The organism is Mycolicibacterium aubagnense (assembly GCF_010730955.1).
In the GTDB taxonomy this organism is placed as follows: domain Bacteria; phylum Actinomycetota; class Actinomycetes; order Mycobacteriales; family Mycobacteriaceae; genus Mycobacterium; species Mycobacterium aubagnense.
On sequence record NZ_AP022577.1, the window covers coordinates 4,055,341 to 4,510,251 of the forward strand.

Genomic DNA, 454,911 nt, shown 5'->3' on the forward strand with positions numbered 1-454,911 from the left:
GCGTCTCCTGCTCGGGCGTCAGTACCCGGAAGTCAGTGGATGTCATCTCGTCGAGCCGGCCGTAGTAGATGCCCTTGGCCTGCTCGGCGACGACGCCCTGATGGATCGGCACCGCATGCTGGGGCGCGACCGCGCGCAGAAAGTCGACGGCCTCGGCGATCTTCATCCACGGCGCGGCGGCCGGCGCGGCCAGCACCTCGACCGGCTCGTCGGGCACGAACAACGCGTCGCCGGGGTGCATCAGACGGGCGGCGTGACCAGCATCACCGACCAGGTACGAGATGTTGTCGATGATCGGGATGTCCGGGTGGATCACGGCGTGCTTACCGCCGGCGCCGCGCACCGTCAGGTGCCCGATCGACAGGGTGTCGCCCACGTGTACCGCCTGCCACGAGCCGCCCAACTGCGCCGCGGTCATCGGGTCGGCATACAGCTTGGCCTGTGGGTTTGCCTCGACCAGAGCCGGGAGGCGCACTGGGTCGGCGTGGTCGGGGTGCTGATGGGTGATCAGGATGGCGTCCAGTCCGGTGATGCCCTCGAACCCGTGCGAGAAGGTGCCGGGGTCGAACAGGACCGTCGCCGCTTGGCCGTCGGCGGCACCGTCGGCCACGAAGCGGGCCAACAGGCAGGAATGTCCGAAGTGCGTCAGCTCCATCAGTCCATTGTGCGGGCATCGCGGCGAACAAGGGCGCCGGTAGAGTAAGCCCGAGCAATCCGACCCGAACAAAGGAGCGCGCGTGGCCCGCGTCGTTGTGCACGTGATGCCCAAGGCCGAGATTCTGGACCCGCAAGGCCAGGCGATCGTGGGAGCGCTGGGGCGCCTCGGGATCACCGGAGTGTCCGACGTCCGGCAGGGCAAGCGGTTCGAGCTCGAGGTTGACGACAGCGTGTCCGACGAGACGCTGGAGCACGTCGCCGAGACGCTCCTGGCCAACACCGTCATCGAGGACTTCTCGGTGCACCGGGAGAACGCATGACCACGAAGGTTGGTGTCATCACCTTCCCCGGCACGCTCGACGACGTCGATGCGGCTCGTGCGGTCCGGGCTGTCGGCGGCGAGGCGGTCAGCCTCTGGCACGCCGATCCCGACCTCAAGGGCGTCGACGCCGTCATCGTGCCCGGCGGCTTCTCCTACGGTGACTACCTGCGCTGTGGCGCCATCGCCAAATTCGCGCCCGTCATGACGTCGGTCGTGGAAGCGGCCGGCAAAGGCATGCCCGTCCTCGGTATCTGCAACGGCTTCCAGGTCCTGTGCGAGGCCGGGCTGCTGCCGGGTGCGCTCACCCGCAACGAGGGTCTGCACTTCATCTGCCGCGACGTGTGGCTTGAGGTGACCGCGACGTCGACTGCCTGGAGCAGCCGCTACGAGTCCGGCGCCGACATCCTGATCCCGCTGAAGTCGGGTGAAGGCCGGTACGTCGCTTCCGAGACCGTGCTCGACGAACTCGAGGGCGAAGGCCGCGTGGTCTTCCGCTACCGCGACAACATGAACGGCTCGATGCGCTCGATCGCCGGGGTCAGCTCGGCCAACGGCCGCGTCGTCGGCCTGATGCCGCACCCCGAGCACGCCACCGAAGCTCTCACCGGCCCGTCGGACGACGGTCTCGGCATCTTCTTCTCGGCGCTCGACGCGGTCCTGAGCGCCTGAGCGGCGCCACGTTCGACGCGTTCCTGAGACGCGCCAGGCGCGCCCTCGCGCCCAGGATTCAGGCTCGGCTCGATCCTGCTCATCCCGAGCTGTTGACCCTGACCTGAGGGCGCATGTCACTCGAACAATTGCGCCCTAGGTACAGGATCAACGCGCACGGGCACCAACCGACGCGTCAGCTGTCGAGCGCGACCGACGCCTCGGCGGTGTAGCAGAGGAACGTCAGCGTCTCCTGCAGGTACAGCTGCACCGTATCGGCGTCGTGGGACAGATAGCCGATGGTCACATCGGTGCCCAGCTGCAGATCGAAATCGCCTCCGCGCGTGGACAATACGAACGCGCCGTCGATCGCCGGCGCCCAGATGATGTCGCCGTCCACCAGCCGGTTGAGGTGCTCGAGCAGCGGGTAGCCGTGCTCGGTGGTCTCACTGACCTTGGTGTAGGCGTCCGCCGACAGCAGCACCGAATACGGGCCGTCCACGCCGGCCAGTCGCAGCTCCGACAGTGCCTGGGAGATCACGTCCGGGTAGCCGCGCGGGTCGCTCGGCAGCGCCAGCGCGGGGTTGGAACTGGCGGCCCGGATGCCCTCGATCTGAGCGGCCGGGTAGCCCTCGAAGATGGCGCGGTCCTCGGAGAACGCGAGCTTCTTGGCGGCGTCCTTGACCGGGTCCCAGTCGGAGTCCTGTGCGCCGCGCTCCACGTCGTCGATGGCCGTGCGCGACACCGTGAACGGCACCCGCAGCCGCACCAGCGGCCGTGACTGGCGCAGCTGCGCCTGCACACCGTCACCGGGCGAGGCGACGTCGACGAGGTGTCCCGTGCTGACCGCGGCGGTCGTCGGACCGTTCGGCTCGCTCACGTCGACCACCCGGCGACCGGCGATGTGCCGCTTGAAGGTGCGGGCCGCTTCCTCCTCGATCTGTGCCCATGCGACCGAGGTGATGGGAGCCAGCTCGCGGTACAGGTTGTTCATTGCGCTTTACCTTTCAGACTGCCGATGGACAGTATGCCGGGGGACTTGGGTTCGGGTTCGGCCGGTGGCGCCGCGGGCAGGGGCGGCGGGTCGTCGAGGAAATCCACTGTGGGAGTGAAGAACAACACGCCGGTGACCGCGGTGGAGAAATCCAGGATGCGATCGGTGTTGCCCGGCGGATCGCCGATGAACATGTTTCGCAGCATGCGCTCGGTGACTCCCGGGTCAGCCGAATAGGCGATGTAGTACGTGCCGAATTCGCCTGAGCCGACGCGGCCGAACGGCATGTTGGCCCGGACGATCTGCAGCTGGTTGCCGTCGGCGTCTTCGATCACGTTGAGTGCGACGTGCGAGTTGGGCGGCTTGACGTTGTCGGCCATCTCGATGTCCTCGAGCTTGCTGCGGCCGATCACCCGTTCCTGCTCGGTGACGCTGAGCGACTCCCACGACGCCATGTCGTGCAGGTACTTCTGCACGTGAACGTAACTGCCACCGGCGAATTCGGGGTCCTCGTCACCGACCTGGGCCGCGACCACGGCATCCGGACCGTCCGGGTTCTCGGTGCCGTCGACGAAACCCAACAGGTCGCGATTCTCGAAGAACTTGAAGCCGTGTACCTCGTCGATCACCGTCACCGCGCCGTCGAGCGATTTCAGAATCTGGCTCGCCAGTTCGAAACAGACGTCCATGGCGTTGGCCCGGATGTGGAACAGCAGATCGCCCGGCGTCGACGGGGCGTGGTGACGGGTGCCGTGCAATTCGGGAAACCGGTGGAGGCCGGCCGGGCGCGGACCGCTGAACAAGCGATCCCACGCCTCCGAGCCGATCCCGGCCACCAGGCTCAGACGGCTTGCGGGCGTGCGGAATCCAACTGCCCGAACGAGTCCGGACAGCCCGGCGAGCGCTTCGTGCACTTCTGGCTCGGCGCCCTCATCGATGGTGGCGATGAGGAAGATCGCGGCGGACGTCAACGGGGTGAGTACGGGCTGAGGCCGTGCGGGACACACGAATCCGACCCTAGCGGCAACGGCTCCGGATTTCCGGGTGATGATGGCCTCATGACCGGAGCTACTGCCGCGGGCCTCTGCGGATTCATCGACGCGTCGCCCTCGCCGTTCCACGTGTGCGCGACGGTGGCCGCGCGTCTGACGGCCGCCGGCTTCACGGAACTGGCCGAGACGGACGCGTGGCCTTCCGCGGCGGGCGGCGGGTCGAGCACGGGCGCGGGCAAGTACTTCACGGTGCGGGCCGGCTCCTTGGTGGCGTGGAAAGCGACCGACGCGCCGTTGCCCTTCCGCATCGTCGGCGGCCACACCGACAGCCCGAACCTGCGGGTCAAGCAGCACCCGGACCGGTTCGTCAGCGGCTGGCAGGTGGTGGCGCTGGAGCCGTACGGCGGCGCCTGGCTGAACTCCTGGCTGGACCGCGACCTCGGCATCAGCGGCCGGCTGTCGGTGCGGCGCGGCAATGCCGTGGCGGACGTCCTGGTCCGGATCGACGACCCGATCCTGCGGGTGCCGCAGCTGGCCATCCACTTGTCCGACGACCGCAAGGGCGTCAGCCTCGACCCGCAGCGGCACGTCAACGCGGTGTGGGGGGTCGGGACCGGAACCCGCGACTTCGTGAGCTACGTTGCCGAGCACGCGGGCGTGGACGGCGCCGACGTCCTGGGCGCCGACCTGATGACCCATGACCTGACGCCGTCCCGGCTGATCGGCGCCGACAGCGAGCTCATCAGCGCCCCCCGGCTCGACAACCAGGGCACCTGCTACGCCGGGCTGGAGGCATTCCTGGCCGCCGACCCCGCGCGGCACATACCGGTGCTCGCGCTGTTCGACCACGAAGAAGTCGGGTCGACGTCCGATCATGGTGCGCAGTCCGACCTGCTGCCGACGGTGCTGGAACGCATTGTCCTGGTCGCCGGTGGCACGCGGGAAGACCTGCTGCGCCGGCTGGCCGGGTCGCTGGTGGCCTCCGGCGACATGGCGCACGCCACCCACCCGAACTACCCGGAGCGGCACGAGCCGGGCCACCTCATCGAAGTGAACGGCGGCCCGGTCCTCAAGGTGCAGCCGAACCTGCGGTACGCCACCGACGGCCGGACCGCCGCGGCATTCGCACTGGCCTGTGCCCAGGCCGGGGTGCCGCTGCAGCGCTACGAACACCGCGCCGACCTGCCGTGCGGCTCCACGATCGGCCCGATGACGGCCGCGCGCACCGGGATCCCGACCGTCGACGTCGGTGCCGCGCAACTGGCGATGCACTCGGCGCGGGAGGTGATGGGCGCGCTCGACGTGCCGGCCTATGCCGCGGCGCTGCACGCCTTCTTGTCACCGGCCTGACCTACAGTCGGGCCATGGCACTCAAAGTGGAGATGGTCACCTTCGACTGCGCCGACGCGCAGGCGCTCGCCCACTGGTGGGCTGCGCAGTTCGGCGGCACGGTGCAGACCCTGATGCCGGGGGAGTTCTTCGTCGTCAGCCTGGCCGACGGTCCGAACCTGGGCTTCCAGCAGGTCGACGATCCGACGCCCGGCAAGAACCGGCTGCACCTGGACTTCCATCTGGAAGGCGACATCGAGCCCGAGCTCGAGCGGCTCAAGGCCGCCGGCGCGACCGAGACCGAGCGGCACGCCTTCGGCGAGGTGGCCCGCTGGGTGGTGCTGGCCGACCCTGAGGGCAATGCGTTCTGTATCGCCGGCGCGGCCTGACGACCCGGACTACTGACCGGCCTGCACCTGCTGCTCGACCATCTGACCCTGCTGCTCGGCTTGTTGGGCTTCCTGCTGGGCCAGCTCGTTCTGCTGTTCGGCCTGCTGCTGGGAGGCGATCATCGCCTGCTCGTCGTTCAGCTGTTGTTGGGTCTGGTCTTCGCTGTCATCGACCAGTTGGACGCTGGTCGACACAAACGGTTCAGACGCGGCATGCCACGCCTTGGACGCGACCACAATCGCGCCGGCACAGATACACACCAGGGTTGCGATCACCGCGATCATCGCGAGCGCGCCCCGGTTGACGCCCAGTTGGAGTCTCATCTGGCTACGCTAAATCCGCTGGATAAGGCCCACGTTGGCGCTACTTAGCCGCCGGCTGTGAACTCAGTCGCGATGATTCTCTGTGGTCACGTCGGTCTACAAGGTGTTGAAACCTCGATCGAGAACGGAGTCCACAATGGTTGACGCAAAGGGTGCTTCGAACGCGCGGGCCGCAATCGCCGGCCGTGCCAAACCGGAAAAGATCGGCCTGGCGCTGAGCGCGGTGCTCGTGTTGTTCCTGCTGGCCGATGCCATCCCGAAGATTTTCGGCGCGCAGTTCGCCCGCACGGCGACCGAGGCGATCGGCTTTCCGCGGTACCAGACCTACGTCATCGGATGGGTGCTGCTCGCCTGCATCATCGCCTGGGTTGTGCCCCGCACAGCAGTGCTGGGCGCGGTCGGGCTGACGGCCTATCTCGGCGGCGCAGTGACCATCGATATGCACCAGGAGGCGTGGTTCCCGGTGGTCTTCGCCGTGGCCTTCGGCCTGTTGATCTGGGCGGCTCTCATTCTGCGGCGTCCCGCGCTGCTCAAGGTACTGATCGGCGGGAGCGAGTAGTCCGCATTCGGCGGGGCGGGCCGGCAAGATCAGCAACGATAGACTCTGTGTCGTGACGTCACCGGTCGATACCGTCAATAACGCGACTACCACGCCTGATCAGCCGCAGCCGTATCGCGAGCTCGGTCTCAAGGATGACGAGTACCAGCGCATCCGCGAGATCCTCGGCCGTCGGCCCACCGATGCCGAGCTCGCCATGTACTCGGTGATGTGGAGCGAGCACTGCTCGTACAAGTCCTCCAAGGTGCATCTGCGCTACTTCGGCGAGACCACCACCGACGAGATGCGCGCCGGCATGCTGGCCGGCATCGGCGAGAACGCCGGCGTCGTCGACATCGGTGACGGCTGGGCCGTCACCTTCAAGGTCGAATCGCACAACCACCCGTCGTACGTCGAGCCCTACCAGGGCGCGGCCACCGGCGTCGGCGGCATCGTCCGCGACATCATGGCCATGGGTGCCCGCCCGGTCGCGGTCATGGACCAGCTGCGCTTCGGCGCGGCCGACGCTCCCGACACCCGCCGGGTGCTCGACGGTGTGGTGCGCGGTGTCGGTGGCTACGGCAACTCGCTCGGCCTGCCGAACATCGGCGGCGAGACCATCTTCGACCCGTCGTACGCCGGCAACCCGCTGGTGAACGCGCTGTGCGTCGGCGCGCTCCGCGTCGAGGACCTGCACCTGGCCTTCGCGTCCGGTACCGGCAACAAGATCATCCTGTTCGGTGCCCGCACCGGTCTGGACGGCATCGGCGGCGTCTCGGTGCTGGCCTCGGATACCTTCTCCGGCGACGAGTCGGGCGCCGGGCGCAAGAAGCTGCCGAGCGTTCAGGTGGGCGACCCGTTCACCGAGAAGGTGCTCATCGAGTGCTGCCTCGAGCTGTACGCGGCGCACCTCGTGGTCGGCATCCAGGACCTGGGTGGCGCCGGATTGTCCTGTGCCACTTCGGAATTGGCATCGGCCGGTGACGGCGGCATGCACATCGACCTGGATCGGGTGCCGCTGCGCGCGACCGGTATGACGCCCGCCGAGGTGCTCTCCAGCGAGTCGCAGGAGCGCATGTGCGCGGTCGTGACACCGGAGAACGTCGACGCGTTCATGGCCGTCTGCCGCAAGTGGGACGTACTGGCCACCGTCATCGGTGAGGTCACCGACGGCGACCGGTTGAAGATCAGCTGGCACGGCGAGACCGTCGTCGACGTGCCGCCGCGCACCGTCGCGCACGAGGGCCCGGTGTACAACCGGCCCGTGGCGCGCCCCGACACCCAGGACGCGCTGATCGCCGACACCTCGGCCAAGCTGCCCCGGCCGAAGACCGGCGACGAGCTGCGCGCCACCCTGCTGCAGCTGCTCGGCAGCCCGCACCTGTGCAGCCGGGCGTTCATCACCGAGCAGTACGACCGCTACGTCCGCGGCAACACCGTCCTGGCCGAGCACGCCGACGGCGGCGTCCTCCGCATCGACGAGACCACCGGGCGTGGCATCGCGGTGTCGACCGACGCCTCAGGCCGCTACACCCAGCTGGACCCGTACACCGGCGCACAGCTGGCGCTGGCCGAGGCCTACCGCAACGTCGCTGTCACCGGCGCGACCCCGGTCGCCGTCACCAACTGCTTGAACTTCGGCTCGCCAGAGGACCCGGGCGTCATGTGGCAGTTCTCGCAGGCCGTGCGCGGCCTCGCGGATGGCTGTGCGGCCCTTGGTATTCCGGTCACCGGCGGCAACGTCAGCTTCTACAACCAGACGGGCTCGACCGCGATCCTGCCGACCCCGGTGGTCGGGGTGCTCGGCGTCATCGATGACGTGCACCGTCGCATCCCGACGGGTATCGGCCTGGAGCCGGGGGAGACCCTGATCCTGCTGGGCGACACCCACGACGAGTTCGACGGCTCCGTCTGGGCGCAGGTCACCGGCGACCACCTCGGCGGCGTGCCGCCCAAGGTCGACCTGGCGCGCGAGCAGCTGCTGTCCGAGGTGCTGACCGCCGGTTCACGCGACGGCCTGATCTCGGCCGCGCACGACCTCTCCGAAGGCGGGCTGATCCAGGCCGTCGTCGAGGCCGCCCTGGCCGGCGAAACCGGTTGCCGGGTCCTGCTTTCCGAGGATTCCGACGCCTTCGTGCAGCTGTTCTCCGAGTCGGCGGGCCGGGTCCTCGTCGCGGTGCCGCGCACCGAGGAGAGCCGTTTCATGGCGATGTGCGAGGCCCGCGAGCTGCCGGCCGTCCGCATCGGTGTGGTGGACCCGGGCAGCGACTCGGTCGAGGTGCAGGGGCACTTCAGCGTCACACTGGACGAGTTGCGCCGCACCTCCGAGAGCGTGCTGCCCGCCCTGTTCTCCCATGAGTGACTTGTGCACGAAAATCCGCGCCCACCGCGGAAAATCGTGCACAAATCACTGAGATGGTGACGCGTAAGGCGCCCGACCCGGCGGCGACGCGGGCGGCGGTGTTGCTGGTCGCCGACTGGCTGCGTGACGACGAGACCGAACCGCCGCCGCGCGCCGCGATCGCGGACGCCGTCCGGCTGACGGCGCGCACCCTCGCGGCCGTCGCCCCCGGCGCGAGCGTCGAGGTGCGGGTGCCGCCTTTCGTTGCGGTGCAATGCATTTCGGGCCTCAGTCACACCCGCGGCAACCCGCCCAACGTTGTCGAGACCGACCCCCGCACCTGGCTGCGGCTGGCCACCGGGCTGCTGTCGCTCGACGACGCCGCAGGAGCGGTCCAGCTGTCGGGGTCGCGGGCCCGGGAGATCGGCGCGTGGCTGCCACTGGTCGACCTGTAGCGCTCACTTGAAGAACGGAAACTCCTGCACCCAGTGAAAGCCCCTGTTACGCAGGGTGAATTGGTTGAGGTCGACCTGGTCGAGTGCGATCTGCACGGGGCGGCCCTGCAGGGTGCCGGTCAGCTGCAGCTGCTGAGCTGACGGGTGCGACACCCTCAGATCGGCCAGCGTCGCGCCGCCGGGTTCGGTCGCCTTGATGGTGTCGGAGCTGATGGTCGCGGGTGTGTCGACCAGTTCGCCGTTCATCCGCTGGTACGTCAGCGCGCCCGGCGTCTCGAAAACCACGCGTTGCCAACGGGTCGGGTCGGTGGTCAGCGGCGGCAGCGGCTTGCCGTCCACGCTGAACTCCCGGACCGCCCAGATCCCGTACAGCTCGGGCTTGGCACTGCCGCCACCGTAGGCGTGCCACGCCTGCCAGCTGCCCCAGACGCAGCCGATGACGATCCACAGTCCCAGCGCGGCCTGCACGGTGGCGGCTCGCCGATTGGCTCGCGCCGTGCTGAACAGTGCGGGTTGGCTGACCGGCTCCGACGGGCGCTGCAGGACGAACAGGTCCGTCAGCCGGCGCAGCTGCGGGGCGAGCAGCACCAGGCTCATCAACAGCAGGTGCCCGGACAGGATCTTGACCGGCACATCGAAGGTCATGTTCAGCAGGAACACCTGAGCCATGCTGGCCAGGCCGAGCAGCGTCCCCAGGGTCGCGGTGCGCGGCAGGAACATCAACAAGCCGGCCAGCACTTCGACGGCGCCGAGAGTCATCTCGTAGGGCTGGGAGCTGCCCACCTGTAGCCACAGCACCGAGGCCGGGCTGAAGTCGCCGTAAGACCGCAGCAGGGCGGTCGGCGGCGGCGTCGGCATCTGGGTGGGCACGAGCTTGGCGAACCCGTAGAACAGCATCTGTCCCGCGACGCACAACCGCAGGAACGTCAGGAACCAGGCCGACAGCCGGGCGTAGTCGGGCCGCCGCCGGTCCATCAGCGTCCACACCGCGGTCCCCGCGACAGCGACGACCAGCACACAGAACACCAGTACCCAGATGGCGGTCTGATCCCCGCTGCCGGAATCCTGGTGCAGCACCGCCTCGACGCCGAAGACCTCGCGGCCGATCCATGTGATTGCCGGGCCCAGCACGGTCATCTGCCACATCACCGCCAGCTTGGGCAGCAACTGGCCGATGATCCCCAAGAACGCAAAGGTGATCTGAGCGAACGACAAACAGAACAGGCCGAAGTACAGAAAGCAGAATCGGAATGCGATCTTCGTCACGGTGAGCCAGGGCCGCGGCGGAGTGTCGGCGACCGAATCCACGACGTCGGTGCCGGCCTGCTCTGAAAGTTGACTCCCCATGAAGACCAGTTAAACAGCTGGATTGCCGTGGGCTGGTGGCCCTCCCGAGCGAGCTGGGCCTCCGCGCCGCCCCGCCGGGGTGGGGCTGAAGAAGTGCGCACCGAGCACACCGGAGCGCGCAACGCGCTACCGGACACGCCATTCGATTCCGTTTCGCACCCACCTGGACCGTAGACTCGTCCGTGTCACCAACCGCCTCCCCGGGAGCAGCCCTATCGTGACCGAACAGACCGAGAACGAGCCACGCGAGGAATGCGGCGTATTCGGGGTCTGGGCCCCTGGCGAGGATGTCGCAAAACTCACTTATTACGGCCTCTATGCGCTGCAGCACAGAGGGCAGGAAGCGGCAGGCATCGCCGTCGCTGACGGCTCCCAGATTCTGGTTTTCAAGGATCTCGGTCTGGTCAGCCAGGTATTCGACGAGCAGACCCTGGCCGCCATGCACGGCCACGTCGCCGTCGGCCACTGCCGCTACTCCACCACCGGCTCCACCACGTGGGAGAACGCGCAGCCGGTGTTCCGCAACACCGCCGCCGGCACCGGCGTCGCGCTGGGCCACAACGGCAACCTGGTCAACACCGCCGAGTTGGCGGCCCGGGCCCGCGAAGCCGGCCTGATCAACGCGCGTGGCCACGTCGCCGCCACCACCGACTCGGACATCCTGGGCGCGCTGCTCGCGCACGGCGCCGCCGACTCGTCCTTGGAGCAATCCGCTCTGGAACTGCTACCGCAGGTCCGTGGGGCGTTCTGCCTGACCTTCATGGACGAGAACACCCTGTACGCCGCGCGCGACCCGCACGGCGTGCGTCCGCTGTCCCTCGGCCGGCTGGACCGCGGCTGGGTCGTCGCCTCGGAGACCGCCGCCCTCGACATCGTCGGCGCCTCGTTCGTCCGCGACATCGAGCCCGGTGAGCTGCTGGCCATCGACGCCGACGGCGTGCGCTCCACCCGGTTCGCCAACCCCGAGCCGAAGAGCTGTGTCTTCGAGTACGTCTACCTGGCCCGCCCGGACAGCACCATCGCCGGCCGCTCCGTGCACGCTGCCCGCGTCGAGATCGGCCGCCGCCTGGCGCAGGAGAAGCCCGTCGACGCCGACCTGGTCATCGGGGTGCCCGAATCGGGTGTGCCCGCCGCCGTCGGCTACGCGCAGGGCTCCGGCATCCCGTTCGGGCAGGGCCTGATGAAGAACGCCTACGTCGGGCGCACCTTCATCCAGCCGTCGCAGACCATCCGTCAGCTCGGTATCCGGCTCAAGCTCAACCCGCTGAAGGAAGTCATCCGCGGCAAGCGGCTGATCGTCGTCGACGACTCGATCGTCCGCGGCAACACCCAGCGTGCCCTGGTCCGCATGCTGCGTGAGGCCGGCGCCGTAGAGGTGCACGTGCGCATCGCCTCGCCGCCGGTGAAGTGGCCGTGCTTCTACGGCATCGACTTCGCCACCCCGGCCGAGTTGATCGCCAATGCCAAGAGCACCGAGGCGAGCGAAGACGAGATGCTCGAGGCGGTCCGGCACGCCATCGGCGCAGACTCCCTGGGCTACATCAGCCGGCAGGGCATGATCGCCGCCACCGAGCAGCCCGCCACCCGGCTGTGCTCGGCCTGCTTCGACGGTGACTACCCGATCGAACTTCCCGGCGAGGCCGCCCTCGGCAAGAACGTCGTGGAGCACATGCTGGCGTCCGCGGCCCGCACCGGCCTGCCGCTGACCGCCGACAACGACAACGCCTCAGCCCTGCGTCGTCCCTGACCGGACGGTCGCCGTCAGCCCTTGATGGCACCGCCATCGTGGGCGCGACGTGCATCGGCGAGGGTGCGACCGGTAGCCTTGGGGCCGATGACTAGCCAGGATGAGCGAGCTGAATCGGTTGGCGCCTCGTACGCTTCGGCGGGGGTTGACATCGAGGCAGGCGATCGCGCCGTCGAATTGTTCAAACCCCACGCGAAGCGGGCCACCCGCCCCGAGGTCCGGGGCGGCCTCGGAGGTTTTGCCGGGCTGTTCGGCCTGAAAGCCGGGTACCGCGAGCCACTGCTGGCCTCGTCGACCGATGGTGTGGGCACCAAGCTCGCTGTGGCGCAGGCCATGGACAAGCACGACACCGTCGGCATCGACCTCGTCGCGATGGTCGTCGACGACCTCGTGGTCTGCGGCGCCGAGCCGCTGTTCCTGCAGGACTACATCGCCGTGGGCCGCACCGTGCCCGAGCGGGTGGCCGAGATCGTCTCCGGCATCGCCGAAGGCTGTGTGCAGGCCGGCTGCGCGCTGCTGGGCGGTGAGACCGCAGAGCACCCGGGCCTGATGGAACCCGATCACTACGACATCTCCGCCACCGGCGTCGGCGTCGTCGAAGCCGACGATCTGCTGGGCCCCGAGAACGTTCGCCCCGGCGACGTGATCATCGCCATGGCCGCCACCGGTCTGCACTCCAACGGCTACTCGCTGGCCCGCAGGGTGCTACTCGAGATCGACCGCATGAGCCTGTCCGGGCACGTCGAGGAGTTCGGCCGCACGCTCGGTGAGGAGCTGCTGGAGCCGACCCGGATCTACGCCAAGGACTGCCTGGCGCTGGCCGCGGAGACCCAGGTGCGCACCTTCTGCCACGTCACCGGCGGAGGTCTGGCCGGGAACCTGGAACGCGTCATCCCGCACGGCCTGACCGCCGAGATGGATCGCGGTACCTGGACGCCGGCGCCGGTGTTCCAGATGATCGCTCAGCGCGGCCGTGTGGAGCGTGCCGAAATGGAGAAGACGTTCAACATGGGTGTCGGCATGGTCGCCGTCGTCGCGCCGGAGGACACCGACCGCGCACTGGCGATTCTGACCGCCCGGCACTTGGACTGCTGGACCCTGGGCACCGTGAACAAGGGTGGCAAGAGCAGCGTTCGCGCCGAGTTGGTGGGCCAGCACCCGCGCTTCTGACCTTCAGGTCGCGCGCGGGGCTGGGCCAGCAGCCAATCGATACGGGTTAGGTATCAGGGCCACCTTTGGGCTTTAGTGACGCCAGTCGTCTTCGGGTACTACCCAGCGACCGGCGGGCCCGCTGTCCGCGTCGTCGTCGTCCAGGTCGTTATCGATGGCACTGGTGCTGTAACCAACGGAGTCGTTCGAGAGCTCTCGCTGCAACCGACCGAAATCGGTCTGCGGTGAGCTGTACTTAAGGTCTCGAGCAACCTTGGTCTGCTTTGCCTTTGCCCGGCCGCGGCCCATGGGGGACCCCCTCGCGCAATAACGGAGCGGCCCGATGTGCAGGCGGCTCCGATCTGAGTGTGTTTATTGTCCTGCCGTTAGCTTACCGTGCCCGGCGGCCTCATGCTGGCAGGCCACCCTTCCCGGGAGTCCGGAGCGCGAATCGGGCCAGCGGTTCAGGCGTGGCGCGGGAAAACCGATGACAAATGACACACCGTCGGGGTGCCTACCGGGCGCCGCCGCGCAGCCGATCCACCGCAGCTCGGCCCGCACCTGCTGACCTGTCGGCTTCCGGCAGCGAGTCGGCGTCGATCGCGGCGGGCACCTGGGATTCACCACCGGTGGTCAGCTCGGTGTCCGCGGGTACGCCGCGCTTGAGGAGCGCCAGCGCGATCGGGCCCAGGTCTACATGATCGGCGACGGTACCCACCCGGCCGATGGCCCGGCCGCCCGCCAGCAGCGGATCACCCGTCGCGGGACGGTCGTCCCCGCCGTCCAGATGCACCAGGGCCAGCATGCGCGGCGGCTTGCCCAGATTGTGGACGCGCGCGACGGTCTCCTGGCCGCGGTAGCAGCCCTTGTCCAGATGCACCGCGCCGACGCCCGGACCGCCGATCCAGCCCACCTCATGCGGGATGGTCCGTTCGTCGGTGTCGAGGCCGAGGCGTGGCCGCAGTGCCGCCACCCGAAGGGCTTCGTAGGCCCAGAGGCCGGCGGGCCGGACGCCGGCGTTCAGCAGCCGCCGGCGCCACGTCGGGGCGTCGGCCCGCGGCACCACCAGATCGACCTCCTGTGGGCCGACCCGTCGCACGAAACCGCCTTCGGGCAGCGGCGCGGCCGTCCACTCGACGTCGGGGATCGGGAGGTCCAGCTGGTTGACGGCAGGGCCGAGCAACGACAGCACCGTGAGGTCGGCGGGGTTCACCTCGACCTTGGACCAGAACACCATCTTGCGCAGGAAGTCGGTGAGCGGCTGCCCGCGCCACGACTCGGTGTCCAGGGTGGTGACGCCGCCGAGTTCGGTCTGTAGCCAGTGGTCCTCGACGCGGCCCTGTCCGTCCAGGCTCAGGTTCGCCGCGACGGACCCCTCGGGCAGCGAGCTGACGTGCTGACTGGAGATGGTGTGGAGCCAGCTTTGGCGGTCATCGCCCGTGAGCTCGATGGTCGCGCGGTGGCCGCGGTCCACAACGATGGCGTCGACGGCTGCGCTCCGCTGCTCCCCGAGCGGGTCGCCGTAGTGCCAGACGGCGCCGGCGTCGGGTCCGGATTCAGGGGCGGGAACGGCGCTCATCCTTCGAGCCTAGTTCGCGCTCGGGCAGTGGTGCCCCGACTAGCCTTCTGCCCATGACCGCCCCGCCGCCGATCGTCGTCGCCGTCGACGGCTGCCGGGCGTCTATTCGCGCGGACGATCCCGTGTTCTCCCGGGGTGACGGCGTCTTCGAGACCGCGCTGGTGCGGGGCGGTGTGGTCGTCCTGCTCGATGCGCACCTGACGCGCCTGGTGGGTTCGGCTGCCCTGGCCGGGCTACCGTGCCCCGATTCCGGTCGGTGGCGGGCAGCCGCAGCAGCCGCGGTCGGCCAGTGGCCTGAGGGTGAGGCCGTGCTGCGTCTCCTGCTCGGCCGCGGGGTCGACGGCGTCGTGGCCTTCGCGATGGTCTCGGCGGTACCGGACCGCGTCGCCGCCGCCCGTCGGGAAGGCGTCGCGGCCGTGACGCTGGTGCGCCCGCACTGGCTGATGGCCGCCGCCAAATCGCTGTCGTACGCGGCGAACGTGGCGGCGCTGCGGCACGCCGAACGGGCCGGCGCCGGCGACGCCGTGTTCGTCGATGCGGCCGGCGCCGTGCTCGAAGGACCGCGGTCCGCTGTGGTCCTGGCGGTCTCGGGAACCGATGGCAACCCGGTTCTGGTGACGCCGGACGCGTCGTCGATCCTGCCGTCGACCACCCAGCACGCACTGTTCGCGGCCGCCGAGGCACGGGGTGTCGAGTGCGTGTACCGCCCGGTGAGTGTTTCCGATTTGCTTGCCGCGCAAGGGGTTTGGCTGGTGTCGGCGATCACCCTGGCGGCGCGGGTGCACACCCTGGATGGGTGGGCGTTGGCGGCCTCGCCCTTCGAGACGTTGATGGCCGACCTGATCGGCAGGCAGTTCTGAGCCCGAGAAAAATCGATTGTCGGGGCTCCCGCCCGGGAGTACGGTCGCACGTACACAGGGAAGGAGGTGGTCCGACAAATTGATTGCTTTGTGGACATGTGAGGTGGCTGCCCGCTAGTAGCGCCGGGTAATTCGTCCGAGCGCACTCGCGAATTCCCGCAGTCACCCGGCCCCCGAGCCTTCCGGTCTGTCCAACCAGGAACCTTGGCTCGGGGGCCGCTCCATGTCTGGGAGCGGCCGTCGAATGTGAGTACCTGGCGCAGAGATCGATGACCGGTCGCGGTCCGAGGGGTATCGCAGCCTTGTCGTCCATCTCGACGAAAGGAAGGGACCCGTCAGCCGACGAAGCGTGACAGGCGCGCGGAGAGGTGCGGAGTCAGGCCGCCGTCGGCGTCGACGCGCTCCTCGACGTAGGCCAGGTCGCCGTTCTCGATGATCCCGTACAGCCGCTTCGCGCCGCCGACGAGGACGCCGGACTTGCTGCGGGCCAGGGCGTCGGTCGCCAGCTCCCAGGAGGCCTGGTTCAGCGGGGAACCGTAGAACAGCTCGACGTAGCCGGCCGAATGTGCGAGCAGCAGCTCGATGGCCTGTGACTCGTCCTGTCCGTGCGGATCGTCGGGGTCGTTCACGAACCGCCAGTAGCCGGTCTCCCGCAGCCCCGGACCGGCGTAGTCGCCGTTCTCGTCGAGCCGCCACGAGCGGGCGTCCCAGTTGAGATAGTCGCCGCCGTTGTGCGACACGATGATCTGCTGTCCGAACCGGTAGTCGCCGGCGGAGTCGCGGCCTTCGCCCGCACCGCGCCAGACCCCGACCAGCGGCAGCAGGGCCAGCAGGGCGTCGTTGAAATGCGCGCCTTCGCGCAGGTTGGCGGTATCCGCGGGCAGCGGCAGGTCGTCGAACTCGGGCACGTTGCGGGCGGCGGTGGCCTTGGCGCGATCGGCCGCCGCGGCGATGGCGCGGTCACCGGAACCGGCCAGCAGGCCGAGCTCAGCGCTGTCGTCGCTGAGGCCCTGAGGGTCCTGAGCGGACGTCACGACTCGTCGGTGATCAGCCGGTACAGCGCGTAAAGCGCGAACCAGGTGATGGCCAGCGAGGCCGCGACCAGCATGATCTCGAAGAAAAGAACCACGGAGAGACAGATTACTCGGGCTGCGGGTGTGACGTGCGCCGCACCGGCCCCTCAGATGCGACGAACGGCCGCATTCGTACGTCCGGACATGGAGTGTCTGGGTACGAACACGGCCGCTCGCGGCAAATGGAATCAGGCGACCTTGACGTCGACCTCGTGGATGCCGGCACCGGTCGGCGCGACCACTGCGTCGCCGTTGCCGACCTTGGACAGCGCCCGCAGCGTCCAGGTCCCGGGGGCGGCGAAGAACCGGAAGTCACCGGTGGCCGACGCGACGACCTCGGCGGTGAATTCGTCGGTGTTGTCCAGCAGCCGCACGAACGCGCCACCGACCGGCTGGCCCGAGCCGTCGACGACGCGGCCGGTGATGACGGTTTCCTTCTCCAGATCAACGCTGGCCGGCAGCGTCAGGCCTTGCTTGGGTGCAGAGCACATATCAGTTTCCCAACTCGATCGGGGCACCCACCAGGGAGCCGTATTCGGTCCAACTGCCGTCGTAGTTCTTTACATTCCGGTGGCCGAGCAATTCCTGCAGCACGAACCAGGTGTGCGACGAGCGCTCACCGATGCGGCAGTAGGCGATGGTCTCCTTCTCACCGTCGAGGCCGGCGTCGGCGTAGATCTTGGCCAGCTCCTCGTCGGACTTGAAGGTGCCGTCGTCGTTGGCGGCCCGGCTCCACGGCACGTTGATGGCGCTCGGCACGTGGCCGGGACGCTGGCTCTGCTCCTGCGGCAGGTGCGCGGGAGCCAGAATCTTGCCGGAGAACTCGTCGGGCGAACGTACGTCGACCAGGTTCTTGGTGTTGATCGCGGCGATCACCTCGTCGCGGAACGCACGGATGGTGTTGTCGATCGGCTTGGCCTCGTACGACGTGGCCGGGCGGACGGTGGCGTCCTTCACCAGTGGGCGGTCGTCGAGCTCCCAGCGCTTGCGGCCGCCGTCGAGCAGCTTGACGTCGTCGTGGCCGTACAGCTTGAAGTACCAGTAGGCATAGGCCGCGAACCAGTTGTTGTTGCCGCCGTACAGGATGACGGTGTCGTCGTTGCTGATGCCCTTGTCGGACAACAGCTTCGAGAACTGCTGCTGGTCGACGAAGTCACGCTTGACCGAGTCCTGCAGATCATCGCGCCAGTCCAGCTTGACGGCGCCGGGGATGTGCCCCTCGTCGTCGTAGGCGCTGGTGTTCTCGTCGACCTCGACGAACACCACGCCGGCGGTGTCGAGGTTGTTCTCGGCCCATTCGGTCGAGACCAGGACGTCGGAACGTGCCATGTACGAATTCCTTTCGGTTGCTTTGAGCTCTAGCAGGTCACGTGGTGGCGGGGATACCCGTGCGGCGCAGTCGCGACACCAGGGGGTAGATCTGGCAGCCCAGGCAGATGCCGAAGGCGGCGTTGAGGAAGGCGGCGATCAGCGCGAAGGCCGTCGCGCCGAGGCCCAGCGCGGTGAGGCCCGAGGCGAAGCCGACGGTCCCGGCGATCGCGAACAGTAGTCCGACGAGCTGCGCGAACTTCAGCGGTGCGACCGGCTCCTTCTCGGTCACGGGCGCCAGTCGCGGCGCGACGAAGGTGGCGAAGATGCGACCGTACGGATGCTTGCGCGGTCCGCCGACCGCACCGATTGCGAATACCACGGCCTGCGCGGCAAGAATCGCGGCGGCCACGAGTGGGCTCGCGGCCGATGCCAGCAGCGCAGCGATCAGCACGCCGGTGGTGACCCAGGCCGCGAAGCGGGGTCCACGCACGTCGACCTGCGGGGTTTCGATGGAATTGTCTGACATGGGAAAGCTCCTGTTGTTGGTAACGGGGAGGCGGCCGCACAGTCTGATTCGCGGCCCGCCGCGGAAAGCTGCTCGGAGCGCAACACGAAACGAAGGCGCGGCTACTCAGCAGCTACAACAACAACAGCAACAACCCGCAACGCGGCACAGATCAACTGCGCGACGCTTGGTGAGCAGGAGCTCGAGGCGGGATAGCACGGCCGACAGCTTACCCAACAACAGGGTGGTCAAGCCAACAGCGGTAGCAGGGCCTCGCGCAGATCAGCGGATTTCGGGACGCCCGCGGTGCGGTACCGCTGCTGCCCGGAAGCGTCGAAGATGAACGTCGTCGGCAGCGAGAGCACCGACAGTCGTCGGGCCGCAACGGGATTGGCGTCCAGGTCGAGTTCGACGTGCGCGACGCCGAGGTCGTCACACACCTGGTCGACCACGCGGCGCACGGCCGCGCACGGTCCGCACCACGTTGCGCTGAAATGTACGACGGTCGGGCCGGTGGTGGACAGACCGAGATCGGAGTTGTCGGCTTCGGTAGACGGCTCGGCCGGCGGGACTTCCTTCATCAAGCCGGCGCGCAGCGTCAGCAGCCGGCCGATGATGTACGCGATCCCGAGGGCGGCGACCAGGACCGTCAGCACCAGAACTGTGGAGTTCATGACTGTCTGAACCCATCCAGGGGCACGGTTACTCCCGAGGCGATGCCTTCGATGATGACATCGGAGCCGCGGGCGCCCTCGCTGGTCGGGGCCAGCCCGAACGGCAGCTTCATGCCCGGCATCGTGGTGGAGAAAGCGCGAAACACCGCGGCCTTCTTGTCGTCGGGCACCGGCTCTTCGGCGGTGCCCGGACCGGTCAGCACCTCGGTGGCGGTGAACACCAGATTGGTGTGGTCTGCTCCGGTGATGGACAGGTCCACCGAGACGCTGACGCGCTTGTCGAGGCCGGCGGCGGTCGGGGTCCCGGTGAACACGAGGCCGTGATTGTCGGAGATGCCGGATTCGGTGGTGCCGCCGGTCGCATTGTCGCTCTCGTTCGGCGGGGCCTCGACGAGCAGGTCCTTGATGTTCATGAAGCGGCCGACGTGGGTGGAGTCGATGATGATGCGGCTCTCCAGCCTGGCCGACGTCAGCTTGGCGTCGGGGCCGATCAGCCAGGACTTGGGCGACGCGACCATGTCGTACAACGTGGCTTCGAGCGAGGCCTTACCCACGACCGGGTGCGCCACGCCTCCGGCCTTCACCTCGACCTGCTGGTAGCGGCCACGCGCGGCCTGGGTTCCGAACGGGAATCCGAGGATCGCGACCCACGGATCGAAGTGCAGGTGGGCGGCCGTGCGGACGCTGCGGGCCATCCGGTATTCGGCGAAGATCGCGAAGCCGAAATCGGTGCCGACGACCACGAGGATCAGTACGGCTGCGGGGATCAGCAGCCGTGTCAGCACCTTACGCATCCGGACATTCTGGCGTACGCCCCGCCGCGCAGCGCCGAGACAGGCCGTTCCACGCCGCTAAATCGCAGGTGGCAAGCTATCGTTAGGTGATCGTTGGCCGGTTACGGCCACGTGTCAGCCATGATTCTCCGGAGTTGAATCGGACCGAACCGCGACAGCGTCGTCGCCGGGGGAGCGTCCGGTACGGCTCTGGACGCACTGGAGGACCCGTTGGATCTTCTGCTATTGACCGTCGACCCGCACCCGGAGTCCGTGCTCCCGGCGCTGGCGCTGCTACCGCACAGCGTGCGGCCGGCACCCACTGAGGTGTCGTCGTTGCTGGAAGCCGGCAACGCCGATGTGGCGATCGTCGACGCGCGCACCGATCTCGCGGCCGCCCGCGGACTCTGTCGTCTGCTGGGCAGCACTGGCGCGTCCGTGCCCGTCGTGGCTGTGGTCAACGAAGGCGGTCTGGTGGCCGTCAGCGTCGAATGGGGCATCGACGAAATCCTGCTGCCCGGCACCGGGCCCGCTGAGATCGACGCCCGGCTGCGACTGTTGGTGGGACGCCGCAACGGCGTCGCCGACCAGCAGAGCGCCGGGAAGATCACGCTGGGTGAGCTCATCATCGACGAGGGCACCTACACCGCCCGACTGCGTGGCAAGCCACTTGATCTGACCTATAAGGAATTCGAGCTGCTGAAGTACCTGGCACAGCATGCCGGCCGGGTGTTCACCCGTGCTCAGCTGCTCCAGGAAGTGTGGGGCTACGACTTCTTCGGCGGCACGCGGACCGTCGACGTGCACGTCCGGCGCCTGCGCGCCAAGTTGGGCCCCGACTACGAGTCGCTGATCGGCACTGTGCGCAACGTCGGTTACAAGGCCGTCCGGCCGGCACGCGGCCGCACCAACGGTGCCGCCGAGGCGGTCGACGACATCGACGACGAGGACGATGGCGACTCCGGTGACGTCGAGCACGGCACGCGCCAGACCCAGCCCGCCCGGTGACGGAACTGACCTGGCACACCGCGCTGAGTGCTGCCGATCAGACGGCCATCCGCGAACTCGTATCGGCGGCGGCTGCCGCTGACGGGGTGGCCCCGGTCGGCGACCAGGTGTTGCGCGAACTGCCGCTGGACCGCACCCGGCATCTGCTGGCCCATGACTCCGGGGAGTTGGCCGGATATCTGAACCTCGCGCCGGACATGGCCGAGGCTGTCGTCGCCGCCCCGGCGCGGCGCCGCGGGATCGGCAGCGAACTGATCCGCACCGGCCTGGCCGCCGGCGGTCCGGACACCCGAATCTGGGCGCATGGCAACCTCGACGGCGCCCGTGCCACGGCTGCGGCGCTGGGTCTGACCGCGGTGCGCGAGCTGTGGCAGATGCGCCGTTCGTTGTCCGCGCTGCCGCCGTTGTCCGCGGCGCCCGGTGTGCGCTTGACGACCTATCCAGGGCCCGAGGTCGATGCCGAACTGCTTCGCGTCAACAGCGCCGCGTTCCATTGGCACCCCGAGCAGGGTGGCTGGACTCAGGCGGACGTGGACGAGCGCCGGGGTGAGTCGTGGTTCGACCCGGCGGGGCTCTTCTTGGCATATGACTCTGCGGACGGGGACCGGTTGCTCGGCTTCCACTGGACGAAGATTCACCCGGGCTCGGGGCTGGGCGAGGTGTACGTCGTCGGCGTGGGGCCCGACGCACAGGGCCGCGGGCTCGGTGCGTTGCTGACGCTGGCCGGTCTGCACTACCTGGCCGAGCGGCTGGGATCCGACGGGTCCGTACTGCTGTATGTCGAGGCAGACAACACCGCGGCGGTGAAGACATACCGACGTCTCGGGTTCGAGCTGCACAGCGCCGACGTCGCGTACGCACAGGCCTGACGGCCACCGCTCGCATTCGGGGAGTGGCATGGGCTCGAACGCTTTTCGATTAACTCGTTTCGTCACGATGAGTGCCATACCGAGACGGGCGGCGCTCCCAGGATGGTTCATCTTCCGTTCATAGTGGCGGGGCCGGACGTTCACGGTCTGCGCTTAGGTTTTGGTCCCGGACGGTGACTGATCCGGCCGACGGAACGTTGCTTCCGTGCTCTTTGACCGTGGTGGCGCAAACGATGCGGTCGCCACCCTGACTCTGTGAGGGAGTTCTGTGAAGCTCAACCGATTTGGTGTCTCCGTGAGCTTGGTGGCCGCCGGCGCCCTGGCGCTGTCTGCCTGTGGCAGCGACAACAACGCGTCGTCGGGCAGCTCGAGCGCCAACGGCGGTTCGTCCAACATTGCCTGCGGTGGCAAGAAGTCGCTCAAGGCCAGCGGTTCGTCTGCGCAGGCCAACGCCATGACGCGGTTCGTCAACGCTTACGAGCAGGCCTGCCCGGGCTACACCCTGAACTACACCTCCAACGGTTCGGGTGCCGGCGTCAGCGAATTCGTCGGCAACCAGACCGATTTCGGTGGTTCGGACTCCCCGCTGAACGCCAAGAAGGGTGAGGTCGACAAGGCCAAGGCGCGTTGCGGCTCAGATGCCTGGAACCTGCCGGTCGTGTTCGGCCCGATCGCCGTCACCTACAACGTGCCCGGCGTGACCTCGCTGGCTCTCGATGGCCCGACCGCGGCCAAGATCTTCAACGGCACCGTCAAGACCTGGAACGACCCGGCCATCGCCGCCCTGAACAACGGCGTCAACCTGCCCGCCGACCCGATCCACGTGGTCTTCCGCAGCGACGAGTCGGGCACCACCGACAACTTCCAGAAGTACCTGGACGCGGCCTCTGACGGCGCCTGGGGCAAGGGCGCGGGCAAGTCGTTTGCCGGCGGCGTCGGTGAAGGCGCCAAGGGCAACGAGGGCACCTCCGCCGCCATCAAGAGCACGCCCGGTTCGATCACCTACAACGAGTGGTCCTTCGCCAAGGCCCAGGGCCTGACCACCGCCAAGATCGTCACCTCGGCAGGCCCGGAGCCCGTCGACATCACCACCGACTCGGTCGGAAAGACCATCGCGGGCGCCAAGGTGAAGGGCCAGGGCAACGACCTGGTGCTCGACACCGCCACGTTCTACAAGCCGACGCAGGCCGGTTCCTACCCGATCGTGTTGGCCACCTACGAGATCGTGTGCTCGAAGTACGCCGACGCCGATACGGGCAAGGCCGTCAAGGCGTTCCTGCAGTCCACCATCACCGGTGGTCAGAAGGGGCTGGACAGCAACGGATACATCCCGATCCCGGCCGACTTCCAGTCGAAGTTGACGACCGCCGTCAACGCGATCTCCTGATTTGAGTTCACATGGCCTTACAACCCGATATCTCGGGAACCCCGCGGGTGCCGTCGTCGACGGCGGCACCCGCACAGGGGGACAATCCAAGGATGTCTGATCCGACTTCGTCCCCTCCGACGGTCACCCTGAAACGGACCAGCAACGGCGCGCTCGGCGACCGGATTTTCAAGGCGATCGCGTTCGCCGCGGGGGCGACGATCGTCATCGCGATCGCGCTGATCGCGGTGTTCCTGCTCGTGCAGGCCGTGCCATCCCTGATGGCAAACCACGACAATTTCTTCACGAGCAGTCGGTTCCTCACATCTGACGGCGACCACCTCGCGTTCGGTATCGCCGACTTGTTCATGGTCACCGTGCTCAGCGCCGGGTTTGCGCTCACATTGGCGGTACCGGTGGCCATCGGTATCGCGTTGTTTCTGACGCAGTACGCCCCGGGCCGGCTGGCCCGGGCGTTCGGCATCGCGGTGGACCTACTGGCCGCGGTCCCTTCGATCGTCTTCGGTTTGTGGGGCATCTTTGTGCTGGCGCCTCAGATCTCTCCTTTGGCTGAGTTCCTCAACCAGCACCTGGGCTGGTTGTTCCTGTTCAAAGAGGGCAATGTGTCGCTGGTCGGTGGCGGCACGATCTTCACCGCCGGCATCGTGCTGGCGGTGATGATTCTGCCGATCATCACCTCGGTCAGCCGGGAAGTGTTCCGCCAGACGCCGATTCCGCACATCGAAGCCGCTCAAGCGCTCGGCGCGACGAAGTGGGAAGTGGTGCGCATGACCGTGCTGCCGTTCGGCCGTAGCGGCGTGATCGCCGCGTCCATGCTGGGCCTTGGGCGTGCGCTCGGCGAAACTGTCGCAGTACTGATCATCCTTCGCTCGGCGGCCAAGGCAGGGCACTGGTCGCTGTTCGACGGCGGATACACCTTCGCCTCCAAAATTGCCTCGGCCGCAGCCGAATTCAGCTCCCCGCTGCCCACCGGCGCCTACATTGCCGCAGGCTTCGTCCTGTTCGCGCTGACCTTCGCGGTCAACGCGACGGCACGTGCCATCGCCGGATCGAAGGTGAACTGAGATGAATGTCGCCACATTGGACGAGCCGATCAAAAGCCCCGCGTTCCACCCGACCGCGCTGAGCCGGCGCATCAAGAACACGCTGGCCACGACGCTGGTGGTCACGGCGTTCGGGATCGCGCTGATTCCGCTGGCCTGGGTCCTGTACATCGTCATCGAACGCGGCTGGCGCGCGATCATCAGCTCCACCTGGTGGACCCGGTCATTGCAGGGCGTGCTTCCCGAAGAGTTCGCCGGCGGCGTGTACCACGCGCTGTACGGCACCGTCGTCCAGGCGAGTATCGCTGCGGTACTGGCGATCCCGCTCGGGGTGATGGCCGCGGTCTTCCTCGTCGAGTACGGAGGTGGCCGGCTGGCCCGCACCGCGACCTTCATGGTGGATGTGCTCGCCGGCGTGCCGTCGATCGTGGCCGCGCTGTTCATCTTCAGCTTGTGGATCACCACGCTGGGCTTCACCCAGAGCGCGTTCGCGGTCTCCTTGGCCCTGGTGCTGTTGATGCTGCCGGTGGTGGTCCGATCCACCGAGGAGATGCTCAAGCTGGTGCCCAACGACCTCCGGGAAGCCAGCTACGCCTTGGGAATTCCGAAGTGGAAGACCATCGTTCGCATCGTGGTGCCGACGGCCCTTCCCGGCATCATCACCGGCGTGTTGCTCTCGATCGCCCGCATCATCGGCGAGACGGCACCGGTGCTGGTGCTTGTCGGCTACGCCCGCTCGATCAACTTCGATGTGTTCGACGGCAACATGGCGTCGCTGCCGTTGTTGATCTACACCGAGCTGGTCAACCCGCAGCCTGCCGGGCAGCTGCGGGTGTGGGGCGCCGCCCTCACCCTGATCATCGTGGTCGCCATTCTGATCCTGGCCGCCGCGGCCGCGACCCGGCTGCTCACTCGCAAACGCTGAATCGACAGGAACTTTCGTCATGGCCAAACGTATCGACCTCAAAGACGTCAACATCTACTACGGTGCTTTTCACGCCGTCGCCGACGTCTCGCTGTCGGTGCCGCCCCGTAGCGTGACCGCGTTCATCGGTCCTTCGGGATGTGGAAAATCCACGGTGCTGCGATCGCTGAATCGCATGCACGAAGTCACCCCGGGGGCCCGTGTGCAGGGCTCGGTGCTCCTCGACGGCGAGGACATCTACGCCGCCGGTGTCGACCCGGTGGGCGTGCGCCGCACCATCGGCATGGTGTTCCAGCGGCCGAACCCGTTCCCCACCATGTCAATTCGCGACAATGTGGTGGCGGGACTGAAGCTGCAGGGCGTGCGTAACAAGAAGACCCTCGACGAGGTCGTGGAACGCTCGCTCAAAGGTGCCAACCTGTGGAACGAGGTCAAAGACCGTCTCGACAAGCCAGGAATGGGCTTGTCCGGTGGTCAGCAACAGCGGTTGTGCATCGCGCGGGCGATCGCGGTCCAGCCCGACGTGCTGTTGATGGACGAGCCGTGCTCGGCGCTGGACCCCATCTCGACGCTGGCCATCGAGGACCTGGTGGCTGAGCTCAAGCAGGACTACACCATCGTGATCGTGACCCACAACATGCAGCAGGCTGCCCGGGTCAGTGACCAGACGGCATTCTTCAACTTGGAAGCCACCGGCAAGCCGGGTCGGCTGGTCGAGATCGACGACACCGAGAAGATGTTCTCCAATCCGGGTCAGAAAGCGACCGAGGATTACATTTCCGGGCGGTTCGGCTAGCTCCCACGGGGCTGCTCAACGGCCGGGGGCGAGCAGCGCCGGCACCATAGGAAGGGTGGGCGGCACGCGTTGACCATCGAGGTGCGGCGAAGGAACGCGCCGATGGCACCGGGCACACACCGTGCGGCACTGGGCGCGCCGCGCGGCAGCCTTGTGCTGTGCGAAGGCGACTCGGCGATCGCGGGCGGTCTCATGGATGACGCCGCTCGGGCAGGGATCGCCACCCTGTGGTGCCGCGACGGCGCCGAGACGCTGTTGGCGGTTGGTGCCGGCGTTCCCGATGTGTTGGTGATCGCCAGCCGCACCGCGACTGTCGACGCCACCAGCATCACCTCCGCGATCCGCACGGCTTCTGAACTGCCCATTCTGGTGGGTGCCGCACCCGGTGAAGACGACGTGACCCGCCCGATTCTGGCTGCGGGCGCCTCGGCCGTCGTCGCACGCCCCTACGACATCGCCGCCATCGCACGTTTCGCGTTGACCGCGGGACCTGAGGCGGCGATGCTGATCGCCGGGCCGATCCGCGTCGACCGGCACGGCTACGAGACCCAGGTCCGGGGCCGTGACGTGCAGCTCACCCACCGGGAACTCGAGCTGTTGGCATATCTCATCGAGCAGCGTGGCAGAGTCGCCAGCAGCGAGGAGATCAGTCACGCGGTATGGGGCCATCCTTCGGACACCAATACCGTTGCGGTGCATGTCAAGCGGCTACGCCGCAAGCTGGGAAGCGACCCCGAACACGGCGAGTTCATTCGTACGATCCGGGGGGCTGGTTACCGGCTCGCGCCGTCGATCTGCGGGTGAGGACGTCGCCGCCCCGTTACGGCGTGATGACGACGCGGGTGCCCGAGGGTTCCTTTGCCGCCCAGGCGTTTTCGATGTCGGCGAGCGGGCGGGCGACGGTCGTCAGCTGCAGTTCACCGGCATCGAGCATGGCGAACAACCGGGGCAGACCTTCGGTGCGCGCTCGCCGCATGGCCTCGGGTGGCACGCTGCCAATCCCCACGCCCTGGAGCGTAATTCCCGTGCTGCGCAACGTCGCCGCGTCGATGCTGATGCTCTCGCCGGTCATCGATCCGACCTGGATGAACCGCGTGGCATGGAAGTGGGTCGAGGAATGCGCGGCGGCCAGGGCGGCCAGCGTCTGCTGTGCGGACGTGCCCCACAGGTAGTCGATGACGGCGTCGAACGGCCGCGCAGAGTGCCCCGCAACAACGCTTTCGGTGAGATCGTCCGTCCCGAGCCGGATCACGTCATCGGCTCCGACGGTGCGCAGCCACTCCAGCCGCTCGGGGTTGCGGCCCGCGACCACGACGCGGCCTGCGCCGAAGACGAACTTGGCCAACTGCACTGCCAGTGACCCCGTGACGCCGGTGGCACCGAGGATCAGTACGTGGTCGCCGGGTTTGGTCTGGGCGGCGTAGTCCAGCGTCATCCATGCGGACATGCCGGGATTGGGCACGGCGGCGGCGGTCACCGAGTCGACGTGCTCGGGCACCGGGACGGCGCTGCTCGGGACGACGAGGGTGCGCTCGGCCATCAGCCCGTACGGGGCCAGCGATCCGGTGTACATCCGGGTGCCGTCGTCGAGGCGGGCGATGCCGTCCACGCCGGCGATGGCGGGCAGCTGAATCTCTTTGCTGCTGTAGTGCTTTCCCATGATCACCATGCGACTGAGGTTGGTCAGGGCGGACGCCTCCACGGCGGCGATGACGGCGCCGTCGCGCGGCTGGGGCTCGGGGAAATCCAGGTACCGGGGCTGCTGGCCCCACTCGTGCACGACCGCTGCCTTCATCTGCGCTCCTCGGATGGATAATAGTTTCGTCGGAAACTATATGGCGCACTGCCGCCGAATGGCAAGATGGTTTCCATGAAAACCAAGTCGGCGCTGATCACCGAGATCGGTGCACTGGTCGGTGCGATAGGGGACAAGTTCGACAGCGACGAGAGCGATGCCGAGCGTGACTACCTTGCCGAACACTGCCCACCGCGGCTGGAACGCACCCTGCGTGAGCTGCCCACGCTCAGCCTGCATCTGTTGGCGGTGCTCGCCGACGGACCGATCAGCGTCGTGGGCCTGGCCGCCCGCGCCGGCCAGCTCAAGGGCACGGTGTCCAAGCACGTGCAGCGCCTCGTCGACGCCGGTCTGGTCACCAGGTCACCCGTGCCCGGCAACCGCAAAGAGCTGCAGCTGAGCCCCACCGCGGACGGGGACTTCCTGATCGCCGTGCACCAACGCATGCACGACGAGATGGATGCCGGCAGGCACGACTTCCTGTCGCGCTATACCGCCGCGGAACTGTCGGTGTTGGCGAAGATGCTGCAGGACCTGCTGGCTGCCGGCCGGGACGGCGTGCGCCTGGTGCCTGCCGAGCGGCCCTAGTGGATGGTCGGCAGGTCGTCGTCGTCGGAGTAGCGGCCTGTGACCTGGAAGATCACCCGGCGGGCGACCTCGACGGCGTGGTCGGCGAAGCGCTCGTAGAAGCGGCTGAGCAGCGTCACGTCGACCGCGGCGGTCACGCCGTGCTTCCACTCCCGGTCCATCATCACGCTGAACAGATGACGGTGCAGGTCATCCATCGCGTCGTCTTCTTCCTGGATCCGGGCGGCACGCTCGGGGTCCTGGGTGAGCAGCACCTCCTGTGCGGTGTTGCCCAATTCGACTGCCAGGCGGCCCATTTCGGCGAAGTAACCGTTGACCTCTTCGGGCAGCGCGTGCTGCGGGTGCCGACGGCGGGCGATCTTGGCGACGTGCAGCGCCAGCGCGCCCATGCGGTCGACATCGGCGACGATCTGGATGGAGCCGACGACGGACCGCAGGTCGCCGGCGACGGGCGACTGCAGCGCCAGCAGGACGAAGGCCTGCTCTTCCGCCTGTGCGCTCAGGCTGGCGATCTGCTCGTGGTCCGAAATGACCTGCTCGGCCAGCACCAGGTCAGCCTGCAGCAGGGCCTGGGTCGCGCGCTCCATGGCAACACCTGCCAGTCCGCACATTTCGCCAAGGCGGTTGGTCAGGCCCTCAAGTTGCTCGTGGTACGCGGTACGCATGCGCTCCAGACTACTTTCTGGCCCCTGGCCATGCCGTGATCTGGCAATGAACGGCCGGTGAATGGGATAGGTCAGGTGCTATTTGCAGGTGGTGTCGGCCGCATTGGTGACGCTGAGGTCCTCGGGCAGCTTGGTGGGCTCGCCAGACAGGCTGCCGTGGGTCACTCGCATCTGTGCTGCTGAGCCACTGGATGCCGGGGTTCCGACCGTGGTGAAATCGGTCCCGAGCACCACCCGCACCACGTCCCCCAGGCCGGAAACCCTCTCGACGTGGGCGTTCGGCAATGATGACGCGACCGTCGCGGCGGCTTGTTCCTGTCCCGCGGAGAAGAACACCGTCGTTCCCGTCACCTGGCCCTGGTAATCGTCCGGGGAGGTGACGGTGAAGCCGTGCTGCTCGAGCTCCTTGGTCGCGGTCGCGGCCAGGCCGTCCTGGCCGGTCGAGTTGGACACCCGGACCGTTACCTGGCTCGGGTCGGTCGTCGTGGTGTTCACCTGTTCACCGTCCGACAGGGCCGGGCTCGGCGTGGCCGAGGTAGCGGGAACCGGGGTGTTGTCGGCGTTGTGCTCCTCGGGCAGCGGGTCATCGTTGATGATCGCGTCGAACAGCGCGCGCATGTCCTGGACGCGGGGCGGTTCGTTGCCTTCGGAGTCGGTGACCCCGGTGGGCACCGTGACGAACGTGACGCGGCCGGCGCTGACGCCCTGGATGGACTGGCCCAGTTGCACCAGGTCCTTCGTGGTGATGTTGTCGACAGTCGAGTCGTCGATGAAGAGGTTGACGACGTTGTTGAGCTTGCCGAGGTCGAAGAACGTGTCCTTGGAGATCATCGACCGCAGCAATGAGGACAGGAACATCTGCTGGCGCTTGATCCGGCCGTAGTCGCCGTTGACCTCGGTGGTGACCTGGCGGGCCCGGACGTACTGCAATGCGGTGTGACCATCGATGATCTGCCGGCCGGAATGTTCCAGCACGGTGCCCAGCTCGTAGTCCTCGAGCGGCGTGGTGCTGCAGACCTCGACGCCGCCGACGGCGTCGACGAGTTTCGAGAAACCGGCGAAATCGACTGCCATGAACCGGTTTATCGACAGGCCGGAAAGCTTCTGAATCACCTTGACCAGGCACTTGGGGCCGCCGAAGGCGTACGCCGAGTTCAGTTTGGTCTCGGTGTAAACCTGGTCGGGGCCATAGCTTTTCGTGTCTTCGTCATAGAGGGGGCCGTAGCTGCCGGTCTTCGGGTCCCAGGCTTCGCACTGCGTCGGCTTGATGGCAAGGTCGCGGGGAAAAGACACGGCCACCACGCGTTTGCGGCTGGCCGGGATGTTCACCAGCATGATGGTGTCCGAGCGCGTGCCGCCCGCGTCTGCGCTGGTACCGGCGCCCATGTCCGCGTTCTGGCCGTAGCGGCTGTCCACGCCGACGATCAGGAAGTTCTCGTCGCCGAACTGCGCGTTGGGGTCGATGATGTCGCGGGAGTTGAGATCGAGCGCCGACACCTTGTTCATGTTGTTGTTCTTGACGTTCTGCCACTGCCAGGCGGCGCCGGTTGCCGACAGCGCGATGACGGCGGCCAGCGCGACGACGATGCGACCCGCTATCGCGAACCGATGGCGGGTGTGGTGATCGACGGGTGGCGGCGCATCGGCATGCGTCGGGCGCTCAGGGTTGTCGATGTAATTCCGCACGTCGGTGCGCACGACGGCGCGCGGCCGCTCGGGTGGCGACGCCGGCTCGTCCAGCGGCACCAGCGGCGTGCCGAAAACCTCTGTGACGGGCTCGGATTCGGGCCAACGCCGGGTGGTCCGCGCCCGTTCTCCGGAAGTCGGGGCAGTCGGTGGGCTGACGGGCTCGGGCGTCGGCTCGGGGCGCGGCGGGCGTACCGGCGGCGGCGGTGTGGGTCGCTGCGACTCCGGGGCCTTGGGTTGCGAAGCGGCCTTCGGTAGCGCGGATGCCTCGATGGCCCGGGCCGGCGGCACCGAGCCGCCCGAGAGGCGGGCGATGAGTTCAGCGACCGTGACGCCACCACCACCGTGGCTGCCGGTGACCTCGTCCTCGGCTTGTCCCTGCAGACCGGCCCGTTCCCACGGCGCCCGAACCGAGCCCGAGGCTCGCGTCGTGCGCGTTACCCGGGGGTTGTCGCCGGCAGCATCGCCGTCACCCTCGCCGGGGGTGGTCCGGTCGCGGTCGCTCACGCTTACCCGCCGGAGTTGACCATGTCGGCGCCGAACGGCACCGTGCAGTCGTCGGGATCGTCGAGCCAACCTTCGGGCAGTACTACGGAACCCGGCGACCCCTGCCGGCCCCGCGGGCCCTCTGCGCAATCCGGGAACGGTACGTCCGAATCCAGTTGCTTGAGGAGTTCGTCCAGCTCGGCCAGGGTTTTCACCAGGGCCAGCGCGCGGCGCAGGTCGGCGCCGGCGGGCAGGCCGTGCAGGTACCAGGCGACGTGCTTGCGGATGTCGCGCATGCCTTTGTCCTCGCCGAAGTGATCGGCGAGCAACTGACCGTGACGGCGGATGATGTTCGCGATCTCGCCGAGGGTAGGCGGGGTGGGACGAGGCTGCCCGTTGAAGGCCGCCGACAGTTCGGCGAACAGCCACGGCCGGCCCAGGCAGCCACGGCCGATGACGACGCCGTCGCATCCTGTCTCGGCCATCATCCGCAGTGCGTCGTCGGCGTCGAAGATATCGCCGTTGCCGAGCACCGGAACGCTGGTGACATGGGCCTTCAGCGCGGCGATCTGGTCCCAGTCGGCCGAGCCGGAGTAGCGCTGCGCAGCGGTACGGGCATGCAGTGCGACGGCTGCCGCACCCTCCTCGGCGGCGATGCGGCCGGCATCGAGGTGGGTGTGGTGGGCGTCGTCGATCCCGACCCGGAACTTCACGGTGACCGGAATATCAGTGTTTTCGGTGGCGCGCACGGCGGCGGCGACGATCTGGCCGAACAACTTGCGCTTGTAGGGCAGCGCCGAGCCGCCACCGCGGCGGGTGACCTTGGGCACCGGGCAGCCGAAGTTCATGTCGATGTGGTCGGCCATGTTCTCGTCGACGATCATCTTGGCCGCAGCGTACGTGGTGGCGGGGTCGACGGTATAGAGCTGCAGGGAGCGGGGCGATTCCTCGGGCGCGAACGTCGTCATGTGCATGGTCGCGGCGTTCCGCTCGACCAGCGCCCGCGCGGTGACCATCTCACAGACGTACAGGCCGCTCACCGTGCCCACCCGGGCCAGCTCCTGCTCGCGACACAAGGTGCGGAAAGCGACGTTCGTCACACCCGCCATGGGCGCGAGGACGACCGGGGAGCGCAACGAGATCGGCCCGATCCGTAGGGATCGGGCCGAAGGCGTCGCCGCCTCGTCTCGGTGGGGGCTCAGGACGCTGATGTCGACACCAGAAGGTTCTTCATCGCCTTCTTCTCGGCGACCTTGCGCTCGCGCTCCAGGCGACGCTGCTTGGCCACCTCGAACTTCGCGCAGGTGTCCTCGAGCTCGTTGATGATCCGGCCCAGGTCGTCGCGCAGTCGCGCGCCTTCGCCGGTGAAGTCCTCACGCTCGAAGATGCGCCATTTCTTGAGTACAGGCATGAGGACGTCGTCGAGGTGAATGCGCGGGTCGTAGACGCCACCGACGGCGATGATGACGGCCTTGCGGCGGAAGTCGGGCACGGTGTACCCGGGCATCTTGAAGTTCTCCACGATTCGGTGCAGCGAGGCCATCGCCTGGTTCGGGTTGATGTCCAGGCCGGCGGCCGAGACATCGCGGTAGAAGATCATGTGCAGGTTCTCGTCGCCGGAAATGCGCTGCAGCAGCTGGTCGGCGACGGGCTCGTTGCAGGCCTTGCCGGTGTTGCGGTGCGAGACGCGGGTGGCCAGCTCCTGGAACGAGACGTACATGACCGAGTCGAACAGGCTCTCGGCGAACAGGTCGCCCTGCAGGTTCTGGCCGGGCGAGAAGCCACGGGTGACCTGCTCGACGCGCAGTTCCTCGAGCTCGACCGGATCGCAGTTACGGGTGACGACGAGGTAGTCGCGCAGGGCGATGCCGTGGCGGTTCTCCTCGGCGGTCCACCGGTTCACCCAGTAGCCCCAGGCGCCGTCCATGCCCATGTTCATCGCGATCTCGCGGTGGTAGGACGGCAGGTTGTCCTCGGTCAGCAGGTTCTGGACCATTGCGGTCTGGGCGACCTCGGAGAGCTTGGCCTGGTCCGGATCCCAATCCTGGCCGCCGAGGGCGTAGTAGTTCTTGCCCTCTTTCCAGGGGATGTAGTCATGCGGGTTCCAGTCTTTCCGCATGCTCATGTGGCGGTCGACGAGCTGCTCGACGACCGGCTCGAGCTCGTGCAGGAGCTGCAGGTCGGTGTAGTCGGCTGTCATGGCGCCTCCCGTTTAGATATCTGTACCCGTTGGTAGCAGTCAGAGTATCTGTGTCCCGTAGTGACATCAAGTTGCTGTGACGCATGTCCGTTTGGTGATTCTGAACTGTGATGTCGGGGTTTGTTACGTGTTACCGGTGCGACGGCACCCGGCTTGTCAACATGTCGACGCAATAATCGACGAACTGTTCGCGCGTGGCCGGCAGCTTGCCGTTCAAGTATCCGGTGAACAGCGCGGTAAGAGCGCCGATCAGGCTGGTGGCTTCCAAAGCGCGCCGGGCGGGATCGCCGTCCGGGAACATCTTGTGTTGCAGCAGCTCGATGAAACTCGGCATCCAGTCGGCGCCCGAGCGGGTGAGAACCGGCTCCTGGGCCGGGGCGATCAGCAGGACGCGACCGCGGGTCGGATCGTCGACCATCATCGTGACGAACCGCTCGACGGCGTCGCGCGGGCTCTGTGACGACGTCAGCGCCGCCATGGCGGTGGTGCACACCTCGTCGTACACGGCGCGGACGAAATCGTCACGGTCGGTGAAGCTTTCGTAGAAGTAGCGCTCGGTCAGGCCGGCGGTGCGGCACACCGCGCGGACGGTCGCCGCCGGGCCGCCGGAATGGCCGAGCGCGGCGATGCCGGCGTCGATGAGCGCCTCGCGGCGCCGCGTCGGGCGGTCCGCCAGGGGGACGGTGGACCAGCGGCCCTGTCGTTGACCGGAAGGCACGTGACTCCTAGGCTATGGCTGACAACGTGTGTAGTCAGAATACCCGCTGACATCCAGGAAAGAATGCCGGTGACTCAAAATACTTCCGACGCATGCCCCATGACCAGCGACTCTGCGCCCGTGACGGCCGGCTGCCCGGCTTCACCCGGTGGCTATGACACGGTGCCGCTGGGGCCGGACTCGCTGACCTGGAAGTACTTCGGCCAATGGACCGGGCTGTTCCAGGGCACCTGGGCCGGCTCGATGCAGAACATGCATCCTCAGCTCGGCGCTGCGGTGGAGGAGCGCTCGATCTTCTTCATGGAGCGGATTCCGCGGCTGCTCCGGTCGATCTATCCGATCGGCGGCGTGGTGTTCGACGGTGACCGCGCTCCCAAGACCGGCGCCGAGGTGCGTGACTATCACGTCGGGATCAAGGGCGTCGACAAGCAGGGACGCCGCTACAGCGCGCTCAACCCCGACGTCTTCTACTGGGCGCACGCGACGTTCTTCAAATCCACGCTGTTGGCGGCCGAGAAGTTCGGCGGCGGGATCTCTGAAGCGGACAAGCGACAGCTGTTCGACGAGCATGTCACCTGGTACCGCATGTACGGCATGAGCATGCGGCCGGTGCCGGAAACGTGGGAGGGCTTCCAGGTCTACTGGGATCACATGTGCCGCAACGTGCTGGAGAACAACTACGCGGCACGCGAGGTCATGGATTTGTCGACCATGCCCAAACATCCTTCTCTGCAATGGATTCCGGATTGGCTGTGGGCCCAGAACCTCAAGGTGATGCAGCGCTTCCTCACCTTCATGACGGTGGCCCTCTATGACCCGCCGGTGCGGGAACTGATGGGCTACTCGTGGTCTGCCCGTCAGCAGTGGGTGCATGACCGGCTGTGTGACGTGATCACGTTGGTCTCGAAGTACGGCCCGAAGCGCAGGCTGATGCATCCGCGCAAGCGATCGGCGATGGACCGCGCGTCCGGCCGGCTCCCGGTGGATTCGCCGTTGGTGGAGACTCCGGCGCGCAACCTGCCGCCCCTCGAATATCGGGGCCAGCCGCAGTTCTATTGCCCAAAGGTCGACTGAGCCAGGCGTTTTGCGGTACTCGCAGCAATTCGAGGGGTCTGTGAGATCGAATTAGCGGCTGGGTCACGGTCGAGCAATGGGCAGGCAACACGCCCGGTGTTTCCTCGGGGCATGACGAGCATCTATGAGCAGATCGGAGGGGCCGAAGCGCTCGAACAGGTGGTGGCGGACTTCTACGAGCGGGTGCTGGCCGATGCCGAACTCGCCGGCTTCTTCGCCGGCGCCAACATGTCGCGGCTCAAAGGCCGGCAGGTGGAATTCTTCGCCGCTGCCCTGGGCGGGCCGCAGCCTTATACCGGCGCGTCCATGCGCGACATCCACCGCGGGCGCGGAATCACCGTGCGGCACTTCACTTTGGTCGCGGGGTATCTGAGTGAAAGCCTGGCCGCGGTGGGCGTTCCGGCCCGAACGGTGCAGCGGATCATGGCGGCGATCGCGCCGCTGGCCGGTGACATCGCCACTGCCAAGAGCGCCTGAGGGCGGCGCCACCGGCCGCCGGCTGTGGTGTCCGACTCGGTAGGGCGCCCGGTGATCAGTCCTTAATACATAATTTTCTGAATACAGAAAATGATGTATGGTTGGCGCATGGCGACCCTGCAGCACACTGATGCGTTGTCGCGTTTCGGTCATGCCTTGTCCGACCCGACGCGCACGCGAATCTTGTTGAGCCTGAACCGAACTCCCGGCTATCCGTCGGACCTGGCCGATCAGCTGGGGGTCTCCCGCCAGATTCTCTCGAACCACCTGACCTGCCTGCGGGGCTGCGGTCTGGTGGTGGCGGTTCCCGAAGGTCGCCGCATGCGATACGAACTGGCCGACGGCCGCATCGGGCGCGCGCTGGACGACCTCATGAGCCTTGTCCTGGCAGTGGATCCCGACTGTGTGTGCGTGGGCGCCGATGGCGAGCCCTGCGGGTGCGCTCAATGACGCTGACCGATGCGCGTCGCGGCCGGCTCGCCCGGCGCATCAGGTGGCTGGTGGCGGCGACGATCTCCTACAACGTCATCGAGGCGGTCGTGGCGCTCTCCGAAGGTGCCCGCGTGTCGTCGGCGGCGTTGATCGGCTTCGGTCTGGACTCGGTGATCGAGGTGTCGTCGGCCGCTGCGGTCGCATGGCAGTTCGCGGGTACCGACCCCGAAGCGCGCGAGAAGACCGCGCTGCGCATCATCGCGTTCTCGTTCTTCGCCCTCGCCGCTTACGTCGCGGTCGACGCTGTTCGCGCCCTTGCCGGATTCGGCGAGGCGCGGCACTCGACCATCGGCATCGTGCTCGCCGCGGTGAGCCTGGTCGTCATGCCGGTGTTGTCGTACGCACAGCGTCGCGCCGGCCGTGAGCTCGGATCGCGGTCGGCGGTCGCCGATTCCAAACAGACGCTGCTGTGCACCTACCTGTCGGGCGTGCTGTTGGTCGGCCTGGTGGTGAACTCCGTGCTCGGCTGGGCGTGGGCCGACCCGATCGCCGCACTGGTGATCGCCGGCGTCGCGGCGAAGGAAGGCATCGATGCGTGGCGCGGTGACGCCTGTTGTGCGCCCGTTGTCCCTGAGCGTGACGAGGGTGGCTGCTGCGACTGACGGTCCAGCACCTCAGTCCGTCCGGGCGGCCAGGTCCCGCTTGAGCACCTTGCCGGTGGGGTTGCGCGGTAGCTCGTCGAGGAACACCACCTCGCGCGGCACCTTGTAGCGGGCCAGGTTGTCCTTGACGAACTCCTTGATCTCCGCCTCCGACACGCTGGTGCCCGCCGCGGTAACCACGAAGGCGCGCAGGCGTTTTCCGAATTCCTCGTCGTCGACGCCGATGGCAGAGGCTTCCACGATGGCCGGGTGGGTGGCCAGCAGTTCCTCGACCTCGACCGGGAACACGTTCTCCCCGCCGGAGACGATCATGTCGTCATCCCGGCCGTCGATGTACAGCCGGCCCTTCTCGTCGAAGTGCCCGACGTCGCCGCTGGCCATCAACCCGTCGATGAACTCCTTGGTGCCGCCACCGGTGTAGCCCTCGAATTGTGTTGCCGCGCCCACGAATATCCGGCCCGTGCCAGGCGACGGCACCTCGCGGCCGTGGTCGTCGAAGATCTTGATCCGGCAGCCGAGCATCGGCGTGCCGACCGAGGTCGGGGCCTCGCGGATATCGGCCGGCGTGGCCATGGTCGCCAGGGCGACTTCGGTTGAGCCGTAGAGGTTGTAGACCACCTCACCGAGCAGGTCCTGCGCCGCGGTGGCGACGGCGGCCGGCAACTGGGAGCCGGCGCAGAAGATGGCGCGCAGGCTCGAGGTGTCGTAGCTGCGGACCGTGTGGTCGCCGAGGCCCAGTACGCGCTGCAGCATGACCGGCACGACGCACACGGTGGTGGCCTGGTGCTTCTCGATGTCCGCCACCAGTTGCTCTGCGTCAAACTTGCGGCGCAGCACCAACTTCGAGCCCAGGGCGATCGTCATGATGGCGATCAGCAGGCCGGTGCCATGAAACAGCGGCGGCCCCATGATGGTGGCTTCGCGAGCGCGCATCGGAAGCCGCTCCAGCAGGCCGCCCGGCAGGATGAAGCTGCGCGGCTCCGCGCGCGGTGCGCCCTTGGGCGTGCCCGTCGTCCCACTCGTCAGCAGGATGATCTTTCCCGGCTTGGCCGGCGCCGGCGGTGCCTTCGGTGACGCGTCGGCCGCGAGGGCGTCGAGATCGTCGGTGGCGCTGTCGATATCGGCGACGAACCTGCCGAGCCGCGCCTCGATATCGGCGACCAGATCGGTGAATTCGACGTCGTGCACCAGCAGGTCGACCCCTTCGCGATTCGCGACTTCCGCTGCCTGGCGGGCCGAGAACGCCGTGTTGAGCCACACCGCGTTGACGCCGGCGCGGGACGCGGCGAACGCCACGATCAGCGGTCCGCGGTGGTTGCGGCAGAGGATGCCGACGGTGTCGCCCGGGGCCAGCCGTTGCCGGAAGGCGTTGGCAATCCGGTCGACTGCCTCATCGAATTCGGCGTAGGTCAGTTCGCCGCGTTCGTCGGCGATCGCCGGATACCCACCATGGCGGATCGCGGCGATGCGCGGCGCGGCGCCGAACGGACCGTACGTGGCAAGTGCCCGCACGACCTGCACCAACCGGTGCGGCAGATCGACGCCGATGGCGCCGGCCCGCACCAGCGCCACGAGGGCGCGGACCTCGAGGCCGGCCCGCCGGGCCGGCTCGGCAACCAGTGAGTTCAGGTCCATCATCTTCCTCATCTATTCGGCCGCAACGGGTTCGGCTGCTTCTTCGGCCGTTGCGTGCGCAGCCATCGAATCGCCGAACATCGAGTAGACCTTGTTCCGCACCAGGTCGAAGGGCCGCGGGCTGAGCGCGTCGGTGAGGGCGGTCAACTGGCCCGACGGCGGGCTCAGCCGGCGCGGGCGGTGCATGATCGCGTCGCACAGCGTGCTCGCGGCCTGCTCGGGGGTGAGCGTGGGGAAGCGGTCGTACATCTTGGTCGGGGCGATCATCGCGGTCCGCACCAGCGGCATGTGCACCGTGGTGAAGGTGACGTTGTTCGACACCGTCTCACCTTGCAACGTGTCGCACAGTCCGTCCAGTGCCGACTTGCTGGCGATGTAGGCGCCGAAGCGCGGCAGCTTGGTCTGCACGCCGATCGAGGACACATTGATGATGTGGCCGAAGCCGCGCTCGCGCATGCCCGGCGTGAACTTCAGGATCAGCTGGACCGGGGCAAAGTAGTTCAGCTGCATGGTCCGCTGGTAGTCGTGCATCCGGTCGTGCGACAGCTCCAGCGAGCGGCGGATGGAGCGGCCGGCGTTGTTGATGAGGATGTCGACGCGGCCGAGGTCGGCCAGCACCTGGTCTGCCATGTCGCCGATGGCGTCGAGGTCGCTCAGATCGCAGGGGTACACGTGCGCGGTGCCGCCGTCGGCGCGGATGTCGTCGGCAACACGTTCCAGGTTCTCCCGGGTGCGGGCCACCAGCACGACCTCGCCGCCGGCAGCACCGATGCGGCGCGCGGTGGTCTCACCGATACCCGCCGAGGCGCCGGTGATCACGACGATCTTGCCCGCGACAGCATCATCGAGGGTGTAGCCGGTGATGGCGTCGACCACGGTCTGCAGGTAGATCGGGCGGGTCTTGATGGGCGTGTTCATGACGCTGGCGAAGGCAGCGAGAGGCTTGGCGGTGACGGCGGCGACCGGCTTGGTCGCCAGGGCGGTGAGGTCGGAGAGGTTCACGGCAGAGGTCCCTTCTCGAGTGAGGTCGGTTTTCAGCCCAGAGCCCGGCGGGCCAGGCGCAGGGCCGGCAGCAGCAGGGCGTGGGGAGTGATGGAGCCAGTGATGGCCATGAGCTTCACAACGACACCGGGCACGATCTGCCGGGCGCCGGCCTGCATGCCGTCGGCGGCCTGGGTCGCGACGTCGACGGGGGAGACCTGGGCCGGTCGCAGGCTGAATTCGTGCGCCGAGGCGACCTCTGCCCATTCGGTCGGGACCGGTCCGGGGCACAACGAGGTGCAGGAGACGCCGGTGCCGCGCAGCTCTTCGTGGACGGCTTCGGAGAACGAGTTGACGAACGCCTTGGACGCGCCATAGGTCGCCATCGAGGGCATGGGCTGGAAGGCGACGACGGATGCCACGTTCAGGACGGCGCCCGCGCCGCGCTCCACCATGCCGGGCAGGACGGCGTGGGTAAGTTCCTGCAGCGCAACAATATTGACCTCGACCTGCTCGCGCTCGCGGCCCATCGGCAGGGTATGGAAGGCACCGCTGGTACCGAAGCCGGCGGAGTTGCACAGGCCCGCGACTGGCCGGCTGCGCAGTTCCTCGATCAGGGTCTGGCGCTGGGTGGCGTCGGCGAGATCGCAGGGCCGCACCGTGACGCCGATGCCGTGCTCGGCGCGCAGTTCGTCGGCCAGGGCGTCGAGCCGGTCCTGACGGCGGGCGACGAGGAAGACGTCGTAGCCGCGGGCGGCGAGCACCCGGGCCAGTTCGGTTCCGATTCCGGACGAGGCACCAGTGATGACGACCTCGGTGGTGCCTGAGGGCTTCGGCAGGGTCATGTGGCTCTCATTTCATGTCGACGTGTGACTGTGCCAGTAACACTGGCACAGTGCGAATGTTGGTGTCTATACTTCGTGGAATGGCAGATGTCACAGTCGAGGAATTCACCATCGACGAACTGGCCGCGCGTACCGGCACGACGGTGCGAACCATCCGCTTCTACAACGAGAGCGGCCTGCTGCCGCCTGCCGAGCGGCGTGGCCGCCTCGCGTATTACGGTGCGCCGCACCGCATTCGGCTGGAGTTGGTGCAGCAGTTGCAGCAACACGGCTATACCCTGGCGGCCATCACCAAGGTGCTGGCTCGGCTACCGGAGGGCGCCACCGCCCATGACCTCGCCGTGCGTGCAGCACTTCTCACACCGTGGAGTCCGGCGGACGACGAGACCGTCGATCTGCGCGCACTCGAACAACGCGCGGGTCTGTCGTTGGACGCCCGGGCACTCGAGACCCTCGAAGCGCTCGGAGCCATCCGGCGCCTCGATGACGGCACCTTCAGCGTCCGGCCGTCGGTCCTGGGCGCGGCCATGAACCTGCGCGACACCAGCGTTCCGGCCGAGGACGTCCGCCGCCTGGCCGGCGTTGTCGACAAACACATCGACGCCCTCGCCAACGAGGTGGCGGACGTCGTCTTCAGCCGGATTCGCGAGGCCGATGACCCCAACGTGTACCTCGGGCGCATCGCCAAGGTGGTGCCGAACCTGCGGCCGCTGGCGGCGCAGATGATGGCCGACCGGTTCACCGCCGCGATCAATCAGGCGGTGCAGGAACGGGTCGCGGAACTGGAGATGCCGGCTAAATAAGCCCGGCGGCTACTTTCGGCGGAGTTGGCAGGTTGCCCTGGTGGTGGCGACGACGGTTCCTTCGGCGTCGGTCACGGTCGCCTCGACGACGTACTCCGACTTGCCGTGCTGTGCGGCCTCGGACTCGATCCGAGTGATGTCGTCGTCGCTCAACTCGGCCTGGGCCCGCACATCGGATTTCGCCGGTGCCTTGTACTGGATCGACATGTCCTTGACCAGTGGATAGAACTGGCTCTGATCGAATGCGATGAGGGCCAGGATCCCGCCGAGCACTTCGGCGACGGTGAACAGCACACCGGCGTACATCACGCCAAAGTGGTTGCCGTTACCCGCGATTGGAGCCGTGGTGGCGGCGAACCCGCGGCGCACCTCGACGATTCTGACGCCCAGGCCGTGGGCGGACGGGATGGTGGTCGCGAACATCGAGTTCATGAACTCGCGCTGGGCTGCGTCGTCGGTGTTCGTCACGCCGCAAGACTATCTACCGCGACGGAAGTGGTGCCCCCACCAGGGCTCGAACCTGGGACCTGCGGATTAAAAGTCCGTAGCTCTACCGACTGAGCTATAGGGGCGTGGGACACAGGATACTGCGTCCCGTGCGGCCGCCTCGCCGGGTAGGTGGTTGAGCGGCGGTTGGTGGTCTGTAGTGCCGATTTGGGCCGTGGGCCAGTCGTGCCCTAAGCTATCGAAGCTCCCAACGGAAACGTTGAGAGTGCCCCCGAAGAGATTCGGACTGGCCCCCATCGTTTAGTGGCCTAGGACGCCGCCCTTTCACGGCGGTAGCACGGGTTCGAATCCCGTTGGGGGTACGCAGCGCGAAAGCGAAGCAAGCAGTATGTAAGGCCCTGTGGCGCAGTTGGTTAGCGCGCCGCCCTGTCACGGCGGAGGTCGCGGGTTCGAGTCCCGTCAGGGTCGCCATCTCGGCGAAGCCGAGTAGTCGCTATTGCGGCGAGGCATTCGTGCCTTCCGGCCAGGTAGCTCAGTTGGTACGAGCGTCCGCCTGAAAAGCGGAAGGTCGCCGGTTCGATCCCGGCCCTGGCCACTTCAAAAACCGCCCCGCAATGGGCGGTTTTCTTTGTTTTCAGGGCTATGACCGGCTCCTAGTCGCAAACGACCCCGCAGGGCTATGTTGGCCATTGAACGGGTGAAAGCGTGGCGATGATGGCCGGTCTCCTTCAATTGGGCACGTACCTGGCGGCATGCGGGGCGCTGGCAATTGGCCTTTCGACGTCAGTGGCGGCCGACCCCGCGGCGTTCGATCCAACCGGGAACCGATCGGGTGGACCGGTACCGACCATCAACGGTGTGCCATGTGTCGGCGGCGGCCTGGGTGCTTGCCTGAGCATGAGGCAGAACGGTCCGCCCACGTCGGTGCCGCAGTCGGGTGTGGGGCACAGTCCGACGGTGCGTCGCTGAGCGTCGGACTGCCCGAACTCACAACCCGCGGCCGATGAGTCCAGCTGGGTAAGGTGCTGGCAATGACCAATTTCTCGGAGCCGGCCGACAGCCTTGAGCCGCAGCTCGAACCGGTCGCCGCCCGCCTGCTCGATGCGCAGGTGGCATTCGCCATGCAGCAGTTGCGAGGCGAGAACTACCACAGCCTGGTGCTCGACGAGATTGAGCACGCCTTGGCAGAGGCATCGGAGATCACGCTGGCAGATGCCGTGACGCCCACCATGATCAAAAACGTCGCCGCGAAGTACGCCGTCCAGGTGCCGGTGGAAGGCGGCATCGCGGAACTGGTCAGTGAGATCGCCGCGCGGTTGTATCGGCTCACCGCGACCACGGACACCAGCTTCGGCGATGTCATTGACGGGCGGCGTTTCAGTGAGCTCAGCGCGATGGTGGTCGAGATGGGAGTCACCCAGCGGGTACTGGAGCGCATTCTGAGCAGTGAGGCGTTCGCTGAATTCTGTGTGACGCTGGTTCAGCACGCGCTCGCGGAATCTGTCACGCAGGGTGGCAGATCGCTGGCCCGCGGCCGGCTGGGCCGCATCTTCGGCGTACTCGGCGCGCGAATGCCACAGGGGCCGGTCGAACGGTTGGAGCTTCGTGCCGAGGATCTGGCGCGCCGTGGTGCCCGCTTTCTCCTCGCTCACACTCATGCGGACGAAGACGTACTTGCCGATGCGGTCAACGAGCTGTGGCGCAGCAACCTCAACAGCCCACTGTCGTCGGCAGTTTCGATGATTACCGCCGCTGACGTCGAGGACGCGGTCGTACCGATTTATGAGTTCTGGCGCACATTTCGGGACACCGGCTACTTCCGGGCGCTCCTCGATGAGGGCATTGACCACGTCTTCGAAAAGTACGGCGATGTCAGCCTTTACGACCTGCTGCTCGATCTCGGCGTGGGGCGTGAGGACATGATCGAGGAAGCCCTGCGTTTCGGCCCCCCGGTGATCGCCTTGCTCGACGAGCGGGGCTACCTGGAGTCGGTGTTGCGGCGTCGCCTCATTCCGTTCTACGTCTCGGAACGGTTCCGGGAGGCCTTGGCGGGAGGCTGAGCCTCCAACTCCGCCACCCGTGCCTTGAGCGCGTCGATCTCGGCCCGCAGCTCGGCTTCGCGCCCGTCGAACTTGGCTTGATAGGCCGCACCCAGCTCGCGCAGGTACTCGCGATCGAAGCGCGGGATGATGGAGCGCGAGCAGTTCCAGTCGAAGGCCTCGACGGCAATCTCGATCTCGCGCTGCAGCCCGTCCTCGATCACCGTCCCGCGGCCGAATACCTTGAGCCGGGTGCGTCGCGGGTAGTCGACGAAGAACATCGCCAGCCGGTCGTCGGCAGCCAGATTGCCCAGAGTGACGAACTGGTTGTTGCCCGGTAGGTCGATGAACCGCAGCCGGCCGCTCTCGGGCAGGTACCGGACGAATCCGGCTGGGCCACTGCGGTATTGGAGGTACGGCCAACCGTTGGGGGTGACCGTGGCCAGGCAGAACTGATCCGCGCGCCGGATCATCAGCAGCTCGCGGTCATCGAGATGCTGTGGGCCGTCGTCCGTGCGCTCGGTGTGCCGTCCATACGCTTGATAGCTGCCGTTGCGCTGCTGACGCTCCAGGGCATCGGGGCCGAATGCCAGGTGGTGATAGTGGTTGTTCGGCTCGGTGGACACAACGGTCACGCTACGCGCGCCGGCGATCTCGAATGGCTAGACGGTGGTCGTTGGGCCCACGTAGGACAGCACCACGTCAGATTGATCGGTCTGCCGCGTCAGCGTCGCATACGAGCGGATGAAGGACTGGCCCACGCACCCATCGATCTTGACGTGAAAGTCGCTGATCATCACCCAGGGGTTGGCGCCTTTGAATTCCTTCTTGTTGACCGGGACCACGATCACGAAGCCGGGTTTGAGCCCGACGGTGATCACGCCGTTGACCGGCGTGGAGATCACCGGCAGGATCGCGGCCGGCACGGCACCAAGCGGCCCGGACAGCCCGACCGACGTCGTCACGCCGGTACTACCGGCCATCGTTACGCCGTTCGAGGTGCTCATGTCGATGCCGCAACCGATCTCATAACCGACTTCGAGCAGTCCGTGCGGCTCCTCGGGCCCGACCAGCGATGCGGCGAAGATGCCGCTGGCGAGATATTCGCGTGACGATACCGCTGACGTCAGCGGCGCCACCGGCACCTGGGACTCGTCCCTGGCGCCGAGCGTCAAGGTCCAGCCGTCGGGCGTGTTGACGGTGGCTGGAGCGCCCGAGGCGACCTTCCCGTCTCCCGGTGGGGTGGCGTCGGGGGCGGCAGCCGGGTCGGCGTCGGGACTGGCGCTTGCCGGCGGGGTCAGCGGCGCGGTGACCACAACGCAGACAGCGACTACCGCAACACGGCGGAAAAGTGCCCGAATCGGGTTCACGGCCGCAACGGTAAGCGGCTGACGATTTACTTGAGGGCCAACGCGTTCCACCGAAATTCGAGTTGTTCCGTATTTGTGATCGACACGCGACATCGACGCGCCAGGGTAAAGGGGCATACCGTGGGAGGGATCAGTCAGTTCGGCGCGAGGAAGAACCATGAAGCGCAAGTGGGTGCCCCGGTTGGCGGCCTGTGCGTTCGGCGTTCTCGGCGTGACGGCCACGGGCGGCCTGGCCCAGGCGCAGCCCGACCCGTCGTTGCCCATCGTGCCGTCGATCATCGATCAGTTGGTGACCTCGACTCCAGCGCTGTCGGTGGACCCGCGCGATGAGGGCGGGACCGTGTCCCGATGGGGCGGCATCGGCATGATCTGCCAGAACCTGAACGTTCGCTGCCGCTGACAGGCGGCCGAAGCGCTAGGGCGCGGCGGTCACCACGACCTGAATGACGCCCGTGTCGGTGTCCGATGCGATCACCAGTGTCGGTGCGTTGGCGGGTGAGACCACGTGGCCGCCGGTGACGGCCACCGTGTACCCGTTCGGGTATGCGACGGCCGGCACCGAAATGGTGCTCTGTGCGCCGACCGCGAAGTTGCCCGACGTGTCCGCCTTGGCCGTCGAGTAGCTGAAGGTGAAGGCCCCGTTGGTATTTGAGAAGCCGAGCGGGGTGCCGGAGACCGCCTGCGGATACGGTGCGGCCAGGGTCTGCAGGCTGGTGGTGTTGACGTTGCTGCCCGTCGGTGGCAGGGCCGGGTTGTAGACCACCGACTCACCGTTGGTGCTGCCGCTGGTGGTGATGTCACCGACCCCGGAGTAGGCCCACTCCGACCAGCTCATCAAATACCCTGCGGCAGCGCTCATTTCGGCCTGTAGGTCCGATGGCGCGTTGGAGGCGCCGAACTCGTCCATGAACACCGGCATGTTGTTGGCCTTGCCATAGGCGTTCGCGGTGCTGGCCTGCTGATTCGCCAGCCAGCCGCAGATGCTGCTGGTGGCCGACCCGGCGCAGTAATCATGAAATGCCAGAACCACATTCGCGTCGTTGATGGTGCCCAGCTGGACTGGCGCGCCGAGGATCGCGGGTATTTCGGAAACCGCGGGGTTGGCCGGTTCGACAAACAGTGCGGTGTTCGGATCCACGGCCCGGATGGCCGCGGCCACCTGGTTGTACATCGGCGTCAGCTGTTGGTCCGCGTAGAACGGGCTGCCCAGCAGCGTCGGCAACCACGAGGTGCCCGGGAAGGGCTCGTTCATGATGTCGTAGCCGATGACGCTGTTGTTGCCGGCGACCGCGGCGGCGACTGTTTCCCAGGCCTTCGCGTAGTTGTCCTCGAGCCCGTTTCCGTTGGCGGCGTTCGAGTTGTTCCAGAAACTGTCCCACGCCGTGGTTTCGGCGGGGTTCAGGTAGTAACTGCCGGGGAAACCGAAGCCCTGGTTGGGCCGTCCACCGGTCTGCGTGGCCCACTCCGGGGCGCCCTCGCCGCCAAGTGATGCGCTGTACAGGTCCTGGTGCATGTCGATGATCGTGTAGATGCCGTGTGCGGCGAGCATCTGGACGGTCTGCTGGATCGACGTGACGTACGCGGCGTCGTACACGCCGGGCTCGGGCTCGACGCCGGCCCAGATGACACCCAGCCGCACCACGTTGAAGCCGTTGGCTGCCAGGAATGCGGCGTCGTCCGCGCTGAATCCGCTGGCCGACGGTTCGTACGGCGCCAGCTTGTACACCTCGTTGAAGCCGTGCAACAGCACGACCTGCCCGTCGCTGTTGGTCAGCCAGACGCCGGTCGGCGTGACCGACAGCATGGAGCTGTTCGCGCCGGCCTGGATGAGCACCGCACCCGTACCGGACGTGCCGACCGCACCGTGGTTGCCCAGCAGGCCCGCGGTGCCGCCCGCGCCACCGAGCGCCGGCAGGCCGGTGGAACCGCCACCGACGCCGCTGTTTCCGGCGTCTCCGCCGGTACCGCCGATGCCCAGAACGAAGGTGCCGTTGCCGCCGTTCCCGCCGCGGCCACCGTCGGCGCCGTCGCCCCCTTGGCCACCGCCGCCGCCGGCGCCGAACAGCAGACCGGCACCGTTTCCGCCCTTGCCGCCGAACCCGCCCGTCCCGCCGGCCTGCGCACCGCCATCGCCCCCTCGTCCGCCGATACCCATCAGAAGGCCGCCCGCGCCACCGTTTCCGCCAGAGGAGCCTGCGCCGCCCGCTCCGCCCCGTCCGCCATTGCCGAGCAGTCCCGCCGCGCCGCCGTTGCCTCCTGAAATCCCGGCCTGGGTGCTGTCCCAGCCCGCTCCGCCGTCACCGACCAGCCAGCCGCCGGCAGTGCCGTTCGGCGCGCCGACGGTGCCGGTGCGGCCGTTGCCGATCACGTAGGTGCCGGCCAGTCGGTTGATGACACCGTCCACGCCCTGCCCGAGTGGACTGTTGATCCAGCCTTCGAGGCCGGTGCGCAGCGGGTTGTAGATCAGCGCCTGGAACCACGCGGCCGGATTGTTCGGCGGGGCCGGTACGGCTGTCGGTGCCGCCGGGGTCACGGTCGAGGGAAGTGCCGCGGCGGCAACGGTCGTGCTGGTGGCGGTGGTTTGCGCGGCGACGGGGCTGGCGTGGCTCGTCTTCGGCGCGCTCGGGGTGGCTGCCGAAGTCGTGGCTGGTTTGGGTTTCGCGGCAACGGGATTCGGCGTGTGATGGCTCGAGTGATCCGCTGCCGTGCCCTGGGCGGACTCGGTTTTGGCGGTCGGGTTGGCCGGCCGGTCGGCGCGCTTGGTCGAGCTGTCGCTCGCGGCGTGCGGTGTGGAACTGGCAGTCGAGCCCTTCGGGCTGCCGGCCGCATCGTGGCCGGAACCGTTGTCGGCGTATGCGACCGCGGTCCCGCTGGTCAGCGCTGCCCAGATGCCGAGGGCCCCTGCCAATCCGCCGACGCCGCACAGACCGGCGCTTACCGTCATGGGTTCTGTATACGGGACGGCTGCGTGCGTTGTGGCCGAAATGACGTGGCTGTGTGATTGTCAGATCGCGTGGGCCGGCGGGAGCGGTTCGCGCCTGGGTCGACGTCAGTCAGGTGGCACAGACGATTTGGGCCCGTCAACCGGAGTTGACGGGCCCAAATCGTTTGTTCAGTTAGCCGGTGCCGGTGCAGGCGGCGGCACCGGTGCTCCCGGTGCAACCGGGGGGTCTGGCGGCTCGTAGTACTGCGCCAGCCCCGGCGGGATGTTGGTCCCCGGTGGGGGCGCAGTGCCCGGGAGCGCTTCGCCCAGCTGTTGCTGATTCCACTGGCTCAGCGACCCACCCCGCAGGCGGCCGTCGTGGTACATGTCGACGAACCGGTTGAGCCACTGGTGCGGGCTGCTGTCGGCGTTCTCCTGGCCGGGGTCGACGCCGAATTCCTCGCACTTACCGGGTGCCGACGGCTTGATGCATTGCTGCACGCCGTAGGCGTTGTTGAACGGGTTGAGGTTCGGCACCGCGCCGGGGTCGGCGCCCGGCTTCGACGGCGCCGCGTTCTGGCCCAGCACGGTGTTGGCCGTCAGACCTGACGTACTGGTCGGGACACCCAGCAGGCCGGCGTTCGGATTGATCGTCGGATCGGTGTTGCTGGTGCGTTGCCCGAGGAGGTTCAGACCCTCGGGACCCAGCGGAGCGCCGAGGACCGGCACCTGGGCATCTGCCATGGGTGCCGGACCCAGGACCGCGGCCGCCTGTGCCGCGATCCCATCCGTCTTGTCATCGTGACCTGGCGTCGGAATCGGGTCATTCCAGTCCGCGGAAGCCGCGCCGGCGAAGGCGATGGACGCCGCGGTGGCGATCACGCCCACCGCCGCGGCTTTGCCCATCAATTTGCTGCCGATCATTAGACCGACTTGGTGATGCCGTAGTACGCCACGATGTCGTCGGTGTCGGTGGTGGAGCTGGTGAGCACCGCGTAGGACCGCAGGAACGACTGGCCGACACAGCCGTCAACCTTGATGTGGGTGTCCTTCAGGGTGACGCGCACCGGCGCCGACTTGAAGGTCTTCTTGTCGACCGGCACCTGGGTCACCGTGCCCGGCTTCGGGTGGATTTCCAGGGTGCCCGACAGCGGGAAGGTGACGCTGGTCGGGATGGCGCCGGTGAACAGGTTGGCGCTACCGGTGGTGACACCGGCCTGGCCGATCAGACGGATCTGGCCGAGCTCGATGCCGCAGCCGATCTGGTAGCCGGCCTCCAGCGTGCCGCCGGTGAGCTTGGTCTTGCCGCCACCGGTGACGGTGCCGGAGAAGGTGCCGCCGACGAGGTATTCGCGGGAGGACACGGCGGTGGTGAGCGGCGCGATCGGCAGTTCGGTCTCATTGTCGGCCTTGACGGTCAGGACCCAGCCGTCGGGCGAGGTGACGGTGGCCGGATCGTCGGAGGCGACGACGCCGGTGTCCACCGGCGGGCCGTCGGGGTCGGCCATGGCGGCCGGCGCAGCGATTGCCGGCAGCAGCATGCACGCTGCGGCCATTACAGCGGAACGTTTCAACATGGTGGTGGCAAGCCCTTCATCAGTTCAGGTTTGGTTGGAGGTGTTTGGACTGCAACGAACTGGATCGCTGCTTAGACGGACTTGGTGACGCCCAGGTAGGTGATCACGTCGTCGGTGTTGTCCGTGGAGCTCGTCAGCGTGGCGTACGAGCGGATGAAGGACTGGCCGGCGCACTGGTCGGTCTTGATCCGCACACCGGTGATGCTGATGCGGGTCGAGGTGCCCTTGAAGGACTTCTTGTCGATCGCCACGGTCGTCACGGTGCCGGGCTTGAGGTAAATCTTGCCCTGCAAGCTCAGACCGGCCTGCCACGTCGGGCCGGTCAGACCGATACCCGGGGTGAAGGACGCACCGGGGTTGATCTCTTCTTCATCGTTGATGATGCCGCAGCCGATCTGCTCGCCGGCTTCCAACGTGCCGCCGGTGAGCTTGGTCTTGCCGCCGCCGGTGATGGAGCCGGTGAAGGTGCCCGCCACCCAGTACTCACGCGAGGTGATGGCGGTGGTCAGCGGGGCGACCGGAAGCTGGGTCTCGTTGGTGCCGATGACCTGCAGGTGCCAGCCGTCGGGGGTGTCCAGGACACCGGCCGGACCGGACGGAACGGCGCCCACCCCGGGGGGCGGCGGGCCGGGGTCACCGGCGGTCTGCACGACGGGTTCGGCCGGCGGGTCGGCCAAGGCCAACGGCGCGGTGCCGACCGGTAGCACCACGCAAAGGGCTGCCAACATGGCAATACGGTTCGACATGGTGATGTGCGCGCCTCTCGTTATTTGGGAGTTACAGCGTTCCTGTGATCGCTGTAGTTGCTGAATTTGTGTCGCTGCGGAGCATCTAATGGACGGGTTGCCGGACGGTTAACGGACCGCAAAAACTTGCCCCTCCGTTATCAACCAGTGGGCGACTGGCAAATACGCGTGTATTGGTGGAGGTATTTGTCGTGGTCGGTGACTACTGAACGCCCTGATCAGGCAGTGTGATCTGGGTCATTCATCTTGGCATGCCATGTAACCGACTGTGACTGGAAATCGTCAGTTTGGTTTCTGTTAACCAATTGGCCATCTACACGCCCGACCGTGGGAACGTCGAACGCCAAGCGTCCGTCATAACCAGGCGGGCACAATGTCTCTGGTGGACGCGGCGCGAATGACTTGGAGGAAACGGTGAAGTCTTCACACGCCTGGATGAGGTTCGCGGCAGCGGGCGCAATCGTCTTGGGCGCCGGGGTATTTGGGCAGCCCTCGGCCGAGGCCGACCCCGATGCCCCAGCCCCGGTGGATGCCAGTGCCTCGGTGCAGTCGACCGGTGTCACCTCGGCGGGCGCCGATCCGGCCGCCGTCGCCGCGTGTTCGCAGTTCGCGTCTGCGCTCGACAACGCGGCCGACGGCTATGGCGCCTTCGCCGACGACCTGGAGAACAACGACCCGTACATCGGTCAGAGCAACGCGGCGGGCCGGTCCAGCTTGCAGACGTCGGCGAAGGTCGCCATGGACGCCGCAAACACCCCGGGCCTGTCGCCGGAGATTGCCGACCCGATGCGGTCGTGGTCAGTCGGTGCCGCCAAGTTGTTCGTCAAGATGGGCATCGGGATGACGGGCTCGACCCTGGACAGCACAGCGACCGAGGTCAACACCAATGCCGAGGCGGTCCAGCGCGGCTGCGCCGCGGCCGGCACTCACGCCTGACCGCACACCCCTAAATAAGGAACCCGTGAAGCGACACGCTTTCGGCGTCGCCGTGCTGTGCCTGACGCTGGCCGCCTGCGGCGGCAATAACGGCACACCGAAGCCCGCCACCCCGTCTGTGGTTGCCGAGTCCAGCATCGACAACCTGCTGCTGACCCCGGACGAGCTGAACAAGACGATGGGTACCACCGGCATGGTGGGGCGTCCGCCGAATGACGGCATGGACGACAACCACAACCTGCTGCCGAACCTGAACTGCCTCGGTGTCTGGCAGATCGCCGAGTCCGCCATCTACTCGAAGGACGGTAAGGACGCCAAGAGCGGCCAAGACTGGACGGCCGTGCGGCGTCAGACGCTGCGGGTCCCCGACACCGATCAGTGGGACTACCTGGCCGCACAGTCGGTCGTTTACTTCCCGACGTCCCAGTCGGCTCGCGACCTCTTCAACCGGTCGGCTGAGCGGTGGGCCAAGTGCACCAACCATCACGTCAACATCCGGCTCAACGACAAGCCGCTGCCGAAGTGGCTGTCCGGCGACTTGGAGCGCACCGACACCAAGCTGGCGATGCCGATCACCCGGGGCACCGGGCCCGAAACCCGTTGGTGCCAACATGTTTTGCAGCTGGTCTCGAACCTGATCATCGACGTCGAGGCATGCACCCCCAAGGCGCCGGTGACGGCGGCCGCTGACATCGCCACGAAGATCCAGGCCGGCGTTCACTAACCGGATCGTCCCGCTGGTTGCACCATCCCGGTCACGGCGCGTGGCCTCGTGGTCTATGGTCGCGCCATGGCAGTCAGCGCGTCGCACGAAGTGACCATCGAGGCAACCCCTGAAGAGATCATGGACGTCATCGCAGACCTTGCGCAGACACCCGTGTGGTCACCGCAGTACACCAAGGCCGAGGTCCTCGACACCTACGAAAACGGTCGGCCGAAGCAGGCCAAGATGACCATCAAGGCGGCCGGCATGGCCGACGATCAGATCCTCGAGTACACCTGGACCGACCTGACGGGCAGCTGGGTGCTGATCCGCTCGTCGTCGCTCAAGAAGCAGGAAGCGCGTTACACACTGACCCCGGCCGGCGACAAGACCAAGGTGAAGTTCGAGATCACCGTCGACCCGGTGGTGCCGATCCCGGGCTTCCTGCTGAAGCGCAGCGTCAGCGGTGGCGCCGAGACGGCCACCGAGGGGCTGAAAAAGTTCATGGCCAAGAACAAGAAGGGCTGACGCACACCGGGATTCAGCTGCTTCGACCCATGGGCTAACGTCGCGGGATGACGAATGCGGGGCCACTGGCCGGAGTCAAGGTGATCGAGCTCGGCGGGATCGGCCCCGGGCCGCACGCCGCCATGATGCTGGCCGACCTCGGCGCCGACGTGGTGCGGGTCCGTCGTCCTGGTGGGCTGACCATGCCGGCCGAGAATGTCGACCTACTGCACCGCGGCAAGCGGATTGTCGACCTGGACGTCAAGTCAGACCCGGACGCGCTGCTCGCACTGGCCGCGAAAGCCGATGTGCTGCTTGACTGTTTCCGTCCCGGCACCTGCGAGCGCCTCGGGATCGGTCCGGCCGACTGTGAGGCCGTCAACCCCCGCCTGATCTTCGCCCGGATCACCGGCTGGGGGCAGGACGGGCCGTTGGCCCAGACGGCGGGCCACGACATCAACTACCTGTCGCAGACCGGCGCGCTGTCGGCCATCGGCTACCGCGACCGGCCACCGGTGGCACCCCTGAATCTGGTCGCCGACTTCGGTGGCGGTTCCATGCTGGTGCTCATCGGCATCGTGACGGCGCTGTACGAACGCGAACAGTCCGGCCGCGGCCAGGTGGTCGACGCGGCGATGGTCGACGGCGTCAGCATGCTGGCCCAGATGATGTGGACCATGAAGTCCACCGGCGTGATGAAGGACCAGCGCGAGTCGTTCCTCCTGGACGGCGGCGCCCCGTACTACCGCGTCTACGAGACCTCCGACGGCGGCTACATGGCGGTCGGCTCGATCGAGCCGCAATTCTTCGCTCAGCTACTTGTCGGCCTCGGTCTGGATCCGGCCGAGGTGCCCAACCAATTCGACCTCGCACGGTACGACGAGATGCGCGACATCTTTGCTGCCCGCTTCGCGAGCCGGACCCGTGCCGAGTGGACCGCGACGTTTGCTGGGAGCGACGCCTGCGTCACTCCCGTGCTCACCTGGACCGAGGCGGCGGCCGGCGACCACCTGCGGGCCAGGTCGACGATCGTCACCGTCGACGGTGTCGACCAGGCTGCCCCGGCGCCGCGGTTTTCCCGGACCCCGTCGGGTCCCGTCGGTGCCCCGCCGCAGCAGACCACACCGATCGCGGAAGTCGGTTGGTAACAGTTCGGAAGTTAGCTGGCGCATTCTCTATCCGTGGCCGGTATAGAGGACTAAATTTGCTCATATGGCAGTTATGGCGTCCCGAGAGCTGGTGATCGACGCCTCGCCCGAAGCCATCATGGATGCGCTGGCCGATATGGACGAGGCGTCGCAATGGCGCAGCTTGCACCGGCAATTGCAGGTACTGGATCGATATCCCGACGGTCGTCCACACCACGTCAAAGCCACCGTGAAGATCATGGGCATCACCGACAAGGAACTCCTGGAGTACCACTGGGGTGATGACTGGATGGTGTGGGACGCGGCCGATACCTTCCAACAGCGTGGCCAACATGCCGAATACAAATTGACTCGTGAGGGCGATCGGACCCGGGTGCGGTTCGACATCATAGTGGACCTGGTTGCCCCCATTCCCGAGTTCCTCTTGCGCCGGGCCCGCAAACTGGTGCTCGATGCTGCGGTTGACCGGCTGCGGGCCCGGGTGACTCGTCTCTACGGCTAGCCAGTAGTGATTTGTGCACGAATTTCCGCGGTGGGCGCGGATTTTCGTGCACAAATCACAGGGTGCGGAGCCGGCTGATCGCCTCGTCCAGGGTGTCGTCGCGTTTGCAGAAGGCGAAGCGCACCAAGTGATTCCAACCGTTGGAAGCTGTGGCATCGGGGGCGTTCAAGTCCAGGAACGCCGACATGGGAATGGCCGCGACGCCGACCCGCTCGGGCAGCCCCGCGCAGAACGCGGTGCTGTCGTCGTACCCCAGGGGCCGGGGGTCGGCGCACAGGAAGTAGGTGCCGAAGCTGTCGTGCACATCGAAGCCGATCTCGGTCAGGGCACCGGCCAGCCGGTCCCGCTTGCCGCGGTACGCCGTGCGCAGTGCATCGACCCAGGCGTCCTCGTGGTCGAGTGCGTGCGCGACGGCGGGCTGGAACGGCGCGCCGCCGACATACGTCAGGTATTGCTTGGCGGCGCGGACTCCGGCGATCAGGTCGGCGGGTCCGCAGGCCCACCCGATTTTCCACCCGGTGCAGTTGAACATCTTCGCGGCGCTGGAGATGGTGACGGTGCGCTCGGCCATGCCGGGATAGCCGGCGAGCGGCCGGTGCTGATGGCCGTCGAACGTCAGCTGCTCGTAGACCTCGTCGGTGATCACCACCAGGTCATGCTCGATGGCGAGCGCCGCGATGGCCGTCAGCTCGTCGTGGCTGGCGACCATGCCTGTCGGGTTGTGCGGTGAGTTGAGGATCAGGGCGCGGGTCCGCGGCGTGATCGCGGCGCGGAGCCGGTCGATGTCGATGGCGAAACTGTGGTTGTCCGGCGCGAGCGGGACGACGACCCGGTGGCAGCCGGCCATCGCGATCACCGGGGAGTAGGAGTCGTAGAACGGTGCGATGATCAGTACCTCGCTGCCCGGCTCGACCAGCCCGATCACCGCCGCGGCGATGGCTTCGGTACCGCCGACCGTGACCAGCACTTCGGTGTCCGGGTCGTAGTCGATGCCGTAGTGCCGCTTGCGCTGGGCGGCGATGGCCTGGCGCAGCTCGGGTATGCCCGGGCCGGGCGGGTATTGGTTGACGCCATCCGCGATGGCCTGTTGCGCCACTGCGAGCATCGGCGCCGGGCCGTCTTCGTCGGGAAAACCCTGGCCGAGATTGACTGCGCCGACGCGCGCGGCCAGCGCCGACATCTCGGCGAAGATCGTGGAGGCGTAGGGCCGCAGGCGGGCGACCATCCCCGGTGGTGTCACCCCGGGATTGTCGCAGAACTCCTGATGTTGTCGGCCGCGCCCTGATGCCGCTGCTGCCGCGCGATGACGGCGAAGTAGAACGCCAGCGCGAAGGCGCAACTGGTGAACAGGCTGCTGACGAAGAACAGCCAGGGCTGCCGGATGCCGCGCCGCAGGCCGTCGGCAATGCTGAACAACGGCAGCAGGATGACGTTGATGATGGTGTAGTCCTGGCCGGCCGAGGACGCCGCGGGGTTGACGAACATCAGGCGGATGTAGTCCGACCAGCTGCCCGGCCCAGTGATCGGATTGCCATCGGGCGGTTGGTAAGCCATGACGAACTTGGTGTTGAAGTAGTAGCCGAGCGCTATCGAGGCGATGCCGATCACGTAGTAGGCCGCTTCGAGCGCCGAGAACGCGGGCCCGCCGGCGGGCTTGCGGAAGACGGCCGGATTGAGCTTGACGATGAACGCGATGGTGATCAGTCCGAGCAGGGCGTGGACGATGAGCGAGACCATGCCAGCGGAGTCTGCTCGCCGCGAAATGTTTTGTCAATCATGACAAAACATTCTGCGGTACGGTACTGGGATGCCTCGGCCCCCGCAGACCGTTCGTAGTGAGCGCACGCGTGAGGCGTTGCAGCAGGCGGCGTTGGTCCGCTTTCTCGCGCAGGGCGTGGAGGGCACCACGGCCGAGGAGATCGCCGCGGATGCGGGGGTGTCGCTGCGCACGTTCTACCGGCATTTCACGTCCAAACACGAGCTGCTGTTCGCCGACTACGACGCGGGCCTGCACTGGTTCCGCACCGCGCTGGCCGGACGGCCTGCCGACGAACCGGTGCTGGTAGCGGTGCAGGCCGCAATCTTTGCTTTCCCGTATGACTTTGGCGCCGTCACCAAGATCGCCGCGCTCCGGGAACAGGAACTCGACGCCGAGCGGATCGTCAGCCACATCCGGCAGGTTGAGGCGGACTTCGCCGATGCCATCGCCGAGCACCTGGCGCGGTGCGGCGGATCGGATGACCGGCTGCGCATCGCGGTGACCTCGCGGACCATCGCCGCCGCGGTGTTCGGCGCGATGGAGGTGTGGATGCTGGGCGCGGAACGGTCGCTGGCTGATCTGGCGCGCATGTGCCACCAGGCGCTGGATCAGCTCGCCGCCGGGGCGGTCTGAACTCTTGCCCGTCAAAGTTTTGTCACTATTGACATAACTGACCTGACGGTGCCAGTCTGCGGTCATGGCGCAATTCGACGCAATCGTGGTGGGAGCGGGGCACAACGGGCTGGCTTCGGCGGTGATGCTGCAGAAAGCCGGCCTACGCACACTGTGTCTGGAAGCCAAGCTGTACTCCGGCGGCATGGCCTCGACCGTCGAGCTGTTCGACGGCTTCAAGTTCGAGATCGCCGGGTCTGAGCAGTTCCCGACCTCTCTCAAGGTGAGCCAGGAGCTGGGCCTGGACCAGGTGCCGAGCGTCGAGCAGGAAGTCATGTCGGTGAACGTGCGCGGCATCGGCGACGAACCGTTGCTCTTCTACTCCGATCCCATGAAGCTGCTCACTCACATGAACGAGGTGCACGGCGCCGAAGCCGTCAACGGCATGGCCGGGCTGATGGCCTGGAGTATGGCGCCGGCGCGAGCCCTCGGCCGGTTTGATGCCGGACTCCCGCCCAAGACCTACGACGAGATGTATGCCTGCGCCACAAACGAATTCGAGCGGTCAGCCATCACCGACATGCTGTTCGGCTCGGTGACCGACGTCCTCGACCGCTACTTGCCGGACAAGGACAAGCACGGTGCCATCCGCGGCATGCTGTCGGTGCTGGCGTGCAACTCCACCTACCGCGGGCCGGCCACCCCGGGCAGCGCGGCCGCGCTGGCCTTCGGGCTCGCCGTCCCCACCGACGGTGCGTCGCTGATGCGAAAGCTCAAGGGCGGCATCGGCGCACTGGCCAAGCACCTCGAGGACACGTTTGTCGCCCACGGCGGTGAGGTCCGGTTACGCAGTGCGGTCGCGGCCATCACTGTTGCCGACGGCCGGGTCACCGGCGTCCGGTTGGACGACGGCACCGAAATCACTGCACCCGTGGTGGTTTCGTCGCTCGCGCCGTCGGTGACGGTGGACCGGCTGCTCGGCGGCGCCGTGCCCGACGACGTGCGGGCCCGGTACACCCGTGTCGACCATCGTGGCAGTTATCTGCAGATGCACTTCGCGCTCGACGGCACCCCTGAGTTCGCCGAACCCTACGAGATCCTGAACAACCCCGAATTGCAGGGCACCATAGGACTTTTCAGTACTCCCGAGGAGCTGCAGCAACAGTGGGAGGACAGCCGCCGGGGTGTCGTGCCGGCCGATCCGTCCGTCGCCTGGCAGATTCCGTCGGTCCTGGATCCCGAGCTGGCACCACCGGGCAAGCATGCGTCGTCGGCGTTCGCGCTCTGGTTCCCGATCGAGGGTGGCGGCGACTACGGCGCGATGAAACGTGAGATGGGACAACGGGTTATCGACAAGATCACCCGCGTGGCGCCCAACTTCGAGAAGCTGATCCTGCGGCACACGACGTTCACGCCGCGACACATGGACCGGATGTTCGGCGCTCCCGGCGGCGACTACTGCCATGGCCTGATCCACCCCGAACAGATGGGGCCCAACCGGCCCGGTCCGCGGGGCTACCTCGACCAGGAGCTGCCGGTACAGGGCGTCTACCTGGGCGGCGCCGGCTGTCACGGTGGCCCTGCCGTCAACTTCATCCCCGGTTACAACGCCGCTCACGCCGTGCTGAACACGTGACTCCGCTAACGGCGTCGAAACGTCACTGAAACGGGACCGGCAACAACGGCGACCTACTCTGCAGGTATGCGGCCCCATCGGCGTTCTGTCCTGCTCGGACAGCTGGTGGCGGATCGGACCGCACCGTCACAGCAGGGGGTGCTGACCGAACTGCGCCGTGCGGTCCTCGACGGCGGGGTGCCGCCCGGTACGCCGATCCCGTTGGCTGAGGTGGCGGACGTGTTCGGCGTCAGCCAGATTCCGGTGCGGGAGGCGCTGAAGACGCTCATCGGGGAGGGGCTGGTGGCGCACCGGCTCAATTTCGGCTACACCGTGGCGCTGTTGACCCCGCAGGAACTACGCGAAATGTACATCGTGCGTGAGGCTTTGGAGTCGGCGTCGCTCGCTGTCGCCGTGGCCAACGCCACCGATGCCGACCGCGCGGCGGCGGTCGCGGTCAACGTCAGGCTGCAGCAGGCGATCCACGACGACGACGCGGGCGCCTACCACCGGCAGAGCCGGGAGCTGCATGCCGCTCTCACCCGACCGTCGCGTATGTATCGGCTGCTGCACATGCTGGAGGCGGCGTGGAATGTCACCGAACCCGTGCAGTCCATGGTGCATGTCAGCCGTGACGATCGGGCGGACCTGCACGCTGATCATTGCGCGATGGTCGACGCCTTCGTCACTGGTGATGCGGAGCGCCTGGTCACCGTCTCGGAAAACCATGCCGTCCGGCTCAACGCGGTGATCGCCACACTGCCGACCGACACGGGACTGCTGGCCTAGCAACGGGATATATCTTTTTCGCAATTGCCGCATATCCCCGGGGAAACAGCAGGGAAACGTTGCATTCTTAGCGTTTACGAGCATGACCGACACCCTCGTTCCCAAGGACGTCACCCCACCAGGCGCGGTGGTCGGCGCAGGTGACATCGTCGAGGCCGCCGGCCACCCGATCGGTGGCGGCGTCATCAAACCGGACTACGACCCGCGATTGACCAACGAGGACCTGGCCCCGCTGGGCAAGCAGAGCTGGGGTTCCTACAACATCTTCGCGTTCTGGATGTCCGACGTGCACAGCGTCGGCGGCTACGTGACCGCGGGCAGCTTGTTCGCGCTGGGCCTGGCCAGTTGGCAGGTGCTGGTGGCGCTGCTGATCGGCATCACCCTCGTCTACTTCCTGTGCAACCTGGTCGCCAAGCCGAGCCAGGCTGCCGGCGTGCCGTATCCGGTGATCTGTCGCACCGCGTTCGGCGTGCTGGGGGCGAACATCCCGGCCGTCATCCGTGGTCTGATCGCGGTGGCTTGGTACGGCATCCAGACCTACTTGGCGTCGGCGGCCCTGGATGTCGTTCTGCTCAAGCTGTTCCCGGGACTGGCCCCTTACGCAGACCTCGGCACCCACGGCTTCCTCGGTTTGCCGCTACTGGGCTGGGCCAGCTTCCTGCTGCTGTGGGTGTTGCAGGCCTGTGTCTTCTGGCGTGGCATGGAGGCCATCCGCAGGTTCATCGACTTCTGTGGGCCCGCCGTCTACGTCGTCATGTTCATCCTGTGTGGCTACCTCATCTACAAAGCCGGCTGGGGCGCAATCGATCTCAACCTCGGCGCGGTCACGTACACCGGCCTCGATTCGATTCCGGTGATGCTCGGCGCGATAGCGTTGGTGGTGTCCTACTTCTCCGGTCCGATGCTCAACTTCGGCGACTTCTCCCGCTACGGCAAGTCGTTCGCCGCGGTCAAAAAGGGCAACCTCCTCGGGCTGCCGGTCAACTTCCTGGTGTTCTCGGTGCTGGTCGTGGTCACCGCGTCGCTGACGCTGCCGGTGTTCGGCGAACTGCTCACCGACCCCGTGCAAACCGTGGCGCGCATCGACAGCACCTTCGCAATCGTGTTGGGCGCGTTGACCTTCACCATCGCCACCATCGGCATCAATATCGTCGCCAACTTCATCAGCCCGGCGTTCGACTTCTCCAACGTCAGCCCGCAGCGCATCAGCTGGCGTGCCGGCGGCATGATCGCCGCGGTCGGCTCGGTCCTGATCACCCCGTGGAATCTCTACAACAACCCGGAGGTGATCCACTACACGCTGGAGACCCTGGGCGCCTTCATCGGCCCACTGTTCGGCGTGCTGCTCGCCGACTTCTACCTGGTGCGCAAGCAGAAGGTGATCGTCGACGACTTGTTCACCATGGCCGAGTCCGGAAAGTACTGGTACGCAGGCGGCTACAACAAGGTCGCGGTCATCGCCACCGTTGCCGGCGCGCTTCTCGCGGCGCTTCCGGTGCTACTGGCGGGCAGTGTGTACGGCATGCACACCGCGGCTCAGTACAGCTGGTTCATCGGCTGCGGCGTCGCACTCAGCCTCTACCGGGTACTGGCTGTCCGCGACCGGTTCGTCGCCGAGTCGGTGTCGTGACCCGGATTTGGGTGATCAACCCGAACACCACAGAATCGATGACTGCCGGGATCGGCCGCTGCGCACAGGCGTTGGCCGGTCCCGGCGTCGATGTCGTCGCCGTGACGTCCGAATACGGTCCACCTTCGATCGAAAGCCACTACGACGAGGCGATGAGCGTGCCGGGTCTGCTCGAGGCGATCCGGCATGGTGAGGATGCCGGGGTCGACGGGTATGTGATCGCGTGCTTCGGTGATCCGGGGCTGGACGCGGCTCGGGAGGTCGCGGCCGGGCCGGTCATCGGCATCGCCGAGGCCGCCATGCAGACGGCCAGCCACCTCGGCCGGGGCTTCTCTGTGGTGACGACGCTGTCGCGCACCATGGGCCGCGCCGCCGATCTGGCGGAACGCTATGGGATGCAACGGTTCTGCATGGGTATCCACGCCTGCGACATTCCGGTGCTCGACCTGGAGACCGACCCGACGGCCCGCAAGGTCATCACCGAGGCCTGCCGGGAGGCGTTGGAGGTCGACGGTTCCGATGTCGTCGTGCTGGGGTGTGCGGGCATGGCCGACATGTGCGCGGCGATCACCGCCGAACTCGGGGTGCCGGTGGTCGACGGGGTCAGCGCCGCGACATTGACGGTGCAGGCGCTGGTGCGGATGGGTCTGCGCACCGGTAAGCGTGGCGAGTTCGCGACGCCGCCGGCGAAGCAGTACACCGTCCGGCGCGAAGGCTAGCCGGCCGGGTGCACGGCACGCCAGTGCTCGGCGATGTCGATGCGCCGGGCCAGCCACACCCGTTCATGACGCTGCACGTGGTCGAGGAATCGTTCCAGCGCGGCGCTGCGGGCCGGTCGGCCGACCAAGCGGCAGTGCAACCCGATCGAGAGCATCTTCGGGCTGCCGCCCACACCTTCGGCGTAGAGCACGTCGAACGCGTCCCGGAGATGAGCGAAGAACTCGTCGCCGTTGGAAAAGCCTGCGGGAGAAGCGAAGCGCATGTCGTTGGTATCAAGGGTGTACGGCACCACAAGATGGTCGGTGTCCGCCACCCGCACCCAGTACGGCAGATCGTCGGCGTAGGAGTCCGAGTCGTACACGAACCCGCCGTGTTCGACGACCAGCTCCCGAGTGTGCGGTGAGTCCCGGCCGGTGTACCAGCCCAGTGGCGCGGCGCCGGTGAGTTCGGTCAGGATCCGTACCGCCTCGGCCATGTGCTGGCGTTCGGTGTCGCGATCAGTCAGCTGGTAGGACGTCCACCGCAGACCGTGACAGGCGATCTCGTGTCCGAGTTCGCCGAACGCGGCCAATGCTTCCGGGTTGCGCTGGAGGGCCCGCGCCACCGCGAAGATGGTCAGCGGGATATCCCGCCGTTCGAAAAGCCTTAGTATCCGCCACAATCCGGCTCGTGAGCCGTACTCGTAGAGCGACTCCATGCTCATATGTCGGTTGGGGAACGCGTCGGCCGGGGTGATCTCAGACAGGAAAGTCTCCGAGGCCGGATCCCCGTCGAGCACGTTCCTCTCGCCGCCCTCTTCATAGTTGAGGACGAACTGCACGGCAATGGCCGCATCCCCGGGCCACTGCGGGTCCGGCGGGGTGCGGCCATAGCCCACCAGGTCGCGTGGGTAGCTCACGCGAGTTCCCCGAACAGGCGCAATCGGGCCAACCCTCCGTCCGGATAGATGTCCAGTCGTGCCTCGGACACCACGTCGCCGACGTCGATGAGGAAACGGTGCCGGGTGTCGGGCAGCAGCTCGGTGCGGGGCAGTAGTTCGATCCACTGTCCGTCGGCGCGCAATGCGGTCAGTGCCGCGGCCCCGGGGCTGTTCCCGATGAAGTAGGACGTGTCGATCTCGGCGAGCCGCACCCGGCCCGGTCCGGCCAGCCGGATGCGCACCCAGTCGTTGGCGTCGTCGCGGCGGCGAGCGGTTTCCCAGCCATCGCCCATCACTTGTGCTTGGCCGGGGAAGATCAGATTCTGCGGCGAGCTGTAGAAGCGATTCGAGCAGTCCAGCACCAGGCCGCCGTTCTCCAGCGCCGCCAGGTCCACCGGGCCGACGCCGAGGAATCGCTTGTCCGGGCGGCCTTCTCCGTGCACCCGCAGTCGTGCCACCCCGCCGTCCGGGTAGATGTTGAGGCGCACGTGCGTCCATCGCTGTTCCGAGGAGACCTCGAAGTTGTTGCGGGTGTCCCCGTATACGCGCGAGCGCTCGATGAGCGGTACCCAGCCCGGGTCGACGGCCAGCTGTTCGGCCGTCGGGTACCCGTCGACCTCGATGGCGTCGACGGAGACGGCCGGCGGGTAGTTGCCCTTGAACCATGCCGTGTCCACGACCACGCCGCGGATGACGCCCGGGACACCGAGTCGCACGATTGCCGTGTCGTGGCCGGCGTCGCGGCGTCGCCGGGTCTCCCACCCGTCGTATACCTGCCCCTTGTGCCCGAACGATGCCGGCCGATATGCCGAGGGACCGGGGGAGATGAGGTTCTCTTTCTCGGCGAACACTTCGTCGTTCGCCCAGATCACCGCCCCGCCGAGGCTCCGTAGCGCGAGATCCGGCAGCCAGGTGAAGTCCGGCAATGATTCAGTCATGACAGCTTCCGGCTCTTGAGGTTTCGTAGCACTTCGACGGTGGCGCCGGGCGCGACCGCGAGTACGTCGTCGGCGCCGAACGCGCCGCAGTCCAGCCCGCGCAACACCACCGCGGCCAACGCCTCTGCGGTCGCGGGTTCGTCGACGATCGGGCCGCCGCTACGGTTCAGGTAGGCCTGCAGCCGTGGCGCCGCGGCGGACATGGCGGCCCGGAAGAAGGTGAAGGTGGCCAGCCACCGTGTCACCAGGTGACCGGGGTGCATGTCCCAACCCTGGTAGAAACCGCGTTCGAGTGATCGGGTGACGAGCCGATGGTGGCGCCGGATCGCCTGTACCACTTGCTCTTCGGTGCCGATCGGGGCCACCTGCGTCGAGCCGTCGGCGATCCAGACCCCCGTCTGCGCGGCGGCGGTTTGCATCACCGCCTTGGCGTGGTCGGCCACGGGGTGATCGAGCGCCTGATGTTGTGGGGCGATTCCGCAGGCCGCGCTGTAATCGTATGTGCCGTAATGCAATCCGCTGCACCGGCGATCGGCCAATTGGATTGCGCGGGCGAGGGTCGCGGTCCCGTCGGGGCCGAGTACCGCCTGTGGGCTCTCGATCTGCAGCTCGAAGCGCAGCGTGTGATCGGCCAGACCGTGCGCGGTCTCCAATGCCTCGCACAGCCAGACTGCCGCGGTGACCTGTTCGGCCGCACGCAGTTTCGGCACGGTGAAGACGAATCCTTCGATGGCGCCCGCGTCGAGCACCAACTCGAGGGTGCGCAGGGCCCGACGGCGCTCCATCGTGGTCAGTCCCTTGATGCGAATCCCGTTGTGGCTCAACCCGAGTGCGGGGAGGGTCATCGCCGCTCGTGCCGCGTCACGATCTTCCACGTCATCGCCACGGTGGCCGTAGCCATCCTCGAAATCCAGCCGCAAGTCGGCAATCGGCGCTTCGGCGAGCTGGTCGCGCACCAGCGCCACGGTGGTGTGGTCGCCGAGCTCAGTGAAGACCTCCGTGTGCCGGTCCAGCAGTTCGAGCGCGGCCTGACCCCACTGAGCAGGAGTGTCGGGCGTCGCGTCGGCCGCGCTGACATAGACGGTATGTATCGGCTGGGTGGCAGCGCCGTCCCCCGGAAACCGCGCCGCGAGGTCGGCGTCGACGCGCGACAGCAGGGTGTCGATGCGATGGAGCGCATCCGCCGGGATGCGATGGTGGGGGTCCGACACCTGCCCATCGTGCCGTGCCGACGCGATCTCAGCACGTCGAGCCCAAGCCGGTGCTCGGGAGGTGATCTAGTCTCGGCACAGCAATGTCGCAAAAGGAGGCCCTATGACCAGCGCCGAACGGATCGATGATCCTGCTGAGCGCTCTGCTCCGGAGATCGTCACGTACGCGGGCCCGGAGTGGATGGGCAAGGCCAACTGGCATTCGGTCGCCGAGGCGTACCTGCTCAGGGCCGTGAAGCCGTTGCTGTTCCTGCTGACCAAGGTCATGCTGGCCATCAACAAGCGGTTTCCGCAGGTCCTGCTGGACCGCGCGTACGACGGTTCTGAGCGGGTTACCAACTGGATGCCTGCCGTGCGGGGGTCGCGCACCGAAAAAGTCGAGCTGCCGAACTGCCCGGCGGAATGGGTCTGGAACGGGGCCAGTCCTCCGGTCGACGGTCGCGTCATCATCTATTTCCACGGGTCGGCGTTCATCGCGCTCGGCATCAACAGCCACCGCCCGCTGGTCAGCCACATCGCCCGCGACAGCCGCTCCCGCGCCTTGTCTGTGGGGTACCGGCTGTGCCCGCGGAACTTGGTCGAAGACGCGGTCGACGACGGTGTCGACGCCTACCGCTATGTGCTGGCGCAGGGCGTGAAGCCCGAGAACATCGTGCTGGCCGGTGACTCCGCCGGTGGGTTTATCGCGGCCATGACCGCCGTGACGGTGCGCGACCTGGGCATGGCGCCGCCCGCCGGCTGTGTGCTCCTCTCAGCTGCCACGGACAGTGACATGACGCCGAAATATGAAGCCGCACAACGCGTTCCGGATGCAATGTTCCCGGTCGACTTTCTCCGGATGATCAGCGAGGTCTTCCTGCTGCGTAACGGCGGGCGCGACGCGATCCCGTCTCCGGTCGACGCCGACCTCCGTGGCTTGGGCCCGTTCCTGCTGCAGGTGGGTTCCGAAGAGGCGCTGCGGCCCGATTCGGAGCTGATGGCCGAGCGGCTCGCCGCGGCAGGCGTGCCGGTGCGGCTGCAGGTCTTCGACCGTGCGGTCCACGTCTTTCAGGCCTTCGCCTTTTCGAACCCCGACGCCCGTCGTGCGGTTGGGGAGATCGCGGACTTCGTGAAAGACGTCGCCTAGGTCGAACAGGCGTTGAGCCTGCGGTGAGGGCGGTGTCCACTCGCGCGATTGCGACGTGGATTCAGGGTCAACGGGTTTCCGGCCAGAAGTGGCGTTGAGCCTGTAGTGGGGGCTCCGTCTAGTCGCACAATTGCGCCACAGCTTCAGGGTCAACGCGTGTGGGTCGGCGGGCGCCGATCTGGCGCGGGCGTACCGGTCGACACCAGCCGAATCGGAAGAAATGGCAGGTGAACGCACGTTCGTGGGCCGCGAGCGTGCGCGCTACGTACGCCGCTGGCGGGGTGTCGCCGGGCAGACACGCACGCTCGCGGGTGATGGGCCGCACTCTCCCAACCACCTGGTTGGGCGGGCCTGTTACGCTTCCGGGCAGGGGACCGTCTACCTGCCGGTAGCCGCACCCACAACCCCATCTCAATAGGACCTGGAGCAAATACATGTCCGAAGAAGCCTTCATCTATGAGGCCATTCGCACGCCCCGTGGCAAGCAGCGCAACGGTGCACTGAACGAGGTCAAGCCGGTCAACCTCATCGTCGGCCTGATTGACGAAATGCGTCGTCGCAATCCTGATCTGGACGAGAACCTGATCAGCGACGTCATCATGGGCGTTGTTTCGCCCGTCGGCGACCAGGGTGGCGACATCGCCCGCACCGCCGCGCTCGTGGCCAAGCTGCCCGAGACCACCGGTGGCTTCCAGCTCAACCGTTTCTGCGCCTCCGGCCTGGAGGCCGTGAACCTGGCCGCACAGAAGGTCCGCTCCGGCTGGGACGACCTGGTGTACGCCGGTGGCGTCGAGTCCATGAGCCGCGTCCCGATGGGTTCGGACGGCGGCGCGTGGGCCGGTGACCCCGAGACCAACTACCGCATCGGCTTCGTCCCGCAGGGCATCGGCGCCGACCTGATCGCCACCATCGAGGGCTTCTCGCGTGAAGACGTCGACGCCTACGCGGTGCGCTCGCAGGAGAAGGCCGCCGCGGCCTGGTCCGGCGGCTACTTCGCCAAGTCGGTCGTGCCGGTCAAGGACCAGAATGGCCTCGTCATCCTGGACCACGACGAGCACATGCGTCCCGGCACCACCGTGGAGAGCCTGGGCAAGCTGAACTCCGCGTTCGCGGGTCTGGGCGCCATGGGCGGCTTCGACGACGTGGCACTGCAGAAGTACCACTACGTCGAGAAGATCAACCACGTCCACCACGGTGGCAACAGCTCGGGCATCGTCGACGGCGCCGCGCTGGTGCTGATCGGTAGCGAGGCTGCCGGCAAGTCGCAGAACCTGACCCCGCGTGCCCGCATCGTGGCGACCGCCACCAGTGGTGCCGACCCGGTCATCATGCTGACCGGCCCGACCCCGGCCACCAAGAAGGTCCTCGACCGCGCCGGCCTGACGGTCGACGACATCGACCTCTTCGAAATCAACGAGGCCTTCGCCTCGGTGGTGCTCAAGTTCCAGAAGGACCTGAACATCCCGGACGAGAAGCTGAACGTCAACGGTGGCGCCATCGCGATGGGCCACCCGCTGGGCGCCACCGGCGCCATGATCACCGGAACCATGGTCGACGAGCTCGAGCGCCGCGGCGCCAAGCGTGCCCTGGTCACGCTGTGTATCGGCGGCGGCATGGGCGTGGCCACCATCATCGAGCGCGTCTAGGGAGATTGAAAGAACATGGCTGAGAAGACAATTCAGTGGGACAAGGATGCCGACGGCATCGTCACCCTGACCATGGACGACCCGACCGGTTCGGCCAACGTGATGAACGAGCACTACAAGGAGTCGATGCACTACGCGGTGCAGAGCCTGCTTGCTGAGAAGGACTCCATCACCGGTGTCGTCATCACCAGCGCGAAGAAGACCTTCTTCGCCGGCGGTGACCTCAAGGGCATGATGCAGATCGGCCCGGACGACGCCGGCGAGGCGTTCGCCATGGTCGAGGACATCAAGGCCGACCTGCGCGCCCTGGAGACCCTGGGCAAGCCCGTCGTCGCCGCCATCAACGGCGCCGCCCTCGGTGGTGGCCTGGAGATCGCGCTCGCGTGCCACCACCGCATCGCGGCCGACGTGCGCGGCAGCCAGATCGGTCTGCCCGAGGTCACCCTGGGCCTGCTCCCGGGCGGCGGCGGCGTGGCCCGCACCGTGCGCATGTTCGGTATCCAGAAGGCCTTCATGGAGATCCTGAGCCAGGGCACCCGCTTCACCCCGGCCAAGGCCAAGGCCACCGGCCTGGTCGACGAGCTCGTCGACACCGTCGAGGACCTGATCCCCGCCGCCAAGGCATGGATCAAGGCCAACCCCGAGGGCGGCGTGCAGCCGTGGGACGTCAAGGGCTACAAGATGCCCGGCGGCACCCCGTCGAGCCCGGGCCTGGCCGGCATCCTGCCGTCGTTCCCGGCGCTGCTGAAGAAGCAGCTCAAGGGCGCCCCGATGCCCGCGCCGCGCGCCATCCTGGATGCCGCCGTCGAGGGTGCGCAGGTCGACTTCGACACCGCGAGCCGCATCGAGAGCCGCTACTTCACCACCCTGGTCACCGGCCAGACCGCGAAGAACATGATCCAGGCGTTCTTCCTGGATCTGCAGGCCATCAACGGCGGCGCCTCGCGGCCCGATGGCATCGCCAAGCAGGACATCAAGAAGATCGGTGTCCTCGGCGCGGGCATGATGGGCGCTGGTATCGCCTACGTGTCGGCCAAGGCCGGCTACGAGGTCGTCCTCAAGGACGTCACCCAGGAAGCTGCCGACAAGGGCAAGAACTACTCCGAGAAGATCGAGGCCAAGGCACTCGAGCGCGGCAAGACCACGCAGGAGAAGTCCGACGCGCTGCTGGCCCGGATCACCCCGACCGCTGATCCCCAGGATCTCAAGGGCGTCGACTTCGTCATCGAGGCCGTGTTCGAGAACCAGGAACTCAAGCACAAGGTGTTCCAGGAGATCGAGGACATCGTCGAGCCCAACGCGCTGCTCGGCTCGAACACCTCCACGCTGCCCATCACCGGTCTCGCGACCGGCGTGAAGCGCCAGGAGGACTTCATCGGTATCCACTTCTTCTCGCCTGTCGACAAGATGCCGCTGGTGGAGATCATCAAGGGCGAGAAGACCTCTGACGAGGCGCTGGCCCGGGTGTTCGACTACACCCTGGCCATCAAGAAGACCCCGATCGTCGTCAACGACAGCCGCGGCTTCTTCACCTCGCGCGTGATCGGCACCTTCGTCAACGAGGCGCTGGCCATGCTGGGCGAGGGCGTCGCGCCCGCGTCCATCGAGCAGGCCGGTTCACAGGCCGGTTACCCGGCGGCGCCGCTGCAGCTTTCGGATGAGCTCAACCTGGAGCTCATGCACAAGATCGCCGTGGCTTCCAAGGAGGGCGTCGAGGCCGAGGGTGGCACCTACGTCGGGCACCCGGCCGAGGCTGTCGTCGAGAAGATGATCGAGCTCGGTCGCCCGTCGCGCCTGAAGGGTGCGGGCTTCTACGAGTACGTCGACGGCAAGCGGACGCAGCTGTGGCCGGGTCTGAAAGACGCCTTCAACTCGGGCTCGACCGAACTGCCGCTGCAGGACATGATCGACCGCATGCTGTTCGCCGAGGCGATCGAGACCCAGAAGTGCATCGACGAGGGCGTGCTGACCTCGACCGCTGACGCGAACATCGGCTCGATCATGGGTATCGGCTTCCCGCCGTACACCGGTGGCTCGGCGCAGTTCATCGTCGGCTACCAGGGCGAGCTCGGCGTCGGCAAGGAGGCCTTCGTGGCCCGGGCCAAGGAACTGGCCGCCAAGTACGGCGACCGCTTCCTGCCGCCGGCTTCGCTGGAAAGCTAGTCATCTAGCGCCAACAGTCGCGAAAACCCCCAAATCCCTATGGGTTTGGGGGTTTTCGCGTCTGCTGTGCAGTGTCATAGCAGACCTCGAACGCAGTGACGAAGTGGGCGTCCAGATCGACGGTGCAGCTTGGTTACGATACAGAGCAGGGAGAACGGGGTGGGGTTATGAGTTTTGAAAGTGTCGTGCACGGTGCCATCGAGTTTGTCGAGGACGCAGCGAAGACGGTTAAGAACGCTGCCAAGGCGGTTGAAAAGATCGCCGAGAAGGCGGGCCTTCCCAAGATTGCAGGAATTGCTAAATCAGTTGGGAAATATGCAGGAAAGTTGGTTATCGCGCCCACCCCGGTGCTGAAGGGCGGCCAAGAAATCGTCAAGCAGATGCGCCGCTGCTCTGGTGAAGGGGATCCGGATGTGGGTGATGACTTTAGGCAGGGGCGGCGTGGATTTCAAAAGGTGCAGGACACGCTGACGAAAGCGCATCCAAGCGAATCCTGGGATGGTGGGCCCGCACCGCGTGCATACGACAATCGAGTACAGTCGCAAGAGAAAAGTACTGCCATCTTGATGGACGCAGACGATCAAGTCGCCACGACACTGAGTCGAGAGGCGGACGAGATCAATGAGGTTCGACGAAAGTTGGACGGTCAGCATAATTGGCTCGCGGACTATGGAAAATTTACTCAATCATTTGGCGTGATTCCGGTGGTCGGTAAAGAGATTCAGTACGTTCTTGAGACGCTCGCCGTTTCGTTCGTGCTGACCGACGCGGGGCACATCATGTGGGATATGCACAACAATGCGAATTCGAATGCCGCAGCCGTGCGCAAGACGCACGATTTGTATCAGACTGCTGCTTCCAACGCCACACAGTCGGATTCCGTGAATGACTTCGATCCGCGGTCGAGTTCCGCTGAACAGCGGGTAATCGTTCCTGCCGCGATTCGGGCGTTGGCGGGCGTACAGGGTATCGCGGAGAAGAACGCAGCCGAATCGGCTGCTGCAACGACGGGGGCAAGTGCCAAGGTGGGCCGGACCCACGGCTTCATCTGTGCGGTCACCCACAAAGCCGTCACTGAAGCCGAAGCCGAACGTGCGACGGCCGGTAAGAACTTGGCGGGCGTATGCAAAGAGTTGGGTGGAAAACTGCAGCACGCCGCCGGTCGATACGAGCAGGCTGACGCAGAGGGGAAAGCGAACCTCGACAAGCAAATGCCACCGCGCTGAATTCGGCCGCTGAAGCTGGTTGTGAGAGAAGGAAATCGACGTGGATGATCGGTGGTCGTGGGATGACGATGACGATGAGTTAGATGGTCAGGAAGCGGGCACTCATGCCGGCGAGGGCGATGTGGACGACGAAGGTGAAGACGAACTCGAGCCACTTCTGTACACAGCATCGAATCCTTCGGGATCGGTGTGGGTAACCGCCCATCTGAATGGTCGGGTTCACGGAATTGAGTTGGGGTCGGGTGTAACTGCGTTTTCGGAGCACGAACTTGCGGAAGAGATTCGAGTAGTTGCCGAATTGTCCCGTCAGCAGGCTTGCTCGGAACTTCATGGCTTTGTCGTCGAAGGGGTCCGCGAGATGGGGTATGACCCGGCCCCGATGCGTGACGCGCTGGTGCGCAAATTGAATATGCCGACGCCAGAGGACGCAGCGGCAGAGACTGCGCGGATTGTGCGAGATAGATACTGGGGTGGCGGCTGATGGACTATGGCCGGCAACTTGGTCAAGATTCACTGACCACAATGCGGGGAGGGGAGTAGGAAAAGGTGAACAACATGCCAGGGGGTTGGTATCCCGATCCGGGTGGTGGGCCGAACTTGCGCTATTTCGATGGTCAAGCGTGGTCTCCGATTGGAGACGTGCCGCAGGTTTCCGGTGGGAAGAAGCGGTCGCCGTGGTTGTGGGTGTTGGGCGGGGTCGCCGTCTTGCTGACTGTAGTGATGGTGGGCGGAACTTGGTGGTGGCACAAGGTTGCGACTACGACGCCACCCACCACAACCGTTGCCAACCAGGCCGCGCCGCAGTCAAAGATCATTCCCACGTTGACGTTACCCGCCGGTTCCAAGCAGGAGCGCACGAACGATCCGCATCGGTTTGAGGAGTGGGTCGTACCGTCGTCGTACGCTGAGACAGTCCGCGCGGTCCGTAAAGGATTGCCGATCGGGGTGTCATTCGACGGCTTGGCGTGGTGCGCCGAATCTACGTCTAAGAATCTGACTATATGGAGTTGGGGCACCACGGCTGACTATCTTTCGGTACATGCCAGTGGTTCGTCGCTCGGTGGAACTAGCGTCAGTATCGGTCGTGAGCCCGATGTTGGTGGTTGCCTCCATTGATCAGTAGACGCGACGGCGCCGCCTACCGCGCAGGGTTCGAGTACATGCGCGTCGGTGTGATCAACACGGCGGCGCGACCTTCATCGCGCATGACCCGGTCGTAGGTGTCCCAGTCGTCGTGTGTCCCACCGGCGGCGGTGAAGACGTTGCGTAACAACACTCTCAGCGTTTCGGGGTCGATATCGCCGGGGCCCACGACCTCGGCGGTGCCCTCCACCGTCAGCCACTGCCAACCGGCGTGCGCGACGACAGACGTACGCGGATCGGCGCGCAGGTTCCGCAGCTTGCGCGTAGCGCCGATCGCGACGAGTGCCACGACCGGTGCACCGGTCTTCGGATGCGGCATCACGCCGGCATTGACGACCGAGGACTGGATGCTGCCGTCACCGCGGAGGGTGTTCAGCACACAGAGACCGTGATCACGTGCCGACAGCTCGGCGAAAGCAGAAAGATCGGTCATGATTTCCTCAATCCGCCACGTCAAACGCGGCAATCACTTTCGTGGGTTTGACCCGGACGACGAGTTCGCCGGGAACGCCGTTGCGCCGGCCGAATTCCTCGGCGCGGTCGGCGCCCATATAGCGGCTGCCGGTACGGGTGGCGATGTCGAGCAGCTCGTCGGGATCTTCACTGATCGACGCGACGCCCTGAACCTGGACGAACGCATAGGGCGGGGTGGTGTCGTCGACGCACAACACCACCCGCGGGTCGCGGGCCAACGCCTGCCCCTTGGCGGTGTTCTTCCCGGTGTTGAACACGAGTGCTCCGTCATCCACCACGAACCAGACGGGTGCGGCCAACGGCCGGCCGTCGGCCGCGACCCAGCCGAGCACCGCGGTGCGCGTGCCTGCGGACAGGAAAGCGATCACATCGTCGGAAAGTTCTGCCATGTGGCCACGCTACGCCCGGGCACCGACCGTTTGACTCCGGCGACCGACCGCGAAGGCTCAGGTACGCCGCCGGGCGAACAGGTAATACCGCGCCGGGTTCTTGCCGCCCCGATCGAGGCCCGGTTCGTCGCCGCTGGACAGCAGCGTCCACCCGAGCGCGAACCGCCGCTCCACCTCCGCCGGGTCGATGCCGGGCACCCCGAACGAGGCGCCCGGGACGAACGCGACGATCAGCAGTCGTGCGTCCGGGGCGGCCACCGCCGTCACCTCGCCCACGTAGGCGTCGCGGTCGTTGGCGCTCATGCCGTGCAGACAGCCGTTGTCGATGATCAGCCCGAAGTCCGCGCCGATGCCCTGGCCGGTGAGCCGGGTGGCGTCGGCCTGGTCGAACCGCACGGCGCCGGGCGCCGAAGCGTCCCGCTTGGCGGCTTTGGCCCGCGCCTTCTGGACCGCCGTCGCGACGTAGTCGACGCCGGTGACGTCCCAGCCGAGCCCAGCCAGATACAGCGCGTTGTCGCCGGTGCCGCAACCGATGTCGAGTGCGGTGCCCGGTGTCAGGGCTCCGTCACCCTCGACCAGCTCACGCAGGCTGGTGGCTAGTGGATGGCCGTCCCACGGAGTGAAGCCGAGCCGGTAGAACAACCGGAACAAGCGCTGTCGGGACGACATGGCATCACAGCGCCCCGAGGTCGGCCGACAGCCAGTGCTTCGGGTCGACGGTGACGGTCACGCTGGGGCCGTGCTCGCGCCGGGCGATCTCGAGGTATGCCGGGGCCTTCTCCTTGCCCAGGTACCGTTCGGCCATCTCGACCAGCTGTTCATCGGTGCCCGTCTCGATACTGAGCACCGGACCGTCGACGGCGACGTAGCGGACCGTCGGCTCCAGACGCTCGGCCATCAGCGACAGGTGCCCCGCCGCCTCGATCAATTTGTGTTTACGGGAGCCGAGCCCGGTCAGCAGCCACAGCGTGCCGCCGGGCGTGTACGAGTACCAGATCGGCACCGTCAACGGCCCGCGGTCCGCGCCGGCGTTGACCGACAGTGCCCCGATGTGTGGTTCGGCCAGAAATTGTTCGCGTTCATCCTTGGAAAGGGCCATGAACCCAACGTAGCGAAAACGGGTGACATCGCAGCGGCTTCTGCCACACGCGAAGAGATCAATCCGGCAGCGGCATGGTGTCGTACAGCCTGACGCCGTTGGAGTTGAGCCGGGCCAGCCGCTGCGTGAGGCCGCGCGGTAACGCCGACACCGTGCGCATGATGCCGAGCAGTGCCCTTGCGCCCCAATCAGATCCGGGGACGATGGTCTTGGCGTTCACCCGCGCCATCGTGCGGCTGCCGGCCACCGGCGCGGCCATCATCCGTTCGTAGGCGGCGAACGCCGCGGGGTGATCGCCGCGGGCCGCCGCCACGGCATGAGCCAGGACGTACGCGCCGTACACCGCCAGGCTGGTGCTGCCGCCGACGCCCGGGCCGGGGCAGTACCCGGCATCGCCGACCAGCGTGACCCGTCCGCGCGACCAGGTACTCATCTCGAGCTGGGTGATCGCGTCGAAGTAGAACGCCGGGGTGTTGTCCAGTTCCCCCAGCCAGTGGTCGACCTCGGGGACCAGGCCGGCGAACGCGCTCCGCAAGTGCCGCTGCTGACCGGCGACATCGCGGTGGTGGTAATCCAGCGGCCGGTCGGTCCGGAACATGAACACCGCCCGGGCATCCTCCAAGTGGTCGGCGCTGTACACCATGGCGATCCTCCGGGGCGCCAGATACCCGCTCATCTCACCTTTGGGCGCAAGCATTTTCGGCACCGATACCACCGCCAGATAGCCGCCGAGAAACCGTTCCCGGGCCTGCTCGCCGAAGGTCAGCCGGCGAACCCCGGAGTGCAGGCCGTCAGCGCCGACGACGAGGTCATAGCGCTCCGCCGCACCGTGCTCGAATGTCACTTCGCCGGCGTCGGTAATCGAGGTGATCTGGTCGCCGAAACGGAACTCGGCGTCGTCGCGGACGGCGTCGTAGTACGCCTGGCTGAGGTCGTCACGCATGATCTCGATGTGCCGGTCGGACATGGCCGACATGAGCTTGACGTAGTTGATGTGCGTCCACCGGGGATTGGGTGGACGGTTGAGGGTGAGAGCGGTCGTCCCGGTGGCGCGAGATTCGATGCGCCCCAACACACCCATGCGCTCGGAGACTTCCATGGCCGGCCGGAACAGGTCGACGGCGTGGCCGCCCGTCTTGCGCAAGGCCGGCGCGCGTTCGACCACCGTCACGTCGAATCCGTTGCGGCACAGCCAGTAGGCCAGGACGGGACCGGCGATGCTGGCCCCGGAGATGAGCACCTTCATGGGTTCCTCCGCATTTACTTAACGGTCGGTAAGTGATTGCCGGGCCAGCTTACCGCCCGTTAGGTAAGTTAGGGTGGCTACGTGGCGAGACCCCCCTCCGAAACCCGGCTGCGCATCCAGGATGTGGCGCGCGAGCTATTCAGTCAGAAGGGCGTGCAGCGGACCAGCCTGCAGGACATCGCCGATCGGCTGGGTATCAGTAAACCCGCGCTGTACTACCACTTCAGCTCTCGGGAGGACCTGGTGCGCAGCATCCTGCAGCCACTGGTCGACGAGGGCGAGGAATTCGTGGCCGCCCAGGAACGCCTGCGCGGATCGGCGCGGGCAACGCCCCGCGAGTTGCTGCAGGGCTACTTCGACTTCCACTACCGCCACCGGGCCGATCTGCTCCTGATCGTCACCGATCTGACCACGCTCGCCGATCTGGGACTGATCGACGCCATGCTGGCCTGGCGCGACCGGCTCGGCAAGCTCGTTTTCGGGCGTCGCCCCACCCTGGAGCAGTCCACCCGCGCCGTGATCGCCTTCGGCGGTCTGCAGGACTGCTGCCTGCAATTTCCGGACGCTCCTGTTGACGAGTTGAAACGGGCGACAGTGGACGGCGCCATGGCGGCGCTCGGCCTGCCGGACTGACGGGTCCACGCCGCATCATCCGGAACCACACAGGTTCGCATCGGTACGATTGCCGCATATCGGTCTGAGCGATCGACGCCGAATGCAATGGAGAGTGCCTGTTGGAGATCCCCTTTGTCGGGCCACTGACGCTGTCCGGGTTCTCCAGTGCCTGGTTCTTCCTGTATCTGATCGCAGTCGTCGGGGCCGTCGCCATCTACCTGCTGCTGCGCAAGGCCCGCCGCAAGCGCGTACTGCGGTTCGCCAACACCGAGCTGCTGGAGCAGGTCGTCGCGGCCCGTCCGAAGACGCGGTCCCGGTGGCGTCACGTGCCGGCAGTCCTGCTCGTGGTCGCGCTGGTGCTGCTCACCACCGCCATGGCCGGACCGACGCACGACATCCGCATTCCGCGGAACCGTGCCGTCGTCATGCTCGTCATCGACGTCTCCGAATCGATGATCGCCACCGACGTCAAACCCAGCCGTATCGAGGCGGCGAAGAGCGCCGGCAAGACGTTCGTCAACGGCCTGACCAACGGCATCAGCGTCGGCCTGGTCGAATTCTCCTCCAGTGCAACGATGCTGGTGGCGCCGACCAGCGACCATGACGCCGTGGCACGGACCATCGACACGCTGGAGCCGTCACCACGCACCGCGACCGGCGAGGGCATCTTCACGGCGTTGCAGGCCATCGCGACCCTCGACGCGGTCATGGGTGGCGGCGACGGTCCGCCGCCGGCCCACATCGTGTTGATGTCGGACGGTAAAGAGACCGTGCCGGCGGACCCGAACGACCCCCGCGGCGCGCTGACGGCGGCGCGGGCGGCCAAGGACCAGGGCGTCGTGATCTCGACCATCTCGTTCGGTACCCCGTCGGGTGTCATCACCTACGAGGGCCAGGAAGTGCCGGTCCCGACCGACGACCTGTCGCTGCAGAAGATCGCCAAGGCGACCGGTGGCGAGTCGTACCGCGCCGAGACCCTCGATCAGCTGACCAGCGTCTACGCCAATCTGCAGGAACAGATCGGATACCAGACCATCCGCGGCGACGCCAGCGGCAGCTGGACGCGGGTGGGGTTCTTCGTGCTGGTCCTGGCGCTGTTCGCGGGGCTGAAGCTCAACAACCGCGTGCCGGGCTGACACATGCCGCGGCGGTTGGCATTGGTGGCGGCGGCGACGCTTCTGGTGGCAGGGTGCGCCAACACCGAGGCGGGGAAGGCCGAAGACGTTCACGCACCGGCCACGGTCGAGGTAAATCTCCTCGGCAGCGGCAACTTTCCGGTGACGCCCGCGGCGCCGCTGGGTGCGGCGGGAGCACCGCTGGTCGGTGCCCAGATCGATGCCCGCCGGATGGCGGACAACGTCGTTGGTCCCTGGGAGGTCGATCCGCAGATGGTGGTGCCGGGGCTCTCGCGGGCCCTGGTCATCACCGACGCCGCGGCACTCGGCACCGTCATGCCGGCCGGGGTGGCCGACACCGTCAAGGCGCACCACCTGCTCTACGGCTTCGCATCCGATCGCCTGGACCCCGAGCAGTGGCGGTTGATGAACGCCGTCCTGCGCTTCCCGGACGCGGCTGCGGCCACGGCGGCCGCCGCTGACCTGGCCGCTGCGGTCGCCGGACTGTCGCCGGCGGTGGATCACCCGGTGCCGATCCCCGGGCATCCCGAGGCCCGGGCGACGACGTACAGCTACAACGCGAGCGTCGGCCCCGACCAGCCGGTGACGATGTACTCGTTCACCCCCCACGGCCAGTACGTGCTGGGCCAACTCGTCTACGCGCCACAGCAAGACGGTGCGGTGGCGGCGATTGCCGCGACGCTGGACGCGCAGGTGCCGCGGATCGATCAGTTCGTACCGACCGATCCGGCGCAGTTCGCGACCCTCGCCCTGGACCCATCGGGCCTGCTGGCGCACACGATGTCGCCGCCCACATACCCGGACCCGCCGAGCACTCGTCCGCTCAGCGCCAAGGCCGGTACCTATCTGCCGCGGGCCGCGCTGCACTTCCAGGACGATCCCGTCGACACCGAACCGCTTTTCACCGCAGCGGGTCTGGAGTTGATGACGTACAACCACACCGTCGTCTACCGGGTGCGCGATGCGGCGGCCGCCGCCAAACTCGTGAACGATCTCGCTGACCTCACCGCGCGCGTCGAGGTGGCGGCGCATCCGGTGAATGCGGTCGACTTCCTGCCGGGCAGCCGCTGCGTGCAATCCGAGGTCGATCCGACGATGACCAACGGTTCGGTCTTCTATTGCTTTGCCGCGCTGAATAATTCCGTGATCTCGGTGCACAACGCGAGCGACATCGGCGCACGACAGGAGACGGCCGCGCAATACAAGATGCTGCTGGCGCCGTAGCCGGCGGTAACGGCGCTAGTCGGCCAACGACATCTCCTCGGCGCTCCACCGAACCGAGGTCACCTCAGGTGCCTTGATGACGTCGGCGAGGGCGGCCTCGATCTGGTGGTCGTCGCGTTCGTCCGCGATGACGGTCGCGGCGATCCGGACGCCTTCGCCGTCGGGCAGGTCGGTGGCGGCGATGGACTGCACGGTGAGGTTGGGACGGGAGATCGCGTCGAACACCAGTCCGCGGATGCGGGTCTCGGCGTTGGTCGGGCACCGGACTTCGAATCGGTATTCGGCTGAGGTCTTTTCGGTGCCGGGGCCGTGGTGGCGGTCCAGGGTCCGGCCTATGGGCCGCAAGATGATGTTGGCGGCGATGACGGCACCCGCACCGATCGCGGCAGGGACGAGCAGGCCGCCGCCCGCGAGCGCGCCGACCGCCGCCGCGGCCCATAGCGTTGCCGCGGTATTCAGGCCGGAGATGGTGGCGCCCTGCTTCATGATGACGCCGGCGCCGAGAAAGCCGATGCCGGAGGCGACTTGGGCGGCGACTCGGGTCGGGTCGGCATGAACTCCGGTGAACGAGTAGCCACCCATCACGACGAACAGGGTGGAGCCGAGGCTGACGAGCGCGGCGGTGCGCAGCCCGGCATTACGGGAACGCCATTGCCGTTCCATTCCGATGGCGGCACCCAGGGCCAGCCCGGCGGCGATTCGTAGTGCGATGTCCAAGGTATCGATCATGTTCCGTTCCAGTGGCTTTCGTTGTGTGACAGCGTGCTGCTGAGCGAATGTGTAGTCGTGCTGGCGGCGGAAATCCGCGCTGCTCAGCCTCCGTGGCTGAGCTGTATTGCTTTGACCAACAGCAGGATTGCGCCGAGGACCAGGTAGCTGCGCAGGGCGATCATGCCCAGGCGGGTGCCGGCGTTCCACCGGACCGGTTCGAGCAGGGCCAGCGGCGGCATCCGCCAGGTGTCGCGGTCCAACTTATCGATCGGTTCGGTGACGGTTGCGGGTTGGCGGCGCGACATCCACCGCAACGCGGCGAAGCCGACGCCGGCTCCGACGACGAGGGCACCGGCGAGATATTCGGTCGCGGCGACGACGTTGAGGTCCTTGAACATGGTGGTGGCCATCAAGATGGAGGACAACAGCAGCAGCACACCCACGATGACCCCGGCCACGGCGTTGAGCCATGGCCGGTTGACCCAGGGCCCCAACACTTCTCGGTCGTTGCACAACAGCAGCAGGAATACTGTGGCGCTGGGCAGCAGTAGTCCGGCCAGGGCCTGCACCGCGGTGGTGATAAGTCCAAGTGGCGCCCCGGGGATGAGCACGATCGCCGCGGCGAGGGCGATCATGGTGCAGTAGGACACATAGAACGCTTTGGCGTCCTTGAAACCGCGGTGCAGGGAGTGCTTCATGCCGAACACATCACCGAACGCGTAACTGCTGGCCAGGGTGACCGCCGCGGCGCCGACGATGGAAGCGTCCAACAAGACGATGGCGAAAATGGAGCCAAGCGCGTGGCTGTGGGCGCCGAGCAGGTGCGCGATATCGCCGGCATCGACGAAGTCGGTTTTACCCGACACGTGCGCGGCGAAGTCGCCGACCATCACCAGGGCCGCAGCGCCGATGACGACCACGAGCGCGCCGATCACCGTGTCGGCACGTTCGTAGCCGATGAATCGCGGCGTGATGCGCTTGTCGACGATGTTGGACTGTTGGAAGAACAGCTGCCATGGGGCCACGGTGGTGCCCACGATGGCGATGATCAGCAACACCGCATCCGACGTTATGCCGCCGGAAATGCTGGGCACCACAAACGATTTCGCGGCGTGGCCCCATTGCGGGTGGGCCATCAGCAGCATCGGGATTTGTAGCAGGGTGATGGCGATGAATACGAACATGGCTCGTTCCCAGCGGCGGAAGCTGCCGCTGGCCATGATGGCGATCAGCGCGACGGCGGCGGTAGGGACGACGATGTACTTCGACACGTTGAAGTAGTCGGCCGCCAATGCGATGCCGATGAACTCGGTGACCAGGGTCAGGAAATTCAACAGGAACAGGTCCCCGACCGAGAACCAGCCCCAACCGCGGCCGAAGCGTTCGTTGATCAGCCGGGCATGGCCGACACCGGTGACCGCGCCGAGGCGGACCACCATCTCCTGGTTGACGATCAGCACCGGGATCAGCAGAAGCAGGGTCCACAGCAGGCTGTAGCCGTAGGTCTGGCCGGCTTGGGCATAGGTGGCCACGCCGCCGGCGTCGTTGTCGCCGACCATCACGATGATGCCGGGACCCAGGATCGCCAACAGGGTGAGCAGCCGCGTCTTCAGGGTGGACGCGGTGTCGGGGTCGCTGACGCTGATCTTGCCGAAGGCGCCCTCGATGTCGCCGAGGTGCGCCGAGTCCAGCACCGCGCTCTCCTGTCGCTTCGGCGGCTGCGGCGTCGCTGGGCCGGCCGGCGCTGATCGCCGGCCGGTGGGAATGGGTTGTTGGTTGGTCATCATTCTGCTCCGTCGCCCGTGGTGCCGATGTCGCGGATGGGCCGGGGTGCGGGTTCGCGGCGGCGCCAGTCATCGGGGATGAGTGCTTCGAGGACGTCGTCGTAGGTCACGACGCCCAGCACCCGGTCGCCGTCGTCGACCACCGGCACGGTGGCCAGGTTGAAGTCGGACATCAGCAGCGCGATGTCGGTGAGGTCGGCATCGGGGGAGACCCGGACCGGGTCGGTGTCCATCAGTTCGGTGACGCTGTTGGCGGGGTCGGCCTGCAGTAACGCGATCACCGAAACCACGCCCGCGAGCCGGTCGTCGCTGCCCAGCACGTGCATTTTCAACAGTGCTTCGGGCTGCAGGGTCCGCGCCTGGGCGATCACCGACAGCGCCTGTGCGGCAGTGCTGTCCGCCGCGCACGTGGCGATATCGATGTTCATCAACCCGCCGGCGGAATCGGGGTTGAACCCCATGAGGGTGATCACCTTGGTGCGCTGGGCGCTCGGCAGCAGATCGAGCACCGCGCGACGTCGTGACTGGCGTAGATCGAACACGGCGTCGGCGGCGTCGTCGGCGCGCATGCGTCCCAGCACCGCCGCGACCTCGGTGTCGGGCATGTCGTCGAACAGCTTGCTGGCCTTGTCCGGATCGAGCTCCTCGAACACGTCGGCCTCCAGCTCGGGGTTGGAGCGCACCCGGTCCAGAATCTCGCCGCCCTCGGCCTTCGTGGCGTCTTCGAGCAGGTCGGCGATCTGCGCCGGCTTGAGGGTCTGCACCCGGCCTCCAACACGGCGCAGCAGCATGGACTGGTCGTGCCCGATCATTGGCTCGAACGCTTTCCAGTCCCGGCCGGCGTGCCCGCCGGGGGATTTGATCAGCCCGAAGAACCGCGCGGGCCGCCGCGTGTCCAGGCGGGCCAGCACCCAGCCTGCCCCGGTGTCTTCGAGCTCAATGTCGTAGGCGCGCACCAGTTCTGCGTTGGGCACGTCGATGAACCGGTGATCGAGCACGTCGGCTTTGAGCAGGTATTCGCCGTCGCGGCGTCCGAACGTGCGCAGGTCGACCTTGTTCTTGGTCAGGTCCACTTGATGTTCGGCCAATGACCGTACGATGTCCGCCGACACGAACACCTGCCGGCCGCCAACGCCGACCACCAGGCCGGTCACCGCGGGGTACTCATCGCCGCCGCCGAGCCGGACGATAACGTCCTCGACCTTGCCGACCGCCTCGCCCGAGCGAGACACCACCGGCGCCTTCAAGAGCTCGGAGAAATGGATCACCGGTGCGCCGCCGGTGCCGGCATGGCCGTCGTGGTGGGTGCTCTGGTTCACAAGGACTCCTTGGGTTCGGTGTGCCGCGCCGCCCGGGGCGCCGGGATCAGGCGGATCGTAGGGACAGCGGGCGAATTCGGGGTGAACGGCGCCCCGTTCGGGCCGCTGGGTGCCACCGGAGTCACCGGCCTGACGGCACGAAGGTGTGCCCACCGCGGGCAGCGGTGAACACGGCGGGCGGGCCGAGGAGGCGGCAGGCGGGCAGGGCGATGGTCATCGTGGGACTCCTCACGAGCGTGAGCCACGACGTAGACATGCCGAATCGCATTGCTGTGCAACGTAACTGGGCCGTGCGCACAGATTGGGCAGACCCTGGCCAGATACGTTGCGAGCGAAACAGATTCAGCGACCGGCGCGCCGCGGCGGGGTCGGGGACAACGTTGATTTCAGCTGGGGATAAGGACTATCGCTAGGACTCATCGGGTTGTCCGTCACCTCCTTCGCGGCCGCGACGCGCGGGGGCGTCTGATCGACGGCAGCACCACACGCAACGGGAGGGAAAGGCCGCCGCGCAAGGTCGGCGGAGCACCCCTCTCGTCAGGGCTTCGGCACTACGCGACGTACCCCGCTCTCGCGGGGAGCCACTTTGGGTCATCCCTTAATCCGGGAAGACCTGTCCTGATCTTGGGCGTCTCTCGACGTCGTCAGATCAGTGGCCTGTGTTCACGTAGGAGCCTCACCTAGCAAGGTGCTGACCGCGGTCAATGATGAACCCCACCAAGGGGGAAGTCAACCCGGCGGCCGAACCGGCGATATCAAGAAAGCGTAAAAGGCCCCCGTCGGTGCTGCAGGCTTCGCGATGTGCGCTGTGGCCGCGTCGGTGCTCAGCCGACGGACAGCCGCGCCGCATGGGCCCTGTTCGTGAATGCCAGCTACTTGCAAGGGTTTTCACATTTGGATCACTGGTTTACCGTCTGGGGCGGCGGTTGCGAGAACTGCGGCTCGTGGAATGATCGGGCCTGCCAAGGCGCACCCGAGTTCGCCATCTACCGCAACCCGAGCAAGATCTGATCTGTGTCGTTGAGAGGTGAAGCATCTTGTCACGCCGAGAGATAACGGCAGTCGCGCTGGCAATCGCCGGTGCGCTCGGGGCGGTGTTGGCTCCGAGTCCAGCCGGGGCACAACCCCCGGCGCCGCCCGTGCTGCCGTGGCTGCCAGGTCCACCACTGCCCGTCAACGGCACCATGGGCAGTTACTCCTGGCCCGCCAACATCATTCCGGTGCCCCCGCCGGCGGCGTTCGACGCTCGCGGTATCCGGGCGACGGTCGGGGTCGATCCCGCGATGGCCGCGGACGGGATGCCTGCCAGCGCCCTTGGGTTGAGCCCCAACAAGGCCAACGTGCTGACGTCGAGTAGCACGCGATACCGGATCGGCGCAGGCTCGAGCCCTGCTCCGACGCTGCCCACCGTCAATCCCGGAATAAACGTCGGGGCCGGAATGGAGTCGCCGACGCTGGAAGACCCGGCCGGCGCCGCACCGAAGTCGGCGCCCGGTGCCGAATCGTCTCAACCGACGGCCGTACCTCCCGTTCCAGGGCAGCCGGCCCCTATCCTCGAATCCCCGAACGGACAGCCCGCGGCCGCAACGACGACGGCGCCGGCGCCGGCGCCGGCCGGCCCGCCTGCAATTGAGGTACCCGCGGCGTCACCTGGCTCGTGACAGCCGGTCAGCGGCCCGGCATCGTCTTGCCGATGGCCGCGCCGGCCGTGCCGTCGGTGTTCTGGTAGGCGTTCGCTGCGGTACGCAGGGAAGCGGCGAACCCGGTGACGGCCTTGCCCAGGTTCTGGCAGTCGGTGGTCAGCAGCGGGCCGACCCGCTGGCAGGCGGCTCCGGTGGCCAGCCCGGACATTCCGCCCGCGGCGGAATTCAGCGGGTCTCCCGGCTTGAGATCGCCGACGGCCGACCCGCACGACGTCATGGTGCTCGCGGCGGCAGTCAGGCTCTGCGGGTCGACGCGCAATTCGGGTGCCATGTTCTCCAGCCTAAGTGCGGCACCCGGTGGTCACCGACGCCGATTGACGGCGAGGTTCGAGCACACGTGCGCCGAGCCGTCCTAGAGTCGGGGCATGCGCTTCGGACTGTTCATCCCGCAAGGTTGGCGACTCGATTTGGTGGGGATCGCCCCACAGGACCAATGGCAGGTGATGCGCGACCTCGCCGCGTATGCCGACGGCGGCCCGTGGGATTCGCTGTGGGTCTACGACCACTTCCACACCGTGCCGATGCCGACCGCGGAGGCCACGCACGAGGCGTGGTCGTTGATGGCGGCCTACGCCGCGACCACCTCGCGGATCAAGCTGGGCCAGATGTGTACCGCGATCAGCTACCGCAACCCGGCGTATCTCGCGAAAGTCGCAGCGACCACCGACATCATCTCCGGTGGCCGGGTCCAGATGGGAATCGGCGGCGGCTGGTACGAACACGAATGGCGCGCATACGGTTACGGCTTCCCGTCGGCCGGTGTGCGGCTGGGCCGGCTCGATGAAGGCGTGCAGATCATGCGCACCGCCTGGCGCGACGGAGTGGTGAGCTTCGACGGCAAGCACTACCAGGTTGACGGTGCCATCGTGCAGCCCAAGCCGTTGCAGGCAGACGGTATTCCGCTGTGGATCGCGGGTGGCGGTGAGAAGGTGACGCTGAAGATCGCCGCCAAATACGCGCAGTACACGAACTTCACGTCCGAGCCAGACGGTTTCGCGCACAAATCGGAAGTGCTGCAACAGCATTGCCGCGAGGTGGGCACCGACTACGCCGGTATTGTCCGCTCGGCGAACTTCAACGTGGTGATCGGGGAGTCCGACGCCGACGTCGCCGCGCGGATCGCGCGCGTTCGGGAACGTCAGGTCACGGTCGCGCACGAGGCTGCCGTCGACGCCATGGTGAAGAACCTGACGTCGCCCGATTCGGCCTGTGGCACAACCGAACAGGTGATCTCGAAGCTGCAGAAGATCAAGGATCTGGGGTGCGAGTACGCGATCCTGTACTTCCCGGAAGCCGCGTACGACAGGTCGAGCATCGAGGCGTTCGAGCGCGAGGTCATCCCCGCGCTCAGTGACTAGCCGGCGTGGACGGGTTTCTGGTCGACGCGCCGCCGCTGCGGCCGCCCGAGTGGGTCGAGCAGTTCTGGCGTGACCGGAGGCTCGTGCACGGGCCCGTCGTGCTCTGTTGCGCCTTTACTCGAAGGTGTCCGATTCCGGTCGGGAAGATGAACGGTTGGTAGCGCAAAGGTGCAACTTCGGTGATCATTGCGCCATGTCGCCGACGATGCGTGAATCCGGACGCCGAGCCGTTCCGGTGCCGATCCCCTCACATGCCACTGCCACCCGGCGCACGGTGCGCCCCGGCGTCGTGAGCGGCCGGCCGCGGGTCGATACCCGGCCCCGGCCTGCGCACCGTGCTGACCTCGCGCAATCGCGCCTGTTCGCGGCCCTGCTGTTGGACGAGATCGCCGATCTGGAAGACCAGATGACGGTGTTGGAGCGGCGATCGCGGCGAGGGCAGGGCACCAGGGAATCGGGGTCGGAGCTCCCGTCGGACGCACTGCTCGCCCTGCGCCGGCGGCTCCTGGAGGTGCAGCGGATGCTCGACGCACTGGCTCGTCGCTTCCCCAGCGACGGGGATTCGCTGCGCGTGATTTAAACCGTCAATGGGTTCCCGCGGCCATTGCTGAGGCGGATAGTCAAAGTATGGAGAAAATCTCGCTGACCGCGCTGGCCCGCCAGCATCTGGATGCAGCGCGGAACGGAAGCGGCGGGCGCAGCGCGCACACGGTCTTCGGCGGCCACGAGCACGCCCTGCGGCAGACGCTGATCGCGCTGGCCGACGGCAATGAGTTGGCCGAACACGAGAGCCCCGGCGAAGCCACGCTTCAGGTGCTGCAGGGCCGGGTGCGGCTCGTCGCCGAACAGGCCAGCTGGGACGGGATGGCCGGCGACCACATCATCATCCCGTCCACCCGGCACAGTCTGAAGGCGCTGGCCGATTCGGTGGTGCTGCTGACCGTCGTCAAACAGCCGGCGCGTTAGCCGGAACGAACGTCATCGCGCGTTCGGCGTGCGCGGTGATGGTCAGGCTCGGATTCGGGGCCGCACCTGACTGGCTGGGACTCGCTAAATCGCGGGTCCCAACAGGTCGTCGGCGTCTTTGATGACGTAGCCGTAACCCTGCTCGGCCAGGAAGCGCTGGCGGTGCGCGGCGTACTCGGCGTCGAGGCTGTCGCGGGAGACCACGGAGTAGAACACCGCGCCGCCGCCGTCGGCTTTCGGACGCAGCAGCCGGCCCAGGCGCTGGGCCTCCTCCTGGCGCGACCCGAATGTGCCCGAAACCTGAACGGCGACAGAGGCTTCCGGCAGGTCGATGGAGAAGTTGGCGACCTTCGACACCACCAGGGTGCGGATCTCGCCCGACCGGAACTGGTCGAACAGCGCTTCGCGTTCGGCGTTCTTGGTCGAACCCTGGATCACCGGGGCGTCCAACTCCCGGCCGAGCTCCTCGAGCTGGTCCAGGTACGCGCCGATCACCAGCGTCGGTTCGTTGGGGTGACGGGCCAGAATCGACTTCACCACGGCGATCTTGGTGTGCGCCGTTGAGCAGAGCTTGTAGCGCTCCTCGGGCTCGGCGGTCGCGTACGTCATACGCTCGTTCTCGGTCATGGTGACCCGGACCTCGACGCACTCGGCCGGCGCGATCCAGCCCTGCGCCTCGATGTCCTTCCACGGCGCGTCGTACCGCTTCGGCCCGATCAGCGAGAACACGTCGCCCTCGCGGCCGTCCTCGCGAATCAGGGTGGCGGTCAAGCCAAGTCGACGCCGGGACTGCAGGTCGGCCGTCATCCGGAACACCGGTGCGGGCAGCAGGTGCACCTCGTCGTAGATGATCAGGCCCCAGTCGCGGCTGTCGAACAGCTCCAGGTGCTTGTATTCGCCCTTGGTGCGCCGGGTGATCACCTGATACGTCGCGATGGTGATGGGCCGAATCTCCTTGCGCTCGCCCGAGTACTCGCCGATCTCCTCCTCGGTCAGCGAGGTGCGGGCAATCAGCTCGCGCTTCCACTGCCGGCCGGCGACGGTGTTGGTGACCAGGATCAACGTCGTTGCCCCGGCCTTGGCCATGGCGGCCGCACCGACCATCGTCTTGCCCGCACCGCAGGGCAGGACCACCACACCGGACCCGCCCGCCCAGAACGAATCAGCGGCCAGTTCCTGGTAGTCGCGTAGCTTCCAACTGTCCTGCTCCAACGCGATCGGATGCGCCTCGCCGTTGACGTAACCCGCCAAATCCTCTGCGGGCCAACCGATCTTGAGGAGCATCTGCTTGACGCGGCCGCGTTCGGACGGGTGGACGATGACGGTGTCGTCGTCGATCTGGGCGCCCAGCATCGGGGTGATCTTCTTGTTGCGCAGCACCTCGGCGAGCACCGCGCGGTCGAGGCTGACCAGGGTCAGGCCGTGCGCCGGGTGCTTCACCAGCTGCAGCCGGCCATAGCGGCCCATGGTGTCGACGATGTCGACCAGCAGCGGCTGCGGCACCGCGTAGCGCGAGTGCGACACCAGCGCGTCGACGACCTGCTCGGCATCGTGGCCCGCGGCGCGCGCGTTCCACAGCGCCAGTGGCGTGATCCGGTAGGTGTGCACGTGCTCGGGCGCGCGCTCCAGCTCGGCGAACGGCGCGATCGCGGCCCGCGCCGCCCCGGCCTGCTCGTGGTCGACCTCGAGCAGCACCGTTTTGTCCGACTGGACGATCAGGGGTCCGTCAGTCATGCGCCATCCATTCCATCACTTGCTCGCAGGCCATCCGGTCCATTATCCAGACTCGGCCGACTGTCCCGGGCGTGCAGCGTGATCGTCCCTGGGATCCGGCCCTTCGGTCGGTGCGCACACTCGGCGCCGAGAACAACAAGCACCACCGCGCCCGCGTTATTCCGGCGCGACGACTGAGGTCACGCGGTGGATGGCGAATTCGCGGACCCGCCCGGCGGCCGGGTCGTAGGCGGTCAGCTGGCCGCCGCGGACGTTGACGGGCGACACCACCCGCTGGGTAGCTACGCCCGCGGCGTCGACGTAGCCGATCACCACCGATGACTGGGTCAGCGCGGCGTCGGTCAGCAGCGAGATGGCCGCGGCGGGGTCCAGTCGCTCCCCGTTGCCATCGCGGCCGGTCTGGCGGAGGACGGCGACGATGGCGCCGAGCGTCTTCTCGTTGGGCGGCTGCGGGTGCCGGAAGGTACGCCGGTGAATGGGCGTGGACACCCGCGCCCCGAGGGGGCGCAGGTCGACGATGGTGCCCGACCAGTCCTCGGCGGCGGGGGCGAAGCCCGCGGTGCGCAGGCCCGCGAGCACGTCGGCGATCGGGGCGGGGGACACCGCGACGGTGGGGGCGAGGGCCCGCAGGCTCAGCTGCTCGAGCGTGGGGGAGGCCAGCGCCTGCGCCAGCAGAGCGGGGTCCTCGCACCGGATGAACGACGACGCCATGCCGACGCGCAACTGCCCGTGCCGGCGGGCCACGTCGTCGATCAGGTAGGTGAGCCCCTGCGGCACCGGCGTTTTGGAATGCCGGGCGAACAGCGTGTGGATCTCGCTGGCGGTCCGGCCGGTGTCCAGGGCGCGCCGGATCGACTGCTCGCTGATGCGGTATACCGTTGCCGCGCCGGCAGATTCGATATTGGCCACCGTCGCCAGCTGGTCGGCGAGGTCGCGCTCCAGCGGCCCGGGGACGACGACCGTCAGGTCGGCCTGCAGCAGGAAATGATCGATCGGGTCGGGCAGCGCCGCGGCCATCGCGGCAGTGACGTCTTCCTCGGGCGCGCCCGCCAGCAGCAGCCGGATGGGCCCGGCGATGGCGCCGCGGCCCACCATGCCCAAAGCGTGTGCCTCGGTGAGTAATTCGTCCGTGGGCTCCGGTTGCAGCCGGGCGGTCCAGCGCGGCCGGCGCCACAGCATCGCCGCCGAGGCGGTGGCGGTGTCCATGGTGCTACCCGGCGGCAGCTCGGCGAGCACCGTCAGCAGGAGCCGGCGGTCCAGCGGCGCGGCCGACGAATACAGCGCATTGGTCAGGGCGGCATAGGGTTTGCCGTCAGGGCCGCGCTTGCCGACCAGGCCGGGCCGGCACGGCAGGTCGAGCCAGGTGGTGGCCAGCAGATGCCAGCGAGTGGCTGCACTCGATTCGATGAACCGGTCCGCCGCCACGGTGGGTGCCCAGTACGGGCCGTCGTCGTAGTCGTCGGAGTCCGGGATGCCCGACGCGATCAGCGTGGCCGACGCGCACAGTTCCAGAATCAGCGACAGCCGCTGCTCGTCGATGCCGGTGACCTTGGTCAGCCGCTTGGCGTCACGGACGCCGAGACCGCCGCTACGCAACTCGGGAACCGGTGTGGCCGAAAGGGTTTCGAGGACCAACTCAACTTCCCGCAGCAAGTCGATGGCCGAGCCGGCGGCCGCCGCGTCGACGTCGGCCTCCGCCAGTACCGGAGTCGACGGTGCCGGCGGCGTCAACGTCGTCGGCCCCGGCGGTTGGCCCCGCAGTACCTGGCCGACCAGCCGCGGCAGGATCACCGTCTCGTCGTCGATGCGGCGTATCAACCCGGCCGCGATCAGCTGTGGCACCGGACGGTCGGCCGGCGTACCCGGGGCCGCGTCGCGGGTCCGGCCGATCGGTGATCCGTCGGCCAGGCGCTCCAGCAGCTCCCGCTGCGCGGGGTCGATGCCGGCCAGCTTCTCGGCGATGCCGGCGCCGTCCGGGTCTTCGACCGTGACCTGCCCCGGATACCAGGGCAACACCGACGCCGCCTCCGACACCACTCGCACCCCGTCGGCGCCCCACACCAGCCCGCGGGTCCGCAGCTCGTCGAGTGCCGAGGTGACGATCTTTTTGGTGGCGCGGCCGGCCAGCAGTTTGAACAGCGCGCCGGTCGGCACGGCGATGGAGGTGGCCTGCAGCGTCAGCAAGGCATCCAGCACCGCCAGCTGCAAGAAGTCGAGATCGTCGGTCGCGGCCTTGACCGATTGGCGGGACTGGGCCCGGGCCGCCAGCGCCGACAGGGTCGCCGGCGGCGGCTGGGTGAGGTCGGGGCGGGTGCGCAGCAGCTGCACCAGCTGCGCGTCCGACATGTCGGCCAGCCAGGAGCCCAGTGGCACGCCCGGGGAATCGTCGATCATTGCTGACCAGCGTAAAGCAGCCTCCCGGCCTCGCCAGCGGGCGCGGCGCCTGCCACAATGTCTCCGTGGCTGAGAAGAAGAAGAACCAGTACGTCGACAACGGCTGGCCCGAGGTGTCTGGCGACGACCACGCCGTGAGTGAGCTGGCAACGGACCGTACCGGCGCGCTGTCGCCGTTCGGCGAATTGGAATTCCCGCTGCCGGCCGAGACGCTGCCGTACACGCACCCGGTCACCGTCGTCAACAAGTAGCTGTGGAGCTCTCGCACCTGGACGAATCGGGTGCGGCCCACATGGTGGACGTGTCCGCCAAGGACGCCACCCGGCGCACCGCCGTCGCGGCGGGCGTCCTGCGCACCCGCGCCGACGTCGTCGACCTCATCACCAGCGGCGGACTCCCCAAAGGTGACGCTCTCGCGACCGCTCGCGTGGCGGGCATCATGGCCGCCAAGCGCACCAGTGACCTGATCCCGCTGTGCCACCAGCTGGCGCTGACCAAGGTCGAGGTGGCGTTCGACGTCGGGGGTGCCGATATCGCGATCACCGCGACCGTGCGCACCACCGACCGCACCGGCGTCGAGATGGAAGCGCTCACCGCCGTCAGTGTCGCCGCGCTGACGCTGTACGACATGATCAAGGCCGTCGACCCGGCCGCGCGCATCGACGACATCCGCGTGCTGCGCAAGGAGGGCGGCAAGACCGGCCTCTGGGAGCGGGCGTGAGCCGTACCGCCCGCGTCGTGATCGCCTCCACCCGCGCCGCCGCCGGTGTCTACGAGGACCGCACCGGCCCATTGATTGTCGCTTGGCTCGCCGAGCGCGGATTCGACGTGCCCGCGCCGGTCGTCGTCACCGATGGGACGCCGGTGGGGGCCGAACTGCGCCGGGCCATCGCTGACGACGTGGACGTCGTCCTCACTTCAGGGGGCACCGGCATCTCGCCGACCGACGCCACCCCGCAAGCCACCCTCGACGTCTTGGACTACCAAATCCCGGGGCTGGCCGACGCGATCCGCCGGTCCGGCCTGCCCCACGTCCCGACTTCGGTGCTGTCGCGCGGCGTGTGTGGCGTGGCCGGCCGGACCTTGATCGTCAACCTGCCCGGGTCATCCGGGGGAGTGAAGGACGGCCTTGGCGTGCTGGCGGGGGTGCTGGACCATGCACTGGACCAGCTCAGTGGAAAGGACCATGTCGGGTGATCGTGCTGCGTGCCGACCTCAGTGAATCGCCGATCGATGTCGCCTCCCACGAGGCGCTGGTCGACCACAGCGCCGCGGGAGCGGTCGTGAGCTTCGCCGGCGTCGTGCGCAATCACGACGGCGGCCGTGGGGTAACTCGGCTGGAGTACTCGGCGCACCCGTCGGCCGCGGAGGTCTTGGCGGAGGTTGCCGCCGATGTCGCGGCCGCCTCCGACGGTGTGCGAGCCATCGCCGTCAGCCACCGGATCGGCGTGCTCAACATCGGGGACGCCGCCCTCGTCGCGGCGGTATCGGCCGATCACCGCGCCGCGGCCTTCCGGACCTGCGCACTGCTGGTCGACACCGTCAAAGAGCGGCTGCCTGTGTGGAAGCACCAGTTCTTCAGGGATGGCACCGACGAATGGGTCGGTTCTGCCTGACGTCCGCCGAGGTTTGGTGAGTCTGCGGTAGTGGCGCTGCCCACTCGAACTTTTGCGCCCCTGAAGCAGGGTCAACGGAAAGAAAATCGCCCCGGTCGATGACCGGGGCGATTTATCTTCTGCGGATCAGTTGGCCGGAGCCGGTGCGATATCGGCAGCCGGCGCCGGGCCGGGCGCCGGAGCGTTCGGCGGGGCCTGGATGTCGCCGCCCGGCGTGCCGGTTCGCGTCGAGGCGACGGCGAGCAGGGCGTCACGGCCGGAGATGTCGTTGTTCTGAACTGCGTGCCACAGCTGCTTGAGGTAGCTCATGTTGGCGCTGTCGCCCGTGTCGGTCGGCTCCATGGTCGAACCCGGGGGCAGATTGGTGGGGCTGGCGAGGTGCGGCGTGCCGTTCGGCGGGGTCTGCAGCGCGGCGGGGGCAGCCGGGGCGGGGGCCGGCGCCGGGGCGTCAGCTGCCGGAGCCGGCGCGTCGACGACCGGGGCCGGGTCGGCCGGCAGGTCCTGCTTGGCGTGCAGCGCCCAGGTGCCGTTCTCGGCGGGGGCCTGGCTGGTGTCCCAGTTGGCGGCCTGGATCACGGGCGCCGGGGCCGGGGCGGGCGCTTCGGGGGCAGGTGCTTCGACAACGGGAGCCGGGGCCGGAGCCTCGGGGGCGGGAGCGGGGGCTTCGGGCACGTCCAAGGCCGGCGCCTCGGGGGCGGGGACGTCGTTGGCGACGTTGACGATGGTCGGAGCGTCAGGAGCCGGTGCCGGTGCGTCCAGCGGAGCGGCGGCGTCTTGCACCGGAGCCGGATCGGCCGGGGCGTTGAGCTCGGCGTTGTCGATCGTGGGGGCGGGGGCCTTGACCGGGGCGCTCACCGCGTTGCGCGGGGTGGAGCCAGAGAGGCCGTGTCCGCACACCGGCCAGGCACCGCGGCCCTGGCTGGCCAGGACGCGCTCCGCAACGGCGATCTGCTGGTCCTTGCTGGCCATGTTCGCGGCCGGGGCGTACTCGCCACCACCGTGGGCGCTCCAGGTGCCGGGCGAGAACTGCAGCCCGCCCTGGTAGCCGTTGCCGGTGTTGATGGCCCAGTTGCCGCCGGATTCGCAGCGGGCTACCTGGTCCCATTCGCCGTCGGTCGCGGCGGAGGCCTGAGCTGCGAGGGCGATGCTGCCACCACCCAGAACGGCGCCGGTGAAGGCGATCTTCGCAACGCTGACGCTCGACGTGGTCGGTTTACGGTGGCGTCCACTCATAGGTATAGCAGTCCTCTCGTCAACGCCTACGAGGTCAGCTGTCGGGTTCGGGCTGGAGAGGTTGCCCGGCCTGCAATGCAGGCTTCACCCCAAGGAGCCGAGGCTCCTGGTCCTGTATTTCTTCGGTGGACCGATTGGGTCCCCCGCCTCCATCCACGGGTTTGTCGTCGGCCGCACCTGATGGATGGAGCTAGGCGTTTCAGGTGCGGGTGCCAAAGGGTCGCTCTGGCTTGAGAGATGACGGTATCGGGTCAGGTGGGTCCCGTCACCTCGACCGATTTTGGGCGTTTCGGCCTCCAGCAAATTATGAGAGGACTTTAAAGGCGCTGGCTGATTCGGCGTTTTCCCAGGTGTTCACGCCGGTCAAGCGGCGTGCAGCCAGGTCGTTACGCATTCGTTATGTGAGGTATTTCACAATTAGCCGCCGGCGAAGGGGGGTAACACGTCAACCGTCGCAGCTGGTGTTATCGCGGTGTCCAGATCGCGCACAGCCACGCCGTCGCGCAGAAACGAGCAGCGTGAGAGCACTTTTGCCACATCTGCCCCACGGGTACCAATGGAGTTCACCAGATCGTGGACGGTTGCACCCTCAGGAAGCTGCAACGTTTCGGTCTCGATCCCGGTTGCGGCCTTCGCGGCGGCGAAATAGCGCACCGTCACCAGCAATTCGGTCAACCTCAGCCGCCGATCGCACTCATCGGACGGGCCGGCTGGACGAAACCTGGATCGTTTATTCCGTGGCCCGCCGGCTTGGCCCACATCGCGGCTCGCCAGGCGGCCTCCAGCGCGTCGTCGTCGGCACCACTTCGCAGCAAAGCCCGCAGGTCCGTCTCCTGCTGTGAGAACAGACAGCTGCGCACCTGACCGTCGGCCGTCAGCCGGGTGCGGTCGCACGTGCCGCAGAACGCCGCGGAGACCGACGCGATGACACCGACGGTGCCCAGCACCGTCCCATCGTCGTGCACTTGCCAGAGCTCGGCCGGCGCCGAACCCCGCGGTGCCGGATCCGGAAGCAAAGCGAATTCACGGCGCAGGGCCGCCAGAATCTGGTCGGCCTGCAGGACCGAACTGCGCTGCCAATGGTGCCCCGCATCCAGCGGCATCTGCTCGATGATGCGCAGCTGATAGCCATGCTCGAGGCAGAAGCGCAACAGCGCCGGGGCGTCATCCAGGCCAGTTTCCGGGTCGAGCACCGCATTGACCTTGACGGGGCTCAGTCCGGCGTCCTTCGCGGCCGCCAGGCCGTCGAGGACCTCGGGAAGTCGGCGGCGCCGGGTGATGGCCGCGAACCGGTCCGGATCCAACGTGTCCAGCGAGACGTTCACGCGATTCAGGCCGGCCCGTTTCAGCGCCGCCGCGCGTTTGGCCAGCCCGATGCCGTTGGTGGTCACGGCAATCGCCGGACGCGGTTGCAGTTCGGCGGCGGTGGCGACGACGTCCTCCAGATGGGGCGACAGCAGCGGTTCACCTCCGGTGAACCGGATGCCGGTGATGCCCAGGCGGGTCACGGCCACCCGGATCAGCCGGGTGAGCTCGTCGAGCGTCAAGAGGTCGGCGCCCGGCAGCCAGTCCAGGCCCTCGGCCGGCATGCAGTAGGTGCAGCGCAGGTTGCAGCGGTCGGTGAGGGAGACGCGCAGGTCGGCCGCCACCCGTCCGTACGTGTCGATCAGAGGTCCGAACGCGGGCGCCGGACCGACGGCCCGGGCGATGCTGGGCAGGCCGAGGGGCGTGAGCGTCATCGCTATCTCTGCCAGGCCGGAGCGGGGTGCGTTTGATCGACCGGCACGATCTGCTTACCGAGCGGCAGCAGTGACACCGGGATCAGCTTGAGGTTGGCCAGGGCCAGCGGGATGCCCACGATGGTGATGGCCTGGGCGATGGCGGTGGCGATATGGCCGAGCGCCAGCCACCAGCCGCACAACACCAGCCAGATCACATTGCCGACCAACGCCCCCGGGCGCGGGCCGGGCTTGTCGACGACCGTCTGGCCGAACGGCCACAGCGCGTACACGCCGATGCGGGCTGCGGCGACGCCGAACGGGATGGTGACGATGAGAATGAAGCAGATCAGGGCGGCGAGGAAGTACCCAAGCGCCAGCCAGAAGCCGCCGAAAACCAGCCAGATGATGTTCAGGATCAGGCGCATGTCACCTCCTATAAATAGAACCTTCAGCCTACCGAGTAATGGGGATGCTGCGATCTGCGGTGGCCGAGTAGAATCAACAGCCAACGCGTCCTGCGTAGGCGGGGCGCTTTCGTTATGTAACCGTATGTTGAGAACGAGCAGGTGAGACCAGTGCCAAGCGGCCGGGTTAAGTGGTACGACACGGAGAAGGGCTTCGGCTTCCTCTCCCAGGAAGAGGGCGAGGACGTCTACGTCCGGTCTTCGGCGCTGCCGGCCGGCGTTGACGGTCTCAAGGCCGGCCAGCGCGTCGAGTTCGGCGTGGCAGCCGGACGCCGCGGTCCGCAGGCGCTGAGCCTCAAGCTGATCGACCCGCCGCCGAGCCTGACGCGTACCCGGCGCGAGGCGTCGGCGCCTGAGCACAAGCACACGCCCGACGAACTGCACGGCATGGTGTCGGACATGATCACCCTCCTCGAGGACGTGGTGCAGTCCGAGCTGCGCAAGGGCCGTTACCCGGACAAGAAGACCGCCCGCAAGGTGTCCGAGGTGGTCAAGGCCGTCGCGCGGGAGCTCGACGCCTGATCGCTGCGCCGAACGTTGGCTTGTGTCCGAGAATCGAACTGATTTCCCGTGCGCAAGCCAACATTGGGCGGGCAGACTGGGGTCGTGGCCTACGTCAATTCAGGTTCTGAATTCACCCGCGACACGAACTACATCGGCACCCGGATAACGTCGCGCCCGCCCGGAGCGGGGAATCCTGCGGCGGCCGGCGACTTTCCCGTCGAACCCGGCCGGTATCGGTTGATCGTCGCCAGGGCCTGTCCCTGGGCCAATCGCGCCATCATCGTCCGTCGGCTCCTGGGGCTGGAAGACGTTCTCTCCATTGGCTTTTGCGGTCCGACACACGATCAACGAAGCTGGACGTTCGATCTGGACCCCGGTGGCGTCGACCCGGTGCTGAAGATTCCCCGGCTGCAGGACGCGTACTTCAAGCGTGACCCGAACTACCCCAAGGGCATCACGGTGCCGGCGATCGTCGACGTGCCCACCGGTGCGGTCGTGACCAACGACTTCCCGCAGCTGACGCTGGACCTGTCCACCGAATGGACGGCCTACCATCGCGACGGTGCGCCGCAGTTGTATCCGGAGCACCTGCGTGCCGAGATCGACGAGGTTGCGCAGCGCGTCTATACCGAGGTCAACAACGGCGTGTACCGCTGCGGTTTCGCGGGGTCGCAAGAGGCGTACGACGCCGCGTATGACCGGCTGTTCACCGCGCTGGACTGGTTGACCGAAAGGCTCAGCGCCCAAAGGTATCTCGTGGGGGACGTCATCACCGAGGCGGACGTCCGACTGTTCACGACACTAGTCCGGTTCGACCCCGTCTACCACGGGCATTTCAAATGCAACCGGTCCAAGCTCTCCGAGATGCCGGTGCTGTGGGCGTACGCCCGGGACCTGTTCCAGACGCCCGGCTTCGGCGACACCGTCGACTTCGTGCAGATCAAGCAGCACTACTACATCGTGCACGCGGACATCAATCCGGCGAAGATCGTGCCGAAGGGTCCCGAACTGGCCGGCTGGCTCACTCCGCACGGCCGGGAAGTGTTGGGCGGCAGGCCTTTCGGTGACGGTACGCCGCCCGGTCCGGTCCGCGATGGCGAGCGGGTGCCGGCCGGTCACGGCGCCTAGCGGCTCGCGGGCACACCTAGGGCCAGACGGTCCGCACCGACCACTCGGCGTGCGGTAGCGGGAACTCGTTGCCGTCGGAATCCCTTGCCAGAGTGGGCAGCTGGACCGCGAGCCCGAGCAGCTTGCCGTGATGCGGGTCGACGGTCGGGATGGTGACGGCCAGTCGCTTGTCCGGCCGGAACTCGCTGACCGCGGAGCCGCCGTCTTCGTAGGCGAGCAGCAGCACCCACGGCGCTCGTGCGATGGCCTGCGGCACCGACAGCTGAATGGGGTGGCGCGCCGTCACATGCAGCTCGCCGGTGGTCGCGGGAACGTCACACGCCTTCAGGTGCACGTCGCAGTACCGGTAGGGCCCCACCCGGGCGAGCTGGCCATCGGTGAAGGCGCTGATTTCGGGGAAGCCGGGACTCTGGTGCCGCGTCAGCCGCCAGACCAGGATCCCGGTGGCCGTCGCCGACAGCACCGCAACCACTGCCAACAGCGCGAGAACTCGTTTCATATCCATCCTTGGCGCATCCCGTGGGGCACTGTGGGATCGGTCTGTCGTTCAGGCAAGGGGCCCTCCTGCTCGGCTAGTACGGGCCGGTTGCCGCCGAAGCCCGGGATCAGTGAGCCTCCGTTGTAGCTCACGAGGGTCTGGGCCAGACCGGGGATCAGCAGGGCACTGACCGCGGTGAACCCGACCCAGAGGTCGGTATAGATCAGCACACCGACGGCGCCGCCGATCACCCAGGCCAGCTGAAGCACGGACTCGGACCGGCCGAAGGCCGATGCCCGCGACTCCTCGGGCAGGTCGTGCTGCAGCGAGGCGTCCAGCGACGCTTTGGAGATCGCCGTGGCTGCCGAGGTGATCAGCGCTGCCGCCGCGGCCACTATCAGGTTGCCGGCCAGGGCGGCGGCGATGGCGGCAGCGGTGACGATGATGGTCGCGCGCACGACCAGCTTTGCGGGCTGCCCCAGCTTGAGCCGGGCACTGGCGATGTTGCCGGCGAAGTTACCGATGCCCGCGGCAGCGCCGATGAGCCCGAGAATCTTCAGCTGCTCCCAGCCACTCGCGTCGTGCGACTTGGCGACGAACGCCGGATACAGGAACAGGAACCCGACCAGGACCTTGATGGTGCAGTTGCCCCACAGTGACGTGATGATGTTGCGGCCCAACGGCTGTCGCGGGGACTTGTCGTGATGCGGGTGCCGGAGCTGCTCGGTCGGCGCGTGGTACGACAGTGTCGCCGGCACCTCGCCCTCGGTGACCTCGACCCATTTGGGGATGCGCATGGTCAGGACAGCGCCCGCGACGGCCACGACCGCGACGACGTAGAGCGCGCCCGGCAGATGCATCAGCCCGAAGGTGTACTCGAAAGCGGCGGCGAGGCCACCACCGAGACCGGTGCCGCCCAACAATCCGAACATGGTGAGCCGGGAATTGACCCGGACCAGGTCGATGGTCGGCGGCAGCACCCGTGGCGTCACCGCACTGCGCAGCACGCTGAACGACTTGGACAGCACCATCATGCCCAGCGCGCACGGGTACAGCACCCAGGGCGGATAGCTCCCGGTCGCGCCGTCGTAGTTGCCGATCAGCACGAGCGCGAGCACGACGCGCAGCGCGAACGACACCGCCAGGGCGACCCGGCGACCGTGCTGCACGCGGTCCAGCGCCGGCCCGATCAGGGGGGCGATCACCGCGAACGGCGCGATGGTGATCAGTAGGTACAAGGCCACCTTGCTCTTGGACTCGCCGGAGGCCGCCGCGAAGAACAAGGTGTTGGCCAGCGCGACGCCCATGGCTGCGTCGAGCGCGTTGTTGGCGACGACGGGCCAGGTCAGGGCCGTCAGGCCGGATTTGTCGGCGCCGTCGGCGGTGGCAGCGCGGTGCACGAAGCCGTAGACCTTGGTGCCCATCTCACGGCTGCGCTGCGCGGCGGCGCGGGTGACGGTGATCTTCTCGCCGTTGGCGTGGGACCGCCGGTCGTCACGGTCGCGGCGCCGGTCGTCACGCCGGCCGTCGAAGCCACGGTCGTAATCCCGGTCGTGGCCGTCGTCGTGGCCGTCGTGGTGGTCGTCGTCGAGCGGCGGCAGCCACCGGTTGTCACTGTGCGACGACGAGCCCCGCGGTGGTGGCCGGCGGCGGGAATGGCCAGGATCGCTCGGGTAGTTTGCCATGCCGGGATGCTCTTCGTCGGGTCGGCGCGGTGGGCGCGGCGGGTAGTAGCGGGGATCCCCCGACCACCCGGCATCCCGCGGTCCACTCATGGGCACGATTGTTCCCCATGCTGCCGACAGCGGCGCGCAGGCAGGCGGTGTGGCCTTGTCCTGGGTGGTCAGGCAGTATTGATCGCGATGGACACGCCCAATGACACCGAATCGGCCGCCGTGACGCCGGACGCGTCGACGCCGACCGAGGCGCCGGTCGAGGTGCCGACCCCTGAAGCCGGCGGGGAATCCGCGCAGGCCGTCGCGCCCCCTGCTGAGGCCGCGGAATCCGCCGAGGTCGCGGACGTCGTCGACGAGCCGCAACAGGCCGTCGCCGACGAGTCCCCGGCCCGCGAGGCTCCGGCTGTGGAGACCGAGGAAGCGCCGGCGACCGAAGCAGCCCCCGAGGCTGAGGCGGTTGTCGAACAGGCCGACCTGCCCGACCTGACCCCGATCCTGATGGGCGCTGTCGACCAGGCCCGCGCCGCGATCATCGAATTCAGCGGTGAGGGCGTCGTCGGTGATTACCTGGGCGCCAGCTTCGATGATCCGGCTTCGGTGACCCATCGGTTCCTCGCCTCGATGTCCGGCTACCACGGCTGGCAGTGGGCAGTGGTGCTGGCGACCTATCCGGGCGCCGACCACACCACCGTCAGTGAAGTCGTCCTGGTGCCGGGCCCGGACGCGCTGCTGGCCCCGGAGTGGGTGCCGTGGAATGAGCGCGTACAGCCGGGTGACCTGAGCCCGGGTGATCTGCTGGCTCCGCCTCCGAACGATCCGCGCCTGGTGCCTGGTTACCTGGCATCCGGCGATCCCGAGCTTGACGAGGTTGCTGCTGAGGTCGGCTTCGGGCGCAAGCAGGTGCTCAGCGACTGGGGCCGGACGGATGCCGCGCAGCGCTGGCAGGACGGCGACTTCGGCCCGAACGCCGCCATGGCTCGCGCCACCCGTCGGACCTGCCGCGGATGTGGTTTCTACGTACCGTTGTCGGGCTCGCTCGGCCTGGTGTTCGGCGTCTGCGCCAACGAGCTGTCCGCCGACGGACGCGTGGTGTCGGCGGAGTACGGCTGTGGCGCCCACTCGGACACGCCGCCGGCGGAGCCCATCGGCTCACCGGCCTTCGAACCCTTCGACGACGGCGTGCTCGACCTCGGCTAAACGCCCTCGGCCGCGGACTTGATCCGGCTGAGCGACGTGTTCATGCCGTCGACCAGCTCCTGCTCGAACGTGGGCACACCACCCATGAAACGGTCGATAAGTGCGCCCGAGATGGGCTTGACGCCGTTTTCCGCGTGGCGGCTGATGGTCACCTTGGTGCCGGTGCCGGCAGGCTCCAGATCATAGGTCCACTCGGTGTTATTGGAGTTGACCCGGAACGACAGCTTCTTCTGCGGGTCGAGGGCGGTGATGGTCGCGGTCGTCGGCCAGAACAACGCGCCGCGCCGGTTGAGGTTGACGGTCTTGGTACCGACCTTGACGGCACCGAGCGCCTTCATCGCCCGGCACTGCGGGCTCCACTTGGGCATGCTGTCGAGGTCGGAGATCAAGGCCCAGACCTTGGCCGCCGGCGCGTTGATGGTGATGTCTGCCTGCAGCAGAGGTGCTTCTCCAGCCATCGGACTCTCCCTTGTGAGACGTTCTAGGTCAGCGCAGGCCGCGTTGGGCACCTCGAGCGCCGCGACGGGCTGCGCTGCGTTGCCACAGAAATATAGATGTGCCGAGTACTCCGACACCCAGGCCAGCGACGGTCACCGGCCGCCAGGTGTGCAGAGCGGCGACAGTGAAGGCCAACAACACCGCTAGCAGCCAGCCGATTGCGATGACCACGATCACGGGAACCGGGTCGAGCAGGCGGTCGGGGAGAGCCGGCGGCTCGGGGGCCGCCGGTTGTTCGTGCGTAGGCGTGGCCATCTCCTCTAACGCTAGTCGATCGATCGGTACGCTATCTGCTCGTGACGGACGCCGATGACCGCTTGGCCAATGACCTGTCGCTGGCCGTCGTGCGGCTGGCCCGGCAGTTGCGGTTCCGTCGTCCTGATTCCCCGGTGTCCCTGACGCAGTTGTCGGCACTGGCCACGCTCGCCAAGGAGGGCCCGATGACGCCGGGCGCGCTGGCCACCCGGGAGCGGGTACGGCCGCCGTCGATGACGCGCGTCATCGCATCACTGGTCGAACTGGGCCTGGTGGAACGCAGTTCGCATCCTGACGACCGGCGCCAGGTGCTGGTCGCGGTGTCCCCGGCCGGCGAGGAGCTGTTCGAAGCGGAGCGCCGGGCGGGCATGGAATGGCTGCAGGGCCGGCTCGAGAAGCTGCAGCCACAGGACCGCGCGACCTTGCTCGCCGCAGCGGACCTGATGTTCGCGATCATCGACGAAGCCCGGTGAGCGCCGTAACGGAGGTCGACGACGTGGCGGGCGAGGTGATCGTCGAAGACGTCACCGACCCCGCCGATCCCCGGCTCGACGATTTCCGTGACCTCAACAGCGTCGACCGCCGTCCCGACCTGCCGTCCGGCAAGGGCCTGGTGATCGCCGAAGGCGTGCTGGTGGCGCAGCGCATGCTGGCCTCTCGGTTCAGCCCGCGCGCGTTCCTCGGCACCGACCGCCGGCTCCGCGAGCTGTCAGACGACCTGGCCGGCTGCGGCGTGCCGTACTACCGCGCCAGTGCCGAGGTGATGGCCGAGGTCGTCGGCTTCCATCTCAACCGGGGCGTGCTGGCGGCGGCGCCACGGCCTGGCGAACTGTCGGTATCCGAGGTACTGCAGGGTGCACGGACCGTCGCGGTACTCGAGGGTGTCAACGACCACGAGAACCTGGGCTCGATCTTCCGCAACGCCGCGGGGCTCGACGTCGACGCGGTGGTGTTCGGCGCCGGCTGCGCGGACCCGTTGTATCGGCGCGCGGTCCGGGTATCGATGGGCCACGCCCTCCTGGTGCCCTATGCCCGCGCGCAGTCGTGGCCGGGCGATCTGAAGTTGATGCAGGACAACGGCTTTCACCTGATCGCGATGACGCCCGGGGAAGGGTCCGTGCCGTTGGCCGACGCCCTCGGGCCGCTGGCGGGACAGAAAGTCGGGGTGCTGGTCGGCGCAGAAGGCCCGGGGCTGACCGAACACACCATGCGGGCCTGCGAGGTGCGGGCACGCATTCCGATGTCGCGGGGCACCGACTCGCTGAACGTCGCCACGGCCGCCGCGCTGGCGTTCTACGAACGTGCCAGGGCGGCGGGCTAAGTTGGCTCAGATGACTATGCCGTCACAGACGCCCTGGGGCACCGGACTGACGGTGTCGGCATTCGTGGCCGCGCTGACCGCGGCGGCCATCATCGTCCTGTCCCTCGGGCTGCTCCGGGTGCATCCGCTGCTGGCCGTGGGCTTGAACGCGGTGGCAGTCGGTGGCCTGGCGCCGACAGTGTGGAGCTGGCGCGTCCGCCCCGTATGGCGTTGGTTCGTCTGGGGCGCCGCGGTGGGCGTGGCGCTCGGCTGGATCGCGACGGCGGCCATCGCGCTAGGCCGCTAGCCCCAGCTGCCGCTGATTCTGTAGCTACGGCGCATAAGTGTGAGTGGCGAAGACCCTGGACTCAGGATCAACCCCAAAGTGGGCGTTCGTACGCTCGAGGGGTAAAGAACCAGGTCAGCGCTGGCCGTTGGCTCGGACGCCGAGCAGGACGTCTTCCCATGCGGGAATCTCGGGCTTCTTCTTGCGCGGACGCGGCGCGGGCGCGGCCGGCTCGGGAGTCTCGGCGACGGCCGCGGGCTCGGGAACGGAGATCGGCTCAGGTGCCGGCGGGGCAACAGGCGCCGCGGGTGCCGGGGGAGTGACGGGCGCCGCGGGTGCCGCGGGTGCCGGCGTCATGACGACCACCGGGGCAGGTGCGGGTTCCGGCGCGGGCTTGGGCTCGGGCTTCGGAACGAAGGCCGGCATCGGGATCTCGGCGACCGATTCCTCGAAGTGCAGCTGCGGGAGCGGCGCGACCGACCGTAGGGCCGGGCGGGTGTAGTTCGGATCGATCAGCTCGGTGGCGGCGTCGTCGAAAGCGGTGGTGGTGCCGCCGTGGGCGCCCGGGCTGAACCGGAAGTGCGCGACGTTGTCCGAGCGTCCGGCCTTCCAGCCGAACTGCACGGTCCAGCGGCTGTCCTCGTTACGCCAGGCGTCCCACTTGGTCGTCTCGGGATCGAGTCCGCGGGAGATCAGGGCGCCGGTCACGGTTTCCAGCAGGGTCAGCACCGACGGGCCGTCCGGCAGGATCGGGTGCGACGCGGTGGCCAGCTCGGCGGCGCGGGACCGCTCCAGCAGCACCGGGTGGGCGAAGCGCATGACGCGCTCGGGACTGACACCCGCTGCTGCGGCGAGCTGCTCGACGGAGGCGCCGGCGCGGATGCGGGACTGGATGTCACGGGGGCGCAGGGAGTTGGGCACTTCGACCTCGATCTGCGTCTGGTTGCTGACGGCCCGGTCGCCGCGGACGGCGGCCTTCAGGCGATCGTCGACACGCACCACGAATTTTTCTGCGCTGTCGGCGGTTTCGCAGATGATGCGCTTGCCGTCGGCATCGAGTCCGACGACCTTGAGTTCCCTCATTGGTGACCTCCTAGGACGCGGCTTAACGGCTCACCCTACTGCGTTATCGACTCGTAACCGTGCTGACACACCGAGGCGCGCAGCTCTTGCTGAACTGCGCGCCTCGGTGTGATGCGGAGTTGTGTCGACAGCCTTGCTCAGAGGTTCTCCACGACCCAGTCGACGCACGCCGTCAGGGCGCTGATGTCGTCGGGGTCGATGGCCGGGAACATGGCGACCCGCAGCTGGTTGCGGCCCAGCTTGCGGTACGGCTCGGTGTCGACGATTCCGTTGGCGCGCAACACCTTTGCCACGGCAGCGGCGTCGACGTCGTCGTTGAAGTCGATGGTGCCAACAACCTGGGACCGCAGCGCCGGATCGGCGACGAACGGAGTGGTGAACGGACGCGACTCGGCCCACGAGTACAGCCGCTGCGACGAGTCGGCGGTGCGCTTGACGGCCCAGTCCAGGCCGCCGTTGCCGTTCAGCCAGTCCAGTTGCTCGGCGAGCAGGATCAGGGTCGCGATCGCCGGGGTGTTGTAGGTCTGGTTCTTGAGGCTGTTCTCCACCGCGATGGGCAGCGACAGGAAGTCGGGCACCCAGCGGCCGGTGGCGGCGATCTGCTCGACCCGCGCCAAGGCGGCGGGGCTCATCACGGCGAGCCAGAGGCCGCCGTCGGAGGCGAAGTTCTTCTGCGGCGCGAAATAGTAGGCGTCGGTGTCGGCGATGTTGACCGGCAGTCCGCCGGCGGCCGAGGTCGCGTCGATGGCGACCAGCGCGTCACCGGCGGGACGCTGGACAGGCACCGCGACACCGGTCGAGGTCTCGTTGTGGGCCCAGGCCACGACGTCGACGTCCGGGTCCGACTGCACCGCGGGCGCGCTGCCGGCGTCGGCCTTGATGATGATCGGATCGCCGACGAACGGGTTCTTGGCGACGCACGACGCGAACTTGCTGCTGAACTCGCCGTAGGTGAGGTGCAGCGAGCGCTTGTCGATGAGGCCGAACGCGGCGGCATCCCAGAACGCGGTCGAGCCGCCGTTGCCGAGGATGACCTCGTAGCCGTCGGGGGTGGAGAACAGTTGCTTGACACCGTCGCGCACGCGACCGACCAGGTTCTTGATCGGAGCCTGGCGATGTGAGGTGCCGAAGAGGTTGCCGGCGGCGGCCAGCGCGGTCAGCTGCTCGGGGCGGACCTTGGACGGGCCGCAGCCGAAGCGTCCGTCGGCGGGCTTGATGTCGGCGGGGATGGTGAGCTCAGCCATGGGTGTCAGCGTAGTTGCAGGTCGACGGCCCGCTGTCGCGGGGATCCGGCTGCTTGCTGCACCGTGACGGGCGATGGTGTGATCGGCGTCACAAAATGGTTGGAGATGTGTGATGGCGGGCACTAGTTTCTAGGTGGTACCTGCGGTACCGTTCGACACAAGGCAGCCGAATGTAAAGCCCACAAATGAAGCCTTGGGAGGCTCGAAATGGCACGTACCCGCATGATCCGTCGCTGGCGTCGGAACATGGACGTCCTGGATGACCAGGTCTACGTCGAGAAGCTCGCCACGCTGTCCGAGGGGTCTGTGCGGCGCAACTTCAACCCGTACACGGACATCGCGTGGGACTCCCCGGAATTCGCTGTGGTGCCGAACGACCCGCGCTGGATTCTCCCCGACACCGACCCGCTCGGTGGCCACCCGTGGTACCAGGCCCAGTCCCACGAACGCCAGATCGAGATCGGCATGTGGCGCCAGGCCAACGTCGCCAAGGTTGGTCTGCACTTCGAGAACATCCTGATCCGCGGCTTGATGGAGTATGCGTTCTGGGTTCCGAACGGTTCGCCCGAGTTCCGCTACTGCACCCACGAGGCCATCGAAGAGGGCAACCACACCCTGATGTTCCAGGAGATGGTCAATCACATGGGGGTTGACGTCCCGGGCATGCCCAAGCTGCTCAAGTGGATCCAGCCGCTGATCCCGCTGGCCGCCGGCCCGGCACCCATCCCGTTCTTCTTCGGCGTGCTCGCCGGCGAGGAGCCCATCGACCACACCCAGAAGAACATCCTGCGTGAAGGCACCGAACTGCATCCGATCATGGAGCGGGTCATGGCTATCCACGTGGCCGAGGAGGCCCGGCACATCTCGTTCGCGCACGAATATCTGCACAAGCGCGTCCCGGAGCTGAGCCGCTGGAAGAAGTTCTGGCTGTCGCTGTTCGTCCCGGTGACCATGCGCATCCTGTGCTCGGCGATCGTGGTGCCGCCGCGCGCTTTCTGGAAGAAGTTCGACATCCCGCAGTCGGTACGCAGCGAGCTCTTCTTCGACGCTCCCGAGTCCCGCATGTTCCTGCGCAACATGTTCTCCGACGTCCGGATGCTGGCGTACGACACCGGTCTGATGAACCCGCTGGCCAAGATCATGTGGAAGATCTGCAAGATCGACGGCCCGCCCAGCCGGTACCGCAGCGAGCCGCAGCGCCAGCACGTCGTGGTCGCCGCCTGATTCTGACATTCGGACGACGCGCGGAGCTTATTAGTGCCACATGTAATTACCCAGTCGTGCTGTAGCGATGGTTCATGCGTTTTCGCATGCCCGGTGAACTGTATTCACCCGTCCCCGGACGAGCCGGGGTTCGCTACCGCCGAAATGCTGTTCATCGACCCCGCCGCCTGTGTGGACTGTGGTGCCTGCATCACTGCCTGCCCGGTCGGCGCGATCAAGCCCGATACGAAGCTGACCGAAGCGCAGTTGCCGTTCATCGAGCTCAACGCGTCCTTCTACCCGAAGTACGAGGGCAAGCTGCCGCCGACGTCCAAGCTGGCGCCGGTGCCCGACGCCCCGGCGGTCGACCAGCGGCCGTACGGTCCGCTGCGGGTCGCCATCGTCGGCTCGGGGCCGGCTGCCATGTACGCCGCTGACGAGTTGCTGACCCAGCGCGGGGTCCGGGTCAACGTCTTCGAGAAGCTGCCGACGCCCTACGGGCTGGTGCGGGCCGGGGTCGCTCCCGACCACCAGAGCACCAAGGGCGTGACCCGGTTGTTCGACCAGATCACCCGGCGTCGTGGGCTCGACTTCTACCTCAATGTCGAGGTGGGTCGGGACATCACGCACGCCGAGCTGCTAGAGCACCACCACGCCGTGCTGTACGCGGTGGGTGCGCCGAACGACAAGCGCCTCGACATCGAGGGCATGGAGCTGCCGGGAACCGGAACCGCCACCGAGGTGGTGGCCTGGTACAACGGACACCCCGAGTTCTCGCATCTGCCCGTCGACCTGAGCCACGAGCGCGTGGTGATCATCGGTAACGGCAACGTCGCGTTGGACGTGGCCCGCATTCTGACCACCGATCCGGATGCGCTGGCGCGCACCGACATTTCCGATCACGCCCTGGCCGCGCTGCGCGACTCGAAGGTGCGCGAGGTGGTGATCGCGGCCCGGCGTGGCCCGATCCACTCGGCCTTCACCCTGCCGGAGTTGATCGGCCTGACGGCGACGTGCGACGTGGTGCTCGACGCCGCCGACCACGAGCTCGTCCGTCGGGATCTGGAGACGGTGACCGAAGCACTGACGCGGCACAAGCTCGAGATCCTCGCCAAGCTGGCGGTTGACTCGCCGCCGACGCGCCTGCCTATTTCGAAGCCGCGGATCCGGTTGGCCTACGAATTGACCCCCACACGGGTGCTCGGCTCGGACAATGTCACCGGTATCGAGTTCACGGTGACCGGGACCGACGAGGTCCGTCAGCTCGACGCGGGCCTCGTGCTGACGTCAATCGGCTACCACGGCAAGGCAATTCGTGGTCTGCCGTTCGACGATGCTGCCGGCGTGGTCCCCAACGACGAGGGCCGCGTCATCGATCCGGCCACCGGCAACCCGGTCCTTGGCAGCTATGTGGCGGGGTGGATCAAGCGGGGCCCGACAGGCTTCATCGGCACGAACAAGTCGTGCGCCGCGCACACTGTGGACCGACTGGTCACCGACTACAACGCCAGCCGGCTCACCGAGCCGACCGCGAAAGCCGGTGCGCTGCACCAGCTCATGCGCGACCGGCGGCCGGACGTGGTCGACATGGCAGGCTGGCGGGCCATCGATGCGGCCGAGATTGACCGCGGCGGCGCAGGCCGGCCACGCGACAAGTTCATCGACGTGTCCGACATGCTGACCGCGGCCGCCGGCGCGCCGAAGCCGACGCTGCGCCAGCGGCTCTTTTCCTGGTGATTTGTGCACGATTTTCCGCGCCGGCTGCGGAAAATCGTGCACAAATCTAGGCTCGCTACGCGCCCTGCTGCTGGGCCATCGCGGCTTCGATCTCCTCGGGGCTGACCACACGCACGGTCTGTGCCAGCGACCAGTGGTGTCCGAACGGATCCTCGACCTGGCTGTACCGGTCACCCCAGAACATGTCCTGCGGGGCCATGAGTTCACGCGCGCCGGCATCGATGGCGCGCTGGTACGCCGCGTCGACATCGGGCACCTGCAGGTGGATGGTGACCGGCGTGCCGCCGAAGGCCGTCGGGGTCTGCGACTTGCCGCCACACATCTCAGGGAAGTCGTCGTTGAGGTAGACGTTCGACCCGTTGATGGTCAGCGCGGCATGCATGAGCTTGCCATCCGGCCCGGGCACCCGGCCCAGCTCGGTGGCACCAAAAGCCTTGACGTAGAAGTCGATTGCGGCAGCACCGTCACCGACGACGAGGTGCGGGGCGAGGAAGGTCTGAGATTCGGTCATCGGGGTCTCCTGAAGAGCGGTACGGCGTGGATTGGGGTCAGTCTTTATGACCATCTCCAACGCTACTTCTCATCGGTGACAAGAAACCGAGCCCGAAGCGTCAGCTGTGGGCGATGCTGTCCCAGCCGGCCACGGAGTCCGCACGCCGCGGCTGCGGACCGACGTAGATGGCCGCCGGACGGACCAGCTTGCCCAGCCGCTTCTGCTCCAGGATGTGGGCGCACCAGCCTGCGGTGCGGCCGCAGGTGAACATCGCCGGCATCATCGCGCTGGGCACCTGGGCGAAGTCCAGGATGACCGCGGCCCAGAACTCGACGTTGGTCTCGATGGCCCGGTCCGGCCGGCGCTCGCGCAGTTCGGCCAGCGCGGCCTGCTCCAGTGCGGCGGCGGCCTCGTAGCGCGGGGCGTCCAGACGCTTGGCCGTGGCGCGCAGTACGCGGGCCCGCGGGTCCTCGGCGCGGTACACGCGGTGCCCGAAGCCCATCAGCTTTTCCTTGCGGTCCAGGATGCCCTTGACCACGCCCCGGGCGTCGCCGGTGCGCTCGGTCTCCTCGATCATCGGCAACACGCGGGCTGGGGCGCCGCCGTGCAGCGGGCCGCTCATGGCGCCGATGGCGCCGGACAGCGACGCGGGCACGTCGGCTCCGGTCGAGGCGATGACGCGCGCGGTGAAGGTGGACGCGTTCATGCCGTGCTCGGCGGCGCTCACCCAGTAGGCGTCGATGGCCGCGATGTGCCGCGGGTCCGGCTCACCCTGCCAGCGGGTCATGAAACGTGCTGTGACAGTTGGGCATTCGTCGACGATGCGCTGCGGCACCGCGGGCTTGTAGATGCCGCGGGCCGACTGCGCGACGAACGACAGCGCGGTCACGGACGTCTGTGCCAGCTGGTCGCGGGCGGTGTCGTCGTCGATGTCGAGCAGCGGCTGGAAGCCCCACATCGGTGCCAGCGTGGGCAGCGCGGCCTGGACGTCGACGCGGACGTCGCCCGAGTGCACATGCAGCGGGAAGGGGTCGGCGGCCGGCAGGCCCCGGCCGAACTCGCCGTCCACCAGCAGGGCCCAGACGTCACCGAACGTGACGCGGTGGCTCACCAGGTCCTCGATGTCGACGCCGCGGTAGCGCAGCGCGCCGCCGTCCTTGTCCGGTTCGGCGATCTCGGTCGTGAAGGCCACGACGCCTTCCAAGCCGGCGACGAAGTTCTCGGGGATCTGCGGCGTCGACACTGACGTTGCCTCGGTCATGCCGAAATTGTTCCACTAACCAGTGGGCGGGCAGCTACCGGCCGGTAACCAGCGGCGTAGCGTCACAGTTTATGGCGTCTGACCACAGTGATCACCTGGCCCGGATGCGGGCAGAATACGGTTCGGTAGAGAAGGACGGCAGCGTCGACCTCGACGTCGACTGGCTGGACCGCGGCTGGTTGGCGTTGTTCCGCGACTGGATGGCCGACGCCGTGCAGGCGGGGGTGTCCGAACCCAACGCGATGGTGCTGGGCACCGTCGATGCGCAGGGCCATCCCGTCACCCGCTCGGTGCTGTGCAAGTCCATCGAAGAGACCGGCATCTCCTTCTACACCAACTACGACTCCGACAAGGGCGGCCAGCTCGCCGCCGTGCCCTACGCGTCGGCGACCTTCCCGTGGTACCTGGTGGGCCGGCAGATCCATATCCGCGGCGCGGTGACCAAGGTCGACGCGGAGCACACCGCCGAGTACTGGTCCAAACGGCCGCGTGGTTCGCAGCTGGGCGCGTGGGCATCACACCAGTCAAAATCGATTGCCTCACGGGCGGCGCTGCTGGAACAGTTGCGTGCCGTGACCGAGCGATTCGCCGACGTGCCCGAGGTGCCGGTGCCGCCGAACTGGGGCGGGTACCTGCTCGCCCCGGAAGTGATCGAGTTCTGGCAGGGCCGAGAGAACCGGGTGCACAACCGGATTCGCATCACGGGCGACCGTGTCGAAAGGCTCCAGCCCTGAAAGGTCTGATCGCCGACACCACACCGCTGCGCAACTCGGATTACCGCCGGCTCTGGGGGTCCAGCGTCGTCACGGTCATCGGCGCCAACCTGACCATCTTCGCGGTGCCGGTGCAGCTCTATGCGCTGACGCAGAACTCGGCGTACGTCGGTTTGGCGGGCGTGTTCAGCGTCGTACCGCTGATCGTGTTCGGCCTGTGGGGCGGGGCCTGGGCCGACGCGATGGACCGCCGCCGGCTGCTGATCATCGCGTCCTGCGGGCTGGCGGTGGCGTCGGTGCTGCTGTGGGTGCAGGCCGCCGCCGGCTTCAACAACGTCTGGCTGGTGCTGTGCCTGCTGTCGGTGCAGCAGGCGTTCTACGCGATCAACTCGCCGACCCGCTCGGCCGCCATCCCGCGGATGCTGCCCGCCGAGCAGCTGCCCGCCGCCAACTCGCTGAACATGACGGTGTTCCAGGCCGGCGCGATCGTCGGCCCGCTGCTCGCCGGCGTGCTGCTGCGGTGGGTGGACCTGTCGACGCTGTACTTCATCGACGCCCTCACCACGATCGCGCCGATCTGGGCGACCTTCCGGCTCACCCCGATGCCGCCCGAACATTCGGTCGCTGACGACAGCTCGCGCTGGGGCTTCGCGGCCGTGCTGGACGGCTTCCGCTACCTCTCGGGCAACCGGGTCGTCCTCATGTCCTTTGTGGTCGACCTCATCGCGATGATCCTCGGCATGCCGCGGGCGCTGTTCCCGCAGATGGCCCACGAGAACTTCGGCGGACCGGTCGCGGGCGGTACCGCGATGGCGCTGTTATCGGCAGCCATGGCCTTCGGCGCGGTGGCCGGCGGGGTGTTCTCGGGGTGGCTGCCCCGGGTCCGCAGGCAGGGTTTGGCGGTGGTGGTCTCGATCGTGGTGTGGGGCGCGGCCATGGCTGGTTTCGGGCTCGCGGTCGGCCAGGCCACGGGCCGCCCCGACGGATTTCTCTGGACCGCGCTGGTGCTGTTGGCCGTCGGTGGTGCGGCCGACATGGTCTCGGCGGTGTTCCGGAGCACGATCCTGCAGGAAGCGGCCTCCGACGAGCTACGCGGCCGTTTGCAAGGTGTCTTCACCGTCGTGGTCGCGGGTGGCCCGCGGATTGCTGACGCGGTGCACGGGGCGGCGGCCGCGGTGGTGGGGACGACCGTGGCCGCGACGGGAGGTGGCGTCCTGGTGGTGGTCGGCGTCATCGTCTCGGTGCTGGTGGTGCCCGTGTTCGTGCGCTATCAGGTGGTTCGCCGCTGACGCTTGACAGCGGGATTATGACGACCCGAGCAAGCACATAGTTCTCTTAACGACTACCGTCTTGTTCCGGACGTTTCACCTGCCGACACCGCAAAAGGTCGACACCGCAAAAGGGGTTCAAGTGGCCGACACCTCCAGCTCTGACGACGTAGCCAACCTCAGGTATCCAGGGGGCGAGATCGATCTCAAGATCGTGCGCGCCACCGAGGGATCCGACGGCATCGAGCTCGGCTCGCTGCTCGCCAAGACCGGCTACACCACGTATGACGGTGGTTTCGTCAACACCTCGGCCACCAAGAGCGCCATCACCTACATCGACGGTGACGCCGGCATCCTGCGCTACCGCGGGTACCCGATCGAGCAGCTCGCCGAGAAGTCGAACTTCATCGAGGTCAGCTACCTGCTGATCTACGGGGAGCTGCCGACGGCCGCCGAGCTGGAAGCGTTCACCAACAAGATTCAGCGGCACACCCTGCTGCACGAGGACCTCAAGCGGTTCTTCGACGGCTTCCCGCGCAACGCGCATCCGATGCCGGTGCTGTCGTCGGCGGCCAACGCGCTGAGTGCCTACTACCAGGACTCGCTCGATCCCAAGGATCCCGAGCAGGTCGAGCTGTCGACCATCCGCCTGCTGGCCAAGCTGCCGACCATCGCGGCCTACGCGTACAAGAAGTCGGTCGGTCAGCCATTCCTGTACCCGGACAACTCGCTGAACTTGGTCGAGAACTTCCTGCGGATGACGTTCGGTCTGCCGGCCGAGCCGTACCAGGTGGATCCGGAGCTGGTCCGCGCCCTGGACATGCTGTTCATCCTGCACGCCGACCATGAGCAGAACTGCTCGACGTCGACGGTTCGGTTGGTCGGCTCGTCGCAGGCCAACCTGTTCACCTCGATCTCCGGCGGCATCAACGCGCTGTGGGGCCCGCTGCACGGCGGCGCCAACCAGGCCGTGCTGGAGATGCTGGAGAAGATCCGCACCGAGCACGGCGACGTCCGCGACTTCGTCAAGAAGGTCAAGAACCGCGAAGACGGCGTCAAGCTCATGGGCTTCGGTCACCGGGTCTACAAGAACTACGACCCGCGGGCGCGCATCGTCAAGGAGCAGGCCGACAAGATCCTCGGCAAGCTCGGCGGCGACGACGAGCTGCTGGACATCGCCAAGTCGCTGGAGGAGATCGCCCTCACCGACGACTTCTTCGTCGAGCGCAAGCTGTACCCGAACGTCGACTACTACACCGGCGTGATCTACCGGGCCATGGGCTTCCCGACCCGCATGTTCACCGTGCTGTTCGCCCTGGGCCGGCTCCCGGGCTGGATCGCGCACTGGCGCGAGATGAGTGCCGACCCGAGCACCAAGATCGGCCGCCCGCGCCAGATCTACACCGGCTACACCGAGCGGGACTACCCCTAAAGCCCGTTCACGGACATGGCCCCTCGCGCACTTCGCGCGAGGGGCCGTCTCTTTCTCTTTTTCCGCCAGCGTGCGTGTTTGTCCGGCGACACGCCGTTTTTGGTGTGCATTTCGCGCTCGCTCGCGGGGCAGTGAGCGGCCACGAGCGGACATGAGCGGCCAGTTTCCGCCCATGTCGCCTATGTCACTGCACCCCGACGTTGCGCCGGCAACAGTTGTAGTTTCACAATAGTTGTGTGAATACAACCATCGACGCGCTCGACTCACGGCGCAAGACGATCATCCTGATCTCCTGCTGCCTCAGTCTGCTGATCGTGTCGATGGACGCCACCATCGTGAACGTCGCGATCCCGTCGATCCGCGCAGACTTCGGTGCGTCACCCGCCCAGATGCAATGGGTCGTCGACGTCTACACCCTGGTGTTGGCCTCGCTGCTGATGCTTTCCGGTGCGACCGGCGACCGGTTCGGCCGTCGTCGGGTGTTCCAGATCGGCCTGACGGTCTTCGCCTTCGGTTCGCTGATGTGCAGCCTGGCGCCGACCGCGGACGCATTGATCGGCGCCCGTCTACTCCAGGGTATCGGCGGCTCGATGTTGAATCCCGTTGCGCTGTCGATCATTTCGCAGGTCTTCACCGGCAGGGTGGAGCGGGCCCGGGCGCTCGGATTGTGGGGCGCGGTGGTCGGTATCTCGATGGCGCTGGGGCCCACCGTCGGCGGCCTGCTGATCCAGACCGTCGGTTGGCGTGCGGTGTTCTGGATCAATCTGCCGATCTGTCTGGCGGCTGTCGTGCTGACCGCCATCTTCGTCCCGGAGAGCAAGTCGGCCACCATGCGCAACATCGATCCGGTCGGCCAGGGGCTGGCGGTGCTGTTTCTGTTCAGCTTGGTGTTCACCCTGATCGAAGGGCCGGGCATGCGCTGGTCCAGCCCGCGCACCGTGTCCATCGCGGTTGTGGCGGTAGTGGCGCTCGCGGCCTTCCTGCGCTACGAACGCCGCCGCCACGACCCGTTCATCGACCTGCGTTTCTTCCGCAGCATCCCATTCGCCTCGGCCACGGTCACCGCGATCCTCGCCTTCACCGCCTGGGGTGCGTTCCTCTTTATGATGTCGTTCTACCTGCAGAACGAACGGCACTACTCGGCCATCCACACCGGCCTGATCTATCTCCCGATAGCGATTGGCGCCCTGGTCTTTTCGCCGTTGTCCGGACGGATCGTCGGACGTTATGGCGCGCGCCCGTCCCTGCTGACCGCAGGCGTGCTGACGGCAGCGGCTGCGCTCATGTTGACGACGCTGACCGATCGCACGCCGATGTGGCACGTGGTGCTGATCTTCACGGTGTACGGCATGGGGTTCGCCATGGTCAACGCGCCCATCACCAACGCGGCGGTCAGCGGTATGCCGGTAGATCGAGCCGGCGCGGCGGCGGCGGTAACGTCTACCAGCCGGCAAGTGGGCGTGAGTATCGGTGTGGCACTGTGCGGTTCGATTGCCGGCCCGGCGCTGTCCGGTGCCGCGGACTTCGGCATCCAGGCCCGGCCGCTGTGGTGGATGTGCCTCGGCGCGGGCCTGGCGATCATCGTGCTCGGCCTCGTCTCGACCTCACCGCGGGCCCTGCGCTCCGCGGAGCGGCTGGCTCCGCTGATCGAAGGTACCCCCAACCTGGAGCCGGCCCATGTCCACTGATTCGTTGGCCGACGACGTCTGGCAGGCCATGGCCGCGGTGGTGTTCGAGAACCGGGACAGCTGGAAGCGTGCGGTGGTCGAGCGGTCCGGCCTGCCGTTCAGCCGGGTCCGGATCGTGCGCCGGCTGGCGGCCAAGCCCATGACGGCCAAAGAACTCGCCGCCGCGACCGCCATGGACGCCCCCGCCACCACTGTCGCCATCAACGACCTCGAGGAACGTGGATTGGTTGTGCGACAGCCGGATCCGGACAATCGGCGGTGCAAACTGGTGTCGCTCACCGAGGCCGGAGCTGCCTTGATGAAGGGCATCAGTCAGATCGATGATCCGGCCCCGCCGGTCTTTGCCACGTTGGACGCCGACGAGTTGGCCACGCTGCGTGACCTGTTGAGCCGGCTGCGTCGTCACTAGGGACGCGGTTCCCGTCCACCCGCGGCGAACGCCCGACTACGGTGGTCCCCGTGGCTAACACCAAACCTGAAATCGAATTCCCGGACGGCCCGGCACCTGACTCGCTGGTGATCGAGGACGTCATCGTCGGCGACGGCGCCGAGGCCGTGCCCGGCGGCAACGTCACGGTCCATTACGTCGGCGTCGAGTACGACACCGGTGAGGAGTTCGACAGCTCCTGGAACCGCGGCGAGACCATCGAATTCCCCCTGCGTGGCCTGATTCAGGGCTGGCAGGACGGCATCCCCGGGATGCGCGTGGGTGGCCGGCGCAAGCTGACCATCCCGCCCGCGCAGGCCTACGGCCCCGCCGGTGGTGGGCACCGGCTGTCCGGCAAGACGCTGATCTTCGTCATCGACCTCGTCGGCGTCCGCTGACCTGATCGACTTTCTGTCGGGCTTAGGGTCCGGCGGTTGTGGCGTGTCACGGCGGCAACGTGCCGTCTCCACAGCTGTCGGGCTCTAGGCTCGAACGTGTTTCAGGGAGGGTTGTGCATGACGGACACAGCTGACGTCGCCGAGCCGTCCGGCAGCGTTCGTCGTCTCGGCGCGCGCGGCAAGGTGGCTGCGGTGGGTGTCGTGGTCGCTGTCGTCGCGGCAGTCGGCTGGGTGGTGTTCGGTAGCTCCGATGAGCACCAGGCCCCGAGTTCGATAGCGGCCTCCGCGGCGCCGGTTCCGGCACAGCCCGAGCTGACGTCGGCACCCTTCGCGCTGATGCGCGACGGCAATACCGTCACCCTGACCGGCAGCGTGGCCAACACCCGGTCGAAGTCCGAACTGGCCGCCGCGGTAAAGGCGCAGTGGCTCGATGCCACCCTCATCGACAAGACCGCTGTGGTCGACGGCGCCGGGACCCCGGACATGTCGGTTGTCGGCAACGTCCTGTCCGCCGCCGATCACATCTCGGATTTTGGCTTGTCCATCGACGGCGCCACCATCACGTTGATGGGGACGGCGCCCAACCTAGACGTAGCGGGCGAGGTGCAGAGCGCCGCCGCGCTGTCGTTCCCCGGCGCGAAGCTGGCCAACAACATTCAGATCCCCGCGCCCGGCGGGCCGGTCGCGCCGACGGCCCCGGCGCCATCGTCGGCACCCGCGCCCGCGCCGGCACCCACCCCGGCCGGTGGCCCCTGCGCGAAGGTGCAGGCCGACGTCACGGAGCTGTTGCGCAGCCCGATCACTTTCGTCACCGGCGGCTCGCAGATGACGGCCGAGTCCCGCCAGGTGCTGGTGCAGGTAGCCGACAAGATCAAGGGCGGCTGCCCGAACGGTGCAGTCACGGTGGTGGGCTACACCGACAATCAGGGCAGTGACGCCATCAACCTCAAACTGAGCGACACCCGCGCCAAAGCTGTTGCCGCCGCGCTGGTTTCGAACGGCGTCCTAGCGGCGAAGGTGACCGCCCGCGGTGCCGGCTCGGCCAATCCGGTCGCCGACAACAGCACCGAAGACGGCCGGGCGAAGAATCGCCGGGTCGAGATCACCCTCGGCTGAGCCGGTTTCGCGGACAGCATCTGCCAGCGGGTCGACTCACGGCGGGGTTATGCGCTCGGTGAAGCTGCCGTGAAAGCCCGGGAATTGGTGACCCGGGAGGGTGGCGATTGCGTGGGCCGGGTTTTCGATGGCGGCGGCGTCGAGGATGTGCAACTCGGTGCGATGCTCGGCGGCGTTGTACGTGACGACCAGGAGCCAGCCGTCGTCCTCGTCGGCGTTGTGGGCCTTGGGGACGAAGATCGGCTCACCGGGGAACGTTTCTGTCGAAAAGGCATGCAGGCGTTGGGTATTGGTCTGCCGGTCCAGTTTGACGATGGCCGCACTGTCCTGCTCTGCTGAGGCCAGGTAGGTGTAGCGGTGCTCGCGACCGGTGCGGCGTTCGTCGTGGGTGGGAAATTCGGTTGCGGGACTGGGATAGTCGGTAACGGTAACCGTTCCGCCGGTTGAGATGCGAAGCCTTGCGGGCCAGCCGGCCACGGGAAGGGGCTCGGTGCGGAATCGCTTGGCTGCCTGGCTGAGGAACGCGAATGACTCGTGGCGCACGAGATCGAGGACGACGTCGCCGCGGTCCTCGTAGGCATTGTCGACGTGCACGTACACCAGCGGATCGCACTCGATGATGCGGGGTTTTCCGCCTGCGCGCGGAACGAGAATGACCTTCATTCCTTGCTGCGGGCGATAGTCCGCGCTGTCTCCGAGGGTTCCTTTACCCAGGGCGGCCAGCGCCGCGGTTACCGGGTCGACGGTGATCGGAGCCAGCGCGAACACCAGGAATTGTGGAGTGATGGCGAAGTCGTGCTGGATGTAGATGTGCTCGAGCGGCACCGTGGCGAGTTGGCTCAGCCGGCCTGCTGGGTCTACCCGGAAGCATCGAAGGCACGCGACGGTGGGGCCCTCCAGCGACGGGGCGAAGTCGAACCCGAAATTGAACAGTTCTCCGGTGGCCGGATCGATGCGTGGATGCGGTGAAAAGCGGGAGAACGACGGGAGTTGGCCATCGAACGTGCACGGGCCGAGTGTCGACAAGTCGTCGAGGTCGACCAGCCAGGGCCGGCCGGCATCGCTGAGTGCGAGCAGCCGGTCGGCGTGGACCACAGCGTGGGTGTTGGCGGCATCGGCCGGTGGGCGGCCGACGTTGTCGCGGAAACGCCGCGCCTGCGTGTACACACCACGAATGTGGGCGCCTTGACCACGAAGTTCCTTGCGGCGCTTGGGAGTGTCCACGTACCGCGACCGGAATCGGACCGTCCCGTCGGTGATGGTGAACTTGACCATCAAACCGTCGCCGTCAAACGGGTGCGCTCCGTTGAACCCGCCCGATTCCCAGTCGGCTGGGCCATTTCGATAGAGCGTGCCCCTCAACTCTTGTGGCACCGACCCGGTGATCGGCAGTGTGACCTCGTCGGGTTGCTCCCTGGCTGCACGGTACATGCCCAGAAGGCCGATTGCCTCGTCGTTGCTGGTGATGGTCATGGTTGAACCTCCGAAAGCGGCTGCGTGTGGTCTGGCCGTGTCGGCGATGCGACGCGGCCGTGGATGTCTAGATCGGGCACGTGGCTGCGGATTGATGCTTGTCGTGCGCGGTGAAGTCGGTGAGTTCCCGCTTGCGCATGGTGTTGACGATGCGCTGATGCTTGCGCGCGTGATACGCCAGCGGTGCGTAGGTAATTCGTTCGGGCAACGTTCTCAAGAGTCCTCGGTAGACCCGGAAGGCGGCTTGGAGTTCCAGTTCCTCGGCTCGGCTCCAGGGCACATCGAGTTTTTCTCGGACATTCGGTGGCAGGCACCCGATGAGGGTCAGGCGCAGTATTTCCGCCGGGATGGCGGCAGCTGACCGCGTCAGCAGTTCGGTCGCCGGCCGCAGCCGCCGCGGTACCCCACGAGGGACCGTGAGCGGTGGGTTCTTGCTGAGGTTGTGCACGATGTTGTTCGCGACATAGGTGTTCTCGAGCACCTCGTCGACCATCTTGTCGAAGTAGGGCCAGAATTCCGTGCGGCTTTGGGGGAGTTGGTTCTTCGGAACCTGCGTGATCCGTGCGACCCTGAGCGTGTCTCGGTAGAGCGCGTCTTCCTCGGCGTCGGTGTATTTCCGCCCCAAGATCAGCGGCGCACTCCACACAGTGGACGGAAAAGCGGTGGCGATGACCCAGGCATAGGCCTGTGGATGCAATGCACTGATGTGCTGACCGTCAGGGCCGGTCATCTGCAAAGGCTGGTGCATCGTCCGGAGCCAGTAGCCATGTTCGATGGCGGCTTTGCCGCCGAAGATCCATTGCTGCACCGCATCGAATGATCGAATTGCGCGACCCAACGGATCGGTCTCGTACACCGAGTACCTGTCGACGACCGAGCCGATGACCGGGTGCATCGCCTGCAGCAGAAACGCCGCGCCATTGACCGGCAACCCCGCCCATTGGCCGAAGACGGTGCCCATCGGCCCGAGCGGGTCGACCAAATCCGGGACCGGTTGCACCCACAGCTCGTCGGAATCCCAACGCGCTTTCCCGCTAGCTAATAATGGAATGGCGCCGGATTCCTGTGCGGTGTGATCCGCGCCTATCTCGGATTCTATTGCTGTCATTGGCTATGACTCCTGATTGCGGCAGCGCGCCCAGTGCGCTGGTTCCGGTCAATGGCAAATTCTGATGCATACCGGCACCAGAAATTGGCCTGCGCGTAGTGTGCACCTTGTCATCGTCCGAGTCAACAGACAGCGCGCCGAACCTTGCCTCCATCACCGCCCGCCCGCCCGTATCGGGGTATCGCCGCGTCGCAGCGCCGTGCTGAGCGCCGTGCGGCATTCATGGAGGCCGCGTATGAGCTATTGGTCGATGCGGGTCCCGGCGCGGTGTCGAAACGGGCGGTGTGCGCGCGTGCGCAGTTGAACGATCGCTACTTCTACGAGAGTTTCGCCAACAGCGACGCCCTGCTTCTCGAGCTCGTGCAAGACCGCACCGAACGGGGAATCAGCCTGGTCACCGCCGCTATGGGCGCTGCCGGGCCGGACGTCTCCGAGCAACTACACGCCGCAGCTCAGGCCGCGGTCGACTTCGCCGTCGAAGACCGCCTCAACGGCCCACTGCTGCTGGCCTCCTACTCACACGAAGTCCTCCAGCGGGCACGCCAATCGACCATTCACCGTCTGGCGGTGGTGACGACCCGGATGGCGGAAATGGCCAAGGGGCGGCCGGCCGCCGATACCTCCCACCCGGACCCCGTCCTGTACGTTTTTGCCAGCGGCTCACTCGAACTCGTCGCTGCCTGGTTACGGGGCGAGTTGCCGGTTACCAAAGAAGAACTAGGCCAGTACGTCGCATCCGCCTTGGCCGCCGCGACCTCCGTGCGATGAAGCGGCGCCGGGACACCAGAGCCAATCTTCGATGACGAGCTAGTGATGCCCGGGCAGCCGCAGCAGCAGCCGGGTCCCGCCGAGCGGGCTGGTCTCCAATGTCGCGCTACCGCCGTGCAATTCGGCTTGTTGGGCCACCAGAGCCAGCCCCAGACCAGAGCCCGAGTGCGATGCGGTGGAGCCCCGGCTGAACCGCCCGAACACCTTGAGCCGTTCCTCTTCGGGGATGCCGCAGCCGTCGTCGTCGATGGCGATCTCGACCCCGGCGCGCGAACTGACCGCCGACAACTGGACTTTCGACGCACCGCCGTGCTTCACCGCGTTGGCGATCGCGTTGTCCACCGAAAGCCTCAGTCCTGCAGGCAGACCCACGATGATGATGGTCGGCGCGGGGACCAGGGAGACCTCCAGCTCGGGGTAGACGCGCATGGCGTCATGCGCGGCGCGGTCCAGTAGTTCGGTGATGTCCACGGGCACATGGTCATCGACGGTGGACAGCTCGCCCTGCGCCAGCTTTTCCAGCGCCCACAGCGTGGTCTCGATGCGCGACTGCGTGCGGACGACGTCGCCCAGCACTTCCTTGCGCTGCTCGTCCGGAAGATCCAGAGTGGCCAGGATTTCGACGTTGGTGCGCATCGCGGTGAGCGGGGTGCGCAGCTCGTGTGCCGACACCGCGGCGAAGTCACGGGCTGACGCGAGCGCGGCCTTGGTCCGGCCCTTCTCCTCCCACACGCGTTCTACCAAACCTTTGACCGCGTCGGCGATGTCGACGGCCTCGGTGGCGCCGCGCACGTCGATGTGCGGGGCGTCGCCTTCCGGATCGATGTCGCGCGTCTGTTGCGCGAGCCGCTTGAGCGGACGAACCGCGAACGCGGCCAGTGCCCAGCCCGCCACGGCGGCCGCGCCAATGGCGAACGCGCACAACGCGATCACGCGGCGGTGCAGGTTGTTGGTGTCGACGATCGTCGCGTCATACGTGGCGCCCACCGCCACCAGCATCGGGTCCGGCAGGTGGATCTGGACCGTGCGCACCCGGTAGCGGACGCCGTTGACGTCGGTATCGGCATAGCCGACGGGAAGCTCGGGCAGGACGACATTCGAGTTCGAGCTGACCTGGCCGTTCCGGCGGGTGGTGATGACGACGTTCTGGTCGTGCGGCGGCCGCGGGATCTCGTCGAGCCCGCGGGGCAGGAACGGGATGGCGAAACCGGCCGCTTCGTCGAGCCGCCGGTCGAGGCGCTCCTTGCGGTCGTTGGTGATGCCGATCCATACGATGGTGCCGACGATCCCGACCACGATGGCCGCGGCGATACCGGTGGCGAACGCGACGCGGGACTGCAGCGACGGAGTGCGGCGGAAGACCCGGGTCAGCGTGTTCACCGTCCGCTGCCTATTGCTGCCTGAGCACGAACCCCACGCCGCGGACCGTGTGCAACAGTCGCGGCGCCCCGTTGGCCTCCAGCTTGCGGCGCAGGTAGCCGATGAATACGTCGACAACGTTGGTGTCGGCGGCGAAGTCGTAGCCCCACACCAGCTCCAGCAGCTGGGCACGGGACAGCACGGCGGTCTTGTGCTCGGCCAGTACGGCCAGCAGGTCGAATTCGCGCTTGGTCAGGTCGACATCGGCGCCGTTGACGCGGGCCCGCCGGCCGGGGATGTCGACTTCGAGCGGCCCGACCGAGATGGTCTCGGATGAGAACGTGGCTGTCGCGCCGCGGCGGCGCAACAGTGCCTTCACACGGGCCACCAGCTCGGCGAGTACGAACGGCTTCACGAGGTAGTCGTCGGCGCCGGCTTCCAGCCCGGCCACGCGGTCGTCGACCGAACTGCGGGCCGAGAGCACACACACCGGCACGTCGTTGTCCATGGCGCGCAGCGCGGTGACGACGCTGACGCCGTCCAGCACTGGCATGTTGATGTCCAGAATGATGGCGTCCGGCCGGAATTCGGTGGCGCTGCGCAGGGCCTCGGCACCGTCGACCGCGGTCGTCACCTCGAACCCGGACAGCCGCAAACCACGCTCCAATGACGCCAGCACGTCCGGGTCGTCGTCGACTACGAGCAGGCGGGGGGAGGCGCTTCCGCTATCCATGTGCCTCATCTTGCCTGATGGCCACCTCTTATTGACGGAGGCACGTCTGGCAGCCCCTATTCGGTGCTAGCATCCGGCGCTTATGGGGCCTGTGTCGCCGCGAGTCATCGTTGAACCCGATGACGGTGTGCAGCCGGTGCGGGATTTCATCGCATCGGCGCAGAAATCGCTGCTGATCAAACAATTCACGTTCACCGAGCCGTCCCTCGTGGCGGCGGTGATCGAGCGGCATCAGGCCGGCGTCGCGGTGCGCGTCATGCTGAACCCGGCGCGCTCCGGCGGGGACCGCGCCAATGACGAGACGTTCGAACAATTCTCGAACGCCGGCGTGAACGTGCAGTGGTCCAACCCGACGTTCTATGTGACGCACGAGAAGTCGATCGTGGTCGACGACACAGCGGCGCTGGTGGCCACGTTCAACCTGTGCGAGAAGTACTTCACCCTCACCCGCGACTACGGCTTCATCACCACCGACGCCGAGCACGTCGCACAGATCGTCGAGGTGTTCGACGCCGACTGGTCCCACACCGATTGGGAGCCGTCGTCCTATCACGGGCTGCTCTGGAGCAACTCGAATTCGCGGTACCACATGGCGAAATTCATCGACACGGCCGAACATCAGCTGCGCATCCAGCATCCCAAGTACGTCGACGCCGTCATCCTCGACCACATCGCGGCGGCGGTGGGGCGCGGCGTGAATGTCCATGTGCTGTGCGGCGGTCGGCACGGCATCAGCGACTGGGACATCCTCGACACGTTCGCGTCGCTGCGGACCCTGCGCCGGTTCGGGGCGAAGGTGCGTAAGCAGAAGAACCTGCGGGTGCACGCCAAGCTGGTCATCGTCGACGACCATGAAGCGCTGGTGGGCTCGATGAACATCGACCGCAGCGCCTTCGATCTGCGTCGCGAACTGGGCGTGATGGTCGACGATCCGGACGCGGTCGCACAGCTGACGCAGGTGTTCGACGCCGACTGGGAGACCTCGCACCACTACGAGCCGCCAGATCCGCTCGACACGTCGCAACATCACGAAGACGACTTCCCGCACGACCCCGATTTGGTCCATGAGTGAGGAGGTCGACTCGACGGCCCAACGGGTTTCGTTGTTCGAGTTGGTCCTGACGTTCAACCACATCGCGCTGGCGTCGTTCGGTGGCGGGCTGTCGGCCTGGTCCCGTGAGGTGCTGGTGGTGGAGAAAGGCTGGCTCGGGGACGCCGAGTTTCTCTCGGCCAGCACGATGTGCCGCATCCTGCCGGGTGCCAATCAGGTCAACATGGCGGTCTTCACCGGCACCAAGATGCGGGGCTTCTTCGGTGCCGCGGCAGCGGTATTCGGATTGTGCGCCATGCCGTTGGTCATCGTGCTGGTGCTGTCGTTCGCCTACTTCCGGTTCAAGGAGGTACCCGCCGTCAAAGGCGTGCTGCACGGCGCGTCCGCGGCCGCGGTGGCCCTGACCTTGACGATGGTGCTCAAGACGGGCCAGAAGTGCCTGACGGGCGTCATGCCGGTCCTGCTGTTCGCGGGTGCCTTCGTGCTCAACGGCGTCCTGCGGTTTCCGCTGCTGGGGACGCTCGCGATCCTGGCGCCGCTCAGCCTGATATGGGCGTGGCCGCGTGAGCGGGCACAAGCCGAAGCATGAGCGTCAGCGAGGAGCCGGAGGCGGATCGGGCATGACGGTCAGCGAGGAGCCGGAGGCGGATCGGGCATGAGTGTCAGCGAGGGGCCGGAGGCGGATCGCGCATGAGCACGGTGGCGATTTCGACTTACGTTCAGCTGATCGGGTTGTTCGGCATGCTGTCGCTGCTGTCGATCGGTGGCGGCAACGTGGTCCTGCCGGACATGCACATCAACGCCGTCAACGACAGGCACTGGCTGACCAACAGCCAGTTCGCCGACCTGTTCTCGATCTCCCAGACCGCGCCGGGGCCGAGCATCCTCATCGTGTCGATGGTCGGGTACGGCGCCGGCCTGAAAGTCGCCGGGATTCCCGGGGCGATCATCGGCGGCGTCATCTCGATGGTCGCGATGGTGGTGCCGGCCGCGGGTTTCGTGTACGTCATCACGTTGATCTGGCAGAAGGCCGAACGCTCCAAACTCCGCCGGGCCGTCGAGAAGGGTTTCGCCCCGCTGACCGTGGGCCTGATCCTGGCGGCATCGCTGGTCATGAGCCGTGCCGCCGACCACGACTGGCGGGCCTATACCGTCACCGCGGTGTGCACAGTGATCTTCATGCGCACCAAGCTCAACCCGCTGATCGTGGTGGCTGCGGCCGGCCTGGTCGGGTACCTCGGTTTCATCTGACCGTCGGAGCAGGTCAACCGCCGTGCCGTGGGATTGTCGGTGGCTCATGCGAGCATTGACGTTGTTGTGTCTGATATAGCCCAGCCCCTGCACTCGGCTCCGGCGATCGCCCCGGTGCCGCAGCGTCGGCGTGCGTCGACCGATCTGCTGCGCCTGCTGCCGTACCTGGGCCCGTACCGCGGTCGGTGGGGCGCCATGTTGCTCACCGCGTTCGTCGGTCTGGGCGTGACGGTGTCGATCCCGCTGGTGACCAAGGCAGTGATCGACGGTCCGGTCCGGCACCAGGATCAGCATGGCCTGTGGGTGCTCGGTTCCGCCGCGTTGGCGCTGGGGCTTGTCGAGGCGGTGCTGTGGTTCATCCGGCGCTGGCTCGGGGCCCGCGCGACCATGGGTGTCGAGGCCGACATCCGCAAGGAGCTCTACGCGCGGCTGCAGATTCTGCCGATGTCGTTCCACCGGCAGTGGCAGTCGGGCCAATTGCTGTCCCGCGTGATGAATGACCTTGGCACTATTCGACAATTCCTCGGGTTTGGCCTGCTGTTCCTGGTGCTCAACACGATTCAGATCATCGTGGTGACGGCCATCCTGCTGGCCATGTACTGGCCGCTGGGTGTGGTGGTGCTGGTCTCGGTGCTGCCGGTGACGGTGACGATCTTCAGATTCGAGCGGCAGTTCAGCCGGCTGTCCCGGCTGGCGCAGGACCAATCCGGCCATGTCGCAACGCATGTCGAGGAATCCGCGCTGGGCCTGCGGGTGATCAAGTCGTTCGGCCGCGAGGACTACGTCTACCAGCGGTTCGACGAGCGGGCGACGGCCCTGTACGACGCCGAGGTCGGCAAGGTGGCGGTCTCGGCGCGCTTTTGGACGCTGCTCGAGGTCATCCCCAACCTCACGCTCATCCTGGTGCTCGGGTTCGGTGCGTACGCCGCCGGCCACGGCCTGGTCACGATGGGCACGCTGGTCGCGTTCATCACCATGATGCTGTCTCTGGTCTGGCCCATCGCGTCGCTGGGCTACCTGCTGTCGATGATGCAGGAGTCGATGACCGCGGCCAACCGCGTTGCCGAGATCTTCGACGCGCCAGTGGATATCAGTGACGGCCCGGTCCACACAGTGCCCCGCGGCGGTCACCTCGAATTGCGCGACGTGGGATTCCGCTTTCCGGACGCGGAGCCCGACGACTGGGCCCTGCGCCACGTCTCGGTGACGGTCGAGCCGGGCCAGACGCTGGCGCTGGTCGGTGCGACGGGGTCCGGGAAATCGGTTCTGGCCGCATTGTTCTCGCGGCTCTATGACGTCACCGAGGGCGCCATCCTGCTCGACGGCCGGGATATCCGTGAGCTGTCGCTGCCCGCCCTGCGCAGCGCGGTGGCCACCGCCTTCGAGGACCCGACGCTGTTCTCCATGTCTGTCGTTGAGAACCTCACCCTGGGCCGGCCGACTTCAGGACAAGGCGCCGACGATCCCGCCACCGACGCCGAGATTCGCGCGGCCATCGACATCGCGGCCGCCCAGTTCGTCTACGATCTGCCGTTCGGCCTGGACACCCGCATCGGTGAGCAGGGCATGAGCCTGTCCGGCGGTCAGCGGCAACGTCTTTCGCTGGCCCGGGCCATCCTCGCCGCGCCGTCGCTGCTGGTGCTCGACGACACCTTGTCGGCCCTGGACATGCATACAGAGGCCGAGGTCACCGTCGCGCTGCGGCACGTGCTGAGGGAGGTCACCGGCATCGTGGTGGCGCATCGGGCGTCGACTGTGCTGCTGGCCGATCGGGTGGCGCTGCTGCAGGACGGGACCATCACCCGCATCGGTACACACGCTGAATTGCTTTCGCAGGCACCGGAATACCGGTATCTGCTGTCCGCTGACGACGAGCTCGACGACGGCACCGAACGCAGCTGTGACTGGGAGCAGGACGCCGAACGCGAACGCCTCGAGCAGCTGTATCTGGAGCAGACGGACGAGGCCGAAGAGGTGTGCAGGCGATGAGTACCGAGAGCTGGCGCGGCCAGACGGTCGAGGCGGTCGAGGACCTGCCCATCGACGAAAGCGTATCGCGGCGCCGCGAGGCCCGCGCGCTGTTGGGGTCGTTGCTGAGTCCGTACCGCGTCGCGGTCCTGCTGCTGGGGCTGGTCGTGGTCGTGGAAAACGGTGCGCGCCTGTCGGTTCCGCTGCTGGTGCAGCGCGGCATCGACCGCGGCATCCCGCCGATCCTGCACGGCGGCCCGGCCCGCGAGTTGCTGCAGATCGTGGCGGCCCTCTGCGGCGTCGTCGTGCTGCAGGCCACCTTCCGGCTGTTCTTCCTGAACCGGTCGGGCCGCATCGGGCAGAAGGTGTTGCTGGAACTGCGCCGCCTGGTGTACCGGCAGTTCCAGCGCCTCGACGTCGCCTTCCACGACCGCTACACGTCCGGCCGCGTGGTGAGCCGCTCCACCAACGACATCGAAGCCATCCAGACCATGTTGTCGACGGGTTTCGACAGCCTCATCACCGCCGTGCTCACCCTCGGCGGCACCGCGGTCCTGCTCGTCTCGCTGGACGTGCCGCTCGGACTGATGTGTCTCGGGGCATTCCCGCTGCTGGTGTTGTTGACCGCCTGGTTCCGTCGCGAGTCGTCCCGGACGTACCGCACGGTCCGTGAACGGGCGGCCCTGGTGATTGTCCAGTTCGTCGAAACCATGACGGGCATCAAGGCGGTGCAGGCCTACCGGCGGGAACCGCGCAACCAACAGATCTTCGACGACGTCGTCGACGACTACCGCGTCATCAACGAACGCACCATGACGCTGCTCGCGGTGTTCATGCCCGGGGTCAAGCTCGTCGGCAACGTCACCACCGCCGTGGTGCTGCTGTACGGCGGATACCTGGTGCTGCACGGCCGGATGACCGTCGGCACGTTGACGGCGTTCCTGCTGTACCTGCGCATGTTCTTCGAACCGATGCAGGAGATTTCGCAGTTCTTCAACACCTTCCAGTCGGCGGCCTCGGCGCTGGAGAAGCTGGCCGGGGTGCTCGGGCAGCAGCCGGCGATCGTTGATACCTCTGCGCCGGTGGCTTTGACGACGGTCAAGGGGGACATCGCTTTTCGCGGGGTCAGCTTCGGCTACACCGCGGAACGGCCGGTGCTGCCGGAACTGGATCTGACGGTGCCGGCGGGGCAGACCGTCGCCCTCGTGGGTGCCACCGGTGCGGGAAAGACGACCATCGCCAAGCTCATCGCCCGCTTCTACGACCCGGTCACCGGCACGGTGACCCTCGACGGCATCGACCTGCGGTCCGTCGCCCAAACCGAGTTGCGCCGGCACGTGGTGATGGTGACGCAGGAGAACTTCATGTTCGCCGGCAGCGTCGCCGACAACATCCGCTTCGGCCGGCCCGACGCCACCGACGCCGAGATTTGCGCGGCCGCGGAAGCTGTTGGCGCCGAACGGTTCATCGATGCACTGCCCGACGGTTACGACACCGACGTCGCCAACCGGGGTGGACGGCTGTCGGCGGGGCAACGGCAACTGGTGGCCTTCGCCCGCGCGTTCCTGGCGGACCCCAAGGTGCTGATCCTCGATGAGGCGACGTCCTCGCTGGACATCCCGACCGAGCGCCTGGTGCAGCGCGCGCTGGCCACCGTGCTGGCCGGCCGGACCGCGCTGGTGATCGCGCACCGACTCTCCACCGTGCAGTCCGCGGACCGGGTGCTGGTCCTCGACGGCGGGCGCATCGTCGAGGATGGTGCGCCCGACGATCTGGTCGCACGTAACGGGCGGTATGCCGCGCTACACCGCGCGTGGATCGACTCGCTGGCCTGACAGGTCAGGGGATCAGCCGCAGCTGGCGCGCCTTCGATACCGCCTCGTGCCGGGTGTGGGTGCCGAGTTTCGTTGCGGCGCTGCGCAAATAGCTCTTGACGGTCTCGGGTTTCAGGGATAGCCGCGCCGCGGCTTCGGTATTGGTGCAGCCCAAGGCGATCTGCGCCAGCACGTCGAGTTCGCGGGGACTCAGCGGGCCGACGGCTGCCGGCCCACCGGCCAGGGCCGCGGCCAGCCGGTCGGCGAGGTCGCCAAGGGCGCCCGGTGCGACGGGGTCGCCACCGGCCGCCAGCCGCCGCAGCTCGGCATGCACCTGACGGACGTGTTCGGTGTTCACCGCCGTGGCGGCCGCCTGGGCCTGTTGCAGCCGCAGCCGGCGGTCCACCTCGTCGCGAATGGTCAGCTCGTCGGACAGCCGCCGCGCCGACGTCAGCATCAGGTCGACGGCCCGGCCGCCGAACGGTGCACTGGACCGGTAGGCGCCGTAGAGCACGGCCCGGGCCCGGCCATCGACGACGACCGGCACCGCCAGCACCGACCGGATGCCCTCGGACAGCACGGGCATGTCGTAGTCGTGGGTGATGGACGGTGCGTGCCGGTAGTCGGCCACCGCGAGCGGCTGTCCCGACACCATGCTGGCCCCGCCGAGACCGAACGCCGAGCGCACCACCAGGCCGCGGAGCCCGCCGCCCCGGGTGCCGTGGAACTCGGTGAGCAACAGTGCGTCGTCGTGCACCTCGCCGCCGAACATCACGGGTACCGCGCCCTCGGTGCTGATTCTCCGCAGCTCGGCGCGCACCGCGTCGGTGTCACGCGGGCGCAGCACGGCGGGGCCGGTGGTCACGGTCAGTACCCTCTTTCGGGGGTAGCGGGTGGGTGGCTGTGACGTAGATCCTACGTTCATGTCGACAGACGCTGGGATCACGACCAACACCGAGCAGTATCGAGCGGCACGGGACCGTCTCGTGACATCGATCGGTGACTACTCGCAGGCCGTCGATTCGTTCCGCTGGCCGCGGCTGACCGGCGCCTTCAACTGGGCCACCGACTGGTTCGACGTCATCGCCCGCAGTCCGGAACGGGCCGGGCAGGTGGCGCTGTGGATCACCGAAGAAGGCGGCTACGAGCAGCGGTACACCTTCGCGGAGATGGCCGACCGGTCTGACCAGGTGGCGACGTGGCTGCAGGCGCTGGGTGTCGGCAAGGGCGACCGGGTCATCGTCATGCTGGGCAACCAGGTCGAGCTCTGGGAGTCGATGCTGGCGGTGGCCAAGCTCGGCGCGGTGGTGATGCCGACGACCGGAGCGCTGGGCCCGGCGGACCTGGCCGACCGGATCACCCGCGGCGGGGCGGGCTTCGTGGTGACCAATGCCGCGGACGCGGACAAGTTTTCGTCCGTCGACGGGCGGTACACCGGGGTGGTCGTCGGGGCTCCGGTAGCCGGATGGCACCGCTACGCCGATGCGTACCAGGTGGTTTCGGCGGGGCCGTTCACCGCCGTCACCGAGGTCGACGATCCGCTGTTGGTCTACTTCACCTCGGGCACTACCAGCAAGCCCAAACTTGTTGAACACTCGCAGATTTCGTATCCCGTCGGTCACCTGACCACGATGGCCTGGATCGGGGTGACGCCCGGCGACGTGCATCTGGCGATCAGCTCGCCGGGTTGGGCCAAACATGCCTGGAGTTGTGTGTTCGCACCGTGGATCGCCGAGGCGACCATCTTCGTCTACAACTACAGCCGCTTCGACGCCGCCGCGCTGATGAGGCAGTTGCGCCGCGCCGGTGTCAACACCTTCTGCGCGCCGCCGACCGTGTGGCGGATGCTGATCCAAGCCGACCTCGGCGCCAAACCCCAAGGGCTGCGCGAGATTCTGGGCGCAGGTGAACCGCTCAACCCCGATGTCATCGCGAAGGTGCAGGACGCCTGGGGGCTGACCATCCGGGACGGCTTCGGCCAGACCGAGACCACCCTGCTGGTGGGCAACACCCCGGGCCAGCCGGTCAAGGCCGGTTCGATGGGCCGGCCGATGCCGGGTGTGCCGGTGGTGCTGGTGGATCCGCTGACCGGCGAGCCGGCCGACGAGGGCGAGCTCTGTCTGGAGCTGAGCGCGCAGCCGCTGAACCTGATGACCGGTTATCTCGGTGACCCGCAACGGCATGCGGCCGTCATGGCGGGCGGCTACTACCACACCGGTGACGTGGCCTCCCGGGACAGCGACGGCTACATCACCTACATCGGCCGCACCGACGACGTGTTCAAGTCGTCGGACTACAAGGTGTCACCGTTCGAGCTGGAGAGCGTGCTCATCGAGCACCCCGCGGTGGTGGAAGCCGCGGTGGTGCCGCAGCCAGACGACACCCGGCTCGCGGTGCCGAAGGCCTACGTCAGCCTGGCCGCGGGCTGGAGTTCCGACGAGGAAACCGCAAGGTCCATCATGGAATTCGCCCGCGACCACTTGGCGCCGTACCTCAAGGTCCGCCGGGTGGAATTCGGCGATCTGCCCAAGACGATCTCGGGCAAGATCCGGCGCGTCGACCTGCGCCGGCGCGAAGATCAGGCGCACGCCGCCGGCACCCCGATCGTATCGGAATACCGTTACGAGGACGTGGTGAAGTGATGCTGAGCTACGACGCGGGGCCCACCGACACTCCGATCCTGGAAGAGACCATCGGGGCCAATTTCGAACGCACCACCGCGGCCTATCCCGACACCCTGGCGCTGGTCGACCGCGCTCAGGGACTGCGGTACACGTACGCCGAGTTGAACGCCGAAGTCGACGTGATCGCCCGTGGATTGCTGGCTCGTGGCATCGAAAAGGGTGACCGCGTGGGCATCTGGTCACCGAACTGTGCACAGTGGATCGTGACGCAGCTGGCGACGGCCAAGATCGGCGCGATCCTGGTCAACGTCAACCCTGCCTATCGGGTGCATGAATTGGCTTATGCGCTGGGCCAGTCCGGGATGCGGATGCTGATCTCGGCAACGTCGTTCAAGACGTCCCACTACGCGGTGATGATCGAGGAAGTTCGCCCGCAGGTATCCGGCCTGCGCGACGTGGTCTTCCTCGACGGCGCGGATTGGGATCAGCTGCGCGCCGAGAGCGCGGCCGTCGGTGCCGGCGAATTGGCAGCCCGGCAGGCCACGCTATCCAACACCGACCCGATCAACATCCAATACACTTCGGGCACAACAGGATTCCCGAAAGGTGCGACGCTGTCGCACCGCAACATCCTGAACAACGGCTTCTTCGTCACCGAGGGCATCAAGCTCATGCCGGGCGAGCGCTTGTGCATCCCGGTGCCGTTCTACCACTGCTTCGGCATGGTGATGGGCGTGCTCGGCTGTACGACCCATGGTGCGGCCGTGGTGATTCCGGCACCAGGCTTCGATCCCGCCGCGACGCTGGATGCCGTCGAATCCGAGCGGTGCACGGGCGTCTACGGCGTGCCCACGATGTTCATCGCGATGCAGAACCATCCGTCGTTCGGCGGTCGGGACATGTCGAGCCTGCGCACCGGCATCATGGCCGGTTCGGTGTGCCCGGTCGAGGTGATGAAGCGCTGTGTCTCCGACATGCACATGGCCGAGGTGGCCATCGGGTACGGCATGACCGAGACCTCGCCGGTGTCCTGCCAGACCCTCATCGACGATGACCTGGATCGTCGCACCGCGACCATCGGCCGGGTGCATCCCCACCTCGAGGTGAAGATCGTCAACCCGGAGACGGGCGAGACGGTGGAACGTGGCGAGCCGGGGGAGTTCTGCACGCGCGGCTACTCGGTCATGCTCGGTTACTGGAACGACGACCAAAAGACCAGGGAAGCCATCGATTCCGAGGGCTGGATGCACACCGGCGATCTCGCGGTGATGCGGGACGACGGCTACTGCGCCATCGTCGGCCGCATCAAGGACATGGTGATCCGCGGCGGCGAGAACGTGTACCCGCGCGAGATCGAAGAGTTCCTGTACACGCACCCGGACATCGAGGACGCCCAGGTGATCGGGGTGCCCGATGCCCGCTACGGCGAGGAAATCTGCGCATGGCTGCGAATGCGTCCCGGTGCTGCCGCGCTGGATGCCGCGGCCATCCGGGAATTCACCGCAGATCGGCTGGCGCACTTCAAGATTCCGCGCTACGTCCACATCGTCGACGAATTCCCGATGACGATCACCGGCAAGGTCCGCAAGGTCGACATGCGTGCCGAGAGTATTCGGATCTTCGGGCTGGAGTGAGTGCGTTTCCAGCGTCGAGAGTGGGTCTTGCCGAGGAGAATCGGCGGGCGCTTTCCGCGTCATCCCACACCCTCGGTGATTCGGCGTCCCGCCGATGTCAACGACAACACCCAGGTGAGGGGCGACTGCCGCCGCCGAATTATTAGCGCGGTCTTGACGGTTACCTCCGGCGCTTGTTGACGTTTACGTGCTGTCATTGATGGGTATGGGTCTGCCCATCGCCCGACCTTTGGGCCGACGGACAGATGTTGACAGGAGCGCACCATGAATGTCTTTCGCACCGCCGCCGTCCGCTGGGTAGCCAAGCGGGTCCGCGCCCGAGCACACCTGACCCCGCAGGAGCGACACAACATTCGGCTGTCGTCCACACCGCTGGCCGTCATCTCGGCGTCGATCGGCGCACACCCCTACCGCTGACTACTCCGTCACGCCCGGCGAGCCGGCTTGGATTCAACTTGACGGGCCACAAACGGCCAGGTTATGTTTCCCAGGTCAGCACCTCGCTAGGCGAGGCTCCTGAACGAACACAAGCCACTGATCCGACGACGTCGAGAGACGCCCAGGGTCAGGACAGGTCTCCCCGGATTAAGGGGTTACCCAAAGTGGCTATCCGCCCCGGTGGATTACGTCGTTCAGTGCCGAAGCTCTGACGAGAGGGGTGTACGTGGCGCCGAGATGCACTGGCCCGTTATGGCCGTTGCGGTCGCCGTGTCCTTCCCCTGCGTGTTGTCGAAGTTATGTGGCACAACTGTCCCCGGTGGGGGCCTGACGGCGAGGAGGTGAGGACACATGAAACCTGACGATGGTCCGAGTTCCAGTCCGGAGCGAAAACCCAACTCCGACAATTTCATTTCTATCCTCCCGCGACCTTGCCGGCTCTTCATCGGCATGGCCGTCTGATCGACGGTGCCTGACGCAGGCTCGCGGGACATATCCCGGTAGGAGACCTGCCATGACCGTATTCCGTAGTGCCGCAGTAAATCGCATTGTTCGTCGGGTGAGCGTTCGCGCTCGGATGACCCCGCAGGAACGGCACAACCTTCAGATGTCGCACACACCGCTCGCGGTGATCTCGGCGTCTCTCGGGGCGCACCCCAACTTCTGATCCGTTCGGCCGCACGGTCCGCCCACCGATTCCGGTGGGCGGACCCCAGCTGTGCTGCCATTTCCCGAGAGGAATCTCGACATGGCCCTCTTCGCCCGTATCCCGCACCCCTCCGGCGAAACCTCAGTAACGCAACGTGATTCACCACGCACCGCGGTGCTCGACACCGCGCACGTCGGCGACATCGTCGGCGCGCTGGGCACCATCCGCACCGACGAGACCCGCACCGGTCGCAGCCGCTGGCAGCGATTGAAGATGCTGCTGGTGGTGATGGGGCCCGGCCTCATCGTCATGGTCGGGGACAACGACGCCGGCGGCGTCGCGACCTACGCGCAGGCCGGCCAGAACTACGGCATGGCACTGATGTGGACGCTGGCGCTGCTGATTCCGGTGCTGTACGTCAACCAGGAGATGGTGGTCCGACTCGGTGCGGTCGCAGGAGTAGGGCACGCGCGCCTGATCTTCGCCCGCTTCGGCAAGTTCTGGGGCGCGTTCAGCGTCGGTGACCTGCTCATCGTCAACGCCTTGACCATCGTCACCGAATTCGTCGGGGTAGCCATGGCGCTGAGCTACTTCGGGCTGCCGAAGTCGATCTCGGTGCCGCTCGCCGCGGTGCTGTTGTTCGCCGTGGTGGCCGGCGGTTCGTTCCGCCGTTGGGAGCGCTTCATTTTCGCGCTGATCGCCATCAACATCGTGATCTTCCCGCTGGCGTTCATCGTGCACCCGTCGGCGTCGGACACCGCGCGCGGCCTGATCCCGTCATTCCCGGGTGGCCTGAACTCGACGCTGTTGCTGCTGATCGTGGCCATCGTCGGCACCACCGTCGCGCCGTGGCAATTGTTCTTCCAGCAGTCCAACATCGTCGACAAGCGCTTGACCCCCAAATGGATTCGTTACGAGCGGATCGACCTGTGGATCGGCATCGTCGTGGTGATGGTGGGTGCGGTGGCGATCATGGCCGCTGCCGCCTTCGGGCTCGGCGGCACCGCCGCGGCCGGGAACTTCACCGATGCGGGTGCCGTGGCAACCCAGTTGGGCCGGCAGGTGTCGCCCACCGCGGGCGCGCTGTTCGCCATCCTGCTGCTGGACGCATCGCTCATCGGGGCCAACGCCGTCGGGCTCGCCACCACCTATGCACTGGGTGACACCTTGGGTAGGCGGCACTCGTTGCACTGGAAGGTCGGTGAGGCGCCGGTCTTCTACCTGGGTTATGCCGCGCTGCTCGCGGTGGCCGCCGCAGTGTCGTTCAGTCCGGATCACGTGCTGGGCCTGCTCACGCAGGGCGTGCAGGCGCTGGCCGGGGTCCTACTGCCGTCGGCGACGGTGTTCCTGGTGCTGCTGTGCAACGACAAGGCCGTGCTGGGTCCGTGGGTCAACACCATGCGGCAGAACATCATGGCCGGCGTGATCGTCTGGGCGCTGGTGCTGCTGTCGCTGGCCCTGACAGCCGCGACGTTCTTCCCGAATCTGACTGCCGGACAACTCGAATGGGGATTCGGGGCCGGGGTGGCGGTCGGCGTGCTCGGTGGTGCCGCCATCGCCGCCGCGACGCTCCGGTCGCAGCACAGGCAACGGCAGCGGGCCGCGGTTGAGGTGGCCGCCGAGTTCGGTGGCCTGGACCCTGAGCAAGTGGAAGACCTGGACGAGCAACCAAACGACCGCGCCGTCCGGAAAGCCCTGCGGAACCAGGAGCGGGACAGCTTCCGCACGCCCGCTCTGGACACCTTGGACCGGCCCGGCTGGTCGCCGCTGCGGGTGGCGGGCATGGTCGCGCTGCGGGGTTACCTGCTGGTGGCTGTGGTGCTGGTCGTGGTCAAGGTTGCCGAGGCGATCGGCGGTTGAGAGCTGTCGCGGTGGGGTGCGGCGCCTGTGGTGCCGTGCCCCACCTCGATGACCTCCAGCCGCTCAGAGCGAGTCGCGCGCCGGGCAGTGGGACGTGTCGCCGTCCTTGCAGGTGCAGAGTTCCGAGTGCTGGCGCTCCGGACCGAAGGCAGCAACGTCACCTGCGGCGTCACGGGCAGCCGTGACGATCGACGCGGTCCCGGCCACCGCGGTCAGCAGCAACTCGATTTGATTTGCCGACTGAAGTAGAACAACCAATTGATGCACTGTAAGCAGTCGAATTACCATGCTTACCGTCCGATGCGTTGCATTGCTGTGCGTATCTGGATTTGTCGCCGACGACTTTCGTACAGTACCGACGTATGCGTCAATTCCGCAAACAGGGCACGCCGAGGGATCGCCCGTGTCGCAGCTGATCGGCACGCCGGTAGGCAGGCCGGCATTCGGCCGGGTCAGGCCAGTAGCGGCGCCAATTGCGCTGCATAGTCCTGCAGTACCGGAATCTGCCGCTGCAGGAGCAGATCCTGCTCGGCCCGGCCGGACATCGCCACCGCAGCGACCAGGGTCGCGGCGGCGGAGCGAACCGGAACCGCGACGCAGGCGTAGTCGGCCCGCAGCTCACCGATCTGGACCGCGTATCCATGCGCCCGGATCTCGGTGAGCTGTTCGGCCAGTGCCGATCTCGACGTGACGGTGCGGTCGGTGAGCGCGGCCGGCGTGAGGCTGAGCAGCGCGGCGGCGTCGTGTTTCTCGGCGAGCAACAACTTGCCGACCGCACTCGCGTGCAGGTGCCGGTTGAGCACTGATTCGTCTGCGGGCGGTGGGTATTCACCGTCGGGGTCGGCGAGACGCACCGAGGTGTTGGTGAAGTAGAACAGATGCACGCCGAAGCGCACCGAGAGTCGCAGCTCGGCCAGCGTCTCGCGGGCCTTGGTGCACACGGTGGGGGAGACCGCGGCGTCGATCAGCAGACCCATGCGCGGGCCCAGCGCGAACCCCGACAGGTCCGGTAGCCGCACGAGGTAGCCGTCGGCGACAAGGAGATTCAGTAGCCGATACGTGGTGGCCGACGGCATGGACAGGTGCTCGGCGATGTCTTTCGCGGTGACGCCGGTGCCGGCCACGGCGACCGCCTCGAGCACCTGCAACGCGCTCTGCACCGCTTTGGGCTGGCGGCCGGATAGTGCGCCGTCGGCCGGGCTCATCGGCGCACCTCCCACGGGTTGTAGTCGGCGAACACGTCGCCGGCGACGGTCTCGTCGAACACCCCGACGCGTTCGGCAAGATCGGTAACCGTCCGGCGGCGCACCAGGAAGGCCGCCAGGCCGAATGCCAACAGGACGGAGTAGACCGCGGTGGCGATCCACACCGGTGACGCCACCGATAGCGCGGCCCAGATGATGATGGCGATCATGGTGGCGGCAGTGGCCAGCCCGACGACCAGCGGGACGGTGGTGAGCTCGCCGATCCGGCGAAGGAATGCCGGAGTGGCAAGGCACACCAGTAGATACGCGACGATATAGCCGTGCGCGGAGACCGCGAGCAGGCCGACGAGAACGTCGCGACTGGACTCCGCGGCGAAGAGATAGCCGACCGGCACGGCCACGATCAGCGGCATCGCGATGCTGAGTGCGACGTGCGGGGTGCGGTACCGCCGATGGGCGTGCCCCATGGCGTCCGGCAGCAGGCCCTCGCGCCCCATCGCGAACAGGGTCCGGGACAACGCCGTGGTGGAACCGATCACGCACGCGATCCAGGAGGCGGTGATGCCGAACTCCATCGCCACGGACAGCGCGCCGGCCAAGGTGTCGGCCGAGTCGGGCAGGGACAGCACGATGGGCGTCGACCCGGTCCGGGTGCGGATGGTGCCGGTGGTCTGCAGGACAGCGGCAAAGGTGTAGAGCGCCCCGAGGGCCAGTGGCGTCCAGCGGATGGCCCGGGTCACGGTGACGAACGGGCGCTGCGCCTCGCGGGCCACGGTGCTGGCGCTCTCGAAGCCCACGTATGAGGTGATGGCGAGCAGGAGGGCGAAGCCCAAGGCTGAATGTGGCGCATCGGCAATCGTTTTCGAGGGCGGCGCGGCGCCCGTGACCGCTCCGCCGAAGGCGATCATCAGCACTATGCCTGCCACCACGATGGCAAACAGTTCGACGGCCAGTGAGATGCGCGCCGACAACCTGATTCCCCGGACCATGAGGATCAGTGCGGTGCCGCCGACCAGAACGGTCAGACCGGCGATGACGGGCTTACCGTCCGGCACCCCGATCCGGCCCAGCAGGGCGGCGATGTAGCTGGCCGCGCCGAGCGCACTGGCCATCGCGGCGGCGGCATAGCCGATCACCAGTGACCAGCCGGCCGCGACACCGGGCACCGCGCCCAAACCCTTGACGGTGTAGCTGTACAGCCCGCTCACCGCGACCATCCGGGTGGAGAACTGCGTGATGCAGTACCCGACCGCGGTCATCATCAGGGCCGTCAGGATGAACACCGCGATCGTGGTGTGGCCGGCGGCCGGCAGCACCAGCGCCGGGAGGGTGACCATCACCGCCGACGGGGCCACCGCCGAGACCGACTGCCCCAGAACCTGAGTGAACGTCAGCTGTCCGCGCTGAAGCCCGGCGACCGGCGAGCGGCTCCGGATGGTTCGGGTGGGGCCCATTCGTCGGAAGGTAGCCGATCGCCGCCGGCCCGGACAGCGTTGTCGGGTAAACATCCAAAATCTTCAAATGAGAATCGGAGCGGGAGGCGGCCGCCAGTCATAGCCCGCGGATGTCCGCTGATCGACACGAGCTGCGATTATCGGGCGGCCCGAATGAGAATGGCGAAGCCATGTCAAATGAGAATCCGAATTCGGCGAATACCCATTCGGAATTGGTGGTGACCCGCACCACATCAAGGCGTAAACATGATTTCCATGACAGCCACGCTCGGTACCGATCTGGACCCGCGAACCACCGATTTCCTTTCCCGTCCGCAACAGATGTACGTGGACGGTCAGTGGGTCGAGTCGGTCTCCGGCCGGCGGTTCGACACCGTCGACCCGGCCACCGAGCAGGTCATCACGACGGTCCCGCACAGCGACGCCGAAGACGTCGAGCGTGCGGTGCGGGCGGCGCGCCGGGCGTTCGAGCACGGCCCGTGGCCGACGATGACGCCGGCCGAGCGGCAGCGGATGATCTGGCGCATCGCCGAGGGCATCACCGCCCGGGCCGATCAGTTCGCCGAGCTGGAGAGCATCGACAACGGCAAGTCTGTCGCCGTCGCCAAGGCCGTCGATGTCACCTGGGCTGCGGAAATCTTCTACTACTACGCCGGCTGGGCCACCAAGATCGAGGGCCGCACCGTCCCGGTGTCGGTGCCGTGGGCGCCGGGTGGCAAGTTCCACGCCTTCACGCTGCGTGAGCCCGTGGGCGTCTGCGCCCAGATCACCCCGTGGAACTTCCCGCTGGTCATGGCCGCGTTCAAAGTCGGACCGGCCCTGGCCTGCGGGAACACCATCATCCTCAAGCCCGCCGAGCAGACGCCGCTGACCGCGGTGCTGCTGGCCGAGGTGATCGCCGAGGCCGGAGTCCCGGCCGGGGTGTTCAACCTGCTGACGGGTTTCGGTGACGTCGGCGCCGCGCTGTCCGCACACGACGGCGTCGACAAGGTCGCCTTCACCGGATCGACCGAGGTGGGCAAGAAGATCGTCAACGCCGCGTCGGGCAACCTCAAGAAGGTCTCGCTGGAACTGGGCGGCAAGAGCCCGCAGGTGGTGTTCGCCGACGCCGACCTCGAGGCCGCGATCCCGGGCGTGGCCGGCGGATTCCTGTTCAACCACGGCCAGACCTGCACCGCGGGCACCCGCCTGCTGGTCGAGGACACCATCTTCGACGAGTTCACCCAGGGGGTCGCCGAGCACGCCGCCGGCCTGCGGATCGGCCCCGGCCTGGACCCCACCAACGACATCGGCCCGCTCGTCTCGCGCGAGCAGCTCACCAAGGTCACGGGCTACCTCGACGACGGCATCGCGCAGGGCGCCCGTGCCCTGTCCGGTGGCGGCCGCCATGGCGATACCGGCTTCTACGTGCAGCCCACGCTGCTGGTCGACGTGCACCGCGACTTCAACGTCTACCAGGAGGAGATCTTCGGCCCGGTCGCTGTGGCCGTGCCGTTCAACCGCGACCGCGGCGTGCGGGAAGCGGCGAACGACACCCCCTACGGCCTGGCCGCCAGCATCTGGACCCGCGACGTCTCGACCGCGCACCGCGTGGCCCAACAGATCAAGGCCGGCACGGTCTGGGTCAACTGCCATAACGCGTTCGATACCGCGCTGCCGTTCGGCGGCTACAAGCAATCGGGCTGGGGCCGCGAACTCGGCGAGGGCGCCATTGCCGAATACACCCAGACAAAAGCCATCAACATCGCGCTGTGAATTTCGCCGTCAAATGAGAATTCGCCGCTCCGGCAATTCTCATTTGAACTCACCGAAGTCTTACCTTGCCGCAACCAATTCACATTCAATTCCAGTGAAGGTACTGCCATGACAACTGACGCAGTTCTCGATGCCGGTCGAAGCACCGGCGCTGAGCCGAATCGATTGACGGGCCGTCTCGGCCCGGTGGCGATCGTGTTCATGGTCGTCGCCGCCGCCGCGCCGCTGACCGTCGTCGCCGGTACCTTTCCCATCGGTATCTCCGCCGGCAACGGCGCGGCATATCCGGCGTCGTACGTCGTCTGCACCGCGGTCCTGCTGCTGTTCGCGGTCGGCTTCACCGCGATGGCGCGGCACATCACCGGGGCCGGCGCGTTCTACACCTACATCGCCAATGGCTTCGGCCGTCATGCCGGACTCGGCGCCGCATTCCTGGCCCTGCTGTCCTACACCGCGGTGCAGGTCGGTGTGTACGGCTACATCGGCGCGTCCATCAACGAGCTCATCACGGCGCACGGCGGGCCGTCGGTGCCCTGGTATCTCTATGCCCTGGTGATGATGGCGGTCACCGGCTTCCTGGGCTACCGGCACATCGAGCTTTCGGGCAAGGTCCTGGGTGTTCTGCTGGTCTGCGAGGTCGGCATCGTGCTGGTGATCAACGCCGCCGTCATCGGACATGTTGGTGCACAGGGACTTTCGACCGCAGTGCTGCACTCGGACAACTTCTTCTCCGGGGCTCCGGGTATCGCGCTGATCTTCGCGCTGGCCGGCTACATCGGCTTCGAGGCCACCGCGGTGTTCCGCGACGAGGCACGTGATCCGGCGCGCACCATCCCGCGGGCGACGTATGCCGCGCTGCTGCTCATCGGGGGCTTCTACGCGCTCAGCAGCTGGGCGCTGGTCAGCGCCTGGGGTGATGCCGGCGCGGTCGACGAGGCGACGAAGAATCCCGCGACGATGCTGACCGAGACCGCCACCCACTACGTCGGTACGGTCGCCGGTGACCTGGTCCAGATCTTTTTGATCACAAGTCTTTTCGCCGCGCTGCTGTCGTTCCACAACGTGCTGGCCCGCTACATCTTCTCGCTGGGTAACACCCGGGCGCTGCCCGAGCGCTATGGTCGGTCGCACCCGCGGCACGACTCCCCGCACATCGCCTCGTTCGCGCAGACCCTCTCGGCGCTGGTGCTCGTCGGGGCGTCCGTGGTGGCCGGACTCGACCCGGTGACGCAGGTGTTCACCTGGTTCGTCGGCGCGGCGTCGGTCGGCATCGTGGTGCTGATGACGCTGACCTCGGCGGCCGTCATCGTCTTCTTCCGCCGCACTCGCCTCGACACCCGCCGGTGGCACACCATGGTGGCTCCGCTGCTCGGCTTCATCGGCCTGGCCGTCCTGTCGGTGATGACCGCGGTCAACCTGCCGCTGCTGGTCGGCGGCTCCAGCACCATGGCCGCGATCCTCGGCGTCCTGCTGGTAGGCGCCTTCGCCGGCGGCATCGTGGTCGCGGTCGCGCGGCCGCACGCCGGAACTCAACAGAACGAAAACCCTGATATCGCAAAGGAGATCGCACGATGACTGCAACCGTGGAGAGGGCCGGCGCCGATTCTGCTGTTACCGTCCCGGACCACCCGCTCACTCCGCTGAGCGCCGAGGAAATCCGCGCGGTACGCCGTATCGCCGACGCGCATGGACTGCTCGGCGAGAGCGTCCGCTTCGTGTTCGTCGCACTGGAGGAGCCGCACAAGAGCGAGGTACTGGCCTTCCGCCCCGGCGACGCCATGGACCGGCGGGCGCGGGTGCTGCTGCTGGACCGGGAGACGGGACAGGGCTCCGATCTGGTCGTGTCGGTGACCGAGGGCCGCGTGGTCAGCGAGGTGGCGATCGACAGCACCCGCGACGGCCACGTACCGATCCTGGACCAGGAGTTCGAGGACATCGAAGCGTTCCTTCTCGACTGCCCCGAGTGGATCGAGGCCATGACCAAGCGCAACCTGAATCCGGCTGACGTGCGGGCAGTCCCGCTGTCGGCCGGCGTGTTCGGTCACGAAGACGAGGTAGGCCGGCGCATCGTCCGGGTGCTGGCGTTCTACCAGTACGACGCGGCGGACCTGCCGTGGGCCCACCCGATCGACGGTGTGGTCGCCTACGTCGACCTCACGGGCCGCACGGTTGTCAAGGTGATCGACGAGGTCGAGCTGCCGTTGCCCACCGAACGCGGCGAGTGGGATGCCGCGCCGCATGCGGTTCCGGCCCGCACCGATCTCAAACCCATCGAGATCACGCAGCCCGAAGGCGCGAGCTTCTCCGTCGAGGGCAACCAGATCACCTGGGCCGATTGGTCTTTCCGCTTCGGCTTCGACGTTCGCGAGGGCCTGACCCTGCATCAGCTGTCGATCGATGGCCGGCCGGTGGTGTACCGCGCGTCGATCGCCGAGATGGTGGTGCCCTACGCCGATCCCTCGCCGGTCCGCTACTGGCAGAACTACTTCGACCAGGGGGAGTACCTGTTCGGCCGGTACACCAACGCCCTCGAACTGGGTTGTGACTGCCTCGGTGAGATCAAGTATTTCGACGTCACCATCGCCGACGAGAACGGCGAGCCCAAACTCATGAAGAACGCAATCTGCTTGCACGAGGAGGACTTCGGGGTGCTGTGGAAGCACACCGACATGTTCAACGGCATGGCCGAGGTGCGCCGTTCCCGTCGTCTGGTGATCTCCTTCTTCCTCACCATCGGCAACTACGACTACGGCTTCTACTGGTACCTCTACCTCGACGGCACCATCGAGCTGGAGGCCAAGGCCACCGGCATCGTGTTCGCGTCGGCTTACCGTGGCCCGGAAGGCTTTTCCACCGAGATGGCGCCGGGCCTGGGCGCGCCGTTCCACCAGCACATGTTCTCGGCGCGACTGGACATGGCGGTCGACGGGCTCACCAACACTGTCGAAGAAGTGGACGCTGTCGGTGTCCCGATGGGCCCGGAGAACCCGTGGGGCAACGCATTCCGGCCGCAGAAGACCAAGCTGACCCACGAGCTCGAAGCCATGCGCACCGCCGACAACCTCAAGGCCCGGGTGTGGCACATCACCAACCCGACCAAGCAGAACCGGCTGGGCCAGAACGTCGGCTATGCGCTGCACCCCGAGGGGCAGCCGACGCTGCTGGCCGACCCGTCGAGCTCCATCGCCAAGCGGGCCGCCTTCGCGACCAAGCACCTATGGGTGACGAAATACGATCCGGCCGAACGCTATCCGGCCGGTCAGTTCGTCAACCAGCACCCCGGTGACGGCGGCCTGCCGTCCTATGTCGCGCAAGACCGCAACATCGAGGGCGAGGACATCGTGGTCTGGCACACCTTCGGGCTGACCCACTTCCCACGGCCTGAGGACTGGCCGGTGATGCCGGTCGACTACGCCGGATTCAAGCTCAAGCCGGTCAGCTTCTTTGATCGCAACCCGGCGCTGAATGTGCCGCCGTCGCCGAAGAAGTCGCACTGCTGCAACGGCTGAGCGGAATATGAGCTGCCGGGCCTGGTCACCCCCGAAGACCAGGCCCGGCTTTCCGCTTCTACCGGTTGGCCAACCCGGACAACCGCCAGGCCAGCTGGTGCTGCAGGGCCGGAGCCTTGCCCGCCAATCCGACCGCCAGGTTGCGGATCGGGCGCACCGGTGCGGGCAGCGTGGCCAGCCGGGTCAGCCGGTCGGTGAGGGTGATGACCTGTTGGGCCAGGGGACGCCGGGCTGCGCTGTATTCGTCGAGCACAGCATCGCGCCCGGTCTCCAAAACTGTTGTCAGGGCGGCGCTCAGCGCGATCGCGTCCTGGATACCGAGGTTCATGCCCTGGCCACCGGCCGGGCTGTGCACGTGTGCGGAGTCTCCGGCGAGCAGCACTCGGCCGGCCCGGTAGCTGTCGGCGACCCGGTGGTGCACCCGGAACCGGGAGCCCCAGGTGGTTTCGGTGACGGTGACGCGGCCGGGACCGAAGCCGCGGGCGTCGAGCATCTCCTGGATGAACGCGGCGGACGGTTGTTCGGGCGCGGAGTCGACGGGCGCCACGATCCGGTAGGTGCCGCCGGGGAGCGGGGCGACCACCGTCATCCCGTTGGAGGCCCAGAACAGGACTACTTCGTCGTCGGTCACGTCGCCGGTGAGGCGGACGTCGGCGAGCGCAAAAGATTGGGCGTACTGGCCACCGGTGAACCCGATTCCGGCCTGCTCCCGGACCGCGCTGTGCATGCCGTCGGCTCCGACGACATACCGCGCTCGCACCTCGTCGCCGTCATCGAAACGCGCGGTGACGCCGGTGTCGTCCTGCCTCACTCCGGTCAGGGTCTTGGGCCGGATCACCTGGCCGCCGAGTTCGTTGAGGCGCTCCAGTAGCAGGCGTTCGGTCGTCGACTGGGGCGCCATCAGGATGAACGGGTACTTCGTGGGCAGCCAGCTGAAGTCGACCGGGACCAGGATGCGTGCGCCATCGCGGATGGTGAACCGGGGCGCCGTAATGCCCTCTTTGAGCAGGCGGCGCGATACGTCGAGGCTTTCCAGCACTTCGAGGGTCCGGGCGCTGACCGCCGCTGCGCGCGAGGTGTTGGCGCCGGCCGCCAGGCGGTCGACGACGGTGGCGTGGATATTGCGGGCCTGCAGGGCGACGGCCAGGGCCAGTCCGGTGGGGCCGGCTCCGACGATCAGTACATCGGTGTCAGTCATCTGCGTCTCTTTTCGTCAATGTCAACGCTTGTTGGCATAACTATGTTTGCGCGTCGTGATCTCAAAGTCAACAGTTGTTGGCATACACTTGTTGGCATGCGCAGATCGTCAGAAGAGACCAAGGCTGTGATCCTCGCGGCGGCCCGGGAACGGTTCGCGACGAGCGGCTATCAGGCGGCCACGATCAGGGCCATCGCCGCGGATGCGCGCATCGACCCATCGATGGTCATGCGGTATTTCGGTAGCAAGGACCAGCTCTTTGCGGCCGCGGCCGAGTTCGATCTGGAGTTCCCGGACCTGTCGCACCTACCCAGAGCCGAGTTGGGTGCGGCCCTGGTGGCGGCTTTCCTGAATCGATGGACCCGGGACGAGGGCCTGATCGTGCTGTTGCGGTCGGCGACCACCAACGAGGAGGCCGCCGAACGTATGCGTGGCCTGTTCGCTCAGCAATTGCTGCCGGCAGTCGCTCGCCTGAGGCCGGTCGGCGCTGAGCGGTGCGCCGGCTTGATCGGGACCCAGGTACTCGGAATGGCTCTGTGCCGGTTCGTACTGAAAATCCCACCGGTCGTCACGATGACCGACGAGGAGCTGGTGCACTGGCTCGCGCCGACGCTGCAGCGCTACCTCGACGAAGCCTGAGACAGGCGGGAGGATCAGGCCTCGATCTCGCCCGCGATCCGGCGTTCGATCGCCGCGCGCGTTACCGCGGGCAACGCGATGAGCCCGTCGAGTTCCCGCCGGGCCCTGCTGTAGGCATTGTGCCGCTCGCTCGGGGTGGCCGCCGGGTCGGCCGCGACCCGCAGCAGGTGCTGAGCCCGGGCCAACCGCTCTTGGTCGTCTGCGGAGAAGTCGCTGCGCCGGCGGCGGATCGCCTCGGTCTCGGCGACGTCGAACGCGGACACGTATTCGTGTACGGCGTCACGGTATTCGATCTGGGCGTCGCGATCGCCGACCAGATCGTCGGGAGCCGACGGGCGGAGCAGGTCGGCGCGGCTCTTGGCCTTGTGGAAGCCGACGGTCAACGGGTCACGCAGATCGGTCATCACCGGGAAGTCCAGCAGCTTGGCGACGTCCAGTTCGTAGCTCAGCCACCGGCCGTCGGTGTCGTCGTGCTGGGCCAGCACCTTGGTGACGGTGCGACGTTCGGCGTTGGGGTCGACGCGGTCGCGTCGAGCCGCTTCGGCGACGGCGATCTTCGTCTGCTGTTTGATGCGATACCGCTCGAGCCGGCGCTCGGCGCGCCGATCGTTCGCCACTGCGACGGCCCGGACGGCGCCGCCGATCACCCCGCTCAGCGGAAAGATCAGCCACCAGAAGTGCATCGCCATTTGCACCCTGTCCAGCATGCCATCGCTTCGGCTCAGCTGTCGGGGACGCCGATCCGCCGATAGCGCTGCAGTCGCACCCCGAGCCGCTCGGCGGCGGGCACGGTGTGCAGCGCGTGCAGCTCGGCGGCGATGGTGGCCGCCAGCCGCTCGGTGAACCCCGCCGGATTGTCGGCGGCGTCGGGATTCTCGGGCACGATCACGTCGACGATGCCGGCCTTCAACAGATCCGCAGACCGAACACCTTGGGCGGCGGCAAGTTCGGGGGCATGGTCGGTGTCGCGGTAGACGATGGCGCTGGCGCCTTCCGGCGGCAGCGGGGCCAGCCAGCCGTTCTGCGCGGCGAGCACCCGGTCAGCCGGGACCATCGCCAGCGCCGGACCGCCGCTGCCCTGACCCAGGAGCACAGACACCGTCGGGGTGTCGAGCGTGACGAGTTCGGCGAGGCACAGCGCGATTTGCCCAGCCAGGCCGTCCTCTTCGGCCTGGCGCGACAGCGCGGGCCCAGCGGTGTCGATCACCAGCACCAGCGGCAGCTGCAACCCGGCCGCCAGCGCCATGCCGCGGCGGGCCTCCCGGAGCGCGCGTGGCCCGACGAGGCCGCCGATCACCCGGCGCTGACCGACCACGACCGCGGGCTGCCCGCCGAACCGGGCCAGTGCCAGCAGCGTCGTCCCCGATTCGCCGCGCCCGGTCCCCGACAGCAGCACCCGGTCGGTCGCTCCGTGCGTCAACAGGTAGTCCACCCCCGGCCGGTCTGCCCGCCGCGACGCCTCCACGGATTCCCACGCCGTGGGCTCCGTGATTTGTGCACGATAGTCCGCGCTTGCCGCGGATTTTCGTGCACAAATCCCCGGTTCGGGCGGGTCGGTGACCACCGTCAGTACCCGATCGATGACGCCACGCAGCCCGTCCAGCGGCACCACGCTGTCGATCACCCCATGGGCGAACAGGTGCTCGGCCGTCTGCACGCCGTCAGGAAACGGCTCGCCGTAGAGCTGTTCGTAGACGCGCGGCCCGAGGAAGCCGATCAGGGCGCCCGGCTCGGCGGCCGTGAGGTGCCCCAGCGATCCCCAGGAGGCGAACACTCCGCCGGTTGTGGGGTGCCGCAGATACACGAGGTACGGCAGGTGCGCTTTCTTGTGCAGCTCGACGGCGGCCGCGATCTTCACCATCTGCAGGAACGCCACGGTGCCCTCCTGCATGCGGGTGCCGCCCGACGATGGCGAGGCGATCAGCGGCAATCCGAGCGCGGTCGCGCGTTGGACCGATGCCGTGATCCGCTCTGCCGCGGCCACCCCGATCGACCCGGCCAGGAAGTCGAATTCACAGGCCAGCACGGCTACGCGTCGGCCGGAGACGGTGCCCTCGCCGGTCAGGACCGACTCGTCCAGCCCCGTGCGCAGCGTCGCGTCGGCCAACTCGGAGCGGTAGGCATCGCTGACCGCGACGTCAAGGGGCGGTTCGTCCCAGCTGCGGAACGATCCGTCGTCGAGGATGGCGTCGAAGAACTGACGTGCTCCGGTCCGGCTCACCCGGTCAGGCTAATCGGCTGCCAGCCGGCCCCGGTCCACACTTCGTCGTTTCGCACCCGGCGCCTGGCCTCGCCGAGTGATCGCCGTACCGCTTAGGCTGGCCGAATGATCGGAGTGACCCGGGACGGCAATGTCCTGACCCTGGAAATGCAACGACCCGAGCGACGCAACGCGCTCAACGGCGCGCTCGTCGACGGCGTGCGTGAAGAGATCGAGAAGGCCTCACCGGCCGATACCCGCGCGATCGTGCTGACCGGGCAGGGCACGGTGTTCAGCGCGGGCGCCGACCTGTCCGACGCCGAGGGCGTGGCCAAGGAACTGCCGGACAAGGCGCTGGCCCTGAACCTGGCCATCGATGCCAGCCCGATTCCGATCATCGCGGCGCTCAACGGCCCGGCGATCGGCGCCGGCGTCATCCTGGCCATGATCTGCGACCTGCGGGTTGCGGCGCCGGGCGTGTTCTTCCAGTTCCCCATCGCCAAGTACGGTCTGGCGCTGGACAACTGGAGCATCCGCCGGCTGACCTCGCTGGTCGGGCACGGCCGGGCTCGGGCCATGCTGCTCGCCGCTGAGCGCCTCGACTTCGACACCGCACTGCAGACGGGCATGATCAACCGGACCGGCACCCTGGCCGACGCCCAGGCCTGGGCGGCCGAGATCGCCGGGTACGCCCCGCTGTCGTTGGCGCACTCCAAGCGCGTGCTCAATGACGACGGCGCGTACGACACCGTCCGCGGCGAACACACCCGCATGTTCAACAAGGCCTGGGCCAGCCCGGACGTGATCGAAGCCCAGGTGGCCCGGTTCGAGAAGCGGGCGCCGAGGTTCCAGGGCGCCTGATGCTGCGACGGGCACTGCGGCTGATGTGGGGAACGGCGGCGCTGGTAGCCGGTGGCTGGGTGGTGCGGGCGCTCAATGGCGCGCCCGCCGCACTCGGTGCCGGACCCGTGGACATCAACGCGGTGGCCGCTGACTCGCCCAACTATCGCGACGGGGTGTTCGTCAACCTCGAGCCGCCGTCGGGCACGGAGCTGAGCCGCGAACAGCAGGCCGGGCTGGTGCGTGAGCTGCTGACCAGCAGCGCGCTGCAGCGCCCGCCCGCGCCCATCCCGTTGGTGGTACCCGATCCCGGGATCCCTGCCGGGGACCTGGCGGTCACTTGGTTCGGCCACTCCTCGGCGCTGATCGAGATCGACGGTTACCGCGTGCTCGCCGATCCGGTGTGGAGCCGACGGTGCTCCCCGTCCCGGACGGTCGGTCCGCAGCGGCTCCACGAGGTGCCCGCGCCGCTGGAGGCACTCCCGGCCGTCGACGCGGTGATCATCAGCCACGATCACTACGACCACCTCGACATCGACACCATCACGCAGCTGGCCGGCATGCAGCGCGCCAAGTTCTTCGTGCCGCTCGGCATCGGCGCACACTTGCGGTCGTGGGGTATCCCGGCCGAGCGCATCGTCGAGCTCGACTGGAACCAGAGCGCGAAGCTCGGCGAGCTGACCCTGGTGTGCACACCGGCCCGGCACTTCTCCGGACGGTTCCTCACCCGCAACACCACCCTGTGGGCGTCGTGGGCGTTGATCGGCCCTCAGCACCGGGCGTTCTTCGGCGGCGACACCGGCTACACCAAGAGCTTCGGCGACATCGGCGCCGACTATGGCCCATTCGACCTGACCCTGATGCCCATCGGCGCGTACCACCCGGGCTGGCCGGACATCCACATGAATCCGGAGTTCGCGGTGCGGGCGCACCGCGATGTCACCGACAGCGGCCTGCTGGTGCCGATCCACTGGGCGACGTTCCGGCTGGCGCCGCACCCCTGGTCCGAGCCGGTCGAGCGGATGATCATCGCGGCGCGCGACGAATCGGTGGACGTCGCGGTGCCCATGCCGGGGCAACGAGTGGAACCGGCGCGGCTGCCGGGGCTGGATGAGTGGTGGCGGCCGTAACCAGCGATTTGTGCACGATTTTCCGCGCCTCCCGCGGATTCTCGTGCACAAATCCCGACTTCGTGGGGGATGAAGGGTGACTGTCGAGGACCCGGAACGCAGTGTCACGACGGACCTCACCGGCCTGTCGGACGCCGACGTCGCACAGCGAGTCGCCGCCGGCCAGACCAACGACGTCCCGACACGGGCGGCCCGCAGTGTCTCGGAGATCGTCCGCGCCAACGTCTTCACGCGCATCAACGCGATCCTCGGGACGCTGTTCCTGATCGTGCTGACGACGGGCTCGGTGATCAACGGACTGTTCGGGCTGCTGATCGTCGCCAACAGCGCCATCGGCATCATCCAGGAATTGCGGGCCAAGCAGACTCTGGACCGGCTGGCCATCGTGGGGCAGGCAAAACCGCTGGTGCGCAGGCAGTCCGGGACGCAGGAACGGTCTCCGGCCGAGGTGGTGCTGGACGATGTCATCGAACTCGGTGCGGGCGATCAGATCGTGGTCGACGGAATTGTCGTAGAAGCCGCCAACCTCGAAGTCGACGAGTCGCTGCTCACCGGTGAGGCCGACGCCATCGACAAGAACTCGGGCGACACCGTCATGTCGGGCAGCTTCGTGGTGGCCGGCAGCGGGTCCTACCGCGCCACCAAGGTCGGCCGCGAGGCCTACGCGGCCCAATTGGCCGACGAGGCAAGCAAATTCACCCTCGTCAAGTCCGAGCTGCGCAGCGGCATCAACACCATCCTGCGATTCATCACCTACCTACTCTGGCCGGCCGGCGCGCTGATCATCTACACCCAGCTGTTCACCGTCACCGGCGTGGGCTGGAAAGAGTCGGTGTTGCGAACCGTCGGCGCGCTCGTGCCGATGGTGCCCGAAGGCCTGGTGCTGATGACGTCGCTGGCGTTCGCCGTCGGCGTGGTTCGGCTGGGCCGGCGCCAATGCCTGGTACAGGAGCTGCCGGCCATCGAGGGGCTGGCCCGGGTCGACGTGGTGTGCGCCGACAAGACCGGCACGCTGACCGAAAACGGCATGCGGGTCAGCGATCTGAGCACTTTCACGACGGACGACGCGGCTTCTGTGCTGGCCCAGATGGCGGCCGACGATGTGCGGCCCAACGCCAGCATGGCCGCCATCGCCGAGGCCTACAAGCTGCCGCCGGGCTGGACGCAGACCGGGAACGCGCCGTTCAAATCTGCGACCAAGTGGAGCGGAGTGTCCTACGGCGAGCACGGCAACTGGGTGCTCGGCGCACCTGACGTCTTGCTCGCCGCTGGTTCACCCGAAGCCGAGCAAGCCGAACGGATTGGTGCACAAGGCCTGCGGGTGCTGCTGCTGGGTTCCTCGGACCGCTCGGTGGACGCTCCCGACGCGCCCGGTGAGGTAACCCCCGCGGCGCTGGTGACCCTGGAGCAGCGCGTCCGCCCCGATGCCGGCGAGACGCTGGAGTACTTTGCGCAGCAACATGTCTCGGTGAAGGTGATCTCCGGCGACAACGCGGTGTCGGTGGGCGCGGTGGCCGGGTCGCTCGGCCTGCACGGTGAGACGCTCGATGCCCGGCACCTCCCGGACGATCCGGAGCAGTTGGCCGACACCGTCAGCGAGTACACCACTTTCGGCCGCGTCCGGCCGGACCAGAAGCGCGCCATGGTGCATGCCCTGCAGTCGCGCGGCCACACCGTCGCGATGACGGGCGACGGCGTCAACGACGTCCTGGCCCTCAAGGACGCCGACATCGGCGTCGCGATGGGCTCGGGCAGTTCTGCGACCCGCGCCGTCGCGCAGATCGTCTTGCTGGACAACAAGTTTGCCACCCTGCCGTATGTGGTGGGCGAGGGTCGCCGGGTCATCGGCAACATCGAGAGGGTCTCGAATCTGTTCTTGACCAAGACGGTCTACTCGGTGCTGTTGGCCGTGCTCGTGGGGCTGGCCGGCTTGTCGGCCAGGTTCTTCGGTACCGAGCCCGTGCTGTATCCGTTCCAGCCCATCCACGTCACCATCGCGGCCTGGTTCACCATCGGCATTCCGGCGTTCGTCCTGTCATTGGCGCCGAACAATGAACGGGCACACCATGGTTTTGTGCGCCGGGTGATGACGGCCGCGCTGCCGTCGGGCCTGGTGGTCGGTGCCGCCACGTTCACCTCGTACCTGCTGGCCTATCACGGGAAATACGCCGACGAGGTCCAGCAGAACCAGGCGTCCACCGCCGCCCTGATCACGCTGCTGGTGTCCGCGGTGTGGGTGCTGGCGGTGGTGGCCCGGCCGTACCAGTGGTGGCGCGTGGCTCTGGTCGCCGCGTCGGCGTTGGCGTACGTGGTGATTTTTTCGATTCCCTGGGCGCAGCAACAGTTCATGCTCGATCCGTCGAACCTGGCGCTGACCTCGGCGGCCGTCGGAATCGGCCTGGTCGGGGCCGGTGCGATCGAGGTGCTGTGGTGGCTGCAGGGCCGCTGGCTGGGCGAAACGCGCCGGTTGTGGCGAACCGACGAGCAATGAACAATGAGGACGTTCACCGGACAATCCGGCAATAGATAGGGTGGGAATCATGGGATTTCTGGACAAGGTGAAGGACCTGGCGGCGCAGAACGCCGACAAGGTCGAGGCCGCTATCGAGAAGGTCGGCGACATCGTCGACGAGAAGACCGACGGCAAGTTCAAGAGCGTCGTCGACAGCGCGCAGGAAGCCGCCAAGAAGGCTGTGGCCGGCGAGCAGCCTGCTGAGGCTCCCGCGCCGCCGGCCGAGGGGACGCAAGAACAACAGTAGTCATGGCAAAGCTCGCAAGTTCTATCGAAGTGCCCCTGTCCCCTGAAAAGGCATGGGAGGCAGCGTCGGACCTCTCCCGGTACGACGACTGGCTGTCCATCCACCGGATGTGGCGGAGCACGTTGCCCGAGACCTTGGGGAAGGGCACCCAGATCTCGTCCGTCGTCGAGGTCAAGGGCATGCTGAACCGGGTCGACTGGACCATCGTGCACTACAACCCGCCGGGATCGTTGACCCTCAACGGTGTCGGCAAGGGCGGCGTCCGGGTCAAGTTGATGGCCAAGATCACGCCGGCCGAAGCCGGTTCGAACGTGGCGTTCGACGTCCACCTGGGTGGTCCGGCCCTGTTCGGCCCCATCGGCATGGTGGTGGCGGCCGCGCTGCGGTCCGACATCCACCACTCGCTGGAGAAATTCAAGGCGCTGTTCGCGTCGGTGTAGACCCCGTCCAAGCGGATGAAGGTGGCGAGAACTTTCGAGATTCTCGCCACCTTCTTCCGTTGACGCCCCCGCGATGAGTTTTCGGCGGGGTGCTTGTCTGTACCGATGACCACCCCGTCACTCGTCTAGGGAGAAACATCATGGCTACTCGTACTGCAACCCCGCTGGGCGCGCCCGTCTGGATCGACCTCGCCACCTCTGATGTGGCCGGCGCCCAGGCGTTCTACCGCACCGTGATGGGTTGGGACTACGAAAACCCGGGAGCCGACTACGGCGGCTACATCAACGCGCGGCGCGACGGCCGCTACGTCGGCGGCATGATGGCCAGCGATCCGGCGTGGAACGCCCCCGATGCCTGGACCGTGTACCTGCACACCGCCGACATCCAGGCCACGATCGACGCTGCCGTCGCCGCGGGCGCCACCACCTGCATCCCGGCCATGGAGGTGCCGGAGAAGGGCTGGATGGCCATGCTCACCGACCCGACGGGCGCCTTCTTCGGACTGTGGCAGCCGACTGGGCACCAGGGCTTCGAGGCGTACGACGAAGCCGGCGCCCCGGTGTGGTTCCAGCTCACCACCACGGACTTCGCCAAGGCCGGCGCGTTCTACACGGCGGTCTTCGGCTGGCAGCTGCAGGTCGAGGCCGACACCGACGAATTCCGGTACAGCACAGCCAGCTTCGACGGCACCCCGCTGATCGGTGTGATGGACGCCTCGGTGATCCCGGGGCTGGACCGTTCCACGTGGAACTTCTTCCTCGGCAGCGACGACGTCGACAAGACCGTCGAATTGGTGACCGCCAACGGCGGCTCCGTGGTGCGCGCCGCCGAGGACACCCCGTATGGACGGCTGGCGGCGGTCACCGACGCGACGGGCGCTGCGTTCAACCTGTCCTCGTTGAAGGGCTGATACCCAGCGTGAAGAAGGTGGCGGGAATCGTCGCGATTCTCGCCATCTCCTTCACGCTGGACGTTGTTCGATCTCAGACCCGCGTAGCGATTCCCGGCACTGGTCACACGCCAGTTCTGCGTGGAACTCATGCGTGCACCGCGAGTGGGTGAGGATCACCGCTGGGCCTTCCGGCGTGGCGAACCACCGCTGTGCCCAGTCGAGCGCGGTGACGATGATCGGCAGCGCCCCTCGCCCCTTCTCGGTGAGCCGGTATCGGCCGTCGCCGGCCGCCATCACGTCATTGGCCACCAGGATCTGCAGCCGGTCGGCCAATGATCCCGGTGGGGCTCCGAGCTGTTCGGCGAAATCGGTGAACCGGGTGGTCCCCACGAACGCGGCCACCATCATCGCGAACGACCACCGATTGCCGAGAATGTTCATGGTCTGCGGGAACAGGTCAGCCTGGGCGCTGCGATCACCGTGCGAGCGTCGTCGCGTAGCTGACACCGGCATAGAGCGGGGCCACGAGCCGCTCGGGCCCCATTGCGCGACAAGACTTTTCTCGTCGGTCAGGCTGCCGCACGCGCGGCAGGTCAGGGTCGGGGAGAACTCCCGGCCGCACAGTCCGTGCCGCATCGCAGGAAGGTCGTGCTCGGGTACCCACCGACTTTCCCACGCCCAGATCGACACCAGCACCGGCCAGAGCGATCTGCCGCGTCCGGTGAGCCGATACTCATGGCGCGGCGGATTCGACTGGTAATCAATGCGATTCAGCAGCTCAGCTTCGGTCATCATGGTGAGCCGCCGGGTCAGCACTGAGTTCGAGATCGGCAGCCGGTCGGCGAACTCCGCATAGCGGGTGGCGCCCAACTGAGCCTGCTGGGCGATCAGCAGGGTCCACTCGTCGCCGAGCAGTCCGAGCATCCGGCCCACGGCATTGACATCCGGGCGGGGCTCCATCACTCGCGCCAGCGCCGCAGCTCCGCGCCGGCGGCCCAGGTGGAATGTGTGCCACTCGAGACGCGTTCCGGCAGACAAAGTTTGCACACCGGCCCGTCGGAGACCCGCGCCGCGTCGAATACCAGGCAATAGGATTCATCGGCGTTCATGTCAGTGGTGATGGTGACCAGGTAGCCGTCGTCCTCGCCGGCGCTGCCGACCCGCGGTGCCATGGCCGTCTCGCTGCCGAACACCCCGTCCTCGAACGTGAACCGCTGTTCGGATCCGGTGTGCAGGTCGTGCCGGACCAGTCCGTCGAACAGGAACCACCCGGATTTCCCGGTTGCGGCGTAGGTGTAACGGTAGTCGCGGCCGGCATTGGCGGAGTTGATCATCCCGAATTCGGTGATGCTGTCGGACAATTGCTCCTCACGAGTCTGCCCAGTGGTCAGGTTGAACCGCCAGCGGTGCAGCCGGGTCTGCATTCCATCGAGGGACAGCCCGCGAAAGACGCGCTGCCACTTGGGATCCATGCCGTTATCGATGCCCTCGCTCGGTGCGGGCTCACCCTGGAAGAACCCGTCGAGCACTATCTCGTCGCCGTCCTCGTAGGCATTGGTGAAGTGTAGGACGTAGGTGCTGTCTGCTTCGAACCAGCGCACCTGCTCCGCGGTCCCGCGGCGGGGCAGAACGGCGAACCGCGATGGGAGGTCGCGGTGCAGGCGTGGGATGTGGGCGTTGTGCTTCAGCAACTCGGCATCCCAGAACAACGGAAAGTCGTTGAGAATCACATAGTTTTCGGTGAACGCCATATCGTGGGGCAGCCGCGGCCCTGGTAGCTCGACATCGACGTAGTGCACCAGCGCGTTGTTCTCATCGACCACGCCGTAGTGCAGGTACGGCGCCTGCTTGCCGTAGTTGAAGAACAGCAGTTCGCCGGTGCGATCATCGGACTTCGGGTGCGCTGATACCCCGAGGCCGGTCGGGAAGCCGCCGCGCCAGTCCTCCTTGCCTAGGTTGTCTCCGGTGTACGGATCGATGCGGTACAGGTCGCCGCACTGGTAGAAGCTGGTGAGCGCCACGCCGCGGTGCACCGTCACGTCGGTGCTCGAGGCATCCTTCATGAAGGTGCGTGCACCCCAACCGTGTTCGCGTTGAGCCAGTTCGATCGGTTCGGCGATGCCCGGCCACAGTGGGCCGCCCGCTTCGATCTCGGCGAGCAAACCATCGGTGCGCACAAATCGGTTCCGGTAGAAGGCTTTTCCGTCCCGGAACCCCACGATGTGCAGCATGCCGTCGCCGTCGAACGGATGGTAGAACTTGAACGCCGGGTGCAGGGGGTTCTCGGTGTTGCGCAAGTACACCCCGTCCAGGTCGGCGGGAATCTCGCCGTCGACGGCCGGCAGGTCGTCCGCGTCCCACTCGGTGGTCTGCGGTCGCCAGGCTCCGGTCCGGTAGGGATGGTCGTCATCTTCCGGCAGTGTGGACAGGTACTTGGCGACGACGTCGGTGTTCATGAGACCTCCTGGGCAGACGCGATGACGAAGCTGACAGTGGTGGTGGTGCTGCCGCCGAAGTTCAAGGTGCCGAAGGTTTTTGCGCCTTCGACCTGGTACGCGCCGGCGGTGCCGCTGACTTGTTTGGCTGCGTCGAGCAGCATCCGGACTCCTGACGCACCGACCGGATGGCCGCCGCCGATCAGCCCGCCACTGGGATTGACCGGCAGCCGTCCGCCGATCTCGATGTCGCCGTTCTCGATGGCTTTCCATGATTCGCCGGGCCCCGTCAGACCGAGGTGGTCGATCGCCAGATACTCACTGGGCGTGAAGCAGTCGTGCACCTCGACACCGTCGAGGTCGTCAAGGTCGATCCGCGCCCGTTCGAATGCGTCGAGGGCGGCGCGGCGCACGTGCGGCAGGACGTAGGGGTCATCGGCGGAGCGGGTGAGCTTCTGCTGCAATCCCAGTCCGACGGTGCGGTGGCCCCAGCCGGCGATGCGGGCGATGGGCCGGACTGTGGGGTGATTGCGCCGGTAGGTGTCGTTGACCAGGACGACCGCGGCACCGCCGTCGGTCATCTGGCTGCAGTCCAATCGCCGGATGCGGCCCTCGACAGGCGGATTGGACCGTGGATCGACCGACCAAGACCGGGTCTGGGCATTGGGGTTGGCCTTGGCGTTGGTGTAGTTCAGCGCGGAGATGGCGTCGAGGTGGGTGTCGTCGAGACCGTACCGGCGGTCGTATTCGTCGGCCACGAGGCTGAACATGTACGGCCACATGAATGTGGCGTCTGTGCCCTCGTGGCCGGCCCAGGCCGCGGCGCCGAGATGCTGCGCGGCGGTGTCCCCGGGCACCGTCTTCTCCAGCTCGACACCGAGGACCAGCGCGCTGTCATAGGCACCGGAACGCAGATCGGCCATCGCCGCGAGGGTCGCGACGCTGCCGGATGCGCACGCTGCCTCATGCCGGGTTGCGGGAGTGTCCCAGAAGCCCTCGTCGACGGTGGCGGGCATGGCGCCCAGGTGACCTTGCGCGGTGAACATCTCGCCGAATGCGTTGGCGACGTGGACGACGCCGATGTCGGCGGCCCGCATCGCGGCCGCGGTCAGGGTTTCGCGGACCACCTCAGCGGTCAGATCGGCGAAATCCAGGCCCTCCCGGTGCACGTTGCGGGCGAAATCACTCTGGTAACCGCCCAGGATCCAGACGTCCATTGCCGGCACGATACTACAACTAAGAGAGTGACTGAATACTTCGACGAGATGGACTCCAAAAACTCCCGGGAAAAGTGTCGTCATTCCGGGCGCTCGGTGCTCCTACCGATATGAACATCCATTGGCGGCACCAGCACCGGGCAGCGACGACCTACGAGATCGTCGACCAGCTCCACGATCGCCACGCTGTGGGCGTCCCCGCAGACCGGGTCGCAGCCACTGTGGCCGGCTGGCTCGCCGAACTCGATGTGCACAGCCCGTTGACCGACGACCTCGCCCGCGCGACGCAGCGCGGTGACTGGCCCACCACTCACACCATCTGCGACCAGCTATCCATCGACGTGATGATCGCAGCCTGAGCGTGTCGCTACGTGGCCCGCTGGCCGGTCAGCAGCGTATCGATCAGTTCGCGATACGGGCCGACCAGATATGCGGTGTCGCCCGCACACAGCTGGGTGTCGCGACGCGGCCGCCGATGCGTGGTGCCCGCTCGGGTGATGGCGATGACCCGGATCTGCGTCGGCACCTCCGCCATCCGCATGCCATCGAGCGCGCTGCCGGCGTCGACGTGGACGCCGCCGACGGTGAACGACTGCTGGCCCACCGAGAACGTGCCCAGCACCTGTAATCCCATCGCCGCACCGACGAACCACGGGGCCGCGAGCTCGACCGTCGAACGGACATGGCCGAAGCCGAAACGCTGGGCTACCGCGGCCCCCAGCGCGCGGTCGTAAATCCGCAGCACCAGCGGGACATCGGGGCGGTCGACCTCTGGCAGCACGCGCGGGCTCAGCATCTCCCGCAACACGATGCCGGTCTCGATGTTGACCATGTCGTCCTTGGTCAGCACCGCCACGGCGCGGGCCCGGTCCAGCCGGGCCAGCTCCAGAGTCCGCCGCAAGGTGGCGTCGCCGAAGATCACCGGCACGTCCAGTTGTTCGGCCTGTGCCAGAAACCGGTTGGACTCGTCGCGTTCGATGACGGCGACGTCGTAGCCGGCTGCGGTCAGGTCGCTGACGACGCGGATACCGAACGAACCGAGCCCCACCACGACGACATGGTTGCGCAGGTGCTGGATCCGTCGGCGTCCGGATGAATTGACGAGCCGACGGGACAGCAGCGCGTCGGCGACGAACGCGACGAGGATCGCCGTGGTGGTGACGCCCGCGAACATGAGCCCAATGCCCCACAGCCGCAGCCAGGTTGGCTGGTGCAGGAAGCTGAAGTCGCCGTAGCCGACGGTGGCGATGGTCTCGGTCGAGAAGTACAGCGCATCGATCCAGCTCATGCCGACCGGATTGCGGTAGGCGAAGCGCAGTAGCACTGTCGACCCGAGCAGCAGGCTGATTGATGCCCCGAGTGCCCGCCAGAAGAGAGGGTTGATGTCGTCGCGGATGATCCGCAGCGTGTCGATCACCTGGCGCGGCCACGGCCGGTGCGTCCGGCTGGTCAATGGGCGAGGCACCGTGATCCCTGCCTCCGCCAACTCGTCGGCGGTGCCGATCATGGCGGTCCAGTCGCCAACGCGGACCTCGAAATCCCTACCGGGACAAGGTATCACCTCGCCGGGCGAGTCCGCGTTCTCACCGCGGACCACGGCGACCGGGGCCAGGTCGCCGAACATCTCCCGCAAGGTGGCGTCGCGCGGGGCCTCGGTGCCGGAGATGACGAGATCGATGCCGGCCACCGAGATGGTGTGCGTGGTGCGTGCCAGACAGGCCTCCACGACTGAAGGCGCGGCCAGGTCGGCGACGTCGAGGACCGCGCCGGGGCCGTTGTCCTGGGCGACCGCGGCGCGCAGCACGCTGTTGGCCAGCCGGGTCACCACCCGGACGGTGGGGTTGACTTGCCTTGCCAACAGCGCGATTTCGAGGTTGATGGCGTCGTCGTCGCCCGCGCACACGATGGCGGCGGCGCTGGTGACGATGGCCTGCTCGAGGCGGGCAGGTTCATGGATCGTCACCACCGTCGCACCTGCCGCCTGCAGGCCCTCGGCGATCCGGTTGGCCAGTGCGTCGGTACCGCAGACGATGACGTGCCCCTCCATGCGGTTACTGACCTGCCGGAGCCAGTGCGAAGTCGGCGAAGTCGAATCCGGGTACCACGACACAGCTGACGAGAGTCGGCTCGTCGACTGCGCTGTTTCCCCGTCGCTCCGCTCGCCCGGGCCGGGCCAGGGCGCGCTGCCAGTGGCCGGGTGGTACCAAGGCCTGCGGCCGCTCGCCCGCCGCGATGTCCGCGCCGAGCAGCACGGTGTCTGCGGTGGCCTGGTCGGCCCCGACCTCCAGCAGCAGCGGACTGCCGCGGTGGAACAGCCACAGTTCGGCGCTGTGCACGGTGTGCCAGGCGGACTGCTGGCCGGGCATCAGCAGGAACAGGATCGCCGTCCCGGCGCTGCGCGGGCCGGAGTACTGCGCAGGCAGCACGGACTGTGGGACGGTCAGCTCGCTGCGCCAGGTCTCGCGGTACCAGCCGCCTTCCGGATGCGGCGACAGGTCCAGCTGCCGCGCCCAATCGGGGAGATCGGTCATGGCACTTGAGGCTACGGCTCAATGGCGATGTCGGCTGATCGATACGCTCATGGCATGGAACGGTTGCGGCCCGCCTGGATCGTGGCACTGTGCGCGGTGGTGCTGTTGGTCAGTGCCTGGCTGCCCTGGCTGTCGAGCCCAGTAGGGCACGCGAACGCCATCGGCGGCAAGGTCGGGCACATCACCGTCCCGCCGCCGGGTTTCGGGGTCGGCCAGCTGATGGTCCTGCTGTCGTCGTGCCTGCTGGTGGCGGCCGCGATGGCCGCGCGCAAGCTCTCTGCACGCGTCGCTTCTCTTGTGGCCCTGGTGCTTTCGGCGGGGTTGGCCGCGCTGGGCATCTGGTACCACGTGCTGTACGTGCACCGCCCGGTGGTCGCGTCGTACGGGTTGTACGTCGGTTTGGTGGCGGCTGTGCTCGCGATCGCACTCTCGGTACTGGCCTCGGTCGTCGCCTGGCGTTCGTGATGGGGTTCATCGAGCCGGTGGTGCTGACGGGGCGGCGCTGGGTCTCGTTGGAGCCGCTGACCGAGGACCACGTGCCGGAGATCGCCGAGGCCTCCGCAGACGGGGACCCGGGCCGGTTGTGGTTCACGTCTGCGCCGTCCCCGACGACGGCGGGGGAGTGGGTACGCACCCGCTTGGCCGCGCAGGATCCCGATACCGGCCTGACGTTCGTCGTGCGCTCGCTCGACGGCCGGCTCATCGGGTCGTCCAGCTACCTGAATGTGGACGGTCCCAACCGGCGTCTGGAGATCGGCGCCACCTGGTATGTGGAGTCGGTTCGGCGGACCGGGGTGAACACCGAGGCCAAGCTGCTGCTGCTCGGGCACGCTTTTGAAGCGCTCGACTGTATAGCAGTGGAGCTGCGGACCCACTTCTTCAACTCGGCGAGTCGCGCCGCAATTGAGCGGCTCGGCGCCAAGCTCGATGGGGTGTTGCGGTCGCATCAGTTGCTCAGTGACGGCTCCCGGCGGGACACCGTCGTGTATTCGATCCTCGATATCGAATGGCCCGCGGTGCGGAACAACCTGCAATTCCGGTTGAATCGGTAGCGAGCCCCAAGCCGGTGATCAGCATCTCTTGAGCAAAAGTTGACAGTTTGCCAAGTGATGTTTTTGAATTCGTGTCTAATCGTGACCGAATTGTGATTTGATCCAAGCATCGGTTCGTTCGCTTGATCGGGGGGACGGATGTACGCCATGAGCTTCAGGTCGTATGCGGGTGGCATGCTCGCGGCCGCTTTGATCGCCGGCGCGGGGGTGGTGTCGGCGCCGCTGAGCAACGCCGATTCGCCGGTCTACGTCGACCCGACGGGTTACGGACAGCAGACCGGCCAATCCGCCGGCCAGCCGTCCTCCCTCCCCGGCCGAACCATGGGTGCGGTGCAGGCCTCGAACTCCGGGGGGCCGGGTCAGTGCACCTGGGGTGCATTGCAAAAGGCCTTCGAGAACGTGGGCTACTACCCGGACATCCACGGCAACGCGAAGCTCTGGGCCGACTCCGCCCGGTCTCGTGGCTGGACGGTCGTGGACGAACCGCAGGCCCGGTCCATCGCGGTGTATCCGTCCGAGCTGCCGGGCGTCAGTGAGTACGGGCACGTGGCGTGGGTGAATTCGGTGTCCGGCCGCTGGATCAACATCACCGAGATGAACAACGAGTCGCACGGTGGCCCGTTCGCCTGGTGGACCCGCGACACCCAGCACATCCCGGGGATGAGCTACATCCTGCTGCCGTGAATCGTCATCGGGTCAGGGTCGCGGAGTAGAACTGATACATGGGCAAACCCGTATTGCTCGCAGCGTATGCGCTGGCGATGATTTCGATCATCGTCGGTGTTGACGTTCTGCTGTTTCGCCACCAGTTCATGCCCCGTCTGATGGCCAATGTCGGGATCGTACTGATCTTCGGGGCGTGCTATCTGCGATTCATGACCTCAACCGACTGACGGTCCTGTCGTCCGCTCCCTTGGCAGTTGGTGTCCTCGATGAACAGTTCGTCGCGAATATCGAAGTCGACATGCTTTGCGGCATCACTGATGCTGGTCGGCGCGGTCACCAGCATCCCCACATTCGCGTCCGCCGCTCGCGCCGACGATCAGGCCTCGGCCTGCCCGGCAACTGGTCCCGGGCGGGGCGCCTTCCCCTTCCCGGTAGGGCAGGAATCACTGATGGTGGCGGGTACGCCGATCTCGGCCCTCGTGTGTCGCTATGCGGCGGATAATGTGGCCGACCAGGACCGACACCTGGTTGGGGCCGCGGTGATCGATGGCGGCCGGTTGTCCGCACTGGTCGCGGATCTGAACGCGGTGGGGCCCAACATCGTCGTCGGGCGGATGAGCTGTCCCTACGACGACGGGCAGCAGGAGCTGCTCATCATCGACCGGGCCGACGATGATCCGGCATACGTCACCGTTGACCTACTGGGTTGCTCGGTAGCGTCGAACGGGACATTGCGGTCCATGTTGCGCGGAACCGCCGATAGCCCAGGCGAGCGCGTCCGCGCCGTACTCGCCGCGGCTGTCGGTCCGCCCGCCCCACCTCGGCCGTCAACCTCGTCGACGACACGCCCGAGTCCGGCCCGGTAGGTTTCCCGCTGCCCGGTTCCCTTCTCGAAAGTCATTGGAAGAGTTCGACTTCGATCGTTCGAAGGACTCAAAAGCGACACCATCGCGCACTTTGCCTTCGGACACAGCCAAATTCGTGCTGTCATCTGTCTCAGAACGGCTACGATTCAGGTGGGAGAGGGGATCGCGCGAGGTTCGGCCGCAGTCGCTCATTCCGGCCTCGTCCCTGCACGCTGACGCAGTGTTGTCAACGCCTGCAGGCGAACACGACGCCCTCAAGCGCTAACGCGCCGTAGTCAGGGGAAGCCGTGTGAGCAAATTTACCGAGACGATGTTCGCAAACGCACAGTGCAGCCTCAAGGGCATGGTCACGGGTGAGCCCGACTCGCCAGTGCGGCGTACCTGGATCGAGGTACATCACCGGGCGAGGCACGTCGCGGGTGGGCTGGCGGCGGCCGGGGTCGGACATGGCGATGCGGTCGCGGTGCTGGCCGGCGCCCCAGTCGACATCGCTCCGACCGCACAGGGAGTGTGGATGCGCGGCGCGAGCCTGACGATGCTGCATCAACCCACCCCGCGCACCGATCTGCCGCGCTGGGTCCAGGAAACCGCCGCCGTCGTCAACATGATCGCTGCGAAGGCGGTGATCGTGTCCGACCCGTTCATGCCCGCCGCGCCGTTGCTGTCGCAATTGGGCATGCAGGTGGTAACCGTCGAGCAGCTGCTCGACGGTCCGTCGATCGATCCGCTGGATACCACCGACGACGACGTCGCGTTCCTGCAGTTGACGTCGGGATCCACCGGACCGCCCAAGGCGGTTCGGATCACGCACGCGAATTTCGTCGCCAATGCCGAGGCGATGTTCGCGGGCGCCAAAGTCGACACGGATTCCGATGTGATCGTGAGCTGGCTGCCCTGCTTCCATGACATGGGTATGACCGGCTATCTCGCCGTGCCGATGTACTACGGCGTGGAACTGATCAAGATAACTCCGATGGATTTTCTGCGCGATACGTTGTTGTGGGCCAAGCTCATTGACAAGTACAGGGGCACGATGACCGCCGCCCCGAACTTCGCTTACAAGTTGTTCGCCAAGCGGTTGCGTAGGCAGGCCACACCGGGCCAATTCGATCTCTCCTCGTTGCGCTGGGCGTTGTCGGGCGCCGAGCAAGTGGAGGCCGCCGACGTGGAGGACCTATGCGACGCCGGGGCGCCGTTCGGGCTGAAGCCAGAGGCCATTGTGCCGGCGTACGGGATGGCCGAGACGACGGTGGCGGTGTCGTTCACCGAATGCGGCGCCGGGATGATCGTCGATGAAGTCGACGCCGATCTGCTCGGAGTTCTGCAGCGAGCGGTGCCGGCGAACCGGGGCCATACCCGGCGGCTCGTGTGTCTGGGCCGGCCGCTGCGCGGCATTCAAGCGCGCGTCGTCGATGAGGACGGCAGTGTCTTGGCGGCCCGCGGTGTCGGCGTCATCGAGGTGCGCGGTGAGCCGGTAACACCGGGGTATACGACGGTCGCCGGATTCCTCTCGGTTCAAGACGACCAAGGCTGGTATGACACCGGGGACCTGGGCTACTTGACCGAGAACGGCAGCATCGTGGTGTGCGGCCGGGTCAAAGACGTCATCATCATGGCCGGGCGCAAAATCTACCCGACGGACATCGAGCGAGCCGCCGCCCGCGTCGAGGGCGTGCGACCGGGCGGTGCTGTAGCGGTGCGATTGGACGCCGGGCTGTCGCGCGAGACTTTCGCCGTGGCAGTCGAATCCAAGAGTTGGAGTGAACCATCCCAGGTGCGGCGCATCGAGCGGCAGGTGGCGCACGAGGTGTTCGCCGAGGTCGACGTCCGGCCGCGCAATGTGGTGGTGATCGAGCCCGGAGTGATCCCGAAGACGCCGTCGGGCAAGCTGCGGCGCGCGCATGCGCTGGCGCTCGTGAACTGATCAGCGCGCAATGAGCGGATTGCCGGCAGCTAGGGGCGACTTCCATCCGATCCGCTGCATCGGATGCTATTGATCAAGGATGCACGAATTCGTCAGCTGGTCTGAGGCTGTCCAGTGACTCACCAGATGTGGATCGTCGTCGGCATCCTGGCCGGTGCGGTTGGTCTGTTCGTGTGGGGACGTCCACGCGCCGACATCGTCGGCGTGCTTATCGTGGTCGCATTGATGACCTCTGGCGTGCTCACGCCCGCAGAAGCGTTGGCCGGGTTCGGCTCTCCGGTGGTGATCCTGTTGGCCGGCATATTCATCGTCAGCGCGGGTTTGGTCAACACCGGGATCACGCAGCGACTCGGTGAGTTCATCGTCAAGGTCGGTGGCCGCAGTGAATCGCGGCTTGTCGCGTTGATCATGGTCCTGTCTGCCGGCATCGGTTCGGTCATGAACTCGTCTGCCATCGTCTCGATGCTGATCCCCGTGGTGTTGACGGTCACTGCCGCAACGGGTTTGAACCGCAAGCGCATGCTGATGCCCTTGTGCGTGGCCGTGATGATCAGCGGCATGATGACGTCGATCGCGTCCTCACCGAACATCATCATCGAAGGCATCCTTTCCCAGCGCGGCATCACGCCGACGCTCGGCTTCTTCGGCTTCACGCCGTTCGGCGTCGTCACGCTCGTGGTGAGTGTCGTTTTCATGCTCGCCGTCGGCCGTAACCTGTTGAGCCGCAGAAAGACCGGCGCGGAGGATGCTAACGAGCTCTCCACCTTCGACGTCATCGAGTCCTATGGCTTGAAGCGCCGCTGGCATCTGCTGCACGTCTCCGATGACTCGCCCTTGGTTGGAAAATCGGTTGCGGCGCAACGACAGTCGCTGCGCGACCGCTACGGACTCGACCTTCTCGGATTCGAGAAACAAGCGCGTGGCACTGTCCGGTACCTGTCGGCACGGCCGGAAATCGTCTTCGAGGCAGGCGATCTCGTCTTCATTCTGGTCGACGAGCAACACACCGCCGCGGTGTCGGCCGACCTTCGCTGCCAGGTGACGGGTCCGCGTGCCGAAGATGAGCGTCGCGAGGTGCTGCAGAACGTCGGTGTGGCCGAAGTGATGCTGGCGCCGGAGTCGAAGTCCATCGGGTCCACGCTCGGCGATCTCGATCTGGCCACCGCCCACAACGTGACGGTCCTGGCGGTCCGGCACCGCGGACAGTGCATCACCGGCGACCTGACCAACCGCACCCTCGACTTCGGTGACGCGATGTTGGTGGGTGGCAACTGGGACGACATCGAGCGGCTCAGCGATTCTCGCCGGAACTTCATCCTGCTCAACCTGCCCGCCGAATACGAACAGCGGTTGGTCGCGCCGGGCCGGGCACGCGCTGCGGTGGTCATCCTCGTCGCGATGGTCACGTGCATGGCGTTCGGCTGGCTGCCCGGCGCCGACGCGGCACTGCTCGCGGCACTGGCCATGGTCGGTGCCGGTTGCGTGCGCGTCGACAGCATCTACCGGTTGATCAGCTGGAACACGCTGGTACTGATCGCCGGCATGTTGCCGTTGGCCACCGCGTTGGCCAAAACGGGGACGACGACGCTGATCGCCGGCCACTTGGTCGCCACCTTGGGCCGGCTTGGCCCGACCGGCATGCTCGCCGTGGTCTTCCTGGTGACGGCGGTGGTTGCCCTGTTCATCTCGAACTCCGCGACGGCAGTGCTCATCGCGCCGGTGGCCATCGAAGCGGCCCAGGCCTTGCACGTCTCGCCGCAAGGCTTCGCGATGACGGTGGCCATCGCCTGTTCCGCCGCGTTTGTCACGCCGGTGTCGTCGCCGACCAACATGCTGGTCATGGAGCCCGGCGGGTACAAGTTCTCCGACTACGCGAAAGTCGGCGTGCCCCTGCTGGTGCTGACCATGGTGATCACGGTGGTCCTGGCCAGGCTGATCTACCTACCGGGGTAGTGCCCTACGCCGAGCGTGGGGGTTGCTGAGACGACACGCCGAGGCGGGTCACGGCAGGTCCCACGCTCGGCGTACGACTGCGCGAAAAGTGCCCCTGTCGGGCTTCGGTTGATGGGTGACGGATCTGTGTCGGTTGATCCTTGACACTCGTGTTGTTGGTCAGGCCTGTTCGCGGTTGCGGCAGGCCTTCTTGTTTCGTACCTCGCCGGTGCTGTTGCGGGCGGCGGTTTTGACTAATTGCTCACCGACCCAGAACCGCAGCAGGTCCCCGTCGACATGCACGTCGCAGCGTTGCCCGGCCCAGTGCCTGCCAATGCTGACCTGCTGCCACGACACGCACACCACTCCGTTGGTGGTGACTCGCCGCGAGACCCAATCCGAGCCGTGACGCTGGTGTTCACGCGCCGCCTTGGAGGTCGACGGCGCCGCTGCCGGCGCTGCCGCGGTGAACCGCGCAGCCGGGGTGGCCATCTTCAGCGACTGGTGCGGCCGGGTGGTGTTGTACTCGAGCACCCACGCATCCAAGGCCCGCTGCGCCGCGTTCAGATTGGGGAAAGGCGCTGCAGTGGAAAGGAATTCGGCCCGCAGGCTGCGGTGGAACCGTTCGATCTTGCCGGTCGTGGTGGGTGAGCGTGGCTGGGTCAACAAGTGCTCGATGCCGTGCTCGCGGCAGATTGCGTCAAAGAGCACTTCCACCGGTGGGTGATTGAACCGGCCGGTGAACACCTTGCCGTTGTCGGTCAAGATCTGCTCCGGAGACCCATACCTGGCCAACGCATCGCGCAGCCCGTCGCACACCGCGCGGGTGCGTTCGCGGGCCATCAACCGAGCGCACACACACATCCGGGAGTGGTCGTCGATCCCGGTCAGCGCCTTCGCGCTGGTCCCGTCGGCCAGCGGGAATCCGCCCACGACATCCATCTGCCACAACTCCATCGGCGCGCCCCGTTCCCAACGTTTCCACTTGCGCGAACGCCGATCCCGCAGCGCCGGGTCGATCAAACCGGCCCGCACCAACGCCCGGTAGACCGCCGATTCCGACGGCACCGGGGACACCTTGCGTTTGGTCAGCTCGAACACCAACCGCCGCGGCCCCCAATACGGGCGTGAGCGCCGCAACTCCAGGACGGCCGCCTCAACCTGTGCCGGCATCTGATGCGGACACGACACCGGCCGATGCGACCGATCAACCAACCCGTCCAAACCCTCGGCCTCATACCGGGCCAACCAGCCATGCACCGTCTGGCGCGACACCCCAGCCTTCTCGGCCGCCTGCGTCACCGACAACCCATCACTGATCACCGCCAGCACCGTCTGATACCGCTGCTCAGCCACGCTCAACTCCCTCATCTAGGGAGTGTCAAGGATCAACCGACACAGGCGTAAAGCATCAGCCGAAACACTGTCAGCCATCAACCGAAGACGAAACGTCAACCATCAACCGACGTCATACACGCGAAAAGTGCCCCCGGCAGGATTCGAACCTGCGACACCGGCTTTAGGAGAGCCGTGCTCTATCCCCTGAGCTACGGGGGCGGGGACGCCTCATGGTAGTTGGCGAACTGGTCTGGACGGTATTTGGGCCGGCGAGCCCCTGCGGCCGGCGCGCCCGGATGCGGTCCGTGGAGGTCACGGCCTCGATGACAAGACTCTGGGTGAACGCGGACGCAGAAGAATTCGATCTCCGCACGGATCGGCCCCGCTCTCCCGCGGGAATTGGGCCGATCTATGCCCGCGAAGTGCAGATATTCAACAGTATTTACCGAATTGCAGAATCATTTCGGGCGAGCATCGGGTTCCATGGCCCTGGCGGAGCAAATGTCAAATCGCAGCAATCGTGGTAACGACGTTCTCGCGTTGTCTACACTTCCGTCCAAATGTGTGAATTTGACATGAACGCGTGCGATCCCGTCGATGTGGCGCACCAGCTCGACGCCGCGGGCGTCGCACGGGTAGCAAATGCCGTGCAATGGGACTGGGTGATCGATTCCCGGGCGGAAATCGACCGCTGGTTGGCCGAATATGGCGAGAAAGACCATTTCGTCACCTCGCCCCAGGATGGGCACCTGAAGTCGATTCAGGCGTTCATGGCCAGTGATTCAGTTCGCACTTTTCTCGACAACGTCGTCCGGCAGCGGTTCCCGGACCGTGACCACGAGTTGGCCGGTACCGCAGTGCGCATCGTGGCCGGGCCGCACGCCGACGGTGATGCGTGGTGGTTCCACTACGACGCCAGTGTCGTGACCCTGGTCGTCCCGCTGTTCATTCCTGACGCCGAACCGGGCCGGTCGGGAGAGCTTGTCGGTTACTTCAACAAGCGGCCGTTCCGCCGTTCGGTGATGGTCAACATCGTCGAGAAGATCGTCCACCAAAGTGCGACGTTCCGGCAGCGGATCATGGACAGCCTCGGGCGCAGCCACGGCCCGGCCATCGTCGACATGAATGTCGGTGACGTGTACCTGTTCTGGGGCTACCGGAGCCTGCATGCCAACATGCCGATCGCGTCGGGCCAGCGCCGGGTCACGCTGCTCATCCACTACGGGCAGCCGCATGAGCCCAGCGGCGCATTGACCGCGGCCAAACGCCTGCACTGGGCGCTGCGCGGCCGATCCGACGCAACGGACCAGCCGGCAGCCGCACGGGCGCACTGACCGGCGTGATCCGGGGCGGGTTCGCGTCTAGCGGCAGGTGTTGGCGCTGACCCAGCGCCCGTTCCAGCCCACGCAGCCCTGCACGGGCGGCGGTGGTGGGGGTGGCGGCGGCATGTCCTCGGGTAGCGGCGCGTAGTACGCCGGCGGCGGTACGTACGGTGCGACGGCGCCGAAGTCGGTGCATCCGCTGACTGTGATGCGCCGTCCGGCGCCGAAGCAGACATCGGCACTCGCGGTGCCCGCGGGGATGATGGCGAGCAATCCGGGTACGGCTGCGGTGGCCAGCGCGGCGGCGATCAGCCGACGACGGGGGCGTGACGAGGCGGCGGACATCATTCGCCCAGCAGCGGCCGGTCGGGCTGCGCCAGGCCGCAGCGCTCGCGGAAGTCGGTCATGGGCTGACGGATGGCCCGAAGTTCGTCGTGCGCCTGCGGGTTTGCGGCGAAGAAGGTGCGCACGTCGTTGGCGACCTCATCGCGCGGCTTGCCCTGCAGGCTGCCATAGAAGTCGTTGACGTCCGGGTGTGTGAACAGGTAGGCGGAGGCCGCTGCGGCGACACCTGACGCCACGCCGGCCAGGTCCGCGGGAGTGCAGTTGGGTGCCTTCGGTGCGTCGGCCAGCGCCTGGCCCGACATCGGCAGGGCTAGGGCCATCGGGGCCATCACGGCCATTGCGGCTCCTGCAGCAGCCACGACCGCCCGCTGGGCGACCGATTTGGTGAACACCATTGCCGTAATCCTTTCCGCAGTGCCAATTCGTGCCGGTTGACCACCGGACATAGCCGGACTGTAGCAGGCTGATTGACCCTGCCGACATTTTCTGCGGCAGCGCGGGCTACATCCGCACATGGTTGCTGACCACCGCTCCTCGGGTGGTGGTCCGGCGTACGGTCTATTATCTGCGTATGAATGCAGATAACCAGGTGCCGGCGCCGCTCGCCGATGATCAGGTGCGTCTGGTGGTCGAAGTGTTCCGGATGCTTGCCGACCCGACGCGCGTCCATCTCCTGTGGGCGCTGAGTGGTTCCGAGCTGTCGGTGAACGAGTTGGCGGAGCGCGTCGGCAAGCCGGCGCCGTCGGTGTCACAGCACCTTGCGAAGCTCCGGATGGCCCGCCTGGTGCAGACGCGCCGTTCCGGGACGTCGATCTTCTACAGCCTGGAGAACGAGCACGTCCACCAACTGGTGGTGGATGCGGTACACAACGCCGAGCATGCCGGTCCGGGTGTGCCGGCGCACCATCGGCAGGACCCCGATGTGCGGAGCCTGGATGCCGGTACGCGGAAGGTCCAGCGACGGTGAGCGGGCTGCACGACCATGACCATGCGCACGACCATGACCATGGCCTCTGGGGCGCGGTGAAGGGCATTTTCGCCCCGCACTCGCACGACGCGGCGGACAGCGTGGACAGTGCGCTGGAATCGAGCGCCGCCGGTATCCGGGCAGTGAAGATCAGCCTGCTGGTGCTCGGGCTCGCCGCCCTGGTGCAGGTCGTCATCGTCGTGATGTCGGGGTCGGTGGCCTTGGCTGCTGACACGATTCACAACTTCTCCGACGCACTCACCGCGGTGCCGCTGTGGATCGCATTTGCGTTGGGCGCCAAGTCCGCGACCCGCCGTTATACCTATGGCTTCGGCCGGGTGGAGGACCTCGCCGGGCTGTTCGTGGTCGCGATGATCACGCTGTCGGCGATCATCGCCGGCTATGAGGCGGTGCAGCGATTGATCCACCCGCAGGTCATCGATCACGTGGGGTGGGTGGCGCTGGCCGGGCTGGTTGGTTTCCTCGGGAACGAGACGGTGGCGGTCTATCGCATCCGGGTGGGTCGTCAGATCGGTTCGGCGGCGCTGGTCGCCGACGGTGTGCACGCCCGGACGGACGGTTTCACCTCACTGGCAGTGCTTTTCGGCGCCGGCGGCGTGGCGCTGGGCTATCCGCTGGCGGACCCGATCGTCGGGTTGCTCATCACGGTCGCGATCCTGGCAGTGCTGCGCACCGCGGTGCGAGATGTGTTCCGCCGCTTGCTCGATGGCGTCGATCCGGCCCTCGTGGACACCGCCGAGCGGTCCCTGGCTGCCGAACCCGGTGTGCGCTCGGTGCACAGTGTGCGGATGCGCTGGCTGGGCCACCGCCTGCATGCCGACGTCGAACTCGACCTCGATCCGGATCTCAGCCTGGCGCAGGCCCACCAGATCGCCCACGACGCCGAGCATCACCTGGTCCACGCAGTGCCGAAGCTCACGACGGCGCTGATTCACGCATATCCCGCACGCTAGAGGCGAATCGCGCCGAGCTGGCGCAGTTGGGTCAAGGTGTCGACCACACCCCAGACCTCGGCGATCTGTCCGTCGGAGAACCGGATGATGAATATCTCCTCGTATACAACGGCTTTCCCGGTCGGTGCGAGGCCGCGGTACTCGCCGCGGTGCGTCCCGGTCACCGTCTGGCGCGAGGCGATCTTGTCGTGGTCGACGATGGTGTCGTCGACCATGACGTGGATGTCGGGGAACGCCCGCAGGAGCAAGCGCCAGATCTGCTTCATCGTTTCGGGGCCGGACCCCGCCGTCAGCGGCGAGTGAACCACGGCGTCGGGCAGGAAGACTTCGTCGATGGTGCTCGCGATGTCGTCGATGTCGCCGCTGTTACAGCTGCAGTGGAATCGTTCGAAGGTTGCGATGTTGGTGCTCGTGGGTGTCGTGGACACGCGTTCTCCTTGCCTCGCGAATTACGTCGACTGTCGCAGTGATGGTTGGACGACCGCGTAGCCGGCATCTGCAGTGATGCACCCCTCGGCGAGGTCGAAGAGTGTGCGCACTGAATCGGAGTTCGGCTCGGCTATCGCTGCCCGCAGGTATGCGGTGCCGGTGTCCACCGGCAGGTCAGCCGGCGTCGCCCGCACGGTCCGCCAGCCCCAGTCGCAGGTGCTCGCTGTGGTAGACGGCCTCGTCCAGCAGTTGCGCGACGTGATTGTCGTACAGGCTGTAGACGATGCTGCGGCCACTGCGAGTGCCGGTCACGAGCCCGAGGTTGCGCAGCAGCCGGAGCTGGTGGGAGACGAGGGACTGTTCCAGTCCGATCGCGTCGGCGAGGTCGGTGACGGAGCAAGCGCCTTGGCGCAGCTCGGTGAGGATCATCAACCGGCTCGGGGTAGCGAGCGCCTGCAACGTCGTGGCCACCTGAGCTGCGGCGTCGGCGTCGAGACGCCCGGTCGGGCGATCACGCCCCTCGACACCATGTCCCATCGTCCCAGTGTACTAAGACACACACATGAAGACGTATTCATTTATTCTGATAACGTTGTTTGCATGCTTTTGCGAGGTGCATCGTGGCGACGGTGACTCAGGCCGACCGGCCGGCGGCGGCCGGCGTGGCGGTGAACCGGTTGCGTCGCGGCTGGTTCAATCTTCCCGAGATGCGCTGGGCTGCAGCGGCTCTGGCCATCTTCCTGGTCGGGCTGCTGGTGCAGCTGACCGGCGGCCCGGCGTGGGTGTGGTGGGTGCTGTATCTGGCCTGCTACGTGACCGGCGGCTGGGAACCGGCCCTGGCCGGATTGCAGGCCCTACGGGAAAAGACCCTCGATGTCGACCTGCTGATGGTCGTCGCCGCGATCGGTGCGGCGTCCATCGGTCAGGTCACCGACGGTGCTCTGCTGATCGTCATCTTCGCGACCTCCGGTGCCCTCGAAGCGCTGGCGACGGCTCGTACCGAGGATTCGGTCCGAGGTCTGCTGGACCTCGCCCCCGACACCGCGACGCGATTGACGGGCGGCGGTGAGCAGGTGGTGCCAGCCGCGGAGTTGGAGATCGGCGACGTGGTTCTGGTGCGGCCCGGGGAGCGGATCTCCGCCGACGCCACGGTGATCGACGGCGCGAGCGAGGTCGACCAGGCGACCATCACGGGCGAACCGCTGCCGGTCGACAAGGTCGTTGGTGACGCGGTGTTCGCCGGAACCCTCAACGGCACGGGGGCCTTGCGGATCCGGGTGGACCGCCGGGCTGCTGACTCGGTGGTCGCACGTATCGCCGCGCTGGTCGAAGAAGCATCCCAGACCAAGGCGCGCACCCAGCTGTTCATCGAGAAGGTCGAGCAGCGCTACTCGATCGGCATGGTCACCGTCACCCTCGCGGTGTTCGTAATCCCGCTGCTGGCAGGCGAATCGGTGCGGGAGGCGCTGCTGCGGGCGATGACGTTCATGATCGTCGCGTCCCCGTGCGCGGTGGTACTGGCCACGATGCCGCCGCTGTTGGCGGCGATCGCCAATGCCGGACGTCACGGCGTGCTGGTCAAGTCGGCGGTGGTGATGGAACAACTCGGTGCGACGACCCGGGTGGCCTTCGACAAGACCGGAACGTTGACGCGTGGCACCCCGGTGCTTGCGCAAATCCACGTGCTGGCAGGTGATTTCACCGAGGAACGCGTACTGACGCTGGTGGCGGCAGCCGAGCATCCCAGCGAGCACCCGGTGGGTGCGGCCATCGTTCGTGCCGCACAGGCGCGTGGCCTGGCGCTGCCGCGCGTCGCCGACTTCGTCGCAGAACCCGGCCGCGGAGTCCGGGCAACCGTTGACGGCCTGGCGATCAGCGTGACCTCTCCCGCGGCCGCTGCGGATAGCACTGCGGCAGCAGCAGTCGAACAGGGCGGCCACACCGCAGTGGTCGTCGCGGTCGAGGGTCGCACTGTCGCTGTCCTCGGATTGACCGACCAACTGCGCCTCGATGCCGCGTCGACGGTCTCGGCGGTCACGGCCGCGACCGGTCGCCAACCAGTGCTGATCACCGGCGACAACTATTCTGCCGCAAGACAATTGGCCGACGCAGTCGGCATCGCCGAGGTTCGCGCCGGACTGCTGCCGCACGACAAGGTCGACGCGGTCCGGGACCTGCAGGCCGATGGCAGTCGGCTGGCCATGGTCGGTGACGGCATCAACGACGCGCCCGCGCTGGCTGCCGCGAATGTCGGTATCGCGATCGGCGGCGCCGGAGCGGACCTGACGTTGCAGACCGCCGACGCGGTCGTCATCGGCGACGAGCTGCGTGCCATCCCGGCCGTGATCGCGCTGTCCCGCCGAGCCCGCCGCGTGGTGATGGCCAACCTGGCCATCGCGGCGACATTCATTGCCGTGCTGGTGGTCTGGGACCTGGTCGGAATACTGCCCCTGCCATTGGGTGTGGCCGGCCACGAGGGTTCGACGATCATCGTCGGGCTCAACGGGCTGCGGCTGCTACGGCGCGGCGCGTGGGGTGTACCCGCAAGTTGACGCTCGGTCGACAACGTGAAGTAGCAGTGGTCGGCGCTGGGAGCTGTCGCACATCGTGACATTGTCAACATGTGGTGACAGTGTCAGCACGAGCTGACAGCTCCAGATCGTAAGTGCCACAGGAAGAGCCGACACGCCGATCGGCGCGTATCACGACTCGTCGATGCGATGCTGGTACTCGGCCCGGGCCTTCGGGTCGAAGTCGATGAACGTGCGGTAGGCGCCCAACTGCTTGTTGATGACGTCGCGCAGTCGGCGACCGATCAGCGGCTGTGTGTTGAGGATGGGCCCGACGATCTTCGGGACGAAGACATCTGCGGTGGGACGGGCGACCGCATGCACGATCGCCTGAGCGACGTCGTCGGGTTGGGCCGTCGGGATGAATTTCAAGCCGGAGGTCCCGGCGATGAGCTCGGTGTTGGTGAATGACGGCATGACACAGGTGAATTGCACTCCGGTATCGGCGTATTCGACGCGGGCGGTCTCGGTCAGTGCGATGACTGCGGCCTTGGTGCCGCAGTAGGTGAGGCCACCGGGGACCGGAGTTTTGCCGGCCGATGAGGCGACGTTGATGATGTGGCCGCGGCCGCGCTCCACCATCGCAGGCAGGGCCAGGTGCATCCCATTGATGCAGCCCATGACGTTGATCTCGACAGCACGACGGTGCTTGTCGGCCGACTGGTCGAGAAAGTGCCCGATGGGCATGATTCCGGCGTTGTTGATCAGGACATCTATCGGCGCGTGCGAGGTCGCCTCTTTGTGGAATGCGGCGAAGGACTCGTAGTCGGAGACGTCGACGGGGTACGCCTCGGTACCGGGGCCGATCACGGCAGCTGCGGTGGTCGCCGACTCGAAGTCCAGATCGCCGACGATGACGGTGGCACCGCGCGCGTGCAGCGCTTTGGCTGTGGCCAGGCCGATACCCCGGCCCGCGCCGGTGATGGCGATGCGTCGTCCGCGCAGGAAACTGGCGCTCATGGTGACTCCTCGAACTGGTGATGACTTGAATGTAAATCAACCTACATTTAGTCCGCAAGAGGTCTTGACGCTCAGATATAACGTAAGTTATGTTTCGATTGCCCGGCCGGCCGAGGGGTGGAGGATGATCGGCCGATTCGGAAGACAGCCTCAAAGACCTTTCAGTACAAGGAAATGGCGGAGCGCATGATCGGTCCAACGGAACAGGACATCGCGTTGGTCACTGCGCTGTCCGAGGTGTTCGCCACCGGACGTACGCGTGACCTGTCGTGGCGGATTGAACAGTTGCGCGGCATCGAGCGGCTCTGTGACGAATGCGAGCAGCAGATCGTCGAGGCCCTGACCGCCGACCTCGGTCGACCCGCATTCGACGGATGGCTGGCTGATATCGCCTCAACCAAAGCCGAGGCGACGTATGCCCGCAAGCACCTCAAGAAGTGGATGCGGCAGCGACCGGTCAGGCTGCCGCTGAGCCAACTGCCGGCGCGAGGGTGGGTACAGTACGACCCGCTCGGGGTGGTGCTGGTGATCGGGCCCTGGAACTACCCCTTCTATCTGAGCGTCGGCCCGCTGGTGGCGGCCGTCGCCGCCGGCAACTGCGCCGTCGTGAAGCCGTCCGAGCTGGCCCCGACGACATCCGAGCTCCTCGCGCGGCTGCTGCCGCAATACCTGGACCCGGAGGCGATTCGGGTCGTGAAAGGCGATGGCGACACGACACAGGCACTACTCGCGCAGGGCTTCGATCATGCGCTGTTCACCGGCGGAACCGAGGTCGGGAAGAAGATCATGGCCGGCGCGGCCCCGACACTGACCCCGGTCACGCTGGAACTCGGTGGCAAGAGCCCGGTCATTGTGACCGCGGATGCCGACATCGACGTCGCGGCCCGGCGTATCGCCTGGGTGAAGCTCCTCAACTCCGGGCAGACATGTATCGCTCCCGATTACGTGCTGGCCGAACGGCCCATTGCCGACGAACTCGTAGCGAAGATCATCGAGAACGTCGACCGATTCCGGTCCGCAGAGGTGACGAAGGCGCAGCGAATCATCAACGACCGCCAGTTCGATCGGCTCACCGGCTTGATCGGCTCGACGACCGGCACGGTGGTGATGGGCGGTGGGGCCGATCGTGCGGCGCTGCGCATGGAACCCACCATCATCGTCGACCCCGCAGCTGACGAGCCCGTCATGACCGAGGAGATTTTCGGCCCCATCCTTCCGGTGGTGCGCGTCGGCTCCGTCGACGCGGCTGTCCGGTACGTCAACGGCAAGCCGAAACCGTTGGCGCTGTACGTGTTTACCGAGTCGACGTCGCTTGCTCGCTGCATCATCGACGCGATTCCGTCCGGCGGTGCCGTGGTCAACCACATCGCGATGCATGTGATGGTGCCGCAGCTGCCCTTCGGCGGTGTCGGGCCGAGTGGCATGGGTGCCTATCACGGCCGGTGGGGTTTCGAAGCCATGAGCCACCGCCGGGCCGTGCTGGCAAAGCGCAGCAACCCTGACCCCAAGCTCTTCTACCCGCCCTACACCCGGCTGGCCAGGAAGATCATGCGGAAGGTGTTCTGATGCGCCGCCTTTCGAGCCTGGACGCGCAGTTCTTGGCGGCAGAAACCCGCAAAGAACGAGGCTTTGGCGGATGCGTGGGAATTGATGGCGGACTTCCGCAGTGAGCTGGAAGAGCTGTCCGCCCTGATGAGCGCAGAAAGGAATTCGGAATGACAACTTCGGCTGTCCACGAGTACACCGCCGAGCTGGTGGTGCGACGACGGTTGCCCGCGGCCGACGGGGTGGTGACGTTGGAGCTTGTCGATCCGGCCGGAAATGAGCTGCCGGCATGGGAGCCGGGCGCGCACATCGACCTTCTGCTGGGCGACGGACTGGTGCGCCAGTATTCGCTGTGCGGAGACCCGCGCGTGGCCGGCGCCTGGCGAATCGGGGTGCTACTCGACCCGAACAGCCGAGGCGGCTCGCTGCACGTACACCAGCGCCTGCGCGAAGGTGCCCCGATCCACGTTCGCGGCCCCCGCAACAACTTTCCACTCGTCGACTCGAAGCGATACCTCTTCATCGCGGGCGGCATCGGGATCACACCAATGAAGGCGATGGCCGAGAGTGTGGAGCGCGCGGGATTCGAATGGGCCATGTTCTACCTGGGGCGATCGCGTTCGACCATGGCATTCCATCAGGAGTTGGAAGACACCTACGGCGGCCGTGTCACAGTGTGGGCCGACGACGAGCGCGGCGGATTCTTCGACCTGGCCCACGCGCTGGCGGACCCCTCGGAAGACACACTGATCTACAGCTGCGGACCGGAGCCGCTGCTCTCGGTCGTCGAAAGTGCTTCAGCCCATTGGCCGGAAGGCAGCCTGCACATCGAACGATTCGCCGCCAAGGCGCCGTCGGCGCAGACGCCGGCCGAGGCGTTGGACCGCTACGAGGTGGTGTGCCGGCGCTCGGGAGTGACGGTCGAGGTGGCTGATGGCATGCCGATGTTGGACGCGCTAGAGGACGCCGGCATTCCGATCATGTCCTCATGTGGCGAAGGCGTCTGCGGCACCTGCCGTGCCACCGTCCTGGAAGGCACTCCTGCTCACCGAGATTCGCTTCTCACCGAAGACGAGCGTGCCCGCGGCGACGTCGTCCTGCCCTGCGTTTCTCACTCCCGTTCCGAGACCTTGGTTCTCGACCTCTGACCCCCAAATCCGTCTCGACAATCACAAGGAGTAACCATGATCACCAAGAGCTTTGCCGACATCGACCTGGCCACAGTCAATCTGACCGATCTGGCCTACTTCCAGGACGGACCGCCGCACGAACTGTTCGCCCGCATGCGTGCCGAGGCCAGTCCGCACTGGAATGCGCTGACCGATGCCGACGAGCCCGGCTTCTGGTCTTTCACGAAATTCGACGACATCCAGACCATCAGCAGCAATCCCGAGCTTTTCTCGTCGGCGCGCGGAGGAGTCTTCTTCACTGCCACGATGGGCGCCGCACCGGTCGAGGTGTTGCGCGAAGTCATCCTCGGCATGGATCCGCCGCGGCACACGCACCAGCGCGGCGTGGTGCAGGCGGTGTTCACTCCCCGCATGATCCGCCAGATGGAGGCAGAGGTCCGCGCGACGGTGACCGCGCTGATCGACAACGTGATCGAAAAGGGCTCATGTGATTTCGTCGAGGACATCGCCGTCGAACTACCGCTGATCGTGATCGCCGACATGCTCGGTGTCGCACAGGACGATCGGAGGCAACTCTTCGCGTGGACCAACAAGCTGTCCCATGCCGCGGCGACCGGTGATACGCAAATGGGCTTGGGCGCGCTGATGGAGATCGGCGGATACCTCACCGGGCTCACCGCGCAGCGCAAGGCGAATCCCGGCAACGATCTGCTGTCGCGGATGCTGGTCGCCGAGGTCGACGGGGAGCGCCTCTCCGAAGCCGAGATCACCTTCTTCTTCGGAATTCTGATGTTCGCCGGCAACGACACCACCCGCAACACCGCCTCGGGCGGCATGCGGGCATTGATCGAGAATCCGGCGGAACGGCAGAAATTGATCGACGATCCCGAGCTGATTACCGGGGCGGTCGAGGAAATGCTGCGCTGGGTCAGCCCGGTGATGTACTTCACCCGCACCGTCGCCACCGACACCGTCGTCGGCGGGCACGCGCTGAAAGAGGGTGAGCGCGTGTGCATGTGGTACGGCGCCGGCTCCCGCGATCCGGAGAAGAACGACAACCCCGAGACGTTCGAGGTGTCCCGCGGCAAGCCCCCGCACCAGGCGTTCGGCGGTGGGGGACCGCACTTCTGCCTGGGCAACCAGCTGGCGCGTCTGGAGCTGAGGGTGCTGTTCGAGGAACTGATCCGGCGTATTCCGGACATGGAGATCTCCGGCCCCGTCACCCGTCTGGTCTCGAGCTTTTCCAACGAGCTGACCTCCATGCCAGTCACTTTCACGTCGGGCAACCGGGAAGGCTGACGATGTTCCCCGGAATCCACGCTCAGTCAACGCCGGACAAACCGGCTGTCATCATGGCCGGTACCGGTCGACAGCTCACCTACCGCGAACTCGATGACAGCTCAAGGCAGCTCGCGGTCGCATTGGCCGACCTTGGGTTGGCCAAAGGTGACGTGATCGCGATGCTGAGCGACAACGCCGCCGAGTGCTTCACCGTCTATTGGGCAGCACTGCGGTCGGGCCTGTATTTGACCGCGGTGAACTTCCACCTCACCGCGGACGAAGTCGCCTATATCGTGGACGACTGCGACGCCAAGGTACTGATCGCAGCCGGTGGGCTGGGGGACCTGGCCGAACAGGTGCGTGCCCTGGTCCCCGGCGTCGAGCACGCCTACAGTTTCGGCGAAACCTTGACCGGATTCGATTCGTACGCAGACCTTTTGGCCTCTGCCAGGGATCGGGCACCGACCGACCAGCCGCGAGGCAGTGACATGCTGTACTCGTCGGGCACCACCGGGCGGCCCAAGGGGATCAAGCCTCCGCTGTTGCCGATTCAGGTCGATGAACCCGGCGATCCCATCACCGGCTTGTTGGGCACCGCATTCGGGGTGACGGCGGACGATGTGTACCTGTCCCCGGCGCCGATCTATCACGCCGCACCCCTGCGGTGGTGTGGCGCGGTGCAGGCCCATGGCGGCACCGTGGTGGTTCTCGAGAGGTTCAAGGCCGAGACGATGCTCGACGCCATCCAGCAGTACCGGGCGACTGTCGTTCAGGTGGTGCCGACCATGTTCGTGCGGATGCTCCAACTGTCCGAAGAAGCCCAGGCGTCCTATGACGTGTCAAGCCTTCGGCTGGCGGTGCATGCCGCCGCGCCGTGCCCGCCCGATGTCAAGCAGGCCATGATCGATTGGTGGGGCCCGATTCTTGTCGAGTACTACTCGTCGACCGAAGCCTGCGGCTTCACCGTCATCACGTCGCAGGAATGGTTGGCCAAACGCGGATCGGTCGGCCGCAGCATGCTCGGTCCCGTCCACATCTGTAGTGACGACGGTGCCGAATTAGCAGTTGATGAACCCGGATTGGTGTACTTCGAACGTGAGGTTCGTCCTTTCGAATACCACAACGACCCGGCCAAGACCAAGGAAGCCGAGCATCCAGTGCACGACAACTGGACGACGGTGGGCGACATCGGCTATGTCGACGCGGATGGTTATCTCTATCTGACGGACCGGAAGTCGTTCATGATCATCTCCGGTGGCGTGAACATCTATCCGCAGGAAGTCGAGGACGCTCTCGCGCTGCACCCGGCGGTGTTCGACGTGGCCGTCATCGGCGTACCTGATCCGGTGATGGGGCAGCAGGTCAAAGCGGTGGTTCAGGTCCGTGCTGGTGTCAAGCCGAATGACGAACTGGCCGAACAACTTATCGCCCATGCCAAGTCGAAGGTCGCGGTGTTCAAGACACCCAGGACCGTGGACTTCGTCGAGACCCTGCCGCGGACGCCGACCGGAAAGCTGGTCAAGCGCAAGTTGGTGCAGCAGTACGCGGCGCAGCCGAGCGGATAGTGGGATGAGGCGCATCGTCGGCGTCGAAGACTACTTCGACGCCGGCGTGGAACTGTTGGTCACGCAGGGCCCGGGCGGTATCAAAGTTGGCGCCCTGTGTGCTGCCCTGGGGGTGACCACCGGCTCGTTCTACGGCTACTTCACCAGCCTGGACGACTTCGTCACCCGACTCCTGACGACTCGTCTGTCGCAGCCGAACCGGCGCCTGCTCGAGCTGGCCGCCTCCGATGACACGTCGGAGGTGGTGATCGCACGGTTACGCGAGCTCCTGGACCTCGTCCCACACGACGCCGAGGCGGCGTTGCGTGCCTGGGCCGCGAGGCGCGCTGTCGCGGCCCAGCTGCAGCATCGATTGGACCAGGAACGGGGCGCGGCCCTGGCGGCCATCCTGTGCAAGCTGGTCCCGGCGGATCAATGCGGTCGGCTGGCCGAAGTGACGATGGCGCTGCTGATCGGCTACCAACATCTCTATGCCGACACGGGCGCAGCGCGCCGTGACAGTCTGTTCGAGCAGTTCGAGGCCATGGTCAAGGCGCACCAAATGTAGGTTCCCTTACAATGGGTGTGGCGTGAGTGAAAGGTGTGACAAGTGCGGCTGTCGGTTACGCGCGATGACTACTTCCACGCTGCCATGGAGCTTCTCGCCTCGACCGGAGCGGCCGGCTTGAAGATCGCGCCGCTGTGCAAGTCGCTCGGCGTGACGTCCGGCTCGTTCTACGGATATTTCGGCAGTATGGACGGGTTCGTCACCGAGTTCCTCGCCTACTGGGAGCTTGCCCAGACCGAGCGGATTGCCGAATTATCCAGTGTGCCAGACGATCTCGCGACGCGGATTCATCTGATGAAGAACCTCACCGCGAAACTGCCGCATGACGCCGAGGCGGCCATCCGTGGCTGGGCGCACGCGAATCCGCAAGTGGCGCAAGTCCAGAAGGCCGTCGACGCCCGACGCGTGGAGATTTTGACCGACCTGTTGCGGCCGGCCGTCGATACCCGCAGGCAAGCGGAAACCCTCGCCATCATGGGAATCACCCTGCTGGTCGGCTTGCAGCAGTGGCGATCGCCCGTCACTCGTAGGGACTTCAACCGGGTCTTCAACGAGTACGAGCAGATGGTGTATCGCGCGATCGGCCACACCGCCGCGCCCTGAACGACGCGTCAGACGAGTTCGGGCACTCGCAGATGGGCGATCGCCAGCTCGAACTCGCAGATATCCACCAAGCTGCCGCCCAGCTGAGCGAGCTTCTCGGTGCGTAGCGCGCTGGCCTGTTCACGGTTGTTGTCCAGCGCCGTGGCGTTGTCGAAGGTCACGGATGACACGGCGCGTCCGGCGGGCTTGTCGAGCAGGAGGCTGGCGCTGCAGAACCCCTCGAGCTGCTCGATGGCAGGCAGGACCAGCGTCCGGTAGAAGTCGGTGAGCAGGTCGGCCTGGTGGGGTTCGACCGAGAACCAGGCAACACGCAGACACGCGCCCTCGGGGGAGCGGTGATCGCGGTGCAGTGCCGCGACTTCCCACTCATTGATTTCCTTCCGGGTGCCGTGCATCAGTTCTGCTGTCCGTTGCCCGAGCGGCTGCGCGGCGTGCGCTGTCAAGTGCATCACCGCTTCGGATTCCCACGCGCTGGTGGCGATGCAGCGTCCGAGGCGCCGATCCACCATCAGCGACATTCCCGCCGCCCCCAACTCTTCGAGAGCGGGCAGCACGGTGTCGCGCATGTATGCAATCCCGGCATCGATCGACGCCGGTTCGGCTTGAAACGTGGTTGAGCGTGCGTACACCAAGCGCTCCTCGGTTACGGCTGCGCCTGGTGGCGCTGCTGGTTCTTCCAACAGCGTCCCTTGTCGCCCCCGATGGCGTACGGACTTTGCCGGAATCCACAGATTGCGTTAAGGAGCGAGCACGGCGGTGCCGAACCAATGGCAAAGCAGCAGCGCGACTTCCACGTCGATGCGGTCTTCCTCGATGGGCCGGCCGCGGCGCTCGATGGCGCGCTGTACGCGGTACTTCACCGAGTTGACGTGCAGGTGCAGCTCGTCGGCACTGGATTTGAAGCTGGAGCTGTTGCGGAGGAACCCGCGGAGGGTGTCTCGCAGGCGTTCGTCGCTGTCGGTGTCGGAGGCCAGTGGGCCGAGGATGTGGCAAACCCACGACCGGGCCTCATCCAGATCCGAGCTGAACTGCGCTGCAACGACGAGTCCGGGTTCATCGACGGCGGTGACCGGCCGTGGCGGTGCACCCGGGGCCAGTGCCACGGCGCGGGCGGAGACGGCCTGGCGGTGCGATTGGCGGAATCCGGCGAGGCCCGCGAGCGGGTTTCCCACCGTGAGCCACGGCGCGTCCGCGCGAAGCCGGACGAATTCGCGGATCCGGGCCACCACGCCATCGGCGGCATCGGCAGTCATCGGGATCCAGGCCCACCCCGTGATTCGGTCCGACGCGACGAACAGCGGCCGTTCCTGAGCGCCGAGGGCGGCAGCCAGGTCGGTGACGAACCGCTCCATGACGTCCAGCTCGTTGCCGTCCGCCTGCTCAGCGCACCAGACAGTGAGCGCGAGGTGAACGCGCTGCAGTGGGTACCGAATGAGGTCGGTCGTCTCATCGACATCGAGGTCGCCGCCGTCGAGCACTTCGCGCACCCGCAGCGCGCGGATCTGGTTTCTGTTGGCCAGCCATCGATCGCGCTCGGCCTGGTAGGCGTTCACCACCTGGTGCGATACCCGGTCGATGTAGGTGAATGAGCTGGCCGCGATCTCTTCGAAGACGTGCAATCCCGCCGCGGTCTCGAGCTGCGCTGCCCGGACCTCGTCGAGAATCATCTTGAGGACGCGCTGGTGGCCGAGCCGGTAGGCGCGGACCAGCTCGTCGACCTCCGTACCGCGCTGGGCCAGCCGGCGCGCATGCTCCAGCGCTGCCGTGGGCGGCTCGATCCGGTCGATGGGGATGCCGTGGCGGATGGCGGGGAAGAAGGCTTCGAGATTGCCCTGTACCGCGTCGTACAGCAGGGCCATCAACTCACCGTCGCCGGCCATTTCAGACCGCTCTTGGGCCAGCAACTCCTGAATGGAGCGGGCCATGGCCGGTAGCTTCTCGCTCAACCGGTCCACGATCATCGCGGCGGTCTCTGCGGAGAGCACCCCGGTGTCGTGACTGCGAGCCATCGCACGACTCTATGGCCTTGCGGGCGTGCCTATCTGGGAATGCGGGTGCGACCCGCCACTGACTGGGGCGTCAATTGGTTACTGGCCGGCGGCGTAGGCCAAGGTGCGCCGGCGGGCGGGCGTCATACCTGCTGCGGCCTGCGGCAACGTGACCGAGTGGACGGCGGCAGCGGCGGCGCCGCGGCGGGCGTTGAACCACCGGACGCCGGCGGCGGCGGCGACCAGCAGCAGCGGCCACAGGCCGATGGCGAAGAGGACCACGGCGTCGACGATGAAGTTGGCTTCGAACATGGACGTACTCCTGAGGTGGGTGAAATGTATTTGTTCCGTTGATGTTTGGGCTGTCTCAACGGGAAGCTGATAGAAGAACGGTACGGCGCGGGCGTGGCGCGACCCAGGTACCGCCGAGACAATCTTTTGCCGGTCTGGCCCAAATCGTTGTCCGTTAGGAACAAAGGCGCACAAGTGTCCGGGGTGGCTCACCTTGCGGGTCGCTGGGCCGCCGGGCCGGCAATTGGCGGTGAGGGCAGCAACCGAGCCGAAGGCGTCCCTTTTACTCCAGCGGTCACTGCGGACCGGAAACGGATTCCCGGTGGTCCGGCGGTTGGGATCGCTTATCTATCCCCAGAACCGTTTGAACGACAGCATTGATGCTCGGGATGTCGTCGATATCGTCGGTCGTCGGCGGAGCTGCGGCGCTCAGCGCCGTTGCGATCGCGTCCCAGGTGTGGCCGGCGGCATGCGCCGCCTCGACCGCCTCGCGCAGCTCGCTCTGCGCCGCGCGCAGAGCCCGATGGGCTGCGCTGATGCGCTCTATATGTGCACGATGCAGCGCGTGCTTCTCTGCTGACATCCCCGTCCCCCGACGATTCTTGAACGGCCGATGGTCGAGTAGGGCAGCTCGCCGGTCAGGTGCTGCCGAGGCCGGGTTGCGCGCGACGGTCAGGGCAACGGAACGGAACAGTGCGCATCAGCATGGCGGTCACCTCGCGTATCCCTTTCACTTACCACCTGTGCGACTCGGTCTAGTTAATCTGCGTCAGATGACATAGATTTTTATATAGCACCAGGGCATGATTGGATGCAAGTAGTGGAACAGGAAACCTCGTGAACGATGCTGATCGCCGGCTGGTACCGCCGAGCCCGGGACCCGCTGCGGCCGGTCCGGCATCCGATCACGCGGTGTACGGGATCACGGTGGCTGCGGAACTGTCCGGTGCGCCAACACAATCACTCCGGCTGTGGGAGCGCCATGGCCTTCTCGCGCCGGCGCGCACCGACGGCGGTACCCGCCGCTACAGCGCTGACGACGTGGCCCGCATCGCGCGGATCGTCGCCCTGGTCGCCTCAGGAGTCAATATCGCCGGAATCGGCAGGATTCTCGACTTGGAGGACGACAACAGCGCGCTGCGCAAGGCCGCGGACCGCCGCGGCCGTTCGAAGTGACGGCATCGCTACCGCTATCCGGCCATGAATTCGGCGTAGGCAGTGGCCAATTCGGGCGACAGCACTGTCACGTTGCACCGCTGCTGAGTGTCACCGATCGGTGCCAGAATCCCGCGCAGGTCCTGATACTGCTGCGGATGCGCTGTGAAGTACGCCCGGAGGTTGGCCGACGCCTGTGGCCGGGGCTGCGAATATGCCGCCACCACAACCTGATTGGCGTCGGGGTGCGCTGTCAGGTAATTGCTGGCCGCCCCGGTGGCCGAGCTGACGGTATTGGCAACGGATTCCGGACTGCACTCAGTTTCCGCGGCGGCTGTCGTCGGCATCGCCAGGCTGAAGCAGACCGGTACTGCAGCCAGTACCGGGATCAGGCCGGTGAATCGAATTGAAAACTTCATGGCTCGTCCTCTCGCTGTGCTTCGCTGCCAGACGGATGCGGACCACCTGGCGCCGGTCGTCGTATACCCGCCCTGGTGACTCTGAACCCCCCGACTTTTGCTGTCTCTCATCGGAGCTGCGGTGTTAACGCGCCGGACCGTCCCGGCCACCATGTCAGTTGCGGGGCATGGTGGCGTGCGCGCGGAGTGGTCGAGTCGGTGGCTCTTCGGGCCGGGGCGCGCGCATCCGCGTGGTGGGCTGCTCGGCGATATACCGCTGCGGTGGGCCGAGTTTCGGCGGCCGACTCTCGCGCCGGGCCGACTCCCGTTCGACGAGCACACCGCGGGCAATACGGTCCAGTGCGCTCTGGACATGAATGCGCTCGGGCACGCCCTGGAATTCGTCTGACTGCGTGAGGGTTTCGGTGATCCAGCTCGAGATGACATTGCGCGCTGAACCCACCTCGGCAGAGCCCGCGGGCGTCAATGAGTATTCGGTTCCCGCGCGCGTGGCAAATCCGGTGGTGACCAACCGGTCGAAGGTCGGTTCGAGGACCTGCCGGGGCACCCGCCGGTCGTCGGCGATGTCGAGCAGGTCTGCCGCACCGGTCACCGCCGCGTACCGGTAGATCAGCATCAACGCCCACAACTGTGCGGTGCCCAGCCGGCTGTTCGAGGTGCGCGCCACCGCTTCGAGGTCAATGCCGTTGCTGTGCTGCAACAACCGGCCGACAGCGACTTCGAGGAGTTTCTCCGGCGACTCGGTGGTCGGCATGCCGAAACCCTCACCCATGTCGGTGCTGCCGCTGGCAGCGGCGTCACGCAGCGGCACCTGCTTGAGGAACAGCGCGAGGACGAAGCCGACGACGGCGACCGGCGCCGCCAACAGAAACACGTGACTCAGGGAGTCGGCGTAGGCGTTGATGATCGGCGCGGCGGTCTCGTGCGGGAGGCTGTGCAGCGCCTTCGGAGATGTCGCCGCCTCGGGTGGTGCGCCGCTGGCCCGGATGGCCGACGGGATGCGCTCGCCGAGGAAATTCGCGAACATCGAGCCGAAAATCGCCGCGCCGAATGAACTTCCGATGGTGCGGAAGAACGTCACACCCGAGGTGGCGACGCCCAGGTCGGAAAAGTCGACGGTGTTCTGCACCACCAGAATCAGCACCTGCATGCTCAGCCCGATGCCGGTGCCGAGGATCAACAGGAACAGTGACTGGGTCAGCGTCGAGGTGTCGGCATCCATCCGCGACAGCAGCACGAACCCCAGCGCCATGATGGCGGTGCCGGCGATCGGGAAAATTCGGTATTGCCCGGTGCGGCCCACGATTGCGCCACTGCCCAACGAGGTGACGAGCAGACCGGCCACCATCGGCAGGGTGCGCAGTCCCGACGCGGTGGCCGAGACGCCGTCGACGAACTGCATGTAGGTGGGCAGGAACGTCAGCGCACCCAGCATCGCGAACCCGACGACGAACGACAGCACACAGCACACCGTGAAGACGGGGTTGGCGAACAAGCGGATCGGCAGAATCGGTTCGGGCGCACGGCGTTCCACCATGACGAAGCCGACGAGTGCCAGGACCGAGGCGACGAACAGCCCGATTATCACCGCTGAACCCCACGCGTAGGTGGTTCCGCCCCAGCTGGTCGCCAACGTCAGACCCGCGGCGCCGAGCCCGACCAGGACTATGCCCGCGTAGTCGACGACCGGCCTGCCTGCGCGGGCCAACTCGGGGATGGCCGCTGCCGCGATCGCGACGACCACCACGGCCACCGGCACGTTGATCCAGAACGCCCAGCGCCAGCCCAGATGGTCGGTGAACAACCCGCCGAGCAGTGGGCCGACGACCGTCGTGACACCGAACACCGCGCCCAGAGCGCCTTGGTACTTGCCTCTTTCACGCAACGGGATGACCTCGCCGATCACCGCCACGGCCGTCACGGTGATCGCGCCACCGCCCAGGCCCTGCAGCGCGCGCGAAGCGACCAGCATCGCCATCGACTGCGAGAGTCCGCACAACACGGACCCGGCCAAGAACAGCAGGATGGCGACCTGGAAGACCCGCTTGCGGCCGAAGATGTCGCCGAGCTTTCCGACCACTGCAGTCACGATCGTCGAGGCGAGCAGGTAACTCGTGACGACCCAGGACTGGTGGCCCGCGCCGCCGAGGTCGGAGACCACGGTCGGCAGCGCGGTCGCCACGATGGTCTGGTCGAGGGCGGCCAGCAGCATGCCGAGGACGACGGCGAGGAACACGAAGTTGCGCTGCCGGATGCCGGGGGCCGCTTCCGCCACGTCAGCGGGGTTACGAGTGGTCATAGCTGCCTCAGCCCGGACTTCAGGTCTGGGCCGGACTGCTCGCCAACGCCTCGGTGATTGCCTCGCAGAACGCCGGTAGGTCGGAGGGCGAACGGCTGGTGATGAGATTGCCGTCGATACACACTGCTTGATCGACGACGGTGGCTCCGGCGTTACGAAGGTCGGTGCGAAGGCTGGGATAGCTGGTCACCGTGCGGCCGCGGACGACGTCGGCTTCGACGAGGGTCCACGGGCCGTGACAAATGGCGGCGACAGGCTTACCGGAGCGGACGAAGTCGCCGACGAACGTCACCGCGGCATCGTCGAGCCGCAGTTTGTCGGGGTTGACCGTGCCGCCCGGCAGGATCAGCGCATCGAACGCGTCGACCCCGACCTCGCCGACGGTCCGGTCCACCGCGATGCTGCCCGCTGGTTCCAGGTCGTGGTTGTGGGCCTGGATTTCGCCGGACTTCACCGACAGCACTTCGACGGAGCCGCCGGCCTCCTCGACCGCGGCGCGTGGTTCATCGAGCTCGACTCTCTCGACTCCGTCGGCGGCGAGGATGGCGATTCGTCGGCCTTGCAGTTCCTTGAGCACCTGCCTTGGCTACCCGAGTCCGCCACTCCGGAAACCCCCGCGTCGCCGGTGGTGGAGCATCCGGGTCAGCGCAGTTCTGCTATGACCTTCGCGAAGGCTTCCGAATGCTGTTGCTGAACAATGAAGTAACTGACCTCGTAACGGTCGCGTAGGTCGCGGATCCGGGCCGCCATATCAGTGGTGTTGCCGCTGAGCACTCCCGGCGTCGTCATCAACTCGGCGTCGCTGAGGTCGGGCTGGAAGTGCCGGGTGATGGACAGGTTCGGGCTTCCGGACCCGTCGGTCGGCACCGCGGTGATGGCCAGGTTCAGCTCCAGCTCGTCGAAGCGGGCGCCGGCGGCGTTGCGCACGAAGGAGATTCGCTCGGCGAGTGGATCGTGTTCGTCGGTGCGCGGCCCGCCGCCGGTCAGCCCGATGATCTGTGCCTGCTGGGCGGCGACGGTCAGCAGTTTGTCGCCGGCGCCGGCGATCATGACCGGTACGTCGGGCAGCTGGGAGCGCAGATACGAGGTGACGTGCGCCGTGTACTCCACTCGCTTTCCGGCGCTGGGGAACGGCAGTTCGGCGGCGTCGAACTCCTCCTTGACATATCCGGCGCCCAGTCCCGTCTCGAACCGTCCTTCGGTCAGGTCGCGCATGGCCGCGATATCGCGGGCCAGCAGGGCAGGCTTCTAGAAGCAGGCATTGAAGACGAAGGTGCCCAGATGCATGGTGCTGGTTGCCGCGGCCGCCGTCGCCAGCACCGGAAACGGCGCCGGAGCGCCCAGATGGTCGGGCACCAGCAGGACGTCGTAACCGAGATCTTCGGCGCGGCGCGCCGCGTCTTGCACTGCTGACCGGCCGTCGGTGTGCCGCAAGCCGACTCCGAACCGGAAATCTCTCGTCATGTGTTCGACTTTACGGACACGCGGGGCGCATCCGCCGGTGCAAACTTCAGGTGTGAACGCCAGACTGACCCTGACCGCGGTCTGTGTGGTGGTGTTCATGCTGCTGCTCGACATGACGATCGTCGCGGCGGCACTGGCCGATATCCAGGCTTCCTTGCACGCCCACCTGTCCGGATTGCAGTGGGTGGTCGACGCCTACGCCCTGCCGATGGCCGGACTGTTATTGACGGCGGCCACGGTGGGTGATCGGCTGGGACGGCGGCGCTTGTACCTCGGCGGGCTGGTGGCCTTCATGTTCGCGTCGGCGGGGTGCGCGCTGGCCCGCAACATCGACGTGCTCAACGGGCTTCGGGCAGTGCAGGGCTCAGCCGGCGCAGTGCTGCTCGGGGTGTCGCTGCCGATGATCGCGGCGGCCTTCCCCGATGCGCGACAGCGGGCGGGTGCCATCGCCGCCTACGGCGCGGCGATGGGAGCGGGTGGTGCCGTCGGGCCGCTGCTGGGCGGCGCGCTGGTCACCGCATACGGGTGGCCGTCGATCTTCCTGATCAACCTGCCGGTCGGGGTACTCGCGCTGTACATCGTCATCTTCGCCGTCCCGGAAAGCGTCGTCGAACAGTCCCGCCCGGTCGATGTCTGGGGGACGGCGGTGTTGACTGCGGCGTTGTTCGCGGGTGTGTACGTGCTGATCGAAGGCAACCGCTTCGGTTGGAGTAGCCCGATCATGTTGGCACTGAGCGCATTCTGTGTGGCGGCTCTGGTCGCCTTCGGATTGCGCGAGTCGCGCCTGGCCGAGCCGATGCTCGACGTGCGCCTGCTCGCCGGTCCCGGTTTCGCCGGCGTCTCCCTGGCTGCGTTCGCCGCAAGTGGAACGCTCATCGCGTCGACCAACTACCTGGCGCTGTACTTCATGAATACGTTGGGCTTCAGTCCCTTTGGCGCCGGTCTGCGGGCGTTACCGCTGACACTGGCCATCGTGGTCGGTGCCCCATCGGCAATGGTCGCCGCGCGGCGCATACCGGTGGCGGCGACCATCCCCGCCGGCGTCGCGTTGATTGCCGTGGGTATGTGGATGATGACCGCAGTAAACGCCCACACGACGTGGACGCATTTCATCGCGGGGTCGGTGGTGGCGGGACTCGGGCTCGGTGCGTTGTCCGCGTTGACGTCCGATGCGGCGCTGCGCTTCGTTCCGGTTACCGACGCCGGCATGGCGACGGGAACCGTCAGCACTGCGCGTCAGATCGGCATTCTGGCCGGGGTCGCCGGGCTGGGTGCACTGTTCAGTCGGCACGCGGGTGACCTTGCCACGGCGCGGCTTTCCGCAGTGCCCGGCCTTGCGGTCGAACCTGCGCGGCAGTTGAGCGACGGGCTGGCGGCCGGGGCCGGGTTGCGGGCGCTCGCGGTGGTACCCGACCGGCTGCGTCCCGCGCTGGCGGCGGTCGCTCGGGAAGCCGGTGCGGCCGGCATGCAGGCCGCGTTGACGGCCGCGGCGGTGGCTGCGACTGCCTCCACAGTGGTCGTGGTGGTACTCGTCCGAATGGGCGCTCGGCAAACAATCTATGCCGATACTGTGGATTAGCCGAAGTTGCTACGACCGAGGCTGGATGCCGATATTTTCACACCTTATGGTCGGTGCTGCTGTTCTCTTCTCAGGGGGCCGATACAGCGTCGTCATCTCTGACGACCCCGACGAGATCGAAGCCGCGCAGCGCCTGCGGTACCAGACGTTCGCCGAGGAGCTGGGCGCCGCACTCCCACAAGCGATTCGCGGACCGCGCACCGGTGAGATGATCGACATCGACCGGTTCGACGCGTACAGCGATCATCTGCTGGCCCGGGATGAAGAGACCGGGGCGATTGTCGGCTGCTATCGGTTGCTGCCCCCGGACGGCGCCCGAGCGGCCGGCGGCATCTTCACGGACACCAACTTCGAGATCGGTGCGGGCATCGATGCGTTGCGGCCGTCGCTGGTCGAATTGGGCCGCGCCAGCGTGCATCCCGACCATCGAAACGGTGCGGTGATGGCCTTGCTGTGGGCCGGAATCCTGCGCTATCAGGAACTGACGGGCCACCAATGGGCGATCGGCAGTCTGTCGGTGCGTATGGAGGACGGGGGTCCGCGCGGTGCGTTGGTGCGCGGCGTCCTGGACCGGGCTTTCCGAAAGCACCCGGCGCCAGAGGAATTCCGGGTTACGCCACGAAACCCGGTGCAGGTCAACGGAATTCCTTTGGCCGAGCTGCCGGACCCCGGCCGGGTGCGAATTCCGCCGATGGTGGCCGGCAGTCTCCGGATCGGTGGGGTGATCTGTGGGGAACCGTCGTACGACCCGGAATTCGACATGGCCGATTTCGTGGTGCTGATCAACCGCGACATGGTGCACAAGCTGTATCTCGCTCGGCTCACCCGGGACCATGTCCAGGCTTGAGGCCGACATGCTCGGGGTCGGATTCGGGCCGTCGAATCTGGCACTCGCGGTGGCCCTCGCCGAGCGTGGCGTGCGCGGCCGATTCGTCGATGCCCAGCCGCGGTTCGGTTGGCACCGCGACATGCTGTTGCCCGGAACCCGCATGCAGATCCCGTTCCTCAAAGACTTGGTGACGCTGCGTAATCCGCAGAGCGCATACACCTTCGTGAACTATCTGAATGACCGCGGCCGGCTCATTGATTTCATCGGCCGCCACGACGTGTTTCCCAGCCGGCATGAGTTCCACGACTACCTGCAGTGGGCCGCCGACCAGTTCGCCGCCGACGTACAGTACGGCCGCCGGGTGGTGCGGGTGACGGCGACCGATAACGGATTCGAGGTGCACCTGGACCCTGGCGAGGTCGTCGCGGCACGCACCCTGGTGCTGGGCACCGGCCTGCACCCGGTGTTGCCCGCCGGGACGGAGCCGACACGGCGGCAGTGGCACAGCCACCAACTGCTCAGTGCTTTGGCGGCTCTGGGATCGCCGGAAGTGGGCCGCTTCGCTGTGGTGGGTGCAGGACAGAGCGCCGCCGAGGTGGTCGGCTATCTGCACCATGCTTATCCGCTGGCCGAGGTGCACGCCGTGTTCGGCCGTTACGGGTACAGCCTCGCCGACGACAGCGCGTTCGTGAACCGCATCTTCGACCCGTCGGCGGTCGACGAGTTCTACGGCGCGGACAGCGCGGAGCGGCAGCGGTTGCTCGACTATCACCGCTCGGCCAACTATTCGGCCGTCGACGTCGACCTCATCGCGGACTTGTATGAGCGCGAGTACGGCGAACGCGTGGGCGGGGACCGGAGACTGTTTCTCCACCGTGCCTGCGCAGTCGTCGGCGCCGACGAGGACGACGTCGAGGTCCGGCTCGGCGTGCGCAACCTCATCGACAACACGACCGAGACGGTGCGCTGCGATGCCGTGGTGTACGCGACCGGATACGCGCCGATGGATGTGGCGGCGTTCCTGGGCGAGCTGGCGTCCTGCTACGAATTCGATGCGCAGGGCCGGCCGGTGGCCACGCGCGACTATCGGCTGGTGGCCAGGCCAGGTGCTCCCGGCGACATCTATCTCAATGGTGCGACCGTCGAACACAGCCACGGCCTGGGCGCGACGCTGCTGTCGAACGTGGCAGTCCGCAGCGGGGAGATCGCGGCAGCGATCAGCCCGTGACGGTCAGATAGATCAGCACCACGTTCAGCACTGAAATCAGCACGGCCACAGCCCATCCGAGCGTCGTGACGGCCCGGTGGTTGATGTTCTCGCCCATCAGGGCGCGGTTACTGGTCAGCCGAACCAGCGGAATCAGCGCGAACGGGATGCCGAACGACAGCACTACCTGGGACAGCACCAGCGCGCGCGTCGGGTCGAATCCGATGGCCAGCACCACCAGGGCGGGAATCACAGTCACGGCCCGGCGCAGCAGCAACGGGTAGGACCGGTTGAGCAGGCCCTGCATGATCATGGCGCCGGCATACGCCCCGACCGACGAGGACGCCAGGCCCGAAGCCAGCAGACCGATGGCGAAGCACAGCGCGACCGCCGGACCCAAGGCGTTGCCGACCGCGGCATACGCGCCCTCGATGGTGTCGGTGCCGTCGACGCCTTGCAGATTGGTGGCCGCCGCGAGCAGCATCGCCAGGTTCACCCCGCCGGCGACCACCATCGCCAGACCGACGTCGACGCGGGTGATCCGCAGCATGCGCCGCAGGGGAGCGCCAGGCTCCGGTTTCCCGTGCCGGTCCCGGGCCAGGCCCGAGTGGAGGTAGACGACGTGCGGCATGACCGTCGCGCCGAGGATCGCGGTGGCCAGTAGCAGGCTCTCGGTGCCGGTGAAGCGCGGCACCATTCCCCCGAGCACGTCGCCGGCCGCGGGCGGCTCGACGACCAGGCTGGCCAAGAAGCCGATGGTGATGATCAGCAGCAATCCGCCGATGACCCGCTCAAAGGCGCGCTGGCCGCCGCGGTTCTGCACCGATAGCAGGCCCATGGACACCACTCCGGTGATCACGCCGCCCAGCAGCATCGGCAGCCCGAACAACAGTTGCAAGGCGATGGCGCCGCCCACGACTTCGGCGAGATCGGTTGCCACAGCGACCAATTCAGCTTGCACCCAGAACGCGATCCGGGTCGGGGTGCGGCAGTTGTCGGCAACCAGTTCGGGCAGCGAGCGGCCCGTCGTCAGGCCAAGTTTGGCCGACAGGTACTGCACCAGCCCGGCCATGACGTTGGCCAGCAGGATCACCCACACCAGCAAGAAACCGAACTTCGCGCCCGCGCTCATGTTCGCCGCGACGTTGCCCGGATCCACATAGGCGATGGCAGCGACGAACGCCGGGCCCAGCAAGGACCACGTCGGGCGGGACGACGTGCGGCTCTCGGTCAGCACTGCGCTCACTTTCCATCCGGGTCTTCGAATAGAAAAGTTAGGGTAGCCGAAACCTTGCGATTGGGGAAATAGGTCAGCCGGCGGCCCCGCGCCCGTCAGGCGGCGGCGGGATGTCGCGGATCTGGTGCCGGCTGGTGACGCCCAGTTTCGGAAATGAGCGGTAGAGGTATCCGGACACCGTGCGTGTCGAAAGTTGAAGTTGGGCCGCGATCTGCGGGTTGGTGAAGCCACGTCCGGCGAGATAGACGACCTGATGCTCTTGGGGGCTCAGTCGTTCGGTGGACGGCGTCGCCGACGCTGCCGTGACGCCGCCTGATGCGCGCAATTCCCGAGCGCAGATTTCCAGCCACGGTCTGGCACCCAGCGTCTCGAAGGTGGCCCGGGCGGCTGAGATGTGCCGGCGCGCTTCTTTGCGTCGACGGCTTCGCCGAAGCCAGCCTGAGTAGCTGAGCCGCAACCGGGCGCGTTCGAATGGCCACTGCTCACCGGCGGCATCGGCGAGCGCGCGGGCCAGGATGGTGCCGGCCTCCCCGACGCCGAGCAGAGCCGAGGTGTGGTTCACCAGCTGGCCGACGCGCGCGGAGTGCGGCTGCGGTAGGTGCGTCAGTGCGGCGGCGAATATGCGCCTCGCGTCGTCGACCATGCCCGTCCGCAGAGCTGCCTCGGCGTAGTCGACGAGAGCGCGGAAAGAGACGTGCTGGTGCAGAGGCACACCGGAGTCGGTGAACAACTCGGACAGATGGCCGTAGGCCCCGAGATCGTTGCCGACCACGAGGTTGAGCAGCCCGAGGACATGATGTGCCCGTGCCGCGTGCAATCGGTTGTCCTGGAAACCAACGACATTCAGTGCTGTGCCGATGTGATCGCGCGCGGACGCGGTGTCTCCGCGATGGGCGGTGACAGTGGCTCGGATCAGGTCCCCGGTCGCGGTGATCAGTGGTTGATCGCTGACGGCCCCGAGGGTGTGCAGTTGGCCGGTAATTCTGAGTGCTTCGTCCCAGCGGCCGGAGTCGACACACGACCAGGCCAGGATCGCTGCCGTCAGCGCCTGCCCGTTCGTCGAATCATGTTGTGTCATCAAAGACTGCGCGCCGCGCAGACTGCGGATGCTGAGCTCTGACTCGTCGGTCACGCCGGCGGCCAGGCCGATCAGGCTCAGGTCCAGAGCCCCGAGGCCACCGGCCGGTGGGGCGATGAACGCAGCCACGTCGGCGCGTGCGCGCGGAGAGTCGGTCACCGCTTCGACCCACAGCCGCGATGTCGCCGAGCTGCCAGTCAGCACCGGCATCGCGTCGTCCAACCGGTGCAGCGCGTGCACCGTCCCCCGATACGCGGCTGGATCACCGGACAGGAAAGCCGCGGCGGCCGCCACGCGCAGCGGTTCCCACGCCAGCTCGGGTTCGACCCCGGTCGCTTCGTCGGTCGCGGCCAGGAGAGCCTCGGCCGCCGCCCGCCCGTCATGCCACATCGTGGCCATGCCGCGTGCGGTCAATGCCCGGATGCGGTCACGCGGACTGCCGGCGGTGGACGACGCCGCTTGGGCTCGGTGCCAGGCCTCGCGCTGAGGCGACGTACGCAACGCGTCGGCCAGGAGCCGGTGCGCGTCCAGCCGAGTGGTCAGCGGCGCTCCGTAATAGGCGGCAGACCGGATGAGGGGATTGATGGGGTTGATGCGTGCGGCCTCGATACGCACGATGCCCGCGGTCTCTGCCGGGGCCAGCACCGCCGGGTCGGCCAGCACGCCGGGCGGCAGCGCGCGCAGGTCGGCGGCGGACGCGGTCGCGAGGACGACGAGCGCGGCGCGCGTGGCTGCGGGTAGGTGCGCCAGATGCTGTGCGTAGACCGCATGGGCGCTGATCGGCAACGGCAACGGGTCCGGTGCATAACCCGCCGTGGGTGTCGCGCCGGCAGCCGTGCCGGAAAAGTGGATGATCGCGGCGGCATTGCCCGCGGATTGTTTGATGGTCTGCTCGCGGAGCAGGCCGCCCGGTGGTGCGGGTTGTGCCTCCAGCAGCGCGATCGACTGGTCGAGGTTCATTGGCGCCAGCGGAATCTCGACAGCCGAACGGCCCGCCAGCCCCGTCGGGGCGACAGCGTCAGGCAGCGTCAGCGCCACGGTGATCGGGCGGCCGGCGCTCCGCCGGGCGGCGAACAACAGAACGCTGCGGGATTGCTCGTCGAGCCAGTGGGCGTCATCGACCGTGACCAGCACCGGCTGCCGCCGCGGCACCGCGTCCAAGAGCTCGAGCAGTGCCGCGGCCAATCTGGCGGTGTGGATCTGATCGCCGAACAATGGTGTGCTGAAAAGGGTTTCGATGATATTGGCACGCCCGTACGGGTTGGCCTCGGCGTCGTTGAGCGCCCGCAGCAGCCGGTGCAGGCCACCCAGCGGAGTGTCGATCTCGCCGGGCAGCCCGGCGATTCCGAGGACGCGATGGCCCAGCGAATGTGCTTGCCGCTCGGCCTCGGCAAGCAGCGACGTCTTGCCCGAGCCCAATGCGCCAGAGATGACGATGACCTGCCCGTGCGGCGGTGACGCGATGGCATCCCGCAGGGCCGTGAGTTCGGCGTCGCGCCCGATGAGCTGCGTCGACGCGAAGTTCACAAGAACCATGAGACATCCGATCGGTCAGCACGTCTAATGACAGCTATTGATATGTCCCATCTATGACGTAGATGATCTGCGGCGTGGAGTTACGGCAGGTCGAGCGCTTTGTGGCGGTCGCCATCGAGCACAGCTTCACCCGCGCTGCCCGTCGCGTCCACGTGGTGCAGTCCGCCATCTCACGTCGATTGCCAAGCTGGAGCGTGAGCTCGGTGTGCAGTTGTTCGACCGCTCCCGCCAGCAGATCGAGCTGACGGTCGCCGGCGAACGCTTCCTCGCTTAGGCGCGCTCGACATGCGGTTGATGTTCGAGGAGCCGATGGTCTTCGTCTGCCGCAACGATCATCCGATGGCGTCGAAGAAAGAGGTCAGTCTGATCGACCCGGCGGAGGAGGACCTGATCGGGTTCCCGCCGGATTGGGGCTTTCGCTGCCTGATGGACAACGCCTTTCTGGCGGCGGGCGTCCAATCGCGTCCCGTCCACGTGATTCCTGCCGCTTCTCGGTGGTCGGTGAACTGGTTCGTCAAGGGCTGGGGACCACCTTCATGCCCGCGTCGGAATGCGCGGAGTTCGACGATCTGCGCGCGGTCGCATTGAGTCAAAGTGTCACGTGGCAGGTCTATTTGGCGTCGCAGCCGGTGGGACGTCTGACGCCGGCCACCGCGGCGTTGGCGGACATGCTGATTCAGGCGGCGGCGTCAGCCTAGCTCGCCGCGAGTGTCGGCTTGTGGTCGAGATCCCTCGAGATCCCCGACCACAAGCCAACATTCGTTGTCCTACTTGGCGTGACTGCTCGTGCCGTCCTTCGCCTGGCCTGCACCGCTGGACGCCTTCGCGGGCTTGGCGGGCTTCGACTCGGGCTTCGACTCGGACTTCGAGTCGGACTTGGTGTCCGGCTTGGCCGGCTTGGCCGGCTTGGCGTCGGACTTGGTGTCCGGCTTGGCCGGCTTGGCGTCGGACTTGGCGCCCCCGTCCTTGATACCGCCCTTGGCGTCGCCACCCTTGGTGTGATCAGCAGCCGTGCCGTCGCCGTTGGTACCGGTCTGCCCGCTGCCCGTATGCGCGGTGTCAGTGCTACCTGGGTCCGCGGGCTTGGTGGTGCCGGTGGTGCCGGTTGCCGCGTCCGTACCGGTAGCGGCCGGCGAATCGGGCTTTGTCGCAACGGTTTTCGTGGGTGTTTCAGCCGTGCTCGTAGCGTCCGCCTTGGTGGTGTCCGTCTTCGTCGCGGTCTGATCAACGGGCTTCGCGGGGTCCGTCGCCGCCTTGGCGGGCAGGGCCTTGACGACTGCCGCGGCCGGTACCGCGACGGTCGTCGCGTCGGTGGCCGGCACCGCGTTGGCGGCGACGGGCGCGGTGGCTGCGACCGCCGTCTTGGCCGTCGTGACCGGCGGCGGCTTGAGCGCGTCGGCGACGAGTTTCTGCAGAAGTTGCAGAGCGGCGACCGGACCCGGGAGGTTGACGGTAAAGCCGAGCGGGCCACCGTTGAGGTTGATGCCGAACGAGGTCAGCAGGCCGCCGGCGTACAGCGGCACGCCGGGCAGACCGGTGTCGATCACGGTCGACAGGTCGGGGCCGTAGCCACCGTTGAGGACCCCGTTCAGGACGGTCGCGGGAATCGAGATGAGAGCGGTGGCCACCTTGCCGAGATCGCCGGTGCGCGTGGCATCGATGACGTCCTGTACCGCGGCGCCCATGGCCGCAGGTGCTTGGATCAGCGGGCCGAGCAGACCACCGACGATGACGAGGGCGTTCGACGGCTGCAGCCCGCCGAACCCCTGGTTGAGCGTGTTGAGGACATTGACGGCGTTCTGCAGCGGATTGGCGGCGATGACCCCCAGCGGACCGAGCTTGTCGATCGCGGTGACCAGACCTTGCAGCGGATAGGCGACGGAGTTGAGGGCGGGCGCCAGCAGATTGGTCAGTGGGATCAGCGCGTTCAGCCCCACCAGCAGCAGCTGATTGGTCGCGTCCTCGACGTTGCCCTTTGCCAGATCGTTGACGGCGGCGGCCAGCAGCGGCGGTACCGCTGTGGTGAGGTTGGAGCCGATCTGGCCGAGCGTGGCGCCCAGCGCGTTCAACAGCGGCGGAGCCGCCGCGAAGGGCACGGCCGGTTGCGGGCTGGGATCGACCTTGACCGAACCGGGCGATGACACCAGTTTCAGCAGGTCCTGCAGCGCGGCGAGTTGATTGTTCAGGGCCGCGGTCAAAATTGGGGTCGGTCCCTGGGTCTGTGCCGTGCTCACGATGGTCTGCAGGCTGGCGACGGTGTTGTTGAACGCCTGCGCGTATGCCTCAAAGGGATTGACAGCGGCGGTCAAACGTACTGCGGCGCGCTCGATCTGAGCTTCCATGTGGTGAATCTGGGTACTGACGGTCGGCGCCATGACCGGGGCGACGGCGATAGCCGCGGCCCCGGCCAGGGACACGCCGACGGAAGCGAACGGTCGAGCGGCGGTGTGCATAGTGGGCCCTCTCAAAGGCTCAGAATCGGACAGTCGGCGAACTGACTTGTGCGTAAGTTCGCCCTGATTCTGGCTGTGAGAGGTAGGTCACCCGCTAGCGACGAATGACTCTATTTCGGCGTCGTCAGCTGGGGCGGTACAGGCCTTTCCCGGTGATGAGCGGCAGATCGAGGGTCGTGCGGATGCCCGGTTCGGCGGCGACGACCGCCGGGATGGCGTTCACCACCCGTGCTGCCGTGGCAACGAGTCCGGCGTGGTTGTGGTCGCCCTTGCGGCTGCTCAGGCACAGGTCAAGGGCATATGACGGCTCGCCGGTCACCTCGACCCGGTAGGAGCCACCCTCCTGGGCCGGTTGCGGCCAGTCGGGGCACAGATCGTCGCGCAGGCGGGTGATGTGCTCGAGTACGACGGCGGCGCGTCCGTCCTTCATGCCGCGCACTTCAAAACGCATGGCCGCCGTGGTGCCGGCCGGGATGTGGCCTGACGCGATGTCGAAGTCCTCGGGCGCCGGCACGCGAGTGTGCGTCTCGGTCAACTCGTCGAGTTCGATGCCGAGGCCGGCGGCCAGCTGGCGCACCACGGAACCCCAGGCCAGGCTCAGCACGCCGGGCTGCAGCAGCATCGGCAACTCGTCGATGGGCTTGCCGAAGCCCATGACGTCGAACATGACCGTCGCGCTGTCGTAGGTGGCGTAGTCGACGATCTCCATGCACCGGACCTGCTCGACGCTCTGACAGGTGCCCATGAGGGCAAGGGGGAGAAGGTCATTGGCGAAGCCGGGGTCGATGCCGTTGACAAATAGGGACGAAGAGCCCGTCTGCGCGGCATCTTCGAGCGGCGCGATCAGTTCGGTGGGCAGCACTTGCCACGGATACTGCAGAAACACCGCCGCGCTGGCGACCACGTTGACCCCGGCCGCCAGGATGCGCCGGTAGTCCTCGAGCGCCTCGGGCAGTCGGTTGTCGGCCATGGCGGTGTAGACGATGCAGTCCGGCTTGCCGGCCAGGATGGCATCGAGGTCGTCGGTGGCCGTGATGCCGGTCGAAACATCAAGTCCGGCAAGCTCTCCGGCGTCTTTGCCGGTCTTGGCGGCAGAGGAAACCCAGACGCCGGTCAGTTCGTAGGCAGGGTCATTGATGAGCTGCGTCAGGGCATGGCGACCGACGTTTCCGGTGCCGACTGCGGCGACTTTGATGGGCATGTACGCGCTCCTCACAGGTCCGGGATGGGCAGGTCGAGGTTGGGAAACGTGAGGCCGCCGTCGACCTCCAGCACCTTGCCGGTGACGTAGGCGCCGGCCGGTGAGGCCAGGTACAGCGCGGCGGCAGCGATGTCCTCCGGGTCGCCGAGGCGACGCAGCGGGGTGGCCTTCTCCATGGGGTCACGCAGCGCGTCGTTGGAGGCGACGATGTCCAGCGCCGAGGTGAGGATCGAACCGGGCGCGATGCCGTTGACCCGGATCTTCGGGCACAGGTCCATGGCGGCCAGCTTGGTGTAGTGCGCCAACGCGGCCTTGGCGGTGCCGTACGCGGCGAAGCCACGGCCCGCCAACCGGCCGACGGCCGAGGTGATGTTGATGACGCTGCCGCCGCCGGCATGCTCCAGCATCAGCGGGACCGCAGCCTGGGTCAGCGCGTGTGCGGTGACGACGTTGAAGGTGAACGCGTCTTTGAGATCCTGCGGTGAGGTGTACATGAGCGGGGCGGGCATGGTGCCGCCGACGTTGTTGACGACGACATCTAGTCTGCCGAACGCCTCGACCGCCGCCGCGGCGAGCTTGGCGGTCTCGTCCGGGTGGGCGAGGTCGGCGGCGATGACGTGGGCCCGTCGGCCGGCCTGCTCGACTTGTTTCGCCACGTCCTGCAACTGCGACTCGGTGCGGGAGGCAATCACCACGTCAGCACCCGCTTCGGCGAACGCGACGGCAATGGCCGCGCCGAGGCCACGGCCCGCGCCGGTCACTACGGCTACCTGGTTGTCGAGTCGGAATCTGTCCAGAATCACGTGTGCCTCACTCGCTTCGTGTTGGTTGTTGTTAGGCACGTTAACAAGATCGGCGCGCTCCGGGAACAGATTTCTAGAACACGTTCTAAGTGGGGATGATGATTCTGGAACCTGGCGAAGCCACCAGGGCTCTGCGTGTTTGCTTACGATTCGGCCGAGGTTTGCCCAACTGCCAATACTCCGGTGTCTGCTGCTCTAATATCGCGCGCATGTCGGAGGACGCGGAGGGTTCGGTTCCGGGGCAATCAGCCGTCTCGCGGCATGCGGTCGCGGTCGATGTTCAGCCCAAATGGATTGCGCCCCTGTCGCTCGCTGTGGCGGCGATTGCCCTCGGGGTAGCGGTCTGGGCGTTGGTGGCACCGCCGCGGCACGAATCGCCGGCCGTGCCCGCGCCGTCCGGGCAACAGGTCGCTGATGCCAAGGCTCGCGCCTGCACGGCGTTCGCTACGGTGCGCGCGGCGGTTTCTCTGCAGACCCACACAGAGCTCGGGCCCGAACCGGTTGCCGTCGAGGCGGTGACCGCCGTTTCCCGGCTGGCAATGAGTAGTGGCGCCACATATCTGCTCGCGCATCTCGACCCGGCCACGCCGGCTGAGCTGGCGTCCGCGGTTCGCGAATTTGCCAACGACTTACAGGACATCTCGATGTACGGACAAGCGGGAGTCGGGGCGAGCGATCCTGCGCAGGGTGGCCGGCTCAAGTCGGGTGACGCCCTCAGCAAGAAAATTGCCGATCTCTGCAAGTGAGCCATGCCGAGGCGGATTGGCGCCGTCTTGGTCCAGGGTTTAACTGGCGGCCTCGGGTTGCAACAATTATCGCCGGCGGAATATTAAGCGAATTCCCGGAGTTTTTGCATTCAAGATCGATTCGAACTTGTACGCAAGTTTCGCAAGTTGCGCATGAACACAATTACGCAAAGTAATATTATTCGCACGTGAATATCCGATTCTGTGCAACTCACCGTAATTGACGGTGAAATAGCAAACATGGTGTACCACATGCGATTACGCGAAATATTCGCTAGTTCTTTTCGGCGTGTGGCGAACGTGGTAATTTTCCTTCAACCGTGCGGCGCGCCGGCGAAAACACTTTGAATCCGAAGGAGGATTCGATCGTGTCCAAGCAACGCAAATCCAAGCCTTCAAAGTCTCGGAAACCGGCTACCTATCTCGCGACCGGCGCATTAGGAGTTGCCGCCGCGAGTGCCGGTATTGCGATGGCGATTCCGCCGGGCGTGATGAGCGCTCTCGCCGCGCCGCCTCCGGTGCGAGCGGTGGCGTTGACTGACTTCAGTTTCCCCCTGGCGCCGTTGACTCCCGACCCCAACAATCCGTGGTGGTGGCTGACGGATCTATTCGGTGGCGGCGTCGCCCCCGGAGGCGGCGGCGCGAAACCGTTGCTCTTGCCGGTCATGCCCACAACACCGGACCCCCTGGACAGCCCGTGCGGTCTGATCTGCAACGGCGCTGCGGGCACTGCCGCACACCCGAACGGTCAGGCGGGCGGCATCTTGGGCGGCAGCGGTGGCGCCGGCTGGGACAGCACGGTTGCCGGTGAGAACGGTGGCGACGGCGGTGCCGCGGGCATTCTGTTTGGTGACGGTGGCAAGGGCGGCAACGGCGCAGACGGCACCGCCACCATCGCCGGCAGTAATGGCGGCAGCGGCGGAAACATGGGCTTGCTCGGTCTGTTCGGCAGCGGCGGTCGAGGTGGAAACGGCGGTGCCGGCGGCTTCGGCGCCACCGGCGTCGCGGGCGGCGCAGGTGCGGACGGCACCGCAGGCACCGATGGCGCGACGGGGGCGTCCGGAACGCCCGGTATCGCCGGCAAGACCGGAGCGTTCGGTGCATCGGGCACCGCGGGCACGGCAGGCACGGCAGGTGCTGAAGGAGCAACGGGCTCGAACGGCAGTGACTTTGCCCTGGTCGGTTTGCCGGGCGGTACGGGCGGCGCCGGCGATGCCGGTAGCGCCGGCGGCGCGGGTACTGCCGGTGGCACCGGCGGTACGGGCGGCAATGGTACTGACGGCGGGCCGGGCGGTCCTGGTGGAACCGGCACTCCCGGCGGTGCCGGCGGTGGCGGTGGCGCGGGCGGAACAGGCCTGCAGGGCACGGCCGCCGGAGCTGGCGGCAAGGGTGGCAGTGCCGGACTGCTGACGCTGTTCGGCAGTGGCGGACAAGGTGGTGACGGCGGCATTGGTGGCACGGGTGGTACCGGTGGCACCGGCGGATCTGGTGGCAACGGTGGCACCGGCGGTAGCGGCGGCGCCGGTGGTACTGGCGGATCCGGTGGGACCGGCGGTGCTGGTGGAACCGGTGGCACGGGTGGAACCGGTGGCACGGGTGGAACCGGTGGCACGGGTGGAACCGGTGGGGACGGCGGTAACGGCATCTCGGTGATATTCCCGCTCCCTGACGTGATCACTGGTGGCCCCGGTGGAACTGGTGGGACCGGTGGCACCGGTGGCACTGGTGGTACTGGTGGAACCGGTGGAACTGGTGGTGCCGGCGGCGCTGGTGGCGGCGCGGGCGTTGGTGGTGCTGGCGGCAACGCCGGCGCAGGCGGTGGCGGCGGCTCGGGCGGCTCCGGCGGCATTGGTGGTACCGGCGGAACGGGTGGCGCCGCGGGTGCAGGCGGTGGTGGCGGACTGTTGGGCGGCTTGGGCTTTGGCTCGTCCGGCACGTCCGGCAGTGCGGGCTCCACGGGGGCCACTGGCACCAGCGGTGCGACAGGCGCCAGCGGCTCGACTGGCAGCAGCGGCACGGCTGGAAAGACCGGCGCAACGGGCACCGTGGGCTCCACTGGGGCGGGCGGCTCTGCCGGGCACACGGGTTCGGTTGGCGGTACTGGTGGCGCTGGTAGCGCTGGTAGCGCGGGCACTCCCGGCCACGTCACCTTCGGCGACGTCGGCGGCTCCGGTGCCGGTGGAGCCGGTGGAGCTGGTGGCGCCGGCGGTGCCGGTGGAAAGGGCGGTACTGGCGGATAGACCGCGTGGATTTCAGCCGCCCTTGATGCAGAAAACCTCATCAAGGGCGGCTGTTCGCGGTCCGTCGGCCGGAGCGGCATCTAGTCGGGTCAGATCGATCATCGCCGGACCGTGGGCCGCGCTGTCGGTGATGACGTAGTGGGCGGAATTTGCGTTACCGCGCAGCGTGTCTCGTGGCGGACACACGCCGAGAGCGCCTTGGGCGTCGCCGAAGTTGACTCCTACCTGGACGACCGACTGTTCGGCTGCCAGCGTTGCGCGCAGCCTGCTGATCAGGGCTTCGGGCGCGAAGAAGAGCCAGCCCTGGCCGAGGTGCAACCAGTACTTACCCTGGACGTGATCACGGATCGCGGTCAGTTCAGCCAGTGGCTCGTTCGACGGTGTGTACGAAATAGGTTCGAGGAAGGGGTACCTGGACAACAGGCCGGCACGGTCACGGTCGTGGATGCCCGTGTCCAGCAGGAGGAACCGGCCGACCAGGCTCAGGTCGCTGCAACAATTCAGGAATGAGTTGAGTGCATGTTCGGTCGCTTGGACGCTTGGCCCGGCGATCAGGCTGACCGTCACCTCAGCGCTGTGCTGATGGGCATTGATGTTGTGCGCCAATGTGTTCGGGTAGATTTTGGCTGCATCGAGCATCGGAGCCGCAGACAGGTCGCGGTTCGTGGCGATCCGACGGCGGTCCTCATCTGAGATGTCGGTGCGCTTCAACAACCGGCGGCACAGCGCAAATGCCTCGTCGTGTCGACCGAGCCACGATGCGCATATCGCCTGCTCATCCAACGCCCGCCAGTGGTAGACGGACTCGTCGACGAACAGAATATCCGCTGCCGGCAAGGGAATTGCGGCGGCATGCTCGGCGAACAAGTAGCCGAGCGCATACCGGCCATCGGTCCGGTACTTGACGGCAATGGCATGCAGCGGCTCCGCGCGGGTCGGCCGGAACTCCCAGGCTCGCAGATAGGCGTCCTGCACGTCTGGCCACGGTTCGTCCATTCGGGTCATCGACCTGGCGACCTGCCATAGCGCGTAGTACGTTTCCTCATCCCATCCGCCCATCTCGGCGCGCCGGGCTGCCCACTTTCGCGCATTAGTGAAATCGCCTAGGTTGAAATAACTTTCGGACAGATAGAAGACTGATCGCGGGTTATCGGGGTCGCGCTGCAGATCAGCCAGCAGCAGGTCGCGGTCGCGCGCGTACTTCTGCGGATCGTTGTTGCGGGCGCCGAGGCGACGGGATTCGACGAAGTAGTCGCCTTCGATTCGCGACTCGGTGAATGGCTCCGAGCAGTCTGCGTATTCGTGCACCACGCCGACGTATCGCCAGGGCATGCCGCTCCGGAACAACTGTCGGCGCCAGTAGATCAGACCGTCGTTGATCCGCATCGCATAGACGTCCGCCGTCAGCCCGGTGAAGTCGAGCCGGCCCCTGACGGTGTCGTCGGCATCCATGACCCAGATGTAGTCGGAGCGGCTCTGTGCCAATTCCAACGCTTCGGAACGATTCTCGCCGAAATTGCGCCACGGCCGGTCATACAGCCGGCCCGGTATGCCCAGACTGGCCATGTGGTGACGAATCACATCCTGGGTGCCGTCCTCGGAGCCGGTGTCCACGATCGCCCAACAACTGATGTACGGGGCCACCGCGTCCAGCACTTCCGTGACGATGTGTGCCTCGTTGCGCACGATCATGTTGAGGCAGATTGTCGGATTGGCCGCAATGCGATCCGTCTCGTGCGTCAATTCCGCTGCCGCCGTGGCAGTCTCGCTTCGATCCCCGGCTGGAATCTGCACAGGATCCGTATACCCCATCCGGGGCCGCGCTGCTGGACTTCGGGCGAATCGCGCCCGGTCAGCCCTTCCGCGCCTTGACGCTCGCCTCCAACTTGGCCAGCAGATCGGAGACGTCCTCGGTCGCGTCGAGCTCGGTCGCCGCTTCCTCCGTGGTGAATGCCTCGCCGCCCGCGATCTTCGCCTCGATCAGTTCTTCCATCTGCTCGCGGTAAGTGTCGTGGAACTGCTCAGGATGGAAGTCCTCGGTCATCGAGTCCACCACCTGGCCGGCCATCTTCAGTTCGGCCTTCTTGATCTCGACTTCCTTGTCCAGCACCGGGAAATCGGGGTCGCGAATCTCGTCGGGCCACAACAGCGTGTGGACGATCATCACGTTGCGCTTGCCGAAATCCTTCACCCGCAATGCCGCGAGCCGCGTCTTGTTGCGGAGCGAGAAGTGCACGATCGCCACTCGGTCGGTCTGGGCCAGGGTTTGAGCGAGCAACACGTACGACTTGGACGACTTCGAGTCGGGCTCCAGAAAGTAGCTCCGGTCGTACATCAGCGGATCGATCTGTTCCGCCGGGACGAATTCGATTACCTCGATCTCGCGACTTCGCTCCTCGGGCAGGGTCGCGATGTCATCGTCGGTGATGATGACGGTCTGGCCGTCCTCGGATTCGAAAGACTTGGCGATGTCCCGGAACTCGACGACCTCGCCGCAGACCTCGCACACCCGCTTGTATCGGATGCGGCCATTGTCCTTGGCATGCACCTGATGAAACTTGATGTCGTGATCCTCGGTCGCGCTGTACACCTTGACCGGCACATTGACCAGACCGAAGGCTACTGACCCCTTCCAGATGGACCGCATACCTCAGTATGGCCCATGATCGCGTTCGAGCTTGGATACTCGAGGTGTGGAGCAATTCGGACGGGTGCGGCTGACCAACCCGGACAAGGTGCTCTACCCGTCGACGGGCACGACCAAGGCCGACGTCTTCGACTATTACCTCGCCGTCGCCGACGCGATGCTGCCGCACATCGCGGGCCGTCCGGTCACCCGCAAACGGTGGCCCAATGGTGTTGCGCAGCAGCCATTCTTCGAGAAGCAGCTGGCGTCGTCGGCGCCGGAGTGGCTCGAACGCGGCGCCATCACGCATCGCAGCGGGACCACCGTCTACCCGATCATCGACACTCCGGAGGGGCTGGCCTGGATCGCCCAGCAAGCGTCCTTGGAAGTGCATGTGCCGCAATGGCGCTTTGTCGGGGCGGGTGGGCGAAGCGGGGCGGGCGATGTCCTGGCTCCGGGACCCGCCACGCGCATCGTGTTCGACCTCGATCCCGGCGAGGGCATCACCATGGCCCAGCTGTGCGGGGTGGCCCGCGCGGTGCGCGAACTCATCGCCGGCATGGACCTGGAGGCGTATCCGGTGACCAGCGGCAGCAAGGGTGTGCACCTCTATGTGCCGCTGGCCTCGCCCGTCAGCTCGCGCGGTGCGTCGGCCGTCGCCAAACGTGTTGCCCAACAACTCGAATCATCCATGGGTGGGCTGGTCACCGCGACCATGACCCGCAGCCTGCGGGCCGGCAAGGTGTTCCTGGACTGGAGTCAGAACTCCTCGGCCAAGACGACGGTGGCACCGTATTCGTTGCGCGGTCGCGACGAGCCGACCGTCGCGGCGCCGCGCACCTGGGACGAACTCGACGATCCGGAGTTGCGGCAGCTGCGGTTCGACGAGGTGCTGGCCCGCTTGGCCCGTGACGGTGATCTGCTCGCCGCCATGGATGCCGATGCGCCGGTCGCCGACCGGCTCACCACCTACCGCAGCATGCGGGACCCGGGCCGGACACCGGAGCCCGTGCCGGCGGCCCAGCCCGCGTCGGGCCAGAACAATCGGTTCGTCATTCAAGAACATCACGCCCGCCGGCTGCACTACGACTTCCGGCTGGAACGCGACGGCGTGCTGGTCAGTTGGGCTGTGCCGAAGAACCTTCCGGACACCTCGACCGTCAACCACCTGGCGGTGCATACCGAAGACCATCCGCTGGAATACGCCACCTTCGAAGGCGATATCCCCAAGGGCGAATACGGCGGTGGGCACGTCTCGATCTGGGACTCGGGCACCTACGACACCGAAAAGTTCCGGGACTCAGGCTCTGGCGGTGAGGTGATCGTCAACCTCCACGGCAACCGGGTCTCCGGACGGTACGTGCTCATCCAGACCGACGGTAAGAACTGGCTGGTGCGCCGGATGAAAGAGCAGCGGCTGCAACCGATGCTGGCGACCCACGGATCGGTGCGTCGACTGTCTTCGGACCAGTGGGCCTTCGAGGGTAAGTGGGACGGCTACCGGCTCCTCGTAGAGGCCGACCACGGCCGGATCCGGCTCACCTCGCGCAGCGGTCGCGATATCACGGGGGAGTTCCCGCAATTGCAGTCGTTGGCAGCCGATCTCGCCGATCACCACGTGATCCTGGACGGTGAGGTGGTGGCATTGCAGGATGGCGTACCGAGTTTCCAGGCCATGCAGAACCGCGGTCCCCGCAGTCACATCGAATTCTGGTGTTTCGACATCCTGTCCCTCGACGGACGTGACCTGACTCGCGCAAAGTACCGAGATCGGCGAAAGCTGTTGGAAGCGCTGGCCTCCGATGGTGCGCTGACGGTACCGCCGCTGCTGCCCGCCGAAGATCCCCTGGAGGTTGCGAGTGGCCGCGGCTTCGAAGGAGTGGTCGCCAAGAAATGGGATTCCGGATATCGGCCTGGCCGGTCGGAGGCGTGGGTCAAGGACAAGTTCTGGCGCACACAGGAAGTGGTGATCGGCGGCTGGCGCGCCGGGGAAGGCGGCCGCACCAGTGGCATCGGGGCACTGCTGGTCGGCGTGCCCGACGAGCACGGTCTGCAGTTCGCCGGGCGCGTCGGCACCGGGTTCACCGACAAGATGCTGGGCGACCTGCGGGCGATGCTGGCACCGCTGGAAATCATCGAATCACCTTTTACCGCACCGCTTTCCGCATTGGATGCCAAAGGCGTGACGTATGTCCGACCCGAGGTGGTGGGGGAGGTGCGCTACAGCGAGCGGACCTCGGATGGCCGGTTGCGGCAGCCCAGCTGGCGTGGGCTGCGTCCGGACAAGACACCGGCGGAGGTCACGTGGGAGTGAACGCGAGAGCGACAGCCTCTTCCAGCCCGCGGGTCGCCAGCTGGTCGGCCAACTCGTTGTCGGCGACGCCCGCGTGCCCTTTCACCCAGAACCACTCGACCTCGTGCCGGGCGCACGCGGCTTGCAGCCGCTTCCAGAGGTCTACGTTCTTCACTGGCTGCTTCGACGCCGTCATCCAGCCATTGCGTTCCCAGCCGTGCACCCACTTGGTGATGCCGTTGCGGACGTAGGTGCTGTCGGTGTGCAGGTGCACCACGACGGGCCGCGTCAATGCTTCGAGCGCCATGATGGGCGCCGTGAGCTCCATGCGGTTGTTGCTGGTCTCGTCAGGCTCGCCGCCGCACATTTCCCGCACGTGATGACGCATGCGCAGCACCGCGCCCCAGCCGCCGGGACCGGGGTTGGGGCGGCAGCCGCCGTCGGTGTGGATGACCACGATGTCATCGGTGGCGGAGTCGCTCATGGGCTGAGAATAGGGGCCGAGATCATCGCCGTGCGGACCGACATCCCGAATTCTTGATGTCGCAGCGTGGTGATCCGGCGTCCGGGTTGCACCGCAGGCTTCACCGGTGCGGTGCGGTCGCCGAAGAACGCGGCCGTGGCGTCGATGTCGCGCGCGATGTATGTCAGGCCCCAGAGCGTGGACGGACCGTCACCCTTGGTGTCGGGCGAGCCGACGACTTCGAGGATCACCTCGCCCAGCCGGAAGAAGATCTGCCGCATCGGACGGCCGCCGAGTTGCCCGTCGCGCTCGCGGCGCGGGTGGACGCCGACCGCCGCGAGGGCCGCGACGGTCCGGCTGAGGTCAGGTGACAGCAGCACGACATGGTCGACCGAGAGGGCGCCGTTCGCGTGCTCCGCCGGGGCTGGGGCAGCGGCATCTGATCGGGTGGTGGGGATGCCGTCGAGGGGCTGGTCGGACGGCAGGCCGCGCAGCGACCACCTGGCGATGCCGGTGCCGTGGTCGCGTCCGACCAACCGGATCCGAACGCCGCCGATTCGGCACACATCATCGGGATCAACGGTGAAACCCGCGGCAGTCCAGGACTCTGCCGTGTCGGCGACCTCGAACTCGTCGATGCTGACCGTCATTGCCCGGCCTCGTCGACGCTCACCCGCAGCCGCGGTGGCCTGGTATCCGGCGCTACTCGCTGCCACACCGCGTCGACCATGGGTGCCAACAGTAGTTCGCCCATCTGCCGCGCCAAGACGGCGACGACCTGGATGTTCTCGCGGCGGGTGGTCGAGGCACGACCCGTCTTGCGGGCCGCCCGAACCTCGCGCTGCGTGAGGTCGACGATCACGTCGACCAGGTGGCTGTCGGCGACATTGGGCTGCAGGAGCGCCCGGCGCACGTAGTCGACCACCGCCGGATTGGCGCGCAGCATGTCCCGAACGGCGTCGTCGCGCACTGCCGTCGAGGCGTCTTCGGGCACCTCGGCCAGGGCGCCCGCGAAGTAGTCGACCACCAACTGATCGACGGCGTTCCGCAGGCCGGCCTTGGTCTTGAAGTGGTGCTGCACCAGGCCCACCGCGACGCCGGCCTCGGCGGCGATGGCGCGCAGGGAGATTCGGTCTTCGCCGTGTGTGGCGTAGAGATCCAGGGCGGTGTTGCGAATGCGCGCCTTGGCCGTCAGATCGTCGCCGGTTGCCCGCGGATCAACCATCAGACCTCCCATCGGCAACCAGTTCAATGTACTGTACACATGAACAGGACGCTATACATTTGTATAGCGCGGCGATTTAGCGAGGTGGACCAATGTCAGAGCTCTTCCCGACCTACCGGGCCAGCTGGGAGACCGATCAGCACCGCGAGTTGCGTCAGCATGCCGCGGCATTCCTCGCCAAGGAGGCCACGCCCAACCAGGAGCGGTGGGCCAAGAATCACCAGGTCGACCGCGAGTTCTGGAACAAGCTCGGTGACGCCGGCCTGCTGGGCCTGGACCTGCCGGAGGAATACGGCGGCGCGGGCGGCGACTTTGGTCTGTCCGCGATCGTGGCCGAAGAGTTTGCGCTGGCCCATGATTCGGCGTCGGGCTGGACCGTGCACTCGCCGATCGTGGCGCACTACCTCAACACCTACGCCAATGCGGAGCAGAAGGCCCGCTGGATGCCCAAGATCATCAGCGGTGAGGCCGTGCTGGCCATCGCGATGACCGAACCCGGCACCGGGTCCGACCTGCAGGCAGTCCGCACCACGGCCGTCCGCGACGGCGACCACTACGTCATCAACGGGTCGAAGACGTTCATCTCCAACGGAACCCACTGCGACATGGTCGTCATCGTCGCGAAGACCGACCCCAGCAAGGGCGCGGCGGGTGTCTCGCTGATCGTGGCCGAGGTCAACGACCTGCCGGGTTTCGAGCGTGGTCGCGTCCTGGAGAAGGTGGGCCAGCACGGCCAGGACACTCGCGAACTGTTCTTCACCGACATGCGGGTGCCGGTCGCCAACCTGCTCGGTGAGCAGGAGGGGCTGGGCTTCTACCAGCTCATGGAGCAACTGGCCCGCGAGCGGCTGATCATCGGCTCGGTGTGCGCCGGCATGGCCGAGGCCGCCGTACTCGAGGCCATCAAGTACACCAAGCAACGCGAAGCCTTCGGTAAGCCGCTGATCCAGTTCCAGCACAACCGATTCCAGCTCGCCGAGCTCAAGGCCGAGGTGCTGTCGATCAAGACCACGGTGGACTACTGCATCCAGGAACTGATCGACGGGAAGAATGATCCGGCGATGGCGTCCATGGGCAAGCTGATCGCCGCTGACAAGGGCGTCGCCGTCGTCGACCGCTGCGTGCAGTTCTTCGGTGGGTACGGCTACATGATGGAGTACCCGATCGGCCGGGCCTACGCCGCGGCGCGCGTCAACAAGATCTACGGCGGCACAAGTGAAATCATGAAAGAGATCATCAGCCGCTCGCTGTAACTCCCTGCTCGCGGGACTCGGCGATCCGTGGCAAGGTAGTGACATGAGCGGCTCAGGTGAGTACAGCGCCGACGACGACGACGATCAGCTGACTCAGGAAGACATGCTGATCGACCGTGGCGTCGATGACCTGTTGGACGAGGGGTATGCGCCGCCGGATGCGTGGCGTGAACCCCGGGATCACGAGACGCTCGATGAACTCCTGGCCGAGGAAGAGCCGGACCCGGCGATGCAACTGGACCCGGTGGTGCCAGGTCCCGACGAGCAGTGGGGCGACGACGAGGTCGGTGACCGGCGATCCGGTCGGCTCGTGGCCGGTGAGCAGGACGGCGAGCTGCTCGCCGGGGACGTCGGCATCGCGGGGAGCGCGGCCTCCGCTGAGGAGGCCGCAGTCCACATCATCGACGAGTAGTGCCTGCGCTCGCGCGGAACACTAGACCTTGGCGATGACGTTCTCCGCGAACATCTCCAGGTGCTTGATCTTCTCGTCGAGCGGCTGGGTGTCCTCGCCCATGATGTAGGGCACCCGGAAGCCGACGATCACGTCGGTGACGCCCTTGTCCTCGAGGCGCTTCACGCCGTCGACGGTGAAGCCGTCGATCGAGATGACGTGAATCTGGAACTCGTCGCAGAGCCCGATGCGCTCTTCGGTCTCGCGGTACTGCGCAAGCTTCTTGAGCAGCGGGTCGAGATCGGCGGGGTCGCCGCCGCCGTGCATCCAGCCGTCATTGCGGGCGGCGCGCTTGAGCGCGGCGTCGGCGTGGCCGCCGACCAGGATGGGCACCGGCTTGGTCGGCGCCGGCGTCATCTTGGTCTTGGGGATGTCGTAGAACTCGCCGTGGTACTCGAAGTAGTCACCCGAAGTCAGGCCGCGGACGACGTCGATGCACTCGTCCATGCGCTTGCCGCGGCGGGCGAACGGCACGCCCATGACCTCGTAATCCTCGGGCCACGGGCTGGTGCCGACGCCCAGGCCCAACCGGTTGTCGAACATCGCGGCCAAGGAGCCCGCCTGCTTGGCCACCAGGGCCGGCGGCCGGATGGGCAGCTTCAGCACGAAGATGTTGAAGTGCAGCTTGGTCGTGACGGCCGACAGGGCGCCGATCAGCGCGAACGACTCGATGAACGACTTGCCGTCCAGAAACTCGCGGTTCCCGTCTTCGGTATAGGGGTATTTCGAATCCGAGACCGCCGGGTACGCGATGCTGTCCGGAATGGTCATCGCGTGGTATCCGGCCTCGTCAGCGGCTTTCGCCAACGGGATGTAGTACTTCGGATCGGTCATGGCTTCCGCATAGGTGAACCGCATGCGGACCATAGTAGAACGTGTTCTAGTTTTGTGTCTCGCGAAATGCAGATCTGTTCGGCATCATGACCGGATGCGACTCCGACGCGTCGGCCCGCACCGCAGGCTGTGGCTGACCCGCAACGTCCGGGTCCTTTCGGCGGTGTCATTTCTGCAGGACACCGCGAGCGAACTGCTTTATCCCTTGCTGCCGATCTACCTGACGGCAGTCCTCGGGGCGCCGCCGGCGATTGTGGGCGTTGTCGAGGGTGTAGCGGAAGGCGCCGCGTCGCTGACCAAACTTGCCGCGGGTCCGCTCGGTGACCGCTTTGCCCGGCGGCCCATGATCGCCACCGGCTACGGCCTGGCAGCGCTCGGCAAAGTCATGGTCGCGGCATTCGGCGCCTGGCAGGGCGTGCTCGCCGGACGTGTGGTGGACCGGCTTGGCAAGGGGTTGCGCGGGGCGCCCCGTGATGCGCTGCTGGTCGTCGGCATCGATGACGCCGCGCGCGGGCGGGTGTTCGGATTCCACCGAGCCATGGACACATTGGGCGCCGTCGTCGGTCCGTTACTGGGCCTTGCCGGCTACGAACTGCTGGACCACCGGATCCCGCCATTGTTGTGGGTGGCAGTGGTACCGGCCGTGCTCAGCGTGGCGTTGGTGTACCTCGTGCGGGAACCACCACGGGTCACTGCGCCCACTCAGGCGCCGATGTTCGCGCGGGTACGCGACCTGCCGCGGCGCTACTGGCGGGTCGCGGGAGCGCTGGTGATCTTCAGTCTGGTGAACTTCCCCGACGCGCTGCTGCTGTTGCGGCTCAACGAGATCGGCTTCTCCGTTGTCGAGGTCATCCTGGCGTATGTCACCTACAACGCGGTGTATGCGCTTTCGAGTTATCCGGCCGGGCACTTGGCCGACCGCATGCCGCGCCCGGCCGTGTTTGGCATCGGCCTGACGTTTTTCGCGGTCGGTTACCTCGGCCTGGGTCTGACCGAGAACACGGTCGCGGCATGGTTCTTGATCGGCGTCTACGGATTGTTCACGGGCTGCACCGACGGAGTCGGCAAGGCGTGGGTATCTTCGCTGGTCGGCGCCGACGTCCAGGCCAGCGCCCAAGGGGTGTTCCAGGGCGCCAGCGGTTTCGCGGTCCTCATCGCCGGGTTGTGGGCCGGTCTGGCGTGGGGCGCCGATGGCACGGTGCCGCTGCTGATCTCGGGCGGTGTCGGCGCGATGTTCGCGGTCGGGATGCTGGCGGCAGGTTACGTCAGCGGGAACGGCGGCAAACCGGCGCCGCTGACGGCATAGCCACCCTGCTGGCTGCGCTCGGTGACCCGCGCTGTCGCGGAGCGATCGCCGATCGCCACGGTGACGGGGCCGCGAGGCAGCTCCTCGAGGGACTCGAAAACCGTTCCACGCCAGTGGTATTGGCCGTCAATCGGGTCGAGGTGCCCGGCCAGGCGGACGCGGACCTCGCGGCCGTCGATGGTGGCCGGTCCGTCGTACAGGTCTTCGGGGTCCGCGACATCCGCGCGGGCCGCCGGAGCGATTCGGCCGCCCGGCAGGAATCCGCTGCGTCGCCACAACCGGCGCGCGATGGGGCCGAGGAGCCCGACTTCCTCCAGGAACGAAGCCAGCGGGGCGAAGCCGGCGATCTGCGTCTCGATCCGGTGCGGGGACGTCCGCGCCATCCGCCGAGCGGCCCGCGCGTCGAGGCCGACGCGGCGGTACTGCACCTTGTTGGTGAACAGGAATCGGAAGAACAAGCCGCCGACACCGTTGAGGTTGCCCACCCAGAAGCGCTTCGGCCAGGACATCTCCGGCGCGCGCTTGCGCAGCCCGTCGCGGGCGAACTGGATGTGACGGGCCTCTTCGGTGACGTGAATCCGCATGAGCCGCTGCACCATTGGCTGCAGCTCCGGGTCGTCCATCATCTGGCGCTGCAGCGAGTCGAAGATCTCCTCACCGATGAGAGCGGCGACCCAGAGCAGCGAGCCCTGGAAGGCGAACGGCAGCATGTTGATGATCAAGCGTTGGTACAGCTTCGGCCGCACCGGGTCGGCGCCGACCTTCTCGATGGCCTTGCCGAACATCACCATGTGGCGGGTCTCGTCGCCGAGTTCGGTCAGTTCGTAGTGGGTGGCGCTCGCGGTCGGGTCCTGATGCATCATCTTGCGCAGCAGAGCCTGGTTGAGGATGTTCTCGAACCAGATGCCCGCCGACAAGGTGTTCACCAGCTCCTGGCGCGACAGCTCGATCTGCTCGGCCCGGCTCATCGAGTCCCAGAGCGGGGTGCCGTACAGCGACACCACTTTCGGCGGCAGGAAGTACTTGTCGGGGTCGATCGGCGCATCCCAGTCGATGTCGACGATCGGCGCATAGGACTTGCGCACCGAGCCCTTGAGCAGGCGTTCCGCGAATTCCTCGCGCGTCGTCTGGCCCTTGACCGAAGCTGTCATCGTTGACATCCCTTCGAAAGTGTCCGTACTCCGAAGCTACGTCCGCACTCCGCGGTTAGTCAATACCCCGGGTACCGCATACCTGAGGTTCGCGTCCCGGCGTCAAAGGGTGCGGCGACGCGCCCGGATACCCTTCCGTGCATGCGCACTATCCACGTCATCGGTATCGGTGCCGGCGACCCGGACTACGTCACCGCCCAGGCCGTCACGGCGCTCAATGACACTCAGGTTTTCTTCGCCATGGACAAGGGCGATGCGAAAGACGATCTCGTCGCACTGCGCAGACTCATCTGCGAACGGTTCATCGAGAAGCCGGGCTACCGGTTCGTGACGCTGCCGGACCCCAAACGGGCCAAAGACGGTGACTATCAGGAGGCCGTGGCGGAATGGCACGCCGCGCGGGCCCGGTTGTGGGCCGAGGCCATCGAGACCGAGCTACCGGACGCCGCCACCGGATCTTTTCTTGCCTGGGGCGATCCGTCGCTCTACGACAGCACCCTGCGCATTCTGGACCGCGTCGCCGAACACGTCGAGTTCGAGTTCGACGTCATCCCCGGCATCACCGCCATCCAGGCGCTCACCGCCCGACATCGCATACCCCTCAACGACATTGGCGAGCCGGTGCTCATCACGACAGGCCGTCAGCTGCGTGAAAACGGGCTGGCCGGGGCCGCGGTCGTGATGCTCGACGGCGAGTGCTCGTTCCTGGAATGCCCACCGCAGACCCGCATTTGGTGGGGCGCCTACCTCGGCACCCCCGACGAGATGCTGATCGCCGGCACCGTCGGTGAGGTCGGAAACCGGATCACGCGCGAGCGCGCCGAAGCCCGGGCCCGGCACGGCTGGATCATGGATACATATCTGCTGCGGGCAGAATCGACGGTATGAAATCGTTGCTGCTGCGAGCCTGCGTGACCGGCCTGGCGTTGTGGTTGGTCACCCGCATGGTGCCGGGTATCCACTTCGTCTTCGTCGAGGGCAGTTCCCAATTGGAGCGGGTCGGCATCATCCTGGTCGTCGCGTTCATCTTCGGGCTGGTCAACGCCATCATCAAGCCGATTGTGCAGCTGTTCGCGATTCCGCTGTACATCCTCACGCTCGGTCTGATCCACATCGTGATCAACGCGTGGATGCTGTGGATCACCTCGTGGATCACCGAGCACACCACGCACTGGGGTCTGGCGATCGACCAGTTCTGGTTCACCGCGATCTGGGCGGCCGTTCTGCTGTCGGTGGTCGGCTGGGCGCTGGGCTTGGTGCAGCGCGCCATCGAGCGCTAGCGATTAGTGCACGTTTCTCCGCGCCCGCCGCGGAAAAACGTGCACAATCCCTAAGCGAGCGACGCCTGAATCGCACGTAACTCGGTGGCGCCGAAGGCTGGTTGCTCGGTGATGTCGCCTGCGGGCCGGCCGGTGCGGATCGCGTCGGCGAGGTCGCTGATCGTGGGGATCAGCCGCTCCGCGTCATCCTGCGTGACCGGGGAGCCGGACCGTTCGGTGGCCCATGCCGCGGCCAACGTCCGGTAGGCCAGTTGTTCGGTGGCGACGATGGCCGGCCAAAGCCGTTCTGCCGCAACCCGGCTCCGGGTAGATCCGCCGATGGCGGTGTCGTAGACGGGCAGCATGGCCATGGCGCGCAACTGCAGATCACGACGGTCGTTGCGGGCCGGCTCGGTGGTGACTGCCCCCGTGGCCAGATGGCTGACGACGACAGCAACGGCGTCCAGTGTCGCGGCGATTGCCTGTGCCGGGCGCGCCGCCGGATGTCCGCGCCGCGTGAACCAGAGGACCAGAAGTGCTACCGCGCAACCGATCACGGTGTCGATGCCGCGGGCGAGCAGCATGTCGAGCACGTTGGTGAGGTGGTGACCGCCCGAGGCGATGGTCAGCGCCGCGGGCGTGATGAAGATGACCGCGACGGTGTAGTTGCGCACCACGAACATCTCGATCAGGAACTGCAGCGTGCCGACGATCAAGGCCAGCCACGGCCCACCCGGCGCCGCGATCAAGATGCCACCCGCCACTACCAAGCCGAGCCAGGTGCCCAGCGTGCGCTCGATGCCGCGCTGCACAGTGCGTCGCCAATCGAAACCCTGGTGCAGCATCAGGACCGCCGCAGCCATCGCCCAGTACGCGTGGTCCATGTTCAGGCCGACGGTGACAGCACCGGCGATCGCGACGGCGACCGCGGTGCGCAGGGCCGCGGTCAGCGGGGGAGCTCCCGGCGCCACCGCCCGTCGCAGCAGGGTGCCGACCGATGGGCGTCCCAGCGGGATCAGGCCCTCGAAACTGCCGCCGATGTCGCCGGGCACCGAGCCCAGTTGCCGGGCCAGCGCGGCACCGTCGACGGACATCGGCCGGCCGCGGTCGGCAGCCGCCATGGCCTCGGCGAACAACACGTGCAACCGGCGGTTCGTCATCCGGAGTCGGTACAGGGTGTCGTCCGGTTTGGGCCGCATCGGCTGGAACGTCACCAGGGCGATCCAGGCTTCGTGCAGAAGCTGCGCGGCCCGGTGCCGGGCGTCGGGCGAAGCGGTTTCGATATAGGTGGCCACCGCTTCGGCGGCAGCCGCCACCGCGCCACGCTCCGGCCCACGCGGGCGGATAAGTGCACCGGCCATGTGGACCGCCCAGGAGAACGCACCGCCGGCAAGGACCAGCGCGCCCAGCCGCACCGGGCTGAGATGCTCGGTCGCGATGCCGACGGCCGCCGCGCAAGCCAGCACCGGCATGTACGCGCCGGGCGGTCCGACCGAGAGGGCCTGGCAGATCAGTACGGCGATCATCGCGATCACCGTGACGACGAGCACCCCGGACCATGGGGTCGCGGCCGCCCAGTCGCCGAGCGCGACGACCACCGCGAACGAGACGGCGATCGCTCCGAGATACATCGCGCGATTGAGGTAGGGGCGCCCGCTGCCGTAGAGGGAGGTGAAGCCACCAATGGTGGCGACCAACCCGGCGGACACATCTCCGGCGGCCCACCCGACGAGAATCGGCACCATCATGCAGACCGCGGCCCGCAGCGCGAACGGCCAGCGACGCGGTACGGCGTTCATGACGAGCATGCGTCGTAGCGGGTTCGTGGCCGGGGCGGGCGCCGAGCGGTCTGCCATGGGTACAGCATGCGGTACATCCAGTCGCTAGCCTGAACCCATGCCGGAACTCCCCGAGGTCGAGGCGCTCGCCGATCATCTGCGTCGTCATGCGGTTGGTCTGCCGGTGGGCCGCGTCGACGTCGCCGCCCTGTCCGTGCTCAAGACCTTCGACCCGCCGCCGACCGCGTTGTACGGCAATGAGGTGACGGGAGCGGGCCGCTGGGGCAAGTACCTGGGCCTGCAGGTCGGCGATCTGCATCTGATCACCCATCTCTCGCGAGCCGGGTGGCTGCGCTGGTCCGAGAAGCTGGCCGCTGCGCCGCTCAAGCCGGGTAAGGGCCCGATCGCATTGCGGGTGCATCTCGGAAAACCTGGTGAGGCACCAGGTTTCGATCTCACCGAGGCCGGCACGCAGAAGCGGTTGGCGGTGTGGCTGGTGACCGATCCGCTGGCGGTGCCGCAGATCGCCTCGCTGGGACCGGACGCCTTGTCACTCGGGCCGGCGGAGTTGGCCGCTGTGCTGGCCGGCAATACCGGGCGAATCAAGAACGTCATCACCGACCAGCGGGTGATCGCCGGGATCGGTAATGCCTACAGTGACGAAATCCTGCACGTGGCCAAGCTTTCGCCGTTCGCGACCGCAGGCAAGCTGACCACGGAACAGCTGGGGACCCTGCATGACGCGATGATCTCTGTGCTCAGCGATGCGGTGACCCGATCGGTCGGTCAGCAGGCGGCAACTCTCAAAGGTGAGAAGCGGTCTGGCCTGCGGGTCCATGCGCGCACTGGGCTACCGTGCCCCGTCTGTGGGGATACGGTGCGTGAGGTGTCCTTTGCGGACAAGTCCTTTCAGTACTGCCCGACGTGCCAGACCGGCGGCAAGATTCTGGCCGACCGGCGAATGTCCAAGCTGCTCAAGTGATTCAGCTGCAGTAGCCGCGGGTGGCTGCGGTCAGCGCCTCTTGGTAGAGGGGGTCGAGGTGCCTGCTCGCGGTGACCTGGGCGCGGGCCGTGCCGAGTGCGGCTGCGCAGCCCGGGCTCTGCAGAGTGCCCTGTTGCGCGGCAATCTCGGTGACCATGGTGCGATTGAAACCGTCTATCGCCGTGCGTGATTCGGAAAGGTCGGGCGCGGTCGCGGGGGCGGCGCCCGGGTCGAACTTCCACTGACTGAACCGCAGGTACTCGATGCCCTCGGTGGCGTGAATCTGGTCGGTGAAGACCTTTCGCACGAACACCGGGTCGGCGCCGGCGCTCTGGGCCTGCGAACCGACTGCGGCCAGCACCTGATCGACCCGCGCGGGATCCTCGATCGAGCCGCCGCTGATCCACTTGACCGCGGCTACCGGATCGGCGGTCTGCAGCCGCTGGGCCGCGGTGTCGACCAGGCGGAACAGCGGATTGTCGTCTGCGTGGGCGAGCGGCACCGACGTCATTCCCAACACGGCAACCAACAGTGCGGCGAGCTTCATACGTCGATCCTGCACCCTCCGACCTATCTTGACAGGTGTCGAGTTGGTTACGCTGCAGTCATGACTCGGCAGAAAATCCTCATCACCGGAGCGAGCTCGGGCCTGGGCGCCGGTATGGCCCGGCAGTTCGCCGCCAAAGGCCGTGATCTGGCGCTGTGCGCCCGTCGGCTGGACAATCTCGAAGAGCTGAAGGCGGAGCTGACGGCGCAGTACCCCGGTGTCACGGTGGCCATCGCCGCGCTGGACGTCAACGATCACGACCAGGTGCCCAAGGTTTTCGAGGAGCTGGCAGGCGAACTCGGCGGCATCGACTGCGTCATCGTCAACGCCGGCATCGGCAAGGGTTACCCGCTGGGCGGCGGGAAGCTATGGGCCAACAAGGCGACCATCGAGACGAATCTCGTTGCGGCGCTGGTGCAGATCGAGACCGCGCTGGAAATGTTCAAGGCCGCGGGCCGGGGCCACCTGGTCCTGGTGTCGTCGGTGCTCGGCAACGTCGGGGTGCCCGGGTACAAGGCCGCCTACGCCGCGAGCAAGGCCGGCGTCACCTCATTGGGCGAATCGCTGCGCGCCGAGTACGCTTCGGGCCCCATCAAGGTCACCGTGCTGGAACCCGGTTACATCGAGTCCGAGATGACCGCGAAGTCCAACTCCACCATGCTCATGGTCGACAACGAGACCGGCGTGAAGGCCATGGTCGACGCCATCGAGAAGGAGAAGGGCCGCGCCGTCGTCCCGGGCTGGCCGTGGTGGCCGCTGGTCGAGGTGATGAAGCTGATGCCGCCGCGCTTCACCAAGTACTTCGCCTAGCTCCTTGCGATTTGTGCACGATTTTCCGCGTCGGCCGCGGATTTTCGTGCACAAATCACTCAGGAAACGCGGCCGCGCTCGGTGCGGTAACGACGGACGAGGGCATCGGTCGAGCTGTCGGACTGCGCGGCGGGTGCGGCGTCGGACGTGATGACCGGCAGTAGCGCCTTGGCCTGTGTTTTACCGAGCTCGACGCCCCACTGATCGAACGAGTCGATGCCCCAGATGACGCCCTCGGTGAAGACCTGGTGCTCGTACAGCGCGATCAGCTGGCCGACCACGGACGGCGTCAGCTTGGTCGCCAGAATCGAAGTGGTGGGCCGGTTTCCGGGCATCACCTTGTGGGGGACGACGGCGGCCGGGGTGCCTTCGGCGGAGATCTCCTCGGCCGTCTTGCCGAACGCCAGCACCTGGGTCTGGGCGAAGAAGTTGCTCATCAGCAGGTCGTGCATGCTGCCGGTGCCATCGGCGGTGGGCAGGTCGTCGGTCGGCTCGCTGAACCCGATGAAGTCGGCCGGCACCAGCCGGGTGCCCTGGTGCAGCAGCTGGTAGAACGCATGCTGACCGTTGGTACCCGGTTCGCCCCAGAAGATTTCGCCGGTATCGGTGCTCACCGGGGTGCCGTCGGCGCGCACCGACTTGCCGTTGGACTCCATGGTCAGCTGCTGCAGGTAGGCGGCGAACCGGGCCAGGTCGTTGGAGTAGGGCAGCACCGCACGGGCTTGTGCGCCGAAGAAGTCCGAATACCACAGGCCGATGAGACCAAGCAGCACAGGCGCATTGGCTTCCAGCGGTGCGGTGCGGAAGTGCTCGTCGACCAAGTGGAAGCCGGCCAGGAATTCGCCGAACCGTTCCTTGCCGATGACGGCCATCACCGAGAGCCCGATGGCGCTGTCGACCGAGTACCGGCCACCGACCCAGTCCCAGAAGCCGAACATGTTGGCGGTGTCGATGCCGAACTCCGACACCAGCTTTGCATTGGTCGACACCGCGACGAAGTGCTTGGCGACGGCGTCATCACCCAGCGCGGCGACCAGCCAGCGCCGGGCGGCCGTGGCGTTGGTCAACGTCTCCAGCGTCGAGAACGTCTTCGACGCGACGATGAAGAGCGTTGTGGCAGGGTCGAGTCCGTCGAGTTTGGCGACCAGGTCCGCTGGATCGACGTTGGACACGAACCGGGCCCAGATGCCCGCGTCGGCGTAGTGGCGCAGCGCTTGGTCGACCATCACCGGCCCTAGATCGGAACCACCGATGCCGATGTTGACCACCGTCGTGATGCGTTGCCCGGTGGCGCCGGTCCATTCACCGCTGCGCAGCCGGTCGGTGAACGTTCCCATGTCGTCGAGCACGGAGTGCACGTCGGCGACCACGTCCTGACCGTCGACCACCAGCGACGCACCCCGGGGCAGCCGGAGCGCGGTGTGCAGCACCGCGCGGTCCTCGGAGGTGTTGATGTGCTGACCGGCGAACATGGCGTCGCGGCGTTCTTCCAGGCCGGCCGTCCGGGCCAGGTCGAGCAGCAGCGTCAGCGTCTCGCGGGTCACGCGGTGCTTGCTGTAGTCGATGTACAGGTCGCCGACGGTCAGCGTCAGCTCGCGGCCGCGCTCCGGGTCGTCGGCAAACAGCTCGCGCAGCGTGGTCGCCTCGACCGCGGCATGGTGCGCGGTGAGCGCCTGCCAGGCTGGGGTGGTCGCGATGTCGGCAGCGGGAGTGTGATCAGCCATGCCTCAAACCCTAGTGTGACGTAGGAAACGCCGCTGTACATGACGGGTGTATGGACATCGACGACCTGGCCACGAGTACCGCGCCCACCCCCTAACGCGAGCGTGCGTGTCTGCGTACGACACGCGGTGAATCGTGCGCAGAAACGTCACGCTCAGCGCCGTCGAGCGGCACGTTTGTGATTTCAGAGCCGGGCGTGTTGCGTGCTGACCCGCACGCTCGCGACGGGACGGTCAGTGGCCAAGGCGACCGCGGCCCAGGCGCAGCAGCAGCATGGCGAGGTCTTTGCCCTCAGGGCCCAGCTCGCTGTAGCGCTCGATCACCTTCATCTCACGGCTGTGCACCAGTCGGGTGCCGCCGGAGGCCATGCGGGCCTTGCCGATCATCTTGGACACTTCGGTGCGACGGGCGACGGCCGCCAGGATGGTGGCGTCCAGCTCATCGATCTCGAGGCGCAGCTCGTCGATGTTGGGGAGGTCGGTTTCGGTTGCCGTGTTTTCGGGAGACATTTTTTCCTCGCTGTTGGTGGATTCTGGTGTCATCCGAATTCAGGCCTCACACAACAAACGAGCCCCGGATCCGGATGCGGACCACGGGGCTGAAGGGAAGCAGCTAAACCCCGGGTACCGGCGTCCGGTACCCGTAGAAAAATCGCTGCTGCGCATTGAGCACGTTTTGAGTGTGCCATCCCGGCCCGTGCCAGCGCAAAGGGCCGAGCGCAGCGACGGGGAAATGCGTGGGTTGTCGCACCCCGGCGGTAAGTTTGAGCTGATATGACGAGCCCCGATATGACCAGCACTGCCCCCGACACCGACCAGTTGTTAGACGGCCTCAACCCGCAGCAGCGTGCAGCTGTGTTGCACGAGGGTTCGCCCCTGCTGATCGTGGCCGGTGCCGGCTCGGGCAAGACCGCGGTGCTCACCCGGCGCATCGCCTATCTGCTGGCCAACCGCGACGTCGGCGTCGGCCAGATCCTGGCCATCACGTTCACCAACAAGGCCGCCGCCGAGATGCGTGAGCGCGTGATCCAGTTGGTCGGCACCAAGGCCAAATCCATGTGGGTGTCGACGTTCCATTCCACGTGCGTCCGCATCCTGCGCAACCAGGCGTCGCTGCTGCCGGGGCTGAACTCCAACTTCTCCATCTACGACGCCGACGACTCGCGCCGTTTGCTGATGATGGTCGGCAAGGATCTGAACCTCGACGTCAAGCGGTACTCGCCGCGCATGCTGGCAACCGCGATCTCGAACCTGAAGAACGAACTGATCGACCCGCTGCAGGCTGCTTCGGAGGCGTCCGAGGCCGATGAGGACCTGCCGCGCATCGTCGCCGAGGTGTACGGCGAATACCAGCGCCGGCTGCGGGCCGCGAACGCCATGGACTTCGACGACCTGATCGGCGAGACAGTCGCTGTGCTGCAGAGCTTTCCGCAGATCGCGCAGTACTACCGGCGCCGCTTCCGGCACATCCTGGTCGACGAGTACCAGGACACCAACCACGCGCAGTACGTGCTGGTGCGCGAGCTGGTCGGGCACCATCTGGAGGACGGCGCCGACAGTGCCAATCAGGTCCCGCCCGCCGAGCTGTGCGTTGTGGGCGACGCCGACCAGTCCATCTACGCGTTCCGCGGCGCGACGATCCGCAACATCGAGGATTTCGAGCGCGACTTCCCGAATGCGAAAACGATTCTGCTGGAACAGAACTACCGGTCCACCCAGACCATCCTGTCGGCCGCGAACGGTGTCATCAGCCGCAATGCCGGTCGCCGGGACAAGAAGCTGTGGACCGACGCGGGCGAGGGTGAGTTGATCGTCGGCTACGTCGCCGACAACGAGCACGATGAGGCGCGGTTCATCGCCGAGGAGATCGACACCCTGACCACCAAGGGCAGCGGCATCGACACCAAGTTCAGTTACGGCGATGTCGCGGTGTTCTACCGCACCAACAACTCGTCGCGCTCGGTGGAAGACATCTTCATCCGAGCCGGTATCCCGTACAAAGTCGTTGGCGGCATGCGCTTCTACGAGCGCAAGGAGATTCGCGACATCGTCGCGTACCTGCGGGTGCTGGACAACCCGGGCGACTCCGTGAGCATGCGGCGCATCCTCAACACCCCGCGTCGCGGTATCGGCGACCGAGCCGAAGCGTGTGTGGCGGTGTATGCCGAGAACACCGGCGCCAGCTTCAACGATGCGCTGCAGGCCGCCGCCGAAGGCCGGGTGCCGATGCTGAACTCCCGTTCGGAGAAGGCAATTGCGAGTTTCGTCGAGCTGCTGGACAGCCTGCGCGGCGGACTCGACGGTGAGCTGGGTGACCTGGTCGAGACGGTGCTGGACCGCACCGGCTACCGTCGCGAGCTGGAGGCCTCGAGTGATCCGCAGGATCAGGCGCGGCTGGACAACTTGAACGAATTGGTGAGCGTCGCACACGAATTCAGCACCGACCTGGCCAATGCTCAGGCCCTTCAGGAAGAGGAGCTGGACGAGGACGTGCCCGACACCGGGGCGTTGGCCGCGTTCCTGGAGCGCGTCTCGCTGGTGGCGGACGCCGATGAAATCCCCGAGGACGGCGACGGCGTCGTCACCATGATGACGCTGCACACCGCCAAGGGCCTCGAATTCCCCGTGGTTTTCGTGACCGGCTGGGAAGACGGCATGTTCCCGCACATGCGCGCACTCGGCGATCCCACGGAACTGTCCGAGGAACGCCGGCTGGCCTACGTCGGCATCACCCGGGCCCGGCAGCGGCTGTACCTGAGTCGCGCCAAGGTGCGGTCGTCGTGGGGGCAACCCATGCTGAACCCGGAATCACGCTTCCTGCAAGAGATTCCGCAGGAGCTCATCGACTGGCGACGGGTCGAGCCGCCGCCATCGTTGTCGGCGCCGAGTCGCTACGGCTCTGGTGGATCAGGTGGTGGTCTCGGTGGTGGGCGTCCATCGCCCATGCGGCCGGCACCGAACCGCAACAAGCCGCTGGTGGTGCTGTCACCGGGTGACCGCGTCACTCACGACAAGTACGGCCTGGGTCGCGTCGAAGAGGTCAGTGGCGTCGGCGAATCGGCCATGTCGCTCATCGACTTCGGCAGTTCCGGCCGGGTCAAGTTGATGCACAACCACGCACCGGTGCAGAAGCTTTAATACCGCCGAGCGCAAAAACCGCTGGTGCGATCTCGCTGATTTTTAGCTGGCTTCCGTTGGCGGAATCAGACTTTGGTGCACCAGCGTCCGGTGACGGGCAGCATCGCGAGCACAATGCTCGTGATGGGTAACACCGGGATGCCGTAGACGATCGGCGGCAGTTTCGCACCGGCGACGAACAAGCTGGCGAAGATCACCAACGTCACCAGGGCGCCGACGACCACCAGCATCCGGCCGGTGCGATGGCGCAGCAGCACCGCGATCTGGCCGCCGATGGTCGCCCCGGCAGAGACCGCGGCGAGGAAGCCGATGGCGACGCAGAACAGCGGGTCGGTGCGCCACCATCCGGCGATCAGCGAGGTCGCGATGACCGCCGTGGCCCAGCCGCTCAAGATGCAGGCCGTGGCGGTCGCGCAGGCGGCGAACGGGCTGGGTGGAGGCTTCGGGGCTGCGTCCTTGCTGTGGCCGGGTGCCGCGATGTGGCTGGTCCCCGGGGCGTCGGGTTCGATCAGCCCGGGCAGGATCAGGCCGGTGGCCGCCGGTTCGATGATGCTGGTCTGCGGGGCATCGGCCACGGGGATGGCGCTGGTCGGTGTGCGCCGGATGATGCTGGTCGCCGGTGCGCTGTCGTCAGCGGGATGCACGATCGGGATGGCGCCCGTCGGAGCGCGACGAATCAGGCCGGTCTTGGCGTCGTCATCAGGTGTGCGCGCGAATGCAGGGCCGGACTGCCGTCCGAAAGTCTGCGTGGGGTCGGACAAGTGCGTCTGGGCTGGCCCGTCGGCGGTGTTGTCGTCCTTCACGGATCAGCCGACGTAGTTACCCGGGCTCAGGCCACGCTGTGCCAGCCACGGCACGGGGTCGATGCGCTGGCTGCCGCCCAGAAGTACCTCGAAGTGGCAGTGCGGGCCGGTCGAATTGCCACGGTTGCCGATGGTGGCGATCTGGTCGCCGGCGAAGACGCGCTGGCCAACCGACACCACCCAGGTGTTGACGTGGCCGTACAGCGTCACGGTGCCATCGGAGTGCCGGATCTTGACCCAGGCGCCGTAACCGGCGGTCGGCCCGGCGGCGACGACCACGCCGTCGGAAACCGCGACGATCGGGGTGCCGATCGAGTTGGCAAGGTCGATGCCGCCGTGCAGCGCGCCCCAGCGGTAGCCGAATCCGGAGGTGAAGACACCCTTGGTCGGCATCACGAACAGCGGGCGGGCCAGCCGGGCTTCACGTTCGGCACGTTCCTGCGCGTACGCGGCGCCGTTGGCCAGCTCCTGCGCGTGCACCGCGCCGGACGAGGCGGCCGGTTCGACGTTGACGATCTGGATGCCATCAGCCGACCCTGCGGGACCAGAGGCCTGGACTTGATCGGCGGCCAGCTTGGTGCTGGTCGGCTGATCAGCGCTGGCCATCATCGAGTACCCGGCGGCGGCGGTGGCGCCGACAGCCATGGCAGCGGCGACCAGGCGGCCCTTCACACCGTGAACGGGCTCGGGCTTGCGGTGGGTGCCACGGCTCGCGCGCAGATCGATGACGTCGGTGTCGTCGAGACCGTTGCTGGTATCGGTGTGGCTGTCGCGGTAGGCGCTCGCGGAGAGGCGCTGGGCGCCTTCGGGCTGCCGGAATTCGGCCGGAACAGTCAGGACCAGGGGAGTTTCGTCGTCGGTGTCGTTCAGATCGTCGAGCTCGGGGGCGGCGTTGACGCGGGAATCGCGGTCGAAGGCGCTCTCGGAGAGGTCCAGATCGTGCAGATCGCCGAACTCGTTGAACGGGATGATGTCGGTCACTTCGGCAGGGCTCACAGCGCGGGATAGCTTGATGGTGCGGGCAGCGTTCTCGCTTATGCCGGCGTTCGTCGCTTCTCCGAGGGGAGTGCCAGACGAATCGTGCTCAGCCAACCGAAAATTCCTTTGCTCCGTGACCGTACCGTTACCGAGACCGCCCATGACGGTACTGAAAATCAGAACCGAATGGCAACCTATCGATGTCATCTGGCGGGAACTGTGATTTGCCTCACTCATTCAGGTCGGGTGAGATGTACCACATGGGTGGTAGGCGGTGCTGGCTACTCACGCGTACATAGATACAGTGCGCAACGAGCCAGTGCGGCCCAACGCTGAAGTGAATTCAATCGTCAACGCAGACAGAACGGGATTTCTCAGAGCTCATGGATCTCTTCGAGTACCAGGCGAAAGAGCTGTTCGCCAAGCACAACGTCCCTACTACACCGGGCCGGGTCACCGAGTCCGCCGATGACGCCAAGGCGATCGCCGAGGAGATCGGCAAGCCCGTGATGATCAAGGCGCAGGTCAAGGTCGGCGGCCGTGGTAAGGCCGGTGGCGTGAAGTACGCCGCCACCCCGGAGGACGCTCTCACGCACGCGCAGAACATCCTCGGCCTGGACATCAAGGGCCACATCGTCAAGAAGCTGCTCGTTGCCGAGGCCAGCGACATCGCGGAGGAGTACTACATCTCCTTCCTGCTCGATCGCGCCAACCGCACCTACCTGGCCATGTGCTCGGTCGAGGGTGGCATGGAGATCGAAGAGGTCGCCGCCACCAAGCCGGAGCGTCTCGCCAAGGTTCCCGTCAACGCCGTCAAGGGTGTTGACCTGGCCTTCGCCCGCGAGATCGCCGAGAAGGGCCACCTGCCCGCCGAGGTGCTCGACGCCGCGGCCGTGACCATCCAGAAGCTGTGGGAGGTCTTCGTCGCCGAGGACGCCACCCTGGTCGAGGTCAACCCGCTGGTCCGCACCCCTGACGATCGCATCCTGGCCCTCGACGGCAAGGTCACCCTGGACGAGAACGCTAACTTCCGTCAGCCCGGCCACGCCGAGTTCGAGGACAAGGAAGCCACCGACCCGCTGGAGCTCAAGGCCAAGGAGCACGACCTCAACTACGTCAAGCTGGACGGCTCGGTCGGCATCATCGGTAACGGTGCCGGTCTGGTCATGTCGACGCTGGACGTCGTCGCGTACGCCGGCGAGAACCACGGTGGCGTGAAGCCCGCCAACTTCCTGGACATCGGCGGGGGCGCCTCGGCCGAGGTGATGGCCGCCGGCCTGGACGTCATCCTGAACGACAGCCAGGTCAAGAGCGTCTTCGTGAACGTCTTCGGTGGCATCACCGCGTGTGACGCGGTCGCCAACGGCATCGTCAAGGCTCTGGAAATGCTGGGCGACGAGGCCAACAAGCCGCTGGTCGTCCGTCTCGACGGCAACAACGTCGACGAGGGCCGCCGCATCCTGGCCGAGGCCAACCACCCGCTGGTGATCCAGGCCCAGACCATGGACGCCGGTGCCGACAAAGCCGCCGAGCTGGCCAACAAGTAAGGGAGCCAACAACTTATGTCTATCTTCCTGAACAAGGATTCCAAGGTCATCGTCCAGGGCATCACCGGCGGTGAGGGCACCAAGCACACCAAGCTGATGCTGAAGGCCGGCACCCAGGTCGTCGGTGGCGTGAACGCGCGCAAGGCCGGCACCAAGGTCTCGCACGTGGACAAGGACGGCAACCCCGTAGAGCTGCCGGTGTTCGCCACCGTGGCCGAGGCAATGAAGGAGACCGGCGCCGACGTGTCGATCGCCTTTGTGCCGCCCGCCTTCTCCAAGGACGCCATCATCGAGGCCATCGACGCGGAGATCCCGCTGCTGGTCGTCATCACCGAGGGCATCCCGGTGCAGGACAGCGCATACGCGTGGGCCTACAACGTGGATAAGGGCCAGAAGACGCGCATCATCGGCCCGAACTGCCCGGGCATCATCACCCCCGGTGAGGCGCTGGTCGGCATCACGCCGAACAACATCACCGGCAAGGGTCCGATCGGTCTGGTCTCCAAGTCCGGCACCCTGACCTACCAGATGATGTACGAACTGCGGGACTTCGGCTTCTCGACCGCCATCGGCATCGGCGGCGACCCGGTCATCGGCACCACCCACATCGACGCCATCGAGGCGTTCGAGAAGGACCCGGAGACCAAGGTCATCGTGATGATCGGTGAGATCGGTGGCGACGCCGAAGAGCGTGCCGCCGACTACATCAAGGCCAATGTCACCAAGCCGGTCGTCGGCTACGTCGCGGGCTTCACCGCTCCGGAGGGCAAGACCATGGGCCACGCCGGCGCCATCGTGTCGGGCTCGTCGGGTACCGCTCAGGCCAAGAAGGAAGCCCTCGAGGCTGCCGGCGTGAAGGTCGGCAAGACCCCGTCGGCCACCGCTGCTCTGGCTCGCGAGATCCTGCAGTCGCTGTAATTCAGTAGCTTCGGCAATGCCCCGCACCGTGAGGTGCGGGGCATTGTTGTTTGTGCTGCGTGCGTCGAACGCGCCGTTCGGGCTGTGCGTCGAAACTGACTGAGCGGCGGAAAATCACCCCGAAAACCGCCATGCGGTCAGTTTCGGTGGGACAGTGCGCAGGTTCAGGGTTGGCGGCGCTCGCGGTAGTGCAAGTAGTTCCGGAGCAGCGGGTCGCTCAGGTCGTACCAGGTGGCGCGGCGGTCGCCGGAGTCCGCCTTTCCGGGGTGGACCCAGCCGCCGGTCGTCAAACGGCCCAAGGCGGCCGAGGCCGACTGATTTGAAATACCCACGGCCGCAGCAAGATCGGTCACTGTGCGTGCACCGTCGGCGCGGGCCAGTTCGACGATCAGCCGTTGTTCGCCGGCCGGAAGCTGCCACAGCAGTTGCTGGTAATGCGGCGTCAGCTGTTCCAGGGCCGCATCGGCGGCGGGTGTGACGCTTTCCAGCGCGGCTCGGTCGGCGGTGTCCGCGATGATCTGCCAGACCCGCGGGGACCAGCCGACAAGCTGGGCGACGTCGTCGATCCGGGTCAGCCCTTCGGAAGTCTGGGCGTACGAAGCCAATTCGCGGTCGCGGGCGCGCTGGGTGAGGAGCTCGGCGACATTTGTGTCGGTGAGGTCGGGTAGTTCCTCGATGATGAACGACCCGTACCACGGGTGGGTGCGCGACGAGACGGCCGGGAACAATGCCGGTGCCGTCGCGAAAACCAGTACCGCGGTAGATGTTTCGACCCAGGCGCGGAAGCTGCCCTGTCCTGCTTCGCCGATGGCGTCGAAGATGCGGTCGGCGTTCTCGACGGCGATCAGCACCATTCTGCCCGCGGCGAGATCGAGAATTTCCCGTTCCAGTTCCAGTGCGTCGCCGCGGAGCTCGCGTGCGCGTGCCGCCACGTCCGGGCCCTGGGTGCGGAGCAGCTCGACGAGCAGATCGGGGTAGCTGCCGATGGCGAGGGCATCCTCCGGAAGCGCCAGCAGCAGTGTCGCTTTCGCAGCCTTGCGCTGTTTCAACGCGCGATGAATCGCAACGCTGAGTGTGTGGGTCTTACCGGCGCCGCGAGGCGCGACGAGCAAGGTATGCGGCCGCGACCCATCCTGTGCAGAGCTGGCGATGCGGTCCGTCAGTCGTTTGAGTAGCGGACCGCGGCCGACCGTACGGGCGTCGAGCTCAACGGGGTCGACAGTGCCGGGGGAGAAGGCGGGGTGGGTCATTGTCTACCGCCTCATGGCCTGCCATGCCGATTGCACCAGGCCGGAGGCGAAGGCGTCGTCGTTACCGACGCGGCGCAGGTAGTGGTCCTGTTCCAGACGCTCGATGAAGGACACCAACTGGTCGCGGTCGCGGATCGGTGAACCCTCGGTTTGCAGGAACTGCAGTGTGGCATCGACACCCAAAGGTGATGGGGCGTGGGCGTAGATGTCGAGCAGGCCCGCGATCGCGGGGGCGTCGTCACCGTAGTAGTTGCGCAGTCGGTCGCGGTAGTGGCGGAGGTCCCACGGGTCGTGTGGATCGATGATGGCGGCCGAGAGCAGTTCGGCGATTCGGTGTGGCTGGACTGAACCCTCCCGCGCGGCGGCCGCGACCAGGTGCTGGATGTAGTACGGCACGTTCTCTGCCGCAGCCGCAACGGATTCGGCGACCAGGTGCCGGTCGGTGGTCGGGACGTTCGTGCCGAGCAGTAGGCACTCTGCCAGGTAGGTGGCGTGGTCGTGGCGGATCGGCCCGACGGTGACCTTCCGGATGTCGTTGACCGAGCTGAGTGCGTCCTCCGAAACATGGTGAAAGCCAATGGAACCGGAGAGGACGGTGGCCAGGCGACCGGAGTTGTCCTGACGGAAGCGACGCAGCAGATGTAGGAAGGCGTCCCCACCGCCGGGCCTTTCGCGTTCGAGGTTGCGGGCCAGCACGGTGACCTCATCGATGAACAACACCAGCGGCTCGTTCTTGGTGCGGGCCACCGCGCGCTGCAGTAGATCATCGAGAGCGGCGTCGGCACGCACTCGCTCGAACTTGAACGGCCCGGTGCCGACCGCGACCTTCCAGCGGTCGACCTCCTGGCGCAGTGCGTTGTCGACGCGGCCGAGTTCGGCGGCGAGGGCGGCGACGAACTCCGCGTAGGTCTGCCGCTCGGCGCTCACCGAAACGACGGTGAGGCCCTGCAGGCGCGCGGTGTGCGCGACGAGTCGGGCCAGGGACGTCTTGCCGTGCCTGCGGTCACCCACCAGGGCGGCTCCGCCATCGGGGAGGCTGGCCAGGATTTCCTGCTGCTCGCGGACGCGGCCCACCACGTTCTCGGGCGGGACGACACCGCCGACCACGAGAGACATGGGTCTGATGGGCCAGTTCATCTTGCAATTGTACGTCGAATTGGATGTACGTCTAGGTGGTCGTACGTTGGGATTGTCGTGGATTAGAAGGTCCAGCTGCCGGATGGCTGGAGGACGAAGCCGTGGTTGGTCGAGGTGTTGATGCAGGCGGTGAGGCTGCCGGTGCCAACGACGCAAGTGACTTCGTGTGCATCATCAGTCAGCTTCTGGCCGACGTTCAACAGTGCGTCATTCGTCCGAAGGCACGGTTGGTCCGACTGGCCGAAATCGAATGATTCTGCGGGCGATGCACCTTGGTGTACCGACGGGCATACCGACTGTCTTTGCGCCGGAAGACCGGGTATTGCACCCGAGCACCAGGACGTCGGTCCGATTGCGCAATTCATTCCGTCAGGCGTGCGAAAGAACAAGTAGCCGACTTCCCATCGCTGATCCCGGGTGAACGGACGGGCGAATGGAGCCGGGTCAACTTGGCTGAAGCTGGCGATATTAGGAAATCGAGGTGGGGCCGCCCTCGCTGAAGCTGCGGATATCAGACCGATCGCGGCGGCCGCAAAGCATGAAGTCGCTGTAACCAACGAGATTGGCAACCTACAGATGGCGCCCACCGCGTGTTTCCGCATGGTGCGCAGCCATGGTCGGGTCATTACTCAACCGTACGTCGCCCGGCGTCTGCCTCCAGACGCAAATGCGCAGCTACCCGCAGTACCGCTGGCGCATCGCAATCGGTTAGCCTGTCGAATTAACAGGTGTCTGGAGGTTTGTAATGGGTGTCGATCCGCGTACGCCGGTGATCGTCGGTGTCGGTCAGTTCACTGAGCGCCTCGAAGACCCCGAGTACCGAGGGATGTCGTCGGTCGACCTCGCCACCGCAGCCGCGCGTACGGCGCTCGGGGACACCGGCGCCGACATCGCGGCAGTCGCTGCCGCGATCGACACTGTCGCCGGCACCCGGCAGTTCGAGATCTCCGGCCACGTTCCGGCTCCGCTCGGCAAGTCGAACAACTACCCGCGCTCCGTGGCGCAACGCATCGGCGCGGACCCGGCTCGCGCCGTGCTGGAAGTCATCGGTGGGCAGAGTCCTCAGCACCTGATTACCGAATTCGCCGGCGAGATCGTCGCGGGCCGTGCCGACGTCGTGATGATCATGGGATCGGAAAACACGTCCAGTATCCGGTATTTCAAGAGCCGCGACGACAAGCCCGATCATGCGGAGACCATCGACGGCCAGCTCGACGACCGGGGCTACGGCTACGACGGCATCTTCGACGAGTACACCGTTCGGCATGGGCTGATCGGCGCGCCGGTGCAGTACGGCCTGCTGGACAACGCCCGGCGTGCGCGGCTCGGTCTGTCTGTTCAGGACTACCGACGGGCGATGGGGGAGCTGTTCGCTCCGATGTCGAAAGTCGCCGCTAAGAACCCATATTCGTCGGCGCCGGTGGAACGTACCGTTGACGAGTTGGTGACCGTCACCGACAAGAACCGGATGATCTGTGACCCGTATCCGCGCTTGATGGTGGCTCGCGACCAGGTGAACATGGGCGCCGCCGCCGTGCTCATGTCCGTGGAGTCGGCGCGCAAACTCGGTGTGCCGGAATCCAAGTGGGTCTACTTGCGCGGCCATGCGGACATGAAGGAGCAGAAGCTGCTCGACCGTCCCGACGTAGGAGCAAGCCCGGCGTCGGTAATGGCCGTTCAGGAAGCATTGCGCGTGGCCGGAATTGGGATCGATGACGTCTCGGCATTCGATCTGTACAGCTGCTTCCCGTTCCCGGTGTTCAACATCTGTGACGGCGTTGGTCTGGATGCTGACGACCCGCGAGGTCTGACGCTGACGGGCGGCCTGCCGTACTTCGGCGGCCCGGGGAACAACTACTCCCTGCACGGCATCGCTGAGGCTGTCACCCGAATGCGGGAGAATCCAGGCGAATTCGCGTTGGTCGGTGCGAATGGTGGCATTGCCAGCAAGTTCTCGGTCGGCATCTATTCGACTGAGCCCGCCGACTGGGTCGCCGACAACAGTGTGGAACTGTGCGCAGAGGTTGCGTCGTGGCCGACTGTTGCCGTCAGTGAGCACGCGAACGGCGCCGCGACCATCGAGACCTACACAGTCCGATACGACTGGACTCCCAACACTGGCATCATCATCGGTCGGCTCGACGCGGATGGGAGTCGGTTCTTGGCGACCACTACCGACGCCGATCTGATGGCACTGCTATGCGACGGCGAACCGCTTGGCGCGAAGATTGTCGTCACCGCGACCGACGAGGGTAATCGGGCTGTACTGGCCTGAGCTTTTTAACGAGATCGACGAAATGGTTGTTTTGCAGTGGGTTTCGCGGCCATTTCGCCAGTCTCGAGGAGTCAGAACAGTGTGGTCTTGTCTGGCGCCAGGATGAATCCGTGATTGCCTACACGGCAAGCTGGCATGCCCTTCTCGTCAACGGCACAGATCGCATCGCCTTTGGTGGCCGCCAACTTGTGCGTCGGTGGCAGCAGCGGTGGCGGATTGTTCTTGTCCTGCTGAAAATCGGGATCAACGGTGATCGATTCAATGGTGCTGACCGATGATCGGCCGGCGCTCACTGACCAATCGCCGGGCCCTTGCGAGGGCATAGCGCCGCGGCAGCTGACGTGCTCGTGCTCGTTGTCTGGGTAGGCGTTGCTGGCACATATCAACCCACCGGGGGCGGTGAACATGAACCCTTGTGTCCGAGGTCTATTCATTTGGTCGTACCGGGCCTTATCGGCCACGGTATAGCCGCTGAGATCGGAAAGAGGATTGGGGATTGAGCGACTTCGGCAGGTCGTGAAGTAGTCAAAGTGCTTCCGGCCGGCTGATCGGACTGAGGCAGAGTGCAGGCGACCGCGGCAATGAGAATTATTGCCGCGATGCGGATTTGGACTTGTCGTACTCGTTTCGTGGGACTCGTCTGGTTGGTCATTTTAGAAAAGCGTCAGCTTGTCAGTGCTCACCAGGAACCCGTGTTTGCCGATGCGGCACGCGGCAGTTCCGTTGTCGATAATGCCGCATTGCAAATCGTCAGTCGCAAACCTGACGACGTGATGCGTGGGCAACGTGGGCGACGGTGCTTTCGCGGGTGCTTCTGGGCTGGTCTTGTCTGTGTGTGGCCCACCGACAGCGGCGGTGCCGTTGCTGACGGACATTCCCCAGTCGCCGTCTCGTCCGGGGAGAGACCCGCCGCAGTAGGCCGCGGCGTTTTGCGAACTGCTACTGGGTTCCATCGAGCATTGCTGACCACTCGGAGTCGTAAAGCTGTATTTCGGTTTGGCTTGGGTGCCAGTGGAGTAACCGGCCGGATCTGTCGCGGTAAAGGTGGTCAGGTCCGGGAAATCAGCGCTGTGCGAGTGCGGCGATGTGTCGGTGGTGTGGTTGTTTCCGCTCGGTGTGCACCCGGCGGCGGTGACGAGAATCGTTACTGCAGAAAGTACTCGGACGCTGCGCGGATGCTCCCGGTGCGCCCCTGGTTGGTCTTTCAAAGCATGTATTCCTAGAAGAGTGTCAGCTTGTCGGTAGCCGCCACGAATCCGTGTTCGCCGATGCGGCACGCAGCAGATCCGTTGTCGAGGATTCCGCATAGGACGTCGTCCTGTGCGGCTTTCACGATGTGTCGGATCGGCAATGTTGGTGGAGGAGGGGGCCGGAACATCCCGGGGCCGGATTTGATGACGAGTTCGCCCACGCCAGCGGCGGTACCGCGCCTAATATGCAGTGCCCAGTCGTGTACTCGTCCAGGGATGGGGCCACTGCAGTCGATATGTGCCGGATCTGAACTACTGTCGGCATACAAGGAGCAGCGCTGACCGCTGGGCGTGCTGAACTCTAGCCCTGGATCATCCTTGCTTCCAGGGGAATACATGGTGGGTGCAGCCGGCGTAAAGCTGCTGAAGTCCGGAAACTCGACGTCGTGTGGTACCGCTGGCGTGTGCGGACTTTCCTTAAACGGTGAACACCCCATAAGCGGAACCGATAGCGCTACTAGCACTGTGGCTACTCGCGGTGCGCGCATGTCAGTACGCCCCCAAATTCTTGGTGTCTGAGTTCTCGATTTGGTAGAGCGCTGTTCCGTATCGATTCCACAGCGACAGAGTGGAATCGATAGAGTCGCCCCCTGAGAAAGGCGATTGGAATGCCCCGTAGGCACCGTCTTGGTGAACGACCTTCGTAGTAGGCGTCCAGCCGGTTTGCCCGTCGATTGACGAGCTTGTGTAGATGCCGCCGGCCGCATCGTTGAACGTCAGTAGGGCTTTGTTTTCGTAGAAGTGCACGTTGGGCTCTCCGATTCCGCTGACCCCAGGTGGTGTTTTGATCATCGGCGGACTGCCATTTGGGTCATGGCCAGTGAATGAGCTTCCGTCCCAGTACTTGTATGCGGATCGGTCAGTGATTTGATTTGCAGGGACTTGGGCGGCGTGCAGTCCGTCGTTGGTACGGCCGTCCTGAGTGCCGTACATGTAGACGGTCTCTCCGTCTTGGGACAGGGCAAAGCTCTGTACCTGAAATGCGTTGTTGAACTTGTCGTTGTTGGGCCAAGTGGCAGCTACTTTCCAGGTCTTTCCACCGTCTGTGGACTGCCAAAGATCGGCGCTACGTGTCTGCCAGGTGTTGTTGTTCCAGTTCTTCACGTTCATCACTGAGGCGTACATGGTGTCGCCGACGTTGAATGTCGATGTCGGGATCGTCGATATGTCGAGCGGGTCGCCGTTCTTGTCAAGTTCCGGTTTGAACGGGTCCTTTACGACTTCATCGACGACCCATTTTCCGTGCTCGTCCATCTTCCAGTAGATGATGTTGTTGTTCCCGCCGCCGCCTTCCTCTTTGGAGGGGCGTTCTCCTGGCCCGCCGTCCTTTGTGCCCTTGTTCATCCCTTTGCCGGTATCACCCTGAATAGTGAAGAGGCGACCATCTGGTGTCATGCCCATGATCGACAGGTCAGTATTCGGCACGCCAACGCCGCCTTCGCCGGTGTTCGGATCGCCGAACCCGGCCATCGTCTGTTCGAACCCGATCTGGCCGTTGTTGAAGCTGTCCGGATCGATGCCCGGGGTGAAGCCCGGAACGTGCTGGGGGTTATTGCCCGGGGTATTGCCGCCCGCAATGGTTTTGAGGCTGTTGGCTAGGTTCTGATCCTGATCCATGAACGCCCTGATCATGTTCTGTGTGCATTTGGTGAAGGCGGCAGCGATGTTCTCCCAGGCCCCGCCGGTCCGCGGCGGACGGGTGGTGACCACGCCGTCGTCGGCGACGTTGAACATCTGGGACACCGTGCTGACCCAGTTCAGCAGTACGTCGCGCAACGTCGCGAGGATCTGGCCGCCGGCGATCATGGCCGTCGCCATCGCATCGGTGATCTCATGAAAGCGGTGCTGGTGTTCGATGTTCCGGTAGGCCGCCCCGCGGGCGGCGTTGGCGGCCTTGCCCTTCCAGTCGTCTTCGAGCTCGTGGACGGCATGCACCTGCTTGCCGATCAGCTCATCGAGTGCTTCAGCTTTGCGTTTCAGATCGCGGCCGCCGTCGACCACGGTCAGTGGGTTGGTGCCGCGAATCTTCAGGATCGACAACGGCCCCACCCGTCAAAGAACCACCCCATGACGTCAGTCTATGGCCGTAGATACCCGCTCCCTGACGGAAATCCAGCACAAAACCGCGGCGGTCAAGGAACCTTGACCGCCGCAGATCGAGTGTGACTAGGAAGCGCCGACGCCAAGAGCGCCGGCCGAATCTCAGATCCCGAAGTCGCGCAGCTTCCCCGCCAGCTTCTCTACATACGCCGAGACCGTGGCATCGTCGCTGTCGGGCAAGCCGAACAACACCTCGGTCACACCGAGCTTCTTCCAGCGCGCCAACTTGTCGGCGTCCGGCTTGAAGTCCAACGCGACGATGGTCGGTTCGCCGGAACGTCCGGCCGCGGCCCAGGTGTCCTGCAGCAGCTTGACGGGCTCGTCGATGTCGAAGTCGCGCGGTGTGGTGATCCAGCCGTCGGCCGACTTGGCGATCCACTTGAAGTTCTTCTCGGTACCGGCCGCGCCGACCAGGATCGGGACATGCGACTGCACGGGCTTCGGCCACGCCCACGACGGACCGAACTTCACGAATTCGCCGTCGTACTCGGCTTCTTCCTGGGTCCATAGCGCGCGCATCGCCTCCAGGTACTCCCGGAGCATGGTGCGTCGCCGGGCCGGCGGGACGTTGTGGTCCTGGAGTTCGTCTGTGTTCCAACCGAATCCGACGCCGACCGACACCCGGCCACCGGACAGGTGGTCCAGCGTGGCAATGGATTTCGCCAGGGTGATTGGGTCGTGCTCGACGGGCAGCGCCACTGCGGTGGACAGTCGCACGCGCGAGGTGACCGCTGCGGCCGAGCCGAGCGCCACCCACGGATCCAGCGTCCGCATGTAGCGGTCGTCAGGCAGCGTCTCGTCACCAGTGGTGGGATGCGCGGCCTGGCGCTTGATCGGAATGTGCGTGTGTTCGGGCACGTAGAAGGTGGTGAAGCCGTGGTCGTCGGCCAATTTGGCGGCGGCGGCGGGCTTGATGCCGCGGTCGCTGGTGAAAAGTACGAGCCCGTAGTCCATACCGTGATTAGAACGTGTTTCAGTATCGGGGCGCAAGGGTGGGTGGCAAGAAACCTCAACAAGGCGGATTACCTGGCATTTTGCCGCGAAGCTGAGTCGCCAGACGCTTGTGAACCAAATCGGAGATAACTTCACCGCGAACGTTACCCACGACGGTGGTGCACCTCGCTTGTTGACATGGGCCCATGACGACCGAACGCATCGCCGACCACGTCAAGTTCGCCTACTGGGTGCCCAACGTCAGCGGCGGCCTCGTGACCAGCGACATCGAACAACGCACCGACTGGAACTACGAATACAACAAGAAACTCGCGCAGACCGCCGAGAACAACGGCTTCGAGTACGCCCTCAGCCAGGTGCGGTACGAGGCCAGTTACGGCGCCGAATACCAGCACGAGTCAACGAGTTTCAGCCTCGCGCTACTGCTTGCCACCGAACGGCTCAAGGTCATCGCGGCCGTGCATCCGGGGCTGTGGCAGCCGGCCGTGCTCGCCAAGCTGGGCGCGACGGCCGACCACCTGTCCAATGGCCGCTTCGCCGTCAACGTCGTCTCCGGTTGGTTCAAGGACGAATTCACCCATCTGGGGGAGCCTTGGCTGGAGCATGACGAGCGGTACCGGCGCAGCGCCGAATTCCTCCAGGTACTGCGCAAGATCTGGACCGAAGACGACGTGGACTTCCGCGGCGACTTCTATCGCATCCATGACTTCACGCTGAAGCCGAAACCGCTCAACACGCCGGATCGTCCCAACCCGGAGCTGTTCCAGGGCGGCAACTCGAGCGCGGCGCGCCGCAACGGTGGTTATTACGCCGACTGGTACTTCTCCAACGGCAAGGACTTCGACGGTGTGACCGAACAAGTCGTCGACGTTCGCGACCACGCCCGCCAGGTTGCCCGCGAAGTCCGCTTCGGGCTGAACGGCTTCATCATTGCCCGCGACACCGAAAAGGAAGCGAAAGAGACGCTCAAGGAGATCGTCGCGAAGGCGAACCGGCCGGCGGTCGAAGGGTTCCGACAGGCGGTGCAGCAGGCCGGCAACGCCACCGGCGACAAGAAGGGCATGTGGGCGGACTCGAGCTTCGAGGACCTGGTGCAGTACAACGATGGTTTTCGTACCAAATTGATCGGAACCCCGGAACAGATCGCCGAACGGATTGCTGCCTACCGCAAACGGGGCGTCGATCTGATCCTCGGTGGCTTCCTTCATTTCCAGGAAGAAATCGAGTACTTCGGCGCCAAGGTGCTGCCGTTGGTCCGGGAAATCGAGGCAGCCGAACAAGACGCGGCGCAGGGGCCCATCCGCGTCCCCGCGTGACGCGCCGGAGAGTTTGCTCGCGGCTGTCGCGGCCGGTCAGGACAATGCTTTGCGGGTCCAACTGATGCCGGGCACCCTCAGTGAAGTGCGCTAGCGTGGTTGGTCGAGTCGAGCAGTACAGGAGACGTCATGACGTACCAGCCCGGTAACTCCGGCTATCCGCCCGCCCAGCAGCCCAGCCAGTACAGCAACCAGTACGCCGGGCCGACCCAGCAGTTCAATCGTCTGCCCGAGCAGATCCCGGCTGCGCCCGCTGCGCCGGCCGGCCCGAGCAAACTGCCTGAGTACCTGACCACCGCGGTCGCGGCGCTCGGCCTACTCATCTTCGGCTTCAACTTCGCGCCCCAGCTGGGTGCGGGAGGCCTGGATGCAGGCACCGGCAGCATCCTGACCCAGGCGCCGAGCGTGGTCGCCGTGCTGGCCGCGCTGCTCGCCGGTGTGAGCCTGCTGCCCAAGCAGAAGAGCTTCAAGTCGTGGGTCGCCATCCTCGCGGTGCTGGCCCTGCTGCTGGTGATCAACGAGATCGTGCAGGCGCCCAATGGCGTGGAGGTCGAGTGGGGCCTCTACACCGTGCTGGTGCTGTCGGTTCTGCAGGCAGGTAGCGCCGTGGCGGCGCTGCTGCTGGACGCCGGCGTCATCCAGCCTCCGGCGCCGCGCCCGCAGCCCGATCCGTACAACTACGGCGGACCGGCACAGGGCTACAACCCGCAGGCGCAGTACTACGGCCAGCAGCCGCAGCAGCAGTACGGCCAGCAGACCGGCCAGCACTTCGGCCAGCAGGGTGGTTACCAGCCGCAGGCTCAGAACGGGCCGATCGGCGGCTACACCGGTCAGCAGGGCACGCCGCAGCACGGTGCCGACTCCGGTCCGCCGACCCCTCCGACCGGGTTCCCCGCGTTCGGTCAGCCGCAGCAGTCGGCCGGCCAGTCGTCGGCCCCGCAGCAGTCGGCCGGCCCGGCGTCTTCGGCCTCTGAGGCGGTAGTCGGATCGTCGTCGTACACCTCGACGCCGAGCGTTCCGGGCGTCACGGGATCCGGCTCTGAGCCGACAACGACTTTCCAGCAACCCCCGGCTCCGCAGTAATCGGGTCCGGCGTCGTCATAATCGCTAGGGCACTCGCGACAGGCGGGTGAAGACCTCGCGAGGAGTGACCCAGCTAGTGGATAACCGACCAGTCGGTACGGGCCAGGCGCGCGACCTGCTTCGGGTTGCGTTCGGCCCGTCGGGCATCGCCCTGGCGATCATCGCTGCGCTGGTGCTGATCCAGCTGGTCATCGCCAACAGCGATCTGACCGGCGCGTTCGGCGCGATGGCCAGCATGTGGCTCGGCGTGCACGGCGTGCCGGTGTCCATCGGCGGTGCCGAACTCGGCGTGATGCCGCTGGCCCCACTGCTGGCCATGGTCTGGGGCACCGCCCGCACCACGGCGGCCGCGACGCGGCCGGGTGCGTCGTGGTTCGTGGTCCGGTGGATCGTCGCGTCGGCGCTCGGTGGCCCTTTGCTGATCGCGGCGATTGCGCTCGCGGTGATCCACGACGCGTCGTCGGTGCTCACTGAGTTACAGACGCCCAGCGCGCTCCAAGCGTTCGGCTGCGTCCTGGCCGTGCATGCCTTCGGTGCGGCCTTCGGCGTCGGCTCGCGACTGCAGGGGCGACTGCTGACCGACGCCCACCTGCCGTACTGGCTTCCCGAAGCGCTGCGCGCGGCATTGGCCGGGGTGCTGGCCCTGCTCGGCCTGTCGGGGCTGGTCGCGGTCGGCTCGATGGTCGTGCACTGGTCGACGATGCACGATCTCTTCGGGATCACCGATTCGGTGTTCGGCCAGCTCAGCCTGACCGTGCTGTCCGCGCTGTACATCCCGAACGTCATGGTCGGAGCGGCGGCGGTGGCCGTCGGCTCGAGCGTGCACGTCGGGCTGGCGACGTTCAGTTCGTTCACGGTGCTCGGCGGCGACGTTCCTGCCGTGCCGGTGCTGGCCGCGGTGCCGTCGCCTCCGCTCGGCCCGGTGTGGGTGGCGCTGCTGATCATCGCGGCAGCCTCGGCGGTGGCGGTGGGGCAGCAGTGCGCGCGGCGTCCGGCCCCATGGCCGATTGCGTTCGCCAAATTGGCGGTGGCATCGCTGCTCGCTGCAGTGATGATGGTCGTGCTGGCGATCGCGGGCAGTGGTCGCCTCGGTAACTTCGGTGAGCTCGGCGTGGACCAGACGACGTTCGGGCCTGCGGTGTTCCTGTGGTTCGTGTCGATCGGCGGCCTCACGGTGACCATGGCCGGTGGACTGACACGTCGGCCTGAGCGGCCGGCGCCCGTCGCACCTCTGGACGACGAACAGCATGGCGAGGAACCGGGCGCGGCCGGTGTCGTCGAGGACGACGAACCCATTACCGAGACCCTGTTCGGCGACGTGCCGGCAGCAGCCATGGACGTGGATGACGATTCACACTTCGCCGGTGGCCCGGCGTTCGAACAGGCTGCGGAGCCGGCCCCCGTGCCTGAGCCCGAGCCGGCCCCCGTGCCTGAGCCCGAGCCTGCCCCCGCGCCTGAGCCCGTGACGAAACCCGCCGAACCCCGCCGGCCGGCGCGTCCCGAACCCGACATGACCCCGGCGCCGGCGGAGGCGTATCAGTCCGGCACGACCGATCGCATCGGCGAACACGTCGCCTTCGACCCCGACGAGGACCCTGAGGCGCATTTCGTCGTCGACGACGACGGCCACTAGGCTGCTTACGTGCAGCAACCGCTCCGTGTGCCCCCGACTGCGCCGGCGCGGCTCGTCGTTCTGGCGTCGGGGACCGGCTCGCTGCTCGAATCACTGCTGGCAGCGGCCGTCGGAGACTACCCGGCGCGCGTCGTGGCGGTCGGAACGGACCGCGATTGCCGGGCGCTGGAGATCGGCGCTGCCGCGGGCGCGGCGACGTTCACGACCCAGCTGCGCGACCACGCCGACCGGGCCGCCTGGGACGTCGCACTGACCGAAGCGGTCGCAGCCCACGAGCCGGACCTGGTGGTCTCGGCGGGCTTCATGAAGATTCTGGGGCCGACGTTTCTCGCGCGCTTCCAGGGCCGGGTGCTGAACACCCATCCCGCGCTGCTGCCGTCGTTTCCCGGGGCGCACGCGGTGTCCGAGGCCCTCGCGTACGGGGTGCGGGTCACCGGCAGCACGGTGCACCTGGTGGATGCCGGTACGGATACGGGGCCGATTCTGGCGCAGGAGCCGGTGGCGGTACTCGACGGCGACGACGAATCGTCGCTGCACGAACGGATCAAGGTCGTCGAGCGACGACTGTTGGTGGATGTGATCGCCGCGGTGGCCCTCCGCGGTGTGACGTGGAGTGGGCGAAAGGCGGCCATCGGGTGCCGCGGAGGTGAGGAGCAATAGGATGACGCGACGACCTATTCGGCGTGCGCTGATCAGCGTGTACGACAAGACCGGCCTGCCGGAGCTGGCCCGCGGGCTGCACGCGGCCGGCGTGATCCTGGTATCGACCGGCTCGACTGCGAAAACCATTGCTGCCGAGGGTATTCCGGTCACCCCCGTGGAAGAGGTCACCGGTTTCCCGGAGGTCCTGGACGGCCGGGTCAAGACGCTGCATCCGCGCGTGCACGCCGGCCTGCTGGCCGACACCCGCAAGGCCGAGCACCTGGCCGCACTGGACGAGCTCGGGGTCGAAGCGTTCGAACTCGTTGTGGTGAACCTGTACCCGTTCACGCAGACCGTGGCGTCGGGTGCATCCGAGGACGAGTGCGTCGAGCAGATCGACATCGGTGGCCCGTCGATGGTGCGTGCCGCGGCGAAGAACCACCCGAGCGTCGCGGTTGTGGTGGACCCGCTGGGTTACGACGGTGTGCTGGCCGCAGTCCGGGCCGGAGGATTCACGCTCGAAGAGCGAAAGAAGTTGGCGTCGCTGGCTTTCCGGCACACCGCCGAGTACGACGTGGCTGTGGCGTCCTGGATGGGGTCGGTGCTGGTGCCCGGTGACGACGAGGCGTCCGCCGCCGGCATGCCGGCCTGGCTCGGTTCGACCTGGCGTCGCAGTGATGTGCTGCGCTACGGCGAGAACCCGCACCAGAAGGCCGCGCTCTACAGCGACGACGCCGGCTGGCCGGGTCTGGCTCAGGCCGAGCAGCTGCACGGAAAAGAGATGTCCTACAACAACTACACCGACGCTGACGCGGCATGGCGGGCAGCGTTCGACCACGAGGACATCTGCGTGGCCATCATCAAGCACGCCAACCCGTGCGGTATTGCGGTGTCGTCGATCTCGGTGGCCGACGCGCACCGCAAGGCGCACGAGTGCGACCCGCTGAGCGCGTTCGGTGGCGTCATCGCGGCCAACACGGCAGTGACCGAGGAGATGGCCGAGACCGTCGCGGACATCTTCACCGAGGTGATCGTCGCCCCTGCCTTCGAGCCGGGTGCCGTCGAAATCCTGAGCCGCAAGAAGAACATTCGCATCCTGGTGGCCAGCGAACCGCAGCCCGGTGGCACCGAGTTCCGTCAGGTCAGCGGTGGCCTGCTGGTGCAGCAGCGCGACGCGCTGGACGCCGCCGGCGACGACCCGGCGAACTGGACCCTGGCGACCGGTACACCGGCCAACCCGGAGACGTTGGCCGACTTGGTGTTTGCCTGGCGCGCGTGCCGTGCGGTGAAGTCGAACGCGATCGTCGTCGCCGCCAACGGCGCCACGGTCGGTGTCGGTATGGGTCAGGTGAACCGGGTCGACGCGGCCCGGCTCGCAGTCGAGCGGGGCGGTGACCGGGTTCGCGGCGCTGTCGCTGCCTCTGATGCCTTCTTCCCGTTCCCGGACGGCCTGGAGACCCTGACCAACGCCGGCGTGAAAGCCATTGTGCACCCGGGTGGTTCGGTCCGCGATGACGAAGTGACCGCGGCGGCCGCTGCTGCGGGCATCACGCTGTACCTGACCGGCGCTCGGCACTTCGCCCACTAGGTCTTGATTGGCTGTGTGGCCAGGTTTGCACGCGGATGTTTCGTGCGGACCTGGCCATTTGGCGTCAGAGGCCCAGTCGTACCTCGGTATCGCGGTTGGCAACTGCGGTGTCCATGCGCACTTGCCAGGAGGTGGCCCAGCGCTCGGGGAAGCACCGCTGCAGCAGCTCGACCATGATCGGTACGGCGGTCGAGGCGCCCGGTGAGGCACCCAACAGCCCGGCGATCGTGCCGTCGGCCGAGCAGACGAGCTCGGTTCCTGACCGCAGTGCACCGATGCGCTCGGCGTCCGGGGTGACGAGTTGGGCTCGTTGTCCCGCCGGCACCAGCTCCCAGTCCTGAGGATCGGCGCCCGGGTAATACCGTTGCAGCTGCTTGATTTTCCCGCCGCGAGGGGTGAGCAATTCGCTGATCAGGTATCGCACCAACGGCAGGCTCTGTGCCGCGGCTGCGGCCAGCACGTGCAGGTTGTGCCACCGCAGCGTCGTGAAAAAGTCGGTGAGCTTGCCACCCTTGAGAAGCTTGGTGCTGAAGGTGGCATAGGGACCGAACATCAGGTAGTCCTCACCGCCGATCACCCGTTTGTCCAAGTGCGGCACCGACATCGGCGGGGCGCCTATCGCGGCCTGGCCGTAGACCTTGACCCGATGCTGGGAGACGACGTCGGGTCGCGAGCACCGGAGAAAGGCTGCGCCGACGGGCAGGACACCGTAGCCCCGGACTTCGGGCAGGTGTGCGCGCTGCAGCAGGCGTAGGGCGAAACCTCCGGCGCCGACGAACACGTGCCGCGCCCTCAGCTGAAATCTATTGCGCGAGTCTGTACGTCGACCACTGACGAGCCAGGTCCCGTCCGGGTTCTGGCGCAGTCGGTGCGCATCATGACCGAGCCGGACCTCGCCTCCGTTCGAGGTGATGATTCGGGCCAGTCCGCGGGTGAGCGCGCCGAAGTCGACATCGGTGCCTCCGGGGTGCCGGGTTGCCGCGACCGCTTGTTCGGAGTCGCGCCCGGCCATCACCAGCGGCGCCCAGCCGGCGATTGTCGTGGGATCATCGCTGAACACGAGATCGGCGAACAGCGGGTCGGCGCTGAGGGTTTCGAACCGCCGCCGTAGGTACGCCACGTCGTGGTCGCCGAACACCACATCCATGTGCGGCGTGCCATGGACGAACGTCGTCGGATCGAGCAGGTCCTGGTCGGCCAGGTGTGCCCACCATTGCCGGGACAGGTGGAATTGCTTCGCGATCGCGGCGGCCACCGAGCCGTCGGCTGGGTCGGGCATGTAGTTGAGCTCGCAATAGCCCGAGTGGCCTGTGCCGGCGTTGTTCCACGGTCCGCTGCTCTCGGTTGCGATGTCGGATGCTCGCTCGATCAACATGATTCGCCACTGCGGCTCCAACGTGCTGATCATGGCGCCGAGCGTGGCTGACATGATGCCGCCACCGATGAGGAGAACGTCGGCGATGTCGGGTTCAGCGGTAGGCATGGTTGCTCCTTGTCTCGTCGTACCCAGCATCGCTCCGCCAAGTTCAATCCGTCCAATGAATGTTTTGCCTATTACCATCCAAATATGGATCAATGGATGAGTCAGCTCGCGCCGCAACTGCGGGCGCTCGAGGAGCTTGATTCCCAAGACGGGCACATGACCCGCGCCGCCGACAGTCTGGGGATTCCGCAGTCGTCGATGAGTCGGCGTATTCATGCGTTGGAGAAGACACTGGGCGTCCGGTTGCTCACCCAGGAGGGCCGGACCGTACGTCTGACGCCGGCCGCAGTGCAGCTTGCCGGGCAGGCCCGGCGTCCGCTGCGTGAGCTGGAAGCGACCATCGAGACGATCGCAGGGGAAGCCGATCCCGAGCACGGCACCATCCGGTTCGGCTTTCCCTTGACCATGGGAGCCGGCGTGGTTCCCCGCCTGGTCACCGAATTCCACCGGCGCGCACCGGGAATCCGGCTGCAGATCAAACAGGCTCACGGCAGCGAACTGGCCGCGGACCTCAAGGCCGGGACGCTCGATGTGGCAGTGGTCATTCCTCCGCCCGGCAATGTCGATCATGTGGTGATCGGCGGCCAACATATTCGGGTCGTGTTACCCGCCGCTCATCCGCTCGCCGCACGTCGTCGTCTCCGGTTGGACGAACTGCGAGACGAAACGTTCATTGCCAACCCGGCCAGCTATCACCTGCGGCAAGCGACTGAAATCTGGTGTCGTGATTCGGGTTTCACGCCGCACGTGCCGGTGGAGATCACCGAATTCTCGACGATCCGCGAGCTCGTCGGGCGGGGGATGGGTATTGCGCTGCTGCCGCACGATGAGCACACGTCGCGCAAGGTCCGGGAAATTCCGTTGATACCCAACACCTATCAGCGACAGATCGCACTTGCGTGGGCGTCGACCGCGGTCACTCCCGCGGCTCGGCGGCTGCTCACCTTCCTGCGTGCTGAATGGTCGGCCGGTGCTTAGGACGCGACCTCGCCGGACTGCTGCGTGGTGGCGTATGCGAAGAAGTCCACGATCTCGGCGACGGCCTTGCGGGCATCCGGGTTGACGTCGAAGCTCAGCTGGAACATGTGCATCGCCTTGTCCCAGACCTGAACCCATGCGAGAGCGCCGGCAGTGCGCAGCGCGTCGGCGAGCGCGAACGAGTCATTGCGCAGCATCTCGCTGTTGCCGACCTGAAGGAGCGTCGGTCCCAGGCCGTGCAGGTCGGCTTCGGTAGGCATCTCCGGCACCGGATGGGTGCCGTTCTTCGTCGCGAAGACGTCGTAGAGGTACTTCACCGCCATGAACGGGAACAGCACGTCGCGGTGTTCGAGCATCGCGTTGTACTTCAGATTCATGTCGGACGACGTCAGCGGCGACAGCAGGATTTGGCCGGCAGGCACCTGCAGGCCCGCATCACGCACAGCGAGTGCGGTGCCGGTGGCGATCAGGCCGCCGGCGGAGTCGCCCGCGAACACGATCTTCTTCGCGTCGACGCCGGAGGCCAGCACCAGGCGGTAGGCGCACACGCCGTCGGCGATGGCGTCCTCGATCAGGGCCTGCGGTGCCAGTCGATAGCCCACGTTCAGGACCCGGGCGCCGGTCGCGGCAGAAAGCTTGCTGGCCCAGCGGCGGTGCGAGTTCAGGCCGAGGGTGATCAGCGCCGAACCGTGGAAGTAGATCATCACGCGATCGGAATCCTGTGCGCCGGGCGCGACGATCCATTCGGCGTCGCAGTCGTCCAACGCGATCGGTGTCACCGTCGTGCCGGGCAGCGCGCGGAACGCGCGGAACGGCCCATCGATGATGTCGTAGCGGCCTCGCTGGACCAGGTTGGGATGGAACCGGTTGACGACCATGCCAATGAGCGTGAGCAGGGCGATTACCGGGCGGACGAACACCGCGGTCAGCCCGCCGAGCAGTCGGCTCTGCCACGCGGCGGGGCCGAACTCGAGGTCGGTGGGGCGGTGAGTCCAGTCGAGCGAGTTCACGATACCGAGGGTACTGGGTAAAGCTCCAGAGCCCAAGGTGCTGCCGGTCACGAAGCACCGTCGTAGCGTGGAGGTCGTGACATCACCTAACGACCTTCCAGCCGACCTGCCGAAGACCGTCGGCGCGTTGAAAGCAACGGGCCACCGCGAACGGGGCATCAAGACCGAGATCCGCGAGAACCTGCTGGCAGCGCTGGCTGACGGCAAGGACGTCTGGCCCGGCATCTTCGGTTTCGAGGACACCGTGCTGCCGCAGCTGGAGCGTGCGCTGATCGCCGGGCACGACGTCGTGCTGCTCGGCGAGCGCGGGCAGGGCAAGACCCGTCTGCTGCGCGGTCTGGTTGGTCTGTTGGACGAATGGACCCCCGTCATCGTGGGCTCGGAGCTGGGCGAGCACCCCTACTCGCCGATCACGCCCGAGTCGATCCGCCGGGCTGCGGATTCAGGCGACGATCTGCCGATCACCTGGCAACACCGCAGCGAGCGCTATTTCGAGAAGCTGGCGACGCCCGACACCAGCGTCGCCGACCTGGTCGGCGACATCGACCCCATCAAGGTCGCGGAGGGACGCAGCCTGGGTGACCCGGAAACCATCGCCTACGGCCTCATCCCGCGGGCGCACCGCGGCATCGTCGCGATCAACGAGCTGCCCGACCTCGCCGAGCGCATCCAGGTCGCGATGCTCAACGTGATGGAGGAGCGCGACATCCAGGTCCGCGGCTACACGCTGCGCCTGCCATTGGACGTGCTCGTGGTCGCCAGCGCCAACCCTGAGGACTACACCAACCGTGGCCGCATCATCACGCCGCTGAAGGACCGGTTCGGCGCCGAGATTAGGACGCACTACCCGTTGGAACTCGACGCCGAGGTCGGCGTCATCAAGCAAGAGGCGCACCTGGCCGCCGAGGTGCCGGAGTATCTGCTGCAGATTCTGGCCCGCTTTGCGCGGTACCTGCGGGAGTCGCAGTCGATCGACCAGCGTTCCGGTGTGTCGGCCCGATTCGCCATCGCGGCGGCGGAAACCGTTGGCGCGGCGGCCCGGCACCGATCGGCCGTGCTGGGCGAGCAGGACCCCGTGGCCCGCGTGGTGGATCTGCAGACGGTGATCGGCGTACTGCGCGGCAAGCTGGAATTCGAGTCCGGCGAGGAAGGGCGCGAGCAGGCGGTGTTGGAACACCTGTTGCGCCGCGCGACAGCAGACACCGCGCAGCGGCTGCTCGGTGGCATCGACGTCGGTTCGCTGGTCGCTGCGGTGGAAGGGGATTCACCGGTGACGACGGGCGAGCGGGTGTCGGCCAAGGACGTCCTGGCCGCGCTGCCCGACCTGCCGGTGATCGACGCGATCGCCGACCGGTTGGGAGCGCAGTCGGACGGCGAGCGGGCGGCGGCCGTCGAGCTGGCGCTGGAGGCGCTGTATCTGGCCAAGCGCATCGACAAGACCTCTGACGACGGCGAAACGGTTTATGGCTGATCACCTCTCGCGGTACTCGCGCTACACCGGCGGGCCCGACCCGCTGGCGCCTCCCGTCGACTTGAGGGAGGCGCTGGAGCAGATCGGGCAGGAGGTCATGGAGGGGGTCTCGCCCCGGCGGGCGCTCTCCGAACTGCTGCGTCGCGGTACCCAGAATATGCGCGGCGCCGACCGGCTGGCTGCCGAGGCCAACCGGCGCCGCCGGGAGTTGCTGTCGCGCAACAATCTTGACGGCACGCTGCAGGAAATCAGGAAGCTGCTCGACGAGGCCGTGCTCGCCGAACGCAAGGAGTTGGCCCGGGCGCTCGATGACGACGCGCGGTTCGGTGAGTTGCAGCTGGAGTCGTTGTCGCCATCACCGGCCAAGGCCGTGCAGGAGCTCTCCGAATACGACTGGCGTTCAGCGGAAGCGCGGCAGAAGTACGACCAGATCAAGGATCTGTTGGGCCGGGAGATGCTGGACCAGCGGTTCGCGGGCATGAAGGACGCGCTGGAGAACGCCACCGACGAGGACCGGCAGGCCGTCAATGACATGCTCGACGACCTGAACAGCCTCTTGGAGAAACACTCCAAAGGTGAAGATACGCAACAGGATTTCCAGGATTTCATGGCCAAGCACGGCCAGTTCTTCCCCGAAAATCCGCAGAACGTCGACGAGCTGCTGGACTCCCTGGCCCAGCGTGCCGCGGCCGCACAGCGATTCCGCAACAGCCTGTCGCCCGATCAGCGAGCCGAATTGGATGCGTTGGCGCAGCAGGCCTTCGGGTCGCCGTCACTGATGAACGCGCTGAACCGGCTCGACGCCAACCTGCGGGCCGCCCGCCCCGGCGAGGACTGGACCGGCGAGCGGAGTTTCACGGGCAACAACCCGCTGGGTATGGGTGAGGCCGCTCAGGCGATGGCGGATATCGCGGAGTTGGAGCAACTGGCGGAACAACTTTCGCAGAGTTACGCCGGCGCCCAGATGGACGACGTCGATCTGGACATGCTCGCCCGACAACTGGGCGACGAAGCCGCCGTCGACGCGCGCGCCTTGGCGGAGCTGGAACGCACCCTGATGAACCAGGGCTTCCTGGATCGTGGCTCGGACGGGCAGTGGCGGTTGTCGCCGAAAGCCATGCGCCAGCTCGGGCAGGCGGCACTGCGTGATGTGGCGCAACAGCTTTCCGGCCGGCGCGGCGAACGGGACACCCGCCGGGCCGGTGCCGCCGGTGAGCTGACCGGGGCCACCCGGCCGTGGCAGTTCGGTGATACCGAGCCGTGGAACGTCACGCGGACGTTGACCAATGCCGTGCTGCGTCAGGCGGGTACGGATCCCGAGGGACCGCTGCGGATCACGGTCGACGACGTCGAGATCTCGGAAACCGAGACTCGGACACAGGCTGTGGTGGCGCTGCTGGTGGACACCTCGTTCTCCATGGTGATGGAGAACCGGTGGTTGCCGATGAAGCGCACCGCGCTGGCGCTCAATCATCTGGTGAGTACTCGATTCCGGTCGGATGCGTTGCAGATCATCGCATTTGGCCGACATGCCCGCACAGTGACCGCGGCCGAACTGACGGGGTTGGAAGGCGTCTACGAGCAGGGCACCAACCTGCACCATGCCTTGCTGCTCGCCGGGCGGCACCTGCGTCGTCATCCCAATGCGCAGCCGGTCGTTCTGGTGGTCACCGACGGCGAGCCGACGGCTCACTTGGAGCAGTACCGCGAGGGGACCGAGACGTTCTTCGACTACCCGCCGCATCCGCGCACCATCGCCTTCACGGTGCGCAGCTTCGACGAGGTGGCCCGAATGGGCGCGCAGATCACCATCTTCCGGTTGGGGAGTGATCCGGGCCTGGCCCGGTTCATCGACCAGGTGGCCCGGCGCGTCGAAGGTCGCGTCGTGGTGCCCGAACTGGATGGCTTGGGTGCCGCCGTGGTCGGCGACTACCTCCGCTCGCGGCGGCGCCGGCGCTGACTTCCCCTGCGAGCGTGCGTGTCTACGCACGGCACGCCGCGCTGTCCGTGCACGCTACGCACGTTCGCCGACCGCGAGCACTACCTCAATGCATGCGTGGGACGGTGTGTCGGAGACAAACACGCACGCTCGCGGGAGCGGGCTAGGCCAGGAAGCCGAGGTCCTTGCGGTTGCTGCCGACCACAGGCCCTGGATCAGTACCCAGTGTCCGGGTGAGCACCTCGTGATAGACATCGCGAAAGTCTGTGGTCACCTTCAGATCGCCATTGTCCAGATCGGTCAGTGACGGCTCGTCGCCGTAGAAGCCACCCTTGACCGGTGCGCCGGCGATGAACATCGGACCGGCCGTGCCGTGGTCGGTGCCCTGCGACGCGTTGGCACGTACTCGGCGGCCGAACTCTGAATACGCCATCAGCACAACGTTTCTTCCGTGCGGATCGCCGGCGATCTGGTCGAGAAAGCCGGTCACCGCGGCGTCGAGTTGGCCCAGCAGCCGCTGCTGGGTTCCGCGTTCGTCGGCGTGCGTGTCGAATCCGCCCAGGCTGACGCTGTACACCCGCGTCGGTACGCCGGCCTTGATGCAGCGCGCCACCACGCCGAGTTGATCGGCAAGTGCGTTGCCCGACTTGCTCTTTGCGGTCGGCGACTTACCCTTGTGCGAGGCCGGCCGGGTACCGGCTTGCGTGGCGGGCTGCAGTGCGGCGTCGGTTCTCTGCGCAGCCCGATACGACTGGCGTACCATGGCCATGGCCGGGGTGTCCTGGGCGGCCGGCGCGCCGAGGGCATCGATGGTGTTGGCGAACGACTTCACCGTATGGTCACCATTGACCGAAAGTGCTGCAGCGGTGACCTTTTCGCCGACTGCGAGGGGTGGCAGGACCGTGCCGATGTTCACCGCGCGCAGCGGATCGTCCCCGGTGGCGTCGAGCCACCGTCCGATCCAGCCGGTAGGCACCGGCTCGTCCGGCGAGGCGGTCTGCCAGATATCCATCGACCGGAAATGGCTGTGATCGGGTTTGGGGTAGCCGACCCCGCGGATCACCGCGAGTTGCCGCTTCTGCCACAACCCGGCGAGGCCGCGCATCCCGGGGTTCAACCCGAACGCCGAGTCGAGATGCAGCACTTCGGATGCGGCGTAAGCCAATTCGGGCCGGGACTGGTGGTAGGCGGAGTCTGCGTACGGGATCAGCGTGTTGATGCCGTCGTTGCCGCCATACATCGTGACCAGCACCAAGATGCCTGATCCCTGTGCCAGCGGACGATCGTGCGCCGCTTGCAGCAGGTCGGGCAATCCGAAGGTGGCGCCGGCCAGCAGTCCCGCCGCAGTCAATCCCGTGCTGGCGAACAGAAACCTGCGCCGATTCATCTCAACCATGTCCACCCTTACGACGTCAGGTTCTCGGGCGTGTTCGCCGCAGTAGCCACCAGCTCGGGCGGGCGGTTGACCAGGGGGCGCAGCGCGGCTGCGCTCTGGTCCGACCACGACCCGATGCCGAGCAGGTAACCGGCCGCGTCGATGCGATCTGACGGCGCCGCGTCGGATACCGCGGACACGTCACCCTTGCGGGCCAGCGCGGTGGCCGCACGTAACCGAACTCCCGCACCTGCGGTGGACAGCCAAGCCTGGCCGCGCGGCCAGCCACCGACGTCAGGAGGGTAGAAGGGCTGCTGGCCAAGCATTTTCAGGGTCTGGTCGATCAGCTGAGCATTCTGCGTCGTCGGCACCTTGAGGGCGCGCACCAGCCCGACCGTCCACTCCACCGGAGTGTTCACCAGCGACGACGGATGGGAGACGAACTCCGGGTCGGTCAGGATGGCCAGCGTCAGCGCCTTCAAGTCGCGGCCGGTGCCGTAGGCGCCGACCAGGCGCGATAGCGCCGATGCCGACGGCGGGTCATCCGACGCGAGCTGCTGCCAGAGCCGTTGTGCCACATACTGTGAAGACTCGGGTCGCGCCAGAACGGCGTCACAGAATCCCGCCGCGTCCAGCGCACCCGTCACACCCAGCACGGTCTTGTCGCCGGTGTCGTGCCGTTTGTGGACCAGGTTGGACTGCCCGTCTCTGATCACCCACCCGGTCAGCGCCCGGGCTCCTTCTCGCACGTCGGATTCGGTGTAGCCGTTCCCGTGGCCGAGCGCGAAGAGCTCCATGAACTCGCGTGACAAGTTCTCGTTGGCGGCCTTCTCGGTGTTCTGCTGACCATCCAGCCAGCGCAGCATGGCCGGATCGATGAGCATCGAGTACGCGAGTGACCGGAAGTCGCCGAGGGCGCCGGCCCGTAGTTTCTGGTTCTGTGTGGCCATCAGCCCTGCCGCCCGGACCTTGCGCGCCGAGGTGGCAAAGTGGTTGTGCCACAGTAAAGTCAGCTTCTCGTGGACCGGCTGTTGAACCGACACCATGCGCTCCAGCCACCACTGCGACAGGGTGTGCAGCTGGTCACTGAGGCTGCTGTTGTACTCCTTGCGCGCGGCGGCGGTCGCGTTCTTGCCCGGCGGGGTGGTCGCCGGGAACGCCGGTAGGGGCGTCGCCTTGGCACCGGGATCGGCCTCCGGGTCGGAGTTGAGGGCCGCGGTCAGATAGTCCGGTTGCGCGACGGCGGCGTCGACGGCACGACCGGTGGTGCCGAAACCGGTGCGGCGCAATAGCCGTGCCGTGGCCATCCACTCCGCTGACTGCGTGGGCATGACGCAATGGTGAAGGGCGAGCTTAAGTGCGCGCTATGAGCCGGAGTACCTGATGCTGTGGGGTCTGGTCACGCTCGTCGCCCGCGAGCGTGACGCAAATGCGCACGCATGACGGCGTGTCGAGGACAGACGCGCACGCTCGCGGGAGGTCCAGCCCCAGCGCAAGCTCGCGGCTAGGAGGGCGGGGGCTTGCGCTTCTTGGACTTGATGCCGACGCGGCCCCACAAGGAGAAGCCGCGGATGGTGACGCGCGGGGCGCCGGGGGTGCCGCGCTGCCCGAGGTGGTCGAACGCACCCATGACACCGACGCCGTGGACGTCGACATTGACCTCGGGCGGCAGCAGGATGGTCTGCCCACCGAAGATCGAATAGGAGTGAATCTCGACGTCGGGTGAGGTGAAGTCGGCGTACCGCAGATCGATGACACCACCGCCGAACAGCGAGAACGATGTCAGCCGCTGCGGCACGTTCCAGCGGCCCCGCCGCTCGAATCCGCTCATGATCGCCAGCAGCAGCGTCGAGGGCGCGGGGTGGCACTCGCCACCCGCTTCCCACGGCGCGGTGGTGATGTATGGCAGGTCGGCGCTCAGCTTCGACAGTTCGGCGTACGTCTGCGCGGAATAGGCGCGGTTCAGTCGGTCCTCGTACTCGGACATCGGCAGGCGTCCCTGTGCGGCCGCGTCGCTGAGAAGGTGAGCGACCTGTATCCGGTCGGTATCGGCGGCGCGCATCTGTGCGCGCGAACCTGGGGTGCTCATCAGGTCGAGCGTACGACGATCACAGCAACTTGCAAGGGTGCTGTTACAAACTGTGGCCGCATCGACGTCATATCCGTTACGGGATGTGGATCACTTATTCCAGTTCGGCTGCCGCTTCTGGAGGAAGGCCATCATGCCTTCCCGCGCCTCGTCGGAGACGAACAGTTCGGCCGACTGCTTGGCCAGCTTCTCGGCATCGCGGTCGAAATCCGCCAGGATCGACGCCGTGGTCAGCGCCTTCGACGTGGCCAGACCCTGCGGTGAGCTCTTCGTGATCTCGTCGGTCAGCTGCGCCACCGCGGCAGGTACGTCGTCGGTCGCGACCGTCACGAGGCCGATCCGTTCGGCTTCTTCGGCACCGAACTTCTCACCGGTGACGAAGTAGCGACCCGCCGCGCGGGCCGTCATCTTCGGCAGCAGGGTCAGCGAGATGATCGACGGCGCCACACCGATGCGGGCCTCGGTCAACGCGAAGGTGCTCGCGGTGCCTGCGACCACCAGGTCGCAGGCACCGATCAGTCCCATGCCGCCCGCCCGGACGTGACCGTCGATCGCGGCGATCACCGGAACCGGCAGCTCCAGGATCGACCGCAGCAACCCTGCCGCCTCCAAGGCACGGGCGGTGGCAAGGTCGCCAGGGTCGCGTCCGGCAGCTTCACTCAGGTCGGCGCCGGCGCAGAACGTGCCGCCGGTGTGGCCGAGCACCACGACCCGCACGCCCGGATCGTCGGCCGCATCCGTGAGGCCCTGCCGCAACTGGTCCACCAGCGCGGTCGACATCGCATTGCGATTGTGCGGTGAGTCCAGCGTCAACCGGGCGACGCCGTTTTCGACGGAGTAATGCACAAGGGCGGTCATGGGGTTCCTGTTCAGTACGAGCGCGGCAGACCCAGTGAGGTCTGTGCGACGAAGTTCAGCACCATTTCCCGGCTGACGGGGGCGATCCGCGCCAGTCGCGACGCCGTGACGGCGGCGGCGATGCCGTACTCCTTGGTGAGACCGTTGCCGCCCAACGATTGCACCGCCTGGTCGACGGCGCGCACCGACGCCTCGCCGGCAGCGTACTTGGCCATGTTGGCGGCCTCGGCGGCACCGAAATCGTCACCGGCGTCGTACAGCGTCGCGGCCTTCTGCATCATCAGCTTGGCCAGCTCGAGCTCGATGTGGATCTGAGCCAACGGGTGGGAGATACCTTGATGAGCACCTACCGGGACTTTCCATACCTGGCGGGTCTTCACGTACTCGGTCGCGGTGCGGATGGCGAGACGGCCGGTGCCGACGGCCATGGCCGCGCCGATGATGCGCTCGGGGTTCAGACCGGCGAACAGCTGCGCGATGGCGGCGTCCTCGGAGCCGACGAGCGCATCGGCCGGTAGCCGCACCTCGTCCAGGAACACCTGGAACTGGCTCTCGGGGCTGATGATCTCCATCTCGATCTTGGTCCAGGTCAGGCCCGGCGCATCGGTGGGCACCACGAACAGCGCCGGCTTCAAGTTGCCCGTCTTGTGGTCCTCGGTGCGTCCGACGACCAGCACGGCGTCAGCCTGGTCGATGCCCGAGATGAAGACCTTCTGCCCGGACAGGATCCAGTCGCCGCCATCGCGGCGGGCCGTCGTGGTGATGCGGTGGCTGTTGGAGCCGGCGTCGGGTTCGGTGATCGCGAAGGCCATGGTGAACGAGCCGTCCGCGAGGCCCGGGACCCAGCGCTTCTTCTGCTCTTCGGTGCCGTACTTCGAGATGATGGTGCCGTTGATGGCCGACGAGACCACCATCATCAGCAGCGGACAGCCACCCGCGGCCATCTCTTCCATGACCAAGCTCAGCTCGTACATGCCGGCACCGCCACCGCCGTACTCCTCGGGCATGTTGACGCCCAGGAAGCCGAGTTTGCCGGCCTCAGCCCACAATTCGTCGGTGTGCTGCCCGGCGCGGGCCTTTTCCAGGAAGTAGTCCTGGCCGAACTTCGCGGCCATCCCGACGACGGCCTCGCGCAGCGCCTTGCGCTCTTCGGATTCGATGAAAGACACGGTCATTCTCCTTCGGGGGTTGCGTGGGGTTCGATACGAGCCATGACAGCGCCGACATCGACCTGCTGCCCGGGTTGTACGTTCAGTTCGGCGAGCACACCGGAATCCGGTGCGGCGATGGTGTGTTCCATCTTCATGGCTTCCAGCCAGATCAGGGGCTGACCGGCCGTAACCTGGTCGCCGACGGTTGCGCCGACGCGCACCACGGAGCCGGGCATCGGGGCCAGCAGCGAGCCCTTGGCGACGGCGGAGTCCGGATCCGGGAACCGCGGCCGGGTCACCAGGTGGACAGCGCCGGCGGGGGAGTCGACGAACACGTCGGCTCCGTACCGGGCGACGTCGAACGACCGCTCAACGCCGCCCCGTGACAACACCACTCGAGCGGGGTCGGTGGTCACCACGATCACGTCGTCGCAGTCGGGAAGCTCGACGCCGTCGCGGGTGAACCGGTACCGCACCTGATGCTCGGTTCCGGCTGCATCACTGTACGAACGGCTCTGGTAGCCCGACGCGAGATTCCGCCAGCCGCTCGGCGCGGCGCCGAAAACGGTTGCCGTGGCGCGGCCCCGCGCGGCGTCGGCCAGGGCGGCGGCGACGGCGGCCAGGGCGATGCCGGTGACGGCGTTGCTGCTGGGCGCCGCCAGTTCGGCCAGGCCGTGCGTGTCGAAGAACGCGGTGTCGGTGTCACCCGCCAGGAAAGCGGGGTGCCGCAACACATTCACCAACAGATCGCGGTTGGTGCGCAGGCCGTGAATGCGCGCCCGAGACAGCGCGTCGGCGAGGATTGCTGCCGCCCGGTCGCGGGTCGGTGCGAACGAGATGACCTTGGCCAGCATCGGGTCATAGAACACCGACACCACCGAACCGTCGACGATGCCGGAATCGACGCGCGTTCCGGCGCGGCCCAGAAGGCTGAACTCGGTTCGGACGCCCGGCACCTCGAATCGGTGCACCGTCCCCGCCTGTGGCTGCCAGTCCTTCGCCGGGTCCTCGGCGTAGAGCCGGGCCTCGATCGAATGTCCTTGCGTCACAGGTTGTTCGGCGGGGAGCGCGCCGCCCTCGGCCACCTCTAGCTGCAGCTCCACCAGATCGAGTCCGGTGGTCTCCTCGGTGACCGGGTGCTCGACCTGAAGGCGGGTATTCATCTCCAGGAAGAAGAAGTCACCGCCCGCATCAGACATGAACTCCACGGTGCCGGCGCCGGTGTAACCGATTGCGGTCGCGGCCAGCCGGGCCGCCTCGAACAGCTTGGCGCGCATGCCCGGAGTCCGCTCGACGAGCGGCGATGGTGCCTCTTCGATGACCTTCTGGTGACGCCGCTGAATGGAGCACTCACGTTCGCCGACGGCCCACACCGTGCCGTGCGCGTCGGCCATCACCTGCACCTCGATGTGGTGGCCGCTGGCCAGATAGCGCTCGCAGAACACCGTCGGATCGCCGAACGCCGACTGGGCCTCGCGCTGCGCGGCCGCGACTTCGGCCGGCAACGCGGACAATTCGCGAACCACGCGCATGCCGCGGCCGCCGCCGCCGGCGGAAGCCTTGATCAGCACCGGCAGTTGGTCGGCGGTGACGGTGTCGGGGTCCAGCTCGGTCAGCACCGGAACGCCGGCTGCCGACATCAGCTTCTTGGCCTCGATCTTGGAGCCCATGGCCTGCACCGCGGCCACCGGCGGGCCGATCCAGGTCAGCCCGGCGTCTTGCACCGCGGCGGCGAAATCGGGGTTCTCCGAGAGGAATCCGTAGCCGGGGTGGATGGCGTCGGCACCGGACGCCTTGGCCGCGGCAATCAGCTGGGCGGCGTCCAGATAACCGGTGCGACCCTCGAGCCGCACCCGGTCGTCGGCCTCGGCGACGTGGGGCGCGGCAACGTCGGGATCGGTGTACACCGCGACGGTGCCGATGCCGAGCCGGCGGCAGGTGGCGAACACCCGGCGAGCGATTTCACCGCGGTTGGCGACAAGGACTTTTTGAATCATCGCGTGTTCTTTCTGCTCTTCGCGCGAGCGCTCATCGCCACTCACATCCGGAAGACGCCGAAGTTCGACGTCCCCTCGATCGGGGCATTGGCAATGGCGGACAAGCACATTCCCAGCACGGTACGGGTGTCGCGGGGGTCAATGATGCCGTCGTCGTAGAGCCGGCCGGACAGGAACGCCGGCAGCGATTCGGCGTCGATCTGCGCTTCGACGGCGGCCCGCAGCGCCGCATCGGCGGCTTCGTCGACCTGGCCGCCCCGGGCTTCGGTGGCCGCCCGGCTGACGATGGAGAGCACGCCGGCCAGCTGCGCGCCACCCATCACCGCGGACTTCGCGCTGGGCCAGGCGAACAGGAACCGGGGGTCGTAGGCCCGGCCGCACATTCCGTAGTGACCGGCGCCGTAGGAGGCGCCGATGAGCAGCGAGATGTGTGGCACCTTCGAATTGGAGACGGCGTTGATCATCATCGAGCCGTGCTTGATCATGCCGCCTTCCTCGTAGGCCTTGCCCACCATGTAGCCGGTCGTGTTGTGCAGGAACAACAATGGTGTGTCGGCGCGGTTGGCCAGCTGGATGAACTGGGTGGCTTTCTGGGATTCCTCGCTGAACAACACGCCGCGCGCGTTGGCCAGGATGCCGACCGGGTAACCCCACAGCGTGGCCCAGCCGGTCACCAGCGACGAGCCGTACAGTGGCTTGAACTCGTCGAAGTCTGAACCGTCGACGATGCGGGCGATGACATCGCGCGGATCGAACGGGATGCGCAGATCGGCGCCGACGATTCCCAGCAGTTCTTCCTCCGGGTAGAGGGGCGGCACCACCGGCGCCGGCGTGGGGCCCTGCTTGTGCCAGTTCAAGCGGGCCACGATGCGGCGTCCGATGCGGATGGCGTCGAGTTCGTCCTGCGCGAAGTAGTCACCGAGACCCGATGTGCGGGAGTGCATTTCGGCGCCGCCGAGGGATTCGTCGTCGGACTCCTCGCCGGTGGCCATCTTGACCAGCGGCGGCCCGGCCAGGAACACCTTCGAGCGTTCCTTGATCATCACCACGTGGTCGGACATGCCGGGGATGTAGGCGCCGCCGGCGGTGGAGTTGCCGAACACCAGCGCGATGGTCGGAATGCCCTCCGCCGACAGCCGGGTCAGGTCGCGGAACATCGCGCCGCCCGGAATGAAGATCTCTTTCTGGGTGGGCAGATCCGCGCCACCCGACTCGACCATCGAGATCACCGGCAGGCGGTTCTCCCGCGCAATCTGGTTGGCGCGCAGGATCTTCTTCAGCGTCCATGGGTTGCTGGTGCCGCCCTTGACGGTCGGATCATTCGCGACGATCAGACACTCGACACCTTCGACCGTTCCGATGCCGGTGACCAGGCTGGCGCCGACGACGAAGTCGCTACCCCACGCGGCCAGCGGGCTCAGCTCCAGGAACGGGGAGTCCTGGTCGACCAGCTGCTCGATGCGCTCACGCGCGGTGAGCTTGCCGCGGGCATGGTGGCGGTCAACGTATTTCGCGCCGCCTCCGGCGAGCGCCTTGGCGTGCTCGGCATCCAGCTCGGTGAGCTTGGCCGTCATTGCGGCGGCGGCTTCGGTGTATCCGGCCGACGCGGTGTCGAGCCGGGACTTCAACGCACTCATGATGCGCAATCCACTCCGTTTCTTGCTTGGGTCACGATTGGAATCCCAACGTCTTGGCGGCCAGCGAGGTGAGAATTTCGGTGGTACCGCCGCCGATACCGATGATGCGCATGTCGCGGTACTGCCGCTCGATTTCCGACTCGGCCATATAGCCCATGCCGCCGAACAACTGCACGCCGGCGTTGGCCACCCACTCACCGGCCTCGACGGCGGTGTTCTTGGCGAAGCAGACCTCGGCGATCAGGTTCGTTTCCCCTGCCAGCTCCCGCTCGACCAGGTGGTGCGTGTACACCCGGGCCACATCGATGCGACGGGCCATGTCGGACAGCGTGTTCTGCACCGACTGCCGCGAGATCAGCGGACGGCCGAATGTCTCGCGGTCCCGGCACCACTGCACGGTCAGGTCCAGGCAGCGCTGCGCGCTCGAATAAGCCTGCGCGGCAAGGCCGACCCGCTCGGACACGAATGCGCCGGCGATCTGCAGGAAGCCGGAGTTCTCCGGCCCCACCAAGTTGGCAGCCGGCACCCGGACGTCGACATAGGACAGCTCCGCGGTGTCCGACGAGCGCCAGCCCATCTTGTCCAGCTTGCGGCTGACGGTGAAGCCGGGAGTGTTCTTGTCCACCACGATCAGTGAAACCCCGCCTGCGCCAGGGCCACCCGTGCGTACGGCGGTCACCACATAGTCGGCCCGCACACCCGAGGTGATGTAGGTCTTGGCGCCGTTGATGATGAAGTCGTCACCGTCGCGCTCGGCGCGCGTCGTAAGGTGCCCGACGTCCGAGCCGCCGCCGGGTTCCGTGATGGCCAGCGAGCCGATCATCTTGCCCTGCAACGTCGGTCGCACATAGGTGTCGATCAGCCGCTGGTCGCCGGAGGCGATCATGTGCGGTGTGGAGATGCCGCAGGTGAACAGCGACGCAAAGACTCCGCCGGGCACGCCGGCGTAATGCAATTCCTCGCAGACGATGACTGCGTCGGCGCCGTCGCCGCCACCACCGCCGACAGATTCGGGCGCCTGAGCGCCCAGCAGGCCGGCCGCACCGGCTGCCTCATGCAGCGAGCGGGGCAGCTCGCCGCTGCGCTCCCACTCGTCGACGTGGGGCAGGATCTCGCGTTCGGCGAACGCACGCACGGTCTTTCGCAGCGCGTCGCGTTCGGGCGTGGTCCAGATGCTCACGAAATCAGTTCCTCCGGGATATCGAGATGACGGGTTCGTAGCCATTCCCCAAGGCCTTTGGCCTGGGGATCGAATCGGGCCTGATACGCGACGCCTTCGCCGAGGATGCCCTCGATGACGAAGTTGATGGCGCGCAGGTTGGGCAGCAGGTGTCGCGTCACGGGCAGCTCGGCCGTCTCGGGCAGCAGCTCACGCAGCTTCTCGACCGTCAAGGTGTGTGCGAGCCAACGCCATTGGTCGTCAGTGCGGACCCAGACGCCGACATTGGCCGATCCTCCTTTGTCGCCGCTGCGGGCGCCGGCGATGGTGCCCAGCGGTGCCCGGCGGGTGGGCCCGGCGGGCAGCGGCTCCGGCAGTGCCGGATCGTCGACCGGACCCAGCGCCAGAGTCTCCGTGGATGGCGCGATATCGACCCGGGTGCCGTCGGGCCGCACCGCCACGTGCGGCACCGATGTCGCATCGACGTAGCCAGGCTTGAAGAGGCCGTACACCTGGCCGTCGCCCGGCGGGGCGGTGGTCGTGAATCCCGGGTAGCTGGCCAGCGCGAGTTCGACTGCAGCCGCGGAGAATTTGCGACCCACCTTGGCTGGATCGGGATCGCGCACCACACAGTGCAACAACGCGCTGGCGCGTTCCTCGGTGTCGGCGTCGGGATGATCGGTGCGGGCCAGCGTCCACTGCAGCTCGGCCGGGCGCACCGTCATGCTGGCTTCCAGCTGGCGCCGCAGCAGGTCGGCCTTTGCCTCGATGTCCAGGCCGGTGAGGACGAACGACGCGGCGTTGCGGAAGCCGCCGATACTGTTGAGCGACACCTTCAACGTGGGTGGCGGTGCCTCGCCGCGTACTCCGGAGATGCGTACGCGGTCCTCGCCATCGGAGGTCAGCTCCAGCGAGTCGACCCGCAAGGTGGTGTCGGGGTTGGCGTAGCGCGCCCCGGTGATCTCGTACAGCAGCTGCGCGGTGACGGTGTCGACGCTGACGCGGCCACCCGTGCCGGGGTGCTTGGTGATCACCGACGAGCCGTCCGCGGAAATCTCGGCCAAGGGGAACCCCGGGCGGATGAGGTCGGGAATCTCGGTGAAGAAGCTGAAGTTGCCGCCCGTCGCCTGAGTGCCGCATTCGATGACGTGGCCCGCGGCGACCGCGCCGGCGAGTGCGTCGTAGTCGGTGCGGGTCCAGCCGAAGTGCGCGGCGGCCGGTCCGACGATCACCGAGGCGTCGGTGACGCGGCCGGTGACCACGACATCGGCCCCCGACTTCAGGCAGTCCACGATGCCCCAGGCGCCGAGGTAGGCGTTGGCCGACAGGGGCGTGCCTCCGCCTGATGTCGCCGCCGTTGCGGCTCCGAAGCCCAGCTCGGCGGCGCGGCCGACGAGGTCGTCGCCTTCGACGTGCGCCACGTTCACGGAGAGGCCGAGCCGCTCGGCCAATGCCCGCACGGCGGTCGCCAGGCCGGCCGGGTTGAGGCCGCCGGCGTTGGCCACGATCTTCACGCCCTTGTCGAGGGCCAGACCCAGGGACTGTTCCAGCTGACGCAGGAAGGTCTTGGCGTAGCCGAGGTCGGGGTTCTTGGCGCGGTCTCGAGCGAGGATGAGCATGGTGAGCTCGGCGAGATAGTCGCCGGTCAGGTAGTCCAGCTCACCCCCGGCGAGCATCTCGTGCATTGCCGCCAGCCGGTCGCCATAGAACCCTGAGCAGTTTCCGATCCGGACTGCTGGTGATGTCACACACACTCCCGTCGTTCAACCAACCGGTAGGGAGGTTAGTCGGTACTAACGGTACCGAGTCAAGGGGGTTCCGGGTTGCGTGTTGCCCGGTTGGGGTGACGTTTTGGAGCCTACGCAGGTCGACGGCTATCCTGAGGTGCAATCGCTGCGCATGCGAGGAGCAATAGAGAGGCCGTTGGCCCTATTTGTTCGTGGCGCGCGGCCGACCGCAAGCAATTCCGTTGAGTCAGAGAGGTGCACATCATGGCTGTGCCCAAGCGCAGGATGTCGCGCTCGAACACCCGTAGCCGTCGCGCGCAGTGGAAGGCCGAGGCCACCGGCCTGGTCAGCGTGAACGTCGCAGGTCAGGCGCGCAAGGTGCCGCGTCGTCTGCTGAAGGCCGCGCGTCTGGGTCTGATCGACCTCGACCGCCGCGCCTGACCGACCTCGGCTTCGGCGTCGTAACGGTTTTTCTCGCGTCCCCGTGGCGCGTCTTCTCAGTCCGCTCTCAGATGGTGGGGTGAGACTATGCCTGTGCGAATCCTTGTAGTCGACGATGACCGCGCTGTGCGTGAATCATTGCGTCGGTCACTGACTTTCAACGGGTACTCGGTCGAACTGGCCCAAGACGGTGTCGAGGCGCTGGAACGCATCTCCAGCGACCGGCCTGACGCCGTGGTGCTCGACGACATGATGCCCCGGCTGGACGGCCGAGGCGTCTGCCGTCAGCTGCGCAGCAGCGGGGATGACCTTCCCGTGCTGATGCTGACGGCCCGTGACTCGATCGACGAGCGGGTGGCCGGCCTCGACGCCGGCGCCGACGACTACCTGCCGAAGCCGTTCGCACTCGAGGAACTGCTGGCGCGGATGCGGGCCTTGCTCCGCCGCACCGGCCCCGCCGACGGTGCCGAGTCGGCCGCGCTGACCTTCTCCGACCTCAGCCTCGACCCGGTGACGCGTGAGGTCACCCGCGGCTCCCGGTCGATCAGCCTGACCCGCACCGAGTTCTCGCTGCTCGAGATGCTCATTCACAACCCGCGCCGCGTGCTCAGCCGTAGCCGGATCCTCGAAGAGGTGTGGGGCTTCGACTTTCCGACGTCGGGCAATGCCCTGGAGGTCTACGTCGGGTACCTGCGCCGCAAGACCGAGGCCGAGGGAGAGCCGCGCCTGATCCACACCGTGCGCGGCGTGGGTTACGTGCTGCGTGAGACCCCACCCTGATGCTCGACAAGGTTCGTGTGGCGGTGGACCGGAAGATGCGGGAGGTGCCGCAGATGCCGGTGACGACGCCGGACGGTGCGGTGCAACACGACGCCAGCTCGGTATCGCTGAAATGGCGCGTCATGCTGCTCGCGATGTCGATGGTGGCCATGGTCGTCGTCCTCATGTCGGTCGCGGTGTACGTCGTGGTGTCCAAGGCGCTGTACGGCGACATCGACAACCAGTTGCACAGCCGTGCGCAACTGCTGATCGAGAGCGGCTCCCTGGCCGTCGACCCCGGCAAGGCCATCGAAGGCACGGCATACTCGGACGTCAACGCGATGTACGTCATCCCGGGGCGGTCCATCTACACCGCGAACCAGCAGGGGGAGACGCTGCCGCTCGGGGCGCCGGAGAAGGACGTCATCGCCGGCAAGCTGCTGATGTCGTTGCGCACCACCAACTATCAGCGCGTGCTGGCTGTGCACCTGCAGTCGGGCAACTCCCTGCTGATCTCCAAGAATCTGTGGCCCACCAGCCAGGTGCTCAAGCGTCTCGGCACCATTTTGCTCATCGTGGGTGGAATCGGCATGGCTGTCGCCGCCATCGCCGGCGGCACCGTGGCGCGTACCGGGCTGAGACCCGTGGCCCGATTGACCGAGGCCACCGAACGCGTGGCCCGCACCGACGACCTGCGCCCCATTCCGGTGTACGGCAACGACGAATTGGCCCGGCTGACAGAGGCTTTCAACATGATGCTGCGGGCGCTCGCCGAGTCGAGGGACCGGCAGGCCCGCTTGGTGTCCGACGCCGGTCATGAGTTGCGCACACCGCTGACGTCGCTGCGGACCAATGTCGAACTGCTGATGGCGGCCATGGCGCCCGGGGCGCCGCCGTTCCCGGAGGAGGAGATGGCGGGTCTGCAAGCCGACGTCATCGCCCAGATCGAGGAGCTGTCCACACTGGTCGGTGACCTGGTGGACCTGACCCGCGACGACGCCGGCGTGACGATCCACGAGCCCGTCGAGATGGCCGAGGTTGTCGACCGCAGTCTCGAGCGAGTTCGCCGCCGCCGCAACGACATTGACTTCGACGTCGACATCGCCGGTTGGCAGGTGTACGGCGACGGCGCAGGATTGTCGAGGGCAGTGCTGAACTTGCTCGACAACGCCGCCAAGTGGAGTCCGGCGGGCTCGGTGGTGCGAGTTCGGTTGGGGCGCATCGACCCGACGCATGCCGAGCTGGTGGTCTCCGACTGGGGACCGGGTATCCCGCCGCAGGAGCGTGCGCTGGTGTTCGAGCGTTTCTACCGATCGACCACGGCCCGGGCAATGCCCGGTTCGGGCTTGGGGCTGGCGATCGTCAAGCAGGTGGTGCTCAAACACGGTGGCGCGCTGCGGATCGAGGACACCGTCCCGGGCGGGACGCCACCCGGAACCTCGATCCACCTCGTACTGCCGGGACGGCCCTCCGGTATGACCGCAACACACCGGCCCTCTGGGCTGGACGTAACGGGTGTGACCACGGAAAATGAAGCTGCCCGGACGGGGGAGGAAGTCTAGGGTGCGGCCAGTGGTGTCTCAGTGGATTCTCAGCCCAAAAGGGCACCGTTGGGCCATATCGTTCGTTGTCTCGGCAGCGGATCGGAAATACAGGAAGAGTGTCGACCAGTAATGACGAATCACCCGAGGTACTCGCAGCAGCCCGAGTCCGGTCGGCGTCCTGATTCCTATCAGTCCGCGCCCGGCCACGGCGCGCCGCAGCAGCAGGGGTCGTCATACGACTGGCGGTACTCGGGCCATCAGCAAGGCCAGAACAGCGGGCAGTACCCCACGGGGAGCTACGCCACTGGTCAGTACCCGACGGGACAACACCAGACCGGACAACACCAGACCGGCTCGTACGCCACCGGTCAGTATTCGACCGGGCAGTACGGTTCGCAGCCGTACGGCCCATACCGCACCGGCCCGCAAGACGCCCGATCGACCATCGCACCCAGGCCTCACGGGGGACCGCAAAACCGCTCCCGCACTGGGCTTTTGGTCGCAGGAATGGCTGCCGTCGCACTGGTGTCGGCGGGCATCGGCGGCGGCATCGTGATGCTGGCCCAGCCCGACTATTCGAGCAGTTCGACTTCGTTCGGCGGTGCCGCACATGGACAGCACGCCGGCAACGCGCCGATCGGCTCGGTCGAGCAGGTGGCCGCCAAAGTGGTGCCGAGCGTGGTGAAACTGGAGACGGACATGGGCCGGTCGTCCGAAGAGGGCTCGGGCATCATCTTGTCCGCGGACGGGCTGATCCTGACCAACAACCACGTGGTGGCCGGCGCCAAGGATGTTCCCGGTGCTCCGCCCGGCGCCCCGCCCGTGCAGACCAAGGTCACGTTCAACAGCGGCAACACCGCTACCTTCCAGATCGTCGGTACCGACCCGAGCAGCGATATCGCCGTGGTGCGGGCCAAGGGCGTCTCGGGTCTCACGCCCATTCAGTTGGGTTCGTCGTCCAACCTGGTGGTGGGGCAGCAGGTGGTGGCCGTCGGTTCGCCGCTGGGTCTGCAGGGCACCGTGACCGAGGGCATCATCAGCTCCCTGAACCGCCCCGTCGCCGCCGGCGGTGACGCCAAGAACCAGAACACCGTGCTGGACGCCATCCAGACCGACGCCGCGATCAACCCCGGTAACTCCGGTGGCGCGCTGGTCAATATGAGCGGCGAGCTGGTCGGCATCAACTCGGCCATCGCGACGCTGGGCGGGGATTCCGGCCAGTCGCAGAGCGGCTCGATCGGTCTGGGCTTCGCCATTCCGGTCGACCAAGCCAAGCGCATCGCCGATGAACTGATCAAGAACGGCATCGCCAGCCACGCGTCGCTCGGCGTGCAGGTGGGCAATGACAAGGCCATCGACGGTGCCAAGATCGTCGACGTGACCAACGGCGGCGCGGCCCAGTCGGCCGGCCTGCCCAGCGGTGTGGTGGTGACCAAGGTGGATGACCGGGTGATCAGCAGCGCCGACGCATTGGTTGCTGCGGTGCGCTCGAAGGCCCCCGGCGACAAGGTCACCTTGACCTACCTGGACACGGCGGGCAAACCGCAGACGGTTCAGGTGACTCTGGGTAAGGCTCAGCAGTGACGGGCGCGGGGCCGGCATGTCAGAGGCGGGATATACGGTGACAGGCATGGAACAGGCAGGGGAATTGGCCGGGCGCGCACTCGTCGTGGTCGTGGATGACCGGACGGCGCACGGCGAAGAGGATCACAGCGGCCCGTTGGTCACCGAACTGCTCGGTGAGGCCGGCTTCCTTGTCGACGGCGTGGTGGTCGTCCCGGCTGACGAGATCGAGATTCGCAACGCCCTCAACACCGCGGTGATCGGTGGTGTCGACCTCGTCATCTCCGTCGGCGGTACCGGGGTCAGCCCCCGCGATGTGACGCCCGAAGCCACGCGCACCATGCTTGATCGTGAGCTGCTCGGCATCGCCGAGGCGCTGCGCTCGTCGGGTCTGGCCGCGGGTATCTCGGACGCGGGCCTCTCGCGTGGCCTGGCGGGAGTCTCCGGAAGCACGCTCGTGGTCAACATCGCGGGCTCGCGCGCGTCGGTGCGTGACGGTATGGCGACGCTGGGACCGCTGGCGGCGTACATCATCGCGCAGCTGTCCAGCCTCGACATCTGATAGCTGAGCCCCGCTTGGGGCCGTCGGCCGAACGGAGTGGTCATGAGGTTCGTCCCGCTCGAACGATTCATTTCAGCAAAGTGTGATCTTCGTCACACGGTCGGGAAAATGTGATGAGCGGCACGCAACCATCGCGCGATCTAGTTAACAAGGTGTTCGGCGACGTTTTGCCGGACGTTACTCGGGATGAATGTAACGAGCAGTCGGCGTCGGGGGATGGTGACCGGGATCGCTGGCTACAGGAAAACATTCCGCCGCACCACCGCTGATCACCGGCTTTTGCCGACAGTCCGACGTAGCCGACGTTAACTTGAGATTACGCCGGTCAGTGGCTTCGTTGAAACCAGGTTTCCACCCTGTTTCGGGTTAACCGGCCGGTAGCGTCGGCCCCCACTTTCAGCTAGTTCCCAGCAAACTTTTATGGAACGGGAATATATGCGCCGGCTATGCGCCGTTCGCATTGCCGGACGCCGCGTACGCCGATATCTTCCTCGTGTCAACGATGAGCAATAGGTAAGAGCAACATGTGAAGTTCGCCTACGCGGCGTACATGGAGGTCTTGCGACGGTCGCGCGGTCAGCTTGCTGGCACCGCCTACTGAGCTAGGGAGAAAATGAAGGCATTCAGTCGGGTGCTGGTAGCACTGGTGGCGGCGCTGGCGTCGCTGTTTTTCGGGGCGGGTACGTCTCATGCGGGTCTGGACAATGAGCTGAGCCTGGTCGATGGTCAGGATCGGACGTTGACGGTGCAGCAGTGGGACACGTTCCTCAACGGGGTGTTCCCGTTGGACCGCAACCGGCTGACGCGTGAGTGGTTCCATTCGGGTCGGGCCAAGTACAAGTGCGACGGTAAGGCCTGCGATCAGTTCGCGGGGACGTTGGAGCTGGGTTACCAGATCGGTTTCCCGTGGTCGCTGGGTGTGGGTATCAACTTCAGTTACACGACGCCGAACATCCTGCTCGATGACGTGAACCCGTTCAGCTTCGCCGCTGGTGGTGGTGGCGGCATCATCACGCCGAACCTGTTCCCGGGTGTGTCGATTTCGGCTGACTTGGGCAATGGTCCGGGTATTCAGGAAGTTGCGACGTTCTCGGTGGATGTGTCGGGTCCGGCCGGCGGTGTGGCGGTCTCGAATGCTCACGGCACGGTGACCGGTGCGGCCGGTGGTGTGCTGCTGCGTCCGTTTGCCCGCTTGATCGCCAAGACCGGTGATAGCGTCACCACCTACGGAGAACCCTGGAATATGAACTAGGTGCACGCCACTAGCGCCTAGGCCTTATGCTGGGCGCCGACGACGCATTCGGGGCGGCGTCGACAGGCCATTTTCGGCCCTGTCGACGCCGCCCTGCGTCTGCGAGGAACTTCATATCGAGCATCAAGCCCAGAGAGTGGGGGACCATGAAGGCATTCAGTCGGGTGCTGGTAGCACTGGTGGCGGCGCTGGCGTCGCTGTTTTTCGGGGCGGGTACGTCTCATGCGGGTCTGGACAATGAGCTGAGCCTGGTCGATGGTCAGGATCGGACGTTGACGGTGCAGCAGTGGGACACGTTCCTCAACGGGGTGTTCCCGTTGGACCGCAACCGGCTGACGCGTGAGTGGTTCCATTCGGGTCGGGCCAAGTACAAGTGCGACGGTAAGGCCTGCGATCAGTTCGCGGGGACGTTGGAGCTGGGTTACCAGATCGGTTTCCCGTGGTCGCTGGGTGTGGGTATCAACTTCAGTTACACGACGCCGAACATCCTGCTCGATGACGTGAACCCGTTCAGCTTCGCTGGTGGTGGTGGTGGCGGCATCATCACGCCGAACCTGTTCCCGGGTGTGTCGATTTCGGCTGACTTGGGCAATGGTCCGGGTATTCAGGAAGTTGCGACGTTCTCGGTGGATGTGTCGGGTCCGGCCGGCGGTGTGGCGGTCTCGAATGCTCACGGCACGGTGACCGGTGCGGCCGGTGGTGTGCTGCTGCGTCCGTTTGCCCGCTTGATCGCCAAGACCGGCGACTCGGTGACCACCTACGGCGAACCCTGGAACATGAACTAGGTCATATCTGGCAGCGCCTAGGCCTTATGCTAGGCGCCGATGACGCATTCGGGGCGGCGTCAACAAGATCAGGGCATCTGGTCTTGTTGACGCCGCTCTCGTCGTCTACGGGAACTTCACAAGGACCATCGACCCCCAGAAAGCGGGAATCATGAAGGCATTCAGTCGGGTGCTGGTAGCACTGGTGGCGGCGCTGGCGTCGCTGTTTTTCGGGGCGGGTACGTCTCATGCGGGTCTGGACAATGAGCTGAGCCTGGTCGATGGTCAGGATCGGACGTTGACGGTGCAGCAGTGGGACACGTTCCTCAACGGGGTGTTCCCGTTGGACCGCAACCGGCTGACGCGTGAGTGGTTCCATTCGGGTCGGGCCAAGTACAAGTGCGACGGTAAGGCCTGCGATCAGTTCGCGGGGACGTTGGAGCTGGGTTACCAGATCGGTTTCCCGTGGTCGCTGGGTGTGGGTATCAACTTCAGTTACACGACGCCGAACATCCTGCTCGATGACGTGAACCCGTTCAGCTTCGCCGCTGGTGGTGGTGGCGGCATCATCACGCCGAACCTGTTCCCGGGTGTGTCGATTTCGGCTGACTTGGGCAATGGTCCGGGTATTCAGGAAGTTGCGACGTTCTCGGTGGATGTGTCGGGTCCGGCCGGCGGTGTGGCGGTCTCGAATGCTCACGGCACGGTGACCGGTGCGGCCGGTGGTGTGCTGCTGCGTCCGTTTGCCCGCTTGATCGCCAAGACCGGCGACTCAGTGACCACCTACGGCGAACCCTGGAACATGAATTAGGCCTGAAAAGGGTATGAGTAGGAGCGCGCAGCCCGTCTGCTGAGCGCCGACGACGTACTTTGGGGCGGCGTTGACGGACCGGAATCGGTCGGTCAACGCCGCCCCGTCGTTGTGCCGGGCATGTGACAGTGAAGAACAAGCCCGGGAGTGGAGAATTGGCGGCGTTGTTGGTGTCAGTGCTGGTCGGTGTGTCGTCATTGTTCCTGGCAGCGGGTACGTCGCATGCCGGCGTCGACAATGAGCTGAGTTTGATCGACGGCCAGGATCGGACGTTGACGGTGCAGCAGTGCGACACGTTCCTCAACGGGGTGTTCCCGTTGGACCGCAACCGGCTGACGCGTGAGTGGTTCCATTCGGGTCGGGCCAAGTACAACTGCGCCGGCGCGGGCTGCGACGAGTTCGCGGGGACATTGGAGTTGGGGTACCAGATCGGTTTCCCGTGGTCGCTGGGTGTGGGTATCAACTTCAGCTATCAGACGCCGAACATCTTGCTGGACAACGTATCTCCAGCGACATTGGCCGGCATCGGCTGGGGTGGCATCATCACGCCGAACCTGTTCCCTGGGCTGTCGATTTCCGCTGACTTGGGCAATGGCCCCGGCATCCAGGAGGTGACGACGTTCTCCGTCGATGTGTCCGGTCCGGCCGGTTCGGTGGCGGTGTCGAACGCGCACGGCACCGTGACCGGTGCCTTCGGTGGTGTCCTGTTGCGTCCCTTCGCGCGGTTGGTTTCCCAGACCGGCGATTCGGTGGCCACCTACGGCGAACCGTGGAACATGAACTGATTCGGGCGGTTCGCACCGAGATATGACGGAGCCCCCGGCCTCTGGCCGGGGGTTTCGTCGTTTTGGCTACTTCGTCTCGTCGTTCTTCACGTTCTTCGCGTCCAGCAGGTCGCGGATCTGCGTCAGAAGTTCGACTTCCTGCTTGATCGCTTCCTCCTTGGCGTTGCGAAACCTGCTGTACGGCAGCACGACCACGAAGTAGATGACGGCCGCGACCAGGACGAAGTTGATCGCCGCGCTGAGGACGGCATTCAGGTCCATGTAGTTGTCGCCGAGCAGGTGGATGCGCAGGATGCCGTAGGAATGGTCGCCGCCGGCGCCGATGCTCGCGATCAGCGGTTGGATGACCTGGTCGGTGAATGCCTTCACCAGCGTGGTGAAGGCCGCGCCGATGACCACTGCGACGGCCAGATCGACGATGTTCCCCTGGGCGAGGAACGCTTTGAAGCCCTTAAGCATGACTGCCCTCCCTGTGATACGGCCTGTACCCAGGAACGTTAAGACCGACCTGAGCTTCGCGCAGTAGTCAGTGGCCCCACGGTCGCAACAGATGCGGTCCGGTGACGAAATCGAAATCGGCCGCCGGGCAAATTTCGCTCGTCAGTGCAGAGTGACGGTGATCGCCCGGTGCAGAGCCGCACCGGCGACGGCGTTGGCGCTGTGCCGCGGCAGGGCGACGAGTACGACGCGTTCGTCGGCGCTCGTCGGTGACTTGAGGCGTTCGGAGACCAGCACCACGCGGGCGTCGGTGGCGATGACCTCGGCCATCGACTGATCCGCGGCCGCACCGGTGTTTTCCGGTCCGGCCAGGACGTCCACGACGTCGCCTGGGCGCAGCAGATCCGGAAGTGCGGCGTCGGCCAGATGCAGTGGCACCGTGCGGGCGTCGGGGCCAGCAACGGCAGTCGTGAGCCGCGAACCGAGCAGGCGTACGTCGGTGATGACCTCACCGCGCCGTGCGGGGGCAGCCAGTGTCGAGCCGACCGCGGCGCTGGATTCGTGCAGTGCGCCGTCGGGAATGCTTGGCGCAGAACGGGATTCGATGACGACGTCAGCGGCCGACAAGGCTGATCCGGGGGCCAGGTCATGCTTGGCGACGACGACGGCGACCAGCCCGTCCCGGGGGTCCGGGCGGAATTCGATGACGGCTGCCAGGACCACCAGCAACCCGGCGGCGACTCGGCGCGCAGCGGTGGTCCTGGCCCAGTCGGGCCGCAATTTCTGTCTCAGCCGGCCGATCAACGGCGCGTCGAGCGAATCCCCCATGCCGTAACGGTAGGGATTTTTCGCCGGAGGCACAGGCCGGACTGCCTCCGGCCTGTGGATAACTCAGCTGGACGCTGCGGCGGCCGGTGCGGTCGACTTCGTGCTGCTGCTGGACGACGAGGACGAAGACGAAGAGTCCGACGAACTGGAGCTCGACTCGCTCTTGGCCGGAGTCGCCGAGGTGCTGGAGCTCTTCGAGTCGCGGTTGTCGGTGCGGTAGAAACCGCTGCCCTTAAAGACCACGCCGACGGAACCGAACAGCTTGCGCAGCCGGCCGTGGCACTTCGGGCATTCTGTCAGCGCGTCATCGCTGAAGGCCTGCACCGCGTCGAACCGGTTGTCGCACTCGGTACACGCGTAGGAATAGGTCGGCACGTAAACCTCCGAGGTCGTCAAACTTGTTAGCACTCTACCGGCTTAAGTGCCAAAACATCCATTCGGTGCCGGGCATTCCCAGGCCGCCGGGCGCGGTGGCCTGGTGGCAGGGCCAATTACCTCCGGGATGACGGCGGGACACATAGCATTGTGCGCATGACTGGCAACATCACCAAGGGCGGCTGCGACAACCCGGACTGCACCTGTGAAAACTGCAACTGCGGATCAGGATGTACCTGCGGCAAGGACTGACCTCCCGCTCTTCCTAGATACCCAGCTTGACCAGCCCTGACGTCGGAGTCAGCGCATGCGTCATCGGGACGTCGTGCGGCTCGGTGGGCAGCGCCGGCAAGAGGTCGTCGTCGTACACCACTGCTACGAGCGACGCGTCCGGCGCGGCCAGCGGCAGCGAGCGATCGTAGAAACCCGCTCCGCGGCCGAGTCGGACTCCGGCGCGGTCGACGCCGAGGGCGGGGACCAGAATCACCCGTGCCTGCCCAATCGCGTCGGGTGGCAGATGCGGTGTGTCCGGTTCGAGCAACCCGAACTGCGCTTCCGTGAGGTGTCCGGATCGGTACCGGCCCCAGCTCAGCGGGGCGTCGCGACGGGTCACCGGCAAGAACACCTTGGCGCCCGCTTCGGTCAGGGCGTCCAGCATCGCGGGCGAACCCGGCTCGGTGCCGATCGGCATATAGGCGCACACCACGTCGCCGGAGACCACCAACTCCGGTATCCGGCGTGCCAGGGCATCGGCGTCCGCCTGCCTCTGCTCAGGCGTCAGGGCGCGGCGTCTGCGCAGGATGGCTTTGCGCAGCTCGTCCTTTCCGACCTCGAGGCTCATGCTTACCACCGTGTCATATTTGCTCCCGCGGTGTTGTACACCTGTCCAGGTAACAGTCACTTTGACGTTGCCGCCGACCGTGGCAAGGCGAACCTAGGTAGGGCAGATCGAGGCAATGCCGTTATCGTGTGAACAATGACGACACAGACTTCAGTGCCGATGCCGCGCACCGCGGTGGTCCCGGCGGCTGGTCTGGGCACGCGTTTTCTGCCTGCCACCAAGACCGTCCCCAAGGAGTTGCTGCCGGTCGTCGACACCCCCGGCATCGAGCTGGTTGCTGCCGAAGCGGCTGACGCGGGTGGCGAGCGACTGGTGATCGTGACCTCGGAGGGCAAGGACGGCGTCGTCGCGCACTTCGTCGAGGACCTCATCCTCGAAGGAACGCTCGAGGCGCGCGGCAAGCATGTGATGCTCGAGAAGGTGCGGCGCGCGCCCGCGTTGATCAAGGTGGAGTCGGTCGTGCAGGCCGAACCGCTCGGCCTGGGACACGCCGTCAGTTGCGTCGAGCCGGTGCTGTTGCCCGACGAAGACGCCATCGCGGTCTTGCTGCCCGACGACCTGGTGCTGCCGGCCGGCGTGCTGGTGACCATGGCGAAAGTGCGGGCCAAGCGTGGCGGCAGCGTGCTGTGCGCCATCGAGGTGCCACCGGACGAGATCAGCGCTTACGGCGTGTTCGACGTCGAGACGGTGCCCGATGCGGCCAATCCGAATGTGTTGCGCGTCAAGGGCATGGTGGAAAAGCCCAAGGCCGAGGATGCCCCGTCGCCGTACGCCGCGGCCGGCCGCTACATCTTGGACCGCGCGATCTTCGACGCACTGCGGCGCGTGCAGAAGGGTGTCGGCGGCGAGATCCAGCTGACCGACGCCATCGCGCTGCTCATCGAGGAAGGACACCCCGTCCACGTGGTCGTGCACCGCGGGTCCCGACACGACCTGGGAAATCCCGGCGGCTACCTTAAAGCTGCGGTTGACTTTGCGTTGGAACGCGACGACTACGGCCCGGAATTGCGGCGTTGGTTGGTCGAGCGATTGGGTCTTGCCGAGCGCTGAGCGCCTGACACCGGCGGTTCGGTTGGCCCTGACATGCGCGAGCATGTGGTCAGCCACGGTGTATGAGGTATGCAGAAAGGCGAGCTGTGCGTTCGGTTGAGGAACAGCAGGCCCGGGTTGCGGCTGCGGCGGTGGCACCGCGGCCGGTGCGGGTAGCGATTGCCGAAGCGCAAGGTCTGATGTGCGCCGAAGAGGTGGTCACCGAACGGCCGCTGCCCGGATTCGATCAGGCCGCCATCGACGGCTATGCCGTGCGCAGCGTCGACGTGATGGGCGCGGACTCCGGTGGCGACAGTGACGTCACCCTGCCCGTCGTCTCGACCATCGCCGCTGGTGAACGCACGCCCACCCGCTTGCAGCCGCGTCAGGCCGCGCGGGTCCAGACCGGTGCGCCCATGCCCACTCTCGCCGATGCCGTGCTGCCGCTGCGCTGGACCGACGGCGGCGAATCGCGGGTACGGGTCCTGCGTGGTGTGCGGTCCGGCGCCTATGTGCGTCGTACCGGGGATGACGTGCAGCCCGGCGACGTCGCGGTGCGTGCCGGCACCATCATCGGGCCGGCCCAAGTGGGACTGCTGGCGGCGGTGGGCCGCGAACGCGTGTTGGTCCACCCGCGGCCGCGGCTGACGATCATTTCCGTCGGCGGTGAGCTGGTCGACATCTCGCGGACGCCCGGCAACGGCCAGGTCTACGACGTCAACTCCTATGCGCTCGCCGCCGCCGGCCGTGACGCCGGCGCCGAGGTGAACCGGGTCGGCATCGTCGACGCCGACCCCAAGACCCTGCGCGACGTGGTCGAAGGACAGTTGAATCGGTCGGAGATCGTCGTGATCGCCGGCGCCGTCGGTGGCGCGGCGGCCGAAGGCGTGCGCGCGGTGCTCGCCGAGCTGGGGGAGATGGAGGTCGCCCGGATCGCGATGCACCCCGGATCGGTGCAGGGTTTCGGGCAGCTCGGGCGCGACGGTGTGCCGGTCTTCCTGCTGCCGGCCAACCCGGTGAGTGCCCTCGTGGTTTTCGAGGTGATGGTGCGTCCGCTGATCCGGATGTCGCTGGGCAAGCGGCAGCCGATGCGGCGCGTGGTGTCGGCGCGCACGTTATCCCCCATCTCATCGGTGGTGGGGCGCAAGGGATTTCTGCGTGGCCAGTTGATGCGCGACCAGGACACCGGCGAGTATCTGGTGCAGGCGCTGGGCGGTGCCCCCGGCGCGTCGCACCTGCTGGCCACCCTTGCCGAGGCGAACTGCCTGGTGATCGTGCCCACGGAGGCCGAGCAGATTCGTACGGGCGAATCGGTCGACGTGGCCTTCCTCGCGCAGCGCGGCTGATTCGTGAACTTGCTGCGTTCGAGTGCGATGCATCCGGGCTGGCCGTTGTCGGTCGGCCCGATCCGCGTGCGTGCCGGGGTGGTGCGGTTGCGGCCGGTGCGGTTGCGCGACGGCCCGGTGTGGAGCCGGATGCGGCTGACCGACCGGGCGCACCTGGAGCCCTGGGAGCCGGTCGGTGAGGTGGATTGGACTGCGCGCCATGCGGTTTCGTCGTGGCCGGCGCTGTGTTCGGGTCTGCGGTCGGAGGCCAGGCGTGGCCGCATGCTGCCCTATGTCATCGAGTTGGACGGCGAGTTCTGCGGGCAGTTGACCATCGGCAACGTGACGCACGGAGCGCTGCGGTCGGCGTGGATCGGCTATTGGGTGGCGCGCCAGTTCACCGGCGGCGGGATCGCGACGGCTGCGCTGGCGCTCGGCGTCGACCACGCCTTCGGTCCGGTCGGACTACACCGGATCGAGGCGACCGTCCGCCCGGAAAACGGTCCGAGCCGGTCGGTGTTGGGGCGGGTGGGCTTCCGGGAGGAGGGCCTGCTGCGGCGTTACCTCGAAGTCGACGGTGCCTGGCGGGACCATCTGCTGGTGGCGATGACCGTGGAAGAGATGGCCCAGTCCGCGTCATCGGCGCTGGTCAGGGATGGTCGAGCCACCTGGGTCTGAGCAATTCGGGTATGCGGCGCCGGGAAATGTGCGCAAATCGCAAATAAGACTGTGTTGCAGATGTGACATCTGTGACTGATGTGCTTGTAAGTAACGAATTACAGGTGTGTAATTGACCCTGGCGCGTCGGCTTCGGATGCGCTGGTCACAGACCTAATCTGATGGGGAAAGGAGCCGGCGACATGCCAAGCATCCCCCAATCCCTACTGTGGATATCCCTCGTCGTGTTGTGGTTGTTCGTGCTGGTGCCGATGTTGATCAGCAAGCGCGAGAACGTCCGCCGGACGAGCGATGTCGCATTGGCGACCCGTGTGCTCAACACGCAGGGCAACAGCCGGTTGCGACGGCGCAGTGGGCCCGCCACCGGCCACCACAGCGATCCGCACTGGAAACAGGACGAGGACTTCACCGCGTTCGAAGAAGACTTCGCGCGCGGCGACGCGACCACCGACTCGATCCCGGTCGCCGACCCAGAGGCTGATTCGCCGCGTTCGGTGGTGCTGGCCGATCAGGTGGTCGTCGAAGAATCGGAGTATCTCGACGTCGAGGTCGTCGAGATGGACTCCGGTGCGCTGCCGATCGGCGCCTCCGGGCGGATGAAAGCCGTTCCGGAGCCTGAAAACCAGGAACAGCCAACACTTTTCGATGACGTCGCCACGCCGACCATGGCGATCCGGACCGTCTCCGAGGCGGACTTCGAGCCCGAGGAAGCGCTCACCGACGAGATGGCCGCGGCGGACGCCGACGAGCCCGAAGCCGGGCCCGAAACCGAGGCCGAGCCGACCACCGACGTCCACGAGGCCGTCGCGGCTGACGAGGCCGTCGAGGAACAGTCCGAACCTGAAGTTGAAGCCGAGGCCGCGGAAGGGACTCAGGCGGAAGCCGAGGACGGCACCGAACACGACTACGAGTACGTCGACGACACCTCGGGTGTCGAGGCGGTGGCGGACGACGAGCCGAAGCTGGCCGACTCGATGTCGACGGCGCGACGCAGTCGCTACGAGTCGAAGGCTGCCGTCGCGGCCGCCGAGCGCAAATACCGCTTCCGCAGCCGCATGCTCTCCGGTATGGCCGTGGCCATCCTGGTCACCGGCGTTGTGGCCTTCTCGCTGGCGTCGAGCATGTGGTGGTGGTTCTGTGGCATGGTCAGCGCGGCTTCCGTGCTGTACCTGGCCTACCTGCGTCGTCAGACTCGGATCGAAGAGCAGCTGCGGCGCCGGCGTGCCCAGCGGATGATGCGGTCCCGGCATGGCGTGGAGAACACCCAGGACGAGGAATTCGACGTCGTCCCTTCTCGCTTGCGGCGTCCGGGCGCCGCAGTGCTGGACATCGATGACGAGGATCCGATCTTCGAACACCTGGAATACACCCGGATGTCCAGGGACTATGACCTGCCCCGGGCGTCTGGTCAGTAGCTGATTTTCGGGTTGCAGACCAGTGCTGGTAGCCTTTGCTTCCGGTACAAGGGGCTATAGCGCAGTTGGTAGCGCGTCTCGTTCGCATCGAGAAGGTCAGGGGTTCGATTCCCCTTAGCTCCACAGAGATTGAGCAGTTCAGGCTGATGGGGATTCGCCCAGGCCCAACATCGCAGACGGGCCGGCGAACCGCGTCACGAGTTCGTATTCGGCGCTTTTGTCCTTGAGCGGCCAGTACCACAGCGCCAACGTGACGCGGATCAGCCAGTGTGCGGCCAGCGGGTCGTGGCGTCCGAGCATTTCCTCGGCGAACGTGGCGACCAGCGGTGAGGTGGTCACCGTTCCGCCGTCGTGATTGGGGCGGATGTCGCCCATGATCAACTTGCCCAGCGGTTCGGCACGCATGCAGTCCAGCGCGACCATGATGGCGGTCACGACGCGCTCCGTGCCCTCCAGGCCCGCGACGGCACGTCGAATGGAGCTGAGGATTTGGTCGGCGAAGAGCGATACGAGCCGCTCCAGAATTGCGGCTCTGCCGCCGGCCCGGCGGTAAACAGTAGCCGGGGAACAGTGCAGTTCGGCGGCGACCGCCTCGATGCTGAACGCTTCGAACCCATTGCGGGACACGAGTTCTGAGGCTGCCGACAGGATGCGGTCGAGGGCTTCGGCATTGCGGTCCGCGCCGAGTACCCAGTCACGTCGAGGCATATCGCGCGGACCTCCTACGAGATAGAAGCGAAATTCGTTCTATCACCTTGAGACGTTTTCGGATCTTTTTCTCACACATATCGCCTGGTTGGAATGGGATCGTGCTCGGCAACCACCCGCAGATCCATAGCTGCGGGTTTCAACTTTGGTGCGATGCGTTGACGGTGCCGACGGTACGGCCGGACGCTGATGAGGTGTCCACCACGACCATCGCTCAGGCATCGCGCGGCGGCGCCTCGGTGTTGTCCCCACTGATCGCCGCCGGCCGACTGAATGTATCCGCAGCTGTGCGTGCCCGCCGTCTGGGATATCGCGCCTGGATCGGCGCGATCAACACCGACTACGACCCGTTGGATCCGGGCACTGCCGCTTCCCCCTATGACGCGTACGCCGCGCTGCATCGGGGCGGCCGGGTGCACTACAGCCCCCGGCGGTCCACGTGGATTCTGCACCGGCTCGACGATGTCCGGGCCGCCTTGCGGGACACCGCTGAAGTCACGAGCAGCCAAGGGGTGACCCGGATTCAGATGGTTGCCGACCTCGTCGTGTTGACCGACGACGATCTGCACGGCCGCCTACGCAAGCAGGTGCAACCCGCGTTCACGAAAGGGGCGCTCGATGGTTGGCGCGCCGTGATCGACGGGCTCGCCGCGGAGTTCGTCGACGACCTCATCGCCAACCCCGGTGCCGATGCCGTGCAGCGACTGACGGTCCCACTGCCGCTGCGGGTCATTGCGGCGATCATCGGCGTCCCCGATCGCGATATTGCCGACTTTCGCCGCTGGTCAGACGAGAGCACCCGACTGATCAACTTCACGCCAACCGTGCCGGGCCTGATCGGCACCGCGAAATCCATGCGCGCAGCGATAGCGTTGCGCCGCTATTTCTTACGACATCTGAAGGCCGGAGAACTCAAGGGCTCCGAAACCGTTCTCGGGCGACTGGTTCAACACAGCGCTGACGGCGCTCTGACCGATGAGGCGCTGTTCCAGATCGCCATTCTGCTCCTGATTGCCGGCAACGAAACCACCACAAACCTTCTCGGCGGCATGCTCGACACGTACGCGAACAATCCGGACCAATACGAGATCATCCGGGCGAATCCGGACCTCATCCCGCAGGCCATCGAAGAGCACGTCCGGTACACCAGTCCTGTTCAGAATCTCTACCGCTACACCCGCGCGCCATACCGGGTCGGAGAGGTCACGATCCCGACCGGTTCCCGCGTTCTGTTGTCGTTCGGGGCCGCGAACCGTGACCCGCTGGCCTTCGATGATCCCAACTCTTTTCGCGCGGAGCGCAATCCGCGTACCCACGTCGGATTCGGCTTCGGCGCGCACCTCTGCCTGGGCGCGCCGTTGGCACGGATGGAGGCACACGCGGTGCTCCGCGAACTTGTCACTCGCGTCTCACGAATATCGACGACCGAGCAGACGATGTGGTCCACCAACAGCTCGCTGCGCGGACCCACCCGCCTACCGGTTGTCCTGCACGCCTGACAAGTGGGGGTGTCTCCCGCCTCGGGCGAACCTACTGAGCCCTACGGCATTCATGTAGGTGTGTGCTCGCTCAGTACCGCCAGCTTCTCGCGGTACTCCGCCTCGGTGATGTCGCCCTGCGCGAATCGCACGGCGAGCACCTGTAGTGCGTCGGATTCGGTGGGGGCGGGGATTCGGTTCCTTTGATCGCCACCGGCGACGCGGATCAGCGCGACGATGCCGCCGAGCACCAGCGCCCAGAAGAGGAACATGCCGATGGCCATCCCGGCGTAGCCCCATCCACCCATGTTGTGGCCGTACCAGAACATCATGATGTGTCGCTCCTTCCACCGCTGCGACTATCGTCCGGCCTGCGGCTGGCCTCCCGCTGGTGCCGAAGGGACAGAGGCGATGGGACTTTCGGCACAAGCAGTCGGTAGTGGGCGTCGGCCGCAACCCGAGTCGTCGACGCGTTGTCAGGCTGAGGTCACCGTCAGGGCCAGGACGACTCCGAAGACCACGGCCGGCGGCGCCATGCCGGCGAGGAACCGCAGCCCGAACCGGCGACCGCCGGCGGTGAATGCCAGCACCGTTTTGACGATCAAGTTCGAGCCGAGCGCGGCTGCCACTGCGATCAGCGCGGTCTCGACGGTGATAGCACCCTTGGCGGCGAGGCTGGCGGCGGCGACCGCACCCGCGTGCGCATCGGCGAGGCCCGCGGCGAAGGCGGCGAGCACGGTGCCCTCGGTGCCGAGCACGTCCGCGCCCCACCGTCCGACCAGCAGAGCCAGGGTCAGCACGGCGGCCAGGATGAGCGCCGGCCGCAGGGCGAACGGTCGAGTAGTGGGCGCTGCTTCGGTGTTTTCGCTTGGGGCAGCGGCGTTCTCGGAGGGTCGGCCGACTCCCCGATAGACGAGGGCGGCAAGACCGACCAGCACTACGGCACCGGCGGCTACGGGCGGCCATAGTCGGCGCAGTACTTCGGTGTCGACCACGCCGATCACGATGAGGAGCTGCACGAAGGTGGCCAAGCTGGCCAGCAGGGCGCTGGCCAGGGGCGCCCGCAAGCTCGCCGTAGTTCGGCTGAGTCGGCCCATGGACGCCGTTGTTGCGCTCGCAGAGACGAACCCGCCGGCGATGCCGGTGATGAGAACGCCCCGTTCTGGCCCGAGAGCCCGCACACCGATGTACCCCACCCAACCGATACCGGTGAGCAGTACAACGAGGAGCCAGATCTTCTCCGGGTTGAGAACGCCGTACGGACCGAGCCCGCGGTCCGGTAGCAGGGGCAGGATCACGAAGGCGACGACGAGAAACTTGATCGCGTCTTCCAGTTCGACCTCGGTGACGATGTCGCGGGCGAAACGGTGGATGCGGGTTTTCGACACGAGCAGACCGGCTACCACGACGGCGAGGGCCACTGCCAGTGCTGGTCGGGAATAGGCCAGGGCACCAAGGAGATACGCGACGAGTGCGGCTGTCGCTGTCGTGGTTCCAGGGTCTTCCCGACTGGTTCGGAAGTACGCGAGCGCGACCAGCGCGCCGACGCCGAGGAATACCGCGACGACGGTCCACTGGCCGAAACCTGCTGCGACCGCCCCGGCCAGCGACAGCAGGGCAAACGAGCGCGACCCGGCAGGCAGTTTGCGCGCATGACTACGTTCGCGCTCCAGGCCGAGCAGCAGTCCGATGGCAAGTGCTACGAAGAAGGGCTGCACCTGCTGCCAGGTCATATCGGCTCCCGCGGCTAGCGCGCGGACGGGAACTGGGGCCTGCGCTTCTCCCGCAGCGCGGTGTATCCCTCGACCACATCAGGCCCGAGGAACGTCAACATCTCGTAGGCCGCGGACTGATCGAAGATGGGACCGGCATGGCGAAGCCAGTTGTTGAGCGCACGTTTGGTCAGCCGGATCGCCTGCTGGGCGCCCGTGGCGAGCTCGTCGGCAACCCGGAGTGCTTCGTCCAGAACCTGTTCGCGGGGAAGGGCCTTGGCAACCATGCCGATCCGCTCGGCCTCGACACCGTCGATCATCTCGCCCGTCATGAGGTAGTACTTGGCCTTCGCTGTCCCGGCCAGTAACGGCCAGATGATCGCGGCGTGATCGCCCGCGGCCACGCCGAGTTTGACGTGGCCGTCGCCGATCTTGGCGTCCTCGGCGATGATGGCGACATCGGCCAGCAATGCGGCCACGGCTCCGGCGCCGACCGCGACGCCATTGATCGCGGACACGATCGGTTTGTCGCAGTTGATCATGTTGTAGACCAGGTCACTCATCTCGCTGAGCATGTGCGAGACGCGGTCATAGTCACCGGCCATGCGCTCGACCATGGCCAGATCTCCGCCGGCGCTGAATGCCTTTCCCGCACCGGTGATCACGGCCACCCGGGTTTCCGGATCGGCCGCGACGTCCTTCCAGATGTTGGCCAGCTCGGCGTGCATGCCCTCGTCGGCGGCGTTGTACTTCTCGGGCCGGTTGAGGGTGATCAGCAGGACGCCGTTGTCACGGCGAGTCAAGGTCAGCTGCTGATAGTCGGTGAATGCCACCTGACGAAGCCTACGGCGGCCGGCGACCGGCCGTGATTCAGACCGCTCGACTGACGGTTTCGGGCGGTTGGGCTGCCCGGGACCAGGCCAGCGGATTCAGACTCCGATACGGATCACCGGACCTGATCTCCTGCAAGTCGGTCAGGATGTGTTCCAGCGCTTGCTGAGTCGTCGACTTGACCGTCTCCACCCATCGGGCGTGGTCGGTCGTGCCGTTTGGTGCGGTCGTGCTGATCGGCTCGCCGAACTCGAGGTACATGCGCCGCGGGCGGGGAATCAGCGTCGGCCCGATGCCGCGCACCAGGGGCATCGCCATGTCGGTACGTCCACCGAGCCGCTCGCCGATGGACTGGCTCAGCCGGCCCAGCGTGCTGTCGCGTTCGAAGAGGGGTTCGTAGACGTCGTCACTGCCGACCAAGCCGACCGGCACGATCGGATATCCGCTTTCGATGGCCACGCGGGCGAAACCGTTTCGGCCTTCCCACTTCAGCTGGTACTCCTCGCCCTTGAATTTGGGCATCTCGCGTCCCCCGCCTGGAAAGACCAGCACGGTCTCGTTGTGCCGCATGAGTTCTCGCGCCGTGTCGGGGTGGCCGACCACGCCGCCGTACGCCGCGACAAGGTCGCCGCCGAAGCCCTTGGCCTGTGCCAGGCCCCGTTCTGCGAGTGGGCGCACCTGCACACCGAGTTCGCGACGGGTGTAATACGGCATCAGCAGTATCTCGGCGAAGCCGAACGCCGTGTGATTGCCGACCAGAAGGAAGCGGCCGTCGCGGGGCAGGCGGTCGAGGCCGGTCACGTAAGGCCGGTACAGTTCGATCACCGGTTCGAGCGCATCCCCCGTGGCGTCCAACACATTTCGTAGTGTTCGGACGCGCTGCGGCGGATCCATGATGGCGGCGATCTCGTCGTCGGTGACAGTCGGCCGGCCCTGTGGCGGTCCGAATCCCATCGTGGCTCCCGTCGGTGTTCTGGTGTTGTCCCCAAGGTACCGACAGATTTACTAGATCAGCTAATAAAAGCCTGTGAACTTCGCAACGCTGCGCGTTCCTTCGGCGTCGTCGCGCCCCAGATGCCGTACGGCTCGCCGGCTTCCATGGCGTGGCCGAGGCATTCGCGTAGTACCGGGCAATGGTGGCAGATCTGTTTGGCGTGTTCTTCGTGGGCGACCCGCCGGGCGCCGCGATCGTCGTCGCCGGTATAGAACATCTCGGCCGGTAGTCCGCGGCAGCGGGCATGCAACTGCCAGTCCCAGGCTGCGGTGGTGGCCGCGCCCCGAGTGTGGTAGCCGGGGCGCGGCCGGGGATGGGTAGTGCGAGAACGGGATGCGAATGTTTCTCGGGGGCAAGGGGATACCCGCGGCAAGATCATCGGCCGTACTTGCGGTTGAACTTCTCGACGCGACCGGCGGTGTCCATGATCTGCCGCTTGCCGGTCCACACCGGGTGTGAATCCGAGGTGACGTCGACGACGATCAGGGGGTAGGTGTGAATGCCGTCGGCGGTCTGCCATTCGATGGTTCGGGAGCTGGTGGCGGTGGATCGGGTGAGGAACGTGCGTCCGGTGGTGGCGTCCTGGAAGACCACGGGGTGGTAGTCGGGGTGGATGCCGGCCTTCATGGGAACCTCCGTCGGCTAGGTGAAAATGATTTTCATTAAGGTGTAGGCGACGATACCTGAACCATCTTGGCTTGTCGAAAATCATTACCGATAAGCGCCAGCTCCCTCCCAGTCGACGTCGCTAGTGTCGGTGCACCTGGCTCAAGACAGTGAGGACACCGATGAGGCGGTTCTGGTCTCTGGTCGCGGTGCTGCTGTGCGTGCTGGTGCTGAATACGGGTTGCTCGACGCAGCCGGAGCGGCCGTCGAACGGGCCTGCTCAACCGCGCATGCCACCCATGGGCTGGAATTCGTGGAATTCGGGCGTCGCACTCACCGCGGCCAACATCAAAGCCGTCATCGACGCCATGGTGTCGTCGGGCATGCGCGATGCCGGCTACCGCTACGTCAATCTCGATGCCGGTTGGGCCGCGCCGCGGCGCACCGCCGCCGGTGAATTGCAGGCGGACCCAATACGTTTCCCCGACGGCATGGCCGACCTGGCGAAGTATGCCCACGACCGTGGCATGCTGCTGGGCCTCTACGCCAGCCCGTTCAACGAGGGCTGCAGCGCTCAGCCGGCGCTGGCGGCCGCCGGCCATGAAACGCGGGATGCGAAAGACTACGCGGACTGGGGCATCGACATGCTCAAGTACGACTGGTGCCGCAATGAGGCCGACCATCAGCATCACGTGCAGGTGTTCACCGCCATGCGTGACGCGCTACGCGCCTCCGGTCGGCGCATCGTCTACAGCATCAATCCCAACAGCTCCGACGATCAGACGGCGGGCATCCGCTATGACTGGTCGGATATCGCCGACATGGCCCGTGCGACCAACGATCTGGTCCCGGTGTGGCACGACCAACTACCGCGGCTCGGCCCGCTTGACCCGTTCGCCGGGCATGTCTACCTCGGTGTGCCCGACGAATTCGCCGCAGCGGCAAAGGCGCTCGTTCCCAGCAAGCAAGGTTACTGGGTCGATGCCGACATGCTGGTCGCCGGCATCGGCTGGGACCAATGGGTCGCCGGCCATCTGAATTCGGTCCGGAACCAGCTCACCGTCGGGGCGCCGCCCGACGCGGTGCGGCAGTTCTCGGCGGCGGCCGATGACCAACTTCTGCACGCGGTGACCGACCATCAACCCAATCTGACCACCGACGAGCAGCGTGCCCACCTGTCGCTGTGGTCGATGCTGTCGGCGCCGCTGATCGCCGGCAACGACGTCCGTGCCATGAGCAAGGACACCCAAGAGCTCCTGACCAACCGGGATGTCATTGCCGTCGACCAGGATTCGCTGACCGCGCCCATGCATCCCCTGGCCATCGATCCGCGGGTACTGCTGAAGTGGCTGTCCGACGGCGCCATGGCGGTGGCGCTCGTCAACGGTTCTGACAAGCCGGTCACCATGGCGACAACCGCCGCGGCAGCGGGCCTACCGGCCGTCCACTGCTACACGGTCCGGGATACCTGGACCCACCAGGACCGCTCCAGCACCGGCGCGATCGACGGCGGAATCGTTCCACCGCATGCCGTTACGCTGCTGCGCGTCACTCCTCGGTGTCCTTGACGTCGGTGACCTCGGCCGGCCGGGCCACTGCCCAGCCGATGAATCCTCTGCGGACCGGCGGCGCCGGGCCGAACTGACCCGGCCGAGCACACTCCACGGTGCACCGTCCACCGGTAACGTTTGCAGCGTGCCGGAATCGACCACGGATGAACTGGCCTCGCTGGGGTTCTTCTCCAGTTGCCATCGGGAGGACCTCGACCGGCTCGCGCCGTTGCTGCGTCCACTGACGGCCGAACCCGGCAGGGTGCTGATGACGCAGGGTGAAATTGCGTCGTCGTTCATTCTGATCAGCGCCGGCAGTGTCCGGATGACGCACACCGGCTCGGACGGCGAGCTCGTCGTCCACACCATCGGCGCGGGCCTGATCGTCGGTGAGATCGCGCTGCTGCGGGGTGGCACCCGCAACGCCACGGTGGTGGTCACCGAACCGCTGGCGGGGTGGATCGGCGGGCATGACGCGCTGGCAGCCATGCTCGAGGTGCCCTGCATGGCCGAGCGGCTGGTGCGCACGGCGCGGCAACGGCTCGCGGAGTTCATCACGCCGCTTCCGGTGAAGCTGAGGGACGGCAGTCAGATGTACCTGCGGCCCGTCCTGCCAGGAGACAACCCGCGCGTGCGCCAGGGTCCCGTCCGTTTTTCGACCGAGACCATGTACCGCCGGTTCCAGACGGCTTACGAGCCCAGCCCGGCGCTGATGGCCTACCTGTTCGAGGTCGACTACGTGGACCATTTCGTCTGGGTGCTGACCGACGGTGTTGATGGACCCGACGGGCCCATGGTTGCTGACGCGAGATTCGTTCGGCTGCACGAGGATCCGACGGTCGCCGAGGTGGCTTTCATGGTCGGTGACGACTATCAGGGCCGGGGCATCGGGACTTTCCTGATGGATGCGCTGGTGCCCGCCGCCCGGGGCTCCGGCATCGAGCGATTCGCGGCGCGGGTGCTGTCCGACAACTTTCCGATGCGCAAGATACTCGAGCACTACGGTGCCACCTGGGAGCGCGACGACCGCAACATGATCGTCACCGAGTTCGACGTCCCGAAGCCCGGGCAATTGTCGTTGTCGCGCAGGAAGTATCGCGACATCTACACACTGGCGCAGCATGTGATCAAGGCGGTCGCCTGATGACGGAATCGCTGTATTCAAGGCGTCCGCTGCTGAACAAGGACACCGCGGCGTGTATCTCGCTGGCCGCCCGGCCCAGCAACATCGGTACGCGCTTTCACAACTACCTCTACAACGAGCTGGGCCTGGATTTCGTCTACAAGGCCTTCACCACGACGGACATCGTTGCCGCGATCGGCGGCGTCCGGGCCCTGGGTATCCGCGGCTGCTCGGTGTCCATGCCGTTCAAAGAGGACGTCATCGCGCTGGTCGATGAGCTGGAAGAGTCTGCGCGCGTGATCAATTCGGTCAACACCATCGTCAACGACGCGGGGCGGCTCACCGCCTGCAACACCGACTACCTGGCGATCGCCCGGCTCATCGACGAGCATGGCCTGGATCCCGCCGCGTCGTTGCTCATCCGCGGTAGCGGTGGAATGGCCAGCGCGGTGGCAGCGGCCTTCCGGGACAAGGGATTCAAGACGGGCACCATCGTGGCCCGCAACCCGGAGACCGGCAGCCGGCTGGCTGATCGCCTCGGGTACCGCTACGCCGCCGCCGCCGCAGCCGGCGCGGACGTCGTCGTCAATGTCACCCCGATCGGCATGGCCGGCGGCGCCGAAGCGGACGATCTGTCCTTCGGTCCCGATGTTATTGCCAAGGCACACACCGTGTTCGACGTCGTGGCGCTGCCGTCGGAGACTCCACTGGTGCGCACGGCTCGCGCGGCCGGGATTCCGGTCATCACCGGCGCCGAGGTGATCGCTCTGCAGGCTGCCGAACAGTTCGAGCGCTACACCGGGGTGCGGCCGACCGCCGAGCAGGTGGCCGCGGCGTCAGCGTTCTCCCGCGCCTGAATTGCGGTGCCTGGCTCAGGGGGCGGTGATGGTCAGCGACTTGTCGATCGCCGCCGTCGCGTCCATCAGCGGCCCGATCGTGTCCTTCGTGCCGCTGGCGTTGATCTGCAACACGATCACGCCGTCCTTGGTCGGGATGGCCGCCGTCTTCTGGGCCATCAGCCGATCTTTGCCGTCCTGGTTGTACATGCCGCCGACCTGACACGCCTTGAACCCGCCGAGCTTGGCTTCGCAGTTGGTGCCGGCGTCCTGCCAGTTGTGGAGGTTCTGCAGCTCACCGGGCGCGTACTGCAGCACCTCATCGGCATTGCCGCCCGGCAGCTTCGAGACGAGCACGATGATCGTCGGCGGGTCGGCCTTCATGGCCGGGTCGTCGAATTTGCTTGCGCTCCAAGCCCATTTCGGGGTCAGCGCGCCGGCGTCCACCCAGCCTTGGGGGAGCGGCATGTTCAGTGTCGGAGCCCCGGCGTCGCCGGGATGCAACTGCTGCTCGGTGATGTTCTTCTCGTGCAGGTAGTCCCGAATGGTCTTCTTCGGCGCCGCGGGCGCGGCGGGGCCCGAGGTCGGTGCCGCCGCGGCACTGGTGCTCGAGGCGCTGCTGGAAGCGGACGTCGACGACGACGCAGGTTTCGAGCCCGAGTTGCATGCACTCGTACCCAGCGCACCCACGGTCACGGCCAGCACAAGGCCGGCAACCTTCATCGGCAACATTTGCGTCTCCTGTCGTCGGATGCAGACTACGGGGCGGAGGTGGCCGGTGGCGCGAGCTTTCGTTCCTGCGGGGCATCGGCAAAACATGTTCCGGCGTGGCGTCGGACATTGTCCGGGGTCGGCGGGTTTGCCGTGCTATCAACAGCAAATGCGCGCACTCGCGTGGTCGACGGTGGTTCTGCTGTGCGCGGCGTGCGGATCGACCACCGAAGCCGAGAGGCCGACCACCACTGCGGCCGCGAAGCCGGCCGACCCCGCCGCGATCGGCCGGATGCGCCAACAGCTGCCCAAGGAGCTGCAGAGCTACGAGTTGGGTGCGTTGCCCGCGCCGGCTGCGCCGCCGACCTTCTGGGGCATGTCGTCCGAGTCGGCTGCGGACCCACCGGCCTGTGCAGCGTTGGTGGCGGCCCCTGCTGACGGTGTGCGCGGCTGGTCGGCGTCGGGGCCGGGCGGCATCGTGTACGTGACCGCGGCGCCAGGCGGCGCCCCCGCGCCCGAGCTCGTCGGCGACTGTCACACCTGGACATTGAGCACGAGCCGGGCCCAGGCGGCCATCGACGTCACCGACGCGCCCGGGATCGCCGACGCCCGAACGCTGGGCATGACGGCCCACATCACCACCAGCGTCGAGAACGGTGCGCAAACCCATTCGCAGGCAACGACTCTGGTCGCGTACGTCGACTCGGTGGCGGTTTCGATCACCATGGTGACCGATCCCGGGGCCGTCGCGCCGCCGCTGCCGGCGGACCTCCCTGCGACTTTGTTGGCGGCAGCTGTGCGGTCGGTGCGGGGCATCCCGGCCGCGGACGGGTTGGCCCGGTAGATTCGCCACAATGCGCAGAACGGTGCTCGTGGTGGCCTCCGCCGGTCTGGTGGCGGCATGCACGACTCACACCCAGGTGGTCGTTGACCCCGACATCACGAAAATCCTTGACCTGAAGAGTACTTTCGGGCCGGACTACCAGGTCAAGACGGTCGCGCCGACGGGCATCGACCCCCGCGCGTTCGCCCCGCAGACGTTGCCGCCCGGCCTGAAGTTCGAGCCACCGGAATGCGCGAAGTTCGCCTCCGGCATGGCCGTCTCCCCAGGTGCCAAGGGCAACATGACCGCTGTCACCGCCGAAGGGCAGGGCAACCGGTTCGTGATCCTGGCGGTCGAGACGTCCGAGCCCATCGCGCCGGCGGATCCGGGTGACGCCTGCAAGAAGGTCGCTTTCTCCGGTGCGGGCGTGCGGGGGTTGGTCGAAGAGGTGCCGGCCCCGGCCATCGACGGCGTGAAGACGCTGGGTACCCACCGCTTTCTCGAGACGGTGGCCGGTGGCAAGCCGGCCTCGGGTCAGCTCTACAACTATGTCGCCCGTTTCGGCAGGTTCCTGGTGATCGTCACGGCCAACTCGCTCGTCGAGCCGGATAAGCCCGTCGTGCCGGTGAATACGCAGCAGGCGACGGAGTTGCTGACCAAGTCGGTCACCGCGGTTCGCGGAACTTAGGCACTGCCATCCGGGTCGGAGTGATTACCGCACGTTGCGCGGCCGGAACTGAATGCTGATCCGCGGCCCCGTGGGGCGGGCGGTCTTCGGCACCGCGTGCTCCCAGGTGCGCTGGCAGGACCCGCCCATCACCAACAGGTCACCGTGGTCCTGTGGTAGCCGAATGCTGGTGCGCCGTCCGCCGGAGGCGGACCGTGACTCGCGACCGTCGGGCGTCGTCGCCCGCGGGCGCAGCGCGAAAACCCTTGTTGCTCCCAGACTGAGCACCGCGACCATGGTGTCCTCTGTGCTGCTGCGGCCGATGGTGTCGCCGTGCCAGGCGACGCTGTCCGCGCCGTCGCGGTACAGGCACAGGCCGACGCTGGTGAAGGGCTCGCCGAGTTCGCGGGCGTAGGCGTCGTTGAGCCGTACCCGCAGGCGCGCGAGACCGGGATGCGGTGCCCGCTCCTGGGTCAGGTCGTGGAAGCTGACCAGACGCGGTACGTCGAGCACCTTGTCGTACATCTGGCGCTGTTCGGCGCGCCAGGGAATTGCGGTCAGCAGCTCGTCGAAAAGGCTGTCGGCGCCCGTCAGCCAGCCGGCGCGGACGTCGACCCAGGCGCCGTCGTCGAGCCACCGCCGTTCGGCATGGTCGAACAGCGAACCCTGAACCGCCAAGGACACCCCGCGATCTTATCGCACAGGCGTTCGATGTGCCGGAAGCCCTTCGGCCGGCTCTGCGGCGGGTGTCGCTACTGGCACGTGTGCAGGCTCAACGCCAGGACGGCAGCACGATCTCCATGTTCCAGGTGGACGGCGAGATGGGCAGCCCCGTCAGGATCGGGTACATCCAGGCGAAGTTGGTGATCACCAGCGCCACGTAGAAGCACACGACCAGCAGCCCGAGCGTTCGTCGCTCCGGTTCCGTCGATCTGGGATACAGGATGTCGCCGAGGATCAGCGTGATCAGGATGATCAGGAACGGCGCCATGGGCGTCGCGTAGAAGAAGTACATCTGCCGGTCGATGTCGGCGAACCACGGCAGGTACCCAGCGGTGTAGCCGGTGAGCGCGGCGGCGTACCGCCAGTCGCGTTTGACGAACGTCCGCCACGCGGCCCAGGCCAGCACGGGTACCGCGATGAACCACATGGCCGGCGTCCCCGCCAGCATCACGGCCTTGACGCACGACTGCGCACCGCAGCCTGGCACGTTGGTGTTGTCGATGGCGTAGAGCACCGGCCGCAGCGACATCGGCCAGGTCCACGGCTTGGACTCCCACGGGTGATGGTTGCCCGCGGCGTTGGTCAGCCCGGAATGGAATCGGTAGACGTCGTGGGTGTAGTACCACAGTGAGCGCAGCGCGGCGAAGGGCCCGTCGCCGATGTTCCGGCCTTCCATGTGCCGGTCGATCGCGGTTTCCGACGCGAACCACGGCGCATACGACGCCAGATAGATCCCGACCGGGATGAGCGTCAGCGCCCACATCCCCGGCAGGACATCGCGCCGCAGCGTGCCCAGCCACGGCCGCTGTACGCGGTACGCACGCCGGGCCGAGATGTCGAAAGCGACGGTCATCAAGCCGAAGAACACCATGTAGTAGAGGCCTGACCATTTCACCGCCAGCGCGAGACCCAGCAGCACGCCGGCGCCGAACCGCCACCACCGCACGCCCAGGCGCGGACCCCACACGGTCTCCGCGATCCGGCCCTCGGTCATCGCGACGTGCATGCGAGCGCGCACCTGGTCGCGGTCGACGATGAGCGCGCCGAACGCCGCCACGACGAACACCGCTTGATAGACGTCCAGTAGCGCCGTGCGGGCCGAGACGAAGCTGACGCCGTCGGCGACGACCAGCAGTCCGGCGATGCCGCCCAGCAGCGTCGAGCGCGTCATGCGCCGCACGATCCGTGCCACGAGCAGCACCAGGATGACGCCACACACCGCACCGGAGAACCGCCAGCCGACGCCGTTGTAGCCGAAAATCCACTCGCCGATGGCCATCAGCTGTTTGGCGACCGGGGGATGCACCACCAGGCCGTAGCCGGGGTTGTCCTCGACGCCGTGGTTGTGCAGCACCTGCCAGGCCTGTGGCGCGTAGTGCTTCTCGTCGAAGATCGGGGTGCCCGCATCGGTCGGCGAGCCCAGGTTCAGGAACCGGGTGATCGCGGCCAGCGCGGTGATCACCGCGGTCATGGTCCAGCCGCGCAGCCGGTCGGTGGGGCCGAAATCGGCGGCGGGGGTCAGTGGCGCCGGACTGATCACAGGCACCTCGCGCTCGGCGTCGGAGGCGTCGAGCGCGGCGGCGGTCACGTCAGCGATCGTAGGCTGTCCGGTGTGACAACACCGTATGGCGCCGGTCGGCTGCTGCTCGCGGCCACTCCGCTGGGCCAGCCTGGCGACGCTTCGGCCCGCCTGATCGAGGCACTGGGCAGTGCCGACGTGATCGCCGCCGAGGACACCCGACGGGTGCGTGCCCTGGCTGCGTCGCTGGATGTCCGGCCCGTTGGGCGCGTGGTCAGCTTCTTCGACCAGAACGAAGCGGCGCGGGTGGCGGGACTGGTGGAGTCGATCGCCGCGGGGGAGACGGTGCTGGTGGTCAGCGACGCCGGCATGCCGCTGATCAGCGATCCCGGATACCGGTTGGTCGCGGCGTGCGCCGAGGCAGGGTTGCCGGTGTCGTGCCTGCCCGGCCCGTCGGCGGTGACGACGGCGCTGGCGGTGTCCGGGCTGGCGTCGGACCGGTTCTGCTTCGAAGGCTTCGCGCCGCGCAAGGGGCGCAGGGCCTGGCTGGCCGGATTCGCGACCGAGCGGCGGACGTGTGTGTTCTTCGAGTCACCGCGGCGGCTGGCCGAATGTCTCGCCGACGCAGTGTCGGCACTCGGTCCGGACCGGCGGGCTGTCGTGTGCCGTGAGCTGACCAAGACCCACGAGGAGATTCGTCGGGGCACACTCGCGGAATTGGCCGAGTGGGCCGCCGACGGCGTGCTCGGCGAGATCACCGTGGTGCTGGCGGGAGCGACGCCGGTGGCTGATCTGGACACGTTGGTGGGGCTGGTGGAGGAACTCGTGGACGACGGCGAGCGCGTCAAAGACGCGTGTGCGCAGGTGATCGCCGAGAACCCTGGCGCCCCGTCCCGGCGCGAGCTTTACGACGCGGTCCTCAAATCCCGCGCACTCGCGATGTCGTCAGGGGCCGACGATGGCGGCGGCCTTGTGTAGGCATTCATCCCACTCGCGGTCGGGGTCGGAGTCAGCGGTGATGCCGCCGCCCACACCCAGCACCGCGGCGCCGTCGGCGTCGAATTCCACCGTCCGGATCGCGACGTTCAATTCGGTGCCGGCCAGTGGTGATGCCAAACCGACGGTGCCGCAATAGATTCCACGGTCGTAGGGTTCCCACTCGGCGAGGAGTTCGCGGGCGCGGCACTTCGGGGTGCCGGTGACCGACGCCGGCGGGAAGGTGGCGTCCAGTACGGCTGCCATCGGGGTCGCGGCCGGAACCTCTGCGGCCACCGTCGACACCAGGTGCCAGACGCCGGGGGCGGGTTTGACCGCCAGGAGTTCCGGGACCCGGACCGACCCGGTGGTCGCGACGCGGCTCAGATCATTGCGAACCAGGTCGACGATCATGATGTTCTCGGCGACGTCCTTGACCGAGGACGCCAGGTCTGACGGTGAATGATCAAGGGGCAGAGTGCCTTTGATGGGACTCGAGGTGACAACCTCGCCGCGACGGCTGAGAAAGAGTTCCGGGGACAGTGACGCCACCGCGCCCCACTCGCCCGCGACGAACGCGGCCCGGGCGGGTGCGGTCCGCGTCACCGCGTCGACGAAAAAGTCAATGGGTGCACCGGAAATCCGCCCGGTGAAGCGGGTGCAGACGCAGGCCTGGTACACCTCGCCGGCGGCGATCGCTTCCAGACAGGACAGCACGCCGGCGCGGTGACTGGCGCGGTCCGGCGGACGCCATTCGATGGCGTACGGGGCGGGCTGGGCCGGCTGCAGCGCGGCGATCCAATCAGGAACCGCTGCCCCGGAAAGGCTTTCGTACCACCACCGTCCGGCCACGTCCTGCCGCAGCACGCAATCGGACCAGCCGCCGGCCGCCTTCGGTATCCGGCCTCCGCCGTCCGGGTAAGACAGGTACCCGAACCAACCGCCGCCGATCACGTCGCCGGAACCCGTTGGTGCGTCGAATACTTCGGCGGCGGCGACCGGTTCGATGGCCACACTCGGCGCGATGACGGCCGTCGCGCCGAACCAGTCACCCAGCAGTGCGGCCGGCGGCGGCAATCCGCGCAGAGCGGCAGCGTCGGCGACAGCCTTCAAGACGCCCGGGGCGTCGCCCAGGTCGGCCAACCGCTCGACTCGCACGCCCCACAGCTTCGCCTATGACCTCGAGCAGACGCAAAACTGTCGATTCTTCGGGCTGCCGTTGATCGTGCGTCTACGCAGGCGTCTACTCGACCCTTGTCTGCCTGGGCGCACGATCAACTTGAGGCTGTCGTTGACTGTGCGCCTCGGCTGAGGTCTCCTCGCAGTTTGTCTGCGTGGACGCAATGTCAACGCACACAGGCTGATACTTGTCAATCGCCCAGCTGATCGAGTGCGCCGATTGTCGATTCAGCGCCGGATCTCCCGCTCGACCAGCACACCACCGAGCTTGTCGGGGTTGCGCATGGCGTAGAAGTGGCTGATCTTGCCGTCCTCGATCTCGATCAGGATGACGCCCTCGAGCTTCTCGCCGAGGTACAGCACCAGCGCCGGCGCATTGTTGTACGTGGCGAGGTCGAAGCGGGCCTCCGGGTATTCCGCGGCGCCGCGCATGAGCCCCAGGAGCAGTCGCCCGACCTTGTCCGGGCCGTACACCGGCCGGCGGGCGGCGCTGACCTTGCCGTCACTGTCCGCGGTCCAGGTGACATTGGGGGCCAGGAGCGTCATCAGGCCGTCCAGGTCTCCGGTCGCGGCCGCCGTGAGGAACTGGGTCGTCACCTCGGCGGACTTGGCGGTGTCGGGCGTGAAGCGCTTGCGCCGGGCCTGCACGTGTTCACGAGCGCGGTGCGCCACCTGCCGGACTGCGGCGGTGGATTTGCCTACGGCGCCGGCGATTTCGTCGTAGTCGAAGCCGAAGACCTCCCGCAGCACGAACACGGCCCGTTCGTCGGGGCCCAGGGTTTCGAGGACCACGAGCATCGCCATCGAAACCGATTCGGCGAGTACGACATCCGACGAGGCGTCCCGCTCGTCGAGCAGCAGTGGTTCGGGCAACCACGGGCCGACGTACTCCTCGCGGCGCCGTGCCCCCGCCCGCAACGTGTTCAGAGCCTGCCGGGTGACCAACTGCGCGAGATAGGACTTGGTGTCCCGCACCGTGTCGAGATCGATCTCGGCCCACCGCAGGTAGCTGTCCTGCAGCACGTCGTCGGATTCCGTTGCGGAGCCCAGGATTTCGTAGGCGATGGTGAAGAGGAGCGGCCGCAGGCGGGTGAACCGCTCGGCGTGTTCACCCCCTGCAGTGCTGGCCGAGCCCGTCATGCGGTGACGGCCTCGGCGAGACGTTCGGCCCGCTTGCCGCCCTTCATCACGAACACCGCGCTGGGCTTGCGGGCAGTCCGCCGGATGCCCCACAGCGTGCCCTTGCAGATCGCTTCCTTCAGCTTCGCCCCGACCCGACCGCCGATGTAGTAATTCGTGGCGGAGTCGTCCTTCCGGGCGATCTGGATGGTCGCCGTGTGGCGACCCACGCTGATGCACGATCCGGCGAACACGGGGTCGAGGGCCTTGGGCTCGGTGCCGGCGATCCGGCTCAGGACGGTCCCCACTGCCGTCACGGTGAGTGGGCTGGAGGCCTGGCAGCTCATCCGCAGTGGCTGACCCGACGGCGCCGCGGCGTCACCGGTCGCGACGATGCGCGGATCATCGATGCTGGTCAGGGTTTCGTCGGTGAGCAGCCGGCCCAGGTCGTCGGTGCGCAGCCCGCTGGCGGTCGCCAGTTCCGGGGTGCCGAAGCCGGCGGTCCACACCGTCACGGCGCTGCTGATGAAACGCCCGTCGGCCAGGGTCACCCGGTTGGCGCTGACGGCGCTGACGTCGCCCTCGACGACCGTCACGCCCAGCTTGGCCAGGGCCTTGGCCACCGAGCGGCGTGCCGGGGCACTCAGCGACGGTCCGAGCTTGTTGCCGACCAGCACGACGTTGCGACCGGCCTCGGCGAATTCGGCAGCCGCCTCGATACCGGTCAGGCCGGCGCCGATGACCACCAATGGCGCGGATTGCGGCACGTCCTGCAGCCGGGCAGCCAGCCGCTCGGCCTGCTCGAATTCGGCCAGGGGATAGGCGAATTCGGCGGCCCCGGGCACCGATGCCGGCACCGTTCCGGTGCTGCCGACGGCGTAGATGAGGTAGTCGTAGTCCAGCGTGTCGCCGGACGCCAGTTCGACGGTGCGGGCCGCGGCGTCGATGCGGGTGGCGGTGTCGACCACCAGACGCACCCCGTCGCCGAGGAGCGTGTCGTAGCCGACGGTGGCGTCGTAGTTTCCGGCCGCGTGCTGGTGCAGGCGGATGCGTTCGACGAACTTGGGCCGCGGATTGACGAGAGTGACGTCTACCGGGCAGCCGCTGTCGTCGCGCATCCGGACATGATTGGCCGCCAGGGCGCCGGCGTATCCGCCACCGATGACGACGACACGGTTGGGCTTCTGGTTTCCGGTCATCACTGCATCTCCTTCGGGGTTGGTTATGCCCTCAAGACACCAGCGGCGCCCGGAATGTGACAGCCGCGCCATCGATGTGGCGCAGCTCACACGTCCAGCGTGGTTGATCCTGCGCCTGGGGCGCAAAAGTGCGAGTGGCTCGCGCCGTCACCGCCGGGGTCGACACCGGGTCAGACGACGCCCAGCGCCGACATCGCGTCGGCGACCCGGATGAATCCGGCGATGTTGGCCCCCGCCATGTAGTTGCCCGGCTGGCCGTACTCGTCGGCGGTGCTCAGACAGCGGTCGTGGATGCGGCCCATGATCTCGGCCAAGCGTTCCTCGGTCTCCTCGAACGTCCACGAGTCCCGCGAGGCGTTCTGTTGCATCTCGAGCGCGCTGGTGGCGACGCCGCCGGCGTTGGCGGCCTTGCCGGGGGCGAACGCGACCTTCGCCTCGCCGAACAGTTTCACCGCCTCGGGGGTGCACGGCATGTTCGCGCCCTCGGCGACGATCTGGCAGCCGGATTCGATGAGCGCCTTCGCGGCGTCACCGTCCAGCTCGTTCTGCGTGGCGCAGGGCAGCGCGATGTCGCACGGCAATTGCCAGATCGAGCTGTGCTCGACGAATTGCGCACCCCCGCCGCGCATTTCGACGTACTCGGAGATTCGGCCGCGACGGACTTCCTTGAGCTCCTTGAGGAGACCCAGGTCTATGCCCTTCTCGTCGACGATGTAACCGCTGGAGTCCGAACAGCCGATGACGGTGCCGCCGAGCGCGTGCACCTTCTCGATGGCGTAGATCGCGACGTTGCCGGACCCGGACACCACCACCTGCTTGCCGTCGAACGATTGCCCGGAGGCGCGAAGGATTTCGTCGACGAAGAACACCGTGCCGTAGCCGGTGGCCTCGGTGCGCACCTGGGAGCCGCCCCAGGTGAGGCCCTTGCCGGTCAGGACGCCGGACTCGTAGCGGTTGGTGATGCGCTTGTACTGGCCGAACAGGTAGCCGATCTCGCGGCCCCCGACGCCGATGTCGCCGGCCGGCACATCGGTGTACTCACCGATGTGCCGGTACAACTCGGTCATGAACGACTGACAGAACCGCATCACTTCGTTCTTGGAGCGGCCTTTGGGGTCGAAGTCCGACCCGCCCTTGCCGCCGCCGATGGGCAGGCCGGTGAGCGAGTTCTTGAAAATCTGCTCGAAGCCAAGGAATTTCACGATGCCCAGATACACCGACGGGTGGAATCGCAGGCCGCCCTTGAAGGGGCCCAGCGCGGAGTTGAATTCGACGCGGAAGCCACGGTTGATCTGCTCGGCGCCGGCGTCGTCGATCCACGGCACCCGGAAGATGATCTGGCGTTCCGGCTCGAACAGCCGCCGAATGATCGCGGTGTCGGAGTACTCGGGGTGCTGGTCGACGACCGGGCCCAGGCTGGTCAGTACCTCGTAGACGGCCTGGTGGAACTCGATCTCGCCCGCGTTGCGGCGGGTGACCTCGTCATAGACGTCGTGCAGCCGCTCGTGTAAGCCGTTCTGCGTCATATCTTTTCGCTACTCCTTGGTTTCCGCTTGATAGCGGGGGAAAACGCCCGCGGGTGTCGGCAGCACCGTTCCGGGTGCCAGCCTGGTACCCACCGCACGGAAGTCCCGTGCCGAGGCGTCCTGCCCAAGAAGATCGAGCAACTTCCCCCCCGACTCCGGCATCACCGGCTGCACCAGCAGTGCGGCGATCCGGACCGCCTCCAGCGTCGTGTACAGCACCGTGCCGAAGCGCTTCTGGTCCGACTCGGCGGGGGACTTGCGCAGCACCCACGGTTCTTCGGCCGAGAAATAGCGGTTGGCGGCACCGAGCATCAGCCAGATCGCCTCCAAGGCCAGATGCATGGCCGGTACGTCGTAGTGCCCGCGCACGGTGTCCAGCAGGTCATCGGCCTGCTTGAGCAGCTCGAGGTCGGCGGCGGTGAATTCGCCTGGCTCCGGGACGATTCCGCCGAGGTTCTTGTTCACCATCGACAGTGAGCGCTGCGCCAGGTTGCCGAGCTCGTTGGCCAGGTCGGCGTTGATGCGACCGATGATGGCTTCCTCGCTGTAACTGCCGTCCTGGCCGAAGGACACCTCACGCAGGAAGAAATAGCGCACCTGGTCCAGGCCGAAGGCGTCGATCAGCGCGATGGGGTCGACGACGTTGCCGACCGACTTGCTCATCTTCTCGCCCTTGACGTTGATGAAGCCGTGCGCGAAAACCCGTTCCGGAAGGGCGATTCCGGCCGACATCAGGAACGCCGGCCAGTACACGCTGTGGAACCGGATGATGTCCTTGCCGATCATGTGCAGGTTCGCCGGCCAGTATTTGCCGAAGTCTTCGGCGGCGGTGTCCGGGAAGCCCACGCCTGTCAGGTAATTCGTCAACGCGTCCACCCACACGTACATGACGTGCTCGGGGTGGTCGGGGACCGGGACGCCCCAGTCGAACGTGGTCCGCGAGATCGACAGATCTTTGAGTCCACCCGAGACGAAGCTGATGATCTCGTTGCGGCGCACGTCCGGCCCGATGAACTCGGGGTGCGCTTCGTAGTGCGCCAGCAGCCGGTCGGTGTAGGCCGACAGCTTGAAGAAGTAGGTCTGCTCCTCGGTCCACGTGACCGGAGTGCCGGTCTCGATGGCGAACCGGCCGGCCGAACCGTCTGGGCCGCGCACCTCGGTCTCGTCCTCGGCGAAGAAACGCTCGTCGCGCACGGAGTACCAGCCGGCGTAGGTGCCGAGGTAGATGTCCCCAGCCTCGTTCATCGCACGCCAGATCGCCTTGGACGCCTCGTAGTGGTCGGCGTCGGAGGTCCGGATGAACCGGTCGAACGAGATGTTGAGCTTCTCCTGCAGCGCCTGGAACACGTCGGAGTTGCGGGTGGCCAGCTCCGCCGCCGAGATGCCCTCGGCCGCGGCGGCCTCGGCCATCTTCTGCCCGTGCACGTCGGTGCCGGTCAGGTAGCGGACGTCGAAGCCGTCGAGCCGCTTGAACCGGGCGATCGCGTCCGTGGCGATGTACTCGTACGCGTGCCCGATGTGCGGTGCGCCGTTCGGGTACGCGATGGCGGTCGTGATGTAGAAAGGCGCGCCTGGGGTGCGCGTCCCCGCGCTGGGGGCTTCAGCTGTGCCGGGCGAAGTCTGCTCACTCATTTGTTCTCACCTTAAGGTGTCGCTGTGAGCGCCAAACGTGAGAAGCCGCCCGCCCCGGAACCGCTGCCCGGCCTGGTCGACGCCCACACCCACCTGGACGCCTGCGGAGCCACGGACGCGGCAAGCATCAAACAGATCCTGGATCGTGCCCAGGCCGTCGGCGTCGAAAAGGTCGTGACCATCGCCGACGACCTCGAGGCCGCCGAGTGGGCGGTAGGCGCGGCCCATGCGGATCCGCGCGTCTACGCCGCCGTCGCGCTGCACCCGACTCGCGCGGGCGCCCTCGATGACGAGGCCAAACGCACCCTGGAAACGCTGGCGACGGACCCGCGGGTGGTCGCGGTGGGGGAGACCGGTATCGACATGTACTGGCCGGGCAAGCTCGACGGCTGCGCTGACGAGGCGACGCAGCGCGAGGCTTTCGCGTGGCACATCGACTTGGCCAAACGCGTCGGCAAGCCGCTGATGATCCACAACCGCGACGGCGACGCCGAGGTCCTCGACATGCTCAAGTCCGAGGGCGCGCCGGAGACGGTCATCTTCCACTGCTTCTCGTCGGACGCGGCGATGGCCCGTACCTGTGCTGACCACGGCTGGCTCATGAGCCTCTCTGGCACCGTCAGCTTCCGGAACGCGCACGCGCTGCGCGAGGCCGCCGCGATCATTCCGGCGGAGCTGCTGCTGGTCGAAACCGACGCGCCGTTTCTCACTCCGCACCCGTTCCGCGGGGCACCGAATGAGTCGTATTGCCTGCCGTACACGGTCCGCGCGCTGGCTGAGATCAGAAATTCTTCAGCGGCCGAAATAGCCGCGGTGACCTCGGAAAATGCTTCGAAAAGCTATGGACTGTAGCATTAGTCCAGCTTGCCGCCTCCCGTGCATGTTCGTTACCGTTCTGTGATCAACCCGGTCGAGGTGGCTTTTATGCGGTCACCGCGGCCGCTGCTCGGGGCCACCTCGGGCCGGAAAGACACGGGATCGACGCTTTGAACTTTCTGAACAAGTTGCACGATGCGCGCTCGCCGATGCTGCGCGGCGTGACCGGGGCTTTCCTCGCCACGCTGACCGTCGCCGGTGGGTTCGCCGTCGCGAACCACAAGACCGTCACCCTCACCATCGACGGCGCACCGATAACGGTGCAGACCATGAAGACCCGCATCGGTGACGTCCTGGCCGAGAACGGCTTCTCCGTCGGCGAGCGCGACGACCTGTTCCCCGCGGCCGACCAGGAAGTGCACGAGTCCGACAACATTGTGCTGCGCCGCAGCCGCCCGCTCGAGATCTCGCTGGACGGCCAGAACACCCGCCAGGTGTGGACCACCGCCGCCACGGTGCAGGACGCCCTCAAACAGCTGTCCATGACCGACACCGCGCCCGTCGCGGCCGACCGCGCCACCCGCGTGCCGCTGGCCGGCATGTCGCTCCCGGTGGTCAGCGCCCGCGACGTGACCATCGTCGACGGTGGCGTGCCGCGCCAGGTGCACCTGGCCGCGGCGAATGTGGCCGGGTTGCTGGCCACCGCGGGCGTGCCGCTCGAGCAGCGCGACGTCGTCGTCCCCGCCGCGGCCACCCCGGTGACCGAGGGCATGGAGATCGACGTGACCCGGATCCGGCTGCAGCAGGTGACCACGGAATCGCCGCTGCCCCCGACGATGAACACGGTGCCCGATCCGGCGCTGAACATGAGCCGCAAGATCGTCGACGATCCGGGCCAGCCCGGCACCCAGAACGTCACCTTCGCCGTTGCCACGGTCAACGGTGTCGAGACCGGCCGGCTCCCCGTCTCCAACCAGGTGCTGACCCCGGCGCGCGACGGTGTCCTGCGGGTCGGCGCGAAACCCGGCACCGAGGTGCCCCCGGTGGCCCAGAGTGCTGCCTGGGACGCGCTGTCGCATTGCGAGGCGGGCGGCAACTGGGCCATCAATACCGGCAACGGTTTCTACGGTGGAGTCCAATTTGACCAGAACACCTGGGAGCGGAACGGTGGTCTGCGTTATGCTTCGAGGGCTGATCTTGCGACACGTGAAGAGCAGATCGCGATTGCTGAAGTGACGCGAGCCCGCCAAGGTTGGGGTGCCTGGCCTGTGTGTAGCGGGAGAATTGGGGCACGATGACGATCCGGCTACTCGGTCGCACCGAAATCCGGCATCTGGCAAAAGAGCTTGATTTCCGACCGCGTAAAGCATTCGGACAAAACTTCGTGCATGACGCCAACACGGTGCGCCGCATCGTGTCGGCCTCCGGCGTGAACCGGCAGTCCCACGTCTTGGAGGTGGGCCCGGGTCTGGGCTCGCTGACGCTGGCGCTGCTGGACCGGGGCGCAAAGGTGACGGCCGTCGAGATCGATCCGGTCCTGGCCCGCCAGCTGCCGACCACCGTCGCAGAGCACTCCCACAGCGAGATCGGCCGGTTGACCGTGCTGAACCGCGATGTGCTCGACCTGGTGCCGTCCGACCTGGACGAGCAGCCGACCGCGCTGGTCGCGAACCTGCCGTACAACGTCGCGGTGCCGGCCATCCTGCACCTGCTCTCGGAATTCCCGACCATCCGCACCGTCATGGTGATGGTCCAGGCCGAGGTCGCCGAGCGCCTCGCCGCCGACCCGGGCACCAAGGACTACGGGGTGCCCAGCGCCAAGGTGCGGTTCTTCGGCAACGTGCGGCGCTACGGCATGGTGTCGCCGACGGTGTTCTGGCCCATTCCGCGCGTCTACTCGGGTCTGGTCCGGATCGACCGGCACGAGACGTCGCCGTGGCCGACCGACGACAGCTTCCGCTCGCAGGTGTTCGACCTGATCGACATCGCTTTCGCGCAGCGGCGCAAGACCTCGCGCAATGCCTTCGCCGAGTGGGCGGGTTCGGGCAATGCTTCGGCCGAGCGTCTGCTGGCCGCCAGCATCGATCCGGCCCGTCGCGGCGAGACCCTGGCGATCGCCGACTTCGTGCGGCTGCTGCAGCGTTCGGGGGAGCTGGACCGCGAGCAGCGGGCCGGCCAGCAGATCGAAGCTCCGGAGTCCGACCAGCAGGTCGACGCCACCCACTAGGCCAATCAGGCCCGGTTTCTCACCACTTGGTGTTGTGACTGTCGCTGCGGGCGTTAATGTCGTGGCGTGTCTGCGTCGGATGGAAACACTGCTTCTGAGTGGGTACCCACAGGCTCGGTGACCGTCCGCGTGCCGGGCAAGGTGAACCTGTACCTCGGTGTCGGTGACTGTCGTGACGACGGCTACCACGAGCTGACCACGGTTTTCCACGCCGTCTCCCTGTTCGACGAGGTGACCGTGCGCAACGCCGACCTGCTGTCGGTGGAGATGTTCGGCGACGGCGCCGAGGGCCTGCCGACGGACCACCGCAACCTGGCCTGGCGGGCCGCGGAACTGATGGCCGAGCACGTCGGCCGCGCGCCCGATGTGGCCATCTCGATCGCCAAGTCCATCCCGGTGGCCGGCGGCATGGCCGGCGGCAGCGCCGACGCGGCCGCCGTGCTGGTCGCGATGAACAACCTGTGGGAGCTGGGCGTGCCCCGGCGCGACCTCCACACGCTGGCCGCACGGCTGGGCAGCGACGTGCCGTTCGCGCTGCACGGCGGCACTGCCCTGGGCACCGGCCGCGGCGAGCAGCTGGCGACCGTGCTGGCGCGCAACACCTTCCATTGGGTGCTGGCCTTCGCCGAGGGCGGGTTGTCCACGCCGAAAGTCTTCGCTGAGCTGGACAACCTCCGGGCCGACGCACGCAAGGGCGGACCGCCGGCGCTCGACGATCCCGAGCCGTTGCTGACCGCGTTGGCATCGGGTGATCCCCGGCAACTTGCGCCCCTGTTGGGCAATGACCTGCAGGCCGCGGCCGTCAGCCTGGACACGGGTCTGCGACGCACGCTGCGGGCGGGTGTCGAAGCCGGTGCGCTGGCCGGCATCGTGTCCGGTTCAGGGCCGACGTGCGCCTTCCTGTGTACCTCTGCCGAGGATGCGGTCGAGGTCGGCACCCAGCTTTCCGGCGCCGGCGTGTGCCGGACGGTACGCGTGGCCAGCGGCCCCGTGCACGGCGCCAGGGTGGTGCCGGCGCCCAGCAAGCACGCCTGATCGTGGTGTGACTCAGCACTCAATTCGTCCGATAGTTTGTTAGCTACTTAAGAGTCTCTTAAGATGATCGATGGTGTATGCCAGCGGCCAGGCGTGGAACGCAATGGTTTCTCTCATCGGCAGTGTCGGTGAGGGATCGAGGCGCGCCAGGGCAACGGCGCTCTCGCGATCTGAGCCATCGATTCGAGATATAACCGCGGCCGAATTGTGCGTGCGCGCCTCTACGAGTGCGCCTACCACCGGACGGACTATGGAACGACGGGCAGTGGCGCCTGACCTCAGGAGGTTGTCGTGAGCCGATTTACCGACAAGATGTACTACAACGCGCGTACCTCGCAGCGGGGCATGGTCACTGGTGAGCCGCACGAGCCGGTGCGGCACACCTGGGGCGAGGTCCACGAGCGCGCCCGGCGCATCGCCGGCGGCTTGGCAGCTGCCGGGATCGGCCACGGCGACAAGATCGGCGTACTGGCCGGGTTCCCGGTCGAGATCGCGCCGACGGTCCAGGGCATCTGGATGCGCGGGGCCAGCCTCACCATGCTGCACCAGCCGACGCCCCGTACGGACCTGGTCGTCTGGGCTGAAGACACCATGAACGTCATCAGCATGATCGACGCCAAGGCCGTCATCGTCTCCGAGCCGTTCCTGGTCGCCATCCCCGTGCTGGAGGAGAAGGGCCTGCAGGTCCTCAAGGTCGGTGACCTGCTCGCGGCCGAGCCCATCGACCCCGTCGAGACGGGCGAAGACGACCTCGCACTGATGCAGCTGACTTCCGGCTCCACCGGGTCGCCAAAGGCCGTGCAGATCACCCACCGCAACATCCACTCCAACGCCGAGGCCATGTTCATCGGTGCCGAGTACGACGTCGACAAGGACGTCATGGTCAGCTGGCTGCCCTGCTTCCACGACATGGGCATGGTCGGCTTCCTCACCATCCCGATGTACTTCGGTGCCGAGCTGGTCAAGGTCACGCCCATGGACTTCCTGCGCGACACGCTGCTGTGGGCCAAGCTCATCGACAAGTACAAGGGCACCATGACGGCGGCCCCGAACTTCGCGTACGCGTTGTTCGCCAAGCGCCTGCGCCGGCAGGCCAAGCCGGGTGAGTACGACCTGTCCACGCTGCGGTTCGCGCTGTCCGGCGCCGAGCCGGTCGACCCCGCCGACGTCGAGGACCTCATCGACGCCGGTAAGCCGTTCGGCCTGAAGGCATCGGCCATCCTGCCCGCCTACGGCATGGCCGAGACCTGTCTTGCCGTCTCGTTCTCGCCGTGCAACGCCGGCCTGGTCGTCGACGAGGTCGACGCCGACCTGCTGGCCGCGCTGCGGCGCGCCGTGCCCGCCGCCAAGGGCAACACCCGCCGCCTCGCGTCGCTGGGTCCGCTGCTGCGTGACCTCGAGGCCCGCGTCGTCGACGAGGACGGCAACGTCCTGCCCGAGCGTGGGGTCGGCGTCATCCAGCTGCGCGGTGAGTCGGTGACCCCCGGCTACATCACCATGGCCGGCTTCCTGCCGACGCAGGACGAAAACGGTTGGTACGACACGGGTGACCTCGGGTACATCACCGAGGAGCGGAACGTCGTGGTCTGCGGCCGGGTGAAGGACGTCATCATCATGGCGGGCCGCAACATCTACCCGACGGACATCGAGCGGGCCGCGGGCCGCGTGCAGGGTGTGCGGCCGGGCTGCGCCGTCGCGGTGCGCCTCGACGCCGGCCATTCGCGTGAAACCTTCGCTGTCGCAGTCGAATCCAACGCCTGGCAGGACCCGGTGGAAGTGCGCCGGATCGAGCACCAGGTGGCGCACGAGGTCGTGACCGAGGTTGACGTGCGGCCGCGCAATGTCGTCGTGCTGGGCCCGGGCACCATCCCGAAGACCCCGTCCGGCAAGCTCCGTCGCGCCAACTCGGTGGAACTCGTCACCGGCTAGTTTTCCGCACGAGCTCTTTGAAACCCCCGATTTCCTCGGATTTCCTCGGAAATCGGGGGTTTTCGTTTCGGTTCCCGAGTGTGGGATTGTTCCCTTCCCTGAGCGAAAGCTGTGAACGCCGGGTAATCTCTCGCTGAATTATTGACGAGAGGACCGGCATTTCATGGGGCGTGTGATTGCGGCTGTTGTGGCAGTCTTCGGCGCGAGTGTCATGGCTGCGGCGCCCGCTTGTGCTGACGGATCGGCCGGTGTGGTCGAGAACCCCTATGACATCGCCGCGGCGGTCGGCTCTGGGGTGCAGGACGGCGCGATCGTCGGTTTCTCCGCAACCGGGCCTGACGTCCCTGCTGCCGCAGCGGCAGTTGTCGCGGCGTGTCAGCGCGCCGGTGCTGACCAATGCACCAGTGACGAGGTCACCAACGACCGGTTGTGCATCGTGAACGTGGACGCCCCCGAAACCGGTGTGGTGGCCGGCGGTGCCGGACCGACGGTCGAGGTGGCCCGTCAGGACGCGTTCAATCGAGCTGCGGCCAACAACACTCCACTTGCTCCGGAGTCGCCCACGCTCGCCTGGTCCTGCCCGTGAGCTGAGTCACGTACCGGGCAGTGTGCGAATTCCGTTGTGGGCGTGAGTTCCTCGGCCATTCGGTGACGTTGCTCACCGGTATTTCCCGGATCGCCAGGTCAACGCATTTCGGCTGTTCGTTTACATGTGAGTTCGCCATGAGTTAATGGCACGGACACCTGCCCGAAACATATAGTCGACCTAACATGCGTTGATGGAAGGCGCGGTTGGTGGTTTTCAGCCCGCCTTTGCGGGACCGGAGATAGGCGACCTTCCCCGATAGTGAGAAGGTGACATGACTCATCAAGGCAAGCGCAGGATGGCCGCTCTGCTGGTGGGCCTGGCCTCGGTCAGCGGCATCATGGCGCCCGTCGCAGGTGCCCGCCCGACCTGTCAGGACTCCGGCAGTCACTCCATCTGCGAGACGAACGGCAGCGTGGCGATCAAGGCGACTCCCGGGGCCCGCTCGTATGACGAGACCCAGAGTTCGCGGGTCGGCGCCCAAGGACGCCGCAGTTGCTACACCGATGCCGTTGACCGGCAACATATTTGCGGATAGTTCTGCCGCGAAAAATCACGAAAATCCCCGAATTCCATGGAACTTGGGGATTTTCGCGTTCTTGGCGAGAATCGCTACCAGGCGTGGACGGTGTTCTGTGCCGCCTCGACGCCGTGCTGCAGCAGCAATTCCGTTGCGTCGGCTGCTTGTTCGAGAATGGTGCCCAGCTCGGGACGTTCCTTCGAATTGAAGTTCTCGAGCACGAACGCCGCTGGGTCCTGACGCCCCGGCGGGCGGCCCACCCCGATGCGGACGCGTTGAAAGTCCTTGGTACCCAATGCGGAAGCGATGGAGCGCAGGCCGTTGTGGCCGCCCTCGCCGCCACCGAACTTCAATCGGATACGTCCGAAGTCGATGTCCAGCTCGTCGTGGATCACCACGATGTCGGCCGGGGCGACGGAGTAGAACTTCGCCAAAGGCCCGACGTGCCTGCCGGATTCGTTCATGTAGGTGCGCGGCTTGGCGAGCACCACGGACCGGCCTCCCAGCCGGCCCGTGGTGACGTCAGCTCCGGATTTCTTGTGCACCTTGAACCCTGAGCCGATGCGATCGGCCAGGATGTCGGCAACCAGAAATCCAACGTTGTGCCGCGTTGCTTCGTAGCGCGGCCCAGGATTGCCCAGGCCGACCACCAGTAGTGGCTCGGCCAAAGTGGACTACTCCGACTCGGCGGCGGCTTCTTCGGCCGCCTCGCCCGCGGCCTCGGCCGCGCCGCTCTCCTCGCCGGCGCCCTCGGCGGCCAGGTCCTCAGCGGTCGGCGCCGCGACGACGTTGACCACCAGGGTCTCGGGGTCGGTCACCAGGCTGACGCCCTTGGGCAGCTCGACCTGGCCGGCCAGGATCTGGGTGCCGGCCGCGATGCCCTCGACCGACACGGTCAGCGACTCGGGGATCGACTGGACGTCGGCCTCGATCTGGATGGTGTTGGTGTCCTGCGCCACCAGGGTGCCGGACTCGGCGTCACCCTCGATGACGATGTTGACGTCGACGGTGACCTTCTCGCCGCGCGTCACGACGATCAGGTCGGCGTGCTCGATGTTGCGCTTGATCGGGTGGATGACGACCTGCTTGGTCAGCGCCAGCTGCTCCTTGCCGGCGATGTCCAGGGTCAGTACCGCATTGGTGCCCGAGTTACGCAGCACCGCGGCGTACTCGCGGGCGTTGATCTCCAGGTGCTGCGGGTCGGTGCCGTGGCCGTACAGCACGACGGGCACGCGGCCTTCACGACGGGCCAGACGCGAGGCGCCCTTGCCGGTCTTGGTGCGGACCGTAGCGGTCAGATTGTTCGAGGTGGGGGCCGCGTTCTTGGCCATGTGAATCGCTCCTGATGCCGTATCTACTGGGTGGCACGGCCAGGGCTGGGATATCAGTGCACGCTGGTGCGGTGAAGTTCCCGTCGATAACGGTGGCCTGAAATCAGACCGACCCTCGCCGTGATAGTCAGTCAGACTAGCGGATACGCCCCTTACAGCGGAAATTCAGTGGCGGTGAGCTGGGTGGACAGGTCCCAGAGGGCGGTCGCGGTGCGCGTCGATCGGGCGGCCGGCTTGATCAGTTGCGTCGGCCCGGTGGGCCCGCGCATGCCGTATTTCGGGCCGACGAACGTGTTGCCCGGCAGGTCCTGGGATGCCGCGAACAGCGTCTGACGGGCGCCGAAGGACGCGTCGGTGGCGAGCTTGTTGGCGGCGATCCAGAACTTGTCGCCCAACTCGTTGCCGGTGTGGCCCTGCAGGTTCGTTGCCGAGTAGCCCGGGTGCGCGGCGAGCGCCCGCACGGGAGACCCGGCCACCGACAACCGGCGCTGCAGGTCCTTGGTGAACAGCAGATTGGCCAGCTTCGACTGCCCGTACGCCAACCATGCCGAGTATGGCCGGGACTTCCAGTTCAGGTCCTTCAGGCTGATGTAGCCCAGGAGGTGCATCTCCGACGACACCGTGACCACCCGATCGGTGATCTTCGGCAACAGCAGGTTGGTCAGCGCGAAATGCCCCAGGTGGTTGGTACCGATCTGGCTCTCGAAGCCGTCCTCGGTCAGTGCGAAGGGCACCGCCATGATGCCGGCGTTGTTGATCAGGACGTCGACCTTGTCGACACCGGCCGCGAACTCGCGCACCGAGGCCAGGCTCTGCAGGTCCAGCGGCCGGACCTCGACGTCACCGGTCGTGCCTGCGGCCGCGGCATCACCCTTGGCGGTGTTGCGGCAGGCCAGGATGACCTTGGCGCCCACGCGGGCCAATTCACGGGCGGTGACCTCGCCCAGGCCACTGTTGGCGCCGGTGACGATGGCGGTGCGGCCGGCGAAAGACGGCAGGTCGGCGGCGGTCCATTCAGTCATGACGGCGAGCCTAGTCGGGTACCGCTACTTGGGGCCGACCGAGAAGCCCTTGATGATCGCCTCGATGTCGCCGGCCTGGTCCTTGGCCTGTTCGGCGTAGGTGGTGACGGTCAGCTGGATCAGGTAGTGGATACCCGGTCGCGGCGGGGACGGCTGGGCGATGACGATCCGGTTGTACGACTGCATCCGGCGGTCGTGCAGGTCGTAGCTGCCCTCGATCATGGCCGATGGGTAGCCCTGGAAGTCCTCGCCCGAGCTGTAGAGCTTCTTGAAGTTGTCGGACAGCAGAGCGTCGGCATCGGAATGCCGAAGGGCGTCCTTGACGTCGAAGTCGCCGGACAGCTGGAACACCATCAGCATCGCCAAGGGGTAGGTGTCGTTCTTGGCGATGGTCACCGTGCCGGGTGAGTAGTTGAGGTTCTTGTATCCCGTCCAGCCCTGCGGTCGGGGCAGGTTCACCTTGAGGTCGGTGAGCTGGTCGGGGACAACCTGCTTGCTCTGCACGCCGAGCTTGTTCAGGTAGTCCGGGAACGGAATCAGGCTGGCCTTGTCCACCGGTGTGGTGGTGGTCGTCGGCGTCGTCGACCAGATCGACTTGTAATCAGGAGTTTTCGCGTCGCACGCGGTGAGTGTCAGCGCCACCGCGGCGGCGGCGGCAACCCGCTGCAGGATCACAGAATCTCGCGGACCGCGTCGATCGGACGGGCCAGCCGGGTGCCTTTCGCGGTGACGACGAACGGCCGCTCGATCAGGATCGGGTGCTGCGCCATGGCGTCGAGCAGCTGCTCGTCGGTGGCGTCGGCCAGATTCAGTTCGGCGTAGAGCGATTCGCGCTTGCGCACCGCGGTGCGGACGTCGATACCGGCGTCGTTGATCATCGCGGCGAGCTCGGCCCGGGTCGGCGGCGTCTTCAGATACTGCACGACCTCGGGCTCAATACCGTTCTCCCGCAACAGATCCAGCGTTTTGCGGGAGGTCGAGCACTTCGGGTTGTGGTAGATCACGGCGGCGGGCCGCCCATCGGGCTCAGCAGCCATTTTAGGCAGATCCGTCGAAAAGGCCGGTGACCGAGCCGTTTTCGAACACCGCGCGGATGGTCGACGCCAGCAGCGGCGCGATCGACAGCACGGTCAGCGCCGGGAACTGCTTGTCCGGCGTGATGGGCAGCGTGTTGGTGACGATGACCTCGCGGGCGCCGCAGTCGGCCAGGCGCTGGGCTGCCGGGTCGGACAGCACACCGTGGGTGGCGGCGATGATGACGTCCTTGGCCCCGTCCTCACGCAGCAGCTTGACCGCGCCGGCGATGGTGCCGCCGGTGTCGATCATGTCGTCGGTAAGGATGCAGGTCTTGCCCTTGACTTCACCGACGACGCGGTTGGCCTTGACCTGGTTGGGGACCAGCGGGTCGCGGGTCTTGTGGATGAAGGCCAGCGGCACGCCGCCCAGGGAGTCGGCCCATTTCTCGGCGACGCGCACGCGGCCGGAGTCGGGGGAAACCACGACCAGGTCGGAGTCGCCGTACTTGTCGCCGATGTAGCCGCACAGCAGCGACTGGCCACGCATGTGGTCGACGGGACCGTCGAAGAAGCCCTGGATCTGGTCGGTGTGCAGGTCGACCGAGACGATGCGGTCCGCACCGGCGGTCTTGAGCAGGTCGGCGATCAGACGGGCCGAGATGGGCTCGCGGCCGCGGTGCTTCTTGTCCTGGCGCGCGTACGGGTAGAACGGCAGGATCGCGGTGATCCGCTTGGCCGACCCGCGCTTGAGCGCGTCGATCATGATGAGCTGTTCCATCAGCCACTGGTTCAGCGGCGCGGGGTGGCTCTGCAGCACGAAGGCGTCGCAGCCACGCACCGATTCGTCGAAACGGACGAAGATCTCGCCGTTCGCGAAGTCCCGGGACGTCTGCGGGGTGACCTCGATGCCGAGCTCTTTGGCGACCTGTTCGGCCAGTTCGGGGTGCGCGCGCCCCGAGAAGAGCATCAGGTTTTTGCGGTTGTCGGTCCAGTCCGTGGCCACTGTGTGCTGCTTTCGCGGTGGGGGATCGATACGTCGTAATCGTACTTACCGGTAACCCGGTCCCGCGGTCGGGTTACCGGATTGCCAACATCAGATGTCGGGATCAGCTTTCGCCGCGCGCTTTTCTGGCCGCGTCGGCGGCCTTGGAGTCGGGGCGTTTGCGCTCCACCCAGCCCTCGATGTTGCGCTGCTCGCCCTTCGAGACGGCCAGCGCGCCGGGCGGTACGTCCTCGCGCACCACGGTGCCGGCGCCGGTGTAGGCACCGTCGCCGACGGTCACCGGTGCGACGAACATCGTGTCCGAACCGGTGCGCACGTGCGAACCGATGGTGGTGCGGTTCTTGTTTTCACCGTCGTAGTTGACGAAGACGCTGGACGCGCCGATGTTGCTGTACTCGCCGATGTCTGCGTCCCCGACATACGTCAGGTGCGGCACCTTGGTGCCGGTGCCGATCGTCGAGTTCTTGACCTCGACGAACGCGCCCAGCTTGCCGTCGGCGCCCAGTTCGGTGCCCGGCCGCAGGTACGTGAATGGTCCGACGGTGGCGCCGGCACCGATGACCGCGAGCTGCCCGTGGGTGCGAATCACCTCGGCGCCGTCGCCGACTTCCATGTCGGTCAGAGTGGTGTCGGGGCCGATGACGCAGTTCGCGCCGATGTCGGTGGCGCCCAGCAGCTGGGTGCACGGCTTGATGACGGTGTCGCGGCCGATGGCGACGTCGACGTCGATCCAGGTGGTGCCCGGGTCGATGACGGTCACCCCGGCGCGCTGGTGACCGGCGATGATCCGGCGGTTCAGCTCGGCGGCCACCTCGGACAGCTGCACCCGGTCGTTGACGCCGGAGACCTGCGCGCTGTCGTCGACGTGGTGGGCCCGGACGATCTGGCCGTCGCCGCGCACGATCGCGATGGCGTCGGTGAGGTAGAGCTCCTGCTGGGCGTTGTCCGACCGCAGCCGGCTCAGCGCCGAACGCAATGAGACGGCGTCGAAGGCGTACACACCGGAGTTCACCTCGCGGATGGCGCGCTGGGATTCGGTGGCGTCGGCCTGCTCGACGATGCCGATCACCTCGTGGTCCTGCGTGCGCAGGATGCGGCCGTAGCCCGTGGGATTGACGACGGTGGTGGTGAGCACCGTGGCGGCTGCGGTCGCGGTGGCGTGCGTTTCAACCAGATTGGCGAGGGTGTCGGCGTCGAGCAGCGGCACGTCACCCGCGGTGACGACGACGGTGCCCGCGAAATCGGCGGGCAGTGCGGATAGGCCGCAGCTGACGGCGTGGCCGGTGCCGAGTTGTTCGTCCTGGATGGCGACGGTGATGGTCCGGCCGAGTCCGCCCGCGATCTCGTGCACGTGTGCGGTGACGCGCTCGCGTTCCTTGCCGACCACCACGACGAGGTGCGTCGGGTTGACCTTGGCCACGGCGTGCAGGGCGTGCGCGAGCATGCTGCGGCCGGCCAGCGGGTGCAGGACCTTGGGGATGTCGGAGCGCATCCGGGTGCCCGACCCGGCCGCCAGGACGATGACAGCGGCTTCGCCTCGAGTCACGTACGCCTCTCTCTACGCGATTTCGCGCTTTGACTGCTCGCGCTGTGCAGTAGTTGCTCCGTCGCCAGGACTCGAACCTGAACTATCTGAACCAAAATCAGAGGTGCTGCCGATTACACCACGACGGATTACTCGCCAGAGACTCTAGTGCAAGCGGATACGCTGGCGGTCATGGCAGCGGCGGAGAGCGGAGCGCGCAGCCCTCGCGCGCGCATGACCGGCAGTGAACGCCGTCAGCAACTGATCGAGATCGCGAAGTCGCTGTTCGCCGAGCGCGGTTACGACGGCACGTCCATCGAGGAGATCGCGCAGCGCGCCAATGTCTCGAAGCCGGTGGTCTACGAGCATTTCGGCGGTAAGGAAGGCCTGTACGCCGTGGTCGTGGACCGCGAGATGTCCGCACTACTCGACGGCATCACGTCGTCGCTGACCAACAACCGGTCGCGGGTGCGGGTCGAGCGGGTGGCGCTGGCGCTGCTGACCTACGTCGAAGAACACACCGACGGGTTCCGCATCCTGATTCGGGACTCCCCGACCAGCATCGCCTCCGGCACGTATTCGACCCTGCTCAACGATGCCGTCAACCAGGTGTCGTCGATCCTGGCCGGCGACTTCTCCCGGCGGGGACTGGACCCCGAGCTGGCACCGTTGTACGCCCAGGCGCTGGTGGGATCGGTGTCGATGTCCGCGCAGTGGTGGCTCGACACCAGGGAGCCGAAAAAGGAAGTCGTTGCCGCGCACTTGGTCAACCTGATGTGGAACGGGCTGACCCATCTCGAGGCAGACCCCGAGTTGCACGAGGGCTGAAGTTCGGGTCGCTCAACGTGAAGTTGATGGCGAGAAGTTGCCGCTGGTTTCTCGCGATCTTCTTCACGTTCGGCGATGGGCTCTACCCGCAGTCGCGGAGCAGCAGGTCCGCGGTGGTCTCCCGGCGGATCAGCGGCCGCACCCGGCGCTCGCACACGGCGATGACCGGTGGCCGGGTCGTCATGGTGAAGTTCGATGCGGTGCTGTGGTGGTAGGCGCCGGTGCATGCGGTGGCGAGCAGATCGCCGGGGTGGACGTCGTCGGGTAGTTCGAGATCGTCCGCGATGGGGGTGCCGTCGCGGCCCATGATGGTGGCGCGCCGGACGGGTCCGATCGGGTGCCGGTTGGCAAGGGCCACAGTGTAATTCGCGATCGGTGCGGAGTGCGGGTGGCTGCCGTCGACGGTGATGACGCTGCTGCCGTCGGTACGCGTCGACACCGACTGAACCCGGTGCAGCGTCACCCCGGCGCGGCCGCTGATCGCCCGGCCGGGTTCGACGACGAGCCGGGGCCGCGGGAAGCGGTTGGCGGCGCAGGCGGCGTCGAGGGCGTCTTCCAGGAAGTCGGCCAAAGCTGACACGTCGAGTTCGGGTTCCCCGGTCCGGTAGGCGATGGCGTGCCCGCCGCCGATGTTCAGCTCGGTGAGCACCACGCCGTGGGCCGTCCGCACATCGGCCATGGTGTCGACCATGCGGCGCACGGCCTCGACGTAGACCTCCGGTTCGGCGATCTGCGTGCCCAGATTGCAGTACAGCCCGACCAACGGCAGTTGCGGGGTGGCCAGCGCCCGGCGGACGAACGGCAGCACGTCGACGCCCGGCAGCATCTGCAGCAGCATCGCCTGCGGCCGGCGCGCGATCCCCGCCAGATAGGCCATTTCGATCGGGGAGTCGAGCACGATGCGACCGACGCCGGCGCCGGCCGCGGTCGCCAGTTCGTCCACCGACTTGCCGCTGCCATGCACCACGATGCGCGCGGGGTCCATGCCACCGGCGAGCGCGGTGGCCAGTTCGGCCGTCGAACACACCGCCATGCCGAGACCGGCGTCGTGTACCCAGCCGGCGACGGTCCTGGTCAGCAGGGACTGGGCGGCGTAGACCACCTCGACGCCCCGCAACGTGGCCCGGTAGTGCTGGGCCCGCTTGCGGAAGTCGGCTTCATCCAGAACGTATGCGGGTGTGCCGAACTCATCGGCGACGTCGGTGAGCGCCACTGACCCGACACAAAGTCGTCCCAAGGCGTCGACCTGGGTGGTCGACGGCCAAATGGTGGTGTCGATGCGCGGACGCATGACGCCGCGCAGGGACGGCAGGATGTCGAGCAGTGTCATGGCTCCACCCTGCGCCGGAATTCACTGGGTGAGCGCCCCGTTGACGATCCCTTGACGGGACGGTGCCCAATATTGACGAAGTCCTGCGAACTACAATCGGAGGCATCATGACCTCCCCGGGGCAGCAATCGATCCAAACCCCGTTGGCGGGGCTCGTCCAACTCGCACTCACCGATCCTGGCCTGCAGGAACTGACGCGGCAGGCCGGCGAGGGTGTCGCCGAGCGGGCTTTGGTCGGCCCGGTCAGCGCCCGGCTACCGGTCGCGGCCGCGCTGGCTGCAGCGGGCCCGGTGCTGGTGGTCACAGCCACCGGCCGCGAGGCCGACGATCTCACCGCCGAACTGCGGGCCGTCTACGGCGACGCTGTCGCCTTGTTCCCGTCGTGGGAGACGCTGCCGCACGAGCGGCTGTCGCCCGGCGTCGACACCGTCGGTGCTCGGTTGACCGTGCTGCGCCGGCTGGCGCTGCCCGATGACGCCCGGCTCGGTCCGCCGCTGCGGGTTGTCGTCACCACGGCCCGGTCGCTGCTGCAGCCACTGGCCGGCGGCGTGACCGACGCCGAACCGGTGACTCTGACCATCGGCGGTGAAGCCGACTTCGATGACACCGTGACGCGACTGGTCGAGCTGGCCTACACGCGCGTCGACATGGTCGGCAAGCGCGGCGAATTCGCCGTTCGCGGCGGCATTCTCGACGTCTTCACGCCGACTGCCGAGCACCCCGTGCGGGTCGAGTTCTGGGGCGACGAGGTCTCCGAGATGCGGATGTTCTCGGTTGCCGACCAGCGGTCCATCCCGGAGATCGCCGTCGAGACGATGATCGCGGTGCCCTGCCGCGAACTGCTGCTGACCGCCGACGTCCGCGCACGCGCCGCCGAGATCGGGGCCGGCCTGCCCAGCAACGACAACCAGGTCACCGGCAGCGTCGCCGACATGATGGCGAAGCTGGCCGAGGGCATCCCGGTCGACGGTATGGAAGCGCTGCTGCCGGTGCTGCGTCCGGGCGAACTGGCGTTGCTCACCGATCGGCTGCCCGCGGGTGCGCCGCTGCTGATCTGCGATCCGGAGAAGGTCCGCACCCGCGCGGCCGACCTGATCAAGACCGGCCGCGAGTTCCTGGAAGCCTCGTGGTCGGTGGCCGCCGTCGGCGGCGACGCACCGATTGACGTTGAGCAGCTTGGTGGTTCGGGCTTCCGGGACTTCGTCGAGATCCGCGAGGCCGCGGCCGCCGGTGGTCACCCGTGGTGGACGCTGAGCCAGCTGGCCAACGAGACGGCGCTCGAGGTGGACATCCGGCCGGCGCCGTCGGCCCGTAGCCAGCAGAGCCTCGAAGAGATCTTCGCGATGTTGCGGGCGCACATCGCTACTGGCGGCCTCGCCGCGGTGGTGACCCCGGGCACCGGTACCGCGCACCGTGTGGTCGAGCAGCTGGGTGAATCCGACGTCGCGGCAACGATGTTGGCGCCCGGTGAGGCGCCGAAGCCCGGCGTCGTCGGCGTGCTCAAGGGGCCGTTGCATGACGGTCTGGTGCTGCCCGGCGTCAACCTGGTGATCATCACCGAGACCGATCTGACGGGCAATCGGGCCGCGGTCACCGAGGGCAAAAGGCTTGCCGCCAAACGGCGTAACGTCGTCGACCCGCTGGCCTTGACGGCCGGCGACCTGGTGGTGCATGACCAGCACGGCATCGGCAAGTTCGTCGAGATGACCGAGCGCGTGGTCGGTGGCGCGCGGCGCGAGTACCTGGTGCTCGAGTACGCGTCGGCCAAGCGCGGTGGCGGGGCCGACCGGCTGTACGTGCCGATGGACTCACTGGACCAGCTGTCCCGCTACGTCGGTGGGCAGGAACCCACGCTGAGCCGCCTCGGTGGCAGCGACTGGACCAACACGAAGACCAAGGCGCGCAAGGCGGTTCGCGAGATCGCCGGCGAGCTGGTGTCGCTGTACGCCAAGCGGCAGTCCGCACCCGGACATGCGTTCGCCCCGGACACCCCGTGGCAGAACGAGATGGAGGACGCGTTCGGCTTCACCGAGACCATGGACCAGCTGACCGCCATCACCGAGGTCAAGGCCGACATGGAGAAGCCGGTTCCCATGGACCGGGTCATCTGCGGTGACGTCGGCTACGGCAAGACCGAGATCGCGGTCCGCGCGGCGTTCAAGGCCGTGCAGGACGGCAAGCAGGTCGCGGTGCTGGTGCCGACGACGCTGCTGGCCGATCAGCACCTGCAGACCTTCGCCGCCCGGATGGCCGGCTTCCCGGTGACGGTCAAGGGGCTGTCCCGATTCACCGATCCGGCCGAATCCCGTTTGGTGATCGAGGGTTTGAAGGACGGATCGGTCGACGTCGTGATCGGTACCCACCGGCTGCTGGCGACCGGCGTCACCTGGAAAGACCTCGGCCTGGTGATCGTCGACGAGGAACAGCGGTTCGGTGTCGAGCACAAGGAACACATCAAGTCGATGCGCACGCACGTCGACGTGCTGACCATGAGCGCCACCCCGATCCCGCGCACGCTGGAGATGAGCCTCGCGGGCATCCGGGAGATGTCGACCATCCTGACGCCGCCCGAGGAACGCTTCCCGGTGCTGACTTACGTTGGGCCGCATGACGATAAGCAGGTCGCTGCCGCCTTGCGTCGCGAGCTGCTGCGCGATGGGCAGGCGTTCTACATCCACAACCGGGTGAAGTCGATCGACAGCGCGGCCGCGCGCGTGCGCCAGTTGGTGCCCGAGGCGCGGGTCGTGGTGGCCCACGGGCAGATGCCCGAGGAGCTGCTGGAGAAGACCGTCGAGGGTTTCTGGAACCGCGACTACGACATCCTGGTGTGCACCACGATCGTCGAGACGGGCCTTGATATTTCGAACGCCAACACTTTGATCGTCGAGCGGGCCGACACCTTCGGCCTGTCGCAGCTGCACCAGCTGCGTGGCCGCGTCGGCCGCAGCCGCGAACGGGGTTACGCGTACTTCCTGTATCCGCCGGAGGTTCCGCTCACCGAGACCGCGCACGACAGGCTGGCCACCATCGCGCAGAACAATGATCTGGGCGCCGGTATGGCGGTTGCCATGAAGGACCTGGAGATCCGCGGCGCCGGCAACGTGCTGGGCGTCGAGCAGTCCGGGCACGTCGCCGGCGTCGGCTTCGACCTGTACGTCCGGTTGGTCGGCGAGGCCGTCGAGGCCTACCGCGCCGCCGTGGACGGCAAAACCATTGCGGCCGTGGAGGAACCGAAGGAAGTGCGGGTCGATCTGCCGATCGATGCCCACCTGCCGCCGGACTACATCGGCAGCGACCGGCTGCGGCTCGAGGCCTACCGCAGGCTGGCCGCCGCGTCCGATCATGCGGCCGTCGCCTCCGTCGTCGAGGAGTTGGTGGACCGCTACGGTCCGCTGCCCGAACCCGCGCAGCGGCTGGTCGCGGTCGCTCGCTTGCGGCTGCTGTGCCGCGAGTACGGCGTCACCGAGGTGACTGCGATCTCCGACTCGACCATCCGGCTGACGCCCCTGACGCTCATGGATTCCGGGCAGCTGCGGCTCAAGCGGATGTACCCGGGCGCCACGTACCGGGCGACGACGTCGACGGTGCAGATCCCCATTCCGCGGGCCGGTGCGGGCGTGGGCGCACCACGGATCCGCGACCTGGAGCTGGCGCGCGCGGTGGCCGGACTGCTGCTGGTGCTCGACGGGAAAGCGGCTGGTGAAGTGGATATAACCGACCTGGGAGGTAGCGCAGTGGGCGAACCGGGACAGTCACGATGACGGTCAGCGAGAAGCCGGAGGCGGATCGCGCATGACGGTGGTCCTGGTCGATCCGCGCCGCCCGTCGCTCATGCCGATCGATGCGCTGGTCCTGCTCACCGGCGACGTGCAGTACACCGAGGAATTGCCGGTGAAGGTGCCGTGGTCCTTGCCGTCGGGCCGGCCGGCCTACGGCGATTCCGACAAACCGGCACCGGTGCTGCTGTCCTCCGATCCGGAACATCCACAGGTGCGCGCCCGGCTGGCCGCAGGCGAGAGGCTGATCGCGGCAGACGGTTCGCAGCCTGGTGAGCGACTCATCGACGCCGTCACGATGATGGACAAGCTGCGCACCAACGGGCCGTGGGAGAGCGAGCAGACGCACGACTCACTGCGCCGGTACCTGCTGGAAGAGACCTACGAGCTGTTCGACGCGGTCCGGGGCGGCAATGCCGACGACGTCCGCGAGGAACTCGGAGATGTGTTGCTGCAGGTGCTGTTTCACGCGCGCATCGCCGAGGATGCGCCGCTGCACCCGTTCGGCATCGACGACGTCGCCGACACGCTGATTCGCAAACTGGGCAACCGGGTGCCGGCAGTGCTTGCCGGACAGGAGATTTCGCTGGAAGACCAGATTGCGCAGTGGGAAGAGCGCAAGGCGCTCGAGAAGGCGGCGCGGACGTCGTGCATGGACGAGGTGCCGACGGCGCTGCCGGCGCTGGCCCTGGCGCAGAAGCTGATCGAACGGACCGGTACGGCCGGGTTGCCCGCCGATCTGCTTCCGGCCGCTCTCACCTCGGTGACCCTCGAGCCCAACGTCGACGCCGAAAGTGCCTTGCGCACAGTGGCTCTGGAGTTCATCGATACCGTGCGCGAGGCCGAGCTCCGCATCGTCGCCGCCCGCCGCGGCGAAGAAGTGGCGGTGGAGTTGGATGCCGCACCGCTGGGTGCGGTGTCAGAGGATGAGTGGCGGGAGCACTGGCCGGTTCAGGACGTCTGAGTCGCGGCCTCGTCGATCAGGTCGGCCACGGCGGCTGCTCGGTGGCGTGTTTTCTCAGTGGCCCGCCGAACCTGACTGCACGGCGATTTCCGGGCTGTTTTTCCGCCACCAGGTCAGGTTCGCGCAGCGTCAGGCCCTGCCGTCGTCGAACGCAACTGCACTGCGCTTTGTGAGCCGCCACCTGATTGCGTTCGAGCGTCTGACGATGTCCGCGAATGTGCAGCCAGGCCGTCCAATCGACCGGATCTGCGAGCTGTACGCACGCTCGCGGCGCAACCTCTCAACCGGAAACTTGGGATCGGTAGCCGGGCGGCTCCGGTGTGATTGCTCCAACGACGCCGACCGACGAGCGTCCGAAGAACCTGAGGAAGGAATCACCATGAAACTGCCCGCCGTCATCGAACAGCACGTCAACCGCTTCGATCGTCAGCAGAGCCTGATCATCGCGATCAGTACCGGCCTGCTGGCCTTCTGGTCGGGCTACCGGGTGGCCTGGTCGCTGTATCTGACCTTCGCCTACGACTTCCTGTTCGGCTCGCTGGTCTTCCAGATCGCGCTGTGGGGCGTGATCGGTGCCGCCGCGGCGGTTGCATCATTCGCGTTTTACAACCGCTACCGCACCGCCGACCAGCCCGGAAATCAGCCGAACAGCGTCGAACCCCAGTAGTCCGACGAACCATCACGCACACCCGGCGGGCAGGCGAAGATGCCGCTGCCGGTGTGCGTGATGTATTCGTTCAGGGCGTCGTTCGTGGATAGCTTGGTCTGCATCGGGATGAACGACTCGGCCGGGTTGCGGACGAACGCGATGAAGAACAGCCCCGCGTCCAGATGGCCGAAACCGTCTGAGCCGTCGGTGAAGTTGTAGCCGCGGCGCAGAATCTGGACGCCGTTGTTGGCCTCGGGGGAGGCCAGCCGCACGTGGGCGTCCGCGTCGATGAACGGCGCACCGTCGGCGCCCTTGCTGTCGAAATCCAGCGGAGTGAACTCGTCGGTGTACCCGTTGGGTGCGCCGCTACCCTTCCGCCGGCCGATGACCCGTTCTTGCTCGGTCAACACCGTGCGGTCCCAGGATTCGATGAGCATCCGGATGCGTCGGCTGATCAGGTAGGAGCCGCCCGTCATCCAGGCCGGTCCGTCGCCGCCCGCGACCCAGATGTGCTTGTCGATGGCCGCCGTGTCCTCGGCCTTGAGATTGTTCGTTCCGTCCTTGAACCCGAACAGGTTTCGCGGGGTGGACTGGTTCCGGGTGGTCGACGACGTGCGGCCGAACCCGAGCTGCGAGTACCGCACCGCGACGGTGCCGAAGCCCACGCGGGCCAGATTGCGGATGGCGTGCACCGCGACCTGCGGGTCATTGGCGCAGGCCTGTACGACGATGTCGCCGCCGCAGCGTGCCGGGTCCAGTTTCTCGTTGCGGAATTTGGGCAGGTCCACCAGATGTGCCGGCCGCTGGGCGTCGATGCCGAAGCGGTCCTTGCCGTCCTTGCGGAAGAAGCCAGGGCCGAAACCGATGGTCAGGGTCAAAGCGGAGGGTGAAAGGCCAAGGGCCTCACCGGTATCCGCCGGCGGCGCGTAGGGATTCAGCCCGATGGCCCCGTTGGCGACGGCCTCATCGCCGCGCGTCATGCGCTCGGCCATCTCGGTCCATTTCTTCAGCATCGCCACCACGTCGGCCTTCTTGTCCGTCGTGACGTCGAAGGTGGCGAAATGCATCCGGTCCTGCGCGGCGGTGACGATGCCCGCCTGATGGCTGCCGCGGAATGGCACCGGCTTACTCAGGCTGTCCTCGACCACGGCCGCCGAGGAGCGGCCGGCCAGCGCACCGGTGGCGGCGGCGCCGACCACAGCGGCCGTCACCCCGGCTGCGCCGAACAGCTTGCGCCGGCTGAGTCCGCCGTGGGCGCCGTGTTCGGTCACGGCCGGTTCAGTGGTCCCCGGCTGAGTGTCACTGCTTTGCGACGACACCCTGCACCTCGCTGACCTCCTTGCTCAACGCGTCAATCGCTTGCGAAAGCTCTTGCCGCTCAGGCTCGGTGACCTTGTCGTAAGACACGAAGCCGTCGCCCTGGCGGTACTTGTCCAGCAGCTTCTGGACCTTGTCGAAAGCCGCGTCGACGTCCTTGCCGAGGTTGGGGTCGCGCTCATCGAGGATCGGGTCCACCGAACCGACCGCGGTGCGCGAGCCGTCGACGTTGGCCTGGAAGTCCCACAGGTCGGTGTGGCTGAAGATGTCTTCCTCACCGCTGATCTTGGTCTTGGCGATCTCGTCGAGCAGACCCTGTGCGCCACCGGCGATCTTGGTGGAGTCGATGGTCCACTTCGGATCCTTCACGCCGGCGTCGAGCTCCTTGACATCGGCGACCAGCTGATCGGCCACGGCGCCGCTGTCGGGCTGCAGACCGGTGACCCACAGCTCCTTCTCCAGGCGGTGGAAGCCGGTCCACTTGTCGCCAGGTTTGACGTCGGCTTCGCGCAGGTCGATGCGGGGGTCCAGGTCGTTCGGGAACGACTCTGCCACCGGCTCGATGCGCTCGTAGTAGGTGCGGGCCTTCGGGTACAGGGCCTTGGCGCCGGCGACGTCACCCTTCTTCACCGCAGCGGCGAAAGCCTCGGTGGCGGGCACCAGGTCGCTGGTCTGGGCGATGACGTACTTCTTGTAGAAGTCCGCGGCGTCCTTGAACTTGCCGGTGTCATCGATCTTGACGGTGTCGCCGCTGACGGTGAAATCACCGCGGATGCCGTCGCCGACCATGCCGGGCTTGCACGCGGTCTTGTAGGTGCCGGCCTCGGGCAGCTGCACGATCAGCTTGCGCTGCAGGCCGGGGGAGATGTTCTCGATCTCGCCCATCACCTTGTCACCGGGGCCGTACACGTAGAACTCGGTGACCTTGGTGCCGTTGTTGGTGATGACGAACGTGCTTGCGCCGGTCTTTGCCGACGTCGCCGACAGCTTGCAGGCGTCGTCGGAGGCGGTCACGGTGATCTCGCCGGAGGCGGACTTGTTCTCGTCCGACTTGGAGGTGCACGCGGAGACCGCGGTCAGGCCGGCGAGCAGCGCTGCGGAGGCGATTACCGTCTTGCTCCTCGCGTGCGCGGTCAGACCGGCCTTGGCGTTCAGGGCGGCGAGATTCACTTAGCGGACCTTTCGAGGGGGGCGGCAGGGGCGGGTTTGGCTGCGACAGGTCGCAGGAACAGCGTCAGGACGATCAACAGGTAAGCCAGCCAGCAGATGAACTGCAGGACAGATGGTGTGGGGCTGACGTTGAACACACCCTGGATTGCTTGGCCGTACCAGGACGACCAGTTGAAGGCGCCGGTGAGGTCGAACGCCTTGGCCTCGAGGATCGGCAGCCAGCCGACGGTCTGCAGCGCGTGTATCGCGTACGACAAGATGCCCGCGGCGACGACGACGAGGAAGGCGCCGGTGTACTTGAAGAACTTGGCCAGGTTGATGCGGACCGCGCCTGCGTACATGCCGTAGGCGAATGCGATGGCGATCAGCAAGCCGATGACCAGCCCGGTCAGTGGCCACGCGGTCTGGGCGTTGGCGTACCCGACCATGAACAGTGCCGTCTCGACGCCTTCGCGGCCTACCGCCAGAAAGGCCAGGGTGGCGACTGCCCAACCGCCCGTTTCGAGGGCGCGTGCCATGTCGCCGCGCAGCTCACCGGAGATGGAGGCGGCGGCTTTCTTCATCCACAGCACCATGGTGGTCACGATGACCACGGCGACGAACGAGGCGACGCCGGCGATGGCCTCGGCCGCGAGTCCGGAGATGGTGTTCTCGCTGAGCTGGATGCTGAGGAACACGCCGATGGTCGTCGCAATGGCGCCGCCGACCCCCAGCCAGACCCACTTCAGGGCGTCGCGGCGGTCCGACTTCACCAGGAAGGCGATCAGGATGGTGACGACGATCGCAGTTTCCAGGCCTTCGCGGAGGCCGATCAGCAAGCTGCCGAACAGCTGTGAGGAGATTCCGGGCCCTGCGGCGACGAGCGTTGACGAGACCTCGAAAGGTGTGGTCATCCGCAGTCCTTAGGTAGGCTAATTCAATAACAGAGGTTTGCCTTGCCAAAGCAAGGTAAGCCCACCTTAACAGTGGACCGTCAGCAGACCTGAAGCTCCACAGCAGGAAGGTCGCGCTGCCGGGAGCACTCAGCTCGGCATGCGACGATGGCGGGACGACGAATCCGTCGAGAATCTCATTGCATGGGGGAGTACCGGTGTTGCGAGCGCGGTGGCTGCGGGCGAGCGCTGTCGTTGCCGCGACGGCGCTGCTGATGGCCTCGAGTTGCTCGTTTCAGCCTGGCTACCTGCGCGGGGTGCCGCCACCGGCGGGGCCGCCCGTGCCCGCGATCAACACTCATGTGAAGGGTCGTGGCGCCGATCAGCTGCACGACTGGGCTCAGCAGCTGGCACCGCCGCTGGGCATTCCGGTCATGGCGCTCGAGGCGTACGGGTACGCCGCTCGCGTCGCCGAGGTCGAGAACCCCAAGTGCCACATCGCGTGGACGACGCTCGCGGGCATCGGCATGGTCGAGAGTCATCACGGCACCTACCGCGGCGCGACCATTGCCCCGAACGGTGACGTCACGCCCCCGATCCGTGGCGTGCCGCTCGATGGAACCATGAACAATCTGCGGATTTCGGACTCCGACCTCGGCAATATGGACAACGACAGCGCCGTCGACCGCGCCATGGGGCCCATGCAGTTCATTCCGGACACCTGGCGGTTGTACGGGGTCGACGCCAACAACACCGGCTTCGCAAGTCCCGACAACATCGACGACGCGGCGCTGTCAGCGGCTGGTTACCTCTGCTACCGCGGCAAGGATTTGTCCAGCCCGCATGGCTGGATGGACGCGCTGCACGCCTACAACATGTCGGACGACTACGCCCGTGCGGTGCGCGACTGGGCGACGGCATATGCCAACGGGCACCAAAGATAGATAGCGGCAGCTGCACCTGACGTCATCGCGAATGTGAACCCACTGTCACGCTCGACGCGAAATCTCGCGCTACGTTCACGCTCGCGCACTCCTGCGCCTGGCACCGTTTAGGCTGATGGGCGTTCGCACGAGTCCGTGACGCCAAAGGGAGACCCAAGTGCCAATCATCGAACAGGTCGGAGCCCGCGAGATTCTCGATTCTCGGGGAAATCCGACGGTCGAGGTCGAGCTTGCTCTGACTGATGGAACGTTCGCCCGCGCGGCCGTGCCGTCGGGTGCGTCGACCGGTGAGCACGAGGCTGTCGAACTGCGTGACGGCGGCTCCCGCTATGGCGGCAAGGGCGTCGAGAAGGCCGTCGAGGCCGTGCTTGACGAGATCGCTCCCGCCGTCATCGGCCAGGCCGCCGACGACCAGCGCATCATCGACCAGGCGCTGCTGGACCTGGACGGCACCCCGGACAAGTCGCGCCTCGGCGCCAACGCCATCCTCGGTGTCTCGCTGGCCGTGGCCAAGGCCGCTGCCGACTCCGCCGGCCTGCCGCTGTTCCGCTACATCGGCGGCCCGAACGCCCACATCCTGCCGGTGCCGATGATGAACATCCTCAACGGTGGCGCCCACGCCGACACCGGCGTCGACGTCCAGGAGTTCATGGTCGCCCCGATCGGTGCCCCGACCTTCAAGGAATCGCTGCGCTGGGGTGCCGAGGTGTACCACTCGCTCAAGTCCGTGCTGAAGAAGCAGGGGCTGGCGACCGGCCTCGGCGACGAGGGCGGTTTCGCGCCTGACGTCGCCGGCACCCACGCCGCGCTCGAACTGATCAGCACCGCCATCGACGCCACCGGCCTGAAGCTGGGCAGCGACGTGGCACTGGCCCTCGACGTCGCGGCTACCGAGTTCTACACGGACGGAACGGGTTACGCCTTCGAGAAGCAGACCCGCACCGCTGAGCAGATGGCCGAGTTCTACGCCTCGCTGCTGGATTCCTTCCCGCTGGTGTCCATCGAGGACCCGCTCTCCGAAGACGACTGGGAGGGCTGGGTGGCGCTGACCACCGCGATCGGTGACCGCGTCCAGCTCGTCGGCGACGACCTGTTCGTCACCAACCCGGAGCGGCTGGAAGAGGGCATCGAGAAGGGCGCCGCCAACGCGCTGCTGGTGAAGGTGAACCAGATCGGCACGCTCACCGAGACTTTGGACGCTGTCGCCCTGGCCCACGCCGCCGGCTACAAGTCGATGATGAGCCACCGCAGTGGCGAGACCGAGGACACCACCATTGCCGACCTGGCCGTGGCGTGCAGCTGTGGCCAGATCAAGACCGGTGCCCCGGCCCGTAGCGAGCGGGTCGCCAAGTACAACCAGCTGCTGCGCATCGAGGAGACCCTGGGTGACGCCGGGCGCTACGCCGGCGACCTGGCGTTCCCGCGTTTCGCGCTGGAAGCCAAGTAGTTTCGCGAGTCTGACCTACCGATATGGCCGATCCCAAGCGGCGTTCCCCCGCCTCTCGCCCCGCCAAACCCGGCGACGCGAAGCGGGGGCGCGCCGGGGTCGGCACGTCGGCGGCCAAGGCGGGTAACCGGCCCAAGGCCGAGCCGCGCCGGGTCCCGGAAAACCTGCCGGCCCCCGCCACGGAGCCGATCCGGCAGGCTTATGCGGAATCGGTTGAGCACCATGCCGAACAGCGGCTGGGGTCGGCGGCGCGGCGGGCGGCGATTCTCGCCGTCGTGGTGTGCGTGCTGACCCTGACCATCGCCGGGCCGGTGCGCACGTTCTTCGCGCAGCGCACCGAGATGCAGCAGTTGGCGGCTGCCGAGTCCCAATTACGTTCGCAGATCAGCGATTTGGAGCAGCAGAAGGTGAAGTTGGCCGACCCGGTGTACATCGCCGCGCAGGCCCGTGAGCGGTTGGGCTTCGTGATGCCAGGCGATATCCCGTATCAGGTGCAACTGCCTCCCGGCGCCGTGACGGCACCCGTTGCGCCCGCACCGTCGCCCACCGCGAAGAGCAACCAGCCCTGGTACACCGCGCTGTGGCACACCATTGCCGATCAGCCGCACGGACTCACGCCGGCTCCGGCCGTCGTCCCGCCCGGCCCGGATGGCGTCACCCCGAACGATGCCGTGCCCCCGACGGACGAGCCCGCACCGCAGGCGCCGCCCGGTGGTTGACGCCGCTGATCTCGAAGCCGTTGCGGCCCAATTGGGGCGCGAACCGCGCGGTGTGCTGGAGATCGCCTACCGCTGCCCCAATGGTGAACCCGGCGTGGTGAAGACCGCGCCGCGGTTGCCCGACGGAACTCCTTTTCCCACGTTGTATTACCTGACTCATCCGGGGCTGACGGCTGCCGCGAGTCGGCTGGAGTCGTCCGGCTTGATGAAGGACATGACCGAACGTCTGCAGGCCTCAGAAGAGTTGGCTGCGGCGTATCTGCGGGCGCACGAGTCGTTCCTGGCCGAGCGGGACGCCATCGAATCGCTGGGGACGACGTTCTCCGGCGGCGGCATGCCGGACCGGGTGAAGTGCCTGCACGTGGTGATGGCGCATGCGTTGGCAAAAGGACCCGGCGTCAACCCCTTTGGTGACGAGGCGCTGGCGTTGTTGGCTGTCGAACCGGCGATGGCCGGGATTCTGGATCCGAAGGTGTGGGTGTGAGTTCGCGAGTCGCTGCTGTTGACTGCGGTACCAATTCCATCCGGCTGCTGATCGCCGATGTGTCCGATGGGCGTCTTCAGGACGTCCACCGCGAGATGCGGATCGTCACTCTCGGTGAAGGTGTCGACGCCACAGGGCAATTCGCGCCCGCCGCGCTGGCTCGCACCGAGGCCGCGCTGGCCGACTACGTCGACGTGATGTTGGTGCACGACGTGACGAAGGTGCGGATGGTCGCGACCTCTGCGGCCCGCGACGCCGGAAACCGCGACGAGTTCTTTGCCATGACGGCGCGCCAACTGGGGCGGGTGATGCCGGGCGCGGTGGCCGAGGTGATCACCGGGACCGAGGAAGCCGCGTTGTCCTTCCGCGGTGCCGTCGGCGAATTAGACCCGGCCACAGGGCCTTTCGTCGTAGTGGACCTGGGTGGCGGTTCGACCGAGGTGGTGCTCGGCGGTTCCGGCGCTGCGATTGCCGAGGTGGTGGCCAGTTTCTCGGCCAACATCGGCTGCGTGCGGCTCACCGAGCGTTGTCTGCAGTCCGATCCGCCCACCGCCGACGAACTGGCGGCGGCGCGTGCCGTGGTTCGCGAGAAGTTGGCTGAGGCCCTCGACGTGGTGCCGATCGAAGGTGCTGCGACCTGGGTCGGCGTGGCCGGCACGTTCACCACGATTGCCGCGCTGGCGCTGGGCCTGCCGGAGTATGACTCTGACGTGATTCACCTGTCCCGCATCGGAATTCCCGAAGTCGTCAAGGTGTGTGACGAGCTGATCGCGATGCCCCGCGCGCAGCGCGCCGAGCTCGGCCCCATGCACCCGGGCCGGGTGCCGGTGATCGGCGGCGGCGCGGTCGTCGTCGAGGAATTGGCCCGCGAATTCGGTCAGCGGGCGGGCATCACGGAATTGGTGGTCAGCGAGCACGACATCCTGGACGGCATCGCTTTAGCTATCTGACGCCGAGCGTGGGGGATTTCGAGGAGATTCGAGACTCCCTCGTCAACCCCCACGGTCGCCGATCGAAACTCTGGCTAGACCTTGCAATTCGGGCGGTTGTGGCAGTGGTGTCCGTCGCGGCAGGCGTTGCACTGACAGCCACAGGTCGACACGTTCTTGGTGGAAACCTTCATTACTGATCACCCCTGTTTGTCTCGGCTTATCGAGATATGACTACCTCACCATAGTTCGATCACGGGGCCGCGTGAAGGTCGTCGGACAGACCGACGGCCGGAACCAGTCCTTGCGAGACTGACTTCCGGCCGTCGGCTCGGGGTGATTCAGTTGGCTGTGTCGTCCGACGTCTGGACGATGGGCGCGGCCGGGGCGGCCGGGGCGCCGAGCTGGCGGGCGACGAAGTCCGCGGCCTGGTTGGCCATGCCGTTGAACTTGTACGCGCTGTGGGCGGAGCGGTCCATGCCGCCGCCACAGATCGGGTCGCCGGGGGCACACAGCTGGATGGTCTTGCCGGCGTAGGCGCCGCCGATGTTGATGGCCGGCGCTCCGCGGTCGGCGACGCTGAGCACGAAGGGGCTCGGGGTACCGAACAGGACGACCGCGGCGACGTGGGAGGCGACCGAGGCGGGCATCGGGCCGCTGATGCCGGCGGGCAGGACGAATCCGGCCGGGACGCTGCTCATGGTGCTGTAGCCGGCCACGGCCGCGCCTTGGGAGTAGCCACCGATGACGATCTTGGTGGCGGGGCAGCTGGCGGCGATGGACTCGATGCGGTTGGTGGCGTCGGCGACACCGTCAGCGGCCTGGCCGAAGTCCAGGGAGGCGGGGTAGTTGACGCCGTAGGCGTCGATGTTGCGGCCAGGCATGCGGGCGTTCAGTGCGTCGACGAAGGCCTGACCGGTGGCTCCGACGCCGGGGGCTTCGAAGGTGCCGCGGGCGAAGACGACCTCGACGTTCGCACAGGAGTCGTCAGCAGCATTGGCGGTCGCGACCGGTCCGGCGATGGCGCCGACGACGATCGTGAATGCAGCCACGGCGGTCAGTGCCACCTTGTTGGCCGCGGTACGAATGGCGCTCATGTTGTTTCCCCGTCCTTGAAGTACCAGTTGCCTGGTATAAGCCGAACGGGTGAGCTGCGATTCCACAGGGTCGGTGTGACGTACCGCATACCTAGCGTGACTAAGCATCGGGGATGAACTGCGGGCCGGAATACGTTTGGTTAACGCTTTCGCCGGCGCTCCGCGTGTGGGTGCCTGTAGGCCATGTTCGATCTGAAGGCGTCAACTTTCACTGACGGTCAGGGAAAGTTGACGCCTTCCAATCGAATGTGCCGGGGAGAGTCGACGCGACCGTGCAGTCAAGCGCTCAGGTCAACCTGACTTCGCAGGGCTCTTCTTGGCTTTGACGGCTGCTGGTGCCGCCGCCGGAGCCGCGGAGACGGGAGCGGAGGCGGGGGCAGGAACCGCAACGTGCGCTGACGGGGTGATGACCGGCCGGCACATTTCGATCGCCTTCTCGGTGTACACGCGGTAGCCGAAATCCGGGTTGTAGCCGTGGATTTCGGGGGTGTCGAGGTCGCGTAGGAAGGTGAGGATCTCACGGCTGAACACCTGGCCCGGCACCAGCACGGGGAAGCCCGGCGGGTACGGCGTCACGAACGTCGCCGAGACGACGTCCACGTCGTTGTCCAACTTCTCGAATACCTCATCAGTGGTGAGGTATTCGCAGTTGGTGTCGGTGTAGGACAGGTAGAAGGCGCGGCGCACATCGCCTTCCGGCGTGGGCACGGCGCCGTTGGTCCATGTCACATCGCAGAACACCGGATGGAAACCGCTGAAATTCGGCAGCGAGGCCGACGACGTGGTGAGGCGTCGCACCTTCTGCTCGAACCGGCTGCGCTCACCGAGGCCCATCTCAGAGACCGATTCGTCGAGCTCCGTCGCGATCTTCACCAGCACTTCGACCAGGAAGGCCACCGAGCTCCGCGTGGTACCGATGTTCGTCATGAACAGCACCGTGTTCCGCGAAGTCTTGTTGATCTGCACGCCGTGCCGGTCCATCAACTGCTCGCGTTTGAAGGTGTCGCCGTCGTAGCCGGTGTGCCCGATGGACAGGGTGATCCGGGACGGGTCAAGCACGAATTCGTCCTTGCCCCAGGCGGTCATCATGTTCTGCAGACCGGAGCGCAGCGGCTGCTCGATGTGGCTGGCCCGGAATTCATCGGGGATCAGGTCCGAGGTGCGCAGGCACCGCATGTACTTGCTCAGCAGCGGGTGGTTGTCGATCGCGTCCCGCAACTGCATGGCGTTCTCGATCTGGCGCTGCACCAGCTCGACGCCCTCCAGGGCGACCTGCCGACGGCCCAAATCCAGCGACGCCAGAATCTGGTAATTGGGTGAGGTCGACGTGTGTGCCATGTACGCCTCGTGGAAGGCTTCGGCCACCTTCTGCTCGAAGTCCTGGTCGAACACGTGGATCATCGAACCCTGGCGCAACGAGGTCAGCGTCTTGTGCGTCGACTGCGACGCGTACACCCGCACGCGCGCCTTGGCGGGGTCCGGGATCAGCCGGCGCTCGAGCAGTTCCTGGTCGGTGGGTGGCTTTTCGATGTCGGCCGTCAATTGCTTTTGGTACGTGGCGAGGTACTCGGGGTCGGCCAGCTTGTCGCGCAGTCGACGCGCGGTCGCCATCGCGGTGCGGTCCCGGTACACGGGGTGGAACCGCGCGAACGCGAACCATGCTTCGTCCCAGAGGAATACGAGATCGGGCTTGATGGCCAGGCATTCCTCCATGACGCGCTGTACGTCGTAGACGATGCCGTCGAAGGTGCAGTTGGTCAGCGAGATCATCTTGACGCGGTCGAGCTTGCCGGCATTCTTGAGTGCCAACAACTTTGACTTGATCTCGCGCAGTGGCACCGCGCCGTACATGGTGTAGTCGGGCAGCGGATACGCCTCGAGATAAATGACGTTGGCCCCGGCCATCATCATCCCGTAGTGGTGCGACTGGTGGCAGTTGCGGTCCAACAGCACGATGTCCCCGGGCGCCACCAGCGACTGGGTGACGATCTTGTTGGCCGTCGACGTGCCGTTGGTGACGAAGTAGGTGCGCCGCGAACCGTATGTCTCTGCCGCCAATTGCTGCGCTTCGCGCAGTGGCCCGGTCGGCTCCAGCAGCGAGTCCAGTCCGCCGCAGGTAGCGGACGTCTCGGCCATGAACACGTCGAGCCCGTAGAAGCTCACCATGTCTTTTATCCAGTGCGAGTTGACAATTGACTTGCCCTGGCTGATCGGCAGCGCGTGGAACACCCCTGTGGGGCGGTGGCTGTACTGCTTGAGCGCACTGAAAAACGGTGTGCGGTAACGCTCGGCGACGCCTTGCAGAATGGACAGGTGCAGTTCGAGCACACCCTCGCGGGCGTGGAACACTCGGCGGAAGTGGGGGCCGAGCCGGCCGGCGATGTCTTCGACCTCGATCTCCGTCATGAGATACAAGTCGAGTTCGGGCCGCAGCTCCTGCAGCGACGACGCGAGAATCTGTGCGCGCTCGTCGGGCGACTTGTGGTCGTCCAGCACCGCCGACACCTTGGTGTCGACAAACTGTGCCAGCGTCGAGAGGTCGCGCTCGGACTGGTGGCTGAACCGCCGCCGGATCACGACGGCCTGGAGGTTGACGTTCAATCGGGCCGCGATCAACGCCTCGTCGCCGCTGGCGACCACAACCAGCTCGTAGACGAACTCGTCGTCGGGCCGGCGCCAGCTGCGAACCTCCGCGCGCAGCGCCTGCTCCTGGGCCTCGGTCATCTTCTCGACGATCAGCACCTCGAAGTACAGCTGTTCCCGGCGGGTGACGGGCTGCTGCTCCAGCGTGCGCGGGTCGGTGGGGAACATGTCCGTGTCGTCCATACCGGCGTTGTCGATGTCGCCGGTCCGGTAGGACTCGGTGGTGAGCGCCCGATTGATCCGGGCGACCGTCTTCGAGAACTTCTCGTAGCTGCCGGCGTTGAACAGTCGCTGCACCATGCCGAATTGGAGAGCACCGGGGTAGGCCCAATAGGGCTCCAGTGGCGTCAGGGTGGCGAGCAGCTCCCGGCAGATGCCGGCGTACTGCTCCTTGAGATCACCGACGGTGGTGGTCCGGGTCAGCCGGTCCGCAGCCTCTTCGAGGCGGCACCAGGAGTCACCCCGTAGTTGCCAGACACTGTTGTACGCGCGCGAATTGTCAACCATTGCCAGCCTTTTCACAGGTACCGTCGGTGGGAGAGCGTCGCGCTTAAACCTTCCACTTCTTAGCCGCCGAATGTTGGCTTGTGTGCGAAACTTCAGCGAAATCTCGGCCACAACCCGACGCCCGGCGGGCTACTGCTGGAAGCGGTACCCCATCCCGGCCTCGGTCAGCAGGTGCTTGGGGTGTGACGGGTCGACCTCGAGCTTGCGGCGCAGCTGGGCCAAGTAGACGCGCAGGTAGTGGGTCTCCTTGGCGTATGCCGGGCCCCACACCTCTTTGAGCAGCTCCTCGCGGCCCACCAACTTGCCGCGGTTGCGTACCAGCATCTCCAACATGCCCCACTCGGTGGGGGTCAGGTGCACCTCGTTGCCGCTGCGGGTCACCCGCTTGGCCGCCAGATCGACGGTGAATGACGATGTTTCGACGACGGGCTCGTCGGTCTCGGACGCGGCAGCGCCGCGTCGGACGGCGGCCCGCAGCCGGGCCAGGAACTCGTCCATGCCGAACGGTTTGGTCACGTAGTCGTCAGCGCCGGCGTCGAGGGCCTCGACTTTGTCCATCGAGTCGGTGCGCGCCGACAGCACGATCACGGGAGCCGTGAGCCAGCCGCGCAATCCGGCCAGCACGTCGATGCCGGACATGTCGGGCAGGCCCAGATCCAGGATGACCACGTCGGGCTTGTGCTCGGCGGCCGCCTTCAATGCCTCGGCGCCGGTGGCCGCGACGGTGACGTCGTATCCGCGCACCGAGAGGTTGATCCGCAGAGCACGCAGAATCTGTGGTTCGTCGTCGATGACCAGAACCCGTGTCACGCCTGATCCTTTCCCGCGGCTGCCAGGTCTACCACGACGGTCAGCCCGCCGCCGGGGGTATCGGTGGCGGAGATCGTGCCGCCCATTGCCTCGACAAAGCCGCGCGCGACCGAAAGCCCAAGTCCCACACCGGTGCTGTTGTCTTGGTCGCCGAGGCGCTGGAACGGCGCGAACAGCTGCTCCTCGGTGCCACGGGGGATGCCCGGTCCCTCGTCGACGATCGTGATCAGTACCCGGTCACCGACCTGTCCGGCGTTCACCCGCACGACGCTGCCCGCGGAGTAGCGCAGCGCGTTGTCGATGAGGTTGACCAGCACCCGCTCCAGCAGGCCCGCATCAGCCAGCGCAACGGCGTCGCCTACTTCAACCTTCACCCGGTCGAGTCCACGGTGCCCGTAACCCGTTGTGACCCGGCTGATTCCGAGCAGTGCCCGCTGCACGACCTCTTCCATGTACACGCGCCGCAGCTCTGGCTTCACCACCCCAGCGGCCAGCCGTGAGGAGTCCAGCAGATTGCCCACCAACGCGGTCAGCTGATCCACCGATTCCTCGATGGTGGCCAGCAGCTCAGCGGTGTCCTCGGGGGAGAAGCCGACGTCCTCGCTGCGCAGGCTCGACACCGCGGCCTTGGCCGCGGCCAGCGGGGTGCGCAGGTCGTGGCTGACCGCGCTCAGCAGTGATCGGCGCAGTTCGTCGGCCTTGGCGATGGCCTCGGCGCGGCCGGCCTCCTCGACCAACGCACGTTGCCGCACCAGACCCGCCGCCTGACGGGCAACGGCGCCGAGTACCCGCCGGTCACGGGCCTCGGTCTTGCGTCCGGCCATCAGCAGCCAGTACTGGTCGTCGCTGACCTCGATGGCGGTGTCGGCAGAATCGACTGTGACACAGGGGTCTTTGCCGACGCAGGCGACGATCCCGTCTTCTTCGTGTAGGAGGCTGACGGCGCGTTGGGCGTAGGTTTCGCGCACTCGTTCCAGCAGCGTGTTCAGATCGGCGCCGCGTAGCACGCTGCCGGCGAACAGGGCCAGCAGTTCGGCTTCTTGAGAGGCATGGCGGGCTTCCTTGGATCGCTTGGCGGCGCCGTCGACCAGGGCGGCGACTGCCACCGCGACGGCGAGCAGCACCACGATGGTCAGCGCGCTGTCCGGGTCGGCGATGGTGAAGCTGTACCGCGGGGCGACGAAGAAATAGTTGAGCATCAGCCCGGACAACACCGCCGACAGTGCGGCCGGGGCGACGCCGCCGAGCAGCGCGACGACCAGTACGCCGATGAAGTACACGGCGCTCTCACCACCGACATGCAGGAACGGGTCCAGGAGTGTGGTGACGGCAGTGATGATCCCGGGTACGACGAGCGCGGCCAGCCACGACGTGAGGTGCCGCTGTCGGGGGGTGGCCATTGACCAGGACCAGCCGGGCTGGGACTGCTCATGGGTGACCATGTGCACGTCGATCTTCCCGGAGCGCTGCACGGTCTTGGCGCCGATGCCTTCGTCGAACAGCCGGGCCCAGCGCGAGCGTCGTGAGGTACCCAGCACCAACTGGGTGGCGTTCATCTCGCGCGCGAAATCCAGTAGGGCGCTGGGTACGTCACCGTCGCTGCCTCCGACGACGGTGTGCAGGGTGGCGCCGAGGCTGGAGGTCAGCTCGCGCACCTTGCCCATCTGTGGTGCGGAGACGCCCGTCAAGCCATCGCCGCGGACGACGTGTACCACCATCAGCTCGGCGCTGGATTTGGAGGCGATGCGCGACGCTCGCCGTACCAGGGTCTCGGATTCGGGGCCGCCGGTGACCGCCACCACGACGCGTTCGCGGGCTTCCCAGGTGTCCGAAATATTGTGCTCGGTACGGTATTTCGCGAGCGCGGCGTCGACCTGGTCGGCCAGCCACAGCAGCGCCAATTCGCGCAGGGCGGTGAGATTGCCCTGCCGGAAGTAATTGGACAGCGCGGCATCGACGCGTTCCGGCGCGTACACGTTGCCGTGGGAGAGCCTGCGGCGCAACGCTTCCGGCGTGATATCGACCAGTTCGATCTGGGCGGCGCTGCGGACGACGGCGTCCGGCACCGTTTCCTGCTGCTCGATGCCGGTGATCTGCGCGACGACGTCGTTCAGGCTCTCGAGGTGCTGGACGTTGACAGTAGAGATGACCGTGATGCCGGCGTCGAGCAATTCCTCGACGTCCTGCCAGCGCTTGGCGTTCTTGCTGCCGGGCGTATTGCTGTGCGCCAGTTCGTCGACCAGCACCACTTCGGGGTGGCGGGCCAGTACCGCGGGGACATCAAGTTCGGCGAACGTCCCGCCGCGGTAGTCGATGAACCGCGGCGGGATCCGTTCGATTCCGGCCAGTGCCTCGGCCGTCTTCTTGCGGCCGTGCGTCTCTACGACGGCCGCGACGACGTCGGTGCCCCGCTCGATGCGGCGGTGCGCCTCTCCGAGCATCGCGAAGGTCTTGCCCACGCCGGGGGCCGCCCCCAGGTAGATGCGTAACTCGCCCCGCTTGTCCGGCACGTCCATGTGTCCCATTGTCCAGTAGGTCAGCTGGTGGCCGGACGAAGTCCGGCAGATGACCCGAGCGGGTACCGCTTATCCAACGCCAGATTGAGTTGCAGGACGTTGACCCGCGGCTCACCCATGAAACCCAGGGCACGGCCACTTGTATTGTCCTTCACCAGCGCCCGGACCTGGTCAGCCGAGATGTGTCGGACCTTGGCGATCCGGCCCACCTGCAGGTCGGCGTAGTCGACCGAGATGTCCGGGTCCAGGCCACTGCCGCTGGCGGTGACGGCGTCGGCCGGAACCTGCGGGTCGGACGGCGCCGAGCCGCGAACCGCAACGATCTGCCCAGTCGTGTAATCCTCGCCGTACTTGGCACATTCGACGCGCACACCTTCATAGGTGGCGGCGAACGGCGCCTTGGTGGTCTCGCACGGCTGGTTCACGCTGATCACCCGAGTGGGGTTGATGACGTTGCCGGTTGCGTCGCGCGGACCAATGACCGACAGCACCGCGCCCACGGCGTCCGAGGTGCAGAACGGACGCGCGCCGGCGGCGTGGTCCAGGCCTTCGGTATCGGCGACACCGTAGCTACGGGTGCACACCTGGGTCAGCAGGCTGGCCTTGAACCCGGCATCGGCTGCCGACTTGCCGGCCTTGATCTGTGCCGGGTCACCGGGCGTGTCGACGATGCTCTCCGGGCCCAGGTTGCCGGCACCGCTGGCCGTCGGGTCGTACCCGTTGGTGCCGGCGTTGGACGGCCGACTCTGGAAGTACTGCGGCAGCACATTGCCTTTGGCATCGGTGAACAGCTGGCCGATCAGCGAGCTGCCGACGATCTTGCCGTTGGCTGTGACGATCGAGCCGTCGGCTTTGTCCTTGAGGCCGGGGATCTGGGCGAGACCCCAGACGACCACGGGATAGGCCAGGCCGGTGATGGCGGTCAGGACGAGCAGCGCGCGCAGCGCCGCCCAGTGCAGGCGAATCAGGTTGCCAATATTCATGATTAAGACATCCCAGGGACGAACTGAATGATCAGGTCAATGAGCTTGATGCCGATGAACGGGGCGATGATGCCACCCAGGCCATAGACATACAGGTTGCGGCTCAACAGTTTTGATGCGCTGCTCGGGGTGTATTGGACACCGCGCAGCGACAGCGGGATCAACGCGATAATGACAAGTGCGTTGAAGATGACCGCGGACAGGATTGCTGACTGCGGGCTGTGCAGCCGCATGATGTTCAGCAGGTCCAGACCCGGGAACAGGGCCACGAACATCGCCGGGATGATCGCGAAGTACTTCGCGATGTCGTTGGCGATGGAGAACGTGGTCAGGGCGCCGCGGGTGATCAGCAACTGCTTGCCGATCTCGACGATCTCGATGAGCTTGGTCGGATCCGAGTCCAGGTCGACCATGTTGCCGGCCTCTTTGGCCGCGGAGGTGCCGGTGTTCATCGCGACGCCGACGTCCGCCTGGGCGAGCGCGGGGGCGTCGTTGGTGCCGTCACCGGTCATCGCGACCAGCTTGCCGCCGGCCTGCTCCTTCTTGATCAGCGCCAGCTTGTCCTCGGGCGTGGCCTCGGCCAGGAAGTCGTCGACCCCGGCCTCGTCGGCAATCGCCTTGGCGGTCAACGGGTTATCGCCGGTGATCATGACGGTTCGGATGCCCATCTTGCGCATCTCGTCGAACCGCTCCCGCATACCCTGCTTGACGACGTCCTTGAGGTGGATGACGCCCAGCACCTCGGCCTGCCCATTGGCCATGCGGCCCACCACCAGGGGCGTGCCGCCGGCGGCGGAGATGCCGTCGACGATCTCACCCAGTTCGATGGGCACCGTGCCGCCGTTGGTGCGAATCCAGTCCGCCACTGAGCTGGCCGCGCCTTTGCGCAGTGACTGTCCATCCTCCATATCGACACCGGACATCCGGGTCTTTGCGGTGAACTCGACCCAGTGGGCTCCGGTCAGCTCGCCCGGGGTGCGGGCGCGCAGACCATAGGCATCCTTGGCGTACACCACAATTGAGCGACCCTCGGGGGTCTCGTCGGCCAGGCTGGACAGCTGCGCCGCATCGGCGAGCTGCTCGGCAGTGACACCGGGCACCGGGAGGAAGTCCGATGCTTGCCGGTTGCCCAGGGTGATGGTGCCGGTCTTGTCCAGCAGCAGGGTGTTGACGTCACCGGCAGCTTCGACGGCGCGGCCTGACATGGCCAGCACGTTGCGCTGCACCAGGCGGTCCATCCCGGCGATACCGATGGCGGACAGCAGCGCGCCGATGGTCGTCGGGATCAGGCAGACCAGCAGCGAGACCATCACGATGCCGGTGACGCCGAAGCTGTCCAGCGCCTGGGTGTCGGGCACACCCGGGTTGTTGGCCTTGGAGTAGATGGCCAGCGGTTGCAGGGTTGCGACGGCGAACACGAAGATGATCGTCAGGGCAGCCAGCAGGATGTTCAGCGCGATCTCATTGGGGGTCTTCTGCCGGTTGGCACCCTCGACCAGGGCGATCATCCGGTCGATGAAGCTCTCGCCGGGCTTCTGAGTGATCTGCACGACGATCCGGTCGGACAGCACGGTGGTGCCGCCGGTGACTGCGGAGCGGTCGCCGCCGGACTCCCGGATCACCGGTGCGGATTCACCGGTGATGGCCGACTCATCCACGGAGGCAATGCCTTCCACGACGTCACCGTCACCGGGGATGACCTGTCCGGCTTCCACCACGACGATGTCGCCCTGCTGCAGCAGCGGTGCGGCGACCTCTTCTTCGGTGCCGGGACGGCCGGGTGCCCAGCCCACCAGCTTGCGGGCGACAGCGTCGGACTTGGCCTTTCGCAGGCTGTCAGCTTGGGCCTTACCGCGGCCCTCGGCGACCGCCTCGGCCAGGTTGGCGAAAATGACTGTCAGCCAGAGCCAGAACACGATCAGCCAGGCGAACCAGCTTGAGTTGAGCACTGCCAGAACGGTCGACCAGACGGCGCCGACCTCGACGATGAACATCACCGGGTTGCGCCACAAGGTGCGCGGGTCCAGCTTGCGCACGGCGTCCGGCATCGACTTCCAGAGCATCTTCGGGTCGAGCAGGCCGCCCTGCACTCGGCTCTTGCCCTTGGCGCCCTGGGTCGGCGCGGGGTGGTCGGGGTCAGCGACCCCGACAGTTGCGGTTTTGGTGGACATTTAGTGGATTCCTTCAGCAAGGGGGCCGAGCGCCAGCGCCGGCAGGAAGGTCAGGGCGACCAGGATCAGCGTCACGCCGGCGACCATGCCGACGAATTGCGGACGGTGCGTGGGCAGCGTGCCGATGGACGGGGGAGTGCTGCCCTGCTTGGCCAGTGAACCGGCCAGCGCCAGCACCAGGATCATCGGCAGGAAGCGGCCGATCAGCATGGCCAGGCCCAAAGCCGTGTTGTACCAGACGGTGTTGACGGAAATACCGGCAAAGGCCGAGCCGTTGTTGTTGGCCGCAGAGGTAAAGGCATACAGCACCTCGGACAGCCCGTGCGGGCCGGAGTTCGCCATTGCCGCCCGCTCGCCTGGTAGCGCCATGGCCACCGCGGTTCCGGTCAGCACGATCAGCGGGGTGACCAGGAAATAGCTTGCGGCCAGCTTGATTTCGCGCGGGTTGATCTTCTTGCCCAGGTACTCCGGGGTGCGCCCGACCATGAGGCCGGCCACGAAAACCGTGATCACCGCGAGGATCAGCATGCCGTACAGGCCAGAGCCGGTACCACCTGGTGCGACCTCACCGAGTTGCATGTTGAACATCGTCATCATGCCGCCGAGCGAGGTGTAGGAGTCGTGGAACGAGTCGACCGCGCCGGTGGACGTCAGGGTGGTCGCGGTTGCGAACACCGCGGAATTGGCTACGCCGAAGCGCTGTTCCACGCCTTCCATGGCCGAGCCGACGGCGTTGGGGACGGTGCCGTGGTGCTGGCCCTGGAAGAGCATCATCAAGCTGACGCTGATGGTGGCCAGCGTGGCCATCACCGCCACGATGGCGTAGCCCTGCTTGCGGCTGTCCACCATGCGGCCGAAGGTGCGCGGCAGGGAGAACGAAATCACCAGCAGCAGAAAGATTTCCACCCAGTTGGTCCAGGCGGTGGGGTTCTCGAACGGGTGCGCCGAGTTGGCGTTGTAGAACCCGCCGCCGTTGGTGCCCAGTTCCTTGATGGCCTCCTGGCTGGCGACCGGTCCACCGGTGATGGTCTGCTGGGCGCCGGCCACCGTGTTGGCGATCTGGTCGTGCAGGTGGAAGTTCTCGATGGCGCCACCGGCGATCAGGATGAGCGCGGCAATCACTGCGAGTGGCAACAGGATTCGGATGGTGCCGCGCACCAGGTCGACCCAGAAGTTGCCCAATTCGGACGCGTGCCTGCGGGCGAACCCGCGGACCAGTGCGACGGCCACTGCCATACCTACGGCGGCGGAGACGAAGTTCTGCACCGTCAGGCCGGCCATCTGGACCAGGTGGCCCATAGTGCTCTCACCCGAGTAGGCCTGCCAGTTGGTATTGGTGATGAAGCTGACGGCGGTGTTCCATGCCAGGTCAGCGGTCATCGGGGTGGCCGGGTTGTTCAGGTGCAGCGGCAGTTTGTCCTGCACCAGCTGGAGGGTGAACAGAAACAGCACCGAGATTGCGGAGAACGCCAGCACGCTGCGGGCGTAGGCGCCCCAGTTCTGCTCGGCGTGCGGATCTGCTCCGATCGCCTTGTAGATGAGACGTTCGGCACGCGAATTCTTCTCGGACGTGTAGACGCGGAACATATAGTCACCGAGGGGCACGTGGACCGCTGCCAGCGCGATGATCAGGGCGATCAGGAAGATGATTCCTGAGGTGGTGCCGCTCACTAGAACCGCTCCGGGAACAGCAGCGCGGCGACCAGGAACAGCGCGGTCAACAGACACAGCACCAGGCCGATGGCGTTGGCGTAGTTCACAGGCGCTCCACCGCCTTCTGGATCAGGCCGAGCATCGCGAACAATGCGATGGTCAGCACGACGAAAATCGCGACAGACATGTTTTGGCTCCGTTTCGGGCGCGTCTGGGCGGCGCCCACCAGGCGAAGTAAACGCCGCGACAAGGGATCAGGCTCCGATCTTGATGCTTTCCTTACGGGCCCTGTGTGTTCATTTACGGAGTCCTTGCGGACCCAGTGACATGGGTCATATTCGGGGAGTATACCGGGGCGTGATTTGACTCGGATGGCCGGTGTTTTCCCAGTTCAGCAGGGTTTGTCGCATCATGTGGCCCGACGATCCGCCGGTGGTGCCCACCGTCTTTACACCCCAGAAACACGTGGGGCTTCTGGTGTCAGGAAACCGCTAGTCTTTGTGCGCGGTCAGGTCAAGACCGCGGCAGCGCAGAGACCGGGAGGCGCATCAGCTACGAGCTGCCGCGGCCGCAGCTGACGTCGTGCGGTGCCCAGTTCCGGGTAGGTGGTGTCCTCGACGCGTGCAACCGGCTAACGTGCCATTCGTGTGGGGTCGATCACCCCTCGAACTCGGGAGGCATTGGTGTTCGACGTCGTGGGTGGACTCCGCCAGAAACTGAACCATCTGGCGGAGTCCGCGACCGCGGTACGCCGGTTGTATGAGACCGGCTTGCTGGATCTGGCCAACCCCGGGGTCATGCTGGAGACCGCGAAGAATGCGCCGATATTCGGCCCTCAGGCGTCGATGGCCATCCAGGGCGGGCGCAAATACGCGGGTCTGCCGGCGCTGGTGGATGAACGCGGCACGCTGACCTACCGGCAGATCGACGACCAGTCCTGGGCGCTGGCCCGCGGGCTCCGGGGCCTCGGAGTGACCGAAGGCTCTGTGGTCGGGCTGCTGTGCCGGGACCATCGTGGCCTGATCCTTGCCATGGTGGCGTGCGGCAAGCTCGGGGCCCGGTTGGTGTTGATGAACACGGGGTTCGCCAAGCCACAGTTCGCTCAGGTCTGTGAGCGCGAAGGCGTCAAGGTGGTGCTGCACGACAGCGAGTTCCTGGGACTGCTCGACGCCCTGCCCGCGGATATGCCGCGCGTGTTGACCTGGGTGGATGAGGGCCATGAGGTGCCTGGCTCGGCACAGACCCTCGACGCGATCATTGCGGCCAATTCCACTGAGCCGCTGCCTGCGCCCAGCAAGGCGGGTGGCTCGGTGATCCTCACCAGCGGGACGACAGGCTTGCCGAAGGGTGCGCCGCGCAGCTCGGTGTCACCGTTGGCGACGGCGCAGATCATCGACCGAATCCCGTTCCCGCGCAAGGGAACCATGGTCATCGTGTCGCCGATCTTCCACAGCACCGGTTGGGCGACCTACACCGTCGGCGCCGCGCTGGGCAACAAGGTGGTGACGGCCCGGCGATTCAACGCTGAGCGGACCCTGCAGCTGATCGCCGAGCACAAGGCCCAGATGCTCGTCGCGGTGCCGACGATGCTGCACCGCATCGTCGAGCTGGGTCCCGAGGTCATCGGCAAGTACGACACGTCGTCGCTGACCACGATCCTCATCGCCGGATCGGCGTTGAGTCCGGAGCTGTCCAACCGGGTCCAGGACACCTTCGGTGATGTGCTCTACAACTTGTACGGCTCGACCGAATGCGCCATTGCCAGCGTCGCCACCCCGGCTGAACTGCGTCTCGCCCCAGGCAACGCAGGACGGGCACCGGTGACGTGCGAGGTGGTGCTGTACGACGAAAACGACCGGCGTATCAAGGGAAACAACCGCCGCGGTCGCATCTTTGTCCGCAATGGTGCACCGTTCAGCGGTTACACCGACGGCCGGACCAAGCAGATCATCGACGGCTACATGTCCAGTGGCGACATGGGGCATTTCGACGACCATGGGCTGTTGTTCGTCGACGGCCGTGACGACGACATGATCGTCTCCGGCGGCGAGAACGTGTTCCCTCAAGAAGTCGAAGAGCTCCTCGCCGAGCGCGACGACATCTATGACGCCGCCGTGGTCGGTGTCGATGACGTCGAATGGGGGAAGCGCCTGCGGGCATTTGTCGTTTCGCAGCCGGGCGCGGCGCAGGACGCCGACGAGATCAAGGCCTTCGTCAAGAACAATCTCGCGCGGCACAAGGTGCCACGCGACGTGGTGTTCATCGATGAGCTGCCGCGCAACACAACCGGCAAGCTGCTGCGCCGGGTGCTGATCGAGATGGACGTCTAAGGCAGGTTTGCCGAGCACAGCTTTCCGTTGAGCTTGCGATGAGCTTTCGCGCGATCGCGAGTCATTTCCGGAGCAATGTCGAAATCGGCCCCGCCCGTTCGACGTGTATGTGAAGGATTGACTCGACGACGAAAGGTCACCGCAATGCGCTACATGGGTTTGGTCATTATGGATCCCAACCAGGGTCCGCCTCCGCAGGCGCTGATGGACGCGATGGAGGTGTACGTCGGCAAGAACGCCGCTGACGGCATCTATGTCGATGGTGGCGGTTTGGGACAGGGGGAGAACCGGATCGGCTACCAGGTCCGGTCCGGTCAGCTCAGCACTACCGACGGGCCTTTCGCCGAGGGCAAAGAGATCATCGGCGGCTACGCCATGCTCGAGTACCGCAGCCATGCCGAGGCCGTCGAAGGTGCCCGTTCGTTCACCGAGCTCCATCGGGAGCACTGGCCCGAGTGGGAGGGCCGGGTTGAAATGCATCTGATCGAAGGGGCTCCCGACCAGGAACCGGGTGCTTGTCCTCGGTGACCAACGGCCCCGGATGTGCCGGCTCGGCCGGCGCTGAGGCCGTGACCGCCGCGTGGCGTGCCGAATCGGCACGCCTCGTGGCGGCGCTGACTCGCATGACTCGCGACATCGACCTCGCTGAGGACGTCGCGCAGGACGCGCTCGTCGCCGCGCTGGAGGAATGGCCCGACCGCGGCATTCCCGCGAACCCCGCCGCATGGCTCATGACAGCGGCGAAGCGACGGGCCATCGACCACATCCGCCGCGCCGAGACGCTGCGCCGCAAGACCGAGGAAGTCGGGCACCGGCTGGAGGAGGTCGACATGCCGGATTTCGAGGGGCAGCTCGACTTCATCGAGGACGACGTCCTTCGGCTGATGTTCCTGACCTGTCACCCCGAGCTGCCTGCGGCGTCGCGCGCGGCGCTGACACTGCGGCTGGTGTCCGGACTGAGCACGGCTGAGATTGCCCGCGCCTTCCTGGTGCCGGAATCGACGATGGCGCAACGGATCAGCCGCGCGAAGAAGAGCCTCATCGGCGTGGACATGGAGCTGCCGGTCGGGGCTGAGCGCGTCGATCGTGTGGACGATGTCCTCGCCGCCATCTACCTGACCTTCAACGAGGGCTACGTCGCGACTGCCGGCGAAGACTGGACGCGCCCGGACCTGTGCTTCGAAGCGATCCGGCTGGCGCGCATGGTGGCCGCCATGGTTCCGGACCTCCCGGATGTTCTTGGGCTGCAAGCACTTGTCGAACTTCAGGCGTCGCGGATTCCGGCTCGAGTCGATCGCGATGGTGCGCCGGTGCTGTTGGACGATCAGGACCGGGCCCGCTGGGACCACCTACTGAGGCGCCGTGGACTTCAGGTGCTCGAGCGCGCCGAGAAACTCGCCGAGGCGGGCACTCCCGTCGGGACCTATTTTCTGCAGGCAGCCATCGCGGCCTGTCATGCCCGCGCCATGCGGGCCGAGGACACCGACTGGCAGCGGATCGCGGACCTGTATGACGTGCTGGCCCTCGCCGCGCCGGGCCCCGTCATCGAGGTCAACCGCGCGGTGGCGCACGGACGTGCTCATGGAGCGGAAGCTGGGCTCGCCGTGCTCGACGCGCTCGGTCCCGATCCGCTGCCCAGGTCACCGCTGCCGGCTGCGGTGCGCGGAGATCTGTTGGAGCGCTTGGGCAGAACAGCGGAAGCGTCGGCGGCGTTCGCTCACGCCGCGACGCTCAGTAGCAACGAGGCCGAGCGTTCGCTGCTGCTGCGTCGGAGCGAACAACCTAGGCCGGCTTCTTGGTCAGGTCCGCGTTCTCGTCCTCCTGGATCGCCACGCCGTCCTTCTGCGAGGTCGATTCGATCGATCCGATCGACGAGTTCAGATCGGTGATGCCGCTGGCGTCGCCGCCCTTCAACTTGTCGAACGCGGCCTGGACGGTGTCGCCGAGCTTGTCGAGCGGCGCGATGATCGCCTTGCACAACGTGGGATCCGCCTGCACGTCGGTCGCGGCCAGGCGGACCTCGCGCTTCACGAACAGCGCGGCGAGGCCACCTTTGATGAACGCCGTGACACGGCCGTTGGCGCCCTTCTTGAACGTGCCCGCCTGGAACGGCTTCCACAACCAGCGGTGGAAGGCGCCGAAGGCCAGGCCGCTGTGCGCGACGAACTTGGTCTTGGCGAACGACGTGGTGGCCTGCGCCGGGCAGGTCTGGGAGATGGGTGCGGCGTCACCGGCGTCACCGGCCGGGTCGGCGGGGATCGAATCCGACGAGGTGGCGTTGTTTCCCGTCGATGCCTGTTTGTGCCCGCAGCCGCCCACCAGCAGGACGACCGGGATGACCAGGACTGCGATCAGACGGACCAGCGTGTTCACGAGTTACCCCCAGCAAAGATGGCTCGGTTCCAGGACCGCGCGAAGTTAGCACTCGAAGCTGGGTGTTTGGTGGCGGCCGGTGGCTTCGACGTGTCTGCTCAGAGAGGCAGACCGGCTTGGGTCTGCGAGAATCGTTCGAAAAGTACGCTTTCGCTTCCCTGAGGTGCGAGCAACACTTATATTGACGAATACGTAACAATCTTCCTGTCGTAGTCGCCTTGAGTTTTCCCGGAGCCATGGAGGCCCAGTGACTGCCGAAACCTTGGCACCTGAGCCGATCACTGGTGGCGAGTTCACGGACGCCGACTACACCCGGGGCATGGAGCGCCTGATGAAGGCGGTCCAAGAACTGTCGATGGCTCGCAGTCTGCCCGACGTCCAGCGCATCGTCCGTACATCCGCGCGTGAACTCACCGGCTGCGATGGCGCCACCTTCATCCTCCGGGACAACGGCAAGTGCTACTACGCCGACGAGGATGCCATCGAGCCACTGTGGAAGGGCATGCGATTCCCGATGGAAGCGTGTGTCAGCGGTTGGGCGATGCTGAATAAGGACGCGGCGGTGATTTCGGACATCTACCAGGACCCCCGCGTGCCGCACGAGGCCTACCGGCCCACCTTCGTCAAGAGCATGGTGATGGTTCCGATCCGGACCCTCGATCCGATCGGGGCCATCGGCAATTACTGGTCGTACGAGCGGCAGCCCACCGGGAAAGAGATCGGACTGCTCCAGGCCCTGGCTGATTCGACGTCGATCGCGATGGAGAACGTTCAGGTCTATACCGAACTCGAAGAACGGGTGCGTGACCGCACGGCCGATCTCGAGAAGGCCAAGGCGGAAATTCACCAGCTGTCGATCTCCGATGAGCTGACCGGACTGCTGAACCGCCGCGGCTTCTTCTTGCGCGCCGAACCTGCTCTTGAACTGGCAAAGCGCAACGGACACAGCTGCCTGGTGGCCTTCCTCGACGTCAACGGGCTCAAGCGCGTCAACGATGAGTACGGCCACGAAATGGGCGACGAGCTGATCCGCGATGTCGCCGGGGTCTTGCGTACGACGTTGCGCACGTCCGACATCATCGGGCGGATGGGCGGAGACGAGTTCTGCGTCCTGGTCTGCGATCCGGAAGGCGACCTGCCGGTCCTCCGGAAGCGGATATTCGACGCATTCCAGACGTTCAACGACACCCGGGATCGCGTGTACCAGCTATCCGCGAGTGTCGGCCTGCTCCACGTCTGGCCGGCCGACACGTGCTCACTCGAACAGTTGCTGGCCCGAGCCGACGAACTCATGTACGAGGACAAGCGCGCCAAGCCTGGGTGGCGATGAAATCGATCTGATTGCGGTGCCACGCTGGTTCAATTGTCTGCGTAGGGTGCGGGCGTCGACGACGGGCGGGGGAACGCCATGTCAGATCTTCTCGTAGAACTTCGCCAGGCGATCGACCGGGATCAACTCTCGCTTGTCTATCAGCCCAAGTTTGACGCGCGCACGGCCGTGGTTGTGGGGGTGGAGGCGTTGTTGCGCTGGCGCCATCTCGACCGCGGTGTGCTGCGGCCCAGCGAGTTCCTGCCGTTGGTGCGTCAGCACGGACTGATGGAGCAGGCAACGGGTCTGGTGGTCAACATGGCACTCGACGATGCGGTGCGGTGGTACACCGCGGGAGTGGAAGTGCCTGTGGCAGTGAACCTTTTCGCGCCATTGCTGAGCGACCTGAAGCTGCCGGACCAGCTGTGCCAGGCACTGGACTCGCGCGGGTTGGCGCCGTCGGCGCTCACGGTGGAGATCACCGAAGATCTGTTCGTCGACAACATGGAAGACACCCGAACAGTGCTGGCTGACTTGGCTGCCCGCGGCATCAGGGTCGCCCTCGACGACTTCGGCACCGGCTACTCCGCGCTTACGTACCTGTCCGACCTGCCGATCGACGAAATCAAGCTGGACCACGACTTCATCGCACGGGTCACCGTCGACGACCGCGCCGCCTTGGTGGTGCGCACCATCATCGACCTCGCGCACAAGCTCGGTTTCGCCACCGTCGCGGAAGGCATCGAGAGCGCCGAATCCGCCAAGCAGTTAACGGATTTCGGGTGCGACGTGCTGCAGGGGTACTTCTTCAGTCCGCCGCTGCCGGCTTCCGAGCTGCAGGACGTGCTGGCCGTCCGTGCCCGTCCGGTGTCGTAGGTACCGACCTGAGTGTGAGCCTGACCGGGGGCGGGTTCAGCGGGCTGGTGTCCACGTCATAGGTTGATAGCCGCTTGATCACCAAGCCCCCATAGCCCAATTGGCAGAGGCAGCGGACTTAAAATCCGCCAAGTGTCGGTTCGAGTCCGACTGGGGGCACTGAGAACGTACAGGTAGAGACGTTTCTGCGAGCGGTATCAGCTTCGAGATCCGAGTTCTCCGGCCTCGAAAAGCGATAGATTGACGATCGGGAGATCCGCAAGAAGTCCGCCGCTTCGGGAAGTTTCTCGACCCTGTGAGGCTGAAGTCGCCCAACTGACAACGATATGGGGGATGACTCGTGAGCATGGCATATCTGGCGCAACCTGATCAGCAGCAACAGCTGGAATGGCTCGACGGGGGCACGCTGGCGATCTTGCTTGACGGCAAGGCCACGGATGGCCAGTTGATGGTCGGGCGCTTCGATGTCAGCGAAGGTGAAGCGCCTCCGTACCACAAGCACACGCGTGAGGATGAGGTGTTCATGCTGATCAAGGGGACTGCGTTGCTGTGGTTGGACGATCAGGAGATGGAGCTGTCGGAGGGCGGAATCGTCTTCTTGCCCAAGAACATTCCGCACGCATACCGCATCACTTCCAAGAAGGCGGATCTGCTCATGATCAACACGCCGGCAGGAATCGAAGGCATGTTCCGTCACGCGGGTCGCGACAGAGCAATGCCGCGCCCGGAGGGCTTCGAAATCTCGCCCGAACGTTTGGTCGAGGGAGCGGATAAGTTCGGACAGATCATTCTCGGCCCCCCGCGCTAACCGCGTATCAACACAGCGAGAGCAGCGGTTATCCGTGTTGTTGGGCCTTGAGGTCGCCCGACAACGTCGTGGTCAGTCTCGCGGGCGCCTTTCGCTTCCGGTAAATCGGATCTCGGTGTCATGAGAATGTCAGAACTCATGCGACACGGCTGGGATTGCGATGGGACATGCTGCGAACATTTGTGCCGGTAGGCGATCATCCAGAGCTGTTCTGGCATAACGATAAACGCTCCAATTGAGACTTGAAATCCGCCAAGTGTCGATTCGAGTCCAACGGGGGGCACAGCGGCGGCGGTGGCTGCAAGGACCCTGGTGTTGTGGTTACCGCCGCGGGTGATCAGGGCGCAGCGGTCTCGGTTGGCGGCTGTTTGTGGGCCATGCTCGCGCGGGCTAATTGGCTGCTGCCGGAGAGCTTGCGTCATCCGGATGGCCTTCGTCATCGGGCGCCGGGAGCCGGCGGTTCAGCGCGTCGATTATTGGCGGTCAGCGATCGCCGCTGACCGTGACGTTCAAGCTGCTTTCCGCGGAGAGTTAATGGCGCGAACATTTCTGCATATCTGCTGGGGAAGGACATTTGACAAGCCGTCTATTTACTGTGAAGTCGGTTATTCTCTGCATCGCAGCGCAGTTTTGCGAAATCGGACACGCAGACGTCGCTTGTCGAATAGGTTGTTGCCGGCACTTCTGTCCTTCTCTGTTCTAAAAATGTAGGTCTTTTCGACACGTCATTCATCTGCGGCCGACAACCGACGGCTCGTGGACAGCCCGTTCAATATGGGGGAGTCGTTATGCCTAACGCGAGCAGTTTCATCACGGGTCTTCTTCAGAACTCGACAACGTCGATCAATCGGGCGACGTATGTTCCCCTGGCGGTCGCCGGCGGCGCAGCCAAAGACTCAACCAGAGCAGCAACGAAGGCGAATTTTGTTGCTTCGCTGCAGTTACAGCCTGGCGATGTGCAAGCCGTGCAGGGGGCCCATCGGACCGTAGACGCCGCCAAGGCGGGGCCCGCACCAACCGAGCCCTTCTGGAGCCTTTTGCAGCAGTTCGAAGGCACACCGATGGCATCGAGTCTGCCCGCGGTCAGCGCCTTCGCGGATGTTGCGCCAACTCATCTGACGGCGTTCAGTGACACTCTGAAAGCTCTCCGGCAACAGACCGTCGACCGCCTGCGTGCTGCTGACCCCGCGGGTACCAGCCCCGAGCTCGGCGCGGCGTTGATCGCGCTGAACGCGGCCAACGTGGCATCCCAGGCGCTCGCCAGCAACCTGCAGACCTCCGAAGTCGGGATGCTCAACCTCGAGCGTCTCGAGATGACTCCGGCTGGTATCGAACGAGGAGGGCTGATCAGCACCATTCCTCTGGCGCCCAAAGAGCGCACTTTTGTCGTGCAAAAGGAATGGTCGGTCACCACTCAAGAATTCACCAGCATCGTGACCGACTCGTTGGATAATTTCAGCGAAACCGGCGTCACCGAGAACACACAGATGACGCAAGCCACGACATCCCAGGTCGCGCACAGTAACCAGTTCAACGTCACCGCATCGGCAAGCGGCGGCATAGGCTTCGTAAGCGGTTCGACGACAACGTCGTTCGGCACGCAGGACAGCAATTCTGCGTCGGCGGCGCAGAGCCGCCAGGCGTCGGTTCAGACCACGCGGCTGGCGTCGTCGCGCGTGCGGCAATCACATAAGACCACCATCTCGACCACCACAACTGTGGGGACGTCGAACGCGACTTCCCGGCGGATCGAGAATCCGAGCGACACCGAGCCCATGCGCATCGACTACTACAGCATGATGCGCAAATGGTATGTCGCTCTGTACCGGTACGGCCTGCGGATGACTTACGACATCACCGTGCCCGAGCCCGGCGCTATGCTGCGATGGCCCTATGCGTGGATCGACTTTTATCAAAAGCAGCTGGGTCAAGCGTTCGTTTTTCCGCACACGCACGCATCGATAACCCCGGCGAACTACCTGAGCCTCGCGGACAAATACTCCGCGGACGTGCCGGCTCCGCCATCGCCGGACAATCATCTCATCGACATTGGGCCGGTCACCAATTCAGTTACCGACAAACAATTTCCCGCCCCGTTCAACGTGCCCGACGGATATTGGATCGAAAACATCTACTTCACTCATTGGCAAGGCGACACCAAAGCCGGCGGCTATCCGTTCACGCTTGTGGGCGGTCCGACGCTGACCTCTGCCAACCAGGGCAAGGACATCTGCGCGGGCGGCCACTACCTGTACCACCAGACCGGTGCCCAAACGCTGGTGTCGTTCTGGGACAGTTCCAGTCAGGAAGGCGACGTCATCCTCTATTTCAGGGTGATCTGCAAGCCAACCGCAGCCGCCATGGCGCAGTGGCAGGCCGCCGTGTGGACGGCTCTCTACAACGCCGCGCAACAGCAGTACTACACACAACAAGCGGGCTTGAGCGCCCAGATCACCGCCATCCAGAACTCGATCGCCAACGTCGACACGCTGACCTTGCGGCGAGAAGAGAACGACGAAATCATGCGCTGCGTACTGAAGTGGCTCCTCGGGCCGCAGATCAACTTCGCGTTCATGCCTCCGTCAGTCCAGAAGGCTTTCCTGGCCGCCGCGGTTGCGGCAGGCGACGGGGTCGCGGAGTACCCGTACGGCATCGATTTCGCCGATAATCAGTCCACGTTGACACCGACCCAATGGGCCGCTATCGGCGGTGAGCAGCAGATGATCAGCTTTATCAACGAAGCGATCGAATGGGAAAACGTCACCTACTTCACATATTCGTATTTCTGGGACTACCCAGGCTGTTGGAACTTCATCCGGAACCTTCAGCACGATGACAAGACACGTCAAGCCTTCCTTCGAGCCGGCAGCGCCCGGGTTGTGCTGACGGTCCGAAAAGGCTGGGAGGCCGCGTGGGCCTACTTCGTCTACACCGGCGTGGTGCCACCCAACAATGATCCTCAACTGCCGGCGCTGAATCACCCGTACATGACCATCGCCCAGCAGATCGCCGCCTACGACGACACCAACTACCCGGGCATACCAGCCGCGAATCCCGACGGCGGCGGACTCGTTGACGACGGCACCCCCCAGACCGGCACGACGTGCCGGACGAACATTCAGGGACCCTCCTCAGCTCCGGTCGAGATTCCGGTGGATGACGCAACGGATTTCGTGGCTGGGGCCAGTTTGATCATCGACACGTGGGACTCGCACATAGACCCCAGTACCGGCTTGAGTACACAAGAGACGCAGACGATTACGGCAGTGACAAAGAGCCCGGCATCCATCACCGTGGTCGGCTTGAAGCACTCCCATACCGGACCCTTCCCGGTGGTTCAGGCAGGTGCCAAAGGCACCTTGATCGGCGAGTGGTTCGAGTACACGCCGACATCGGGCACCGATATCGATGTTGTGTTCAATCCCCCGACCGACACCGTCGCGTAACTGGGTATGGCCGCCAGCAGAGCACCGGTGAGGGTTCGGTGACGCAGCAAGTCATCATCGTGTTCGGAGTCGAGATCCGTGACTACTCGTGGACCAAGGACGTGAAACCCTTTGTCGCGCAATACTGCGGTGTGAAGGCCGGTTCGAGTGACACGTTCACCTACCCGAAAAATGCCACCGGCTCGGCTGTCGCGTACGAGATTCACATCAAGTTTGAGTTTGCGGATTTCGCGGCTGCTCTCGACACCGCTGACGCCATCGTGATGTACAACGGGCATTCGCGCTACGGGCAGGGCCCGTCGTGCGGTCCGGCCAACACTCCGACGCTGCCCGATAAGAAGAACTACCCGGTCAACCCGTGGGGCGTGCACTACCGGATGGGCTACGACGCGGTCAAAGCGCACTGTCTCGAGGACATCATGCATCACTCGATACTGCCGACCGAGTATGACTTACCCAACGGCAAGTCGACGTTTCTGCCCAGGGCGTTGGTGAAGGCCGCGGAAAATGCCAACAACGTTCCGCCGGGCGCCGGTTGCTTCACCAGCGGAGCGTGGCGGGCGTTCGATTCGTGCCAGGGCGGCCTGGCGAAGAAGACGACTTCCCGGGGCGACACACCGTTGCAAGGTAGGCACTACTACGCGGCGATCCACGGGACCGGCCCCAGTCGATGGGATGTTATCGACGGCCCGAAAGATGAATTCTTGTCGGCGGTGTCCGTCGGTTCGACCGATCTCGACAAGACGAAACTCAAGTGCAAACTGCTCATCATGGCGGCGTGTTCCAGCCGCGTGCACTTCTTGGATGCTCTCGCGAGGCAGCGGGATGCAGAGCAGTCCAAGTGCAAATTCATCCTCGCCAACTTCCTCGCGTGGGAGGTCTTTCCGCTGGTCTTCCTCAGGCAGGTGCTCCTCCGGGGTCTCGATCCCACGACCCTCGACGGGATGAAGACGTTGGTGAAGAAGTTCAACGCCGAGGACGGCTCCGGATATGTCGGACTGTATTGAGGTGATCACCGGTGGCCGTTGACCCAAAGCTTCTCGCGGAGCTGTTGAAGACGCCCGAGACTGAAGATGTCACGCAGTCCCCGATCGTCAGCGATCTCATCAAGGATCCAGCTAATGCGGACGGCCTGGTGAGTTCGCTCGACGCCGATGCCGCGCTCGAAGTGCGCAACGCGCGACTCATCCTGTGCGAGTTCGATTCTCGGGCGATTCGGGCCCTGTTCACCGGCGTCTCGAGCGCGAAGGCTAACGGACGCCAGCAGCGACTGCAGGTGCTGTGGACGTTGTTGGCGACCGAAAGTCCGTCGACCATTCGTGAATCGCTACGAGGCGTAAAGGACCGCCTCAATCTGCTCCTCGACGACCGCGCCTCTCTGCCCGATGTCGGGCCCGACTACATCGAGCAAGACGTGCGCGGCCGACTCTGCGACCTGACTTACATCGTCGTTCAGCAATTACTGTCACCGACATTCGACCAGTCGCTGTTCCGGTCGCTCGACAACGCGGGCCGGGACCGCGAGATCACGACGTTGAAGAGGAGCGATCTCAGCGACGCCGTGTCTTAGACGTCGATTTGTCGTCAGCGGTCGAAAATCCGCACGGTGACCGTGACGGCCACGCGGCTGGCCGTCGACGTGGGTGCCACGAAGGTGTGATGACGTTGCCGCCTCCGTCGCGGCGTCTCCGCTAGAACTCGATCCACCTGGGACTAAAGATCGATCTTCGGGCGATGGTCCTGCGTCGTCAGCGCGGCGATCGTAAGAGGCGTCAATCAGGCCAAGGAAGCACGGAGGGAAGGCGCAGTCATGATGTACGCACAATTTGCAATGCTGGCGCTGCTCCTGGTGATGCTGGGTGCAGCCGGGTGCGCGATGGTGTCGCGTCTGCTCCGCATCCGCCCCACACGGCTGTCGGACCAACGAGCGGTACCTCTGATATCTAAACCTCATCGAACGCGTTTGGCGCCAAGGGATTACCGGACCGGCGCCTCGGCCAGATTGACGGGTCTGCGACTGGCCATCGAACGGTCGCATGCCAGGCGGGCGCAACGACGTCGTAAGCAAAAGGAGTTCCAAGCCTGGCTGGAGATCACCTCCGAACCACTGTGATGACGGACCAAACCCGACGCGGAGCGGTGTCACCGTCCTACGATCGGTCGGTATGACCCGAAAGCTCGCGTTGATCTCGGCCCTCACCGCCTTGGCCCCCGTCATCCCGACCATCGCATCTGCACCGGCAACCGCAGCACCGTGCCCCGATGTCCAGGTGGTGTTCGCGCGCGGCACCAGCGAGGGGCCAGGCCTGGGCAGTGTCGGCAGCCCCTTCGTCGACGACCTGACCGCCCGGATCGCGCCGCGCTCCGTCGAGGCGACGCCCGTCGACTACCCGGCGAGCAACGATTTCGCCGTCAGCACGCCGGCCGGCGTCGATGCAGCGCGGGCCGTGATCGAGTCCACCGCGGCGAATTGTCCGAAGACGAAGATGGTGCTCGGCGGCTACTCGCAGGGTGCGGCGGTCATCGAAGGAGCCACCAACGCGGCACCGCAGCTCGCCAGCCACGTGGCCGCCACCGCGCTGTTCGGGGCGCCCCGCACCGGTTTCGCGGGCATGCTCGCCGGTGGACCGCTGCCCGAGCTGGCATCGCAGTACGCGGCCAATGCCATCGATCAGTGCGCCCCGGGCGACCCGATCTGCTGGGTCGGCGGCGGTTTCGACGTCGGCGCCCACGGTTCCTATGTGCAGTCCGGAAAGGTCACGGAGGCAGCCGATTTCGCGGCCAGCCGACTCTAGGTCGGAGATACTCGAACGACTCACGGACGACCGCGTTTGAAAGCGGCCAGACCATCCGCACCGCAGCTGCCTTCTCCTCGGCGCTATAGCGACGGCCGGTGGGCTTGTTTCGCGTGGGCGATTCCAAAGTCAGGGGCCGAGGGTTTCCAGAGCGATTCATATTCGGCATGCCAAACATCTTTGCGCTAATAGCTTTATGTAATTAATTACCTCAGATGGTTAACTTTCTGCCATTAAATTTCAATATCAAATAACGAAAAGGGCAGCGCAAGAATTTTCAAAAATTCCGGCGGAATTCGCCCCACACGGCGATCAGTGTGCATTAATTTGCGAGTTCACGTTACTGATTACTGAGGGGGAGTTATGCAAGCGTTTGTCCGGACCGGTATGACCAGCGGTGTGGCACTGATCGGAGCGAGTGCCATCGCGCTGTCACCGATAGTGGTGGCACCGCAGCAGGTGCACCTGCCGGCGATCCCGGTGTCGAGCATCGCGACCACGTTGACCGCGCAGGTCGATCCCATCAGCGCATGGGTGCAGGTTCTCACGGCATCGTTCAGCAACATTTCGGCCCTCGGCCAGCAGGTGTGGGCCGACCCCGCTCCCATCCTGAAACAGATCCTCACCAACCAGCTCGGCTACGCGAACACCACCGCCACGGCGCTGGGCGCCGCCGGCAACAGCTTCGTCACGGCCCTGCAGGGACTGCCACCGGCTTTCCAGCAGGCGGCTCAACAAATGGCCGCCGGCCACATCGACAGTGGCATAGCCACGGTATATGGAGCCGTGCTGGGGCTGGTGATAAACCCCGGCTTCGCACTGCTTGGAAGTGGGGTACTGGACATCCCCGGCAAGATTGCGCAGAACATCACCAACGTCGTCAAACTAGCCCCCACCCTTCTTGTCCAGGTGGGCTTTTCTTTGCTCTCCACGGCTTTCTCCGTCGAGAGCGCGTTTGGGGATACCGCGCAAGCGGTATACAACGGGGTGCACGCCGGCAACCTCGGGGCGGCGCTGAACGCGATCGTCAACGCCCCGGCCGTGCTCACCAACGCCTTCCTCAACGGGAATCCATCGTTGTTGGCCGCGGGGATTCTGACCGCGAGCGGCCCCGGAGTCCCGGGTGTTGTCGCCATGGTGGCCATCCGCATTCGCGACGCCATCGCGCAAGCGCTGGGCGCACCGGCGCCGGCCGCGGCGGCGGCCGCGTCCCTCGCGCCCGTCGCGGCGAAGGTGGCCGATGTTGGACCGGCTGCTCTGCCGTCGGCCGTCTTGTCGGGTGCGGCGGTCACGCTGGGCGCCGAGAAGGTGACGACGCCTGATACCGCGAAGGTGGCGGCGACGAAGACCGCCCCGGCAGAACCCGCCGCGACGGCGCCAGCCGCAGGGGCACCCACCCCGGCAGAACCTGCCGCGACTTCGCCTGAGACGCATTCCCCTGCAACCGAAACGAAGCCGGACTCGGGCACGACCTCCGGTGGCACTACCGCGCCAACCGGTGGCACCGGCACGACAGGTGGCACCACGACCGGTACATCCGGCACGGCCGGTGAGCCCACCAAGCCCAGCGGATCGACCGGGAGCCAGACGGGCTCGGGCAGCACCACCACGCCGAAGGGTGGCACCGACACAACAGGCGGCACCGGCACCACCGGCACCACCGGCGGCACCAAGACCAGTACACCCGGCACGACCGGTGAGCCCACCAAGCCCACCAAGCCCAGCGGATCGACCGGCAGCGAAACGGGCTCGGGCAGCACCACCACACCAAACGGTCTCACCAGCACCACCGGCGGCACCAAGACCGGTACACCCACCAAGCCCGCCAAGCCCGCCAAGCCCAGCGGATCGACCGGGAGCCAGACAGGCTCCGGCAGCAGCAGCGGCGCATCCGGCAGCGGTAGCGGTACATCAGCATCCGGAGGTGGCGCTTCCCACGCTGCCGCGTAGTCACACCCTGCCAAGACCAGTGGGCCCCGCTCATGAGCGGGGCCCACTGTCGTCTGGTGTCGCGAGGGGTCGCCAGACATGCAGCGGCCCCCGAGCTTTGGTTCCTGGTTCAGACAGACCGAAAGGCTCGGGGGCCGGGTGGCTGTGGGGAATTCGCCAGCGCGCGTGGGTGATTCACTTGCGCGCAGAGCAACGAACACGCCCGGCGCTACTAAGCCGGCTGACACCTCACATGTCCATGGGTCAATCAGTTTCTCGGACTACTGTCAGTTCCGGTTGAAAAGTGGGCAGGTGATTCCGGTCGAAAAGTGAGCACCCTTCTGATTGGAGAGTGATCACTGTCGATGACTGAGCCGAGATCTTGCGCAGTTCGGCTTGTAATCGGCCGATGCCGTGCGCTTCGGCCAGGCGGCTGATCCACCCGGTCGCCGGCGCGAACGCGATACGGTGCCCGACTTGGGCAGCGGCGATCGCCAACGCCGTCGCCAGATGCGTTTTCCTATGCCAGGTGGACCGAGCAGGACGACGTTGCGGGATTGGTGAGCGATGAGCTTGTCGACTTCACCTGGAATCGAAGTGCGTTTGGTGGTGGCCATCAGGTGACCTGTCCGGTTCCGAACACGCTGTCGTAGGCGCTCAGATCAGCGACTTGAACATCGACCGCGAGGTGACGTTCCGGAGATGTCCGAAGGTGTAGATACTGTTGCCACAACACCGATGCTGCACGGACGAGCTTCTGGATCAGAGACTAATCCTCTTGCACCCCAGAGCCGTTCATGATTTTCTACCGGGCGGTCACCACGGTGGGCGCGGACGCGGTCCAGGCCCGCGGTCGCGGTGATCATTCAACCGATCGCCTCGGGATGCGCCAAATAGGAACTCGGGGCCATCGCCACGTAGTGGTCGCGGCCCAACCGGGTGCTCACCGTGGGTTCCGATCGTCGGCGCCACCGGCGGCAGGCTGGCCATCATCACGCGATCGGTGACCGGGGCCTCGGCCGGGATCACTCGGGTGCTGGCATGGCGGCACACGTTGGCCACCGAGCCGGCCAGCCAGTCGAGTCGGGTGTTGAAGTCCGCCGGCGAGGTAAAGCTCCGACCGGGCAGCAGCTGTAGTTCCCGGAGAGGTTGTGGACACGTAGGCGCTCGATGGGCGCTATGAAATTCTGCATTCAATACCTTTCTGGTAATAACTTTCTTTCATTAATTCTCAATGCCGAATAGCGAATAGCGAATAAGGAATGCGACACGGCTATCGAAGCGTGATCAAAATGTGCACGGAAATTCATTGGCGGCAGGTTATCTTTTCTTCGCAGTACCGCGGCGCGGCACTCGGACCACGTCGCTACCTTCACCTCTTGGAGATAACAATGCGATCGAATGCGTCCACGTTGCGTCGTGCCGGCGCCATTACTCCGATGGCGCTTGCTGCTGCACTTTGTTTCGCCGGGTCGGCACATGCAGCCGTCTCGGTGAATTGGAGTTGTCAGGCTACGGTTTTTGGCATCCCTCAGACATCGAGCATGACAACCTCGGTGACCACCACTGCGCCGGGTTCGGTAACCGCGGGCTCTCCCGTGGCTATTACCATTGCACCGGGTTCATCGACGGTTCCGCTGAACCCAATCCCCGGCGTTACGGTCACCAGTATCAGCAATATGAAAATGCTCATCCCGGTTCCGGCCAACTCGACATATGTCTCCTCTAGCGCATCCGGTGGATCTGTCTCAGGCACGACGGCCCTGGTGGGCAGTAATGTCGTGCTCACCGTTCCTGGCCCAATTTCCGGTGGCTCGTCGTACACTCCGCCTGCGGTGACCATCAACGTGACGGCCAACGCTGCCGGCTCAGTTACCAGCAAGTATGCCGGCACCAGTTACACCGATCCCGGCATGACCTTTACCACTACGTTGTCAGGGCTCGGCAACGCTGCAACCGCGTGCTACCCGAATCCTTCTCCGACGCTCACCACCACGACCGTCACCTAACCCCGGAGGTCGGGTAGGCCGGCTGGATGGCGCACAACAAACAGCCGGCTGCACATATGAACAGCGCTGATCGGGTCGATGTCATATTTAGCGCGTGACCTTAGATAAGTGCTGCAGTGAATGGCCCTCGATTGGTCTGAGTAATCAGCCTAATCGAGGGTCATTGCTATTTTTCAGTCGCCATCTCGAATGGCGAATAGCCTCTCCCTGATTCACTTATTCCACCTTGTGGCTCTGTTTGTCAATGAACCCCAATCCGCGGGATCGTCCACCGCGCGGGAGGCGGTGTATGCATATCAAAATGGGCGCAAATACCTGTCCATGAATTTGGGGGAATCGCGACGCGAACGGTGCCATGGATACTGCGCAATGCGGCATTCTTTCTTGGCGCAAGCACCCCAGCTCCGCGCGCTCATCAAACGCCAATCACTCGGGTTTCACGCAAGACGGTGCTCCCCGATGAGGTGATTGTGTACGCCAGCCCCGGTTGCCGGCATGTCAACACGCGGCTTGGCGCGGTTCGCTGCCAAGCGCAACTTGTCTCGGGGCCGTCCCCACGAGTGTTGGGTGCAACGCTGCGGCCGAACCCTTCTGAGCGGTATTGAAGAGTGGAGTTCTATGACCCACATGTGTTGCCGGCCTAGGCGGTGGCAAAGTTGGCCGTCGAAGGTCCTAGCGAAAGCGTCAATAATCGCTACGGAATCCACCCGACCAGCGGTATGCTCAGGCCGAGTCACAAAGGAAAACCTTGGGGGAGGTCTTTTCGTCCGATGGCAACCGAACTCTCTCGGATCGCCGCAGACCTGAAGAGAAGACTGGAATCTTTTCATGGATCCGTGGACGAATTGGCGCACGAATTGATGAGGATGCTGGGCGTCAATCACACCGATCTACGTGCCCTGTTACACATTCTCCTTACAGGCGAGAAGGCAACGACGCCGGGACTTCTGGCCGAGCGGCTCGGCCTCACTGCCGCCGGCACCACGATCGTGCTCAACCGCCTGGAAAAGCTGAGATACGTCAGTCGATCACTACATCCGACCGATCACCGCCGAGTCGTCGTGTTGGCCACGGATCTGGCTGCTCGCCGTGTCTCGGAACTCGTCTCCCCGCTGCTGGATCAGGGCGGCAAGATGTTGTTGAGCTGTTACAACGCGGCGGAGATTGCCCTGATCGTCGGGTTCCTCACCCGTACGAACGAAATACACCAAGCTCATCTGAAGCGGATGCGTGAATTGGATCCCTACGCCCAGTAGGAGTCATCGGCGATCTCCAGAACTGCGAACCGCGCGGTTGGCACGGCGGCGATTGCTATCGTCGCAGCCGAGTCGTTGGGTATGACGTCGATGGGTGCGCTGATGAGGCGCAGTTGAGTTGGGCGTTGATCGATCGCGTCAGCGATTCCCTCATGGACCGCATGTTGCTCAAGGGCGTGAACTTCCACGAAGGTTCAGCTGGTGTGGCGCCACGGTCGTCGCCGTATTCGACGAGGCGCGCGGACCTGGCGTGCAATGCCAGGGGAGTCCGATCCATGGCGCTGAACTCGTTGGTGCACCGGGTATCTGGTTGCTGTCAAGCGTCACACTGACCGCTAGACGCCGCGATCCTGCGCCCCGGTTGAGCGGGGAGAGAAAGGTCGATATCGGCCCCAGACTTCGGGAGTGCGGGTCGCTCGCGCTCAAGGAATGCGGTGGTCCGAGAGACTGATTGACTCATGGGCATGTGGGGTGGCGGTCAGCTTAGGTAGTCCCGGGTGTGTTCGTTGCTCTGTGTGCACGTGAATCACCTTCGTGCGCTGGGTAATTCCCGACCGCCCCCGGCCCCCGAGCCGGTTGGGCCGTCCACACCCGGAATCAAGGCTCGGGGGCCGCTGCATGTCTGGCGACCCCTCGCGACGCCAGACGACAGTGGGCCCCGCTGATGAGCGGGGCCCACTGGTCTTGAAAGGGTGTGGCTACGCGGCGGCGTGGGAAGCGCCACCTCCGGATGCGGAGGCACCGCTACCGCTACCGGAGCCGGAGCCGGAGCTGCCCGAGCCCGTCCCACTCCCGGTCGATCCGCTGGGCTTGGCGGGCTTGGTGGGCTTGGTGGGCTCACCGGTCTTGCCGGGTGTACCGGTCTTGGTGCCGCCGGTGGTGCTGGTGCCACCGTTTGGCGTGGTGGTGCTACCCGAGCCCGTTTCGCTGCCGGTCGATCCGCTGGGCTTGGTGGGCTTGGTGGGCTCACCGGTCGTCCCGGTCTTGGTGCCGGCGGTTGTGCCGGTGGTGCCGGTGCCGCCTGCTGTGTCGGTGCCACCCTTCGGCGTGGTGGTGCTGCCCGAGCCCGTCCCGCTGTCGGTCGATCCGCTGGGCTTGGTGGGCTCACCGGCCGTGCCGGTGCCACCGGTTGGCGCGCTGCTGCCACCGTTTGGCGTGGTGGTGCCACCCGAGGTCGTGCCCGATTCCGGCTTCGGTTCGGTTGCGGTGGAAGGCGTCTCAGGCGAAGCCGCGGCGGGCGCCCCTGCGGCTGGTCCCGTGGCGGCTGGCGCCGCCGCGGCGGGTTCTGCCGGGGCGGTCTTCGTCGCCGCGACCTTCGCGGTATCAGGCGCCGTCACCTTCTCGGCGCCCAGCGTGACCGTCGCAGCCGACAATGCGGCCGACGGCAGAACAGCCGGTCCGGCATCGGCCACCTTCGCCGCGACGGGCGCAGGCGTCGTGGGAGCGATCGCGTGGGCGATTGAGTTGAGGGCTTGTATCACCGTGTCGATGATTCCGCCTGGGCTGAGGATGCCGGGTGCGCCGCTGAGCGCAAACCCGTTCAGCAGCGAGTTGACGACCGCGCCCGGAGTGGCGACGACCGCGCCGACCGCTCCAACCAGGTCCCCGGTCTTCAGGGCGTCGACGACGGCCTGTACTTGAAATGCCGTCGCTTGCATGACGCCGTTCATCGTTCCGATGGCTCCCAAGCCCACGCCGAGCAGAATGTTCGGGACCTGGGCAACGACGTTCGCGACGTTCTGCACCATGGTGACTGGAATTTGAAGCAGGCCGAGCAGCGGGAAGACCGGGCCGATGATGAGTCCGAGCCCGGCACCGAACAATGTGTTGTAGCCGTTGTAGATCTGGCCCGCCAGAATCTGACTGATGCCTTGTTGAACCCCGACCGGGAAACCGTAGGGGTTGTCCAACCGCAATTGGTCGACGAGATTGCCGAACGAGGCTTGCAGTGCCGCGAACGTCTGCCCGCCGTAGCCGAGGGCGTTGATGATCAGCTGATGCAGGATCGGCGCGGGGTTTTGCATATAGGTATGGACGAGCGCACCGCCGTTGGCGAGAGCGTCTCGGATGATCTGCCCCCACTGGTCGATCGGGTTCACCGCCGCGGTGAGCGCAACCTTCGCCGAGGACACCGCTCGCGCTTGTAGTTCGGCGATGGCGGGCATCGGTTGGGCGATCGGGGCGAGCGCTATCGCACCGGCACCCGCCAGCGCAATACCCATATTGATGCGTGGTCGAACGGCAACCTGCATGCCATCTCTCCTTAATTGACGGTCGTGACACCGGGGAGGTTACCTGAGCGGAAGTCGAATTCCGCAAGTATTTTTATATCCGTCGTGGGACCCTGTCGATCGCAATCGGGATCGAGATACATCATTGCTGGTTATCGATTTCTGGAACAGTTCTCAGCAAACCAATTTTCTAATATGCTTGATTAAGTCTGTTTACCTAAATCCGCTTAATTAAATGGGTTTAACTAAATGTACTTAACTAAATGTGCGACAACAGTTGACGGCGCTCAATGGGCGTTCTTCTTGCCCATCTTGATTTGCGACCGGTCGGAAGCGAAGGCGCCGTCGTGGCGGCGGGTGAGTGGCTCGTGGCGCAGGCGCTTCTCGGTGAGGCGGTGGGCATCGCGGGCGGCGGCATGTACGCGCAGTGCCGCGTTCGGTGGTAGCGGTGGCCGCCCCGGTGTCATCCCGGTGGTGTCATCCCGGCTTCGCCTCGTTTGGTGTGGCCGTCTTGTTTGAAAACAGATCGGCAAACTCCTGGCGAAGTGGCTCCACGTGGGCAAGTGCCTGCTCGCAGGGGGCTCCACCGGTAGCCGCCGCAGGTCCCAGGCAATATGTGGACCATTCGGGCACCGTGCGTTCTCGGTTTGCTACGAGCCTGGCGTCGGGCGCTTGACTGTCCCATTTGTGAGCTATGAACTGGGCTGTTCAGTTGATGTGTGAGGGATGTCCCCGTTCTGGAAGTAGCTGTTAACCGCGGAAAACTGTTGCTTTGTAACTTACTCGTGGGTTAATTTGGCGACGGACGCGGGCTGGGATCGCTGACACAATCGAGAGGTACGGTAATGCAGCAAACGATGAGGCCGGATGTCGCTGCGGGTGTGGCCCTGGTGGGTGCCAGTGTCATCGCCGTCGCTCCGGTCGCGCCGGGCCAGAATCTGCACGTGCCGGCGCTGCCGCAGGTGCGACACCAAGTCCGGTGATACCAAGTCCGGTGATACCAAGTCCGGTGGCTCGAAGTCCGGTACTGCGAGCAAGTCGAAGGCGGTCAAGGCCGGCGGGAACAGTGAGGGCTCGTCCAGCCGCGTTGCGGCTGGTGGCGCCGGCGGCCGTCACGCCGGAACCGAGTAGCTGAGCAGGTTGTGGACCTCTACTCGAAGATGCAGGGCCACAACATTTTTGGGTGTTCGATCGGCGCGGTGGCCGACTGTTCGCGGAGCAGCCGAATGCCGCGTGACGTCAGCCCGAACACCAGGAGCAGTCAGACGGGTGGACGCGCGAGCTTCCACGCGAACAGCGCGGCGAATGCAGGCGCGCGCTGGGTGATCGCAAGTACGCCTGCGGTGCAGTCAACTCGCCCGCCCAACGGCGGAGACAGGAAGTGATCGCAATGTCATGCCGAAACCGCGACGGTGGCAATCGGGTTCGTCATTCCGCCACAGCCGCAGTGATCAGCGCAGGTACCGCGATCGGCGCGCGCGCATGACCGAGCCAACCTCGGTCGTGACCAGCCTCTCGACGTCGGGTACGGGGATGGCCTCGGTCATGCCGGTGGGTGTGCGCTGGCAGGCGCATTGCACCTGCGGAGAATTGGCCGCTGGTCCCCGTCTGCTGAAAGGGATAGCGGTCAACGACGCGCACGAGCACGCTTACCGGACTGCTTGCACTGTCGGGTGGCCGCTCGTAGTCGCGCGTGGTTCGCGCACAACCGGATCAGTGCGCGGCTCGCAGGGACGACCGCCGCCGCACTAATGTTGAGGTGAGAGGTCGACGATCGGAGACATACCAATGGCCGAAGCACCACCCGAGACCGGTTTGGAATTGCGGTCATTGGGGTCAAGTCCAGGGACGTGGTGTATGACGTCGTCGTGTGATTCTTCGAGGTAGTTGGGTCAGGCGGGCAGTGCCGCGGGGGTAGCCTCCTGTTCGGTTGGGGTGTCGTTGACGGTGCGTGATTTGCTCAGAACGTCGAGGCCGAGGTAGCGCCGCGACTCGGCCCATTCGTCGTGTTGTTCGGCCAGCACTGCTCCGACGAGACGGATCAGGGCCGCGCGGTCGGGGAAGATGCCCACGACGTCGGTGCGCCGGCGGATCTCCTTGTTGAGTCGTTCCTGGGGATTGTTGCTCCAGATCTGGCGCCAGATCTGCTTGGGGAACGCGGTGAACGCCAGCAGATCCGGCCGCGCCGCTTCGAGGTGATCGGCGACATTGGGCAGCTTGTCGGACAATGCGTCGATGATCCGATCATATTGAGCAGCAACGGATTCAGCGTCAGGTTGGTCGAACACCGAGTGCAGCAGGGTGCGCACCCAGGGCCACGAACTCTTGGGAGTGACGGACATCAGGTTGGTCGTGTAGTGGGTTCTGCAGCGCTGCCACGCCGCTCCGGGCAGGGTGGCCCCGATGGCGGCGACCAGCCCGGCGTGGGCGTCGCTGGTGACCAGTTTGACCCCGGACAGGCCGCGGGCGGTCAACGACCGCCAGAACGTCAACCAGCCCGCCCCGTCCTCAGCGGTCGTGACATCGATTCCCAGGATCTCGCGGTAGCCCTCGGCGTTGACCCCGACGGCGATCAGGGCGTGCACGTTGACCACCCGGCCGGCTTCACGCACCTTGAGCACCAGAGCGTCCGCAGCGACGAACGTATACGGGCCGGCATCGAGCGGCCGGGTCCGGAACGCCTCCACGGCGGCGTCGAGTTCCTTGGCCATCACCGACACCTGCGACTTCGACAACGACGTGATGCCCAGGGTCTCGACCAGCTTGTCCATCCGCCGCGTCGAGACACCAAGCAGGTAACACGTCGCCACCACCGTGGTCAGGGCCCGCTCGGCGCGTTTACGGCGCTCCAGCAGCCAGTCCGGGAAGTAGGATCCTTGCCGCAGCTTCGGGATCGCAAGATCCAAAGTCCCTGCACGGGTGTCGAATTGACGGTGTCGGTAGCCGTTGCGGGAATTGGTGCGCTCAGCCGAGCGTTCGCCGTAGCCGGCACCGCATAGGGCGTCGGCTTCGGCGCCCATCAGGTGTGGATGAACGTGGCCAGCAGCTCGCGCAGCACGTCGGGATGGGCAGTGGTGAGTCGTTCGGCCAGCACAGTGGGCAGATCGATATTGTGGGCAGTGGTCATCGCGTCGATTCCTTTGCTCGAGTGACTTTGGACGGTCTCTCGAAGAATCACGCGATGACCTTCAATCACTCGGCTACGACACGCCGGTACCGCTGATCAGGTCCGACTCGTACACCACCTTGATGGACGCAACCGTCATTGGTGACACCAGACGGCACGCTCGAACTCTCGTTGCATGACGTCGACATACCCACCCCAACCACAGACGAAGTCGTCGTCCGGGTCGAGGCATCGCCGGTCAACCCGTCGGATCTGGGTCTGCTGATTCCGGCCGCTGCCGACATGTCGGCAGCAACGGTCGCGGGCACTCCCGAGCGTCCCATCGTCACCGCGCCGCTGGCGCCGGGTGCCCTGACGGCCCTGTCGGTGCGCGTCGGTCAATCGCTGCCCGTCGGCAACGAAGGCGCGGGCACGGTGGTGGCGGCGGGGGAGTCGGCCGCGGCGCAGGCGCTCCTCGGCAAGACAGTGGGTATCGCGGGCGGCGCCATGTACTCCCAGTACCGCGTCGTCAATGCCGCGGCCTGTCTGGTCCTGCCAGACGGAGCAACGGCGAGGGACGGGGCGTCGTCGTTCGTCAACCCGCTGACGGCGCTGGGAATGGTGGAAACCATGCGCCGCGAAGGACATTCGGGCCTGGTGCACACCGCCGCGGCGTCGAACCTGGGCCAGATGTTGGTCAAGATCTGCTTGGCCGACGGGGTGCCGCTGGTCAACATCGTCCGCAAGGCCGAGCAGGAAGAAATCCTGCGCAATCTGGGTGCGACCTATGTATGCAACTCAGCCGCAACGACTTTCGAACAAGACCTGGTGGAAGCCCTCAAGGCGACGTCCGCAACCCTGGCCTTCGATGCCATCGGTGGCGGCGCGCTGGCAAGTCAGATCCTGGGTGGCGTGGAGCAGGCGGCCAACGCGACCGCGACGCAGTACTCCCGCTACGGATCGAGCGTGCACAAGCAGGTGTACATCTACGGCAGTCTCGACACCGGCCCGACCATCCTCACCCGAAGCTTCGGCATGGCCTGGGGTGTCGGTGGCTGGCTGCTCACCCCGTTCCTTGCCAATGCCGGCGCGGAGACCATCGGCAGGCTTCGGGCCCGGGTGGCCGCGGAACTCACCACAACGTTCGCGAGCACCTATACGCAAGAGGTTTCCCTGGCTGGCCTGCTCAAGCCCGAGGCGTTCAACAGCTACCTCAAGAAAGCAACTGGCGAGAAGTTCCTGGTGACGCCGCAATCAGCTCCCAGCTGACAAAACCCTGCCAGACGCTTCGCGTGAAAGGCGTGCCCGTCGAATTTCAGCTACCTTACGGCTCATGATCTCGGTCGTCATCCCGTGCCGTGATGGTGCCGGCGTACTCGCAAAACAACTGGATGCGCTACTGGCGCAGGAAACCAGCGCCGAGTTCGAGATTGTCGTGGCTGACAACGGGTCGACGGACGGCACCGCCGACCTCGTGCGCTCCTATCCGGATCGGCGCGTGCGGCTTGTGGATGCTGGTCGGGCGCCCGGCGCGAATGTCGCTCGCAACATCGGGATCGCAGCTTCCAAGGGTGAGTTCATTCTGCTCACCGACGCGGACGATGTGGTCCACGACGGCTGGATCGAGGCTTACCACCGCGTGTTCATGGGTGGAGCGCAGGCGGTCGGCGGTGGACTTGATCGGATCCTCGACGACGGCACCGTGTTGGCGCAGGAACGCCGCCTCTACCCGGCGCTGGCCCGCAAGGATGTCTTCGCGAACGGCACGAACTGCGGCTTCACCCGCGAACTGTTTACCCGAGTGCACGGCTTCGACGAAACGTTCAAGGGTGGCGCCGACGAGGTCGATTTCTTTTGGCGCGCAGCCGAAGCCGGGTTCATGTTGGAGTTGGTTCCCGGTGCGGTGGTGAGCAAGGTGCAGCGCGCGGACCTGAAGGCGGCATTCGTCCAGTATCGGAACTTTGGCCGCGGTGAGGCGCGCCTGCTCGACAAGTTCCGCCCGTGGTGGCTGGGCCCAGCTGTCGTGGGTGCTGCGATTCAGTCGATCGTGTGGGGCGCGGCGTGGTTGTCCGGTGTCGACCGCCGGAAGACGACGTGCTCATTGGCATGGCACCTTGGCGCGCTGCAGGAGGCGCTACGGCTGCTGCGTGTGCGGGCTGCCGGTCGGCCGTGGTTTCGGACTGAGGCTTTGCGCGGGTAGCTGGGCGTCTGCTGAGCGTTGTGACGTTCAAGTCAATACGGGTGCGAAATACGGCTAGCGTCAACAGAACAACGACTTCGCGTTGACGCCCCGGAAGTAGGCAGTCATGACCGATCTAGAGGATCCAGACCGTGCTACCGCCGCCGATGCGACAGCGCCTAGAGCCTGTCAAGTTTTCTGTGTAAATCGCCTGTCTGATTGTTCGTCTGAGTAGTTGTTGTGGTGCTTACAGATAGCGTTCGATGCGCTCTGGGTAAACCAGGGCGAGTTGTTCGAGTGCCTTCTTCCAGTTGGTGACCACCTGTCCTTCCACGAGGCGTCCGGGAGCTGTCCGGCCCTGCTTCTTGCCGCGCTCTTTGGCCCGCTGCGCGGCGCGTTTGTCTTCGATGTTGCAGATCGCCAGCCACAGCAATTTCACCACTGAGGCATCGTTGGGGAACTGGCCGCGGTTCTTGATGATCTTGCGCAGTTGATAGTTCAGCGACTCGATCGAGTTGGTCGTGTAGATCACCCGGCGCAGCTCGGGCGGGAACGCCAGAAACGGGATGAACTGTTCCCACGCGCGTTCGAAAACCATAGTCACCGTGGGGTTTTTCTTCCCCAGCTCCGATGCGGTGAACGCGTCCAACTCCACCTGTGCAGCCTCGGCATTGGGTGCGGTGTAGATCGGCTTGAGGGCGGCGGCCACCGCCTTACGATCGGCGTAGGACACGAACCGCAGTGCGTTGCGGATCAGATGCACCACACAGGTCTGCACCGCGGCCTGCGACCAGGTCGCCGCGATGGCCTCGGGGAACCCCGTCAGCCCGTCGCAGCACACGATCAGCACGTCCTGACACCCCGGTTGGCCAGGTCCGCGCATACCGACGCCCAGAACGAGGCGCCCTCGTTGGGCTGGACCCAAATCCCCAGAACATGCTTGACCCCGGCCATATCCACGCCGACCGCGATATGGGCGGCCTTGTTGCGGGTGTGCCCGCCGTCTTTGACCTTCACGATCAGTGCGTCAAGGTAGATCACCGGATACAACGGCTCCAGCGGCCGACGCTGCCACGACAGGACCTCGTCGGAGATCTCGTCGACGATCTTGGAGATCGTCTCATGCGACACCTCGGTCCCAATCGTGGACTGAAGGTGAAATTGTATGTCCCGCAATGTCATTCCACCGGCATACAGGGAGATGATCATGTCATCGAGCCCGCCGATCCGGCGCTGGCCTTTAGGTACCAGGGTCGGGGTGAACGAGCCGTCACGGTCTCGCGGCACCTCCAGAGGCACCGGGCCGGCCTCGGTGAGCACCGTCTTGGGCGAGGAGCCGTTGCGGGCGTTGGGCAGCACCCGGCCGGCCGGGTCGCCCTTCTCGTAGCCCAGATGGTCGGTCAGCTCGGCGGCCAGCCCGCGTTCGAGGGCCAGCTTGATCAGCCCGGGCAGCAGCCCGCCTTCACCGGTCAGCGCGACCTCACCAGTATCGACCTGCGCCAGCAGCTCATCGACCGCGCCCGATGCCCGAAGCGCCTCGGCCATCTCCACCGTGGACGCCGCCTCAACCAGCGCCGAATCCATGTTCTTGCCTGTCGTCACGTCCTGCGATCCTTCCGTTAACAGGACTTACACAGACCATTTGACACGCCCAGCGCCTAACCCTACGGGCGGTATCCCTGATCCCGTGAATCCCTTGCAACAACCGCTCGAAGGGTGGCTGACCCTCGCGGATGTCGTATCAGAGGTTTCGCAGGAGTTCGCCGAATTCATGTTGGTGGTGGCGGACTTGGCAATGATCGTGGCACAGGATGCGATTCCGGGCCTGGCCGACTCGGTGGCGAGCAAGCTACAGATCTCCGGTGAGGCATATGCGGGGATTCTCAATGCGATTCGTGAGCATGCTTTTCCGCTGCGTCCCGCCGTTATCGCCCAACAGCTCGCCGTTGCCTACAGCGAGCTGCCGGAGGAGGTCACCAGCGTCATCGAGGCGTCTCCGAACGGTCTTGCCGACGCTGCCCAGGCACAGTTCCTGGCGACGGGCCGGTTGGCAGATGGCGATGAACGATTCCAGGACTGCGTTGACCGCGCCAACGAGTTGCGCCAGCGTCCGAAAGTGCTTCTGAAAGCTTCGTGTTCGCTTGAACAACCGCAATTCCTGGGTGCTGATGTATCGCCGATCTACTGTGCAAACCTGGCCCACAGCGTCGTGCGCGATCGAATCAGCGTCGCCGAGTTCACCTACGGACAACTGTTGGCGGACAGCTTCAAGGGCAAAGTGTTCAGCACTGGTCCGGTAGGCGACCCGACAACTATCGACCCGAAACAAAAAGAGGGGTATCGCCCCACCATCGATGATCTTGACGTCGAGTACTTCTGGAGCACTGCCCGCCCGCCGATCAACTCGTGGACCTACACCATCCACCTGACGGCGGGAACGCAGTTTCAAAGGGCGAGTACCACCGCGGCGAAGCTGCTCGAGGATCACCGAGCATCGATCAGTAGCGAAGTCCACGCCCGGGTGACATCGTCGAGCGGCGACATCGACACGGTCATGGCGCCCATCCTCACGGCCGTTGGGATAGGTGCAGCCGTAGTGAATCCGGTCATGCACGTTGTCGTCTCACTGGCTGCAGCGGCGGCCGCGGCGGTGGTCACGTTCATCGTCGACAAGGTCATCAAGGGTCTGCGCGGCAGCAACCTGACCACGTGGACCATCGGGCACACGGTTGTCACCGGTACGAAATGGGTTCCGCTGTCGATTTTCACTGTGGCCCATGCGGGCACACCCAATCTGTGCTGCCTGACCGACAACGGGGGAGTGCCCCGCGTCTCTGACTATCCGTACGACCAAGACATCTGGCGCAAGGCCAGATTCATGCTCGGCGAGACAGATGACGCCGCGACGACTTTCAACAGCGACTACTTCAATCTCGTCGCCGACGATGGTCGGCCGGTGGCGTGGCACGACCCCCAAGACACCAACGGCGGATTTCGAATTCTTCTCCCGCACGTCCAGACCGATTCGACAGCCAAATACATCTCGGCCGTACGCGCCGACATCCGCTACGGCTGACCGTTCGTCGGTCCGGATTCCGTGCAGCTCTGCGGGACGAATCTGCTGTCTTGTTTGCTGAACCAAATGGCGATGTGTGCCGTGTGGCCTGTCTTGGCCGTGGCGCCTGTCCGTCGGGTAGCTGGCCCGTCAATTTACAGTTTGCTAGATGTTTGTCATTTGGGCGCCGCCAGGCCGGTGACAGTCGTACCCTGCTTACCAGCCGACATCGATCCGGGCTCGGCAACGGCGCCCGGTCACACTTCGATCTGACGTTGGAGTGCCATGACGAAACCGCGGCCGCCACTGTCGCCGTTGCCGCCCGTCGCTGAGGGCCAGATCCATGCCCCGCTCAACAGGGATCGCACCCCGCCATACAAGATCGCCGGCCTCGTCATGGCGCTCGTCGCCGCCGCGGGGCTGACGCTCACCTGGCTCCAGTTCCGCGGGTCGTTCGATACCAAGGCCCAGGTGTACGTGCTGGCGAGTCGTGCCGGGCTGTCGATGGACAACGGTTCGAAGGTCACCTACAACGGCGTGCCGATCGGCCGGCTGAAGGGTACCGAAACGGTGACCGCGCCCGGCGAGAGTCCTGAAGCCAAACTGATCCTCGACGTCGAACCGCAGTATCTCTCGGTGCTGCCGCGCAATGTGGACGTCAAACTGCTCGCGACAACGGTTTTCGGCAACAAGTACATCTCCATGACCTCACCGCCGAATCCGACACCGCAGCGACTCAGGGCCGGCGACACCGTGAACGCCGTCAGCGTCACCACGGAGTTCAACACGCTGTTCGAGACCATCACTGCCATCTCTCAGCAGGTTGACCCGGTCAAGTTGAATCAGACGCTGACCGCCGCAGCCGAGGCGCTGGACGGCCTGGGCGACAAGTTCGGCCAGTCACTGGTCAACGGCAATGTCATCCTGGCCGACCTCAATCAGCGGATGCCGTCGATCCGGCACGACAACCGGGCACTTGCAGACCTGGCCGAGGTGTACGCGCAGGCGTCGCCCGATCTGTGGGACGGCCTGAAGAACGCGGTGACCACCGAACGCACGCTGAACGACCAGCGTGACAACATCGATCAGGCGCTGATGGCATCGGTCGGCTTCGGGAACACCGGTGGTGACATCTTCGAGCGGGGTGGGCCGTATCTGGTTCGCGGCGCGCAGGACCTGCTGCCCACGTCGCAGTTGCTGGACAAGTACAGTCCCGAGATCGATTGCGGGATAAGGGGTCTCCCGCGCGCCGTGCAGGCCACAGCCTTTTCCGTCGGCGGTAACGGTTATTCGGTGACAGCCCATACCGAGCTCGTCGGTTCGGCGAACCCGTACGTCTATCCCGACAACCTGCCCCGGGTCAACGCGAGGGGAGGGCCCATGGGCCGGCCGGGTTGTTGGACGGTCACCAAGGACATCCTCCCGATGCCCTACATGGTGATGGACACTGGCGCGTCGATCGCGCCGTACAACCACTTCGGGCTCGGGTCGCCGTTCGCATCCGAGTACGTCTGGGGTCGTCAGGACGGCGAAAACACCATCAATCCGTGACTGTTGAGGGGAGAACCCCATTATTCGTGGCTACAGCACGTTCTCCGGACCCACGACCGCCCACACGGTCTTGCCCGCTGGTGTCGGCAGATTCCCCCAGACACGCGTCAGCGCAGCCACCATCGCCAAGCCGGATATCCGCCTGACGCTGTGCGCGGCATCTTCGTTGCGCTCTGCCAGTGCTGGACTGGCATCCTCGACCGCGACGGTGACCAACTCGCCGTCGTACTCGACCCTCAGCGTGGGCGAAGAGTCCGTGTGCCGCAACACGTTTTCGACCAACGCCGTGGCGATCACGGCGGCAACCGGGATCATGGCCGGGCAAGACCAGCCGGACAGCCAGCCACCGACCAGCCGTTGCGCGTCGATGACGCTGCTGACGTGGGGCGGCAGGTCCGCACGTGCGCGGTGCCGTCGCGGGGGGAGCGTGCTGCCCATCGACTGCACCGCTTCGCGCAGGGTGGCGAACACCGGTACGTAGCGCGTGATGCCGAGGCCGTGAATGACGTCCCGAACCCCATCGCTGGCGCAGATCAGCATGATCGGTACGTCGGGCCAGGTGCTCACGAGCCACCGGGCACTGGTGAAGACCGACCATGCCGATGCATCCGGTACCTGCAACTCGTTGACATCGACGATCACCGCGCGGGGTTCGTCCAGTGTCGCCTTGACCACGATGTCCCGAACCGTGTGATACGACAGGCCATCAAGCACGCCGGCGCACGCCATCGTGTACTCACCGCACCTGCCGTAGACGGGCGCGCTGACGTGTACCAGGTCAGTCACCGGCTTCTGCCGGTGGAAGGGCCAGCGGCAACAACGTCGCGTGATCCGTTCTGGTTGGCCACTGCGCCCACCCACTTCCAGCGTCAGCGCGCTCAATCTCGTTGTCTCATCGGCATTGGACCGATCGCCGGCATGGTCTCGGTCAGCCCAGGTGATTACGTACCCGATTAATTGCGTACCCGATGGTGTGGCTGTGAAACAGCTGCCTCACGGACGCTCGCGCCTCGTGGTCGCCAAGTGACGCTACTTCTGGCCGCCTCGGCTGCAGTTCGGCTGGGCCGGCTTGGCGGGCCAGGCGCACACGTTGAGATACGTCTCGGTGCCGAACCCGCCACCATCGAACACGCCGTAGTTGTCGCCATGGGTCCCGGTGTAGGTGGCGCCCCCGCCCCCGCCCGGGCCTCCGCCGGACGACACGATGGTGGTGACGGTCCAGCCCTTGCCTTCGAGCGCGGCCTTGTAGGCGGTGACCACGTCGGTAGGGGCGCCCGTCACCTTGAAGCCGAGGTGGATCCCGTTGTTTGCGACGGCGTCTGGCCCATAGGTCTGGGCGGTGCCCGCGGGTGTCGGCACCAGCGCCTGCAGCTGTGCGGGGCTCGTCGCTGCTGCAGACGCGGTGGTGGCCGGTGCGCTGGTCGGCGCTCCCTTGCTGCCAGAGTCGGAAGTGCTGGTACAGCCCGTTACGAGACCAATGACCGCCGCCGCGACCGCCACCGAACGAATTGCGTTGCCCATGGTCGCGCTCCCATCGTCGAGCGCACGGTATCAACGTATTCATCGGAATGGTCAAAAACGGCGCGGTTGGGCGGTCGCGGGCATCGCACCTACGATGCGAACGTGGTGGCGGATGGCGGGAGCGGGTACATCCCGACGGCTACCTACGGTCCGCCCCGATTGGGTGGCGCCGTGATCGCGCGGCCGTCGGTGACGCCGATGCTGCTCGCATCAGACGCACAACTGGTTGTGGTGACCGCGCCCGCCGGATACGGCAAGACCACCGCGGCGGCGCTGTGGGACGACGCCGAAGCACGTCCGTTCGCCTGGGTCCGGCTGGACCATCTCGACAACGACCCGGCACACCTGCTACTGCACCTGGTGACCGCGGTGGACCAGGTCAGCACGGTCGATGCCGCGACGTTCCGGTACCTGCGTGGATTGGGCCGGGCCGTCGATACCCAACTGGTGCCCGCGGTGGTCGCGGCACTGGAGTCCGCCGGTCCGATTGTGTTGGTGCTGGATGATGTTCATGAGCTCACGCACGACGCCGCGGTGTCTGCCTTGCGTGCGCTGGTCCAGCTGGCCCCGGAGTCGACGACGCTGACGTTGATCGGTCGGCACGCACCGCCGCTCGATCTGGCGCGGCGCAGGCTGCAGGGTAGCGTGCTGGAGATCGGCCCCGATCAGCTGAAACTCTCTGCGGCAGAGGCGGAATCAGCTCTCGCTTCCGTCGGCGCGCCGGTCGGCTCGTCGGCCGCGCTGGTGATCGAACGCTGTGAGGGCTGGGCCGCCGGCGTGGTCATGGCGGGAATGGCCCTGCGTGACGGCGCGTCCGGTGACACGATCACCGGACGTCACCGCCTGGTGGCGGACTATCTGATGGAAGAGGTGCTGGGCCGGCTGGATCCGGAGCTCGAGACTTTCCTGGTCGAATCGGCGGTGCTCGACCACTTCAGCGCGGATGACCTGAACAACGTTCTGCAGCGCGATGATTCGGCAGATCTGCTCGGTGCGATCCACGCTTCGGGCAACCTGTTCCTGGTCGCGCTCGATGACCAGGGCGTCGAGTACCGGTATCACCGGCTGTTCGCCGATCTGCTGCGGGAACGGCTGCGGAACCGGGATCCGGCGCGCTTCCGCGATGTGGCCTCCCGGGCCGCGGCCCACTTGGAGCGTGCCGGTGATCTCGACGGCGCTCTGCTGCAGGCCTTGGCGGCCGACGACCCGGCTCGTGCCGCGGCGCTGGTCGAGCGTGACGCGGTACGTCTCGGATTCGACGGTCGCGCAGGGATTTTGGAACGTCGGCTGAGCCTGCTCGATGACCACGTGTTCGCCGATTACCCTGACGCCGCCATCGCGCGAGCCTGGCTGGGCGTGACGCTGGGAGACGCTGAGCTGATCCAGCGGTCTCTCCTGCTGGCCGCTGCGGCGGACACCGGCGAGGCGTTGGCTGACGGCACGGCATCGGTGAAAGTGGCTGCGGCGCTGGTGGGTTCTCTCGTCGGTATCGGCGGTGTGCTGGAGGTGGTGCGGCACGCCGACACGGTGTGCGGCGCCGGCGATCACCTGGCCAACCCGTGGTGGGGTGCCGCCGCCTCGGTCAGGGGTGCGGCGCTGTCGATGATCGGTGATGCGGAAAATGCCAGAGCCACACTGGAATCGTCGCTGCCCGTCCTTGACGATCTGCCCGGATTCCGGGCGGTCGCGCTGGCGCACCTCGCCCTGCTGGACCTTGACGACGGCGCCCTTGTGCGCGCTGCGCAGGCCAGCGCACAGGCCCGCAGCATCGTCGACTCCCGCGATTTGTGTGACCTGGTGCCCATGGTCGTCGTCTACGCGGTGGACGGGCTGGTGCGCGGGCACCGCGGTGATGCGGCCGGGGCGCGAGACGCAGTGCGGAGTACCGAACGGCTGCTGGAGCGCCTGGGTGACCTGGCCGCCCGCACCGCGGCACTGGGCCACGCGTTGACCGCGGCCACCGCCCTCGAGATCGACGACCCCGACCTGTCCCGTCGGCACCTGGATGCGGGTCAGCTGGCCTGCCGCCGGGAGCCCGACGCGGCCGCGGTGCAGCTCCGATTGGTGCGGGTGCGGGAATTGCTTGCGGCACATGCGCAGCGCGGTCCGCGGCCAGCTCTGACCGCGGCCGAGCTGCGCCTGCTACCGCACCTGGCCACCCATCTGTCCCTGCAGAAGATCGCCGCGGAATTGCACCTGGGGCGGGAAACCGTGAAGAGTCAGGCGAAATCGATCTACCGGAAGCTGTCGGTGTCGTCGCGCACCGCGGCCGTCACCGAAGCGGGGCGCCTCGGCCTGCTCGATCGGCACTGACCGGTCAGGCTCTGCGAGCGAGGAACCGCGCGAACGGGATCAGCATGGTGAACTCGGCGATCAGCACCACCGTGATCATCACGGTGACGCGCGGGTCGTCGAAGTTCTGCCCGGCCACCACGAAGGCCGCCGCCGCATTGCGTTGCGCCGTGCCCAGGGCCAGGACCGGTCGCGCGGTGGCGCTGAAAAATACCAGGGCCCAACCGATTCCCGCGCAAATGGCGGTGTAGACGATGGCCGCCAGGATGCCGCGGGTGCCGTAGACCGACAGCACTTCCCGGAAATTGGCGACGATGGTGAGGACGACCACCAGCACCATGCTGACGGTGCTCAGCAGTCCGACGGCCGGCCTGACGCGGGCGGCCGTCTCCGCGGCCTGCTTCCGCCAGAGCAGCCCGATCGCCAACGGGATGAGCATGAGAATCACCAGCGAGGAAGCGATCGCGAGGGGATTGACCTCCGAGCCCTTGAGGAAGATCGGCAGCACGATCGGTACATAGGCCACCGTGGTGATCATCAACAGCGCCATCACACCTACCGTCAACCCGGTGTCGGCCTTGGCGAATTCGGCGAGCTTGATCAGGAACGGTGCACCGGCGGCCAGGCCGCACAGGAGCAGTCCGATTCCAAGTGGCTCATCGAGGGCCAACAAGCGCCACAGACCGAACGCAACCATCGGTGCGGCAACGAAATTGGCGACCAGGGCCAGGCTCACCACCCGAACGTCCTTGAGCGGAGCCAGGATCTGGGCCGGGGTCAGGCTGAGTCCGACGCCCAGCGTGCTGGACACGACGAAGAGGACGACGGCGATATTCGAACCGCGCGCCGCCAGATCGCTCAGGGTCACATCGTCACCAGATTGCGCCAGAACGACTTCAAGCTGTCGCTGGCGCCGAACAACGTCGTGAAGTGCGTCGAGTCGACCAGCACGATGTCACCGGCGCGGTCACCCGTCGGCGGCATGTGGATCAGCGCGTTGAACTCGGTGTTGCCCGCCAAAGTGAACGGGTGCGGCCGGGTCTGGTCGATCAACTGGCGGCCCAGGACCCGAAGCTCCGGCCCCTCAGGCGCGGTCAACTGGTAGTGCGGCAGATGCGGATGCAAGGCCAGCGTCGTGACGTCGCGCAGCAGCCCGGCCGAATCCAGATCACGGAAAGCGGTAAGCGGCACAATCTGTTTGGTGCCCTCGACCGTCGCGGGACGCAGGCCCCAGGTGTTGTGCACCGGAATGTTCAGCCCGGTCAGCAGCGAGCGGGCGTAGCCGCTGAAGTTCTGGACGCGCGGCGTCAGCGGATCGCCATGATGCAGGTATTCCATCTGCTGCTGCTCTTTGTCGTCGGTGAAGCCGACGTCATGGTGCGGAGCCAGCATCAGGCAGGTGCCCTCGCGCTTGAGCCACTGCTGAATCGCGGCGATCTCTTCCGGAGTGGCCTCCTCGTCGCCGAGCAGGTGATCCAGACCGAAGATCATCAGGGTGTCGGTGTCGTCCAGGATGCGTTCATCGATCGGCTGCCGGTACCCGGCCTGGTCGACCCGCTGGAATACCGCAACGGGATGCCCGGTCGCTGCACCGGCCACGTCCTGGAATGACAGGGACGAGCGGTGGAACAGTTCCAGCGTGCCATCGACGCCCTGCAGGAAGTTCCGCGGGCTGTACTCGGGGCCTTCGTATGCCGGCCACGTCGCCGCGCGAACCTCGGTCATGGTGGAGAACCGGTTGTACAGCAGCGCCGGGTCGCGCTGGGCCTCCCAGGGGTAGCTCCACGACCAGTAGATGCTGACGCGTCGGTTGCCGTTGTGCGGGCGGGCGATGTGGGCCTGGTTGTACGTGCGGGCGTACGGAAGGGCGGTGGTCACGATGCTCCTAAGTGTGCGAGTTTCGAGAGGTAACGCAGCGCGCTGAGGCCTGGCAGGAAGAAGTACGCCCCGCCGCGCAGTGTGGTGAACGCCGGTAACCCCTTGAGTACCTTGCGGATCGGCCGCTTCGGGATCGTGAAGTCCAGCGTGCCGTCCTGGGTGCCGCAGATGGGATCGTGTTCGTTTCCGAGCTCCTGGAACGCCGTGTCGTTGATCCAGACGTTCTGGGCGAACTCGAACTGCCGTACCAGGCTGGCGCAGATCAGGAACATCCCGACGCCGCGTTCGACGCCATCATCGGGTACGCCTTCAGCCAGCGCCGGGCCGTAGGTGCCGCTGCGCCGGATCATCCTGCGCCGATTGGGATTCGGTTCACTATCGCGGGGATTGAGCCGGCGCGCATGCGAGCCGACCGGGCACCGGTAGCCGTGGGGGTCCGTGGTGGCGTAGTCGAAATCGTTGTTGCGCATCGGATCCGCGCCGAGTTCGGGATCGTCGTGCTCCGGTGCCAGCACCAGTGGTGCTCCGCTGCGCCACCGGCCCATGAACTTGGCGGCCAGCAGTTCCTCGCCCGCGGCGTCCACGGCGTTCTGCCTCAGGTAGTCACGGAAGGCGCCGACGTGTTCCTCGAGCCGGCGGTACGCCAGGTAACTGCCGTTGCGTGAAAGCGACTCGAGGGCAGGCTGATTCGCCACCAGACCGTCCTCGTCCGGATAGCCGAGGATGAACTCGCCGGGCGCCAGCGCACCACCGGCACCGGGGATCAGCGGCTCGCCGGACCCCTGCATCTGCGGCTGAGAAATCGGATCGCGGTACCCGAAGTGATCGTGGTCGTAGTCGAACGGCGGCGTGGCCGCCAAGTCCAGATGCGACAGCGTCCGCACTCCGGGGCAACGGGCCAGCAGTGCGTCGTGTTCGCCGACGCACCGCACCCGCTCGTCCTCGTCCCGGGCGAACAGGATGACGATCGCGTGCAGATCGTCACCCGCCAGCCCGCCGACCCAGTGCTCGGGTGCGGCCGCGCCGGTGTCGCCGAGGATATCGGCGCGGGCGGCCATGCCCTCGCGAAATTCGGCAGGGAAGGTGGCCAGGGTCTCCTCGTCAACCCCCAACGCGCGCAAGCCGTTCCAGGTGAACGCCAAGTTGACCCACCGGTTGAAGACGTTGACGGTCTTGCGTACGTCGGTCGCCGACTGCACGAGCGGGACCATCTCGGCCAGCCAAGTCTGCCCGGCCTCAGGGGTGTCGAAAGACAGGAACTCGTACCGGCCGGTGAGGTGGGGCGTCCCGGTCAGCATGATGTGCTGGATGTCGTCGAATTCGAGTGCTGTCATTGCATTTGGTCCAACATGTCGGAGAATGCGGCCTTGAGCCGCAGGGCCTTCTTGATCTCGACGGACGTCACGTACGGGTACTCGCCGTACTCCAGGAAGCTGGGCACCTGGTGCTCGCGGACGAACATGATGAACGCCTCCGGGTTGGTCTTCCAGTCCTCCGGGAAGCCCTCCAGATGGGTGAACGCGGTGGTGATGCCCGTCGAGCTGAACAGCTTGACGGCATCCTCGGTGTACTTGTCGAAATCGGTGTCGAAGATGCCCTGGTACTGAAAGTGCAGACCAGAACCGACGTCGAAAAGCTGCCAGCGCAAGTAGTGCAACTTCAGCGGGGCCAGGACATCGGGCTGCGCGGCGACCGCTGCTTCGAGCTGCGTGCCGTAGTCGCGGATGGCCTGCTCGTGGCCGTCGAGGACCTTGGCGATGATGTTGAAGCCGTAGCATGCCGGCGTCTGCGGATAGACCGGCCCGTAGCGCCCGCGCGTGAGCTCGAAGTAGCCCTCCCTGGGGATGGCAAGAGCTGCCGGCTGGGACCAGTCGTTGTTTCCTTTGTGCGCCATGGCAACGAGATTATGGACGCGGCGGGCTGGCGTCGTCCCCCGATTCGGGGGAAATTGACGCGCCGGCGGTTCAGCCGCGGCTGACGGTGTTGGACCCGCCCGGTGTGGGGATCTCCGGCGTTCCGGAGTGGTAGGTCACCCGGTTGTCCATGCCCGACGCGACGATCTTCTCGGCAGAGTCGACGACCACGGTGTTGTCGATGCCGGACACGGTGACCGTCGCGCAGTGCCCGCTGATGGTGACGCTGTTGGACACCCCGCTGATGCTGACCGGGCGGTCGTTGCATTCCAGTGTCCGGTGGCCGCGCACGCCCGCGATCTGGATGGGTCTGTTGGGATCGTCGGACTGCGGCGGCAGTTCCACCAGGCCTGGTCCTGACATCACCGTGGTGCCGTTGACGACCACCGAGGACTCGTCACCGGGAGGTGCCGGAGTTGGCACCGACACCGAGACGCTGGGTTGCCGGCCGGCGCTCGGTGGGAGGAACGTCATGTGCTTCTTGCCCGTGAGGTTGGCGAAGACGATGATCCCCGCGATCACCGGACCGGCCAGTACGGCGAGGATGACGACCGCGAAGATCAGGCGGCGACTCGTTGCGCCCGACGTGGTGGGCATTGACGGCTTAGGTGGCCAGGCCTTTGGGGGCCGGCCGGCGTACGGCCTGCTCACCGCCGGTGCGCGGGAGGACCACGCTTGCCCGGGCTCCGTCAACTCTGAGGCCCGCGCCTGTTCGTTCATCGCGCGCTCGAGCTCGCGGATGCGGGCCTCTGGATCGTCGTCGCGACTCATGGTCCGATGCTGTCACACCCGCAGGGGTGGCTCAACGCCACAGATACCGCGTCTTGGGCCGGCCCGTCCCGCCGTATTCACTTCGGCGCGTAACGGTTCCGTCCTCGGCCAGCCGTTCCAGATACCGCCACGCGGTCACCCGGGCCACCCCGACGGCCTTCGCGGCCTCGTCCGCGGTCAGGCCGTCGGGGCTGTCCCGCACCGCGCGGGCGATGTCATCGTTGGTCAGCGTCGCGGCACCCTTCGGGGCCGCGGATTTGTCTGCGCCGGTGCGTAATTCGGCGAGCGCTCGGTCCACCTCGGCCTGGCTCGCCGCATCCACCCCGGCCGGCAGTGCCGTCCGGTACCGCTGATAGCGCTCCAAGCGGTCCCGGAACGCCGCGAAGGTGAACGGTTTCAGCAGGTACGCCAGCGCACCGTGCGCGACAGCGGCACGCACCATCTCCAGGTCGCGCTCGGAGGTGATGGCGATGATGTCCGGGGCCGGTCGCAGCCCGGACAGGGCCGAGGCGAGGCTGATGCCACTGGCGTCGGGCAGTCCGAGGTCCAGCAGCACGAGGTCGACGGGGTCGTCCGTCGCGGTTGCCCGGCTGGCGGTCTGAATCGCCTCGCGCGCGGTATGGGCCACCGCTGTGACTGAAAAGCCTTCCAGCCGTTCGACGTACGTGCGGTGCGCCTCGGCGATCAGCGGGTCGTCGTCGACGATCAGCACCCTGGTCATGCGGGCACCGCCGGAATCGTCACCGACACCACCGACCCGTAACTGACGTCGGACGAGAAGGTGCCGCCGTGCCGCTTGACCACCTGCGCCACGAGCGCCAGTCCCAACCCGTGCCCTGGTGATGATTTCGTCGAATAGCCGCGGCGCATCGCGTCTTCGAAGGCGTCCGGGTTCATGCCGGCGCCGCTGTCGGCCACCCGCATCAGTAGTTCGGCTCCCGGCTCGCAGCGCACCGTCACCTCGACCCACGGCTCATCGCGGTCGCACGCGTCCATGGCATTGTCGATCAGGTTGCCCAGCACCGTCACCATCTCCGGCCCGGTCAGCGGCAGATATGAAGTGTCCGAGGGCAATTGAGAGTCCGCGGTGACGGTGAACTCGATACCGCGCTCATGGGCTTGCGCGCTCTTGCCCAGCAGCAGCGCAACCAGTGCAGGTTCGCGGACCTCGTTGGACAGCCGGTCGACCAGTCGCTGGGACAGCTCCAATTCGTCGGTGGCGAACGCGACGGCATCGGACGGTCGGCCCATCTCCACCATGGTGATCACGGTGTGCAGCTTGTTGGCCGCTTCGTGCGCCTGTGCCCGCAGCGAGTCGGTGAGGACCTTCAACGAGCTGAGTTCGCCCAGGGTGCTTTGCAATTCGGTGCGGTCCCGGATCGTCACGACCTCCGCACCGGAGGTGCCGGACACCGGTGACCGGCTCACCACCAGCACCCGCTCGTCGGTGACGTGGACCTCGTCGCGCACGCCGGGATCGGCCGCTCGCAGGAACTCCGGTAGATCAGTCAGGGCCACCGCCCCTGGCGGCAGGGCCAACAAGCGGCGCGCCTCGTCGTTGGCCAGGGCGACGCGGCCCTGCTCGAGCACCAGGAGTCCCTCGGACACCGAATGCAGGACGGCGTCGTGATGCTCGTACATCACCCGCAGCTCATCCGGCCGCAGACCGTGGGTTTGACGGAGCAGCCGGCGCCGGATCAGCCAGGTGCCGGCCAGCGAAAGGCCAAGGGCGGCAAGGCCGATCGCCGCGATAATCGGAATCTGGTGACGCCACTGCGCGGTCAGGGTGGTCTCGGTGATGCCGGCCGCGACCAGGCCAAGGACGCGTCCGGACCCGTCCCGGACCGGGGCGATGGTGCGCACCGACCGACCTAGCGTCCCGGTGTAGAACTCGGTGAACGTCTGGCCCTTCAGAGCCGGCTCCATGGTCCCCAGGTAGTGGGCGCCGATCCGGCTGGGGTCGGTATGGGTGAACCGGGTGCCGTCGGGCGCCATGACGGTGATGAAGGCGATCCCGGTCTGCGCCCGAACCGATTCGGCCACCGGCTGGAGCACCGCGGTGGCGTTGCCGGCCCGCAAGGCGGCGGCCGTCGACGGCGCGTCGGCCAGCGCCGTGACGATGCCGGTGAGCAGCTGTTTGGCCGCGGCGTCGTTGGTGCGTCGGGATTGCACCAATGCCAGAGCGCTACCCGCGGCCACCACCACGATGATGATGGCGATCTGCAGGGCGACGATCTGCCCGGCAAGAGACCAGCGGGGCGCGGCCGGCCAACTGCGCATCACCGCGCCCTTCCGTAATCCGAATGCTCGTCGCGCCCGCGGTGAACTTCCGTGAACGAAATGAACATATGCGTGACGTGCCTCACGTTCTGGCTCAACATCCTTGCAGAAGTTTTTGCAACTCGAAGCCGGAGGACTGTCGACATGACTGCTCACGCACCCCGCCGCGACCGCACGCATTGGCTGTACATCGCCGTGCTCGTCGCCGTTGTCGGCGGTGTGGCCGTCGGACTGATCGCGCCCGGGGTCGGCAAGGACATCGCGGTCCTCGGCACCCTGTTCGTCAGCCTGATCAAGATGATGATCACGCCGGTCATCTTCTGCACCATCGTGCTGGGCATCGGTTCGGTGCGAAAGGCCGCGACCGTAGGCAAGGTCGGCGGTCTTGCGCTCGGCTACTTCCTGCTGATGTCGACGGTGGCGCTGGCCATCGGCCTGGTCGTCGGGAACTTGCTGAGCCCCGGTTCGGGCATGCACCTGTCGGCGCAGGCGACCGGTCAGGGCGCGAAACTGGCCGAGAAGGCGCACGAGGCCGGTGGCCTGATGGACTTCGTCGCCCACATCATCCCCGAGACCCTGTTTTCCGCTCTGACCAGTGGAAACGTGCTGCAGGCGTTGTTCATCGCGCTGCTAGTCGGGTTCGCGGTGCAGGCGATGGGAACCGCAGGCGAACCGATCCTGCGGGGCATCGGGCACCTGCAGAAGCTGGTGTTCCGGGTGCTGATCATGATCCTGTGGCTGGCTCCGATCGGTGCGTTCGGCGCGATGGCCGGCGTCGTCGGCCAGACCGGCTGGCGGGCGGTCACCCAACTGCTGACGCTGATGCTCGGCTTCTACGTGACCTGTGTGGTGTTCGTGTTCGGCGTGCTCGGGACGGTGCTGTGGTCGGTGACGCGGATGTCGATCTTCCGGTTGGTGCGCTACCTGGCCCGTGAGTACCTGCTGATCTTCTCGACATCGTCGTCGGAGTCGGCGCTGCCGCGGCTGATCGCCAAGATGGAGCACCTGGGCGTGGACCGCAGCACCGTGGGCGTGGTGGTGCCGACCGGCTACTCGTTCAACCTGGACGGCACCGCGATCTACCTGACCATGGCGGCGCTGTTCATCGCCGACGCCATGGGTCGGCCACTGGCGATCGGGGAGCAGCTGGCGCTGCTGGCCTTCATGATCGTCGCTTCGAAGGGCGCTGCCGGGGTTACCGGCGCGGGCCTCGCGACCCTGGCCGGTGGCCTGCAGAGTCACCGGCCGGACCTGCTGGACGGAGTCGGGCTGATCGTGGGCATCGACCGGTTCATGTCGGAGGCGCGGGCCGTCACCAACTTCTCGGGTAACGCGGTCGCCGCCGTCCTGATCGGGGCGTGGACCGGGACGCTCGACCGGGCGAAGGCCGACGCGGTGCTCAGTGGTGCCGATCCGTTCGATGAACTGACGATGGTCGACTCAGATGTCGACAGCCACTCCGCAACGTCAGTGTGATGCACGTCTTATCATGAACGAAATGTGAATTCGTCGATAACAGCGAATATCGGCGCCAGTTCAGGTGGGCCTCGGCGCTGTCCCGATCTTGATGAACAGAAGTGGGTCCTGAGTTCTATCGTGCTGATGGTACGGATGGGATCGGAAGCGTTCGTGTCGCGGTGTGATGTTTCGCTCACTTTGCCTGGGAATGCCAAGAAACGGTGATTCGAAACCCTCAGAAACGCGGCCCGCCCCTGTTTGCTCAATTTGAATTCTCGCGGCGTCTTCGCAGGTGGAAGCGCCGAACACACTTCATAACAAGTGCATAACAATTCGCACCTTAAGTAACTCTTAAGAGCACCTGAGTAATTCGCGACGTGGCGTCGCTGAAGCCGTCCGGAATGTCGGTGGGGATCACTACACTTCTTGAAAGCAGCGCTCATCCGGGCGCACCCGGACGGGCAATCGACTACCGGCGCGTCGCCGCGCTGGCGGAGGTACCGAAGATCGTGGCAAATAATAACGCTCGCGCAAAAGCGAAGCGGGCCGGCGCCCAGGCGCTGCGCGGAACCATGGACATCGCGCAGGTTGGTCGCGGCGCCATCGCCGACATCGCCGAGAGCATGGGGCAGTTGGTCGCGACCAGCTACGCCGACAGCATCGTGTCGCTGATCGAACCGCGCAGCCGCAGCATCCGCGATATCGCCGTCGACGGTGAGCCGTTCGCGGTCGTCGCCACCGACGACCGGGCCTACGTCGCCGTGTCCGGCGCCGAGTTCGACGGCGTCGCCGTCATCGACGTCGCCACCGGCGCCGAGCTGGCCGCCTACCCGCTGGCCTCCGGTGTCAGCGCCCTCGCTGTCAGCCCGGACGGCAAGCGCGTGTTCGCGGGCCGCGCCGGCGACGCCTACATCGACGTCGCCGTCATCGACATCACCGCCGACCGCGTCGGCACCATCGAGATCGCCACCGGTGCGGCCATCAGCATCGACGCGCTCGCGGTCGACCACACCGGTCGCCGGCTCTACGTCGCCACCACCGACGAGATGGGCAGCCAGCTGGTTGTCGTCGACACCGAGACCGCCCGCATTCGCAACACCATCGTCATCGGTGCCCCGATCCGCAGCCTGGCGCTCGGCCCGGACAACACCGCCTACGTGCTGACCTCGGACCTGACCGCCCGTGGTGAGGTGCACGTCGTCGACCTGGCCGCCGGCCGGGTGCGGGGGCGCTTCTCCGTCGGTGACGCCCCGACCCAGCTGGTGCTCGGTGCTGACGGCACCCGCGCCTATGTCGTCGACTACAACCGGGTCTCGGTGTTCTGCACCCAGACCAACGTGGTCGTCGACACCATCACCGCCGACGTCCAGCCGTCCTGCGTCACCGTCAGCCGTGACGGCTCGCGGCTGTACGTCGCGGACGTCGCCGGTGACGTCACCGCAGTCGCCGTCGAGGCCCCCAAGCCGCTGCTCTACTCGCAGTTCATGGCCACGGGGTCGGTTGGCATGCATGAGGTGCGCGCGCTGGAGCCCGCGACCGTCTGATAGTCCACAACAGAACGCCCCCGCCGGCCGGCGGGGGCGTTCTGTTGTCTGCGGGGCTAGTGATTATTACCCGTGCAGTCGAGCGACACCGAGATGGTCTTGCTGGTCTGCGGCAGCAGAATGGAATTGTTGTTGCGGCCCAGGCCCGGGCCGACCCACGGCATCAGCTGAGTCGTCTGCTGCGGATTGCGCACACTGGTCACGGTGCACTGGTCCATCGGAGCCGTCCCGAGCTTGTCGATCGTGACCACGTAGCCCTCGGACTGCAGCCGGTTGATGGTCTCTTGCGCCGTCTCGGCGGCGGCCAATCCCGCCGGCGCCATCATCGTCAGCGAGGCCCCCGCCAGCCCGCCCGCTACGGCGGCGGCCAGCGTCCAATTCCTGCGCATGATTTTCTCCTGTCGTGCTAACGCCAATCATCCTCCTACCTGGCACGGTCGGCTAGCATCTCGACATCCCAGCGGCAGAAACCCAGAGGCGATATTCACGATGCTCAGTACGATGCAGGACGCCCCGCTCACCATCGCCACGATCATGCGGCACGCGATCAACCTGAATTCGTCTCGGACCGTCACCACGGCGCTCGGGGACGGGCAGTACCGCACCGCGACCTATCGCGAGATCGGCGAGCAGGCGGGCCGGCTGGCCAACGCGTTGCGTGGTCTCGGCATCACCGGAGACCAGCGGGTCGGCACGTTCATGTGGAACAACGCCGAGCACACGGTGGCATACCTGGCCATTCCGTCGATGGGCGCCGTACTGCACACCCTCAACATCCGGTTGTCGCCCGAGCAGATCGCGTACATCGCGAACGAGGCGGAGGACCAGATCATCATCGCCGACATCTCGCTGGCCGCTCTGCTGGCTCCGGTGGTGCCGCAGCTGAACACGGTGCACACCGTGATCGCCGTCGGCGCAGGGGATTTGGCCCCACTCGAGGCTGTGTGTGCGGCGGAGGGCAAGACCCTGCTGCGGTACGACGAACTGCTGGCCGCCCAGCCCGTCGAGTTCGACTGGCCGGAGCTCGACGAGCGGTCCGCAGCCGCGATGTGCTACACCAGCGGTACTACGGGTAATCCGAAAGGTGTTGTCTACAGCCATCGTTCGAGCTTCCTGCACGCCCTGGCGACATGCACCAGCAACGCACTGGGGATCGGCAGCGACGACGTCGCGCTGCCCATCGTGCCGATGTTCCACGCCAACGCCTGGGGGCTGCCGTACGCCGCGCTGATGGCTGGCGCCGACCTGGCGATGCCGGACCGCTTCCTCGACGGCGCCTCGCTGATCAATCTCATCGAGACCTGTCGGCCCACCGTGGCCGCCGCCGTGCCGACCATCTGGAACGACGTGCAGCACTGCCTGGAAAAGGGCCCCGCACACGATATTTCGTCGCTACGTCTGGTCGCGTGCGGCGGGTCCGCCGTGCCGGTGTCGTTGATGAAGACGTTCCAGGAGCGCCACGGCGTCTACATCCAGCAGCTGTGGGGTATGACGGAGACGTCGCCGATGGCCACCACGGCCAAGCCGCTGCCGGGCGTCTCCGAGGAACAGCATTGGGCGACGCGGGCAACGCAGGGCCGCGCGATGTGTGGCGTCGAGGTCCGGGTCGTCGACGATGCGGGCGCCCCGCTGCCGCACGACGGCGAGGCCGTCGGCGAGATCGAGGTACGGGGGCCGTGGATCACGGGCAGCTACTACTTGGGCTATGACTCCGGCAAGTTCGACAGCGGCTGGCTACGCACCGGTGACGTCGGGCGTATCGACGACTGCGGGTTCGTCACCCTCACCGACCGGGCCAAGGACGTCATCAAGTCCGGCGGCGAATGGATTTCCTCGGTCGAGCTGGAGAACCACCTGATCGCGCACCCCGCGGTACTGGAGGCCGCCGTGGTCGCTGTGCCCGACGAGCGTTGGCAGGAGCGCCCACTGGTCGCCGTGGTGCTGCACGAGGGGGCTGCGGCGACGCCCGCGGAGCTGCGAGAATTCCTGGCAGACAAGGTGGTTCGGTGGTGGCTGCCCGAACGGTGGACGTTCGTCGATCAGGTGCCGCGCACCAGCGTTGGTAAGTACGACAAGAAGACCATCCGCGCCCGGTACGCCGACGGCGTCTACGACGTCGTCACCGTCTAGCGCGAACAGGGGTCCCGCTGTGCGCGGGTCAGGTGCGCACCGCCAGGGTCGACATCAGGTCGGCGAGGCGGTCCGGCTGGTCGAGCATCGAGAAAGTCCTTGCGCCGTCGATGATCTCGAGGCGGGCGTTCGGGATGGTCTTCGCCAGTTTCTCACCGTCGCCGACTTCGAAGAACACGTCGTCGGCTGACCAGGCGATGAGCGTCGGTTTGTCGAACTCGTGCAGCCGCGCCGCCACCTCGGTGGTGACCTCCGTCCGTAGCGAGCTGGTGAACTGGCGAAGATCTTCGGCGACAGCGGGTTTGGACTGTGCGTTGTGCACCCACTCTCGGGTCAGCGCGTCGAGGTCGGCGTAAGCGAGGCCGGCGTAGGCACGCTTGCGGACCAATGGAATCCGGAACACCTGTGTGCCGGACCGGAACAGCGCCTTCGATCGCGATGCCAGAATCAGCGGCTTGAGGATCGGCGGCGGAAAGTGTTCGAACGCATCGCAACTCGTCAGGACCAGGGCGCCGACCCGCTCGGGGTGGTGGACCGCGACCAGTTGGGTGACCACGCCGCCGGTGTCGTTGCCGACCAGTACGACCTCGTCGAGGTCCAGTGCCGCCAGGGTGTCCGCGACGATGCGTGCGACGCCGTGGATACTCCGGTCGGCACCGGGGCGCAGCGGTTCGGGATGCGCACCAAGGGGCCAGGTCGGGGCGATGCACCGCAGACCTTGTGCGGCCAGGCGCGCGGCGACCTGCCGCCACAGCTGGCCGCCCATCATGTATCCATGCACGAAGACGACGGGCCGGCCGCTCTTCGGCCCGAATTCCTCGAAATGAATGGTTCCGGCGTTAATCTCGATGATCGACATGGATGTCTCCTAACTCGACACGCATTTACAAACAGACTGTCCGCAACTTACCAACAGGGTGTATGGAAAACAAGAGGCGTACTCAGGAGGAGCGCTCCGCGGCGACCCGCGAGGCGCTGATCGTCGCTGCGCGGCGGTTGTGGGGCGAGCGTGGTTACGCGGAAGTGGGTACCCCCGAGATCGCGACCGCGGCCGGGGTCACCCGGGGCGCGATGTATCACCAATTCGCCGACAAGGCAGCGCTTTTCCTGGCTGTGGTGGAGGTGGTGGAACAAGACGTGATGGACCGGATGGCGGCCATGGTGGCGACATCGGGTGCGACGTCACCGGCAGATGCGATCCGGGCGGCGGTCGACGCGTGGTTGGAGGTGTCCGGCGACCCGGAAGTCCGGCAGTTGGTCCTGCTTGATGCCCCGAGCGTGCTCGGCTGGGCAGGCTTCCGCGATGTAGCCCAGCGCTACAGCCTGGGTATGACAGAGCAGCTGCTCAGTGAGGCCATCAAGGCCGGCCAGCTGGCTCGTCAACCCGTGCGGGCCCTGGCGCACGTGCTGATCGGTGCACTCGATGAGGCGGCCATGCTCATCGCCACGTCCGAAGACCCGAAGAAGGCCCGCCGCGAGACGAGGCAGGTGTTGCGCCGCCTGGTCGACGCGATGTTCGCCCCCTGATTGCCGAAACGGTATTCCAGCAGGAAATGTTCGAGAACGAACCTGCTGGAATACCGTTTCGCGAGTGGAGCGACTAGCGCTCGGCGCGCTGATAGGCCGTCACGACAGCGGCGCCGCCCAGGCCGATGTTGTGCTGCAGGGCCGCGGTCACGCCGTCGACCTGACGCTTGTCGGCCGTGCCGCGCAGCTGCCAGGTCAGCTCGGAGCACTGGGCCAGGCCCGTCGCACCGAGCGGATGGCCCTTGGAGATCAGCCCGCCTGACGGGTTGACCACCCAGCGACCGCCGTAGGTGGTGTCATTGTCGTCGATCAGCCGCGGCGCTTCACCCTCGCCGCACAGGCCCAGGGCTTCGTACAGTAGGAGCTCATTGGCGGAGAAGCAGTCGTGCAGTTCGATGACCTGGAAGTCCTCAGGGCCCAGGCCTGACTGATCGTAAACCTTCTGGGCGGCTTGGACATTCATGTCATAGCCGATGATGTTGGCGGCGCTGCCGTCGAAGGTCGAGGCGAAGTCGGTGGTCATGGCCTGTCCGACGATCTCGACGGCCTGTGCGGCCAGCCCGTGCTTGTCGACGAACGCCTCGCTGGCGACGATCGCGGCGCCCGACCCGTCGGAGGTGGGGGAGCACTGCAGCTTGGTCAGCGGGTCGGAGATCATCTTGGCCGCCAGGATGTCGTCGAGCGTGTACTCGTCCTGGAACTGCGCGTACGGGTTGTTGACCGAATGCTTGTGGTTCTTGTAACCGATCTTCGCGAAGTGCTCGGCGGTGGTGCCGTACTTCTTCATATGCTCACGGCCGGCCGCGCCGAACATCCACGGCGCCACCGGGAAGGCGAACTCATCGATCTCGGCCAGGGCCTTGACGTGCCGGCCCAGCGGCGATTCGCGGTCCTGCGCGCCACCGCCGAGGGACCCCGGCTGCATCTTCTCGAAGCCCAGTGCGATGGTGCAGTCGGCGAGGCCGCCGCGGATCGCTTGTGCGGCAAGGTAAAGCGCGGTCGAACCCGTCGAACAGTTGTTGTTGACGTTGACGATCGGGATGCCCGTCATGCCGAGTTCGTACAGGGCGCGCTGGCCGGAGGTCGAATCGCCGGAGCAGTAGCCGACGTAGCCCTGCTCAACCTGGTCGTAAGAGATGCCGGCGTCGGCGAGGGCCTTGTTGCCCGACTCGTTGGCCATCCGCGGGTAGTCCCAGCCCTCGCGACTGCCGGGCTTCTCGAACTTTGTCATGCCGACGCCGACGACGAACACACGATTCTTGGCCATGGGGTTCCTTTCGTTACTACCTGTAGTTCAGTCACGCGCGGCGCCTTTAGTCAAGACCCCAAAGGTCTGGTCTCCGGCGCCGAGGCGGTGGTATACAACCTAGAACGTGTTCTAGTTCTGGCGGTGCTCGGGAGGTTTCATGGCGTTGCGGGTCGTGCAGTGGGCCACCGGCGGTGTCGGCGTCGCTGCCATCAAAGGCGTGCTGGAACATCCGGACCTGGAACTCGTCGGCTGTTGGGTGCATTCGGAAGCCAAGAACGGCAAGGACGTTGGTGAGATCATCGGCGGCGAGCGGCTGGGCGTCACCGCCACCAACAACGTCCAGGACATCCTCGACCTGGATGCCGATGCCGTCATCTATGCCCCACTGATGGCCAATCCCGACGAGGTCGCCGCACTGCTGCGGTCGGGAAAGAACGTCGTGACGCCGGTCGGCTGGGTGTATCCGAGCGAGAAGCAGGGCGCACCGATGCGCGAGGCCGCGCTGGCCGGCGGGGTCACGCTGCACGGCACCGGCATTGCGCCCGGCGGCATCAGTGAGAAGTTCCCGCTGTTGTTCTCGGTGATGTCCACCGGCGTGACTTTCGTTCGGGCCGAAGAGTTCTCGGACCTGCGGACCTATGACGCGCCGGACGTTTTGCGGCACGTGATGGGGTTCGGCGAGACGCCGGACAAAGCGCTGACCGGCCCGATGCAGAAGCTACTGGACAGCGGCTTCATCCAGGCCGTCCGGATGTGCGTCGACGAGTTCGGATTCAGCGCCGACCCGAAAATCCGCGCCCGCCAGGAGGTTGCGGTGGCGACCGCGCCGATCGACTCACCGCTGGGTCCCATTCAGCCCGGCCAGGTGGCCGCCCGCAAGTTTCACTGGGAGGCGGTCGTCGGCGACGAGGTCGTCGTCCGCGTCACCGTCAACTGGTTCATGGGCGAGGAAAACCTCGACCCCGCATGGGATTTCGGCCCCGAAGGGCAACGCTACGAAATGGAGGTCAAGGGCCATCCGGACTTCACCGTGTCGATCAAGGGCTTTCAGGGACTGGTCGGAGAGGACGGACCGGAACCCGGCGTCGTTGGCACCGCCGCCCACTGCGTCAACTCCGTGCCCGCGGTGTGTGCCGCGGAACCGGGAATCGCAACCTATCTGGACCTGCCGCTCTTCAGTGCGAAGGCGGCGCCGCGACTGAGGTGAGTGTGACGTTCTTGTACGCCGACAGCGGCGTGTCGGCGCACAAACACGCACGCTCGCGGGAAGTTGGCTGGGGCTGAGGGAGTTGGCTAGGGCGGCTGAGGGAGTTGGCTAGGGCTGGACCAGAATCCGGATCGGATTCCCTTCGGCCCGGTCCAGTTTCGCGATTCCTTCCGCCACGTCTTCCAGTGGGACGATCTCGCTGATCGACCGGGTGAGGTCCAGGCGGCCCCGGGACACCAGCGTGGCCAGGGTGCCGATGTCGGCGTTCTGGTAGCCCAGATGCCCCAGCACCTGCTTCTTGGTCAGGTTGAAGAACGATGTCGGGCCGATTGTCGGGGCGTCGGCGCTCATCCCGACACCGACGAACCGGCCACCCACGGTCAGCGATGCCAGTGCCTGATCGAACGTCGACCCCTTGCCGACGGCGTCGAATGCCACGTCGAGCATCCGCCCACCGGTCGCCTGCGCGATCTGCGCCGCCAACTCCGGGTCACGCGCGTCGAACGCGTAGTCCGCGCCGACTTCCAGTGCCCGCTCCAGCACCGCCGGGTTGACGTCGACGGCGATGATCGGTGCCGCGCCGACCAGCCGGGCCAACTGCACGATGTGCGTCCCGAGCCCACCGACGCCCCACACGCCGACGGATTCACCGATGCCCACATGGCCGGTCCGGACGACGGCGCCGAACGGCGTGGAGACCGCGTCGGCGAGGATCGCGGCCTGCTCCAGCGGCACGTTGTCGGGCACCCGGGTCAGCCCGAAGGCCTGCGCCACGGTGTACTCCGCCCAGCCGCCGTCGTACGCAAACGCCATGAGCCGGATCCGCAGACAGTTCGACATGTCGCCACGCAGACAGTTCACGCAGTCCATGCACGGCTTGCCGGCGGCGACGACGACGCGGTCGCCCTCGGCCCAGCCGGTGACGCCCGGCCCCAGCTTGGCGATGGTGCCCGAGGTCTCGTGGCCCTGGGTGACCACCGGGAGCTGGGCCGGGAACGTGCCGTTGATGAGGCTGAGGTCGGAATGGCAGATGCCGCAATACGCGACCTTGACCAGCACCTCGCCCGGGCCGGGATCGGGAATCGGAACGTCCTCCACCACAATCTTTTTGGTGTCGGCGTAGAACCGTTGGGCCCGCATCGTCGAGGTCATGACACTCCAGTGTTCAGCATCCATGGTTACGATCGCCATCATGGCGCAGGCATTGGTGGTCGAGCAATCACGAACAGTTCCCGTCCCGGTGGCCGAGGCGTTCAGCGGCACCGCCCCGATTCCCCTGAATGAGCTGTTCTGTCGCTGGTACGGACCGATCCCGCCGATCAAGGCCGTGCGCGACCAGACCGGCATCTGGGATGCGGTGGGGCAGACCCGGACCATCCTGCTGACCGGTGGCGGCAGTATGGCCGAGACCCTGACCTCGTACGACGAGCCGCACTCGTTCGGCTACACCCTGTCCGACATCAACGGCCCGCTGGCGCCGCTGGTGAGTGGCGTGCAAGGGATGTGGCTGTTCCAGGACAATTCCGGTGGGCAGCATCCCAGCACCAAGATCACCTGGCGCTGGACCCTGCACCCCCGCAGCTCGCTGACCGCTCCGCTGCTGCCGGTGTTCGGCAAGTTGTGGAAGGGCTACGCCGGCCGGTCGCTCGAGCATCTTTCTGACCTCCTGGTGGGATGACGTTCCCCGGCGCACGCCGAATCAGGTTAGATGCACTAATGACCAAGCGTGCGCTCGTGTTGGCAGGTGGCGGGATCGCCGGAATTGCCTGGGAGACCGGCGTCCTGCAGGGAATCGCCGACGAAGCCCCCGAGATCGCGGCGGCGGTCCGGAATGCCGACGTGGTGCTGGGCACGTCGGCGGGCTCGGCGGTCGGTGCACAGTTGGGTAGTGCGCTGAGCATCAGCGAGCTGTTCGAACGCCAGATCGCCGCCGAATCGGCGGAGATCAGCCCCGGTGTCAACATCGAAGTCGTCCTGACCGTGTTCGTCGAGGCGATGTCCGCCGGCAACGGCGCTGCCCGGGCGCAGCAGTTACAGCGTCTGGGGAAAGCAGCGGCCGCCGCGGAGACCGTCGACCCCGCCGTGCGCCGCGACGTCATCGAACGCCGGTTGCCGTCGCACGATTGGCCCGACCATGACCTGCGCATCACCGGCGTGGACATCGACACCGGTGAGCTGGTGGTGTTCACTCGCGAGTCGGGAGTTTCCCTGGTCGACGCCGTCGAGGCCAGCTGTGCGGTGCCTGCGGCCTGGCCGGTCGTGACCATCGGCGGGCGACGGTTCATGGACGGCGGCATGGGCAGCAGCGTCAACATGATCGCGGTCAAGGACTGTGACAGCGCCGTCGTCCTGGTCCCGGCGCCCTCGGACTCGCCGTCACCGTTCGGAGCGGGTCCCGGCGCGGACGTCAGAAGCTTTGCGGGCAGCGCCTGCGCCATCTACGCCGACGACGCGTCCCTCGCAGCCTTTGGAATCGATCCGCTGGATCCGGCCTGCCGCATTCCGTCGGCGCAGGCAGGCCGGGCGCAGGGCCACCGCGTAGCGGCCGAGGTTGCCGCGTTCCTGGCCTAATCGCGGAGATCAAGGGAATCGAGTGCGGCGCAAGCCAATTCGTGCCCGATCTCGATGACTTCATCGGCGCGATAGAACTCCAGGCTGCGGCACACCGTGCGCGGAACCTCGATCAGCAGATCGGGTGGGTACGCCGCCAGGGTGTGCCGCATCAACGCGGCCTGCGAGATTTCGATGGTGCGGTTCATGACCTCGAAGCCGCCGAGCCGCGGCACCTGGTTGTCGTCTTCGGTGTCGACCTCGGGGTCGCCCACGTGGTCGATGCTGTCGACCGCGTTGCTGAAGCGGGTGAGCACCGACCGCGCTGTCGGGCCGTCGAGCAGAGTGCTTGCCGCGGCCCGGTCGATCAATGACGTTGTGCTGCGGCGCATCCGGGCCAACAGCTCGGCGGTGGCGCTGGGCGACTCCACCGGGGGAGCGGGGTCGCTGGCGTTGAGGCTGACCGCGATGGTCAGGTCGGCGTTGACCGCCGCGAGGGGTGCCATGGGCAGCGGGTCCAGGATGCCGCCGTCGGCCAGGAGCCGGCCGTCCACGAGGTGTGGGGCGATGACGCCGGGGATCGCGATGGAGGCCCGGATCGCGGCATCGATGGGGCCGCGCTGCAGCCAGACCGATTTTCCGGCGATGAGGTCGGTCGAGACGGCGGTATACGGGATCGGCAGGCTCTCGATGGTCCGCGGGCCGATGATCTCGCGGACTGTCGCCAGAATCTTCTCCGCCCGGAGGACTCCGGCGGCGGTCAACGACGGATCGAGCAGGCGGAGCACCGCGCTCTGGGTGAGGGCGCTGGCCCAGGTGGTGAATTCGTCGAGTTTGTCGGCGGCTTGCAGGGCGCCGACGAGGGCACCCATGGACGAACCGGAGATGCCGACGACGTCGAATCCGCGTTCGCGGAGCGCGTCGATGACTCCGATGTGTGCGTAACCCCGGGCGCCGCCGCTGCCAAGGACCAGTCCGACCCGCATGGCCCTATCTTGGCGTGCGGATCAGGCTGGGGCGAGGCGAGGTGGCCTCAGCAGTGGATACGCGAGAAGAACGCCGCGGAGATCAGGCCGATGATCAGGGCCACCTGAGGCTGTCCGCTGCTCATGGCGAAGAGGACGCCGCTGACGGCTGCGACGGCGATGAGCAGCAGCAGGATGCCCATGAAGAGCATCCGGCGCCCGTTGACCGCGCCACTGTGCGCCCGAGCGACCGGTACATGCTGACGAGCAACCATTGAGCTCATCCCTTCGGCTATGAGTGAGACAACCCATAGTGTGCACCATTGTGTGAGTCAAAGCACAATTACTGACCAGTAGTTGAGAAATCGGTCGTATTTGTTAGCCAACCTCATTGCTTTTGCGACGTTTTGCCTGGTCGGCGCATCAATTTATTAGTTGTGCTTCGTGTTCTGGAAATGGCGGTGGCGCCCGATCTTGCGGCTCTGCGGCCGCCAAAATTAATTCGTTGAACTAATCAAATTGAATGGCGCAACGGGCTGTTGTGGCGCGATCCAATGGGATCAGTAGACATCGGCGCTTTGGCTGAGCGCCGACAGCGCTGACAGTGCCGACAGCGCCCCGGTGAAGCGCGTCAGTTGACGCAAGGGATTCCGCTGTTGGCCCGCACCGGCGGCCCGGATTCCGGCGTCGGCAACGTCGTGTCGTAGTTGGACGACTTGGCCGCGGCCATGGACACGCTGTCGAGGGTGTCGGGCACCTGGTAGCCCGGGCCCAGCGTGATGTGGATGCGGCCGGCGGGCACCGCAGGGTCGGGCCGGACCGCGTCGATGCCCAGTAGTTCTGCCAGATGCTTGGCCTCGGCGTCCGCGCCGGCGCCGAAGTCGACGGCCGTCGAACTGAGATCGCCGTCCTGCGAGCTGCGGGTCTGGCCCATGTTGTAGTCGAGATCGCCCAGAATCTGCGACATCTGCCGGCCGAGGCCCGTGACGTCGGAACCGTTGATGACGTCGATGACCGCGGTCTTGGCCGGCTTGGTCGTGCTGCTCTTGCTGCCTGTCGTGTCTGCGGCCTTGTCCAGCGTGGACGGCTCGGTGGACGTGCTGGGCATCGACGTCGTCGCCGCTCCCGGCGGCGGCTTGAGGCCGAAGGCCTTGGCGACCTCGGTCTTGACGGCCACGGGGTCGACGATGTTCACGTCCTGGCCGTTGATGTTGTCGTAACGGACCACCGGCAGGGTCCGGTACTGGACGTTGGCGCCGCCGGCGATCTCGCCCATGCGCTTGAACTGTTCCTGGCCCCAACCGGCTGACAGCACGACGTCTTTCTGCGCCACCCCGATCAGCTGGTTCAGCTTGCCGAGGTCGCTGAACGACCCGTCCTGCTGGAGCTGGTGCATCACCGAGATCAGGAACGCCTGCTGGCGGTGGGTCCGGTCCAGGTCGCCGTTGTCCAGGCCGTGGCGTTGCCGAACGAACGCGACGGCCTGCGAGGCGTCGAGCGTCTGCCGGCCGGCCGGGAAATCGGCGCCCGAGTAGTCGTCGTACACGGGGTGGTTCAGACAGATCTCGACGCCGCCGAGGCTCTCGGCGATGTCGTAGAAGCCGGCGAGGTTCACCTCGGCGAAATAGTCGATGGGTGCACCGGTCAGGTTGCGGACCGCGGCCAGTGTCGCGGCGCGTCCGGCCTCGCGGCTCTTGCGCTCCAGTTCGGCCTGGTCGCTGATGCCCTTGTCCATGAGGTGCTGCATGGCGTTGGCCTTGGTCAGGCCGTACGCCTCTTTGATCTTGATGTGGTCGTAGCCGGGGATGCCCGTCACCCGCACGTAGTCGTCACGCGGGATGGAGAACGCGACGACCTGGTTGTCGGCGGAGATGTGCGCCAGGATCAGCGTGTTGGTGTTGTAGCCGCCGTTGTCCGAATCGCCGGCGTGCAGCTTGTCCAGCAGCGCCTGCGGCAGGTCGTTGCCCTGTTGGTCTTTGCGGGAGTCCAGGCCGATCAGCAAGATGTTCATCGCGCCGCCAGTGGACTTGGGCGCGTCCGCCCCGAGCGCGTCACTCGTGGGGATGCCGTTCAGCACGCCGCGCACCGTCCACCAGCCCAAACCGGTCGCGGCTACGGTTACCGCGGTGACCAGCGCGAGCGCCACGCGGCCGACGGTATCCCAGCCCACGCGGGTGCTGAGCAGGCTTTGCAGCCGGCTCCGGCGGTGCCGGGCTGGAAGACGGTGGCGGGCGGAGTCGCTGCGCTGGAACTCGGAGGTGCTCAGGTGCGACCCCGAGGGGATGCGGTCATGGCGTTCATCTCGGCGGGCCTCGCGGGTACGTGTGGACTGCCGGTCGGATCCGGGCGGTCGGAAGTTCGCTATCACCGCGGCCCGCGTGGGTGCCTCAGAGCGATCGGACGGCAGCAGCACCGATTTTAGGGCACCGCCGCAGACTCAGCGAATCCCCAGAGAAAGCCGGCGATCAGCCGCATTCGCCCCTGGATGCGCTGGTCGCGGCCATGATCACGCCAGCCTGTTGGGCTGCTGTGAGCTCGGTCCACCGGGTGTTGAAGTTACCGGGATCACGTGTTTCCGGCTGTTGCAGGATGCGTAGGTAGGGCTCGACGAGCGTCGCCGGATCGGCGTGCTGAGCGTCCATCCACAGTTTTGCGGCATGGCAGGCCTGGCCGAATTCGGACTCCGTCGCCGCCGAAGGGACGTCGACGGCAGTCGTCACACCGCCCGGAGAGACGGCGACCGCGCCTGGTGCCGGGCCCTCGTGCGTCTGCGTGGGCAGCTCGGCGGCCGGCGTGTGGGCGGTTCCCGCCTGCTTGTCCTGACCGCAGCCGGTGAGCACGGCCAAGGCAATGGCGGTGAGCAGCGCGGCCCGGGTGACGTTGGTCTGCATGGTTGCCAATCTAGATCGGTTGGCATTCCGGATCACCCTGACGCTAACCCTTCCCCGGCGGCCGTGGGGTCGCCACCATGGGGAACATGGCAGTGCAGAACGTGCAGAACGCGCAGTGTTGTCGGGCTTGAGCCCGGCCTGGTGAGGGCTTCGCCCCCGTTCGTTTCTGCATTGGAGTTCCGTCATGTCCGTCCTGACAGATTTTTCTGTTTCTCGTCCCAATTCCCTGGCGCCGACCCGATTGCGCCTGGCCGACCTGCTGCATGCCACCGACCGGTGCGCAGACGACGTCCTGAGCGGCCGCTACGACCGGTTGTTGCCCGCCGACGGCCTGCCGCTCGAAGAGCGCTGGTACCGCCGGTTATACGGCGACGACGAACTGGACCTCTGGCTGATCAGCTGGGTTCCCGAGCGCAGCACCGAGCTGCACGACCACGGCGGATCGCTGGGCGCCCTGACCGTGGTGTCCGGAGCGCTCGAGGAAACCCGCTGGGACGGCCGTCGGCTGCGCCAACGCACCTTGGAGGCCGGTGACCAGGCGGCGTTCCCGCTGGGGTGGGTCCACGACGTGGTGCGGGCAGGCGGTGGGCAGCCGACGGCGTCGCATCCCACCTTGAGCGTGCACGCCTACTCGCCGCCGCTGACCGCCATGTCGTACTACGACGTCACCGACAGCCAGAAGCTGCGTCGCGTCTACACCGAACTCACCGACACACCCGAGGGGGACTGAATGGCCAGGGCGAGCGAAGCGACGGGAAACGTGCTGAGCAGAGTCGACGCGATACTGGACGCCGCCCGGGAGCGGCTGGTCCGGCTATCCGCAGCCGAGATCCCCGCCGCGCTCAACCGGGGTGCCGTGCTCGTGGACATCAGGCCGGCCGCGCAGCGCGCCGTCGAGGGCGAGTTCCCCGGCGCGCTCGTGGTCGAGCGCAACGTCCTGGAATGGCGTTGCGACCCGACCAGTGACGCGCGCCTGCCGCAGGCCACCGGCGACGACGTCGAGTGGGTGGTGTTGTGCTCGCAGGGCTACACCTCGAGCCTGGCCGCCGCGGCACTGCAGGATCTCGGGCTGTACCGGGCCACCGACGTCATCGGCGGGTATCGGGCGCTGGTGGCCGAAGGCCTGCTGGGCGGGACGGCGGCCTCGGTGTTGCTACGTGCCGGCGCTTGGGTCTAGCGGGTCGTCTCAGCTCGAGTAGCCGCGCGCCAGCAGGGGGCGCACTCGTTCGGTCTTCTCCGGTGTCCATCCGGGCGGTTGCAGGATGGCCGCCCAGGCGTTGGCGACGTCCTGGATGAACACGTGACCGTGCCCGTCCGGCACATCGACAGCCACGGCCATATCGGCCGAGACCTGCAGGAAGGTCACCACCGGGACCCATTCCATCCGGGGTGAGACGTCGCGGCCACGGGGTTCGCGCAACCAATCCGGCATGTGGAACAACAGATCAGGGTTGAACCAGGAGATCGGATCGGACGGGTGCTGCAGGTACACCACGCGTGGGTGGTGCCATGCGGTGGTCGGACGGTCCAGGTCTGTTGGCTGCGTAACGAAGCGGACGTACTCGCCCTTGTCGTAGATGGGCAGCTTCTCGGGGGAGCCCGCGTCGCGCTGGGCGGTCAGATCGGTCCATATCGTGTTCTGGAACGTCGGTCCGGAGAACAGGGCGCCGTCGGTTCGGGCGATCAGGTTGTTGAGTGACAGGAACGGCGCCTCGCCGCCGAACGAGCCGAGGCTCTCGCCGAACACCACCAGCTTGGGGCGTTTGCCCTCCGGTAGTCCGCGGACCATCTCGTCAACCGCCTCGAACAGCTCCTGACCGGCCTGGCGGGCGTTCTCCTTGTCCACCAGGAAGGAGATCCAGCTGGGCAGGAACGAATACTGCATGGACACGATCGCGGTGTCGCCGTTGTACATGTACTCCAGGGCTGACGCCTCGGCTGCATTGATCCAGCCGGTGCCTGTCGTGGTCGCGACCGCGATGACCTTGCGGTTCAGTCCGCCCGTGCGCTTGAGTTCTTCGGCAGCCAGTCGCGCGGTGGCGCGGATGCCTTCTGCCGAGTGCAGGCCGGCATAGGCGCGAATCGGCTCAACTGCTTTACTGCCGTTGAAGTTTGACAGTTCGTCGACAGTCGGTCCGCCCTTGACGAACACCCGTCCCTGGTGGCCCAGCGAGTCCCAGGAGGCCAGTGACTGCGGGCCGCCGGAGCGCAGCGTGCTGGTGGGCGCCGGGTTGTCGGTGTCGTTGTTGGCGTTCTCGAAGATGTTGTTGATCGTCGACATGCCGAACCGGGCCACGACGCCATCGAGGATCGCGATGAAGAGGCTGACGACCAAGATGACGGCGATGGCGCCTGACACCCGCGGCGGCGCAACACGTTCCAGCTGGCGCACCAGGAACAGCACCAGTTTGCGCACCAGCTGTCCGAATTCGACGAACGCGAACAAGAAGACGACCGACAGCACCGCAGTCAGCGGATGGTCCCAGAAGCTCATGCGCGGCACGCCCATCAGGTCCCGGACGTCGTCCTGCCAGACGTGGAACCAGATGATGGCGAGCACCTGGCCGACGACGCCGATGCCGATCAGGACCAGCCAGGCCCAGCGGGGCGCCTTGGGGCTGCTGTCCTTCGACCGCATGTACCGCACCAACCAGACCCCGAAAACCCCGAAGCTGTAACCGCACGCGCCGGCCGCGCCGCTGACGATGCCCTGGAACAGCGGTCCGCGCGGCAGCAGCGACGGGGTCATCGACAGCCAGATGAAGGTCAGTCCGACCGCGGTCCCGAAGAACGTGTAGCGGCGAACCCACCAATCTGATGGCGGCTCTTCCAGTTTCGCCACGAGCAACTCTTCACTCGACGGCTCGGCGACCGCGACAGCGGGGCCGTCGTCGTCGGCAGGATCGGTGTCGTGAACGGTGTCGGGCACCGCTCGACTTTACCGATGCGTGAAGTTCGGCGCGCGCTTCTCGGTGAAGGCCGCCATGCCCTCGGTCTGGTCGTCGGTGGCGAAGGCCGAGTGGAACAACCGGCGCTCGTACAGCAGACCTTCGGCGAGTGTGCTCTCGAAGGCGCGGTTGACGGCCTCCTTGGCCATGCGCGACGCCGAAAGAGACATGCCGGCAATCGTTTTGGCGACCGCGTTGGCCTCTTCGAGCAGCTTGTCGGCCGGGACGACGCGCGACACCAGGCCGCAGCGCTCGGCTTCCTCGGCGTCCATGTTGCGGCCGGTGAGAATCAGGTCCATCGCCTTGGCCTTGCCGACGGCGCGCGTCAGGCGCTGGCTGCCACCCATGCCGGGCAACACGCCCAACTTGATCTCGGGCTGCCCGAATTTGGCGGTGTCGGCGGCGATCAGCAGGTCGCACATCATGGCCAGTTCGCAACCGCCACCGAGCGCGTAGCCGGCGACGGCCGCGATCGTGGGGGTGCGGGTCGCGGCGAACTTGTTCCACAGCGCGAAGAAGTCCTGCGAGAACACGTCGGCGAACGTGAGGCTCGCCATCTCCTTGATGTCGGCGCCGGCGGCGAAGGCCTTCTCGCTGCCGGTGACGATGATGGCGCCGATGCCCGGGTCGGCGTCGAGTTCAGCTGCGGCCGTGGTGACTTCGGTCATCACCTGGCTGTTGAGCGCGTTGAGTGCCTTCGGGCGGTTCAGGGTGATGGTGGCGACGCGGTCGTCACGGGTGACCAGGATGGTTTCGAAAGTCATGCGGGCTCCTAGAGAGTCAGATCGGGGTCGGCGGGGACGAAGTAGGCGTCGACGTCGGCGGCGGTGCAATCCGACACGTTAGCGGGGGACCACTGCGGGTTGCGGTCCTTGTCGACGAGCTGGGCACGGATGCCCTCCACGAAGTCGTGGGACTTGTGCGACGCCATCGAGACTCGGAACTCCTGGACGAGGGTGTCCTCGAGCGTCGGCAGTTTCGCGGCGCGGCGCACGGCCTCCAACGTGACAGTGAGCGCGATGGGGGACCGGGTGGCGATCAGGGCGGCCGCATCGTTGGCCGCGGCGGCGTCATGGCCGCGCAGGTTTTCCAGAATCTGCGCGACGGTGTCGGCGGCGTAGCACTCGTCGATCCAATGCCGTTGCGCCAGAAGCTCACTGGCGGGTGGCTCGATGGCGTACTTCGCCAGTGCCGCGTCCGGATCGGAGCTGATGACCAGGTCTTTGAACGCGGGAAGTTCAGCCTGCGGGACGAAATGGTCGGCGAATCCCAGCGCGATGGCGTCCGCGCCGGAGAACGGCGCACCGGTGAGCGCGGCGTGCAGACCGATCAGTCCCGGCGCCCTGGACAGTAGGTAGGTGCCGCCGACGTCGGGGATGAAGCCGATGCCGACCTCGGGCATGCCGAGCTTGGTCTTCTCGGTGACGACGCGGATGTTGCCGTGGGCGCCGACGCCGACGCCGCCGCCCATCACGATGCCGTCCATCAGCGAGACGTATGGCTTGGGGTAACGGCCGATGTGGGCGTTGAGCAGGTATTCGTCGTGCCAAAACGTCCTGGCGTTGTCGTCACCGGCCTTGGCGCTGTGATAGAGCGCGATGACGTCGCCGCCTGCGCACAGGCCGCGCTCGCCGGCGCCGGTCAGCAGGACCGCACGGACGCTGTCGTCGTGCTCCCAGGTGTTGAGCGCGTCGGCGAGGCCCGTGACCATCACATGATTGAGCGAATTGATGGCCTTCGGGCGGTTCAGCGTGACGACGCCGACGCCGTTCTCGATATTTACTAGGATATCCTCGTTTTCCGCCACGGTAAGCAATCTAGATCGTTGCGCACCGGCCGCGCCGACCAGGTACCGTTTCACAGTAAGTTCCCAGTTTCTCCGTCTCGCCGGGAACTAACACCCGAAGCCGTACGTTGTGTGGGTGTTCGTCAGCAGACGGACCACAGCTTCAGGAGAGGAACCCAGACGGTGCGCGAGAGCAGCAACCCGATATTTCGTTCCCTGCCCAAGTCGCAGGGCGGATACGCGCAATTCGGTAGTGGCGCCGCCGGATACGGTGCCCAGCAGACCATGGCCCAGCCATACACCCAATACCCACCTCAGCAGGCCGGTTTCGCCCGCCCGCTGACCATCGATGACGTCGTCACCAAGACCGGCATCACGCTGGCGGTGCTGACGGTCAGCGCGGTCGTTTCGTACTTCGTGATCATGTCCAACCTGGCGCTGGCCGGGCCGCTGGCCATGATCGGCGCCCTCGGCGGCCTGGTGATGGTTCTCATCGCCACGTTCGGCCGCAAGCAGGACAACCCGGGCATCGTCCTCACGTACGCGGTGCTCGAGGGCATGTTCCTCGGTGCCTTCTCGTTCGTCATGGCCAACTTCGCGGTGTCCGGCGCCAACGCCGGCGCCCTGATCGGCCAGGCCATCCTCGGCACCTTCGGTGTGTTCTTCGGCATGCTCGTCGTCTACAAGACGGGCGCCATCCGCGTCACTCCGAAGTTCACCCGGATGCTCGTCGCCGGCATGTTCGGTGTCCTTGCCCTGATGCTCGGCAACCTGGTGCTCGGCATGTTCGGTGTGGGCGGCGGCGCCGGTATGGGCCTGCGCAGCGGTGGCACCATCGCCATCATTTTCTCGCTGGTCTGCATCGCGCTGGCGGCGTTCAGCTTCCTGGTCGACTTCGACGCCGCGGACCAGATGATCCGCGCTGGTGCGCCGGAGAAGGCGGCATGGGGCATCGCGCTCGGCCTGACCGTCACCCTGGTCTGGCTGTACGTCGAAATCCTGCGACTGCTGAGTTACTTCAACAACGACTAGCTCTGGTGCGAGAAAAGGGGCGTCCGCTTCGGCGGGCGCCCCTTTTTCGTGTCAGTGTGCCGCGGATCAGACCGCGCGCGGACTGACCCGGCTCGCGGCCTCGGCAGCGTTGCGGCGTGCGGTGTCGACATCCTCGGCCCGGGCCAGGGCCACGCCCATCCGGCGGGTCCGGAAGCTCTCCGGCTTGCCGAACAGGCGAAGGTCGGTGCCCGGCACCTGGAGAGCGTCATCGACGCCGTCGAAGACGATGCCCTCGGCCTCGACGCCGCCGTAGATCACTGCGCTGGCCCCCGGACTCTTCAGCGAGGTGTCCACAGGCAGGCCGAGGATGGCGCGGGCATGCAGCTCGAACTCGTTCTGCCACTGGGTGATCATCGTGGTCATCCCGGTGTCGTGCGGCCGTGGGCTCACTTCGCTGAACCAGACCTGGTCGCCCTTGACGAACAACTCGACACCGAAAACGCCCTGCCCGCCGAGGTTTTCGGTGACCGTCTGCGCAATCTGCTGCGCGTTGGCCAGGGCAGCAGCCGACATCGGGTGCGGCTGCCAGCTTTCCACGTAGTCGCCGGCGACCTGGCGGTGCCCGATGGGTTCGCAGAACTGGGTACCGACCTCGCCGTCGGCACCTCTGGCACGGACGGTCAACAGCGTGATCTCGTAGTCGAAGTCGACGAAGCCCTCGACGATGATCCGGGTGTTGGTCACGCGTGCCCCGCCCATCGCGTACTCCCAGGCCTTCGCGACGTCGTCCGGTCCGTCGAGTTTGCTTTGGCCCTTGCCCGAGCTGCTCATGACGGGTTTGACCACGCAGGGGTAGCCGATGCCACCCTCGATCGCGGCGTGGAGTTCCGCCAGTGAGTCGCAGAACTGGTACGGACTCGTCGGGACCCCGAGTTGCTCGGCGGCCAGCCGGCGGATGCCCTCGCGGTCCATGGTCAGGCGAGCGGCCCGTGCGGTCGGGATCACCCGCACCACACCGGCGTCCTCGAGTTCCTGCAGCATCGGCGTCGCGATCGCCTCGATCTCGGGCACCACCAGGTCCGGTTTCTCGGCCTCGATCAGCGCCTTGAGTTGGTCGGGGTCGGTCATCGAGATGGTCCGGGCGTGGTGGGCCACCTGGTGTCCCGGTGCGTTCGGGTAGCGGTCGACGGCGATGGTCTCGACGCCCAGGCGCTGCAACGCGATCAGTACTTCGCGACCGAGTTCGCCGGAGCCGAGCAGCATGACCTTGGTCGCGCTGGGCGACAGAGGGGTTCCGATGGTGATCATCGGGTGGCAAGTCTATGGGTCGGCCCCCGACTGTGGTTGACCCTGTACTGATGGCGCAGGTCACTCGAACAGTTGCGCCACAGGTTCAGGGTCAACGTCCTGAGCGCCTATCGACGCATTGACCCTGTACTGGGGGCGTGGGCTTCTCGGCCGAATGCACCGCGGGCACAGACTGAACGGAGGTTATGCACAGTTCGCAGTTGATCCACACACCACGGCGGTGGTCGCAGTTCGGGGGCTCTTCTGTCAGGGGGAATGCAGACGGTTGCGTGATGACCACGGAATCGGACCCATTGATCGGAAGCGAGGCGCTTGCGGCTCAGTCACTGACCCGCTACGAGCTGCGTCGCTACTACCGGGCGCTGCTCCCGAACATATACGGGGACAGGCGAATTGAGCCGTCGTTGCGGCATCGTACGAAGGCAGCTTGGTTGTGGTCTGGGCGTGAGGCCGTCATCGCCGGAAGCGCGGCAGCCGCGGTGCACGGCGCTCGCTGGGTGCCTGACGACGTGCCGATCGAGCTCATCTATGCCAACACCAGGCCGCCGCGAACCGTCATCGCCCGCGACGACCTGCTTTTCGACGACGAAATTCAGCGTATCGACGGTCTGCCGGTGACTACGCCTGCGCGCACGGGGTTCGATCTGGGGCGACGCGGACCTCTCGTTGACGCGGTTGCTCGACTCGATGCGCTCAGTGCGGCAACAGGTTTCACCGCTGAGGACGTTCGTACGATGGCGGGCCGGCACCGCCATACCCGCGGGCTGCGTCAACTTGAGCGTGCGCTGGAACTCTTTGACCCCGGTGCCCAGTCCCCGAAGGAGACCTGGTTGCGGTTGCTGCTGATGGACGAGGGCTTCCCGCGCCCGCAGACCCAGATTCCAGTCCTCGGTCCTGATGGTCGCCCCAAGTACTTCCTCGACATCGGGTGGGAGGACCTGATGCTGGCAGTCGAGTACGACGGTGCACAGCACGCGAGCCAGATCGGCTACGACATCGCCAGAAACGAGTACCTCGCCGCCTCAGGGTGGACTGTTGTCAGAGTGGCTGCCGGACATCAACGCGCCGAGATCATCGGGTGGGTGAACCGGGCGTGGGCGCGGGCCATGTACCGGACGAATCCTGCGGCATTTCTGCCGTCACGCTAGGCCATGGATTCAGGCTCAACGTGAGAGGGAGCCAGAAACACGTTGACCCTGTACCTGGGGCGCATGTCACTCGAACAAATGCGCCCTGAGCACAGGGTCAACGGGAAGGGGCGGAAGCCCCAGCGAACTAGCTGAGCCGCTCGATGATCATGGCCATACCCTGGCCACCACCGACACACATGGTCTCGATACCGAACTGCTTGTCGTGCGTCTGCAGGTTGTTGATCAGCGTCGCGGTGATGCGGGCGCCGGTCATCCCGAACGGGTGGCCGAGGGCGATGGCGCCACCGGAGACGTTCAGGCGGTCCTCGTCCATGCCAAGGGCACGGGCCGAGCCCAGCACCTGCACGGCGAAGGCCTCGTTGATCTCGTAGAGGTCGACGTCGCCGATGGCCATGTTGGCGCGGCCCAGAGCCTGCTTGACGGCCTCGATCGGGCCCAGGCCCATGATCTCCGGCGACAGACCCGACACCCCGGTCGAGACGATGCGCGCCAGCGGCGTCAGGCCCAGGGCCTTGGCCTTCTCGTCGCTCATGATCACCAGGGCGGCCGCGCCGTCGTTCAGCGGGCAGGCGTTGCCGGCGGTGATGGTGCCGTTCGGGCGGAAGACCGGCTGCAGCTGGCTGATCTTCTCGTAGGTGGTGCCGGCGCGCGGGCCGTCATCCTTGGAGACGACGGTGCCGTCGGGCAGCGTGACCGGGACGATCTCGCGCTCGAAGAAGCCGGCGTTGATGGCCTCTTCGGCCTTGTTCTGCGAGCGGACGCCCCAGTGGTCCTGGTCTTCACGGCTGATGCCGGTGTGCAGGACGACGTTCTCGGCGGTCTGGCCCATGGCGATGTAGACGTCGGGCAGCACGCCGTCTTCACGCGGGTCGTGCCACTCGGTGGCACCCTCGGCCTGCTTGACGGTGCGGGCCTGGGCCTCGTCGAACAGCGAGTTCTTGCTGTTCGGGGCGCCGTCGGCGGCACCGACGCCGAAGCGCGACACGGTCTCGACACCGGCGGAGATGAACACGTCACCCTCGCCGGCCTTGATCGCGTGGAACGCCATGCGGGTGGTCTGCAGCGACGACGAGCAGTAGCGGTTGACGGTGGTGCCCGGCATGAAGTCGTAGCCGAGCTCGACGGCAACGGCGCGGCCGATGTTGTAGCCGGCCTCACCTGCGGGCTGTCCGCAGCCGATCATCAGGTCGGCGACGTCGCGCGGGTCCAGCGCGGGGACCTTGTCCAGCGCGGCGCGCACCATCTGCGCGGCGAGGTCGTCGGGCCGCATGGTGGCCAGCGAGCCCTTGACGGCACGGCCGATGGGGGAGCGGGCGGTGGAGACGATGACGGCTTCGGGCATGACGGGAGCTCCTAGTGGATCCAAAGGAAACGGCATTGCTTCCCTGGAATTTATCCCGTGACAGGAGCGACGATCGGCGCGGGTACGCCTGTCGTGCGCCGCCAGAGGCGCGACACGTTCGTCAGGCGCGCCAGCGCATTGGTGTCGTCGGAGGTCCTGGAGACCAGCGCCGATGCCGGCGGCGAGTCAGTTGTCCACTCGCCCAACGCTTCACACAACGCGGGGAGCAGCTGCTGGGCGGCCAGCGAGTACCCGGCGGCCGACGGGTGGAACATGTCCGAGGAGAAGAGCACCTCGGGAGCCTTGAGGAAATCGGGCGACAGCAGGTCGGAGAACGGCACCGGCACGCCGCCGAAGGAACGGACCTGCCCGGCCTGGGCCCGGGCCAACCGTAAGCCACGATTGCGGGTCACCCACCGCAACGGCTGCGGGATGGCGGCGATGGCGCCGAAATCCGGGCAGGTGCCCACGACCACGACCGCGCCGCTCGCGCTGAGCCGTTGCACCGCATTACCGAGGCGGCGGGCCGACTGCCATATCCCGTTGACCGCGGTGATGTCGTTGGCCCCGATCATGATGACCGCGGCGTCCGGTGGCGGGCCGGCCACGAACATGGCATCGATCTGGCCGGACAACCCCTTCGAGGTCGCGCCCACGATGGCCTTGGTGGACAGCCGGATTCGCTTGCCGGACTGCTGTGCCAGCCCACGGGCGAGCAGTACGCCGGGCACTTCGTCGGCGTTGTGGCAGCCGTATCCCGTCGCGGTGGAGTCGCCGAAGATCATCAAATGCAGGTCGAAAGGCACCCCGCGCTGCCATCTTTCGACGGGTCCGCCACCGGGGCTGTAGACGCCGTCGGCTCTCGGCGGGACGTCCCACGACTTGGGTATCACCCGGCGGGCCTTGGCGGCCTGCCCGGTCAACAGATTTCGCGCCCCGACGTAGAACGAGCCCGTCGAGGCAATGGTGGCTGCGGTCGCCAGAGCGATGGTCGTCCGGCGCGGTGCACGTATGCCCACGGCGTTCAGTTTAGGTGGGTTGCCCAGATTCGCAGGTCGATGAACCGCGGGTGGCCCGGTCACGTAACCATATCGACTGGGGCATTAATTAGGTGACTTTGATTGTTGATCTATGTAGCAGTGACAAGCTAAGTTACGCGGGTTGTCTATTTAGTGACGTAAATAACGAAGTGCACCGGAACTACAAAGGCGTAGGAGTGGTGGCGATGACCGCACCGAGCAGGGTTGTCAGAACCCATAGTGTTGCTATAAGTGCTGCTAAGGGGCGGAAACCACGCCGCTATCCCGTCAGCGACGGCGCACCCGTAGAGATCGTCGAGGACGGTCCCAGCCTGGCCGGACGCCTGATGTCGGTGGCTGCGACCCTCGCCATCAAGTCAACTCTGACCATCGGCAGCTACGTTCCGAAGGCCCCCTGGCCGTGGGGAATGGTCGACTTCGTCGCCCGCGTCATGCGGCCCGAGCCGGGCACCGTCCGCGCCACGATCGGTTTGCCGAACTGTACGGCGCACCTGGTCCGGGCCAAAGGCGTGTTGCCGGCCGACGGCAGGCGCAGCGTCATCCTCTACATGCACGGCGGGGCTTTCCTGACCTGCGGCGTGCACACCCATGGTCGGGTGGTCGGTGCGCTGTCGAAGTACGCCGACGCTCCCGTCTTGGTGGTCGACTACCGGATGATCCCCAAGCATTCGATCGGCGAGGCGCTCGAGGACTGCCACGACGCCTACCGCTGGTTGCGCCTGAAGGGCTACGAGCCGGATCAGATCGTGCTCGCCGGGGATTCGGCGGGCGGCTATCTGTCACTGGCGCTGGCCGAGAAGCTGCAGGAGGAAGGCGAGTTGCCGGCCGCGGTGGCAACCATGTCGCCGCTGTTCGAGATCGACAACGAGAGCCGGGCCCAGCACCCGAACTTGAAGTCCGACGCGATGTTCCCGCCGCACGCTTTCGACGCGCTGGTAGAGCTCATCGAGGACGCGGCGTCGCGCCACGTCGTCGACGGTAAGCCTGAAGAGGTGTACGAGCCGCTCGACCACATCGAGCCCGGTCTGCCGCGCACCCTGATCCACGTCTCCGGCTCCGAGGTGTTGCTCAACGACGCGCGTAAGGCCGCGCACATGCTGGCCGCCTGCGGCGTGCCGGTCGAGGTGCACGTCTGGCCCGGCCAGATGCACGTGTTCCAGCTCGCGACCCCGCTGGTCAAGGAGGCCGAGCGCTCGCTGAAGCAGATCGGCGAGTACATCCGCGAGGCAACCTGGTAATCCGGTATGCGCAACCGGGGTGCGGCCTGACACGATGTATCCATGCGCATCGCCCGGCACGTCAGTGAGCTCATCGGCAATACGCCTCTGGTCCAACTGAACTCGGTTGTTCCAGCTGGCTCCGGGGTGGTGGCAGCCAAGATCGAATACCTCAACCCCGGCGGTAGTGCCAAGGACCGCATCGCGGTCAAGATGATCGACGCGGCCGAAGAAGCCGGACTGCTGAAGCCGGGCGGGACCATCGTCGAACCCACGTCCGGCAACACCGGGGTCGGCCTCGCCATCGTCGCGCAGCAGCGCGGTTACAAGTGCATCTTCGTCTGCCCGGACAAGGTCAGCGAGGACAAGCAGAACGTGCTGCGCGCGTACGGTGCCGAGGTGGTCGTCTGCCCGACGGCCGTGGCCCCCGACCATCCGGACAGCTATTACAGCGTCTCCAACCGCCTCGTCACCGAGATCGACGGCGCGTGGAAGCCCGACCAGTACTCCAACCCGAACGGCCCGGCCAGCCATTACGAGACCACCGGCCCGGAGATCTGGGCCGACACCGACGGCAAGATCACACACTTCGTGGCTGGCGTCGGCACCGGCGGCACCATCACCGGCACCGGCCGTTACCTCAAAGAGGTCTCGGGTGGCCGGGTGAAGATCGTCGGCGTCGATCCTGAGGGCTCGGTGTACTCCGGCGGCACCGGCCGGCCGTACCTGGTCGAGGGCGTCGGTGAGGACTTCTGGCCGTCGGCGTACGACCCGACCATCCCCGACGAGATCATCGCCGTGTCCGACGCCGACTCGTTCGATATGACCCGGCGCCTGGCGCGCGAAGAGGCCCTGCTGGTCGGCGGTTCCTGCGGTATGGCCGCGGTCGCCGCGATCAAGGTGGCCGAGCGCGAGGGGCCGGACGCCGTCGTCGTCGTCCTGCTGCCGGATGGCGGAAGAGGTTATCTGTCAAAGATTTTCAACGACGAGTGGATGTCGTCGTACGGCTTCCTGCGCAATCGGCTGGACGGTACGCCCGAGGAACACACCGTCGGCGATGTGCTGCGTGGCAAGTCCGGCGCGCTGCCGGACCTGGTCCATACGCATCCGTCGGAAACAGTGCGTGACGCCATCAGCATCTTGCGCGAGTACGGCGTCTCCCAGATGCCGGTGGTCGGGGCCGAGCCGCCCGTGATGGCCGGTGAGGTCGCGGGCAGCGTGTCCGAACGTGAGCTGCTCTCAGCGGTTTTCGAAGGCCGGGCGAAACTTGCCGACGCGGTGGCGCAGCACATGAGCCCGCCGCTGCCATTGATCGGGGCCGGCGAGCTGGCGTCCGCGGCGGCCAAGGAACTGCGCGAGGTCGACGCCGTGATGGTCGTCGACGACGGCAAGCCCGTCGGGGTGCTGACCCGGCACGATCTGCTCGGGTTCCTGTCGCAGGGCGGGTCGCGTAAATAGCCGCCTAAGCAGGGGAGATTGACTTATCTTCTCCGGTAGGGCGAGAGCACTCGCTTCCCGCTAGTTGACCTTCGGAAAGGCCGCCATGACCGAGTACCCACCCCCGCCGCCCGGGAACTTCCCTCCGCCGCCTCCGGGGAACGTCCCGCCGCCTCCGCCCGGTGGTTACCCGCCGGCCGGTGGATATCCCGGTGCCGGCGGACCGCCGGACAACAACCTCGTGTGGGGCATCCTCGTCACCATCTTCTGCTGCTTGCCTTTCGGCATCGTGTCGATCGTCAAGGCGACACAGGTCTCCGGACTGTGGGCGCAGGGCCGGCCTGATCTGGCACAGGCCGCCGCGGCTGACGCCAAGAAGTGGGCCATGTGGGGCGCCATTGCCGGTGTCGTCGTCATCGTGATCTACGTGATTCTGACGCTGATCGGCGCGGTTTCGTTCAACACGTCGTACTCCGGTAGCTGAACCAGAGAAAATGCAACACCTGCAGCGGCCCAAGGCGGTTAGTCCGCTCCTTGGGCCGCTCGCTGTTGCGGGCGCCGCCGGCGTGGCGTGCTGCGCCGTGTGGCTGAGCAACCCGACGGTGCCGGGCGGCCCGATTCCGGTCTGTCCCACGAAGGCGCTGTTCGGTATCGACTGCCCGGGCTGCGGCAGCATGCGAATGCTGTATTCCCTGATGCACGGCGACTTTTCGGCTGCGTTGCATTTCAACGCAGTGGGCATCGTCGCCTTGATGCTGCTCGCCTGGTCCTATGGCGCGTGGACTTACGGTCGCGTCGTCGGCCGACAAATCACCAGTTGGCAGCATCGTCGTTGGGCCGCACCGGTTGCTTTGACGGTAGTGTGCATTTGGTTTGTTATTCGCAATGTGCCTATAGCCCCGTTCATTTCGTTGTACGTGTAGTTCACCGTTGTAACCAGAAACACCACATCCACATCGCTCGGAGGGACGAAAGATGACGGACCAACCGACGGAAGGCACTCCGCCCGACGCCAATCAGCCGACGGAGTACATTCCGCAGCCGCCGCCGGGTGGGTTCCCCCCGCCGCCTCCGGGAGCTGCTCCGACGGAATACATTCCGCAGGCGCCGCAAGGCGGTGGCTTCCCGCCGCCTCCGCCTCCCGGCGCTGGCTACCCGCCGCCGCAGGGTGGCTACCCGCCACCGCCGCAGGGCGGCTACCCACCGCCTCCGCAGGGTGGCTACCCGCCGCCTCCGCCTCCCGGCGCTGCCTACCCGCCTCCGGCGCAAGGCGGATACCCGCCGCCCCCGCCGGGCGGTGCCTACCCGCCGCCCCCGCCGCCGCAGGGTGGCTTCGCGCCCCCGCCTCCGGGGGCATATCCGCCCGCCGGGTACCCGTACGGTGCACCGGGCGGCGCGGCTGCATTCAGCATCGGCGACGCGCTGTCGTGGGCCTGGAACAAGTTCACCAAGAACCCGGCACCGCTGATCGTGTCGATGTTGGTCTACGGCCTCATCGTCGGTGTGATCGCAGCAATCGTCGAGTTCGGCGCCCTGGGGCTGGCCGATACTTCGATGTCCAGCTATTCGGCGGACGACGCCAGCTTCAGCTACTCGTACAACGTCACCTCGCTGGGGCCGGCCAGTATCGCCGTATTGGTGGTTGGCTACCTCGTGCTGCTGGTGGTCGCGGCGGCCATCTCGTCGGCTCAGTACGTCGGCCTGCTGGGCATCGCCGACGGACAGCCGACCACCATCGGCTCGTTCTTCAAGCCGCGCTACATCGGCCCGATGATCCTGCTGACGCTCATCGTCGGCGTGCTCGTCGGCATCGGTTACGCCTTGTGCATCATCCCTGGTCTGGTCGTCGCTTTGTTCGCGATGTTCGCGCACCCGGCCCTGGTCGATCGCAATCTGTCACCGATTGACGCCCTGAAGGCCAGCATCGACATCGTGAAAGCCAATGCCGGACAGGTGATCCTGGTTTGGCTGGTGGCGGGTTTGATCGCCGCGGCCGGCGTGCTCGCCTGCGGCGTCGGTGTCCTGGTCTCCGGTCCGGTTGCCTCGCTGATGCTGGTGTACACCTACCGTCGCCTCAGCGGCGGGCAGGTCGCCCCGCTGACGCCGTAACGCCGTGGCCTGTTTGGGGGACGTGGCCGGTTGGTCGTGGCCCCCAAACAGGCATGACGGCACCACATGAAACAGGACGACGTGAACTACACACCTTGGTGGGCCCGCGTGGCGGCAAGCCTCGTCGACCGGGTCCCCCCGCTGTTCGTCATCATCGTCGGCGGGCTGATCGAGCGATCCCAGCGGTTGACGAAATGCCTTGCCGATCAAGCGGACTACAGCATCGGCCCGTTCTGCGCCACCGGAAACTCTGTCGCCGGCGTGCTGATCTGGCTGGCCGGCATCGTCATCGCGGTGTTGTTCATGGTGTGGAATCACGGCTATTTGCAAGGCACTACGGGTTCCAGCCTGGGTAAGCGGCTGTTCCACTTCCAGGTGATCGACGAAAAGACGGACGAGCCCATTGGTTTCGGCCGGTCGGTGGTGCGGCAGCTGGCCCACCTCGTCGACGCCGTCCCGGTGTTCGCCGGGTACCTGTTCCCGCTGTGGGATGCCAAGCGGCAGACCCTGGCGGACAAGATCATGTCGACCGTCTGCGTGTCGACCCGTTGACGACGTATGCACCGTGGTGGCGACGAGCCGCCGCCACAGTCATCGACCTGCTGCCCCTGCTCGTACTCACCGCGGCCGGTGCGGCGCTGGTCTGGTTCACCCGAGACCGGCTGTGCGACACGGATACCTCCGCGTTCGACGGCGGCGCTCAATGCGGCGACGGTTACTCGATGTGGGGCTACGTCAGCCTGGTGGTGACGTGGCTCCTCATGCTCGGGTATCTGATCTGGAACTTCGGTTACCGCCAGGGGCGAACCGGCGCCAGCCTGGGCAAGACCGCGCTGCACGTGCGGGTCGTCGGTCAAAGCTCCGGGACACCAATAGGTTTTGCGCGGTCCCTGCTGCGGCAGGCCGTGCATCTGGCCGACCTGTCGATCGTCGGCTACCTGTGGCCGCTGTGGGACGCCAAGCACCAGACCTTCGCAGACATGGTCATGGAGACAGTCTGCGTGACACCGCCGCGGACGCGAACCCCTGTCAGCGGAACGCACTGACTCCCGTCAGCGCCTGTCCGATAACCAGCTGATGTACCTCGGATGTGCCCTCATAGGTCAGCACCGACTCCAGGTTGTTGGCGTGCCGGATCACCGGGTACTCCAGGGTGATGCCGTTGGCGCCCAACAAGGTTCGACATTGCCGAGCGATCTTGATGGCCTCGCGCACGTTGTTCAGCTTGCCGACGCTGACCTGTTCGGGCCGGATCCTCCCGGCGTCTTTGAGGCGGCCGAGCTGCAGCGCGAGGAGCTGCGCCTTGCTGAGCTCGACAGCCATATCCGCGATCTTGGCCTGTGTCAGTTGGTATTCCGCGAGCGTCTTGTCGAAAACTGTGCGCGTACCGACATAGTCCAGCGTCGCCTGCAGACAATCGCGTGCCGCGCCCACCGCGCCGAACACGATGCCGAACCGCGCCTCTGACAGGCAGCTCAGCGGACCGGACAGACCGCGTGCGCCGGGCAATCGCGCGGACTCGGGCAACCGGACGTCGTCGAGGCTGAATTCAGAGGTGACCGAGGCGCGCAGCGACATCTTGCGCGTCATCTCCCGGGCACTGAAACCCGGTGCGTCCGTGGGTACGGCGAACCCCAGCACGCCCTCCTCGGCGCGGGCCCACACCACCGCGACGTCGGCGACCGAGGCGTTGGTGATCCACATCTTCGACCCGTTGAGGATCCAGTCGTCGCCGTCGCGGCGGGCGGTGGTGCGCATGCCACCCGGGTTGGATCCGAAGTCCGGTTCGGTGAGACCGAAACAGCCGATCAGATCGCCGGCCGCCATTCCGGGCAGCCACTGCTCGCGTTGTTCCTCGCTGCCCCAGTGATGGATCGCGAACATCGCCAGCGACCCCTGCACCGACACCAGCGAGCGGATTCCGCTGTCGACCGCTTCGAGCTCCTGGCACACCAGCCCGTATGCCGTTGCGGTCGAACCGCTGCAGCCGTACCCGGTGAGGTGCATGCCGAGCAGGCCCAGCTTGCCGACCTCCGCTGCGATCTCCCGAACCGGTACTGAACCGTTCTCGAACCACTCGGCGATGAAAGGACGCAACCGCTGTTCGCCGAACTGGCGGACCATGGTGCGCAATTCGATGTCCTCGGTGCTCAGCAGGTCGTCAGTGCCCAGCAGGTTGTCGATCGAGGCTGTCATGGTGCAGTTCTACACCGGGAGTTCGCCGGAATGCGAGTGCAGGCCCCGGCTACGCTGGTCGTTCAGGGCTCGGATAGACGGGGTGAACGATGACTGAGCACGACCAGAACCATGGTGCGGGTGAGCCGGAGGCTTCGACCCCGGCCTACGGCATGCCGCCGCTCCCGGCCTATGGCACGGAGGCCTACCCGCCGACGCCGGCGCCAGAGGCACTTACCCCGCCGCCGGTTGCCGGATACCCAGGCCCCGGATACCCGGGCCCTGGCTACCCAGGCCCCGGATATCCGCAGCCGGTCGCGCCGTATCCGCCTGTAGCCCAGGGATATCCGGGCATGCCGCCGATGCCGGGCATGATGCCGATGGGTTACGCACCGGTGCCGAAGACCAACGGGCTGGCCATCGCGTCGTTGGTCTGTTCGCTGCTGGGCCTGGCGACGTGTGCAGCCACGTCGATTCTCGGCGTCATCTTCGGGCATCTGGCCAAGTCGCAGATCAAGCAGAGCGGTGAGGAGGGCGAGGGCATGGCCCTCGCAGGCTTGATCGTCGGCTACATCGGTTTGGCGATCTTCGCGCTGATCGCTCTGTTCTACTTCGGCCTGATCGCGCTCATCGTGGGCACCAGCGGCACCACAACAACGACCTACTAGGGGACTTCATGTCGAATCCATACGAGCCCGGCGACGGGTCCGGTCAGCAACAACCGGGTGAGTCGCAGTTCGGGCAACCGGGATATCAGGGGTACCCGCAACAGCCGGGATATCCGCAGCAGCCCGGGTATCCGCCACCGGGGTACGCACAGCAGCCGGGTTACCCGCCGCCGAGCTATGGCTATATGCCGCAGTACGCGGTCGATCCGTCCGCGCCGTTCGGTCGTGACCCGTTGACCGGGCTACCGTTGTCGGACAAGTCCAAGGTGACGGCCGGCCTGCTGCAGATCTTGTTGGGCGGCTTCGGCGTCGGGCGATTTTATCTCGGCTACACGAACATCGGTGTGCTGCAGCTCGTCGTCTCACTCGTCACCTGCGGCATCGGCGCCATCTGGCCGCTGATCGACGGCATCATGATCCTGATGGGGAACGTTCCCGACCCCCAAGGACGCAAGCTGCGCGACTAGGCTGGCGCTTGTGAGCGAGCAGCGCAGCCAGGCAGACCACTACCGGGCCTACGGGCCGTCCACTCGGGCGATCCACGCCGGGTTCCGGCCGGACCCGCAGACCGGCGCCGTCAACACCCCGATCTACGCCAGTTCGACGTTCGCGCAGGACGGTGTCGGCGGGCTGCGCGGCGGTTTCGAGTACGCCCGCACCGGTAATCCGACCCGATCCGCGTTGGAGACGCTGCTGGCTGCGGTCGAGGGCGCGAACTATGGCCGCGCGTTCAGTTCCGGCATGGCCGCCACCGACTGCGCGCTGCGTGCCGTGCTGCGTCCGGGCGACCACATCGTCATCCCCGATGACGCCTATGGCGGCACCTTCCGGCTGATCGACAAGGTGTTCACCCAGTGGGGCATCACGCACACGCCGGCGCAGCTGTCGAACCTCGACGAGGTGCGCGCGGCGGTCACTCCGAAGACCCGGCTGATCTGGGTGGAGACCCCGACCAATCCGCTGCTGTCCATCGCCGACATCGCGGGCATCGTGCAGATCGGCGCGACGTCGGGGGTGAAGGTCTTGGTGGACAACACTTTTGCCTCGCCGGCGCTGCAGCAGCCGCTGTCGCTCGGGGCGGACATCGTGCTGCACTCCACCACCAAATACATCGGCGGGCACTCGGACGTCGTCGGCGGCGCACTGGTGACCAATGACGAAGAGCTCGACGCGAAGTTCGCGTTTTTGCAGAACGGCGCCGGCGCGGTGCCGGGTCCGTTCGACGCCTACCTGACGTACCGCGGCCTCAAGACGCTGCCGCTGCGTATGCAGCGGCACTGCGAAAACGCCTTGCGGGTGGCCGAATTCCTCAACGACCACAAGGCGGTCGCGACGGTGCTGTACCCGGGACTGTCCAGTCATCCGGGTTACGAGGTGGCCGCCAAGCAGATGAGTGGCTTCGGTGGCATGGTGTCGGTGCGGCTGCGCGGCGGTGAGCAGGCCGCCCGCGAATTGTGCTCGCGCACCGAGATTTTCATCCTTGCCGAGTCGCTGGGCGGCGTGGAGTCGCTGATCGAGCACCCCGGTTCCATGACGCATGCGTCGACGGCCGGCTCGCAGCTGGAGGTGCCGAGCGACCTGGTCCGGTTGTCGGTCGGCATCGAGGATGCGGCCGACCTGGTCGGTGACCTGGAGCAGGCGCTGGGTTAACGGCGGTGCGGCGTCAGGAGACGAGGGCGCCCCGTACCGCGGCGGCGGTGACGGCGAGATTCACCTCGGCGACGCCGGTCTCGTATTCGTTGACCCAATGCCCGCTGGCGATGTCGCCGGCGCGCGCATGCACCCAGCGCCAGCCGCGGTCGTTGAGGCTCATCAGGGAACCCAGACCGTCGACGGTGTGCAGCAGCGTGACGATGGCTGCCGTCGCGGGGCTGGGTGGTCTGCGATCGAACAACGCCGACAGCATCTCCGAACGAGCCTGGCCGACTCGGACCCGGTCGGTCAGTGGCAACGCAAACTGTGGCCGGAACCTGTTGCCGCCCAACGGGTGCCGGCGCAGTTGCCCGGCGCGCTCCAGCTGGTCGATGAGACTGGTCTCGGTCTCTCTCCGGAGCTTGGACAACACCGCAGCAGGTCGCCGCGGTCGTTGACGCAGTAACTCCAACGCCGGCAACGACACCGGGTCGACGGTGCCGTCGCCGGAAAGGGCGACCAGGTGGCCGTCGGGCGCGCTGTCACCCGGCGCGGCGGGCCGAATACGGCACGCCCACGCCAGGTCCAGCAGGACGGCACCGGACAACACCCGATGCCGACGTGGTTGATCCAGACCTGGCTGTGCCGACGAATTGTCGAGAAGCAGCAGATACAGGTCTTCGGCGATCTGAGCCATGGATCGTCAGCCGGTGGAGGGCCGGGCGGGGCCAGCCGTGGCAGGACTAGGCGTGATAGGGCTCAGCCTTGACCAGCGTGACCTTGACGGTGGCGCCGCTGGGCACCGTGTAGCTGCGATCCTCGCCGACCTTGGCATCGATCAGCGCGTGGCCGAGCGGCGAGTTGGGGGAGTACACCTCGAGCTTGCCGTCGGTGACGCCTTCCTGGCGGGTGGCGATGAGGAACGTCTCGGTGTCGTTCTGGTCGCCGTCGTAGTAGACGGTGACAACCGAGCCGGGCAGTGCCACACCGGACTTCTTCGGTGCCTCGCCGACCTTGGCGTTGTTCAGCAGTTCCTGCAGCTGGCGGATGCGGGCTTCCTGCTGGCCCTGCTCTTCGCGGGCTGCGTGGTAGCCACCGTTCTCGCGCAGGTCGCCTTCTTCGCGGCGATCGTTGATTTCGGCAGCGATGACCGGGCGGTTCGCGATCAGCTGATCGAGCTCAGCCTTCAGGCGCTCGAATGCCTCTTCGGTGAGCCAGGTGACCTGGGTATCGGTCATGTCTGCTGCTCTCCTGTCGTTGTAAGCGTGCGTGTATGCCCGGGCGTCGTGTCCGGGGTTGCCCCGTTGCTTGGGGCCGGCGGTGCTGCGATTGCGAGGGCGTCGCTAGGTTCTGGGTCCCCCCGAAGGTGCCAGCAGGTGCCCGCTAATGCAGCAATACACGGCCCCAGTCGGAACCGTGTACTGAGCAAGCGTACCACTTGGGCGTCTCCCAACCGTCATGATTTCGCAGTTCGGAGTTCGCCGGATGGTTGGTCACCCGGCCGGCGTTCAGGGCGCGACGAGGTACGACGGCACGTCCGTGCCGCAGCCGTAGACGTCGCCGACGACCGGCGGTTTTGTCGACTTCACCACCGCCGTCACCTGGACCGTCTTGGCCTCTGCCGGCGCGACGAGAATCTCGCGCCGCCCGGTCTCGCTGCCGTCGAGTGCTTTGGCCCGCACGATGCACACCGCCGGCTTCGCCGGGTCCTCGCGCGTGACCGAGATCGTCACCGCCACCGTTTCGTCGTCGACCACCTTGTAGCTGCTCAACTCGCCCTTGACCGGGGACGTCCCGAGGCGCTGGAAACCGACGAAGGCAAGCGCCACACCAGCGACGACGATGACGAGCGTGAGGCCGATCGCGATGCGGCGACGGGTCAGCCGGGACATGCGCTGCTGCCCGTAGCGGGCGGTCGGACGCTCGATCATGGCTGCTTTGGGTGCCCCATCGGTCGGTTCGGATTGCTTGGACTGGAACTATAGGACCCAGCGACATGGTTGGACTGCATCGAGTTGTCCCACCGAGTAGAGACAGTAGGTAAGGCACACGTGAGCGAACTGCGGTTGATGGCAGTGCACGCGCACCCCGACGACGAGTCGAGCAAGGGTGCGGCCACCACGGCCAAATACGCGGCCAACGGCGCCCGGGTCATGGTCGTGACCCTGACCGGGGGTGAGCGCGGCGACATCCTCAATCCGGCGATGGACCTGCCCGAGGTGCACGGCCGGATCCACGAGGTCCGTCGCGATGAGATGGCCAAGGCCGCCAAGATCCTGGGCGTTGAGCACCACTGGCTGGGGTTCGTCGACTCGGGGCTGCCCGAGGGCGATCCGCTGCCGCCGCTGCCCGACGGCTGCTTCGCGGTGGTGCCGATCGACGAGCCCGTCCGCCGGTTGGTGCGGGTGATCCGCGAGTTCAGGCCGCACGTGATAACCACCTACGACGAGAACGGCGGTTACCCGCACCCCGACCACATCCGCTGTCACCAGGTGTCGATGGCCGCCTACGAAGCCGCGGCCGACCATGTGCAGTTCCCCGACGAGGGCGATCCCTGGAGCATCTCGAAGCTGTACTACGGCCACGGCTTCCTGCGCCGGCGCATGCAGCTGCTGCAGGACGAGTTCGCCAAATACGGCGAAGTCGGGCCGTTCGAGAAGTGGCTGCAGCACTGGGACCCCGAGCACGATCCGTTCGCGAACCGGGTGACCACCCGCGTCGAGTGCGCCGACTTCTTCGAGCAGCGGGACCAGGCGCTGCTGGCCCACGCCACGCAGATCGACCCGAACGGCGATTTCTTCCGCGCGCCCATCGAATGGCAGCAGCGGCTGTGGCCGACCGAGGAGTACGAATTGGCCCGATCCAGGGTTCCGGTGACGTTGCCCGAGACCGATCTGTTCACGGGAGTATCACTGTGATTTCTGTTCCGCTCACCATCCTGCTGGCCGACGGTCCACGCCAGACGGGTCCCGACTTCGGCAAGGCCAGCCCCGCCGGGCTGGTGATCACGCTGATCCTGTTGATCGCTGTCGTGGCCCTGGTCTGGTCGATGAACCGGCACCTGCGCAAGCTGCCCGAATCCTTCGACCCCGCGCATCCGGAACCGGATCAGGCGGTCGACGACGGCACCGTCGGCGGCGTGCCGCCGGAAGCTCCGGCGGCCGATGCTGGGCACGAGGGCGCGGGCAAGCCAGAAGCTGGGTCAGACTCCAGGGATGGCTAAGTCTGATGCACCGGGCTTCTCATCGCGGCTCGTCCCTCACCGCTTGATCGGCGTCCGGTGAACACCCTCGCCCAGGCCACCAGCCCGTACCTGCGCCAGCACGCCGACAACCCGGTGCACTGGCAGCAGTGGACATCGGAGGCGCTGGCCGAGGCCGCGCAGCGGGACGTCCCGATCCTGCTGTCCATCGGCTACGCGGCGTGCCACTGGTGCCACGTGATGGCGCACGAGTCCTTCGAGTCCGCGGATGTTGCGGCGGTGGCCAATGCGGGTTTCGTGTGCATCAAGGTCGACCGGGAGGAACGTCCCGACCTCGACGCGATCTACATGAGTGCCACCGTCGCGATGACCGGTCAGGGCGGCTGGCCCATGACGTGCTTCCTGACGCCCGACGGTCGGCCCTTCTTCTGTGGCACCTACTATCCGAAAGACAGCTTCCTGCAGCTACTTTCGGCGGTCACCGACACCTGGCAGAACCGACGGGCCGAGGTGGAAGAGGCGTCCGACCAGATCGCTTCGGAGCTGCGCAAGATGTCGTCCGGCCTGCCTTCGGGCGGACCGGCGCCGTCGCCCGAACTGTGCGACCACGCCGTCGCCGCCGTGCTGCGCGACGAGGACCGCGCCCGGGGTGGCTTCGGTCGCGCACCCAAGTTCCCGCCCTCGGCATTGCTGGAAGCCCTGCTGCGGCATCACGAACGCACCGGGTCCGGGCTGGATGCGGTGGAGCGCACGTGTGGCGCCATGGCGCGCGGCGGCATCTACGACCAACTGGCCGGCGGCTTCGCCCGGTACAGCGTGGACGCCTCGTGGGTGGTGCCGCATTTCGAAAAGATGTTGTACGACAACGCTTTGCTGCTGCGGGTGTATGCGCACTGGGCGCGACTGACCGGAGACCCGTTGGCGCGCAGGGTCGCCGACGAGACGGCGCGGTTCGTCATCGACGGCCTCGGTGACGGTGGCATGTTCGTGTCGTCGCTGGACGCCGACACCGCCGGGCACGAGGGCCTGACGTACGTCTGGACGCCCGCGGAGCTGACCTCGGTATTGGGTGATGACGACGGCCCTTGGGCCGCTTCACTTTTCGAGGTCACCACGGCCGGCACGTTCGAGCATGGCAGCTCGGTGCTGCAGCTGTTGGCCGACCCCGACGACGCCGTGCGCTTCGAGCAGGTCCGCGCGAAGTTGTTGGCGGCCAGGGGGCTGCGGCCACAGCCGGGTCGCGACGACAAGGTCGTCACCGCCTGGAACGGCTTCGCCATCACTGCGCTTGCGGAAGCCGCCGTCGCGCTCGGGAAGCCCGAATTCCTCGATGCGGCAACGCGTTGCGCCCGCCGGCTGCTGGACCTGCATCTGGTCGACGGCCGACTGCGGCGAGCCAGCCTGGGGGGTGCGGTCGGGGACAGCGCCGGAATTCTGGAGGACTACGCGGCCCTGGCGACGGGCCTGCTCACGCTGCATCAGGTGACAGGCGACGACAGTTGGCTGGGCGAGGCGCGATCCCTCCTCGACACCGCGCTGACGCACTTCACGGATCCGGACCGCGGCGGCCGCTGGTTCGACACTGCCGACGACGCCGAGGTCTTGCTGGTGCGTCCCTCCGACCCGGTCGACGGAGCGACGCCGTCAGGCGCCTCTTTGGTCGCCGAGGCGCTGCTGACCGTCGCCCATCTGGCTGCTGAGCCGGAGCGGTATATCACCGCAGCCGCTGCCACGCTGGCGTCGGCGACCCCGATCCTGGCCCGCTCGCCGCGGGGCGGCGGCCACTGGCTGGCGGTCACCGAAGCGGCCGTCCGCGGTCCCATCCAGATCGCGGTGGCGTGCACCGACCGAAATTCGGAATTGCTCAGGGCGGCACGCAGGTTCGCGCCGGGCGGGGCGATCGTCGTCGGCGGTCCGGAAGGGTCGTCGGCGTTGCTGGACGGACGTGGCCCGGTGAACGGTCAGGATGCCGCGTATGTGTGCCGCGGCCAGTTGTGCGGCCTCCCGGTGACGACGCCGGGGGATCTCGCCGATGCGCTCGGCGCGGCCGTGTAGCGTGCGGCGCATGCCCAGCGCCGAGCAGATCACCGAAAACGTCAACCGCTACCTGGACCTCGTCGATGTCGCCGATGCCGACGGGATCGCGCAGCTGTACGCCGTCGACGCCGCTATCGAAGACCCGGTCGGTGGTGAGGTGCACGTCGGCCGTCAGACGATCCACGGGTTCTACTCGAACATCGCGGGCACCAAGAACTCCCACGAGCTGCACACGCTGCGGGTCTGCGGCCACGAGGCGGCGTTCTACTGGAGCCTGACCGTCAACGGCGCCATGCGCATCGACATCATCAGCACCATGAACTTCGACGCCGAGGCCAAGATCACGTCGATGAAGGCGTACTGGGGCCCCGCGAACGTCACCCAGCTCTAGCTGGAAAAGACCGCGAACCACATCGCGATGTAGTGGCAGATGGCGGCCACCGCGGTGCAGGCGTGGAAGAACTCGTGGTGCCCGAACGTCCGGGGCCACGGGTTGGGCCACTTGAGCGCGTAGAGCACGCCGCCGATCGAGTACAGCGCGCCGCCGACGATCAGCAGCACGACTGCCGTGACGCCGGCGCCTTCCAGGATCGGGCCGATGAACCAGGCCGCGACCCAGCCCAACAGGATGTAGAGCGGCACGCCGAGCCAGCGCGGCGCCGTCGGCCACAGCATCTTGAGCGCCACCCCGGCCAGCGCGCCGCCCCAGACGATCCAGAACAGCAGCCAGCCGTCGGCGTGCACCGCGAGGAGCGCGAACGGGGTGTAGCTGCCGGCGATGAAGATGAAGATCATCGAATGGTCGAGGCGCTTCATCCACATGCGGGCGTTCTGTGACTTCCACGTCACCCGGTGGTAGGTGCCGCTGACGGTGAACATCGCCACGATGGTGAAGGTGTACAGCAACGTCGCCAAGCCGGCGCGGGTGCCCTGCAGGGCCCATGACACCGAAACCAGTGCGGCACCGGCGAAGAATGCGACCACTGCCGAGTACACGTGGATCCAGCCGCGGGCCCGGGGCCTGCCCAGGAACTCGACGACGCTTTCGACCACCACGTCGGGCAGCGTTTCGGAATGACGGAGCACTGCGGCCGCGCGGTACGGTTTCGTCATGTTCGACGGCGCGTCAGCCGGATTGGTGGCAGCCGGATCTGTATTGCTCGGAGCGGTCAACGTTCCTCCACTAACAGCCATGGGATACCCAGAAGTCCACAGTAGTCTGGTTTCTCGTGGACATCATTCCTCCGCGCCTCAAGGAACCGGCGTACCGGCTCTATGAGCTGCGGCTGCGTCAGGAGCTTGCGCACTCGAAAGCGCAACTGCCACGCCATATTGCGCTGCTGTGCGACGGAAACCGGCGCTGGGCACGTGAGGCAGGTCACGACGACGTCAGCTACGGCTACCGCATGGGCGCCGCCAAGATCGCCGAAGTTCTGCACTGGTGCCAGCAGGCCGGCATCGAGATGGCGACGATCTACCTGCTCTCGACCGAGAACCTGCAGCGCGACCCGCAGGAGCTGGAGCCGCTGATCGAGATCATCACCGACGTCGTCGAAGAGATCTGCGCACCCGACAAGCACTGGACCGTTCGCACCGTCGGCGACTTGGAACTGCTCGGTGAGGAACCGGCCAAACGGCTGCGGGACGCCGTCGAGTCGACGACCGAGCACACCGGCGCCGGTTCGTTCCACGTCAACGTCGCCGTCGGCTACGGCGGCCGGCAGGAGATCGCCGACGCGGTGCGCACCCTGCTGAGCAAGGCCCTGGCCAACGGCGCGACGGCCGAGGAGCTCATCGAGGCGGTGACCGTCGACGCCATTTCGGAGAATCTCTACACCTCCGGCCAGCCCGACCCCGACCTCGTCATCCGCACCTCGGGGGAGCAGCGGCTCAGCGGATTCCTGTTGTGGCAGAGCGCTTATTCGGAGATGTGGTTCACCGACGCACACTGGCCCGCGTTCCGGCGCGTGGACTTCCTGCGCGCGCTGCGCGACTACACGCTGCGGAACCGCCGCTACGGAAAATAGCGTTCGTGCCAAACTGAAGACATGGCTGCGCTGTCGGCAGTGGTCTTCGCCCTGAGCTGGTGGCTTGGGCTGTACCTGCTGGCGCGCGATCCCCGTAAGCCGATCCTGGCGTGGTCCGCGGTCGGGTTGTGCAGCTTCGCGGTCGTGGTCGCCGTCGACGCGGTCCGGCTGGCCGGTGCCGCACCGACGGGTCCGCTCAGCCACGTCGAGGCATATCTGGCTGTGTTGCCCGGCATCGCCTGGCTCACCGTGCTGCTCGAACTGGCCCGGCCGGTCGATTCCGCGCGCAGCCGGTGGGGCGCCCTTGTCGTGGCCGCGGTGGCAGCCATCGCATTGGTCGGGGCCGGGCTCTCCGGTGGTGTGCATCCGCCGCTGCGACCCGGGCACTGGCTGATGGTCGGGGCCATCGCGCTGTCGGCGTTCGGGGCGCTCGTGCTGGCAGTGCGGCGGCTGCGCCGCGGTGCGTCGTCGCGCAAGATCGTCGCGCCCGTGGTGGCGGCGACCTTGTTCTTCGGGCTCGGCAACGCGATCCTGCTGATCCCGCTGGGGCTGCTGCCCAGTTGGGTGGTGCTGGCGTCCGCGGCCTTCGACGTGCTGCTGCTCGGTATCGCGGTCGCATGGTGGGACGCGTTCGACGAAGGACAGGCCCTGCGTGCCGGCATGCGCCGCTCGCTGGTCGGCAGCATGGCGGTGTCGGTGGTGTTCGGCGGTCAGGTACTGATCGGCCTGGCGGTCAGCGACAAGCCTCTGGCACTGATGGTGCTGCTGTTCACGAGTCTCGCGGTGGCCATCGCCATCAACGTCCTGGCCGATCCGTTGTCCGGACTGCTGGACCGGCTGGCGTTCTCCGGAGAGCCGGATCTGCGGGCTGACCGCGCCGCGCTGCGTCGCACCGAGGCGGCGCTGCCGCTGCGCGCCACCAACCCGCTGGACCACGTCGACGACGAGACCTTCGTCCGGCTGACCCGGCGGGCGCTCGGCCACTACGCCGACCTCTCCAAGCTCGTCGCATCTCCGCTGACGACGCTGCCGGTGATCGACGACAGACTGGCCCGCCGCGGCGCGCCCGACCAGCCGTTGGAGCGCGCCAACGAGCTCAAAGATTTGCTGGCCGATCGCATCGCGGCACTCAAGCCGCGCGACGGCGGCGACTTCGGCACCACCGAGCAGTGGCGGCACTACAACTCGCTGTACTTCCCGTACGTCGTCGGGGTGCGCGCCTATGCGCAGAACGCCACCGCGGCGGGGCTGGACCCGGTGGCGCGCCAGGCGTGGCAGTGGTTCGTCACCGAGGTGCCGCAGCGGTCGCTGCACAACTGGCAGAACGCCGCCGCCCGGGTGATCGCCGCCGACTTGCGCGGCACCCCGGTGTCAACGCTGAGCTAGCTGTCTACAGGGCGCTGACCTGCGGTTGGCAGTGCCTGGCAGTAATCAGCGTCGATCTGGCAGCAGGATCTGAGCAGTGTCATGGGTGTCCCCCGACCCGCACCGCAAGGAGCGACCGCCATGACCGCAATCAACCCCGGGCTCCACACCCGGCCACTATCTGACAGTTCCGATTCCCTCATCCGTTTCGCCCTGCGACTCGACGGCACGCTGTGCGCGCTGACCGGTCTCCTGATGGCTTTCACCGCTGATCCGCTGTCTCGTTTGTCCGGTCTGTCGGCGACGTCCGAATGGATCATCGGCGCGGTGCTGGTTGCGTGGGGGTTTGCTCTGTACGTCCTGGCCGCAGTGCCCAGGATTCGGCGCGTCGGGACCGGTGTGCTGATCGGCAACCTCGTCGCCACCGTCGCGGTACTCGGTGTGCTGGCCTCCGGAGTGCTCCCGCTGACCGCCGCGGGCAACGTCCTGGTCCTGTCGGTCATGGCCGTCGGGCTGGGTTGCGCCTGGCTGCAGTACCTCGGAGTACGCCGTCTGGCGTGACTCCCTACCCGCCGGGCGGGGGCGTCGCTGACAGAGGTTGCAGTTGACGTCCCCGCGCCGGCCTTCCCCAGCGATTTCGGCGTGATTCGCATCGATCAACGTGACAGATCACGCCGAAGTCACCCCTCGATGAAAGGAAATTCCATGACCACCATCACCGCACCTGCCCGCGTCCGGTCCGATCGTCTGCTGCGCCTGGCCCTGCGCGCCGATGCCCTCATCAGCGGCGCCGTCGGCGTCATCATGGCGGCTGCGGCCGGCGCCGTGGCGTCGGAGTCCGGCATCCCCCAGTCGGCCGTCTATGTGCTGGCCGCGGTCCTCGTCGTCTACGGCGTCGGCGTCTATGGGTTGTCGACCATGGCCGCCGTGCGGCGCCCCGGCATCGTGATCGCGATCGGCAACGTCGGCTTCACCATCGCTGCGGTACTCGCGGTGGTCGACGATGTCTGGCCCCTGACGACGACGGGCGTGGCCATGATGATCGTCAGCGCGGTCTACACGCTGGCGATGGCGGAGCTGCAGTACGCGGGCGTGCGCCGCGCCTGATTCTCTGGGGATTTGTGCACGATTTTCCGCGACCGCCGCGGAAAATCGTGCACAAATCGCTGCTTAGAGCTTGCGGAGGCGCAGGCGATTGATGGAGTGGTCGGCGTCTTTGCGCAGCACCAGGGTGGCGCGCGGCCGGGTCGGCAGGATGTTGTGGATCAGGTTGGGCAGGTTGATGGACTGCCAGATGTCGCGGGCGGCGAAGATCGCCTGCTCGTCGGTCAGGGTCGAGTAGTGGTGGAAGTGCGACTGCGGGTTCGAGAACGCGCCGGCGCGCATCGCCAGGAACCGCGAGACGTACCACTGCTCGATGTCCTCGATGCGGGCGTCGACGTACACCGAGAAGTCGAAGAGGTCCGAGATCATCAGGGCCGGCCCGGTTTGCAGGACGTTGAGTCCCTCGATGATCAGGATGTCCGGGTGCCGGACGACGATCTTCTCGCCGGGCACGATGTCGTAGATCAGGTGCGAGTACACCGGGGCGGACGCCTGGTCGGCGCCCGACTTGACCGCGGTGACGAACCGCATCAACGCCCGGCGGTCATAGCTTTCGGGAAAGCCCTTGCGGTGCATGATCTTTCGCCGCGTCAGCTCGGCATTGGGATACAGGAAGCCGTCGGTGGTGACCAGGTCGACCCGCGGGTGGTGGCCGAACCGGGCGAGCAGCGCCTGCAGCACGCGGGCGGTGGTCGACTTGCCGACGGCGACGCTGCCGGCCACGCCGATGATGAACGGCACCGGTCGGTCCGGATTCTGCTGGGGCTCACCGAGGAACTCGGCCGTGGCGGCGAAGAGGCGCTGCCGGGCGGCGACCTGCAGGTGGATCAACCGGGCCAGCGGCAGATAGACCTCTTCGACTTCCAGGAGGTCGAGCTGCTCGCCCATACCGCGCAGGCCCAGCAGTTCGTGAGCAGTGAGTTTCAGGGGAGTCGCCATACGCAGTGCGCGCCATTGGCGCCTGTCGAACTCGACGTAGGGACTCGGCTCGCTCGGCCGCGGCATGTGCTCAGTCTTGCAGTAATTGCCGGGCGGTGAACGCGGGGGTACCGGCTAACGTGGGCGGGTATGAGCACTGGGCATATCCCGATGCCGGTTCCCGACACCGCCGTCGACGGGTTGATCCGCGACTACCTGCTGCTCGGTCTGCGGTTCGACCGCATCGAGGAGGGGTACGTCGACTCGTTCACCGGGGACCCCGCGCTGCGGCGCGCGGTCGCCGACGAGCCCGCGCCGGATCCCGCGGCCCTGGCCCGGCAAGCGCGCCGGTTGCACGACGAGGTCGACGGCTCCGGACTGAACCCGCAGCGTGCGGACTATCTCAAGGCGCATCTGCGGGCTCTGGACTGCGCGGGCCGCAAGTTCGCGGGGGAGGACGTCGGCTTCGTCGACGAGGTCCGCGACTACTTCGACGTCTCGATCGCCAAAGGTGACGAAGACCGGTACCGCGAGGCACACCGGGCACTCGACGAAGCGCTGGGCGGCAGCGGCCCGCTGGTCGAGCGCATGCAGGCCCACCGCTCCGGTGAGGAGATTCCGCCCGAGCGGCTCGAGGAGTGCATCCACGCGTTCTCGTCCGCGCTGCGTGACCGGGTCCGCGCCGACTTCCCGTTGCCGGACACCGAGACCATCAACTACGAGATCGTCACCGACAAGCCGTGGTCCGGCTTCAACTACTACGAGGGCAATTACCGGTCGACGGTCGCGGTCAACGCGGACCTCAAGCAGCAGATGTCGAACCTGCCGCGGCTGGTGGCGCATGAGTCGTACCCGGGTCATCACACCGAGCACTGCCGCAAAGAGTTCGGGTTGGTGGCCGGGCAGGATCAGGCCGAGCAGACGATCTTCCTGGTCAACACCCCGCAGTGCCTGATGGCGGAGGGGCTGGCGGACCTGGCGCTGCACGCGGCGGTGCCCGACAACTGGGGCAGCTGGGCCGCCGAGATCTACGCCGACCTGGGCCTTCGCTTCGACGGCGAACGCGCCGAGGCAATCTCCGCGGCGAGTGCCGCGCTGGCCGACGTCCGGCAGGACGCCGCACTGATGCTGCACGACGAACATCGCGACGCCGACGACGTCGTCGCCTTCCTGCAGCGCTGGCTGCTCACCAGCCCGGAACGGGCCCGGCAGTCCATGCGGTTCCTGTCGTCGCCGCTGTGGCGGGCGTACACGTCGACCTATGTCGAGGGTTACCGCTTGCTGCGCGGCTGGCTGGACGCCCGGCCCGACGACGTCAGCCTCACTGCGCGGTTCGGCCGGCTGCTCGACGAACCGTTGATCCCGTCGAGCCTGCGCGCGGGCTAGTTCTTGGCCGCGAGCGTGCGTGTCGGCGGACGACACACCGTGCCGCGTGTGGATTTTGCGAACGCTCGCGGCCGCCGAGCGTGCGCCGGTGGCCGCTTGGGCCGTCAAACCCCCGCCGACTAGGCTGAACGCATGACCTTGGATTCGACTGTGTCAGGCGCTTCTGCCACCTCCGGCCTGGGTGCCGGCTACGCCGCAACCGCCAGCGAGGCCTACCAGGCGGCGCTGCGGGTCATCGAGCAGGTTGAGCCCCGCGTCGCTGACGCGACCCGGAAAGAGCTTGCCGACCAACGCAGTTCGCTGAAGCTGATTGCCAGCGAGAACTACGCGTCGCCGGCCGTGCTGCTGACCATGGGCACCTGGTTCTCGGACAAGTACGCCGAGGGCACCGTCGGGCACCGGTTCTACGCCGCCTGCCAGAACGTCGACACCGTCGAGGCCCTGGCCGCCGAGCATGCGCGCGAGCTGTTCGGCGCGCCGTACGCCTACGCGCAGCCGCACTCGGGCATCGACGCCAACCTGGTGGCGTTCTGGGCCATCCTGGCCACCCGAATCGAGGCGCCCGGCCTCGCCGAGCTCGGTGCCAAGAACGTCAATGACCTGTCCGAAGAGGACTGGGAGAAGCTGCGCAACAAGCTGGGCAACCAGCGGCTGCTGGGCATGTCGCTGGACACCGGCGGCCACCTCACGCACGGCTTCCGCCCCAACATCTCCGGCAAGATGTTCCACCAGCGCAGCTACGGCACCGACGCGCAGACCGGCCTGATCGACTACGACGCCGTCGCCGCTGCCGCCCGCGAGTTCAAGCCGCTGGTTCTGGTTGCCGGCTACTCGGCCTACCCGCGCCGCGTGAACTTCGCCAAGATGCGCGAGATCGCCGACGAGGTCGGCGCCACCCTGATGGTCGACATGGCCCACTTCGCCGGCTTGGTCGCCGGCAAGGTGTTCACCGGCGACGAGGACCCGGTGCCGTACGCCCACGTCACCACCACGACGACGCACAAGTCGCTGCGCGGCCCGCGCGGTGGCCTGGTGCTGGCCACCGAGGAATACGCCCCGGCCGTCGACAAGGGCTGCCCGATGGTGCTCGGCGGCCCGCTGTCGCACGTGATGGCCGCCAAGGCCGTCGCGCTGGCCGAGGCCCGTCAGCCCGAGTTCCGGACCTACGCCCAGAACGTCGCCGACAACGCCAAGGCGCTGGCCGAAGGCTTCCTCAAGCGCGGCGCGACGCTGGTCACCGGCGGCACCGACAACCACCTGGTGCTGCTGGACGTGCAGTCGTTCGGCCTGACCGGCCGGCAGGCCGAGTCGGCGCTGCTGGACGCCGGCGTCGTGACCAACCGCAACTCCATCCCGCACGACCCGAACGGCGCCTGGTACACCAGCGGCATCCGTTTCGGCACCCCAGCGCTGACCACGCGCGGCTTCGGCGCGGACGAGTTCGACAAGGTCGCCGAGCTCGTGGTCGACGTGCTCAAGAACGCTTCGGCCGACGCCGGCCCGAACGGGCCGTCCAAGGCCAAGTACACGCTGGCCGACGGCACCGCCGACCGCGTGCGCGCGGCATCGGCCGAGATGCTCGACGCCAACCCGCTGTACCCGGGTCTGACGCTCTGAGTTTTGGCATCGAACGTGGGGCCTGTGACCGGCATCGTGAGATTCCGGTCATAGGCCCCAACTTCGTCTGGCGGGTTGATTTCAAAAACATGTGAATTCGGGTTACAGTTACTTTCATGGCTGAGAAACCGGTTGCCAACGCACTGACCCTCGAGCTCGAGCCCGTGGTGGACACCGAGCTGTCCCGGCACCTCGCGACTGAGGAAGCCTGGTACGCCCATGACTACGTGCCGTTCGAGCAAGGCGAGAACTTCGCCTTCCTCGGCGGCACGGACTGGGATGCCTCCAGCGTGACGCTGCCCAAGCCGGTCACCGATGCGTTGGAAATCCTGCTGATCACCAAGGACAACCTCGCGGGCTACCACCGTGAGCTCGTCGAACACTTCATCCTCGAGGACAAGTGGGGCCGCTGGCTGGGCCGCTGGACCGCCGAGGAGCACCTGCACGCCATCGCGCTGCGCAACTACCTGGTGGTCACCCGCCAGATCGACCCGACCGCCAACGAGGACGTGCGCGTCGAGCACGTCATGAAGGGCTACCGGGCCGACAAGTTCAGCCAGATCGAGACGCTGGTCTTCATGGCGTTCTTCGAGCGTGCGCACGCCGTCTTCACGCGCAACCTGCAGGCTCAGATCGAGGAGCCGGTGCTCGCCGCCATGGCCGGCCGCATCGCACGTGACGAAGAGCGGCACGAGGAATTCTTCGCCAACCTGGTCACGCACCTGCTGGAGACGCGCCGCGACGAGACCATCGCCGCCATCGCGGCTCGGGCCGCGGGCCTCGAGGTCATCGGTGCGGACATCGACGCCTACCAGGACAAGGTCCAGGTCGTTGCCGACGCGGGCATCTTCGATGCCGCCGCGCTGCGCACCGTCATCTCCGACCGCATCACGGCGTGGGGTCTCGGCGACGAACCGTCGCTCGCCCAGTTCATCTAGACGTCACAAAACAGTCACGGCGCGCCAGTCTGCGGGGGACGGCCGCCGGGAGTACCGTCGCCGGTGATGGCTAGCGAACTGCTCTGCTATCCGGGCGGTACCCGATTAGAGATTGGGACCGGCCCCGGTCCCGGTACCGCTGCGTCCACCGAAGTACTCGTGTGGGGCCGCACGGGCCGAGGAGCGCCACGTGTCTGATTCGCAGGTCCGTACCTACGTGCTCGATACCTCCGTGTTGCTGTCCGATCCTTGGGCGTGCACGCGTTTCGCCGAGCACGAAGTGGTTGTCCCCCTGGTGGTCATCAGTGAGCTGGAGGGTAAACGCCACCACCACGAACTGGGCTGGTTCGCCCGCCAGGCGCTGCGCATGTTCGACGACTTGCGATTGGAGCACGGTCGGCTCGATCAGCCGATTCCTGTTGGGACACAAGGTGGAACGCTGCAGGTTGAGCTGAACCACGTCGACCAGTCGGTGCTGCCTTCCGGCTTCCGGACCGATACCAACGATCACCGGATCCTGGCCTGCGCCGCCAATCTTGCCGCCGAGGGCAAGCGAGTCACGTTGGTCAGCAAGGACATTCCGCTGCGCGTCAAGGCCGGTGCGGTCGGCTTGATCGCCGACGAGTACCACGCGCAGGACGTCGTGACGTCCGGCTGGACCGGGATGACCGAGCTGGACGCCGCGCCGGAAGACATCGACGCGTTGTTCGCCGACGGCGAGGTCGATCTGCTCGAGGCTCGGGATCTGCCGTGCCACACCGGAATTCGGCTGCTCGGTGGCACGTCGCACGCACTGGGCCGGGTCAACGCCGAGAAGCGGGTGCAGGTGGTCCGTGGTGATCGCGAAGTGTTCGGCCTCCGGGGAAGGTCAGCCGAACAACGCGTCGCTCTCGATCTGCTGCTCGACGAATCCGTCGGCATCGTCTCCCTCGGTGGCAAGGCCGGTACCGGCAAGTCGGCGCTGGCGCTGTGCGCCGGTCTGGAGGCGGTGCTCGAACGCCGCACCCAGCGCAAGGTCGTGGTGTTCCGGCCGCTGTATGCCGTTGGTGGACAAGACCTCGGTTACCTGCCGGGCAGCGAGAGCGAGAAGATGGGCCCGTGGGCGCAGGCCGTCTTCGACACCCTCGAAGGGCTGGCCAGCCCTGCCGTGCTCGAAGAGGTGCTGTCGCGCGGAATGCTGGAAGTGCTGCCGCTGACCCATATTCGCGGCCGCTCGCTGCACGACTCGTTCGTCATCGTCGACGAGGCCCAATCGCTGGAGCGCAACGTGCTGCTGACGGTGCTGTCGCGGCTGGGCTCAGGCTCTCGGGTGGTGCTCACGCACGACGTCGCACAGCGTGACAACCTGCGCGTCGGCCGGCACGACGGCGTCGCCGCGGTCATCGAGAAGCTCAAGGGCCACCCGCTGTTCGCGCACATCACCCTGATGCGCAGCGAACGCTCGCCGATCGCCGCGCTGGTCACCGAAATGCTCGAGGAGATCACCCCCGGCACCTTGCCGTGATGTGAGCCGAGCCGCGATTTGTGCACGGTTCGGCGCGCTGAGCGTACGTTTTCGTGCACAAATCGCGGCCTCGGTAAAGTGATTAGGTGCTAAAAAGCCGACGTCGACCCGATGCTCGACCCGAATCCAAGGCCTGGTCCTACTGGCGGACCGTGCTCGGCGTCTGCGCCGGTATCACCATCCTCGTCGTCGGTTGCGAGACCGGCCACGTCGCCAAGGCCGACGAAGTCGACTGCAGCAAGTACAAATGCGTCGCGCTCACCTTCGACGACGGTCCCAGCCCATACACCGACCGGCTGCTGAAAATCCTCCAGGACAACGACGCCAAGGCGACATTCTTTGAGATCGGCAACAAGGTCGCCGCCAACCCGGCCGGCGCCAAACGCGTGGTCGACGCCGGGATGGAGCTCGGCCAGCACACCTGGGAACACCCCAACATGACGACCATCCCGCCGGAGGACATCCCGTCGCAGCTGTCCAAGGCGAGCGACGCCATCGAAGCCGCCACCGGCCAACGTCCCAAGCTGATGCGCACCGCCGGCGGCCTGATCAACGACCAGGTGCTCGCCGAGGCCAAGAAGCAGGGCCTGGCCGACATCAACTGGGACGTCATCCCATTCGACTGGGCCAACGACTCCAACACCGCGGCCACCCGCTACATGCTCATGACGCAGATCAAGCCAGGTGTTGTCGTACTTTTTCATGACACCTATTCGTCGACCGTCGATCTCGTGCAGCAGTTCATCCCGGTGCTCAAGGCCAACGGCTACCACATGGTGACCGTCAGTCAGCTGGTCGGACACCGCGAGCCGGGCACCAGTTACGGCAGCCGCGAGAACGGTCCGCCGGTCAACGATCTGACCGACATTCCGCCGGCCGAGATTCCGACGTTGCCCAACACCCCGTCGCCCCTGCCGATGCCGAACATCCCGATCACGGACATCCCGGGCGCCAACTCCGGTGGCGTGAACAACGGGCAGTAGCTGCTCGGTTAGCGTTGCCCGAGGGGCGCGGGGTCAGGCAGTGGGGAAGCGGTCGACGATCGCGTCGACCATCGCCATGATGTCGGCGATCCGGCCACGTAGCACGTCGAGATGCTTGTCGGCGCCCTGTTTGGCAGCCCGCCGTTCGGTGGCCGCCAACTGCGAATTCAGCTCGGCCAGTTCATCTTCGAGCAGTTCGATGAACAGCCGGGCCTGCAGCACATCCGCATTCCGCTGGCTCGGTGATGTCGTCACGAGTTTGAGGACATCGGCCTGGTGTCTCGGTAGCGGCTCGGCGGCATGCGTGTGTGGCGTGTGGTAGCGCCCGTGCGTCATGCACGGGACGGCATCCAGCCGGGCACCTCGATGGGACTCAGTGAGGTCGGCCGCCATTGCAACACAATCGCAAACACACCGACCGGATCCCGTTTCCCCGCAGTGTCTGGCCCGTAAGGAGCTGTTCACTTCCGGACGCTCGGCCGTGTGAGAACGGCGCTGCCCACGCAGCAAAAATGCCCCCTTCCCAAAGGAAGAGGGCACTTTTGACAGAAGTCGATCGCCGGCTCTCTTAACTCTCTCCGCGCAAGCGCTCATCGACGACCTTCGCCATGGCGAGCACGTCGAGGCGCTTGTCCAGCTCCGCCAGGGAGAGGTTCTCGCCGATCAGGCCGCGGTCGATGACCGTCTGCCGGATGGTCTTCTTCTCCTTGAGGGCTTCCTTGGCGACCTTGGCGGCCTCCTCGTAGCCGATGGCCGAGTTCAGCGGCGTCACGATCGACGGCGACGACTCCGCCAGCGTGCGCAGGTGGTCCTCGTTGGCGACCAGGCCGTCGATGCACTTGGACGCGAAGAGTCGCGACACGTTGGACAGCAGAGTGAAGGACTCCAGCACGTTGCGGGCCATCATCGGGATGTACACGTTCAGCTCGAAGGCACCGGACAGGCCGCCGACGGTGACGGCCGCGTCGTTGCCGATGACCTGTGCGGCGACCTGGGTAACCGCTTCGGGCAGAACAGGATTCACCTTGCCCGGCATGATCGAGCTACCCGGCTGCAGGTCCGGCAGCTGGATTTCGCCGAGACCGGTCAGTGGGCCCGAGCCCATCCAGCGCACGTCATTGGCGATCTTGGTCAGCGACACCGCGATGGTCTTCAGCGCGCCAGACGCCTCGACGAGTCCGTCGCGCGCGGCCTGGGCCTCGAAAGAGTCTGCGGCGGTGCGCAGTTCGGCGATGCCGGTCTGGCTCACCAGCACCTCGACGACCTTGGCGCCGAAGCCGTCAGGGGCGTTCAGGCCGGTGCCGACAGCGGTGCCGCCGATGGCCAGCTCACCGAGGCGGGGCAGCGTCGCCTTCACCCGCTCGATGCCGGCCTCGATCTGGCGGGCGTAGCCACCGAACTCCTGGCCCAGGGTGACGGGCACCGCGTCCATGAGGTGGGTACGGCCGGACTTGACGACGGTGCGCCACGCGCGGGCCTTGTTGGCCAGCGACTCGTGCAGCACCTCGAGCGCCGGAATCAGGTGGCGCACAGCAGCTTCGGTCGCCGCGATGTGCGTGGCGGTGGGGAAGGTGTCGTTGGAGCTCTGCGACATGTTGACGTGGTCGTTGGGGTGGACATCAACGGGAGGGGTCGCCGCTGCGCATATCGACGCGATGACCTCGTTGGCGTTCATGTTCGAGCTGGTGCCCGAGCCGGTCTGGAACACGTCGATGGGGAACTGGTCGTCGTGCAGGCCGTCGGCGATCTCACCGGCAGCGGCGATGATCGCGTCGGCCTTCTCGGGGGCCAGCAGGCCCAGGTCCTTGTTGACCTGGGCGCAGGCGCCCTTGAGCAGGCCCAGGGCGCGGATCTGGGTGCGCTCGAGGCCGCGGAACGAGATCGGGAAGTTCTCCACCGCCCGTTGCGTCTGCGCGCGCCACAGGGCGTTGATCGGCACCCGGACTTCGCCCATGGTGTCGTGCTCGATCCGGTACTCCACTTCGACAGCGTTGTCGGACATGTGCTCCCTTTTGTTGAGGTGAACGGAAATTACGGCAGGGGGTGTGCGGCGGAGAGGTCTCCGGTGAAGTCCACCGAGGAGTACTCGTTGAGCTTGGACAGCCGGTGGTAGGCCTCGATCATCCGGACGGTGCCGGACTTCGAACGCATGACGATCGACTGGGTGGTGCAACCGCCGGCGAAGTACCGCACACCGTTGAGCAGGTCGCCGTCGGTGACGCCGGTGGCGCAGAAGAACACGTTGTCGCCGGCGACCAGGTCTTCGGTGGTCAGCACGCGGTCCAGGTCGTAGCCGCGGTCCAGCGCCTGCTGGCGCTCGTCGTCGTCGGTGGGGGCGAGGACGGCCTGGATGGCGCCGCCCATGCAGCGGATGGCGGCCGCGGCGATGATGCCCTCGGGCGTGCCGCCGATACCGGCCAGGATGTCGGTCCCGGACTCGGGACGACAGGCGGAGATGGCGCCTGCGACGTCGCCGTCGGAGATCAGCCGGATGCGGGCACCGGCCTCGCGGACCTCGCTGATCAGCTGGGCGTGGCGGGGCCGGTCCAGGATGCACACCGTGACGTCGGCGACCGATTCGTTGAGCTTCCTGGCGACGCGGCGGATGTTCTCGCCGATGGGGACCGTGATGTCGATGACGTCGGCGGCGTCGGGGCCCGCGGCGATCTTGTTCATGTAGAAGACGGCCGACGGGTCGAACATGGTGCCGCGCTCGGAGACCGCCAGCACCGAGATGGCGTTGGGCATGCCTTTGCTCATCAGGGTGGTGCCGTCGACGGGGTCGACGGCGAAGTCGCAGTCCGGGCCGTCGCCGTTGCCGACATCTTCGCCGTTGTAGAGCATCGGGGCGTGGTCCTTCTCGCCCTCGCCGATGACCACGACGCCGCGCATCGAGACCGAATTGACGAGCTCACGCATGGCGTCGACGGCGGCGCCGTCGCCGCCCTCCTTGTCGCCGCGGCCGACCCAGCGGCCGGCGGCCATGGCCCCGGCTTCGGTGACCCGTACGAGTTCAAGTGCGAGGTTGCGGTCTGGGGCTTCCCGGCGCGAAGGCGTCATGCGCAGATTGTCCCATTAGACAGCGCGCCTCGGGGAGCTGGGATACTGAGCACCGTGACGTCATCATCCCCGGAGCCTGGGGGTCCGCCCGCCCCAGCAGCTGATGGGCGGCCGGCCGCCGAACCCAAGGTGGTTGCCGAGGGCCAGTCGGTGCCGGTGCCGCGCCCGGCCAAGGACCGGCTGCTGCAGGACGGCCGCGACATGTTCTGGTCCATCGCGCCGCTGGTCGTGGCGTGCATCGCCCTGGCTGGGATGCTCGGGATGTGCTCGTTCGCGCCGCAGGGGCCGGGTAAGGGCCCGGCGCCGCAGTACGACGCGCCGGCCGCGCTCAAGGCCGACGCGGCGGCGCTGCACATCCCGATCCGGGTGCCGGTACTCCCGGACGGGTGGCATGCCAATTCGGGATCGCGGGGCAGCATCGACGGCGGCCGTACCGACCCCGTCACCAAGCAGCCCGCGCGGGCGGTGACGTCCAAGGTGGGCTATCTCACGGCCGCAGGCATGTATGTGGCGCTGATCCAGAGCAACGCCGACGAGCCGAAGCTGGTGTCCTCGATCCACAGCGGCATGTACCCGACCGGGGCGCAGGACCTGGGTGGCGTGCACTGGGTGGTCTACGAGGGTGCGGGCGAGGACCAGCAGGGGACCGAGCCGATCTGGACCGCCAAGCTCAACGGTCCGACCGGGCCGGCGCAGGTGGCTGTCAGTGGGTCGGCGAGTGCGGTGGACTACCGGACCCTGGCAGAGGCGACGCAGAAGGCGACGCCGCTGCCTTAGCGGGCGGTGTTCGGCGGGCCCGGATCGCGGTGATCAGCCGGGTGAGGCGCCCCGGGGCGCGCGGTCCGTCCGGTTCCGGTTCGCTCAGCGGAACGCCCTTGTACACGGCGAGATACACGCTGATCGTGGTGACGACGACGATCATCAGCACCGGGCCGATCACCAGGCCCAGGAAACCGAACATCGCGATCCCGGAGAACACCGAAAGCAACATCAGTGCGGAGTCCAACCGGGCCGCCCGGGGCACCAGGATCGGCCGGAGCACATTGTCGATGTTGGTGACCACCAGGATGTGGAACGCGATGACGAACAGGCCGCCGCCGACATTGCCGAACAGCGCCATGCCGATCCCGAACGGGATGCTGACGATGCCGCCGCCGAGCGGGATCACCGACAGCGCGCTCAGCAGGATCGCGAAGATGAAGAAACCGTCGTGGAATCCGGCGATGTAGATCGAGATTGCGCCTGCCACACCCTGGGCCAGTGCGATGACGAACTGGCCGAGGACCGTCCCGCGCACCATGGCGCCCATCTTGGCCAGGTAGAGGTCGGTGACCTCCTCGCCGAGCGGATTGAGCCGGCGGATCAGCAGGATCACTTCGTCGCCGTTGACCAACAGCGAGATGAACACGTACAGGAAGATCACCGCGCCGGCCAGTGCGCCGAACAGTCCGCCCGCGGCGTCCTGCAGCACGTTCAGGCCCCATTCGCCGGCGCGCTGTGCGAACGTGATGATCCATTTCTGGAGCGACTCCCGAGTCAGCGTCACGTCGTGCAGGAACGGGGTTTGTGCCAGTAGGTCGTTGACGGCCTGTATCGAGCGGGTGCCGAGCGCGCCCATGTCGGTACGGCTCACCCAGTCCGACACGTTGCGGACCATGTTGGTGATCTGGGCGACGCCGATGGCGATGGCTGCCCCGATCGGCACGATCACCATGACCAGTGCGGCCAGCACGGTCAGGACGGCGGACAGGCCGGTGCGCAGCCGCCTGGAGAGCCGGCGGAACAACGGGGTGAACAGGTACGCCACCACTCCGGCGATCACGACCAGGATGAACTGGCCGCGCAGGAAATATGCGCCGAATCCGACCGCGAGCGCCGTCGCGACGGCAAGTGCCCGCTTCTGGGTGACCGTGAACTCGGTGTCCATGACGGTGATTCTGTCGGATGTGGGTCCGGCGGCTACCCCGACGCGAGCTTGAGAAGGTGGCTCATGATGTCGGGATAGCGCTTCAGGTGCGCGCCGCCGTTGAGGTCGAGCACCTCGCCCGTCATCCATGAGGACTGCTCCGAGCACAGGAACAGCACGGCGTTCGCGATGTCCGCGGGGGTGCCGGCGCGGCCCAGCGCGGTGTTCTCCACGTACTCGTCGACGACGCCGGGGATCAGCGCCGCGCCCTCGGTCAGCGGGGTGTGCACGAAGCCGGGGGCCACGGCGTTGACGCGAATTCCCTTGGGGCCCAACTCCAGTGCGGCCACTTGGGTGAGCATCGACAGGCCGGCCTTGGCGGCGCTGTAGGCGCTCATGCCGATGGCCGGCTGGCGGCCGTTGAGCGACGAGATGCACACCAGGGACCCGCCCTCGCGCAGCCGTTGGCCGGCGTACTTGGCGACGATGAACGACCCCGTCAGACAGCAGTCGACGACGGCGCGGAAATCGGCGACCGGCATGTCCACGATGAGTCCGAAGGTCGAGAACCCGGCGCAGCTGACCACGGCGTCGAGTGCGCCGGCCTGCTCGAATGCGGCGGCGACGGACGCTTCGTCGGTCACTTCGACGACGACCGCGGTATGCGGTGCGCCGAGTTCGGTGGCGCGGGCCTCGGCGAGTTCGGCGTTCCGGTCGGCGATGACGACGCGGTATCCCTGCGCGGCCAGCCCCTGGGCGGAAGCCCAGCCGATACCGGATGCTCCACCGACGATGAGGGCGCTGCGCTGTGTGCTCACTGGTTTCTCCTGGCGTATCGACGGCTGGCCAGGCAAAACGGCCTCCGGTGTGTACAGATTACACAATCTGTACACATCCGAGGCCGGACAGTGAATCCGGTGACGATTCGGGCAGGCGTTACGACTCTGCGAGTGGCAGCCGCACCTCGAAGCGGGCGCCGGTGTCGAGGTTGCGGGCCGACAGGGTGCCGCGATGGGCTTGCACGAGTCCCGCGGCGATGGCCAGACCCAGGCCCGAGCCGCTCGGCAGTGACGAATCAGCGCGCGGCACGCGACCGTTGGAGCCGCGGTAGGCGACGTCGAACACCCTGGCCAGATCCGCCTCGTCGATCCCGACGCCGGTGTCATCGACGCGGGCCCAGGCGCCCTCTGCGTCGCGACCCAGTGTCAGCTCGACACGGCCGCCCTCCGGGGTATGGGCGATGGCGTTGGCCACCAGATTGGATAGCACCCGCACCAGGGCCCGGTCGCTCCCGATCACCCGGACGGGTTCGGTCGGCAGCTGGGCCGCCAGCTGCACTCCGGCGCGCTCCGCGGCGATCCGATGCGCTGCCAACACGTCATCGACCACTTCGTCGAGCGCGACGGTATCGTGTGCCGGCTGCACCGCCCCGGCATTGATCTTCGACATCTCGAACAGGTCGTCGACCATCTCGGACAACCGAATCGACTCCTGCTCAATATGTTTGGCGTGTGCGCGCACCTCGTCGCTGTCGACGACGCCATCAGAGATGGCTTCGGACACCGCGCGGATGCCTGCCAGCGGCGTCCGCAGGTCATGGCTCACGAAAGCCACCAGTCGGCGCCGGGACTGCTCGGCGGCGCGTTCGGATGCGCGAATCTCCTGCTCCCACACCGTGCGACGGGCCTGGTAGCGGGCCAGCATGACGGCCGCCGGAATGGTCACGACCGCGACGATCACCAACACCACAGCGATGCGCTCGAACGTCTCGGTGATCATGAAACCGCTGGCGCCCAGTACACCCGTGAAGGTCGCGAGAGTGGGTATCAATACCAGTGCCACCGTGCTCACCGCCAGCGACCAGGAGCGGGCGACGTGGATGACCACGGCGCCGGCGACCACCACCGGCACCGAACAGGCCAGTGCCCAGCCGATGATCTCCCACAGATCAGTCGACAGCATGGTCGCCTCCCCACAGGTAACCGCGGCCCCACACCGTCTGTACCCGGTGGGCGTCTCCGAGTTTGGCGCGCAGCCGTTTGATGTGCACGGTCACGGTCGACAGGTCGCCGAAATCCCACTGCCACACCAGTTTCAGCAGTTGGTCACGGGAGTAGACGGTGTCGGGGTGGGTGAGCAGGAACACCAGGAGATCGAACTCCCGGTTGGTCAGGCTGATCGCGACCCCGTGGACCGTCACCGAATGTGCCGCCGTCGACACCTGCAGTCCGCCGGTGGTGATCTCCAGAGGACCTGCGGCATTCCGAACCGGCGCGCGACGGAGTACCGAGCGCACCCGCAACGCGAGCTCGCGCGGACTGAACGGCTTGGTGAGGTAGTCGTCGGCACCTGCCTCCAGGCCGGCGATCCGGTCATCCTCCTCGCCGAGTGCGGTCAGCAGGATCACCGGCATTCCGTAGCCGTCGCCGCGGCGCATGCTGCGGCACAGCGTCAGACCATCCGGTCCGGGCATCATCACGTCCAGCACCGCCATGTCGACTTTCTCCGAATCCAGCAGTGCCAGCGCCTCATTGCCATCGCGGGCGATGGAGACGTCGTGTCCGTCGCGCTCCAGATACCGGCGGACCACATCGCGCACGACGGGGTCGTCATCAGCGATCAAAACCCTCGTCACACCAGACAGCTTAGAGCGTGGACCGCCCCGGTCATGGCGTCTACCAGCACCTATGTCACGGTTTCGTCATCATTTGAGCCTAGGCGGCGCACCTCGGCGCGGCCTACGGTCGGATCATGTCCGATAGTCCGATCACGGTGATCCTGCCGTGTCTGAACGAGGCCGAGTCGCTGCCCGCGATTCTGGCGGCATTGCCGGTCGGATACCGGGCGTTGGTGGTCGATAACAACAGCACCGATGGAACCGCCGCCGTCGCGCTGGCCCACGGTGCGGACGTGGTGGCCGAACCGCAGGCCGGATACGGGGCCGCGGTGCACGCCGGCGTGCTGGCAGCGCGGACCCCGACGGTTGCGGTGCTCGACGCCGACGGGTCATTGGATCCGCGATCGTTGCCGCGCCTGGTCGCGGCGCTGGATCGGGGTGCTGATCTGGCCGTCGGACGGCGCCGCGCGGTGCCCGGTTTGCGCTGGCCCTGGCACGCCAGACTTGGCACCGCGGTGGTGTGCTGGCGATTGCGTACCCGGTACGGACTACCGGTGCACGACATCGCGCCCATGCGGGTGGCGCGGCGCGAGCCCTTGCTGAAACTCGGTGTCGAAGACCGTCGGTTCGGCTATCCCCTGGAACTGCTGGTGCGTGCTGCTCAGGCCGGCTGGCAGGTGGTCGAAAGTGATGTTAGCTACGGCCCGCGCACCGGCGGCAAATCGAAGGTGAGCGGTTCGCTGCGCGGTAGTTTCCGTGCCGCACTGGACTTCTTGCGGGTGATCTCATGACGGTCCCGGTGACGGTGCTGGTGGTGGCCAAGGCGCCGGTGCCCGGTCTGGCCAAGACGAGGCTGGCGGCCGCCCTGGGTGCGGCGGGGGCGGCCGACGTTGCTGCCGCGGCACTCCTGGACACGCTGGACGCGGTGGCCGCCGCACCGGTGGCCGCGCGGGTCGTGGCCCTCACCGGTGACGTCGACGCGACGCGGTCCGCGGCCGAGATTCGGGAACGGCTGGCCGATTTCACGGTTATTCCCCAGCGCGGCAATGACTTTGGTGAGCGTTTGGCCAATGCGCACCACGATGCGGGCGAGGCCGGCTACCCGGTGGTGCAGATCGGCATGGACACACCCCAGGTCACTGCGACTCTCCTCGCCGACTGTGCCCGCCGCCTGTTGCACACCGACGCGGTGCTGGGGCCGGCGCCGGATGGCGGCTGGTGGCTACTCGGATTGCGCGACGTCGGCTGCGCCGACTGTCTGCGCACGGTTCCGATGTCGCGATCCGACACCGGTGCCCGGACCCTGCGCGCGCTGGCGGACTGCGGCCTGGCGGTGGAACTGGTGGCTGAACTGCCCGATGTCGACGTGCTCGACGACATCGCTGCCGTGCGGGCGTGCTGTCGGCAGGACAGCCGGTTCCGGGTTGTGACTTCGGCGATCGGGGTGTGATGTGTTCGGAAACCTCTATGAGCGGGCGCTGGTCGGGGAGCGGTGCTGGATTCGGCACGCCGATGGCAGCAAGCACCGACTGCCGGTGCACAACTGGCTCGGCGGTCGTCGCGCCGACCGGCGGTTCGATCGGGCGGTGTTGGCTCTGTGCCACGGGCCGACCATCGATCTCGGTTGTGGCCCGGGCCGATTGGTCGCTGATCTGGTCCGGCGCGGTGTGCCGGCACTGGGGGTGGACCAGTCGGCCACCGCGGTCGAACTCGCGCGACGCAGCGGTGCGCCGGCGCTGCGCCGCGATGTGTTCGACTCGCTGCCCGGTATCGGTCGCTGGCAGACGGTACTGCTGGCCGACGGCAACGTCGGCCTCGGCGGCGACCCCGTCCGAGTCCTGCGCCGCGCGGCCGACCTGCTCCGGCGCGGCGGCGTGTGCGTCGCCGAATTCGAATCGGCCCCAAGCGGAGTGAACTCCCAGTGGGTGCGGCTGGAATCGTCGCGGACGGTGGGCCCGTGGTTCCGGTGGGCGACGGTCGGGGTGGACAGCGCGGCCGGTATCGCCGGTGCCGCGGGGCTGTCGGTCATCGATGTGCATCCGGTCGGGGACCGGATGCTCGCGAGTCTGGCCCTGCGATGAGCCTCTCGGGCGAAGAGCCGAAGACAGCGATGAGCCTCTCGGGCGAAGAGCCGAAGGCACCGATGAGCCTCTCGGGCGAAGAGCCGAAGACACCGATGAGCCTCTCGGGACTGCGTGGCACGGCGGTAACCGCACGGGTCGGCGTGATGCTCGGGATCGCCGTCACCGTGTGCTTCCTGACCGGTCTGATCAGTCACCTGATCCAGCATCCGCAACCCTGGTTCTTCTGGCCGGCGCACCCGGTGTGGCTGTACCGGGTGACCCAGGGTCTTCATGTGTGCTCGGGAATCGCGGCTATTCCATTGACCGTCGTGAAGCTGTGGTCGGTGTGGCCCAAGCTGTTTGAACGCCCGATCATCGGCGGCGTCACCCGGCAGTTGGAGCGACTCTCGATCCTGGTGCTGGTGGGCGCGATACTGTTCGAGCTGTCGACCGGTCTGCTCAATATCGCGCAGTGGTACGTGTTCCGATTCTTCTTCACCACCGCGCATTACGCGGTGGCCTACCTGGCAGCGGGCGCGGTGTTGGTGCATATCGCCGTCAAGCTGCCGACGATTCGGCGGGCTCTCGGGGAGCCGCTGGACGGGGTGGCCGCCGGCGGGGCGGTCGGCCCGACCCGGCGCACGGTACTGCTCGGAACAGGGTTGGCGGTCGCGGTGGCGACCCTGGCCACGGCAGGTCAGACGGTGCCGTGGCTGCGTCAGATATCGGCGCTGGCCCCGCGCTCGGGCAAAGGGCCGCAAGGTATTCCGGTGAACCGGTCGGCCGTCGCGGCGGGTGTGCTGCAGGCTGCGGCGTCGCCTCAGTACCGCTTGACGGTGACGAATGGCGCCACGAGCCGGTCATTTTCGGTGTCCGATCTGCGGGCCCTGCCGCAGCGGACGTTCCACCTGCCGATCGCCTGCGTCGAGGGGTGGAGCGCGGATGCGGAATGGACCGGGGTGGTGCTCGCGGACCTGATTGCGATGGTCGGCGGATCGCCACACGCCGACGTCCGGATGGTCTCGCTCGAGCCGCCCGGACCGTATTCGCGCACCGTGCTACCTGCCCGGCATGCCCGCGATGGCCAGACGCTGATCGCGCTCGAACTCAACGGTGAGACGCTGCATCCAGATCACGGCTATCCGTGCCGGCTCATCGCGCCGTCGAGACCCGGTGTGCTGCAGACCAAGTGGTTGTCCCGGATCGAGGTGATGCAATGAGGGTGCTGTTGTTCATCGCGGGCTTGGCGCTGGCCGGTTATGGTGCCGTCCTGGTGTTGGAGAACCCTCCGGTGATCCTCATCCGTATGGCGGTGTGGGCGCTGGTGGCGGTGGCGGTGCATGACGCGGTGTTCGCGCCGTTGTGCGTGGCGTTGGGTTTCACGGCCCGGCGGGTACTGCCGACGTCGTGGCAGGCGCCCGTGGCGGTCGCCGGACTGTGCACCGTGGTGTTGGCGTTGCTGGCCATCCCGGTTTTCGACAAGCCCGGGATGCGCCCCGACAACATGACGGTGCTGGACCGAAATTACCATGCGGGACTGTGGATTTCGCTGGCCTTGGTGTGGGCGTGCGTCCCCGGCTATCTCGCGGTCAGGCGGCTGCTACCAGTTCGTCAGAATGAAGTGGTTGAGGGCGAGCGCGCCGATGACATTGGCGGCCAGCCACCAACGCCGTGATCGTGCCGGTAGCAGTGCGCCGGCCGCCGTCAGCCAGACGGTGAACGGAAGCCAGATCCGTTCTGTCTCGGCCTTGCTCAGCATGCTCAGGTCTGCGCACACGATGGCCAGCAGAGCGGCCAGCACCAGCAGGTGCAGGCCGCTGCGCTGCCGTAGTGCGGTGCGGTCGAATGCCAGGCTCAGGCCGGCGACACTACCGAGGCCGATGGCGCACACCACCGACGCGAGGTTGGCCCACGACCAGTACTGGAACGGCCGATTCATGGCAATGCCCTGCCAATACCGTTGCTGCACCAGGGTGTATCCGTCGAACCACCAGAATCCGGTCGCCGCGAAGGCGCCGACCACCGCCAGTGCCGCGACGACCGCGGGCAGCAGGACGCGGGCCGCCACCCGTCGGTCCGGCGCGGTGATCAGTACGGCGACAGCGGGTATGGCCATCAGACCGAGGCCGTAGTTGAGAAAGATGCCCCAACCCAGCAGCAGCCCGGCCGCGGCACCGGTGAGTGCCGGGCGGCGGTTGCGGGTTGCCATCGCCAGCAGGGCGATACCCCACGCGGCCACCCCGGCGTAGTAGCCGTCGGCAGACACGGCGATCCAGATGGCGGTGGGCGCGACAGCGACGAACGGTGCGGCCGATCGGGCGGTGGTCTCGCCGCACAGCGTGCGCAGCGTCACCACGATGGCCGCGGCCGCACTCGATCCGATCAGCAGGCACCAGAGACCCGCCCAGGCTCCACCGCCCAGTCCGAGGCGGTCCAGCCACACGAAGGTCAACAGTGCTCCGGGGGGATGGCCGGAGACATGCGTGATCCACGAGTTCGGATGGAAATCAAGGATTCTGGAGGAGAAGGTGCGCAGTGCCTCGGGGATGTCGGTGATGCTCGGCACCTGCCGCAGGTACTCGTTCTGGGCGGTCAGTCTGCCGGAGAACCCGCGTTGCCAGCCGTCGATCATCGCCAGCGCGAACGCCCAACCGCAGGCCACCGCCCACACCGTCAGCGGCACCGTCCGCCAGGGCAGTCGCGCCGCCACCGTCGGTCCCCACAGCACGGCCGCCACCGCGATGAGTACCGCCGGCGCCGTGCCCCAGCCGACATGGGCGTTCCACCAGCCGAAGATCGGCGCGGTCTGTGCGAAATTGCGGATCTGAGTCGGCGTGCTGTTGATGAGCGGGGTGACGATACCCAGCTGCAGGTGGGGCACCACGAACGCCGCGACGACCAACGCGAGGCCGACGCCGGCTGCCGTCGCTGTCCTACGGCGGGTATTCACGAGTGCCAGCCTAAGAGACATCCTCTGGTGGCAGTGGTGACGAATTGATGACCTGTGGGCGTCGGAACTCCCCGATGGCGTAAGTCATGGCGCGGGAGAACGCTCCCTGGGGACGCGATCCATGAGCCTGGACATGTGGTGACCGTGAGTCGGCTGCGCCGCGGCGACGAAGCAGGCGTCCGAGAGAGGCCGCGAAGGGCCAACCTCGATGCCTGGAGGCGGGATTGGTCACCATTCGGTAATGGGTTGCGAAAAACCATGTGCTGCAACCTCTGTGACGGAGCGACGGTCACTTCCGACCGCCTCGGCTCAGCGCGGGCTCTCCCGAACACGGCATTCGTGGGCCACGATGTCAGCAGGAGAAGTTCCGGATTCGAGACACATGGAGCAGCGATGAAATCTGTGATCATTGGGGCGGGGCTGGCCGCGTTGGCTGCGGTCGGGCTGGCGCCGGTCGCGTCGGCGACAACGGCCGACGTGGCTGTCAACGAACTACGCGCCCAGGGGTACCTGGTGCAGATCAACCAGACACCCACGGCTCCGCTCACCGCCTGCGCGGTCAAGAACGTCAGCACGCTGGCGGGCGGCGACGCACCGTCGGCGATCGTCGACATCGCCTGTCCCGACGGCTGCTGACGGCACCGTGCGAGTGCTCTTGACCGGCGCGGCAGGATTCATCGGTTCGCGCATCTGGGCGGAGTTGGCCGCGGCCGGGCACGAGGTCGTGGCAATCGACGCAATGCTCGGTGCCGCACATGGCCCCGGGGCACTGCCGCCCGACGGTTGCCTGGTCCACGACGTGCGTGATGCCGAGGCATTGGCAGTGCAGCTCAAGGGTATCGACGTCGTGTGTCACCAGGCCGCCGTCGTCGGCGCCGGCGTCAATGCCGCGGATGCGCCGTCATACGGCAGTCACAACGACTACGCCACCACGGTGCTGCTCGCACAGATGTATGCCGCCGGCTGTCGTCGGCTGGTCCTCGCGTCGTCGATGGTGGTCTACGGCCAGGGTGGCTACGAATGCGCGAAGCACGGCCCGGTCGATCCGTTGCCGCGGTACCGGACCGACCTCGATGCCGGTGTTTTCGAGCACCGGTGCCCGGTCGGCGACGAAGAGCTGCGCTGGCGCCTGGTGGGGGAGGACGCACCGCTGCGGCCGCGCAGTCTGTACGCGGCGAGCAAGACCGCGCAGGAGCACTACGCACTGGCCTGGGCCGACGCGGTCGGTGGCTCCGTGGTCGCGCTGCGCTATCACAACGTGTACGGGCCCCACATGCCGCGCGACACGCCCTACTCGGGAGTGGCCGCGATCTTCCGTTCCGCGCTGGAAAACGGCATTGTCCCAAACGTTTACGAGGACGGCGGACAGATGCGTGACTTCGTCCACGTCGACGACGTGGCGGCGGCCAATGTCGCCGCGGTGGAATTCGGCAACGACGGATTCGCCGCGTTCAACGTCTGCTCGGGGCATCCGATCGCGATTCGCGATGTGGCCGGGCAGTTGTGCGCGGCCCGCGGTGCCCCGTCACCATCGGTCACCGGGCAGTATCGCAGCGGCGACGTCCGCCATATCGTCGCCGACCCGGCGCGGGCGACCCGGGAACTCGGGTTCACCGCGGTGATCCACCCTCGGGACGGGTTGCGCGACTTCGCATTCGCGCCGCTACGGGTTTGACCGGTACCTCACCCGGTCCGCACGCACCGGAATCCGATGTGACTCATCCCGGTATCGACAGCGTGGGGACGGCGGGCCGCCGGCCGGTAGCGCAAGCAGTAGCTGTCCGCGCAGAGGAACGACCCGCCCTTGATCACCCGGCGCGGTACCGGTGTGCCCGGTTGATCGGTGTCGTAACTGTCTGCGGCGCAACACGGCTGGCTGTCCCGGGTGGCGCCGTAGAAGTCGGTGGTCCACTCCCAGACGTTGCCCGCCATGTCGAACAGGCCGTAGTCATTGGCGGGGAAGCTGCCGACGGGTGTGGTCTGGCCGTAGCCGGTGTCGGGCAGGTACGGGAACTCGCCGTGCCAGAAGTTGGCCAACCGTTGCCCGGGCCGCTCAGGCGCGGAGCCCCAGGTGTAGGTGGCGCGGTCCAGGCCACCGCGGGCCGCCACTTCCCACTGCGCCTCGGTGGGCAGGGTCAGTCCGGCCCAGTCGGCGTATGCCGCGGCGTCCTCGAACGCCACGTGCACGACGGGATGGTGCTCCCGGTTTCGCAGCGACGACTTGGGGCCACGCGGATGGTTCCAGCACGCGCCCGGCGTCCACGTCCACCATTGGCTGAGGTGGCGCAGGTCGACGGGGCCGGGCGTGCGGCGGAACACCATGGAGCCCGGTTGCAGGTTTTCCGCGGGGGCGCCCGGATACTCGGCGGGGTTGAGCGGCCGCTCGGCGACGGTGACGTAGCTGGTGGCGTCCACGAACGCGGCGAAGTCCGCGTTGGTCACCTGGTGCGGCTGCATCCAGAAACCGTCGACGGTGACCTCGCGGGCCGGGGCCTCCTCGGGATAGTGCTCGTCGGAACCCAGCACCGTGGTCTGCCCGGGAATCCACACCAGGGTCAACGGGGGAACACCTCGGCCCAGTCGGACCGCATGCTGGCGACGGTCCAGCCTTCGGACTCTGCCATCTTCAGTGCTTTCTCGGCACCGGCTTCGTAGGCGAACTCGCGGTCGGCATCGTCATGCCACACCAGCAGCCGAAAACCCTTGGTGTATTGCATCATTTCGATATCGCCGTTGGAATTTCCCGCCGCGAACATCGGCCGCCGGCCGGTGCGGTCCCAGATTCTCACCGGCTTCACCGGCCCGTCGTTGAGGAACTCGGGCTGCGCCGTCGTCACCAGATTGCCGTCGGCGAACGTGACGCCCACCGAGCTTCCTACCACGCGTTCGGGCGGGATCCCGTACATCCCGTCGGTGACGGGCCGCATGAAATCACGCCCGCCGCCGGAGACGATGTAGCAGGTGAACGCATTCGACTCCAGGTAGCGCAGCAACTCGATCATCGGCACATACCCGCATTCGGTGTACGAACGATCCAGCGTCGGATGTCGGACCTCGGCGAAGAACGCCGTAACCCGCGCGGCATGTTCCTCGACGGTTATCCCGGAGTACGCCGAAAGAATGCCGGTAGCAAGCACTTTCAGCTCGCTGTCGTCACCCTGATAGTGCTTGGTGACGGCCGCGCCGAACCAGTCCAGGTCGCCTGACGCGGCCGCGGCGTAGGGCTGCCGAGCGGCCAGCGCCGGATCGGCGGCGGCTTGCGCGGCCAGCCGCCGCATCAGGAAATCCAGCTGAATGTACGCCGGCTTCTCACACCACAGCGTGCCGTCGTTGTCGAAGACCGCGATGCGGTCTTGGGGCGCAACGAAATCCGGGCCCGGGGTGGTGACGCGCCCGACGAAGTCGACGATCGCCGACTTCGTCGGGCCGTCGTTCCAATGTTTCAGCACCCAGCGCCTTCAGTCCGCGGCCAGGAACTCGTGGAGCTTCTCGACGATCTGGTCGATGCTGAAGCTGGCCGGTGGGTGCCGCGGCGGAAACTCCTTGAACGTGTCGAGGAACGCCGCGGCCATGGCCGTCGCATAGAACGCGAAGAAGTCTCGCCGCAGGAACCACTCGTAGTAGGTGTTCGAGGTGATGTCGGCGTACTCGTACGGGTCGGTGCGCAGGTTGAACAGCTTCGGGACCCGCAGCGGAGTGAACGGTTCGGCCCAAATCCGCAGCGTGCCTTGGCAGCGCTGCTCGGCGAAGACGATCTTCCAGTTCTCGAAGCGCATCGCGACCAGCTCCGCGTCGTCGTTGAAATAGAAGAAACCACGACGTGGGCTGTGCTCGACCTCGCCCATCAGATACGGCAGCAGGTTGAACCCGTCGATGTGGACTTTGTACTCGGTATCGCCGTCGGCGCCGGCCTTGTGGCCCTTCTTGAGCTTCTCGGCGACGTCGGGATCGCCGGCCGCGGCGAGCAGCGTCGGCAGCCAGTCGTGGTGCTGGATGATGTCGTTGGAGACGCTGCCCGCCTGGATCTTGCCGGGCCAGCGGATCATCTCGGGCACGCGGAAGGCGCCCTCCCAGTTGGTGTTCTTCTCGCTGCGGAACGGGGTGGTGCCGGCGTCGGGCCACGAGTTGCGGTGGGGGCCGTTGTCGGTCGAGTAGATGACGATGGTGTCGTCGGTGATGCCGAGTTCGTCCAGGACGTCCAGCACCGTGCCCACGTTCTTGTCGTGGTCGATCATCGCGTCGTGGTACTCGGACTGCCACAGCCCGGCCTGCCCGCGGCTCTCCGGCTTCACGTGGGTGTACAGGTGCATGTGGGTGAAGTTGCACCACACGAAGAACGGGTTGCCCGCCTCGTGCTGCCGCTTGATGTAGTCGGCGGTGCGGTCGGCGATGTCGTCGTCGATGGTCTCCATCCGCTTGGCGGTGAGCGGACCGGTGTCCGTGATGGTCTGCTTCCCGACCGGACCGAACTTCGGGTCGTCGGGTTCGGTCGAGACCTCGGTGGTGGCTTTGCAGTCCATCACCCCACGGGGCAGTGCCTTCTCGTACAGCAGCGGGAACTGGTCTTTGTGCGGGTAGTCGAACTGCTCGGGTTCTTCTTCGGCGTTGAGGTGGTAGAGGTTGCCGTAGAACTCGTCGAACCCGTGCACCGTCGGCAGGTACTTGTTGAGGTCGCCGAAGTGGTTCTTGCCGAACTGGCCGGTGGCATAGCCCAGCGGCTTGAGCAGCTCGGCGATGGTTGGATCCTCAGCGGCCCAGCCGATGTCGACGCCCGGTATGCCGACTTTGCTCATCCCGGTGCGGTACACGCTCTGCCCACTGATGAACGCCGCGCGACCCGCGGTGCAGCTTTGCTCGCCGTAGGAGTCGGTGAATCGCATGCCCTCTGCGGCGATGCGGTCGATGTTCGGGGTGCGATAACCCATCAGCCCGTCGCTGTAGCAACTCAGGTTGCTGATGCCGATGTCGTCGCCCCAGATCACCAGGATATTGGGTTTGCCGTCGGGCATGGCAGAGCTCCTCGGTCGAAGCGGAAATTCCTGTGTCCGTTGGACTTTACGTGCTGGCGGTGATTCCCGAGCGGGTTCGGCGGACGTTCGGCCCCATTACCGGTCAGGCGCCCGCCGTACCTGTGCCGGACTCGGGCGAATCGGATCGAGTTGCCGACTAATGGACGCCGACGCTTTCGCACTCATGGCCCGCGTCGACTGGGCGGTGCCATGCGGCGGGTACCGCGGGATGTGTCAGAAAGACCAGTTGACTCTCGCCGACCTCGACCACGTCCCCGGTGTTCAGCGGCGCGACGGCATCGACCAACTTACCGTTGAGATGGGTGCAGGTCAGGCCGCCGACGTCCGCCAATGTGAATGCGCCGTTGTTCCAACGGATTTCCGCGTGCCGTCGACTGACGGTGATGTCATCGAGGAAGACGTCACTATCGCGGAGCCTGCCGATGGACGTGACCGGCGAATCCAACAGGAACCGCGTGCCAGGGTGTGGACCCTGGGTGACGACCAGAACGGCCCAGTCGCTTGGCCCGGCGCCCTGCTCGCCGGCATCCCCGTCGGTGGCCGTTGAGAAGCCACGTTGAGTGGCGGGGGTTTCTGAAGCGCGTTTCTGAGGCCGGTCCAATTCTGACCGCCGCGGCATCGCGACCATCGCTTCTGACATGACGCCTCCGATACCCGTAGCCCACTGGCTGTCACCGTTAGCTCACACTGTGTGCCCGCGCTCGCACCAGGGACGAAAGTCACTGCGAGGCGGGCATTGAGATGGCGGCTGCGGGAAGCGGCCGGGCCTTTCGATCCTGGTCACGTATCGACATCAGGCGGCTCAAAGCGCACCCTTGAAGCGGGAAGGTGATCGACATGTACGACAAGGATCTGACCAACAAGTGGCACGTCGAGATCGAGTTCTTCGAGGACGATGTCCACACCCACGCCTCAGCGCATGCCCGGCTCCGTGACGACACCATCGCCACGACGGGGGATGCCTACCGCAATCCCAAAGATCCGAGTGCGCCGATGATCGGCGAGGAGATCGCGGCGGCCCGCGCACTCATCGCGCTCGGCACCGATCTGCTCGTCGCAGCCTCGGCGAACATCGAGCAGTCAACCAAACGGCCCGTGCATCTCTACCGCTGAGTAGAGG

General features: G+C 66.5%; 435 protein-coding genes, 8 tRNA genes, 8 pseudogenes and 3 riboswitches (1 of these 454 only partly in view). Of the genes and pseudogenes, 237 read left to right on the forward strand and 214 right to left on the reverse strand.

Annotated features, from left to right (window positions below; all coding sequences use genetic code 11):
- Positions 1-655, reverse strand: partial view of an MBL fold metallo-hydrolase gene (locus G6N59_RS19375; protein WP_138228461.1) — the 5' portion only. It extends 8 nt beyond the left edge of the window; 655 of the gene's 663 nt are visible here — the first part of the coding sequence; its start codon is at positions 653-655; the stop codon falls past the left edge of the window.
- Positions 656-737: 82 nt separating this feature from the next.
- Here G6N59_RS19375 and purS point away from each other — a divergent pair, with 82 nt between their 5' ends.
- Both purS and purQ read left to right on the forward strand, forming a co-directional pair.
- On the forward strand, positions 738-977 hold the full coding sequence (gene purS, locus G6N59_RS19380) for a phosphoribosylformylglycinamidine synthase subunit PurS (RefSeq protein WP_138228462.1): 240 nt from the start codon (positions 738-740) through the stop codon (positions 975-977).
- Entirely contained in the window at positions 974-1,648 is a 675-nt protein-coding gene (gene purQ / locus G6N59_RS19385) for a phosphoribosylformylglycinamidine synthase subunit PurQ (RefSeq protein WP_138228463.1), read from the forward strand. The genes purS and purQ overlap by 4 nt, the downstream gene beginning before the upstream one ends.
- A gap of 175 nt (positions 1,649-1,823) precedes the next feature.
- On the opposite strand, the gene G6N59_RS19390 is transcribed toward purQ, so the two are convergent.
- Complete coding sequence (locus G6N59_RS19390; protein WP_138228464.1) at positions 1,824-2,621, reverse strand: family 1 encapsulin nanocompartment shell protein; 798 nt, start codon at positions 2,619-2,621, stop codon at positions 1,824-1,826.
- Positions 2,618-3,628 carry a Dyp-type peroxidase gene (locus G6N59_RS19395; protein WP_138228465.1) on the reverse strand — a complete coding sequence of 337 codons (1,011 nt, stop codon included), beginning with the start codon at positions 3,626-3,628 and terminating at the stop codon, positions 2,618-2,620. The genes G6N59_RS19390 and G6N59_RS19395 overlap by 4 nt, the downstream gene beginning before the upstream one ends.
- A 51-nt stretch (positions 3,629-3,679) precedes the next feature.
- On the opposite strand from G6N59_RS19395, the gene G6N59_RS19400 reads away from it, so the two are divergent.
- Positions 3,680-4,963 (forward strand): M18 family aminopeptidase, encoded by a 1,284-nt coding sequence (locus tag G6N59_RS19400; protein WP_138228466.1) that lies wholly within the window; start codon positions 3,680-3,682, stop codon positions 4,961-4,963.
- A 14-nt stretch (positions 4,964-4,977) separates the two neighbouring features.
- Positions 4,978-5,331, forward strand: coding sequence for a VOC family protein (locus G6N59_RS19405; RefSeq protein WP_138228467.1), 354 nt, complete (start codon positions 4,978-4,980; stop codon positions 5,329-5,331).
- 9 nt (positions 5,332-5,340) lie between these two features.
- Here G6N59_RS19405 and G6N59_RS19410 read toward each other — a convergent pair whose 3' ends face one another.
- Complete coding sequence (locus G6N59_RS19410; protein WP_138228468.1) at positions 5,341-5,655, reverse strand: hypothetical protein; 315 nt, start codon at positions 5,653-5,655, stop codon at positions 5,341-5,343.
- Between the two features lie 136 nt (positions 5,656-5,791).
- Here G6N59_RS19410 and G6N59_RS19415 point away from each other — a divergent pair, with 136 nt between their 5' ends.
- From G6N59_RS19415 to G6N59_RS19425, 3 genes are read left to right on the forward strand one after another with little or no spacing between them, the layout of a single operon-like run.
- On the forward strand, positions 5,792-6,214 hold the full coding sequence (locus tag G6N59_RS19415; RefSeq protein WP_138228469.1) for a DoxX family protein: 423 nt from the start codon (positions 5,792-5,794) through the stop codon (positions 6,212-6,214).
- Between the two features lie 52 nt (positions 6,215-6,266).
- Positions 6,267-8,555: a phosphoribosylformylglycinamidine synthase subunit PurL gene (gene purL, locus G6N59_RS19420; protein WP_138228470.1), complete on the forward strand. Its 2,289-nt coding sequence runs from the start codon at positions 6,267-6,269 to the stop codon at positions 8,553-8,555.
- Between the two features lie 53 nt (positions 8,556-8,608).
- Positions 8,609-8,989 (forward strand): sterol carrier family protein, encoded by a 381-nt coding sequence (locus G6N59_RS19425; RefSeq protein WP_138228471.1) that lies wholly within the window; start codon positions 8,609-8,611, stop codon positions 8,987-8,989.
- 3 nt (positions 8,990-8,992) lie between these two features.
- Here the strand turns inward: G6N59_RS19425 and G6N59_RS19430 are convergent, their stop codons facing one another.
- Complete coding sequence (locus tag G6N59_RS19430) at positions 8,993-10,336, reverse strand: DoxX family protein (protein WP_234884047.1); 1,344 nt, start codon at positions 10,334-10,336, stop codon at positions 8,993-8,995.
- A 214-nt stretch (positions 10,337-10,550) separates the two neighbouring features.
- Between G6N59_RS19430 and purF the strand changes: the two genes are divergently transcribed.
- Together purF and purM are read left to right on the forward strand one after the other, a co-directional pair.
- Entirely contained in the window at positions 10,551-12,083 is a 1,533-nt protein-coding gene (gene purF, locus G6N59_RS19435) for an amidophosphoribosyltransferase (protein ID WP_138228617.1), read from the forward strand.
- An 87-nt stretch (positions 12,084-12,170) separates the two neighbouring features.
- A complete protein-coding gene (gene purM / locus G6N59_RS19440; RefSeq protein WP_138228472.1) occupies positions 12,171-13,253 on the forward strand; it encodes a phosphoribosylformylglycinamidine cyclo-ligase in 1,083 nt (360 codons plus the stop codon).
- A gap of 72 nt (positions 13,254-13,325) precedes the next feature.
- On the opposite strand, the gene G6N59_RS19445 is transcribed toward purM, so the two are convergent.
- Together G6N59_RS19445 and ygfZ are read right to left on the reverse strand one after the other, a co-directional pair.
- Positions 13,326-13,541 carry a DUF3073 domain-containing protein gene (locus tag G6N59_RS19445; protein ID WP_138228473.1) on the reverse strand — a complete coding sequence of 72 codons (216 nt, stop codon included), beginning with the start codon at positions 13,539-13,541 and terminating at the stop codon, positions 13,326-13,328.
- 205 nt (positions 13,542-13,746) lie between these two features.
- On the reverse strand, positions 13,747-14,811 hold the full coding sequence (ygfZ, locus tag G6N59_RS19450; protein ID WP_138228474.1) for a CAF17-like 4Fe-4S cluster assembly/insertion protein YgfZ: 1,065 nt from the start codon (positions 14,809-14,811) through the stop codon (positions 13,747-13,749).
- Between the two features lie 53 nt (positions 14,812-14,864).
- On the opposite strand from ygfZ, the gene G6N59_RS19455 reads away from it, so the two are divergent.
- Entirely contained in the window at positions 14,865-15,671 is an 807-nt protein-coding gene (locus G6N59_RS19455; RefSeq protein WP_138228475.1) for an aminodeoxychorismate lyase, read from the forward strand.
- 335 nt (positions 15,672-16,006) lie between these two features.
- Here G6N59_RS19455 and G6N59_RS19460 read toward each other — a convergent pair whose 3' ends face one another.
- The 7 genes from G6N59_RS19460 to lmeA all read right to left on the reverse strand — a co-directional run bounded on the left by G6N59_RS19460 (position 16,007) and on the right by lmeA (position 20,028).
- Complete coding sequence (locus G6N59_RS19460; protein WP_138228618.1) at positions 16,007-16,651, reverse strand: heme-binding beta-barrel domain-containing protein; 645 nt, start codon at positions 16,649-16,651, stop codon at positions 16,007-16,009.
- Between the two features lie 281 nt (positions 16,652-16,932).
- The gene (locus tag G6N59_RS19465; protein ID WP_138228477.1) at positions 16,933-17,235 is read right to left on the reverse strand and encodes a DUF1416 domain-containing protein; all 303 of its coding nucleotides are present in this window, start codon (positions 17,233-17,235) and stop codon (positions 16,933-16,935) included.
- Between the two features lies 1 nt (position 17,236).
- Positions 17,237-18,073, reverse strand: coding sequence for a sulfurtransferase (locus tag G6N59_RS19470; RefSeq protein WP_138228478.1), 837 nt, complete (start codon positions 18,071-18,073; stop codon positions 17,237-17,239).
- 37 nt (positions 18,074-18,110) lie between these two features.
- Positions 18,111-18,581 carry a DUF4395 domain-containing protein gene (locus G6N59_RS19475; RefSeq protein ID WP_138228479.1) on the reverse strand — a complete coding sequence of 157 codons (471 nt, stop codon included), beginning with the start codon at positions 18,579-18,581 and terminating at the stop codon, positions 18,111-18,113.
- Between the two features lie 105 nt (positions 18,582-18,686).
- Positions 18,687-18,779 (reverse strand): Ms5788A family Cys-rich leader peptide, encoded by a 93-nt coding sequence (locus G6N59_RS31900; protein ID WP_407665897.1) that lies wholly within the window; start codon positions 18,777-18,779, stop codon positions 18,687-18,689.
- Between the two features lie 29 nt (positions 18,780-18,808).
- Positions 18,809-19,234, reverse strand: coding sequence for a thioredoxin family protein (locus G6N59_RS19480; protein WP_138228480.1), 426 nt, complete (start codon positions 19,232-19,234; stop codon positions 18,809-18,811).
- Positions 19,231-20,028, reverse strand: a complete 798-nt coding sequence (lmeA, locus tag G6N59_RS19485) for a mannan chain length control protein LmeA (protein ID WP_138228481.1) — start codon at positions 20,026-20,028, stop codon at positions 19,231-19,233. The genes G6N59_RS19480 and lmeA overlap by 4 nt, the downstream gene beginning before the upstream one ends.
- Before the next feature lie 210 nt (positions 20,029-20,238).
- Here lmeA and G6N59_RS19490 point away from each other — a divergent pair, with 210 nt between their 5' ends.
- From G6N59_RS19490 to G6N59_RS19520, 7 genes are all read left to right on the forward strand, one after another.
- The gene (locus G6N59_RS19490; RefSeq protein WP_138228482.1) at positions 20,239-21,015 is read left to right on the forward strand and encodes a winged helix-turn-helix transcriptional regulator; all 777 of its coding nucleotides are present in this window, start codon (positions 20,239-20,241) and stop codon (positions 21,013-21,015) included.
- The gene (mshD, locus tag G6N59_RS19495; protein WP_138228483.1) at positions 21,012-21,884 is read left to right on the forward strand and encodes a mycothiol synthase; all 873 of its coding nucleotides are present in this window, start codon (positions 21,012-21,014) and stop codon (positions 21,882-21,884) included. Before G6N59_RS19490 ends, mshD begins: the two co-directional genes overlap by 4 nt.
- A 268-nt stretch (positions 21,885-22,152) precedes the next feature.
- Positions 22,153-23,271, forward strand: a complete 1,119-nt coding sequence (pstS, locus tag G6N59_RS19500) for a phosphate ABC transporter substrate-binding protein PstS (protein WP_138228484.1) — start codon at positions 22,153-22,155, stop codon at positions 23,269-23,271.
- 92 nt (positions 23,272-23,363) lie between these two features.
- Entirely contained in the window at positions 23,364-24,335 is a 972-nt protein-coding gene (gene pstC / locus G6N59_RS19505) for a phosphate ABC transporter permease subunit PstC (protein WP_163911503.1), read from the forward strand.
- A gap of 1 nt (position 24,336) precedes the next feature.
- A complete protein-coding gene (pstA, locus tag G6N59_RS19510; protein WP_138228486.1) occupies positions 24,337-25,239 on the forward strand; it encodes a phosphate ABC transporter permease PstA in 903 nt (300 codons plus the stop codon).
- Positions 25,240-25,258: 19 nt separating this feature from the next.
- Positions 25,259-26,035, forward strand: coding sequence for a phosphate ABC transporter ATP-binding protein PstB (gene pstB, locus G6N59_RS19515; protein WP_138228487.1), 777 nt, complete (start codon positions 25,259-25,261; stop codon positions 26,033-26,035).
- A 69-nt stretch (positions 26,036-26,104) separates the two neighbouring features.
- On the forward strand, positions 26,105-26,839 hold the full coding sequence (locus G6N59_RS19520) for a winged helix-turn-helix transcriptional regulator (protein WP_407665727.1): 735 nt from the start codon (positions 26,105-26,107) through the stop codon (positions 26,837-26,839).
- A gap of 16 nt (positions 26,840-26,855) precedes the next feature.
- On the opposite strand, the gene G6N59_RS19525 is transcribed toward G6N59_RS19520, so the two are convergent.
- The gene (locus G6N59_RS19525) at positions 26,856-27,830 is read right to left on the reverse strand and encodes a quinone oxidoreductase family protein (protein ID WP_138228489.1); all 975 of its coding nucleotides are present in this window, start codon (positions 27,828-27,830) and stop codon (positions 26,856-26,858) included.
- 75 nt (positions 27,831-27,905) lie between these two features.
- On the opposite strand from G6N59_RS19525, the gene G6N59_RS19530 reads away from it, so the two are divergent.
- Complete coding sequence (locus G6N59_RS19530) at positions 27,906-28,418, forward strand: MarR family winged helix-turn-helix transcriptional regulator (protein ID WP_163911506.1); 513 nt, start codon at positions 27,906-27,908, stop codon at positions 28,416-28,418.
- On the opposite strand, the gene phoU is transcribed toward G6N59_RS19530, so the two are convergent.
- From phoU to G6N59_RS19555, 5 genes are all read right to left on the reverse strand, one after another.
- Positions 28,415-29,083, reverse strand: a complete 669-nt coding sequence (gene phoU / locus G6N59_RS19535; RefSeq protein WP_138228491.1) for a phosphate signaling complex protein PhoU — start codon at positions 29,081-29,083, stop codon at positions 28,415-28,417. The two genes, G6N59_RS19530 and phoU, sit on opposite strands and share 4 nt — an antisense overlap.
- A gap of 78 nt (positions 29,084-29,161) precedes the next feature.
- Positions 29,162-31,276 (reverse strand): LCP family protein, encoded by a 2,115-nt coding sequence (locus G6N59_RS19540; RefSeq protein WP_138228492.1) that lies wholly within the window; start codon positions 31,274-31,276, stop codon positions 29,162-29,164.
- A 2-nt stretch (positions 31,277-31,278) separates the two neighbouring features.
- Positions 31,279-32,457, reverse strand: a complete 1,179-nt coding sequence (gene dusB, locus G6N59_RS19545; protein ID WP_179970372.1) for a tRNA dihydrouridine synthase DusB — start codon at positions 32,455-32,457, stop codon at positions 31,279-31,281.
- Positions 32,454-33,455: an acyl-ACP desaturase gene (locus tag G6N59_RS19550; protein ID WP_138228494.1), complete on the reverse strand. Its 1,002-nt coding sequence runs from the start codon at positions 33,453-33,455 to the stop codon at positions 32,454-32,456. Before G6N59_RS19550 ends, dusB begins: the two co-directional genes overlap by 4 nt.
- Positions 33,456-33,585: 130 nt before the next feature.
- Positions 33,586-34,173, reverse strand: coding sequence for a TetR/AcrR family transcriptional regulator (locus G6N59_RS19555; protein WP_138228495.1), 588 nt, complete (start codon positions 34,171-34,173; stop codon positions 33,586-33,588).
- Between the two features lie 99 nt (positions 34,174-34,272).
- Between G6N59_RS19555 and G6N59_RS19560 the strand changes: the two genes are divergently transcribed.
- From G6N59_RS19560 to G6N59_RS19575, 4 genes are all read left to right on the forward strand, one after another.
- Positions 34,273-35,247 carry an oxygenase MpaB family protein gene (locus tag G6N59_RS19560; RefSeq protein ID WP_179970219.1) on the forward strand — a complete coding sequence of 325 codons (975 nt, stop codon included), beginning with the start codon at positions 34,273-34,275 and terminating at the stop codon, positions 35,245-35,247.
- 111 nt (positions 35,248-35,358) lie between these two features.
- The gene (locus G6N59_RS19565; RefSeq protein ID WP_138228497.1) at positions 35,359-35,724 is read left to right on the forward strand and encodes a group I truncated hemoglobin; all 366 of its coding nucleotides are present in this window, start codon (positions 35,359-35,361) and stop codon (positions 35,722-35,724) included.
- Between the two features lie 108 nt (positions 35,725-35,832).
- Positions 35,833-36,174, forward strand: a complete 342-nt coding sequence (locus G6N59_RS19570; protein WP_138228498.1) for an ArsR/SmtB family transcription factor — start codon at positions 35,833-35,835, stop codon at positions 36,172-36,174.
- Positions 36,171-36,818, forward strand: coding sequence for a cation efflux transmembrane domain-containing protein (locus tag G6N59_RS19575; RefSeq protein WP_163911509.1), 648 nt, complete (start codon positions 36,171-36,173; stop codon positions 36,816-36,818). The genes G6N59_RS19570 and G6N59_RS19575 overlap by 4 nt, the downstream gene beginning before the upstream one ends.
- Before the next feature lie 12 nt (positions 36,819-36,830).
- Here G6N59_RS19575 and G6N59_RS19580 read toward each other — a convergent pair whose 3' ends face one another.
- Genes G6N59_RS19580 through G6N59_RS19590 form a run of 3 tightly spaced genes read right to left on the reverse strand, consistent with a single transcriptional unit; the run spans position 36,831 to position 40,279 of the window.
- Positions 36,831-38,453: an AMP-binding protein gene (locus G6N59_RS19580; RefSeq protein ID WP_138228500.1), complete on the reverse strand. Its 1,623-nt coding sequence runs from the start codon at positions 38,451-38,453 to the stop codon at positions 36,831-36,833.
- Between the two features lie 12 nt (positions 38,454-38,465).
- Positions 38,466-39,455: an SDR family NAD(P)-dependent oxidoreductase gene (locus G6N59_RS19585; protein WP_138228501.1), complete on the reverse strand. Its 990-nt coding sequence runs from the start codon at positions 39,453-39,455 to the stop codon at positions 38,466-38,468.
- A gap of 32 nt (positions 39,456-39,487) precedes the next feature.
- A complete protein-coding gene (locus tag G6N59_RS19590; RefSeq protein WP_138228502.1) occupies positions 39,488-40,279 on the reverse strand; it encodes an SDR family NAD(P)-dependent oxidoreductase in 792 nt (263 codons plus the stop codon).
- Between the two features lie 80 nt (positions 40,280-40,359).
- On the opposite strand from G6N59_RS19590, the gene G6N59_RS19595 reads away from it, so the two are divergent.
- On the forward strand, positions 40,360-41,082 hold the full coding sequence (locus tag G6N59_RS19595; RefSeq protein WP_163911513.1) for a MerR family transcriptional regulator: 723 nt from the start codon (positions 40,360-40,362) through the stop codon (positions 41,080-41,082).
- Positions 41,083-41,091: 9 nt separating this feature from the next.
- Here the strand turns inward: G6N59_RS19595 and G6N59_RS19600 are convergent, their stop codons facing one another.
- Both G6N59_RS19600 and G6N59_RS19605 read right to left on the reverse strand, forming a co-directional pair.
- A complete protein-coding gene (locus G6N59_RS19600) occupies positions 41,092-41,550 on the reverse strand; it encodes a PaaI family thioesterase (protein ID WP_234884049.1) in 459 nt (152 codons plus the stop codon).
- Positions 41,551-41,578: 28 nt separating this feature from the next.
- A tRNA-Lys gene (locus tag G6N59_RS19605) sits at positions 41,579-41,654 on the reverse strand.
- 164 nt (positions 41,655-41,818) lie between these two features.
- Here G6N59_RS19605 and G6N59_RS19610 point away from each other — a divergent pair.
- The 4 genes from G6N59_RS19610 (at position 41,819) to G6N59_RS19630 (ending at position 43,589) form a co-directional block, all read left to right on the forward strand.
- Positions 41,819-41,891 (forward strand) — tRNA-Glu (locus G6N59_RS19610).
- A gap of 32 nt (positions 41,892-41,923) precedes the next feature.
- A tRNA-Asp gene (locus G6N59_RS19615) sits at positions 41,924-42,000 on the forward strand.
- Between the two features lie 50 nt (positions 42,001-42,050).
- Positions 42,051-42,124, forward strand: a tRNA-Phe gene (locus G6N59_RS19620).
- A 436-nt stretch (positions 42,125-42,560) separates the two neighbouring features.
- Entirely contained in the window at positions 42,561-43,589 is a 1,029-nt protein-coding gene (locus tag G6N59_RS19630; RefSeq protein ID WP_138228504.1) for a hypothetical protein, read from the forward strand.
- Here G6N59_RS19630 and G6N59_RS19635 read toward each other — a convergent pair.
- Together G6N59_RS19635 and G6N59_RS19640 are read right to left on the reverse strand one after the other, a co-directional pair.
- On the reverse strand, positions 43,547-44,194 hold the full coding sequence (locus G6N59_RS19635; RefSeq protein ID WP_138228505.1) for a pyridoxamine 5'-phosphate oxidase family protein: 648 nt from the start codon (positions 44,192-44,194) through the stop codon (positions 43,547-43,549). The two genes, G6N59_RS19630 and G6N59_RS19635, sit on opposite strands and share 43 nt — an antisense overlap.
- 36 nt (positions 44,195-44,230) lie before the next feature.
- Positions 44,231-44,938 (reverse strand): MspA family porin, encoded by a 708-nt coding sequence (locus G6N59_RS19640; protein WP_407665730.1) that lies wholly within the window; start codon positions 44,936-44,938, stop codon positions 44,231-44,233.
- 157 nt (positions 44,939-45,095) lie between these two features.
- Between G6N59_RS19640 and G6N59_RS19645 the strand changes: the two genes are divergently transcribed.
- The gene (locus G6N59_RS19645) at positions 45,096-45,338 is read left to right on the forward strand and encodes a hypothetical protein (RefSeq protein WP_138228507.1); all 243 of its coding nucleotides are present in this window, start codon (positions 45,096-45,098) and stop codon (positions 45,336-45,338) included.
- 15 nt (positions 45,339-45,353) lie between these two features.
- On the opposite strand, the gene G6N59_RS19650 is transcribed toward G6N59_RS19645, so the two are convergent.
- From G6N59_RS19650 to G6N59_RS19665, 4 genes are all read right to left on the reverse strand, one after another.
- Positions 45,354-47,882 (reverse strand): cellulase family glycosylhydrolase, encoded by a 2,529-nt coding sequence (locus G6N59_RS19650; RefSeq protein ID WP_138228508.1) that lies wholly within the window; start codon positions 47,880-47,882, stop codon positions 45,354-45,356.
- A gap of 168 nt (positions 47,883-48,050) precedes the next feature.
- Positions 48,051-48,785 (reverse strand): hypothetical protein, encoded by a 735-nt coding sequence (locus tag G6N59_RS19655; protein WP_234884050.1) that lies wholly within the window; start codon positions 48,783-48,785, stop codon positions 48,051-48,053.
- Complete coding sequence (locus G6N59_RS19660) at positions 48,785-49,438, reverse strand: MspA family porin (protein WP_163911516.1); 654 nt, start codon at positions 49,436-49,438, stop codon at positions 48,785-48,787. The genes G6N59_RS19655 and G6N59_RS19660 overlap by 1 nt, the downstream gene beginning before the upstream one ends.
- Before the next feature lie 71 nt (positions 49,439-49,509).
- The gene (locus G6N59_RS19665; RefSeq protein WP_138228509.1) at positions 49,510-50,184 is read right to left on the reverse strand and encodes an MspA family porin; all 675 of its coding nucleotides are present in this window, start codon (positions 50,182-50,184) and stop codon (positions 49,510-49,512) included.
- A gap of 414 nt (positions 50,185-50,598) precedes the next feature.
- Between G6N59_RS19665 and G6N59_RS19670 the strand changes: the two genes are divergently transcribed.
- The 5 genes from G6N59_RS19670 (at position 50,599) to G6N59_RS19690 (ending at position 53,980) form a co-directional block, all read left to right on the forward strand.
- Positions 50,599-51,120, forward strand: a complete 522-nt coding sequence (locus G6N59_RS19670; RefSeq protein ID WP_234884052.1) for an Rv2240c family protein — start codon at positions 50,599-50,601, stop codon at positions 51,118-51,120.
- A gap of 25 nt (positions 51,121-51,145) precedes the next feature.
- Entirely contained in the window at positions 51,146-51,844 is a 699-nt protein-coding gene (locus G6N59_RS19675) for a sensor domain-containing protein (protein WP_234884053.1), read from the forward strand.
- A 66-nt stretch (positions 51,845-51,910) separates the two neighbouring features.
- A complete protein-coding gene (locus tag G6N59_RS19680; RefSeq protein WP_020098846.1) occupies positions 51,911-52,351 on the forward strand; it encodes an SRPBCC family protein in 441 nt (146 codons plus the stop codon).
- Between the two features lie 47 nt (positions 52,352-52,398).
- Entirely contained in the window at positions 52,399-53,478 is a 1,080-nt protein-coding gene (locus G6N59_RS19685; protein ID WP_138228511.1) for a CaiB/BaiF CoA transferase family protein, read from the forward strand.
- Between the two features lie 64 nt (positions 53,479-53,542).
- On the forward strand, positions 53,543-53,980 hold the full coding sequence (locus tag G6N59_RS19690) for an SRPBCC family protein (RefSeq protein WP_138228512.1): 438 nt from the start codon (positions 53,543-53,545) through the stop codon (positions 53,978-53,980).
- A 55-nt stretch (positions 53,981-54,035) separates the two neighbouring features.
- Here the strand turns inward: G6N59_RS19690 and G6N59_RS19695 are convergent, their stop codons facing one another.
- Positions 54,036-55,205: a pyridoxal phosphate-dependent aminotransferase gene (locus G6N59_RS19695; RefSeq protein ID WP_138228624.1), complete on the reverse strand. Its 1,170-nt coding sequence runs from the start codon at positions 55,203-55,205 to the stop codon at positions 54,036-54,038.
- Between the two features lie 11 nt (positions 55,206-55,216).
- Positions 55,217-55,717 (reverse strand): DUF2834 domain-containing protein, encoded by a 501-nt coding sequence (locus G6N59_RS19700; RefSeq protein WP_138228513.1) that lies wholly within the window; start codon positions 55,715-55,717, stop codon positions 55,217-55,219.
- A gap of 70 nt (positions 55,718-55,787) precedes the next feature.
- On the opposite strand from G6N59_RS19700, the gene G6N59_RS19705 reads away from it, so the two are divergent.
- The 5 genes from G6N59_RS19705 to G6N59_RS19725 all read left to right on the forward strand — a co-directional run bounded on the left by G6N59_RS19705 (position 55,788) and on the right by G6N59_RS19725 (position 61,104).
- Positions 55,788-56,372: a TetR/AcrR family transcriptional regulator gene (locus tag G6N59_RS19705; protein ID WP_138228514.1), complete on the forward strand. Its 585-nt coding sequence runs from the start codon at positions 55,788-55,790 to the stop codon at positions 56,370-56,372.
- A 64-nt stretch (positions 56,373-56,436) separates the two neighbouring features.
- Positions 56,437-57,987: a phytoene desaturase family protein gene (locus tag G6N59_RS19710; RefSeq protein ID WP_138228515.1), complete on the forward strand. Its 1,551-nt coding sequence runs from the start codon at positions 56,437-56,439 to the stop codon at positions 57,985-57,987.
- 66 nt (positions 57,988-58,053) lie between these two features.
- The gene (locus G6N59_RS19715) at positions 58,054-58,755 is read left to right on the forward strand and encodes a GntR family transcriptional regulator (RefSeq protein ID WP_138228516.1); all 702 of its coding nucleotides are present in this window, start codon (positions 58,054-58,056) and stop codon (positions 58,753-58,755) included.
- 82 nt (positions 58,756-58,837) lie between these two features.
- Entirely contained in the window at positions 58,838-60,385 is a 1,548-nt protein-coding gene (locus tag G6N59_RS19720; protein WP_138228517.1) for an NCS1 family nucleobase:cation symporter-1, read from the forward strand.
- A complete protein-coding gene (locus G6N59_RS19725; protein WP_138228518.1) occupies positions 60,382-61,104 on the forward strand; it encodes an aspartate/glutamate racemase family protein in 723 nt (240 codons plus the stop codon). Before G6N59_RS19720 ends, G6N59_RS19725 begins: the two co-directional genes overlap by 4 nt.
- Here the strand turns inward: G6N59_RS19725 and puuE are convergent.
- Genes puuE through G6N59_RS19740 form a run of 3 tightly spaced genes read right to left on the reverse strand, consistent with a single transcriptional unit; the run spans position 61,101 to position 64,173 of the window.
- Positions 61,101-62,003: an allantoinase PuuE gene (gene puuE / locus G6N59_RS19730; RefSeq protein WP_138228519.1), complete on the reverse strand. Its 903-nt coding sequence runs from the start codon at positions 62,001-62,003 to the stop codon at positions 61,101-61,103. The genes G6N59_RS19725 and puuE overlap by 4 nt on opposite strands.
- Positions 62,000-62,962, reverse strand: a complete 963-nt coding sequence (gene alc, locus G6N59_RS19735) for an allantoicase (protein WP_138228520.1) — start codon at positions 62,960-62,962, stop codon at positions 62,000-62,002. The genes puuE and alc overlap by 4 nt, the downstream gene beginning before the upstream one ends.
- Positions 62,959-64,173: a DUF6986 family protein gene (locus G6N59_RS19740; protein WP_138228521.1), complete on the reverse strand. Its 1,215-nt coding sequence runs from the start codon at positions 64,171-64,173 to the stop codon at positions 62,959-62,961. Before G6N59_RS19740 ends, alc begins: the two co-directional genes overlap by 4 nt.
- A 103-nt stretch (positions 64,174-64,276) precedes the next feature.
- Here G6N59_RS19740 and G6N59_RS19745 point away from each other — a divergent pair, with 103 nt between their 5' ends.
- The 6 genes from G6N59_RS19745 (at position 64,277) to G6N59_RS31905 (ending at position 71,450) form a co-directional block, all read left to right on the forward strand.
- On the forward strand, positions 64,277-65,299 hold the full coding sequence (locus G6N59_RS19745) for an alpha/beta hydrolase (RefSeq protein WP_138228522.1): 1,023 nt from the start codon (positions 64,277-64,279) through the stop codon (positions 65,297-65,299).
- Positions 65,300-65,733: 434 nt separating this feature from the next.
- On the forward strand, positions 65,734-66,945 hold the full coding sequence (locus G6N59_RS19750) for an acetyl-CoA C-acetyltransferase (RefSeq protein ID WP_138228523.1): 1,212 nt from the start codon (positions 65,734-65,736) through the stop codon (positions 66,943-66,945).
- A 15-nt stretch (positions 66,946-66,960) separates the two neighbouring features.
- Entirely contained in the window at positions 66,961-69,108 is a 2,148-nt protein-coding gene (locus G6N59_RS19755) for a 3-hydroxyacyl-CoA dehydrogenase NAD-binding domain-containing protein (RefSeq protein WP_138228524.1), read from the forward strand.
- A 167-nt stretch (positions 69,109-69,275) separates the two neighbouring features.
- Positions 69,276-70,334 carry an EspA/EspE family type VII secretion system effector gene (locus G6N59_RS19760; RefSeq protein WP_138228525.1) on the forward strand — a complete coding sequence of 353 codons (1,059 nt, stop codon included), beginning with the start codon at positions 69,276-69,278 and terminating at the stop codon, positions 70,332-70,334.
- 40 nt (positions 70,335-70,374) lie between these two features.
- Positions 70,375-70,815 (forward strand): hypothetical protein, encoded by a 441-nt coding sequence (locus G6N59_RS19765; protein ID WP_138228526.1) that lies wholly within the window; start codon positions 70,375-70,377, stop codon positions 70,813-70,815.
- Positions 70,816-70,889: 74 nt separating this feature from the next.
- Complete coding sequence (locus G6N59_RS31905) at positions 70,890-71,450, forward strand: DUF2510 domain-containing protein (protein WP_163911519.1); 561 nt, start codon at positions 70,890-70,892, stop codon at positions 71,448-71,450.
- Between the two features lie 22 nt (positions 71,451-71,472).
- Here the strand turns inward: G6N59_RS31905 and G6N59_RS19775 are convergent, their stop codons facing one another.
- From G6N59_RS19775 to G6N59_RS19795, 5 genes are read right to left on the reverse strand one after another with little or no spacing between them, the layout of a single operon-like run.
- Complete coding sequence (locus G6N59_RS19775; protein ID WP_138228528.1) at positions 71,473-71,910, reverse strand: TIGR03618 family F420-dependent PPOX class oxidoreductase; 438 nt, start codon at positions 71,908-71,910, stop codon at positions 71,473-71,475.
- Positions 71,911-71,917: 7 nt separating this feature from the next.
- Positions 71,918-72,340, reverse strand: a complete 423-nt coding sequence (locus tag G6N59_RS19780; protein WP_138228529.1) for a PPOX class F420-dependent oxidoreductase — start codon at positions 72,338-72,340, stop codon at positions 71,918-71,920.
- 57 nt (positions 72,341-72,397) lie between these two features.
- On the reverse strand, positions 72,398-73,009 hold the full coding sequence (locus tag G6N59_RS19785; protein WP_138228530.1) for a class I SAM-dependent methyltransferase: 612 nt from the start codon (positions 73,007-73,009) through the stop codon (positions 72,398-72,400).
- A gap of 4 nt (positions 73,010-73,013) precedes the next feature.
- Positions 73,014-73,439: a pyridoxamine 5'-phosphate oxidase family protein gene (locus G6N59_RS19790; RefSeq protein ID WP_138228531.1), complete on the reverse strand. Its 426-nt coding sequence runs from the start codon at positions 73,437-73,439 to the stop codon at positions 73,014-73,016.
- A gap of 58 nt (positions 73,440-73,497) precedes the next feature.
- Positions 73,498-74,685, reverse strand: a complete 1,188-nt coding sequence (locus G6N59_RS19795) for an FAD-dependent monooxygenase (RefSeq protein ID WP_138228532.1) — start codon at positions 74,683-74,685, stop codon at positions 73,498-73,500.
- Between the two features lie 81 nt (positions 74,686-74,766).
- Between G6N59_RS19795 and G6N59_RS19800 the strand changes: the two genes are divergently transcribed.
- The 3 genes from G6N59_RS19800 (at position 74,767) to G6N59_RS19810 (ending at position 77,660) form a co-directional block, all read left to right on the forward strand.
- Complete coding sequence (locus G6N59_RS19800; RefSeq protein WP_138228533.1) at positions 74,767-75,318, forward strand: TetR/AcrR family transcriptional regulator; 552 nt, start codon at positions 74,767-74,769, stop codon at positions 75,316-75,318.
- Positions 75,319-75,419: 101 nt separating this feature from the next.
- Positions 75,420-76,436, forward strand: coding sequence for a VWA domain-containing protein (locus G6N59_RS19805; RefSeq protein ID WP_138228534.1), 1,017 nt, complete (start codon positions 75,420-75,422; stop codon positions 76,434-76,436).
- A 3-nt stretch (positions 76,437-76,439) separates the two neighbouring features.
- Entirely contained in the window at positions 76,440-77,660 is a 1,221-nt protein-coding gene (locus tag G6N59_RS19810; protein ID WP_138228535.1) for a DUF7373 family lipoprotein, read from the forward strand.
- Between the two features lie 15 nt (positions 77,661-77,675).
- On the opposite strand, the gene G6N59_RS19815 is transcribed toward G6N59_RS19810, so the two are convergent.
- The 3 genes from G6N59_RS19815 to G6N59_RS19825 form a co-directional block, all read right to left on the reverse strand.
- Positions 77,676-78,386 (reverse strand): MgtC/SapB family protein, encoded by a 711-nt coding sequence (locus G6N59_RS19815; RefSeq protein WP_163912080.1) that lies wholly within the window; start codon positions 78,384-78,386, stop codon positions 77,676-77,678.
- 86 nt (positions 78,387-78,472) lie between these two features.
- Positions 78,473-80,065, reverse strand: coding sequence for an Nramp family divalent metal transporter (locus tag G6N59_RS19820; RefSeq protein ID WP_407665898.1), 1,593 nt, complete (start codon positions 80,063-80,065; stop codon positions 78,473-78,475).
- Positions 80,066-80,154: 89 nt separating this feature from the next.
- The gene (locus G6N59_RS19825; RefSeq protein ID WP_138228625.1) at positions 80,155-81,420 is read right to left on the reverse strand and encodes a magnesium transporter MgtE N-terminal domain-containing protein; all 1,266 of its coding nucleotides are present in this window, start codon (positions 81,418-81,420) and stop codon (positions 80,155-80,157) included.
- A gap of 576 nt (positions 81,421-81,996) precedes the next feature.
- Positions 81,997-82,169, reverse strand: a riboswitch (M-box (ykoK) riboswitch).
- 342 nt (positions 82,170-82,511) lie between these two features.
- Here G6N59_RS19825 and G6N59_RS19830 point away from each other — a divergent pair.
- Positions 82,512-83,135, forward strand: a complete 624-nt coding sequence (locus G6N59_RS19830) for a hypothetical protein (RefSeq protein WP_138228538.1) — start codon at positions 82,512-82,514, stop codon at positions 83,133-83,135.
- Between the two features lie 7 nt (positions 83,136-83,142).
- Here G6N59_RS19830 and G6N59_RS19835 read toward each other — a convergent pair whose 3' ends face one another.
- Positions 83,143-83,448, reverse strand: a complete 306-nt coding sequence (locus tag G6N59_RS19835) for a type VII secretion target (protein WP_138228539.1) — start codon at positions 83,446-83,448, stop codon at positions 83,143-83,145.
- Between the two features lie 94 nt (positions 83,449-83,542).
- Between G6N59_RS19835 and G6N59_RS19840 the strand changes: the two genes are divergently transcribed.
- The 3 genes from G6N59_RS19840 (at position 83,543) to G6N59_RS19850 (ending at position 85,501) form a co-directional block, all read left to right on the forward strand.
- On the forward strand, positions 83,543-84,535 hold the full coding sequence (locus G6N59_RS19840; RefSeq protein ID WP_138228540.1) for an LLM class F420-dependent oxidoreductase: 993 nt from the start codon (positions 83,543-83,545) through the stop codon (positions 84,533-84,535).
- Positions 84,536-84,728: 193 nt separating this feature from the next.
- Positions 84,729-85,115 (forward strand): hypothetical protein, encoded by a 387-nt coding sequence (locus G6N59_RS19845; RefSeq protein WP_138228541.1) that lies wholly within the window; start codon positions 84,729-84,731, stop codon positions 85,113-85,115.
- Between the two features lie 47 nt (positions 85,116-85,162).
- Positions 85,163-85,501, forward strand: coding sequence for a cupin domain-containing protein (locus tag G6N59_RS19850; RefSeq protein ID WP_138228542.1), 339 nt, complete (start codon positions 85,163-85,165; stop codon positions 85,499-85,501).
- 84 nt (positions 85,502-85,585) lie between these two features.
- Here G6N59_RS19850 and G6N59_RS19855 read toward each other — a convergent pair whose 3' ends face one another.
- Positions 85,586-87,235 carry a DNA repair helicase XPB gene (locus tag G6N59_RS19855; protein ID WP_138228543.1) on the reverse strand — a complete coding sequence of 550 codons (1,650 nt, stop codon included), beginning with the start codon at positions 87,233-87,235 and terminating at the stop codon, positions 85,586-85,588.
- A gap of 156 nt (positions 87,236-87,391) precedes the next feature.
- Positions 87,392-89,629 (reverse strand): helicase-associated domain-containing protein, encoded by a 2,238-nt coding sequence (locus G6N59_RS19860; RefSeq protein ID WP_138228544.1) that lies wholly within the window; start codon positions 89,627-89,629, stop codon positions 87,392-87,394.
- Positions 89,630-89,694: 65 nt separating this feature from the next.
- Between G6N59_RS19860 and G6N59_RS19865 the strand changes: the two genes are divergently transcribed.
- From G6N59_RS19865 to G6N59_RS19880, 4 genes are read left to right on the forward strand one after another with little or no spacing between them, the layout of a single operon-like run.
- Positions 89,695-89,880, forward strand: coding sequence for a hypothetical protein (locus G6N59_RS19865; RefSeq protein ID WP_142239794.1), 186 nt, complete (start codon positions 89,695-89,697; stop codon positions 89,878-89,880).
- 41 nt (positions 89,881-89,921) lie between these two features.
- Positions 89,922-90,350, forward strand: coding sequence for a cyclic pyranopterin monophosphate synthase MoaC (moaC, locus tag G6N59_RS19870; protein WP_234884061.1), 429 nt, complete (start codon positions 89,922-89,924; stop codon positions 90,348-90,350).
- Positions 90,347-90,826: a MogA/MoaB family molybdenum cofactor biosynthesis protein gene (locus tag G6N59_RS19875; RefSeq protein WP_163911523.1), complete on the forward strand. Its 480-nt coding sequence runs from the start codon at positions 90,347-90,349 to the stop codon at positions 90,824-90,826. The genes moaC and G6N59_RS19875 overlap by 4 nt, the downstream gene beginning before the upstream one ends.
- A complete protein-coding gene (locus G6N59_RS19880; protein ID WP_138228547.1) occupies positions 90,823-91,245 on the forward strand; it encodes a molybdenum cofactor biosynthesis protein MoaE in 423 nt (140 codons plus the stop codon). The genes G6N59_RS19875 and G6N59_RS19880 overlap by 4 nt, the downstream gene beginning before the upstream one ends.
- Positions 91,246-91,371: 126 nt before the next feature.
- On the opposite strand, the gene G6N59_RS19885 is transcribed toward G6N59_RS19880, so the two are convergent.
- The 4 genes from G6N59_RS19885 to G6N59_RS19900 form a co-directional block, all read right to left on the reverse strand.
- Complete coding sequence (locus tag G6N59_RS19885; protein WP_138228548.1) at positions 91,372-92,478, reverse strand: transglycosylase family protein; 1,107 nt, start codon at positions 92,476-92,478, stop codon at positions 91,372-91,374.
- 8 nt (positions 92,479-92,486) lie between these two features.
- A riboswitch (cyclic di-AMP (ydaO/yuaA leader) is annotated at positions 92,487-92,655 on the reverse strand.
- 240 nt (positions 92,656-92,895) lie between these two features.
- A complete protein-coding gene (locus G6N59_RS19890) occupies positions 92,896-93,153 on the reverse strand; it encodes a MoaD/ThiS family protein (protein WP_138228549.1) in 258 nt (85 codons plus the stop codon).
- Between the two features lie 2 nt (positions 93,154-93,155).
- Complete coding sequence (moaA, locus tag G6N59_RS19895; RefSeq protein ID WP_138228550.1) at positions 93,156-94,217, reverse strand: GTP 3',8-cyclase MoaA; 1,062 nt, start codon at positions 94,215-94,217, stop codon at positions 93,156-93,158.
- Between the two features lie 2 nt (positions 94,218-94,219).
- Positions 94,220-94,624: a YccF domain-containing protein gene (locus G6N59_RS19900; RefSeq protein ID WP_138228551.1), complete on the reverse strand. Its 405-nt coding sequence runs from the start codon at positions 94,622-94,624 to the stop codon at positions 94,220-94,222.
- Positions 94,625-94,774: 150 nt separating this feature from the next.
- On the opposite strand from G6N59_RS19900, the gene G6N59_RS19905 reads away from it, so the two are divergent.
- Positions 94,775-95,185 (forward strand): cold-shock protein, encoded by a 411-nt coding sequence (locus tag G6N59_RS19905; protein ID WP_138228627.1) that lies wholly within the window; start codon positions 94,775-94,777, stop codon positions 95,183-95,185.
- 84 nt (positions 95,186-95,269) lie between these two features.
- Positions 95,270-96,295: a glutathione S-transferase family protein gene (locus tag G6N59_RS19910; RefSeq protein WP_138228552.1), complete on the forward strand. Its 1,026-nt coding sequence runs from the start codon at positions 95,270-95,272 to the stop codon at positions 96,293-96,295.
- Positions 96,296-96,311: 16 nt separating this feature from the next.
- Here G6N59_RS19910 and G6N59_RS19915 read toward each other — a convergent pair whose 3' ends face one another.
- The gene (locus G6N59_RS19915) at positions 96,312-96,794 is read right to left on the reverse strand and encodes a DUF2771 domain-containing protein (protein ID WP_138228553.1); all 483 of its coding nucleotides are present in this window, start codon (positions 96,792-96,794) and stop codon (positions 96,312-96,314) included.
- Positions 96,791-98,548, reverse strand: coding sequence for an MFS transporter (locus G6N59_RS19920; protein ID WP_138228554.1), 1,758 nt, complete (start codon positions 98,546-98,548; stop codon positions 96,791-96,793). The genes G6N59_RS19915 and G6N59_RS19920 overlap by 4 nt, the downstream gene beginning before the upstream one ends.
- A 399-nt stretch (positions 98,549-98,947) precedes the next feature.
- Between G6N59_RS19920 and G6N59_RS19925 the strand changes: the two genes are divergently transcribed.
- Positions 98,948-99,646 (forward strand): DUF3027 domain-containing protein, encoded by a 699-nt coding sequence (locus G6N59_RS19925; RefSeq protein WP_138228628.1) that lies wholly within the window; start codon positions 98,948-98,950, stop codon positions 99,644-99,646.
- Here the strand turns inward: G6N59_RS19925 and G6N59_RS19930 are convergent.
- Positions 99,643-100,104: an SRPBCC family protein gene (locus G6N59_RS19930; protein WP_138228555.1), complete on the reverse strand. Its 462-nt coding sequence runs from the start codon at positions 100,102-100,104 to the stop codon at positions 99,643-99,645. The two genes, G6N59_RS19925 and G6N59_RS19930, sit on opposite strands and share 4 nt — an antisense overlap.
- A gap of 28 nt (positions 100,105-100,132) precedes the next feature.
- Positions 100,133-100,399 carry a DUF2530 domain-containing protein gene (locus G6N59_RS19935; protein WP_138228556.1) on the reverse strand — a complete coding sequence of 89 codons (267 nt, stop codon included), beginning with the start codon at positions 100,397-100,399 and terminating at the stop codon, positions 100,133-100,135.
- A gap of 41 nt (positions 100,400-100,440) precedes the next feature.
- Here G6N59_RS19935 and G6N59_RS19940 point away from each other — a divergent pair, with 41 nt between their 5' ends.
- From G6N59_RS19940 to G6N59_RS19950, 3 genes are read left to right on the forward strand one after another with little or no spacing between them, the layout of a single operon-like run.
- On the forward strand, positions 100,441-100,872 hold the full coding sequence (locus G6N59_RS19940) for an Rv0880 family HTH-type transcriptional regulator (protein ID WP_138228557.1): 432 nt from the start codon (positions 100,441-100,443) through the stop codon (positions 100,870-100,872).
- Complete coding sequence (locus tag G6N59_RS19945) at positions 100,869-101,720, forward strand: TrmH family RNA methyltransferase (RefSeq protein WP_138228558.1); 852 nt, start codon at positions 100,869-100,871, stop codon at positions 101,718-101,720. The genes G6N59_RS19940 and G6N59_RS19945 overlap by 4 nt, the downstream gene beginning before the upstream one ends.
- Before the next feature lie 16 nt (positions 101,721-101,736).
- A complete protein-coding gene (locus G6N59_RS19950) occupies positions 101,737-102,006 on the forward strand; it encodes a DUF2537 domain-containing protein (protein WP_407665900.1) in 270 nt (89 codons plus the stop codon).
- 114 nt (positions 102,007-102,120) lie between these two features.
- Here G6N59_RS19950 and sepH read toward each other — a convergent pair whose 3' ends face one another.
- Together sepH and serC are read right to left on the reverse strand one after the other, a co-directional pair.
- Complete coding sequence (gene sepH, locus G6N59_RS19955) at positions 102,121-103,068, reverse strand: septation protein SepH (protein WP_138228560.1); 948 nt, start codon at positions 103,066-103,068, stop codon at positions 102,121-102,123.
- Positions 103,069-103,205: 137 nt separating this feature from the next.
- Positions 103,206-104,312: a phosphoserine transaminase gene (serC, locus tag G6N59_RS19960; RefSeq protein WP_138228561.1), complete on the reverse strand. Its 1,107-nt coding sequence runs from the start codon at positions 104,310-104,312 to the stop codon at positions 103,206-103,208.
- Between the two features lie 207 nt (positions 104,313-104,519).
- Here serC and G6N59_RS19965 point away from each other — a divergent pair, with 207 nt between their 5' ends.
- Both G6N59_RS19965 and G6N59_RS19970 read left to right on the forward strand, forming a co-directional pair.
- The gene (locus G6N59_RS19965) at positions 104,520-105,536 is read left to right on the forward strand and encodes an AurF N-oxygenase family protein (protein WP_138228562.1); all 1,017 of its coding nucleotides are present in this window, start codon (positions 104,520-104,522) and stop codon (positions 105,534-105,536) included.
- Between the two features lie 33 nt (positions 105,537-105,569).
- Entirely contained in the window at positions 105,570-107,252 is a 1,683-nt protein-coding gene (locus G6N59_RS19970) for an FAD-dependent oxidoreductase (protein ID WP_138228563.1), read from the forward strand.
- 55 nt (positions 107,253-107,307) lie between these two features.
- On the opposite strand, the gene G6N59_RS19975 is transcribed toward G6N59_RS19970, so the two are convergent.
- Together G6N59_RS19975 and G6N59_RS19980 are read right to left on the reverse strand one after the other, a co-directional pair.
- Complete coding sequence (locus tag G6N59_RS19975; protein ID WP_138228564.1) at positions 107,308-107,763, reverse strand: VOC family protein; 456 nt, start codon at positions 107,761-107,763, stop codon at positions 107,308-107,310.
- A 100-nt stretch (positions 107,764-107,863) separates the two neighbouring features.
- Positions 107,864-109,006, reverse strand: coding sequence for a citrate synthase 2 (locus G6N59_RS19980; RefSeq protein ID WP_138228565.1), 1,143 nt, complete (start codon positions 109,004-109,006; stop codon positions 107,864-107,866).
- Positions 109,007-109,110: 104 nt separating this feature from the next.
- Between G6N59_RS19980 and pdxH the strand changes: the two genes are divergently transcribed.
- The 7 genes from pdxH to arfA all read left to right on the forward strand — a co-directional run bounded on the left by pdxH (position 109,111) and on the right by arfA (position 116,048).
- The gene (gene pdxH / locus G6N59_RS19985; protein WP_138228629.1) at positions 109,111-109,740 is read left to right on the forward strand and encodes a pyridoxamine 5'-phosphate oxidase; all 630 of its coding nucleotides are present in this window, start codon (positions 109,111-109,113) and stop codon (positions 109,738-109,740) included.
- Positions 109,737-111,008, forward strand: a complete 1,272-nt coding sequence (locus G6N59_RS19990) for an MFS transporter (protein WP_138228630.1) — start codon at positions 109,737-109,739, stop codon at positions 111,006-111,008. Before pdxH ends, G6N59_RS19990 begins: the two co-directional genes overlap by 4 nt.
- A gap of 121 nt (positions 111,009-111,129) precedes the next feature.
- Complete coding sequence (locus G6N59_RS19995; RefSeq protein WP_138228566.1) at positions 111,130-112,419, forward strand: citrate synthase; 1,290 nt, start codon at positions 111,130-111,132, stop codon at positions 112,417-112,419.
- Positions 112,420-112,655: 236 nt separating this feature from the next.
- Entirely contained in the window at positions 112,656-114,107 is a 1,452-nt protein-coding gene (locus tag G6N59_RS20000; protein ID WP_138228567.1) for an MFS transporter, read from the forward strand.
- On the forward strand, positions 114,097-114,516 hold the full coding sequence (locus G6N59_RS20005; protein WP_138228568.1) for a MarR family transcriptional regulator: 420 nt from the start codon (positions 114,097-114,099) through the stop codon (positions 114,514-114,516). The genes G6N59_RS20000 and G6N59_RS20005 overlap by 11 nt, the downstream gene beginning before the upstream one ends.
- Before the next feature lie 50 nt (positions 114,517-114,566).
- Complete coding sequence (locus tag G6N59_RS20010) at positions 114,567-114,932, forward strand: FKBP-type peptidyl-prolyl cis-trans isomerase (RefSeq protein WP_061005607.1); 366 nt, start codon at positions 114,567-114,569, stop codon at positions 114,930-114,932.
- A 117-nt stretch (positions 114,933-115,049) separates the two neighbouring features.
- Complete coding sequence (arfA, locus tag G6N59_RS20015) at positions 115,050-116,048, forward strand: channel-forming protein ArfA/OmpATb (protein WP_138228569.1); 999 nt, start codon at positions 115,050-115,052, stop codon at positions 116,046-116,048.
- A 36-nt stretch (positions 116,049-116,084) separates the two neighbouring features.
- On the opposite strand, the gene G6N59_RS20020 is transcribed toward arfA, so the two are convergent.
- The gene (locus tag G6N59_RS20020; RefSeq protein ID WP_138228570.1) at positions 116,085-117,521 is read right to left on the reverse strand and encodes a carotenoid oxygenase family protein; all 1,437 of its coding nucleotides are present in this window, start codon (positions 117,519-117,521) and stop codon (positions 116,085-116,087) included.
- A gap of 67 nt (positions 117,522-117,588) precedes the next feature.
- Positions 117,589-118,629, reverse strand: a complete 1,041-nt coding sequence (locus G6N59_RS20025) for an oxygenase MpaB family protein (RefSeq protein ID WP_138228571.1) — start codon at positions 118,627-118,629, stop codon at positions 117,589-117,591.
- A 222-nt stretch (positions 118,630-118,851) separates the two neighbouring features.
- On the opposite strand from G6N59_RS20025, the gene G6N59_RS20030 reads away from it, so the two are divergent.
- On the forward strand, positions 118,852-119,397 hold the full coding sequence (locus tag G6N59_RS20030; protein ID WP_138228572.1) for a TetR/AcrR family transcriptional regulator: 546 nt from the start codon (positions 118,852-118,854) through the stop codon (positions 119,395-119,397).
- 39 nt (positions 119,398-119,436) lie between these two features.
- Here G6N59_RS20030 and G6N59_RS20035 read toward each other — a convergent pair whose 3' ends face one another.
- Positions 119,437-120,777 (reverse strand): sensor histidine kinase, encoded by a 1,341-nt coding sequence (locus G6N59_RS20035; RefSeq protein WP_138228573.1) that lies wholly within the window; start codon positions 120,775-120,777, stop codon positions 119,437-119,439.
- Between the two features lie 10 nt (positions 120,778-120,787).
- Positions 120,788-121,489: a response regulator transcription factor gene (locus tag G6N59_RS20040; RefSeq protein WP_138228574.1), complete on the reverse strand. Its 702-nt coding sequence runs from the start codon at positions 121,487-121,489 to the stop codon at positions 120,788-120,790.
- Positions 121,490-121,571: 82 nt separating this feature from the next.
- Here G6N59_RS20040 and G6N59_RS20045 point away from each other — a divergent pair, with 82 nt between their 5' ends.
- The 5 genes from G6N59_RS20045 (at position 121,572) to G6N59_RS20065 (ending at position 127,594) form a co-directional block, all read left to right on the forward strand.
- Positions 121,572-122,561 carry a phospholipase D-like domain-containing protein gene (locus G6N59_RS20045; RefSeq protein ID WP_138228575.1) on the forward strand — a complete coding sequence of 330 codons (990 nt, stop codon included), beginning with the start codon at positions 121,572-121,574 and terminating at the stop codon, positions 122,559-122,561.
- Complete coding sequence (locus G6N59_RS20050; RefSeq protein WP_138228576.1) at positions 122,554-123,129, forward strand: chromate transporter; 576 nt, start codon at positions 122,554-122,556, stop codon at positions 123,127-123,129. The genes G6N59_RS20045 and G6N59_RS20050 overlap by 8 nt, the downstream gene beginning before the upstream one ends.
- Before the next feature lie 101 nt (positions 123,130-123,230).
- Positions 123,231-123,791, forward strand: a complete 561-nt coding sequence (locus tag G6N59_RS20055; protein WP_138228577.1) for a chromate transporter — start codon at positions 123,231-123,233, stop codon at positions 123,789-123,791.
- Between the two features lie 66 nt (positions 123,792-123,857).
- Positions 123,858-125,780: an ABC transporter ATP-binding protein gene (locus G6N59_RS20060; protein WP_234884056.1), complete on the forward strand. Its 1,923-nt coding sequence runs from the start codon at positions 123,858-123,860 to the stop codon at positions 125,778-125,780.
- Entirely contained in the window at positions 125,777-127,594 is a 1,818-nt protein-coding gene (locus G6N59_RS20065) for an ABC transporter ATP-binding protein (RefSeq protein ID WP_138228578.1), read from the forward strand. Before G6N59_RS20060 ends, G6N59_RS20065 begins: the two co-directional genes overlap by 4 nt.
- Before the next feature lie 4 nt (positions 127,595-127,598).
- Here G6N59_RS20065 and G6N59_RS20070 read toward each other — a convergent pair whose 3' ends face one another.
- Positions 127,599-128,438: a LuxR C-terminal-related transcriptional regulator gene (locus tag G6N59_RS20070; protein WP_138228579.1), complete on the reverse strand. Its 840-nt coding sequence runs from the start codon at positions 128,436-128,438 to the stop codon at positions 127,599-127,601.
- A 76-nt stretch (positions 128,439-128,514) separates the two neighbouring features.
- On the opposite strand from G6N59_RS20070, the gene G6N59_RS20075 reads away from it, so the two are divergent.
- The 4 genes from G6N59_RS20075 (at position 128,515) to G6N59_RS20085 (ending at position 134,778) form a co-directional block, all read left to right on the forward strand.
- On the forward strand, positions 128,515-130,215 hold the full coding sequence (locus G6N59_RS20075) for an AMP-binding protein (protein ID WP_138228632.1): 1,701 nt from the start codon (positions 128,515-128,517) through the stop codon (positions 130,213-130,215).
- The gene (locus G6N59_RS20080; protein WP_138228580.1) at positions 130,215-131,831 is read left to right on the forward strand and encodes an AMP-binding protein; all 1,617 of its coding nucleotides are present in this window, start codon (positions 130,215-130,217) and stop codon (positions 131,829-131,831) included. The genes G6N59_RS20075 and G6N59_RS20080 overlap by 1 nt, the downstream gene beginning before the upstream one ends.
- Before the next feature lie 264 nt (positions 131,832-132,095).
- Positions 132,096-132,248: a hypothetical protein gene (locus G6N59_RS30600; protein ID WP_170212342.1), complete on the forward strand. Its 153-nt coding sequence runs from the start codon at positions 132,096-132,098 to the stop codon at positions 132,246-132,248.
- A 75-nt stretch (positions 132,249-132,323) separates the two neighbouring features.
- A riboswitch (M-box (ykoK) riboswitch) is annotated at positions 132,324-132,496 on the forward strand.
- 521 nt (positions 132,497-133,017) lie between these two features.
- Positions 133,018-134,778 (forward strand): NRAMP family divalent metal transporter, encoded by a 1,761-nt coding sequence (locus tag G6N59_RS20085; protein WP_234884057.1) that lies wholly within the window; start codon positions 133,018-133,020, stop codon positions 134,776-134,778.
- Between the two features lie 63 nt (positions 134,779-134,841).
- On the opposite strand, the gene G6N59_RS20090 is transcribed toward G6N59_RS20085, so the two are convergent.
- The 3 genes from G6N59_RS20090 to G6N59_RS20100 form a co-directional block, all read right to left on the reverse strand.
- Entirely contained in the window at positions 134,842-135,036 is a 195-nt protein-coding gene (locus tag G6N59_RS20090) for a hypothetical protein (protein ID WP_138228581.1), read from the reverse strand.
- A 194-nt stretch (positions 135,037-135,230) separates the two neighbouring features.
- The gene (locus tag G6N59_RS20095) at positions 135,231-135,983 is read right to left on the reverse strand and encodes an IclR family transcriptional regulator (RefSeq protein WP_138228582.1); all 753 of its coding nucleotides are present in this window, start codon (positions 135,981-135,983) and stop codon (positions 135,231-135,233) included.
- Entirely contained in the window at positions 135,980-137,437 is a 1,458-nt protein-coding gene (locus G6N59_RS20100; RefSeq protein ID WP_138228583.1) for an APC family permease, read from the reverse strand. Before G6N59_RS20100 ends, G6N59_RS20095 begins: the two co-directional genes overlap by 4 nt.
- Positions 137,438-137,692: 255 nt before the next feature.
- On the opposite strand from G6N59_RS20100, the gene G6N59_RS20105 reads away from it, so the two are divergent.
- The 3 genes from G6N59_RS20105 (at position 137,693) to G6N59_RS20115 (ending at position 142,701) form a co-directional block, all read left to right on the forward strand.
- Complete coding sequence (locus G6N59_RS20105; protein WP_138228634.1) at positions 137,693-139,192, forward strand: aldehyde dehydrogenase family protein; 1,500 nt, start codon at positions 137,693-137,695, stop codon at positions 139,190-139,192.
- Positions 139,193-139,300: 108 nt separating this feature from the next.
- The gene (locus G6N59_RS20110; RefSeq protein ID WP_138228584.1) at positions 139,301-140,767 is read left to right on the forward strand and encodes an APC family permease; all 1,467 of its coding nucleotides are present in this window, start codon (positions 139,301-139,303) and stop codon (positions 140,765-140,767) included.
- Entirely contained in the window at positions 140,764-142,701 is a 1,938-nt protein-coding gene (locus G6N59_RS20115) for a primary-amine oxidase (protein WP_138228585.1), read from the forward strand. The genes G6N59_RS20110 and G6N59_RS20115 overlap by 4 nt, the downstream gene beginning before the upstream one ends.
- A 58-nt stretch (positions 142,702-142,759) precedes the next feature.
- On the opposite strand, the gene G6N59_RS20120 is transcribed toward G6N59_RS20115, so the two are convergent.
- Entirely contained in the window at positions 142,760-143,899 is a 1,140-nt protein-coding gene (locus G6N59_RS20120; protein WP_138228586.1) for an FAD-dependent monooxygenase, read from the reverse strand.
- A gap of 96 nt (positions 143,900-143,995) precedes the next feature.
- Between G6N59_RS20120 and G6N59_RS20125 the strand changes: the two genes are divergently transcribed.
- Complete coding sequence (locus G6N59_RS20125) at positions 143,996-144,538, forward strand: TetR/AcrR family transcriptional regulator (RefSeq protein WP_138228587.1); 543 nt, start codon at positions 143,996-143,998, stop codon at positions 144,536-144,538.
- A 14-nt stretch (positions 144,539-144,552) separates the two neighbouring features.
- Here G6N59_RS20125 and G6N59_RS20130 read toward each other — a convergent pair whose 3' ends face one another.
- Positions 144,553-145,227 carry a hypothetical protein gene (locus G6N59_RS20130; protein ID WP_234884058.1) on the reverse strand — a complete coding sequence of 225 codons (675 nt, stop codon included), beginning with the start codon at positions 145,225-145,227 and terminating at the stop codon, positions 144,553-144,555.
- A gap of 32 nt (positions 145,228-145,259) precedes the next feature.
- Positions 145,260-146,759: an acetyl-coenzyme A carboxylase carboxyl transferase subunits beta/alpha gene (locus tag G6N59_RS20135; protein WP_138228589.1), complete on the reverse strand. Its 1,500-nt coding sequence runs from the start codon at positions 146,757-146,759 to the stop codon at positions 145,260-145,262.
- Between the two features lie 105 nt (positions 146,760-146,864).
- Here G6N59_RS20135 and G6N59_RS20140 point away from each other — a divergent pair, with 105 nt between their 5' ends.
- From G6N59_RS20140 to G6N59_RS20165, 6 genes are all read left to right on the forward strand, one after another.
- Entirely contained in the window at positions 146,865-147,599 is a 735-nt protein-coding gene (locus G6N59_RS20140; protein WP_138228590.1) for an enoyl-CoA hydratase, read from the forward strand.
- Positions 147,599-148,708 carry an MBL fold metallo-hydrolase gene (locus G6N59_RS20145; protein ID WP_138228591.1) on the forward strand — a complete coding sequence of 370 codons (1,110 nt, stop codon included), beginning with the start codon at positions 147,599-147,601 and terminating at the stop codon, positions 148,706-148,708. Before G6N59_RS20140 ends, G6N59_RS20145 begins: the two co-directional genes overlap by 1 nt.
- Positions 148,709-148,784: 76 nt before the next feature.
- Positions 148,785-151,199 (forward strand): cation-translocating P-type ATPase, encoded by a 2,415-nt coding sequence (locus tag G6N59_RS20150; protein WP_138228592.1) that lies wholly within the window; start codon positions 148,785-148,787, stop codon positions 151,197-151,199.
- Between the two features lie 49 nt (positions 151,200-151,248).
- The gene (locus tag G6N59_RS20155) at positions 151,249-151,467 is read left to right on the forward strand and encodes an antitoxin (protein WP_138228593.1); all 219 of its coding nucleotides are present in this window, start codon (positions 151,249-151,251) and stop codon (positions 151,465-151,467) included.
- Positions 151,468-151,469: 2 nt separating this feature from the next.
- Positions 151,470-151,907 carry a type II toxin-antitoxin system Rv0910 family toxin gene (locus tag G6N59_RS20160; protein ID WP_138228594.1) on the forward strand — a complete coding sequence of 146 codons (438 nt, stop codon included), beginning with the start codon at positions 151,470-151,472 and terminating at the stop codon, positions 151,905-151,907.
- 140 nt (positions 151,908-152,047) lie between these two features.
- Positions 152,048-152,818, forward strand: coding sequence for a VOC family protein (locus G6N59_RS20165; protein ID WP_138228595.1), 771 nt, complete (start codon positions 152,048-152,050; stop codon positions 152,816-152,818).
- A gap of 51 nt (positions 152,819-152,869) precedes the next feature.
- Here the strand turns inward: G6N59_RS20165 and G6N59_RS20170 are convergent, their stop codons facing one another.
- From G6N59_RS20170 to G6N59_RS20180, 3 genes are read right to left on the reverse strand one after another with little or no spacing between them, the layout of a single operon-like run.
- Positions 152,870-153,760 (reverse strand): winged helix-turn-helix transcriptional regulator, encoded by an 891-nt coding sequence (locus tag G6N59_RS20170; protein WP_179970220.1) that lies wholly within the window; start codon positions 153,758-153,760, stop codon positions 152,870-152,872.
- Positions 153,760-155,256, reverse strand: coding sequence for a carotenoid oxygenase family protein (locus G6N59_RS20175; RefSeq protein WP_138228596.1), 1,497 nt, complete (start codon positions 155,254-155,256; stop codon positions 153,760-153,762). The genes G6N59_RS20170 and G6N59_RS20175 overlap by 1 nt, the downstream gene beginning before the upstream one ends.
- Positions 155,253-156,452 carry an acetyl-CoA acetyltransferase gene (locus tag G6N59_RS20180; RefSeq protein ID WP_138228597.1) on the reverse strand — a complete coding sequence of 400 codons (1,200 nt, stop codon included), beginning with the start codon at positions 156,450-156,452 and terminating at the stop codon, positions 155,253-155,255. Before G6N59_RS20180 ends, G6N59_RS20175 begins: the two co-directional genes overlap by 4 nt.
- Before the next feature lie 110 nt (positions 156,453-156,562).
- Between G6N59_RS20180 and G6N59_RS20185 the strand changes: the two genes are divergently transcribed.
- Entirely contained in the window at positions 156,563-156,811 is a 249-nt protein-coding gene (locus G6N59_RS20185; RefSeq protein ID WP_138228598.1) for an Rv2628 protein family, read from the forward strand.
- Positions 156,812-156,819: 8 nt separating this feature from the next.
- Here the strand turns inward: G6N59_RS20185 and G6N59_RS20190 are convergent, their stop codons facing one another.
- Positions 156,820-158,499 (reverse strand): NAD-binding protein, encoded by a 1,680-nt coding sequence (locus G6N59_RS20190; RefSeq protein WP_138228599.1) that lies wholly within the window; start codon positions 158,497-158,499, stop codon positions 156,820-156,822.
- Between the two features lie 4 nt (positions 158,500-158,503).
- Positions 158,504-158,983 carry a cupin domain-containing protein gene (locus G6N59_RS20195; RefSeq protein WP_138228600.1) on the reverse strand — a complete coding sequence of 160 codons (480 nt, stop codon included), beginning with the start codon at positions 158,981-158,983 and terminating at the stop codon, positions 158,504-158,506.
- A gap of 54 nt (positions 158,984-159,037) precedes the next feature.
- On the opposite strand from G6N59_RS20195, the gene G6N59_RS20200 reads away from it, so the two are divergent.
- From G6N59_RS20200 to G6N59_RS20225, 8 genes and pseudogenes are all read left to right on the forward strand, one after another.
- Positions 159,038-159,448 (forward strand): hypothetical protein, encoded by a 411-nt coding sequence (locus G6N59_RS20200; RefSeq protein WP_138228601.1) that lies wholly within the window; start codon positions 159,038-159,040, stop codon positions 159,446-159,448.
- A complete protein-coding gene (locus G6N59_RS20205; RefSeq protein WP_138228602.1) occupies positions 159,445-160,035 on the forward strand; it encodes a GNAT family N-acetyltransferase in 591 nt (196 codons plus the stop codon). The genes G6N59_RS20200 and G6N59_RS20205 overlap by 4 nt, the downstream gene beginning before the upstream one ends.
- Positions 160,036-160,182: 147 nt before the next feature.
- Positions 160,183-160,719: a CHAP domain-containing protein gene (locus G6N59_RS20210; RefSeq protein ID WP_163911525.1), complete on the forward strand. Its 537-nt coding sequence runs from the start codon at positions 160,183-160,185 to the stop codon at positions 160,717-160,719.
- A 38-nt stretch (positions 160,720-160,757) separates the two neighbouring features.
- Entirely contained in the window at positions 160,758-160,928 is a 171-nt protein-coding gene (locus G6N59_RS30605; RefSeq protein ID WP_170212343.1) for a hypothetical protein, read from the forward strand.
- 39 nt (positions 160,929-160,967) lie between these two features.
- A complete protein-coding gene (locus G6N59_RS20215) occupies positions 160,968-161,567 on the forward strand; it encodes a hypothetical protein (RefSeq protein WP_138228604.1) in 600 nt (199 codons plus the stop codon).
- A pseudogene (locus tag G6N59_RS30715) lies at positions 161,563-161,657 on the forward strand (IS21-like element ISAau2 family helper ATPase IstB); the annotation flags it as partial. The gene G6N59_RS20215 and the pseudogene G6N59_RS30715, both read left to right, overlap by 5 nt.
- A 199-nt stretch (positions 161,658-161,856) precedes the next feature.
- Entirely contained in the window at positions 161,857-163,491 is a 1,635-nt protein-coding gene (locus G6N59_RS20220) for a fatty acyl-AMP ligase (protein WP_138228605.1), read from the forward strand.
- A gap of 114 nt (positions 163,492-163,605) precedes the next feature.
- On the forward strand, positions 163,606-165,444 hold the full coding sequence (locus tag G6N59_RS20225) for an SLC13 family permease (protein WP_138228606.1): 1,839 nt from the start codon (positions 163,606-163,608) through the stop codon (positions 165,442-165,444).
- A gap of 159 nt (positions 165,445-165,603) precedes the next feature.
- Here the strand turns inward: G6N59_RS20225 and G6N59_RS20230 are convergent, their stop codons facing one another.
- Positions 165,604-166,794, reverse strand: a complete 1,191-nt coding sequence (locus G6N59_RS20230) for an IS481 family transposase (RefSeq protein ID WP_138228607.1) — start codon at positions 166,792-166,794, stop codon at positions 165,604-165,606.
- Positions 166,795-166,907: 113 nt separating this feature from the next.
- A tRNA-Arg gene (locus tag G6N59_RS20235) sits at positions 166,908-166,980 on the reverse strand.
- Positions 166,981-167,321: 341 nt separating this feature from the next.
- On the opposite strand from G6N59_RS20235, the gene G6N59_RS20240 reads away from it, so the two are divergent.
- Positions 167,322-168,095: a hypothetical protein gene (locus G6N59_RS20240; protein WP_138228636.1), complete on the forward strand. Its 774-nt coding sequence runs from the start codon at positions 167,322-167,324 to the stop codon at positions 168,093-168,095.
- A 27-nt stretch (positions 168,096-168,122) separates the two neighbouring features.
- Here G6N59_RS20240 and G6N59_RS20245 read toward each other — a convergent pair whose 3' ends face one another.
- Both G6N59_RS20245 and G6N59_RS20250 read right to left on the reverse strand, forming a co-directional pair.
- Positions 168,123-168,428 carry a hypothetical protein gene (locus G6N59_RS20245; RefSeq protein WP_138228637.1) on the reverse strand — a complete coding sequence of 102 codons (306 nt, stop codon included), beginning with the start codon at positions 168,426-168,428 and terminating at the stop codon, positions 168,123-168,125.
- Positions 168,428-168,823 carry a heme-binding protein gene (locus G6N59_RS20250; protein WP_138228638.1) on the reverse strand — a complete coding sequence of 132 codons (396 nt, stop codon included), beginning with the start codon at positions 168,821-168,823 and terminating at the stop codon, positions 168,428-168,430. Before G6N59_RS20250 ends, G6N59_RS20245 begins: the two co-directional genes overlap by 1 nt.
- 176 nt (positions 168,824-168,999) lie before the next feature.
- On the opposite strand from G6N59_RS20250, the gene G6N59_RS20255 reads away from it, so the two are divergent.
- Both G6N59_RS20255 and G6N59_RS20260 read left to right on the forward strand, forming a co-directional pair.
- Positions 169,000-169,395, forward strand: a complete 396-nt coding sequence (locus G6N59_RS20255; RefSeq protein WP_138228639.1) for an ArsR/SmtB family transcription factor — start codon at positions 169,000-169,002, stop codon at positions 169,393-169,395.
- Between the two features lie 5 nt (positions 169,396-169,400).
- Positions 169,401-170,369 (forward strand): cation diffusion facilitator family transporter, encoded by a 969-nt coding sequence (locus tag G6N59_RS20260; RefSeq protein ID WP_138228710.1) that lies wholly within the window; start codon positions 169,401-169,403, stop codon positions 170,367-170,369.
- Here the strand turns inward: G6N59_RS20260 and G6N59_RS20265 are convergent.
- Together G6N59_RS20265 and G6N59_RS20270 are read right to left on the reverse strand one after the other, a co-directional pair.
- Positions 170,366-170,797, reverse strand: coding sequence for an ester cyclase (locus G6N59_RS20265; protein WP_138228640.1), 432 nt, complete (start codon positions 170,795-170,797; stop codon positions 170,366-170,368). The two genes, G6N59_RS20260 and G6N59_RS20265, sit on opposite strands and share 4 nt — an antisense overlap.
- Positions 170,798-170,972: 175 nt before the next feature.
- Entirely contained in the window at positions 170,973-171,335 is a 363-nt protein-coding gene (locus tag G6N59_RS20270) for an ArsR/SmtB family transcription factor (RefSeq protein ID WP_133762257.1), read from the reverse strand.
- A gap of 83 nt (positions 171,336-171,418) precedes the next feature.
- On the opposite strand from G6N59_RS20270, the gene G6N59_RS20275 reads away from it, so the two are divergent.
- Positions 171,419-173,350: a heavy metal translocating P-type ATPase gene (locus tag G6N59_RS20275; protein WP_275938272.1), complete on the forward strand. Its 1,932-nt coding sequence runs from the start codon at positions 171,419-171,421 to the stop codon at positions 173,348-173,350.
- A gap of 150 nt (positions 173,351-173,500) precedes the next feature.
- On the opposite strand, the gene G6N59_RS20280 is transcribed toward G6N59_RS20275, so the two are convergent.
- Positions 173,501-174,328, reverse strand: a complete 828-nt coding sequence (locus tag G6N59_RS20280; protein ID WP_138228641.1) for an SDR family oxidoreductase — start codon at positions 174,326-174,328, stop codon at positions 173,501-173,503.
- A 186-nt stretch (positions 174,329-174,514) separates the two neighbouring features.
- Here G6N59_RS20280 and G6N59_RS20285 point away from each other — a divergent pair, with 186 nt between their 5' ends.
- From G6N59_RS20285 to G6N59_RS20310, 6 genes are all read left to right on the forward strand, one after another.
- Positions 174,515-175,894 (forward strand): aldehyde dehydrogenase family protein, encoded by a 1,380-nt coding sequence (locus G6N59_RS20285; RefSeq protein ID WP_138228642.1) that lies wholly within the window; start codon positions 174,515-174,517, stop codon positions 175,892-175,894.
- A gap of 149 nt (positions 175,895-176,043) precedes the next feature.
- Positions 176,044-177,021: a PDR/VanB family oxidoreductase gene (locus G6N59_RS20290; protein WP_138228643.1), complete on the forward strand. Its 978-nt coding sequence runs from the start codon at positions 176,044-176,046 to the stop codon at positions 177,019-177,021.
- A gap of 36 nt (positions 177,022-177,057) precedes the next feature.
- On the forward strand, positions 177,058-178,302 hold the full coding sequence (locus tag G6N59_RS20295; RefSeq protein ID WP_138228644.1) for a cytochrome P450: 1,245 nt from the start codon (positions 177,058-177,060) through the stop codon (positions 178,300-178,302).
- Between the two features lie 2 nt (positions 178,303-178,304).
- Positions 178,305-179,849, forward strand: coding sequence for an acyl-CoA synthetase (locus G6N59_RS20300; protein WP_138228645.1), 1,545 nt, complete (start codon positions 178,305-178,307; stop codon positions 179,847-179,849).
- Positions 179,850-179,853: 4 nt separating this feature from the next.
- Entirely contained in the window at positions 179,854-180,396 is a 543-nt protein-coding gene (locus G6N59_RS20305; RefSeq protein WP_138228646.1) for a TetR/AcrR family transcriptional regulator, read from the forward strand.
- 42 nt (positions 180,397-180,438) lie between these two features.
- Complete coding sequence (locus tag G6N59_RS20310; protein ID WP_138228647.1) at positions 180,439-180,999, forward strand: TetR/AcrR family transcriptional regulator; 561 nt, start codon at positions 180,439-180,441, stop codon at positions 180,997-180,999.
- An 8-nt stretch (positions 181,000-181,007) separates the two neighbouring features.
- On the opposite strand, the gene G6N59_RS20315 is transcribed toward G6N59_RS20310, so the two are convergent.
- The 4 genes from G6N59_RS20315 to G6N59_RS20330 all read right to left on the reverse strand — a co-directional run bounded on the left by G6N59_RS20315 (position 181,008) and on the right by G6N59_RS20330 (position 183,861).
- Positions 181,008-181,628: a hypothetical protein gene (locus G6N59_RS20315; RefSeq protein WP_138228648.1), complete on the reverse strand. Its 621-nt coding sequence runs from the start codon at positions 181,626-181,628 to the stop codon at positions 181,008-181,010.
- A 108-nt stretch (positions 181,629-181,736) separates the two neighbouring features.
- On the reverse strand, positions 181,737-183,008 hold the full coding sequence (locus tag G6N59_RS20320) for a PucR family transcriptional regulator (protein WP_138228649.1): 1,272 nt from the start codon (positions 183,006-183,008) through the stop codon (positions 181,737-181,739).
- Positions 183,009-183,086: 78 nt separating this feature from the next.
- Complete coding sequence (locus G6N59_RS20325) at positions 183,087-183,299, reverse strand: hypothetical protein (protein WP_138228650.1); 213 nt, start codon at positions 183,297-183,299, stop codon at positions 183,087-183,089.
- 274 nt (positions 183,300-183,573) lie between these two features.
- Positions 183,574-183,861: a hypothetical protein gene (locus G6N59_RS20330; protein WP_138228651.1), complete on the reverse strand. Its 288-nt coding sequence runs from the start codon at positions 183,859-183,861 to the stop codon at positions 183,574-183,576.
- 329 nt (positions 183,862-184,190) lie between these two features.
- On the opposite strand from G6N59_RS20330, the gene G6N59_RS20335 reads away from it, so the two are divergent.
- On the forward strand, positions 184,191-184,454 hold the full coding sequence (locus G6N59_RS20335; protein ID WP_138228712.1) for a MerR family transcriptional regulator: 264 nt from the start codon (positions 184,191-184,193) through the stop codon (positions 184,452-184,454).
- Between the two features lie 14 nt (positions 184,455-184,468).
- On the opposite strand, the gene G6N59_RS20340 is transcribed toward G6N59_RS20335, so the two are convergent.
- From G6N59_RS20340 to G6N59_RS20355, 4 genes and pseudogenes are all read right to left on the reverse strand, one after another.
- Entirely contained in the window at positions 184,469-184,852 is a 384-nt protein-coding gene (locus G6N59_RS20340) for a heme-binding protein (protein ID WP_138228652.1), read from the reverse strand.
- A 154-nt stretch (positions 184,853-185,006) separates the two neighbouring features.
- Positions 185,007-187,151, reverse strand: coding sequence for an MDR family MFS transporter (locus G6N59_RS20345; protein ID WP_138228653.1), 2,145 nt, complete (start codon positions 187,149-187,151; stop codon positions 185,007-185,009).
- 19 nt (positions 187,152-187,170) lie between these two features.
- Positions 187,171-187,728, reverse strand: coding sequence for a type 1 glutamine amidotransferase domain-containing protein (locus tag G6N59_RS20350; RefSeq protein ID WP_138228654.1), 558 nt, complete (start codon positions 187,726-187,728; stop codon positions 187,171-187,173).
- Between the two features lie 65 nt (positions 187,729-187,793).
- A pseudogene (locus tag G6N59_RS20355) lies at positions 187,794-188,615 on the reverse strand (TIGR03621 family F420-dependent LLM class oxidoreductase).
- A 64-nt stretch (positions 188,616-188,679) separates the two neighbouring features.
- Between G6N59_RS20355 and G6N59_RS20360 the strand changes: the two are divergent.
- From G6N59_RS20360 to G6N59_RS20370, 3 genes are read left to right on the forward strand one after another with little or no spacing between them, the layout of a single operon-like run.
- Entirely contained in the window at positions 188,680-190,194 is a 1,515-nt protein-coding gene (locus G6N59_RS20360; RefSeq protein ID WP_234884069.1) for an MFS transporter, read from the forward strand.
- A gap of 46 nt (positions 190,195-190,240) precedes the next feature.
- Positions 190,241-191,041 carry a GNAT family N-acetyltransferase gene (locus tag G6N59_RS20365; RefSeq protein ID WP_138228655.1) on the forward strand — a complete coding sequence of 267 codons (801 nt, stop codon included), beginning with the start codon at positions 190,241-190,243 and terminating at the stop codon, positions 191,039-191,041.
- On the forward strand, positions 191,028-192,251 hold the full coding sequence (locus G6N59_RS20370) for a lysine N(6)-hydroxylase/L-ornithine N(5)-oxygenase family protein (RefSeq protein ID WP_456153676.1): 1,224 nt from the start codon (positions 191,028-191,030) through the stop codon (positions 192,249-192,251). Before G6N59_RS20365 ends, G6N59_RS20370 begins: the two co-directional genes overlap by 14 nt.
- Here the strand turns inward: G6N59_RS20370 and G6N59_RS20375 are convergent.
- Positions 192,241-193,467: an Nramp family divalent metal transporter gene (locus tag G6N59_RS20375; protein ID WP_138228714.1), complete on the reverse strand. Its 1,227-nt coding sequence runs from the start codon at positions 193,465-193,467 to the stop codon at positions 192,241-192,243. The genes G6N59_RS20370 and G6N59_RS20375 overlap by 11 nt on opposite strands.
- Before the next feature lie 73 nt (positions 193,468-193,540).
- Positions 193,541-196,081 carry an AAA family ATPase gene (locus tag G6N59_RS20380; RefSeq protein ID WP_138228656.1) on the reverse strand — a complete coding sequence of 847 codons (2,541 nt, stop codon included), beginning with the start codon at positions 196,079-196,081 and terminating at the stop codon, positions 193,541-193,543.
- A gap of 62 nt (positions 196,082-196,143) precedes the next feature.
- Between G6N59_RS20380 and G6N59_RS20385 the strand changes: the two are divergent.
- Together G6N59_RS20385 and G6N59_RS20390 are read left to right on the forward strand one after the other, a co-directional pair.
- Positions 196,144-196,355, forward strand: a pseudogene (locus G6N59_RS20385) (LysR family transcriptional regulator).
- An 11-nt stretch (positions 196,356-196,366) separates the two neighbouring features.
- Entirely contained in the window at positions 196,367-196,669 is a 303-nt protein-coding gene (locus tag G6N59_RS20390) for a LysR substrate-binding domain-containing protein (protein WP_163911529.1), read from the forward strand.
- Positions 196,670-196,848: 179 nt separating this feature from the next.
- Here G6N59_RS20390 and G6N59_RS20395 read toward each other — a convergent pair whose 3' ends face one another.
- The 3 genes from G6N59_RS20395 to G6N59_RS20405 all read right to left on the reverse strand — a co-directional run bounded on the left by G6N59_RS20395 (position 196,849) and on the right by G6N59_RS20405 (position 200,538).
- Positions 196,849-198,534, reverse strand: a complete 1,686-nt coding sequence (locus G6N59_RS20395; RefSeq protein ID WP_138228657.1) for a hypothetical protein — start codon at positions 198,532-198,534, stop codon at positions 196,849-196,851.
- 124 nt (positions 198,535-198,658) lie between these two features.
- Complete coding sequence (locus G6N59_RS20400) at positions 198,659-199,735, reverse strand: NAD(P)H-dependent amine dehydrogenase family protein (RefSeq protein WP_138228658.1); 1,077 nt, start codon at positions 199,733-199,735, stop codon at positions 198,659-198,661.
- A gap of 11 nt (positions 199,736-199,746) precedes the next feature.
- The gene (locus G6N59_RS20405) at positions 199,747-200,538 is read right to left on the reverse strand and encodes an SDR family oxidoreductase (RefSeq protein ID WP_138228659.1); all 792 of its coding nucleotides are present in this window, start codon (positions 200,536-200,538) and stop codon (positions 199,747-199,749) included.
- 209 nt (positions 200,539-200,747) lie between these two features.
- On the opposite strand from G6N59_RS20405, the gene G6N59_RS20410 reads away from it, so the two are divergent.
- Together G6N59_RS20410 and G6N59_RS31630 are read left to right on the forward strand one after the other, a co-directional pair.
- Entirely contained in the window at positions 200,748-201,284 is a 537-nt protein-coding gene (locus G6N59_RS20410; RefSeq protein WP_234884063.1) for a hypothetical protein, read from the forward strand.
- Between the two features lie 470 nt (positions 201,285-201,754).
- Complete coding sequence (locus G6N59_RS31630) at positions 201,755-203,524, forward strand: PGRS repeat-containing protein (protein WP_268815772.1); 1,770 nt, start codon at positions 201,755-201,757, stop codon at positions 203,522-203,524.
- A 12-nt stretch (positions 203,525-203,536) separates the two neighbouring features.
- On the opposite strand, the gene G6N59_RS20420 is transcribed toward G6N59_RS31630, so the two are convergent.
- Both G6N59_RS20420 and ku read right to left on the reverse strand, forming a co-directional pair.
- Positions 203,537-205,216: a glycosyltransferase gene (locus G6N59_RS20420; protein ID WP_234884064.1), complete on the reverse strand. Its 1,680-nt coding sequence runs from the start codon at positions 205,214-205,216 to the stop codon at positions 203,537-203,539.
- A gap of 163 nt (positions 205,217-205,379) precedes the next feature.
- Positions 205,380-206,171 (reverse strand): annotated as a pseudogene (gene ku, locus G6N59_RS20425) (non-homologous end joining protein Ku); the annotation flags it as partial.
- A gap of 46 nt (positions 206,172-206,217) precedes the next feature.
- Between ku and G6N59_RS20430 the strand changes: the two are divergent.
- Positions 206,218-208,464, forward strand: coding sequence for an ATP-dependent DNA ligase (locus G6N59_RS20430; RefSeq protein WP_138228662.1), 2,247 nt, complete (start codon positions 206,218-206,220; stop codon positions 208,462-208,464).
- Here the strand turns inward: G6N59_RS20430 and rnhA are convergent.
- The 3 genes from rnhA to G6N59_RS20445 are packed head-to-tail and all read right to left on the reverse strand — an operon-like array spanning position 208,451 to position 210,131.
- Positions 208,451-208,927: a ribonuclease HI gene (rnhA, locus tag G6N59_RS20435; protein WP_138228663.1), complete on the reverse strand. Its 477-nt coding sequence runs from the start codon at positions 208,925-208,927 to the stop codon at positions 208,451-208,453. The genes G6N59_RS20430 and rnhA overlap by 14 nt on opposite strands.
- Positions 208,924-209,556, reverse strand: a complete 633-nt coding sequence (locus G6N59_RS20440; protein WP_138228664.1) for a VOC family protein — start codon at positions 209,554-209,556, stop codon at positions 208,924-208,926. The genes rnhA and G6N59_RS20440 overlap by 4 nt, the downstream gene beginning before the upstream one ends.
- The gene (locus G6N59_RS20445) at positions 209,553-210,131 is read right to left on the reverse strand and encodes a TetR/AcrR family transcriptional regulator (protein ID WP_138228665.1); all 579 of its coding nucleotides are present in this window, start codon (positions 210,129-210,131) and stop codon (positions 209,553-209,555) included. Before G6N59_RS20445 ends, G6N59_RS20440 begins: the two co-directional genes overlap by 4 nt.
- A gap of 92 nt (positions 210,132-210,223) precedes the next feature.
- Between G6N59_RS20445 and G6N59_RS20450 the strand changes: the two genes are divergently transcribed.
- Complete coding sequence (locus tag G6N59_RS20450; protein ID WP_138228666.1) at positions 210,224-211,384, forward strand: acyl-CoA dehydrogenase family protein; 1,161 nt, start codon at positions 210,224-210,226, stop codon at positions 211,382-211,384.
- A 43-nt stretch (positions 211,385-211,427) separates the two neighbouring features.
- Positions 211,428-211,796: a DUF5709 domain-containing protein gene (locus G6N59_RS20455; protein WP_138228667.1), complete on the forward strand. Its 369-nt coding sequence runs from the start codon at positions 211,428-211,430 to the stop codon at positions 211,794-211,796.
- 21 nt (positions 211,797-211,817) lie between these two features.
- On the opposite strand, the gene G6N59_RS20460 is transcribed toward G6N59_RS20455, so the two are convergent.
- On the reverse strand, positions 211,818-212,693 hold the full coding sequence (locus G6N59_RS20460; RefSeq protein WP_138228668.1) for an LLM class flavin-dependent oxidoreductase: 876 nt from the start codon (positions 212,691-212,693) through the stop codon (positions 211,818-211,820).
- Positions 212,694-212,763: 70 nt separating this feature from the next.
- On the opposite strand from G6N59_RS20460, the gene G6N59_RS20465 reads away from it, so the two are divergent.
- Positions 212,764-213,975, forward strand: coding sequence for an MFS transporter (locus G6N59_RS20465; protein WP_138228669.1), 1,212 nt, complete (start codon positions 212,764-212,766; stop codon positions 213,973-213,975).
- On the opposite strand, the gene G6N59_RS20470 is transcribed toward G6N59_RS20465, so the two are convergent.
- On the reverse strand, positions 213,930-215,126 hold the full coding sequence (locus tag G6N59_RS20470; RefSeq protein WP_138228670.1) for a diiron oxygenase: 1,197 nt from the start codon (positions 215,124-215,126) through the stop codon (positions 213,930-213,932). The genes G6N59_RS20465 and G6N59_RS20470 overlap by 46 nt on opposite strands.
- A 141-nt stretch (positions 215,127-215,267) precedes the next feature.
- Here G6N59_RS20470 and cobF point away from each other — a divergent pair, with 141 nt between their 5' ends.
- Positions 215,268-216,014, forward strand: coding sequence for a precorrin-6A synthase (deacetylating) (gene cobF, locus G6N59_RS20475; RefSeq protein ID WP_138228671.1), 747 nt, complete (start codon positions 215,268-215,270; stop codon positions 216,012-216,014).
- Positions 216,011-216,406, forward strand: a complete 396-nt coding sequence (locus G6N59_RS20480; RefSeq protein ID WP_138228672.1) for a phage holin family protein — start codon at positions 216,011-216,013, stop codon at positions 216,404-216,406. The genes cobF and G6N59_RS20480 overlap by 4 nt, the downstream gene beginning before the upstream one ends.
- A gap of 50 nt (positions 216,407-216,456) precedes the next feature.
- On the opposite strand, the gene G6N59_RS20485 is transcribed toward G6N59_RS20480, so the two are convergent.
- Positions 216,457-218,241, reverse strand: coding sequence for an FUSC family protein (locus G6N59_RS20485; RefSeq protein WP_138228673.1), 1,785 nt, complete (start codon positions 218,239-218,241; stop codon positions 216,457-216,459).
- 40 nt (positions 218,242-218,281) lie between these two features.
- On the opposite strand from G6N59_RS20485, the gene G6N59_RS20490 reads away from it, so the two are divergent.
- Entirely contained in the window at positions 218,282-219,145 is an 864-nt protein-coding gene (locus G6N59_RS20490; protein WP_138228674.1) for an Fpg/Nei family DNA glycosylase, read from the forward strand.
- 1 nt (position 219,146) lies between these two features.
- Here the strand turns inward: G6N59_RS20490 and G6N59_RS20495 are convergent, their stop codons facing one another.
- The gene (locus tag G6N59_RS20495; protein ID WP_138228675.1) at positions 219,147-219,692 is read right to left on the reverse strand and encodes a chorismate mutase; all 546 of its coding nucleotides are present in this window, start codon (positions 219,690-219,692) and stop codon (positions 219,147-219,149) included.
- Positions 219,693-219,752: 60 nt separating this feature from the next.
- On the opposite strand from G6N59_RS20495, the gene G6N59_RS20500 reads away from it, so the two are divergent.
- The gene (locus tag G6N59_RS20500) at positions 219,753-220,502 is read left to right on the forward strand and encodes an SDR family oxidoreductase (RefSeq protein ID WP_138228676.1); all 750 of its coding nucleotides are present in this window, start codon (positions 219,753-219,755) and stop codon (positions 220,500-220,502) included.
- A 59-nt stretch (positions 220,503-220,561) separates the two neighbouring features.
- Here G6N59_RS20500 and pgi read toward each other — a convergent pair whose 3' ends face one another.
- Positions 220,562-222,226: a glucose-6-phosphate isomerase gene (gene pgi, locus G6N59_RS20505; protein WP_138228677.1), complete on the reverse strand. Its 1,665-nt coding sequence runs from the start codon at positions 222,224-222,226 to the stop codon at positions 220,562-220,564.
- A 231-nt stretch (positions 222,227-222,457) separates the two neighbouring features.
- Positions 222,458-222,766, reverse strand: coding sequence for a chorismate mutase (locus G6N59_RS20510; RefSeq protein WP_138228678.1), 309 nt, complete (start codon positions 222,764-222,766; stop codon positions 222,458-222,460).
- Between the two features lie 246 nt (positions 222,767-223,012).
- On the opposite strand from G6N59_RS20510, the gene pcrA reads away from it, so the two are divergent.
- Positions 223,013-225,361 (forward strand): DNA helicase PcrA, encoded by a 2,349-nt coding sequence (gene pcrA, locus G6N59_RS20515; RefSeq protein WP_407665743.1) that lies wholly within the window; start codon positions 223,013-223,015, stop codon positions 225,359-225,361.
- A 65-nt stretch (positions 225,362-225,426) separates the two neighbouring features.
- Here pcrA and G6N59_RS20520 read toward each other — a convergent pair whose 3' ends face one another.
- Entirely contained in the window at positions 225,427-226,041 is a 615-nt protein-coding gene (locus G6N59_RS20520) for a hypothetical protein (protein WP_163912088.1), read from the reverse strand.
- 126 nt (positions 226,042-226,167) lie between these two features.
- A complete protein-coding gene (locus tag G6N59_RS20525; protein ID WP_138228680.1) occupies positions 226,168-227,256 on the reverse strand; it encodes a M23 family metallopeptidase in 1,089 nt (362 codons plus the stop codon).
- A gap of 269 nt (positions 227,257-227,525) precedes the next feature.
- On the opposite strand from G6N59_RS20525, the gene sucC reads away from it, so the two are divergent.
- Together sucC and sucD are read left to right on the forward strand one after the other, a co-directional pair.
- On the forward strand, positions 227,526-228,689 hold the full coding sequence (sucC, locus tag G6N59_RS20530) for an ADP-forming succinate--CoA ligase subunit beta (protein ID WP_138228681.1): 1,164 nt from the start codon (positions 227,526-227,528) through the stop codon (positions 228,687-228,689).
- A gap of 15 nt (positions 228,690-228,704) precedes the next feature.
- On the forward strand, positions 228,705-229,607 hold the full coding sequence (sucD, locus tag G6N59_RS20535; RefSeq protein WP_138228682.1) for a succinate--CoA ligase subunit alpha: 903 nt from the start codon (positions 228,705-228,707) through the stop codon (positions 229,605-229,607).
- Positions 229,608-229,771: 164 nt separating this feature from the next.
- On the opposite strand, the gene G6N59_RS20540 is transcribed toward sucD, so the two are convergent.
- Both G6N59_RS20540 and G6N59_RS20545 read right to left on the reverse strand, forming a co-directional pair.
- Complete coding sequence (locus G6N59_RS20540) at positions 229,772-230,857, reverse strand: MarR family transcriptional regulator (RefSeq protein ID WP_138228683.1); 1,086 nt, start codon at positions 230,855-230,857, stop codon at positions 229,772-229,774.
- A 3-nt stretch (positions 230,858-230,860) separates the two neighbouring features.
- The gene (locus G6N59_RS20545; RefSeq protein WP_138228719.1) at positions 230,861-231,973 is read right to left on the reverse strand and encodes an ATP-binding protein; all 1,113 of its coding nucleotides are present in this window, start codon (positions 231,971-231,973) and stop codon (positions 230,861-230,863) included.
- A gap of 766 nt (positions 231,974-232,739) precedes the next feature.
- On the opposite strand from G6N59_RS20545, the gene G6N59_RS20550 reads away from it, so the two are divergent.
- Positions 232,740-234,269 carry an acetyl-CoA acetyltransferase gene (locus G6N59_RS20550; RefSeq protein WP_138228684.1) on the forward strand — a complete coding sequence of 510 codons (1,530 nt, stop codon included), beginning with the start codon at positions 232,740-232,742 and terminating at the stop codon, positions 234,267-234,269.
- 71 nt (positions 234,270-234,340) lie between these two features.
- Here the strand turns inward: G6N59_RS20550 and G6N59_RS20555 are convergent, their stop codons facing one another.
- The 4 genes from G6N59_RS20555 to G6N59_RS20570 all read right to left on the reverse strand — a co-directional run bounded on the left by G6N59_RS20555 (position 234,341) and on the right by G6N59_RS20570 (position 238,573).
- A complete protein-coding gene (locus tag G6N59_RS20555; RefSeq protein ID WP_138228685.1) occupies positions 234,341-234,676 on the reverse strand; it encodes a hypothetical protein in 336 nt (111 codons plus the stop codon).
- A gap of 812 nt (positions 234,677-235,488) precedes the next feature.
- Positions 235,489-235,680: a hypothetical protein gene (locus tag G6N59_RS20560; protein ID WP_138228686.1), complete on the reverse strand. Its 192-nt coding sequence runs from the start codon at positions 235,678-235,680 to the stop codon at positions 235,489-235,491.
- A 328-nt stretch (positions 235,681-236,008) separates the two neighbouring features.
- On the reverse strand, positions 236,009-237,559 hold the full coding sequence (locus G6N59_RS20565; protein ID WP_138228687.1) for a DUF4185 domain-containing protein: 1,551 nt from the start codon (positions 237,557-237,559) through the stop codon (positions 236,009-236,011).
- 162 nt (positions 237,560-237,721) lie between these two features.
- Positions 237,722-238,573 carry an LLM class F420-dependent oxidoreductase gene (locus G6N59_RS20570; protein WP_138228688.1) on the reverse strand — a complete coding sequence of 284 codons (852 nt, stop codon included), beginning with the start codon at positions 238,571-238,573 and terminating at the stop codon, positions 237,722-237,724.
- 185 nt (positions 238,574-238,758) lie between these two features.
- Here G6N59_RS20570 and sfnG point away from each other — a divergent pair, with 185 nt between their 5' ends.
- The 5 genes from sfnG (at position 238,759) to purH (ending at position 244,835) form a co-directional block, all read left to right on the forward strand.
- The gene (gene sfnG, locus G6N59_RS20575; RefSeq protein ID WP_138228689.1) at positions 238,759-239,889 is read left to right on the forward strand and encodes a dimethylsulfone monooxygenase SfnG; all 1,131 of its coding nucleotides are present in this window, start codon (positions 238,759-238,761) and stop codon (positions 239,887-239,889) included.
- 129 nt (positions 239,890-240,018) lie between these two features.
- Positions 240,019-240,972: a DUF5336 domain-containing protein gene (locus G6N59_RS20580; RefSeq protein WP_163911535.1), complete on the forward strand. Its 954-nt coding sequence runs from the start codon at positions 240,019-240,021 to the stop codon at positions 240,970-240,972.
- Positions 240,973-241,048: 76 nt separating this feature from the next.
- Positions 241,049-242,605, forward strand: a complete 1,557-nt coding sequence (locus tag G6N59_RS20585; protein ID WP_138228690.1) for a cell division protein PerM — start codon at positions 241,049-241,051, stop codon at positions 242,603-242,605.
- A 9-nt stretch (positions 242,606-242,614) separates the two neighbouring features.
- Positions 242,615-243,265: a phosphoribosylglycinamide formyltransferase gene (purN, locus tag G6N59_RS20590; protein WP_138228691.1), complete on the forward strand. Its 651-nt coding sequence runs from the start codon at positions 242,615-242,617 to the stop codon at positions 243,263-243,265.
- A gap of 1 nt (position 243,266) precedes the next feature.
- Positions 243,267-244,835, forward strand: a complete 1,569-nt coding sequence (gene purH / locus G6N59_RS20595) for a bifunctional phosphoribosylaminoimidazolecarboxamide formyltransferase/IMP cyclohydrolase (protein ID WP_138228692.1) — start codon at positions 243,267-243,269, stop codon at positions 244,833-244,835.
- Positions 244,836-244,899: 64 nt separating this feature from the next.
- On the opposite strand, the gene mqo is transcribed toward purH, so the two are convergent.
- A complete protein-coding gene (gene mqo / locus G6N59_RS20600; RefSeq protein ID WP_138228693.1) occupies positions 244,900-246,318 on the reverse strand; it encodes a malate dehydrogenase (quinone) in 1,419 nt (472 codons plus the stop codon).
- Between the two features lie 84 nt (positions 246,319-246,402).
- Between mqo and G6N59_RS20605 the strand changes: the two genes are divergently transcribed.
- Entirely contained in the window at positions 246,403-247,296 is an 894-nt protein-coding gene (locus G6N59_RS20605; RefSeq protein ID WP_138228694.1) for a LysR family transcriptional regulator, read from the forward strand.
- Here the strand turns inward: G6N59_RS20605 and G6N59_RS20610 are convergent.
- Positions 247,293-248,306: an alpha/beta hydrolase gene (locus G6N59_RS20610; RefSeq protein ID WP_138228695.1), complete on the reverse strand. Its 1,014-nt coding sequence runs from the start codon at positions 248,304-248,306 to the stop codon at positions 247,293-247,295. The two genes, G6N59_RS20605 and G6N59_RS20610, sit on opposite strands and share 4 nt — an antisense overlap.
- Positions 248,307-248,382: 76 nt before the next feature.
- Between G6N59_RS20610 and G6N59_RS20615 the strand changes: the two genes are divergently transcribed.
- Both G6N59_RS20615 and G6N59_RS20620 read left to right on the forward strand, forming a co-directional pair.
- Positions 248,383-249,777, forward strand: coding sequence for a sigma 54-interacting transcriptional regulator (locus tag G6N59_RS20615; RefSeq protein WP_138228696.1), 1,395 nt, complete (start codon positions 248,383-248,385; stop codon positions 249,775-249,777).
- Positions 249,770-251,737, forward strand: a complete 1,968-nt coding sequence (locus tag G6N59_RS20620) for a vWA domain-containing protein (RefSeq protein WP_138228697.1) — start codon at positions 249,770-249,772, stop codon at positions 251,735-251,737. Before G6N59_RS20615 ends, G6N59_RS20620 begins: the two co-directional genes overlap by 8 nt.
- 142 nt (positions 251,738-251,879) lie before the next feature.
- Here G6N59_RS20620 and G6N59_RS20625 read toward each other — a convergent pair whose 3' ends face one another.
- From G6N59_RS20625 to G6N59_RS20665, 9 genes are all read right to left on the reverse strand, one after another.
- Entirely contained in the window at positions 251,880-253,112 is a 1,233-nt protein-coding gene (locus G6N59_RS20625) for a DUF1501 domain-containing protein (RefSeq protein WP_138228698.1), read from the reverse strand.
- An 8-nt stretch (positions 253,113-253,120) separates the two neighbouring features.
- On the reverse strand, positions 253,121-254,422 hold the full coding sequence (locus tag G6N59_RS20630) for a DUF1800 domain-containing protein (RefSeq protein ID WP_138228699.1): 1,302 nt from the start codon (positions 254,420-254,422) through the stop codon (positions 253,121-253,123).
- 173 nt (positions 254,423-254,595) lie between these two features.
- The gene (locus tag G6N59_RS20635; protein WP_138228700.1) at positions 254,596-255,180 is read right to left on the reverse strand and encodes a DUF1707 SHOCT-like domain-containing protein; all 585 of its coding nucleotides are present in this window, start codon (positions 255,178-255,180) and stop codon (positions 254,596-254,598) included.
- Positions 255,181-255,270: 90 nt separating this feature from the next.
- A complete protein-coding gene (locus G6N59_RS20640; RefSeq protein WP_138228701.1) occupies positions 255,271-256,038 on the reverse strand; it encodes an enoyl-CoA hydratase family protein in 768 nt (255 codons plus the stop codon).
- A gap of 11 nt (positions 256,039-256,049) precedes the next feature.
- The gene (locus G6N59_RS20645; RefSeq protein WP_138228702.1) at positions 256,050-257,213 is read right to left on the reverse strand and encodes an acyl-CoA dehydrogenase family protein; all 1,164 of its coding nucleotides are present in this window, start codon (positions 257,211-257,213) and stop codon (positions 256,050-256,052) included.
- A complete protein-coding gene (locus G6N59_RS20650) occupies positions 257,210-259,186 on the reverse strand; it encodes an acetyl/propionyl/methylcrotonyl-CoA carboxylase subunit alpha (protein ID WP_138228703.1) in 1,977 nt (658 codons plus the stop codon). The genes G6N59_RS20645 and G6N59_RS20650 overlap by 4 nt, the downstream gene beginning before the upstream one ends.
- A gap of 41 nt (positions 259,187-259,227) precedes the next feature.
- The gene (locus G6N59_RS20655) at positions 259,228-260,823 is read right to left on the reverse strand and encodes an acyl-CoA carboxylase subunit beta (protein WP_138228704.1); all 1,596 of its coding nucleotides are present in this window, start codon (positions 260,821-260,823) and stop codon (positions 259,228-259,230) included.
- A 31-nt stretch (positions 260,824-260,854) separates the two neighbouring features.
- Positions 260,855-262,003, reverse strand: a complete 1,149-nt coding sequence (locus G6N59_RS20660; RefSeq protein ID WP_138228705.1) for an acyl-CoA dehydrogenase family protein — start codon at positions 262,001-262,003, stop codon at positions 260,855-260,857.
- Complete coding sequence (locus G6N59_RS20665; RefSeq protein ID WP_407665746.1) at positions 262,000-263,730, reverse strand: acyclic terpene utilization AtuA family protein; 1,731 nt, start codon at positions 263,728-263,730, stop codon at positions 262,000-262,002. Before G6N59_RS20665 ends, G6N59_RS20660 begins: the two co-directional genes overlap by 4 nt.
- A gap of 243 nt (positions 263,731-263,973) precedes the next feature.
- Between G6N59_RS20665 and rpmF the strand changes: the two genes are divergently transcribed.
- The 9 genes from rpmF to G6N59_RS20710 all read left to right on the forward strand — a co-directional run bounded on the left by rpmF (position 263,974) and on the right by G6N59_RS20710 (position 272,190).
- Positions 263,974-264,150, forward strand: a complete 177-nt coding sequence (gene rpmF / locus G6N59_RS20670; RefSeq protein ID WP_138228707.1) for a 50S ribosomal protein L32 — start codon at positions 263,974-263,976, stop codon at positions 264,148-264,150.
- A gap of 93 nt (positions 264,151-264,243) precedes the next feature.
- Complete coding sequence (locus G6N59_RS20675; RefSeq protein ID WP_020099048.1) at positions 264,244-264,930, forward strand: response regulator transcription factor; 687 nt, start codon at positions 264,244-264,246, stop codon at positions 264,928-264,930.
- A 53-nt stretch (positions 264,931-264,983) separates the two neighbouring features.
- Positions 264,984-266,471 (forward strand): HAMP domain-containing sensor histidine kinase, encoded by a 1,488-nt coding sequence (locus G6N59_RS20680; protein WP_138228720.1) that lies wholly within the window; start codon positions 264,984-264,986, stop codon positions 266,469-266,471.
- A gap of 111 nt (positions 266,472-266,582) precedes the next feature.
- Positions 266,583-268,037 (forward strand): S1C family serine protease, encoded by a 1,455-nt coding sequence (locus tag G6N59_RS20685; protein WP_138228709.1) that lies wholly within the window; start codon positions 266,583-266,585, stop codon positions 268,035-268,037.
- A gap of 16 nt (positions 268,038-268,053) precedes the next feature.
- Positions 268,054-268,578, forward strand: coding sequence for a MogA/MoaB family molybdenum cofactor biosynthesis protein (locus tag G6N59_RS20690; protein ID WP_133763292.1), 525 nt, complete (start codon positions 268,054-268,056; stop codon positions 268,576-268,578).
- Positions 268,579-269,191: 613 nt separating this feature from the next.
- Complete coding sequence (locus tag G6N59_RS20695; RefSeq protein WP_163911541.1) at positions 269,192-269,830, forward strand: porin MspA; 639 nt, start codon at positions 269,192-269,194, stop codon at positions 269,828-269,830.
- Positions 269,831-269,976: 146 nt separating this feature from the next.
- Positions 269,977-270,615, forward strand: coding sequence for a porin MspA (locus tag G6N59_RS20700; RefSeq protein ID WP_163911544.1), 639 nt, complete (start codon positions 269,977-269,979; stop codon positions 270,613-270,615).
- A gap of 151 nt (positions 270,616-270,766) precedes the next feature.
- Positions 270,767-271,405 (forward strand): porin MspA, encoded by a 639-nt coding sequence (locus tag G6N59_RS20705; RefSeq protein ID WP_163911541.1) that lies wholly within the window; start codon positions 270,767-270,769, stop codon positions 271,403-271,405.
- A 155-nt stretch (positions 271,406-271,560) separates the two neighbouring features.
- Positions 271,561-272,190 (forward strand): porin MspA, encoded by a 630-nt coding sequence (locus G6N59_RS20710; protein WP_138228789.1) that lies wholly within the window; start codon positions 271,561-271,563, stop codon positions 272,188-272,190.
- Positions 272,191-272,256: 66 nt separating this feature from the next.
- Here G6N59_RS20710 and mscL read toward each other — a convergent pair whose 3' ends face one another.
- The 4 genes from mscL to G6N59_RS20730 all read right to left on the reverse strand — a co-directional run bounded on the left by mscL (position 272,257) and on the right by G6N59_RS20730 (position 274,672).
- Entirely contained in the window at positions 272,257-272,649 is a 393-nt protein-coding gene (gene mscL, locus G6N59_RS20715) for a large-conductance mechanosensitive channel protein MscL (RefSeq protein WP_138228722.1), read from the reverse strand.
- Between the two features lie 141 nt (positions 272,650-272,790).
- Positions 272,791-273,456, reverse strand: coding sequence for an SAF domain-containing protein (locus G6N59_RS20720; RefSeq protein ID WP_138228723.1), 666 nt, complete (start codon positions 273,454-273,456; stop codon positions 272,791-272,793).
- Between the two features lie 63 nt (positions 273,457-273,519).
- Complete coding sequence (locus tag G6N59_RS20725; protein ID WP_138228724.1) at positions 273,520-273,831, reverse strand: FmdB family zinc ribbon protein; 312 nt, start codon at positions 273,829-273,831, stop codon at positions 273,520-273,522.
- Between the two features lie 265 nt (positions 273,832-274,096).
- The gene (locus G6N59_RS20730; RefSeq protein WP_138228725.1) at positions 274,097-274,672 is read right to left on the reverse strand and encodes a 5-formyltetrahydrofolate cyclo-ligase; all 576 of its coding nucleotides are present in this window, start codon (positions 274,670-274,672) and stop codon (positions 274,097-274,099) included.
- Positions 274,673-274,807: 135 nt separating this feature from the next.
- On the opposite strand from G6N59_RS20730, the gene G6N59_RS20735 reads away from it, so the two are divergent.
- From G6N59_RS20735 to G6N59_RS20755, 5 genes are all read left to right on the forward strand, one after another.
- Positions 274,808-275,722, forward strand: coding sequence for a UTP--glucose-1-phosphate uridylyltransferase (locus tag G6N59_RS20735; protein WP_163911547.1), 915 nt, complete (start codon positions 274,808-274,810; stop codon positions 275,720-275,722).
- Positions 275,723-275,808: 86 nt separating this feature from the next.
- Positions 275,809-277,047: a molybdotransferase-like divisome protein Glp gene (glp, locus tag G6N59_RS20740; RefSeq protein ID WP_138228726.1), complete on the forward strand. Its 1,239-nt coding sequence runs from the start codon at positions 275,809-275,811 to the stop codon at positions 277,045-277,047.
- Between the two features lie 3 nt (positions 277,048-277,050).
- Positions 277,051-277,704, forward strand: coding sequence for a GNAT family N-acetyltransferase (locus tag G6N59_RS20745; protein WP_138228727.1), 654 nt, complete (start codon positions 277,051-277,053; stop codon positions 277,702-277,704).
- Positions 277,705-277,886: 182 nt separating this feature from the next.
- Positions 277,887-279,119: a divisome protein SepX/GlpR gene (gene sepX / locus G6N59_RS20750; RefSeq protein WP_163911551.1), complete on the forward strand. Its 1,233-nt coding sequence runs from the start codon at positions 277,887-277,889 to the stop codon at positions 279,117-279,119.
- A gap of 50 nt (positions 279,120-279,169) precedes the next feature.
- Positions 279,170-279,242, forward strand: a tRNA-Ala gene (locus G6N59_RS20755).
- A 15-nt stretch (positions 279,243-279,257) separates the two neighbouring features.
- Here the strand turns inward: G6N59_RS20755 and G6N59_RS20760 are convergent.
- Complete coding sequence (locus tag G6N59_RS20760) at positions 279,258-279,827, reverse strand: TetR/AcrR family transcriptional regulator (protein ID WP_138228728.1); 570 nt, start codon at positions 279,825-279,827, stop codon at positions 279,258-279,260.
- Positions 279,828-280,021: 194 nt separating this feature from the next.
- Between G6N59_RS20760 and G6N59_RS20765 the strand changes: the two genes are divergently transcribed.
- Positions 280,022-281,326 (forward strand): cytochrome P450, encoded by a 1,305-nt coding sequence (locus G6N59_RS20765; RefSeq protein ID WP_234884073.1) that lies wholly within the window; start codon positions 280,022-280,024, stop codon positions 281,324-281,326.
- Between the two features lie 50 nt (positions 281,327-281,376).
- On the opposite strand, the gene G6N59_RS20770 is transcribed toward G6N59_RS20765, so the two are convergent.
- From G6N59_RS20770 to G6N59_RS20795, 6 genes are all read right to left on the reverse strand, one after another.
- Positions 281,377-281,637 (reverse strand): SHOCT domain-containing protein, encoded by a 261-nt coding sequence (locus tag G6N59_RS20770; RefSeq protein ID WP_138228729.1) that lies wholly within the window; start codon positions 281,635-281,637, stop codon positions 281,377-281,379.
- A 144-nt stretch (positions 281,638-281,781) separates the two neighbouring features.
- The gene (locus G6N59_RS20775; protein ID WP_138228730.1) at positions 281,782-283,038 is read right to left on the reverse strand and encodes an MgtC/SapB family protein; all 1,257 of its coding nucleotides are present in this window, start codon (positions 283,036-283,038) and stop codon (positions 281,782-281,784) included.
- A 14-nt stretch (positions 283,039-283,052) separates the two neighbouring features.
- A complete protein-coding gene (locus G6N59_RS20780) occupies positions 283,053-283,850 on the reverse strand; it encodes an enoyl-CoA hydratase/isomerase family protein (RefSeq protein ID WP_138228731.1) in 798 nt (265 codons plus the stop codon).
- Between the two features lie 37 nt (positions 283,851-283,887).
- A complete protein-coding gene (locus G6N59_RS20785; protein ID WP_138228732.1) occupies positions 283,888-284,802 on the reverse strand; it encodes a lysophospholipid acyltransferase family protein in 915 nt (304 codons plus the stop codon).
- Between the two features lie 56 nt (positions 284,803-284,858).
- Positions 284,859-285,092 carry a WhiB family transcriptional regulator gene (locus tag G6N59_RS20790; RefSeq protein WP_138228733.1) on the reverse strand — a complete coding sequence of 78 codons (234 nt, stop codon included), beginning with the start codon at positions 285,090-285,092 and terminating at the stop codon, positions 284,859-284,861.
- Positions 285,093-285,217: 125 nt separating this feature from the next.
- On the reverse strand, positions 285,218-285,469 hold the full coding sequence (locus tag G6N59_RS20795) for a type B 50S ribosomal protein L31 (RefSeq protein WP_138228734.1): 252 nt from the start codon (positions 285,467-285,469) through the stop codon (positions 285,218-285,220).
- A 161-nt stretch (positions 285,470-285,630) separates the two neighbouring features.
- Between G6N59_RS20795 and G6N59_RS20800 the strand changes: the two genes are divergently transcribed.
- The 3 genes from G6N59_RS20800 (at position 285,631) to G6N59_RS20810 (ending at position 288,978) form a co-directional block, all read left to right on the forward strand.
- On the forward strand, positions 285,631-287,016 hold the full coding sequence (locus tag G6N59_RS20800; RefSeq protein WP_138228735.1) for a glycoside hydrolase family 27 protein: 1,386 nt from the start codon (positions 285,631-285,633) through the stop codon (positions 287,014-287,016).
- 127 nt (positions 287,017-287,143) lie between these two features.
- Positions 287,144-288,142: an acetyltransferase Pat gene (locus tag G6N59_RS20805; RefSeq protein ID WP_138228736.1), complete on the forward strand. Its 999-nt coding sequence runs from the start codon at positions 287,144-287,146 to the stop codon at positions 288,140-288,142.
- Positions 288,142-288,978 carry a shikimate 5-dehydrogenase gene (locus G6N59_RS20810; protein WP_138228737.1) on the forward strand — a complete coding sequence of 279 codons (837 nt, stop codon included), beginning with the start codon at positions 288,142-288,144 and terminating at the stop codon, positions 288,976-288,978. The genes G6N59_RS20805 and G6N59_RS20810 overlap by 1 nt, the downstream gene beginning before the upstream one ends.
- A 15-nt stretch (positions 288,979-288,993) precedes the next feature.
- Here the strand turns inward: G6N59_RS20810 and G6N59_RS20815 are convergent, their stop codons facing one another.
- Positions 288,994-289,689 (reverse strand): LpqN/LpqT family lipoprotein, encoded by a 696-nt coding sequence (locus tag G6N59_RS20815; RefSeq protein WP_138228738.1) that lies wholly within the window; start codon positions 289,687-289,689, stop codon positions 288,994-288,996.
- 148 nt (positions 289,690-289,837) lie between these two features.
- Between G6N59_RS20815 and G6N59_RS20820 the strand changes: the two genes are divergently transcribed.
- Together G6N59_RS20820 and G6N59_RS20825 are read left to right on the forward strand one after the other, a co-directional pair.
- Positions 289,838-290,512 carry a DUF5642 family protein gene (locus G6N59_RS20820; RefSeq protein ID WP_138228739.1) on the forward strand — a complete coding sequence of 225 codons (675 nt, stop codon included), beginning with the start codon at positions 289,838-289,840 and terminating at the stop codon, positions 290,510-290,512.
- A 10-nt stretch (positions 290,513-290,522) separates the two neighbouring features.
- The gene (locus G6N59_RS20825) at positions 290,523-291,179 is read left to right on the forward strand and encodes a DUF5642 family protein (RefSeq protein ID WP_138228740.1); all 657 of its coding nucleotides are present in this window, start codon (positions 290,523-290,525) and stop codon (positions 291,177-291,179) included.
- A 24-nt stretch (positions 291,180-291,203) separates the two neighbouring features.
- Here the strand turns inward: G6N59_RS20825 and G6N59_RS20830 are convergent, their stop codons facing one another.
- Both G6N59_RS20830 and G6N59_RS20835 read right to left on the reverse strand, forming a co-directional pair.
- Positions 291,204-291,842 carry an alpha-ketoglutarate-dependent dioxygenase AlkB gene (locus G6N59_RS20830; protein ID WP_138228741.1) on the reverse strand — a complete coding sequence of 213 codons (639 nt, stop codon included), beginning with the start codon at positions 291,840-291,842 and terminating at the stop codon, positions 291,204-291,206.
- A gap of 88 nt (positions 291,843-291,930) precedes the next feature.
- On the reverse strand, positions 291,931-293,469 hold the full coding sequence (locus tag G6N59_RS20835) for a dolichyl-phosphate-mannose--protein mannosyltransferase (RefSeq protein WP_138228742.1): 1,539 nt from the start codon (positions 293,467-293,469) through the stop codon (positions 291,931-291,933).
- 24 nt (positions 293,470-293,493) lie between these two features.
- On the opposite strand from G6N59_RS20835, the gene rsmI reads away from it, so the two are divergent.
- Positions 293,494-294,378 (forward strand): 16S rRNA (cytidine(1402)-2'-O)-methyltransferase, encoded by an 885-nt coding sequence (rsmI, locus tag G6N59_RS20840; protein ID WP_138228743.1) that lies wholly within the window; start codon positions 293,494-293,496, stop codon positions 294,376-294,378.
- Here the strand turns inward: rsmI and G6N59_RS20845 are convergent.
- From G6N59_RS20845 to metG, 5 genes are all read right to left on the reverse strand, one after another.
- Positions 294,346-295,533, reverse strand: a complete 1,188-nt coding sequence (locus tag G6N59_RS20845; protein WP_138228744.1) for an aminodeoxychorismate synthase component I — start codon at positions 295,531-295,533, stop codon at positions 294,346-294,348. The two genes, rsmI and G6N59_RS20845, sit on opposite strands and share 33 nt — an antisense overlap.
- Before the next feature lie 249 nt (positions 295,534-295,782).
- On the reverse strand, positions 295,783-296,694 hold the full coding sequence (locus G6N59_RS20850; protein WP_138228745.1) for an RNA polymerase sigma-70 factor: 912 nt from the start codon (positions 296,692-296,694) through the stop codon (positions 295,783-295,785).
- The gene (locus G6N59_RS20855) at positions 296,691-297,872 is read right to left on the reverse strand and encodes an NAD(P)/FAD-dependent oxidoreductase (RefSeq protein WP_138228746.1); all 1,182 of its coding nucleotides are present in this window, start codon (positions 297,870-297,872) and stop codon (positions 296,691-296,693) included. Before G6N59_RS20855 ends, G6N59_RS20850 begins: the two co-directional genes overlap by 4 nt.
- A 170-nt stretch (positions 297,873-298,042) precedes the next feature.
- Positions 298,043-299,398 (reverse strand): NADP-specific glutamate dehydrogenase, encoded by a 1,356-nt coding sequence (gene gdhA, locus G6N59_RS20860; RefSeq protein WP_138228747.1) that lies wholly within the window; start codon positions 299,396-299,398, stop codon positions 298,043-298,045.
- 9 nt (positions 299,399-299,407) lie between these two features.
- Positions 299,408-301,030 carry a methionine--tRNA ligase gene (gene metG / locus G6N59_RS20865; protein WP_234884075.1) on the reverse strand — a complete coding sequence of 541 codons (1,623 nt, stop codon included), beginning with the start codon at positions 301,028-301,030 and terminating at the stop codon, positions 299,408-299,410.
- Positions 301,031-301,054: 24 nt separating this feature from the next.
- Here metG and G6N59_RS20870 point away from each other — a divergent pair, with 24 nt between their 5' ends.
- The 7 genes from G6N59_RS20870 to G6N59_RS20900 all read left to right on the forward strand — a co-directional run bounded on the left by G6N59_RS20870 (position 301,055) and on the right by G6N59_RS20900 (position 308,161).
- On the forward strand, positions 301,055-301,882 hold the full coding sequence (locus G6N59_RS20870; protein WP_138228748.1) for a TatD family hydrolase: 828 nt from the start codon (positions 301,055-301,057) through the stop codon (positions 301,880-301,882).
- A 134-nt stretch (positions 301,883-302,016) separates the two neighbouring features.
- The gene (locus G6N59_RS20875) at positions 302,017-303,144 is read left to right on the forward strand and encodes a resuscitation-promoting factor (RefSeq protein ID WP_138228749.1); all 1,128 of its coding nucleotides are present in this window, start codon (positions 302,017-302,019) and stop codon (positions 303,142-303,144) included.
- Positions 303,141-304,073 (forward strand): 16S rRNA (adenine(1518)-N(6)/adenine(1519)-N(6))-dimethyltransferase RsmA, encoded by a 933-nt coding sequence (gene rsmA, locus G6N59_RS20880; RefSeq protein WP_138228750.1) that lies wholly within the window; start codon positions 303,141-303,143, stop codon positions 304,071-304,073. Before G6N59_RS20875 ends, rsmA begins: the two co-directional genes overlap by 4 nt.
- A gap of 66 nt (positions 304,074-304,139) precedes the next feature.
- Positions 304,140-305,108, forward strand: a complete 969-nt coding sequence (locus G6N59_RS20885) for a 4-(cytidine 5'-diphospho)-2-C-methyl-D-erythritol kinase (RefSeq protein WP_138228751.1) — start codon at positions 304,140-304,142, stop codon at positions 305,106-305,108.
- Between the two features lie 291 nt (positions 305,109-305,399).
- Positions 305,400-307,037, forward strand: coding sequence for a fatty acyl-AMP ligase (locus G6N59_RS20890; RefSeq protein ID WP_138228752.1), 1,638 nt, complete (start codon positions 305,400-305,402; stop codon positions 307,035-307,037).
- A gap of 163 nt (positions 307,038-307,200) precedes the next feature.
- The gene (locus G6N59_RS20895; protein ID WP_138228753.1) at positions 307,201-307,623 is read left to right on the forward strand and encodes a hypothetical protein; all 423 of its coding nucleotides are present in this window, start codon (positions 307,201-307,203) and stop codon (positions 307,621-307,623) included.
- Between the two features lie 274 nt (positions 307,624-307,897).
- Positions 307,898-308,161: a hypothetical protein gene (locus G6N59_RS20900; protein WP_179970221.1), complete on the forward strand. Its 264-nt coding sequence runs from the start codon at positions 307,898-307,900 to the stop codon at positions 308,159-308,161.
- 74 nt (positions 308,162-308,235) lie between these two features.
- Here the strand turns inward: G6N59_RS20900 and pth are convergent, their stop codons facing one another.
- The 8 genes from pth to G6N59_RS20940 all read right to left on the reverse strand — a co-directional run bounded on the left by pth (position 308,236) and on the right by G6N59_RS20940 (position 314,189).
- The gene (pth, locus tag G6N59_RS20905) at positions 308,236-308,811 is read right to left on the reverse strand and encodes an aminoacyl-tRNA hydrolase (protein ID WP_138228754.1); all 576 of its coding nucleotides are present in this window, start codon (positions 308,809-308,811) and stop codon (positions 308,236-308,238) included.
- Between the two features lie 6 nt (positions 308,812-308,817).
- Positions 308,818-309,474, reverse strand: coding sequence for a 50S ribosomal protein L25/general stress protein Ctc (locus G6N59_RS20910; protein WP_138228755.1), 657 nt, complete (start codon positions 309,472-309,474; stop codon positions 308,818-308,820).
- A 152-nt stretch (positions 309,475-309,626) separates the two neighbouring features.
- A complete protein-coding gene (locus G6N59_RS20915; protein ID WP_138228756.1) occupies positions 309,627-310,496 on the reverse strand; it encodes an oxidoreductase in 870 nt (289 codons plus the stop codon).
- Positions 310,497-310,520: 24 nt separating this feature from the next.
- Entirely contained in the window at positions 310,521-311,171 is a 651-nt protein-coding gene (locus G6N59_RS20920) for an LpqN/LpqT family lipoprotein (RefSeq protein ID WP_138228757.1), read from the reverse strand.
- On the reverse strand, positions 311,168-311,533 hold the full coding sequence (arsC, locus tag G6N59_RS20925) for an arsenate reductase (glutaredoxin) (RefSeq protein ID WP_138228758.1): 366 nt from the start codon (positions 311,531-311,533) through the stop codon (positions 311,168-311,170). Before arsC ends, G6N59_RS20920 begins: the two co-directional genes overlap by 4 nt.
- Position 311,534: 1 nt before the next feature.
- The gene (locus G6N59_RS20930) at positions 311,535-312,515 is read right to left on the reverse strand and encodes a ribose-phosphate diphosphokinase (protein ID WP_043398950.1); all 981 of its coding nucleotides are present in this window, start codon (positions 312,513-312,515) and stop codon (positions 311,535-311,537) included.
- Between the two features lie 103 nt (positions 312,516-312,618).
- Complete coding sequence (gene glmU / locus G6N59_RS20935; protein ID WP_138228759.1) at positions 312,619-314,061, reverse strand: bifunctional UDP-N-acetylglucosamine diphosphorylase/glucosamine-1-phosphate N-acetyltransferase GlmU; 1,443 nt, start codon at positions 314,059-314,061, stop codon at positions 312,619-312,621.
- A 56-nt stretch (positions 314,062-314,117) separates the two neighbouring features.
- Positions 314,118-314,189: transfer RNA gene (locus G6N59_RS20940), tRNA-Gln, on the reverse strand.
- 43 nt (positions 314,190-314,232) lie between these two features.
- Between G6N59_RS20940 and G6N59_RS20945 the strand changes: the two genes are divergently transcribed.
- Entirely contained in the window at positions 314,233-314,868 is a 636-nt protein-coding gene (locus tag G6N59_RS20945; protein WP_138228760.1) for a TetR/AcrR family transcriptional regulator, read from the forward strand.
- A gap of 82 nt (positions 314,869-314,950) precedes the next feature.
- Here G6N59_RS20945 and G6N59_RS20950 read toward each other — a convergent pair whose 3' ends face one another.
- The gene (locus tag G6N59_RS20950) at positions 314,951-316,198 is read right to left on the reverse strand and encodes a diaminopimelate decarboxylase family protein (protein ID WP_138228761.1); all 1,248 of its coding nucleotides are present in this window, start codon (positions 316,196-316,198) and stop codon (positions 314,951-314,953) included.
- Positions 316,199-316,305: 107 nt separating this feature from the next.
- Here G6N59_RS20950 and mfd point away from each other — a divergent pair, with 107 nt between their 5' ends.
- From mfd to G6N59_RS31200, 3 genes are read left to right on the forward strand one after another with little or no spacing between them, the layout of a single operon-like run.
- Positions 316,306-319,959: a transcription-repair coupling factor gene (mfd, locus tag G6N59_RS20955; RefSeq protein ID WP_138228762.1), complete on the forward strand. Its 3,654-nt coding sequence runs from the start codon at positions 316,306-316,308 to the stop codon at positions 319,957-319,959.
- Positions 319,960-319,990: 31 nt separating this feature from the next.
- Positions 319,991-320,938 carry a nucleoside triphosphate pyrophosphohydrolase gene (locus tag G6N59_RS20960; protein ID WP_138228763.1) on the forward strand — a complete coding sequence of 316 codons (948 nt, stop codon included), beginning with the start codon at positions 319,991-319,993 and terminating at the stop codon, positions 320,936-320,938.
- Positions 320,901-321,605 carry a hypothetical protein gene (locus G6N59_RS31200; RefSeq protein WP_235678690.1) on the forward strand — a complete coding sequence of 235 codons (705 nt, stop codon included), beginning with the start codon at positions 320,901-320,903 and terminating at the stop codon, positions 321,603-321,605. The genes G6N59_RS20960 and G6N59_RS31200 overlap by 38 nt, the downstream gene beginning before the upstream one ends.
- Here G6N59_RS31200 and efeB read toward each other — a convergent pair.
- From efeB to efeU, 3 genes are read right to left on the reverse strand one after another with little or no spacing between them, the layout of a single operon-like run.
- On the reverse strand, positions 321,578-322,858 hold the full coding sequence (gene efeB, locus G6N59_RS20970; RefSeq protein WP_138228765.1) for an iron uptake transporter deferrochelatase/peroxidase subunit: 1,281 nt from the start codon (positions 322,856-322,858) through the stop codon (positions 321,578-321,580). The two genes, G6N59_RS31200 and efeB, sit on opposite strands and share 28 nt — an antisense overlap.
- 28 nt (positions 322,859-322,886) lie before the next feature.
- Positions 322,887-324,041, reverse strand: coding sequence for an iron uptake system protein EfeO (gene efeO, locus G6N59_RS20975; protein WP_138228794.1), 1,155 nt, complete (start codon positions 324,039-324,041; stop codon positions 322,887-322,889).
- A 29-nt stretch (positions 324,042-324,070) separates the two neighbouring features.
- Positions 324,071-324,967: an iron uptake transporter permease EfeU gene (efeU, locus tag G6N59_RS20980; RefSeq protein WP_138228766.1), complete on the reverse strand. Its 897-nt coding sequence runs from the start codon at positions 324,965-324,967 to the stop codon at positions 324,071-324,073.
- A 254-nt stretch (positions 324,968-325,221) separates the two neighbouring features.
- Here efeU and G6N59_RS20985 point away from each other — a divergent pair, with 254 nt between their 5' ends.
- The 5 genes from G6N59_RS20985 (at position 325,222) to G6N59_RS21005 (ending at position 329,490) form a co-directional block, all read left to right on the forward strand.
- Positions 325,222-325,890 (forward strand): lytic transglycosylase domain-containing protein, encoded by a 669-nt coding sequence (locus G6N59_RS20985; RefSeq protein ID WP_407665901.1) that lies wholly within the window; start codon positions 325,222-325,224, stop codon positions 325,888-325,890.
- A gap of 157 nt (positions 325,891-326,047) precedes the next feature.
- The gene (eno, locus tag G6N59_RS20990) at positions 326,048-327,337 is read left to right on the forward strand and encodes a phosphopyruvate hydratase (protein WP_138228768.1); all 1,290 of its coding nucleotides are present in this window, start codon (positions 326,048-326,050) and stop codon (positions 327,335-327,337) included.
- A 23-nt stretch (positions 327,338-327,360) separates the two neighbouring features.
- Positions 327,361-328,056: a septum formation initiator family protein gene (locus tag G6N59_RS20995; protein ID WP_138228769.1), complete on the forward strand. Its 696-nt coding sequence runs from the start codon at positions 327,361-327,363 to the stop codon at positions 328,054-328,056.
- Positions 328,049-328,540: a DUF501 domain-containing protein gene (locus tag G6N59_RS21000; RefSeq protein WP_138228770.1), complete on the forward strand. Its 492-nt coding sequence runs from the start codon at positions 328,049-328,051 to the stop codon at positions 328,538-328,540. The genes G6N59_RS20995 and G6N59_RS21000 overlap by 8 nt, the downstream gene beginning before the upstream one ends.
- Positions 328,531-329,490 (forward strand): Ppx/GppA phosphatase family protein, encoded by a 960-nt coding sequence (locus G6N59_RS21005; RefSeq protein ID WP_138228771.1) that lies wholly within the window; start codon positions 328,531-328,533, stop codon positions 329,488-329,490. The genes G6N59_RS21000 and G6N59_RS21005 overlap by 10 nt, the downstream gene beginning before the upstream one ends.
- A gap of 320 nt (positions 329,491-329,810) precedes the next feature.
- Here G6N59_RS21005 and G6N59_RS21010 read toward each other — a convergent pair whose 3' ends face one another.
- The 9 genes from G6N59_RS21010 to G6N59_RS31635 all read right to left on the reverse strand — a co-directional run bounded on the left by G6N59_RS21010 (position 329,811) and on the right by G6N59_RS31635 (position 342,075).
- Positions 329,811-330,566: a cutinase family protein gene (locus G6N59_RS21010; RefSeq protein ID WP_138228772.1), complete on the reverse strand. Its 756-nt coding sequence runs from the start codon at positions 330,564-330,566 to the stop codon at positions 329,811-329,813.
- A 291-nt stretch (positions 330,567-330,857) separates the two neighbouring features.
- Positions 330,858-333,716 carry an aminotransferase class I/II-fold pyridoxal phosphate-dependent enzyme gene (locus tag G6N59_RS21015; RefSeq protein ID WP_138228773.1) on the reverse strand — a complete coding sequence of 953 codons (2,859 nt, stop codon included), beginning with the start codon at positions 333,714-333,716 and terminating at the stop codon, positions 330,858-330,860.
- A gap of 129 nt (positions 333,717-333,845) precedes the next feature.
- Entirely contained in the window at positions 333,846-334,526 is a 681-nt protein-coding gene (locus G6N59_RS21020; RefSeq protein ID WP_138228774.1) for a response regulator, read from the reverse strand.
- A complete protein-coding gene (locus tag G6N59_RS21025) occupies positions 334,523-337,051 on the reverse strand; it encodes a DUF4118 domain-containing protein (RefSeq protein ID WP_138228775.1) in 2,529 nt (842 codons plus the stop codon). The genes G6N59_RS21020 and G6N59_RS21025 overlap by 4 nt, the downstream gene beginning before the upstream one ends.
- 11 nt (positions 337,052-337,062) lie before the next feature.
- Positions 337,063-338,025 (reverse strand): potassium-transporting ATPase subunit C, encoded by a 963-nt coding sequence (locus tag G6N59_RS21030; RefSeq protein WP_138228776.1) that lies wholly within the window; start codon positions 338,023-338,025, stop codon positions 337,063-337,065.
- Between the two features lie 2 nt (positions 338,026-338,027).
- Positions 338,028-340,196: a potassium-transporting ATPase subunit KdpB gene (kdpB, locus tag G6N59_RS21035; protein WP_179970222.1), complete on the reverse strand. Its 2,169-nt coding sequence runs from the start codon at positions 340,194-340,196 to the stop codon at positions 338,028-338,030.
- Positions 340,197-341,867 (reverse strand): potassium-transporting ATPase subunit KdpA, encoded by a 1,671-nt coding sequence (gene kdpA, locus G6N59_RS21040; RefSeq protein ID WP_138228777.1) that lies wholly within the window; start codon positions 341,865-341,867, stop codon positions 340,197-340,199.
- Complete coding sequence (locus G6N59_RS21045) at positions 341,867-341,956, reverse strand: potassium-transporting ATPase subunit F (RefSeq protein WP_138228778.1); 90 nt, start codon at positions 341,954-341,956, stop codon at positions 341,867-341,869. Before G6N59_RS21045 ends, kdpA begins: the two co-directional genes overlap by 1 nt.
- Positions 341,953-342,075, reverse strand: coding sequence for a hypothetical protein (locus G6N59_RS31635; RefSeq protein ID WP_268815774.1), 123 nt, complete (start codon positions 342,073-342,075; stop codon positions 341,953-341,955). The genes G6N59_RS21045 and G6N59_RS31635 overlap by 4 nt, the downstream gene beginning before the upstream one ends.
- A 457-nt stretch (positions 342,076-342,532) precedes the next feature.
- Between G6N59_RS31635 and G6N59_RS21055 the strand changes: the two genes are divergently transcribed.
- From G6N59_RS21055 to G6N59_RS21065, 3 genes are all read left to right on the forward strand, one after another.
- The gene (locus G6N59_RS21055; RefSeq protein ID WP_138228779.1) at positions 342,533-344,179 is read left to right on the forward strand and encodes an acyl-CoA synthetase; all 1,647 of its coding nucleotides are present in this window, start codon (positions 342,533-342,535) and stop codon (positions 344,177-344,179) included.
- 153 nt (positions 344,180-344,332) lie between these two features.
- The gene (locus G6N59_RS21060) at positions 344,333-344,707 is read left to right on the forward strand and encodes a YciI family protein (RefSeq protein WP_234884076.1); all 375 of its coding nucleotides are present in this window, start codon (positions 344,333-344,335) and stop codon (positions 344,705-344,707) included.
- A complete protein-coding gene (locus tag G6N59_RS21065) occupies positions 344,704-346,068 on the forward strand; it encodes an RNA polymerase sigma factor (protein ID WP_268815775.1) in 1,365 nt (454 codons plus the stop codon). Before G6N59_RS21060 ends, G6N59_RS21065 begins: the two co-directional genes overlap by 4 nt.
- On the opposite strand, the gene G6N59_RS21070 is transcribed toward G6N59_RS21065, so the two are convergent.
- Positions 345,962-346,552, reverse strand: a complete 591-nt coding sequence (locus tag G6N59_RS21070) for a hypothetical protein (protein WP_138228781.1) — start codon at positions 346,550-346,552, stop codon at positions 345,962-345,964. The two genes, G6N59_RS21065 and G6N59_RS21070, sit on opposite strands and share 107 nt — an antisense overlap.
- A 247-nt stretch (positions 346,553-346,799) precedes the next feature.
- On the opposite strand from G6N59_RS21070, the gene G6N59_RS21075 reads away from it, so the two are divergent.
- The 9 genes from G6N59_RS21075 (at position 346,800) to G6N59_RS21115 (ending at position 357,736) form a co-directional block, all read left to right on the forward strand.
- A complete protein-coding gene (locus G6N59_RS21075; RefSeq protein ID WP_234884077.1) occupies positions 346,800-347,882 on the forward strand; it encodes a sensor domain-containing diguanylate cyclase in 1,083 nt (360 codons plus the stop codon).
- A gap of 78 nt (positions 347,883-347,960) precedes the next feature.
- Positions 347,961-348,737 (forward strand): EAL domain-containing protein, encoded by a 777-nt coding sequence (locus G6N59_RS21080; protein ID WP_138228782.1) that lies wholly within the window; start codon positions 347,961-347,963, stop codon positions 348,735-348,737.
- An 85-nt stretch (positions 348,738-348,822) separates the two neighbouring features.
- Positions 348,823-348,896: transfer RNA gene (locus G6N59_RS21085), tRNA-Leu, on the forward strand.
- 187 nt (positions 348,897-349,083) lie between these two features.
- On the forward strand, positions 349,084-349,545 hold the full coding sequence (locus G6N59_RS21090; protein ID WP_234884083.1) for a cupin domain-containing protein: 462 nt from the start codon (positions 349,084-349,086) through the stop codon (positions 349,543-349,545).
- A 788-nt stretch (positions 349,546-350,333) separates the two neighbouring features.
- Positions 350,334-352,991 carry a hypothetical protein gene (locus G6N59_RS21095; RefSeq protein WP_138228784.1) on the forward strand — a complete coding sequence of 886 codons (2,658 nt, stop codon included), beginning with the start codon at positions 350,334-350,336 and terminating at the stop codon, positions 352,989-352,991.
- A 38-nt stretch (positions 352,992-353,029) separates the two neighbouring features.
- On the forward strand, positions 353,030-353,998 hold the full coding sequence (locus G6N59_RS21100) for a hypothetical protein (protein WP_138228785.1): 969 nt from the start codon (positions 353,030-353,032) through the stop codon (positions 353,996-353,998).
- An 11-nt stretch (positions 353,999-354,009) separates the two neighbouring features.
- Positions 354,010-354,561: a hypothetical protein gene (locus G6N59_RS21105; protein ID WP_138228786.1), complete on the forward strand. Its 552-nt coding sequence runs from the start codon at positions 354,010-354,012 to the stop codon at positions 354,559-354,561.
- A gap of 595 nt (positions 354,562-355,156) precedes the next feature.
- A complete protein-coding gene (locus G6N59_RS21110) occupies positions 355,157-355,786 on the forward strand; it encodes a cutinase family protein (protein WP_138228787.1) in 630 nt (209 codons plus the stop codon).
- A gap of 363 nt (positions 355,787-356,149) precedes the next feature.
- Complete coding sequence (locus G6N59_RS21115) at positions 356,150-357,736, forward strand: hypothetical protein (protein WP_163911557.1); 1,587 nt, start codon at positions 356,150-356,152, stop codon at positions 357,734-357,736.
- A gap of 333 nt (positions 357,737-358,069) precedes the next feature.
- Here G6N59_RS21115 and G6N59_RS32035 read toward each other — a convergent pair.
- Together G6N59_RS32035 and G6N59_RS21125 are read right to left on the reverse strand one after the other, a co-directional pair.
- Positions 358,070-358,275: pseudogene (locus tag G6N59_RS32035) on the reverse strand (ATP-binding protein); the annotation flags it as partial.
- 971 nt (positions 358,276-359,246) lie between these two features.
- On the reverse strand, positions 359,247-359,471 hold the full coding sequence (locus G6N59_RS21125) for a hypothetical protein (protein WP_163910726.1): 225 nt from the start codon (positions 359,469-359,471) through the stop codon (positions 359,247-359,249).
- Between the two features lie 79 nt (positions 359,472-359,550).
- Between G6N59_RS21125 and G6N59_RS31205 the strand changes: the two genes are divergently transcribed.
- Both G6N59_RS31205 and G6N59_RS21135 read left to right on the forward strand, forming a co-directional pair.
- The gene (locus G6N59_RS31205) at positions 359,551-359,724 is read left to right on the forward strand and encodes a hypothetical protein (protein WP_234884078.1); all 174 of its coding nucleotides are present in this window, start codon (positions 359,551-359,553) and stop codon (positions 359,722-359,724) included.
- A gap of 770 nt (positions 359,725-360,494) precedes the next feature.
- Positions 360,495-360,980, forward strand: a complete 486-nt coding sequence (locus G6N59_RS21135) for a MarR family winged helix-turn-helix transcriptional regulator (protein ID WP_170212346.1) — start codon at positions 360,495-360,497, stop codon at positions 360,978-360,980.
- A 698-nt stretch (positions 360,981-361,678) separates the two neighbouring features.
- Here G6N59_RS21135 and G6N59_RS21140 read toward each other — a convergent pair.
- Together G6N59_RS21140 and G6N59_RS21145 are read right to left on the reverse strand one after the other, a co-directional pair.
- Positions 361,679-363,232, reverse strand: coding sequence for a hypothetical protein (locus tag G6N59_RS21140; protein WP_138228788.1), 1,554 nt, complete (start codon positions 363,230-363,232; stop codon positions 361,679-361,681).
- Between the two features lie 266 nt (positions 363,233-363,498).
- A complete protein-coding gene (locus G6N59_RS21145; protein ID WP_163911559.1) occupies positions 363,499-363,678 on the reverse strand; it encodes a hypothetical protein in 180 nt (59 codons plus the stop codon).
- Between the two features lie 390 nt (positions 363,679-364,068).
- Here G6N59_RS21145 and G6N59_RS31640 point away from each other — a divergent pair, with 390 nt between their 5' ends.
- Positions 364,069-364,194 (forward strand): hypothetical protein, encoded by a 126-nt coding sequence (locus tag G6N59_RS31640; RefSeq protein WP_268815776.1) that lies wholly within the window; start codon positions 364,069-364,071, stop codon positions 364,192-364,194.
- Positions 364,195-364,361: 167 nt separating this feature from the next.
- Here G6N59_RS31640 and G6N59_RS31915 read toward each other — a convergent pair.
- Positions 364,362-364,559 (reverse strand): annotated as a pseudogene (locus G6N59_RS31915) (hypothetical protein); the annotation flags it as partial.
- A 544-nt stretch (positions 364,560-365,103) separates the two neighbouring features.
- Positions 365,104-366,338 (reverse strand): annotated as a pseudogene (locus G6N59_RS21150) (IS256 family transposase).
- Positions 366,339-366,479: 141 nt separating this feature from the next.
- On the opposite strand from G6N59_RS21150, the gene G6N59_RS21155 reads away from it, so the two are divergent.
- On the forward strand, positions 366,480-367,586 hold the full coding sequence (locus G6N59_RS21155; protein ID WP_234884084.1) for a zinc-binding dehydrogenase: 1,107 nt from the start codon (positions 366,480-366,482) through the stop codon (positions 367,584-367,586).
- Between the two features lie 64 nt (positions 367,587-367,650).
- Positions 367,651-368,517 carry a glycosyltransferase family 2 protein gene (locus tag G6N59_RS21160; RefSeq protein ID WP_138228801.1) on the forward strand — a complete coding sequence of 289 codons (867 nt, stop codon included), beginning with the start codon at positions 367,651-367,653 and terminating at the stop codon, positions 368,515-368,517.
- A gap of 226 nt (positions 368,518-368,743) precedes the next feature.
- On the opposite strand, the pseudogene G6N59_RS21165 reads toward G6N59_RS21160, so the two are convergent.
- Positions 368,744-370,098: pseudogene (locus tag G6N59_RS21165) on the reverse strand (IS256 family transposase).
- A 40-nt stretch (positions 370,099-370,138) separates the two neighbouring features.
- Between G6N59_RS21165 and G6N59_RS21170 the strand changes: the two are divergent.
- Positions 370,139-371,572, forward strand: a complete 1,434-nt coding sequence (locus tag G6N59_RS21170) for a hypothetical protein (protein ID WP_220099681.1) — start codon at positions 370,139-370,141, stop codon at positions 371,570-371,572.
- A 264-nt stretch (positions 371,573-371,836) separates the two neighbouring features.
- A complete protein-coding gene (locus tag G6N59_RS21175; protein WP_138228803.1) occupies positions 371,837-373,102 on the forward strand; it encodes an MCE family protein in 1,266 nt (421 codons plus the stop codon).
- A 30-nt stretch (positions 373,103-373,132) separates the two neighbouring features.
- Here the strand turns inward: G6N59_RS21175 and G6N59_RS21180 are convergent, their stop codons facing one another.
- Together G6N59_RS21180 and G6N59_RS21185 are read right to left on the reverse strand one after the other, a co-directional pair.
- Positions 373,133-373,888 (reverse strand): STAS domain-containing protein, encoded by a 756-nt coding sequence (locus G6N59_RS21180; RefSeq protein WP_234884085.1) that lies wholly within the window; start codon positions 373,886-373,888, stop codon positions 373,133-373,135.
- Between the two features lie 243 nt (positions 373,889-374,131).
- A complete protein-coding gene (locus G6N59_RS21185; RefSeq protein ID WP_138228804.1) occupies positions 374,132-374,623 on the reverse strand; it encodes a hypothetical protein in 492 nt (163 codons plus the stop codon).
- A 102-nt stretch (positions 374,624-374,725) separates the two neighbouring features.
- Here G6N59_RS21185 and G6N59_RS21190 point away from each other — a divergent pair, with 102 nt between their 5' ends.
- A complete protein-coding gene (locus G6N59_RS21190; RefSeq protein ID WP_170212348.1) occupies positions 374,726-376,936 on the forward strand; it encodes a winged helix-turn-helix domain-containing protein in 2,211 nt (736 codons plus the stop codon).
- A 4-nt stretch (positions 376,937-376,940) separates the two neighbouring features.
- Here G6N59_RS21190 and G6N59_RS21195 read toward each other — a convergent pair whose 3' ends face one another.
- From G6N59_RS21195 to G6N59_RS21225, 7 genes are all read right to left on the reverse strand, one after another.
- Positions 376,941-377,783, reverse strand: a complete 843-nt coding sequence (locus G6N59_RS21195; RefSeq protein WP_138228805.1) for a bile acid:sodium symporter family protein — start codon at positions 377,781-377,783, stop codon at positions 376,941-376,943.
- Complete coding sequence (locus G6N59_RS21200; RefSeq protein WP_138228806.1) at positions 377,780-378,793, reverse strand: hypothetical protein; 1,014 nt, start codon at positions 378,791-378,793, stop codon at positions 377,780-377,782. The genes G6N59_RS21195 and G6N59_RS21200 overlap by 4 nt, the downstream gene beginning before the upstream one ends.
- A complete protein-coding gene (locus G6N59_RS21205; RefSeq protein ID WP_138228807.1) occupies positions 378,790-380,127 on the reverse strand; it encodes a Dyp-type peroxidase in 1,338 nt (445 codons plus the stop codon). Before G6N59_RS21205 ends, G6N59_RS21200 begins: the two co-directional genes overlap by 4 nt.
- A complete protein-coding gene (locus tag G6N59_RS21210) occupies positions 380,124-380,687 on the reverse strand; it encodes a hypothetical protein (RefSeq protein WP_138228808.1) in 564 nt (187 codons plus the stop codon). The genes G6N59_RS21205 and G6N59_RS21210 overlap by 4 nt, the downstream gene beginning before the upstream one ends.
- A 70-nt stretch (positions 380,688-380,757) precedes the next feature.
- The gene (locus G6N59_RS21215) at positions 380,758-381,477 is read right to left on the reverse strand and encodes a DUF3060 domain-containing protein (RefSeq protein ID WP_138228809.1); all 720 of its coding nucleotides are present in this window, start codon (positions 381,475-381,477) and stop codon (positions 380,758-380,760) included.
- A 31-nt stretch (positions 381,478-381,508) separates the two neighbouring features.
- Positions 381,509-382,198: a response regulator gene (locus tag G6N59_RS21220; protein WP_138228810.1), complete on the reverse strand. Its 690-nt coding sequence runs from the start codon at positions 382,196-382,198 to the stop codon at positions 381,509-381,511.
- On the reverse strand, positions 382,195-383,757 hold the full coding sequence (locus G6N59_RS21225) for a sensor histidine kinase (protein WP_138228811.1): 1,563 nt from the start codon (positions 383,755-383,757) through the stop codon (positions 382,195-382,197). The genes G6N59_RS21220 and G6N59_RS21225 overlap by 4 nt, the downstream gene beginning before the upstream one ends.
- A 144-nt stretch (positions 383,758-383,901) precedes the next feature.
- Between G6N59_RS21225 and G6N59_RS21230 the strand changes: the two genes are divergently transcribed.
- Entirely contained in the window at positions 383,902-385,233 is a 1,332-nt protein-coding gene (locus tag G6N59_RS21230; RefSeq protein ID WP_138228812.1) for a cation:dicarboxylate symporter family transporter, read from the forward strand.
- Positions 385,234-385,724: 491 nt separating this feature from the next.
- The gene (locus G6N59_RS21235) at positions 385,725-386,759 is read left to right on the forward strand and encodes an MmpL3/TtfA transport complex stabilizer (RefSeq protein WP_235678691.1); all 1,035 of its coding nucleotides are present in this window, start codon (positions 385,725-385,727) and stop codon (positions 386,757-386,759) included.
- A 56-nt stretch (positions 386,760-386,815) separates the two neighbouring features.
- Here G6N59_RS21235 and G6N59_RS21240 read toward each other — a convergent pair whose 3' ends face one another.
- A complete protein-coding gene (locus G6N59_RS21240) occupies positions 386,816-387,148 on the reverse strand; it encodes a hypothetical protein (RefSeq protein WP_234884087.1) in 333 nt (110 codons plus the stop codon).
- 100 nt (positions 387,149-387,248) lie between these two features.
- Here G6N59_RS21240 and G6N59_RS21245 point away from each other — a divergent pair, with 100 nt between their 5' ends.
- Positions 387,249-388,889 carry a long-chain fatty acid--CoA ligase gene (locus G6N59_RS21245; RefSeq protein ID WP_163911562.1) on the forward strand — a complete coding sequence of 547 codons (1,641 nt, stop codon included), beginning with the start codon at positions 387,249-387,251 and terminating at the stop codon, positions 388,887-388,889.
- A gap of 28 nt (positions 388,890-388,917) precedes the next feature.
- On the opposite strand, the gene G6N59_RS21250 is transcribed toward G6N59_RS21245, so the two are convergent.
- Positions 388,918-389,748 (reverse strand): alpha/beta fold hydrolase, encoded by an 831-nt coding sequence (locus G6N59_RS21250; RefSeq protein ID WP_138228814.1) that lies wholly within the window; start codon positions 389,746-389,748, stop codon positions 388,918-388,920.
- Positions 389,749-389,810: 62 nt separating this feature from the next.
- On the opposite strand from G6N59_RS21250, the gene G6N59_RS21255 reads away from it, so the two are divergent.
- Entirely contained in the window at positions 389,811-390,416 is a 606-nt protein-coding gene (locus G6N59_RS21255) for a TetR/AcrR family transcriptional regulator (RefSeq protein WP_138228815.1), read from the forward strand.
- Positions 390,417-390,489: 73 nt separating this feature from the next.
- Here the strand turns inward: G6N59_RS21255 and G6N59_RS21260 are convergent, their stop codons facing one another.
- Entirely contained in the window at positions 390,490-391,683 is a 1,194-nt protein-coding gene (locus tag G6N59_RS21260; protein WP_138228816.1) for a lipid-transfer protein, read from the reverse strand.
- Between the two features lie 139 nt (positions 391,684-391,822).
- Between G6N59_RS21260 and G6N59_RS21265 the strand changes: the two genes are divergently transcribed.
- Positions 391,823-392,872 carry an NAD(P)H-dependent amine dehydrogenase family protein gene (locus G6N59_RS21265; protein WP_138228817.1) on the forward strand — a complete coding sequence of 350 codons (1,050 nt, stop codon included), beginning with the start codon at positions 391,823-391,825 and terminating at the stop codon, positions 392,870-392,872.
- A 108-nt stretch (positions 392,873-392,980) separates the two neighbouring features.
- On the opposite strand, the gene G6N59_RS21270 is transcribed toward G6N59_RS21265, so the two are convergent.
- Positions 392,981-394,024, reverse strand: coding sequence for a zinc-binding dehydrogenase (locus tag G6N59_RS21270; protein ID WP_138228818.1), 1,044 nt, complete (start codon positions 394,022-394,024; stop codon positions 392,981-392,983).
- 40 nt (positions 394,025-394,064) lie between these two features.
- Here G6N59_RS21270 and G6N59_RS21275 point away from each other — a divergent pair, with 40 nt between their 5' ends.
- Together G6N59_RS21275 and G6N59_RS21280 are read left to right on the forward strand one after the other, a co-directional pair.
- The gene (locus tag G6N59_RS21275; protein WP_138228819.1) at positions 394,065-394,550 is read left to right on the forward strand and encodes an SRPBCC family protein; all 486 of its coding nucleotides are present in this window, start codon (positions 394,065-394,067) and stop codon (positions 394,548-394,550) included.
- Positions 394,551-394,588: 38 nt separating this feature from the next.
- Entirely contained in the window at positions 394,589-395,443 is an 855-nt protein-coding gene (locus tag G6N59_RS21280; protein ID WP_138228820.1) for a patatin-like phospholipase family protein, read from the forward strand.
- Here G6N59_RS21280 and G6N59_RS21285 read toward each other — a convergent pair.
- The 4 genes from G6N59_RS21285 to G6N59_RS21300 form a co-directional block, all read right to left on the reverse strand.
- Positions 395,440-396,408 (reverse strand): patatin-like phospholipase family protein, encoded by a 969-nt coding sequence (locus tag G6N59_RS21285; protein ID WP_138228821.1) that lies wholly within the window; start codon positions 396,406-396,408, stop codon positions 395,440-395,442. The two genes, G6N59_RS21280 and G6N59_RS21285, sit on opposite strands and share 4 nt — an antisense overlap.
- 47 nt (positions 396,409-396,455) lie before the next feature.
- Entirely contained in the window at positions 396,456-396,662 is a 207-nt protein-coding gene (locus tag G6N59_RS21290; RefSeq protein ID WP_138228822.1) for a hypothetical protein, read from the reverse strand.
- Positions 396,663-397,018: 356 nt separating this feature from the next.
- The gene (locus tag G6N59_RS21295; RefSeq protein WP_407665902.1) at positions 397,019-398,653 is read right to left on the reverse strand and encodes an LCP family protein; all 1,635 of its coding nucleotides are present in this window, start codon (positions 398,651-398,653) and stop codon (positions 397,019-397,021) included.
- Positions 398,654-398,852: 199 nt separating this feature from the next.
- The gene (locus tag G6N59_RS21300; protein WP_138228823.1) at positions 398,853-399,278 is read right to left on the reverse strand and encodes a lipoprotein LpqV; all 426 of its coding nucleotides are present in this window, start codon (positions 399,276-399,278) and stop codon (positions 398,853-398,855) included.
- 184 nt (positions 399,279-399,462) lie between these two features.
- Here G6N59_RS21300 and G6N59_RS21305 point away from each other — a divergent pair, with 184 nt between their 5' ends.
- Positions 399,463-400,008 carry a cysteine dioxygenase gene (locus G6N59_RS21305; RefSeq protein ID WP_138228824.1) on the forward strand — a complete coding sequence of 182 codons (546 nt, stop codon included), beginning with the start codon at positions 399,463-399,465 and terminating at the stop codon, positions 400,006-400,008.
- Positions 400,009-400,455: a rhodanese-like domain-containing protein gene (locus G6N59_RS21310; protein WP_407665762.1), complete on the forward strand. Its 447-nt coding sequence runs from the start codon at positions 400,009-400,011 to the stop codon at positions 400,453-400,455. It abuts the gene before it with no gap.
- Between the two features lie 9 nt (positions 400,456-400,464).
- On the opposite strand, the gene G6N59_RS21315 is transcribed toward G6N59_RS21310, so the two are convergent.
- The 3 genes from G6N59_RS21315 to G6N59_RS21325 all read right to left on the reverse strand — a co-directional run bounded on the left by G6N59_RS21315 (position 400,465) and on the right by G6N59_RS21325 (position 404,033).
- A complete protein-coding gene (locus G6N59_RS21315) occupies positions 400,465-402,120 on the reverse strand; it encodes an alpha/beta hydrolase (protein WP_407665903.1) in 1,656 nt (551 codons plus the stop codon).
- Positions 402,121-402,216: 96 nt separating this feature from the next.
- Positions 402,217-402,990 carry an enoyl-CoA hydratase gene (locus G6N59_RS21320; protein ID WP_138228825.1) on the reverse strand — a complete coding sequence of 258 codons (774 nt, stop codon included), beginning with the start codon at positions 402,988-402,990 and terminating at the stop codon, positions 402,217-402,219.
- A gap of 8 nt (positions 402,991-402,998) precedes the next feature.
- Positions 402,999-404,033 (reverse strand): enoyl-CoA hydratase/isomerase family protein, encoded by a 1,035-nt coding sequence (locus G6N59_RS21325; protein ID WP_138228826.1) that lies wholly within the window; start codon positions 404,031-404,033, stop codon positions 402,999-403,001.
- A 162-nt stretch (positions 404,034-404,195) separates the two neighbouring features.
- On the opposite strand from G6N59_RS21325, the gene G6N59_RS21330 reads away from it, so the two are divergent.
- The gene (locus tag G6N59_RS21330; RefSeq protein ID WP_138228827.1) at positions 404,196-405,044 is read left to right on the forward strand and encodes a Bax inhibitor-1/YccA family protein; all 849 of its coding nucleotides are present in this window, start codon (positions 404,196-404,198) and stop codon (positions 405,042-405,044) included.
- Between the two features lie 66 nt (positions 405,045-405,110).
- On the opposite strand, the gene purT is transcribed toward G6N59_RS21330, so the two are convergent.
- Complete coding sequence (purT, locus tag G6N59_RS21335) at positions 405,111-406,313, reverse strand: formate-dependent phosphoribosylglycinamide formyltransferase (RefSeq protein WP_138228828.1); 1,203 nt, start codon at positions 406,311-406,313, stop codon at positions 405,111-405,113.
- A 272-nt stretch (positions 406,314-406,585) separates the two neighbouring features.
- Between purT and G6N59_RS21340 the strand changes: the two genes are divergently transcribed.
- Positions 406,586-407,461, forward strand: coding sequence for an endonuclease domain-containing protein (locus tag G6N59_RS21340; protein WP_138228829.1), 876 nt, complete (start codon positions 406,586-406,588; stop codon positions 407,459-407,461).
- A 127-nt stretch (positions 407,462-407,588) separates the two neighbouring features.
- On the opposite strand, the gene G6N59_RS21345 is transcribed toward G6N59_RS21340, so the two are convergent.
- Positions 407,589-408,806 carry an acetyl-CoA C-acetyltransferase gene (locus G6N59_RS21345; protein ID WP_138228830.1) on the reverse strand — a complete coding sequence of 406 codons (1,218 nt, stop codon included), beginning with the start codon at positions 408,804-408,806 and terminating at the stop codon, positions 407,589-407,591.
- 50 nt (positions 408,807-408,856) lie between these two features.
- Entirely contained in the window at positions 408,857-409,825 is a 969-nt protein-coding gene (locus G6N59_RS21350) for an SGNH/GDSL hydrolase family protein (RefSeq protein WP_138228831.1), read from the reverse strand.
- Positions 409,826-410,031: 206 nt separating this feature from the next.
- Here G6N59_RS21350 and G6N59_RS21355 point away from each other — a divergent pair, with 206 nt between their 5' ends.
- The 7 genes from G6N59_RS21355 (at position 410,032) to G6N59_RS21385 (ending at position 415,655) form a co-directional block, all read left to right on the forward strand.
- Positions 410,032-411,084 carry an alpha/beta hydrolase gene (locus tag G6N59_RS21355; RefSeq protein ID WP_138228832.1) on the forward strand — a complete coding sequence of 351 codons (1,053 nt, stop codon included), beginning with the start codon at positions 410,032-410,034 and terminating at the stop codon, positions 411,082-411,084.
- Positions 411,085-411,126: 42 nt separating this feature from the next.
- Positions 411,127-412,521 (forward strand): cystathionine beta-synthase, encoded by a 1,395-nt coding sequence (locus G6N59_RS21360; RefSeq protein ID WP_138228833.1) that lies wholly within the window; start codon positions 411,127-411,129, stop codon positions 412,519-412,521.
- Positions 412,522-412,606: 85 nt separating this feature from the next.
- Positions 412,607-412,984 (forward strand): CD225/dispanin family protein, encoded by a 378-nt coding sequence (locus G6N59_RS21365; protein ID WP_138228834.1) that lies wholly within the window; start codon positions 412,607-412,609, stop codon positions 412,982-412,984.
- Between the two features lie 10 nt (positions 412,985-412,994).
- A complete protein-coding gene (locus G6N59_RS21370; RefSeq protein ID WP_138228835.1) occupies positions 412,995-413,423 on the forward strand; it encodes a DUF2752 domain-containing protein in 429 nt (142 codons plus the stop codon).
- Between the two features lie 52 nt (positions 413,424-413,475).
- A complete protein-coding gene (locus G6N59_RS21375; protein ID WP_138228836.1) occupies positions 413,476-414,609 on the forward strand; it encodes a DUF2189 domain-containing protein in 1,134 nt (377 codons plus the stop codon).
- Positions 414,610-414,675: 66 nt separating this feature from the next.
- Positions 414,676-415,161 carry an Rv1078 family RDD domain-containing protein gene (locus tag G6N59_RS21380; protein WP_138228837.1) on the forward strand — a complete coding sequence of 162 codons (486 nt, stop codon included), beginning with the start codon at positions 414,676-414,678 and terminating at the stop codon, positions 415,159-415,161.
- Complete coding sequence (locus tag G6N59_RS21385; protein WP_138228838.1) at positions 415,158-415,655, forward strand: RDD family protein; 498 nt, start codon at positions 415,158-415,160, stop codon at positions 415,653-415,655. The genes G6N59_RS21380 and G6N59_RS21385 overlap by 4 nt, the downstream gene beginning before the upstream one ends.
- Here the strand turns inward: G6N59_RS21385 and G6N59_RS21390 are convergent.
- Positions 415,639-416,805 carry an acyl-CoA dehydrogenase family protein gene (locus G6N59_RS21390; protein WP_138228839.1) on the reverse strand — a complete coding sequence of 389 codons (1,167 nt, stop codon included), beginning with the start codon at positions 416,803-416,805 and terminating at the stop codon, positions 415,639-415,641. The genes G6N59_RS21385 and G6N59_RS21390 overlap by 17 nt on opposite strands.
- Before the next feature lie 89 nt (positions 416,806-416,894).
- Here G6N59_RS21390 and G6N59_RS21395 point away from each other — a divergent pair, with 89 nt between their 5' ends.
- Genes G6N59_RS21395 through G6N59_RS21405 form a run of 3 tightly spaced genes read left to right on the forward strand, consistent with a single transcriptional unit; the run spans position 416,895 to position 419,102 of the window.
- Complete coding sequence (locus tag G6N59_RS21395; RefSeq protein ID WP_138228840.1) at positions 416,895-417,452, forward strand: DUF4190 domain-containing protein; 558 nt, start codon at positions 416,895-416,897, stop codon at positions 417,450-417,452.
- Between the two features lie 8 nt (positions 417,453-417,460).
- Positions 417,461-417,919, forward strand: coding sequence for a TM2 domain-containing protein (locus tag G6N59_RS21400; RefSeq protein WP_138228841.1), 459 nt, complete (start codon positions 417,461-417,463; stop codon positions 417,917-417,919).
- A 10-nt stretch (positions 417,920-417,929) separates the two neighbouring features.
- Positions 417,930-419,102 (forward strand): cystathionine gamma-synthase, encoded by a 1,173-nt coding sequence (locus tag G6N59_RS21405; protein WP_138228842.1) that lies wholly within the window; start codon positions 417,930-417,932, stop codon positions 419,100-419,102.
- Between the two features lie 13 nt (positions 419,103-419,115).
- Here G6N59_RS21405 and G6N59_RS21410 read toward each other — a convergent pair whose 3' ends face one another.
- From G6N59_RS21410 to G6N59_RS21420, 3 genes are all read right to left on the reverse strand, one after another.
- Positions 419,116-419,781: a GOLPH3/VPS74 family protein gene (locus G6N59_RS21410; RefSeq protein WP_138228843.1), complete on the reverse strand. Its 666-nt coding sequence runs from the start codon at positions 419,779-419,781 to the stop codon at positions 419,116-419,118.
- A gap of 46 nt (positions 419,782-419,827) precedes the next feature.
- Positions 419,828-420,322, reverse strand: coding sequence for a transcription elongation factor GreA (greA, locus tag G6N59_RS21415; RefSeq protein ID WP_138228844.1), 495 nt, complete (start codon positions 420,320-420,322; stop codon positions 419,828-419,830).
- A 270-nt stretch (positions 420,323-420,592) separates the two neighbouring features.
- Positions 420,593-421,015 carry a DUF4307 domain-containing protein gene (locus G6N59_RS21420; protein ID WP_138228845.1) on the reverse strand — a complete coding sequence of 141 codons (423 nt, stop codon included), beginning with the start codon at positions 421,013-421,015 and terminating at the stop codon, positions 420,593-420,595.
- Between the two features lie 120 nt (positions 421,016-421,135).
- Between G6N59_RS21420 and mca the strand changes: the two genes are divergently transcribed.
- From mca to G6N59_RS21440, 4 genes are read left to right on the forward strand one after another with little or no spacing between them, the layout of a single operon-like run.
- A complete protein-coding gene (mca, locus tag G6N59_RS21425) occupies positions 421,136-422,002 on the forward strand; it encodes a mycothiol conjugate amidase Mca (protein ID WP_138228846.1) in 867 nt (288 codons plus the stop codon).
- Entirely contained in the window at positions 421,999-422,307 is a 309-nt protein-coding gene (locus G6N59_RS21430) for a hypothetical protein (RefSeq protein ID WP_407665766.1), read from the forward strand. Before mca ends, G6N59_RS21430 begins: the two co-directional genes overlap by 4 nt.
- A 57-nt stretch (positions 422,308-422,364) precedes the next feature.
- Positions 422,365-424,341: a thioredoxin domain-containing protein gene (locus G6N59_RS21435; RefSeq protein WP_138228847.1), complete on the forward strand. Its 1,977-nt coding sequence runs from the start codon at positions 422,365-422,367 to the stop codon at positions 424,339-424,341.
- A gap of 10 nt (positions 424,342-424,351) precedes the next feature.
- Complete coding sequence (locus tag G6N59_RS21440) at positions 424,352-424,714, forward strand: nuclear transport factor 2 family protein (protein WP_020099203.1); 363 nt, start codon at positions 424,352-424,354, stop codon at positions 424,712-424,714.
- Here the strand turns inward: G6N59_RS21440 and trhA are convergent.
- Positions 424,711-425,436, reverse strand: a complete 726-nt coding sequence (trhA, locus tag G6N59_RS21445; protein ID WP_138228939.1) for a PAQR family membrane homeostasis protein TrhA — start codon at positions 425,434-425,436, stop codon at positions 424,711-424,713. The two genes, G6N59_RS21440 and trhA, sit on opposite strands and share 4 nt — an antisense overlap.
- 116 nt (positions 425,437-425,552) lie before the next feature.
- Here trhA and G6N59_RS21450 point away from each other — a divergent pair, with 116 nt between their 5' ends.
- The 4 genes from G6N59_RS21450 to G6N59_RS21465 all read left to right on the forward strand — a co-directional run bounded on the left by G6N59_RS21450 (position 425,553) and on the right by G6N59_RS21465 (position 428,822).
- Positions 425,553-426,350 carry a (2Z,6E)-farnesyl diphosphate synthase gene (locus tag G6N59_RS21450; protein ID WP_138228848.1) on the forward strand — a complete coding sequence of 266 codons (798 nt, stop codon included), beginning with the start codon at positions 425,553-425,555 and terminating at the stop codon, positions 426,348-426,350.
- 21 nt (positions 426,351-426,371) lie between these two features.
- Positions 426,372-427,736 carry a hypothetical protein gene (locus tag G6N59_RS21455; protein WP_138228849.1) on the forward strand — a complete coding sequence of 455 codons (1,365 nt, stop codon included), beginning with the start codon at positions 426,372-426,374 and terminating at the stop codon, positions 427,734-427,736.
- Between the two features lie 120 nt (positions 427,737-427,856).
- Positions 427,857-428,276, forward strand: coding sequence for a hypothetical protein (locus G6N59_RS21460; protein ID WP_138228850.1), 420 nt, complete (start codon positions 427,857-427,859; stop codon positions 428,274-428,276).
- A gap of 144 nt (positions 428,277-428,420) precedes the next feature.
- Positions 428,421-428,822, forward strand: a complete 402-nt coding sequence (locus tag G6N59_RS21465) for a hypothetical protein (protein WP_138228851.1) — start codon at positions 428,421-428,423, stop codon at positions 428,820-428,822.
- A 63-nt stretch (positions 428,823-428,885) separates the two neighbouring features.
- Here G6N59_RS21465 and coaA read toward each other — a convergent pair whose 3' ends face one another.
- Positions 428,886-429,824: a type I pantothenate kinase gene (gene coaA, locus G6N59_RS21470; RefSeq protein ID WP_138228852.1), complete on the reverse strand. Its 939-nt coding sequence runs from the start codon at positions 429,822-429,824 to the stop codon at positions 428,886-428,888.
- 63 nt (positions 429,825-429,887) lie between these two features.
- On the opposite strand from coaA, the gene G6N59_RS21475 reads away from it, so the two are divergent.
- The 5 genes from G6N59_RS21475 (at position 429,888) to G6N59_RS21495 (ending at position 436,165) form a co-directional block, all read left to right on the forward strand.
- On the forward strand, positions 429,888-431,123 hold the full coding sequence (locus G6N59_RS21475) for a DUF885 domain-containing protein (protein ID WP_179970223.1): 1,236 nt from the start codon (positions 429,888-429,890) through the stop codon (positions 431,121-431,123).
- Positions 431,124-431,255: 132 nt separating this feature from the next.
- Positions 431,256-432,740, forward strand: a complete 1,485-nt coding sequence (locus tag G6N59_RS21480) for a glycine hydroxymethyltransferase (RefSeq protein WP_138228853.1) — start codon at positions 431,256-431,258, stop codon at positions 432,738-432,740.
- A gap of 116 nt (positions 432,741-432,856) precedes the next feature.
- Positions 432,857-433,678 (forward strand): acyl-ACP desaturase, encoded by an 822-nt coding sequence (locus G6N59_RS21485; protein ID WP_138228854.1) that lies wholly within the window; start codon positions 432,857-432,859, stop codon positions 433,676-433,678.
- 190 nt (positions 433,679-433,868) lie between these two features.
- A complete protein-coding gene (locus G6N59_RS21490) occupies positions 433,869-435,182 on the forward strand; it encodes an RNA 5'-3' helicase PhoH2 (RefSeq protein WP_138228855.1) in 1,314 nt (437 codons plus the stop codon).
- A gap of 86 nt (positions 435,183-435,268) precedes the next feature.
- Positions 435,269-436,165, forward strand: a complete 897-nt coding sequence (locus G6N59_RS21495; RefSeq protein ID WP_138228856.1) for a polysaccharide deacetylase family protein — start codon at positions 435,269-435,271, stop codon at positions 436,163-436,165.
- Positions 436,166-436,198: 33 nt separating this feature from the next.
- Here the strand turns inward: G6N59_RS21495 and G6N59_RS21500 are convergent, their stop codons facing one another.
- The 3 genes from G6N59_RS21500 to glpX form a co-directional block, all read right to left on the reverse strand.
- Positions 436,199-436,501, reverse strand: coding sequence for a hypothetical protein (locus G6N59_RS21500; protein WP_138228857.1), 303 nt, complete (start codon positions 436,499-436,501; stop codon positions 436,199-436,201).
- Positions 436,502-436,733: 232 nt separating this feature from the next.
- A complete protein-coding gene (locus G6N59_RS21505) occupies positions 436,734-438,167 on the reverse strand; it encodes a class II fumarate hydratase (RefSeq protein ID WP_138228858.1) in 1,434 nt (477 codons plus the stop codon).
- 29 nt (positions 438,168-438,196) lie between these two features.
- Positions 438,197-439,225 (reverse strand): class II fructose-bisphosphatase, encoded by a 1,029-nt coding sequence (gene glpX, locus G6N59_RS21510; protein WP_138228859.1) that lies wholly within the window; start codon positions 439,223-439,225, stop codon positions 438,197-438,199.
- A gap of 54 nt (positions 439,226-439,279) precedes the next feature.
- Here glpX and G6N59_RS21515 point away from each other — a divergent pair, with 54 nt between their 5' ends.
- Positions 439,280-440,002, forward strand: coding sequence for a DUF4245 domain-containing protein (locus tag G6N59_RS21515; protein ID WP_407665769.1), 723 nt, complete (start codon positions 439,280-439,282; stop codon positions 440,000-440,002).
- Here the strand turns inward: G6N59_RS21515 and G6N59_RS21520 are convergent.
- From G6N59_RS21520 to G6N59_RS21535, 4 genes are all read right to left on the reverse strand, one after another.
- Entirely contained in the window at positions 439,929-441,152 is a 1,224-nt protein-coding gene (locus tag G6N59_RS21520; RefSeq protein WP_138228860.1) for an AI-2E family transporter, read from the reverse strand. The two genes, G6N59_RS21515 and G6N59_RS21520, sit on opposite strands and share 74 nt — an antisense overlap.
- 32 nt (positions 441,153-441,184) lie before the next feature.
- Positions 441,185-441,949: an SDR family NAD(P)-dependent oxidoreductase gene (locus tag G6N59_RS21525; RefSeq protein WP_138228861.1), complete on the reverse strand. Its 765-nt coding sequence runs from the start codon at positions 441,947-441,949 to the stop codon at positions 441,185-441,187.
- A gap of 118 nt (positions 441,950-442,067) precedes the next feature.
- Positions 442,068-443,093 (reverse strand): sensor histidine kinase, encoded by a 1,026-nt coding sequence (locus G6N59_RS21530; protein ID WP_138228862.1) that lies wholly within the window; start codon positions 443,091-443,093, stop codon positions 442,068-442,070.
- Complete coding sequence (locus tag G6N59_RS21535) at positions 443,080-443,766, reverse strand: response regulator transcription factor (protein WP_138228863.1); 687 nt, start codon at positions 443,764-443,766, stop codon at positions 443,080-443,082. Before G6N59_RS21535 ends, G6N59_RS21530 begins: the two co-directional genes overlap by 14 nt.
- Positions 443,767-443,882: 116 nt before the next feature.
- Here G6N59_RS21535 and G6N59_RS21540 point away from each other — a divergent pair, with 116 nt between their 5' ends.
- From G6N59_RS21540 to G6N59_RS21560, 5 genes are all read left to right on the forward strand, one after another.
- Complete coding sequence (locus G6N59_RS21540) at positions 443,883-444,539, forward strand: glycosyltransferase family 2 protein (RefSeq protein WP_138228864.1); 657 nt, start codon at positions 443,883-443,885, stop codon at positions 444,537-444,539.
- Positions 444,536-445,198 carry a TIGR04282 family arsenosugar biosynthesis glycosyltransferase gene (locus tag G6N59_RS21545; protein WP_138228865.1) on the forward strand — a complete coding sequence of 221 codons (663 nt, stop codon included), beginning with the start codon at positions 444,536-444,538 and terminating at the stop codon, positions 445,196-445,198. The genes G6N59_RS21540 and G6N59_RS21545 overlap by 4 nt, the downstream gene beginning before the upstream one ends.
- Before the next feature lies 1 nt (position 445,199).
- On the forward strand, positions 445,200-445,829 hold the full coding sequence (locus tag G6N59_RS21550; protein ID WP_138228866.1) for a methyltransferase domain-containing protein: 630 nt from the start codon (positions 445,200-445,202) through the stop codon (positions 445,827-445,829).
- Positions 445,830-445,924: 95 nt separating this feature from the next.
- On the forward strand, positions 445,925-447,031 hold the full coding sequence (locus tag G6N59_RS21555) for a molybdopterin-dependent oxidoreductase (RefSeq protein WP_163912096.1): 1,107 nt from the start codon (positions 445,925-445,927) through the stop codon (positions 447,029-447,031).
- Positions 447,028-447,486: a hypothetical protein gene (locus tag G6N59_RS21560; protein ID WP_138228867.1), complete on the forward strand. Its 459-nt coding sequence runs from the start codon at positions 447,028-447,030 to the stop codon at positions 447,484-447,486. Before G6N59_RS21555 ends, G6N59_RS21560 begins: the two co-directional genes overlap by 4 nt.
- Here G6N59_RS21560 and G6N59_RS21565 read toward each other — a convergent pair.
- A complete protein-coding gene (locus G6N59_RS21565) occupies positions 447,412-448,782 on the reverse strand; it encodes a hypothetical protein (protein WP_138228868.1) in 1,371 nt (456 codons plus the stop codon). The two genes, G6N59_RS21560 and G6N59_RS21565, sit on opposite strands and share 75 nt — an antisense overlap.
- 372 nt (positions 448,783-449,154) lie before the next feature.
- Here G6N59_RS21565 and G6N59_RS21570 point away from each other — a divergent pair, with 372 nt between their 5' ends.
- Positions 449,155-449,397 (forward strand): hypothetical protein, encoded by a 243-nt coding sequence (locus G6N59_RS21570; protein WP_138228869.1) that lies wholly within the window; start codon positions 449,155-449,157, stop codon positions 449,395-449,397.
- A 7-nt stretch (positions 449,398-449,404) separates the two neighbouring features.
- Positions 449,405-450,436, forward strand: coding sequence for an NAD-dependent epimerase/dehydratase family protein (locus G6N59_RS21575; RefSeq protein ID WP_138228870.1), 1,032 nt, complete (start codon positions 449,405-449,407; stop codon positions 450,434-450,436).
- Positions 450,437-450,444: 8 nt separating this feature from the next.
- Here G6N59_RS21575 and G6N59_RS21580 read toward each other — a convergent pair whose 3' ends face one another.
- The 4 genes from G6N59_RS21580 to G6N59_RS21595 all read right to left on the reverse strand — a co-directional run bounded on the left by G6N59_RS21580 (position 450,445) and on the right by G6N59_RS21595 (position 454,431).
- Positions 450,445-451,320 (reverse strand): formylglycine-generating enzyme family protein, encoded by an 876-nt coding sequence (locus G6N59_RS21580; RefSeq protein ID WP_138228871.1) that lies wholly within the window; start codon positions 451,318-451,320, stop codon positions 450,445-450,447.
- Complete coding sequence (locus G6N59_RS21585) at positions 451,317-452,210, reverse strand: HAD family hydrolase (protein WP_138228872.1); 894 nt, start codon at positions 452,208-452,210, stop codon at positions 451,317-451,319. The genes G6N59_RS21580 and G6N59_RS21585 overlap by 4 nt, the downstream gene beginning before the upstream one ends.
- A gap of 9 nt (positions 452,211-452,219) precedes the next feature.
- Positions 452,220-453,770 (reverse strand): arylsulfatase, encoded by a 1,551-nt coding sequence (locus G6N59_RS21590; protein WP_138228873.1) that lies wholly within the window; start codon positions 453,768-453,770, stop codon positions 452,220-452,222.
- Between the two features lie 157 nt (positions 453,771-453,927).
- Positions 453,928-454,431 carry an FHA domain-containing protein gene (locus G6N59_RS21595; RefSeq protein ID WP_138228874.1) on the reverse strand — a complete coding sequence of 168 codons (504 nt, stop codon included), beginning with the start codon at positions 454,429-454,431 and terminating at the stop codon, positions 453,928-453,930.
- A gap of 197 nt (positions 454,432-454,628) precedes the next feature.
- Between G6N59_RS21595 and G6N59_RS21600 the strand changes: the two genes are divergently transcribed.
- A complete protein-coding gene (locus tag G6N59_RS21600; protein WP_138228875.1) occupies positions 454,629-454,904 on the forward strand; it encodes a dsRBD fold-containing protein in 276 nt (91 codons plus the stop codon).
- Positions 454,905-454,911 lie beyond the last annotated feature (7 nt).

Excerpts from the sequence above, each read along its gene's own strand:
- G6N59_RS20115 (WP_138228585.1), top strand. The coding sequence starts at position 140,764 with ATGACTGCAACCGTGGAGAGGGCCGGCGCCGATTCTGCTGTTACCGTC.
- G6N59_RS20555 (WP_138228685.1), bottom strand. The coding sequence starts at position 234,676 with ATGTTCACCGCCCCCGGTGGGTTGATATGTGCCAGCAACGCCTACCCA.
- G6N59_RS21355 (WP_138228832.1), top strand. The coding sequence starts at position 410,032 with ATGACCGCACCGAGCAGGGTTGTCAGAACCCATAGTGTTGCTATAAGT.
- G6N59_RS21570 (WP_138228869.1), top strand. The coding sequence starts at position 449,155 with ATGAAATCTGTGATCATTGGGGCGGGGCTGGCCGCGTTGGCTGCGGTC.
- G6N59_RS21305 (WP_138228824.1), top strand. The coding sequence starts at position 399,463 with ATGTCCGTCCTGACAGATTTTTCTGTTTCTCGTCCCAATTCCCTGGCG.
- G6N59_RS21115 (WP_163911557.1), top strand. The coding sequence starts at position 356,150 with ATGCAAGCGTTTGTCCGGACCGGTATGACCAGCGGTGTGGCACTGATC.
- G6N59_RS19760 (WP_138228525.1), top strand. The coding sequence starts at position 69,276 with ATGAGTTTTGAAAGTGTCGTGCACGGTGCCATCGAGTTTGTCGAGGAC.
- G6N59_RS21310 (WP_407665762.1), top strand. The coding sequence starts at position 400,009 with ATGGCCAGGGCGAGCGAAGCGACGGGAAACGTGCTGAGCAGAGTCGAC.
- G6N59_RS19915 (WP_138228553.1), bottom strand. The coding sequence starts at position 96,794 with ATGAAACGAGTTCTCGCGCTGTTGGCAGTGGTTGCGGTGCTGTCGGCG.
- G6N59_RS20170 (WP_179970220.1), bottom strand. The coding sequence starts at position 153,760 with ATGGAGCCCCGCCCGGATGTCAATGCCGTGGGCCGGATGCTCGGACTG.
- G6N59_RS20050 (WP_138228576.1), top strand. The coding sequence starts at position 122,554 with ATGAGTGAGGAGGTCGACTCGACGGCCCAACGGGTTTCGTTGTTCGAG.
- G6N59_RS20625 (WP_138228698.1), bottom strand. The coding sequence starts at position 253,112 with ATGGTTGAGATGAATCGGCGCAGGTTTCTGTTCGCCAGCACGGGATTG.
- G6N59_RS20640 (WP_138228701.1), bottom strand. The coding sequence starts at position 256,038 with ATGACCGCCCTTGTGCATTACTCCGTCGAAAACGGCGTCGCCCGGTTG.
- G6N59_RS21545 (WP_138228865.1), top strand. The coding sequence starts at position 444,536 with ATGACGGTCCCGGTGACGGTGCTGGTGGTGGCCAAGGCGCCGGTGCCC.
- G6N59_RS21500 (WP_138228857.1), bottom strand. The coding sequence starts at position 436,501 with ATGACGCACGGGCGCTACCACACGCCACACACGCATGCCGCCGAGCCG.
- kdpB (WP_179970222.1), bottom strand. The coding sequence starts at position 340,196 with ATGTCCACCAAAACCGCAACTGTCGGGGTCGCTGACCCCGACCACCCC.
- G6N59_RS20760 (WP_138228728.1), bottom strand. The coding sequence starts at position 279,827 with ATGCCTCGACGTGACTGGGTACTCGGCGCGGACCGCAATGCCGAAGCC.
- G6N59_RS19750 (WP_138228523.1), top strand. The coding sequence starts at position 65,734 with ATGTCCGAAGAAGCCTTCATCTATGAGGCCATTCGCACGCCCCGTGGC.
- G6N59_RS20255 (WP_138228639.1), top strand. The coding sequence starts at position 169,000 with ATGAATGCAGATAACCAGGTGCCGGCGCCGCTCGCCGATGATCAGGTG.
- G6N59_RS19720 (WP_138228517.1), top strand. The coding sequence starts at position 58,838 with ATGACCGACACCCTCGTTCCCAAGGACGTCACCCCACCAGGCGCGGTG.
- G6N59_RS30605 (WP_170212343.1), top strand. The coding sequence starts at position 160,758 with ATGGGCAAACCCGTATTGCTCGCAGCGTATGCGCTGGCGATGATTTCG.
- G6N59_RS21530 (WP_138228862.1), bottom strand. The coding sequence starts at position 443,093 with ATGCTGTCGACTGATCTGTGGGAGATCATCGGCTGGGCACTGGCCTGT.
- G6N59_RS21095 (WP_138228784.1), top strand. The coding sequence starts at position 350,334 with ATGCCTAACGCGAGCAGTTTCATCACGGGTCTTCTTCAGAACTCGACA.
- G6N59_RS20440 (WP_138228664.1), bottom strand. The coding sequence starts at position 209,556 with ATGACGGTCAGCATCGACGAGTTCGAGGTCGCCGACACGGCAGAGTCC.
- G6N59_RS20495 (WP_138228675.1), bottom strand. The coding sequence starts at position 219,692 with ATGAAGCTCGCCGCACTGTTGGTTGCCGTGTTGGGAATGACGTCGGTG.
- G6N59_RS31630 (WP_268815772.1), top strand. The coding sequence starts at position 201,755 with ATGGCGATTCCGCCGGGCGTGATGAGCGCTCTCGCCGCGCCGCCTCCG.
- G6N59_RS19855 (WP_138228543.1), bottom strand. The coding sequence starts at position 87,235 with ATGACTGACGGACCCCTGATCGTCCAGTCGGACAAAACGGTGCTGCTC.
- cobF (WP_138228671.1), top strand. The coding sequence starts at position 215,268 with ATGCGCACTATCCACGTCATCGGTATCGGTGCCGGCGACCCGGACTAC.
- G6N59_RS20850 (WP_138228745.1), bottom strand. The coding sequence starts at position 296,694 with ATGACGGGCTCGGCCAGCACTGCAGGGGGTGAACACGCCGAGCGGTTC.
- G6N59_RS20570 (WP_138228688.1), bottom strand. The coding sequence starts at position 238,573 with ATGGACTACGGGCTCGTACTTTTCACCAGCGACCGCGGCATCAAGCCC.
- G6N59_RS20345 (WP_138228653.1), bottom strand. The coding sequence starts at position 187,151 with ATGACCACTCGTAACCCCGCTGACGTGGCGGAAGCGGCCCCCGGCATC.
- mqo (WP_138228693.1), bottom strand. The coding sequence starts at position 246,318 with ATGCCTACCGCTGAACCCGACATCGCCGACGTTCTCCTCATCGGTGGC.
- G6N59_RS21265 (WP_138228817.1), top strand. The coding sequence starts at position 391,823 with ATGGCGTTGCGGGTCGTGCAGTGGGCCACCGGCGGTGTCGGCGTCGCT.
- G6N59_RS20410 (WP_234884063.1), top strand. The coding sequence starts at position 200,748 with ATGTCGGAGGACGCGGAGGGTTCGGTTCCGGGGCAATCAGCCGTCTCG.
- G6N59_RS20395 (WP_138228657.1), bottom strand. The coding sequence starts at position 198,534 with ATGCACACCGCCGCTCGACCGTTCGCTTCCGTCGGCGTGTCCCTGGCC.
- G6N59_RS20160 (WP_138228594.1), top strand. The coding sequence starts at position 151,470 with ATGGCAAAGCTCGCAAGTTCTATCGAAGTGCCCCTGTCCCCTGAAAAG.
- arsC (WP_138228758.1), bottom strand. The coding sequence starts at position 311,533 with ATGGCTGCTGAGCCCGATGGGCGGCCCGCCGCCGTGATCTACCACAAC.
- G6N59_RS19660 (WP_163911516.1), bottom strand. The coding sequence starts at position 49,438 with ATGTTGAAACGTTCCGCTGTAATGGCCGCAGCGTGCATGCTGCTGCCG.
- G6N59_RS21160 (WP_138228801.1), top strand. The coding sequence starts at position 367,651 with ATGATCTCGGTCGTCATCCCGTGCCGTGATGGTGCCGGCGTACTCGCA.
- G6N59_RS20795 (WP_138228734.1), bottom strand. The coding sequence starts at position 285,469 with ATGAAGGCCGGCATCCACCCCGACTACCACCCCGTGGTCTTCCAGGAC.
- G6N59_RS21260 (WP_138228816.1), bottom strand. The coding sequence starts at position 391,683 with ATGGCCAAGAATCGTGTGTTCGTCGTCGGCGTCGGCATGACAAAGTTC.
- G6N59_RS19430 (WP_234884047.1), bottom strand. The coding sequence starts at position 10,336 with ATGGGGAGTCAACTTTCAGAGCAGGCCGGCACCGACGTCGTGGATTCG.
- G6N59_RS20125 (WP_138228587.1), top strand. The coding sequence starts at position 143,996 with ATGCGCAGATCGTCAGAAGAGACCAAGGCTGTGATCCTCGCGGCGGCC.
- G6N59_RS20290 (WP_138228643.1), top strand. The coding sequence starts at position 176,044 with ATGACAACTTCGGCTGTCCACGAGTACACCGCCGAGCTGGTGGTGCGA.
- G6N59_RS19965 (WP_138228562.1), top strand. The coding sequence starts at position 104,520 with ATGGCACGTACCCGCATGATCCGTCGCTGGCGTCGGAACATGGACGTC.
- G6N59_RS19570 (WP_138228498.1), top strand. The coding sequence starts at position 35,833 with ATGGCGACCCTGCAGCACACTGATGCGTTGTCGCGTTTCGGTCATGCC.
- G6N59_RS20110 (WP_138228584.1), top strand. The coding sequence starts at position 139,301 with ATGACAACTGACGCAGTTCTCGATGCCGGTCGAAGCACCGGCGCTGAG.
- G6N59_RS19465 (WP_138228477.1), bottom strand. The coding sequence starts at position 17,235 with ATGTGCTCTGCACCCAAGCAAGGCCTGACGCTGCCGGCCAGCGTTGAT.
- G6N59_RS19710 (WP_138228515.1), top strand. The coding sequence starts at position 56,437 with ATGGCGCAATTCGACGCAATCGTGGTGGGAGCGGGGCACAACGGGCTG.
- G6N59_RS21010 (WP_138228772.1), bottom strand. The coding sequence starts at position 330,566 with ATGAGCGCCATTCGTACCGCGGCCAACAAGGTGGCACTGACCGCCGTG.
- gdhA (WP_138228747.1), bottom strand. The coding sequence starts at position 299,398 with ATGACGCAGAACGGCTTACACGAGCGGCTGCACGACGTCTATGACGAG.
- G6N59_RS19790 (WP_138228531.1), bottom strand. The coding sequence starts at position 73,439 with ATGGCCCTTTCCAAGGATGAACGCGAACAATTTCTGGCCGAACCACAC.
- G6N59_RS20895 (WP_138228753.1), top strand. The coding sequence starts at position 307,201 with ATGGGGCGTGTGATTGCGGCTGTTGTGGCAGTCTTCGGCGCGAGTGTC.
- G6N59_RS20455 (WP_138228667.1), top strand. The coding sequence starts at position 211,428 with ATGAGCGGCTCAGGTGAGTACAGCGCCGACGACGACGACGATCAGCTG.
- ygfZ (WP_138228474.1), bottom strand. The coding sequence starts at position 14,811 with ATGAGCGCCGTTCCCGCCCCTGAATCCGGACCCGACGCCGGCGCCGTC.
- G6N59_RS20915 (WP_138228756.1), bottom strand. The coding sequence starts at position 310,496 with ATGACTGAATGGACCGCCGCCGACCTGCCGTCTTTCGCCGGCCGCACC.
- G6N59_RS20305 (WP_138228646.1), top strand. The coding sequence starts at position 179,854 with ATGAGGCGCATCGTCGGCGTCGAAGACTACTTCGACGCCGGCGTGGAA.
- G6N59_RS20730 (WP_138228725.1), bottom strand. The coding sequence starts at position 274,672 with ATGAGCCTCGAGGTCGGAAAGGACGAGCTGCGCAAAGCCATCCTGCGC.
- G6N59_RS20605 (WP_138228694.1), top strand. The coding sequence starts at position 246,403 with ATGGATCAATGGATGAGTCAGCTCGCGCCGCAACTGCGGGCGCTCGAG.
- G6N59_RS20200 (WP_138228601.1), top strand. The coding sequence starts at position 159,038 with ATGGAACGGTTGCGGCCCGCCTGGATCGTGGCACTGTGCGCGGTGGTG.
- G6N59_RS19845 (WP_138228541.1), top strand. The coding sequence starts at position 84,729 with ATGTCGCCGACGATGCGTGAATCCGGACGCCGAGCCGTTCCGGTGCCG.
- G6N59_RS20400 (WP_138228658.1), bottom strand. The coding sequence starts at position 199,735 with ATGCCCATCAAAGTCGCCGCAGTCGGCACCGGAAACGTCGGTCGCCAT.
- lmeA (WP_138228481.1), bottom strand. The coding sequence starts at position 20,028 with ATGCGTAAGGTGCTGACACGGCTGCTGATCCCCGCAGCCGTACTGATC.
- phoU (WP_138228491.1), bottom strand. The coding sequence starts at position 29,083 with ATGCGTACCGCGTACCACGAGCAACTTGAGGGCCTGACCAACCGCCTT.
- G6N59_RS21440 (WP_020099203.1), top strand. The coding sequence starts at position 424,352 with ATGCCCAGCGCCGAGCAGATCACCGAAAACGTCAACCGCTACCTGGAC.
- G6N59_RS21345 (WP_138228830.1), bottom strand. The coding sequence starts at position 408,806 with ATGCCCGAAGCCGTCATCGTCTCCACCGCCCGCTCCCCCATCGGCCGT.
- G6N59_RS20445 (WP_138228665.1), bottom strand. The coding sequence starts at position 210,131 with ATGGTTGATCCGCGGGCAACCGGCGACGATCTGACGGCCAAGGCGCGC.
- G6N59_RS21175 (WP_138228803.1), top strand. The coding sequence starts at position 371,837 with ATGACGAAACCGCGGCCGCCACTGTCGCCGTTGCCGCCCGTCGCTGAG.
- G6N59_RS20245 (WP_138228637.1), bottom strand. The coding sequence starts at position 168,428 with ATGTCCGCCGCCTCGTCACGCCCCCGTCGTCGGCTGATCGCCGCCGCG.
- G6N59_RS20950 (WP_138228761.1), bottom strand. The coding sequence starts at position 316,198 with ATGACACTGCTCGACATCCTGCCGTCCCTGCGCGGCGTCATGCGTCCG.
- mfd (WP_138228762.1), top strand. The coding sequence starts at position 316,306 with ATGACCTCCCCGGGGCAGCAATCGATCCAAACCCCGTTGGCGGGGCTC.
- G6N59_RS21520 (WP_138228860.1), bottom strand. The coding sequence starts at position 441,152 with ATGGACACCGAGTTCACGGTCACCCAGAAGCGGGCACTTGCCGTCGCG.
- G6N59_RS19860 (WP_138228544.1), bottom strand. The coding sequence starts at position 89,629 with ATGATCGACGATTCCCCGGGCGTGCCACTGGGCTCCTGGCTGGCCGAC.
- G6N59_RS19650 (WP_138228508.1), bottom strand. The coding sequence starts at position 47,882 with ATGACGGTAAGCGCCGGTCTGTGCGGCGTCGGCGGATTGGCAGGGGCC.
- G6N59_RS21395 (WP_138228840.1), top strand. The coding sequence starts at position 416,895 with ATGACTGAGCACGACCAGAACCATGGTGCGGGTGAGCCGGAGGCTTCG.
- purH (WP_138228692.1), top strand. The coding sequence starts at position 243,267 with ATGACGCGACGACCTATTCGGCGTGCGCTGATCAGCGTGTACGACAAG.
- G6N59_RS20025 (WP_138228571.1), bottom strand. The coding sequence starts at position 118,629 with ATGACAGCAATAGAATCCGAGATAGGCGCGGATCACACCGCACAGGAA.
- moaA (WP_138228550.1), bottom strand. The coding sequence starts at position 94,217 with ATGACGCTCACGCCCCTCGGCCTGCCCAGCATCGCCCGGGCCGTCGGT.
- G6N59_RS20120 (WP_138228586.1), bottom strand. The coding sequence starts at position 143,899 with ATGACTGACACCGATGTACTGATCGTCGGAGCCGGCCCCACCGGACTG.
- G6N59_RS21380 (WP_138228837.1), top strand. The coding sequence starts at position 414,676 with ATGAAACAGGACGACGTGAACTACACACCTTGGTGGGCCCGCGTGGCG.
- G6N59_RS19665 (WP_138228509.1), bottom strand. The coding sequence starts at position 50,184 with ATGTCGAACCGTATTGCCATGTTGGCAGCCCTTTGCGTGGTGCTACCG.
- sepH (WP_138228560.1), bottom strand. The coding sequence starts at position 103,068 with ATGAGGGAACTCAAGGTCGTCGGACTCGATGCCGACGGCAAGCGCATC.
- G6N59_RS19680 (WP_020098846.1), top strand. The coding sequence starts at position 51,911 with ATGGCAGTCAGCGCGTCGCACGAAGTGACCATCGAGGCAACCCCTGAA.
- G6N59_RS19645 (WP_138228507.1), top strand. The coding sequence starts at position 45,096 with ATGAAGCGCAAGTGGGTGCCCCGGTTGGCGGCCTGTGCGTTCGGCGTT.
- G6N59_RS20785 (WP_138228732.1), bottom strand. The coding sequence starts at position 284,802 with ATGGGATTCGGACCGCCACAGGGCCGGCCGACTGTCACCGACGACGAG.
- G6N59_RS21030 (WP_138228776.1), bottom strand. The coding sequence starts at position 338,025 with ATGAATATTGGCAACCTGATTCGCCTGCACTGGGCGGCGCTGCGCGCG.
- G6N59_RS19745 (WP_138228522.1), top strand. The coding sequence starts at position 64,277 with ATGACCAGCGCCGAACGGATCGATGATCCTGCTGAGCGCTCTGCTCCG.
- G6N59_RS19560 (WP_179970219.1), top strand. The coding sequence starts at position 34,273 with ATGACCAGCGACTCTGCGCCCGTGACGGCCGGCTGCCCGGCTTCACCC.
- G6N59_RS20620 (WP_138228697.1), top strand. The coding sequence starts at position 249,770 with ATGGCTGATCACCTCTCGCGGTACTCGCGCTACACCGGCGGGCCCGAC.
- pstA (WP_138228486.1), top strand. The coding sequence starts at position 24,337 with ATGAATGTCGCCACATTGGACGAGCCGATCAAAAGCCCCGCGTTCCAC.
- G6N59_RS19550 (WP_138228494.1), bottom strand. The coding sequence starts at position 33,455 with ATGACAGCCGACTACACCGACCTGCAGCTCCTGCACGAGCTCGAGCCG.
- G6N59_RS20995 (WP_138228769.1), top strand. The coding sequence starts at position 327,361 with ATGGCCGATCCCAAGCGGCGTTCCCCCGCCTCTCGCCCCGCCAAACCC.
- G6N59_RS19690 (WP_138228512.1), top strand. The coding sequence starts at position 53,543 with ATGGCAGTTATGGCGTCCCGAGAGCTGGTGATCGACGCCTCGCCCGAA.
- G6N59_RS20815 (WP_138228738.1), bottom strand. The coding sequence starts at position 289,689 with ATGTTGCCGATGAAGGTTGCCGGCCTTGTGCTGGCCGTGACCGTGGGT.
- purQ (WP_138228463.1), top strand. The coding sequence starts at position 974 with ATGACCACGAAGGTTGGTGTCATCACCTTCCCCGGCACGCTCGACGAC.
- G6N59_RS20040 (WP_138228574.1), bottom strand. The coding sequence starts at position 121,489 with ATGGATAGCGGAAGCGCCTCCCCCCGCCTGCTCGTAGTCGACGACGAC.
- G6N59_RS21245 (WP_163911562.1), top strand. The coding sequence starts at position 387,249 with ATGCTCAGTACGATGCAGGACGCCCCGCTCACCATCGCCACGATCATG.
- G6N59_RS20020 (WP_138228570.1), bottom strand. The coding sequence starts at position 117,521 with ATGACCATCACCAGCAACGACGAGGCAATCGGCCTTCTGGGCATGTAC.
- G6N59_RS19410 (WP_138228468.1), bottom strand. The coding sequence starts at position 5,655 with ATGAGACTCCAACTGGGCGTCAACCGGGGCGCGCTCGCGATGATCGCG.
- serC (WP_138228561.1), bottom strand. The coding sequence starts at position 104,312 with ATGGCTGAGCTCACCATCCCCGCCGACATCAAGCCCGCCGACGGACGC.
- G6N59_RS20230 (WP_138228607.1), bottom strand. The coding sequence starts at position 166,794 with ATGAGGGAGTTGAGCGTGGCTGAGCAGCGGTATCAGACGGTGCTGGCG.
- G6N59_RS20655 (WP_138228704.1), bottom strand. The coding sequence starts at position 260,823 with ATGAGTGCGTTGAAGTCCCGGCTCGACACCGCGTCGGCCGGATACACC.
- G6N59_RS20340 (WP_138228652.1), bottom strand. The coding sequence starts at position 184,852 with ATGAAGTTTTCAATTCGATTCACCGGCCTGATCCCGGTACTGGCTGCA.
- G6N59_RS20900 (WP_179970221.1), top strand. The coding sequence starts at position 307,898 with ATGACTCATCAAGGCAAGCGCAGGATGGCCGCTCTGCTGGTGGGCCTG.
- G6N59_RS19925 (WP_138228628.1), top strand. The coding sequence starts at position 98,948 with ATGGGCGCTGTCGACCAGGCCCGCGCCGCGATCATCGAATTCAGCGGT.
- G6N59_RS20300 (WP_138228645.1), top strand. The coding sequence starts at position 178,305 with ATGTTCCCCGGAATCCACGCTCAGTCAACGCCGGACAAACCGGCTGTC.
- G6N59_RS21185 (WP_138228804.1), bottom strand. The coding sequence starts at position 374,623 with ATGGGCAACGCAATTCGTTCGGTGGCGGTCGCGGCGGCGGTCATTGGT.
- G6N59_RS21210 (WP_138228808.1), bottom strand. The coding sequence starts at position 380,687 with ATGGCGCACAAAGGAAACAACGACTGGTCCCAGCCGGCAGCTCTTGCC.
- G6N59_RS19390 (WP_138228464.1), bottom strand. The coding sequence starts at position 2,621 with ATGAACAACCTGTACCGCGAGCTGGCTCCCATCACCTCGGTCGCATGG.
- G6N59_RS20240 (WP_138228636.1), top strand. The coding sequence starts at position 167,322 with ATGTGTGAATTTGACATGAACGCGTGCGATCCCGTCGATGTGGCGCAC.
- G6N59_RS19685 (WP_138228511.1), top strand. The coding sequence starts at position 52,399 with ATGACGAATGCGGGGCCACTGGCCGGAGTCAAGGTGATCGAGCTCGGC.
- rsmA (WP_138228750.1), top strand. The coding sequence starts at position 303,141 with ATGACGATCCGGCTACTCGGTCGCACCGAAATCCGGCATCTGGCAAAA.
- G6N59_RS20155 (WP_138228593.1), top strand. The coding sequence starts at position 151,249 with ATGGGATTTCTGGACAAGGTGAAGGACCTGGCGGCGCAGAACGCCGAC.
- G6N59_RS20055 (WP_138228577.1), top strand. The coding sequence starts at position 123,231 with ATGAGCACGGTGGCGATTTCGACTTACGTTCAGCTGATCGGGTTGTTC.
- G6N59_RS19700 (WP_138228513.1), bottom strand. The coding sequence starts at position 55,717 with ATGGTCTCGCTCATCGTCCACGCCCTGCTCGGACTGATCACCATCGCG.
- greA (WP_138228844.1), bottom strand. The coding sequence starts at position 420,322 with ATGACCGATACCCAGGTCACCTGGCTCACCGAAGAGGCATTCGAGCGC.
- G6N59_RS21365 (WP_138228834.1), top strand. The coding sequence starts at position 412,607 with ATGACCGAGTACCCACCCCCGCCGCCCGGGAACTTCCCTCCGCCGCCT.
- G6N59_RS20825 (WP_138228740.1), top strand. The coding sequence starts at position 290,523 with ATGCGCAGAACGGTGCTCGTGGTGGCCTCCGCCGGTCTGGTGGCGGCA.
- G6N59_RS21595 (WP_138228874.1), bottom strand. The coding sequence starts at position 454,431 with ATGTCAGAAGCGATGGTCGCGATGCCGCGGCGGTCAGAATTGGACCGG.
- G6N59_RS31200 (WP_235678690.1), top strand. The coding sequence starts at position 320,901 with ATGAGTGGCGGGAGCACTGGCCGGTTCAGGACGTCTGAGTCGCGGCCT.
- G6N59_RS20775 (WP_138228730.1), bottom strand. The coding sequence starts at position 283,038 with ATGACCTGGCAGCAGGTGCAGCCCTTCTTCGTAGCACTTGCCATCGGA.
- G6N59_RS19575 (WP_163911509.1), top strand. The coding sequence starts at position 36,171 with ATGACGCTGACCGATGCGCGTCGCGGCCGGCTCGCCCGGCGCATCAGG.
- G6N59_RS21060 (WP_234884076.1), top strand. The coding sequence starts at position 344,333 with ATGGGTTTGGTCATTATGGATCCCAACCAGGGTCCGCCTCCGCAGGCG.
- G6N59_RS20465 (WP_138228669.1), top strand. The coding sequence starts at position 212,764 with ATGCGACTCCGACGCGTCGGCCCGCACCGCAGGCTGTGGCTGACCCGC.
- G6N59_RS21320 (WP_138228825.1), bottom strand. The coding sequence starts at position 402,990 with ATGACTTTCGAAACCATCCTGGTCACCCGTGACGACCGCGTCGCCACC.
- G6N59_RS19900 (WP_138228551.1), bottom strand. The coding sequence starts at position 94,624 with ATGCGCCTGATCCTGAACATCATCTGGCTGGTTTTCGGCGGCTTCTGG.
- G6N59_RS20370 (WP_456153676.1), top strand. The coding sequence starts at position 191,028 with ATGTCCAGGCTTGAGGCCGACATGCTCGGGGTCGGATTCGGGCCGTCG.
- G6N59_RS30600 (WP_170212342.1), top strand. The coding sequence starts at position 132,096 with ATGAATGTCTTTCGCACCGCCGCCGTCCGCTGGGTAGCCAAGCGGGTC.
- G6N59_RS19405 (WP_138228467.1), top strand. The coding sequence starts at position 4,978 with ATGGCACTCAAAGTGGAGATGGTCACCTTCGACTGCGCCGACGCGCAG.
- G6N59_RS19930 (WP_138228555.1), bottom strand. The coding sequence starts at position 100,104 with ATGGCTGGAGAAGCACCTCTGCTGCAGGCAGACATCACCATCAACGCG.
- G6N59_RS20690 (WP_133763292.1), top strand. The coding sequence starts at position 268,054 with ATGTCAGAGGCGGGATATACGGTGACAGGCATGGAACAGGCAGGGGAA.
- G6N59_RS20645 (WP_138228702.1), bottom strand. The coding sequence starts at position 257,213 with ATGACCGTGTCTTTCATCGAATCCGAAGAGCGCAAGGCGCTGCGCGAG.
- G6N59_RS21590 (WP_138228873.1), bottom strand. The coding sequence starts at position 453,770 with ATGCCCGACGGCAAACCCAATATCCTGGTGATCTGGGGCGACGACATC.
- G6N59_RS21565 (WP_138228868.1), bottom strand. The coding sequence starts at position 448,782 with ATGTCTCTTAGGCTGGCACTCGTGAATACCCGCCGTAGGACAGCGACG.
- G6N59_RS20500 (WP_138228676.1), top strand. The coding sequence starts at position 219,753 with ATGACTCGGCAGAAAATCCTCATCACCGGAGCGAGCTCGGGCCTGGGC.
- G6N59_RS19630 (WP_138228504.1), top strand. The coding sequence starts at position 42,561 with ATGACCAATTTCTCGGAGCCGGCCGACAGCCTTGAGCCGCAGCTCGAA.
- G6N59_RS21420 (WP_138228845.1), bottom strand. The coding sequence starts at position 421,015 with ATGATCGAGCGTCCGACCGCCCGCTACGGGCAGCAGCGCATGTCCCGG.
- G6N59_RS20195 (WP_138228600.1), bottom strand. The coding sequence starts at position 158,983 with ATGACCGATCTCCCCGATTGGGCGCGGCAGCTGGACCTGTCGCCGCAT.
- G6N59_RS20650 (WP_138228703.1), bottom strand. The coding sequence starts at position 259,186 with ATGATTCAAAAAGTCCTTGTCGCCAACCGCGGTGAAATCGCTCGCCGG.
- G6N59_RS20215 (WP_138228604.1), top strand. The coding sequence starts at position 160,968 with ATGAACAGTTCGTCGCGAATATCGAAGTCGACATGCTTTGCGGCATCA.
- G6N59_RS20490 (WP_138228674.1), top strand. The coding sequence starts at position 218,282 with ATGCCGGAACTCCCCGAGGTCGAGGCGCTCGCCGATCATCTGCGTCGT.
- G6N59_RS21555 (WP_163912096.1), top strand. The coding sequence starts at position 445,925 with ATGAGCCTCTCGGGACTGCGTGGCACGGCGGTAACCGCACGGGTCGGC.
- G6N59_RS19775 (WP_138228528.1), bottom strand. The coding sequence starts at position 71,910 with ATGACCGATCTTTCTGCTTTCGCCGAGCTGTCGGCACGTGATCACGGT.
- G6N59_RS20180 (WP_138228597.1), bottom strand. The coding sequence starts at position 156,452 with ATGGACGTCTGGATCCTGGGCGGTTACCAGAGTGATTTCGCCCGCAAC.
- G6N59_RS19415 (WP_138228469.1), top strand. The coding sequence starts at position 5,792 with ATGGTTGACGCAAAGGGTGCTTCGAACGCGCGGGCCGCAATCGCCGGC.
- G6N59_RS20630 (WP_138228699.1), bottom strand. The coding sequence starts at position 254,422 with ATGCCCACGCAGTCAGCGGAGTGGATGGCCACGGCACGGCTATTGCGC.
- purT (WP_138228828.1), bottom strand. The coding sequence starts at position 406,313 with ATGATCACCATCGGAACCCCTCTGTCGCCCAGCGCGACCAAGGTCATG.
- G6N59_RS21220 (WP_138228810.1), bottom strand. The coding sequence starts at position 382,198 with ATGACCAGGGTGCTGATCGTCGACGACGACCCGCTGATCGCCGAGGCG.
- G6N59_RS21410 (WP_138228843.1), bottom strand. The coding sequence starts at position 419,781 with ATGGCTCAGATCGCCGAAGACCTGTATCTGCTGCTTCTCGACAATTCG.
- G6N59_RS21505 (WP_138228858.1), bottom strand. The coding sequence starts at position 438,167 with ATGTCCGACAACGCTGTCGAAGTGGAGTACCGGATCGAGCACGACACC.
- G6N59_RS20380 (WP_138228656.1), bottom strand. The coding sequence starts at position 196,081 with ATGGTTCTTGTGAACTTCGCGTCGACGCAGCTCATCGGGCGCGACGCC.
- sepX (WP_163911551.1), top strand. The coding sequence starts at position 277,887 with ATGCCAAGCATCCCCCAATCCCTACTGTGGATATCCCTCGTCGTGTTG.
- G6N59_RS21480 (WP_138228853.1), top strand. The coding sequence starts at position 431,256 with ATGACCTTGGATTCGACTGTGTCAGGCGCTTCTGCCACCTCCGGCCTG.
- purM (WP_138228472.1), top strand. The coding sequence starts at position 12,171 with ATGACTAGCCAGGATGAGCGAGCTGAATCGGTTGGCGCCTCGTACGCT.
- G6N59_RS20065 (WP_138228578.1), top strand. The coding sequence starts at position 125,777 with ATGAGTACCGAGAGCTGGCGCGGCCAGACGGTCGAGGCGGTCGAGGAC.
- G6N59_RS21465 (WP_138228851.1), top strand. The coding sequence starts at position 428,421 with ATGACCACCATCACCGCACCTGCCCGCGTCCGGTCCGATCGTCTGCTG.
- G6N59_RS20095 (WP_138228582.1), bottom strand. The coding sequence starts at position 135,983 with ATGAGCCCGGCCGACGGCGCACTATCCGGCCGCCAGCCCAAAGCGGTG.
- G6N59_RS21225 (WP_138228811.1), bottom strand. The coding sequence starts at position 383,757 with ATGCGCAGTTGGCCGGCCGCGCCCCGCTGGTCTCTTGCCGGGCAGATC.
- G6N59_RS19835 (WP_138228539.1), bottom strand. The coding sequence starts at position 83,448 with ATGGCACCCGAATTGCGCGTCGACCCGCAGAGCCTGACTGCCGCCGCG.
- G6N59_RS19920 (WP_138228554.1), bottom strand. The coding sequence starts at position 98,548 with ATGAGTGGACCGCGGGATGCCGGGTGGTCGGGGGATCCCCGCTACTAC.
- G6N59_RS20105 (WP_138228634.1), top strand. The coding sequence starts at position 137,693 with ATGACAGCCACGCTCGGTACCGATCTGGACCCGCGAACCACCGATTTC.
- G6N59_RS20720 (WP_138228723.1), bottom strand. The coding sequence starts at position 273,456 with ATGGGGGATTCGCTCGACGCGCCGTTGATCGGCCGGCTGAGACAGAAA.
- G6N59_RS21390 (WP_138228839.1), bottom strand. The coding sequence starts at position 416,805 with ATGACAGCCTCGATCGACAACCTGCTGGGCACTGACGACCTGCTGAGC.
- G6N59_RS20485 (WP_138228673.1), bottom strand. The coding sequence starts at position 218,241 with ATGGCAGACCGCTCGGCGCCCGCCCCGGCCACGAACCCGCTACGACGC.
- G6N59_RS20165 (WP_138228595.1), top strand. The coding sequence starts at position 152,048 with ATGGCTACTCGTACTGCAACCCCGCTGGGCGCGCCCGTCTGGATCGAC.
- sucC (WP_138228681.1), top strand. The coding sequence starts at position 227,526 with ATGGATCTCTTCGAGTACCAGGCGAAAGAGCTGTTCGCCAAGCACAAC.
- G6N59_RS21275 (WP_138228819.1), top strand. The coding sequence starts at position 394,065 with ATGGCGCAGGCATTGGTGGTCGAGCAATCACGAACAGTTCCCGTCCCG.
- G6N59_RS20580 (WP_163911535.1), top strand. The coding sequence starts at position 240,019 with ATGACGTACCAGCCCGGTAACTCCGGCTATCCGCCCGCCCAGCAGCCC.
- G6N59_RS19530 (WP_163911506.1), top strand. The coding sequence starts at position 27,906 with ATGAAAACCAAGTCGGCGCTGATCACCGAGATCGGTGCACTGGTCGGT.
- rpmF (WP_138228707.1), top strand. The coding sequence starts at position 263,974 with ATGGCTGTGCCCAAGCGCAGGATGTCGCGCTCGAACACCCGTAGCCGT.
- G6N59_RS19400 (WP_138228466.1), top strand. The coding sequence starts at position 3,680 with ATGACCGGAGCTACTGCCGCGGGCCTCTGCGGATTCATCGACGCGTCG.
- G6N59_RS21025 (WP_138228775.1), bottom strand. The coding sequence starts at position 337,051 with ATGGGACACATGGACGTGCCGGACAAGCGGGGCGAGTTACGCATCTAC.
- G6N59_RS20735 (WP_163911547.1), top strand. The coding sequence starts at position 274,808 with ATGACGACACAGACTTCAGTGCCGATGCCGCGCACCGCGGTGGTCCCG.
- G6N59_RS20190 (WP_138228599.1), bottom strand. The coding sequence starts at position 158,499 with ATGGAGGGGCACGTCATCGTCTGCGGTACCGACGCACTGGCCAACCGG.
- G6N59_RS19705 (WP_138228514.1), top strand. The coding sequence starts at position 55,788 with ATGCCTCGGCCCCCGCAGACCGTTCGTAGTGAGCGCACGCGTGAGGCG.
- G6N59_RS19850 (WP_138228542.1), top strand. The coding sequence starts at position 85,163 with ATGGAGAAAATCTCGCTGACCGCGCTGGCCCGCCAGCATCTGGATGCA.
- G6N59_RS20540 (WP_138228683.1), bottom strand. The coding sequence starts at position 230,857 with ATGACCCACCCCGCCTTCTCCCCCGGCACTGTCGACCCCGTTGAGCTC.
- G6N59_RS19580 (WP_138228500.1), bottom strand. The coding sequence starts at position 38,453 with ATGGACCTGAACTCACTGGTTGCCGAGCCGGCCCGGCGGGCCGGCCTC.
- G6N59_RS19655 (WP_234884050.1), bottom strand. The coding sequence starts at position 48,785 with ATGATCGGCAGCAAATTGATGGGCAAAGCCGCGGCGGTGGGCGTGATC.
- G6N59_RS19475 (WP_138228479.1), bottom strand. The coding sequence starts at position 18,581 with ATGTCAGACAATTCCATCGAAACCCCGCAGGTCGACGTGCGTGGACCC.
- G6N59_RS20510 (WP_138228678.1), bottom strand. The coding sequence starts at position 222,766 with ATGACACCAGAATCCACCAACAGCGAGGAAAAAATGTCTCCCGAAAAC.
- G6N59_RS19445 (WP_138228473.1), bottom strand. The coding sequence starts at position 13,541 with ATGGGCCGCGGCCGGGCAAAGGCAAAGCAGACCAAGGTTGCTCGAGAC.
- G6N59_RS20250 (WP_138228638.1), bottom strand. The coding sequence starts at position 168,823 with ATGGTGTTCACCAAATCGGTCGCCCAGCGGGCGGTCGTGGCTGCTGCA.
- G6N59_RS21110 (WP_138228787.1), top strand. The coding sequence starts at position 355,157 with ATGACCCGAAAGCTCGCGTTGATCTCGGCCCTCACCGCCTTGGCCCCC.
- metG (WP_234884075.1), bottom strand. The coding sequence starts at position 301,030 with ATGAGTGAGCAGACTTCGCCCGGCACAGCTGAAGCCCCCAGCGCGGGG.
- glpX (WP_138228859.1), bottom strand. The coding sequence starts at position 439,225 with ATGACGCCTTCGCGCCGGGAAGCCCCAGACCGCAACCTCGCACTTGAA.
- G6N59_RS20085 (WP_234884057.1), top strand. The coding sequence starts at position 133,018 with ATGGCCCTCTTCGCCCGTATCCCGCACCCCTCCGGCGAAACCTCAGTA.
- G6N59_RS20270 (WP_133762257.1), bottom strand. The coding sequence starts at position 171,335 with ATGGGACATGGTGTCGAGGGGCGTGATCGCCCGACCGGGCGTCTCGAC.
- G6N59_RS19595 (WP_163911513.1), top strand. The coding sequence starts at position 40,360 with ATGGCAGATGTCACAGTCGAGGAATTCACCATCGACGAACTGGCCGCG.
- G6N59_RS20210 (WP_163911525.1), top strand. The coding sequence starts at position 160,183 with ATGAGCTTCAGGTCGTATGCGGGTGGCATGCTCGCGGCCGCTTTGATC.
- coaA (WP_138228852.1), bottom strand. The coding sequence starts at position 429,824 with ATGCCGCGGCCGAGCGAGCCGAGTCCCTACGTCGAGTTCGACAGGCGC.
- pcrA (WP_407665743.1), top strand. The coding sequence starts at position 223,013 with ATGACCAGCACTGCCCCCGACACCGACCAGTTGTTAGACGGCCTCAAC.
- G6N59_RS31640 (WP_268815776.1), top strand. The coding sequence starts at position 364,069 with ATGAGGCCGGATGTCGCTGCGGGTGTGGCCCTGGTGGGTGCCAGTGTC.
- G6N59_RS20140 (WP_138228590.1), top strand. The coding sequence starts at position 146,865 with ATGATCGGAGTGACCCGGGACGGCAATGTCCTGACCCTGGAAATGCAA.
- G6N59_RS19885 (WP_138228548.1), bottom strand. The coding sequence starts at position 92,478 with ATGAGTGGACGCCACCGTAAACCGACCACGTCGAGCGTCAGCGTTGCG.
- mscL (WP_138228722.1), bottom strand. The coding sequence starts at position 272,649 with ATGCTTAAGGGCTTCAAAGCGTTCCTCGCCCAGGGGAACATCGTCGAT.
- G6N59_RS19425 (WP_138228471.1), top strand. The coding sequence starts at position 8,609 with ATGGTGACGCGTAAGGCGCCCGACCCGGCGGCGACGCGGGCGGCGGTG.
- G6N59_RS20285 (WP_138228642.1), top strand. The coding sequence starts at position 174,515 with ATGATCGGTCCAACGGAACAGGACATCGCGTTGGTCACTGCGCTGTCC.
- G6N59_RS20145 (WP_138228591.1), top strand. The coding sequence starts at position 147,599 with ATGCTGCGACGGGCACTGCGGCTGATGTGGGGAACGGCGGCGCTGGTA.
- pgi (WP_138228677.1), bottom strand. The coding sequence starts at position 222,226 with ATGGCTGATCACACTCCCGCTGCCGACATCGCGACCACCCCAGCCTGG.
- G6N59_RS21215 (WP_138228809.1), bottom strand. The coding sequence starts at position 381,477 with ATGAGTCGCGACGACGATCCAGAGGCCCGCATCCGCGAGCTCGAGCGC.
- G6N59_RS19840 (WP_138228540.1), top strand. The coding sequence starts at position 83,543 with ATGCGCTTCGGACTGTTCATCCCGCAAGGTTGGCGACTCGATTTGGTG.
- G6N59_RS21015 (WP_138228773.1), bottom strand. The coding sequence starts at position 333,716 with ATGGTTGACAATTCGCGCGCGTACAACAGTGTCTGGCAACTACGGGGT.
- G6N59_RS21230 (WP_138228812.1), top strand. The coding sequence starts at position 383,902 with ATGACTGCTCACGCACCCCGCCGCGACCGCACGCATTGGCTGTACATC.
- G6N59_RS20480 (WP_138228672.1), top strand. The coding sequence starts at position 216,011 with ATGAAATCGTTGCTGCTGCGAGCCTGCGTGACCGGCCTGGCGTTGTGG.
- G6N59_RS21485 (WP_138228854.1), top strand. The coding sequence starts at position 432,857 with ATGGCTGAGAAACCGGTTGCCAACGCACTGACCCTCGAGCTCGAGCCC.
- G6N59_RS21255 (WP_138228815.1), top strand. The coding sequence starts at position 389,811 with ATGGAAAACAAGAGGCGTACTCAGGAGGAGCGCTCCGCGGCGACCCGC.
- G6N59_RS19785 (WP_138228530.1), bottom strand. The coding sequence starts at position 73,009 with ATGTCGTCCCGACAGCGCTTGTTCCGGTTGTTCTACCGGCTCGGCTTC.
- rnhA (WP_138228663.1), bottom strand. The coding sequence starts at position 208,927 with ATGAGCGACTCCGCCACCGATGACATCGTGGTCATCCACACCGACGGC.
- pdxH (WP_138228629.1), top strand. The coding sequence starts at position 109,111 with ATGCGGGCAGAATACGGTTCGGTAGAGAAGGACGGCAGCGTCGACCTC.
- G6N59_RS19525 (WP_138228489.1), bottom strand. The coding sequence starts at position 27,830 with ATGAAGGCAGCGGTCGTGCACGAGTGGGGCCAGCAGCCCCGGTACCTG.
- G6N59_RS20800 (WP_138228735.1), top strand. The coding sequence starts at position 285,631 with ATGAGGCGGTTCTGGTCTCTGGTCGCGGTGCTGCTGTGCGTGCTGGTG.
- G6N59_RS20045 (WP_138228575.1), top strand. The coding sequence starts at position 121,572 with ATGGGGCCTGTGTCGCCGCGAGTCATCGTTGAACCCGATGACGGTGTG.
- G6N59_RS21285 (WP_138228821.1), bottom strand. The coding sequence starts at position 396,408 with ATGCGGGTCGGACTGGTCCTTGGCAGCGGCGGCGCCCGGGGTTACGCA.
- sucD (WP_138228682.1), top strand. The coding sequence starts at position 228,705 with ATGTCTATCTTCCTGAACAAGGATTCCAAGGTCATCGTCCAGGGCATC.
- G6N59_RS19695 (WP_138228624.1), bottom strand. The coding sequence starts at position 55,205 with ATGGTCGCCCGCCTGCGGCCCTACGCCTCCACGATCTTCGCCGAGATG.
- G6N59_RS20280 (WP_138228641.1), bottom strand. The coding sequence starts at position 174,328 with ATGAGCGCCAGTTTCCTGCGCGGACGACGCATCGCCATCACCGGCGCG.
- G6N59_RS19455 (WP_138228475.1), top strand. The coding sequence starts at position 14,865 with ATGACCGCCCCGCCGCCGATCGTCGTCGCCGTCGACGGCTGCCGGGCG.
- G6N59_RS21370 (WP_138228835.1), top strand. The coding sequence starts at position 412,995 with ATGCAACACCTGCAGCGGCCCAAGGCGGTTAGTCCGCTCCTTGGGCCG.
- G6N59_RS20695 (WP_163911541.1), top strand. The coding sequence starts at position 269,192 with ATGAAGGCATTCAGTCGGGTGCTGGTAGCACTGGTGGCGGCGCTGGCG.
- G6N59_RS20770 (WP_138228729.1), bottom strand. The coding sequence starts at position 281,637 with ATGATGTTCTGGTACGGCCACAACATGGGTGGATGGGGCTACGCCGGG.
- G6N59_RS20320 (WP_138228649.1), bottom strand. The coding sequence starts at position 183,008 with ATGGCTCGCAGTCACGACACCGGGGTGCTCTCCGCAGAGACCGCCGCG.
- pstB (WP_138228487.1), top strand. The coding sequence starts at position 25,259 with ATGGCCAAACGTATCGACCTCAAAGACGTCAACATCTACTACGGTGCT.
- G6N59_RS20460 (WP_138228668.1), bottom strand. The coding sequence starts at position 212,693 with ATGCGGTTCACCTATGCGGAAGCCATGACCGATCCGAAGTACTACATC.
- G6N59_RS21375 (WP_138228836.1), top strand. The coding sequence starts at position 413,476 with ATGACGGACCAACCGACGGAAGGCACTCCGCCCGACGCCAATCAGCCG.
- G6N59_RS31905 (WP_163911519.1), top strand. The coding sequence starts at position 70,890 with ATGCCAGGGGGTTGGTATCCCGATCCGGGTGGTGGGCCGAACTTGCGC.
- arfA (WP_138228569.1), top strand. The coding sequence starts at position 115,050 with ATGACGGACACAGCTGACGTCGCCGAGCCGTCCGGCAGCGTTCGTCGT.
- G6N59_RS20910 (WP_138228755.1), bottom strand. The coding sequence starts at position 309,474 with ATGGCCAAGAACGCGGCCCCCACCTCGAACAATCTGACCGCTACGGTC.
- G6N59_RS20945 (WP_138228760.1), top strand. The coding sequence starts at position 314,233 with ATGGCAGCGGCGGAGAGCGGAGCGCGCAGCCCTCGCGCGCGCATGACC.
- G6N59_RS20450 (WP_138228666.1), top strand. The coding sequence starts at position 210,224 with ATGTCAGAGCTCTTCCCGACCTACCGGGCCAGCTGGGAGACCGATCAG.
- G6N59_RS20700 (WP_163911544.1), top strand. The coding sequence starts at position 269,977 with ATGAAGGCATTCAGTCGGGTGCTGGTAGCACTGGTGGCGGCGCTGGCG.
- G6N59_RS21540 (WP_138228864.1), top strand. The coding sequence starts at position 443,883 with ATGTCCGATAGTCCGATCACGGTGATCCTGCCGTGTCTGAACGAGGCC.
- G6N59_RS20325 (WP_138228650.1), bottom strand. The coding sequence starts at position 183,299 with ATGTTCGAAGCCAACTTCATCGTCGACGCCGTGGTCCTCTTCGCCATC.
- G6N59_RS20855 (WP_138228746.1), bottom strand. The coding sequence starts at position 297,872 with ATGACCGGAAACCAGAAGCCCAACCGTGTCGTCGTCATCGGTGGCGGA.
- G6N59_RS20295 (WP_138228644.1), top strand. The coding sequence starts at position 177,058 with ATGATCACCAAGAGCTTTGCCGACATCGACCTGGCCACAGTCAATCTG.
- trhA (WP_138228939.1), bottom strand. The coding sequence starts at position 425,436 with ATGACGAAACCGTACCGCGCGGCCGCAGTGCTCCGTCATTCCGAAACG.
- G6N59_RS21460 (WP_138228850.1), top strand. The coding sequence starts at position 427,857 with ATGACCGCAATCAACCCCGGGCTCCACACCCGGCCACTATCTGACAGT.
- G6N59_RS21560 (WP_138228867.1), top strand. The coding sequence starts at position 447,028 with ATGAGGGTGCTGTTGTTCATCGCGGGCTTGGCGCTGGCCGGTTATGGT.
- G6N59_RS21280 (WP_138228820.1), top strand. The coding sequence starts at position 394,589 with ATGACCAAGCGTGCGCTCGTGTTGGCAGGTGGCGGGATCGCCGGAATT.
- G6N59_RS19715 (WP_138228516.1), top strand. The coding sequence starts at position 58,054 with ATGCGGCCCCATCGGCGTTCTGTCCTGCTCGGACAGCTGGTGGCGGAT.
- G6N59_RS19950 (WP_407665900.1), top strand. The coding sequence starts at position 101,737 with ATGCCGTCACAGACGCCCTGGGGCACCGGACTGACGGTGTCGGCATTC.
- G6N59_RS20550 (WP_138228684.1), top strand. The coding sequence starts at position 232,740 with ATGGGTGTCGATCCGCGTACGCCGGTGATCGTCGGTGTCGGTCAGTTC.
- G6N59_RS19780 (WP_138228529.1), bottom strand. The coding sequence starts at position 72,340 with ATGGCAGAACTTTCCGACGATGTGATCGCTTTCCTGTCCGCAGGCACG.
- G6N59_RS19755 (WP_138228524.1), top strand. The coding sequence starts at position 66,961 with ATGGCTGAGAAGACAATTCAGTGGGACAAGGATGCCGACGGCATCGTC.
- G6N59_RS20005 (WP_138228568.1), top strand. The coding sequence starts at position 114,097 with ATGTCCACTGATTCGTTGGCCGACGACGTCTGGCAGGCCATGGCCGCG.
- G6N59_RS21080 (WP_138228782.1), top strand. The coding sequence starts at position 347,961 with ATGTCAGATCTTCTCGTAGAACTTCGCCAGGCGATCGACCGGGATCAA.
- G6N59_RS20635 (WP_138228700.1), bottom strand. The coding sequence starts at position 255,180 with ATGAGCACCCCAGGTTCGCGCGCACAGATGCGCGCCGCCGATACCGAC.
- G6N59_RS19810 (WP_138228535.1), top strand. The coding sequence starts at position 76,440 with ATGCCGCGGCGGTTGGCATTGGTGGCGGCGGCGACGCTTCTGGTGGCA.
- G6N59_RS19795 (WP_138228532.1), bottom strand. The coding sequence starts at position 74,685 with ATGAAGGTGCTCATCTCCGGGGCCAGCATCGCCGGTCCCGTCCTGGCC.
- G6N59_RS19935 (WP_138228556.1), bottom strand. The coding sequence starts at position 100,399 with ATGGCCACGCCTACGCACGAACAACCGGCGGCCCCCGAGCCGCCGGCT.
- G6N59_RS20185 (WP_138228598.1), top strand. The coding sequence starts at position 156,563 with ATGAACATCCATTGGCGGCACCAGCACCGGGCAGCGACGACCTACGAG.
- G6N59_RS20820 (WP_138228739.1), top strand. The coding sequence starts at position 289,838 with ATGCGCGCACTCGCGTGGTCGACGGTGGTTCTGCTGTGCGCGGCGTGC.
- G6N59_RS21270 (WP_138228818.1), bottom strand. The coding sequence starts at position 394,024 with ATGACCTCGACGATGCGGGCCCAACGGTTCTACGCCGACACCAAAAAG.
- pstC (WP_163911503.1), top strand. The coding sequence starts at position 23,364 with ATGTCTGATCCGACTTCGTCCCCTCCGACGGTCACCCTGAAACGGACC.
- G6N59_RS20680 (WP_138228720.1), top strand. The coding sequence starts at position 264,984 with ATGCCGGTGACGACGCCGGACGGTGCGGTGCAACACGACGCCAGCTCG.
- G6N59_RS21135 (WP_170212346.1), top strand. The coding sequence starts at position 360,495 with ATGGCAACCGAACTCTCTCGGATCGCCGCAGACCTGAAGAGAAGACTG.
- sfnG (WP_138228689.1), top strand. The coding sequence starts at position 238,759 with ATGACGACCGAACGCATCGCCGACCACGTCAAGTTCGCCTACTGGGTG.
- G6N59_RS19565 (WP_138228497.1), top strand. The coding sequence starts at position 35,359 with ATGACGAGCATCTATGAGCAGATCGGAGGGGCCGAAGCGCTCGAACAG.
- G6N59_RS21240 (WP_234884087.1), bottom strand. The coding sequence starts at position 387,148 with ATGCGCAGGAATTGGACGCTGGCCGCCGCCGTAGCGGGCGGGCTGGCG.
- G6N59_RS20810 (WP_138228737.1), top strand. The coding sequence starts at position 288,142 with ATGACGGAATCGCTGTATTCAAGGCGTCCGCTGCTGAACAAGGACACC.
- G6N59_RS20175 (WP_138228596.1), bottom strand. The coding sequence starts at position 155,256 with ATGAACACCGACGTCGTCGCCAAGTACCTGTCCACACTGCCGGAAGAT.
- G6N59_RS21290 (WP_138228822.1), bottom strand. The coding sequence starts at position 396,662 with ATGGTTGCTCGTCAGCATGTACCGGTCGCTCGGGCGCACAGTGGCGCG.
- G6N59_RS21300 (WP_138228823.1), bottom strand. The coding sequence starts at position 399,278 with ATGCAGACCAACGTCACCCGGGCCGCGCTGCTCACCGCCATTGCCTTG.
- G6N59_RS20030 (WP_138228572.1), top strand. The coding sequence starts at position 118,852 with ATGGAGGCCGCGTATGAGCTATTGGTCGATGCGGGTCCCGGCGCGGTG.
- G6N59_RS20470 (WP_138228670.1), bottom strand. The coding sequence starts at position 215,126 with ATGACAGCTTCGGTCAAGGGCCAGACGACGCGCGAGGAATTCGCGGAA.
- G6N59_RS19470 (WP_138228478.1), bottom strand. The coding sequence starts at position 18,073 with ATGGCACGTTCCGACGTCCTGGTCTCGACCGAATGGGCCGAGAACAAC.
- G6N59_RS20390 (WP_163911529.1), top strand. The coding sequence starts at position 196,367 with ATGCGGTTGATGTTCGAGGAGCCGATGGTCTTCGTCTGCCGCAACGAT.
- G6N59_RS21340 (WP_138228829.1), top strand. The coding sequence starts at position 406,586 with ATGACCACGGAATCGGACCCATTGATCGGAAGCGAGGCGCTTGCGGCT.
- G6N59_RS20130 (WP_234884058.1), bottom strand. The coding sequence starts at position 145,227 with ATGGCGATGCACTTCTGGTGGCTGATCTTTCCGCTGAGCGGGGTGATC.
- G6N59_RS21360 (WP_138228833.1), top strand. The coding sequence starts at position 411,127 with ATGCGCATCGCCCGGCACGTCAGTGAGCTCATCGGCAATACGCCTCTG.
- G6N59_RS21090 (WP_234884083.1), top strand. The coding sequence starts at position 349,084 with ATGGCATATCTGGCGCAACCTGATCAGCAGCAACAGCTGGAATGGCTC.
- G6N59_RS20705 (WP_163911541.1), top strand. The coding sequence starts at position 270,767 with ATGAAGGCATTCAGTCGGGTGCTGGTAGCACTGGTGGCGGCGCTGGCG.
- G6N59_RS20080 (WP_138228580.1), top strand. The coding sequence starts at position 130,215 with ATGCTGAGCTACGACGCGGGGCCCACCGACACTCCGATCCTGGAAGAG.
- moaC (WP_234884061.1), top strand. The coding sequence starts at position 89,922 with ATGGTGGACGTGTCCGCCAAGGACGCCACCCGGCGCACCGCCGTCGCG.
- G6N59_RS20685 (WP_138228709.1), top strand. The coding sequence starts at position 266,583 with ATGACGAATCACCCGAGGTACTCGCAGCAGCCCGAGTCCGGTCGGCGT.
- G6N59_RS21145 (WP_163911559.1), bottom strand. The coding sequence starts at position 363,678 with ATGACACCGGGGCGGCCACCGCTACCACCGAACGCGGCACTGCGCGTA.
- G6N59_RS20330 (WP_138228651.1), bottom strand. The coding sequence starts at position 183,861 with ATGTCAGCAGAGAAGCACGCGCTGCATCGTGCACATATAGAGCGCATC.
- G6N59_RS19980 (WP_138228565.1), bottom strand. The coding sequence starts at position 109,006 with ATGACCGAGGCAACGTCAGTGTCGACGCCGCAGATCCCCGAGAACTTC.
- G6N59_RS20420 (WP_234884064.1), bottom strand. The coding sequence starts at position 205,216 with ATGATCGTGCGCAACGAGGCACACATCGTCACGGAAGTGCTGGACGCG.
- G6N59_RS20960 (WP_138228763.1), top strand. The coding sequence starts at position 319,991 with ATGACGGTGGTCCTGGTCGATCCGCGCCGCCCGTCGCTCATGCCGATC.
- G6N59_RS21400 (WP_138228841.1), top strand. The coding sequence starts at position 417,461 with ATGTCGAATCCATACGAGCCCGGCGACGGGTCCGGTCAGCAACAACCG.
- G6N59_RS20985 (WP_407665901.1), top strand. The coding sequence starts at position 325,222 with ATGGCCTCGAGTTGCTCGTTTCAGCCTGGCTACCTGCGCGGGGTGCCG.
- G6N59_RS21600 (WP_138228875.1), top strand. The coding sequence starts at position 454,629 with ATGTACGACAAGGATCTGACCAACAAGTGGCACGTCGAGATCGAGTTC.
- G6N59_RS19975 (WP_138228564.1), bottom strand. The coding sequence starts at position 107,763 with ATGACCGAATCTCAGACCTTCCTCGCCCCGCACCTCGTCGTCGGTGAC.
- G6N59_RS20545 (WP_138228719.1), bottom strand. The coding sequence starts at position 231,973 with ATGTCTCTCGTGGTCGGCGGTGTCGTCCCGCCCGAGAACGTGGTGGGC.
- G6N59_RS19590 (WP_138228502.1), bottom strand. The coding sequence starts at position 40,279 with ATGACCCTGCCGAAGCCCTCAGGCACCACCGAGGTCGTCATCACTGGT.
- G6N59_RS19480 (WP_138228480.1), bottom strand. The coding sequence starts at position 19,234 with ATGAACTCCACAGTTCTGGTGCTGACGGTCCTGGTCGCCGCCCTCGGG.
- efeU (WP_138228766.1), bottom strand. The coding sequence starts at position 324,967 with ATGACCACACCTTTCGAGGTCTCGTCAACGCTCGTCGCCGCAGGGCCC.
- G6N59_RS21475 (WP_179970223.1), top strand. The coding sequence starts at position 429,888 with ATGAGCACTGGGCATATCCCGATGCCGGTTCCCGACACCGCCGTCGAC.
- G6N59_RS21250 (WP_138228814.1), bottom strand. The coding sequence starts at position 389,748 with ATGTCGATCATCGAGATTAACGCCGGAACCATTCATTTCGAGGAATTC.
- G6N59_RS21205 (WP_138228807.1), bottom strand. The coding sequence starts at position 380,127 with ATGACAGCACTCGAATTCGACGACATCCAGCACATCATGCTGACCGGG.
- G6N59_RS21140 (WP_138228788.1), bottom strand. The coding sequence starts at position 363,232 with ATGCAGGTTGCCGTTCGACCACGCATCAATATGGGTATTGCGCTGGCG.
- alc (WP_138228520.1), bottom strand. The coding sequence starts at position 62,962 with ATGACTGAATCATTGCCGGACTTCACCTGGCTGCCGGATCTCGCGCTA.
- G6N59_RS20365 (WP_138228655.1), top strand. The coding sequence starts at position 190,241 with ATGGTCGGTGCTGCTGTTCTCTTCTCAGGGGGCCGATACAGCGTCGTC.
- G6N59_RS20100 (WP_138228583.1), bottom strand. The coding sequence starts at position 137,437 with ATGGGCCCCACCCGAACCATCCGGAGCCGCTCGCCGGTCGCCGGGCTT.
- G6N59_RS21455 (WP_138228849.1), top strand. The coding sequence starts at position 426,372 with ATGGCTGCGCTGTCGGCAGTGGTCTTCGCCCTGAGCTGGTGGCTTGGG.